Below are 367,092 nucleotides of genomic sequence, written 5' to 3'. Positions count from 1 at the left end.
CGATGGTAGTGTGGGGTTTCCCCATGTGAGAGTAGGTCATCGTCAAGATTCAATTCCGAAACCCCTATCTGCGCGAGCAGGTAGGGGTTTTGTCTATGCGCTCGAAAGAACTGGCAAGCCAAAAAAAACCACCCGGTCGGGTGGTTTTTTTTATCGTGCATATCAGTCGCCGGTGTACTCGCAGCCACTGGTGCAGGTTTCGTGGATGCGGATCTTGGAGAGCTCGGGTAACAGCGGCTTGAGCTCGTGCCAGATCCATTTCGCCAGGACCTCGCTGGTTGGATTTTCGAGGCCAGGGATGTCGTTGAGATAGTTATGATCAAGGCGCTCGTAAAGCGGCTTGAATATCGACTTGATCTCGGAGAAGTCACGGATCCAGCCGGTATGAGGATCAACGTCGCCTTTCAAATAGACGGCGACCTTGAAGGAATGGCCATGCAAGCGACCGCATTTATGCCCCTCGGGTACATGAGGAAGCCGATGGGCAGACTCGAAAGTGAATTCCTTGAAAATTTCCACGTTTGTTCCAATGTGTTGATGGGGCAGTGCTGCAGTTTATCAGGTGTCCAAGCTGCACGGTAAGTGGGCTTGGGCAGATGGGGCCGGCATCGATCCAGCAAGATTGCGCACGGGCAATACAGCGCTGACATCATCGACAAGCTAGCGTTGTGCCATTAAGTTTGAGTTAAGTCACCTTCGGTATTGTGTCTTTCGTAAACCCCATATACCTCACACATACCGAAGGTGAACCAAATGAAAACTCTGACTGCTCTGCTGCTCGCTTCTTCCCTGAGTTTCGTGGCCATCAGTGCCCAGGCCAAAGATCTCGGACCTGACGAGGCGCTTCGCCTGCGTGATGCTGGTACCATCCAGTCCTTCGAAAAGCTCAATGCCGCAGCATTGGCCAAGCATCCAGGCGGTACCATCCACGAGACCGAGCTGGAAGAGGAATACGGCAAATACATCTATCAAGTCGAGCTGCGCGACAATAAAGGCGTCGAGTGGGATGTGGAACTTGATGCAACCACCGGCCAAGTGCTCAAAGACCATCAGGACACCTAATGAACATATCGCCAGCGGGTCGCGCAATGATGGTCGGGCTGCTGGCGTGCTGCTCATTGGCGGTGGCTCGCGATCTGGACCAGGATGAAGCGCTGCGACTCAGACAGGAAGGTGTAATCCTTCCTCTTGAACAATTGCTCGGTCAGGCCATGGCGCGTTACCCAGGGGCACGTCTGCTGGAAGCCGAGCTTGAAGAGAAGCAACAGAAGCTGGTGTATGAGGTCGAGTTGCTGACCACGGCAGGTGTCGTTCGCGAGATAAAGCTGGATGCGGCCACAGGCGATTTGCTCAAAGACGAGGAAGATGACTGATGCGCTTGCTGTTGGTGGAAGACAACGTCCCCCTGGCCGATGAGCTGAGCGCCAGCCTCAGTCGCCAGGGATACGCTGTGGATTGGCTGGCGGACGGTCGAGATGCGGTGTATCAGGGTCAGACCGAGCCGTATGATCTGATCATCCTCGATCTTGGACTGCCTGGCCTGCCTGGGCTGGAGGTGCTGGCCCAATGGCGAGCGGCAAACCTCTCTACCCCCGTGCTGATTTTGACCGCGAGGGGATCATGGGCGGAGCGGATCGAAGGCTTGAAAGCGGGGGCCGACGATTACCTGACCAAGCCCTTCCACCCTGAGGAGCTGCAGTTGCGTGCCCAGGCACTGGTGCGCCGCGCCCGTGGCTTGTCCAACATGCCGCGCCTGGAAGCGTCCGGTCTGCACCTGGATGAGGGTCGCCAGTGCGTGCAGCAGGCCGGGGTCGATATTCAGCTGACGGCTGCCGAGTTTCGCCTGCTGCGCTACTTCATGCTGCATCCGGAGCAGATTCTTTCCAAAGGCCATCTGGCCGAGCACTTGTATGACGGCGAGACTGAGCGCGATTCCAATGTGCTGGAAGTTCACGTCAACCATCTGCGGCGCAAACTGGGTCGCAGTGTGATCGAAACCCGCCGAGGGCAGGGCTACCGCTTCGCTGGAGTCGTGCAGTGAGATCGATCCAGGCGCGATTGAGCGTCGGGTTGATCAGTGTTCTGGTGATCGTGGGCCTGGTCCTCGCTCAATTGAGCCTGTGGTTGTTCGAGATGGGCCTGCAGCGCTATCTCGAAGCCGGATTACGCAACGAAAGCGAGAACCTTCTGGTAGCGATGCAGCGTGGGCCGCAAGGTCTGCAGTTGGATCAGCACCGTATTTCTCCCGCCTACGAACGGCCGTTCTCGGGGCACTACTTCCGCATAGACTTTCCCGATGGGCATTGGCGCTCGCGTTCGCTATGGGATCTCGAGCTGCCCGTACCGGATCAGTCAGGGCTGTATTCGGGTTTGAAGCTGGGCCCGGAGGGTCAGTTGCTGCTGGTGTTGCGTGCCGATTACCGTCGGCTCGGGCAGCCACTGTCGATCATCGTCGCCCAGGACTACACGCCGGTACGCACCAGTTTTCAGCGGGTACGCCAGATTGGCCTGGGCATGGGCCTCGCTGCGTTGATTGCGGTACTTGTGCTGCAGCGCATCACGGTCACGCGTTCGCTCAAGCCACTGGAGCGCACGCGCGAACAGATCGCGCAATTGCAGCTCGGTCAGCGCTCGCAGCTGGACAGTGCAGTACCGGTGGAACTCGAGCCGCTGGTCGCGCAGATCAACCACCTGTTGTTGCACACCGAGGACAGCCTCAAGCGCTCGCGCAACGCGCTGGGCAATCTGGGGCACGCGCTGAAGACGCCGATGGCCGTGCTGCTGAGCCTGGCCAGCAGTGAACGGCTGCGGGACCAGCCGGAAGTCAGCCGCCTGCTGCGTGAGCAGTTGGAGCACATCCAGCTGCGGCTCAGCCGTGAACTCAACCGCGCGCGCCTGGCCGGCGACGCGCTGCCGGGTGTCCAGTTCGATTGCGCTGGCGAGATTCCAGGTCTGTTTGCCACGCTGGAAATGATCCATGGCGGCCATTTGAGCCTGAGTTACGAGGTGGCTGCGGATGTTCGCTTGCCGTGGGATCGGGAGGACGTGCTGGAACTGCTCGGCAACCTGCTCGACAACGCTTGCAAGTGGGCTGACGCGCAGGTCTGCCTGACGATCGTCGAGCACGAGCATGGGTATAGCGTCTGGGTGGACGATGACGGTCCGGGTATCCCCGAGGATGCGCGCCAGGCGGTGTTGGATCGCGGTTCTCGGCTTGATGAGCAGGTCGACGGTCACGGCCTGGGTCTGGGGATCGTACGGGACATCGTCGAAAGCTGGTCTGCTCGCCTGAGCCTGTCGGAAAGCCCCTTGGGTGGGTTGCGCGTCACTATCGAAATGGATAAACGCGTCTGACGCGGATTTATCTTGGCGATGACTAAACTCGCGCGCAGCTGGGAGGACTAAGTCACAGAGCCGAATGACGGCTCTGTAGCTTATCGACATGGATCGAACATGAACGAAACCAACCTGCAAAACAAAACGCTGTTGTTACTGTTGATCCTGGTCACCATCGCTTTCATCTGGATTCTTCTGCCTTACTACGGCGCGGTCTTCTGGGCAGTGATTCTGGGTATCGTATTTGCACCGTTGCAGCGACTGGTCATGAGGAAGTTGAATCGGCGTCGCAACGTCAGTTCGTTGATAACCCTCACCATCACATTGATCATCGCCATCCTGCCGGTGATCATCATCAGTGCCTTGCTGGTTCAGGAAGGTGCAGTGCTGTACAAGAACATCGAGAACGGCCAGCTCGACGTGGCGGGTTATATCGATCAGTTCAAGCAACTGCTTCCGGCTTCCGGGCAACAGCTGCTTGATCGCATGGGCATGGGCAACCTGGAGGGTCTGCGCGACAAGGTCGCCAAAGGTGCGATGCAGGGCAGCCAGTATTTCGCGACGCAGGCCTTCAGCTTCGGCCAGGGTACGCTGGATTTCGTGATCAGCTTCGGCATCATGTTGTACCTGCTGTTCTTCTTCCTGCGTGACGGCCCGGAACTGTCACGCAAGATCCGCACGGCTATCCCGTTGGCCGAGCAGCAGAAGCGCCGTTTGCAGCTCAAGTTCAACCGTGTGGTTCGCGCCACGGTGAAAGGCAATCTGCTGGTTGCGGTCACCCAGGGTGCCCTCGGCGGGATGATCTTCTGGTTCCTGGACATTCCCAGCGCATTGCTGTGGGCGGTGCTCATGGCGTTCCTGTCGCTGTTGCCTGCCGTCGGAGCCGGTATCGTCTGGGCGCCGGTGGCCGCCTACTTCCTGTTGAGCGGCTACATCTGGCAGGGGGTCACGCTTACGCTGTTCGGCATTCTGGTCATCGGCATGGTCGACAACGTGCTGCGCCCATTGCTGGTGGGCAAGGACACCAAGATGCCGGACTATCTGATCCTGGTCTCGACGCTGGGCGGCCTGGCAGTCTTCGGGCTCAACGGTTTCGTGATCGGTCCGTTGATTGCAGCGCTGTTCATGTCCAGCTGGGGGATCTTCGTCAGTACCAAGCGCCAGGTGCGTCTGCCCCAGGACCGCACCTGACATCTGCACTGTCCGACTCCCTTGGTCAGCCCGAGGGAGTCGGCGCTTGAGAGCAGGGGCCTGCTTGGTTACCATCGGCGCTTTTTCAGAGCGGTCCGCATGCCCCAGCCCATTCCTCTCAAAGATCATGGCAAGGAACAAGGTCTGGTCAACCGTCGGTTGATCGCTTGCGCCTTGCTGGTGCTGGCCTTGAGCATCGCCCTGGTCGGGCGTCTGTACTTCCTGCAGGTCATCGAGTTCACCTACAACTCCACAGTGTCCGAGAACAACCGGGTGCATGTGCTGCCCATCCCGCCCGAACGCGGTGTGATCTACGATCGCAATGGCGTGGTCTTGGCCGACAATCGACCTAGCTTCAACCTGACTCTCACACGCGAGCGCGCGGGCAATACTACGCAGGTGCTCGATGAAGTGGCCAAGGTGCTGGAACTGGGCGATGAAGCGCGCAAACAGTTCGACAAGGATTTGAAGCGTGTGCGCCATCCGTTCGAACCGGTCACCTTGATGTACGAGTTGAGCGAGAACCAGATTGCGCGGGTTGCGGTGAATCAATTCCTGCTGCCGGGCGTCGATGTGGAACCTCAGTTCGTGCGTGAATACCCGCGCAAGGAGCACTTTGCTCATTCTGTGGGGTACGTGGGGCGGATCAACGAGAAAGAGTCCAAGACGCTGGATCAGACGCAGTACCGCGGCACCCAGTCGGTCGGCAAGACCGGTGTGGAACGCTTCTACGAGACCCAGCTGCATGGCCAGGTGGGTTACGAGGAAGTCGAGACCAATGCCCAGGGGCGCGTCATGCGGGTGCTCAACCACCATGACCCGGTGCCGGGCAAGAACATCGTGCTCAGCCTCGACGTGCATCTGCAGGAAGCCGCCGAGAAGGCGTTGGGCGACCGCCGCGGGGCGGTGGTGTGCATCGACCCGGAAACCGGCGATGTGCTGGCCATGGTCAGCAAGCCGAGCTTCGACCCCAATCTGTTCGTGACCGGTATCAGCTTCAAGGAGTACGCGGCGTTGCGCGATTCCATCGACCGGCCGTTGTTCAATCGAGTGCTCAGGGGTTTGTACGCGCCCGGCTCGACGATCAAGCCGGAAGTTGCCATCGCCGGCCTCGATAGCGGTGCGGTCACGCCGCAGACACGTGTGTTCGATCCTGGCTACTACGAGCTGCCCAACTACGACCACAAGTACCGCAACTGGAACCGCAGTGGTGATGGCTGGGTGGACATGGACGCGGCCATCATGCGCTCCAATGACACCTACTTCTACGATCTGGCACACAAGCTGGGCGTGGACCGCATGCACGATTACATGACCCGCTTCGGCCTGGGCCAGAAGGTCTCGCTGGACATGTTCGAGGAAGCGCCGGGGCTGATGCCGTCCCAGCAATGGAAGCGTGCCACGCGGCGTCAGGCATGGTTCCCCGGCGAGACCTTGATCCTCGGCATTGGCCAGGGCTACATGCAGGTCACTCCGTTGCAGTTGGCCCAGGCCACCACGCTGATCGCCAGCAAGGGCGTGTGGCGTCGACCGCACCTGGCCGAGACGGTGGGCGGCCAGGTACCGGTGGACGACAACCCGATCCCCAATATCGTGCTGCGCGACAACCGCGAGTGGGATCAGGTCAACCACGGCATGCAGCTGGTCATGCACGATCCGCGCGGGATTGCCCGTCAGGCGGCGGCCGGGGCGCAGTATCGCATCGCCGGCAAGTCGGGTACGGCGCAAGTGGTTGCGATCAAGCAGGGCGAACGCTACAACCGGCTGAAAACGCTCGAGCGCAACCGCGACAACGCCTTGTTCGTGGGATTCGCGCCGGCCGACCGGCCAAAGATCGTGGTGGCAGTGATGATCGAGAACGGTGAAGCAGGCGGGCGTGTGGCCGGTCCCGTCGTGCGCGAGATCATGGATGCCTGGCTACTGGACAGCGAAGGTCACCTGAAGCCCAAGTACGCGGCGCCGGCCAAGGCGCCCGCGGACCCCAAGGTCTGACCGTTTCAGCAGAGGAAACCACCGTCCACGTTCAGCGCTGTACCCGTGGTGTAGCTGGCAGCCGAGCTGGCCAGGTACAGCACGGCCCCGGCCATTTCCTCCGGCTGGGCGACACGCTTGAGCGGGATCTGCGCCAGGGCCGTCTTGAGGATGGCCTGGTTCTCGACCAGGGCTGATGCGAAGCGGGTGTCGGTCAGCCCCGGCAGCAGGGCATTGCAGCGGATGTCGAAGCCGGCGCACTCCTTGGCGAAGGCCTTGGTCATGTTGACCACCGCAGCCTTGGTCATGGAGTAGACGCCCTGGAAGATACCGGGCGACACGCCATTGATGGACGCCACGTTGATGATGCTGCCACCGCCGTGTTCGCGCATCAATTTCCCGGCCTCCACCGACATGAAGAAATAGCCGCGGATATTGACGTCCACGGTTTTCTGGAAGGCGCCCAGATCGACGTCCAGCACACTGCCGAACTGAGGGTTGGTGGCGGCGTTGTTGACCAGAATGTCCAGGCGTCCGAACGTTGCCCGGACAGCGGCGAACAGCGTCAGAATCTGCTCCGGTTCGCCGATGTGACAGGCCATCGCAGTGGCTCGGTCGCCACCGGCGTTGATGCTGTCGGCGACGCGCTGACAGCCTTCCAGTTTGCGACTGACGACGATGACATGGGCGCCCTGCTGTGCAAGCAAGCGGGCAATGGCTTCGCCTATCCCGCGGCTGGCGCCGGAGACCAGCGCTATCTTGCCGTCGAGGTCGAACATCGTGGTCTTGGGCATATCCGCTCCTGCCGTGGCTTAAGGATCACATGTTCGGGTAGGTAGGCCCGCCCGCGCCCTCGGGTGCCACCCAGACGATGTTCTGGGATGGATCCTTGATGTCGCACGTCTTGCAGTGCACGCAGTTCTGCGCGTTGATCTGGAAGCGCTTGGCGCCGTCCTCCTGGGTGATCACCTCATACACGCCGGCCGGGCAATAGCGTTGCGCGGGCTCATCGTACAGCGGCAGGTTCTTGCCGATGGGAATGCTCGGGTCCTTGAGCTTGAGATGGCACGGCTGTTCTTCTTCGTGGTTGGTGCCGGAGATGAACACTGAACTGAGCTTGTCGAAGCTCAGTTTGCCATCAGGCCGGGGGTATTCGATGCGCTTGCTGTCCGCTGCCAGCTTCATGCAGGCGTAGTCAGGCTTGTCGTCGTGCAGGGTGAACGGGATCTTGCCCTTGAACAGGTTCTGATCGACGAAGTTGAAGGCACCACCGACGATGGCTCCCCACTTGTGGATGGCGGCACCGAAGTTGCGGCTGGCGAACAGCTCCTCGTACAGCCAGCTGGCCTTGAAACCGGACACGTAGCCGTCGAGTACGTCACCGCCTTCCGAGCCCTTGAACAGCGCATCGGCCACCGCTTCGGCGGCGAGCATGCCGGACTTCATGGCAGTGTGGCTGCCCTTGATCTTGGAGAAGTTCATGGTGCCCAGGTCGCAGCCGATCAGGGCGCCGCCGGCGAAGACCATCTTGGGCAGCGAGTTGAAGCCGCCCTTGCAGATGGCGCGGGCGCCGTAGCTGACGCGTTTGCCGCCTTCCAGGTACTGCTTGAGAACCGGATGGTGCTTGAGGCGCTGGAACTCGTCGAAAGGCGAGAGGAACGGGTTGGCGTAGGACAGGTCGACGATGAGGCCCACCACCACCTGGTTGTTTTCCAGGTGATAGAGGAACGAGCCGCCGGTGTTCTCGGTGCCCATGATGTCCAGCGGCCAACCGGCGGTGTGGACGACCAGGCCAGGCTGATGCTTGGCGGGGTCGATGTCCCAGATTTCCTTCAGGCCAATCCCGTAATGCTGCGCGTCGGCATCGCTGTCGAGTTTGAAACGCTCGATCAGTTGCTTGCCGATATGACCCCGGCAGCCTTCGGCGAACAGGGTGTATTTGCCACGCAGTTCCATGCCAGGGGTGTATAGGCCGTCCTTGGGCTTGCCTTCGCGATCCACGCCCAGGTCACCAGTGATGATGCCGCGGACCACGCCGCTCTCGTCGATCAATGCTTCCTGCGCAGCGAACCCCGGATAGATCTCGACGCCCAGGTTTTCCGCCTGCTGAGCCAGCCAGCGGCACAGATTGCCCAGGGAGATAATGTAATTGCCCTCGTTGTGCATGGTTTGGGGCACGAAGGCATTGGGGATCTTGGAACCGCTCTCGGCGTTCTTCAGAATGAAGATATCGTCGCGCGTCACCGGCGTGTTCAGCGGTGCACCCAGGGCTTTCCAGTCCGGGAACAATTCGCTGAGAGCCCGTGGTTCGAAGACTGCACCGGAGAGGATGTGAGCACCGACCTCGGAGCCTTTCTCAACCACGCAGACGCTGATTTCCTGCCCGGCGTCGGCGGCTTTCTGCTTCAGTCGGCACGCAGCGGACAGGCCGGCAGGGCCTGCGCCGACGACGACGACGTCGAATTCCATGTATTCGCGTTCCACGGGGTCTCTCCTACTGAGGGCTCATCAGGCCTTTCTAATGGGTGAAGCTGCCGGAACGGTCATCCGGCGTGTAGCGGTAGTGCGCAACGTTGCGGGGTGTAACTCCGGCGGGCGGTACCGCTTCTGGACGGCCGCAGGCAAGGATGTGCGTGTGGGCAGTATATCTACACCACTCGGCAGGTCCAATACAAACGTTTGTTTGAATCCGCTGCAGCCCAGTAAAATCAAGGTGGCCAGGGGGCGTGACCGGTGAGTTCCGCGTATTGACCGGTCAGGGCACAGCGGTCAAGATACGGCCAGCTTCATGTTCGGTGCCGGTCCTGCGCGCAGTACCGGTTGCATCGAATCTCGACTCCGATTCAGGTCGCTCGCATGCGCCGGACGCACACACTGTCGAGTTTACACGTCATACTTGTTGAAGGCTGCCCCGTTTTGCTGGTCAAGGTCTTGAAAAATCAGGTTTTTGCCAGCACTACGCAATGCTGCAAACGTTTCAATGGTGCCCTTGCGCCCACGTCATCGTCCGGTCTGCCTGGGCGACATTCTTTTCACCGGAGAGTAACGAGGAATCCATGAAGGTTCTTGTAGCTGTCAAACGAGTGGTCGACTATAACGTCAAGGTTCGCGTCAAGGCGGACAACTCTGGCGTCGACCTTGCCAACGTCAAGATGTCGATGAACCCTTTCTGCGAAATCGCTGTTGAAGAAGCCGTGCGCCTGAAAGAGAAGGGCATCGCCAGCGAGATCGTCGTGGTCACCGTCGGTCCGGCCACCGCGCAGGAGCAATTGCGCACCGCGCTGGCCCTGGGCGCCGACCGGGCAATACTGATCGAGCACGCCGAAGAACTGAACGCACTGGCAGTAGCCAAGCTGCTCAAGGCCGTTGTCGACAAGGAACAGCCACAGTTGGTGATCCTGGGCAAACAGGCAATCGACAGCGACAACAACCAGACTGGCCAGATGCTGGCAGCGCTGAGCGGCTACGCGCAGGGTACCTTCGCCTCCAAGGTCGAAGTGGTTGGCGACAAGCTCAATGTCACGCGTGAAGTCGATGACGGGCTGCAGACCGTTGGCCTGACCCTGCCGGCTATCGTCACCACCGACCTGCGTCTGAACGAGCCGCGCTACGCCTCCCTGCCCAACATCATGAAGGCGAAGAAGAAGCCCCTCGAGTCTTTCACGCCCGAGGCACTCGGCGTATCCGTGACCTCCACCAACAAGACGCTCAAGGTCGAGGCTCCGGCGACTCGCAGTGCCGGGATCAAGGTCAAGTCGGTTGCCGAACTGGTCGAAAAACTGAAAAACGAAGCGAAGGTAATCTAATGACTATCCTGGTTATCGCCGATTATGTAACCGAAGGTCAGGTGAACACGGGTGTGGCACCTTCGACCCTGAACACCGTGGCCGCTGCGCAGAAGATCGGCGGCGAGATTCACGTACTGGTCGCCGGCGTGCAGGTCGCCAGTGTTGCCGAAGCCGCCGCCAAGATCGCCGGCGTGAGCAAGGTGCTGGTGGCGGACAACGCCGCTTATGCCCATCAGTTGCCTGAAAACGTCGCGCCGCTGATCGTCGAGCTGGCCTCCGGTTACAGCCATGTGCTGTCTGCCGCAACCGCCAACGGCAAGAACATTCTTCCACGGGTGGCCGCCCAGCTGGACGTCGACCAGATTTCCGAGATCATTTCCGTCGAGTCGCCGGACACTTTCAAGCGTCCGATCTACGCGGGCAACGCCATTGCCACCGTGCAATCGAGTGCGGCGATCAAGGTCATCACCGTGCGTGCCACCGGTTTTGACGCCGTGGCCGCCGAAGGTGGTTCGGCTGGCGTGAAAGCGGTAGGCGCGGCCCACGATACTGGCAAGTCGAGCTTCGTTGGCGAAGAGCTGGCCAAGTCCGATCGCCCCGAGCTCACCGCTGCCAAGATCGTCGTATCCGGCGGTCGTGGCATGCAGAACGGTGACAACTTCAAACACCTGTACACCCTGGCCGACAAGCTGGGCGCTGCGGTAGGTGCGTCGCGTGCAGCCGTCGACGCCGGTTTCGTGCCCAACGACATGCAGGTCGGGCAGACCGGCAAGATCGTCGCGCCGCAGCTGTACATCGCCGTGGGCATTTCCGGAGCCATCCAGCATCTGGCGGGCATGAAGGATTCCAAGGTGATCGTGGCAATCAACAAGGACGAGGAAGCACCGATCTTCCAGGTCGCTGATTACGGCCTGGTCGCGGACTTGTTCGAAGCGGTCCCCGAGCTCGAGAAGCTGGTCTGACTTAGCGGTTTCGACCGCGGTTGATTCAAGCCTGGTCGCGGTCTGTTGCCCATGGGCAGCAGACCGCGACCAGGCTTTTTTGCATGTGACAAGGTCGCACGAGGTTGAGCATGACTGGAAAAGGCGGTCTACGCCGTTTGGCGCTGTGCGTGGCTGCCGCGCTGCTGCCACTGGCGGCGCAGGGTGCAGGCAAATGTGAGCGGCTGATAGCCAGCGGCAGTCCCGACGCGCCGCCGTATCTGTGGCGGGACCCCCAGGATCCCGAGCGTCTGATCGGGGTCAACGCCGAGCTGCTGCAGCAGGTGGCGGCGCAGATCGGCGTCAAGCTCGACATCCTCTACGCAGGCAAGCGTTCGCAGGCGCTGGAAGAAGTACGCACGGGGCGAATGGACCTGCTGGTGGATGCGCCATTGGCCGTGAACGAGCTTGAGTCCCTGGATTACGTGCACCCTGCACTGGTTCCGAACGATTACCTGGTGTGGACACTGCGTTCGGCACCGCTGCAGTATCGCAGCCTCGCCGACCTGCACGGTCACGCCGGGGCGATATCGGCCAAGGCGCGACCCACGCAGGCATTCGTGACCCTGGCCGCCGAACACCTGAAACTCGCCACCACCGAGAATCTGCAGCAGGCTTTCGACCGGCTGGTGCATGGCCAGGTTGAGTATGTGATCGCCGGACGCTATTCCGGGGCAGCAATGGCTCAGGCACAGGGTGTGGGCGACAAGTTGCAGAGCAGCGAGCTGCCGGTCGACCGACCAGGGTTGTACGTGGCGCTGTCTCACGACTCCGCCTGCAACGATCCCTGGCTGCGCGGACAGCTGGCGAAAAAAATGACAGAATTGACCGCTTCAGGTATCCCGGCCGAGGTGTTCTCGCGCAATGTCGAGCGCTGGAGAGCCCAGCAATCGCCCCCGCCTGCAGCCCTTCAACAGTAGGAATTTTTCGTGAACGTTCAAGCTATGACCGCAGGCTCGCTGCTCTTGCTGCTCGCTGGCTGTGCCAGTGATCCGGCGCCCACGCAGCAATTGCGTCTGGCCGACCAAACCGTCGAACAGGCGCGCGCAGTCGGTGCAACAGAAGAAAACCCGGCCATGCAGCTGGCGGTTGGCAAGCTCGCCCAGGCTCGCGCGCAAATGGCTGATAGCAACTACAAGGGCGCCCGGCTCAACGCCGAACAGGCCGAATTGGATGCGCGCCTGGCCGAGGATCAGTTGTTGACCGCCAAGGGGCAGGAGCAGCTCAAGGCCCTGGACGCCCGTATTCAACGCCTGCGTAAACAATTGGGGGACATGCAGTGAAGCAGTTGACGGCAATGCGCACGGGGCTGCTGCTGGCCGCCGGCTTGATGACAGTAGGTTGCTCCGGCCAGCGCGCCAACAGCGAGGCGGTGCAGCGTGCCGAGACTGCTTTCCAGGCCGTGCGCGATGATTCCAGCGTGCTGCGCAGCGCGCCCAAGGATGTCATCCGTGCAGGCGAGTCGCTGGCCCGTGCCGAGCGACTTGCCAGCTATTGGGGCACCGGCAGCGACGCCCAGCATTATGCATACTTGAGCCTGCGCTATAGCGAGATCGCTCGGGAGCGAAGCGAGCAACTGCTTAACCAGCAGCGTCTGACCAAGGCGCAGATGGACTTGCAGCGCCTGCAATTGGCCTTGCGCGACTCCAAGCTGGAAAGCGTGCAGCAGCAGGGTAAATGGCTCGAAGAGCAGATTCTGGCGCTGGCCAACGTCGAGGCCGACCGCGGCCTGGTCATGACCTTGGGCGATGTATTGTTCGATACCGGTGAGGCTCAGCTCAAGCCCCAGGCCAATCGCACGATCCTCAAGCTCGTGCAGTTCCTGCAGCTCAACCCCAAGCGCGTGGTGCGTATCGAAGGCTATACCGATAACACCGGAGAGAAAGCATTCAACCTGCAGCTCTCTGCCGACCGTGCGCAGTCGGTGGCCGACACCCTGGTCGACCTGGGTATCGACGAGTCGCGCATTCAAGTGCAGGGCTATGGCGATGCCTACCCGGTGGACGCGAATGCCTCGGAGCGGGGCAGGGCGCAGAATCGGCGGGTCGAGATCGTCTTTTCCAATTCCAAGGGCGAGTTGGCGCTGCCCCGCGGTTGAACGCAAGGTTGCAAGTGGCCCGTGCAGTTGCAGGATCAGCTCTGCTATCCTGCCAGCTGTCCCCGTACAGTTCGTATCTGTAGGGGTCTTCTGGCACATCGAAGGTCCGGCCATGACCAACCTCTTGCTCTACCAGCGTATCGCCCAGCAGTTGGCTGATGACATCCGTCGCGGCGTGTACCAGCCAGGCGAACGCGTGCCTTCGGTGCGCAAGATGAGCGCCCAGCTCAATGTCAGCCATGCCACGGTATTGCAAGCCTATGCCAACCTCGAGGACCAGGGGTTGATCCGCGCGCGGCCCCAGTCCGGCTATTACGTGCACCAGACCCCGGCGCTGACCGCGCCTACGCCTGACATTGCCCGGGTAGAGCGTCCGGGGTTGGTTACCCGCAGCAGTATCATCCAGCAGGTGCTCGACGAATCCCGTCGAGAGGGCGTATTTCCATTGGGGGCCGCAGTGCCCCATGTCGAATTTCTACCGGTACGCGCGCTGCATCAGCAGTTGGCCAAAGTCACCCGCTTCCAGAGCCCGCGCGCCTTCAGCTACATGTTCAGCCCAGGCTTCGAGCCCCTGCGCCGGCAGGTGGCGATCCGCATGCGTGATGCCGGTGTGGTGGTCGATCCCTCGGAGATCGTGATCACTCATGGCTGCGTCGATGCATTGCAGATGAGCCTGCGCGTGCTCACCCGGCCCGGCGACCTGATCGCGGCCGAGTCACCTACCTATTATGGCCTGTTGCAGTTGGCGGACCTGCTCGGCCTGAAGGTCATCGAGATTCCCAGTGATCCGTCCACCGGTATCAGCCTGGAAGCGTTGCAGCTGGCTGCCAACCAGTGGTCGATCAAGGCGCTGGTACTGACGCCGCGCTTGAGCAATCCGCTGGGCGGAACCATGCCCGAAGAACGCATGAAGCAGCTGCTGCGGCTGTCTTCGGATTTCGATATCCAGATCATCGAAGACGATATCTACGGCGAGTTGATGTTCGAGCAGGGCAAGAGCAAGGCGCTCAAGGCATTCGACCGGCTGGGCCATGTCATCTACTGCTCCAGCTTCTCCAAGACGTTGTCGCCCGGCGTGCGCATCGGTTGGATGATTGCCGGCAAATACCAGGCCGAGGTCCAGCGGCTGCAGACGTTCAGTACCCATTCGGCGTGCAGCGTCACGCAGATGGGTGTTGCCAGTTATCTGGAAAACGGCGGCTACGACCGGCACCTGCGTTTCATTCGCCAGGAGTACCGCAAGAACCTGAGTGCTTTCCAGCTGGCGGTACAGCAGCATTTTCCGGAAGGTACGCAGATCACGCGGCCTACCGGAGGGTTCATCCTCTGGGTGAGCCTGCCCGGGCGGGTCAACACCCAGGAGCTGCATGTGCGTGCACTGGAGCAGGGAATCAGCATCGCGCCTGGCCTGATCTTCAGCAACACAGAGCAGTTCAACCACTGTATTCGGCTCAACTGTGGCGTGCCGTGGAACCGCGAGGCGGAGCGTGCACTGGCAACACTCGGCGTACTGGCGCGGCAACTGTGTCAGGAGTCTGGAGTTTCCTATTGAAACTGTACGAGGGGCTTGTCAGCACGACGCTTAACAGGGAGCATAGAGGCTTCGTCGTAGTTGTCGTGCCCCTATGAACACCAAGCGCCGTCTCGCATTGCTGGTTTTCTGCTTGAATCTGGGCTTCATTGCCGTGCCCGCTGTTCACGCGCAAACGCCGGATAGCCCGTCGGCTGCGACACGCTCGGCAGATGCCGCAAAGTCGACCGCCAAGGCTGATTCTGCGGCGAAGAAGCCTGCCGCGAAAAAGCCTGTGGTTCGCAAGAAGGCTGCCAAAAGCCGGTCGCGCAAGGAAGCGGACGTCATTGCCACGCCGGTGCCCAAGCCCAACCTGGATTTGAGCCTGCCCAAGGACATCGTCAAGGACCTCAAGCCGCCGACCCAGCCCGTCAACGCCGCCGTGCATCCTGCGCCGCTGGCCGAGCCTGCGCCCAAGCCGATTCTCCCTGCCTTCTTCAGTGACAAGGGCAGCGAGGACTTCCAGCTCAATGGTCGCCTGCTGAACAACGAGATGCAGCTGCAGCGGCGCAGCGATGGTCGTGAAGTCGAGGGCGCCGCGCTGGACTTCAATTTCAAGCAGTGAGCCATGTAGGCCAGTTCAGTCGGCCGTTACACATGGCTCGGCCGAATTATCGACGCAGGCATTTTCAAACGCTCGTTGGGTCACTACCATGGGTGTTCTACAACACTCTGTGCCTGTGAGGTCATGACGTCATGAAATGCCGCGAAGGCTGTGGCGCCTGCTGCATCGCCCCCTCCATCAGTTCGCCTATCCCCGGCATGCCATTGGGCAAGCCGGCCGGGCAGCGCTGCGTGCAGCTGTCTCTGGACAACCTGTGTGCCCTGTTCGGCCTGCCCGAGCGGCCAGCAGTATGCTCGGCGTTTCATGCCGATCCCGAAGTGTGTGGCGACAGCGACCAGGACGCCGTGCGCATTCTGGGCTGGTGGGAGCAGATGACCGCGTAGACACAGTCTCGATCCTCGACAACAAGGAACAACAACAATGAGAGCGATGCATCGTATAGCGCTGGTTGCCCTGCTGGGCAGCGTTCACCTGTCTGCCCACGCCGAGCAGTGGTCGGTGGCCAAGGACGAGGAGGGGATCAAGGTTTCCCTGAGTGAAGTCGCGGGCTCCAAGTACAAGGCCTATAGGGGTGAGACCACGATCAAGGCCAGCGTGGCCAAGCTGCGTGCCATGCAGGAGGACGTCGCCGGGGCCTGTACCTGGATTCATGAGTGCAAGGCGCAGAAGCTGCTCAAGCATCAAGGCGATCAGACCTGGACCTACACCCAATTCAATACGCCGTGGCCGGTCACCCCGCGCGACTCTGTGCTGCATATCACCACGGTCGATGGCAGTGATGGCAGCGTCACCCGCAATCTGGCCGGGGCGGCCGACTATGTGCCGCAGGAGAAAGGCTTCGTGCGTGTGGCGCAGGTGGAAGGTTTCTGGAAGATGGTGCCCCAGGGTGCCAATCAGACCCAGGTGATCTACCAGGTGCACACCGAGCCGGGCGGCAGCGTGCCCTCCTGGCTTGCCAACAAGTTCGTCGTGGATGCCCCATTCAATACGCTCAAGGCATTGCGCACGAAAGCGGAACAGTAGCAACGCAAAAGGCCGCCCGGAGGCGGCCTTTCGTTGTGACGCGAAGGCTTAGGTGCGATCGTCCAGAGCGGTCACGTCGCGGCTTTTCTCGCCGGTGTACAGCTGGCGTGGGCGGCCGATCTTGTACGGGCTCGACAGCATTTCCTTCCAGTGCGAGATCCAGCCCACGGTACGCGCCAAGGCAAAGATGACCGTGAACATGCTGGTTGGAATGCCGATGGCCTTGAGGATGATGCCCGAATAGAAATCGACGTTCGGGTACAGCGAGCGCTCGATGAAGTAGGGGTCGGTCAAGGCGATCTCTTCCAGGCGCATGGCCAGTTCGAGCTGCGGATCGTTCTTGATGCCCAGTTCCTTCAACACTTCGTCGCAGGTCTGCTTCATCACCGTGGCCCGCGGGTCGCGATTCTTGTAGACGCGGTGACCGAAGCCCATCAGCTTGAACGGATCGTTCTTGTCCTTGGCCTTGGCGATGAAGGTGTCGATGTTGGACACATCGCCAATCTCGTCGAGCATGGTCAGCACGGCTTCGTTGGCACCGCCGTGGGCAGGCCCCCACAATGCTGCAATGCCGGCCGCGATGCAGGCGAACGGGTTGGCACCCGACGAGCCTGCCAGGCGCACGGTGGAAGTGGACGCATTCTGTTCGTGGTCGGCGTGCAGAATGAAGATGCGATCCATGGCCTTGGCCAGTACCGGGCTGATCGGTTTGATCTCGCACGGCGTGTTGAACATCATGTGCAGGAAGTTTTCCGCATACGACAGATCGTTGCGCGGGTACATCATGGGCTGGCCCATGGAGTACTTGTAGACCATGGCCGCCAGTGTCGGCATCTTGGCCACCAGGCGTACTGCCGAGATCTCGCGGTGCTGCGGGTTATTGATGTCGAGCGAGTCGTGGTAGAACGCGGACAGCGCACCGACCACGCCGCACATGATGGCCATCGGGTGGGCATCGCGGCGGAAGCCGTTGAAGAAGGTCTTCAACTGCTCGTGAACCATGGTGTGGTTCTTGATGTTGCCAACGAACTTTGCTTTCTGCTCGGCCGTAGGCAATTCGCCGTTGAGCAGCAGGTAGCAGGTTTCGAGATAGTCGGATTGTTCGGCAAGTTGCTCGATCGGATACCCGCGGTGCAGCAGGATTCCGGCGTCGCCGTCGATGTAGGTGATTTTCGACTCGCACGAGGCGGTCGACATGAAGCCTGGGTCGAAAGTGAAGCGGCCCGTGGCAGTCAAGCTCCTGACGTCGATTACATCGGGACCAACGGTGCCGGTTAAAATCGGCAGCTCGACGGGGGCTGCGCCCTCGATGATCAACTGCGCTTTTTTGTCAGCCATGTGGCCTCCTATTAATGCTTGGAATCATCAGACAGACCCCCCACGCAGGGCCCGCACCACTATAGTGAGATAAATTCGAATGTCAATTTGCTTAAAGTAAGGCTCCAGAGCGCTGCGAGCGGGCTTTTTTCGCGAAATTACGCCCCGTTCAAACCTTTTGCCATGCATGCGCAATCCGCCGTCCGGGGCCTGCGGTGCGTTGTCATTAGTATCCTAACTGTCTATACTCGGCAGCCGACCGCCGGGGGCTTTTCCGAGCCATTTCGACGGGGTCGTCACCTCCTGGGTGGTGAGTACCTGACCAGTACACTTCCCTACAACTTGCCCTGCTTGCTAGGGGCTCTTCAGTGTGAAAAAAGCCGTGAATAGCCAACGACCTGTAAACCTAGACCTAAGGACCATCAAACTCCCTGTCACTGCTTACACGTCCATTCTCCATCGTATATCCGGTGTCATCCTGTTCCTGGGCATCGCTCTCATGCTGTACGCATTGGGCAAATCCCTGGGTTCCGAGGAAGGCTTCGGCGAGGTGAAGGCGTATATGACCAGCCCGCTGGCCAAGTTCGTGATCTGGGCCCTGCTGTCCGCCTTGCTGTATCACCTGGTGGCCGGTGTGCGCCACCTGATCATGGACATGGGCATCGGCGAGACGCTGGAAGGCGGCAAGCTGGGCTCTAAAATCGTTCTCATCATCTCGGTGGTGCTGATCGTTCTGGCAGGAGTTTGGGTATGGTAACCAACGTTACGAACCTTTCGCGTTCGGGCCTCTATGACTGGATGGCACAGCGTGTGTCTGCGGTCGTTCTCGCGGCTTATTTTCTTTTTCTGATCGGCTACATCGTTGCCAATCCAGGCATCGAATACACCCAATGGCACTCGCTGTTCAGCAGCAACTGGATGCGCATCTTCAGCCTTCTGGCGCTGGTCGCCCTCGGCGCCCACGCCTGGGTAGGCATGTGGACCATTGCCACCGACTACCTGACGCCAATGGCTTTCGGCAAGTCGGCCACGGCTATACGCTTCCTGTTCCAGGCGGTATGCGGCGTCGCGATGTTCGCGTACTTCGTCTGGGGTGTGCAGATTCTTTGGGGTATCTGATTCATGGCTAACATTAGTACGCTTTCCTTCGACGCCATCATCATTGGTGGTGGTGGTGCCGGCATGCGCGCAGCGCTGCAGCTGGCCCAGGGTGGTCACAAGACCGCCGTCGTCACCAAGGTATTTCCCACTCGCTCGCACACCGTTTCGGCGCAGGGCGGCATCACCTGCGCCATCGCCTCGGCCGACCCGAACGATGACTGGCGCTGGCACATGTACGATACCGTCAAGGGTTCCGACTACATCGGCGACCAGGACGCTATCGAGTACATGTGTTCGGTAGGTCCGGAAGCGGTCTTCGAGCTCGAGCACATGGGGCTGCCGTTCTCGCGTACCGAGCAGGGCCGTATCTACCAGCGTCCGTTCGGTGGACAGTCCAAGGACTTCGGCAAGGGCGGCCAGGCCGCACGTACCTGCGCCGCTGCCGACCGTACCGGCCACGCGCTGCTGCACACCCTGTACCAGGCCAACCTGAAGGCCGGTACCGTGTTCCTGAACGAGTACTACGCGGTCGATCTGGTGAAAAACCAGGACGGCGCGATCGTTGGCGTCATCGCCATCTGCATCGAAACCGGCGAGACCTCGTACATCCGCGCCAATGCCACCGTACTGGCTACCGGCGGGGCCGGGCGTATCTACTCGTCCACCACCAATGCCCTGATCAACACCGGTGACGGCGTGGGCATGGCCTTGCGTGCCGGTGTGCCGGTGCAGGACATCGAGATGTGGCAGTTCCACCCGACCGGCATTGCCGGCGCAGGTGTACTGGTCACCGAAGGCTGCCGCGGTGAAGGCGGCTACCTGATCAACAAGCATGGCGAGCGTTTCATGGAGCGCTACGCGCCGAACGCCAAGGACCTTGCCGGTCGCGACGTGGTTGCACGCTCGATGGTCAAGGAAATCATCGCCGGCAACGGCTGTGGTCCCGATGGCGATCACGTGATGCTCAAGCTCGATCACCTGGGCGAGGAAGTGCTGCACAGCCGTCTGCCAGGCATCATGGAGTTGTCCAAGACCTTTGCCCACGTCGATCCGGCCGTTGCGCCGATTCCTGTCGTGCCAACTTGTCATTACATGATGGGGGGTGTCGCTACCAACATCCACGGTCAGGCAATCACCCAGGATGCCAATGGCAACGACGCCATCATCCCGGGCCTGTTCGCCGTGGGCGAAGTGGCTTGTGTGTCGGTCCATGGCGCCAACCGCCTGGGCGGCAACTCGCTGCTCGACCTGGTGGTGTTCGGTCGTGCCGCAGGCCTGCACCTGGAGCAGGCGCTGAGCGAGGGTATCGAATACCGCCGCGCCAGCGACACCGATCTGGAAGTCGCCCTGGCGCGTCTGGACGGCCTCAACGCGCGCACCACGGGTGAAGATGTCGCCAGCCTGCGCAAAGAACTGCAGAGCTGCATGCAGAACTACTTCGGTGTGTTCCGCACCGGCGAGTACATGCAGAAAGGTATCGATCAGCTGGCCGGCCTGCGCGAGCGCATTGCCAACGTCAAGATCAACGACAAGAGCCAGGGCTTCAACACCGCCCGGATCGAAGCGCTGGAATTGCAGAACCTGCTGGAAGTGGCGGAAGCCACCGCGATTGCCGCCGAGCATCGCAAAGAGTCCCGCGGCGCTCACGCCCGTGAAGACTTCGAAGATCGCGACGACGAAAATTGGCTGTGCCACACCCTGTACTTCCCGGGTGAAAAACGTGTTGCCAAACGCGCCGTGAACTTCTCGCCGAAAACCGTTCCGACCATGGAACCGAAGATCCGGACTTACTGAGGGTGGCCGCCATGTTGCAAGTCAGTGTTTATCGCTACAACCCGGACCAGGACGCTGCGCCGTCCATGCAGGAATTCCAGGTCGACACCGGTGGCAAGGATGTGATGGTGCTGGACGTGCTGGCCCTGATCAAGGAACAGGACGAAGGCTTCTCCTATCGTCGCTCGTGCCGTGAAGGCGTGTGCGGTTCCGATGGCATGAACATCAACGGCAAGAACGGCCTGGCGTGCATCACGCCGCTGTCCGCTGTCGTAAAAGGTAACAAGTTGATCGTGCGTCCGCTGCCAGGGTTGCCGGTGATCCGTGACCTGGTCGTGGATATGAGCATCTTCTACAAGCAGTACGAGAAGGTTAAGCCGTTCCTGCAGAACGACACGCCGGCCCCGGCCATCGAGCGTCTGCAGACTCCGGAAGAGCGCGAGAAGCTGGACGGTCTGTACGAGTGCATCCTGTGCGCCTGCTGCTCGACGTCCTGCCCGTCGTTCTGGTGGAACCCCGACAAGTTCCTGGGCCCGGCAGCGTTGCTGCAGGCTTACCGTTTCCTGGCCGACAGCCGCGATACCCGGACCAGCGAGCGCCTCGCATCGATGGATGACCCGTTCAGCGTATTCCGCTGCCGCGGCATCATGAACTGCGTCAGCGTTTGCCCCAAAGGCCTGAACCCCACCAAAGCCATTGGCCACGTGCGGAACATGCTGTTGTCCAACGGCGTCTGATTCATCTGCTACACCGCAAGCCATCACAGCGCAGGAGTGATCCTGTGCTGTGATGAAAACCCGAGCGTGGCTGCGTAAGGCTTCGCTTTTACTTTCGAAGAAACAAGACCAGCAGGGGCTCCGGGCTGGTACCCGGACTACCAGCGTACAACTGAGGTGGCTTGCACGGTCGCTGTACATGGACCGCGTCAGTACGCCCAAGGTGTGAGCGCCGGTGGTGTCCCCTAACCGAGGGTGACCAAGCATGCAAGAAAGCGTGATGCAGCGCATGTGGAACAGCGCCCACCTATCCGGTGGTAACGCTGCCTATGTGGAAGAGCTCTATGAGCTTTACCTGCACGACCCTAACGCTGTGCCAGAAGAATGGCGCACCTACTTTCAGAAGTTGCCTGCCGAAGGCAGCACTGCCACCGACGTTGCACACTCCACCATCCGCGATCATTTCGTCCTGCTGGCCAAAAACCAGCGCCGTGCCCAACCGGTTTCCGCCGGTAGCGTGAGCAGCGAGCACGAGAAGAAGCAGGTGGAAGTGCTGCGATTGATTCAGGCTTACCGGATGCGCGGCCACCAGGCAGCCCAACTGGACCCGTTGGGGCTGTGGCAACGGCCTGCTCCGGCAGACCTGTCAATCAACCATTACGGCATGACCAATGCCGATCTGGATACGACCTTCCGTGCCGGCGACCTGTTCATCGGCAAAGAGGAGGCGAGCCTACGTGAAATTCTCGAGGCTTTGCAGCAGACATATTGCCGCACCATCGGCTCCGAGTTCACCCACATCACCGATTCCGAGCAGCGCAGCTGGTTCCAGCAGCGCCTGGAAAGCGTGCGCGGTCGTCCATCGTTCTCGGCCGAAAGCCGCAGCCACGTGCTCGAGCGTGTCACCGCAGCAGAGGGCCTGGAGAAGTACCTGGGCACCAAGTACCCGGGCACCAAGCGCTTCGGTCTGGAAGGCGGCGAGAGCCTGATTCCGATGCTGGACGAGATGATCCAGCGCTCGGGCTCCTATGGCACCAAGGAAGTCGTGATCGGCATGGCCCACCGTGGCCGTCTCAACGTGCTGGTCAACACCTTCGGCAAGAACCCCCGCGACCTGTTCGACGAATTCGAAGGCAAGAAGAAGGTCGAGCTGGGTTCCGGTGACGTCAAGTATCACCAGGGTTTCTCGTCCAACGTGATGACCGCAGGTGGCGAAGTTCACCTGGCCATGGCGTTCAACCCGTCTCACCTGGAAATCGTGTCGCCAGTGGTCGAAGGCTCGGTGCGGGCCCGCCAGGACCGTCGCAACGACGCGGTCGGCGACAAGGTGCTGCCAATCTCGCTGCACGGCGACGCTGCATTCGCCGGCCAGGGCGTGGTCATGGAAACCTTCCAGATGTCGCAGACCCGCGGTTTCAAGACCGGCGGTACCGTGCACATCGTGATCAACAACCAGGTTGGTTTCACCATCAGCAACCCGTACGACGCGCGCTCCACCGAGTACGCGACCGACGTGGCCAAGATGATCCAGGCGCCGATCCTGCACGTGAATGGCGATGACCCGGAAGCCGTGGTGTTCGTCACCCAGCTGGCGATCGACTACCGCATGCAGTTCAAGCGTGACGTGGTCATCGACCTGGTCTGCTACCGCCGTCGCGGTCACAACGAAGCTGACGAGCCTAGCGGCACCCAGCCACTGATGTACCAGCAGATCGCCAAGCAGCGCACCACGCGCGAGTTGTACGCCGAAAGCCTGATCAAGGCCGGCGTGCTCGACGAAGGCAGCGTTCAAAGCCAGATCGACGAGTACCGCAACGCGCTGGATAACGGTCTGCACGTGGTCAAGAGCCTGGTCAAGGAGCCGAACAAGGAATTGTTCGTCGACTGGCGCCCGTACCTGGGCCATGCCTGGACCGCGCGTCACGACACCAGCTTCGACCTCAAGACCTTGCAGGAACTGTCCGCCAAGCTGCTGGAGATCCCGGAAGGCTTCGTGGTCCAGCGTCAGGTTGCGAAGATCTACGAAGACCGGCAGAAGATGCAGGCCGGTGGCTTGCCGATCAACTGGGGCTATGCCGAGACCATGGCCTACGCCACCTTGGCGTTCGAAGGCCATCCGATCCGCATGACCGGCCAGGACATCGGCCGCGGCACCTTCTCGCACCGTCACGCGGTGCTGCACAACCAGAAGGATGCGGCGACCTATATCCCGTTGCAGAACCTCTACAATGGCCAGCCGCGCTTCGACTTGTACGACTCCTTCCTTTCCGAGGAAGCGGTGCTGGCATTCGAATACGGCTACTCGACCACCTCGCCCAATGCGCTGGTGATCTGGGAGGCCCAGTTCGGCGACTTCGCCAACGGTGCACAGGTGGTGGTCGATCAGTTCATCACCAGTGGCGAACACAAGTGGGGCCGTCTGTGCGGCCTGACCATGCTGCTGCCGCACGGCTACGAAGGGCAGGGCCCGGAGCATTCTTCCGCGCGTCTGGAGCGCTACCTGCAGTTGTGCGCCGAGCACAACATCCAGGTGTGTGTGCCGACCACCCCGGCGCAGATCTACCATCTGCTGCGTCGCCAGGTGATTCGTCCGCTGCGCAAGCCGCTGATCGTCCTCACGCCCAAGTCGCTGTTGCGTCACAAGCTGGCCGTGTCGACCCTGGAAGACCTGGCCGAAGGCTCGTTCCAGACGGTCATTCCGGAAATCGATACCCTGGACGCCGCGAAGGTGACGCGTCTGGTGCTGTGCAGCGGCAAGGTCTATTACGACCTGCTGGAGAAGCGCCGTTCCGAAGGTCGCGAAGATGTGGCCATCGTGCGCATCGAGCAGCTGTATCCGTTCCCTGAAGACGACCTGATGGAAGCGATTGCTGCCTACACCAATCTGGAACATGTGGCCTGGTGTCAGGAAGAGCCGATGAACCAGGGTGCCTGGTACAGCAGTCAGCATCACTTGCGCCGCAGCATGAGCAATCACAAGAAGACCCTGGTCCTCGAGTATGCCGGCCGTGACGCATCGGCTGCCCCGGCTTGCGGTTACGCTTCGATGCACGCCGAGCAGCAAGCCAAATTGCTGCAAGATGCCTTCACCGTTTAATGCCAACGCGCACCTGAAACCGAATTTAAGGAAATACTGATAATGGCTATCGAGATCAAAGCCCCTACCTTCCCGGAATCGGTCGCCGACGGCACCGTTGCCACCTGGCACAAGCAGCCGGGCGACGCGGTCAAGCGCGATGACCTGATCGTGGACATCGAGACCGACAAGGTCGTCCTGGAAGTGCTGGCCACCGCCGACGGCGTGCTGGGCGCGATCGTCAAGAACGAAGGCGACACCGTTCTGTCGGACGAAGTCCTGGGCTCCATCGAGGCGGGCGGCGTCGCTGCTGCACCTGCTGCCGCACCTCAGGCCGCTGCTGCGCCTCAGGCTGCCGCACCACAGGCGGCTTCGGCGCCTGCCGCTGGCGACGATGACGCCATTGGCGGCCCGGCTGCACGCAAGCTGGCCGAAGAAAACGGCATCAACCTGAACAGCGTCAAGGGCACCGGCAAAGACGGTCGCGTCACCAAGGAAGACCTGGTCGCCGCCATCGAAGCCAAGAGGTCTGCACCGGCCGCCAAGCCAGCCGTGCCAGCCGCTGCCGCTGCCATCGTGCAGAGCGTCGGCGACCGTACCGAAAAGCGTGTGCCGATGACCCGTCTGCGCGCCAAGGTTGCCGAGCGTCTGGTGGAAGCCCAGTCGAACATGGCCATGCTGACCACGTTCAACGAAGTCGACATGACCGAAGTCATGGCCTTGCGCTCCAAGTACAAGGACCTCTTCGAGAAGTCGCACAATGGCGTGCGCCTGGGCTTCATGTCGTTCTTCGTCAAGGCAGCTACCGAGGCGCTGAAGCGCTTCCCGGCCGTCAACGCCTCGATCGACGGCTCGGACATCGTCTATCACGGCTATGCCGACGTTGGTGTGGCGGTTTCCAGTGATCGCGGTCTGGTGGTTCCCGTCCTGCGCAATGCCGAGGCCATGAGCCTGGCCGAGATCGAAGGCGGCATCGCCACCTTCGGCAAGAAGGCGCGCGACGGAAAGCTGTCGATGGACGAAATGACCGGGGGTACCTTTACCATCACCAACGGTGGTACCTTCGGTTCGATGATGTCGACCCCGATCGTCAACCCGCCGCAGGCGGCTATCCTGGGCATGCACAACATTCTGCAGCGCCCGATGGCGATCAACGGCCAGGTGGTCATCCGCCCGATGATGTACCTGGCGCTGTCGTATGACCATCGCCTGATCGATGGCAAGGAAGCCGTGACGTTCCTGGTGACCATCAAGAACCTGCTGGAAGATCCAGCGCGTCTGTTGCTGGATATCTGATAAGGCAGCCACAGGTCCCGGGATCCGCCATCGAGCCCACGCAGCTTGATCCGGAACTCGGCATCTGGGCTTCAAGCATGCCGCTAATAGGAATCGTTTTATGACTCAGAAATTCGACGTCGTAGTGATTGGCGCAGGCCCCGGTGGCTACGTCGCTGCCATCAAGGCCGCACAACTGGGCCTCAAGACTGCCTGTATCGAGAAGTATCAAGACGGCGAGGGCAAGCTGGCCCTCGGCGGTACCTGCCTGAACGTGGGTTGCATTCCCTCCAAGGCACTGCTGGACAGCTCGTGGAAATTCCACGAAGCACAGGATGGCTTTGCCATCCACGGCATCAACCACGCTGGCGTGACCATTGACGTGCCGGCGATGATTGGTCGCAAGTCCAACATCGTCAAGAACCTGACCGGCGGCGTCGCCGGCCTGTTCAAGTCCAACGGCGTAACCGTGCTGCAAGGCCACGGCAAACTGCTGGCCGGCAAGAAAGTCGAAGTCACCGGCCCCAACGGTGTTGAAATCGTCGAGGCCGACAACGTCATCCTGGCGTCCGGCTCGCGTCCGATCGACATCCCGCCGGCCCCTGTCGACCAGAAGACCATCGTCGACTCCACCGGCGCGCTGGAATTCCAGCAGGTGCCCAAGCGTCTTGGCGTCATCGGCGCCGGTGTGATCGGCCTCGAGCTGGGTTCGGTATGGTCGCGCCTGGGTTCGGAAGTCACCGTACTCGAAGCACTGGACACGTTCCTCATGGCTGCCGACACCGCGGTGTCCAAGGAAGCCCTGAAGACCTTCACCAAGCAGGGCCTGGACATCAAGCTCGGCGCGCGCGTGACCGGTTCCGAAGTGCAGGGTGAAGAAGTCCTGGTCAAGTACACCGACGCCAACGGCGAGCAGACGATCACCTTCGACAAGCTGATCGTCGCCGTGGGCCGTCGCCCGGTCACCACCGACCTGCTGGCTTCGGACAGCGGCGTGGACATCGACGAGCGCGGCTTCATCTATGTCGATGACTACTGCACCACCAGCGTGCCTGGCGTCTACGCCATCGGCGACGTGGTGCGTGGCCTGATGCTGGCGCACAAGGCGTCCGAGGAAGGCATCATGGTCGTCGAGCGCATCAAGGGCCACAAGGCCGTGATGAACTACGACCTGATCCCGTCGGTCATCTACACCCACCCGGAAATCGCATGGGTCGGCAAGACCGAACAGACGCTGAAGGCCGAAGGCGTTGAAGTCAACGTCGGCAGCTTCCCGTTCGCGGCCAGTGGTCGTGCCATGGCGGCCAACGACACGGGCGGTTTCGTCAAGGTCATCGCCGATGCCAAGACCGACCGCGTACTGGGTGTGCATGTGATTGGCCCGAGCGCGGCAGAATTGGTTCAGCAGGGCGCCATCGCCATGGAATTCGGTACCAGTGCCGAAGACCTGGGCATGATGGTCTTCTCGCATCCGACCCTGTCGGAAGCCCTGCACGAAGCGGCCCTGGCAGTGAATGGCGGCGCCATCCACATCGCCAACCGCAAGAAGCGTTAAACAATAAGAAACCACGGTGGCCTGCCCGTCGCATGCCCTGTTCGCAGGGCCTGCCGCGGAATGTCCGCCGGACTCACCTCGCCGGTCAACCGGCGAGTAGCAGTCACAGGTGGCGCGGCACTTCAATCATGAAGCGCAGCGCCGAAAAGCGCAGTACCTAACGAAGACGGTAATAAGCATGAATCTTCACGAGTATCAGGGTAAGCAGCTGTTCGCTGAATACGGCCTGCCAGTATCCAAAGGTTACGCGGTAGACACCCCCGAAGACGCCGCAGAAGCCTGCGACAAGATCGGCGGCAGCGAGTGGGTCGTCAAGGCCCAGGTCCACGCTGGTGGTCGCGGCAAGGCTGGTGGTGTGAAACTGGTTCGCAGCAAGGAAGACGCCAAGGCTTTCGCCCAGCAGTGGCTGGGCAAGCGTCTGGTGACCTACCAGACTGACGCCAACGGTCAGCCCGTCACCAAGATCCTGGTCGAGTCCTGCACCGATATCGCCAAAGAGCTGTATCTGGGTGCCGTAGTGGACCGTTCCAGCCGTCGCATCGTGTTCATGGCTTCCACCGAAGGTGGCGTGGACATCGAGAAGATCGCTCACGACACTCCCGAGAAGATCCTCAAGTCCACCATCGATCCGCTGGTCGGCGCACAGCCGTTCCAGGGCCGCGAGCTGGCTTTCCAGCTGGGTCTGGAAGGCAAGCAGGTCGCTCAGTTCGCCAAGATCTTCGTTGGCCTGGCCAAGCTGTTCCAGGACCACGATCTGGCCCTGCTGGAAGTCAACCCGTTGGTCATCAAGGCCGATGGCGATCTGCATTGCCTCGATGCCAAGATCAACATCGACGCCAACGCCATGTACCGTCAGCCCAAGCTGAAGGGTTTCCACGACCCATCGCAGGATGACCCGCGTGAGGCGCACGCCGCCAAGTTCGAACTGAACTACGTGGCCCTGGAAGGCAACATTGGCTGCATGGTCAACGGTGCTGGCCTGGCCATGGGTACCATGGACATCGTCAACCTGCATGGCGGCAAGCCAGCCAACTTCCTCGACGTAGGCGGTGGTGCCACCAAGGAACGCGTAACCGAAGCGTTCAAGATCATCCTGTCCGACACCAATGTCGCGGCCGTACTGGTCAACATCTTCGGCGGCATCGTTCGTTGCGACATGATTGCCGAAGGCATCATTGGCGCGGTGAAGGAAGTCGGCGTGAAAATCCCGGTAGTTGTGCGCCTTGAAGGCAACAACGCTGAACTGGGCGCTAAAGTACTGGCGGAAAGCGGTCTGAACATCATCGCAGCCACCAGCCTGACCGACGCTGCTCAACAAGTTGTCAAAGCTGCGGAGGGCAAGTAATGAGCGTCCTGATCAATAAAGACACCAAGGTCATCTGCCAGGGCTTCACCGGCTCGCAGGGTACTTTCCACTCCGAACAGGCCATCGCCTACGGCACCAAGATGGTCGGCGGCGTGACCCCAGGCAAGGGTGGTACCACTCACCTGAACCTGCCGGTATTCAACACCGTTCAGGAAGCTGTCGAGAAAACCGGCGCCACCGCTTCGGTCATCTACGTACCCGCTCCGTTCTGCAAGGATTCCATCCTTGAAGCAGCGTTCGGCGGCATCAAGCTGATCGTCTGCATCACCGAAGGCATTCCGACCATCGACATGCTGGAAGCCAAGGTCAAGTGCGACGAGCTGGGCGTGGTCCTGATCGGCCCTAACTGCCCAGGCGTCATCACTCCGGGCGAGTGCAAGATCGGCATCATGCCAGGCCACATCCACTTGCCAGGCAAGGTTGGCATCGTGTCGCGTTCCGGCACCTTGACCTACGAAGCCGTGAAGCAGACCACTGACGCCGGTTTCGGCCAGTCGACCTGCGTCGGCATCGGCGGTGACCCGATTCCAGGTTCGAACTTCATCGACATCCTGAAGTTGTTCCAGGAAGACCCACAGACCGAAGCGATCGTCATGATCGGCGAGATCGGTGGTTCTGCCGAAGAAGAGGCCGCAGCCTACATCAAGGCTCACGTGACCAAGCCGGTTGTTTCGTACATCGCTGGTGTGACTGCTCCTCCGGGCAAGCGCATGGGCCATGCCGGTGCAATCATCTCCGGCGGCAAGGGTACTGCAGACGAGAAGTTCGCTGCCCTGCAGGACGCCGGTGTGAAAACCGTGCGTTCGCTGGCCGACATCGGCAAGGCCCTGGCCGAGCTGACGGGCTGGGCAGTCAAGTAAGCTTCGCTTACCTGTTTGCTGGGTTGTTCGCGTAGTCACAAAAGCCACCTTCGGGTGGCTTTTGTGTTTTTGCCGCAGGCCTAGGTTTGCCGTGCCAGCCACTGCTCGCGCGTCAACTCCCAGACCTCTTCCTGCATGCGGCCGCACACGAAGTCCTGGTATCGCCGAAGAACCACCTGCATGCCCTCGCGCATGGAGATCCGCCGGGACGCCTCGTTTGCCACTGCCTTGGCGACTCTCAAGACGGGTTTGTCCAAGGTCTGGAACCAGAAGCGGGTCACCACCTCGCATGCTTCGCCAACCAGCCCCTGGTTTTGCCAGGGCTTGGCAATCCAGAAACTGCGGTTGTCGTCGCATTCGTCCATCAGGCTGATCACGCCAATAATGGTTTCGGGCGCGTCATGCAGCCGGAGTGTCCAATGCCATTCTTCGGCGTCGGCCATGGCAGGCAACGCATCCTCCCGGATGTAGCGCAGCCCCTCGCCGGCGGGGTAGGGCCACGGCATGTTGGCAGTGATGTAGCGAACCATGTCCCAGTCTGCGATCAGCTGCTGGTAGCGCGGCGCGTCGGCCAGGGTGAGCGGGAGCAGCAGCAGCCTGCGGGTACTGAGCGTAGGTATGAATGGGTCCGTACAGTCGGTCATCGTATGACACTCATGAAAGCGGAGGACTTTACTGGACTCACCAAGTCCCGCATGTAAGAAGTATCATTAAACGATGTAGGGGCTTTCCTTAATTGATATGACCATTTATATCGATTGAGGCAATCGACCACATTGATCTGGTTGCGGGTAGCCACTCTCATGTAATATGTCGACCCGCCATAATGTCGCAGCCCATGAACGAAAGTTCAGGTTGTGGATTCTGGCCGGCTGCCAGCAGTGACCTTGTGCTGCAAGGCATGCCAAGGTCGATGTCACTGAAGTCGCTGAAGACAATATTCAACAAGAAAGTCAGCACGCTAAGGACATGAATGTGAGGCCGATGCAACGAATTTGGCCTTCTATGCCATTTACACGGTTTGCCGACGACTCGTTTCGCGGCCCGCTCTGGGCAGCTTGAAACGTCAGCGTGGTCGGATCGAGCCAATGGCGTTCAATCCTAGGAATTTCTGTATGTTGAAGAAAGCGAACACAGCGCTGCTGGGTCTGGCTCTGTCCATCGGGATGGTGTCGGCACAAGCGGCCGAAGCGAAGAAAGTCGACGTCCTGCTGATCGGCGGTGGTGTCATGAGCGCCACGCTGGGCGTGCTGCTCAACGAGCTCGAGCCAAGCTGGTCGATGGAAATGGTCGAGCGCCTGGACGCCGTTGCCGAAGAAAGCTCCAATGGCTGGAACAACGCCGGTACCGGTCACTCTGCCCTGGCCGAGCTGAACTACACCCCGGAAGACAAGGACGGCAAGGTCCAGATCGCCAAGGCGATCGAGATCAACGAAGCCTTCCAGATTTCCCGTCAGTTCTGGGCGCACCAGGTCACTGCCGGTGTTCTGAAGAACCCACGCACGTTCATCAACTCCACGCCGCACATGAGCTTCGTGTGGGGCGACAACAACATCGAGTTCCTCAAGAAGCGCTACGAGGCGCTGAAGGCCAGCCCGCTGTTCGCCGGCATGCAGTTCTCCCAGGATCACGAGCAGATCAAGAAGTGGGTGCCGTTGATGATGGAGGGCCGCGACCCCAATCAGAAACTGGCCGTCACCTGGAGTCCGCTGGGTACCGACATGAACTTCGGCGAGATCACTCGCCAGTACGTCGGCCACCTGAAGGGTCAGAACGGCTTCGATCTGAAGCTGTCCAGCGAAGTGCAAGACATCAAGCGCAACGCCGACGGTTCGTGGCGCGTGACCTACAAGAACCTGAAAGACGGTACCAAGACCGAAACCGACGCCAAGTTCGTATTCATCGGTGCTGGTGGTGCCGCGCTGCATCTGCTGCAGGATTCGGGCATTCCCGAGGCCAAGGAATACGGCGGTTTCCCGGTAGGTGGCTCGTTCCTGGTGACCGAGAACCCGACCGTGGCCATGCAGCATATGGCCAAGGCCTACGGTATCGCGTCGACTGGCGCGCCGCCCATGTCCGTTCCACACCTGGACACCCGCGTGCTGGACGGCAAGCGCGTGGTCTTGTTTGGCCCATTCGCGACCTTCTCGACCAAGTTCCTGAAGAACGGTTCGTACCTGGACCTGCTGACCAGCACCAACCTGCATAACGTATGGCCGATGACCAAGGTCGGTATCGAACAGTACCCACTGATCGAATACCTGGCAGGTCAGGTCATGCTGTCCGACGACGATCGCTACCAGGCACTGAAGCAGTACTTCCCCAACGCCAAGAAAGAAGACTGGCGTCTGTGGCAGGCCGGCCAGCGCGTGCAGATCATCAAGCGCGACGAAGAGAAGGGCGGCGTGCTGAAACTGGGTACCGAAATCGTGGTGTCCAAGGACAACAGCATTGCCGGTTTGCTGGGCGCTTCGCCGGGCGCATCGACTGCAGCACCGATCATGATCAACGTGCTGGAAAAAGCGTTCAAGGACAAAGTTGCCACGCCTGAATGGCAAGCAAAACTGCGTCAGATCGTGCCGAGCTACGGGACTGCACTGAACAACTCGCCAGAGGCTGTGCAGAAAGAGTGGAACTACACCGCCAAGATCCTGCAGTTGGCTGTTGCACCGCCGGTGATCGACCAGGCCGCCGCTGCTGCCAACCCGATCGAAGGTCAGGCTGCACCGAAGGCTGAAAGCAATCCAGCGGCCGACATGGCCCTGTAATCCCCAAGCCCTCGGTTTTGGGGGCGGAAGGATTAGCTGTACCGTTTCCGCTGAGTCTTGCACCGATGCGACACACAGGTGCGCTCAGCGGACACTTCGCACTGCAACAGTGCGATGAGCGCGCATTTTCGCTACTCTACGCGCCGTTTTGCCCGGCTTGCCCACAAGGCTAAGGTCCGCGCACCAGGTCTGGCCTCATCCGGCCGACCGTGTTTCCCTCATCCATGGGGAAAACCTCTCTCAATTCCAATCTATTGACGTGGTTTCCTTCCAATGAAAGTGCTTAAAGGCCAGGATATTCTGGCGCTTGGATTCATGACATTCGCCTTGTTCGTAGGCGCAGGCAACATCATCTTCCCTCCCTTCGTCGGTCTGCAGGCTGGCCCGAACGTCTGGATGGCCGCGCTGGGCTTCCTGGTGACCGCAGTAGGTCTGCCGGTGATAACCGTGGTCGCGCTGGCCAGGGTCGGCGGCTCGATGGACGCGTTGAGCAGCCCGATCGGCAAAGTGGCAGGCGGGTTGCTTGCAGCGGTGTGCTATCTGGCCGTAGGGCCGCTGTTCGCCACGCCGCGCACTGCCACGGTATCGTTCGCCGTGGGTCTGGCGCCGCTGACCGGTGAGACACCCCTGGCACTGTTCCTCTACAGCGCGGTGTACTTCCTGCTGGTGTTTTTCGTTTCGCTTTATCCGGGGCGCCTGCTCGATACCGTCGGACGGTTTCTGGCGCCGCTGAAAATCATCGCCTTGGCGGTGTTGGGCATTGCAGCGTTTGCCTTGCCGGTAGGCCCCAGCGGTGACGCGGTACCCGAGTACGTTGCAGCACCGTTTTCCCTGGGTTTCATCAACGGCTACCTGACCATGGATACGCTGGGCGCTTTGGTGTTCGGCATCGTCATCGTCAATGCCATCCGCTCCAGAGGTGTCGAGTCACCCCAGCTGATCACGCGCTATGCGATCATTGCGGGTCTGATTGCCGGGGTAGGGCTGGCGCTGGTGTATGTCAGTCTGTTCCGCCTCGGGTCGGGCAGCCACGCCGTAGCTGCAGGCGCCACCAATGGCGCAGCGGTGTTGCATGCCTACGTGCAGCACACCTTCGGAGCCCTTGGCAGTGGTTTTCTGGCCGTGCTGATCTCGCTGGCCTGCCTGGTGACTGCAGTGGGTTTGACCTGCGCCTGCGCCGAGTACTTCAGCCGAGTGCTGCCGCTGTCCTATAAGACGCTGGTGTTGTTGCTCGCACTGTTCTCGCTGCTGGTCTCGAACCTGGGCCTGACCAAGCTGATCGCGTTTTCGATTCCAGTGCTGACAGCCATCTACCCTCCCTGCATCGTGCTGGTGGCGTTGAGCTTCTGCGCAGGGCTGTGGCATTCGCAGTCGCGCATTCTCGGGCCGGTGATGTTCGTCTCGTTGCTGTTCGGCCTGATCGATGCGATCAAGGGGGCAGGGTTCTCGCAGTGGCTGCCAACATCCCTGCTCGATCTTCCCCTGAGCGAGCAGGGCCTGGCCTGGCTGGTGCCTTCGGTGGCAACCCTGCTGGTGGCGGTGTTGGTCGATCGCGTGAAGGGCGCACGGGTTCAAGCAGCGGCTTGAGCTGAGCGTCGCCCACAAAAAAGCCAGCTCTAGAGCTGGCTTTTCTTTGCAGCGGTGTTCATGACGCTTCGGCTGCGGCCTCGACGTCATGGGCGATCAAGGACACCAGTGCGTTTTGCTGTCGGTGAGACAACTGGCGGAAACGCTGCAAAAGCTCGCGCTCGTGCAGAGACAGCTCCGGACTGTCCATCTTCATGCTCAACTCTTCGCCCAAGGCACCTTCCTGGATCAGGCTCTGTTCCAGGCGTGCGATGATCTCGGAGTTCATGCTTCGGTGATGGTTACGAGCCACCTCAGCGATCTGCTCACGCATCCCGTCGGGAAGACGTACTACAAATTTGTCAGCCGTGCGGCTGGAGTAAACAGCCTGTTTGAGTGGGCGCATAGTGTTGACCGATAAGTTCAGGGGGAGCGGTTCTCGAAGTAGGCCGCAGGATGTCGGTTAGGACACGCCGATCGGCAAATTGTTCCAGCCTGCCGATGCCGCGCTATGATGCCTTAGTTGCGACATAACCTTGACGCCAAATCTGTGACAAATAATGATCCGAATCGTGGCATTTGGCCAGTCCCCAGCGGCAGGTATTTTACAAGGCCGGTGGAAATTTGCGATCACGCCGTTCGAAAAAAGTCGAAGATTCGTTCGAGAGGTGCTCTGACCCGTCTTGTGCACACCGCGCACAGCACGTGCGAGCTACCCTTGGGCTAGCATAGTGACATTTGGGCCATTTGCTAGTATTGATTTACGCCGCGTATCAATTGGTTGGAAAATCAACGCAAGTATGGATCGAATTTGATCCTGCGGCCTTTGACCATTGCCAGCAAAAATGCCACAGCGCTGATGCTGCCCAGCACTTGTAGCATTGTCCCCAAAGCGACGGCGTTCTGCTCGAGGGTAAGTGCGCCGATCCAGCACACGGCAGCCACAAACATGAACGCCAAGGCGTATCTCGACATCGACAACTCCTTAAAATATGTAGCGTTCAGACCGTTGCGTCGTCGCGGTCTCGTTGACACCCTGTGCAGCCATGACAGGTCGTTCGGGGCCCGAAGCCGCGACGCGGGCAACGGGCGCAGGGATTAGTCGAGCAGCGTCGATGTGGACAAGTGCAGGGTCGTCGCCTTGAGTGTGGAACTGAAAGCCAATGAAGGTGACCAATGCCATAACATTGAGCATGACGAGGACGCTGTTCATTGGGACGCTCCATGGCTGGTGGTGGCAAATCAGTGTTCAGCCAGGAACATAGCAGGGCGCGTGCCAACTTTTTATTTAGCGAAATTTCTAAGTAATTCAGAGGCATACCAAGGAAGGCAGGCACATTGATATTGCATTCTGCATACCTGGGTCTCTGCAGGCATTGCAAAATGCATGACTGTCGCGTTCATCCTTGATCGGCATTTGCCACGGATAAAACTGTCCACGTTGCATGACAAACCGCGCGTGGCTGGGTAACATGCACGCCGTTCGTCGTGCCGCCTGGCACGACGCCGTGTGTCTCAGTAGCTCAATTGGATAGAGCATCCCCCTCCTAAGGGGAAGGTTGCAGGTTCGAACCCCGCCTGGGACACCATTCTTGCGCGTCAACTGATTTAGCTGCGCAAGTTCCTTGAACATGCACTGCGAGGAGGCGAGTGTTCCCGCCTCAGCGACAGGGAGCCCAGACTTCACGTACTGAGCAGTCCGTTAGACGATGTTCTGATGAGGCCCGCCCGTCCGATGCAATCGCGTGAGCCCGCATCAACTTATCCAATGATCCTTCTGCAGTGAGTGTTCTGGGTTTCAGCCGTGGGCATCCGCCAGCCCTTTCTCGATGAAACGCACCGAACTCTCCATGGCCTGCTGACCCTCTGGCAAGATCGCGGCGTAAAAGTGCCAGGCGTGAAACATCGCAGGCCATACTTCCAGGTTGACGCGAACACGGTTATCGGCAAGGTGAGTTGCAAGACGCATGGCGTCAGTCAACATCAACTCGTTTTCGCCTATCTGCACCAGAATCGGCGGAAGGCCTGTGACGTCCGCGAAGACCGGAGAGGCCAGAGGATGATTGGCCAGCGTGTCGCCCAGAAACGCTCTGGCGAGAATATCCAGCACGGGCTTGGAGTTCAGCGGATCCAGTCCTTCACGATTACTCATGGCTGCGCCGGTGTGTTCAAGGTTTGCCCACGGCGAAATCGAGGAGCCAACGGCAGGCAATGGCAAGCCTTTGGATTTTGCCGCCACCATTACGCTGACAACCATCGCGCCGCCCGCTGACTCGCCGGAAAAGGCAATCTTGCTGGCCGGAATGTTCTGCTCGAGCAACCACTCGTAGGCGCGCAATGTGTCGTCGATGGGCGCTGGAAATGTATGCTCAGGGGCAAGGCGGTAGTCCGGCATGTATACACGAGCGCCCAGCATTTTCGCGTAATTGCCGCCGATCCCGTGGTAACCGTCTGGACGGCCAACGATGTAAGCCCCGCCGTGAATGTACATCACTACCGCGTCGGTTTTGATCTCCTGCGGAGTCACCAGGATGCCAGGCACTCCACCCATGTCGACTGCCTCGAACCTGACGCCATCGGGCGCTGGATTATGTCCGAGCATTTTTGCGTAGGCGTCGCGGATGTCGCTTAGCTTTGTGGTCGTATCGATTCCCTTGAGAACGGGTACCAGATCGCTAAGGCTGTTGGCCCAGGTTTGGACGGCTGCTTGGACTTCTATATTCATAATGACCTCAATTGATCTTTGGGTGTGGATAAGCTAATCGAGATACTATGCTTGGTATTGGGGAATAGGGTTCCCCATTAAAGGCGCCAGCCCGCCCTGGCGGTGAGGACAGAGAGGCCATATGGAACTCCACAACCTAAACGATATCGCCGCTTTTGTAGGCTCGGTCAACGCTGGAAGCTTCACTGCGGCGGCCAAGCAACTTGGCCTCACTCGTTCAGCGGTAGGCAAATCGATAGTCAGGCTCGAGGCGCGTCTGCAGGTACGTCTACTCAATCGCACCACGCGCAGTTTGAGCATGACGGATGACGGCCAGGTTCTTTATGAGCGTTGTGTGGGTGTTTTGCAGGACCTGGACGAGGTAGAGGATGCCCTTGCGTTTCGCCGTTCGACACCCAGTGGACGGCTGCGGATGAGCTTGCCTGTCGCGCTAGGCAGGCTTCATATCCTTGAGCACGTTGAGCGCTGTCTCGAAGAATGGCCTGCGCTGAGCGTCGACATCAGCTTTTCCGACAGGCTGGTCGATCTGATCGATGAGGGGTTTGATTTGGCCATGCGCATCGGTCCGCCCAAGGAAGACTCTGGTTTACTGACGCGCACGGTGGCCTACCAACAAATGATCACCTGCGCCTCACCCCAGTATCTGGCTGACCATGCAGAGCCTGAAACGCCTGAGGATTTATCCGAGCACCAGTGCCTGCATTTCGTGAGTGGTGGAAGATTGCTTCCCTGGAATTTTCGAGTGAATGGGCGCTGTGTATCGTTCACTTGTAGTGGAAGGCTGCAAATGGACAGCGCTGAGTCGTTGCACCGGTCTGTTGTCGCGGGGCTGGGCATCGCTACGCTGCCGTCTTACGTGATAAATGAGGATTTGAGAAACGGCAAGCTCGTTCAATTGCTCGCCGTATATGCAGAGGCCGCAGAGCCCATTCGGGTTATTTACCCCAGCAAGCGACACCTCTCTCCAAAGATTCGACTCTTCATCGATAAGCTTGTAGAGGCTTGGTCACCCTGCCCACCTTGGGAACAACGCGCTGGCGCTGCCCGACCTTGAGTACACAGGCCTTCCGTGGTTCGGCCTGCTTTTCAGGGGTTGGAGGCTCTGCGAGAGGTACCCGGCGGCGCCTAGGTTTGCCGCTGCCCTTCAGCGATATCGGACTCGGGCAGGGTCGGGATCGATGCAGGGGCCTATCCCCCTCGGTAAGGAGCTGCGGCAGGGGTTCATGGGTAGCTTTACTTGAGCCCCCGGCGACTCTGTCGCCTCAGGTCGCGCCGCCCAATGTTTGCTTAAGATCAGGGTAGTTGGCGAAAGGAATCGGAAGAATGACCACGTCCACTTCCAAGACCGCTTGTTCCTTGGTCACTGCGTGTACGCCTATCTCATGGGTGAGCGCCTGGATGTTGTCGGCGCGTTTGGAATTGGCCAGTTTGACGGTATGACCCACCGCTGCAAGTTTGCGCGCCAAGGTCGCGCCAATATTGCCGGCGCCGATTATTCCGATGTTCAATTTGTTACTCTCCTGATTGTGTTGAGGGGGGGTTAAAATCCTCAGTCATTTGCTCCATGGCCAAGGGTGTCGAGCATGTGATGAAGCGCGTCCATGCCGCACTCATCGAGGTGGCAGGCTGACTTGATCTGGCGAGTGAAGGCTCGGACGGCCGCTTCCAGGTTTCGTCTGTCGAGTCAGATCGACGACCACACGTCGCTCGTAAACGGCAGGTGATTGCTGTCAACCGGTGCTTTGAAACCCGCGCCAACGCCGGCTCGGCAATGGGTCATTTCTGCGCCAGCAGCGTTTTCCTGGCAGCCTTTTCGTCTTTCATGGCGGCTAGCTCACGCTGGCAGACCTCGACATCGAACGAGTTGTCCCACTTGGCGATCGCGATGGTGCCGATGCCATTGCCGATCAGGTTGGTGACAGCCCGGGCCTCGTTGAGGAACCGGTCGATGCCCAGCAGCAGGACCAGGCCAACCAGAGGAATGGAATGGATAGTGGTGAGCGTTGCGGCCAGCGTCACGAACCCGGCCCCTGCCACGCCTGCGGAGCCTTTGGACGTCAGCAGGAATACCGCCAGCAGAATCATCTGGTCCGCGAACGTCAGTGGCGTATTGGTTGCCTGGGCAATGAAAATCGCGGCCATGGTCAGGTAGATGCAGGTACCGTCCGCATTGAAGGTATATCCGGTCGGCAGAACCATCCCCACGACCGATTTCTTGCAGCCCAGTTTTTCCAGCTTGACCATCATGCGGGGCAACACGGCCTCGGTCGAACAGGTGCCCAGGGTGATGAGGATTTCATCCTTGAAGTAGCGCAGGAACTGCATCAACGGCATGCCTGACCACCTGGCGACCGTGCCCAGTATCACGACGATGAATATCAACGTGGTGATGTAGAGCGCCACCAGCAATTGCCCGAGTGAGAGCAACGTGCCAATCCCGTACTTGCCGATGGTGAACGCCATGCCGGCACCGGCGCCGAGCGGGGCCAGGCGCATGACCATGGCGACGATCTTGAACAGGCCTTGCAGGAACAGATCGATGGTATTGATCAGAGGCTTGCTGGTTTCGCCCAGCTGAACCAGGGCAATGCCCATCAACACCGAGAGCAGTATCACCTGAAGCATCACGCCGTTGGAAAAGGCGCCGATGAACGTGTGCGGGATGATGTTGAGAAAGAACTCGACGGTGCCGCCTTGCTCGCTGGCGGCCTGGCTGTATTTATTGATGGCGCTGGCATCCAGGGCGCTGACATTGATGTTCATGCCGACACCGGGCTTGACGATGTTGACCACGATCAACCCGACGACCAGCGCAATCGTCGACAGAATCTCGAAGTAGATCAGGGCTTTCACACCGATTCGCCCGACCTCCTTGATGCTGCCCATCTTGGCGATACCGACCACCACCGTGCCGAAGATGATCGGTGCCAGCAGCATTTTGATCAGCTTGATGAAACCGTCGGCAATCGGCTGCAGCTTGGCGCCGATGTTGGGGGCGAAGTATCCAATGGCGGCACCGATGACGATACCGATCAACACTTGCACGTACAGCTGGCCGTACCAGCGGGTTCTGGAGATTTCCACGAGAGCACCTCATTTTATTGTTGTGATGGGCATGTGGCGTGACGTCAGCGCCTGACGCCAGCGTTCGCGGCCTGTTTGGCACAGGCCGCAGAGGGAGGCGATCAGCCTTCGCCAAGCTCGCGCATGACGGCGTAGAGGGCCGATTTGGCTTCGAAACCGACACCTGGAATCTCCGGCAGGCCGACATAGCCGTTTTCGACCTGGATACCGTCAGCGAAGCCACCGAACGGCTGGAAGACATCCGGGTAGGATTCGTTGCCACCCAAGTGCAGGCCCGCGGCAATGTTCAATGACATTTGGTGGCCGCCGTGCGGGACCACGCGGCGCGAAGACCAGCCCATGTCTTCCATTACTTTCAGAGTGCGCATGTACTCGACCAGGCCGTAGGACAACGCGCAGTCGAACTGCAGGTAGTCACGGTCGGGGCGCATACCGCCATGGCGCAACAGATTGCGAGCGTCCTGGTGGGAGAACAGGTTTTCGCCGGTGGCCATGGGCAATTCGTAGTGATTGGCGAGCTCGGCCTGCAGGGCATAGTCCAGCGGATCGCCGACCTCTTCGTACCAGAAGAGGTTGTACTTCTTGATGGCCTCGGCGTAGGCGATACCTGTCTGCAGGTCGAAGCGACCATTGGCATCGACCGCCAGACGACGACCATCGCCGACCACTTCGAGCACTGCTTCGATACGCCGGATGTCTTCATCGAGCGGCACCGCGCCGATCTTCATCTTGACCACGTCGTAGCCACGATCCAGATAGCTCTGCATTTCGGCCTTGAGCTTGGTCTGGTCCTTGCCAGGGTAGTAATAGCCGCCGGCGGCGTAGACCCAGACCTTGTCGTCCGCCACGCCGTTGCGGTAGCGGTCGGCCAGCAGGCGATACAGTGGTTTGCCTTCTATCTTGGCGACCGCATCCCATACCGCCATGTCGATGGTGCCGACCGCCACCGAGCGCTCGCCGTGGCCTCCAGGCTTTTCGTTGGTCATCAGCGCTTTCCAGATGGCGAACGGGTCGAGGTTGTTGTTTTCATGATCGACGAGGGTATCGGGGTCGGCTTCGGTGATGCGGGCGAGAAAACGGTCGCGCATCAGCGCGCCCTGGCCGTAGCGACCGTTGGAGTTGAAGCCGTAGCCGATGACCGGTTTGCCATCGCGGATCACGTCGGTGATGACCGCCACGACCGAGCAGGTCATCTTGGAAAAGTCGATGTAGGCGTTGGCAATGGGGGAGGCGATGGAAACGGTCTTCTCACGAATGTCGACGATGCGCATGGAGGGGTTCCTCTTATGGGTTGTGGCCCCACGTTAGGCTTTGCGAAGTCACCCGCCCAATGCTATTAATGCCCAACCCTATGCACAGAAGGCATGGCCCTTGGAACTCGTCTGGCTTGAAGACCTTTCGGCGCTTGCCGAATACGGCAGCTTCGTGCGCGCGGCCGAAGCCCGCCACATCACCCAGCCGGCTTTCAGCCGCAGGGTTCGCTCGCTGGAAAACTGGATGGGGGTGGAGCTGTTCGTGCGCACGCCCCATGGCGCGACCTTGACTGAGGCGGGCAGGCAGATTCTGCCCGGTGCACAGGAGGCGGCGCGCCACCTGTATCGGCTGCGCAACGAGGCGCAGGAAGTGGCGGGCGTGTCGGCACGCTCACTCAAGTTCGCCGCCACTCACTCGCTGTCGTTCACGTTTTTCCCCAGGTGGCTGCGCAGTTCGGAAACCGGTGCACCCATCGAAGCGGTGCAGCTGCACTCCGACAGCATGGCTGTCTGCGAGCAGATGCTGATACACGGACAGGTCCAGTTTCTGCTCTGCCATCGCCATCCCGATGTTCCGCCGCTGCTGGCGCCCGATCAGTTCATCAGCAAAAAGGTCGGAGAGGACGTGTTGGTACCGCTTGCCAGTGCCTCCTCGCACTTCGACACCTCGCCCGCCACACTGCCTTATCTTGCCTATACCCATGAGTCGGGGTTGGGGCGGATCGTCGCCCACAGGCTGCGGGGCAAGGAGGACTACCTTCACTTGCGCCCGCTGTTCAACAGCCACCTGGCGGCGGTGCTCATGTCCATGGCTCTCGAAAGCAAGGGCGTAGCGTGGTTGCCCAAGAGCCTGACCGAGCAGGAGATTCACGAGGGACGTTTGGTCAGGGCGCTCGATGAGAGTTGGGACATACCGCTGGAGGTGCACCTGACCCGGCCGAAAGCAAACCTGGGTCAGTCCGCCGAAGCGTTCTGGGCGAGGGCGGGTATGGATCTGCCATCTGTCACCTGACGCATCGGTTGTGCGATACGCCGAGTCGGCGTTTCGCCTACCTGGCAGCCGGTGCGCAGGGCCGCGCTGCCCCCGACGTGCCGCCTGCAGCTGCCCGGGTTGCCGCGCGTCCCGCCAGAAAGGCAAGTACCGCTGCCAAGCCGAGCAACCCTGCGCTCGTTTCAAAAGTCGCCCGGTAGCCGCTTGCGTCGAATACCAGCCCACCGACGATGGCCCCGGACGCGATGGCCAGTTGGATGATCGCCACCATCAAGCCACCGCCTGCCTCCGCATCGTTCGGAAGGGTTCTTGCCAGCCACGTCCACCATCCCACCGGTGCGGCAGTCGCAACCGCTCCCCAAAGCCCCAGCAGTACCGTAGTGATGGCCGTCGAGCTGCCGAATGACAACAGTGCCATGGCGATGGCGGCCATCAGGATCGGGATAACGGTCAGCGTTTGATGCAGGCCATTTTTCAGGAAGGCTTCGATCAGGAACGTGCCGGCAAGCCCGGCCAGGCCTAGCACCAGCAGCATCAACGAAAGCATGGAAACACTGACTTGCGTGACCGTTTCCAGAAACGGACGCAGATAGGTGAAGAGCATGAACTGACCCATGAAAAATACGCTTACCGCGACCATGCCCAAGGCGACCGGGGTGCGTTTCATCAGCGTGAGAACGTTGCCGGTGCCCGACTCGCTGCGCGCTTTCAGGGTTGGAAGGCTCATCAACAACCATGCACAGGCAATCACGGCCACGGGGAGAAGGGCCAGAAAGGCACCGCGCCAGCCGATCAGCGCGCCGAGAAAACTGCCCAGGGGCGCTGCCACGACCGTTGCCAGAGCATTGCCGCCGTTGACGATAGCCATCGCCCGGGTGACCTGGCCTTCAGGCACCAGGCGCATGGCGGTCGCTGCCGACAATGACCAGAACCCGCCGATGGCGACGCCGATCAGGGCGCGTGCACCCATGAATACCCAATAGTTGGGTGCAAAGGCAACGACGGCTGCGGAAACGATCATCAGCAGGGTAAGTGCAACGAGCAGCGGTTTGCGCTCGACCCGAGCGGCCACCGATGCGATCAGCAGGCTGGTGAAAAGCGCGAACAGCCCTGATACGGAGATGCCCTGGCCGGCCTGGCCCTCGGTGATGTGCAGGTCCGCCGCGATGGGTGTGAGCAGGCTGATGGGCATGAATTCCGAGGCCACCAGCACGAAGGCGGCGAGCGACATGGCGAACACGGCGCCCCATGATTCACCGGTGTGGGTGGCGGAGGTCGAAGATCGGTTCATTCGAGAGGTCTTCTCCAGAGATTTATCGATGGCCATTGTCTCGGTCCAGTGAGCCTCTCTGTAGCGCATTGCACTGGATTACTTGCCTGATCCTATGAGTCTGCACTGGATGGCGGGACGAACGAGCAGAGGCGAGTTAGAGTTCGTGACACGGGAGCAAGGTGAATATGACGAACGAATTCGACACGACTGGCCCAGGCTCATCGACGCAGGAAACGCTGACGCGGATGATCGCCTCGCACACCAAGGCGCCTGGCGATTACCGAACGGAGATCGCAGGTCTTGGTTTTTTTCGACGCGACTGCCCGGCACCGCCCATGACCTGCATGGTCGAGCCCAGCATCATTCTGGTTGCTCAGGGCGAAAAGCAGCTGTGGGTGGGGGGCGAAGGTTATCAATACAGCACCTCGAAGTTTCTGATCACGTCGCTGGATCTGCCTGCCAACTCCGAAGTGTTGGTTGCCAGCCACGAGCAGCCATGCCTAGGGCTGACGTTCAAGCTGGATATGCGCATGCTGGCCGAACTGATAGCGCAGGGTGATCTGCCGCCCATTCGCGATCGGGCCGCGGTCCAGGGCGTAGGTATCGGTTCGGTAACGCTGCCGTTGCTGGCCTCGTTCGAACGGCTGCTGGCGCTGTTCGATGAGCCACGGTCCATTCCTGTGCTGGCGCCACTGATCCAGCGCGAAATCCACTATCGCCTGCTGCAAGGCGACCAGGCGGGTCGGCTGCGGCAGATCACCTCGGTGGACGGGCAGGGTTATCGCATAGGCAGAGCGATCGATTGGCTGAAGTTGAATTACACGTCAGCGCTGCGCGTCGACGAACTGGCAGCCAGGGTGCAGATGAGTACCCCGACCTTTCATCATCATTTCCGCCAACTTACCAGGATGAGCCCGCTGCAGTATCAAAAGTGGCTGCGGCTCAATGAAGCGAAGCGGTTGATGCTCAATGAACATCAGGACGTGTCCAGCGCAGCCTTCAAGGTTGGGTATGAAAGTCCGTCGCAGTTCAGTCGCGAGTACAGTCGTCTGTTCGGCGCGCCACCCAAGCGCGACATCGCGGCCTTGCGCGGAAACGGCTAGCCTTGCTGCGCTCGCGCATACCTCGTCGCTTCCACTGGAATAGGCAAGAACGCCACTCGATTGGGCAAGTGGCGCTCCGTGGTCGACCGCATACTGAGTCGCCGGATCGGCGAACGGAGTGACGTTTCCCGCAGCGCATGAGCGCCCCCACAGGTTTGAACCCGCTCTGCAAGACCCCGGCAACAGCTGCCCTCGTTGCCATGTCGGGCATCGTGCGGGTCGTCAATGGCGTGATCCGCGACACGCTTTGAAACCATAGTGTCTTGTCACCTGACGTACGACCTCAACCAATGGCGTGATCCAGGTGTCTGCACTAGACGCAGCAAGACCGTGATTCGAGACATAAAAAAATAGATGAGGACCGCAACATGACCGATCCGACCGAAAAGATTTCTCCCGATCCAGAGGGTTCCGGTGAGTTGTTTAAAGAACTGACCACGCCCTCGCGGCGCAATTTCCTGCGCACCATGGGTATCTCGGGCATGGCCGCTGCCACCGCTCCGGTGTGGGCCCAGGCCGCCCAGTTGGCGCCTATCGACGACAGTGACAAGCCGTTGGCCAAGGGCGAGCAGCGGATCACGCTCAAGGTCAATGGCCAGCCGCACACGCTCAACGTGCCCGGCAACGCTGTGCTGCTGGACGTGTTGCGCGACCGCCTGATGCTGACCGGCACCAAGAAGGGCTGCGACCACGGCCAGTGCGGGGCCTGCACGCTGCACATCAATGGTCAGCCGGTGAACAGCTGTCTGTCCCTGGCGGCCATGCACCAGGGCGATGACATCACCACCATCGAAGGTCTGGAGCGCAATGGTCAGTTGCACCCGATCCAGGAAGCGTTCTGGGCCCACGACGCGTTCCAGTGCGGCTATTGCACCTCGGGCCAGATGATGACCGCTGCGGCCATCATCAAGGACCCGGACATCGGCGCCGACGACGCCAGCGTGCGCGAGGCCATGAGTGGCAACATCTGCCGATGTGGCGCGTACAAGAACATCCTTGCCGCCGTGCAGGACGCCCGTGGCAAAGTACAGGGAGCCAGCTGATGAGAGCCTTGGAATACACCCGCGCAACCAGCCCCGAACAGGCCGTTGCGACCCATGCCCGCAATGAAGCCACGGCGTTTCTCGCCGGCGGTACGACCCTGCTGGATCTGGTCAAGATCGACATCATGCAGCCTGATCGGGTCATCGACGTGCATGCCTTGGCGCTGGATCAGGTCGAAACCTTGAGCGATGGCCGGACCCGTATCGGCGCCATGGTCAGCAACACTCGTCTGGCCAATCATCCGCGCATCAAAAGTGATTACGCGGTGCTGTCCCAGGCGCTGCTGTCCGGGGCGACCACGCAACTGCGCAACAAGGCGACCACCGGCGGCAACGTCATGCAGCGGGTGCGCTGCAATTATTTCCGCGACGGCGTTTCCGCATGCAACAAGCGCGTGCCCGGCTCGGGCTGTGCTGCCATCGGCGGGCACAACCGCAGCGTGCACGCGGTACTGGGCACCAGCGACCAGTGCATTGCCACCCATCCTTCGGACATGTGCGTGGCCATGGCGGCGATTGGTGCGACCGTGCAGGTGCAAGGCCCCAACGGCAAACGCGAGATCGACTTCCAGGACTTCCACTTGCTGCCGGGCGCCACGCCGTGGAAAGAGCATGCGCTGCAGCCTGACGAATTGATCACCCATGTAACGCTGAATGCGCCATTGGCCAACGGCAAGTCTGCGTACCTGAAGCTGCGTGATCGCGCGTCCTACCAGTTTGCGCTGGCTTCCAGCGCGGTGATTCTGGTCATGGACGGGCAGGTCATTCGCGAGGCCCGCATTGCCTTGGGCGGCGTCGGCACCAAGCCGTGGCGTGCGCTGGAAGCCGAGCGCGCACTGCGCGGTGCGGCCGCTACCCCGGAAAACTTCGCCAAGGCCGCAGCCATCGCGCTGCAAGGGTCCAAGCCGTATGCACACAACGCCTACAAGATTCCCCTTGGGCAGCAGGCCATCGTGCGCAACCTTTCCACCCTGAGCACAGGAGCCATGGCATGAGCGAGTCAATCATGGGGGCATCCCCACGCCGCATCGACGGTCGCCTGAAGGTCACCGGCAGCGCGCAGTATGCGGCCGACCATCAGCCCAAGGGCATGGTCTTCGCCTACGGCGTCTACAGCACGGTGGCCAGTGGCTCGATCAAGTCTTTGGACATCGAGGCGGCGCGCCGCTCGCCCGGCGTGCTGGAAATTCTGCACCACGGCAACTTTCCCCAGGCGTTCCACACCTCGCCCGTGCCTTTCTCCCTGGCAGGGGTGCTGACAGGCTCGCGTACCGATGAGAAAAGGCTGCCGTTCGAGGACAACGTCGTGCGTTATGCCGGGCAGTTCGTGGCGCTGGTGGTTGCCGACACGTTCGAGCATGCGCGCGAAGCGGCCTACAAGGTCAAGGTCAGCTACAGCGAAAGCGCGGCTGCCGCCAATCTGGAGCAGGGACTGAAGCGGCGCGCAGCCGCCGACGGCGGGCAGGGCCACAAGCGTGGCGATCCAGCCAGCGCCTTCGATGGCGGTGCGCAGACGGTAGACGCCACTTATACGACGCCTGTGGAAACCCACAACCCCATGGAAATGCACGCCACCGTTGCGCTGTGGGACAACGGTCGACTGGTGGTGTATGAATCCACCCAGTCGGTCGTGGTTCACCGCAACACCCTGGCGCAGATCTTCGGCCTGCCCACCGAGCGCGTGGAAGTGCGTGCGCCGTTCATTGGTTCGGGCTTCGGCGGCAAGCTGTGGATCTGGCCGCACTCGGTAGCTGCCTGTGCGGCTGCCAAGATCGTCGGCCGACCGGTGCAACTGGTGCTGCCGCGAGCGCAGATGTTCACCACGGTAGGGCATCGCCCGGAGACCCGCCAGCGCATGCGCCTGGCGGCCGATGGCAAGGGCAAGCTGGTTTCCCTGCGTCATGAATCGCTCAACACCACCGGGATCGGCGACCAGTATGTCGAGAACTGCGGGGGCATGAGTGCCAGCCTGTACTCGTGTGCAAACGTCGAAGTGACCCATGGCACGGTGCAGGTCAACCGCGGCGCACCGACCTCGATGCGTGCTCCAGGCGCAGCCCCTGGCCTGTTTGCGCTGGAGTCGGCTATCGACGAACTGGCCGAACGCTGCAAGATGGACCCGCTCGCCTTTCGCCAGTTGAATTGGGCCGAGCAGAACGAGCAGGAGAAACTGCCGTGGTCCGGCAACCATCTGCGCGAAGCACTGGCGCAAGGCGCCGAGCGTTTCGGCTGGGCCAAGCGCACGCCGGGTATCGGCAGCATGCGCGATGGCCACGAGATCGTCGGCTACGGCATGGCGCAGTGCAACTGGGATGCCTTTCGCACGCCGTGCGAAGCGCGGGTCTCGTTGACCTCCGACGGTCGCGCCGTGGTGTACTGCGGTGCTCAGGACATTGGGACCGGCACCTACACGGTGCTTGCCCAGTGCGTCAGTGACATCACTGGTCTGCCGCTGGAGCGGATCACCGTGGAACTGGGCAACTCGTCCTATCCGCCCGCGCCTGTTTCCGGCGGCTCGTGGATGACGGCCAGTGCCTTGCCGGCCGTGGCAGAGGCCACGCGCGCCGCGCTCACCCAGCTCAAGAGCTTCGCAGCCTCGGAAGAGGGCGGGCTGGCCAATGCCAAGCCAGAAGCGATCACGGTCAGCAACGGGCGCCTGCAGGACGGTTCGACCAGCCTGGAGTTCGCCGAAGTACTCAAGAAGCTGAAGATCGCCAGCGCCGAAGGCGAGGCCCATACCGGTATGGCCGATACCAAGAAGCATGCATTCAGCTCGTTCGGCGCGCATTTCGTCGAGGTGCGCTGGGATCCGGGTATCTCCCGCCTGCGCGTGTCGCGCGTGGTCAGCGCCATTGATGTGGGCAAGATCATCAATGCCAAGACCGCACGCAATCAGGTCGAAGGTGCCATTGTCATGGCCATCGGCATGGCGCTGTTCGAGTCGACCGACTACGACGAGCGCAATGGCATGCCGGTGAACAACAACTACGCGGAGTATGTGGTGCCGGTGCACGCCGATCAGCCGGACATCGATGTGATCCTGCTCGATTACCCCGACTACAACCTCAACGAGTACGGTGCGCGTGGTGTGGGTGAAATCGGTGTGACCGGTTTGGCGGCTGCTGTGGCCAACGCGGTCTACCATGCCACCGGCAAGCGTGTGCGTGACCTGCCGATCAGCCTGGAAAAACTGATGGATCAGGTGCCGACCGTCAGCGTTTGATCGCTCATTGCCGCGCCGGGGGTTCTCTCGGCGCGGTTGAACGACGCAGGTATCAGCTACTTCAGTGACGCTTCATCAAGCCCGGCGTACCACTCTGCATAGTCGGTATTGCGCGCCATGCGTCGGTTGACGTCGGCGCTGCCGTCGTCCCACCACACTTCCCCGCGCTCGCCCAAGGCCTGCTTGGCGACATCGACCTGCGCGCGGGCTTTTACGAGAGCCTCGGGATCTTCCGAGTGCTTGGCGGCCTTGACCGCTCGCCGTGCATCCATGAGCACCTTGACCCAATGTTCGCGCACGGCTTCGGGCAGGGCAGGGTTGCTGCATCGCCAGAGCCGGCCGCGTACGACGAAATAGCGTCCATCGGGTGTGGTGGGATACATCGCGGGATCATCGACAATGACGGTGTGAGGGGAGGGGTGATGCGATCCGGCAAGCGGGCCGTATGTCGCTGCTTGCCGGTGGGTGCGGCTTAGCTCAACCAGCTTTCGACAGTGTCGGAACCGTATTCGGCTTTCCATTCCTTCAAGGTCTTGTGGTTGCCGCCTTTGGTTTCGACGACTTCACCCGAGTGGGGGTTCTTGTAGGTTTTCAGCGAGCGCGGCTTGCGCGTGGCTTTTTCAGGCGCTGCGCTGGCCTTGACTGGTTTGCCGCCTTGCTGCGGGTCGAGAATGGAAACGATGTCCCTGAGGCTTTTATTGTATTCGCCCAACAGCGAACGCAACTTGGTCTCGAACTCGATTTCCTGTTCCAGGCCCTTGTCGCCTTTCATGGCCTCAAGTGCTGCAAGTTGTTCGGCCAGATGACGTTCGAGTTGACGGTATTCAGCAAGTTTGGACATGAGTATCCCCAGGCATGGATCGTGGATAAAAAAGGTAAAGGTATCGAGGCGTGATTCTGGCGCAGTGTGCGCACCGATGCCACAACTAAATAACGTTTATTACAATATGTGGCTAGCTTCGTATCCGGTCGAGGACACGGAATGTCGCAGGCTCGATTAAACTTTTCGGCGGCCAAGGGTGTCAGGTCTTAAGTAGGCTGTCGAATCCACGGCAGCAGCCAAGAAATCTGGAGATACGAAATGAGCTTTTTTAGCAGCATCCTCGAGAAACTGGGTATCGGCAAGCACGCTGTTCCGGACGCAGACGCTTCTACACAAACTCCCGTTGCTCCTGCGCCAGGTGCATCGCCCACCACTACCGTCACGAACCAGCCCTCCGCTGCGCCGATCACCCAGGTGGATGTGGCTCAAAAGCTCGAAGCGATGGCAGCCAGTCACGGCGAAACTTTGAACTGGCGTACGTCGATCGTCGATTTGCTCAAATTGCTTGGCCTGGACAGCAGCCTGACCGCGCGCAAGGAACTTGCCGAAGAGTTGCACTACACCGGTTCGACCGATGATTCGGCAGCGATGAACACCTGGCTGCACTCTGCTGTGATGAAGAAGCTCGCTGAAAACGGCGGCACCGTGCCTGCGGAACTGCTGAACTGATATATCGCTCAGCGTGCTGCACCGCTTATAAGAAAGCCCGACCCCGGTCGGGCTTTCTTGCATTTGAATACCCGGTTTGCGCGCAGCCGCAGGCGCCCTTATAGAACCCGTGGGCCAATTCTATAATTTTTGTTAATAAATCGAGCGGAACACCCTCGGCGTGGCGGTACTCAGAGCCCTTGAACTTATATTTTCAAAGGAGCGCCAAATGTCCACTGCAGCCGATTTCATGGTCAATACCCTCAAGCACGCAGGTGTCAAACGCATCTATGGCGTAGTGGGTGATTCCTTGAATGGCCTGACCGATTCAATGCGTCGGTTGGGCGGGCTGGATTGGATACACATGCGCAACGAAGAGGCCGGGGCCTTCGCCGCTGGCGGCGAGGCGCATCTGACCGGTGAACTGGCGGTCTGTGCCGGCAGCTGCGGACCGGGCAACCTGCATTTGATCAACGGCTTGTTCGACTGTCATCGCAGCGGCGTGCCGGTGCTGGCGATTGCAGCGCACATTCCCAGCAGCGAGATCGGCATAGACTACTTCCAGGCGACCCACCCCGAGTCGCTGTTCAAAGACTGCAGCCATTATGTAGAACTGGTCTCGCGCCCCGAGCAATTGCCGCAGATTCTGGAGCGGGCCATGCGCGTTGCCATCAGTCGCCGCGGCGTTGCCGTGGTAGTGATTCCGGGCGATGTGGCGCTGAGCTCGCTCGACGCGCCGGTCAGCCAGTGGATTGCACCACAGGCGCCAGTGGTCGTTCCTGCGCCGGGGCAACTCGACGAGCTCGCCCGGTTTCTCAACGGCGGCAAGCGCGTCACCCTGCTGTGCGGTGCCGGGTGCGCAGGGGCACACAGCGAAGTCGTGGCGCTGGCCAAGCAGCTCAAGGCGCCCATCGTGCACGCCCTGCGCGGCAAGGAGCACCTGGAATACGACAATCCCTACGACGTGGGCATGACTGGGCTGATCGGCTTCGCTTCCGGCTTCAATGCCATGAAGGAATGCGACACTCTGCTGATGCTCGGCACCAACTTTCCGTACCGGCAGTTCTTTCCTGAGCACTCGCGCATTGCCCAGATCGATTTGCAGCCTGAGGCATTGGGCAATCGCTGCCCACTGGCTATCGGTCTGATCGGCGACATCAAGCACACCGTGCAGCAACTGTTGCCACGCCTTGAAGAACGCACCGACACCATGCACTTGAACAAGGCGCTGGCGGACTACGACAGCGCGCGAAAGGGCCTCGACGACCTCGCCGAGAGCGGCCCGAACAGCACGATCATCCACCCGCAATACGTCAGCCGATTGGTCAGCGAGCTGGCCGCCGACGATGCGGTATTCACCTGCGATGTGGGCACGCCCACCGCCTGGGCCGCCCGCTACCTGAAAATGAACGGCAAGCGCCGCCTGATCGGCTCGTTCAACCATGGCTCGATGGCCAACGCCATGCTCCAGGCCATCGGCGCACAGGCGGCCTACCCCGACCGCCAGGTCGTGTCGATGTCCGGCGACGGCGGCTTCGCCATGATGATGGGTGACTTCCTTACCCTCAGCCAGGCCAACCTGCCGGTCAAGGTCATCGTGCTTAACAACGGCACGCTGGGCTTCGTCGAAATGGAAATGAAGGCCAGCGGTCTGGTGGACGTGGGCTGCGAGCTGAAGAATCCGAACTTCGCCACGTTCGCCCAGGGCATGGGTATCAAGGGCATCCGTGTGGAGAAACCGCAGGATCTGCGTGCCGCCCTGATCGAGGCGTTCGAGCATGATGGGCCGGTTTTGGTGGATGTGGTCAGCGAGCGTCAGGAATTGATCATGCCGCCGGAAATCACGGCAGCCAACGTCAAGGGCTTCGGCTTGTTCATGATGCGTGCGGTACTCGACGGGCGAGCCAAGGAACTGGTAAGTCTGGCCAAGAACAACCTCCTGCGCTGAGTCCCGACGCTGCAAACCGGTGCGCACGCGGCAGCGACGCACCGGTTTGACGCCAGCCCTCACTGGGCACACCTGGCTTGTCGGCGTAATCTCGGCTGATAGCGGTTCCTGATCACTTGGACAGCTTTTTGCACGGTCTCGGATCAAACCGATCTCAGTGGAGAAGCCATGAAAGCCTTGAATATCGTCATTGCCGGTGCCGGCATGGGTGGCCTCAGCGCCGCCGTGGCCCTGCGTCAGGCTGGCCACCGGGTGCACGTCTATGAACGTGCGGCAGAGCTGGCCCCGGTCGGCGCAGCCATTTCAATCTGGCCGAATGGTGTGCGGGTGATGGATGCGCTGGGCCTGGGTGGGTCCAGCGAGCAAGCGGGCGGCCATATGCAGACCATGAGTTACAGCGACCACCAAGGCCGCTTGCTCACCCGTTTCGATCTGCAACCCTTGTACAGCCACGCCCGGCGTCGAGCCTTTCCAATCGCCCGTGCGCGTCTGCAAAGCATTCTGCTCGAGGCGGTGGAGATGCAGAATGTGAGCCTTGGAGTTGCTTGCCTGGACTATGAGGCAAGCGAGAAGCATGTACAGGTCATGCTGTCGACGGGTGAAACGGTGACAGCCGACCTGCTGATAGCGGCAAACGGCACCCACTCGGTGCTGCGCGACAAGATTGCCGGCCGACCGATTCCGCGGCGCTATTGCGGCTACGTCAATTGGAATGGTCGCATCCAGTCGGCACCCGACCTGGCACCCGCCGATGAATGGGTGCAGTACGTGGGTGACCACAAGCGGGTGTCGTTGATGCCCATGGGGAACGGTGAGTTGTATTTCTTCTTCGACGTACCGTTGCCGGCAGGAACGGCCAACGTCCGTGAAGGCTATCGCGCCGAACTCAAGCAGCAATTCGCCGGCTGGCCCGACTCGGTGCAGCGTCTTCTGCAACGGCTGGATCCGGCCAGCGTTGCGCGAGTGGAAATCCATGACACCGAGCGAGTCCCCCATTTGGTCGGCACGAGGGTTGCGCTGCTGGGGGACGCGGCCCATGCAATGACCCCCAACATAGGGCAGGGCGGTTGCCAGGCCATGGAGGATGCCTGGGTGCTGGCCCGCTGCATCGAACGCGAGCTGACTCCGGCAGCCGCGTTGGCGGCCTATGAGGCTGCACGCGCGGAGCGGGTCGCCGGTCTGGTAGTGAAGGCGCGCCAGCGGGCGGCGATCATCCACGGCGAAGTGCCGGAAGAAACCCGGCAATGGTACGCAGCGCTGGCAGGCAGCGATGGCAGCGACATTCTGGGTGGCTTGATCAAGACCGACGAGGGCAGCCCGCTGTAGCGCGCAACCGCACTGTCTAGGGGTGCGGCAAGGTCAAGGTGACCACGGCGCCCTCTGCGTTGCTGCGGTTGAGAACCGCACCGCAACGCTTGGCCAGCGCGCCGATCAACCCCTGGCCACTGAGCTTGGACCCCGACGCGCCTGCATTCGACAATTGCGCCGGGGAGAAGCCTGGTCCGCGATCGCTCACCGTCAACTGCAGGTCACCTGTACCGAGACGCTTGAGTGCAAAGTGGATATGGGTGGTGCGCTGGTTGCCGTGATGGATGGCGTTGGCCACCAGCTCGTTGACGATCAAGCCCAGGTCCGAAGCCAGCTTGAACGGGGCGTGGGCAGTTTCGGTATCGACGGTGAGGTGAATGCTGTCGTCGCGCTCGGCCTGGATTGATGCCCGTACCAGGTGAGGAAGGTAATGCGCCAGATCCACGGTGCCGGACGCACTGCGATACAGCTCGGCCTGGACCGTGCCCACGCCCTGGATACGCGCGATGGCCGATTCGAGCAACTGCCGCGCTTCGTCGCCCTGGGCGCGCAGCTTGGACATTTGCAGGAAAGCGATGATCAGCTGCAGGTTGTTCTTGACCCGATGATTGAGCTCGGAAACCAGAACGTCCTGGTGTGCCTCGAGCTCTTTCTGGGCGGTGATGTCGGTGCAGCTGCCGAAGTAGCCGGCGAACACCCCCTGGCGATAGAACGGCGCGCCGTGGTCGAGAAACCATCGGTAGCTGCCGTCGTGGCGACGCAGGCGATACGGGGTAGTGAACGACTCGCGGGCGTCGAAGGCCTGTTCGTAATTGCGCGTGCACATCTCCAGGTCATCGGGGTGCACGTCGTCGCCCCAGCCATAGCCGCAGAGCTGGTCCTGAGTCTTGCCGGTGAAATCGAGCCAAGGCTTGTTGAACCAGTCGCACTGTTTGTCGGTACCCGCGCGCCAGATCAATACCGGCGCGTTGTCAGCCAACTCGCGAAACTCGGTTTCACCAAGTCCTGGTCCCATGCCCGGGAGATCTGTGGGTTCACTCATGCTTCTTTCCATATAGGCCGCGCGATTCTGTGAAAAGCTTCAAGGGCACTGGCAGCGGTCGATTCAAGGGTAGTTCACCTTTGACCAGCGAATGCACGATGTGTGCGCTGCGCGACAGGTCATTGGGGCTGTAGGGCTTGGACAGCAAACCCAACGCGTAGCCGCTGTTGGCCTTGGCCACATCGATCTGGCCACTGACGAACAGCGAGTGGATCTTGAATTGCTCGTAGAGCGTCTGCGCCAAGCCTACGCCTTCGTCGTGTCCATCCAGATTGATGTCGACGAATGCAACGTCGATGACATGCTCGTGCGCCAGTGACAGCGCTCCGGCGACGTCATACGCAGGACCGATGATCTCATGGCCATCTTCCTCCAGAGCTATCTCGGCCAGCAGCGCCAGGATTGGATCGTCTTCTATCAGCAGGATACGCATTGAGTTAACTCATTCTCTTCAAGGGCGCTTGCGCTCTTCTTGCAAAGCTTGTTTTAAGAGCGTCAATAAACCAGTGCGTTCAATCTCGCGTTGTCGGCTGCTAACCACATCTTGATTCCACGCTGAAAAATATCCTGAACTGTTCGGCTGCGCGCGCTTCTATCAGTAGACCGTTTTGGTCGTCTACCTCAGAGCTCAGGCTCAACCTATTTCCGGAGTGTTTGATCATGTCTGATCAATCAATGAATGACAGTGCGTCAAGCCAGGAACGTCCCGCCAGCCGTGTCAGCGAGGGCTTGCCGTACCCATTGGGCGCGACCTGGGATGGGTCGGGCGTCAATTTTGCAATCTTTTCCGCCAACGCCACCAAGGTTGAGTTGTGCCTGTTCGATGCCGACGGCGTCGAAGAGATCGAACGCATCGCCTTGCCTGAATTCACCAACGAGATCTGGCACGGTTACCTGCCCGATGCGCGCCCGGGCACTTTGTATGGCTACCGCGTGCATGGTCCATACGATCCTGCCAATGGTCACCGTTTCAACGCCAACAAACTGTTGATCGACCCCTACGCCAAGCAGATCTCGGGCGAATTGAAGTGGGACGACGCGCTGTTCGGCTACACCGTGGGCCATGAAGACGGCGACCTGTCGTTCGACGAGCGTGACAGTGCACCGTTCATGCCACGCTGCCGTGTGATCGATCCGGCCTTCACCTGGGGCAGCACCGCCAAGCCGAACGTGCCGTGGGAAAAGACCATTTTCTACGAAACCCACGTGCGCGGCTTCACCATGCGCCACCCTTCGGTGCGTGAGTCCGAGCGCGGTACCTTCGCCGCCTTCCACGAGAACGACGTGGTCGAATACATCCGTTCCCTGGGTGTCACCTCGGTAGAGCTGATGCCGGTTCACTATTTCCTCGATGACAACCATCTGCTGGAAAAAGGCCTGCACAACTTCTGGGGCTACAACACCCTGGGCTTCTTCGCGCCGCATGCCCGCTTCATGGCCGGCTCGTCGATCGCCGAATTCAAGGTCATGGTTTCGCGCTTCCACAAGGCCGGACTGGAAGTGATTCTCGACGTGGTCTACAACCACACTGCCGAAGGCAACGAGATGGGCCCGACCCTGTCGCTCAAGGGTATCGACAACGCCAACTACTACCGCCTGATGCCAGACGATGCGCGTTACTACATCAATGACACCGGCACCGGCAACACCCTGAACATGAGCCACCCCTGCGTCTTGCAGATGGTCACCGACTCCCTGCGCTACTGGAGTTCGGAAATGGGCGTGGACGGCTTCCGCTTCGACCTCGCGACGATTCTGGGTCGTGAAGCCCACGGCTTCAGCGAAGGCGGTGGTTTCCTCGACGCCTGCCGCCAGGATCCGGTGCTGGCCAAGGTCAAGCTGGTCGCCGAGCCGTGGGACTGCGGCCCGGGCGGCTATCAGGTGGGCAACTTCCCGCCGGGCTGGATGGAATGGAACGACAAGTTCCGCGACATCTCCCGTGCGTTCTGGAAGGGCGACGACGAGATGCTCGGCGATTTCGCGAAAATCTTCCTGGGCTCGGGCGACCAGTTCAACCGTCGTGGTCGCAAGCCGGCGTCTTCGGTCAACTTCATCACCGCGCACGATGGCTTCACCTTGAACGATCTGGTGTCGTACAACGAGAAGCACAACGAAGCCAACGGTGAAGACAACCGCGACGGCCACTCCGACAACCGCTCGTGGAACTGCGGCGTCGAAGGTCCGACCGACGATCCGGAAATCGTTGCGCTGCGCTACCGGCAGATGCGCAACCTGCTGGCGACGCTGTTTCTTGCCCAGGGCACGCCGATGCTGCTGGCGGGCGATGAGTTCGCTCGTACCCAGGGCGGCAGCAACAACGCCTACTGCCAGGACAGCGAAATCGGCTGGGTTGACTGGAACATCAGCGAGCAGAGCAGCGAGCTGCAGGACTTCGTCAAGTACCTGATCGAGCTGCGCAATCGCTACCCGCTGCTGCGCCGTAATCGCTTCTTCACCGGTGCCTACGACGAAAGCCTGGGCATCAAGGATGTCAGCTGGATCCAGCCCAACGGCAGCGAGATGGGCGTCGAGCAATGGCAGGACGGCAGCAACCGCTGCATGGGCATCCTGCTCGATGGCCGAACCCAGTCCAGTGGTATCCGCCGCGCCGGGGTCGACCATTCGTTGCTGATCGTGGTCAACGCGCACCATGACGTGGTTGGCTTCACCTTGCCGGAAGTGCCGGAAGGCAAGCGCTGGATCCTGCAACTGGACACCAACCAGACCGATTTCGAAGCCGGTGAGTCGTTCGACTTCGGCACCGAGTACGCCGTCACCGGACGTTCGGTACTGATGTTCGAACTGGCCAAGCCAGTGAGCAAGAAGCGTCGCTGATACCGCTGCAACTCGATGCCCCACGTTGGCCAGTCCTGGCCAGCGTGGGGCATCTGTCCTTCCATGATAGCGACGAGACGCTGTAGACGCTGAGATGGCAATTTGCTAGCTTGCTCTGCAGGCGCCGGTCAACCCCGTGACTGGCGGCCATGTGTACCGTCGAACTCATCCTTTGCTGCCCTTACGCAGCCACACATGACGACCTTCGACGACCCCGAAACTTGCTGCCCGTGCACGCCCGTGCGTTGGATATTGCCACGATGTTGATCAGACGCCGCCCATCGCTCGCAGGTTTTATCGGCCTGGCGCTCGGCTTGATCGTGTTTTCGGCGTTCTCGCTGTTGCGGTCCGAAATCCAGCGGCAGGAAACCCGCTTCTCCGAGTATGTACAGAGCATCGCCGGCACCGTACGCAATCAGCTCGACACCAACGATGCCGTACTGGCAGGTTTTGCGGCATTCCTGCAGGCGGTCAAGCAGAGCGATACCGATGCGGCAGCCCGCTACGGCGCGGCCGTGCTGGCGGCGTACCCGCACATCTACATGCTGGAAGTGGCGCGCAGCGTCCCGGTGGACGAGCAATTCGATTTCACGGCATTGCTGCGGCGCACCTGGCTGCCCGATTTCGAGTTGAAGAATTTCGAGGTCAAAGACGCGCACGTGAAGGGCGTAGCGCCAGCCGTGCCTGGAGTCGGCGGGTCGCGAGCCATGGCGGAAGCGACCTGGCCCATCCTGTTCATGTCGCCGCAGCTGCCGCAGGCCAGTGTCATCTATGGCGTGCGCCTGGAAACCGTGCCGTACCTGGCCAACGCGCTGGCGCGTATTCGTCAGAACCCGCTGCCAGTGGTGTCGCCGGTGTTCGCCCTGCACGAAGGCGGCAACGCCTACATTCTCATGAAGTCGGTGTCGCGCCCCGATGAGGATACCCAGCACACCTTGCCGAATTTCTTCGGCAGCACCATGGTGGCCATGCTGCTGATCAAGACCGATGCACTGCTCGGCGCCATCGTGCGCCACAACAGCGACTCGCGTGTGGCAGTGAGTGCTCAGTTGCACAGCACTGACAGCCCCAGCCAGGTGGTCGCCATGGAGCCGGTGGCGGGGCGTTGGTGGGACGAACTTGCCTTGCCGCGGCTGACCGACAGTGTGTACGTGGACAGCCCTACGCAACCTGTTTCCCTCAGCTTTCAACGGCAACTACGCCTGATGGACGTGCTGGGTCCGGGAAATCTGTTGATTCTGGCAATCTTGATGGCGAGCCTGGTGGTGGTGCCGATGGTCCTGGTCAGGCATTTCTCGGCCATCGAGGCCGCCGAACTGGAGCATGAGCGCTCGGCATTCCTGGCCACCCACGACGTCCTGACCCAGTTGCCCAACCGTTACCTGCTGGCAGACCGCTTCACCCAGGCACTTCAGCATTGGACCGAGCAAGGCGTCCCATTCGCGGTCATGCTGATCGACCTCGACCATTTCAAGCAGATCAACGATGAGCACGGCCACGCGGTGGGCGACCAGGTGCTGCAGGCACTCGCCAAACGCATGCGCGAGACGGTGCGCCATTACGACACGGTCGCGCGTTACGGTGGCGATGAATTCGTCGCGCTGGTCTCCGATCTGACCAATCCGGACAGCGTGATCCTCAAGGCGCAGCAGCTGCTGGATGCGATCGAGTTGCCAATCGGCACCAGCGTCGGTGCGCTGTCACTGTCGGGCAGCGTCGGGATCTCGCTGTGCCCCGTACACGGTGAAGATCTGGACACCTTGCTCAAGGCGGCCGATCAGGCAATGTATCAGGTCAAGCTGGAAGGTCGGCAAGGGGTGGCGATGGCGGGCGCCGTTTGATAGGCAGTGGCGGGAAAGGCGGCTGACATTCTGGAGATAGCGGCGAGTGCACAGCGGCCCAGGCAGGGCAGGGGCACTCGATGAGTGCCCCGACAGGGTTCAGAAGACCAGCTTGAACAGGCCGATGACCACGACCAGGCCGATCAGGAAGATGATACCGACGGTACTGCCAAGAAATTTCAACATGGGATGACTCACATCAATGGGTGTTACTGCTCTAGACAGCGGCCCTCGGCGCTCGTTTCATCCCATGTCGATCGGTGATCCCGGTCCGTTCCTTTGCGGTGGCCAAGGCCGGGCACTGCCCAGCCTTGTTGTGGGGTACCTCAAAGCGCCGGAATGACGCCTGCGGTCGGCTCGACGACTGGAGCTTCGATGGTCGGCTCGCCCGGCGTGAGAATGACCTTGCGGCAGTCCTCCTGCTTCTTGTCGAAGATCTTGTAGCCTTCGGCGGCCTGCTCCAGCGACATGCGGTGGGTAATGATGGTTTCAGGCGTCAGGCGGCCCGCTTCGATGTGCTCGAGCAGCTCCGGCAGATAGCGCTGCACGTGGGTCTGGCCCATGCGGAAGGTCAGGCCCTTGTCGAACGCATCGCCGAACAGGAAGCCGTGGATGAACCCGGCGTACACACCCGGCACGCTGACGACGCCGCCACGGCGCACAGCGGCAATGCACTGGCGCAGTGCCTTGCCGCTGCTGCCTTCCAGCTTCAATGCCGCCAGCACGGTTTCAGTGGTGCTGCCCTTGGCTTCGAAACCCACCGCATCCACCACGCCGTCGACACCTCGTGAGCCGGGGGTCTGGCGAATGATGGTGTCGGCAGGGTCATCGTCTTCATCGAAGTTGATCGGAATCACGCCGTAGGCCTGTTGCGCGTAAGCCAGGCGGTAGGGGTGGTGATCGACCATGAAGATACGCTCGGCGCCGAGCATCCGCGCCACGGCGGCGCACAGCAGCCCGACGGGGCCAGCGCCGTAGATGGCAATGCTTGAACCCTGGCCGATCTCGGTGTTCTTCACTGCCTGGAAAGCGGTCGGCAGGATGTCGGAAAGAAACAGTACTTTCTCGTCGGCCAGAGTGCCCGGCACCTTGAACGGCCCGGTATTGGCCTTGGGCACACGGACGTACTCGGCTTGCCCGCCGGGCACGCCGCCGTAAAGGTGGCTGAAGCCGAACAACGCCGCGCCTGGTGGAATCGACTTCTTGTTCAGAATTGCCCCGCGGCCGGTATTGGTCGTCTCGCACGCGGCGAACTGGTCCAGGTTGCAGAAGAAACAGCTGCCACAGGCAATCACGAAGGGGATAACCACCCGGTCGCCGGGGCTGACTGCAGTGACGCCGGTACCGACTTCCTCGACCACACCCATGAACTCGTGGCCGAAGATGTCGCCGTGTTCGACCGTGGGTATCTTGCCGCGATACAGGTGCAGGTCCGAGCCGCAGATGGCGGTGGCCGTGACGCGCAGAATGATGTCGTCGGCATCCTGCAGCTGGGGGTCGGGAACGGTGTCGACCTTGACGTCGTGAGCGCCGTGGTAGGTAAGTGCTCTCATGTTCTTCAGCCTCTTGATCAGGGATGGTTATCAGCAGAGGGATACCAAAACCGGGAAGTTCAAGCGGATATGCTCAGCGGAATCAGGAATCATTCCGATGTTCGATGGGTGAGCGAGGGTGCGGCGAGGGTGATTGCGGATTGGCTGCGGGGGTTGCGTGGGCAACCCCCGGCATGGTCCTGCAACAGCGGATGATACCAAGGCGATGAAGCGAAGCGCAGATCGGACGGCTCAATGAGCCGTTTCGATTCCCAGTTCTTCACGTGCCTGCTGGCCGGACGGCCTCCAGCGCACATCGGTAATACCATACTGCTCGGCCTTGGGCTTGCTGACTTTCTGCACCCGTTCGCGGCCGAACTTGGGGATGACTCCGACCCCTGCATCGCAACTCGCCCAATGCCAGGCATCGGCATTGTTCAGGGTCGGTAGACGGATGATGAACGACTTTTCCGCTCCATGGAGCCGGTAGTCAATGATGAACAGTGTTGGGTTCGGCATGGTGATCTCCTGCGTTGACTCATCATTGAGTTGTGATACGCAGGAAAGATTCAGAAAATGTGCGGCGCCGCGACGAGTTGTCGTTTGCCTGGCGAGCCCTCTGCAATCAGGTGTGCGAGTCCCACTCGACGGCGGGCATCACTTCCAGTGGCGCATGGGAACCCTTGCCACGAATTTCGTTGACCGCATACAGCACCAGCAGGCGAAACGTGGTGCTGTCCTTGTATTCATGGGGCGACAGGCTGCGCATCACTTGCGCGGGGACATTGGGGTCGATCAGGGTCAGGTTGAGCAGCCCTTCTTCCATATGGGTTTCATGTTTGAGGGGCGGGTCGAGCCCTGCTAGTACCGCTTCGATGGAAGCCATGGAGTCACCCTTGACGGTCGATGTTGAGAAGGCAGGGGAATAAACCGGCTGAAATTGCCCGGGGCTGTAAAAGCTATAGCTGATGTTGGCCGAAACCGCCTCCCTGCTGCCATTGGTTTTTCCACGGCTCGGCCGCAGCCGCCACTTCCATGCTCGAGATCCTCCGGCATGCTTTTTCCTGTGCCCTGGTCGACGCTTTTGAGTAAGCTGGCGGCACGTGCAATGGATGCAACGGAGGCTGGCTAGCGATGACGGAAGACCAGGCTAACTACAAGCGGTTGCTGACGCTGATAGAGAGCGCCCAATGGCAGGCATTCGGCAGCGAGGACGGTTTCGCCCTGCGCGCTTTGCTGCTGGTCGGTTACGTGGTTACCACGGTCACCCCAGATAGCCGGACGCGGCTGGCCCTCACCGTGCGCGGCACCCGCTATCTCGAGGAACTGCGCAGCGAAGTCTGACCGCTGCGGGGCATTTCACCCACCAATGTGCTCATTGGGCCATCACGAGCGTCAATCCTCCCCAACGGGCCCGAGGCTGGGGCCGCGCCGCTTGCCAGACCCGGGCCGTTCTCGGGTATATCGCTCTTCAAGGATCCGTTCCATGCCGCAACCCTCTGCGCCCCGTCTTCACGTCGGGGGCCGTCCCCACTGCCTGTCTTCGATTGCCATGTCACGCTCGCCCCGATGGCCTGCCTTGGGCTTGGCTGCCGTGTTCGGCGCACCTTCGAGTGCCCTCGCGGCCCAGGTCATGGAGCTGCCGGCTGTCGAGGTCAGCGAGGCCCGCGTGAGCGAGCTGGACGAGGCAGGTCTGGCATTGCACTCAATCCCGGGCGGTACCAATCTGATCGACGCCGAAGCGAGTGAGCGCGGGCGGCTGGCGGGCAATGAAGACCTGTTCAGGAATCAGGCAGGCATCTATGCCCGTGCTGCCAACAACGAAGGTGTGAAAATCTCCATCCGTGGTTCGGGTATCAACCGCGGTCCCGGCGCGCATTCTTCGGGGCTGTACCAGATGTTCGACGGCCTGCCGCTGACCGGCCCTGGTGGCACGCCCTATGAGTTGCTCGAACCGCTGTGGCTGAGCCGTGTCGAGGTGCTGCGCGGAGCCAATGGCTTCGACCGTGGCGCGCTGGCCCTGGGCGGCGCCATCAACTATGTCACGCGTACCGGCTACGACGCCGCCAGATTGCAGCTGCGCTACGAAGTGGGCAGCCATGGCTACAGCAAGCGCCAGGTCAGTTCCGGCCAGGTGCTGGGGGATGCCGACTATTATTTCAGCGTGACCGATTCCAGCTATGACGGCTTCCAGGACCAGAGCGCCGGCGGCAGCCGTGGCGCTGCAGGCAACTTCGGCTATCGCTTCAGCGCGCAGTTGGAGACCCGGTTTTTCTTCCGCTATCGCGAGACCGACAACGACACGCCCGGCAGACTGACCCGCGGGCAGATCGCCCACGACCCTCGCGCGGCCAATGGCTTGAACCTGGCGCGCGACTCCAAGCGCATCCAGCCGGGCAGTACCTGGCTGGCCAACAAGACCACCTGGCACCTGGATGACAGTGCCCGCCTGGAAGCCGGGCTGGTCTATCACGACTACCCGATGGACCTGCGCGAAGGCACCAATCGGATGAAGGTGGCCTACACCGATGTCAGCGGCACGTTGAACTATGTGCGCCAGGACGACCTGCTCGGGCATGTCAGCAAGACCACAGTGGGGTGGCGCAGCACCAAGGCATTGCCCAATTCCGGAGTGTCGGAATTCGTCCGCGTGCCCGTCGGCAACACGGCTGGGTATGCACCTGGCACGCGCACCCGCGATTACAGCTACCAAGGCTCCGACCATACGCTGTACGTCAGCAACGAACTGGAGCTGCTGCCGGACCTCTGGCTGACCAGTGGACTGGCCGCCCTGTACACGCGTCGCGAGACGGAAGTCAGTTATCCGGTGACCAACGACCGCGTCAGCCTGCATGCCTGGGACTACGCGCCACGCCTGGGCCTGCGCTACGACTACAGCCCGCAGCTGCAGGTGTTCGGCAACCTCAGTCGTTCGGTGGAACCGCCGCACCCGTGGTCGATGATCTGGGGCTCCAACCGCTACTTCGCGGCGGGCAGCGGTGCGGCCACGGGTTTGCAGAGCAACGGCGTCGAACTCGACAACCAGAGCGCGACCACCCTGGAACTGGGAGGGCGAGGGGAGGCCTGGTTCGGCCAATGGGACCTGGCCTGGTATTACTCGCAGGTGCGTCACGAACTGCTCAGCGTCGAGACCCAGGCCGCCACGGCCACGCGCTCGCAAGTGATTGGCGAGGCCAATGCCAGCCCGACGGTGCATCAAGGTATCGAGCTGGCACTGGACAGCCCCTTGTGGGACGGCCACCAGGCCGGCCGCCTGGCACTGCGGCAAACCTATACCTACAGTGACTTCCACTACCGTGACGATGCGCGGTTCGGTGACAACCGTCTGCCCGGCCTGCCCGAGCATTACTATCAGGCCGAACTGCGCTACGACCACCCCAGCGGTGTGTACACCGGCCTCAACGTGCAACACGCCTCACGCATTGCCGTGGACTATGCCAATTCCTATTACGCGGCGCCGTATACCCTGTTCGGTGCCAGCCTGGGCTACGCCGCGCCGGGCGACACCTGGCAAACCTGGCTGGACGTTCGCAACCTGACCAACAAACGCTATGCCAGCACCGTCACTCCGGGCTATGACGATCAGGGCCGTGACGTGGCGCGCTCGACCCCCGGCGACGGCCTGGGTGTCTACGCGGGCATTTCCTGGACCTTGCGCTGACCAAGCGATGAGCAGGCGGCCAGGGCCGCGCCGGTTGCGTTAAGATAGTGGCCTACCCGCTTTGGCAGAGAGCAGCAGTGATCCTCAACAGCCTGGTTTTTTTCATCACCTTGGCGGCCATGGAAGGCGTTGCCTACCTGGCCCACAAGTACCTCATGCATGGTTGGGGCTGGGGCTGGCATCGTTCCCATCACGAGCCCCGCACCGGCTGGTTCGAGAAGAACGACCTGTACGCAGTGGTGTTCGCAGGGCTGGCAATCGTGCTGATTGCCCTGGGGACCCAGGGGCTGCATCCGCTGGAGTGGATCGGCGCGGGCATGACTGCCTATGGCGCACTGTATTTCGTGGTTCACGATGGGCTGGTGCACCGGCGCTGGCCTTTCCACCTGGTGCCCCGGCGTGGTTACCTCAAGCGCCTCTACCAGGCGCACTTGATGCACCACGCGGTAGAGGGCAAGGAGCGCTGCGTCTCCTTCGGCTTTCTGTTCGCGCCTTCTACGACGCGTTTGCGTGCTCAGCTTCGCGCACTGCACCAGGGGCCGCTGCGCAAGGCGGACGAGGCCGACTCCACAACTGCGCAGGGCGCTGCGGCCACTGCCGCCAGCGAGCGCTGACGGCGCGCCATCCGCCCTGGCTCACGGCTGCCAGCTTCTCCGCCTTCGAGGTTGAAATGCGGGCATCCCAGGCATGGCTGCCCGCCGCAACCACCTTCACGCCGATCTGTCGGTACACCGCGGCGGCGGTCGCCACGGCCCAGGCCGAGCGCCAGGGCAGGGCCGCCAGGCCGGCCTGGGCGCTGGCGTAGTAGGGTTCGGCCAGGTTGACCAGGCGCTGGGCGAGCACTGCCACGGCCGGTCGGTGCTCGGGCGTGGCCAGTGCCTGCAGCGGAATGTTCAACTCATCCAACCACTGCGCGGGCAGGTAGCAGCGGCCGATACGCGCGTCCTCGACGATGTCGCGGGCAATATTGGTCAGCTGGAACGCCAGCCCCAGGTCACAGGCCCGATCCAGGGTGCGTGAATCGTCAGTGCCCATGACCCGCGCCATCATCAGGCCGACCACGCCAGCCACGTGGTAGCAGTACTGCAGCGTGTCGTCCTGGGTGTGATAGCGGCGGTCCACCACGTCCATTTCAAACCCGGCCAGGTGTTCCATTGCGTTGTGTTCGGGAATGCCGTGCTCGCGCACGACCTCGGCGAACGCGGCAAACGCTGGTTCGCCGGCAGGCTCCCCGGCGTACACCGCACGGGTCTGGGCCTGCAGCAGTGCCAGCCGCCGCTGCGCTTCCTCAGCGCTGATCGATACCGCGTCGTGGCCGGCCTGTTGTCCGTCGATCACGTCGTCGCAATGGCGGCACCAGGCATACAGCATCACCGCACTGCGCCGCGTGCGTTCGTCGAACAGTTTGGCGGCTGCAGCGAAGCTTTTCGAACCCACGGCGATGCTCTGCTCGGCATGTTCGCGCAGCGCCGGATCCGGCGCCGGCGTGCTCATGAATGCAGGTCCGCGATCATCAGCCCGGCAGTCGCCTTGGCCGAGCCGATCACACCCGGCACCCCGGCGCCTGGATGGGTGCCGGCACCGACCAGATAGACGTTGTTCAACTGCGCATCGCGGTTGTGCGGGCGGAACCAGGCACTTTGCTGCAGCACCGGCTCGAGCGAAAACGCCGAGCCCAGGTGCGCGTTGAGTTCGCTCTGGAAATCATCCGGGGTGAAGATGCGGCAGGTGACCAGATCTTCGCGCAAGCCGGGAATGTAGTGCTCTTCCAGGTATTCGAAAATCCGGTCGCGGTACAGCGGGCCCTGGACCGACCAGTCGATGGCTGCATTGCCCAGGTGCGGAACCGGCGACAATACGTAGTGGCTCGAACAGCCCGGTGGCGCCAGGCTGGGGTCGGTGACGCAGGGCGCATGCAGGTACAGAGAGAAATCCGTCGCCAGTTCGGCGCCGTTGAAAATCTCGTGGATCAACGCCTGGTAACGCGCACCGAAGCACACCGTGTGGTGTTGCAACTGCGGTTGCGGGCGCTTCAGACCGAAATGGATGACGAACAGCGAATTGCTGAAGCGCTTGCCCTTGAGGCGCTTGCCCTCGCGTCGACCGCGCGGGTGTTCGCCCAGCAGGTCAGCGTAGGTATGCACCACGTCGGCGTTAGAGGCCAGGCAGTCGGCGTGCCAGCTGCGACCGTCGCGCGCATGCACTGCCGTGGCCCGATCGTTCTCGACGTCGATCTTCGCCACTTCGGCATTCAACTCCACGGTGCCGCCCAGGTCCTGGAACAGCTTGACCATGCCCTGCACCAGCGCGCCGGTGCCGCCCTTGGGAAACCACACGCCCCATTCGCGTTCCAGGGCATGGATCAGGGTGTAGATGGACGAGGTGGCGAACGGGTTGCCGCCCACCAGCAGCGAGTGGAACGAGAATGCCTGGCGCAGCTGATCATGCTCGATGAAGCTTGAAACCATCGAGTAGACGCTGCGCCACGCCTGCAACCGAGCCAGTTGCGGACCCGCCTGGAGCATGTCGCGAAACGACAGGAAGGGCACCGCGCCAAGCTTGAGGTAGCCTTCCTTGAACACCGCCTGGGAGTAGGCCAGGAAGCGCTGGTAGCCGGCGACGTCCGGTGGGTTCAGGGCATGGATCTGGCGGTCCAGTTCGGCCTGGTCGTTGGCGTAGTCGAATTTCGTGCCGTCTTCCCAGCACAGCCGGTAGAACGGCTTGACCGGCAGCAGATCGACGTAGTCGGCCATGCGCTTGCCACTGAGGGTGAACAGCTCTTCGATGGCCGAAGGGTCGGTGATCACGGTCGGGCCGGCGTCGAAGGTGAAGCCCTGGTCGCGGTAGACATAGGCTCGGCCTCCGGGCTGGTCACGCTTTTCCAGCAAGGTGGTGTGGATGCCTGCGGCCTGCAGACGGATCGCCAGGGCCAGGCCGCCGAAGCCTGCGCCGATGACGATGGCGGTTTTAGCTGGATTCATGGGGGTTCTCGAACTGCCGGGGAGAAGATCTGAGGGCGGCGCGCACGGCCTCGTCGACGGGCACGGGAGGCTTGCCGACGAGAATGCGCGCGCGGTCACGCCAGTGGTTTTGGCCTGCATAGAATCGACTGATCAGCGCAGGCGACAAGCGATAGAAGCGTTGCATCACCCGCCAACGATCCTGAGGCTTGCCGGCCAGGAACAGCATGCGGTTGAGCAGGCGGTAGAACCCTTGCGCCTGCCATTGCTGGCGTGCGTGTTCGCGGATACCCGTGAACAGTCGATCGGCGTCCATGTCGGTCTGCTCCGCCAGCCACTGGGCCAGGCGCACCGCATGGGGCAGCGAATAGCCGGTGGTGCAGTGAAACAGGCCGGCGCGCAGGCCGGAAAGGGGTTGGCCGGCGGCTTGCTGCCAGAACGCATCGAAATCGCCGGCCAGGGTGATCGGCAGCACGCCCTGTTCTTCGCGCAGGCACTCGGCGATTGTCCAGCCCTGCCAGCGCACGTAATCGGCGATATGCTCGCGCAACTGATCGCAGCTCAAGGTGTGGCGATCCACGTAATGGGTGTCTTCGACCAGCACCGTATCAGCCGTGAATGGCAACACATAGACGAAGCGATAGCCTTCGCCCTGGCTGACCCGCGCGTCCATGATGATTGGCCCCAGCAGGCCGTGGGGGCGTTGCAGGCGCAGCAGCTGACCGACGAATGCCTGCTGGCCCAGCACCAGATGGCGGCTGGGCTGCACGCCGCGGCCGTCGATCACCGCCTGGGCCTGCAGCGTCTCGCCGCTGGCCAGGCGCACGTGTCGTGGGCCCAGTTCGGCAATGGTTTCGCCCAGGCGCAGGCTCGAGCCCAGGGCCTGGGTGATGACCTCGGCAAAGCGCTCGCTGGTGATGCTGGCGTAGCCGCTGTCGAGTCGCCGCGAGACCTCGGCAAAATGTACCTGGTAGCAAGGCCAGCGCTTGACCACCAGGGGTTCGATCCAGTGGTGCTGCTCGGCGCTCAGGTCGCCATCGTGGAACGACCAGGTATGGTTGCCGCCCAGGCTCTGCTGCGAATCGATGCACAGTACCTTCAGTTCCGGGCGCACCTGGCGCAGTCGCCAGGCGATCAGGCCATTGGCCAGGCCGGCACCGGCGAGGATCAGGTCGTAGGTCATGACGGGGCTCCGGCCACTACGGGTTGCCGCGTGCGCACTGCGGTTTCGACGACAGCCGCCGCCTTGGCCGTGCCACCCGCGCTGGCCAGTTCTGCCTTCAAGCGGGCAAAGGCCGGTGTCGGCATGTCGAGTACCTCGCGCAGCACCTGGGCAATGCGCGAAGACCGCGCGCGGCGTTGCAAATGGCGGCCGAGGCCGTGATGGCGCACCCGCGCCGCCACGCCTGGCTGGTCGAAGGCGATGGGCATCACCAGCATGGGCGTCGAGCTGGCGATGGCATCCATGACCGTATTCAACCCGCCGTGGGTGATCACCGCATCGGCCTGCTCCAGGGCCCACTGCTGCGGGGCGAAATCGGTCACCCATGTTGCGCCCAAGCGGTGCAGGCGTTGCTCCGCAGCAGGGTCGAGCAGGCCGCAGTGAGCAATCAGCAATTGCCCGTCGAGTCGTCGACAGGCTTTGGCGATCTGCTCGAACATGCCCAGGCGCTGGCCTTGCAGGGTGCCCAAGCTGGCGAAGACGAACGGGCGTTGCGGGTCGATTTGCCAGTGCCCCTGGGCCTGAATGGCAGCGTTGCGCAGCGGGCCGACGGCGTGCAGATGGGGCGGGGCGTGCTGGCGGGGAAAGTCGAAGCCGGCCAGGGTCTGGCTGATCTGTGCCAGTGGAGAAAGACATTCGTGCAACGCACTGCGTGGCGCCAGGCCGAGGGTTTTCGCAGCGCTCTGGATGGCGCGCGCATGGGGCTTCATCAACCAATCGTAGACCTGGGTGCTGCCGCGGTACATGTGCAGGCTGCGCTCGTCCGTGGCATAGGCGAAGGGCATCACTGGCAACGGCAGGCCCGGCTCACGGTTGACCGGCAGCGCGCAGGCTACCGACACGAAGGGCAGCCCCAGGCTTTCCGCGACCAGTCCGCCGGCAGCCTCCATCTGGTCGCACAGCAGCGCGTCGACGCCGTGTTGCGCCAAGGCTGCCGGCAGCTCGTCACAGAACATGCGGGTGGTCGCTGCCAATTGCTCGATGATCTGCCGCAGGCCCCACGGTGTGCCTGGGTTTGCCGCCAGACGCAGGCTGCGCTGCAGGCTGCCGGGCGGATGGCTGGCCTGGCCCAGCACTGCGAAGCCGATACCGGGAGCCGTGACCCAGCGCGCGGCGTCCGCCTGGTGGAAGAACGTCACACGGTGGCCTCGTCGCATCAATTCCTCGGCCAAAGCCTGCAGGGCGTGAAAATGACTGTAGTAGGCGGGCGCCACGACGCCGAAGTGGCTCATCGAGGCAGGGCCTGCGGACCCAGCAGGCGGGCATGGCGCAGGCCCGTCAGATTGGCCGAGCCGGTACAGAAACAGGCCACGCGCAGTTGGCGGATGACCACCTCGAAGTGTTCGATCACCGCTTCGGTGGACAGCGTTGCGCCTGGCAGCACGGCAGCGGCCTGGCCAACGATGTCCGCGCCCAGGCGAATGGCCTTGGCTGCATCGACCCCATCGCGCACGCCGCCCGAGGCGATCAGACGGACCTGCGGCAATGCCTGGCGCACGGTCTGGATGCAGGTCGCCGTGGGAATGCCCCAGCCAGCGAATGCCATGGCCACCGCGCGATCGGCCGCGCGGGTGGCGCGTTCACCTTCGACTGCAGCCCAGCTGGTACCGCCCGCGCCCGCTACATCGATGACCTGCACGCCGGCCTCGACCAAGGTCTGCGCGACGCTGGCCGAGAGCCCGGCGCCGACTTCCTTGATCACCACCGGTACTTTCAGAACGGTCACTGCACGGGCGATCTGCGCCAGCACGCCGCGCCAGTGCCGGTCGCCTTCGGGCTGCACCGCTTCCTGCAGCGGGTTGAGATGAATGATCAGGCCGTTGGCTTCGAGGGTGTCGACCGCACGATGAGCGAGGTCCATGCCGCCTTTCTCGAGCAACTGCGCTGCACCGATGTTGGCCAGTAGCGGGATGTCCGGGGCGATGCGCCGCAGGTCGCGGGTGAGCCCCTGGTCGTTGCCGGTCTGCAGGCTGACCCGCTGCGAGCCGACACCCATGGCGATGCCCAGCGCCTGCGCCGCTTCGGCGAGGTGACGGTTGATCGCCACGGAGCGCAGGGCGCCACCGGTCATGGAACTGATCAGCAGCGGTGCGCGCAGGGCGATGTCGAGCAACGAGCTGCTCAGGTCGATGTCTGCCAGGTCCAGTTCGGGCAGCGCACAGTGTTCGAACTGGACCACGTCCCAGCCGGCGCCCGCCCGTGTACCGGCCCTGAGCGGGTCCAGAACGATGTCCAGGTGGTCATCCTTGCGTCGACTCAACTCGTCGTGCTTCATGTCAGCTCCATTGCTCAGGAATCATTTACGGCCGCCTGCGGTCTGTCCATGGTAGAGAGTTGTACGGCGCGCTCATATTCGCATAACGTATGTCCATCTTCACAGGCTCAGGCATCGGCGCTGCGCAGTCGTTCCTTGTTTAGGAGCGCAGCTGCCCGCGCCAGGCCATGCCGATACCTCGTCTCCGGCGGCCGCAGGACTCGAAACAAGAACAGAGGGAACGATGACAGCTGACACGTCTGCGACCAGCGATAGCGGTTTCACCGAGCACATGGCCTTGTTGCGCACGACCATCGAAGCGCGCCTGGACGCTTTGCTGCCCACGGCGAGCAATGAGCGCGACCTCGTGGCCACGGCGATGCGCGATGGTGCCTTGGCGCCGGGCAAGCGCATGCGTCCGATCCTGTTGATCCTGGCGTCGAACGGCTTGGGGGCCAGCGACCAGGCGGCCCTGGATCTGGGCTGCGCAGTGGAAATGGTCCACGCCGCATCGCTGGTGCTCGATGACATGCCCTGCATGGACGACGCCAGGCTGCGCCGGGGCCGTGTCACCACGCACCTGGCGTTTGGCGAAGACGTTGCCATTCTGGCTGCAGTGGCGCTGTTGTCGCGGGCCTTCGCCGTGGTGGCGGGCATCGACGGGCTGAAGCCTTCGATTCGAACCCAGTTGGTGGAAATACTGGCCAACGCCATCGGTGCTCAAGGTCTGGCCCGTGGTCAGCTGCAAGACCTGCGCGAAGGCCTGCACCCGCGCACCGCAGAGGAAATTGCCGCCACCAACAACCTCAAGACCGGCGTGCTGTTCAGCGCAATCATGGACATGGCCTACCTGATCAGCGATGCACCACCGCCTACACGCGCCGTGCTGCAGTGCTTTGCCCTGGAACTGGGGCAGGCCTTCCAACTGTACGACGATCTTCATGATCACAGCCCAGCCACGGCCAAGGACCAGGGCAAGGACGACGGCAAGTCGACCTTCATGGCGCTGTGCGGTGAGGATGAAGTAAAGCGGCGCCTGCAGGAACACCTGGACAAGGCTCGCGCCTGCCTGGCCGACGCCTATGCGCAGGATGATCACATCAGCCGCTTCCTGCAGCTGATATTCGTCAAGGCCGCTACCTGCGCGTGACCGTTCACCTGTCAGTACTACTTCTTCCCGAATAAAGCCCCTTCACGACAAAGGGCATCGAGTACGCTCGATGCCCTTTGCTGTTCGATCGGGTTGAAGGTCTGCGCTACCCGATCCTCAGGCGTGCGGGTTGCTGCCTTTCTCCGCATCGTGTTTCTTCGCGGCGTCGACGCCTGCGCTGCTCAGTTTTATCGGGTATTCGAGCGCGGGTTCGTGGTCTTCGACCGTGACCGGCTTGCCCTGGATCAGGCCTTTTTCCTGCAGCGTCTTGATCATTCCGGCCACTGCCTTCTCGCCGCGATAATTGTCGAGAATTTCCTTGCCCAGGCCGTGGGGATGCGCGTGCAGCAAACGGGTGAGTACTTCGTGCTCAAGTTCGACGTTGCTCATGAATGCCTCTCTGACTGCTGAATGAAAATGCATCGGTTACGCCATTGTGACTCGGTCAGGCGCGAGAGATTCCTTGCGTCTGCAATCACGCCTGCACAGGCGCAGCACAAAAAAAACAAACTTTTCCGCGGACCAGGAAGTCGACTTTGCACGCGTATCCATTTCGAGGGATGTTTTCGCAACGCATTTTTTGCGCATTTTTTTTTGCCAACCTATGGAGATACTCATGGCCAACTATCCAACTCCGCCGTTCGAGCCGCAGCAGCAATCGGTACCTGGCACGCAGTCGAAGATGAATCCCGTTCCCGACTGTGGCGAAACCAGCTACAAGGGCTCAGGACGGATGGCCAACAAGGTCGCCCTGATCACCGGTGGCGACAGCGGCATTGGCCGCGCTGTGGCGATTGCCTATGCCCGCGAAGGCGCTGACGTGGTGATCTCTTACCTCGATGAGCATGAGGACGCCAAGGACACCGCTCGTTACGTCGAGGAAGCCGGACGCCAGTGCCTGCTGCTGCCAGGCGATCTGGCCGAGAAAGAGCAGTGCATGGCCATCGTGGCGAAGACTGTCGAGCGTTTCGGCCGTATCGACGTTCTGGTCAACAACGCCGCGTTCCAGATGAGCCACGAAACCCTGGACGAGATTCCTGACGAGGAGTGGGTGCGTACCTTCGATATCAACATCACGGCGATGTTTCGTATCTGCAAGGCAGCAGTGCCGCACATGCCGTCCGGCGGTTCGATCATCAACACCAGCTCGGTCAACTCGGACATGCCCAAGCCGACCCTGCTGCCCTACGCGACCACCAAGGGCGCGATTGCCAACTTCACCGCGGGCCTGGCGCAGTTGCTGGGCAAGAAAAACATCCGCGTGAACAGCGTGGCACCGGGCCCGATCTGGACGCCATTGATTCCGGCGACCATGCCGCCGGACGCAGTGAAGACCTTTGGCGAAGAAACCCCGCTGGGTCGCCCGGGGCAGCCGGTGGAGGTGTCGCCTATCTATGTGTTGCTCGGGTCTGATGAGAGCAGCTATATCTCTGGTTCGCGCTATGCAGTGACTGGGGGCAAGCCCATTTTGTAGGGCAGTGACGCCCTCTTCGCTGGCAGAGCCCGCGAAGAGGGCATCAAGCTATGCACAGGGATCAAACCACATGCGCCGCCTGCAGCTGCGTCAATGCCTGCACCTTCAACGTCGCCAGCACAGGATCACGCCGATCCCTCGGCCGTTTCAGCCCAACCTCGATATCACTGCCAATACCAGTAGCCCGATGCCCCATCACCAACACCCGATCACTCAGATATAGCGCCTCATCCACGTCATGAGTCACCAGCAACAACGCGATGTCATGGCGCTCAGCCAAGTCCAGCAACAAATCCTGCAGCTTCATTCGGGTGAACGCATCCACGGCACTGAACGGCTCGTCCAGCAGCAACACCTTGGGCCTGGAATAAAGCCCACGGGCGATCGCCACCCGCTGCGCCATGCCGCCAGACAATGCCTTGGGCAGCGCCTTGGCAAACCCGCCCAGTCCCACTTCGTCTATCAGCTGCCGCACCCAGGCCGGGTCATAATGCCCATCATTGTGAAAGCCGATGTTGCGCTCTACATTCAGCCAAGGCATCAGCCGCGGTTCCTGAAACACGAACGCCACCGAGTCGCCCGCGCTGTCGAGCTCACCGGTGTAGTCCCGATCGAGCCCTGCGGCGATGCGCAGCAGCGTACTTTTGCCGCAACCACTGGGCCCCAGCAGGCTGACCCGCTCACCAGGTTGCAACTGCAGTTCCAGGTCCTTGAGCACCACGGTGTCGCCGAATGCCTTGCGCCGGACACGGAGGCTCAACAGGGCATCGTTCATGAGCGGCTCCCCGAGGCTTCGCCGGTGAATGCATCGCGCCAGCTGACGCAGCATCGCTCGAGGGCCGCAAGCAGGCCATCGCTGAGCTTGCCGAGCACCGCCAGGGCGAGGATCGCTGCCAGAACGATGTCCGGTCGCGAGGTTTCGCGTCCGTCGCTGAGCAGGTAACCCAGGCCTTTGGTCGCGGCAATCAATTCGGCGGCGACCAGAAACATCCAGGCCATGCTCAGGCCGCTGCGCAGGCCGGTGAACAATCCCGGCATGGCTGCCGGCAACAGGATACGCACGGTCAGTCGGCGGGCGTTGAAACCATACATCTGGCCGACCTCGACCAGCTTGCGGTCGATGTTGCGAATGGCGGCAACGCCGTTGACGTACACCGGAAAAAACGCACCGATGGCAATAAGCACGATCTTGGACGTCTCGTCGATTCCCAGCCACAGCAGCAACAGGGGCACCCAGGCCAGGCTCGGTATGGCGCGCAGACCCGCGAAGGTCGGCTCCAGATAGGCTTCGGCTTCTCGGCTCAGGCCCACCCACGCGGCAAATACCAGGGCCAGCGACGCACCGATGACGAAACCTGCCAGCACGCGGCCCACGCTGGCGAGCACGTGCTTGCCCAGCGCGCCCTGCGCCAGTTCGACCAGCGTCAGTGCCACATCGCTGGGCGCCGGCATCTGGTAGGCGGGAATCCAGCCGGCCCGCACCACGACTTCCAGCACTGCGACGATCATGCAGGGCAGCAGCCAGCCCTTGGCGCCGCGTCGCCAGGCCGTCGATACACGCCCAGGGGACGATGCGGCGCGCCTGGGCAGGGCTTTTTCCGAAGTGCTCATGAATTCATTGCTTCCCGATGACTTGAGCGCTGAAGCGCGGCTCGATCAGGCGCTCGACCACCTCGTTGACGTCCACGCCTTTGCGCACCAGGCCTTCGGCGGTCAGGATCGGTGCGGCAGCCTTGAGGGCTTCGACCTGCTTGGGGCCTGGCTGTGCATCGCTGAAGTCGGTACGCGACAGCTGCAGCTTGGCCACCTCCAGCGGCAAGCCGGATTCCTTGGCCAGCAGCGCTGCCAGATCGTCGGGATGCTCCCGCGCCCAGGTGCGTGCCTGCTCGTAGGCCTTGATGACCTGCTCGACGGTGTCGGCGTGTTCTGCCGCGAATGTTTCGGTGACGCTGATCACCCCGTAGCTGTTGAACTCGATGTTGCGATACAGCAACTGTGAGCCAGCCTGCAATTGGCTGGCCGCCAGCAACGGGTCGAGCCCGGCCCAGGCGTCGACATCGCCACGTTCCAGAGCAATGCGGCCGTCGGCATGCTGCAGGTGGACCAGCTCCACATCATCCTTGCTCAGCCCAGCCTGCTGCAGGCTGCGCAAGGTGAACAGAAAAGGGTCGGTGCCTTTGGTGGCGGCGATCTTCTTGCCCTTGAGATCGGCAACGGTTTTGATCGTCGAGTCCTTGCGCACGGCCAGGGCTGTCCATTCCGGGCGGCTGGCGATGTACACGGTCTTGATCGGGCTGCCATTGGCGCGGCTCAGCACCGCCGCAAGGCCGGCGGTCGAGGCGAAGTCAATACTGCCGCCGTTGAGGTATTCCAGGGAGCGATTGCTGCCTTGGCTGAGCACCCAGTCGACCTTGGTACCGGGCAGGGCTTTCTCCAGCCAGCCGAAATGTCGCAGCACCAGGCTGGTGGGCGAGTAGTAGGCGTAGTCCAGGCGAACCTCGGCGGGCGCTGCGGCCTGGGCGGTGCTGCCGAGGGCGGCCAGCAGCACGGCGGCAGCCAGCAGGGGTTTGGACAGGCGTGAGAACAGGGTCATGGTGATCATTCCTTGGCAGGGGAGAGCCGGCTGGCACGCCGGACCCCAAGCCTAAATGATCTAAAAAACCAACTGTAAATACCTTTTGGGTCTTAGCTTAGACTGCCGATAAGTTGCTTGCGGGTCACCCATCCTCAGCGATTGACAGTCTTGGCCGGCAGTGCCAGCACCAGCAGGCAACTGAGCAGCAGGCAGGCGGCGAAGATCCATAGGGCAATCTGCGGGCTGTGGAAGCGATCCATCACCACACCCATCAGGGAATTGCTGACCAGACCGGCAATGTTGGCCAGCGAACAGGCCAGGGCGAAACCGGTGGCCGCTGCGGTGCCCTTGAGAAAGGTCGCCGGCAGGCTGAAGAACACCGGCACTGCGCCAATGATGGCCAGCGAAGCCACCGAGAACAGCAGGACCGTGATCGCCACGTTCTGGGTGAAGAAGGTGCTGAGAAACATCGCTGCGGCGCCGACGATGAAAGGCACGATGATGTGCCAGCGCCGCTCGCGGTATCGGTCCGAACTGGCGCCGATGGCCAGCATGCCGATCAGCCCGGCAAGGCTGGGTATGGCCACCAGCAGGCCGATGTCGCCGGCATTCGCCACCCCAGCATTGCGGATGAACGTGGGCAGCCAGAACCCCATGGCGTAGGCGCTCAGCAGAATCGAGAAATCGATGCCGCCAAGCATCCACACCTTGATGTCGAAAAAGCCTGCACGAAACGAGTGGCCGCCGCGGTTTTCGCTCTCGTCCCTGGCCAGCACCGCCTGCAGTTGGTGTTTCTCGCGCTCGCTCAGCCATTTTGCATCGCCAATGCCATTGGGCAGGATGGCCAGGCAGAGCACGCCCAGTATCACGGTGGGAATGGCTTCGAGGAGGAACAGCCACTGCCAGTTATGCAGGCCGCCGACACCATCGAAGCTGCCCATGATCCAACCCGAGACGGGGCCGCCGATCAGGCTCGACAGCGGCAGGCCGATCATGAACAGGGCGATGATGCGGCTGCGTCGGTACGACGGGAACCATTGGCTCAGGTAGAACAGCACGCCCGGCAGAAACCCGGCTTCGGCGGCGCCCAGCAGAAACCGCAGAAGGTAGAAATGCCATTGGCTGGTGACGAACATGGTCAGCCCGGAGAGCACGCCCCAACTGATCATGATGCGCGCGATCCACAGGCGCGCGCCGACCTTCTGCAGCACCAGGTTGCTCGGCACCTCGAACAGGATGTAGCCGACGAAGAACAGGCCCGCGCCCAGTCCGTAGGCGGTTTCGCTCATGTGCAGGGTGTCGAGCATCTGCAGTTTGGCGAAGCCCACGTTGATGCGGTCGAGGTACGAGGCCAGGTAGCAGAAGCACAGGAACGGGATCAACCGCCAGACGATCTTGCGGTACGTTTCGGCGCTCGCGTGCTCGGGCAGGCCTGAGATGGATGACATGCAAGAACTCCTGAAGCATTGAGAAAATCGGGGATGTATCCCGCAGGAGCGGTCCATGGCCGCGAATGCCGCACTGCGGTCTGTCCGATACACCGCAGCGCCTGTTTCGCGGTCGATGACCGCTCCTACGGATGAATGCGGACCCTCGCAGAACCGGTCCGTGGCCGCGAACGCCGCACTGCGGTCTGTCCGATACACCGCAGCGCCTGTTTCGCGGCCGATGACCGCTCCTACGGATGAATGCGGACCCTCGTAGGAGCGGTCCGTGGCCGCGAATGCCGCACTGCGGTCTGTCCGATACACCGCAGCGCCTGTTTCGCGGTCGATGACCGCTCCTACGGATGAATGCGGACCCTCGCAGAACCGGTCCGTGGCCGCGAACGCCGCACTGCTCGGTGCGTGGCGATGATAATCGTTGCGCTCGATGCATGCAGCACGGGTGCCAGCCTGGGGCGCAAATAATCGCGTAGACTGCCGGCGTCGGCGAGCAGGTTCGCGCCGCGTCGCTTTCATCCACACGCTCGATCCGGCCATACGCCGGACGGCATCGGTCCGGGCAAGGCGGAGCATCTTCTTCTATGGCGCAGGGCATTTTTTTCTTTGTAGTCGGCCCAAGCGGAGCGGGGAAGGACTCGCTCATCGAAGGTGCCCGCGCCCGACTGGGCGGCAGCGGTCGGTACCTGTTCGCCCGGCGCACCATCACCCGCCCAAGCGGCGCGCCCGGCGAAGACCACACGGGGGTGACTGCCGAGCAGTTCCAGGCCAGCGTCGCGGCCGGCGAGTTCCTGCTCAGCTGGCATGCCCACGGCCTGAGCTATGGCTTGTCTGCCGATCTGCTGCAGGTGTTGGAGGCGGGTGGCCACGTCATCGCCAACGGTTCGCGCAGGATGATCCGCGAGGCCGCGGCGCGTGTGCCGCATCTGGTGGTGATCGAGGTCACTGCCGCGCCAGAGGTGCTTGCCGCGCGCATTCTGGGACGCGGGCGGGAGACCGCCGAGCAGGCCAGTGCGCGGGTGCTGCGTCAAGTGGACATGCTGCCGTCGGACATCGAAACCCTGCGCGTCGACAACGACGGCACACTGGCCGCTGGCATCGAAGGATTCATCGATGCCGTGCAGAGCGTTGCCCGACGTCACGCCGGGCTGCCGACCAGCCATCCACTGCTGGCGCGCAAGGTCCAGGGTCACGCGCTGGACGAAACGCAGTACGAATCGTTGTTGCGCGACATCATCGAGGGTTGCTATACGGACAGCGAGATCGGCGCCTTCCTGGTGAGTGCCAGCCAGCACCTGTCGGATGCCGAGGTGATGGCCTTGGCCAGGGTGCGCACGCGATTTTCACCGATCATGCGCTGGGACCGGCCCATGGTGGTCGACAAGCACTCGATGGGCGGCGTCCCCGGTAGCCGGATTACCCTGATCGTGGTGCCGATCGTTGCGGCGCATGGGCTGGCCATGCCCAAGACCTCGTCGCGGGCGATCACTTCGGCGGCCGGCACGGCCGACGCCATGGAAGTCCTCGCCGAAGTGGAACTGACGCCTGCGCAAGTGCGTCAGTGCGTGGCCCACACCGGCGCCTGCATTGCCTGGAACGGTCGCCTCAACCATTCACATCTCGATGAGGTGATGAATACCATCACACGCCCGCTGCGCATCGACTCCACACGTTGGGCCGTGGCCTCCATTCTGTCCAAGAAACTGACTGCCGGTTCGACCCATGTCATCGTCGATCTGCCGTTCGGCCCGCGTACCAAGCTTGCAAGCCGCGAGCAGGCGCAGGCATTGGGCGAGCTGTTCGAGCAGGTCGGTGCGTTGCTGGGCCTGACCGTGGTGGCGCTCGTCACCGATGGATCGCGGCCGGTGGGGCGCGGTATCGGGCCGGCGCTCGAAGTGCGCGATGTACGCTGGGTGCTTGAAGGCGCTGTGCAGGCACCGGCCGACCTGCGCGAGAAAGCCCTGGTGTTTGCCGCGCAGATTCTGGCCTGGGACCCGCAGGTCGGCAGCGTCGCCGCGGGTCGGCGACGCGCCGAGCAGCTGTTGGACGAAGGCTGCGCCCTTGCTGCGTTCGAGCGCATGATCGACGCCCAGGGGCGCAGGGTGCCAGTGATGCCCAGCGCGCTGACCTGCGCCGTCCGTGCACTCTGCGCAGGCCACGTGGCCCGGTTCGACGGCTGGCGCCTGGCGGAAATCGCACGGTGCGCCGGAGCGCCCCGGCACAAGGGCGCCGGCATCGACCTGAAGGTAGACAAGGGCACACCAGTGGCGCCGGGCGATGTGCTCTACGTTATCCATGGCGCGAGCACTGACAGCCTGGAATGTGCGGCTCGGCTTGCCCATGCCTGCAGCGGAATCGAACTTGTGACCTCTTGCTGATCGCCGTTGCGGCGGCCGCGCCAGGCGGGCGGGTTACCGTTCGTCGGCGCAACCTCGACAAATGGAATTCGCAGGCTTTTCCGCTCTCCTAACCTGAGTGTGGGAGTCGCCATCGCGGCGGTTACTTTCCTCAATCAATTCAAGTACACAGAAGGATTTGGCAATGACTGATTCGCCGCGCATCGACGGCGCTTCCAAGGGAGCGAACCTGGTTCTGGTGGTGGAAGACGAAGCCGTGATTCGCGAATTCGTCTGCGAGCTGCTGACCGACGAGGGTTGGAAGACCGAGGGTGTCGAATCTGCGGATCATGCCCTCGCGTTTCTGAACCAGCATTCCAACGAAGTGGGTTTGTTGCTGACGGACATCCTGATGCCGGGCAGCATGAACGGCGCAGGCCTGGCCAACTATTCGGCACAGACCTGGCCCGAGATTCCGATCATGATCATGTCGGGGCACGAAACACCGGAAAGCTCCGGCGTGACCATTCCTGTCAGCTTCGTGCGCAAGCCTTGGACCCTGGGGCAGTTGCTCGACGGTGTCGAGAAAGCCCTGGCCACCGTGCCGCGCGCTGTCAGCTAGGGCAAGCGCCGCTGCCCTGCACCCATTGGCGAGCAGTCGTCGCGATCTGCTTCGCCAATTGATCGATCACGCGCTGGTGTGCCACCACCAGGCTGCTCAATTCCACTCCCGCCGTTTCGCGGATCTGACTCGCACAGGTCAAGGTACGGCGCGGCTGCGCACCCCCGCGCAGGCCCAGGCTCCACACCACGTCGACCAGTGCATATTGCCCCGGCAGCGAGTCGAAGCGCCGCACGTCGGTCTGCAACGACAGCACCGGGCGCTGCGCGTCCTTGGGTAGCCCGGCCAGGTCTCGCGTGCCCAGCTGGCGTTCGAGGCGATCGGTCAGGGCATCGTGAAACTCATCGGCCAACGGCGCGCTCCAACGATCGTTTTCCAGAATGGCGAGGTTGCCCTGGTTCTGCCGCACCACCAGTTGTGGCTGATCGACCTGCACCGGCATCCGCACGCCCAGCATCTCGAATTGGAACGACGGCGCGGCCAGGCGGGCCGGGGTGCTCGGCGCGGTGTCCTGCAACGTGTAGTAGTGGGTGACCGGCGAGCTGCAGGCACTCAGGCCCAGGCTTGCGGCCAGCATCAGGGTGCGTTTGATCATGGTTGAGCTTCCGGTTGGATTTCACGTGAAGTATTGCTCGGGCTGCGGAAGGCGTCCGGCTCGCCCTGTTTGGTGCGGCCACGGATCAGCGCTTCCGGGTTGCGGCTGAGGAAGTCGGTCAGTACGCGCACCGAGCGCGCGGTGCGCTGAACTTCGTCCATGGCCTGGCTCAGCTGCTGGCGCTCCGGCGAGTCGTCGGCAAACGTCGAATTCGCCGCGGCGAGCGTCTTTTGCGTCTGTTGCAGGGTGCCGCGCATCTGCGGCAGCACCTCGGCATTGACCTGACGCAGGGTCTTCTGCATCTCGCTCAGGCTGCCATTGAGGTTGGTGGCGATCTCGTCGAGCGGCAGCTTGCTGATCTTGTCGACCACACCCTGCAGTTGTTCCTGAACCTTGTCCAGGCTGCCGGGCACCGTGGGGATGCGCAGCGGGCGAGCGGCCATGTCGAAGGCCACTGGCGTGGCATTGGGTATGAAGCTCAGCGAGATATACAACTGGCCGGTGATCAGGTTGGCGCTGCGAGCCTGGGCGCGCAGGCCCTGCTTGACGAAGGCTGACATCAGCTGGGCCGAACGTTCGTCGTCCTCGGTGCCCATCTGCTTGAGCAGCTTCTCGTGCGCCTTGCCCAGGCGATCCGGGTAGATCACCGCGCCGACCACGCTGGGAAAACTCTTGGTCTTGGCATCGTAGTCCAGGTTGACCGAGACCACGCGGCCGATGTTGACGCCCATGAACTCCACCGGCGCATTGACCGTGAGGCCGCGCAGCGACTGGTTGAAGTTCATGCTGATGTAACGTGGATCACCGTCGGGCGGTGCCAGTGCGGTTTCCTGATCCCCGAACAGGTCGAAGCGCGAGCGTTCGGTGGCCGGCGTCGCGTTGGGGCTGTACTTGGGCTCGACGAAAGCGACACCGCCGGCAAGGATGGTCGACAGCGATTCGGTGTTCACCTTCAGGCCGCTGGCACCCACGGTCAGGTCGATGCCGCTGGCGTTCCAGAAGCGCGTGTCGGTGGTAACGAACTTGTCGTTGGGCGCATGCACGAAGATCTCCACGTCGACACCCTTGCCGTCCTCGGCCAGTTGGTACGACACCACCTGGCCGACTTCGATGCGGCGATAGTAGACCGGCGAGCCGATGTCCAGCGAACCCAGGTCCTCGGTGTGCAGGGTGAACCGCTTGCCTTGCTCGCCATAGGTGATCGGCGGTGGTGTTTCCTTGCCGACGAACTGTTTCTTGCGCTCTTCGGCGCTGCCCGCGTCGGCGCCGATGAAGGCACCGGAGAGCAGGGTGTCGACGCCGGAAATGCCATTGGCACCGATGCGCGGGCGCACCACCCAGAACACCGAATCTTCGGCGGTGAAGCCTTCGGCGGACTTGTTCAGGTCAACCTTGGCCACCACATGGCTGCGATCGTCGCTGAGCGCGATGGCGGTCACCTGGCCGATCACCACGTTCTTGTATTTGACCTGGGTCTTGTTGGCCTCCAGGCCCATGGCGGTCTGAAAGCTGATCTCGATCTGCGGCCCGGCATTGAGGCCGTTGCTGATCAGCATCGAGGCGCCCACCACGGCGGCGATGATCGGCACGATCCACACCAGCGAGACATTGAAACGACGCGTCTTGACCGCCGGCGCAGCGGCAGGGGACGGGGGGGTGGAACCTGGACGATCAGACATCTTCAACCTCTACATCCCAGATGAGCCGGGGATCGAAACTCATGGCGGCAAGCATGGTGAGTACCACCACCAGACCGAAAAACACGATACCCAGCAGTGGGTCGATGGAACTCAGCGAACGGAACTGCACCAGCGCGGCCACCAGCGCCACCACCAGCACGTCGAGCATCGACCAATAGCCGATCAACTCGATGAAGCGATACAGCCGGGCCCGCTCGCGCATGGCCCAGTGGCTCTTGCGCTGACAGGTTATCAGCAGCGTGCCCAGGATCATGAACTTCATGCAGGGCACCACCACGCTGGCGAAGAAGATCAGCACGGCGATGTCCCACGAGCCGCCGTGCCAGAACTCGATGACACCACTCATGATGGTGTTTTCGCTGGCATTGCCGAACATGTTGGTGCGCATCACCGGCAGCAGGTTGGCGGGGATGTACAGGATCAGGGCCGCGATCAGCAGCGCCCAGGTACGGGCAATGCTGTCGGGCTTGCGTGCGTGGACTGTGGAGTGGCAGCGCGGGCAGTGATGTTCACCTGTCTGGCAGATATGCCCACAGGTGTGGCACAGCACCAGGCCCAGTTGTCGGGCGTAGACCGGCTCGCTCATCGCAGCTGTCCTTCCAGGTCATCCCAGAGCCGGCGGATGCCCTTGCCCGAAATCAGGATCAGCAGCACCGTGACCATGCCCAGCGCCCACAGGCCGACGCCAGGATGCACGTCGAGCATGCCGGCCAGCTTGATGATGGCGACCAGAATGCCCAACAGGCAGACTTCGAGCATGCTCCATGGGCGCAGGTGTTCCAGAGCTCGCATGCAGGTGCGAAAGCCGGGCGCAGCGCGCCCTGCAGTGGCGAACCCGAGCAACCAGCACAGCAGACAGATCTGCAACAGCGGGGCGAGGATGATGGTCAGCCCGGTGACGGCGGCCATGGGCGTGATGCGCCCTTGGGCCAACGCCTCGACCGAAGCGAGCAGGGTGGCCTGGTTGCTCAGGCCTTCCATGCTGATGCTGATCACCGGGAAGGCATTGGCCAGCATGAACAGCATGGCTGCAGTCAAGGCGAGGGCGAACAGCGCCTGGATGCTCAGGCGATGGCCACGTTCGAGCACCGCGCCACAGCGCGTGCATTCGGCTTTTTGGCCATGGGCCAGCGTCACCGATTCGAACAGCGAATCGCAGTGTTCACAGATGATGCGGCGCGAAGACGTATTCATTCGACAATGGGCATGGGTGAAGGCCTGCGGACGAGGGCGCGCATTTCCCCAGATTCGACGCGACATGTCTAGTCCAGTGGCGCGGTGCCATGAGTATCTGAGTCATGATAGTGGTGTGCGTTCCGTCTGGCGATAGCCATGCGCGGCGGACCAGGGGCGAGCCGTGTTTTTCTCGCCTGCGCGTTGTCAGCACCAAATGGCATGACATCTGGAAATATCCTCGCTTGTGACGAGTATTCGCCCGCCTCGATACTTTCGGCACACCCGTCGTCGAGCATTGTCATGGCCCTGGACTACCGTTTCACCCCAGCCTTCGAAAACCCCACGGGCTCGGCCATACGCGAGCTGTTCAAGTACCTGTCGCTGCCGGGCATGATTTCCTTCGCCGGCGGCTATCCGGCCTCGACGTTCTTCGACCAGTCCGGCCTGCGTGACGCCGCAGAGCAGGCCATGCGCGAAACGCCCCTGGACTGCCTGCAATACGCCGCCACCGAAGGCCTGCCCGCTCTGCTTGAACAGTTGGCGGAGCTGATGCAGCGCCGCGGCGCCGCGGTGAAGACCGAGGACATGGTGGTGACGACCGGCTCGCAGCAAGGCTTCGACTTGTTGCTCAAGGTGCTGCTGGTACCCGGCGCCACGGTGCTGGTGGAATGCCCGACCTATCCAGCAGCGCTGCAGGCGTTGCGCCTGGCCGGGGCGCAGGTGCTCAGCGCGGCGACCGATGCCGACGGCCTTGACACCGACGCGTTGGCGCAACAACTGGCCCAGCGTACGCCCGGCGATGTGGCCATGCTGTATTGCGTACCGACCTTCGCCAACCCTACCGGCGCCTGCCTGCCGTTGGCGCGACGCCTGGCGCTATTGAAGTTGGCGGTCGCGCATGATTTTCTGCTGGTCGAAGACGATCCCTACGGTGCGTTGCGTTTCGCCGGTGAGGACGTGCCGTCGCTGCTGGCATTGAGTCGCCAGGTCGAAGGCGCCGAGGGCCGGGTGATCCATCTGTCCAGTCTGTCCAAGGTGCTCGCGCCAGGGCTGCGGGTGGGCTGGATGGTAGCACCTGCGGCGATCCGCCAGCGCTGCCTGGTGGCCAAGCAGACCGTGGACCTCTGCACCTCGCCCTGGGCGCAGCGAATCGCGGCCAACTACCTTGCGGCGGGGGCATTGGAGCGGGCTTTGCCGGGCCTGGCCGAGGGCTACCGGAAGAAATGCGAGCGGATGCTGGCAGGGCTGCAGCCGATGGCCGAATACCTGGAGGTCAGCCCGCCTGCTGGGGGAATGTTCGTCTGGGGTCGCTGCCGCCACGGGCTGGACGCCAAGGCGCTGCTGCCGCGCGCGATCGAGCAGAAGGTGCTGTTCGTGCCGGGCAGCGCGTTCTATGCCCACGACCCCGACCCAAGCAGCATTCGCCTGTCGTTCGCCGCGCCGGGGCTTGCCGACATCGACGAAGGCCTCGAGCGCCTGCGCCGCGCCTTCCTGTAGCAGCGGCGCAAGCCGCGTCACCGGCGCTGTGGTCTATCTGAAACAACACGTAGACGCCGGACGCGGCTCGCGCCGCTGCTACAGACATGCCGAGCCATGCGTGGCAAGAATTACCGTAAGGGATCCAGGGACAATGAATCGCGCTCCTCGAAGAAGAACTCGTCGCAGTTATTGCCAGGGCCTTTACGGTCCACCACTAGGAAGTCATCGCCATCGGCCAAGGCCAATATCGGGTGGTGCCAGACGCCCTGATGGTAGTTGATGCCCTGATGCCCGTCGCTACGAAAAGCTCGCACTGCTTCACTGTGCGGCACCTCACCGGCCGGGGCCACGACGATGAGGAACGCCTTGCCCTGCAACGGGATGAACGCCTGGCTGCCCAGCGGGTGGCGTTCCAGCATGCGCACGGTCAGCGGCATCGGCAGGGCCTGGGCGCGAAAGATGCTGATCACGGCCTGATCCTGCGCAGTGCCAAGCTGCACGTCGGCCAGGCGATCGAAGCGTTGCGTGGAGCCGTTGTTGATCAGGAAGTGCGCGCTGCCCTGGGTTTCGATGACGTCGCCGAAAGGGGCGAATGCGGCTTTGCTCAGGGGTTCGATGGTCAATGTACGCATGAAGGGCCTCGTCGTTGATTAACGCTGCCTGGGTGGTCGATCCACCTGGGCAGCCGAGCGGATGCCGAGCCGGCTACCTGGCCAGGGTACCCAGTACGCGCAGGCGGCTCACGCCCCCATCGGGGAACACGTTCAGGCGGATATGGGTGATCGGCCCCAGCGCCTTGATCTGTTCGGCGAAGCTGTGTTCCTGGTGCATCTGTAGTTTCTGGCTGGGCAGCAGCTCGCGCCAGAACAGGCTCTGGGTCTCGATCTGGCTGTCGGTGCCACCTTTGACGAATGCGCCCTGGATCGAGCAACTGTCGGGGTAGTTGCCTTTGAAGTGCAAGGTGTCGACCACCACCTGCGTCACCACCCCGGCGTGACCCAGGGCCACGATGACCCAGTCATTGCCCGGCGTGCGTCGGCGTGCGGTTTCCCAGCCGTCACCCATGTTGACCCCGCGGCCGGGATTGAGCAGGTTGCTCATGCTGCCGTAGTGCTCGTCCGAACAGGCCAGCGCGCGTCCACCGTTGAGCGCGCTGGCAAGGTCCAGCGGCTCTTCGTCGCTGACGCTCGACCAACTGCGAAAGGGGATGCCGTATACGCGCAGGCGTGCGACGCCGCCGTCCGGGTAGATGTTGAAGCGCAGATGGCTGAACGCGCTGTCGTTGTCGATGCTGTGGTAGTGATGGCTGTTGCCCTGCAGTTCCACCGCGCCGAGGATCTCGACCCACTGCGTCTGGTCATCGGGCTCGCCTTCGCTGATGAAGCACGCTTCCAGCGACGCCGAGGGAGGGAAGTTGCCGGTGAAGAACGAGGTGTCGATGTCCACACCCTTGATCGAGCCCGGCGCGCCCAGGCGGATCACCGCCGTGTCATGGCCTTCGAAGCGCTTGCGCCGCGATTCCCAGCCATCCATCCATTTGCCGTTGTCGTCGAACACGCCTTCCTTCCACACCGCCGGGGTGGGCTGGAACAACCGGTTGACGTCGGCGAACCAATCATCGGTCACCGAAATGGCGCGGGTACCGAGGCGGGCATCCGCCAGGTTGACGTATTTCTGGAACGGTGCGGCGTAGGCTTTCATGAATGCGGGTCTGCCTTGAACGGTGGTGACAGGAAAATCGCGGCGGGCGCGATGGCATGGCTGCAGCGGTTACAGCGCTTGCAGGCGAAACAGGGAGATCTTGTCGATTTCGCGCAATGCACAGCTGAATTCGTCTTCGGGAGAGTGGCCGATACGCGTCTCGAACGCCGCCAGGATCTGCTGCCGGTCGCTGCCCTTGACCGCCATGATGAACGGGAAGCCGAAGCGGGCGCGGTATGCATCGTTGAGCTCGGTGAAGCGCTGAAACTCCTCGGGGGTACATTGGCTGATGCCGGCACCGGCCTGCTCCTGGGTGCTGGCGGCGGTAAGCTGGCCCTGCACCGCAGCCTTGCCGGCCAGATCGGGGTGCGCATTGATCAATGCCATCAACCTGGCACGGTCGGCGTCGGCCACCACCTGGCTCATGCAGGCATGCACTGCCTCGATGTCGTCGCGACTGTCCACCGGCAGGCGCTCGAAAGCCTGCTCGGCGACCCAGGGCGAGTGCTCGTAGATATCACCGAACGCGGAGATGAAACCGGCGCGGTTCAGCCGTGAGGGTTGCAGGGTACGGAAGTGACTCATGGGCGAAGGCTGCCTGGGTAGGGGTGAACGGTCTGCCAGTGCCGGGCGATGTCCACGCGCCGTGCGCACCACACCTGCTCATGGCTCTGGACATAGTCAATGAAGCGCTTGAGCGATGCGAGGCGTCCGGGGCGGCCGATCAGGCGGCAATGCAGGCCTACCGAGAGCATCTTCGGCGCGTCCGCGCCTTCGGCATACAGCACGTCGAAGGCGTCCTTGAGGTACTCGAAGAAGTCGTCGCCCTTGTTGAAACCCTGCACCTGGGTGAAACGCATGTCATTGGTGTCCAGCGTATAGGGGATCACCAGATGCCCATGGCGCGCATCGCTGCCCGGTTGCCAGTAGGGCAGGTCGTCGTCGTAGGCGTCGCTGTCGTAGAGAAAACCGCCTTCTTCCATGACCAGGCGCCGGGTATTGGGGCCGGTGCGACCGGTGTACCAGCCCAGCGGTCGCTGGCCAGTGATATCGGTGAGGATGCGAATGGCTTCGCGCAGGTGCTCGCGCTCCTGCGCTTCATCGATGTTCTGGTAGTCGATCCAGCGATAGCCGTGGCTGCAGATTTCATGGCCATCGGCAACCATGGCGCGGATGGCCTCGGGGTGGCGCTGCGCGGCCATGGCCACGGCAAAGACCGTCAAGGGAATGCCGGCGTTGCGAAACAGCTTGAGCACGCGCCACACGCCGGCGCGGCTGCCGTACTCATAGAGCGATTCCATGCTCATGTTGCGCTGGCCCTGCAACGGCTGAGCCGCGACCATTTCCGACAGGAACGCCTCGGACTCGCTGTCGCCATGCAGCACGTTGCGTTCGCCGCCTTCTTCATAGTTGAGCACGAACGACACTGCAAGGCGGGCGTGGCCCGGCCACTGCGGATGAGGGGGCGTGTCACCGTAGCCGATCAGGTCGCGGGGGTAGTCGGGGCTCACCGCAGGCTTCCTTCTGTGCGTGGCAGAACGGGCTCGACGACGCACCCGGGAAGGGCCCGCTTCGCGCTCGAATGGATTGTATACATCGGCATGGGCAATTTGTAAGCTCGCGTCACTGGCGGGTAGATGGCTTCATCCTTGCAGAAGCACTTGCCCAGAGTCTTGCAAAAAACCTGCCCGGTCGGTCAGCAATAAGGATCTTCCGGCATTTTTGGTTCGGCTCCTTTGCAACGTGCCACGCGCCATGCCCCGTTTCGGCGCGAATAGTCCGTTCCCGCTCTTCCACGGTGCGCGTTGAACGCACCCCTTCATCAGGTGAACATCGACCATGGGACGCTTGACCACACATGTATTGGACACCGCACATGGGTGCCCTGGTAACGCCATCCAAGTGCGCCTGTACCGGGTCGAGGGCGAGCAGCTGCAGCTGCTGGCAACGGCCGTGACCAATGCCGACGGGCGTTGCGACGTGCCGTTGCTCGAAGGCGAGCACTACCGTTCGGGCGTCTATCAGCTGCATTTTGCCGGCGGCGACTACTACCGTGCCCGTGGCACGCTCATGGCTGCGCCGGCTTTTCTCGACGAGATCGTGCTGCGCTTCGGCATCGACGCCACCCAGGCGCACTACCATGTGCCCCTGCTGCTTTCACCCTACAGCTACTCCACCTACCGCGGCAGCTGAGCGGCGTTGCTGCCGGGTGAGCGTGCGCTCACTCGAGCCCGAGCTTCTTGCGCATCGCAACGGTGATGCTCTGGCGGGTGGTGAAAAAATCCGCCCACGGATCGTCATCCATCTCTGCCAGGCGTTCGAGCACGCTGTCGATGTTCCAATGGTCGCCACCCTTGATCTGTGCCACCTCGTCACGGGTGACCGGCACGGAAACCGGCAAGCCGTCACGCGCCCGTGCGGCGTAGGCGCAGGCCGTGGTCGCGCCGAGGCCATTGCGCAGGTAGTCGATGAAGATCTTTCCGACACGATTTTTCGGGCCGGACACGGCGCTGAAGCGCTCCGGCATCAGCCTGGCCATGTGCTCGACCACGGCGCGGCTGAACGCCTTGACCTCGTTCCAACCCAGCTTGCGGGTGATCGGCACCACCACGTGCATGCCTTTGCCGCCGCTGGTCTTGAGAAACGATGCGAGGCCCAGTTCGTCGAGCAGGGTCTGGGTCAATTGGGTGGCTTCGACCATGCTTTTCCAGGGCAGGGCTGGATCGGGGTCCAGGTCGAGCACGAACCGGTCCGGATGTTCGAAATCCTTGCTGGTCGCGTTCCGGGTGTGCAGCTCCAGCGTGCCCATCTGCACCGCGCCGAGCAGCGCCTGGCCGTCGTTGATGACCATGGCGGCCTGGCCTGCCTCTTCCTTGTCGAAGGTGACGATGTGCGGGATCGCCAGGTGGCCTGCGTGCTTCTGGAAGAACAGTTCGCCGCCCACCCCGTCGGGCGCTCGTACCAGCGCCACCGGACGCTGCTTGAGGTGCGGCAGCAACCAGGGTGAAATTCGCCCGTAGTATTCGGCCAGTTGCATTTTGGTGGTACCGCTGGCGGCATCGATCACCCGTTCCGGGTGGGTGATGCGCACCTGACCGACCAGGTCTGCGTCGTCTGCCTTGGTAGCCGCCTTGCGAGGTGTCTTTTTCGGCTTCACGAGTCGAGAGGGATCGCTGGCTTTCGCAGCCGGCTTGTCCGCAGTGATCTTCCTGGCGGGCTTGTCGCTGCGCAAACCATGGAAAACCGCATGGCGAACGGCACCGTCACGGGTCATTTCGGCATACGCCACTTCCGCCAGAAGCGTTGGCTGCAACCAGTGCACGCCACGCGCGTCGGCGCCCTTGGGCGGGTTGCCGAGCGCCGGCTCGTCGGTTTCCAGCGACTGCAGCTGCGCGTGCAGGCTTCGCAGGGTGGCTTCACTGAAGCCGGTGCCGACCTTGCCGGCAAAGCGCAACTCGCCGCTGTCGGCGTCATGCAGGCCCAGCAGCAAGGCGCCGAATGCGCTGCGGCTGCCCTTGGGCTCGGTGTAACCGACGATGACGAACTCCTGGCGCCGCTTGCACTTGAGCTTGATCCAGTCACTGCTGCGCCGCGAGACATAAGGGCTGCCGACACGCTTGCCGATCAGCCCCTCCATGTTCATCTGGCACGCGCTGGCGAGCAGGGATTCGGCCGAGTCGGCAAAGTCGTCGGAGAATTTCAGGGCATCGTCCTCGTTGGCTTCCAGTACCTTCGCCAAGGCACTGCGGCGCTGCTCGACAGGCACTTCGCGCAGGTCCATGCCGTTGAGGTAAGGCATGTCGAACAGGTAGAAGACGATGTCGCCGCTGTGTTGCTCTTCGAAGGCATTCTGCAGAGCCTGGAAATCCGGCACGCCTTGTTCGTTGGTCACGACCACTTCACCGTCCAGCCAGGCCGACTGCAAGCCCAGGGCCGCAAGTGCCCTGGCCTGGCGCGGCATCCTGGCGGTCCAGTCGTGGCCGTTGCGCGTGAACAGGCTGACCTCGGCGTCTTCGATGCGCGCAACGATACGGTAACCGTCGAACTTGATCTCGTAGCGCCAGTCACCGTCCGGGGCGGTGTCCACCAAGGTCGCTAGCTCGGGCTTGAGGCTGGCCGGCAGCGCAGCGGCGCGTGCGCCTTGCAGCTGCACACCTTTGCCAGTGGCCCGGGGTTTGGCTGCCGGCTTGGCCACGGATTTGTCGGACGTCTTGGTCGATACTTTGCTTTTGCGCTTGCGCGGGACGAGGGTGCGCTCGCTGAGGACGCTGTCGGGCTGGGCCTCCAGCACATCGTATTCGGCCAAGGGACGCGCGGCCTCGTCCTTGGACTTTATCAGGAACCACTGCTCACGCTTGCCAGGCATGTGGGTCTTGACCAGGTTCCACGCGCCAGCCAGTTTCTCGCCCTGCAGCACGAACTTGAGCTTGCCCTTTTCATAGCCTTGGCGAGGGTCGCCCTCGGGGATCCAAGTGCCGCGGTCCCAGACGATCACGTCGCCGGCACCGTAGTGCCCCTCGGGAATGTTGCCTTCGAAGCTGGCGTAATCCAGCGGGTGGTCTTCGACATGAACCGCCAGGCGTCGAGCCTTCGGGTCCAGCGATGGACCCTTGGGCACCGCCCAGCTTTTCAGGGTGCCATCGAGTTCCAGGCGAAAGTCATAATGCAAGTGGCTGGCGTCGTGCTTCTGGATGCAGAACTGCAGGGCCTGCGCGGCCTTGCCGCGCTTGCCGCTGCGTGCGCCGCCCGAAGGCTCCGGGGTGGCATCGAAGTCACGCTTGCGGTTGTACTCCTCCAATGCCTTGCTCATGGCGTTCCTCACTCATGATGCGCTGCAGCAGGATCAGCGCAGACAGAACAGCGCCACCTGCGGCGACTCACCGACCCATTGGTCGCTGACTTCCCAGCCGGCCGCGGCAGCCAGTTCGGTAAAGGATTGCACGGTGAACTTGTGCGAGTTTTCGGTGTGCAGCCGTTCGCCCGCCTTGAAGGCGAACGTGCGTCCCGCCACACGAACCTGTTGTGCCTTGCGGCTGACCAGGTGCATTTCGATCCGTTCGTGGCCGGGGTTCCATACCGCCAGATGGTCGAAGGCCTGTTCGTCGAAGTCGGCGTCGAGCTCGCGATTCATTCGGGTCAGCAGGTTTTTATTGAAGCGTGCCGTGACCCCGGCGGCGTCATCATAGGCAGCCTGCAGGGTGGCGATGTCCTTGACCATGTCGACCCCGATGATGAAACGCGCGTCGGGCCCCAGCAGCTCGCGGGCCGAACGCAGAAAACGCACGGCTTGCGGGCGGGTGAAGTTGCCCAGCGTAGAACCCGGGAAGAAGCCCACGCGCGGGTGGCCACGGGTTTCCTCCGGCAGGTGCAGGGCACGGGTGAAATCATCGACCAGCGGGGCAATGCGCAGGGTAGGGTAGCGCTGGCGCAGCTGGGCGCCGGCCCGTTCCAGCGCGTTGCTGCAGATATCGATCGGTACGTACAGGCCGACCTGCGGCACGGCATCCAGCAACAGACGTACCTTGTCGCAGGCACCGGCGCCGAATTCGACCAGCGCTGCATCTTCGGCGATCAGCGCAGCGAGCTGCGGCGCGATTTCGGTCAGCAGGGCAGTTTCCGCACGCGTTGGATAGTACTCGGGCAAGGTGCAGATGGCTTCGAACAGCTGCGAACCTTGGGTATCGTAGAAATACTTGGGTGAAATCGACTTCTGTGGGGCTGACAGCCCGGTCACTGCATCGCTAGCGAACTCGTCGCTGCCATCGTTGCGGGCGCTGTACGGCGTCACGTCGCGGGCCAGGCGCAGGCCCGAGAACATCCAGCGGCAGGCAGGCCCGAAAAAGTTGCGGTAGGTGGGCCGCGTATGGCCGACCGGGGTGATGCTGGCGCCACCGCGCAGCACCATCTGGTTGATCATGAACTTGCCGTTGTATTCACCCACTGCGCTGACCGCTGGCTGAAAACCAGGGTAGGCGCTGTAGGCGCTCTGCGTCCATTGCCAGGCCACATCGTCGAGCTGTTGCAGCTGCCCGGTGCCAGCGGCAATTTCCCATTCCGCTTCGGTGGGCAGGCGCGCGCCGGCCCATTGGGCGAAGGCTGCCGCCTCGTAGTAGCTGATGTGCACCACAGGGGCGTCGAGCTGCAGGGGTTGCAGTCCGCGCAGGCCCATCTCCAGCCAGTTGCCGGCGTTGTCCTGCTGCCAGTAGAACGGCGCATGCCAGCCTTCGCCCTGCACTGTCGCCCAGCCGTCGGCCAGCCACAGCCCTGCCTGGGTGTAGCCGCCGGCTTCGACGAATTCCAGCCACTCACCGTTGGTGACCAGGCGATCGGCGATCTCGAATGCTTGGGCGAACACCTTGTGCCGCGGGCCCTCATTGTCGAAGGCGAAGCCGTCGCCGGCGTGACCGATCTCCACCAATCCGCCGGCATGGCCGATGAACCGACCACGCTGGCCGCTTGCGTCGACGGGCCATGCCGGGTCGTAGGCCGGTTTGAGCGCCGACAGACTGAACAGATGCAGGATGTCCATCAGCAACAGTTCCTGGTGCTGTTGCTCGTGGGACAGGCCCAGCTCGATCAGCGCGTAAACTTCAGGCGCAAGGTCGCCGCTCAACAGGTCTTGCATGTGCTGGTCGACATGGGCGCGGTAGGCGCGTACCCGGTCGAGCCCCGGACGGGTCATCAGGCCACGTTGTGGACGCGGCTGGCGCGGTCCGACGGCTTCGTAGTAGGAGTTGAAGAGGTAGCAGAAATCGGGATCGAAGGGCGTGTAGTGCGGCAGTTGCTCGGCCAGCAGAAACGTTTCGAAAAACCAGGTGGTATGCGCCAGGTGCCATTTGGCCGGACTCGCGTCGGGCATTGATTGTGCGCCCATGTCTTCGGCGCTGAGCGGGCTGGCCAGGTGTTCGCTGTGGCGACGCACCTGGTTGAAGCGTTGCAGCAGGTCGTGCAGGGGGATGACGGGCACGGCGTGCTGGGAAAGACTATTCATCAAGAGGCTGCTCCGACGGCTCCGTCGATGGCGACGATGGGAAACGGGCGCGGGAGCGCTTTTCTATCGCTTTCCGCACGAGCGCCGTTGAGCTTCAACGACGGGCTAAAGGGTGTGACTGTGCAACCCCCGGCAGGTTCGCCCGCTTATCGAAAACCCTTTGCCTGACGCATTGCGGCGCCTGTCGACGCGGCTCGCGCCGCTGCTACAGGTGCTCGGACCGGCTCTGTGTGGCGCTTGTCGACGCGGCTCGCGCCGCTGCTACAGGTGCTCGGACCGGCTCTGTGCGGCGCCTGCCGACGCGGCTCGCGCCGCTGCTACAGATGCTCGGGCCGGCTATGTGCGGCGCCTGCCGACGCGGCTCGCGCCGCTGCTACAGATGCTCGGACCGGCTCTGTGCGGCGCTTGTCGACGCGGCTCGCGCCGCTGCTACAGATGCTCGGACCGGCTCTGTGCGGCGCCTGTCGACGCGGCTTGCGCCGCTGCTACAGATGCTCGGACCGGCTCTGTGCGGTGTTCCCGGATGCAGCTTGCGATCTCTGTAGCAGCGGCGCGAGCCGCGTCCGGGGGCACTGCGGTTGTTCAGGCCGGAAGGCTGTTCCACAATGCATTGTCAACCAAGGAGTGACGATGAACGCTTTCGAAGACATGCGGCTTTTCGTTCAGGTGCTGGAATCACGCAGCTTCACCGCCGCTGCCGAGCAGTTGGGGATTTCCAAGCAGTACATCAGTCGGCGCTTGATGCAGCTGGAAAACCGTCTCGGCGCGCGCTTGCTCAATCGCTCCACCCGACGCCTCGACGTGACCGCCCTGGGCCAGAGCTACTACGACTCGGCCGTGCGCCTGCTGGCGGAAGTGGAACAGGTCGAGCAGGGCATAGCCGGGCAGGCTGCCGAACCCCGTGGTGTCTTGCGCGTGAGTGCGCCGCTGTCGTTCGCCATGGCGCAACTCAGCGCCCTGATGCCACGATTCCTCCAGCGCTACCCCCAGGTGCAGGTCGAAATGGACCTCAGCGACCGCCCGGTCGACCTGCTCGGCGAGGGCTACGACCTCGCCCTGCGCATCGGCATGCTGGAAGACTCATCGTTGATCGCGCGGCGCATTGCCTCCATCGCACGCGTCTACTGTGCCAGCCCTGGCTATCTTGCTGAGCGCGGCATCCCGGCGACCCCGCAAGACCTGGCGGCCCACGACTGCTTGCCCTACGGTCACGCGCGGCAGGTACAGTGGCGTTTCCAGGTGGACGGCAAACCGTTGGTAATCGGCGTGGGCGGGCGTCTGCGTGCCAACAACGGCGAACTGCTCTGCGAGGCTGCCGTGGCCGGCATGGGGATCGCCTACCTGCCTCGGTTCATCGTCCAGCAGGCAATCACATCAGGACAATTGCAGACCGTACTCGATGACTTCGTAACCGAGCCGCTAGCGTTGTCGGCGGTGTATCCGCAGCATCGACAGACATCGCGGCCGGTGCAGGTGTTGATCGAGTTCCTGCGCGAGCATCTGGGCAATCTCTGAGGCCCGCGTTGCACCTGTGCGCAGAATCAGACGTGGCTCAACGCGATACCGAATGAAACGACGATCATGCAGCACAGAGTCAGGTTGATATTCATCGGGACGAAATCCTTGGCGTGGTAAGGGGACCTATATTGCTGATCCCGCGCCCTGAAGAAAAATTCCGTTTTTCGATAGCCATCATCGACTTCCGTGATGCCGGTAACGGTTCAGCGCGTGCGCCGCGGCCGCGACACCACCGACTCGATGTTCTTGCGACCGATCAACCGGGTCGGCGGCGTAGATTCCTCGGCCAGCCACTTGTACATCACCAGGCAATCCACCAGCCCCTGTTGCGCATGCCGATAAGCCCGCGGCAGGCGCCCGACGGTTTCGAACCCCAGCTTGTGCCACAGGGCCACTGCCACTTCGTTACTGGCTACCACCGAGTTGAACTGCATGGCCAGGAAACCACTGTCGCGGGCCACTTGCTGCGAGTGCTCGCACATCATTCGCGCCACACCACGGCCTCGCGCCGCCTCGGTGACCATGTAGCCGCAGTTGCACACATGATTGCCGGGGCCTGCGGCGTTGGCCTTGAGGTAGTAGCTGCCCAACAGCTGGCCTTGTTCATCCTCGGCCACGAAGGTATGCAGGGGCAGTTGCAGCCAGGTGTGCTCGGCGGCTTCGCGGGTCATGGCCGGATCGTAGGCGTAGGTCTGCTGACCCTGGACCACCGCGTTGAAGGTGGGCCAGAAACGTTCGAAATCGGAGGGGGTCATGGGGCGGATGGTGATCATGGGGCGCTCGCTGCGGATCGGGATCGGCCCACCGGAGGCAGTTGCCAGGCAGACATGCCCGACAGCGGCCCCCGAGGTGCCTGGATGGCGCCTATCCTACCATCGGCCGGCGACGTTGTTCCCGCGCGACGGCGGCGGTTCCCGGGCTACCGGCGTGCCAGCGTGTCCGGCTGCCAGCCACCGCCCAGTGCCTTGTAGATCGCCACGATGCCGCGATAGAGCTCGGTTTCGCCCTGGGCCTGGGCGTCTTCGGCGCTCAAGCGCTCGCGCTCGGCATCGAGCAGCACCAGGTAATCGGCCGTGCCTTCGCGGTACTGGATCGACGCCAGCGCCGCCGCGGCGCGGCTGGAATCGCTCTGGCGCATCAAGGCCTGCAGACGCTGCTGGCGCTTGCCGTAGTCACTGAAGGCGTTTTCCGATTCCTCCAGCGCCAGCAACACATCCTGCTCGTAGCTGGCCAGCGCGCCCTCTGCATCGGCGTTGGCTGCGCGAATCTGCGCGCGCACGCTGCCCAGGTCGAAAGCCGCCCAGGTGATGCTCGGCCCCAGGCCCCAGGCGTTGGCTGCCGACGAACCGATCTGCGAACCACGCCCTGCGGTGAACCCGAGGAAACCAGTAAGGGTGACCCGTGGGAACAGATCGGCGGTGGCCACGCCGATCTGTGCGGTGGCGGCTGCCAGTCGGCGTTCGGCACTGCGAATGTCCGGACGACGGCGCAGCAACTGGGTCGGATCACCGATCGGCAGCGCCTTGGCAATGGCCGGCAGCTGCGCCGGGCTCAGATCGACGCTGAGTTGATCGGGGCGCTGGCCGAGCAGGGTGGCGATGCGGTTGCGTGCCCGCACCTGCTCGGCCTGCAGCTGCGGCACGGTCGCTTCGACCGCCGCCAGGCGTGCATCGGCACGCACCACGTCCAGTTGATTGCCGACGCCGGCTTCCTCCAGGCTGCGGGTGATGCCGCGCGAATCCTGCTGGTTCTTCAGGTTGGCCAGGGCGATCTTCTCGCGCAACTGAGCGCCGCGCAGTTGTCCGTAGGCATCCACCAGCTCAGCGATCAACGTGACCTGCAACTGCTGCAGGTTGGCCGCGGCTTCACCCTGCTGGGCGTCACTGACTTCCAACTGACGCTGGATGCGCCCGAACAAATCGACTTCCCAGGCCATGTCCAGGCCCAGGTCGTAGCGCTCGGTATTGACCCGGTCGTTGGTCTGGCCAGGTATCTGGCTCTTGCCGATCTCGCTGCTGGCGCGGCTGGTCACCACCGGGAAGCGGTCGTTGGCCACGTCGTCGCGGATCGCCCGAGATGCCTTGAGGCGGGCGAAGGCCACGCGCAGCTCGCGGTTGCCCTGCAGCGATTCGTTGACCAGCCGATTGAGCGTCGGATCGTCGAATTGCTGCCACCACACCGCATCGAACTGCTCGGCGCGGTAGTAACGAGCATCTTGCGCAGCCGCCACGGTCGCATCCAACGCCTGCGGCGCGCGGTAGTCAGGGCCCACCGCGCATGCGGCCAGCGCCATCACCAGCAGGCTGGGCAGAAGGGGTTTCAAGCGGTTCATGGTTGTACCTCAAGCTTGAGCGCGCGGTCCGCCTTGCGGGCCTGGCGACGCTCGACATGGCGACGGATCAGCACGAAGAACACCGGGGTCAGCAGCAGGCCGAAGAAAGTCACCCCCAGCATGCCGGAGAACACCGCCACACCCATGGCATGGCGCATCTCGGCACCGGCGCCGGACGACAGCACCAACGGCACCACGCCCATGATGAACGCGAACGAGGTCATCAGGATCGGCCGTAGCCGCAAGCGGCATGCCTCCAGCACGGCGGCCAGCGGGTCGAGGCCTTCCTCCTGCTTGTCCTTGGCGAATTCGACGATCAGGATCGCGTTCTTGCACGCCAGTCCGACCAGCACGATCAGGCCGATCTGGGTGAAGATATTGTTGTCGCTGCCCGCGATCATCACCCCGGCAATCGCCGAGAGCAGGGTCATCGGCACGATCAGGATCACCGCCAGCGGCAGGCTCCAGCTTTCGTACTGCGCCGCCAGCACCAGGAAGGCCAGCAGCACGCACAGCGGGAACACGAACAGGGCGGTGTTGCCTGCCAGAATCTGCTGGTAGGTCAGCTCGGTCCATTCGTAGGCCATGCCGTTGGGCAGTTCGTCCTTGAGCAGCTTCTCCACCGCCGCCTGGGCCTGGCCCGAACTGTAGCCGGGTGCAGCCGCGCCGTTGATTTCCGCCGTGACGAAGCCGTTGTAGTGCATCACGCGATCAGGCCCTGCGGTATCGCTGACCTTGATGAACGTGGCCAGCGGGATCATCTCGCCGCGATCGTTGCGCACCTTGAGCTGGCCAATCTGCTCGGCCTCCAGGCGGAACTGCTGCTCGGCCTGGACGTTGACCTGATAGGTGCGCCCGAAGCGGTTGAAGTCGTTGGCGTACAGCGAGCCCAGGTACACCTGCAGGGTATCGAAGATATCGCTGATGGCCACGCCATGGGTCTTGGCCTTTTCCCGATCGATCGAGGCATCCACCTGCGGCACGTTCACTGTGTAGCTGGTGAACAGCCCGGCCAGTTCCGGCACGCTGCGGCTCTTGGCGATGATGTTCTGGGTCTGCTTGTACAACTCGTCATAGCCCAGGTTGCCGCGATCCTGAACCTGCAGGCGGAAACCACCGATGGTGCCCAGGCCCATCACCGGCGGTGGTGGGAAGATCGCCATGTAGGCGTCCTGGATACCGGCGAACTTGCCGTTGAGCTCGGCGGCGATGGCATTGGCCGACAGGCTGGCGTCCTTGCGCTGATCGAAGTCCTTGAGCGCGACGAACACGATGCCGTTGTTCGGGCTGTTGGTGAAGCCGTTGATCGACAGGCCGGGGAAGGCGATGGCGTTCTCTACGCCTGGCTGCTTCAAGGCGATGTCCGACATGCGCTTGATCACATCTTCGGTGCGGTCCAGGCTGGCGGCGTCCGGCAACTGCGCGAACGCCACCAGGTACTGCTTGTCCTGGGAAGGCACGAAACCGGTTGGGGTGTTGGCGAAACCGAACCAGGTCAGCACCATGAACCCCGCATACACCAGCATGGCGATACCGCTGCTGCGGATCACCCGCGCCACGGTGCCGACATAGCCATGGCTGGCCTTTTCGAAGAAGCGGTTGAACGGCCGGAACAGCCAGCCGCCGAGCAGTTTGTCGAGCAGCCGGGAGAAGCGGTCCTTGGGTGCGTCGTGTGCCCTGAGCAGCACGGCCGCCAGCGCCGGCGACAGCGTCAACGAGTTGAACGCCGAAATGACCGTGGAAATGGCGATGGTCAGGGCGAACTGCTTGTAGAACTGCCCGGTGAGCCCGGAGATGAACGCCGCCGGCACGAACACCGCACACAGCACCAGCGCAGTGGCGATGATCGGCCCGGTCACTTCGCGCATGGCCCGCTCGGTGGCGGCCACCGGTTCCAGCCCCAGCTCGATGTTGCGCTCGACGTTCTCCACCACCACGATGGCGTCGTCCACGACGATACCGATGGCCAGCACCAGTCCGAACAGCGACAACGCGTTGAGCGAAAAGCCGAACATGTGCATGACGGCGAAGGTGCCGATCAGCGACACCGGCACGGCCACCAGCGGAATGATCGAGGCGCGCCAGGTCTGCAGGAACAGGATAACCACCAGCACGACCAGGATCAGCGCTTCGAACAAGGTGTGTACCACCGCCTCGATCGAGCCGCGCACGAAGATGGTCGGGTCGTAGACGATGCTGTAGTCCATGCCTTCAGGGAACGACTGCTTGAGTTCGGCCATTTTCGCCCGAACCTGATTGGACACGTCGATGGCGTTGGAACCGGGTCGCTGGAAGATCGGCAGGGCCACCGCCGGTTGGTTGTTCAGCAGCGAACGCAACGCGTATTGGCTGGAACCCAGCTCCACGCGGGCAATGTCCTTGAGCCGGGTGATTTCGCCGTCGTCGGCGGCGCGCACGACGATGTTCTCGAATTCTTCCTCGGTGACCAGGCGGCCCTGGGTGTTGACCGACATCTGGAAACTGGTGGCGTTGGGCGCAGGCGGCGCGCCCAGCTGGCCAGCGGCAACCTGACGGTTCTGCTCACGAATCGCGGTGACCACGTCGGTGGCCGTCAGGTTGCGCGAAGCGGTCTTGTTCGGGTCAAGCCAGACCCGCAGCGAGTAGTCGCCCATGCCGAACAACTGCACGTCGCCAATGCCATTGAGCCTGGCCAGTTCGTCCTTGATGTTCAAGGTCGCGTAGTTGGACAGGTAGAGCATGTCGTAGCGCTGGTCGGGGGAGGTCAGGTGGACCACCATGGTCAAGTCCGGTGAGGCCTTGTCCACGGTAATGCCGATCCGCGTGACTTCTTCGGGCAGCTTGGGTTGGGTGCGCGTCACTCGGTTCTGCACCTGCACCTGGGCATTGTCCAGATCGGTGCCCAACGCGAAGGTCAGGGTCAGGGTCAGCTTGCCGTCGGCGGTAGACTGCGAGGACATGTACAGCATGTTCTCCACGCCGGTGATGGCCTGCTCGAGCGGCGCGGCCACGGTTTCACCGATGACCTTGGGGTTGGCGCCGGGGAAGCTGGCACGCACCACCACGGTCGGCGGGACCACTTCGGGGTACTCGCTGATCGGCAGCTGGAACAGCGAGATGGCGCCGGCGATCAGAATGATCAGCGACAGCACGGCGGCGAAGATCGGCCGCTTGATGAAGAATTGAGAGAAGTTCATCGCAGTGATCTCTTAACCGCGTGGAGTCGAAACGCTGGCAACCTTGACCGCAGCAGCGGGCGTGTTGCTGGCTTCCAGGGCATGGCGCTGTTCGGCCAGGGCGGCGAGGGTGCCAGGGCTGGCCATCTGGGCGACTTCGGGATCGACCTGGGAACCGGGACGAACCCGCTGCAGGCCATTGATGACGATGCGCTCATCCTTGTTCAGGCCACTGCGCACGATGCGCAGGCCTTCAAGCTTGGGCCCCAGTTCGATGCTGCGGTAGGCGGCCTTGTTGTCCTGATCCATTACCAGCACGAATTTCTTGCCCAGGTCGGTGCCCACCGCTTCGTCCTTGATCAGCACTGCCGAATAGGTGGCGCTGCCCACCAGTTTAAGCCGTGCGTACAGGCCGGGGGTGAAGCTGCCGTCCTTGTTGTCGAACACGGCGCGACCGCGGATGGTGCCGGTCTTGGGATTGACCTGGTTGTCGACGAAATTCATGTGCCCCAGGTGTGGGTTGCCCGCCTCGTTGGACAGCCCCAGGTACACCGGGGTGGTCTGGCCGCGCTGGCCCTGGCGGGCGAGCTGGGTGTACTTGAGGTACACGCGCTCGTCGGCATCGAAGTAGGCATACACCTTGTCGGTAGAGACCACGCTGGTCAGCGGCGTCACGTCGGCGCTGACGATGTTGCCTGCGGTTATTTCGGCACGGCTGACGCGCCCGGAAATCGGCGCCGTGACGCGGGTGAAGCTCAGGTTCAGCCGGGCCAGGTCGAGCTGTGCCTGGATGCCGGCGAGCGCGGCGCGCGACTCTTGCGCCGCGGTGGCTCGGGTTTCGGCCAGCTCGGCGGAAATGGCGTTGCTCGCCTGCAGGCGCTGCCCACGCTGCGCTTCGTTGTCGCTGCGCGCAGAACTGGCGCGGGCCTGTTGAAGTTGCGCTTCCAGGCGCCGCACTTCGGCCTGGAACGGCCGCGGATCGATCTGGAACAGCAGGTCGCCCTTGTTCACCAGGGCGCCCTCGGTGAAGGCTACCTGGTCAATCTGGCCCGACACGCGTGGGCGAATCTCGACGGTTTCCGGTGCTTCCAGGCGCCCGGTGAACTCGTCCCATTCATTGACCGGCTGTTCCAGCACCTGGGCCACGGTAACCTTGGGTGCAGCAGGCGCCTGAGCGACATCGGGTGTTTTTCCGCAAGCGGCGATGACCATCAGCGCAAGGGCCGCCAACGGAAAACGCAACGGAGTGAGTGACTGGTGCATGTGCAGATCCGCCAAGTGAAGTAAGGGAGCATCAACGATGGGCGGATCATGCGGCGCAGACGGGACAATCGACGAATCGAATGGTTCGAAGGTAACTATCATTGCGAATGATGAACATCACTGGAAGTGCTTGATTTTCCGAAAAAATACAAAGCTAGCTAACGATTTCTCCAGGCCAGCACCTGACGGCAGGACAGAGCCCCAAGGCACAGTCGTACAAGCCTTGAAATACTTTCCCGCTGTAGGAATCAGTACGCCGGGCGGTAGGATCAGACTCCGAAACTACTCAAGACCTCTATGAATCCCGTCACGGAACCTCCCAGTCCCGCGCTTCATGCAACATCCTCCTTCTGCCTGATGAGTACCCTTCCATGGAATGGCTAGCCGACCCCACGGCCTGGCTAGGCCTGGCGACCCTGATCGTCCTGGAACTGGTACTGGGCATCGACAACCTGGTATTCATCGCGATTCTCGCCGACAAGCTGCCCCCGCATCAGCGTGACCGCGCGCGGGTGATCGGCCTGTCGCTGGCGTTGATCATGCGCCTGGGCCTGCTGGCCAGCATTTCCTGGATGGTGACGCTGACCGAGCCGCTGTTCGAGGTGTTCGGCAAATCGTTCTCCGGGCGCGACCTGATCATGCTGTTCGGCGGTATCTTCCTGCTGTTCAAGGCGACCATGGAGTTGCATGAAAGGCTCGAAGGCCATGTCGCGCAGCGGGCTGGCGTCAAGACCTACGCCCTGTTCTGGCCAATCGTCGCGCAGATCGTCGTGCTGGACGCTGTGTTCTCCCTGGATGCGGTGATCACCGCCGTGGGCATGGTGGACGAATTGTCGATCATGATGATCGCGGTGATCTTCTCCATCGGCCTGATGATCATCGCCAGCAAGCCGTTGACGCGCTTCGTCAACGGCCACCCGACCGTGATCATGCTGTGCCTGGGCTTCCTGATGATGATCGGCTTCGCCCTGACCGCCGAAGGCCTGGGCTTCCACATCCCCAAGGGGTATCTCTACGCCGCGATCGGTTTCTCGATTCTCATCGAGGTGTTCAACCAGATCGCTCGGGCACGGCGCAAGCACAAGCATCAGGACCGGCCGATGCGCGAGCGTACCGCCCACGCCGTGCTGCGCCTGCTGGGTGGCCGGCGTCCGGCCAGCGAAGCCATGGACGAGGAAATCGAAGACCTGGTGGGCCAGGAGCAGAGCGAAGCGCTGTTCGATCGACGTGAGCGGGTGATGATCAGCGGGGTGTTGAACCTGGCTGAAAAACCCATCCGCAGCATCATGACCGTGCGTGCCCAGGTCGATTGCCTGGACCTGGGTGCGTCGCGCGAAGTCACCGAGCAGACCTTGATGCAGTCGTCCTACTCACGCCTGCCATTGATTGCACAAGGCCAGGTGGACGAGCCTCTGGGTTTCGTGCACAAGAAGGAGTTGCTCAAGCAACTGCTGGCGGGCGACGCACCGGACCTGGCCAGCCTGGCGCGCCAGCCGATCAACCTGCTCGAGACCTTCAGCATTCTCAACGCCCTGGAGCAGATGCGTGCGCAGTCCACGCACATTGCCTTCGTGGTCAACGAGTTCGGTGGCTTCATCGGCATTCTGACCATGACCGACATTCTCGAGTCGATTGCCGGCGAGCTGCCCGACGCCAGCGAAGTGCAGGCCCCCGATATCGTCGAGCAGGAAGAGGGCTATCGCGTGAGTGCAGCGTTGGACCTCAAGCAGCTGCAGACGCGCATCGGCTTCGATGCGGCGCCCACCAATGACTACCAGACCCTGGCGGGCATGGTCATGAGCCTGCTCGATCGTTTGCCCAAGCAAGGCGACACGCTGCAATGGGAACAGTGGAGCCTGACCGTGCTGACAGTGGAGGAGCGCCGGGTCAAGCAAGTCCTCCTGCGCAAGCAAGCCCTGCAGGTGTAGCGAAACATCGCGCAATCACACTGCGCGACGCGAGCGCGCCAGATGCTTGGCACCCTCGAACATCAGCACCAGCACCGCCAGCCAGATCGGCAAGTAGGTCAGCCACTGGTCTGGCGCGATGCTCTCGCCCAGCAACAAGGCCACACCCACCAACAGCACCGGCTCGACGTAGCTGAGCAGCCCGAACAGGCTGAACGGCAGCAGGCGGCTGGCCATTACGTAGCAGATCAATGCCGATGCACTGATGACGCCAAGAATCGGTATCAGTGCGTACAGCAGCGGTCGCGCCTCCATGTCTGCCGGCGACAGCTGGCCTTGCACGATGAACAGCAGCGCGGCCGGCAGCATCAGGCACATGTCCGTCCACAAACCGCCCAGGTGATCATTGCCGCACGCGCGACGCAACACGAAATACACCGGATAGCCGGCAGCCACGAGCAACGTTTCCCAGGCGAAGCGGCCGTGCTGGAACAGCTCGTGGCCTACACCGCAGGCGGCGCAGAGCACCGCCAGCTTCTGCAGGTGCGAAAGCTGTTCGCCGTATACCAGCCGTCCGGTCAGGACCATGGTCAGCGGCAGCAGGAAATAGCCCATCGACACTTCCAGGCTGCGCCCGTGCAGCGGCGCCCAAAGGAACAGCCACAGCTGCACACCCATCAGCGCCGAGGTGCCCATCGAGCCGAGCAGCAGCACCGGGCGCTGGGCAATGTTGCGCCACACCCTGGCGACCAGATGCAGATCGGCACTGAACCACATGAACAGGGTCACGCACGGCAAGGTCAGCAGCATGCGCCAGCCAAACATCTCCTCGCCGCTCAGAGGGGCCAGCAGCGAAGTATAGAAATACATCACGGCGAACAGAATGGACGCTGTGACGGACGTGATGATGCCTTTGGACACGGGAGCCTCTAAGCGCGAAAAACCTGACTGAGCCGACAATGATCTCAGCCAGGCGGACAAGCCACAACCACTGCTTTCAAAGACGGCGCAAGGCGTGCGCGAAATCCGCCAGCGGCATTGGCTTGGCAAACAGATAACCCTGCAGATATTTCACGTGGCGTGCGGCGAGGTAAGCGCGTTGTTCGTCGGTTTCCACGCCTTCGGCAACCACTTGCAATTCGAGTTTGGCCGACAGCTCGATGATGCTGTCCAGCACATGCCGCGAAAGCGTATTGACGCCGATCATGGCCACGAAGCTCTGGTCGATCTTGAGGAAGTCGACCTGGAACTGCTGCAGGTAGCTCAGGCTGGACTGCCCGGTGCCGAAGTCGTCGATGGCAATGCTCACGCCCAACCCGCGCAACCGTTCGAACAACGTGTGAATCTGCGCGCAGGGCTGGATCAGCTCGCGTTCGGTCAATTCCAGGGTCAAGGCGATCCGGTCTTTCGGAAACGCGTCGAGGAACGCCTTGCAGTCATCGAACAGTGCCGAGTCCAGGCAATGCTGGGCGGTGATATTGATGCCGACATGAAAGCCGTGCGGCAGCTGATCCAGGCAGCTGCCCAGTTGCTGCGCGGTGCGCTTCATCAGCAGCCGGGTCATCGGTACGATCAGCCCGCAGTCCTCGGCGTAGGGAATGAACAGGTCGGGGCGGACCAGGCCTTCGCGAGGATGCTGCCAGCGCATGAGCACTTCGACACCCGCCCAGCGGCCGTCCTCGCTGAACACCACCGGCTGGAAGAAGGGCACGAACTCCTCGGCGTCCAATGCACGCTGCAGCTCCTGATATCGCGAGCCGGAACGACTCATCACCCACCGGCAGAGCAGGCCGACCACCGCCGAGATGAGCAACAGCAGGCCGAACATGCCGGCGTACTGTTCGCGTATCAACGTCCAGCGCGCCCCTTGCGGGATACCACTGATCACGCTGAACGGGTAGCGAGCGGACTGCAGCCGTGTTTGCGCGCCAGTGGCAGGCAGCGGCGCGCCCTGATGGACCTCGCCGCTGGCTTCGATCCAGCTGCGCCCGACGTGCAGGGTGATCGAATGGGTCGAGCCCATCATGCGCAAGGCATTGGCCAGGTGGTAACCGTCGACGGTGCTGAGCGCGCTGGCCTCGCCACGGGCGGCGCGGTAGATCAACAAGCCGCGGTCGGGCGTCACCGAATTGCCGGGCAGCAGCCACAGCTGCCCATCGACGTAATCGAGCGGATTCACGTTTTCGCTCACTGCGCCCGACAGGGAGCTGCAGTAAAGTGTGTCGCCCTGGATCAGATTCACCGAGCGCACGAAGGGCCGCCGGGTCACCTGGTCCAGCAGCGCCGGTTGTACCTGCGCGCAGGCTTGTCCGGACAGGGGCAGAACGGCATCTGCCGCTGCCGCGACGTTATCGAGGATGAGTTCGAATTGCTCGACCGCCAACTGGCTGGTGCGCGCCGCTGCCAGATGCAGCGAACGACCGGCTTCCCAGGTCAGCATGACCGCACCACTGGCCAGTGGTATTGCGGCCGCCAGCCAGGGCAACAGCAGGCGTGAAAATTTGCGTTTGGAGGCGGCAAGTGTCAGCGGCATGCTGGCGACAGTCCTTGTGCGCAGGAGATGCGAGCGGGAAAGCCGCCATCATTTCATGAAAGCGCCTGCTGGGGCAGGCGCCGACGCTTATTTATCCTTGGACTGATCGGGCTTCTGCATCTGTACCGAGGAAGGGGTGCCGTCGTTGTTGCCTTTGGTGGTGCTCTTGTCGGCGCTGTCGAAGCAGCCTTGCAGCAGTGCCAGACACAGCACCAGACCGGCGCACGGGATGAGTTTCATGATGATCTCCGATGTTCAGAACGTGCAGCTTGGACTCGACCCTGTCCAATTGGTTGCCTGCGCCGACCCGGATCCGGATCGGCGCACGGGCGCGTGGGGGAATCAAACCTCGGCAGCGCCGCGCAGGCGCTCGGCACCTTGGCGCAGCAGTCGCTCGGTGGCGGCCCAGCCCAGGCAACCGTCGGTGACCGACACGCCGTAGCGCATGTGCCCGCTGATCGGCTGGCTGCCTTCCTGCAGGTGGCTTTCCAGCATGACCGCCACCAATGACCGGTCACCGTCCAGGCGCTGCTGCAGCACGTCGTCGAACACCGCTGGCTGGCGCAATGGGTCCTTGCCACTGTTGGCATGGCTGCAGTCGACCATGATGCGCGCCTTCACACCCGCTTTGGCCAGATCGTTGTGCACCTGGGCAATGCTCTGCCGGTCATGGTTGGGCCCCCGGTGCCCCCCGCGCAATACAAGGTGAGTGTCGGGATTGCCAGTGGTGTCGATCATGGCCGGGTGCCCCTGCGGATCGATGCCGAAATGGCGATGGGCATGGGCCGCACTGCGCATGGCATCACACGCGACGGCAACGCCGCCATCGGTACCATTCTTGAAGCCGACCGGGATCCCCAGGCCGCTGGCTAGTTCGCGGTGGATCTGCGATTCCGTGGTGCGTGCACCGACCGCCACCCAGCTCAACAGGTCGTCGAAGTACCCTGAGGCCATGGGTTGCAATACTTCGCTCGCCAGTGGCAGGCCCAGGCGCAGCATTTCGCGCATCAGGTCGCGGCACAGGGTCAGGCCGCCCGCCATGTCGTCGGTGCCGTCCAGGTAAGGATCGTATGCAAGGCCTTTCCAGCCCACGGTAGTGCGTGGTTTCTCCACGTAGGCGCGCATCACCAGCAGCATCTCTCCCTCTAACTCCTGCGCCAACTGGCTCAGGTTGCGTGCGTACTCCAGCGCGGACTTCGGATCGTGCAGGGAGCAGGGGCCCACTACGACCAGCAGGCGTGGGTCACGGCCTTCGAGAATGGCGCGGATGGCTTGGCGATGGGCTTGGACCTGGGTGTCCAGGTGATCGGCGAGGGGCAGCTGCTGCTTGAGCGCGAAATGCGTAGGCAGACGGTGAGTTGCCGGCGTGTTGGCGGCGTCTTTTGCCGCGGATGAAGCTGCGGCTGTGCGAGTCTGGACAGCAGGGGTGTGGTGCAGAGTGGTCAGGCTGTTGTTCATGGTCTGGGTCCTGGACAGCGGCGGGGGGATTGCCCGCATGCGCTGCCCTGTCAAGGTGTTCGACAAAGTGCCGGGGAGTCTGGACTGCGGGTCATGCCACCCATCAACGACCGGTCGGAGGCGGCAGGCTGGCCCGAACGGAGGTTGCTAAATCGCCAGAGGTTGCGGATGTCGAAACGGTAATAAGTGAAGTTGTTCATGAAGCGTTCCTCGATTTCGTGGCGAAAGTGCCGAAAAAAACATGAAGCCCTGAAAAGCAAAAACCCCCAGTCGGGAGGCCGACTGGGGGTTGAGAATTCTCTGTCGGCGACCCCTGTGAAATGGGCGCCGATATGGGTATCAGGCGCGCCAGTGGCTAAACCAATACCCAAAATAAACGTTTGCCGGTGCACGGACAGCCGTCATCGCTGCGCAGGTCGCAGGCAAGGATGCAGGGCTGAAGGTGTTGTGCGACATTGATAGTCTCCGGTGGATGCCTGGAGCTTACTTCAGCCATGGCGAAGGATTCAAGCTCATTCTTGACGTGGGGAGGATGCAATGACTTTGTACCTGCGGGCGGCTGTCGATCAGGATCTGCGTTTCGCCCGAGACCTTACTCGGCGAGCGATGCTGCCTTACTACGGCCGTCACGATCTGTTGTGGCTGGACGAGGGTTTCGATCAGGCCTGGCATTGGCGCGACAACCGATTGATCTGTCGCGACGCCGTGCCGCTGGGCTACATCAGTCTGTCCAGGGATGCCCATGCACTGTTCATCCGCGAGGTGCATCTGTTGCCGGTGCATCGTGGTCAGGGCGTGGGCCACTGGGTGCTCGAGCAGGTGATGCAGCAAGCACGTAGTGAACGCTTGCCGCGGGTGCGTCTGATGGTGTTCAAGGACAACCCCGCGCAGCGGCTCTATGGCCGCCACGGTTTCGAGGTGGTGGGGGAGCAGGACAGCTTCCTGCGCATGGAGTACGTGCTGCCCAGCCCCGCCCGTTGACCACGTGCGGTCAGCGCTGGCCGTTCTCCAGTGCTGCGCTGATGGTGCCCAGTTTCATGCCCAGCAATACGGCGACCCGGTGCGCCTCGCCACGCCGCCCCTTCTTGCGTCCTGCCAACACCTGATAGGTGGTGGCAGGGTCCACGCCGTGCTCGCGCGCAAACTCTTGTACCGATTTCCCTTGCTGATCGAGCCAGGCTCTGGCTTGTGCGGCAGTCCGTATACCATGCATAGTTCAAGTCCGTTTTAGAGGGTTCAAAGTAGTTTTATTTCGCACCGTTTCGGGTGTTTCGATAAAGGATTATACATTCAAATGACTGGAATCGGTCCCCGACTAAGGGAAGAGCGCGAGCGTTTGGAGCTCACGCAACGAGAGTTTGGCCAGGTGGGTGGTGTCGAACCCAATGCGCAGGGCAAATACGAAAACGGCGAAAGATCACCTCGGGCCGATTACTTGGCTGCCGTTTCGACGATAGGCGTCGACGTTCTCTACGTCGTGCTGGGTCGCCGGACGCCATTGGCCGAGCAGGCTCTCAGCGGCCGAGAAGAAAAAGTCCTAGAGACATATCGGACGCTTCCTACTTCCGGCCAAGCCGTCTTGAGCAATCTGGCCAGCAGCCTGGCCGAGATGGCGGCGAACTATTCAACGCGCAGTACGGTCCAGAAAAAAACACGGGCGAGAAATACCCCGGACTGATCTTCCGCACCGACGCCCCACGCCATATTCATGACGCTTTGAGCTAGGTCCGAGGCGGCAATGTTTGGTAATGTGGCAGCATTCCCCGAGACCACTATTACGAGGTGTCCGTTTGATTCGGGTTCTAGTAGTCGACGATCACGACCTGGTCCGTACCGGTATCACCCGCATGCTGGCCGATATCGACGACCTGCAGGTCGTAGGGCAGGCAGAGTCGGGCGAGGGGGCGTTGCAGTATGCTCGCGATCTCAAGCCGGACGTGGTGCTGATGGACGTCAAGATGCCCGGTATCGGTGGTCTCGAGGCGACTCGCAAATTGCTGCGCAGCCATCCCGACATAAAGGTGGTGGCCGTCACTGTCTGCGAGGAAGACCCGTTTCCGACGCGCCTGCTGCAAGCCGGCGCCGCCGGTTACCTGACCAAGGGGGCAGGGCTGGCCGAAATGGTCCAGGCGATTCGCCTGGTATTCGCCGGCCAGCGTTACATCAGTCCGCAGATTGCCCAGCAATTGGCGCTCAAGTCGTTCCAGCCGCAGACCAGTAATTCGCCGTTCGATCTGCTGTCCGAACGGGAAATCCAGATTGCCCTGATGATCGTCGGCTGCCAGAAAGTCCAGATCATCTCAGACAAGCTGTGCCTGTCGCCAAAAACGGTCAACACCTACCGCTACCGGATCTTCGAGAAGCTCTCCGTGACCAGCGATGTGGAATTGACCCTGCTGGCGGTGCGGCATGGCATGGTAGACACCAACCTTTGACCATGACTGCTGCATTCGATCCCAGTGCCTTTCTTGCCACCTGCAGCGGACGTCCGGGCGTGTACCGGATGTTCGACGACGCCATGCGCCTGCTTTACGTGGGCAAGGCCAAGAACCTCAAGAAACGCCTGGCCAGCTATTTTCGCAAAACCGGCCAGGCGCCCAAGACCGCTGCCCTGGTGGGCAAAATCCAGCAGATCGAAACCACCATCACGGCCAACGAAACCGAGGCGTTGCTGCTCGAGCAGACCCTGATCAAGGAGTGGCGGCCGCCCTATAACATCCTGCTGCGCGATGACAAATCCTATCCGTACGTGTTTCTTTCCGACGGCGAATTTCCGCGACTGAGCATTCATCGCGGCGCCAAGAAGGCCAAGGGTCGCTACTTTGGTCCTTATCCGAGCGCAGGAGCCATTCGCGAGAGCTTGAGCCTGTTGCAGAAGACCTTTTTCGTTCGCCAGTGCGAGGACAGCTACTTCAGAAACCGCACGCGTCCATGCCTGCAACACCAGATCAAGCGCTGCAAGGCGCCCTGCGTAAGGCTCGTGGAAGCGCCTGAATATGCCGAGGACGTGCGCCATTCGGTGATGTTCCTGGAAGGGCGCAGCAACCAGTTGACCAACGAGCTTTCCGCCAGCATGGAGAAGGCGGCGATGGACCTGCAGTTCGAAGAGGCCGCGCAACTGCGCGACCAGATCGGCCTGCTGCGGCGCGTCCAGGACCAGCAGAGCATGGAAGGCGGCAGCGGCGACGTCGACGTCATCGCTGCCTTCGTCAACCCGGGCGGCGCGTGCGTACACCTGATCACCGTGCGCAGCGGCCGGGTGCTGGGCAGCAAGAATTTCTTCCCGCAGGTGGGTATCGAAGAAGAAGTCGCCGAAGTCATGTCGGCGTTTCTCTCGCAGTACTATCTGGGTAGCTCCGAGCGCGACTTGCCGAGCGAGTTGATCGTCAACGTCATTCCCGAAGACCACGAAGCGTTGCTCGATGCCCTCGATACTTTGCGTGGTCGTGAACTGAGCCTCAGCCATCGCGTGCGCGGCACCCGCGCACGCTGGCAGCAGCTGGCCGTGACCAACGCCGAGCAGGCACTGGGCGCACGGCTCGCCAATCGCCAGCACGTGGCCGCGCGGTTCGACGCGCTGGCCGAGGTGCTGAACCTGGACGAGCCACCGCAGCGGCTGGAATGCTACGACATCAGTCACTCCAGCGGCGAAGCCACCGTGGCGTCGTGCGTGGTGTTCGGGCCCGAAGGGCCGATCAAGTCGGATTACCGCCGCTACAATATCGAAGGCGTCACCGCAGGCGATGACTATGCGGCCATGCACCAGGCCCTGATGCGCCGCTTCAGCAAGATCAAGGCAGGCGAGGGCAAGCTGCCCGACGTGCTGCTGGTGGACGGCGGCAAGGGCCAGTTGAACATGGCCCGTGAAGTGCTGAACGAACTGGCCATTCCCGACCTCATCCTGCTCGGCGTGGCCAAGGGCACGACCCGCAAGGCCGGCTTCGAAACGCTGTACCTTAACGATGTAGCCCACGAATTCACCCTCAAGGGCGACTCGCCGGCGCTGCACCTGATCCAGCAGATTCGTGACGAAGCCCACCGTTTTGCGATTACCGGTCACCGCGCGCGACGTGGCAAGACACGTCGCACCTCGACCCTGGAAGGGGTTGCAGGCGTGGGCCCCAAGCGTCGCCGCGAGTTGCTCAAGCATTTCGGCGGGCTGCAGGAAATCGCCCGCGCCAGTGTCGAGGAAATCGCCAAGGCACCGGGAATCAGTAAAAAGCTGGCAGAGTCGATTTATGCAAACCTGCACAGCGAGTAGAATGCCATCTCACCTTGCAGCCAGTTGTGCCGATGAATATCCCTAACTTGCTTACCGTACTGCGCGTCCTGCTGATACCGTTCTTCATATTGCTGTTCTATCTGCCCTACCATTGGAGCTACATGGCAGCCAGCACCGTGTTCGCCATAGCAGCGGCAACCGACTGGCTGGACGGCTACCTGGCCCGCCGTTGGGAGCAGAGCACACCATTCGGTGCGTTCCTCGATCCGGTGGCCGACAAACTCATGGTGGCGGTGGCCCTGGTACTGCTGGTGCAGGAACATGCCAACTTCTGGCTGACCCTGCCGGCGGCGATCATCATCGGTCGCGAAATCGTCGTCTCGGCGCTGCGCGAATGGATGGCCGAGATCGGCGCACGTGCCCAGGTCGCAGTGTCCAACATGGGCAAATGGAAAACCGCCGCGCAGATGCTGGCTTTGGTCATCCTGCTGGCCAACCCCAAGGCGGCCACCTTCTGGGTCATCCTGGGCTACGCCCTTTTGCTGGTCGCTGCCGCACTGACCTTGTGGTCCATGCTGCAATACCTGCGCGCCGCCTGGCCGCACTTGCGCATCACAGCCGAGAAGAAATAAAACTATTTTTGAATCAAGGGCTTGACGGGTGTCGCCGATTAGATAGAATGGCGCCCGTCAACACGATGCGGGAATAGCTCAGTTGGTAGAGCACGACCTTGCCAAGGTCGGGGTCGCGAGTTCGAGTCTCGTTTCCCGCTCCAGTTTGTTTGCGTGCAGCAGTTTCTTGCTTCACGTTTGGGGCCGAGTAGCAAAGTGGTTATGCTGCGGATTGCAAATCCGCCTACGCCGGTTCGATTCCGACCTCGGCCTCCATCATCGAGAACCCCGCAGATTAACGTCTGCGGGGTTTTTCTTTGGGCGATCGAAAAGGCATGTGTTCCAGAACTTCTGGGGATGTGTTCCAGAACCATTCTTCGACAGCTCCGCGATTGCGTTGACTCGTCGGTAGATCTTCTTGGCGATTTCGCGCCGCTGAGACATAGCCTCAAGTATCGAATTCAAATCATTGCTGGCACTCGAGAATCTTTATCCGATCCAGCGGTCAGTTACTCCCGACGTATCCTGTGTGTTGCCATTTACGGCAGCCCGACTGATAAAACTAATGGGGAGCTGCTGAGGCGTGAGTGAATTAAGTATCTGGCTGGAAGCCATTATTCTGGGGTTGGTCCAGGGACTGACCGAGTTCTTGCCGGTATCCTCCAGCGCGCACCTGCGCATCATCGGGCCATTGTTACCCTCTGGCGGTGACCCAGGCGCTGCGTTCACCGCCATCACCCAGCTGGGTACCGAAGCAGCAGTGCTGTTGTACTTTCGCAAGGACATCCTGCGCATTGTCATGGCTTGGATCAAGTCGCTGGCTGACGCCTCTTGCCGCAGCCATCCGGACGCCAGAATGGGCTGGCTGATCATCATCGGCACCTTGCCGATCTCGATCCTTGGACTGCTGTTCAAGGACTATATCGAAGGAAGCCTGCGCAATCTTTACCTCACGGCAACCATGCTCATCGTGTTCGCGCTGATCTTGGCCGCAGCGGACAAGATGGGGCGCAAGGAGCGCAAGCTCAATCAACTGACCTGGACCCATGGCCTGGTTTTCGGCTTTGCCCAGGCGCTGGCCCTGATTCCGGGCGTATCACGCTCAGGCGGCACCATCACCGCCGGGCTGATCATGGGCTACACGCGTGAGGCTGCAGCGCGTTATTCATTCCTGCTGGCGGTGCCGGCGGTGATCGCTTCGGGCTTCTACCAGCTGTACCGCAGCTGGGGTGAATCCAGTACTTTCTCCGGCGGCCCAACATTGCTGGCTACGATCATTGCGTTCGTCGTCGGCTACGGGGTGATCGTGGTCTTCCTCAAGCTGGTTTCGACCAAGAGCTACATGCCATTCGTGTACTACCGCATCGCGCTCGGCCTGGGCGTCATCGGGCTTCTGAGCATGGGCGCGCTCAGCGCTGTGTGACTTGTTGCGACGCGCAGGATGCGCCCTCGCTTCAAGCTGGCAAAGCTATGTGGTTCAATGGAAAGAAATCAGGAGGATCCGTTATGGGCAAGAATGCCAACAAGCCTTTCTACATCGCCGCTGTCCCTTTGCTTGCAGTCGGTTGCGTCTTTGCCGCGCTTGGCGCATCGGGTCAGGAAGCGTTCGGATGGACAGCAATCGGGCTGCTCGTGCCCGGCATCGTCATGCTGATCACCGGCGCCATGCGTAAGCGTCGAGCTGCCTGACAGTTCATCGGACAGCCCGTGCAGTCAGAACGGCGTGGGCTGTCGTCAGAAGTCCCATCGGGTGGTAATCATCACGTTCCTGGGCTCGCCATAGACGGCCGAGTTATAGAAGCCGATGTTGGTGTAGTAGTACTTGTCGAACAGGTTGTTGAGATTGACCGTGGTCGATAACGCCGGGGTGATCTGGTACTTGGCCATGAGGTCCACCACCCAGTATTGCTTCTGGGCGAAGGTTTCGTAGGTATCGCGTGGCGAATTCCAGATCTCTTGCCACGCCTTGCTCTGCCAGCGTCCACCGCCGCCCACCGTCCACTGGTCGAGCGCACCGGGCAGATTGTAGGTAGTGAACAAGGTGAACTGGTTTTCCGGCTCGAACGTCGAGATTTTCACGCCGCTGTCGTCGCGTACCACTTTATGGGTAAAACCGGCCTGCATCTGCCAACCTTGCGCCAGCTCCCCGGAGACTTCGAGTTCAAAGCCCTTGGTTTGCGCATCGGTACCCTTGAACGCGTAGTTGGAAGGCGTTGGGGTGAGGTTGTTGTAGTCGTCATCGGGCACTGACCGATTGCTTTCCTTGACTTGAAAGTAGGCCAGGCTGGCATTCAGCCGGCCTTCGAAAAACTCGCCCTTGATGCCCACTTCGTAGTTCTCGCCTTCATCGGGCTCGAGCAACTTGCGGTTTCGATCCAGGTTGTAGGAATCCTGTGCAATGAAGATGTCGGTGTAGCTGGCATACACCGACAACTGCTCGTTCAGGTCGTAGACCGTGCCGGCATAGGGGATCAGCCGGCCGCTTTCACGATAGGTGTCGTTATTGCCTGTCACGGTGTAGTTGACCAGGCGCCCACCGAGGATGAAATGCAGATCGTCGGTTGCGTTCAAGCGCGTGGTCAGGTAGACGCCGGTCTGCCGAACGACATCGTCGCTAATCTGCTGCGCGGTACCCCAGGCCGGTTTGTCGACGTTGCCGTGCCAGTTGAAGAAGTCGAGCTGGTTGCCATTGGGATAGGTCACGTCCCAGAAGCCCTTGCCTTGCCAATGCGACTTGCTGATCGAACCGCCCAGAACCACCTCGTGTTCGCGGCCCAGGAGCTGGAAAGGACCGCTGACATAGGCGTCGGCTGAATCGCTGCTGGTTTCGCCACGGTAGCGCTGGCCATTGAGCCGAGCCGTGCCGTCGACGGCTGGGGTATCGCCCTGGATCGAGCCCAGTTGTGCGTCATAGCCGTTGATCTTGTGGTCCAGTTGCAACTTGGTTACCCAACCATCACCGAACTGGTGCTCCAGCGTCGCGAATACCGTGCGCGTGTATTGCTTCCAGCTGCTCCAGTCGGCTGCGTTGCTGAAGGAGCGCTTGACGTCGTTGCGCTCGCCGGCGGCGTTGAGCAAAGGAAAACTGCCAGACCAGGTCGAACCGCGCGGATCATTGTTCTGGTAGTCGCCGCCCACGGTCAGCAACGTGTCCGGGGAAAGGTCGAACTCCAGAATGCCGTAGTACACCTCGGCCTGGCTGCCGTAGCGGTCCATGAAGGAATTCTTGTCCTGATAGGCCGCCACGGCACGCCCGCGTACGTTGCCGGTCGACGTCAGCGATCCGCTGACGTCGACTTCGCTGCGGTAGTTGTCCCATGAGCCTGCGCCCAGGCTCAGATGCCCCTGGAAATCGGTGGTGGGCTTCTTGCGGATCAAGTTGATCGTGGCACCCAGCGAGCCTGCACCCACCAGCAGGCCGGGTGACCCCTTGAGCACTTCGATGCGGTCGTAGACCGCCATGTCGCTGAGCGAGTTACCGGCCGAATAGCCGACATTGCGTACCGCAGATGGAATGCCATCGTACTGAAAGTTGTTGATCGAGAAACCGCGAGCGTAGTAGTTGGAGCGATCACTGTCATAGGCCGAGACGGTAATGCCTGGGGTGTGCCGCATCACGTCGTCGACATTGTCCAGCGCGAAGTCATCCATGTGCTGACGGGTGACGACGGTGACCGACTGCGGTGTCTGCCTGGGGCTGAGTACCAGCCGGGTGGCCGTGGCGATCAGGCCGGGTGTGTAGGAGCCGGTGCCTTCGGTGATATTGCCCAGTTGGTTGCCGGTGATCTGGGTGGGCGCCAGGTCGAGCCCGACACCGGCGGTCGTCAGGGCAATCAGGACGAAACCATCGCCCTGTTTCACGGCGCCGATTCCGCTGGCGCCCAGCAGCTCATCCAAGGCCTGGTCGGTACTGAATCGACCGTGCAATCCTGGGCTGCGCTTGCTGTCCAGCAGTTGCGGATCGAACACGATGGTCACACCGGTGCTGCGGCTGAGCTCGGTCAGGGCGCTGTCCAGGCTGCCCGGCTGGATATCGATCTGTTGCAGGTCGGCTGCCTGCACCGCAGAGGCGGCGATACCGGCAAGGCTCCAGCAGATCACGGCAGGGAAGACGGTTCGACCTAACAGGTGAGGGTGGAGGCGAGGCGAGGGGCGCTGGGTCACTTTGAGGATCTCGAACGGATTGAGTGAGGCATTCACTGAGCTATGCCGTCCCAGACTCGAAATCCCATCACTGCACCACGTTTTTTCACGCAGCCGAGCCGACGTGGGACCAATAGCGAGTAATCGCTCGTACGTGCAGCCCATGGGCGCGGGCGATCAGCGCCACCGACTGATCGGGGTGCAAGGTACTGAAGTTACCGCTGACAGGCAGCGTGGCAATGCGTTGTTCCCAGTTCAGGTAACCGGCCCGGTAGCGTGACAGCTCGCCGAGCACCTGAGCCAATGGCAGGTTTCGAACGATCAGCATGCCGTTGCGCCAGGCACCGTGGTCGGGGGCAGGCCCGGGTGTGCGCCGCAGCGCTGAGTGACTGACGAGCCACTGCTCTCCTGCGTGCATCTCGAGCGCTGCGTGCCCGGCACTCGCCTCCAGCTGGACGGTGCCCTCGGCGATTGTCAGGCACGTGTGGTCCCCGAACAGCCTGGCTTCGAAGCGTGCATGAAGCGCATCCACCCGGCAGTGCGGCGTTGTCAGCTGCAGGGGCAAACCACTGCCGGCTGTTGTCACACCCATCTCGCCGCGCAACAGGGTGACGCGTTGCACGCCTTCGAGGTCGGCTTTCACCGCGCTGTCGGTGTTGAGTTCGAGCAAGGTGCCACTGGGAAGTGTCCAGCGACGGAGTTCCCCCGTGCGGGTGCTGTAGTCGGCGAGCAGGCGTTGCCAGGGCGCGTACCGTTGGGTGCCACAGCCAATCGAGGCGGTGCCTGAACCCAGCACCAGCAGCTTGAGCAGTTGCCGCCGCTGCAGGCGTCCGGTGGGTAGCCTGTTCAGGGCGCTCATCGCGGCACTGGCGGGCAGCCGCGCAAAGGGCTCATTCAGGCCTTGCAGGCGTTGCCAGGCCAGGGCATGCCGGGCATCGGCCGCCAGCCAGTGCCGGAAGGCGTCGTGGGTCGCTGCGTCGGCTGTGTTGAAGCTGATCTTGAGCGACCAGTCGATGGCCGCATCGAGTATCTGCGGCGACACCAGGGTACATGGCGTGCTCACTGCGTTTCCTGCGCGAAGGTCGCGGTGTAGCAAGCGCGCAGTGCCTGGGCGAGGTAACGCTCCACGCTTGGCACGGATACCCCAAGCTCCCTGGCGATGGCGGGACACTTCAATCCTTCGAGCTGGGCGAGCAGGAAAGCCCGACGCACGATGGGGCGCAGGCTGTCCAGCAGGCAGTCGATGGCCACCAGCGCCTCGATCACCAGAAGTCCCGTTTCAGGAGAGGGGGCCTGTTCGCAGGGCAGTTCCGCCAGCGTTTCCAGCCAGGCCCTTTCGATATCCCGACGCCGCCACAGGTCGATGACCAGACCCCGGGCCACCGTTCGCAGGTAGGCACGCGGCTGCTCCATGGTTTGCACACTACGACGCTGCAGCAAGCGCACGAAGGTATCCTGCGCCAGGTCGGCGGCGTCGGCGGTGTTGCGCAATCGGCCATACAACCACGCCCGGAGCCAGGAATGGTGATCCTGATAGAGTCTTTCCAAGCCTGGGCCGGTGTGCGAAAGGTGCATGCAGGATCTCGTGGAGCATCAGATGATAAAGTCTCGCATTATCATCTGATGACCCGCAGTTTGAAACCTGCGATTTGAATCTTCGGCTCTTCGCCGGCACATCCAGGAAAACTGATCCCTGACCAGAACAGCGGACGCAGTGGAAGACAATACGCGCCCGACCGCTGGTGCAGCCCGACGACCGTTCATTCCATTGGCGCCAAACTAATGCCCCACAATAATGGCACTAAGATATCATGGGGTAGTCTAGTAAAATTCTGAATCATATTTTCCGGTGCCTCATGCAAGCCGTTCAAGCTCAACCGGCTCATTCCCCCGAACCGCACACCATGGCACTGGTCGAGCAGGCCATCGCAAGCGGCATGGGTGGTCTGACGTTCGACCGTGAACTGGAGCGTCGCTACGAGGCCGATACCCAGCGCCAGCGCCTGCAGTTCCTGACGTCCACCGGTATCTGCGGTGCAGTGATCTACAACCTGTTCCTGATCAGCGACTGGTTGGCCCTCGAAGATGTGTTCGCCTATGTGGCTGTAGGGCGCCTGCTGCTGATCACCCCAATGATCATTGCCATCCTGCTGCTGGCCCAACGCCTGACCTCGCGTCGAGCGCTGGAGACGGTGTCGGCGCTGGCCACGGTATTGTCCTCGTTGATGCCGCTGGTGGTGATGATCTACAGCGACAGTCCCTATCGCCTGCACTATCAGTTAGGCATGCTGTTGCTGATGGTGTATTGCACGATGATTCAACAGTTACCGTTTCGCTTCGCGGTGGCTGCCATGGCCAGCATGCTCGGCATCCAGTTGCTGACCACTCACATCGCGGGATTCATGGACCCGGTGACGTGGCGCGCCAATGCCTTCTTGTACGGCTCAACAGTGGTGCTGTTGCTGATGGCTTCGTATTTCCTCGAGCGTGCGAGCCGACTCAGCTATCTGTTTGCCTTGCGCGGGCGCCTGCTGGAAGTGCAACTGACCGAAATGGCCCGCACCGACCCACTGACTCAACTGTTCAACCGTCGGCACCAGGGCGATGTCACCGCCCAGCTGTGGCAGGCAGCAGGGACCGAAGCGACTTGCGTGACGGCGATCCTCATCGACATCGATCACTTCAAGCTCTACAACGACAGCTATGGCCACCTGCAAGGGGACAGCTGTCTCAAGCAGGTCAGTGCAACCATCAAGGAGTTGTCCCGGCAATCCAATGCCATGCCGTTCCGTTTCGGTGGCGAGGAGATGCTGGTGTTGCTGGTGGGGGCCGATAGCCAGCAGGCCAGGCAGTTGGGGCAGGACCTGTGCACGGCGGTCGCGGACCTGGGGCTTGCCCATCCCGCCCTGGGCGCCGGGGCACGCGTGACCATCAGCGTGGGAATAGCGATGGGCATCGCGCCCTACGTCACGGCGCACAACCTGATAGGTGCTGCCGACAAGGCCCTGTATGCCGCCAAGAACGCCGGGCGCAACTGCCTGCGGCAGGCTCCTTTCGAAGGCAGCGCGGCGGCTTGAACGGCAACCTGAACGGTCACTTCTGCAACGCCTGCAGGCGTGCCTCCTTGGCGTCGTCGAAAATCATGTACAGCGCCTCGATATCGGCCGGCTTGAGTTTGCGCGACTGTTCGAGTCCCAGGATCAGGGCAATTTCAAGCGCGCCTTCGCGCTCTACATCCGCTTTGGTGCTGGCGGCATTCAACGCGCGGACCAGGCCATTGACCGAGCCTCGTACGTCCTTGGGCAGTTTCAGTAGATCCAGTCGTTCCTGCGGCATGTGACGCTCTCCAGCAAAATAGGGGTGGTCGGTGGTCATTCCACCTGTGCTCAGCGCGTCAATTCGTGGCCGTACGGTACGCGGAAGCCCGACGCATTGCGATGACCGCCACCGCCGAACTGTTTGGCGACTTCCGACACGTCCATGCCTTCATCGGTGCTGCGCAACGAAAACGAGCGACCCTTGGGGCCATCCGAGTAGCACGCGGCAAACGGCTCGCCCTGGGTCATGATGTTGCCGGCATCGCTGGCGAACAATGAGGGTATGTTGGCCACCGGCACGTCGTGACCGCCGATCGACATTCGCCGCGCGGTGGCGCGCAGCAGATCGGCCACGGTTTTCTGTCGCTGCCGCTCGATCGCAATGCCGTCCGCCAGCAGCGTCTCGACGGGTGCAGCCAGCAGCGCATCCCACACGGCAAACTCCTGCGGATAGCTGAACAGATTGGACAGCACTTCGCGCGTGCCCGGCAGGTTGAACCGCCACAGGTCGCGGTCCTCGATGTGATCGATCAGGGCAGGGCGCGGCTGGCCGGCGAAGAAGTAGTCCCAGGCCAGGCCTGCGCCCGAGCGACTCATGTCGAAAAGCGCATGCACATTGCCACCTTCTGCATGTTCGCCAAAGGCTGGAGCCGGCGGTACTTTGAGCAGGTCGGCCTGGGCAGTCTTGTGGTGATCGAGCACGAGGATCGAAACAGCTTGAGCCGCCATCGCCATGAGTGTTTCGTAGTCGTAGGCAAAGTCGACGATGAGCACACGCCTGCCGGTGACATCGGGTGGCGGCTGACCGTGTCCGGCGGCATGAAATTCGACGTCAGGCCCAAGTGCCTTGCGCACTACCCAGGCTGCGCCGAAGCCGTCGGCACAGTTTCCGTGGTAGATGCAAAGCGTAGTGGTGGGGGCTGCGGTCATGTAAGGCTCCGGAATCGACGGGTAGTGCAGGTCGAGCATTCTAAGCGATTGCAGGGCCCGGCGCGTGATTGCCAGCGCCGAACCGTTCAATGTCCGGCGACCGTCCATCGCCACAGCGAAGTATTTCGCCGGCCCCGGCAGTCATTGTCATCTCAAGCAGTGCATTTCACATGGGCACTTTATCGTGGAAAAAAATATGTCGATTTCAACGTCCAGTCCGGATCAGCGTCACCATGCGATGCAGGCGTTGCTCGAGGAATTTTCGTTGCGCGGGGTCGACATGCAAGCGGTTGCCGAAGCGGCGAAGCTCAGGCTGCTGGGCAGCCCGCAGTTGTGCCTGCTACCTGCCGACTATCGCGTCCAGTGCGCCAAGGCGGTTGACGAGCTGATGGACCAGGCTACCCCCTCGCAATCCTGAACCTGCGCTTTTGCTCGGCCGTGTGGCCTCCCGCTAACTCGAGGTAATTGCAGCCATGGTCGAACTCGCCGATGACCTTTACCAGCAGATGGCGCAGGCGCCTTATCTGGTACTGACCGGGGCAGGCATCAGTACCGCGTCCGGCATTCCCGATTATCGCGATAGCGACGGGGTCAGGCGGGGCAGCGCACCGATCATGCATCAGGATTTCATCGCCAGCCCCGCCACGCGCAAGCGCTACTGGGCGCGGGCGATGGTGGGCTGGCGGGGTGTGCACCAGGCCACGCCCAACCCGGCTCACCAGGCGCTGGCAGCACTGCAGGGGCAGGGCCTGATCAGCGGGGTGATCACCCAGAATGTCGACGGGCTGCACGATGTGGCTGGCAGCCGCAACGTCGTCGAACTCCATGGCAACCTGCACCGAGTGGTCTGTCTGGATTGCGGCATGCGACTGCGGCGCGACGATGTGCAGTTGCTGCTCGAAGAGCAGAATCCTTACCTGCAGGACGTGCATGCGGTACTCGCGCCTGATGGTGATGCACAACTGGCAGCGCGCTTTCTCGAGGCATTCCGCATGCCCCATTGTCCTTGCTGTGGCAGCGATCTGCTCAAGCCTGACGTGGTGTTCTTTGGCGGAGGCGTCGAACCGGAGCAGGCTCGGGCCGCGTGGAAGGCAGTGGAAGCGGCGCCTGGCATGCTGATCGTCGGCACATCACTGATGGCCTATTCGAGCTTTCGCCTGTGTCAGGAGATGTCTCGCCAAGGCAAACGCCTGCTGGCGATCAACATGGGCCGCACTCGCGCCGATGGACTGCTCAGCATCAAGGTCACGCAGCCGTGCGAGCAGGTTCTGCCCCAGATAGCGCAAAGGCTGGTCCAGGGCAGCCAGTCGTCAACCTAACGCGGTATCCATGAACATCATTACCGCGAACCCCAGCATCAGGCCCAGCGTTGCCGGGGTCTGGTGACCATTGCGGTGGGTTTCAGGAATCACTTCGTGAGACACCACGAAAATCATGGCACCAGCGGCCAGTCCCATGCTGATCGGGTAAGACAGCGCGAACCCGCTCGACAGCCCAAGGCCCACCATCGCGCCCAGCGGTTCCATCAGGCCAGAGCCCATCGCCACCAGGGCAGCCTTGCCCGCGCTGAGTCCCGTCGCCCGCAATGACATGGCCACGGCCAGGCCTTCGGGAATGTCCTGCAACAGAATCGCGCTGGTCAGCGGAATGCCGACTGCAAGGTTGCCGTCGGACAGGCTCACACCGATGGCCATGCCTTCAGGCAGGTTGTGCAGAGTGATGGCCAACACGAACAGCCACACCCGGTGGATTCGTTCGGAATTGGGGCCGTGCCTGCCGGCGTTTTCATGTTCGTGGGGAATGACCTTGTCCAGTGCCAGCATCAAGCCCACGCCAAGCCCCAGGCCGAGGATCACCACCAAGGCGGCGACCGCAGAGCTGTCGGTGTGGGTATTGGCGGCTGCCAGGCCTGGCAGCAACAGCGAGAAGGTGCTCGCTGCCAGCATCATGCCGCCAGCAAAGCCGAGCATCACATCCTGTACTTTGGAGGATATTTCCCTGAGTGCCAGGGCGATCAATGCGCCCAGGGCAGTCGCTGCAAAGCCACCGGTGCCGCCCAGCAGTGCATACCAGGCATGTTGACGGTCGGCGTGCAGCAGGGCATTGACGATGCTCCATACCACCACCACCGCACTGACGGCCAGAAGCAGGCCGGTGAGGGTCCATAACCAGGGTTTGTCGCGAAAACGCTGTGGCCAGCTGTCGTTGGTGGCGGTGTTGGAAGGCATAGGGCTCTCTGGAAATTGCTGCGGGCTTAAGCATGGACCCGAATAAGCGACAGGGGTTGCGCTGCATGTGAATGGGCGTTGTAGGAAAAATCTTTTTTTAACTGCATCCAAATGCCCCGCTGATGAGTAGTACCTACAGCAGCTACACAAGGCGCTGCCGGTTCGATCACTCTTATGGAGCTTACGACATGAACAGCACACACCGTTTCTGCTTGGCCAACGTCCTCTTTGCCGCCACCTTCGCCCTGGCCACCACTGCCCACGCGCAGATGGATCTGCCTGCTCCGGTTCAGGTTCCGGCTGGCAACAAGGTCGCGATGGAAACCGTCGGCATGGGCGAAATCACTTATGAATGCCGTGACAAGGCCAATGCCGCTGGCCAGACAGAGTGGACGTTCGTTGGTCCCAAGGCCGTTCTCAATGATCGCTCCGGCAAGCAAGTAGGCACCTATTTCGGCCCGCCCGCCACCTGGCAGTCGGCAGACGGCTCCAAGGTGACCGGCACTCAGATTGCTGTCGCACCGGCCGGTGACGGCAATCTGCCTTACCAGTTGGTCAAAGCCAATCCGGTCGAAGGCAAGGGCGCCATGCAGGGCGTGACCTACATCCAGCGCACCGCACTCAAGGGCGGCGTTGCCCCGACCAGCGCGTGTACCACCGCGCAGAAGGGTCAGAAAGAAATCGTCAAATACCAGGCCGACTACATTTTCTGGTCCGCCAAGTAAAAGTCGTCTAGACACGGCGCGCGGAACGGCAAGTCCGCGCGCCTGGTCTACACTGCCGAGCGAGCTTCATTCTCCCACTTGCCATGGCGGTCTTTCTTGTCCTTGCCGGAAAATCCATTCGATTACGAAGTTGCCCTGCAAAACTGTGCCCGTGGCGATCGCCAGGCCCTGCACGGCTTGTATCAGCGCGAAGGCGGGCGCCTGTTGGCCGTGGCTCTGCGCATTGTCGGCGATCGAGCGTTGGCCGAAGATATCGTCCACGATGCGTTCCTGCGGATCTGGACGCAAGCCGCCAGTTTCGACGCGCAGCGAGGTTCGGCGCGGGGGTGGATGTTCACCATCACCCGGCACCTTGCGCTCAACCACATTCGCAGCAACGCGCGGTTGCGCGGGCTGAACGAGGACGATCTGCAGTCGTTGTCCACCGACGAGGCCGCAGATGAGGCACTGGGCAGTGCGCGGATCGACGGGTGCCTGGAGCAACTGGAGCCGCAGCGACGCCAGTGCCTGTACCACGCTTATCTGGATGGCTACACCCATGCCGAGATCGCCCAGCGGCTGGAAACGCCGCTGGGCACGGTCAAGGCGTGGATCAAGCGCAGCCTGGCATCACTGCGTGAGTGCATGGGATGAGCGAACGAAGCGAGACGGTAGAGCCCATGAATACTGAAGAACTGGCCAGCGAGTATGTGCTGGGAACGCTCGATGCAGAGCGGCGGGCAGAAGTCGAACGGCGATTGCCCACTGACCTGGAACTGCGCGCGGCGGTCGATGCATGGGACGCGCGCCTGTTGCCCCTGGCTCAACGCGTCACGCCTGTGCAGACGCCGGCGACGCTGTGGCCACGGATCCAGCGCAGCCTCGACAGCGCAGGCGCGCAGCCCATCCCGATCTGGTGGAATCGTCTGGGTGTCTGGCGCGGGTTGGCGGGCGCCGGGCTGGCGGCAACGCTGGTGCTGGGCGCGTTGTTGTTCAACGTTCGCGCGCCGGTGCCGGGTCCAGCCTATGTCGTCGTGCTCATCGCGCCTCAGGACAAGGCGCCAGGTTGGGTGGTGCAGGCCAGTGACTCGAGGGAGGTTCAGCTGATTCCGTTGAACGATACGGCGGTGCCGGCTGACCGCGCCCTGCAGTTCTGGACCAAGGCCGACAGCTGGCAAGGTCCTGTCTCGCTGGGTCTGGTGGAACCGGGGCAGAGCGTACACGTAGCCCTGGACAAGCTTCCGCCGCTGGAGAACAACCAGTTGTTCGAGCTGACCCTGGAGCCCAAGTCAGGCTCGACGACCGGCAAGCCAACCGGCCCCATCCAGTTCATCGGTCGTGCGGTCAAGGTGATATGACCCGGAACCGGGAGGCTTAAGGGCGCATGCGCTCTTCTTGGCAGTCCGGCCCGCCCATGTCGAACTCGCGACAGATCAACGGGCGATTCAGGTAGATACTGCAGCTCATGGAGCGTCGGTCCAATGCGGCACACCACCCATCGTCCAGGCGCGACATGGTTTCCGAACCCCATTCGTCCACTTCAATGAAGCGCTCCGGTACGCCGGTGTCGGTGATCAGCATGACTTCCAGGCGACAGCACTTGGCGGCGCAGCGGTCACAGCTGATGGAGGGGTCGATGTCGCTGGTCACAGCGATGTCATGCAGCGCAATCAAGGGTAGTGCCTGGCAGGAAGTGATCGGGGCAGCGTACCGGTAGTTGCGCCATTTCACAAAGCAAGGCGTGCACATCTAGGCGTCGGGCGACGGATTGCAGGTCAGGCTGCCTTTGAAGACTTGCGCTTGCGCTTGTTTTTCCACGGCGTCGCGCCTTTTGGCGCAGGACCGCTGATGACCATGCGCAACCCGGCGCAACGCTCCACCAGCTTGCTCATCCACGCCGATTGTTTGGCGACGAAGGTTTCCAGCGACATCTCACCGCTCTGCACCATGTCCAGCGCCTGCTCCCAGATGGCAGTGGTGCCCGGGTCGGCGATGGCTCGAGGTACCGCGTCGATCAGACTGAAGGCGGCGGGCGCCGCCGCCAGTGCCTTGCCCTGCTTGGTCAGGTAGCCGCGATCCAGCAGGCCCTGGATGATGCCGGCGCGGGTGGCCTCGGTGCCGATCCCGGTGGTGTCCTTGAGTTTCTGCTTCAGGCGCGGGTCTTCGACCAGCTTGGCGACGTTTTTCATCGCCTTGATCAAATCACCTTCCGTGAAGGGTTTGGGGGGTTGGGTCCACAGGTCCTTGAGCTTCACGTCACGTACCACGCAGCGCTGGCCCTCGATCAGCCGCGGCAATGGCTGCGGAGCCGGCGCTTCGCGACCCTTGGCAGCGCCGAGCGCCTGCGGTATGGCGCGCTTCCAGCCGGGTTCGACCACCTGCTTGCCGACCGCGCGCAACGCCTGACCGCTGCAGTCGAAGTCGGCCTGGGTGCGGTCGTATTCGTGATTGGGCAGAAACTGCGCCAGGTAGCGGGCGCGGATCAGGGTATACACCGCGCGGTACTTGCCCTGCAGCTTGTCGGGCGTTGCCGCAACCGCGGTTGGAATGATGCCGTGGTGGGCGCCGACCTTGGCGTCGTTCCAGGCGCGTGAGCGCCGCTGCTCATCGAGGTGGGGGAGCAACGCTGCCAGCCCGGGGTCGGCGCGGCCCAGGGCTGCAATGATCGCCCTGGCATCACCGTGCTGGCTGACCGGCAGGTAGCCGCAGTCGCTGCGTGGATAGGTGATGACCTTGTGGGTTTCATACAGTGCCTGCGCCACGTCCAGGGTTTCCTGTGCCCCCAGCCCGAGCTTTTTCGAGCAGACCTCCTGCAGGGTGCCCAGGTCGAAGGGCAGGGGGGCGGCCTCCTTGACGCGCTCGGTACGCAGTTTGTGCAGCGTTGCGTGGCTTGCCTGGCTGAGCGCTGCAGCGGCCTGCTGCGCCAGCGCCTGGTTGAGGCAGCGTCCTTGATCGTCGCAGCTGTCTGCTGGCGGTATCCACTGCGCCGTGAACTCGGTCTGTTCGCCGAGCAGTTGCACATCGATGGCCCAATAGGCGGCAGGGACGAAATCGGCGATGCTTCGGTCGCGGTCCACCACCAGGCGCAGGGTCGGGGTTTGTACCCGCCCCACGGGCAACACGCCCTGGTACCCCGCCTGACGGCCGAGCAGGGTGAACAGCCGGCTCATGTTCATGCCGATCAACCAGTCGGCCCGCGAGCGCCCCAGGGCGCTGTGATACAGGGAGAACGTCTCGGCGCCCGGCTTGAGAGCCGCCAGCGCCTTGCGAATCGAGGCGTCGTCCAGGGCCGACAACCACAGCCGCTGCACCGGACCGCGGTAGCGACAGTGATCGACGAGCTCTCGGGCGATCATTTCGCCTTCGCGGTCGGCGTCCGTTGCGATCACCAGCGCCTGGGCTTCACTCAACAAGCGCTTGACCGCCTTGAACTGGCTGGCCGTCTTGCGTTTCACCTGCATTTTCCATTGCTGCGGGATGATCGGCAGATCGGCCAGCACCCAGCGCTTGTAGCGCGCGTCGTAGGCGTCGGGCGGCGCGGTTTCCAGCAGGTGCCCGATGCACCAGGTCACCGTGACGGCATTGCCGATCCAGCAGCCATCACCGCGGCGCGTGGCGCCCAGCACCTTGGCGATGTCTTTTGCCTGGGAAGGTTTTTCGCAGAGAAACAGCCGCATAGGTACCTTGATGAAGAAGCCGTGCAGAGCCGTAGCATGCCAGACGTATCAAGACAGGCAAGCTTTATGTGTATGGATGTACAGTTTATGATGTTGCCTCATGTGAGCTCGGCCTGCAGTCGCCGCGCCTAATTTCCTCGTTAAAGGCCCGCCGCCGTGACCCCACAACAGGGTTTCATCCTGACGCGACATTGGCGCGACACCGCCGAAGGCACCCAGGTCGAACTGTGGCTGGCGACCGATGCCGGGCCGCGGCTGGTACGCTTGCCGCCCCAGCCTTCGGTCGCCTTCCTGCCCACACTGCAGCAGGAACACGCGCGGCGTCTGCTCGAAGGCGAGGTCGGTGTGGAGCTCAAACCGCTGGCGCTGCGCGATTTCGACCAGCAACCGGTGTCAGGCCTGTATTGCCGGCAGTACGGCCAGTTGCAACGTCTGGAAACCATGCTCAGGCAAGCCGGCATAGCAGTGTACGAGGCTGACATTCGTCCACCGGAGCGCTACCTGATGGAGCGCTTCATTACGGCAGCCGTGGTCTTCGATGGCCACTTGCAGGCCGACGGCCAATACCACGAGGCCAGGCTCAAGCCCGCGTCGGCCTACCGTCCACAGCTACGGCTGGCGTCGCTGGACATAGAAACCACCGCCCAGGGTGAGTTGTACTGCATCGGCATCGAAGGCTGTGGCCAACGTGATGTGTTCATGTTGGGACCGCCCAACGGCGATGCGCGCACGCTGGATTTTGCCCTGCATTACCGGCAAAGCCGGGTGGAACTGCTGCAAAGCCTGAATGCCTGGTTCGCCGAACACGACCCGGACGTGATCATCGGCTGGAACGTCGTGCAGTTCGACTTGCGCGTCCTGCACGAACACGCCAGACGCCTCAACGTACCCTTGTTGCTGGGCCGCGGTGGCGCGGAGATGACCTGGCGCGAACACGGCAGCGGCAGCGACCACTATTTCGCCGGCGCGCCGGGCCGGCTGATCATCGACGGGGTCGAAGCGCTGCGTTCGGCAACCTGGACCTTTCCCTCGTTCAGTCTCGAAAACGTGTCGCGGACGCTGTTGGGCGAGGGCAAGGACATTTCCACGCCGTACCAGCGCATGGACGAAATAAACCGCATGTTCGCCGAGGACAAACCGGCCCTGGCGCGCTACAACATCAAGGATTGCGTGCTGGTCACGCGGATCTTCGCCAAGACGCAACTGCTCACCTTCCTGCTCGAACGCGCCAGCGTTACCGGCTTGCCAGCGGACCGCAGCGGTGGCTCGATCGCCGCCTTCACCCATCTGTATCTGCCGGCGATGCACCGCCAGGGGTTCGTAGCGCCCAATATCGGCCAACGCCCACCCGAGGCCAGCCCTGGCGGTTTCGTCATGGAATCGCGGCCCGGCCTGTACGAGTCGGTGCTGGTGCTCGACTACAAGAGCCTGTATCCGTCGATCATTCGCACGTTCCTGATCGACCCGGTAGGTCTGGCGGAAGGTCTGGCCAACCCAGACGATCAACACTCGGTTCCAGGCTTTCGCGGCGCGCGCTTTTCACGTACGCGGCATTGCCTGCCCGCCATTGTCGCCAGCGTCTGGAAGGGGCGCGAGACGGCCAAGGCGCAGGGCAACGCGCCGCTGTCGCAGGCGCTGAAGATCATCATGAACGCGTTCTACGGTGTTCTGGGGTCCAGTGGCTGTCGCTTTTTCGACACACGCCTGGCGTCGTCGATCACCCTGCGCGGCCACGAGATCATGCGCCGTACCCGCGAGCTGATCGAGGCACGCGGTTACCAGGTGATCTACGGCGACACCGACTCCACGTTCGTCTGGCTCAACAGCGCCCACGACGAAGTCGAGGCCAGCCGCGTCGGCAAGGAGCTGGTGGCCGAGGTCAACCTTTGGTGGGGTCAGCACCTTCAGCGTGAATATGGAGTGAACAGCGCTTTGGAGCTGCAGTTCGAAACCCATTTTCGGCGGTTCCTGATGCCGACCATCCGGGGTGCGGAAGAGGGCAGCAAGAAGCGCTATGCAGGATTGGTCAGACGCGCCGACGGCCAGGACGAGATGGTCTACAAAGGACTGGAAAGCGTTCGCACCGATTGGTCGCCGCTGGCCCGTGAGTTCCAGAAGTCGCTGTACTCGAGAATTTTCCACTATCAGGGTTATCAGTCGTATGTTCGCGATTACGTGAAACGAACCCTGGCAGGTGAGCTGGACGACTTGCTGGTCTACCGCAAGCGACTGCGCAGGCCCTTGCACGACTATCAGCGTAACGTGCCGCCTCACGTTCGAGCGGCGCGCATCGCCGATGAACACAACCGCTCTACGGGGCGGCCCCTGCAGTATCAGCGCGGCGGCTGGATCAGCTACGTCATGACGGTGGCGGGGCCCGAACCTCTGGAAGTACGAGATTCAGCCATTGACTACGACCATTACCTGACCCGGCAGCTGCAACCCATTGCCGATGCGATCCTGCCGTTCGTCGACGACGACTTCAACACGCTGATCGGTGGCCAGCTCGGTCTGTTTCAGTAGGCTCAGAGGCTCTGGCTGATGAGCTCCATCGCCAGCGCCATGGCCAGGCCTGCTGTCACCCAGCCCCGCAGCCCCAGCCCCTGGCGTGCCTTGTGGTGCCAGCGGTCGTGGCCCAGCAGCGTGGCTGGCGCGAGCAGTTGGCGCCATTGCAGCTCGGTGGCATGGAAAGCGGACAGATGAGCGCCGTCGCTGTCCAGCCAGCGCCGGAAGTCGATGCGCTCGCTGGCGGTGGTCAATGGGCTTTGCAGCTTGACGTACCAGTGGATGGCCATGTTCTGGCCGGCAAGGAGAGGTGTACAGCAGGCACGCAGCGCGGCCTGCATCCTGGCTTCGACGTCGCCGACTGTCGTATGCAAGCGCTGGGCGATGTCCAGGTAGGGAAGTTCGTCGAGGCGGCTGTAGAGCAGGACTTGTCGAGTCCGCCTTGGCAGATCCAGCAATTGTCGATGAAGACGGTCCGGGTGTGGCTGGTCGTGAATGAGGTCTGACAGATCATGCGAGGGCGTGAGCAGCGGGGTCATCGGTGACACCTCCATTTGCGCGAAACCTGGTCATCTGTAGAGAGAAAGCGAGTTCGGACTTCCGTTTTCCGATGTTCTTTTGATATCATGCGCGCCATCTTTGCAGTGGCGCCTTCAAGTCGGTGAAGTTAGAAACCGACGGCGTGCAACGCTCTTCATTAGCCTGAAGATCCAAAAAAAAGACCCGGCAAAAAGCCGGGTCAAAAACCGTGATTAGCCTGATGAGGAGATAATCTGAAGGTCCGACCTAAGGCCCTTCGGATTATCCAACCGATCTCTCGACCGGTTGAGCTCAATAATAATCGTTATCATTTGCATGTCAAATGATTTGTCTGTGGTTTCCTGTTTTTCTTGTGCGCCCATCCCTCACTCCAGCGGCAGCTCGGTGGTCCGCTTGACTTCGCTCATGGCGATATTCGAGTAGGCTTCCTGCACATGGGGCTTCTGCAGCAGATGGTGGCGTAAAAACCGCTCGTAGCTGGCTATGTCCTTGGCCACCACCTTGAGCATGAAATCCATGCCGCCTGCCATCGTGTAGCACTCGAGCACCTGCGGGTAGCCGATGATGGCTTCCTCGAATTCGGTCAGGTGCCGCCGGCCGTGTCCGGACAGCTTGATGCTGACGAAGATGGTCATGCTCAGGCCGAGTTTTTTCGGGTTGAGCAGGGCAACCTTGCGCTCGATCAGCCCTTCTTCCTGCATGCGGTGGATGCGTCGCCAGCAGGGTGACTGGGACAGCTCCACACGTTCGGCGACCTGGGCCGCCGAGAGGTCCGCGTCGTGCTGGAGCAGGCGCAGGATGCGCCGATCGATCGGGCTGAGGCTGGTTTGCATGAATGAGTCCGGTTCTTGTGGTTATCGGGTCGACTTCATGCAGAGTATGGCTCGTTTCCGACGTTCTGCTCCAGTCACCCGCGCTGATCGGCCAAAATGCAACACGGAACGCTTAGCCTGCGATATGACCGAACTTGCCCGCCTGGTAGTCGGCGAAGGCCTGTTGGATTTCTTCGCGAGTGTTCATCACGAACGGACCGTAGCTTGCCACTGGTTCGCCCAGTGGCAAGCCGTGGCCATAGAGCAGCGTGGCTGGGCCGGTGGCTTCGACCGTTACCCTGTCGTGCGTCTCGTCAAGTTCGACCAGGTGATGGCATTGCAGCGGGGTCCCGGCGATCTCGGCCTCGCCGTCAACCACATAGAGAAAGACGTTTTCCCCCAGCGGTGCCGGCAGCGAGAGGCGGGCGCCGGGTTGCAGGTGTACGGTCATCAGGCACAGGCCGGTGAGGGACTCGACAGGCCCGCGCCTGGCGCCATGCCCATCGGACACATACTCGCCGGAAATCAGGCGGACCTCGGCCAGGGGCTCGGTGATCGTGGCGATGTCCGCGCCTTGCAGACCGACATAGGCCGGGGGTGTCATTTTCAAACGCCCTGGCAGGTTGACCCACAGCTGGAGGATCTCCAGCGGGCCGCCTTCGCGCTTGAACGACTGCGGCGACAGCTCGGCATGCACCAGCCCGGAACCCGCCGTCATCCACTGCACGCCGCCGGCACCGATGATGCTTTCATGGCCGCCGCTGTCCAGGTGCGACAGCTCGCCCTTGAGGATGAACGTGACCGTCTCGAAGCCACGATGGGGATGCGGCCCGAACGGCAGCCCCTGGTTGTTGGGAGGGTAGGTCTGCGGACCGTGGTGATTGAGGAAAAGAAACGGATCGAGCTGCTCGATGCCGGGGCCAGGCAGCGGGCGACGGGTGATCAGGTCACCGATGTCGTCGCGCTGCGCGGGAAACTGCTGGAGGACGGTTCGGGTCATGGGGCCTCGGGGTGCGGATAATCACTGCGGTGCATGACTATGCCGCACAAGCCCGTTGCCTGAACAGCTCAGCGGCGATCCAGCCAGACCGTCTGCGCGTTGCAGAACTCGCGCAGACCGAAGTGCGACAGCTCGCGTCCGTAGCCGCTTTTCTTGATGCCTCCGAAGCCCACGCGGGCATCCGAGGCACCGTAGCCGTTGATGAAGATCGCACCGGTTTCCAGGCGCTCGGTGAAATATTCGATCATCTCCACATCCCCGGTCCACACCGTTGCCGACAGTCCGAAATCACTGTCGTTGGCCAGTGCCAGCGCGTGGTGCGCATCGCGCGCCTCGACGATGGAGGCCACGGGGCCGAACAGCTCCTGATCGAAGGCGGTCATGCCCGGCTGCACGTTGGCAAGCACGGTGGGCGCGTAATAATTGCCGTCGCCGGCCAGCTTGTGTCCGCCCAGCAGCAACTGGGCGCCTTGCTCGATGGAAGCTTGTACCTGGCCATCCAGCTCGTCGCGCAGATCGAAGCGAGCCATGGGGCCGATATAGGTGTCGTCGAGCTGCGGGTCGCCCACCTTGAGGGCGCGCGTTGCGGCCACGAAGCGTTCGGTGAAGGCAGTGAGGATGCTCGATTCGATGATCAGGCGCTTGGCGGCGGCGCAGACCTGGCCGGTGTTCTGGAAGCGGCCGAGCAGGGCAGCGTTGACCGCTTCGTCCAGGTCGGCATCGGCCAGAACGATGAACGGGTCGCAGCCGCCCAGTTCCAGTACGCACTTCTTCAGCGCCGCGCCGGCTTGTGCGGCAATTGCCGAGCCTGCACCGACGCTGCCGGTCACGGTCACGGCAGCCACCCTCGGGTCGGCAATGGCCCGCGATACACCAGCGGGCTCGACGTTGAGCACACCGAACAGGCCTTGGGGCAGGCCCGCCTGGTCGAACGCCTCCCGCAGCAGTGTGGCGCTGCCCATCACGTTCGGCGCGTGCTTGAGCAAATAGCCATTGCCGGCCAGGATCACCGGAATGGCGCCGCGCAAGACTTGCCAAAGCGGGAAATTCCACGGCATCACCGCCAGCACTGGCCCCAACGGACGGTATTCGATGCGCGCTTTCTGGCCGGGCACTTGGGTCGCTTCGGCGGCGAGCATCGCCGGGCCGTGTTCGGCGTACCACTGGCACAGTCCGGCGCACTTCTCGACTTCGGCGCGCGCCTGGGTGATGGGCTTGCCCATCTCCCGAGTGATCATCTGCGCCAGCGGCTCACTCATTTCGCGTAGCACGTCTGCCACGCGCGCGATGACTGCGGCGCGCTCACCGAGCGCGACGTAGCGCCATTGTTCGAAGGCAGCGAAATTGTCGGCCAATGTGTGCTCGAGCTGAGCCTCGCTGTCGAACGGGTAGCGTTGCAGCTCGGCGCCGGTGGCGGGATTCATGGAAATGGCATGCGTCATGGCGTTTACCTGTCGAAGGAATATGTCAGCCACAATACGGGCGTGGTTAAATCATGAAAACTGAATAATAATAATCGAAACCATCTCGTTTGGAGAATGTATGGACCTCACTCAATTGGAGCTGTTTCGCGCGGTGGCCGAAGAGGGCAGCATTGCCGCCGCCGCTCAGCGGGTGCATCGAGTGCCTTCCAACCTCACGACGCGGATCAAGCAACTGGAGAGCGAGCTGGGGGTCGATCTGTTCATCCGCGAAAAGCTGCGCCTGCGCCTGTCGCCCAATGGCTGGAGTTTTCTTGACTACACGCGCCGCATCCTCGATCTGGTCGAGGAGGCGCGTCAGGCGGTCTCCGGCACCGAACCGCAGGGCTCGTTCGCACTGGGCTCGCTGGAAAGCACGGCAGCCGTGCGCATTCCCCCGTTGCTGGCGGCGTACCATCATCGTTATCCCAAGGTCGAGCTGGACCTGTCCACCGGGCCGTCGGGCGACATGCTCGACAGCGTACTCGGCGGGCGCCTGGCCGCCGCTTTCGTCGACGGCCCGTTGCGTCATCCACTGCTCGACGGCCGGGTGGTGTACGACGAGGAAATGGTTCTGGTCAGTGCGCGCAGTCATGCGCCGGTGTCCCGAGCCCAGGACGTCAATGGCGAAACCATTTATGCCTTTCGCGCCAACTGTTCCTACCGGCGGCATTTCGAGAACTGGTTCGTCGCCGACGGCGCCGCGCCTGGCAAGATCTTCGAAATGGAGTCCTATCACGGCATGCTCGCCTGCGTCAGTGCCGGCGCCGGCCTGGCCTTGATGCCGCGCAGCATGCTGGAAAGCATGCCCGGCAGCAGCAACGTCAGTGTCTGGACCCTGGCCGAAGAGTTTCGCTGGCTGCACACCTGGCTGATCTGGCGCCGTGGCGCAGGTTCGCCCAACCTGGCGGCGATGCTCGAACTGCTCGACGACAGCGTCCCTCAGACCTCTGCGGCCTCCAGGGCTTCGGCATCTGGCACTGCGCTGACCTAGTCATTCACAGGGGCGGGGATTTTCGACGGTCGCAGGGTGGCGAAATGTCGCAGGCAAACGTTGACGTTGCCGGCCACGGAAAATAGGCTACGCGCCGACCCAGGGTAAATGTTCGCGGTGCCTGCGCTTGCTATAGAATGCACCGCAAGTTTTTCGATGCCTGATGAGGGCACGCCAGCCGCTGGCGCCGTCGTGGCGCCCGGCCAGATTTGAAGGAGTACGCATGGCTGTCTACAACTACGACGTAGTGGTGCTGGGTTCCGGCCCCGCCGGAGAAGGGGCGGCGATGAACGCCGCCAAGGCCGGGCGCAAGGTGGCCATGGTCGACAGTCGGCGCCAGGTCGGCGGCAACTGCACCCATCTGGGTACCATTCCTTCCAAGGCGCTGCGCCATTCGGTCAAGCAGATCATCCAGTTCAACACCAACCCGATGTTTCGTGCCATTGGCGAGCCACGCTGGTTCTCGTTCCCGGACGTGCTCAAGAGCGCCGAGCGGGTGATCGCCAAACAGGTGGCCTCGCGCACCAGCTACTACGCGCGCAACCGCGTCGACGTGTTCTTCGGCACCGGCAGTTTCTCCGACGAGCAAACCGTCGAAGTGATCTGCGCCAATGGTGCGCAAGAAAAACTCATCGCCAAGAGCGTCATCATTGCCACCGGTTCGCGGCCTTACCGGCCCGCCGACATCGACTTCAGCCATTCGCGCATCTACGACAGCGATACCGTGCTGAGCATCACCCATACTCCACGCAAACTGATCATCTACGGCGCCGGCGTCATCGGTTGCGAGTACGCGTCGATTTTCAGCGGCCTGGGCGTGCTGGTCGAGCTGATCGACAACCGCGAGCAGTTGCTCAGCTTCCTCGACGCGGAAATTTCCCAGGGCTTGAGCTATCACTTCAGCAACAACAACGTGATGGTCAGGCACAATGAGGAATACGAGAAAGTCGAAGGCCTCGAGAACGGGGTCGTGCTGCACCTCAAGTCTGGCAAGAAGATCAAGGCCGATGCCTTGCTCTGGTGCAACGGCCGTACCGGCAACACCGATCGCCTGGGCCTGGAAAACATTGGCATCAAAGTCAATGGCCGGGGCCAGATCAGCGTCGACGAGGCCTACCGCACCTCGGTGCCGACGATCTATGGGGCAGGCGATGTGATCGGCTGGCCGAGCCTGGCCAGTGCTGCCCACGACCAGGGCCGCTCCGCAGCCGGCAGTGTGGTCGACAACGGCAGCTGGCGCTTCGTCAACGACGTGCCGACCGGGATCTACACCATTCCCGAGATCAGCTCGATCGGCAAGAACGAGCACGAACTGACCCAGGCCAAGGTGCCATACGAGGTGGGCAAGGCATTCTTCAAGGGCATGGCCCGCGCGCAGATTTCCGGCGAGCCGGTGGGCATGCTGAAGATCCTCTTCCATCGCGAAACCCTGCAGGTGCTGGGCGTGCATTGCTTCGGCGACCAGGCCTCGGAGATCGTGCACATCGGCCAGGCGATCATGAACCAGCCCGGCGAACTCAATACCCTGAAGTACTTCGTCAACACCACCTTCAACTACCCGACCATGGCCGAAGCCTATCGGGTTGCAGCCTACGACGGCCTCAACCGGCTTTTTTGAGCGGCTCCGGCCGGTGGCCTGAGCCGGCCGGGGAGACCGATTTCAGCGATTCTCGAGGGTGGCGCTGGCCAAACCGGGAAAGTCTGTAATCAGGCTGTCCACGCCGAAGTCGGCGAGCCTGCGCATCAGTGCAGGCTCGTTGACCGTCCATACCGACACATGCAGACCCTGGCGCTGGGCCTTGAGCAGGCGCTCGGGTGTGCACAGCGTCCAGTTCAAGGCGAGCATCTCGCAGCCGTAGCCCTGGGCAACCTTGATCGGGTCCAGCCAGGCGTATTCGGCCACCAGACCGCGGGCGACGTCCGGGGTCAACTCCAAAGCGGCGCGCAGCACTTCCCGTGAGTTGGAGGTAATGGTGATCTTGTCCAGCAGATTCATGCGCTGTGCCAGTTCGCGGATTGCCAGCACAGTGCTGGCGGCGCGCGTGCGCGATGCGCTCTTCACTTCCAGTTGCCAGTGCTCGAAGGCGCATTGCTCGAACAGTTCCTCGAGGCGTGGAATGGGGCAGGGCGACACCCATCCCGGCCCACCCTTGCGCGCGTCGTAGCGGGTCAGCGCCTGGGCGTCGTGCTCGACGACCTTGCCGCCACGGCCAGTGGTGCGCTTGAGGGTCGGGTCATGGATGACCATCAGCTCGCCGTCCCTGGACAGATGCAGATCCAGCTCGCACCGGCGCACACCGTGTTCCAGGCATTGCTTGAAGCTTGCGAGAGTGTTTTCCGGGGCTTCCCCCTTGGCACCGCGATGGCCATAGATAAGCGTCACGTTCGCTCCTTGAATGAGAGTAGTGGATCAATCGGTGGTCGCGTCTTGCCGCTCGCGCGCCTGACGTCGTCGAACCTGCTGCTTGTGCAGAATGTAACGGGCGAGCAGCTGACGCTGGGCATCGCTGATGTCGACGAACTGGGTGCCGATCTCGAACTGGTCGTTACCCACTGCGATGCAGTTGGTGACGCTTGCCTTGAGCGATAGCCCTAGCGCCTGGGGCATCAGCGCGATCCGCAACGCCAGGCGCGTATTTTCCTCCATCGGCTGTTGCTGGAAGAACGCCAGGCCGCCCTCGGACAGCACCACTGGCCGGGCCTCGCCGATACGCTCGACTAGCGTCTGCGCAACCACTTGGCCAAGCAGGTCGATACGCTTGTTCTGGGCCTTGAGCACGGCTTCCACGGCACGGTCGGCTTCGCCGAGCTGGCGCAGCAGATGCTGGGTTTCGAACTCGGCCAGGTGCATCTCGCCAAGCAGGTCGAACAGCGGCGACGCATCCTGCAACATGTCTTCACCCGCCGTCTCGCTGGCCGGGAGTATGGTGATTTCCAGTGCGATGCGGTCATCGATGCGATAGTATTCGCGGCGATCTTCTTCATCTGATGTCGACATGACGAACCCAGGGTAGAGGCGATGGTCCGAGTGTAAAGCTGCTCGTCACGCCCTGCCAGCAGGACGTCTCCTCTTTCACCCGAACAAGCCCCGACATGTTCAGACCTCTTTTCGTTTTCATTGGCGCGCGTTACACCCGTGCCAAGCGGCGCAATCATTTCGTGTCGTTCATCTCCCTCACCTCGATGATCGGACTCGCCCTGGGCGTGGTCGTGATGATCGTGGTGCTGTCGGTGATGAACGGCTTCGATCACGAGATGCGCACCCGCGTGCTGGGCATGGTGCCCCACGCCACCGTCGAATCCGGCCAGCCCATCGCCGACTGGCCGGCGCTGGCGGCTCAGGTTCGGCAAAACCCGCAGGTGGCGGCAGTTGCGCCGTTCACCCAGATGCAGGGTTTGCTGACCCACGCCGGCCAGGTGCAGAAAATCCTGCTCAATGGCATCGACCCTGCGCAGGAACACAACGTCTCGATCATCGACGCCTTCGTCAAGCAGGGCAGGGTCGATGACCTCAAGGCCGGCGAGTTCGGCCTGATGATCGGCGACAAGGCCGCGACCAAGCTGGGTGTGGGTGTGGGCGATAAGGTCACCTTCGTCGCACCTGAAGTCACGGTCACCCCGGCCGGCATGTTCCCGCGCATGAAGCGCTTCACCGTGACCGGCATCTTTCACGTCGGCGCCGGCGAGCTCGACGGCTACCTGGGCCTGGCCAACCTCGAAGACCTGGGCAAGCTGCACCGCTGGAAAGCGGGCGAGGTTCAGGGGCTGCGCTTGAAGTTCGAAGATCTGTTCCAGGCTCCGCGAGTGTCCTGGCAGATCGCCAAGCAGTTGGGGGACCAGACCTACTATGCGCGCGACTGGACCCGTACCCACGGCAATCTCTACCAGGCCATCGGCATGGAGAAAGCCATGATCGGCCTGCTGTTGCTGCTGATCGTGGCCGTGGCCGCGTTCAACATCATTTCCACGCTGGTGATGGTGGTCAACGACAAGAAGGGCGATATCGCCATTCTGCGCACCCTGGGCTCGACGCCCGGGCAGATCATGCGCATTTTCATGGTGCAGGGCACGGTGATCGGCGTGGTCGGCACCTTGATCGGCGCCGTGGTCGGCATTCTGGCGGCCTTGAACGTCAGCGCGGCCATTGCCCTGCTCGAAAAAGCCATCGGCCACAAGTTTCTCAATGCCGATGTCTACTTCATCGACTACCTGCCTTCGCAGCTCATGGCCAACGATGTGTTCATGGTCTGCGGCGCGGCATTGGTCCTGAGTTTCCTCGCCACCCTGTATCCGGCCTGGCGTGCTGCGCGTACCCAGCCGGCGGAGGCGTTACGTTATGAGTGAGTCGGGCATGAGTGAACAAGCAGTACTGAGTTGTCGCAACCTGGGTAAATCCTACGAGGAAGGCCCTGAATCCGTGGTCGTGCTGGACAACCTGCAACTGGAGCTGCACGCCGGTGAGCGCGTGGCTATCGTCGGCAGCTCCGGTTCGGGCAAGAGCACCTTGCTCAACATGCTTGGCGGGCTCGATACGCCCAGCCGCGGCAGCGTGTGGCTGGCGGGTGAAGAGCTTTCGGCGCTGAACGAGCGGGCGCGCGGGCTGCTGCGCAATCGTGCCCTGGGCTTCGTCTACCAGTTTCACCACCTGTTGCCCGAATTCACTGCGCTGGAAAACGTCTGCATGCCGCTGCTGATCGGCAAGACCGCCATCCCCGAGGCGAAACAGCGCGCCACTGCATTGCTGGAGCGCGTGGGCCTGGGCCATCGACTGCAACACAAGCCGGCCGAACTGTCGGGCGGTGAGCGTCAGCGCGTGGCCATTGCCCGGGCCTTGGTAAACACGCCGGGGCTGGTGATGCTCGACGAGCCCACAGGTAACCTCGACAACCACACCGCGCAAGGCATTCAGGACTTGATGCTCGAGCTCAGCGTTTCGCTGCGCACCGCGTTTCTGGTGGTCACCCATGATCTGAGCCTGGCACGACAGATGGACCGCGTACTGCGTCTGGAAGACGGGCGTCTGGTGCCGATCTAGCTTTTTCTTTTCTAACGGGTTACCTCTGCATGTTCAGACCCTTGTCAATTTTCATCGGCTTGCGCTACACCCGCGCCAAGCGGCGCAAGAACTTCATTTCGTTCATCTCCATGACCTCGACGATCGGCCTTGCCTTGGGCGTGCTGGCGATGATCGTGGTGCTGTCGGTGATGAACGGCTTCCAGCGCGAAATGAGCTCGCGCATCCTGGGCATGGTGCCCCACGCCATGATCCAGGGCGTGAAGCCGCTGGACGATTGGCGCCCCGTCGCTGCCGCCGCCATGAAAAACCCCGAAGTGCTGGCGGCCGTGCCGTTCACCGAGCTCGACGGCATGCTCTCGTACAAGGGCATGATGCAGCCGATCCAGATCAGCGGTGTCGATCCGGCCCGCGAGGGCGAGGTGTCGATCGTCGCCGACCATATCGTCCAGGGACGCCTGGAGGATCTCAAACCGGGTGAATTCGGCGTCGTCGTCGGTGAAATCACCGCCAGGCGCTTCCGCTTGAACGTGGGCGACAAGATCACCCTTATCGTTCCGGAAGTCAGCACTGCGCCGGGTGGCATCACTCCGCGCATGCAGCGTCTCAACGTGGTCGGCGTGTTCAAGGTCGGCGCCGAACTCGATGGCTCCATGGGCCTGATCAACGCGGCGGATGCGGCGGAAATGCAGCGTTGGCAGCCGGGGCAGGTGCAAAGCGTACGGCTCAAGCTGAAGGATTTGTACACGGCGCCCGAGGTCAGTGCCGCCATCGTCAAGGACCTCGGCACGGCCTACAAGGCCGACGACTGGACCCATACCCAGGGCAGTCTGTTCAGTGCCATGAAAATGGAAAAGACCATGATTGGCCTGCTGCTGCTGATGATCGTTGCGGTAGCGGCGTTCAACATCATTGCCACCCTGATCATGGTGGTGAACGACAAAGGCGCGGATATCGCCATCCTGCGTACCATCGGCGCTACGCCGAGGCAGATCATGGGGATCTTCATGGTCCAGGGTACGGTCATCGGCGTGGCCGGCACCGTGATCGGGGGTGTGCTGGGCGTAATCGCCGCAATCAACGTCAGCGCCATCGTCGGCTGGGTGGAGCGCATCAGCGGCCAGCACATCTTCACTTCGGACGTGTATTTCATCAGCAATCTGCCCTCCGAGCTGCAGGGTGGGGATGTCATGCTGATCTGCGGGGCAGGGCTGGTGCTGAGCTTCCTTGCGACTATCTACCCTGCCTATCGGGCTTCACAGATCGAACCGGCGCACGCCCTGCGCTACGAGTGATCCATGACGACCGCGGTGCGGCCGTGCAGCCGCGCCGTCGTCGCCATGCAGCAGCGCGGCAAATTCGCTAAACTGCCGTCGTTCATTCAGTCAGGTTTATTTCATGCATCCCGCAGCCGAACATTCTCCCCTGGGCAAGTCCAGCGAGTACGTTTCCACCTACACCCCCTCGTTGCTGTTTCCCATTCCCCGTGCAGCAAAGTGGGCCGAGTTGGGCTTGAGCGCGGAAACCCTGCCCTATACCGGCGTGGACGTGTGGAATTGCTTCGAGCTTTCCTGGTTGCTGCCTTCGGGAAAGCCGGTCGTAGCCATTGGTGAATTCACCATTCCTGCGGATTCACCGAACATCATCGAATCCAAGTCGTTCAAGCTGTACCTGAACTCGCTTAACCAGACGGCGTTTGCGTCGATCGATGACCTGCAGGCCGTGCTGGTGGCGGACCTTTCTGGGGCTGCCGGCAAGACGGTGGGCGTCAAGGTGCGCCGCTTGGAAGATGTGCAGGCGGAGGGCGTGGTTCAACTGCCTGGAGTGTGCATCGACGAGTTGGACATCACGGTCAGCAGCTACGATCACCCACAGCCTGAGCTGCTGCGTTGCGACCCGAGCTCCATTGTGGAAGAAACCATCCATAGCCATCTGCTGCGGTCCAATTGCCCGGTCACCAGCCAGCCGGACTGGGGCAGTGTGTGTATTGCCTACAGCGGTCCGGTGCTGGACCACGCCAGCGTGCTGGCCTACCTGGTCAGCTTTCGTCAGCATTCGGATTTCCACGAGCAATGTGTCGAGCGGATTTTTACCGATCTGCAGCGACTTCTGCAGCCAGAAAGACTGACCGTGTTCGCCCGCTACGTACGCCGCGGCGGCCTGGACATCAACCCCTACCGCAGCACTGACACGCTGCCCGCGGCCAATGGCCGGCTGGTTCGCCAGTAAGGGTGCATCCAGCAGCCGCTTGGGCAGGCGGCTGCAGTTGTACAGTCTTCAGATACCGATGTTGCCGAGCGTCTGCACGATATTGCGCAGTGCGCCAGCCACACCAGGGTGATCGACTTCGAAGCGCTCGACGGCCAGGTTCACGCTGTCGGCGACGGAAGGGTCCGCCGTGGCATTTTCCAGCTCCATGCGCGCCTTGATCTGCTCCATCAGGACGCGCATGTCTTCACGCTCCTCGAGCGACAGCGTCTGGTTCTTTTCCAGTTGCTCGCGCAGTTCATCGAGTTGTTCCTGCAATTCGCGGGCTGGCATGACGTTCTCCTTGAGTGATAGGCACTTACATGGACCGCGCCCCGTGCGCAAAGGTCCGTGTCGGCTCGCATCATTGGAATTCCATGCCGTTCCAGACGGCCGCGCGAATGAACTTGAGGGCGGGCCTGAAGTCTGGCATGGGTACGTTCAGATTGATCGGCAGCGCTGCGTTCGCCAGCGCACTGCCTAATCCGGCCTGGACACTTTATACTGGGCCACATTTTGTTGGCGGTCGCATGCGACCCAATCGTATCTCAAGGAGTAACACGTATGCGTCTGACCGGTTCAGCTGTCATCGACCGAGTGGCTGGAGCCTGTCTGCTCCTGGGGCTTGCCGTGGCGCCCGTGGTAGCACAGGCCGCCGAAGAGGATCCATGGGAGCCGGTCAACCGTGCGATTTTCCGGGTCAACGATACCTTGGATACCTATGCGCTCAAGCCTATCGCCCAAGGCTACCAGTGGATCACCCCGCAGTTCCTGGAAGACGGCATTCATAACGTGTTCAGCAACATCGGCGACGTTGGCAATCTGGCCAACAACGTCATGCAGCTCAAGCCTGCCGCTGCCGGTACCGACACTGCGCGGCTGATCTTCAACACCACCTTCGGCCTGTTCGGCTTCTTCGATGTGGGCACCAAGATGGGCCTGCAGCGCAGCGACGAGGATTTCGGCCAGACCCTGGGCTACTGGGGTGTAAGCAGTGGGCCTTATGTAGTCCTGCCGCTGATGGGGCCAAGCACCGTGCGCGATGCGTTCGCCAAGTATCCCGATACCTATACCTCACCGTATCGCTACATCGACCACGTGCCGACCCGCAATACCACGCTGGGGGTGAACCTGGTGGATACGCGCGCAAGCTTGCTGTCGGCTGAAAAGCTGATCAACGGCGACAAGTACATCTTCTTGCGTAACGCTTACTTGCAGAACCGTGAATTCCGGGTCAAAGATGGCCAAGTGGAAGATGATTTTTAATTGTAACCAGGCATGAAAAAGGCGACCCGAGGGTCGCCTTTTTTCATGCGCGGCGTTCAGTCCATGCTCAATGTGTGCAGGCCTATGATCTGCATACCATCCTGCTTCGAGCTTTCTACGCGTATCACTTCCGCCTGGATGTCCAGATCGCTGAGCGTGGGATGGTTGGAAGGCAAATGGACGCCAACCTGATCTCCTACGCTTAATTGAGTCTGGGCTTCCAGCTGCATACCGGTGCTCGAAAGATCCTTGCATACGGCGGGAACGACAACGTCGCCGATCCTGAGGTCGACCTTTGCATCCACAGTCATGCGGATGAAATCACGTTTCTCACTGTAGTCACGATCACTGTGGCTCATGGTTTGTCCTTCGATCTAGTTGCTATTGTTAACGTTCTTATAACCCAAGGTAATAGGCCAATCGGCCCGCCCTGGCCCGTGTCGCAACACCCTTGAAACGCTTGCCGGATGGGAGTACCGTCTGCGCCTTACAAGGCACCTCTGCATCCGAATGCTCAGGGCACCCAGCGCTTGTATTCGCCTCTGCGAGAGGCTAGAAGTAAAGGTAGGCGACCCATTGCTTGCATCGCCAGTTTTTACCTTGCTGACCTACTTACGACAACCAATTTCTGGCGCCGTTTGCCCACATGCAGAAAACCAGTGCAACGCTGCTGATCATCGATGACGACGATGTGGTGCGCGCAAGCCTTGCGGCCTACCTCGAAGACAGCAGCTTCAGCGTGCTGCAGGCGAACAATGGCCTGCAGGGCCTCCAGGTCTTCGAGCAAAAACAGCCCGATCTCGTCATCTGCGACCTGCGCATGCCGCAGGTGGGCGGCCTTGAATTGATTCGCCAGGTGACCGAGCGTTCTCCCGATATTCCAGTGATCGTGCTGTCCGGTGCCGGAGTGATGAACGACGCAGTCGAAGCATTGCGCCTGGGTGCCGCCGATTACCTGATAAAGCCTCTTGAAGATCTGGCCGTGCTTGAGCACTCGGTTCGCCGGGCCCTGGATCGCTCGCGGCTGCTGCTGGAGAATCGTCGCTACCGCGAGAAGCTGGAAACGGCCAATCGTGAACTGGAAGCCAGCCTTCATCTGCTGCAGGAAGACCAGACTGCCGGCCGGCAAGTGCAGATGAACATGCTGCCTCAGAGTCCCTGGAGCACCGACGGATTCAGTTTCGAACACCAGATCATCCCGTCGCTGTACCTGTCGGGCGACTTCGTCGACTATTTTCGGGTCGACGAGCACCGCGTGGCGTTCTATCTGGCCGACGTATCCGGTCATGGCGCTTCATCGGCATTCGTCACGGTGCTGTTGAAATTCATGACCACCCGCCTCATGTTCGAATCAAGGCGCGGTGGTGCGATGCCCGAATTCAAACCGTCCGACGTGCTGGGCCATATCAACCGGGGTTTGATCAACACGCGTTTGGGCAAGCATGTCACCATGGTCGGCGGGGTGATCGACGAGCACACCGGGCTGTTGACCTACAGCATCGGCGGGCATTTGCCGCTTCCGGTGCTGTACACCCCCGAGCAAACGCAGTACCTGCAGGGACGCGGCCTGCCGGTGGGTCTGTTCAACGAAGCCACGTATACCGATCACGTCATGGCGTTGCCGGAGCAGTTCAGCCTTACCCTGCTTTCCGATGGGATACTGGACTTGCTGCCAGGCGAAACGCTGAAGGAAAAAGAAGCTGCATTGCCTGAGATCGTCAGTGCAGCGGGCGGCAGCCTGGATGGCTTGCGGCAAAAGTTTGGACTGGCCACACTCGGGGAGATGCCGGATGATATCGCCCTGATGGTGCTGAGCAGGAACCTTGCATGAGTACTGGTAGAATCCAGTTTGCTGAACAAAGCGGCACGTTCGTGTTGAAATTCGTGGGTGAGGTGCGCCTGACGCTCTGCTCGGCGCTGGATGCGACGATCGAGCGGATCTTCACCGCCCTCGATTTTTCAGCCATCGTGATCGACTTGACCGAAACCCGCAGCATCGACAGCACCACCTTGGGCTTGCTGGCCAAGTTGTCGATCATGTCTCGTCAAAAAGTCGGATTGCTGCCAACGGTGGTGACGACTCACGAGGACATCACGCGCCTGCTGCAGTCCATGGGTTTCGATCAGGTGTTCAACATCGTCGGTCGCCCGATTCCTTGCCCCGACTGCCTGACGGACCTGCCTTCGCAGGATCTGTCCGAGGATGTGGTTAGGGCCAAGGTGCTGGAAGCGCACAAGATTCTCATGGGCCTGAACGAGTCCAACCGCGAAGCCTTCCACGATCTGGTGAACGCGCTGGAACGCAGCTGAGTACCTTCGGGTGACTCGCTCGGCTATAAAAAAAGGCGACCTTGCGGTCGCCTTTTTTTGTGTGCGGCAGACTGGAATCAGGAAACCTTGGCAGTCAGCAGGGTTTCGAGTTTTTCCTGATCGCGAGCGAATTGACGAATGCCTTCAGCCAGCTTTTCAGTGGCCATCGCGTCTTCGTTCGACGCCCAGCGGAACTGCGCCTCGGTCAGAATCTGCTTGGGTTCGCCGGCATTGCCTGGCTTGAGCTTCTGCTCCAGCGTGCCTTCATCTTCAGCCAGCTTGTGCAGCAGTTCCGGGCTGATGGTCAGGCGATCACAACCGGCCAACTGCTCGATCTGGTTGATGTTGCGGAAGCTGGCGCCCATGACCACGGTCTTGTAGTCGTTGGCTTTGTAGTAGTTGTAGATGCGCGTCACCGACTGCACGCCTGGATCGTCGGAACCGGTGTATTCCTGGCCGGTGGATTTCTTGTACCAGTCGTAGATGCGACCCACGAACGGCGAGATCAGGAACACACCAGCATCGGCGCACGCCTGTGCCTGGGCGAAGGAGAACAGCAAGGTCAGGTTGCACTGAATGCCTGCCTTTTCCAGCTTCTCGGCGGCGCGGATACCTTCCCAGGTGGAGGCCAGCTTGATCAGCACACGCTCGCGACCGACACCGGCCTTTTCGTACAGGTCGATGATCTGGCTGGCCTTGGCCAGCAGGGCCTGCTCGTCGAAAGAGAGGCGAGCGTCGACTTCGGTGGAGATGCGGCCGGGGATGGCCTTGAGGATCCCGGTACCCACGGCGACCGCGAAAGTGTCCGACGCTAGACCGACATCACCGTTGCTGTCGCTGATGGTCTTGCGCAGCATGTCCTTGTAGGCTTCCAGCGAGGCAGCCTTGAGCAGCAGCGACGGGTTGGTGGTGGCGTCGACCGGCTTGAGCTTGGAGATGGCGTCGAAGTCGCCGGTGTCGGCTACCACGGTGGTCATTTGCTTGAGTTGTTCCAGCTTGGAAGTCATGAGCGTGCTCTGTCCTGTGCGAATGAATGACGTTACCCGAGCGCTGCGTCCGGCTCAAGGGCCAAGGGCGTGCAGCAGGGGGAGGGCGGCGGAAAGACCTACGTTCGAGTGTCGCGCCGCGCGACGGTTCAATGGATCGAGTATGCGCTCCTATCGGGTCAATGATGCATCGTTGGGCGATCAGCGCCCTTCGAGCAATGCCCCGGCCTGATCGAGCAGCGCCAGCGGGTCATCGGCCTTGTGGATATCCACCGACAGCAGTTGACGGAACTTGCGCGCGCCGGGAAAGCCCGTACCCAAGCCGAGCATGTGCCGCGTAACGTGGTGCATGGCGCCGCCTGAGGCGATATGCGCGGCGATGTACGGCCGCATCTGCCGCAGCGCGTCGAAACGGCTGATCACCGGCGTGTCGCTGCCGAACAACTGTTGGTCGACCTGAGCCAACAGGTATGGGTTGTGATAGGCCTCGCGTCCCAGCATCACACCATCGAAGGTCTGCAGATGCTCGGCGCAGGCTTCCAGCGTCTTGATGCCGCCGTTGAGTATCACTTCAAGGTCCGGGAAATCCGCCTTCAAGCGCGCGGCAATGTCATAGCGCAGCGGGGGGATGTCGCGGTTTTCCTTGGGCGACAGGCCCTCAAGGATGGCGATCCGTGCGTGCACGGTAAAACTGCGGCAGCCTGCCTCGCGCACCTGTCCGACGAAATCGCACAGCGCCTCATAGCTGTCGCGCCCATTGATTCCAATGCGGTGCTTGACCGTGACCGGAATCGACACCGCATCGCGCATGGCCTTGACGCAGTCGGCCACCAGCGCAGGATGCGCCATTAGGCAGGCGCCGATCATGTTGTTCTGCACACGATCACTGGGACAGCCCACGTTCAGATTGACCTCGTCGTAACCGTGCGCCTGCGCCATGCGCGCGCAAGCGGCCAGATCGGCCGGCGTGCTTCCACCCAACTGCAGCGCGATGGGGTGCTCGGCATCGTCGTAGCGCAGAAAGCGCTCGTGATCGCCATTGAGCAAAGCGCCGGTGGTGACCATTTCGGTGTAGAGCAGGGTGTGCCGCGAGAGCAGGCGCAGGAAGTAGCGACAGTGGCGGTCGGTCCAATCCATCATGGGTGCCACGCTAAAGCGGCGGGAGGGCTCCAGGCTAGGCGTGGCGGGCGTTTCAGCTACATTCTGTACCATTTTACTCTGCGCGTTTTGTACCAGTTTTCGGGCGTTTTCGGACGTTTTTTAGGGGTCACTGGTACAATGTACCAGTCCAAAACTGACGTGTACCAGTTGCCCATGGCTACGATAAGAAAGCGATTCAGAGCCGATGGAACGGCCAGTTATACCGTTCAGATCCGCTTGGCCCGTGAAGGGCAGCAAGTCTATCAAGAGAGCCAGACTTTCGCCCGAAAACAGGCCGCTCAGGTCTGGGCACGTCGACGGGAGGCTGAACTCGATGAGCCTGGCGCTATCGCGCGTCTCTCCCGCACGGGTGTCAGCGTCAAAGACATGATCGATCGCTACCTGGTCGAAGTGGAAAAAGCCCGGCCACTGGGCAAGACCAAGCGGGGCACGCTCACCGCGATCGGCAATTCGCATTTCGGCGGGCTGAGCGACGCAGACATCAATACCCAGGCCTTGGTCGACTATGCCCTGTGGCGTATGAGCGTCGAAGGCGGCAGCGTGCAGCCGCAGACTGCCGGCAACGACCTTGCGCATCTTGGGGCTGTGCTTTCGATTGCTAGGGATGCTTGGGGCTACCACGTCGATCCGCTGGCCATGGGCGGCGCGAGGCGCGTGCTGCGCAAGCTGGGCTACAACTTGAAAAGTCGAGAGCGCGACCGCCGCCCTACGTTGCATGAGCTAGAAAAAATTCTGCAGCACTACCAGGACATGCAGGCGCGCCGCCCAAGTGTCATCAATATGCTGAAAGTGGTGGGCTTTGCCTTGTTCTCGACACGTCGGCTCGACGAGATTACGCGCATTCGCTGGGCCGATATCGACGAGGCCGGGCAACGTGTCCTGGTGCGTGACATGAAGAACCCGGGGCAGAAGATCGGCAATGACGTCTGGTGCTATGTGCCTGATGAGGCGTGGCAGATTCTGCAGACCATGCCGAGGGTCGGAGCTGACATATTCCCCTACAGTCCAGAGTCGATTTCCACGTCCTGGGCTAAAGCCTGCAAGTTTTTGATCATCGCGGATCTGCACTTTCACGACCTTCGACATGAAGGGGTAAGCAGGCTGTTCGAAATGGCGTGGGATATCCCGCGGGTGGCCAGCGTGTCGGGCCACCGGGACTGGAACTCGCTGCGGCGTTATACGCACTTGCGAGGTCAGGGCGATCGCTATGCGCAGTGGGCCTGGCTTGAAAAAATCGTCAGCGCGCCCGTCCAGTTGGGCGCCGCTTCGATGAAATGGCTCAATAGGCGTGTTTTAAACCGTTGAGCTGGCAGTGTTCTTTTACCGCAGCGGCGCGCTGCAGGTCCAGATAACTAGCCAGGTCACTGAGGTGGATACCTCTGGCCGACTTCTGGCTCGTTTCCATGCGGGTAATCGGCAGTTTGATCTGGCCGCTCATGACCTTGCGCTGGAACATTTCCGGCGTCAGATGAGTGAAGTAATCGCGGCACACCAGTTCGAGAGGGATGATGGCCTGGCCGTCATACTGGGCCATCAAGATAAAAGCGGTATTCATGATGGTTGGCTCATAGTGGGGTAGGTGACCGCATGACCGATCAGCGAACGATCGAGTTGATGACCAGATGTTGGTGCGGCACTGGAAGTCCACCACAGTGTGATAGCCTTCGCGGCGCCGCCTCGGGGTTGCTTCATTTGCATGGTGCTTCTCCTTGAGGTGGTCGGTGGCGGGGGTTGCAGCCCCACGCCACCACTTCTTTTGGCTTTGAGCCGTCCGTTAATCCCTTGCCGCCCAATCTGTCTTCAGTTGCGACCACAACGCGTCGCCATTCTCGAAGTACTCGTGCACCTCTTTCTCTGGGCATCGATCCATGTTCAATAAGGCGATGCAGTCGTCGAACAACGTCGTGTCCACGCTTCGCAGATCTGTGAGGGGGAAGGGGAACGCATGGCCGTTGTAGAGGCTCAGCAGAAACCTGCCGATGATTCGGCTTTGGCCTGTGTTGCGCTGGGCAACCAGGAGCAATCGGTTGAGTGCGGCGACACCTGCAGACCTTATGGCAGGGCGCTCCCGTCCTTCGATTTGAAGCAGTGCCGCGATCTGGCTGGCCGGGCAGTAGTGGTGTGATTGCATGGTGCTTCTCCTTTGAATGGGCCGTTGCGTTGCAGCGCTTGGCCGGGGTGTTTTCTGCGTCTGTCGTTGCGTTGCCTACACGCCCTGGAAGACCCAGCAGCGGATGGTTTTCGGCTTGTCGAATGCGTCCAGCGCTCGCGCGGAATTCACAGGCTTGTTCGATTCCAGAAACTTGGGCGACTTGCTGGTTTTGAGCAGGCGTTTCAGATCGCTGAGGACCGGCACCTGTTGTCGCTTGTTGGCGGCTGTCTCGACGAACTCGTTGAGGTTCACGGCAATCAGCCCGTCCTTGCGGGCATGGTTGAGGGCGCCTTTCTCGTCCATGCCGTTGAGAAAGTCGTACAGGTCCCAGAATTCACGCACTGTGGGGTGGTCGGCGTTGATCGCTTGTTGACGCTCCACGGCCATTCGTTTGATCTCGGCATGGGCCAAAGCCTTGCGCTGCTCACCCAAAGGGACGATGTCGGCCAGGGCGTCTACGAGGCTGCGTAGTTGAGCGTGGTTCTTGGCGATGCGCACCGTGCGGATGTCGGGCAGTGCCAGCAGCTCCTGCTCGTAGCCCGAGGTGTTGTCTTCCATGATCCGCATCGTGTTGGCCTCGCGCGTCAACGCCTTCACCAGGAAGCCGCTGATTCGGTCCATCGGCATGCGTTCGAGTTGTTCGGCGAATTGTTTGGTTTCCGGGGTGTGGTGCTCGCGGGTCAGGTGAACATGGCAAAGGCGCTGCAGGATGGGTTCGGAGGCATTTACCGCGTTGTTCTGCGCGATCAGCAGAGCGGCGCGGAACGGCGGTTCGTGGGTGTCGTTGCCGTTGTTCTTCACGCCGGTGGAACGGACGCTGCGGCCGTTGTAGGCGGTTTTCAGTTCGTCCCAGTCGAAGTGCTTGACCGGCTGTCCTTCGCGCTGCTCGCGTTCGGATTCGATGAGCACCACCGGCAGGTTGCCTACCTGAGAGAAGTTGCGAGCCCGGCTTGCCGGTGTTGCTTTGGAGGGGTCGAAGCCTTCGTAATCGGTGCGGCCGACCAGTTTCCACAGCAGCTCTACCAGTGTGGTCTTGCCTGAACCTGCTTCGCCTACCAATTCCAGGAACATCAGCGATTTGTGGATCTGGCGAATCTGCTCGGCGTGCAGAGCGCCCAGCCACCATGCCAGGACGACCACTCCTTGGACTCCAAAACACCGCCAGTAGACCTCGAACCAGCCTTCGTTGTAGTCGTTCAGGTCGGGATTGATCTGCAGCACTGGCGACTGGCTCTGCGACTTGATGCTGAGTTTGCCCAGGTCGAAGAAGTCTTCCTTGTTGCGCTTCTGCAGCTTGCCGCTGGCGAATGCCAGATCGTTGAATACATAGGCCCCGTGTTCTCGCGAGTAGCCGATCCATTCGATGGTGTTGACGGTTTTCAGGCAGTCGAGCTGAGGGCCGAGGATGCGCTTGAGCTGTTGCGCGCTGCCTTCGAACATTGCTCCGTTGGAGACGTTGAGCAAGCGGTTGGTGAACTCGGGTGCCGAGGTCAGTTGCTTGGCCGTGAACGTGCTTTTGATGGCAGGCCCCTGTGGGCGCTCAATGCGGAAGTAGTACCAGGCCTCGTCGGTCAAGTCGTTGCGCATGTAGTACAGCGCCTGGAAGTTGCAGTTGGATATGCGGCTCACCGCTCCGGCTTGGCGCAGGGCTTTGTGCCGGCGCTGGTCATCGGTCAGCAACTGGTCGTCGTGGCGCTCCGAACTGTCGAGGTCGCTGACGGCCCGGTCGTATTGTTCGAGGTCGAGCTGGAACCAGTACAGGCGCTTTTGAAACGAGAAGTGGAACGCCTTGCGCTCATCGCGCTGGTAGATCAGAAAACCTTTTTCCTCGGCAGAGTCCGCAAGCAGCAGGTCGCCCAGATGGCGCGCTTCGTCCAGATCTTGTTCGATGCGATCAGTACGTTTGGCCTCGTCCTCGATCGACTGCCAGCGCTGATGCAGATCGTTCCAGTCCAGCTTCCTGCCGTTTTGCTGCTGTGGGACCAGGGCCGCCGAGCAGGTGAAGCCTAGCGCGCGAGCTTCCTTGGCCCAGCGCCGCATGTTGGCCTTGGCCACCGGTTCGTTGTCCAGGGCCCACACCAGGTGAGGCAAACGCCGGTCGGCGTCGTGGTGCAGTTTGATCAGGGCTTTCAGAGACTCGGTCGGGCAGGGCGCGCTCGACATCATGGATACGGCAGGCACGGCGTTGTGCAGCAGGGCGATGGCGTCGAAGATGCCTTCGGTGATCCACAGTTCGTTCTCTTCCAGCAGGTCGACGCTGGGCGGGCACCACCACACGCCTTTGTAGCCTGGAAGGCCATCGCCCGTAGGACGAAAGCGCGCCTTCATTTTGCCAAAACGTTCGGGCTGGTCGATCAGCCGCTCCCAGTAACCGCCTTTCTCCAAAGCAAACCGTACTGTGGCGCTGCCGGCGTTCAGACGATGGTCCCAGTAGTTCTCCTGGGTAAACCATCCGGCGATCAGCTCGTATTTGAAGCCGCGTGCGAATTCCAGATAGGCGCGGGCCGTGGCCTGTGGGTTTTCCGGCGTTGACGGGGCGGTCTTGCTCCAGTCGTTGAACAGGTCGTCGTAGATGTCCTTCACATGCACGCGGTGCCCACATTTTTCCGGGCGTCCGCAGATCAGCATCCAAGGTGAATAGTGGAAGGTGTACAGCGTTTTCTGGCCGCAGTGAGGTGCTGGGCAGATGCCTTTGCGCATGTACTGGGTGCCGGCCATGTGCTTGAGCTGGTAGTCACGCTCGAGGCGTTGGATGACGTTGGCTCGCAGCCTGTGTTCCATTTCCATCGGGATCAGTTCGCTGTGTCGAGGCTGTGTTTGAGAGCGCCTATCAGACTTTTTTTGCCGCCAGCACAGGTAGGCCACCAGCGGCGAGCGGCTCAACAATCAGGTATCAAAGGGCAGATCGAGGGAGTGCGCGACCATCGATCAGGTGCTGAAAAATCAGCGCGACCGGAAGGGTGTACACATTGCCCGTGAGGGGGTCGGTCAGTACGGCAGTCGCTCCGGTGCTGCGGCTGACGTCCAGCATTCGCTCATCGGCGGTGTCGCGAAGTTCGCTGTAGGCCAGCCCGGCCAGCGACTCTGCCAGGTGCTCGGGCACGCCCAGGGCGAGGCGCAAGTGGGTGATCGTGCGGCTGAACAGCTGGTCATCGTGGTCCAGATGTTCTTTCTGGTGGCGCTTGAGATAAGCCAGGGCTGCCCGCTGCATGGTTTCGCGGTATTCCATCGCATCGATCACGCTATTCATGACGCATTCTCCAGGTCGAGTAGATCCATCTGTGTTTCATCGTCCTTGCGCATCGATTCGCGGCGCAGGGATTGCGGGGCCACCGGTAGCTGCACCGTGGGGTTGGGCATGCCTGAGGGGCTCATTTCGTGGGTGATTTCGAACTGGCCGCGGAAGGTCGCGCCGCAGGCCACGGTGCAGCACTGCAGGTAGGCGGTGCGCAGGAAGATGTGCTGCCCCACGCTGGTCCGGATGCGCAGGACGCCGCCGCAATGGGGGCACACCAGCTTGTAGGTACTCATAATTCTCCCCGCCGAACCTTCGTGCCGGCACCGCTTGCTAAGTCCAGGTTCATTGCCGATGCAGGGTGATCACTGCATTGATCTCTTCATGCCGCGCGGCCACGTGGGCGCGGTGGGCGGCAAGGATCTGCTCGATTTCCCGGGCGTCGATCGCACCGTCCTTGAGCGCCTCGGCGAGCATGGCGTCGACGGCGCCGCGCTTGGCGGCGGTCTTCACCGAGCGGGCGTAGAGGTCCAGGTTGTCCAACTGTTCCGGATCGGCCAGGGCCACGAAGACGCCGCGGTACAGGCCGGTGATGTAGTCGGCCAGGTAGTGGGTGCCCGCTTCCTGCTCGAGCAGCAGGATCTGCTCGTCGGTCAGCGGGCGGCTGCCGGCGCTTTCGTAGGCGTGGTTGTCGAATTTCTTCAACGGCAAGCCGAGGCGGGCGGCGGCGCATTCGCGGCCGCCGGGGTAGGCGCAGATAACTGCACTGACCACCTGGCGACGGGTTTCTAGAACGGGCCGGGTGAGGCTCTGGTTGGCTATTCGTTTGGAGGCCATTAGTTTGTGATCTCCCCGTCCTTGATCCCCAGCAATACCGCAGCCTTGTGTGCATCGCCGCGTCGGCCTTTGTTTTGGCCACTCAACACGGCGTACACGGTGCTGGGGTTCAGGCTGTGCAGTTCGGCGAAGGCCATGACGGTTTCCCCGCGTCGCTCCAAGGCCTGACGGGCCTGGAGGCGTGCTTGCTCTGGTGTAGTGGCATTGGGCATAGTGCAGATCCGTGCAATATCATGTGGCGACGAGCGAAGAATGATGCACAAATCTGCACTTGTAAATAGCGGAGATGAAAATAATTGCATCTTTCACAGATGATTGGTGAGCGCCTGCAGGCCGAGCGCAAGCGCTTGGGCATGAATCAGGAACTGTTTGCCGCGCAGCTTGGCGTGTCCAAGCGGACCCAGGCGGCCTATGAAGCGGGCGGCAGCGAGCCTGGTGCTCAGTACTTGATCAAGGCTGGCGAGTTGGGCCTGGACATCACGTTCGTACTCACCGGTCAGCCCACCCCCGGCGCGGTCGAGACCCTCAATGCCACCGAGCAACGTCTGATCGAGCAGCTGCGCAGCCTGGGTGCAGATGATCAGGGCGCGGTGATGCGCGTGGCTGAAGCCATGGCCGCTGCCAGTAGCAAATAATTGGTATCGATTCACCAGGATCGCGTCGACCCAGTCCGATTGCCACGCCCCTCCCGTTGCCAATTCTCCGGTACTCCAACATGAATGGAGTGACCCGGATGTCTCGCAAAATGGATTGCAGAAAACGACCGCGCCCGCGCACCGCAGGGCGCTTCATCGTCGTACGTGAAGAACTCACCCTGCTCACGCACTTCCGCGAATCGTCTGATGGCGACAAGGCGCACCTGCAGCGTATTGCTGCTGCCTTTGCGCACACACGTCGCAAATGAAGGCTCGCGCGTCATCGAGCGTCATCAATGAGGGACTGCCCGCAGCGGCAGCGGTGGAGAAGACAATATGGATTTTGTAGTTTTTCTGGCGGCATTGATCGTCTGGGGTGTGGTCTGGGTACAGCTGTATCGGATGTATCGCAGGCGGGCCTGGGGTTGGGGGGTGAGTCAGCTGGTGAGCGGTACCTTGGGGACCGTTGCGGCATTTTTCGTGGTGGTGCTGGCGCTGGGGGTGGGCTTGATCGAGGCGCGGCAGGCTGGGGAAACCAGCGATGTTTCAACGCCACCAGCTGTGGAGGCCGTTGCCGAGGACACGGCGTCTGAACCCGTGTCTGCATCGCCTCCAGCTGCCAGCAAGACTTTCGGTTTCGACGACAAGCGATACCTCGAGCGACTTAAGCAAACGCTGAAAAAGGCGGAGCACACAAGCCAAATCGAGGCCGAGCCGGTCAAACGAGGCGAGGTAAACGACTCACGTTCCATTATGCTCAGCCCGCTGGTTGGCATCAGTTTGAGCCTGGACAAACATAGCGGTCAGATCAACGCCATCACCGTAGTCGGTACAGGGGATGGCACCCATGCCTCCGGCTTCGAAATCATCCTTCTGACCAGCGCAGCCCTTAGTGCGGCCGTTCCTGGGGCGTCGGTGGGAGAAGTAATGAAGAAGCTACCTTTGCTGCTTGAGGACAAACCAGTCCAGTTCGGTAACATTCGCCTGAGTGCCCACAAGATGGGGACGCTTGGCACCTGGTTCTACGCCGAGCCAGTCTAAGCCCCGCAACGCGAGGCTGTTCACACAGCCTCGCGTGCTTTCTCGTAACGCCTTCATCCGCTCACATCTTCAAACGCCCGAACTCGCGCTGAACCGCCCGTACAGCACTGCCCTTGTTGGCATACAACTGTACCAATCGCTTCGCCTTCGTCTGATCGCCCTGGGTCACCGACTTCTGCCCTCCGCGTTCATCCCGGTAGTACGCCACAACCCCCGTATACGTGCCCTCATCGGTGGCCAGCTCCGCTATCTCATCGCCATCCGGCAGCTTTGATTCCAGCTCCAGGCGCGTGACGAACGCATCGCTGCTGAAGTCGTGGGAGACGTTGCCGCCCAGCCAGACGATGGCCCCGATCTCATCCTTTACGCCTAGCAGCGAATAGGTCAGCTCGGGTATCAACTCGGGTCGGCCCTTGGCCAGCGTGTAGCTGAGCGTGGCCGAGCCGCGTTGCAGGCGTTGCAGTTCTGCGCGGGCGGCGGCCAGGGCGCTGTCGCGGTCGGCGTAGGTGTGGCGCAGGTCCTTGTAGTTGTCGCCCTCGCCGGTGATGGCGTGCTTCTTTTCGGCACTGTTGGCGTCGTAGTAGAAGGCACGCACGCTACTGTAGCTATCGCGATCGGCCTGCAGGTAGCGGTGCTGGTCGCCATCCAGGCGGGTGAGGGTGACGTGCGGCAGGGCCACGCCGCTGACGCTGGTGGCCGCGCCGATCGGCATGAACAGCAAGCGGTCGGCCTTGACGGTGGCCAGCGCGTCGTAGGCCTGGCCCAGGCGGGTGAGCAAGTTGGCGTCCGATTCGTTGGCCTGGTCCAGGTGAGCGATGGGGTGTGCGCCGAGCGCCGGCGAGATGGCCGCCGTTAGCCCGTATTGTGTGGCGATCTGCTGCACGATCTGGCCGAGTGTCGAGGCATGCCAGCTGCGCTCGCGGCGGGCCTTGAAGCCGGCGCGCAGGTCGACACCCCGCGCGCGAATGCTCAACACGTCCGGCGCGCCGCTGTGTTCGGTCTCGTCGACCACGTACACACCTTTGTCGATGAGGCCGCTGTCGCTCCAGCCCAGCCACAGTTGCAGCCTGGCGCCGTGAGGCGGGATCACCAGGGCGCCGTCATGGTCGGACAGGGTCACGTCCAGCTGGTCGGCCTCGAGCCCGCGGTTGTCCGTCAGCTGCAGGCTGACCAGGCGCGGCATCAGCGTCGAGGTGATGTCGCGACCGTCCACCAGCAGACGGCAGAGGGGCACCGGGTGGGCCCCCAGATCTGGCCACTTCACAGGGCGCGCCTGAACACATCACCTGCCGCGCCGAGCAGGCTGCCGATCAGGTCGACGCGGCCGTCGTCGATGCGTTTGAGGGCGATGCTGAACTCGATCCGCCGCGCGGCGCCGTCGCGGAAGAACAGCGTGCGGGTTTCGCTGATGCTCTCGATCACCCACAGCCCCAGGACGCGGCCGGTGCCTTCGACCAGCGGCCAGGCCTTGCCGCTGTCGGCCATGTAGCGAAGCGTGTCCAGGCTCAGCGGTGTGCCCTTGAGCCCGGGCAGCAGAACGCCGGGGAGGGTGATGGCGTCTTCGCCGCGGCCGAGGAACTGGCGGGCCGGGTTGGTGCCGATGCGTGAGGTGGTGCCGTGGCGCCAGTCGGTCTGGCGCTGGAGCTCCTGGTAGACCAGGGTTTCCAGGCTGAAAATGAACATGCCGATGGCCATCATCATGGGGCTTAGTCCTGATCGGAAAAGGCGCTGCGCGCCCGGGCTTGCTTGGCGCGGTCGCGGCGGTCCAGCTCGGCGGCCACGGCGCGGGCGATGGCGGCAGGGTCGGCGCCGGGTGCGGGTTGGATCTGGATCGAGATGGTGTCACCGGCGACCTGCACCACAGGCGTTGCCGCGGCCGGTATCGGCGGCCGGTTGTCCACCGCCACGGCAGTGCCGGCGCTGGCCAGGCCGACCGACAGCGCGCCGGCCTGGGCCAGCCGTTTGCCGACGCTGGCGACGGCCTGCAGCGGGCCCGATGCGCCCTCGGTCAAGCCGTTGCTCAGGCCCTGCATGGTGTGGCCGCCCAGTTCTGCGAACACGCGCGAGGGGCTGTGGATGCCCAGCTTGTCTTTGAACCAGTCGACGGAAGCCTGGCCCATGTCGCTGATGGCTTCGCGCACCACGCTCAGTTTGCGGGTGATGCCGCTGGCCAGGCCGTCCATCAATTGGCCGCCCATGGCGGTGAAACGGTCAGGCAGCTCCACGCCCAGGTACTGCATCACCTGGGCGAAGGCGCGATAGAGCAGGCCCATCGGGCTGAAGTTGGCCAAGGTCTGCAGGAGGCTGGCGACGCCGCCACTGAACCCTGCACGGATCTCGGCCCAGGTGCTGCTGAAGAAGCCGCTGACCGCATCCCAGTTCTGGTAGACCAGGTAGGCGGCGCCGGCCAGCAACCCCAGCACCAGTGAAACAGGGTTGAGCATCAAGGCGCGGCCGACCATCAACAGGGCCTTGGCCACGAACGGCAGCACGGTGGTGGCTAGCTTCCAGAACAGGCCGAGCAGCCCCGGCAGGTGAATGCCGAGCCTGGCCAACATCAGGCGCACCACGATCATCGGCGCCAGCAGCGCCGCCAACGTCAAGGCCACGGTGCCGAAAGCCAGGGCCAGGCCGGCGGTGATGGCGGCAGCCTTTACCAGGCCGCTGACCAACACGGGGTTTTCTTGCGCCCAGGCTTTGGTGCTGCGCACCAGCTCGGTGATCGACTGCACCAGGTCACGCAGGGCGTGGTCTTGTTGACCTTCGAGCTCGATGCCCAGGTCTTCCCAGCTGCTCTTGAGGGTGGTGAGGTCGCCCTTGAGGTTGTTGGCCATCACCTGGGCGGTGCGTGCCGACTCGCCCTGGGTCTTGCGCAAGGTCGCCACCAGCTGTTGCAGCTCGCCGCTGCCGGCCTGGTCCACCAGGTGCGCCATGCCCTTGACCGCTTCTTCGCCGGCGATCGCTTTGAACAAGCCACCGCGCACGGCCGTGCCCATGCCGGCGGTCTTGTCGTGGATCTCCTTGAGGATGTCCGGAAGCTGGCGCAGGTTGCCTTGGGCGTCGGCGGTGGTGATGTTGAGTTGCTCGAGCGCCTTGGCGGCCATTTTCGGCGGCGCGGCCAGCCGGTTCATGATGCTGCTCAACGCCGTGCCGCCCATGCTGCCCTGCAGCCCTGCGTCACCCAGCTTGCCGGCCATGGCTGCGGCGGTTTCCAGCTCGATGCCGTAGGTCTTGGCCATGGGCGCGGCGTACTTCATGGTTTCGCCGAGCATGCGCAGATCGGTGTTGGAGCGGGTGAACGTGCCCACCAGGACATCGCCCAGCTCGCCCATGCGCGAGGCGTGCAGGCCCATGCCGGACAGAATGTTGGAGGCGATGTCGGCGGTCTCGGCCAGCTCGGTACCGCCCGCAGCGGCAAGGTCCAGCATGCCCGGCATGGCCGCCTGGATCGCCTTGGGATCGAAGCCGGCCATGCCGAGAAAACCTTGCGCCCCGGTGGCCTCGCCCGCCGTGAACTTGGTGCTGCCGCCCAGCTCGCGCGCTTGATCGCGCAGCGCCTTGAGGTCAGGCGCATCCTGCTCAAGCCGAGTGATGGCCTGAACCCGGCTGACCCCTGCCTCGAACTCCAGCCCCGGCGTCAGCAGCCGTGCACCGGCGTACAACGGTGCACTCGCACCGGCCACACCTGCCGCGCCAGCACCCGCCATGCTGCCGACGAAGCGCTGCTGGCGATCATGCAGTTGCTTGGCCTTGGTCAAGGCCTGCTGCCGCCGCGTGACCGCCGCCAGCCGCTCCTGTTGCTGCAGCAGCGAGCGGTTGGCCGCGTCCAGCTGCTGCTTGAGCCGGCCCTCATGCTGCCCCAGCTGGCCCACGGCGATGCCCGCTTCGCGCAGACGCGTTGCGTGCGGCGCCAGGTTGCGCCGTTGGTTCTGCAGCTTGAGGGTCAGGTCGCGCACCGCTTCATGCGCCTTGCGGTAGTCGGTGCGAAATTTGCCCGTGGCGGCTTCGCCGGTCTGGCGCAGCGCGGTGCGCATCTCTCGCAGCCGAGTCTGGGCGTCCACCAGCTTTTGCGAGGTGCCAGCGATCGCCGCTTGTTGCTTGCGGTACCCGGCCACGTCGGCCTGTTGGGCGTTGAGCGCCTTGACCTGGTCACGCGCAGCCTTGAGCGCCTGCACCGTGACCTGGCTGCCGCCGCGGATCCGCTTGAGCGGGCCGGTGACCTTGTCCACGGCCGAGAGCAGCACCTGCAGCCTGAGCTTATCCATCGTCCTTGGCCCCGCTTCGCACCCGTGCCCGCTCGCGCCAGGCCATCAGCTCGGTGAGCGACAGCGGCGCCATGGCCTCGGGGCCCCAGTGAAAGATCACGGCAATGTCGGCCATGGCGTCATCTACGCACCGAGGGAGGCGTCCGTCTTCGCCGATTTCGGCAACAAAAAACCGGTGACCACGCCGCCCAGCTGCACCAGGTCGGCAGGGTCCATCTGGCCCAGCTCCTGGTCGGTGAGGGCGGGCTTGCTGATGCGCGGCAGGACCTTGCGCAGGGCCAGCACGTCCATCTGCAGCAGATCGGCCAAGGTCACGCCGCGCAGCTCGCCGGCCATGGGTTTGCGCAGGGTGACCTCGTTGATCTCGACGCTGCCGCGCTTGATGGGCGTGTCCAGGGTGACGACGTTCGGGTTCGGTGTTTGCGAGGCTTCGGTGGTCATGGTCAGGGCTCGTTTGCAGGGAAGGGGTTACAGGCCGATGGCCTTGCGGTGTTCGGCCAGGCGGTCGTCGCCGTTGACCTTGAAGACGAAGTTGAGCAGGTCGATCTCGATCTCTTCGTTACCGTCGATGGTCAACTTGTAGTAGGTACAGGTGGTGGTGAACTTGTGCTCGGTGTCCTCGCCGGACTCGGATTCACCCAGGTCGATCTCTTCGTGCCGGCCGCGCACCACCACCTCGACCGCGGACACCTCGCCGGTGTCGTCGCGCTGTACCGAGCCTGCCCAGCGCAGCAGCACACCGCTGGCCGAGACGGCGCCGTACTGGCGCAGCGCAGTGAGGTCCCAGCCGCCCAGGGTCCATTCCAGCTGGAGGCCGTCGTCGCTGTGGCCCAGGTCGACCTTGACCGGGCCGTCCATGCCACCGCCGCGCCAGGCTTCCAGTTTGCGGCCCAGCTTGGGCAGGGTGACGTTCTTGCACTGGCCGACGTAGCTGACGCCGTCGTTGAACAGGTTCATGTTCTTGAGTTTCTTGGGCAAGGCCATGGGCAGGCTCCAATGGCGCGGCCGCAGCCACGCGGGGCGAGAGGTCAGGCGCTGACGCGGCTGGCGAAGTCGATGAGGTGGCGGTCGGTGATGCGCTGGCGCAGGGTCAGGTCTTCCAGCGGCGGGACGGGCGTGTAGTCGTAGTCCAGGAACAGCTTGCCGGCCTTGAGGGTGTCCTTGTCGTTGGCGGCTTCGTCGTACCAGCATTCGCCGCCCAGCAGATACCCGCCGCGTATTAGCTCGCGGAACTTGGCGTTGATGCTCTCGATGATGTCGCGGGCCAGGCTGGGGTGCAGCGGCACGTCCACAGCCCAGAAATGCGCTTCGGCCATGGTGTCGGCCAGGACCTGGGCGGAGCGGGTGTAGCTTTCGAAGGCGAACAGCGGATCCGCACTGCAGGTGCGCGAGCCCCAGAAACGGAAGCCCTCGCGGCGGATCAAGGTGGTGACGCCTGCAGCGTTGAGCAGGCCCGCATCGGTGGCCGGGTTCTGCAGATCCCAGTAGACGTCCTTGCTCAGGCCGGTGACGCCGTTCACCGCCACATTGGACAGGGTTTTGTGCCAGCCCACCTGCTGGTCCAGCTTAGCCCGCAGGCCCAGTGCGCGAGCAACGGCCGATGTAGGTGCAGCACCGCCGGTAGCGCCGTCAAAGCCGACGAAGTCTGGCCAGATGGTCATCAGTTCCCGGGCGCCGAAATTCTCTCGATAGGCCATCGCGTCCGATGCTGTTTCGCACTCCCACGCGTTGACGTACGCGAAGCCTCGCAGTTTCTGAGCGATGGCCACCAGCTCGGTGGCGACCGGCAGAGAGTCCAGGTCGGGGACGCCGAGGATGCGCGGGCGCACTCCCAGCTGGGCCTCGGCCGCCAGCAGCGCTTTCAAGCCGGTGTATTGCCCGCTCGCAGTGACGCCGCCAATGACGTTGGCGGCAGTTGCAGCGGCGTCGTTACCGGCCGCCACGCGAACCACAACGGTGAGCGGGCTGGCTTGGCCGGCGATAGCGTCCAGGCTTTTCGCCAATGTGCCCTTCACTCCGGCCTTGCCGCTCGCGGTGAGGACGTCGGTGAGCAGTACGGGCCTGTTCACCGGGAAGACGGCGGGGTCTGCGTCGTCAGCGGTGCAAACCATCCCCACCACAGCGGTAGCCACCGTGCGAATGGGACGCGAGCCTTCGTTGATTTCGACGATGCGAACGCCGTGGTGGTAGTCGGTGGCCATGTTGGCGAGCCTGTGCTGTTGGAGACAGCGCTAGGTTGTCGCTTGGGCTTGGCAAACGCGAGTTAGCCCGTGTGTAGTGGGGGTGGTTACACCCGATGATGGGTGAAGATTAAATATGTATTGTTATATGCATAATTGTGCGTAATACTGTCGCTGTAGAGCTACTCTACACATGTGTCGACTCCACTACTCACACACGACCACATACTACTCACACACGACCACAAAACGGCCGACCACAATACGGCGACCAAGGAAAAGACCATGACTGCACTACTAAACCGAGCTGAGCAGGCGGTTTCCGCCACGGCTATGGTTCGTAGTTTCAGTGCGCGCTTGAAGGACGTCACCAGCGGCGACATCTCGCATCTGGTGATCTTCAAAGACAACGAGCCAGCTGCTGTACTTGTAGGCATTGATGCCTACCAGTCACTCCAGGACGAGCTTGAAGACTTGCGCTCTGAACTGCTGGCCATCGAGCGTCTGCCTAGCCTCGACACCGACGTTACCGTGAGCCTCGAAGAGATGGAGGCCCGGTTCAAATAGGCAATGACGATGAAGAAGTGGACCGTTCGATTTCATTCCCAGATAGAAACCGACCTCAAGCTGCTGGGCAGTGCTGAAGCCAAGAGAGTCCTGAAGGTCATACGTGAGCGTATTGCCGAAGGTGAGCCCGATAAGATCGGTAAAGCCTTGCGTGGAACGCTGGCCGGGTACCGCCGGATCCGGACAGGCGATGTACGTATCGTCTACCGCATCAACGTTACTGAAATCATCCTGGTCGTGTGCGTAGGTGCCCGACGCGATGACGAGGTCTACGACGCAGCAGTGAAAAGGGTGTGAACCAAAACCCCGCTTCGGCGGGGTTTTTTACGCCTCACGATCAGCCAGCCCTGTGGGTATTCAAGAGCGATGCCGGCTCTCCGAAAATTAGCCGTCACACATGCATCAATCGGACGCTTCGAAACCTTGCGCCGTCAGCCAGGCCAGCATGGCTGTTTCATCGGGAGAAACCGGCCATCCCGTGGTGGCGGGTGTGCTCGACGTGGTATCGACACGGCTCAGCTCGACCCTGTAGACCTTCCATGCCTTCAGGGCAGCCAGTTCGCTCTCCTGGGCGATTTTCATCTCGACAGCGTCGAGCAGGGTGTCGATAGGGGCAGTGGCGTACTGGTTGAGCAGGTGTTTCTTCTTGCTGGCGGTGCGTTGCAGCGCAGCTGTGTGGGCGGGCCGGTCCAGCACCCATCGGTCATCCTGCCAGGTATCGAATGCAGATTCGGGCGCTTGCAGCGTAAGCCCGCCTGGCAGTTCGCCGAGCGCTTCCCAGGTCTGGGGTTCGCCGGTTTCAGTGCAATACACCGTGCTGCCGCGCAGGTCGACGATGTGGCTCCAATCGCTGCCATCCGGCAGGGCCACCGCCGCATACCCCGGGATGAGCTCCGGCGGCTTCGTCAGGTAGCTGTGCGCGGGAATCAACCACACACCTGGCTCAAGTGGACTGGGGTCTGCCACGCTTGAGCTGACGAACTCTCGCGTCACGGGCGATACGTTGCAGACGACGGGCGGGATGATCTCTGCGTGCTCCCACCACTGGACTGGATGAACGGTTTCGTCTTCCACATGAAGCTCCTTTCAATATCTGATGCAGGGCAAAAAGGCGACGTTGTGCGGCCTGGCCTCGTTGCCACCCGAGGCGCCAATGGTGACGGCGTGTGTGTGAGCGCCAGCCGAGGCGGTGCTCAGCGCGCCCTTGCCGTAGTAGTCCTCGTCGCCGAATACGGCATTGCCGTCACCTGCAGGCGACCGGTCGAGGTTGACGCCCAGGGTGTGGGCGTGTGCACCGGCGGATGCCGTCGTCCCGCTATGGGTGTGACGAGCGTTCTGGTCGGTTTGCGTCGAACCGAACACGCGGTTGCTGTCCAGTCCTCGCTGCTCATCCCAGCCCCGATCAAAGCTGCCACGCGAGTCGGGAAGGTTGAACGTGGTGGAGCCGTCGCCGGCACCGTAGATCGTGCCGATACGGGCGAACAGGGCCGCATAGGTGGTTCGTGAGACCGCCGCGCCGTTGCGCCGCAGATAACCTGCAGGAGGCGAGGCCATGGCAAAATGCACGCACATTCCCGCCTTGTTTGCCTCGGCGGCGTGGACGCTCGAGCGAACGGAAGCCCATACCCACGCCGTGCACGGAATCTGCTCGCTGTCATCGGCAGGCCCTGGCCTTGGTGCTTTGGGAATCCCCGTGAGCGTCGGCGAGTGTTTGGGCGCCTTGCTTGCCAACTGGTTGTTGACCGACGCGGCGAAGTTCGGATCGTTACCCAAAGCTGCGGCCAGCTCGCTGAGCGTATCCAGCGCTTCGGGTGAGGACGAAACGAGGGCCGCAACGGCGTCAGCCACCTTCCTCGAGGTCTCGTCCTTGGTGAACACATCCGCCCGGGCATAGGTTTCGCCCTTCGAAAACACCTGCGATTTCGTGTAGACGTCGGTCAGCCCGTACTGAGCCACCGTGGTCGGATTGGTGGCCGACACCACCCGTCCATATTGATCGACCGTCACGCTTCGATAGCTGCCTGGGGCGATGCCCGTGCGACCGAACGCCATACCGAAGGCCAGGGCGGTGACGCCCAGGGTGATTGCCCCGTCGGTGAGCAACTGCCACCCGCTATCGCCGTACAGTACGCCTTGCTCGATGAGCACCAGCATTCCCGGTGTGACCTTGTCATGGGTGTTCGCATCGCTGGTACGCGTCCACGCACCCACAGCAGTGAGGTAGAGACCGTTGTTCCTGGCCTCGGTCTGCGCTCTGACCAGTACCCGCTTGCCCGCCGGTACGGCAGCACCGTCAATCGTCTGCAGACCGGCCAGGTTGATATTGGCGGTCGTAGCGACCCAGGCCGAGTGCTTGAAGTCTTGCTTGGCCAGCTCTTCTGTCACGAACTCCTTGGTGGCCAACACCACGCTGGGGTCGATCTTGAGCTCCACGTTTGCCGCGCTGCTCACGACCATGTTCATGCGCACGACCTGGGTCTTGCCCGAGCCCTGCGAGAGGAGCGGCTTGAACGACGGCGCGCAATTGGCGACCGCGACCAGGTCGCCGTCTGCATCGTAGAGTCCGATCTCGCGGATCCATCGGCCACCCACGTCGGCCGGAATGACTTGTTCGGCAATGATGATGCTGGGGTTGGCAGGATCGACCTTGAGCGCGTTCAGCGGTGCACGGCGCCACTCGTTGATCAGGGCACGTTGGCCCGCATCGGGTATCGGATCCGTGAGGTTGGCGTCGCCCACGCCCATCTGCGTGATCTTCCAGGCGATGCCCAGGGCATCGGCGTTCGCCTGCTTGGCGGTGCCCACGTTCGTCAGGATGGCGAAGAACTGCGAGGTATGATCGATCATGAGTAGACATCCACGGTTTCGAGGGTGTGTTCACGTCCGCCACGGCCGATGACGCCAGACACGTCGATGTCTCGCGGTTGCGGTGGGTAGACGTCTATTTCATCGCCTTCCTGGAGGACGGTGCTTATGTAAAGCCGGCCTACCGTCTCCATGCTGATGGCCAGGCCGGTCAGGTGGCGGGCAACGGGCTTGGCATCGTCGATCAGCCACGTCAGCTCCTGGTACATCTCTTCGGTGATGCCGGTTTCCAGTACCCCCACCTGCAGCGCGAAGGTGCCAGGCACCCCGTGGGGTTCGGTTTCCCACCACTCGACCACCTCGATGAGGTAGCCCAGTGGCTCGACGACGCGGCGCAGGGCGCCAATCGTGCCCTTGCGCGCGTGGATGAAGTAGGAAGACTTGATGACCTGGCGCTTGATGGTTTCTGACCACGTGCTGTCCCAGCGGTCCACAGACAAGGCCCAGGCCAGGTACGGCAACAGGTCGACCGGGCAGCGATCCGGGTTGACCAGGTCGCGGATACGCACGGGCACGCGCTGGATCTGCGCGGCGGCCTCGGCCGCGAGCCGTTCCAGGGTGAGTGCGTTGGGGGGCAGCAGCGCGGTCACGTCAGCACCCCGCGCGTCAGCGTGTAGTGGGTGCAGTACGCGGCCTGGGCTTGGGTTGGATTGAGGTCGGTCCAGCCCTGCAGCTGCACCTTGCGCACGCCTTCGACGTGCAGCGCCGCATGCAGGGCCGAAGTCGACACCTCCACACCCAACCGCCGCCGCTTGGCCAGAAACGCGTTCAAACTGGCCTCGGCCGCCGCCATCACCGGGTCGGCCTCCGGGCCCACCGTCGCCAGATAGAGCACGGCTTTGATCACATAGGGCAGGATCTGCGCGCCTTGCACCACCAAACGGTCGGCGACCGGGCGCCGATCGTCGTCGCTCAGGTACGCGTACACCGCGTCCACCACCGACTGATCCACACTGCCATCGCCCAAGGCGCCCTGCACCGTGACCACGACCGTCGCCGGCGAGGGGCTCTCGGCAGTGGCATCCGCCACTCGGCCATCGGCGCTGCGCGCGTGCAGGATGTAACTGTTGCGTGGGCCGGCCGTGGACAGGCCTTCCCAGGCCAACTGGGCACGCTCGCGCAGGCTGTCGTCGGCTTCCATGATCGCCGCTACCGGCGGCACCGCCTGCCGATCCGCAGGCCGTACCACCAGGCGCGCCACGTTCACATTCGCTGCCACCTGGTCCAGGTCCTTGCCTTGCGCCTTGGCCAGCAGTGTCGCCAGCGCCGCCTCGTTGACCCGCTGGCGCCAAAGCATTTCGCGGTAGGCGTTCTCCTGCAGCAGCTTGGTCAGCGGTTCGGACTCCAGCGCCAGCGTCGCCGCCACCTCGGCGCGCTGCTCGGCGGGCCACAGGTTCACCGCGTACGCCTTGCGCTCGGCGAGGATCCGCTCGAAGTCGACCTGCTCGACAAAGGTCGGGTCCGGCAACTGGCCCAGGTCGATTGGAGTGAACGCCTTCATACGTGTGCCCCCAACGCCAGCGGCACGCGCAGGCTCAGCGGTTCATGGGTGTCGACCTTGGTGCCCTCGATGTCCAACTGCGCCTGGCCGCTGAGGCCGTCCATCTGCAGCTGCACACGGCTGAGACGAATCCGCGGCTCCCAGCGCATCAGCGCCATGGCCGTCGCGGCATAGGCCAGCAGGCGAGTGCCGTCGTTCACCGGCCAGTCGACCAGATCAGCCAACTGGCTGCCGTAGTCGCGCCGCATCACCCGCGAACCGATCGGCGTGATGAGGATGTCGGCAATGGACTGGCGCAAGTGCGCATCGCCGCTCAGCGCGCGGCCGGTGACGGCGTTCATGCCGATCATGGGACAGGCCCGTCGGAGATGCTGGTGCCCCGTTGGATGCCAGCGGTTTTGTGGGTGGTGAGGCTGATCTTCTGCTCGCCGGCGATCACGTCTTTGGTGGCAGTGATCAGCCCGTCGACCTCGAGGTCACCGATCAGCCGCATGCCGCCCGGCGCAGTGGCCACGATCTGACCGCCGGCCGGGAGGGTGGCGGTGAGGGTGTGGGTGGCAGTGTCGTAGTCAACGACGGCCCCGTCGCGGTACCGGCGGCGGTGGCGGGTCGGGCTGTTGTCCGGCGCGGGGTAGCGATCGCTGTACAGGCCGATGAGGACGAAGCCGGTTTCCGGGTTGCCGGAGGGGGAGAGGATCAGGCATTGCTCGTCGAGGCTGGGCGGGTGCCAGGTGGAGTCCTCGCCGGCGTTGAGGGTGAAAAAGGGAAGCCAGGTGGTAAGCAGGTTGCCGGTTTGCACGCGGCAACGGGCGGTGGCCGGATCGAGCGCGGCGACGGTGCCGGGGCGGATCAGGTTTTCTAGGCGGCGGTGGAGGGTGGGGAGGGTAGGCATGGGGGGATGGTGCAGGGCGACTGTCCGTGCCGCATCTACAGTCTGGTGTAGCAAAGGAAAATACATTCGTAGGCGCCTGCCTGCTCGCAGACGTTGCTATCGTGGCGCGCTCGGCCTGTCAGCACGTAGCAAGCGGACAAACAAGCTGTACTACTTAGGTTTGGATGAGCTGGCCTGATAGCTTTTGACGATTCGGAAAAGGTTTCGGAGCTGGTTCCGGAGCTCGTTTCGCCGCTACCAACTGCGAACCTTTCGTCGTAAACCAGGCTGCAACGTACGTTAACAACCTACGAAACTATGTTTTTCGCTTGTCAGGTTACAAGAAATGATAATAGTATACGGCCTTGAGCTGGTGCGGCATTTGCCGCTACCTGAATCAGAAATGCAACCTAGAGATTTCACCTCCGAAAGAAATGGAGGCACCTAAATGAGCCAGAATATATTTGAGCTGTTCACGGACGATCCCGTGGAATACAACATGAAGCATCTGAAGACCCAGCTCTTCATGACGCTGATCACCCTCATCCGCCAAAAAGGTTGGAGTCAAGCTACCGCAGCCAACGAGCTATGCGTCAGCGCTCCGCGTATGAGCAACCTGTTCAAGGGGTATCTGGAGAAATTCTCCATCGATACGCTCTTGGAAATGCTGGTGCGTATAGGCTACAAACTGGATGCAGATTTCGACCCTGAAAATAGCGCCCAGCCCCTCGTAATGAACCTAAAAAAGGCGATGCTGTAAAAGCCATCGCCAATTCACAGCCTATTTCTTCCCGCCGACCTTGAGCTGATCCCTCAGGGTCTTTAGGCGTAGCTCCACTACGTTGGCGATCTGACTATCGCGTCCGTTGGTGGTTTTTTCCGTGACGTGCAGTACTACAATCTTGCCGGTGATGCCTGTGTAGTAGATGCAGCGCCAAGCTGGCCTTATATTGATCTTGAGCTCATAGACATTCCTTCCCAGGCTACCCAGTGGGCTCACCTCGGACATAGGTTTCAGTCCTTTAGACATCAAAACTAGGTCAGCCGCAAACACGTCACTAACCCGTGCTTTGGGAGCTTTATTGAGCTCTCTACGTACGGCTCCTTCAGGATGGAGCTCTACTACGCGAACTTTACTTTCGGTGTCGCTGGTGTCGCTGTGTTTCTGGTTCATTAGTACCTCCAGGTAGTCTATAAGGGAGTCGGAAATTATTCATTTCAAGGCCTCTATTGAGTTAGGGCGTCCTCGATATGAGAGACGCCGGAGTGGTACCCTTAGGGTAAGCTCCAGGTGCCGGAGACGGATCTCCGGCAACTGGAGCTTACAAGAATTGATAATAATGTCAATTACATGTACGGTTTTAATTGGCTGACTGTCCCAGCCGATCGGTGTCGCCGCACGGGAGTGGCGAATCCAGAGCGAACGCTCCAATAGGGGGGACCACCATAAACGGCTAAGCAGACTTTCTAGATCTCAAGCAGCCGAAGGATCGAATCCAAAGCAACCTTCCTATCCTCGCCCTCCAGCCCCAACAATCGCCGACGAGGCAAATCACTCCCACCCACCCCCCGCCCCAACTGATGCGCCCGCGCAATCCTCGCCACCCGCCCCACAAACCCCACAGCCACCCCCGCAGCATCCACCTCCGTCCGCATCCACCGCGCCGTCCGCAGCTTCACAAACATCTGCGACCTGATCCGTCCCCGCTTCCCCCTCAACCCCCCACGCGGCCGCTTACGCGGCGCATACGCCCTCCCATCCGGCGCCTTCTGCGCCGCAATCCGCCGCTGCTGATTCCGCCGCAGATCCCGCGCCACCTGCCCCAACAACTTCCGCCGCTCCCCCGGCTCAAGCTTCGCCAGCAACGCCCCGGCCCACTCCTCGAGCACCTCCAGCTCATCGCTCATATGCCACTCCACGTCGCCAGCAACTCACCTTTCAAATACAGCTCCAACGACCGCAACGTAAACGGATCCAGGTCCACCACCGGCTCGGCCGGGTGATCCACCGACAGCGACCCATCCTCCCGCGTCTGCACCACCACGCGCTCGGTCAGCGGCAGCTTGATCGACAGGTCGACCTTGCTGTTATCCAGCACGTCCGCCTCGAAGCCGATCGCCTCCTTGCCGCGCACCAGGTTCTCCATCAGCTCGCGCTGGTTGACCTGGACCCAGGCGAACAGGGGAATGGCCACCGCATCCGGATGGCCGGCGTAGTCGGTGAGGATGATGTTCAGGGTGTAGCTGTACTCGAACGACAGCCCGTGGGCCACGGTGCTGCGAAGGGTGCCGTTGTCGATGAAGATCATCAGCCGGTCGGGGTTGTGTTTGAGTTCGGGGATCAAGCGCAAGAAATGTTCGCGCAGCGAGCCGGGTTTGTTCATGGGGTGGCGGCCTGTTGGTGGCGAAAGATCATGTCGACCTGGGCGGCGCAGTCGGCCCAGGCGGCTTCGAGGCTGTCCTGGTCGCGCAGCAGCTCGCCGTTATGGCGCGGGGCTGTCGCTGGCAGGGTGCAGGGGGTCACGGCCGGACAGCCACTGACGATAAGCGTCGGCGCCGGTGAGGGCGGGGCGCTGGCGCAGCCGAGCAGCAGCGTCAGGCAAAGGCTGGTCAGCCCAATGGCGAAGTGCGGTGTTTTCACGGGTGAGGGTCTCAAGCTGTCGTTGGCGCGCAGCCAAAGCGGTGCGCAGGTCGTTTTGCATCAGGCGCAGGCTCACTTGGGAGGCACGTTCATCGCGCAGCACATCCCGCAGTCCGATCACCTCGGCCGCGGCGCGGTCGGCTTCGGTACGGGCGGAGGCCGCTGCCTGCAGGGCGACTTCCAAGCGGCCCTCCGAAACCGCGATGCGCAGGCTCTGTGTCCACACCAGCAGGGCCAGCGCCGCGAGCAATCCCGCGCCGAGCAGCACTTGGCGCAGCAGACTCATGCGGGCACCAGGCACCCAGCCGCGTGCCGTTCATAGGCGCGTTCAAGCTTGGTGTCATACAGATTTCGCTGATACGCCGGGCCGTTGTAGCCCTTGGCGAACACCGCCCATTTGCGCGCCTTGAGCGCCTTGTGCAGGGCAGGGTCCGCTTCAATGAAGCGCACGAAGGCTTCGAACTGTTCGTTCTCGTTCAGGGCCATGCGCTGAGTGAATTCCTGAACGCTGGCATAGCCCAGGCGCTCGGCGTGGTACCCCATGATCTGGAAGGCGCCCCAACTGGTGGACTCCAGCGCGCAGCCGTCGTCGATGAGCCGCGCGTTGGCCAGGCGCTGGTGCTCGGCGCTGCCGCCGGCATAACCACCCGGGCGCGGGTTGACCAGGTTGGGGTGGCTGACCAGGAGCGCGGCCACCTCATCGTCCGGGCGGCGGGCTATGCCCAGGCGGCGGTGCATGACATGGCGCTCGAACAGGATCGACGGCTTGCCGTTAGCCAGAAAGCCCTCGCCCTGGCTTTCCACCTCGTTAACGGCCATCACGGTGGCCAGGTCCACGCCCAAGCGCTTGGCGGCGGCGAGTAGCGAGCGCTGCTGCAGCAGGTGGGCACAGTGCCCGCCGCCGAGGGCGGCGAGGGTCTTGGGCCCAGCGATGCCATCGGTGACCAGGCCGACCTTGCCCTGGAACACGCGCACGGCGTCCTCGGTGGCATCGCCGAACAGGCCGTCCGCATACAGATCGGCACCGCGCTGGTTGAGGCGCTGCTGCAGCAACAGCACCGCCTGGCTGCGTTCGCCGTGGCGTAATAGGGTCATGGTTGTTCCGCCTTGCGTTTGAAGAATTGGCCGGCCAGCGCGCGGGTGCCTTCGACACCCAGCAGGCCGATGACGCCGCCAAAGAAGGGGCCGGTGCTGCTGGGAATTCCCACCAGCGTCAGCCCATGGCTGGCCGCCAGTGCCAGGGCGCCGCACAACGGCGCTTCCAGGGCCACACGACGCCAGTTGCCGCCGCCGTAGACGACTCGCAAAGCGGCAATGAACGCCGCCAGTGCGCCGGCGTACAGGCCGGGCCAGTTGTGTTCCAGCCAGGTCGCGAGCCAGGCCAGGTTGTCCGGTTTGTCAGGCATCTTGTTCATTCCGCTGTCCGGTGGTGGGGGTGGAGGCCGCTGGGGTCAGTCCCATAGGTTCACCATTGAACGGTGCTCGGCCTGGGGCGGGGCATCCGGAAGGGTGACCGGGGTGCCGTGGGGCAGCACCGGGCCCCGATCCGCCAGCCCTGGGTTGGCCTGCAGCACGGCTTCGGTCACGCCCGCCGTGCGTCCGTAGAAGCGCCAGCAAATCAGGTCGACCGTGTCGCCTTGCCGAGCGAGCTGGACGGCCATCAGATCAGCTCGATGGTCGAGTGCGCCGCGCCCAACAGGTTGCGGATGGCAAACCGCGCATCGCGGCGGAACTCGTCCACGGACGGGGTCAGGTCATCGGCTTTTTTGTGGCCTTCACCGGTGCTGTCGAAGCTGCGATAGCGCTCGGCCAACTCGGCGCCGACCGTGCAATACACGGCACGTTTGTACTGCCAGACCCACTGGCTCTGCGCCTGGATCTGTGGCGCAGGCACGGCGGCCAGGGTGCGGTGGCCGTCAGCCAAATGAATGGCCTTCAACGTCTGCAACTCGGCATTGATCTCGATCAGCGCATTGACCGTGGCCACCTCCAGGCGCGCGTCGGTGACGCTGCCGTCCAGGCGGATCGAGGCGCGTAGTAGGGCGCCATCGATGTCCGGCCAGAAACCGTCGTTGGTAATCGGGAAGGGCTGGGTCGGCGTGCCACCAGCAATGAATCCGCTCATGTTTGATACCTCAGTCGGCGGTGGCCGGAGCGTTGCAGTGCAGCGATCAGGTCACTGGCTGCTCGGCTCCGGGCCGCCGGGCTTGCGGGGTACGCTCGGTCAGCTCCCGGTTGAGGGAGCAATCTTTTTCAGCAGGCGCTCGGCGCCTTCCAGGTCCTTCTTGCCGCCGCAGCTGGTGTTCAGCGCGATGGCGCGTTTGAGCAGCTCGATGGCGGCGCTGACCTGGCCCGGTTGGCCAGGTTGTTCAGGCGTCAGGCCCGCCAGCGTGGCGCGGCCGGTGGCCAGGTACAGCTTGGCGCGGGCCTCGTCGGGCATGTCGTGGTCGGTGGTCAGCTCAACCGTGCGGTGCAGAATGGCCAGGTCGAACGAACCACCGGCCTTGTGCGCCAGCAACGCCGCTTCGGCCACTTCTTCAGCGATCAGGCAGCCCGTGGTGCGTTCGAAACGGTCGGGCATCAGCAGGCCGTGTTCCAGCACGTAGGCAGCCAGGTCGAGCGCGCCGGCGAAGTCGCCGGCATCGACGCGCCAGAGCATGACCGTGGTCAGCACCTCGTCCTGGGCGCCACGGCCGGCCTCGATCACGCCCTGCACGTAGGGTTCGTACGCTGGCAGCAACTGGCGCTTGAGCGCGCATTTGCCCTCGGTGGACTGGATTTGCTTGAGGCGCAGGCGGTCCTGCAGCAGCTGGGCCATCTGCAGTTCGTAGGCGTTGGCGCCTTCCATGCTCTGCTCGGGGCCCACGGCTTCGGCGGCGGCCAGTGCCGCAGTGGTGCGCTGGAAGTGGCGACGGCAGGGGTTGCTCATGTCATCGCCTCACTTGCCAACCAGGTCGATATTCTCGGCCAGCGCGGCGCAGCCCAGGTCTTCGATCACATAGGCTTCGTTGACCGACTCGAAATTCTCCACGCGATCGCGCTTGGCGTTGTCGACCACCGTGCGGCGGCGGGTGCCTTCCTGCCAATACACCGACAGGTTGTCCAGGCGCGTGACCATCAGCCCGTTGGCCGGGAAGTAGGGCACACGCACGGCGGGCAGGTTGCCGATGCGTTTCTGGCTGGTGACGATGTCGGCGGCCAGCATCTCGGTGGGGTCGAGCTTCTGGTTGATGATCGGGAAGTACTTGTCGGCCAGCAGCTGCCGTCCGCACACCACCACCAGTTCGGGGTCTTCCTGGTACCAGGGCTCGATGAACTCGGCGACCATGCTGAACACCAGGGCGTCGAGGTTGGCGAAGTCCTTGCCATCGCCGATGACGATCTTGCCGCTGTCGGGCTCGACTTCCTTGATCACTCGCGCCGCGTTTTCCAGGCGCATCTTCTGCAGCCAGCCGACGTTGACGTCCTGCAGCAGCGGGTTGGTCGCGGCATTGGAGCTGTCGGCACGGCTGGTACCGTTCCAGCCGATCATGATCCGGCTCAGCGCCATCAGCTTGATGATCGCGTCACGGATGCGCGCCTGAAAGTCCGGAAACTTGGCCCAGGCGTCGAGCTTGGCGTAGCGCAGGTGGGTGTCGAAGTTGGTCTGCGTACACAGGTAGCCACGGTCGTCGAGGGTGCTGGGGTCGCGGGTTTCGCGGTCCTTGGCGGTGGTGTCGGTGGTCCCGGCGATGGGGCCGGAAATGCCCAGACCGATCTTCTCGCCCATCTGCTCGTCGACGCCGTAGATGTTGATGCGGCGCAGGAATTCGCTGGACTCCTGAATACGGGTTTCCAGCTTCTGGGTCACGGACGGCGCCGTGGCGAACTTGGTGGTGACGTCGGGCACGCCGTGCAGCTGGGCGAGCTGCTGCAGGTAGGCGTTGTACAGGCGGCGGGTTTCGTTGCGCATGGGTTGCTCCGTGGCGATAGGGGTTTCAGCAGTCGGTGAGCTGCTCGCCGCGGCCACCCGTGGCCGGTGGGCGCTGGGTGTGGTGCGGGTTGGCGGTGGTGCTGAGGGTGTTTTTCAGCGCCTCGAAGTCAGCGCTGAATTGACGCTGCTGGTGGGCCAGCTCGGCCAGCTTGCCTTGCTCGGTCGCAAGGGTTTCGCCTTGCTCCTGGACGTGTTCGGCGAGCGCCGTCACGGCCTCGCCAAACTGCGCAAACTCGGCATCGACCTGCACATCCTTGCCCTTGATCAGCTCCCTGACCTTGGCGAACAGCGCAGCGCCGGCAGAGGGCTTCTGCTCGTATTCCTCGAACTCCAGCGTGACCTCGATGGCGGCCGTGAACAGATTGTCCGGATGCTGCTTGCGGGCGCTGTACGGGTTGCTTTGCGGATGCTGAGCGGCGAACGACAGCACCTCGGTGCCCAGGCTGGCCGGGCTGTCGGTGACGCCCAGGCCGATCAGGTAGGCGCGGCCGGTGTCGGCGAACTTCTCTGCAATCTCCACGCTGGTGTAGATCTTCTGCTTGGCCTTGGTCATGGAGATCAGGTCGGAAGTCGGCTCGATCTGCGCGAACAGCGCCCAGCGCCGCTCGCCGTCGACCTCGACTTCCTCGGCCTTCACCGCAGTGACATCGCCATAGGCACGGAACGGGCTGTCGGCCAGGGTGCCGCGAATATGCTCCATCCAGATGCGCGCGCCATACAGCGTGGGGCTGTAGCTGGCGGCCATTTCCTGGATCCAGGTGGGTTCGATCTTGCGGCCGTCGGAGGTCGCGCCGGCCGTGGCGACGCGGAACCACTTGGAGCGGAATTTCTTCATTCGGGATGTCCTCGGTGCAGGGCAGTGCGTTGAGGTGCATCGTCGGCAGTGCGCGGCCGAGCGGCAATGTGCGCCGGTTGTAGTCCGGTTTCCTACACCCGACCCCGCTACGCCCCACGCGCGCGCGGCGTCAGCATCGCCGCCATGACTGCCGCGTTGCCCGCACCCCTCCGCGATAACCGCCGCCAGGCCAAATTCCACTACTGGACCGGCCTGCGCATCTGCGCGATCGCTGAAATGCTCGAGGAAAACGAGAAGACCGTGCACGCCTGGAAGACCCGCGACGAGTGGGACCGGGCCGACAACGTCGAGCGCATCGGCGGTGCCCTGGAAGCGCGCCTGGTGCAGCTGATCCTCAAGGAGGGCAAGACCGGCGGCGACTTCAAGGAGATCGACCTGCTGCACCGCCAGCTCGAACGCCAGGCGCGCATCGAGCGCTTCAAGGGCGGCGGTACCGAGACGGACCTGAACCCCAAACTGGCGGCGCGCAACGCCGGGCCGAAGAAGAAGGCGGCGCGCAACGAGTTCGATGAAGGGCAGATCGAGCTGCTCACCGAGGCTTTCCGCGATGGCTGTTTTGGTTACCAGCTGGACTGGTACCGGGCAGGCAACCAGCGCACCCGGGCGATCCTCAAAAGCCGCCAGATCGGCGCGACCTACTACTTCGCCCGCGAGGCGTTTCTCGACGCGCTGGTGACCGGGCGCAACCAGATATTCCTGTCGGCCTCGAAGAACCAGGCGCATATCTTCAAAACGTACATCCAGAGCTTCGCTCGCGAAGTGTGCGGGGTTGAATTGACGGGCGACCCGATCATTCTGTCCAACGGCGCAGAGCTCCATTTTCTCGGAACGAATGCCCGCACTGCCATGGGATACCACGGCAATTTCTACTTCGACGAATTCTTCTGGACCTACAAATTCAACGAACTGAACAAGCTCGCCAGCGGCATGGCGATGCAGAAGCAATACCGTCGTACCTACTTTTCTACACCTTCGAGCATGGCGCACGAGGCCTACACCTTTTGGACCGGCGAGCGCTTCAACAAGGGCAAACCGGCGGCGCAACGGCTCAAGCTGGACGTGTCCCATGACGCCCTGCAGCAGGGGCGGCTGTGCGAAGACAGGATCTGGCGGCAGATCGTCACCCTCTTGGACGCTTCCGAACGAGGCTGTGACCTGTTCGACCTCGAAGAGCTGCGCCTGGAATACAACGCCGAGGCCTTCGCCAACCTGCTGATGTGCCAGTTCGTCGACGACGGCGCGAGCATCTTCCCGCTCAACGTCCTGCAGCCGTGCATGGTCGACAGCTGGATCGAATGGGCCGAGGACTACAAACCCTTCGCCGCCCGGCCGTTCGCCAATCGGCAGGTGTGGGTGGGTTACGACCCCGCCGAAACCGGCGACAGCTCCGGGCTGGTCGTGGTCGCGCCACCGCTGGTGCCTGGCGGCAAGTTCCGCGTGCTCGAGCGCCACCAGTTCCGCGGAATGGACTTCGCCGCTCAGGCCGAGGCGATCCGCCAGATCACCCAACGCTACTGGGTCACCTATATCGGCATCGACGTCACCGGCATGGGCTCCGGCGTGGCGCAGCTGGTGCGTCAGTTCTTCCCCAACCTGACCACCTTCAGCTACTCGCCCGAAGTGAAAACCCGCCTGGTGCTCAAGGCCTACGACGTCATCCACAAAGGCCGGCTGGAGTTCGACGCCGGCTGGATCGACATGGCCCAGTCACTCATGGCCATCCGCAAGACCGTCACCGCCAGCGGCCGCCAGTTCACCTACACCGCCGGCCGCACCGACGAAACCGGTCACGCCGACCTGGCCTGGGCCCTTTTCCACGCCCTGCAGAACGAACCGCTGGAGGGGCAGACCGCCACCAACACCGGGTTCATGGAGATCTACTGATGAACGACAGCCCAGCCCCAATCCCAGCGCCCGCCGCCCGTATGGAGGCGTTCACCTTCGGCGACCCCACGCCGGTGCTCGATGACCGCGGCATCCTCGACTACCTGGAATGCTGGTCCAACGGCCGCTGGTACGAGCCGCCCCTCTCGTTCGACGGCCTGGCCAAGTCCTCCCGCGCCAGCGTGTTTCTGCAGTCCGGCCTCAACTTCAAACGCAATATGCTCGCCCGCACCTTCATCCCCCACCGCCTGCTGTCCCGCCAGACGTTCGAGCAATTCGCCCTGGACTGGCTCTGGCTGGGCAACGCCTACCTGGAAAAACAGCGCAACATGCTTGGCCAGTCACTGGGCCTGCAGCCGGTCCTGGCCAAGTATATCCGCCGCGGCATCGAGCCCGGCAGCTACTACCAGGTGCGCAACTGGAAAGATGAACATGAGTTTCTATCCGGCTCCATCTGCCACCTGCGCGAGGCCGACATCAACCAGGAAATCTACGGCCTCCCCGAATGGCTCCCTGCGCTGCAGAGCGCACTGCTCAATGAATCCGCGACCTTGTTCCGCCGCAAGTACTACAACAACGGCAGCCACGCCGGTTTCATCATGTACATGACCGACACCGCCCAGAACGAAACCGACGTGGCTGCGCTGCGCGCCGCCCTGAAGTCCGCCAAAGGCCCCGGCAACTTCCGCAACCTGTTCATGTACGCCCCAGGCGGAAAGAAGGACGGCATCCAACTGATTCCCGTATCCGAGGTGGCCGCAAAAGACGAATTCAGCTCGATCAAGAACATCAGCCGCGACGACATGCTCGCCGCCCTCCGGATCCCACCGCAGCTGATGGGCATCGTCCCGCAGAACGCTGGTGGGTTTGGGTCGATCAAGGAAGCGGCGGAGATCTGGGCGATGAATGAGCTGGAGCCGATTCAGGCGAGGTTAAAGCAGGTGAATGATTGGGTGGGGGAGGAGGTGGTGCGGTTTGCGCCTATCGGCCCCCTCGACACCCAGTAACCCATACCAGGCCTGGGCGGCAGTTGGCCGGGCCGTCGTATCGACGAACTGTTGTTATCAAGGATCTTGAATGTCAGCTCCGATTTTCCCCTGGATGGGCGGCAAACGCCGTATGGCCAAACACATCCTCCCCGAGTTTCCCGAACATGAATGCTACGTGGAACCCTTCTGCGGCGGTGCCGCCCTGTTCTTCATGAAAGAGCCCAGCCGAATTGAGGTGATCAACGACTTCGACGGCGAAGTCGTCAACCTGTACCGCGTGGTGGGTAACCACCTGGAAGAGTTCGTGCGCCAGTTCAAATGGTCACTGGTGAGCCGCACCATGTTCCAGTGGGCCAAAGACCAGGCGCCGCGCACCCTGACCGACATCCAGCGCGCCGCACGATTCTTCTACCTGCAGACCCTGTGCTTCGGCGGCAAACCCACGAGCCGCACCTTCGGCACCGCCGCCACCACACCCCCGAAGTTGAACCTGCTCCGGATCGAAGAAAAGCTCAGCGAGGCGCACTGGCGGCTGGCGCGGACCACCGTCGAGAACCTGGATTGGAAGGAATGTGTTCGACGGTACGACCGCCCGCACACGCTGTTCTACCTGGATCCGCCGTATTGGGAGACGGCTGGTTATGAGGCGGGTGCATTTCCGTTTGCTGAGTTTGAGGCGATGGCAGAGATGGCGCGGACGATACGAGGCCGGATGATCATCTCTGTAGGGGATCATCCCAGGATTCGGGAGGTTTTTGCGGGCCTGCGGGTTAAGGAGGTGCCGTTGAGGCATACGGTGGGAGGTAGCAATGGTGTGATGGCGAATGAGCTGATCTATTTCAGTTGGTCAGCTAGCAACTGAGAGTAACAATGATCGAAGGTGTAAATACGAAGCCGTTGCTAGCGCAAAGCCGTTGAACAGGTAACCAACGCTGGTAATGGAAACCAACGGTAGTTTTAAGGAAGGTTAGGGTTGAATCTGGGAATGAAGAGTTAACGAACATTTGGCCGAAGCGATCTGAGAAAGGAAAGTTAGCGGTTTCGAGTTTTCGCTATTTCGCGAAGTGTATTGTGGAAGAGCAAGCGGCCCGGGCGGATGGTGAGAGATTACCGTTCGTCGGGAATATTTAGGGCCCGGGTTCCGATTATCGGAACTTGTCTCTGGGAAAGTCGTTAATCCAATTTGATCAATGAGCCATGTATTACGGAGTTTGCCGGGGAACATCGGTAGCCCGGGCGGGGAGCCCGGGGCGTAGAAACGAAAAAGCCCGCACGAATGCGGGCTTCAAGGCCGGAATTTTAGCATTGCCGCAGGTGAGCGAACGCGTGTAACCTTTGCTCAACTGCTCCGACAGGCGCCTTACCTTAGATCGAGAAATCACAGGTTAGGTGCCTATGAATCTCCAGTCAACCGCCCTTTTCGGTCAAGTCTCGCATAGTTGGGGCTATAGATGGCTAATAGTGCTATTTAGGCATGTAAAGGTAGTTAAGCTGGGGGATTTACCTGACTTGAGAGTTTTTGTCAGGTTGAGAGCAGGAAACGCTGGTTAGTCTCGTTTACTAGCCGGTTAATCCTAACGTTCGAGGCTATTACCTATGAAACGGTTCCTACCCGACGAACTGATACGCGCACTTCAAGCGGCCTACTGGTCGATTCGACTTGTGCGTATCATTCAAGAGTTGTAACCACAACTCGCAACAGGGGCTTACGTCCCTGTTGTTCTTTGGCTCTCTTAGTGCAAATGTGCAGTTTTTCCTGATCGTACGCGGCTGCTATCAAACCTGACCAATTCAGCTGCCTACCAAGCTCTGCATCACCAGCCTCCTGCAAACCTTGAGTAAGGGCTGCGCTACAGTCCATCCTACGGTTGATAGCGCACTATGATTGCTCAGTCGCTTAATCAGCCGGCCTGCACCACCATGACTGTGCATACAATCGCCCGTCCTCAACCTCCAATCCGCTCAGAACCAGTCCGTTAGGCGCCATCCAGGACAAAACCACCTCATGCAGCGGTGGCAAGGACGACAGCCCAATCGGATTCACACCTCTCACGGTCGCAGTCTTCGAGTTTCTCCCGAGCTGCTCGCAGCGCTGATCGGTGATCTGGACATCCCCTACCAGCGGCTGAAGGGCACGAACCTCTGTCAGGTCAATCGGCTGGCCGCGCAGCATCCGTTTAGTGACTTGGTATCTCATAGCTGTCGATCGTGCGCGCGAACGCTGTGCGTTACTACGCCCCAAACTGAGAACTCATCGCCCTCCAGAATGTAGCGCAGTGGATAAGCGGGATTTGCCGAGCGGAGTACGTGCATTCTCCCGCAGCGATCAAGGAGCTTGACCATCGGCTCGTTGTTCACCACACCGATTACCACCCGCCCGGTCGATGGCTCAATGCCCTTGTCTACTACCAGCAAGTCTCCACTGTGGATTCCCACGCCGATCATACTGTCGCCAAGGCATCGCACTAGGTAAGTGCCTGGTGCATGGATGTTCAGGGCTTCATCCAGTGAAAGGGACACAGCATCTGTGGCGAAAGGGCTATCCATAAGCGAGGCTCGAATACTGTATATGCAAACAGTATTCTTGCACCGACTTGCGACTGTTGGCAATGCACGGCGGTCGGCTTGGTGTTGATCGTGGCGGGACATGAGGGAGAGCGGCCCGAGCTTACTGAGGTAGAGCGCTACCGGTGGATGTGAAAGGACCATCACCCAGCGCGCGCCGTCGTCCCCCCACCTCGCCTGGGGGCTAAATAGGTCGCTTTGGCTGCGCCCCCGCAGACCCCTTGCTGCCAGTAGCTCTGTGGGTTGGGTTCGTGATTTGAGCGGTTACCGGACCCTGCAGAAGCCTGCGCCGAGCAGGGTTATCAACCGATGCCTGTGGCGTTCGATTGGATGACGATAGGGGGCGAAGGCTCGAAAAAGAGTAATTTCAGTAATCAGCACCTATGGAAGATCTGGAAGCCACGTCTTCCGCGGATTTCGTGATTACAGAAAGAGGTAACAAACCTGTAACCTGAAACGTAATATTTTCATAAGTATATGATCTGTATAGATTTCTTATCTAGTGAAAAAAAACGCTTATGGAGAGTAATCAGATTACTTCAATATCACTCAAATGTTACTCTTTGTATTTTTCGAAAAAGCTATATATTTCAATGATTTAAAGGCTTTTTTATCGGGAGTGTTACCGAAGTTACTCTTTTTTTGCCCCCTCCCAAACCATGAAGCCATCTCTCGTCCGCGCAATGCAAAGCCGAGTCAACGGCATTGGTTTGGTTCGGTATTGGGCGAAAGAGGGGACCGCTGATGGATCGAGGAGACAGCCACGCGCGATATGAGCCGATCGATATGATGGTAAGCCCAGCACAGAAGCTGGCCTCAGACGGTGGTGGTACAAAAGTGGTACGGGAAGATAGGAGGGCGGCTGCAGGCCACGTATTACGAGGCCTGTGGCGTTAGCAGGTCCAATCCATCATGGGTGCCACGCTAAAGCGGCGGGAGGGCTCCAGGCTAGGCGTGGCGGGCGTTTCAGCTACATTCTGTACCATTTTACTCTGCGCGTTTTGTACCGGTTTTCGGGCGTTTTCGGACGTTTTCGTGGGGTGGGTGGTAAGTTTTACCACTGTGAGAATGACCTTAACCACTTTCGCCGGGGCCACTATTCGAGGACGAAAAAGGGCTGGCGAGGTGTTTGCTATGCGGGTCGGTTCCGTACGAAACGTGACGGGAGACAAGTCTACCAAGACACTAGGTCGTTCGTGCGAAAACAGGTCGCTTATCAAGCGCTGCAGGATGACCTTGAGGATCTGCGTTCTGAACGCCTGGCCATCGAACGTCTGTCTGGCATAGACACTGACTTGACCTTGAGCCTGGAAGAAATGAGCGCCCGGTTCAAATAGGCATGTGTGCCGTACACCTGTGTTCTTCGTTTCCAGTGCGCGACAGATACAAAGCCCAATCTACCAGGCGAACCTGATACTAACCAAAGAGGCTGGTCGACGTGTCAATGATCAGCCCTTACCAGCGATAGTTGACCGAACCGACCAGCGCTCGCTCGTCGCCGTAGCGGCACGAGACGTTGCAGAACAGGTACTTCTCGTTGGCGACGTTTTGCGCCATCATGGCCACGGTCCAGTTCTTGTCGACTTCATAGGTGACTTTCGCGTCGAACAGGGTGTAGGCGGAGACCTTCTCGTTGGCGTCCGAGCTGGACGTACGGCTGGTGCCCAGGTAGCGGGCGCCGCCGCCGACCACTACCTGAGGCAGGCCCAAGGCAGTCAAGCGGTAGTCGGCCCACAGGTTGGCCATGTGATACGGCACGCCGTCGATGCGCGTACCTATGCGGGTCGACACCGCATCGTCGGTGATCTTCGCGTCGATGTAGGTGTACGACGCAGTGGCGCTCAGGTTCGCGGTGATCTCCGCTTTCGCCTCAAGCTCCACACCGCGTGAGCGGGTTTCACCGAACTGCACGGTGTTGCCGGTGAGGTCGGTGCTCAGGGAGTTTTTCTGCTTGAGGTCGTAGACCGCGGCGCTCAGCAGCGCTGTGGTACCGGGCGGGGTGTAACGTACGCCGATCTCGTACTGCTCGCCCTCGGTCGGATCGAACGAGGTGTTGGCGTTGGCGTTGAAGACGTTGGCCGGCAGGAACGACTGGCTCCAGCTGACATAAGGCGCCAGCCCGTTGTCCGCCTGGTAGACCAGGCCGATACGACCGGTGGCTTTCTTGTCATCGCGCGGCGTGCGAGCGCCAGTGGCGAAGCTGTAGGTTCGGCTTTCGGCCCAATCCTGACGACCGCCCAGCAGTAGAATCCACTTGTCGTCGAACTTGATCTGGTCTTGCAGGTAGACGCCGGTCTGAGCGCTGTGCAGGTCCGAGCCGGTGTTGGCAGTTGTGACGTTGGTCGCAGCCCCGTACACCGGATTGGCCGGGCTGAACATGGAGTTGGCGCCAGCGAAGCGATGAGAGTCGTAGGTCTTGTGGTAGTAGTCCACGCCCGCCAGCAGGGTGTGCTGCCAGCGGCCGCTGTCGAGGGTCCATTGCATGTTGTTGTCGCTGGTCCAGCCTTCTGAGCGCTCGCGGCGGATGCTAGGTCGGCGCGCCAGCTGGCCTCGGCTGCGCAGGGCGCCGCTGCCGGTATCAGCGATCTGCATGTAGTCCCAGCTCAGGTCCGCCTCGAAGTGGCGTAGCGAATGGCGGATTTTCAAGTCGGGTGTGAAATCGTGGTCGAACAGGTAGCCCAGACTGGTCGAGTAGTTGTTGTAGTGATCGAAGCCGCGCTCGCCGGTGAACAGGTCGCGGTCGACCTTGGGGTAGCGAGTGCTGGACGAGGTGGTCAGGTCGAAATCCAGCGGTGGTGCAAAGCCGGTACGGGTTTCCTGGTAGTTGGCCAGGACCGTCAGCGAGGTGCTCTCGTTCGGGCGCCAGGTGAAGGCGGGTGCGATGTAGCGGCGGTCGTCGTCGGTATCGGTGGTCTGGGTGCCACTGTCGCGCCAAAGGCCGGTCAGGCGATAGGAGAACTGTCCGGCGTCGTCGATCGGGCCGCCCAGGTCGAAGCTGTACTGTTTGCGCGCATGGCTGCCGTATTCGACATTGACTTCATGCAGGGGCGTGTCGATCGGGCGCTTGGTGATGGTGTTGAGCAGACCGCCCGGCGACAGTTGGCCGTACAACACAGAAGAAGCACCCTTGACCACTTCCACGCGCTCCAGGCCGTAGGGCTCGATGCCTCCGTCATACACGCTGCCTTGCAGTTTCATCCCGTCGCGCAGGATGCCGCCGGTGCCTGAGCCGACGTTGAAGCCACGGATCACGAAGTCGTCGGCTACACGGCTGAACCCGCCTGGCTGCGCGATCACGCCTGGCGTGTAGCTCAAGGCCTCGGCCAAGGTGTCGGTCTTGCGGTTGTCCATCTCGTCGCGGGTGATGACCGAAATCGACTGAGGAATATCCTTGATCGCCGAGTCGGTCTTGCTTGCGCTGGTGCTGCGAGTCGCCACAGGTCCACGGATCCGGCCAGTCGGGTTTTCCAGGGCCTGGGCATCGATGGTGGTTTCCTGCAGCTCCAGGGTGGCGTTGGATATGGCAGCGCTGGCGCTGTCGGCGGCGTAGGCGGTGCTCAGTGGCAGGCCACTAAGTAGCATCGCCAGTGTCAGCGGGTGATAGGCAAAGATTTTTTTTGCCGGCATGGGGACTCCTGTGCGTTAAACGTTGTTTGCCTGAAGGACGAAATCAGGCCGCGCCTCCGTCTCGACGATCAGCACAAGCAGAACTGTAACAAATAGGAATGGTTATTATTCATATTTTGTTGCGAATATCTGTTGGAAAGCTACACCCCTTAGATGCTCGACCCGAGAGCAGGGCGCCTCGCATTGCCCCTCTTGAACTGTCACTACAAGCGCTAGTGGCGATCATGACCGTCAAGTCCGCCACGCCAGAGGGGCCTGACGATCACTGTCTAAGCTTATGTTTATTCAGTATTAATTGGATTGAAAACGGTCGATTACACTCAGCAACCGCAAGCCAGACGCAGGCGCTTTCCGATGTTCGCTTTATCTCTTTCAACACGTCTGGAGGTCAACCGATGACCTTCGACTACGCGTTCGCGTTGTCCACGCTTCCTGCTTTTGCACGCGCCGTAGGGGTCACTTTGCAAGTCGGCTTGATCGCCATCCTGAGCTCACTCGCCGTCGCGGTGCTCAACGCGGCCATCGCCACGTTCCGGGTCCCGGTGCTGCATCGGCTCGTGCCGCTGTACGTCGAGCTTGCGCGGAATACGCCGCTGCTGATTCAGCTGTTCTTCATCTACTTCGCCTTACCCGCTCTGGGCGTGCGGATTTCCGGTTTCGCGGCGGCGGTCATTGCCATGACGTTCATGGGAGGTGCGTACCTGACCGAAATACTGCGCGCGGGCATCGAAGCGGTGCCCAAGTCGCAGATCGAGTCTGGCCTGTCCATCGGTCTGTCGCGCTGGCAGCTGTTGCGCCATGTAGTGCTGCCCCAGGCAGGCATTCTCAGCTTGCCGGCGCTGTTCGCCAACTTCGTGTTCCTGCTCAAGGAGACCACGGTGGTGTCGGCCGTTGCCGTGCCGGAAATTCTCTACACCACCAAGAGTTACATCGCTCTGTATTACAAGACCTACGAGATGCTGGCAGTGATGACCGGGTTGTGCGTGCTGTTGTTCTTGCCGCTGTCGCTGCTGCTGGGCCTGCTGGAAAGGAGGCTCCAACATGGCCAGTTCGGGTCTTGAGCTGCTCTGGGTATCGGCACCTCAACTGCTGACCGGGGCCGGTCGCACCTTGGGTATTTCCGCGCTTGCGATCCTGTTCAGCAGTGTCGGCGGCCTGTTCTATGGCGTGCTGCGCAGCCTGGGCAAGCGCTGGCTGGACGTGCCGCTGAGGGTCTACCTGGAGCTGTTTCGCGCCATTCCGGTACTGGTCTGGTTGTACCTGTTCTTCTTTGGCCTGCCGATCTTCTTCGGCGTCAGCCTGCCTGCGTTCTGGTGCGCGGTGCTGGTGTTGTCGCTGTGGGGCGCCAGCGAGATTGGCGAAGTCGTGCGTGGCGCGCTGCGCTCCATACCCCGCGGGCAGCGCGAGGCAGGACTGGCCATCGGCCTGGGCCTGGGCCAGTTGTACGGTCGGGTATTGCTGCCCCAGGCGCTCAAGCGCCTCACGCCGCCGGTCATCAACGTCTGCACCCGTTTGCTCAAAACCAGTTCGCTGGCGGTGCTGATCGGCGTTGTCGACATCACCAAGGTGGGCCAGCAGATCATCGAGCGCACCTACGAGTCGGTGCTGATCTACGGCTTTCTGTTTGTCTTCTTTTTTATCGTCTGTTATCCGCTGTCGGCCGCTTCCCGCGTGCTTGAACGGCGCTGGAATCACGCATGAGCGCATTGATCGAACTCGCAAGCTTCAGCAAGAAATTCGCCGATACACCGGTGCTGACTGACATCGATCTGCGGGTGACCGAAGGCGAGGTGGTGGTGATCCTGGGCCCCAGCGGCTGCGGCAAGAGCACATTGCTGCGCTGCCTGAACGGCCTGGAACTGGGCCACAGTGGTACCTTCACTTTCGATGGGCAGTTGCTGCCTGCCAATGCCGACTGGCGCCGCGTGCGTCAGCAGATCGGCATGGTGTTTCAGAGCTATCACCTGTTTCCTCACATGACCGTGCTGCAGAACGTGCTGCTGGGGCCGCTGCAAGTGCAGAAGCGCGATGCCCAGGAAGCGCGGCAGCAGGCCGAGGCGCTGCTGGCTCGGGTTGGCCTGGCCGAACGCGCCAACGCCTACCCCCGCGAGCTGTCGGGCGGCCAGCAGCAACGGATCGCCATTGTGCGGGCACTGTGCATGAACCCCAAGGTCATGCTGTTCGACGAAGTCACCGCTGCGCTGGATCCGGAAATGGTCAAGGAAGTCCTCGAGGTGATCCTCGACCTGGCGCAGGGCGGCATGACCATGCTCATCGTTACCCACGAAATGGCCTTCGCCCGCGCGGTGGCCGACCGCATTTTGTTCATGGACCGCGGCCGTATCGCGGAACAGAACGATCCCGAAACCTTCTTCAGCGCCCCGCAGACCGCACGCGCGCAGCAGTTCCTGGAAAGGTTTTCCTACGTAGAAAACATGCCGAAAAGGAAAGCATCGTGAACTTCAAAACTGCCCTGGTTCTACCCGTACTCGCTCTTGGATTGCTGGCCGGTTGCGATAAACCGGCCGAACCCAAGGCCGCCACCCCAGCCGCGACGGCGAAACCTGCCACCAGCTACCTGGAAACCATCAAGGCCCGCGACAAGCTGATCGTCGGGGTGTTCAGCGACAAACCGCCCTTTGGTTTCGTCAATGAGCAGGGCGAATACGTCGGGTTCGACACCGACCTGGGCAAGCGCTTCGCCAAGGACCTGCTGGGTGACGAGAAGAAAATCGAGTTCGTCAGCGTCGAGCCGGCCAGCCGCATCCCGTTTCTGCAGAGCGACAAGGTCGACCTGATCCTGGCCAACATGACCGTGACACCCGAGCGTAGCCAGGCGGTGGACTTCACCAACCCGAACCTGCGTGTCGCCGTGCAGGCGTTGGTGGCGGACGGCAGCAGCGTACAGAAGCTCGATGACCTGGCCGACAAGACCACCATCGTCACCACCGGTACCACGGCCGATCTGTGGTTGACCAAGAATCACCCTGACTGGAAGCTGCTCAAGTTCGAAAAGAACTCCGAATCACTGCAAGCCCTGGCCAGCGGCCGCGGCGACGCCTATGCCCAGGACAACCTCGTGCTGTTCAACTGGGCCAAACAGAACCCCGGTTACCGCGTACTCGCCCAGAAGCTGGGCGATGAGGCGCCTATCGCACCGGCCGTGAAGAAAGGCAACACCGAGCTGCGCGATTGGGTGAATGACGAATTGGCCAAGCTGGGTGAAGAGAAAGCCCTGCTCAAGCTTTATGACCAGTACGTGCGCAAGGACTTGCCAGCGGACACCGACCCTAATCTGGTCATCGTGGAGGGTGGTCGCTGGAAGCCGTGAAGGCGGACGATCTCGCGGATCAGTTCTGCCCCAGCTTGAAATGGAAATTCTTCATGAAATTCCACGAGTAGGAGGGCGGCGGAGAATAGCAGCCAGGTTGATTGGCGGGCGTGGCGTCACAGCGCACTGTGTAGCCCTTGCTGCCGATCTCGCGACCGCCTTCGCCGGTGCCTTGATCGCTGTAGGAGGCACAGCCGCTCAGTACGCCCAAGATCAATAGTGCAGACAGTGTTTTCATTCCAGACTCCTTCCGTAGAGCGCGCAGCTTAGCCTCGATCCGTTTTCAAAAGCTATCCACCTGCGAACATGCCTCCACCGCCGCGCGCCTGATGTGATCAGGCGCGCGGTAGCTTTCAGGTGTCATTGCGCGCTGCCATCAATTGCCGCATTTCCTCGCCGCGCAGCGGCGGGCTGAGCAGGTAACCCTGGACGAACGGGCAGCCCAATGCCTGCAGTCGGTCCAGCTGGTCCTGGGTTTCCACGCCTTCGGCGACGATGTCGACATCCAGCGCGCTGCCCAGCGACAGGATGCTGGTGACGATGGCGATGGTGCGTCTGTGGGTCATCATGCGCGTGACGAACGAGCGGTCGATCTTGATCGAGTCGATCGGGTAGCGGTCGATGTAGCCCAGCGAGCTGTAGCCGGTACCGAAGTCATCCAGCGCAATGTGCACGCCCAGCTCGCGCAGGCCGGCGAGGGCGATGGCCACGGTTTCCGGTTCGTTGAGGAAGACCGACTCGGTAATTTCGATCTGCAGGTTGCGGGGGCTGAAGGCGGTGCTCTGCAGTATTTCCGCGACCTTCGCTACGAAGCCTACGTGGTTGAGTTCGGCACCGGAGACATTGACGTTGAGCTTCAGCGTGCAGGCCGCGCTGGCGTTCCAGCGCTTGAGCTCGGCACAGGCGGTCTGCATGACCCAGCGGCCCATTTCATGAATGATGCCGATGTCTTCCGCCACTGCGATGAACACGTCGGGCGGCACGTTGCCGAGCACGGGGTGCTGCCAGCGGACCAGTGCCTCGACGCCTTCGATGCGGCGTGAGCGGGCGGCGAAGATGGGCTGGTAGACCAGGTAGAACTCTTCTCGCGCCAAGGCGTGCTTGAGCGCGTTGCGCATCAGCAACAAATCGACCGCCGCTTGGCGCATGGACAGGTCGAACAGGGTCCATTTGCCTTGGCCTTGTTTCTTTGCCGCGTACATGGCGACGTCGGCATCGCGGACGAGGTCTTCGGCGCTGGTGTGCGCGGCATCGAGTGTGACGATGCCGACGCTGCACGAAGTGAAGATCGCCTGGCCCTCGACGTCGACGGCGACGCCGAGCGCCTGGATGACCCGTTGCGCGGTATCGATGGCAGCATGCTTGGAGCCATTGCCGGTGTGGAGGATGGCGAACTCGTCACCGCCGATGCGCGCCAGCACGGCGTTGCCGTTCAGGCAGGACTCCAGCCGCTGCGCCACGATCTGCAGGAGGATGTCACCGGCACGGTGGCCCATGCCGTCGTTGATGTATTTGAAGCGATCCAGGTCCATGTACAGCACTGCCGCTTCGCGCTCGGCATGGTCAAGGTTGAACACTTCCTGAATCTTGGCCATGAAGTAGGCGCGGTTCTTCAGCCGGGTCAGGTCGTCGTGGAAGGCGGCGTAGGTCAGCTCTTCCTGGATTCGTTCACGCTCCACCAGGCGCGAGCGCAGCGCTACCTGTTCCTCGCGGTCGATCTGCGCCTGCTTGAGGCTTTCTTCGGCTTCCTTGCGCTCAGTGATGTCACGCTGCACGGACACCCAATGGGTGAACCAGCCTTTTTCGTTGGCCACCGGCACGATGCTCAGCTGCACCCAGAAGCGGGTACCGTCACGGCGCGTGTTGATCAGTTCGACTTCGATCGGCTGCCACGTGGACAGGGCGCTGCGGATCTGATCCAGGGTGCCGCGATCGGTTTCCTCGCACTGCAGGATGCGCGGCGTCTTGCCGAAGATTTCTTCCAGGCTGAAACCGGTGGTCGCCAGGAACGCCGGGTTGCAGTAGACGATCCGCGGGCCGGGTTGGTCGATCGGCTCGGCCTCGGTGATCAGGATCGCATCCTTGGCGTGGACCACCACTGATTCGAGCAGGCGTAGACGCTCGATCACTCCGGCAGGACCGGTACTGGCGGCAACCGGCAAGGACGGCGCCGAGTGGTAGAGAGCAACGGAGTGAGTCTTGAGTGCGTAGATCTGGGCGGCGCTGAGCAACTTGAACGGTGGCGTCAGCGCCAACAGAACGATGCCGACGAGCGCGTCGCTGTGGTCTTTGACGGCGATGCACACGCGGTAGGTGTCCGCCAGCGAACCGAGGAAATCCGGGATCGAGTGGATGAAAGGCGAGCCGTCGCCGATGTCGACCACGTCGCCGTAGGACATCAGCATGCGTAGCCAGGACTCGGTGGCGGCGTCTACGGGCACTTCGCGCGTTGTGCCAAAGGCGGCAGTCACGCGCCAGGCGCTGGGTGCGCCTTCGATGAGCAGGCCGCCGCAACAGGGGGTGATGGCCGCCGCCGCCTGAACCAGACCTTTAAGAGCGGTGTGCTTTGTATCTTTTTCAGGGACGACTGCGAGCATGTAAAAGACCCAGACAAGGACGGGAAAAGGCGACCTCCTGTCGCTCGATGTCATTTTGACATCATTGTGATAGTGATACCACGCCTTCCGGTCGGACTGCCCCTGAGCCCTTAAAGTGCATCTGTACGCTTCAATATCTGCGCAAGAGAGCAGGGTAGCGATCAACGGTCGTCTACCCGGTTCAGGCGGTAACACAGGCGCGATTCAAGCTCGCTCAGAAGTACTTCAGCCAGCCGATGTCGCGTCGACGCTGCTTGAGTTGCGCGAACCAGCGGGTGGGAAAGTACAGGGCTACGGCCAGTACGGCGGTCCACAGCCAGATTCCGGCCAGACTATCGAAGCCGTAGTACTTGCCTTGGTTCAAGCCCCAGATCTGCACCGCGAGCAGGTACATCGCCTTGAGCACCAGCAAGTGCAGCACGTAGAAGAACATCGGTGCGCCACCGTAGCGCGACAACACCTCGAGCACTTTCCGGCCTTCGAGGCGCTGGAACAATGCAAGCAGCAGCAAGCCTGCGCCCATGGTCGGCATCAGGTACAGCAGCGACGGCGGGTATTTGGTCAGCGACATGAAGCTCATGAAAGTACGCACGTTGTCGTCCAGCACGCTCCAGGGTTTTTCGCCGTAGCCATTGAGATAGCGAATGGCGATGAAGCCCAGGATCAGGCCAATCCCCCAATTGAGCAGCAGGCGCTGGCGTCGTGCCGGGTCGGCGCCGCGGGCGAACCAAGGGCCGGCGCAGTAGCCCAGGGCGATCAAGCCGATCCACGGCAGGATCGGGTAGGTGGTGCGGGCGCGGGTGTATTCGGTGATTTCCAGGAACGCGCGCTGGTGCAGGATCGACCAGATCTCGAAGAACGGCGAGTCGGCGGTCAGGACGATGCCGTCCAGCAGATTGTGTCCGGCGACGATGACCGCGCCCACGATCGCCAGTGCGGTGCGCGGCATGTGAATGAGTGCCGCCAGTGCGATCATGCTCAGGCCGATGGCCCAGATCACTTGCAGCCACAGGGTGGTCGGAACCAGTGTCGCGTTCCAGGCAAAGTTGACCAGGGTGAGTTCGAGGAAAACCAGGAACAGGCCGCGTTTCAACAGGAAAATCGACACTTCCCGAGGGCTGTGAGACTGCCCGTACAGCCAGGCAGAGAGGCCGGTGAGGAAGACGAACACGGGCGCGCAGACCATGCTGCTGATACGGGTGAAGAACAGTTCGGGAGGGGTGTTCAGCGGGTCCATGGGGTCGCTGACTTGCACGTGGAGGAAGAAGGTTTCCCGGACATGGTCGACGAGCATGAAAAGCATGACCAGTCCACGCAATGCGTCGATCGCGAGCATGCGGGTGCGTGACACCGCCTGGGTCGAGGCAGTGGAAAGCGAGCCGGGGAAGGGTGGTGAAGCGGCGGCGTCGGCCATGGGCATGCATCCAAAAATAAATCGGGATGCTAATGTTACGATATAACGTGAATATTGGAAATCGTTATGGCGAGGTGCGTCTAACCGCCTCAAATGCAAGTAAGGCGCAGTGGTGCGTCAGATAGACCGTGTAAAGCTTCGCGGGCAGAGTCCGCTCCCACAGGGGATGAGCCCGTGTGTGGGAGCGGGCTCTGCCCGCGAAAAGAACAACGCTGGGTATCGAGAATGCTCCAATCAGGCGCTTTCTTCCTGTTGCAGGCGCTTGATCAGCGCCTGGGCGGCGGCTTCGGAAGACGCAGGGTTCTGGCCAGTGATCAGGTGACCGTCTTCGACCACATAGCTGCCCCAGTCCGGACCTTTGGAGTACTCGCCGCCATTGGCCTTGAGCATGTCTTCGACCAGGAACGGCACGACATCCGTCAGCCCGACCGCCTCTTCTTCGGAGTTGGTGAAGCCGGTGACCTTCTTGCCCTTGACGATGAAATCGCCGTCCGGCGACTTGACGTTCTTGAACACCCCAGGTGCATGGCACACAGCTGCAACGGGTTTGTTGGCGGCGTAGAAGGCTTCGATGATGGTCTTCGAGTCGGTGTCTTCGGCCAGGTCCCACAGTGGCCCGTGGCCGCCTGGGTAGAACACGGCATCGAAGTCGTACGGGTCAGCCTCGCCAAGGGGAAAGGTATCCGCCAGGACTTTTTGAGCCTGCGTATCCTGAGCGAAGCGGCGGGTAGCGTCGGTCTGCGCATCCGGCTCGTCGCTCTTGGGGTCCAGCGGTGGCTGGCCACCCTTGGGCGAGACCAGGGTCACTTCGGCGCCTGCATCGATGAAGGCATAGTAGGGTGCGGCGAATTCTTCCAGCCAGAAGCCGGTTTTCTTGCCGGTATCGCCCAGTTGATCGTGGGACGTCAAAACCATCAAGATCTTCATGCAAACTTCTCCAGCAGGTATAGGGACGCAACGCATCGCATTGCCCGGTTCTGTTTTCAGAAAGCACTTGGCCGCAGACGTTCAAGACAATCCGCGTCTGGTACGCTTTGGGTCGGATGGAACGCTGGCGCATCACCCCAGTCATTTCCTTCAGGACCGACCCTTTGCGGCCTTCCAGAACGGGCTCGCGCCCACCATCGAGAGGATTTGGCCAATGGCAACTGCAACCGTGCGATACCTGTTCAACGGCGCCCCGCGCAGCTGGACCCCACCGGACGAGGTCGAACAGAGTCTTCACAGTATCGTGATGCATCTGTTGCAATTGCATTTCGGCGACGGCGAAAACAGCTTGGTGATGCCCACTGCAGAGGACACCGACGAGCAGGTTCTCGAGCAGGCGGCGCGCATGGGGCTGACCGACATCGAAGTGACCGAAGGCGTCGTGCGCTAGGCCCTCACGGCCCGATACAGAGCGCGGATCAGATCGGATTGGGTGATGATGCCGACCAGATGGCGTTCGCTGTCGATGATGGGGATGTGCCGATGGCCATTTTCCGAGAACACCGGCACCAGCTCGGTCAGCAGGCGGTCCGCGCTGGCTACGCGCACTGAACGCGTCATGATCTGCCCGACGATGCTCGTCGTCGGCTGATTCCGGCGGGGTCGCAGAAGGGCGCGCAGGTGCCAGGCCACACCGTCATGGGCATCCAGATCCAGTTGCTGCATGAAATCGGCCACTGTGACAATGCCCAGCAGATGACGCTGTCGGTCGATGACCGGCAGTGCCTTGATCTTGTGTTTGCGCATCAGCGCCCAGGCATCGCGCAGCGGCATTTCCTGGCGTGCGGTGATCGGTTCGCGGCTCATGACTTCGGCGCAGCGCAGCTCACCCATGTTGCGCTGGTACGCCGATGCCTCGGCGTGCTCGAGCAGTGCCTGCAGATCGTTGCGATCGACGTCCAGCACTTGGTTGTAGTGCACCAGTGCGGCGTCCAGGTCAGCATGGCTGAAACGGCTGGGGCCGGACGGCGTGCTGGTGGCGGGTACATGGGGCCATGGCCGCCGCGTCAGGTTGTTGTAGATCAGGCCGGCGGCGACCAGCAGCAGCGAATCGATCAGCACCGGATTCACCGCGTAGGTGAACTGCTCGCAGCCCATCACCACCATGAGCAGCGCCGCCGCGCCGCCGGGTGGATGCAGGCAGCGGGCCGCGAGCATCAGTGCGATCGCCAGGCCGACTGCAAGGGCCGCAGCGAACGTGGGATCGGGGATCCACTTGACGCAAGCAACGCCCACCAGCGCGCTCAGGGTGTTGCCGCCCGCCACCGACCAAGGCTGTGCCAGCGGGCTTGCGGGAAGGGCAAACACCAGCACCGCGCTGGCGCCGATGGGCGCCACGATGGCCAGTCCCAGTGCGCCGTGTTCGGCAGCCCAGTGTCCTTGCAGGCCCAGCGCCGCTATGGTGCAGACCACCAGCACGCCCAGTGCCGCGCCAATGCAGGCGCGCCATTTTTCTCGAGCGTTGATCGGCTGGCGGCTGGGCCAGAGTGCGCGCAGTCGAAGCACTGTCAATGCGGGGCGCGGCGGATGGTCTTCATCAGGTCCTGTGGGCTGATCTGACCGACCACATGGACTCCGCTACCCGGCAACGGCAGGTCGAGGATATGCCCCTTCATCTTGCCGATCACGTGCATCTCGCATGGCTTGCAGTCGAACTTGAGCGTCAACACTTCATCGCCGTGAATCAGCTGCATGGGCGCGACCTTGGTTTTCACGCCTGTCACCCCCTTGGCCTGCTTGGGGCACAGGTTGAACGAGAAACGCAGGCAGTGTTTGGTGATCATCACCGGCACTTCGCCCAGTTCTTCATGGGCCTCGTACGCGGCATCGATCAGCTCGACCCCGTGCCGAAGGTAGAAGTCGCGGGCCTTCTGGTTGTACACGTTGGCCAGGAACGACAGGTGCGATTCCGGATAAACCGGCGGCGGTGCCGTTTCGGCCTTGCGGCTGCCACGAGGATGGGCCTGGACACGCGCGGCCGTCAGCGCCTCGATGGCCTCGCGGCGCAACGCCTTGAGCTGCGAGTTGGGAATGAAGAACGCCTGCGGCGCATCCAGTTCGATGGCCGTCGCATGGTACTGGGTGGTGCCCAGTTGACCCAGCAGGTCATGCAACTGCTCCAGGGCCTGCTCAGGTTTGTTGGCCGGGCCGAACGGGCCTTCCAGCGTGACGTCCACGCGCACGCCTTCCTCGCTGGTAGCGGTTAGTTGCAGGCGCTGCTCGGTCAGCTGAGCGAGCCAGGCCAGGCCGACGCGTCGCTCGGCGGACGTCTTCTGCAGTGCCTGCTGCCAGTTGTGGTCCAGGTTGCGGTTGAGCGGGTGGTTGGGCCTTAGCTGGAACAACCCTGCAGGCATCTCATTGGGCTCGACCCGATAGCGGTAGCGCTTGTGGCCGTCCTCTTCGAACTCGCCCTTGAGCTCGGCGATGTTGGCGCGAAAGCCCACGACTTCGCGCTTGACCAGCACGTTCAGACCATCGCCGTTGGACAGTGGCTGCTCGCTGACCACCAGCATGTCGCGCTTGCCGACTTTCTCCACCAGCCCCACCGGCAGGCCGGTGAAGGTCGGCGAGTCGAACGCGCCGATGTCGATCTTGCGTTCGCTGACGAAATAATCGGTGCTGCCGCGGTGAAAAGTCTTGTCCGGGTCTGGTACGAAAAAGTGTGCAGTGCGGCCGCTGGAGGCGCGTGCCAGGTCCGGGCGGTCTTCCAATACGTCGTCGAGGCGCTGGCGGTAGTAGGCAGTGATGTTCTTCACATAGCCCATGTCCTTGTAGCGGCCCTCGATCTTGAACGAACGCACGCCGGCGTCGACCAGCGCACGAATGTTGGCGCTCTGGTTGTTGTCCTTCATGGACAGCAGGTGTTTCTCGTAGGCCACCACGCGACCCTGGTCATCCTTGAGGGTGTAGGGCAGGCGGCAGGCCTGGGAGCAGTCGCCACGGTTGGCGCTGCGCCCGGTGTGTGCATGGGAGATGTTGCATTGACCAGAGAAGGCCACGCACAGGGCACCGTGAATGAAGAACTCGATGGCCGCGTCGGTTTCTGCGGCGATCGCGCGGATTTCGCTCAGGTCCAGTTCGCGTGCCAGCACCAGTTGGGAGAACCCGGCCTGGTCGAGAAACCTGGCCCGAGCCAGGGTACGGATGTCGGTCTGGGTGCTGGCGTGCAGCTCGATTGGCGGGATGTCCAGTTCCATGACGCCCAGGTCCTGCACGATCAAGGCGTCCACGCCGGCGTCGTACAGCTGGTGGATCAGCTTGCGGGCCGGCTCCAGTTCGTTGTCGTGCAGGATGGTGTTGAGCGTGGTGAACACTCGCGCGTGATAGCGGCGAGCGAAGGTCACCAACTCGGCGATGTCGCTCAGCTCGTTGCTGGCGTTGTGACGCGCGCCGAAGCTGGGGCCGCCTATGTAGATGGCATCGGCGCCGTGCAGGATGGCTTCGCGGGCGATAGCGACGTCGCGTGCAGGGCTGAGCAGTTCGAGGTGGTGCTTGGGCAGGGACATGTTTTTCTGGTCTGAGTCATCACGGTCAAGGCCGCCATTGTAGCGGCGAATGAGCGGGACGGCACGGTCCGCGCGTCGCTGCGCCGTCCGCCCATGCAGGCCAATCGAACCGGCGGTCTGGGGTGGCGTCTACCGGGCAGCGCCCGTGCCGCTGGCAATGGAGGATACTGCCGATGAGCAAGCACATCACCGCCCAGGCTCTGGGCATCGACATTCGCGACGACAACGGTCTGTTCAAATGGCTGCTGGCCAGCTTTCTGATGGGCAAGCGGATCCAGGCGGACATTGCCGTGGAGGCCTATCGGGTGCTGGTCGACAAACATAACCGCGACACGCCCCGCAAGCTGAGCAATTGCACGCACCGCGAATTGGTGGCCATGCTGGGCGAGGCGCATTACGTGCGCTATGACGAAAGTACCGCAACGCGCTTGAGCGCCTTGGCGAAAAAACTGCAAGCCGAGTATGACGGTACGATCGGTGGGATGCGCGCAGCAAGCACGGATCGCCGTGACTTCGAACGCAAGCTGGAAGCGTTCGAGGGTGTCGGGCCCAAAACCGTCGAGATTTTCATGCGCGAGGCGGGCGGGGTGCTGTTTTGAACAGTCACTCCATACGGGTGGGCTGCGCGGGCTGGAGCCTGTCACGCGAACATGCCGAGCGCTTCGCGGCTGACGGTACCCATCTGCAGCGCTACGCGTCGAAGTTGAGCTGTGTCGAGATCAACAGCTCGTTCTACCGTCCGCACCGGCCGCAGACTTATGCGCGATGGGCGGCTTCGGTGCCCGATGAATTCCGTTTCTCGGTCAAGGTACCCAAACAGATCACTCATGTTCAGCGGCTTGAAGAGTGCGCTGTGGCCTTGGACGAATTCCAGGCGCAGTGCGGACAGCTTGGCGACAAGCTCGGTTGCCTGCTGGTGCAGTTGCCGCCTTCGCTGGTGTTCGACGCTCAGGTTGCCGAGGACTTTTTCAGTTGCCTGCGCGAGCGATTTGTCGGGCCGGTGGTGGTCGAGCCTCGTCACCTTTCCTGGGTCGAGGCCGAGCCGCTGCTGCAGGCGCAGCGTATTGCGCAGGCGGCTGTCGATCCTTCCCGTATAGCCACCGATCCCAACCCCGGTGGCTGGCGTGGCTTCCGATATTGGCGGCTGCATGGCTCGCCGCGCATTTACCACGACGCGTACGACGCCGAATATCTCTCACGCTTGCGCGTGATTCTGGCTGAGGCCACCGCAGACGCCGAGGTCTGGTGTGTGTTCGACAACACCGCCTCGGGCGCCGCGCTCGCCAATGCATTGGATATACGATATCCGCCCCGGCGGTGCTGTGGTGTGCCTGGGTGAATGGGTTGAAGCCGGACGCGGCTTGCGCCGCTGCTACAGGGGGTGCGTTGGGTGCGGATACGGCTGCTGTGCGTGTAGCTGCTGTGCGAGCCGCGTCGGCGGTGCCTGCGGTGTGTCTGGGTGAACGCGTCGAGGCCGGACGCGGCTTGCGCCGCTGCTACAGGGGGTGCGTCGGGTGCGGATGCGGCTGCTGTGCGTGTAGCAGCGGCGCGAGCCGCGTCGGCGGTACCTGCGGTGTGTCTGGGTGAATGGGTTGAAGCCGGACGCGGCTCGCGCCGCTGCTACAGGGGGTGCGTCGGGTGCGGATGCGGCTGCTGTGCGTGTAGCTGCTGTGCGAGCCGCGTCGGCGGTGCCTGCGGTGTGTCTGGGTGAACGCGTCGAGGCCGGACGCGGCTTGCGCCGCTGCTACAAGGGGCGGTTTTGCAGGCTGCGTTCGATGCGGGTGAGGCCTTCGGTCAGCAGCGAGCGCGGGCAGCCGAAATTTAGCCGCACGAACTGTTCCAGGCCTGCACCGAAATCCGTGCCGGCGCTCAACCCCACGCGTGCCTGCTGAAGGAAAAAGCGCTGCGGGTTTTCCAGGCCCAGGGCCGAGCAGTCCAGCCAGGCCAGGTAGGTACTTTGCGGCGCATGGACGACGATGCCCGGCAGGCGCGCGCGAATCGTTTCCAGCAGATAGTCGCGGTTACCCTGCAGGTAGATTTTCAACTGCTGCAGCCACTCGCCTGGCTGCGCATACGCGGCGTGGGTAGCCTCCATGCCCAGCGGGTTGACGCTGTCGACCATGCCCACCCGCGCAGCATCGAAGCGCGCGCGCAACTCAACATTCTGAATCACTGCGAAGGCCGTCTTCAACCCAGCCACGTTGTAGGTCTTGCTGGCTGACATGAGGGTGATGGTGCGCTCGGCGACCTCAGGCGACAGCGAGGCAATCGGGACATGACGGCGGCCGTCGAACTGCAGGTCGGCATGGATCTCGTCGCTGATGATCAACACATCCTGCGCTACACAGGTGTAGGCAATGGCCTGCAGCTCGCCGCGCGAATAAGTCTTGCCCAGCGGATTGTGTGGGTTGCTGAGGATGAACGCTGCGCTGTCGCCGAGCGCCTGTTGCAGGCGGTGCGGGTCGCAGGACCATTCACTTTGCGCATTGGCGGTCAGCGGAACTTCGATGCTGCGCATCTTCCAGTGCCCGGCCGCCTCGCGCAGCGGTGGGTAGTTTGGCGTATGCACCACCACGCCGGCGCCTTCGGCCACCAGGCCATGCAGGGCCATGTTGACCCCGGGCACCACGCCGGGCAGGACCACGATATCCTGCGTCTGCACCTGCCAGTCATAGTGATCGCGCAGGTAATCGACCAGCACCTGACGCAGCGCTTCGGACGGCATGCTGTAACCCAGAACGGGGTGCGCCAGCCGCGCCTGCAGTCGTTCGATGACTGCCGGTGGCGCAGCAAAATCCATGTCGGCCACCCACATGGGCAGTACGTCTTCCGGGTAGCGGCTCCATTTGGTGCTGCTGGTGCCGGTGCGGTCGAACAGCGTGTCCAGGTCTGTGCTCATCATGTGCTCGGGGCTGCAATACGTGAAAATTGAAGGGCTTGTAGCGGCATACTACTCAGCGCAAAGGTGACAGGCTACCGATGGCGGACGATATGGCACATTCGTACGTAAAAAGATATTCAGGGTTTTTTTCAAACTTTTTCACTTGCGCCTGGGTCATTGCAGTAAGCGGGTGCTCGTACCCGCTCTGCCATTGACCCCAAGGACTACCATCATGATCCGCGATGACCGTATCGCTCCAGACGGCTACACCACCCCGGTCTACCATGACCACGCCACGACCGCGCCGTTGCTCAAGCGAATTTCGTGGAGTGCCATTCTGGCCGGTGTGGTACTGGCCATGGTTGTTTCGCTGTTGTTGAACCTGCTGGGCACGGCCATCGGTACGGCCACCATCGATCCGATGCAGGAAGCCAATCCGCTGTCCGGGATTGGCACCGGTGCCGGCATCTGGGTGGTCGTCAGCGCCGTCATTTCGCTGTTCGTAGGTGGTTGGGCTGCGGGTCGTCTGGCACAGCGCGAAGGCGCGTTCCACGGTCTGCTGGTATGGGCAAGCGTTTCGCTGATCACCGTCTACCTGGTGTCCAGTGCAGTCACCGGTGTCGTCCGTGGCGGCCTGAACCTGGCCGGCAGCGGCATGTCGGCGCTGGGCAGCGGTATCGCCCAGGTGGCTCCAGCGCTGGGCGACAAGATCCAGGATCAACTGCGCGCACAGGGCATCGACTTCAACCTGGACGATATCCAGGGTGAAATTGAGTTGGCCATGCGTCAGACCGGCAAAGCCGAACTGAACCCGGACAACGTCAAGCAGGAAGCTCAGGCTACTCAGCAGGATGCTCAGAACACTGCTCAGCGCAGCGCCGAGAATCCTCAGCAAGCCGACAACCAGTTGGGTGGTCTGATGGACCGCATCAAGGCCAAGGGTGACCAGGCTTGGGATGCTGCCGACCGTCAAGCACTGGTCAACCTGATCAAGGCTCGTGGCAACAAGACCGACGCCGAAGCCAACCAGATCGTCGATCAGGCTCAGGCCAGCTATCGTCAGGCTTACGCCAAGTATCAAGAGCTGAAGGCTCAGGCCGAGCAGAAAGCCCGTGAAGCTGCCGAAGTGGCTGCCAAGCGTGTTTCGCAAGGCGCCTGGATCCTGCTGATCACCCTGGTGATCTCGGGTCTGGTATCGGCCGGTGCCGGTGTACTGGGTCGTCGCACTCAGCCGCCTGCCAAGGTTGTTGCTGNTGGTCAGCGTGGGCTTTTTCTTGGGCTACGAATATGCGATTCGAAGCCAGTAACATTCGACTGAAGAAACGCTAGCCTAGTAGGCTTTCGTAGGGAATGTTCATCCCGACATGCAGGCGCTTGATCATCGCAAGACTCAAGGAGCGTTTGGCGTTCAATACCTCAGACACACGCCCACTCGAGCCGATGAAGGGCTCCAGATCGCGCATACTCAGGCCTTGCTGGTCCATTCGAAATTTTATCGCTTCGATAGGATTGGACGGGCCGATAGGGTAATGCTGGTCCTCGTATTTCTCGATAAGTATCGCGAGGACTTCCAATTCGTCGGCACTGGCAGTACCGGGCTGCGCACCCCACAGCTCCTCCATGCGAACAAATGCCTTCTGAAGGTCTGTCTCGTTACGGATGGGTTTGAGATTCATCAGATGGTCTCCACGTTGATCTGGTCATACTGGGCATGAGTGCCAACGAATTTTAACCATGCAATCTGGTGGTTGTAGTCGATTGCTACGACCAGGCGATATTTGTTGCCTGCTATGTTGAAAACAACCCTGCCTGCTTTGATGATGCTCCCTGTGCCGATCTCAGCTTTTAGCGCCTGAGGGGTAAGCCAGTTGGCGTTGATTATGAGATTGTGCCACTCAATCAACGGCCGTTGCGCGTCACCGTGTCCGTTCCGCTCCCAGAATTCCCGCAATGTTCGCTTGGCAATGACTCTCATGATAAATGCGGATCTCCCTTTTTGGGAGGATTTTCTGGATCAATTGCATGAGGGTCAAGTGTTGTTCTGGTGCCGCATGTGTACCGACCGATCCCTTTGCACCGCCGGTACTGTCGCTGAGCCAACAGCAGAAGTACAGGTTGCACGATAACGATCGCTGCGCTGCTATCGCGAGCCCAGCCTATGGGGTTTTACCTTTGGCACGATAGCTGCTGAAGCCCCCTGCGAGCGCGACTATACGAATAGAGGCTCCTTCTCTTTTCGTAGCGTTCAGGAGCTTCATCCATGGGTTCAACATCGGGCCGCAAGCCCAGTGGTTCATATCGCGCTTTTGTATCGAGCAGCGTGGCATTGTTCACCGCCACCAGTTTGGGTCTGGCCCACGCGGAGGATACGCAGCTGTCCACGGTGGTGGTGACGGGCGCGGCGCGCAGCGAGGCGCAAAAGGCCAAGGTCGAACTGGACAAGACTCCCGGTACCACCGCAGTCGTCGACATGAAAGAGGTCGAGAAAGGCCGTGCCTCCAATGCCGAAGACGTACTTGCGCTACAACCGGGGGTGTTCGCGCAGGCCACCAGCGGCACCGGTGCCAACAAGATTTCGATTCGCGGTTCGGGTTTGAATACCTTCTATCAGGGGTATGCCCTGGGCATCAAATTTCTCTACGACGGACTGCCGATCACCGGGCCGGGCGGGACTCAGGAAGACCTGCTGAACATGGCCGCAGTCGATCACACCGAAGTGCTGTACGGCGCCAACGCCTTCAAGCACACGGCGCTGTCGCTGGGTGGCGCGATCAACTTCGTCAGCCGTACCGGACGCACGTCCCCAGGCAACTACGCACGGTTCGAAGTCGGCAGTTTCGGCTACCGCAAGCAGCAACTGAGTACCGGTGGCGTGGTCGGCGACAGCGACTACTACGTCAGCGTGCTGCACAACGAACGCGACGGCTATCAAGACAATACGGCCAACAAGGGCCGCGACCTGATCGCCAACTTCGGCCATGTGTTCAGCCCCAAACTGGAAACGCGTTTCTTCCTGCGCTACCGCGAAGAACAGCTCACCAATGGCAACACCCTGACCCGAGCCCAGCTCAAGCACGATCCGCGCAGCAATGACGTCCCCACTGGTCGCAAGAAGGATGGCACGACTTTGCTGGGCAGCAACACCACCTACAGATTCGACGACGACTCGACCCTGGAAGTGGGCCTGGGTTACAACGACTACCCGTTGCTCAACGGCTGGCGGTATTCGGTCTCGCCGCAGGACTGGCGCTCGAAGGACACCAGCGTAGTGCTGCGCTATCGCCGCGCCCATGATGAGCTGTTCGGCCTGCCCAGCGACAGCAGCATCACCTTCAGCAATACCCTGGCCTACCTGGGCGATGTCAAATCCCACAGCCGCAGCACCGGGCAACTGTTGCAGTACACAAAGTACACCGGCTCGCGCGACAGCGTGCTGGCGCTGGGCAACGAGTTGCAGCTCAACGACAGAACCTGGCTGTCCACGGGGCTTTCGTTCATCAACATCAAGCGCAAGGCCGAGATCGAATACACCACCGGGGTGAACACCAGCGAGTTTCCCGATGGCGTGAACTACTCCGAATGGGACACCGCGCCGCGGCTGGGCCTGCGGTATGAACTGACGCCGGACATCCAGCTGTTCGGTAACGTCAGCCGCTCCATCGACCCGCCCGTGACCTGGCAGTTGGGCAGCACCGGCTCGCCGTTCATACGCAACGTGAAACCCCAGAAGGCCACCACCGCCGAGCTGGGCGTACGTGCCAGTGCCGGGATTTTCGATGGCAGTCTGACGTTCTATCGCTCCTGGATCGATGACGAGATTCTGTCCGTGGTGGTGCGTCAGGCCTCGGCCAATCAAGACCAACTGGTGGCTTCGTCCAACGCCAGCCCAACCATTCACCAAGGCGTCGAGGCGGGCTTGAATGCACTGCTGTGGGAAGGCGACAACGGCGATACGCTGAACCTGCGCCAAGCCTACACCTTCAACGATTTCTACTATCGCCACGACAACACCTTCGGCGGCAACGAGCTGCCCAGCCTGCCACGCCACGTGTACCAGGCCGAGCTTCAGTACCAACAGGCCGGAGGCTTTTACGCCCAGCTCAACCTGCGTTCGGCCTCCAGTTACTTCGTCGACTACGCCAACAGTTTCAGCGCACCGTCCTACACCATTCTGGGCGCCCGCGTAGGCTTCGAAGCCCCGAGCAAACGCTGGGACGTGTTCCTGGACATGCGCAACCTGACCGACGAACGCTACGCCACCGCGGCCAACACCACCTACGACGCCCGCGGGCAGGATTCCGCCAACTTCTATCCGGGGGATGCGTTCAACGTCACGACTGGCGTTGCGTTTCGGTTTTGATAGGGCCCTGCTTTGACGATGCATGAGGGACTCGAATGAAGGCTTGCCCGGTGGTCATCCGCTATAGAGAAGGCTTGGAGGTTCTCGCCTTCGAGCACCCTCTAGCAGGGCTGCAGTTGGTGAAAGGGACCGTAGAGGAGGGTGAGACTTCGGCCGCGGCGGCTGGTCGCGAATTGTTCGAAGAGGCGGGCATTCGAGCAAGGGTGGTGCTTGATTTGGGTACTTGGCAGTACACAGGCACCGGTGAGATATGGATGTTTCATCAATGCGAAGCCATTGGTGAACTTGCGGATCACTGGGTGCATTATTGTCAGGACGACCAAGGACATCGTTTTCGTTTTTTCTGGCACCGGCTTGCCAGCCAGCCCGATGAGCGATGGCATAAGACTTTCAGAGACGCACTGCATTTCTTGCGTAGCCGGTTGGCGGTCGAAACCAGTCGCGAATGATTTCTGGGATCTGTAGGCTCAGCACACACCGTCTGCAGGATTTAACGCAGTTACAGCAGAGAGAGAGGATGACATGCGAGAGCGCAAGGCAGCGCGCTGGTTGGTGATAGATCCAGAAGGGAGGGTTCTTCTTTTCAGGTTTCACCATACGGCCGGACCGTTGGCGGGGCAGGACTATTGGGCCACGCCAGGCGGTGGCGTCGAGGAAGGTGAATCCTTCGCGTCGGCGGCAATACGGGAGCTACACGAGGAAACCGGAATTCACGTTGTGACGGCAGGTCCTGTTGTCGCCGAGCGGGATTTTGTGATGCAGATGCCTGATGGAGAATATGTACTTGGCTTGGAGCAGTATTTTGCCGTACGCGTCCTACTGCAGGAGCTGTCTCGTGAAGGGTGGACCCCGCAGGAAGTCGAAGTCGTCGCCGAGTGTCGCTGGTGGTCTGCTGACGAACTCCAGTCTACGCAAGAAACCGTGTGGCCCGAGAACCTGAAAAAGTTGCTTTCGAAGTCCGACAGCGCTGCCTCGCCCGTGGTGATTCGCGTTGCCGCCAGCACGGATGCGCGCGCCTTATCCAGCGTTCATCTGGCCGCCTGGCAGGCGGCCTACCAAGACCTTCTTTCACCGTCCTACCTGCTGGCGCTTGAAGACAAGCTGGAGCAGCGGGCAAACGTGCTACGCGAGGCGATCGTTCAGCGGACAATGTCGTTGTGGGTGATCGAGCGAAGCGGGCAAGTCCTGGGTTGGGCCTCTTTCGGGCCCAGCAGGGATGCTGAGGCGGGTTCGGCTACGGCCGAACTGCGCGCGATCAATCTGCTGCCCGAGGTCTGGTCGCAAGGTCTGGGTCGCCAGTTGTGGGAGGTCATCCAGGAAAACCTCACGCGCGACGGCTACACCGACGTGACCGCGTGGGTATTGGCGGGGAACGAGCGGGCAATCGGGTTCTATCAGGCCATTGGGTTCGTCCGCGAACCTGGCAGCGAGCGAACGGTGGTTGAGGATGGGGAATCTCTGTCACTGGTGCGTTATCGCACCCAGTTGATCCCGCCTCTGGTGCAGACGCCGCTGCTGACGCCACGTCTTGAAATAGTCGCCCCGAATGTTGCCCTGGCACAGCTCTTGGCGGATGCCTTGAACGCGAGTTACGAAACCCATCGTCTGTTTCTGGTTTGGAGCCGGCCCCGCTGGGAGCTGACGGATACGCTGGACACCCTGCAGCGAGCGCAGAGCGATTTCGTCCGCCACGATGCGGAGAAAAAGTTCTTCCTGCTGACTCGCGAGCACCCGCAGCAACTGGTGGGGTGTATCGGCTTCACCCCCAAGGCCGATGGCTCCCACGAAATAGGCTATTGGGCGAACCAATCATTTCAGGGCCGGGGTTTGATGCGCGAAGCATTGACGGCACTGATTGCCCAGTTGCCTGGAACACGTGTGTACCTGACGACGTCTTCAGCCAACGCCGCCAGCCGCCGGCTCGCGGAGTCGGCCGGGTTTCGCCTGGTTCGCACCCTGGTCGGTGATCGTCGATCGGATGTCTTCGGGGTGTGTGACACGCTGGTGTTCAACTGGCCCGTAGTGCGGCCTGCAGCATTCGAAGATGCGGCGCAGATCGCCGATGTGCATATCCGCAGTTGGCAGCAGGCGTATCGTAGTTTGATGGATCAAGCTTATCTGCACGGACTGGACCAGACCTTGCTGCAGAGACAGGCAAACTGGGAACAGAGCATCACGGGGCACGATTCGCAAGTGCAGGTCGCCTCGTTGGCGGACGCTGTCGTTGGCTGGATATCGTTCGGGCCCAGCCGCGACCACGATGCAGACCCTCAACAGGTAGGCGAAGTGATGGCCTTGTATGTGCTCGCCGAGCATTGGGGCTCAGGAGTGGGGCGGCGGTTATGGCTGGCAGCCCTGGCCTGGCTGGCCGAGCAGGGCTATGAAAAAGTCACGCTGTGGGTACTGGTCGAAAACGTACGGGCGATCAGGTTTTATCAAGCTGCTGGACTTGCAGAGGAGCCGGAAACACGACGAACGCTCGAACGCGGCGGGACGAAATTGCAAGAAGTCCGGTACAGCGGCCGTCTTTGACTGAGCGAGGTAGGTTTCATGCAGTTGTATGTCGTTCGTCATGGCGAAACATAGGCCAATGCCGAGCATCGGTATGGAGTACACGCCGTTGCAACTTGACGACCAGGAACATCACTGGCTGGAAGCATCCTCCTGAACCCCATCAATGGTCAGCAGTTGCTCCAGTATCTGCTTGGCCTGCGCGCCTGAAGTGCGTTTGAGTTCGATGGTGATGCTGTCGGTGTCGTCACGGTTGCCTTTTTCGACGATGAACTGCCTGACCTTGCCCGCGCGGTTGCCCATCACCTCGTTGACCTTTTTCAGGGACAGGGTCTGCGATGGCGCGATGAGTTTAATGACGTGGACTTGCACGCGGTTGCGGTAGACCCGTTCCATGGGTTTTATGGCGATCAGGATCACCAGAATGATAAAGGTGGCGGCGGTGCTGACCACGTACAGCCCACCGCCTACCGACAGGCCGATGGCGGCGACCGTCCAGAGGCTGGCCGCCGTGGTGAGTCCGCGAATCACTTCGCCGCGCAGCAGGATCGAGCCGGCGCCCAGGAAACCGATACCTGAAACCACCTGCGCCGCCACCCGCGAGGGGTCGAGTTCGGTGTGCGCCATGGCCAGGGCATCCTGAAAGCCGAACGACGATACGATCATGAGCAGGCACGAGCCCACGCACACCAGCATGTGAGTACGCAGGCCTGCGGCCCACAGCAGCCGCTCGCGTTCGAGTCCGATCAGGCTGCCGAGCAGAGCAGCCAACAGCAGGCGGATACACATTTCCCAATCGGTGAGCATGGTTGATCTCCTTGATAAGGGTGAAGCCCGCCGTCGATGGCGTCGGGTTCCAAATTGACGATAGGTATGCTGACGACTCCAGGCGCTTATTGTTCACGATAAATAGGTGAAGAATTCTTCGCGGACGATGATCACGCCCACGGATGAGTGCGATTGTATTTTTTTTTAGGAGCGGTCCCCGGCCGCGAAAGGATCGCTGCGGTATGTCAGGTAAGTTGCGGTAAAGCCTTCGCGGCTGATGACCGCTCCCACGGATGAGTACGATTGTATTTTTTGTAGGAGCGGTCCGCGGCCGCGAAAGGATCGCTGCGGTGTGTCAGGCAAGTTGCGGTAAAGCCTTCGCGGCCGATGACCGCTCCCACGGATGATTGATATCAGGTGTTTGTTGACAGGGCTGTAGTGAAGTTTCAAGTGTTCGAATCGAGGCAGTCGTTCATCACCAAGTGTGTGCTGGCGGCCACTTGGCCGCTCTAATGTACGGTTTTAACGAGTTTCAGCCGCCCAATAGCTGGCACGCTCTCTGCTATCACCCTGTTGCCAATAAATAAGCACCGTCTTTTTTCAGGGCGGTGTTATATGAGTCAGCAGGAGCAGGGAATGAACGGGGAAGTCATTGCAACAACCACGGCACGCAGTCGCTTGCCGTCGGCGCTGGGCGCTGGGGCGACATTGCTGTTTATCGGCCAACTTCATGCCGCACAAGTCAGCGAATCGGCCGAGCAGAAGCCGACCAGTCAACTGAGTACCGTAGTTGTTCAGGGTGCCAGACAGGACGAGAACCAACGCGCCGAAACGGCTTTGAAGGAAGTGGCAGGCGGGGTCAACTATGTCGATTCCGCGACCGTTGAAAAGGGGCGCGTGTCGACCAGTACCGATATCTTCGCGCTGCAGCCCGGTGTAATCGCCACCCAGGGCGGCGGCAGCAACGACGGCACACGGATTTCCATTCGCGGGTCGGGTATCAACAAGGGCGTGGGTTATTTCCGCGCCGGCATCTTCTACCTGTTCGACGGCCTGCCGGTGTCCGGGCCCGGCGGTACCCCCTACGAACTGTTCGAGCCGCTGGGCCTGAGTCATACCGAAGTGCTGCGCGGCGGCAATGCTTTCGATATCGGCTCGTTGTATCTGGGGGGTGCAATCAACTACGTGACCAAGACCGGCTACAATTCCGCGCCCTTGCAAGTGCGCTATGAGGCCGGTAGTTACGGCTATCAAAAGCGTCAGATCAGTTCAGGGCAAGTGCTGGGCCCGCTCGACTATTACGTCAGCCTCACCGACTCGGCGTCGGACGGCTTTCAGGATCAGACCCAAGGCAAGAGCGCCGGGTTTGTCGGCAACGTCGGCTATCAGTTTTCGCCGCAGTTGAAATCCCGTCTGTACTATCGCTACCGAACCACCGACAACGAGACGCCGGGTTATATCACTCGCGCGCAACTCAAGGACGATCCCGAGCAGGCCAACCCGGCCAGTGTGAACGTGCGCGCCCATCGCAAACAGCCAGGTTCGACCTGGGTAGCGAGCAAGACCCAGTACACCTTCGATGACGATTCCAACCTGGAAGTAGGATTGGTCTAACACGACTATCCAATCGACGCGCGACAGGGTGTCAATCGCACGGCCTGGGGCTTCAGCGATTACTCCGCCAGTTTGAAGTACGACCGTCTGGACACTTTGTTCGGCAAGAACAGCATCACCCGATTCAACGCGCTGCGGACCGAGCATTTGAATGCCTATGCCAAGACCAAGGTGCGGATTCCTTCCGGTATCACCGCCAACCTGCCGTCCGGCGCGTTGGTGCGCAAGGCTGAGTACGAAGGCTCCGATACCGTGTTGAGCGCAAGCAACGAAACCGAGTGGATCGACAACACATTGTGGTTGAGTGCAGGACTTTCCGCCGTGGAGTTCCAGCGCAAGGCCAAGGTGTCGTATCCGGTGGGTGGCGAGGCCGACAACCCCAACAACCCCATCGAAAAGAACGACTGGGAGTTTGCGCCCAGGCTGGGGGTGCGTTATCAGATCAACCCCAACTGGCAGCTGTTCGGTAACCTTAGTCGCACGGTCGAGGCGCAGCAGTCGTGGGCTTATGTGTCCGGTGCGCAGGTGTTCACTTCGGGGCCGGCCACCGGGCTCAATTCCGGTGGGCAGAAGCTCGAGCCGCAGATCGCCGATACGTTGGAGTTCGGTACCCGTGGGCAGTTGGGCAACAACACTTGGGACCTGACGTTCTATCGCTCCCATGTGCAGGATGAACTGCTCTCGGTGATCATCAGGGAGGCGACTTCCAGCGCCGATGCATTGACCTCCGAATACAACGCCAGCAAGACCATTCATCAGGGTGTGGAGCTGGGTCTGGATTCTCTGCTGTACCAGAACGACGGCGATGCGTTGCACCTGCGTCAGTCCTATACCTACAGCGACTTCTTCTACCGCGACGACGAGCAGTTCGGCAGCAATCGGTTGCCGGGTATTCCCAAGCACAACTATCAGGCTGAACTGCGTTATGACTTCAGCAATGGCGTGTATGTGGGGGTGAACACCTACTACGCTTCCAAGACACCGATGGACTTTGCCAATACCAAGGATGCCGGCTCCTACAATCTGTGGGGCGCGATCCTGGGATGGGACTCGCCGAAGAAGGATTGGAATGTCTATCTGGACCTGCGCAACCTGACGGACGAGAAGTACGCCGCGTCCATCAGTCCGGCGTTCAATGCCGGCGGCAATGATGTGCGGGCAATCATCCCAGGGGATGGGTTCGGCGCGTATGCAGGGGTGCAGTACAGTTTCCGGTGATTCGATGCCTGCGTAGGAGCGGTCATCGGCCGCGAAAAAGGCGCTGCGGTGTGTCTGGTGTATTGCGGGACATTCTTCGCGGGCGGAGCCCGCTCCCACAACGGTGATAAGTGTTGCTGGAACAGCAGTCATTAAGCAGTTGCAGCCATTTCAAACATCCAGCCGCTACCTGATATCAATGAAGTTCCCTGTTCAGGGCACTTGGCGATTGGCACGAACACTGCAATCTACAACGTTATCGATGACGTCGCAGACCTCATCACTCGAGTCCGACTATACCAATAGAAGCTCGCCTTATATTCATTGGGTGGGAGCAACACATTTGAAGTTACATGCCTATACGCCGTCGTTGAACAGTCGGCGCAGTACCGCCTATCGCTATACCGAATTCGCTTCAGGCCTGAGTGCCTGCCTGTTGTTCACTGTCGCTCCTGCCTTCGCCGATACACCAGAGCAACGCTTGCAAACGGTCACTGTGCAGGCCGCCAAGGCGACGCCGGTCGAGCTGTCCCGTGCCCAGCTCAAGGAAGTACCTGGGGGCACCAGCCTGGTCGAGCAGGCCGAGGTCGACAAAGGGCGCTCCGCCAGCCTCGAAGACACCCTGGCTTACCAGCCAGGGGTGTACGCGCAGTCGGCCGGTGGCAACGACGCGGTCAAGATTTCCATCCGCGGCTCCGGCGCCAATGCATCACCGGGCTACTTCCGCGAGGGCACCAAGTTCCTCTTCGACGGATTGGCATTGACCGGCGCCGGCGGTACGCCGTACGAGCTGCTGGACGGGCAGGGCTTGCAGTACACCGAGATCCTGCGTGGCGCCAATGCCTTCGAGTACGGCGCCTTGTCTCTGGGTGGCGGCATCAATTTCATCACCCATACCGGCTACAGCGCGCCGGGCAGCCAGATCAAACTGGAAGGTGGCAGTTTCGGTTGGCAGAAACAGACCCTTCGCACCGGCGGTGTGGTCGGTGATGCAGACTATTTCGTCAGCGTCGACAACGCTCGACGCGATGGTTATCAGGATTACACCTTCAGCAAGTCCAAGGGAGTCGTGGGTAACTTCGGCTACCGGTTCAATCCGAAACTTCAGACGCGTCTGATCGTGCGCTACCGCGAGGAATTTCACGAGAACGCCGGTGCGCTGACGCGCGCCCAGCTCAAGCACGACAGCACCCAGACCAACGCGGCCACGCGCGCCAGCCGCGGCGACTCGACCAAACGCGGCTCTACCTGGGTAGCCAGCAAGACCACCTACACCTTCGACGACGACGCCACCCTGGAATTCGGCGTTGGGTACCACGACTATCCGCAGATCTTGAACCGTCGCAGCACGGTCAACCCCAACTACTGGGACTGGAGCGACATCAACGCATCGCTCAAATACACCCGCTACGACCAACTGTTCGGCCTCGACAGCACCACCACCCTGGGCTTCACCAGCACCGAGCACTTGAACGCAGGCGCCAAGACCTATCGCGGCGACAAGGACCTTGGGCTCCTGCAGAAAAACGTCAAGTACGACGGCTCCTTCGACCATGTGTTCACCGTCGGCAACGACCTGGGCCTGACCGATCGGTTGTACCTGACCACCGGCGTCTCGGCGATCCAGATCAAGCGCGACATCGACGTGTCTTTCAGCGATCGGCCCAACACCAGCGGCTTTCCCACGCGCTACGACTACGCCGACTGGTCCCTGGCACCGCGTGCGGGGCTGCGTTTTGAACTGACCCCAAACTTGCAAGTGTTCGGCAACGTCAGCCGCTCCATCGATCCGCCCAGTTCGTGGTCGATCTCCAACTCCGGGGTAACCAACAACTACATCAAGCCGCTGGTACCACAAACCGCGAACACCGTGGAATTCGGTGTCCGCGGCCAGTCCGAGCGTTTCGACGGCAGCCTGGTGCTGTACCGCTCCTGGGTCAAGAACGAGTTGCTGACCACCCAGATTGCCGCCGCCACCGGCACCAGCGCGGCGATTGTCTCGACATCCAATGCCACCCCGACCATCCACCAAGGTATCGAAGCGGGCCTGACCACCCAGCTCTGGCAGGGCAGCAACGGTGATGTACTCAGCTGGCGCCAGGCCTACACCCTCAACGACTTTTACTACCGCCACGACCCTGCCTTCAGCAAGAACGAGTTACCGGGCCTGCCCAAGCATATCTACCAGGCCGAACTGCAATACCAGTACGCCAATGGTTTCTACGCCGGCGTCAACGTGCGCTCCGCGTCGAGTACGGCGGTGGACTACGCCAACACGTTCAACGCACCGTCGTACACGATCTTCGGCGCACGGCTGGGATACGACGCGCCGAGCAAGAAGTGGCAGGCCTACGTGGACCTGAAAAACCTCGGCGACAAGGATTACGTGACCGCCATCGTACCGGGCTACAACGCTCAGGGGCAGGACACTGCAGCGCTGTATCCGGGGGACGGCTTCGGTGCGTTCACCGGCGTGACCTACAACTTCTGATGGCTGCCCGACCCATGACCTCGACCTTCTTCGGCTGCGCCTTGATCGGCGTGCTGTTCACGCTCTCGGCCTGTTCGCCCGCTGCCGATGCGCCAGCCACACCGGTGGCGCAGGCACCGAGCACCGACGGCATCGTCAATGGCGATCTGATCAGCTACCCCGCTTCCGACTACCACGAAGAGGAACCCGGCAAGCGCGGCGGGACGCTGCGCGTGACCACGGCCGCCGACACCGGCACCTTCGACGTCCATTCGATTTCCCATGGCAACGTGCAGTGGTTGGGGCGAGTGCTGTACGACTGCCTGGTTTACCAGGACGAGGAGGGCAGGGTCTCGCCCTGGCTGGCAAAATCCTGGGAAGTGTCCGAAGACGGCAGGACCTACACCTTTCACCTGCGCGAGGGCGTGACCTTCAGCGACGGGGAGAAATTCAATGCCCAGGCGGTGAAGATCAACCTGGAACACATGCGCGATCCCGCGACCAAGTCGCCCTTGGCGGCAGCCTATATCGCACCGTATGACCAGGGTCGGGTGATCGACGAGTACACCTTCCAGGCGACTTTGCGCGAACCCTATTCGCCGTTTCTCGACGTGCTGGCGCAGTCCTGGCTGGGGATGATTTCGCCGAAGCAGATCCTCGAAGCACCCAAGTCGATCGCCGAGCACCCCGTCGGCTCCGGGCCGTTCGTGCTGCAGAGCTATACCCGCGACCAGGGTGCGGTGTTCACCCGTCGCCCCGGCTACGACTGGTCGCCACCGGTGACTCGCCATCGAGGCGAGGCCTACCTGGATCGCATCGAGCTCAGCTTCGTGCCCGAGGCGATGATCCGCTTCACCTCACTCCAGGCTGGGCAGTCGGACCTGACGCTGGATGCGCCGCCGCAGAACGCCAAGGCCATTCGCGCCTCCACCGACCTGACCCTGCGCAGCCGCATTCGCAAGGGCAACCCGTTTCGCAGCCTGACGTTCAACGTCGAAAAGGCGCCGTTCGATGACGTGTGGGTACGTCGCGCGGTAGCCAAGGGCATCGACCGCGAGGGCCTGGCCTGGATCATCGGGTTCGGCGAATACCGGGTGAAGGCGGATTTTCTCGCCGCCAACACGCGCTACTACGACCCCACGTACAAGGATGTGCTGGCCTACGACGTCAAGGCCGCCAACGCCTTGCTCGACGCCGCCGGCTGGACCGCACGCGACGAGCAGGGCTATCGCACCCGCAACGGCGAGCGGCTGGGCGCGGCCCTGTTGGCAACCGAAAGCGCGAGCTTCTCCAGCAGTGTTGCGGTGGCGATTCAGGCAGACCTGAAGAAGCTCGGTTTCGCTTTGCGCATCGAGCTGCTGCCGCTGGCCCAGGTTACCGACCGCCGTTATGCCGGCAACTTCCAGGTCATGGGCGGTGGTTACTGGCACACCAACACCCCGGACGGTCTGTACATCCTGTACCACAGCGATTCCATCACTTCGGAAAAACGCATCGGCCAGAACGGCGGGCGTTTTCGCGATGCCGAACTGGATCGACTGTTGGCCGCAGCCCGACGCAGCCACGACCCGGCTCGTCTCGAACGATTGTACAGCAAGGCCCAGCAGCGCCTGGCCGAACAAGTGCCGGTGGTGCCTTCGTTCGAGAGCCATGTGCTGGTCGCCTACTCGAACCGCCTTGCCGGGGTGATTTTCGACACCTCGCACAACACGGTCTTTCTGCCCAGCCTGTGGCTACAAACGGAGGCGAAATGAACACTGCTCTGCGCAAGGTGCTCTGGCGCCTGCTGGCTGGTATCGGCGTCCTCTGGGGAGCCGCGACCCTGACTTTTCTGGCCATCAACCTAAGTGCCGGTGACCCTGCACTGGCCATTCTCGGCGGTCCGGAATCCATGCCGACCCCAGAGATGATCGTGCGGGTACGCGCCGAATACGGCCTCGATCAGCCGCTGATCGTGCAGTACGGCCACTACATCGCGCGCCTCGCCCAGGGCGATCTGGGCGAGTCCTACCGTCTGCGCATTCCGGTCACCCGGGCTATCGGCGCACAGATCGGCGCCACCGTGCAGCTGTCGATCTGCGCGGCACTGGTAGCCGTGATCCTGTCGGTCATCAGTGCGATCACCACGGCCAAGCGCAGCCCATGGGTGCGCTCGCTGGTATCGGGATCTGAGCTGGTGTTGTCGTCGGCGCCCTCGTTCGTCATCGGCATTCTCCTGCTGCTGGTGTTCGCCTTTCACTGGCACGTGCTGCCACCTTCGGGGTCGGGTAGCTGGCAGTCGTTGATCCTGCCGACCCTGGCGCTGGCCCTGCCGATTGCCGCCGTACTGACCCAGGTGTTGCGCCAGGAGCTGGAAGACATTCTCGACCAGCCTTTCATTGCCATGGCCCGCGCCCGCGGCATGTCCGAGACCGGTGTGCGCCTGCGCCACGCCCTGCGCCATGCCCTGGTGCCGCTGGTGACCCTGGCCGGTTTCGTCTTCGCCAGCCTGCTCGGCGGGGCGGTGGTGGTGGAGCTGCTGTTCTCCCGCCAAGGCATCGGCCGGCTGATGCTCGATGCGGCCAATGCCAAGGACGTGCCCATGGTGCTGGGCATCACCCTGTTGGCAGCGGCGATCTATGTGGCGGTGAACCTGGTGGTGGACCTGGTGAACCACTGGATCGACCCGCGAGTGAAGTCCGCATGACCCGAATTTTCACGGCTGCCAGGCGGCCCGATGACGCAAGGAAAAGACCATGAGTGTTGAACAGCGTACCGGCGGTTTCCCGCTGGCCCCCGACTATGCCCGCCTGCGGGCCCCCTTTGCGCCAATCTTCACGCGCATAGAGGAGACTGCACTGGCCCGCGAACAGCAGCGCGAACTGGCCTTCGAAGCGGTGAGCTGGCTGCGCGAGGCCGGTTTTGGTGCCTTGCGTGTGCCAAGCGAGCAGGGCGGCGCGGGCGCCACCCTGCCGCAGTTGTTCGAGCTATTGATCGAGCTGGCCGAGGCGGACTCCAACCTGCCGCATATCCTGCGCGCGCATTTCGGCTTCGTCGAAGGCCGCCTGTCCCGCGATGAAGCCGAGTCGCAGGCGTACTGGCTGGCCAAGGTGGTGGCCGGTGACCTGTGGGGCGCGGCCATGGCCGAGCGCACCGACACCAGCAAACAGAGCGTGACCCTGACGGCCGACAGTGAGCAGAGCTGGCGCCTGGACGGCAAGAAGTTCTACTGCACCGGCACCCTGTACGCCGACTGGATCGCCGTGTCGGCGCTGACCGGTGAAGACTTCGTCAGCGTCTCGGTGCCCACCACCGCGCCAGGCGTGAGCCGCGACGACGATTGGGACGGTTTCGGCCAGCGCCTGTCGGGCAGCGGCACCACGCGTTTCGACAATGTCCCGGTGCCGTCCGAGTACGTGTTGCGTCGCTATGCGGCCGGCGAGCAGCGTCCCGAGTCCTATATTTCTGCCTTCTATCAGCTGTTTCACCTGGCGACATTGGCCGGCATTGCCCGCGCGGTGCTGCGCGACGCCAGCGAGTTCGTCCAGGGCCGGACCCGTGCCTTCGGTGTGCCGGGCCAGTCCAGTCCCAAGGACGATCCACTGGTGCAGCGTGTCGTCGGCCGCCTGTCGAGCCTGGCCTATGCCGCGCAGACCCAGGTACTGGCGGTGGCGCAGGTGCTGCAGAACGTCCACGAAGCCGAACGCGCCGGGCAGGCCAGTGAAGCCCACTACACCGAGGCCGAGGTGCGCGCCTTTCAGGCTCAGCAGATCGTTCTGGAGCAGGTACTGGAAGCCACCACGTTGTTGTTCGAGGTGGGCGGTGCATCGGCCACCAGCCAGTCGCGGCGCCTGGACCGGCACTGGCGCAACGCGCGCACGCTGGCCTCGCACAACCCGGCGATCTACCGCGAACGGGCGCTGGGCAACTACTACCTCAACGGCATCAGCCCGAATGCCGCCTGGCGCGCCTCGCAGGCCGAGCACGCCGCCGCCCGATCCGAACCGGTCGCTGCTCTGCACGACGAAGCCAGCGCCGTCTGAACCGCCTTCAAGGAACCGCCATGAGCCCCAAACCGCAAATGAGCATCGGCATGAACATCCTCGGCTTCGGCTCGCACTCCGCCGCCTGGCGAATGGGCGAGGTGCCGGCCAATGCCTACCTGGATGCCGAGTACTACTGCAACATCGCGCGCATCTCCGAGCGTGGCACGCTGGACGCGATCTTCCTCGCCGACGGTCCGGCATTGGGCGGCGACGTGGCGCAGCACCCGGCCGGGCGCCTCGAGCCCACGGTGCTGCTGACGGCCGTGGCCCTGGCTACGCAACGCATCGGCGTGATTGCCACGGCATCGACCACCTATAACGACCCGTTCAACCTGGCCCGGCGTTTCTCTTCGCTGGACCATATCAGCGGCGGCCGAGCGGCGTGGAACGTGGTGACCAACGCTGGCGATGCCGCCGCGCAGAACTTTGGCCTGGCCGGTGCGCCGCTGCACGTGGACCGCTATGCACGCGCCGACGAGTTCATCGACATCACCCTCAAGCTGTGGGACAGCTGGGAGGACGACGCCATCATCGGCGATGCCGTCAGCGGCCGTTTCGCCGATCCGGCCAAGGTGCACACGCCCGATTTCGTCGGCAAACACTTTTCGGTCAAGGGGCCGCTCAACCTGCCGCGCTCGCCCCAGGGCCGGCCGGTGTTGGTGCAGGCCGGCTCGTCCGAAGGTGGCAAGGCGCTGGGCTCGCGTTATGCCGATGCGATCTTCACCACCCAGACCACCCTGGAAGACGGCCAGGGCTTCTATCAGGAGATGAAACACCGCGCCCGGCAATGGGGGCGCAACCCGGCGCACCTGAAGATCATGCCAGGGCTGTCGACGGTGATCGGCAGCACCGAGGCCGAAGCCCATGCACGTTTCGATCGCCTCAACGATTTCTACGGCGAAGAAGGGCTGCTGTATCAGGTGGCCGCGCGGGTGGGGTTGAGCGTCGCCGAGTTGGACCCCGATGCGCCGTTGCCCTGGGACAGGATCGGCCCGGTGGCATCCTTCGAGCGCGGCTCGCACGGGTTTCTCGAAGCCCAGCTGAACCTGGCGCGCCGGGAAAACCTGAGCATTCGCCAATTGTCGCGGCGCATTCTGGTCGGCCACCGCTTGCTGGTGGGCACCCCGGAGCAGGTCGCCGACACCCTCGAGCACTGGTTCCTGGCCGGTGCTGCCGACGGCTTCAACATCATGCCGGACATGTTTCCGTCCGGCGTCGAAATCTTCGTCGATGAGGTGGTGCCGCTGCTGCGCCAGCGCGGTGTTTTCCGCCACGAGTACAGCGGCCACACCCTGCGTGATCACCTGGGCCTGCCGTATCCGGCCAGCCAGTACGCACTCAGCGCCTGAACCTTTTCATGCCCGCAACGGACCGATTCGAACCATGAAATATCGCACTCTTGGCAATACCGATCTCAACGTCAGCCTGCTGGGCCTGGGCACCATGACCTGGGGGCATCAGAACAGCGAGCAGGACGCCCATCGGCAACTGGACCTGGCCCTGGCGCACGGCGTCAATCTGATCGACACCGCAGAGATGTACCCCACCCCGACCCATGCCGAGACCTGGGGCAGCACCGAGCGCTTCATCGGCACCTGGCTGCAGCGCAGCGGGCGCCGCGCCGACATCGTGCTGGCCAGCAAGATCATCGGCCCACCGCGCCAGCCGGGCACCGGCGGGCATATCCGCGACGGCCTGACCCGCCACGACCGTGCCAACATCACCGCAGCACTGGACGGCAGTCTCAAGCGCCTGCAGACCGATTATCTGGACCTCTACCAACTGCATTGGCCCGATCGCACCACCAACATCTTCGGCCAGCGTGAATACCCGTACGTCGAGGACAATGGCAGCGTCGCCATCGAAGAGACCCTGGAGGTGCTCGGCGAACTGGTCAAGGCCGGCAAGATCCGTCACATCGGTGTCTCCAACGAGACCCCTTGGGGCGTTGCGCGCTTTCTGCAGCAGGCCGAGCAGCGCGGGCTGCCGCGCATCGCCAGCGTGCAGAACCCCTACAGCCTGTTGAATCGGCTGTACGAAGGCGGGCTGTCGGAGTTCAGCCATCGCGAAGGGGTAGGGCTGCTGGCCTATTCGCCGCTGGCGTTCGGCACGCTTACCGGCAAATACCTGAACGGCGCGCGACCCCAGGGCTCGCGGCTGACTTCGGTGTACCGCACCTTCAACCGCTACGACAGCGACTCGGCCAGCCGCGCCATCACTGCCTACGTGCAGTTGGCCAATGACTATGGCTACACCCCCGCGCAATTGGCGCTGGGCTTCGTCGCCCGGCAGCCGTTCGTCAGCAGCGTGCTGACCGGGCAGACCAGCGAAGCGCAGTTGCAGGACAACTTCAGTGCGCTGGACATCGAGTTCACCCCGACCCTGCTGGACAAGATCGCCGAGATCCATCGCGCGACCCCCAACCCGGCGCCTTGATCGGTACCTGCCCTACGGAGAATCGCCATGGCAATCAGCTCATCACTCACGGTGCTGGGTCCGGTACCCGCAGGCACGCTGGACGCAGGCATCGATCGCCCTCGGGCGCGCACCCGGCTGCGGCCGGGACTGGTGCTGGCCGGCGCGTTCGTTCTGCTGCTGATCGTGGCAGCCATCGCCCCAGGCCTGCTGACCACGGTCGATCCACTCGACGCTGTGGCACGCCATGCGTACCGAGCGCCCGACGCCGTGCACTGGTTGGGCACCGACGAAAACGGCCGCGACGTGCTCAGCCGCCTGATCCATGGCGTGCGTCCGTCGCTGCTGCTGGGCTTGGCGGCCACGGCCATGGGTTTGGCGCTGGGCACCTTGCTTGGCCTGGTTGCAGGCCTGGGGCCGCGCTGGCTCGACGCCGCAGTGATGCGTGCGGTGGACGTGCTGCTGGCATTTCCGGATCTGTTGCTGGCCTTGGTGATCATCACCTTTTTCGGTCAAGGCACGTTGAACCTGATCATCGCCGTCGGCATCGCCAGCGTGCCGCGCTACGCCCGCCTGGTGCGTGCGCAAACCCAGGTGGTGCGTGGCGCCGGCTACGTGGAAGCGGCGACGACGCTGGGCCTGGGTCGTGCGGCGGTGATCTGGCGACACGTGCTGCCCAATGCGATCAAACCGATTCTGATCCTGGCCACCATCGGTATTGGCGGCAACATCACGGCCGGCGCGGCGTTGAGCTTCCTGGGTTTCGGCGCGCCGCCGCCCGCGCCGGAGTGGGGCACCATGCTCGCCATCGGCCGCAACTTTCTCGCCAACGCATGGTGGCTGGTGGCCTGGCCGGCGCTGGCGATCACCTTCACCGTCATCTCCATCACTGCCATTGGCCGTGAACTGCTGCGTCGCAGCGAAGGAAAGCGCTTATGAATGCCATCGTCCATCCGCCGCAGCCGCTGCTCGACGTGCAAGACCTGCACGTGGCGTTCAGCGCCCATGCGCAACCGGTGATCCGCGGCATCAGTTTTCAGCTGGCCGCCGGCGAATGCCTGGCGCTGGTGGGCGAGTCCGGCTCGGGCAAGAGCGTCACCTCGCGTACCTTGGCCGGACTTACCGGCGCGCATTCCGAAGTCCAGGCCCGGCGCTTGTCGTTCGCCGGGCGTGATCTGCGCACGTTTCGCGAAAAGGACTGGCTGCAGTTGCGCGGCGCCCAGTTGGGTTTCGTCATGCAGGATGCGTTGGGGGCGCTTGACCCGCTGCGGCGAGTCGGTCAGGAAATCGCCGAGCCGTTGCGCCTGCACACCGAGATGAAGCGCCGGCAGCGCGAGTTGCGTGTCATCGAGCTGTTGCGTTCGGTCGGCGTTCCCGAGCCCGAACTGCGCGCACGCCAGCATCCGGGCCAGTTGTCGGGAGGGCTGCGCCAGCGCGCGTTGATTGCCTCGGCCATCGCCTGCAACCCCCGCTTGCTGATCGCCGACGAACCCACCACGGCGCTGGACGCGACCGTTCAGGCGCAGGTCATGAGCCTGCTCGAATCGCTGCGCGGTGAGGACACCGCCATGCTCATCGTCAGCCATGACCTGGCGGTAGTCGCGCGCCTGGCCACCCGCATAGCAGTGATGTACCGCGGGGTGATCGTGGAGCAGGGCAGCGTCGATCAGATTCTGCGCGACCCTCGCCATCCCTATACCCAGAGCCTGTTGGCAGCCGGTACCGCGGTGCATTTCCGCCGCGCCTACGGCGACTCGGCCGCGGCCGCTGCGACGTCTGCAGCCGGTGAAGTCCTGCTGCGAGCCGAGCACCTGAGCAAGTCTTTCCAAGGCCCGGACGGGCGTGTGCGCACGGTGGTGGCAGATGTTTCGCTGCGCCTGGAGCGCGGCCGCACGCTGGGTATCGTCGGCGAGTCCGGTTCGGGCAAGACCACCCTGACGCGGATGATCCTGGGGCTGGAGCGTCCCGACAGCGGCGACGTGTGGATCGACGGCCAGCGCTGGTCCGATCTGGACAACGCCCAGCAAGCTCGGGTCCGGCACAGCATTCAGGTGGTGTTCCAGGATCCGCTCGGCTCGTTCGATCCGCGCTATACCGTGCAACGGGTCTTGTTCGAAGCGCTGCAAGTGGCGGGGCATCCACGGGCGACCTGGGACGCTCGGGCCGAGCGCTTGCTGGCGCTGGTGAAAATGGATGCTGCGGTGCTCGATCGGCGGCCCATGGAATTGTCCGGCGGGCAGCGTCAACGCGTTGCGATCGCCCGCGCGCTGGCGGCCGAGCCACAGATTCTGGTGTGCGACGAGCCGGTGTCGGCGCTGGATGTGTCGGTGCAGGCGCAGATTCTGCAATTGCTCGACGATCTCAAACACCGGCTGGGTCTGGCGTGCCTGTTCATTTCCCATGATCTGGGGGTGATCAACCACGTCAGCGACCATGTGCTGGTGATGAAGGACGGCGAAGTGGTGGAGGCGGGCGCAGTGCGCCAGGTCCTCGACCGGCCGCAACACCCTTACACCCAAGCCCTGCTCAGCGCCGTACCGACCTTGCAGACCGGCGCCTTGCGCGCGCTCACCTATCTGCCCCTGGCGATCTGAACGAACACCCCGGACGCGGCTCGCGCCGCTGCTACACGGTTTGCGCGTTCCTCTGTAGCAGCGGCGCAAGCCGCGTCGGCGGCATACGCGGTGCACCAGTAGAAACGCAACATCCCGGACGCGGCTCGCGCCGCTGACACTTGGAGACTATCGTTTGAAACCCTCGTACAAGGATCGTCAACACGCCCTGCGCAGCTGGAACATCCAGTCGCTGCCGGACACGCCCTTTGCCTTTGCCCGCTTCTTCGTCGGCCATTTCCGCGGTTGGTACCTGGCGATTCTCCTTTTGCAGGTCGTGGCGGTCACCTGCACGGTGCTGGTGCCCTGGGTGCTGGGGCAGATCACCCGGGTGGTGAGCCACGCCAGCGCGGCGACCCTCGACTGGCAGACATTGAGCCAACCTCTGCTGCTGTTCGCCGGCCTGTTGCTGCTGGAAATGCTGTGCACCCGTGGCGCCACCGGTGCGCACATCCGGGTGCTGCCGCTGCAGCGACGCACCGTGACCCATGCGGTTTACGCTTACCTGCAGCGTCACTCCCATCGCTTCGTCAGCAGCGAATTCGCCGGCGCCCTGGCGCACAAGATCTCCGAAGTCTCCATGGGCGTAGGCCAGGCGCTGGCGCTGTTGCTGTTCGACCTGATTCCGTTGCTGGTCACCCTGACGCTCGCCGTGGCGGTACTGGCCACGGCCTCGGTCTGGCTGGCGCTGTTCATGTTCGGCTGGTCGGTGGCGTTCATTGCCGTGTGCTATTTCCTGGCCAAGCGCAGCCATCCGTTGTCCCAGCAATACTCGGCGGCGCGCAGTACCAGCAACGGCAAGGTGGTGGATGCGGTGTCCAACCTGACCAACATTCGCCTGTTCGCCCGGCACTCGTTCGAGCATCGCTACCTGGGCGATTACCTGGACCGCGAGCTGAAAGCCGCAGGCCGTTCGTTTGGCTACATGGAGAAGATTCGCTGGTTCCAGTCGATCTGCGGGTTGTCGCTGAAGGTCGGCATGCTGCTGATCGCCCTGTACCTGTGGCGCCTGGGCAGCATCGACATCGCGACCTTCGTGATGGCTACCAGCCTGTCGCTGTTGATCATCACCGACGTGGCCAACCTGTCGCGGCGTTTCCTGGACTTCTTCGAGGCCACCGGCAATATCGCCAACGGCGTGCGCACCCTGATCCGCCCCCATGAAGTGGTGGATGAGCCCGATGCACAGCCGCTCGCCGCCGTGCGCGGCGCCATCGAGTTCCGCGATGTGAGCTTCGGCTATTCGCCGCAGAAACCGGTGTTCGAACACCTGCAGTTGTCGATCCCGGCGGGACAGCGGGTGGGTTTGGTCGGCACGTCCGGTTCGGGCAAGTCGTCGCTGCTCAATCTGCTGTTGCGTCTGTACGACGTCAACCAGGGCCAGGTGTTGATCGACGGCCAGGATGTGCGCAGCGTGACCCAGCATTCGCTGCATCAGCAGATCGGCCTGATTCCTCAGGAGCCGGGCCTGTTTCACCGCAGCATCGCCGAAAACATCAACTACGGTCGTCTGGATGCCAGCCCGCAGGAACTGGCACAAGCCATCCACCGCGCCGGCGCCAGCGCGTTCATCGATGGTATGGACCAAGGCGCTGATTCGCTGGTCGGCGAACGCGGTGTGAAGCTTTCCGGCGGCCAGCGCCAACGGATCGCCATCGCCCGCGTGCTGCTCAAGAACGCACCAATCCTGGTGATGGACGAGGCGACCTCGGCGCTGGACTCGATCACCGAGCGTTTCATTCAGGAGAAACTCGACGAAATCATGCAGGACAAGACCGTGATCGTCGTGGCCCACCGGCTCTCGACCGTCGCCCACCTGGACCGCATCCTGGTGTTCGAGGACGGCCGTATCATCGAAGACGGCTCCCACGATGACCTGCTGGCAAAGCAGGGCCAGTACTTCCGCCTATGGAGCCGCCAGGCACAGAACGCGTACGACGAAGAAGTCGCATCGGCTTAGCCTGATCGTGATTCGCCGCAGAATAGCGGTGTGTGGGGCGAGTTATGTGCCTGCTGAAGCTATTGCACAGCGAGGGCATTCAGGATTGCCCTCGCTGTGCAATAGCTTCAGCGAGGGCATTCAGGATTGCCCTCGCCAAGGTCGTGCACGTCACCAGTTGGAGCGTGGCCGCTGCCTTGTGTGGAAGATCCCGAGGATCTGCAGGCGATCGCCACAAATCCGGTACGGAATCAGATAGGACCAGTTCGGAACCGCCCACTCGCGTGTGTGTTTGACCCGACCCTCGCGTCCCATCGTAGGAAACTGCGCGAGTTTATCAACACTTGCGAAGATTGCATCTGCGAAATCATCTGCAGCTTTCGGATTTTCCAACGCAATGTAGTTGGCTTCGTCCTCTAGGTTCTTGAGGGCCTTTTCCAGCCATTCAACCCTCATTCCGACTCCAACGCCGGGCACGCATGGCCGCTACTCGTTCCTCATCGGCAAATTTGCCGTTGTCGGCTTCCTTTACCGCCTGCTCGATTTGCGCTGTCAGTGTTTTTTCATGTTCGATGTAGTCGCGAAGGACGTCCATGGCTAGATAGCTCGCGCTCTGGCCATGGCTCTTGGCAAGGTCCGAAAGAGAGTTGGACAGATCTTCCGGAAGGTTCAGCGATATACCGGTCATGGCAACCTCGGCGTTGAGTGGTGGTGAATATATTACACCGCAAAACCCCTTGAGCATTGGCGGGTTGTCGCGAGGTATGTATGAAGCCGCTCGCGACAGCGGCTTTTTCCGACGGTAGTCAAATCAAATAATCCAGCACTCCAAAGGCTCCGGCACAGCAACTGTCTGCCAGGCAACACCCATTCAACAAAATGCCTCGTCCCTTCATTCACACAACGCTGGAAAGCCCCGCAACAACGGGGCGGAGCAGTCGGCATGGCTTGTGCAATCACCCCTTGTGAGCTTCAGCATCGACACAAGGCGCAGCCCGACCCATGCCAGACATTCATTCGCGTTCCCCCGCAACACCCCCCGCAGGCATCGCGTGGGCCAGCCTGTTGGCCGTCAGCTTGCTGCTGGGCGGTTGCGACAACCATCTCACCAATGCCGCACGCACCGACACCCCCGTCAGCGGCGGCACGTTGATCTATGCCACCGACCGCGAGCCGACCTGCCTGGACCCACATGTAGCCGGCGACATGCCGCAAGTGTTTCTCGCCCAGCAAGTCCTCGATTCACTGGTGTCGATGGATGCCGAAGGTCATATCGGGCCATGGCTGGCGAAAAGCTGGGAGATCTCTCCCGACGGCCTGACCTACACCTTCCACCTGCGCGACGACGTGCGCTTCACCGACGGCACGCCGTTCAACGCCGCGGCGGTGAAGGCCAATCTCGACCACATGGCCAACCCCAAGACCCAGTCGAGCACCGCGGGCGGCTACATCCGTCAATACCAGCGCACCGATGTCCTCGACAGCTACACCGCCCAAGTGCACCTGGCCACACCCTACGCGGCATTCCTGGAAGTGCTGGCGCAAGGTTTTCTCGGCATCGAATCCCCCGAAGCGCTACTGCGCTCGCGTGATGTGAACTGCGAAAGCCCGGTAGGCACCGGCCCCTTCAAGGTGGTGCGCTGGGACCGTCAAAGCCAGGTCGTGCTTGAACGCAACCCGCAGTACAACTCGGCGCCGCCCACGGCCCGGCACCAGGGGCCCGCGTATCTGGAGCGCATCGTCTGGAAGTTCATCCAGGAGCCGTCCGTGCGTTTCGCGTCGCTGCAGGCCGGTGAAGTGGACGTGATCGAAGCGCTGCCACCCGAATCCCACGAAGCGGCGCGGCGCAACCCGGACCTGCAACTGATCATTGCCCAGCGCCCCGGCAACCCCACCAACGGCACCCTGAACATCCGCCGTGCGCCGTTCAACGATATCAAGGTGCGCGAGGCCTTCGTGCGCAGCGCCGACATCGAAGGTGCCTTGAAAAGCGTCTACTTCGGCGAGTTTCCCCGCGCCGGTGGTCCGCTGAGCAACGCCACGCGCTTCTACAGCCCCGACTTCGAACACGCCCAGGATTACCATCCGGCACGTGCGGCACAACTGCTCGACGAAGCCGGCTGGACCGGTCGCGACGAGGACGGCTATCGCCTCAAGGACGGCAAGCGCCTGCAGGTGAGGGTGATCCTCGGCAACCGCACGCCGCCATCGGAATTCACCTTGTGGGAGCAGGTTCAGGCCACCACGCGGCAGGCCGGCATCGAACTGATCATGGAGCAGATGAGCGATGTGCAGGCGACCAAGCGCCAGGCCGATTGGGATTACGACATCCGCGTCGGCTACTGGAATACCAACACCGCCGACGTGCTGCGGATCATCTTCAGCAGCGCGTTCATCCAACCTGCGGGTGTCGGCGGCTATCACCAGAACACCGCAGGCTTCAGCGATCCGCAGTTCGACGATCTGGTGCAACAGGCACTGGCCACTCAGGACGCCAGCCAACGCCAGGCGTTGTACCGCCAGGCGCAAGCCGTTGCCTCCAGCCACTACCTGCAACTGACCACCTACCCGCAAAGCACTCGGCTGGGCATCTACAAGACGACCCAGGGGGTTCGTCTGGAACCCTCGCTGGCCGTGACCTACCTCTATGACGCCTGGGTGAACAAATGACCACGACACGCGTAACCGTCGCGCCGCCGGACCCGCGCCGCCAGCGTTTGCTTCGCCTGGGCCGCCGCGCGGCCGTGCGCCTGGGCGGTGGACTGCTGGTGTTATGGGCGGTCGCGACGCTGACCTTCTTCGCCCTGCGGCTGATGCCGGGCGATCCAGTGCAAGCCATTCTGGGTGGACCCAGCGGCAACCCGACCCCGGAAACCATCGCCGAGGTCACCCGCGAGTACGGCCTGGACCGGCCCCTGGCGGTCCAGTACGGGCTGTATCTGCTGCGCCTGGTGCAGGGCGACCTGGGCGTTTCCTACTCCCAGCACCTGCCGGTCACGCGGGTACTGGCCGAGCAGGCCGGGGCAACCCTGGAACTGACGCTCAGCGCGCTGCTGCTGGCGTGGCTGCTGGTGCTGGCCCTGACCGTGTTCAGCGCAGGTCGCCGCAGCTGGGTCGGGCGCCTGGCGTCCCTGGCTGAAACCCTGTGCGCCGCCCTACCGCATTTCTGGCTGGGCATCGTGCTGCTGGCGGTGTTCGCCTTCGGCCTGCGCCTGTTCCCACCGGCAGGCAGCGACGGCTGGCGGACCCTGGTGCTGCCGACGATCGCACTGGCGGTACCGCTGGCCGGGTTCATCGGCCAGGTCACCCGCGAATCCCTCGAGCTGACCCTGGAGCAACCTTTCGTGCTGACCGCGCGCACCCGTGGCCTGAGCGACGCGGCAGTGCGCTTCAAGCACGCGCTGCGCCATGCCGTCTTGCCGGGGGTGTCACTGTCGGGCTGGGCGATCGGCGCGCTGATCAGCGGTGCCGTGGTGATCGAAGTGATCTTCTCGCGCAGGGGGCTGGGCCGTCAGTTGTATCAGGCGGTGCAGCTTCAAGACTTGCCGTTGACCATCGGCATCAGCCTGGTGGTAGCCGCCGGTTACGTGCTGGCCAACATTCTCGTCGACCTGGTGTACCAGTGGATCGACCCCCGGCAGAAGGAGACCCTGGCATGAGCGATCTGACCCTCGAGAGCCCGGCGCTGCCGCTGCGCAGCCAACGTCGACCTCTACGAATCCGCTGGGGCGCAAGTCTAGCCATCGCCTTCCTAGCGCTGGTGATCGTGGCCGCGCTGGTACCGCAGCTGTTCGCTCACGGCGACCCGCTGGCCATCGTCCCGCGCGACGCCTTTCATCCACCTGGGTGGGCGCATTGGTTCGGTACCGACCAATCCGGTCGCGACATCTATTCACGGGTGATCCACGGCGCGCGCCTGTCGCTGTTCGTTGGCCTGGCCGCGACGGCCCTGGCGATGAGCATCGCCATTGTCCTCGGTCTGCTGGGCGGCCTGGGCGGGCTGCGCACCGACCGCGGCGTGGGCTGGTTGCTGGAAGTACTGTTCGCCTTTCCCAGCCTGGTGCTGGCGTTGCTGTTCGTGGCCATCTTCGGCAGCGGTATCGGCCCGCTGATCATCGCCACTGGCCTGGGCGCGGCGCCCGGGTATGCGCGGATGGTCCGTGGCCAGGTGCTGGCGGTGCGCAACGCCGGCTACATCGAAGCGGCGCGCGCCCTGGGCCACCCGACTCGCCGCATCATCCGGCGACAGCTGCTGCCCAACGCCATGCGCCCACTGATCGTGACCCTGACCATGGGCGTCGGTCAGGCCATCGTCTGGGCCTCGGCGTTGAGCTTCCTCGGCCTGGGCGCGCGGCCGCCGACGCCGGAGTGGGGCACCATGCTGTCGATGGGCCGCGACTTCATTGCCAATGCCTGGTGGCTGACGTTTTTCCCCGGGCTTTTCATCGTTCTCACCACCTTGTCGACCACCGTTGCCGGTCGCTATCTGCAACAACGCCTGGAGGGTCGCCTGACATGAGCCACAAGACGCTGATCGTCGAAGGCCTGAGCGTCGAGTTCGCCGGGCAGAGTGTGGTGCGTAACCTGTCGTTCACCTTGCCGCCGGGCAAGACTCTGGCTCTGGTCGGCGAATCCGGATCGGGCAAGAGCGTCACCGCGCGCAGCCTGATCGGCCTGGCCGGGGAGGGCGCGCAGGTGCGGGCACGGCGCCTGCAATACGGCGATCTCGACCTGCTGGCCTTGAGCGACCGCCAGTGGCGTCGGGTGCGCGGCAAGGACATCGGCTTCGTGCTGCAGGATGCCTTGGTTTCGCTCGACCCGCTGCGGCCGGTCGGCAAGGAAATTCTCGAAGTATTGCAGACCCATGGTTGGGGCGACCGTGCCTCCCGTGCCGCGCGGGTACTGCAACTGCTGGAACGGGTCGGCGTACCGGAACCGGCCCTGCGTGCCCGCCAGCGCTCCGGCGAGTTGTCCGGCGGCCTGCGCCAGCGTGCGTTGATCGCCAGCGCCCTGGCCCTGGATCCCGGGCTGGTGATCGCCGACGAGCCGACCACCGCACTGGATGCTACCGTCCAGGCGCAGATTCTCGGGGTACTGCAGGAGATCAAAGCCCAAGGCAGTTCGTTGTTGATCATCAGTCACGATCTGGCGGTGGTGGCGCAATTGGCCGACGAGGTACTGGTGCTGCAGCACGGTGAAGTGGTGGAGCAGGGCAGCATGCATCAGGTGCTGACCGCGCCGCGCCATCCCTACACGCGCAGCCTGCTCGATGCGGTGCCGGCCGAGCATGCGCGTGGCACTCGGCTCAGCCCAGGTGAGCGTACCGCTGCGACCGCCCGCACGCCGTGCCTCGATCAGCCGGTGCTGTTACACGCCCGTGGCTTGGGCAAGCGCTACGCAGGGCCTGATCAACAGGTACGCCAGGTGGTCGACGGCGTCGATTTCGAACTGCGTGCCGGCCAGACCCTGGGCATTGTCGGCGAATCCGGTTCGGGCAAGACCACCGTGGCGCGCATGGCCCTGGGGCTGCTCGAGACAGACGATGGCCAGGTGCGTTTCCTCGATCAGCCGTGGAACGGCAGCGCCGACGCACGGGTCGCCGAAAGCCAGCGCCGAGCGCTGCGGCGTGACATCAGCGTGATCTATCAGGACCCGCTCAGTTCGTTCGACCCGCGCTGGAACGTCGGGCAGATTCTTGCCGATGCGCTGGACGTGGCCGGCGTCGTCACCGCCGAACAAGCGCCGCACATCCGCCGCCTGCTGCAACAGGTGCGCCTGCCCGCCGAGCTGGCCGCGCGTCGGCCCCTGCAGTTGTCCGGTGGCCAGCGCCAGCGGGTGGCGATTGCCCGCGCCATTGCCAGCAACCCCAAGGTCATCGTCTGCGACGAGCCGGTATCGGCACTGGATGTCTCGGTCCAGGCCCAGGTGCTGGATCTGCTCGCTGATCTGCAAGCCGAGCTGGGCCTGGCCTACCTGTTCATTTCCCATGATCTGGGCGTCATCCGCCATGTCAGCGACGAGGTGCTGGTGATGCGTCATGGCCAGGTGGTCGAGCACGCGCCGGTCGAGCAATTGTTCGAGTCGCCACAGCACCCGTATACGCAACGCTTGCTGGGAGCGGTGCCACGGCTGCCCAGTGCCGGCGTGCCGTTGCAGGTGCCCCCACTGGAACCGGAAAACGCCGTGCTGCTGTTCGATGAATCCCGCTTGTGGAAGATCGCCATCTGAAGGCGTCGCGCTGCTCCTTACACCCATTTCAAGACAGGAACCGTTCATGACTCAAGCTGCCAAAGTCACCCCTTCCACTGCACCCGAAGCGCCGCTGAGCGTGGCACAGTTGCTGGCACGCGCGGAGCAACTGCTGCCGGACATCGCTGCCGGCGCCGCGGCGCGCGAACGTGATCGTCAACTGCCTTACGAGGCCGTCGCGCAGATTGCCCAGGCGTTGCTCTATACCCTGCGTATTCCCGCTCGTTACGGCGGCCCTGGCGGCTCGGTCAAGGACGTCATCGGCCTGCTGGTGCGCATCGCTTCGGCAGATTCCAATGTGGCTCAAGCGCTGCGGCCAGGTTTCGCTTTCATCGAAGGGCTGCTGGTGTCCCGAGCCGAAGGCGCCGAGCAGGAACGTCAGCTCTGGTTCGCCCGTTACCTGCAAGGGGCAGTGCTGGGCAATGCCGGATGGGAGGTAGGCGGTGTCAACGGCGCGATCAGTGCGCGCATCGTGCGCGAAGGCGACCACTACCGCGCCAACGGCAGCAAGTTCTACAGCACCGGGTCGCTGTACGCCGACTGGATCAGCGCGGTGGCATTGGACGAGCACGACCAGCCCGTGTCGTTCATCCTGCCCCGTGACCGCGAAGGGTTGGTGCTGCTGGATGACTTCGATGCCATGGGCCAACGCTTGACCGCCAGTGGCACGACGCGCCTGGACAACGTGCAGGTGTATGCCCATGAAGTACGCGCACGCACGGTGGAAGAGGGCAAGCGTACGCTGGTGACGCCGTTCCTGCAGTTGTTCCTGGCCTCGGTGCAGGCCGGGATCGCCCGCAATGCGCTGAACGATGCAGTGACATTTGCGCGCAATCATGCGCGTCCGATCAAGCACAGCAGTGCCGCTCGATCGGTGGATGATCCGTATGTTGCGTTGAGTGTGGGCGAGATTTCAGCGCGCGCCTATACCGCCGAGGCGTTGGTGCTCAAGGCTGCCGAAGCGATCGATCGCGCCTGGGGGGCCGGGCTCGACCCGGCGGCGGTGGATGAGGCGGCGATCGAGGTCGCGCAGGCGCAATACATCGCCGCCGAATGTGCGCTCAAGGCGGCGGAACGGGTATTCGATGTGGGCGGTGCCTCCACCACAGGGCGTGGTCACAACCTTGACCGGCATTGGCGCAATGCCCGCACGGTGGCCAACCACAACCCTCGCGACTGGAAGGCCGCAGCGGTGGGCACCTGGCAGCTCAAGGGCACGCCACCGCCAACCTCGGGATTGTTCTGAAAGACAGTCGACCCGACATCCACCGTAGGAGCGGTCAGCGGCCGCGAAGGCTTCACCGCGCAGTGCCTGCTACACCGCAACGTCCTTTTCGCGGCCGATGACCGCTCCTACGGTTTTCTCTGTATGCAGGAACGGTCAGCGGCCGCGAGTGGCTGGTTCAGATTGACAGCCTGAACACCCGAGCATCGGGCTGATCGGAAACAGCACGCCTTTTGTTCACCGCCAGTTCGCCCATTTTGATCAGCCTGGTGCGGGTCACGTTGCGGCTCAGGCCCAGCAGGTTGGCGGTGTGCACCTGGTTGCAATGGCTGAAGCGATAGGCCGAGCGCAGCAGGGCCTCCTCGACTTTCTCGTGCAGGTCACCGACCTGCTCGTCGAACAGCCGCTGGAACAGCCGATCCAGTGAAGCCTCCACCGAATCGTCCACTGCCGGGCTGTCATCGGCGCGTTCGATGCGCATGTTCGACAGGCGCAGGTCGTCGCGCTCGATCACGCCGTTGCGGCAGATCAGCAAGGTGTGGTGAATGACGTTCTCGAGTTCGCGAATATTGCCTGGCCAGCTGTAGTGCAGCAGCTTGTGCTCAGCCTCGGGTGACAGCGTCGCCTGTTTGTAGCCCAGACGCTTGCAGTACACATCGAGGAAGTGCCGGGTCAACGCGATGATATCGCCGGGCCGTTCGCGCAGTGGCACCAGCTCCAGGCTGACCACGTCCAGCCGGTAATAAAGATCCTCGCGAAAGTTGCCGGCATTGATGGCTTTTTCCAGCAGCACATTGGTCGCCGCCAATACCCGAACATCAATGGGGATGCTCTTGCGCGAACCCAGGCGTACCACTTCGCGCTCTTGCAGTACGCGCAGCAATTTGACCTGGATGGGCATCGGCAGGTCGCCGATTTCATCGAGAAACAGCGTCCCACCGTTGGCCTCCTCGAACCATCCGGCTTTGGCTGTCAGCGCGCCGGTAAACGCGCCTTTTTCGTGACCGAACAGCTCGGCTTCCACCAGCGACTCGGAAAACGCTCCGCAGTTGACGGCCACGAACGGCTTGTTACGCCGCCCACTGAGGTTGTGGATATGGCGCGCGACCAACTCTTTGCCGGTGCCGGTTTCACCGATGATCAGCACGCTCGCCTCGCTGGGCGCGACTTGCTCCAGATGCGCCAGCAAGGCCCTGGACTTCGGGTCTTCGAACACCTGGGCAGTGGCGCGAATGGAGGTGGCGAGGGCGGGCGATGGGGGGAGTGTCAAAAGCTGCATGGCGACGCCTTCAAAGTGCAGAGTAAAAAGAATGAGTCGATCTAAAGCCACATCTGCGCTGCCTGGGCAGCCACTGCGACACTGAAGGGGATACTAAAGGATATAAAAAACGATCGTTAAATACCTTATGAGCATTAGCTTATGTCGTGACGTAAAAAACGTGACACTCCGTCGATGCACCTGCTCGGCTTGCAAGGTCGTTGTCGGTAGAGCGCAACTGGTTAATTCTGCTGGAGAAATGAATATTTCTCGAATCAACCCGTTGTTGCCTGCGCAACAGCTAAGTTGTTCAGCTGTTCTGCAGTCAACAGTGAGTTGCACGCGCTAAATCACAAACTTTCCCTTATGCCAGATAGGCAGTTTGGGATAACAAACAATTACTTTTCGAACCCGTCGAGTTTGACCATCATTCGCCCGCCGAAGAGGCCGATTGGACTTGTCTCTTCACGATCACCCGTCAACAGGAGTAACTGATGAATAACCTCAAGGCCGCCCTGGAGGTGCGGTGGCATCCGGTACCCGGCGATGTGCTCGACCTGGGCCGGGTGTTCCGCGAGCCCTTGGGCGAGCTGCGTCTGCAACGTGCGCCGAAGCGTATCCTCGGTCGTCGCGAGGGCGTGCTGCTGGGGGTGTTCGCGCTGGTGCTGCATGGGGCGGTGATCTATTGGATCAGTCAGACCCCGACACCGGCGCTGCCTACAGTGCCGCCGGAAATCCCACCCATGACGATCGAGTTTTCGCAGCCAGCGCCACCGCCGGTGGTGGAGACGCCGCCGCCGCCGCCCGAGCCGGTCGCACCGGTTGTCGAGCCGCCACCGCCTGTCGAGGATGAACTGGCGGCCAAGCCAGCACCGCCGCCGCCCAAGCCAAAGCCTCAGCCCGTGGTCAAGAAGCCGGTGCCAAAGCCTGCGCCCAAACCGGTCGTGCAACCGCCTGCGCCGCCGCAACCTGTGGCCGCACCGACGCCGCCCACGCCGCCTGCACCCCCTGCGCCGCAACCGGTGACACCGGCCTCGGCCAATGCTGGCTACCTGCACAATCCGGCGCCCGAGTATCCCGCCCTGGCCATGCGTCGCAACTGGGAAGGGACCGTGCTGTTGCGCGTTCACGTGCTGGCCAGCGGCAAGCCCAGCGAGGTTCAGGTACAGACCAGCAGTGGTCGCACCCAGTTGGACGACGCTGCGCTGGCAGCGGTGAAACGCTGGAGCTTCGTCCCGGCCAAACGGGGCTCCGACCCAGTCGACGGCTGGGTCAGTGTGCCAATCGATTTCAAACTGCGCTGAACAACTTTTCTTGCACCAAGCGGGCTACCTGACCAAAGGCGCGTCGCATTACCTATTGCCTTGCCACAGAGAGCCTCACCATGAATCTTCTGACAGAATCGCCTTTCACTTCCGTCGAGCACTCGGTCATCTGGCTGCTCATCCTGTTCTCCGTTGCCACCTGGGGCCTGGCCTTGCTCAAAGGGCTGCAGTTCGCCCGGCTCAAGGGCCAGGATCGCAAGTTTCACAAGCAGTTCTGGGCCGCTTCCAGCCTCGATTCGGCCGCCCACCTAGCGCAGGAACAACCCGGTGCAGCGGCCCGTGTCGCACAGTCGGGCTATGCCGCCATTCAGGTCAACGAGCAGGCGCACACCGATCTGAGCCAGGCCATCAATCATCAGGATCGGCTGGAGCGTGCCCTGCGTCAGCAAATCGTGCGTGAGCGGCGCTCGCTGGAGACTGGCCTTGCGGTACTGGCCAGCATCGGCAGTACCTCGCCTTTCATCGGCTTGTTCGGCACGGTGTGGGGGATCATGTCGGCGCTCAAGGGCATCAGCGCAGCCGGTTCGGCCAGTCTGGAAACCGTGGCAGGTCCCATCGGCGCAGCCTTGGTGGCGACCGGCGTGGGGATTGCCGTCGCGGTGCCGGCGGTGCTGGTCTACAACTATTTCCTGCGGCGCCTGAAGCTGACCGCGGCAGACCTCGATGACTTCGCCCATGACTTCTACAGCCTGGCGCAGAAGCATTCCTTCCGCGTACTGCAACATCCGGCGTTGGCTCGCAGTGGTACTGCGGCTTCCGGCCACAAAGTGAAGGAGGCATCCTGACATGGCCTTTTCGACTCAGGACACGGACGAAGTGCTCAGCGAGATCAACGTGACCCCGCTGGTGGATGTCATGCTGGTGTTGTTGGTGGTGTTCATCGTCACTGCGCCGTTGCTGACCAATTCGATCCCGATCAACCTGCCCAAGACCGAATCGGTGGCGCCTGCCGAGCAGAAGGACCCGCTGGTGGTCAGCATCGACGGGCAGGGGAAACTGTTCATCAACAAGGATGAAATCCAGCCGGACCTGCTTCAGGTCAACCTGCAGAACGCCCGGCAGAAGGATCCTGATGTGCGGGTACAGCTGCAGGCCGATGACGGCGTCAACTACGGCGAAGTGGCCCGGGCCATGGCCTCCATCGAAAAGGCGGGCATCACTAAATTGGCGGTGATCACAGCCAAGTAGCGTTATCGCCCTGTACCTGACCCACCGCAGCGTCTGTTCGCGGTCACTGACCGCTCCTACGGAGGTGTAGGATTTTCCCGTAGGAGCGGTCAGCGGCCGCGAAGGGCTGAATGCAGGATACCTGACACACCGCAGCGTCTGTTCGCGGCCACTGACCGCTCCTACAGAGGTATTGGGTCCCCCGTAGGAGCGGTCACCGGCCGCGAAGGGTTCACCGCTCAGTAGTGGCAGGATTGCGGTAGGTTTTGCGGTCGATGGATGATCTTGGGGGAACCTGCCCAGGTAGATCACAGTCCAGATCCGCACAGCTCACCCAGGATATCGACAGTGAAAGTAGGCATCATTTCCGACACGCACGGCCTGTTGCGGCCCGAAGCGGTGGCGGCACTGCAGGGCTGCGAGCGCATCGTTCATGCCGGCGACATCGGCAAGGGCGACATCGTCCAGCAACTCTCCGCGATTGCCCCGGTGCAAGTGGTGTCGGGCAACAACGACGTCGGCATGGCCTGGGCCGACTCGCTCGCCGAGGTACTGCATTTCGAGCTAGAAGGCTGGCCCACCTTGTTGGTACACGACATCGCCGATGTACCCGCGGCGCTGCGCGAAGATACACGCCTGGTCATCACCGGTCATTCGCACAAACCGCTGATCCAGTGGCGCGGCGAGTGCCTGTACATCAACCCCGGCAGTGCCGGCCGTCGCCGCTTCAAGCTGCCCGTCACGCTGGTGGTGCTCGACATACAGCCCGACGCGGTGCACCCGCAACTGGTCCACTTGCTGCCGCGATGCCTACCGCTCAACGCACCAGCGAATCCGAACCGATCTCGCTGATCGACTTGGCCCCGGTCAGCACCATGGCCACCCGCATCTCCTTCTCGATCAACCCCAGCAGATTGCTCACACCCGCGCCTCCGGCCACCGCCAGGGCGTAGATGAATGCCCGACCCAGCAGCACCGTGTCGGCCCCCAGCGCGATCATCCGTACCACGTCCAGCCCGCTGCGAATCCCCGAATCGGCCAGGATTGCCAGATCGCCCTTCACCGCATCGGCAATCGCCGGCAAGGCCCGTGCGCTGGACAGCACGCCGTCGAGCTGACGCCCGCCATGGTTGGACACCACGATACCGTCGGCACCGAAGCTCACGGCGTCGCGGGCGTCCTCGGGATCCAGAATGCCCTTGATGATCATCGGCCCGTCCCAGAACTCACGAATCCACTCCAGATCCTTCCAGGAAATCGACGGATCGAAGTTGCTCCCCAGCCAACCGATGTAGTCGGCAAGCCCGGTGGGATTGCCGCGGTAGGTGGAAATATTGCCCAGATCGTGCGGACGACCGTGCAGGCCAACGTCCCAGGCCCACGCCGGGTGCGTGACGGCCTGCCACATGCGCCGCATCGGCCCGTTGGCGCCGCTCATGCCCGAATGCGCATCGCGGTAGCGAGCGCCGGGCACCGGCATGTCCACGGTGAAGATCAGCGTCTTCACCCCGGCGGCGCGGGCGCGCTCCAGGGCGTTCTTCATGAAGCCGCGGTCCTTGAGCACATACAGCTGAAACCACATCGGCCGGGTAATGGCCGGTGCGACCTCTTCGATCGGGCAGACCGATACCGTCGACAGGGTGAACGGAATACCCTTGGCATCCGCCGCCTTGGCTGCCTGCACCTCGCCACGACGGGCAAACATACCGCACAGGCCGATTGGAGCGAGCGCCACCGGCATGGCCAGCGTCTCGCCGAACAGCTGGGTTTCCAGGCTCAGCTCGGACATGTTGCGCAGCACCCGCTGACGCAGGGCGATGTCCGCCAAGTCACTGACATTGCGTCGCAAGGTGTGCTCGGCGTAGGCGCCACCGTCGATGTAGTGGAACAGAAACGGCGGCAGGCGGCGCTGCGCCGCGGCGCGATAATCGGTAGAGGCAGAAATGATCATGGGCGCGCCATCTCCCGGACGTGAAGAACGGCGCAGGCAGGACTGTTCGTTGGCATGGGTCGGATTCCCTGATTGTTGTTGGAGATCTGCCGGGAGCAAGCTGAATTGGTAATACCAATTTACAATGTATTGGCTACAGATTAAGAGTGGCGCAGGGCGTCTGTCAATTTGTGCAGTCGCGTGCACGGTGGCGGGGAAGGAACGGCGCGCGTCGTTGTCTATCGGCTACCCATTGAATGCCAGGCTCCTATCCCAATGACCACTCCCCGCATCGGCTTCGCCTGCCAATACCGACACGCGATCCGCGCCCTGACCCTCGCCGAATTGAAGCTCATCGAGGGCGCCTACAACCCCCGCACCACCACCTTGCGCTGGATGAACAGCGTCGCCACGCAAGTGGCTCACGAAAAGCTTCAAGAGGTCGTCCGCCACAACCTGCAGGCGCAACTGCAACTGCTCGACTATGTGGCGCAACTGCCCGAAGCCATGCGCATGCTGCGTTTGAGCAGCGACCTGCTGCCGTTCTACAGCCACCCGCAGGTTGCGCCGTTCTACCAGCAGCCCGAGCGCCAGGCGTGGCTGGCCGAACGCTTCGCGGCCATGGGCCAGTTGGCGCGCGATTCAGGCATCCGCCTGTCTTTCCATCCCGGCCAGTTCTGCGTGCTGGGCTCGGACAAGCCACCGGTGGTGGAAAACAGCCTGGCGGAATTCGAGTACCACGCCGACATGATCCGCATGATGGGCTACGGTGTGCAGTACCAGGACTTCAAGTGCAACGTGCACATCGCCGGTCGCCTCGGCTCCGAAGGCATCCGCGCGATCTGGCCGCGCCTGTCCAGCGTGGCGCGCCACTGCATCACCTTCGAGAACGAAGAGAAAACCTACGGCGTCGACGACTGCCTGCAGCTCGCCGACCTGGCACCCGTGGTGCTGGATATCCACCACTGCTGGATCAACGAGAACGACTACATCGACCCGAACGATCCCCGCGTGGACCGCATCATCGACAGCTGGCGCGGCGTGCGCCCGGTGATGCATTACTCGCAGCCCCAGGAGCGCCTGCAGGAACTAGGCTTCAGCGCCGAGCAGAAGCTGGAGATGCCAGCGCTGCTGCAAGTGGTGTCCAAGCGCGACCTGTATGGCCACAGCGAGCTTATGTGGAACCACTGGACCAACCTCTACGCGCTGCAGTTTCTCGAGCGCTTCGACATCATGTTCGAGGCCAAGCACAAGAATCAGGCCACCCTGGAGTTCCATCGGCGTTACATGATGTAACCACTGCGCACCCCCCAAGAGGCCGAACCTAGAGCCTGTGCATGGGTCTGCATTGAGGACTATCGACGCCTGCACACTCGAGGAATCCTTGCATGACGCTTACGCCGGTTACCGCTCTCGCCCCGTTGCACGCTCGTGGGCAACGCCCATGAAGGATCGCCCGACCCATTCCCTGGTCTTCGACCATTTCGACCTCGACGACGAACAGCGCCGCGAAGCGCTGTTCACCCTGGCCAACGGCGTGATCTCATGGCGCGCCTGTTCGCCCGAGGCCTGCGCCGTGCCACGGCCCGAAGGGCATTACCCCGGCCTGTACCGGGCGGGCTGGTACGACGATGCCGCACGCCAGGTCAACGGCACCACCACCCATACCGCGGCGTTGGTCAACCTGCCAGACCCCTTCGGCTTGACGCTGTCGCTCAATCACCAGCCGTGGCTTGAGCTTGGGCCGGACACCCTGCAGTCCTATCACCAGCATGTCGACATGCAGCGCGGTGTTCTGACCCGTCGGCTGTCGTTGCTGCTGGACGATGTTCCGGTGGAACTCGTCGAGACCCGTTTCGTCAGCCTCGCCAATGCACAACTGGCGGTGCTGCGCTGGGAGCTGCATGCCCAGAAACCGCTGACCGGCCTGCGCGTGCGTACGACGCTGGACAACAGCCGTGGCAACTACCTGATCGAACGCGACCGCGACTACGAGGGGCGTCGTTTGCACAGCCATCGCTGGGAACACCTGGCGGATGGTCGGGCAGGGGTCGTGGCGACCCTCGATGACTCGTCGCGCAAGGTCGCCGTGGCCGTGCAGACCTGCGCCCCGTGCCAGTGGCAGGGGCAAGTGGCGGACGACCGTCTGGTGCAGGAAGCTGATGTCGAGTGGCCCGAGCACGGCCCGCTGGTACTGGAAAAGCGTGTCATCGTTCAAGTCGACGACGAGTTTCACGGACTGTCGAGCAGCATGGCGGCACTGCCCGACGCCAGCCATGCGCAATTGCTGGCTGCCCATGAGCAGGCGTGGCAGGACACGTGGGAATACGGGCGCATCCGCGTTGCCGATCCGGCTGTCGACCACCCCCTGCAGTTCGCCGGCTGGCATATCCAGCAGACGGTTTCTCCACTGAGCATGAGCCATGACCTGGGTTTTCCGGCGCGCGGCTGGCAGGAGGGCTACTTCGGCCAGGTGTTCTGGGACGAGCTGTTCGCCTTTCCGTTGTTCGCCACCCACCGTCCGCAGTTGGCCAGCTCGTTGCTCGACTACCGCCATGCGCGTCTGCCGGCAGCGCGGCGCCGAGCCGCTCGGCTGGGCTGTTCCGGCGCAATGTTTCCGTGGCGCAGCGCCCACGATGGCGAGGAACAGACCCCGCCGTTCCAGTACTACCCGCTTTCCGGCCATTGGGTGCCCGACCCAACGCACCTGCAGCGTCACATCGGCTCGGCCGTGGCCTACGACGCCTGGACGCTGTACCTGGCCACCGGTGACGAACAGCAACTGGCCGGAAAGATCGGCGACCTGATCATCGAGGTCGCGCGCTACTGGGCCAGCGTGGCGCGCTTCGATGAATCCCGGCAGCGCTACGTCATCGAAGGCGTGATCGGCCCCGACGAATACCACAACGCCTATCCCCATGCCGAGCAACCGGGGCTGGACAACAACGCCTACACCAACCTGATGGCGGTGTGGACGCTGTGCCGTGCACTGGACGTGCTGCAGCGATTGCCGACGGCGCTGCGCGAAGACCTCGTCGAACGCCTGGCACTGCGTCCCGACGAGGCATCGCACTGGGAACATGTCAGCCGCAACATGTTCTTGCCATTCACCGCCGACGGTGTGCTCGACCAATTCGAGGGCTTCGAACGATTGCAGCCCGCCCCGGATGAGTGGAAAAGCGAGGACAACCCACGCCTGGACTGGATGCTCGAAGCCCGCGGTGATCATTGCGACCACTATCAGGTCAGCAAGCAGGCCGACACCCTCATGCTGTTCTACCTATTGTCCAATGAGCAGTTGCACGCCCTGTTCGCTCGCTTGCGCTACCCGTTCGACGACGACATCGCACGGCGCACCATGGACTATCACCTGGGCCACGTCTTTCATGAGTCGAGCCTGTCGAAAACCGTTTGCGCCGGCGCCCTGGCCCACACCGACAGTGATGCCTCGTGGATGTACTACCAGCACTGCCTGCGCACCGATCTGGACGCCAAGCCCGACAGCGGCGTGCGTGAAGGGGTCCACCTGGCAGCCATGTCCGGCGCCCTGGACGTCATGCAGCGGCATTACCTGGGTGTGTGTCCGGCCGTGGAAGGGCTGCGGGTGTTCCCGGCGCCACCGTCCGGTCTGGGCGACGTCAGCCTGGCAGTGCAGTTTCATGGGCAGTGGGTAGATGTGACGCGTATCGATGAAGTGATCACCGTGCACTTGCGTGCAGTGTCGACCCGAGCAATCACCTTGATCCACGCGCTGGGCACGGAACAGCTCGAACCCGGCTCGTCGGTCAACGTCAGCGGCTGAGTTCAGCAGGCGGCGAGCGCGGCATCAGGACGCCTCATCAATGGGCGCAATCAGCTCCGCACCCTGGTTGCGCACATTGCCAACGGCCTTGCTCACCGTATGCCATCGGAAGTCGGCCACCGGCCGGCCTTCATGCTGGGCGATCTCCAGACTGCGCTCGGCACTCACGTCGGCTTCCAGCCATTCCCGCGCCTGCTCCGGTGCCAGCACTACGGGGCGGCGGTCGTGGATATCGACCATGCCTTCGTTGCTGGCATCGGTGATGATCACGAAGCCATCGCCTTCACCAGGCTCAAGCCCAGGCGTGACCTGCGCCAGGGCGGCGAAGAACATCGGTGTCTCGTCCGCAAGATGAATGAACCACGGCTGCTTCTTTTTCGGGTCGTCGGCATCCTTGACCCACTCGTACCAACCGTTGGCCGGCACCAACACACGCCCATTGGGCCACAGTTGCTTGAAGAACTTGCCGGTGGCCACGGTTTCGACCCGGGCGTTGATCGGGGCAGGGCGCTTGCCCTGAGCCCAGAACGGCGCCCAGCCCCATTTCACCGAATCGATCAGCAAGCCTTGCTCAGTACCCTGCAGCACCATGGCGCGCTGCGTCGGCGCAATGTTGTAGCGTGCCTGCGGCTGTGGGTCGACATAGCTGATGACCTGCTGACGCGGGGCCAACTCGCGCAGATAGACCTCCATCGCTTCGTACATCGAGTAGCGACCACACATGGTGTTCTCCGTCAGATTGTCGCGGTCTTTGGTTGACCTCGAGGTTCTTACAAAGTTAACTGTATATTCGTACAGTATCAATACCAGGCAATCCCATGATCACCATTCTTGGCCCGCTCGCCCAGGGCAGCACCGCGCATCCGCTGTATTCGTTCAAGGTCCCGGCCGGTTTTCCCTCGCCTGCGGCTGACCACATGGAACAGCGCATTTCGCTGGACGAGCTGCTGGAAATCCGCGCACCGCACATCTACCTGGTGCGCATCCAGGGCGACAGCATGCAGGGCGCCGGGATCTTCTGCGGTGACCTGGTGATCGTGGATCGCTCGATCGAGGCCGAGCATGGCCATGTAGTCATCGCCGCAGTGAACAGCGAACCGGTGTGCAAGCGCCTGCACAAGCGGGGGCGCGAGGTGATCCTCAAGTCGGCCAATCGCGATTACCCGCCGCGCTACATCATGGAAGGCGACGAGCTGCTGATCTGGGGCGTGGTGACCTTCAGCGTACGTGCCCATGAAAAGGAATGAGCCGGTCTTCGCGCTGATCGACTGCAACAGCTTCTACGCCAGTTGCGAGCGGGTGTTTCGCCCGGACCTGGCGAAGACCCCGATCGTGGTCCTGTCCAACAACGATGGCTGCGTGATCGCTCGATCCGCCGAAGCCAAGGCGCTGGTGAAAATGGCCTCGCCTTATTTCCAGATCAAGGACCTGCTGCGCCAGCATGGCATCGTGGCGTTTTCCTCCAATTACGCGCTATACGGTGATATCAGCGAACGGGTGATGTGCATCATCGAGTCCATGGTGCCGGCCCTTGAGGTCTACAGCATCGACGAAGCATTCGCCGACCTCACTGGCATGCACCAGGACCTGGATGCACTGGGCCGAGACATTCGCGAACAGGTCTACCGGCGCACTGGCATCCCCGTAGGCGTGGGTATCGCCGGCACCAAGACCCTGGCCAAGCTGGCCAATCATGCCGCGAAGAAATGGCATAAACAGCTGGGCGGCGTGCTCGACCTGCGCGAGGCGGGACGCCGCGATCGCCTGTTGAAAGTCACCCCGGTGAGTGATGTGTGGGGCATCGGGCGCAAGATGAGCGCACACCTGCAAGGCATGAACATCGCTACCGCCTGGGACCTGAGCTGCGCCGACCCTGCGCTGTTGCGCAGCCGGTTCAGCGTAGTGATCGAAAAGACCGCCCGTGAACTGGGCGGCACGCCCTGCCTGGCGCTTGAAGACCCCGATCCGCCCAAGCAGGAAATCTGCTGCAGCCGGATGTTCGGCAAGCGCCTGACCGAGATCGCCCCGATCCGCGAGGCGGTGGCCAGCTATGTGATGCGCGCTTCGGAAAAACTGCGGGCCCAGCATTCGTTGTGTCGGCAGCTGCGCGTGAGCGTGCGCACCGGCATGCTCAACCCGCTGGAAGCCAAGTACGCCAACGGCGTGGTGGTGCAGCTGCCATACCCGACCGACGATGTACGCCTGTTGACCAAGGCAGCGGTGCAGGGCCTGGAATTCATCTTTCGCAGCGGCTTCACCTACAGCAAGGCGGAAATACTCCTGCTGGGCCTGTGCCAGCGCGGCGAGTTCACCGACGATCTGTTCGCCAGCGCCCAACCGGCCGCCGCCGAGCGGCTGATGCAGGTGCTCGACCAGGTCAACGGTCGCTGGGGCAGGGGCACGCTGCGCCCAGCAGCGGTGCCGACCAACCCGGACTGGGGCATGCGTCGGGAGATGATGAGCCAGAGCTATACCACGCAGCTCGAGCAGTTGTGGACGGTCAGGGGGTGAGCGTTCCATCGCGCCTGTAGTTGGGCGCGGCAAACGATGAGGTGGCCGGTGTCGTTCCTAGACGCGCCGAACGCTGACACCCAGCCGAGCCGCAAGCCTTGCCAGATTGGCGCGATCCAGACCGAGGCTCTTGGCGGCAGCGGTGATATTGCCTTGATGCTGGATCAGTGCGTTTTCCAGAAGCTCTTTCTTGTAGTCATCAACGGCGGCCTTGTAGTCGAGGGGCATCGACCGAACGGAATCGCTTGAACGCGCGGGCTCGGTTTCCAGGACTCTGGCGGTGGTCGGAAGGTCGAAATCGTCTGCCAGCAGAACGAGCATGTCTTTACGGGCTGAACCGGAACCCCGCTTTTTCGCCTTCAACACGGCCCTAGCGATCTGGTGCTCCAGCTCGCGAACATTCCCCGGCCAGGCGTATTGCCCGAGCGCCTGTTTGGCTGGGGCGGCGAACCGCACTGGAGGCAGTGCCATTCGGTACCGATTTTCCTCGGCGAACGCGCCGGCCAGAAGAAGGATGTCCTCCTTGCGCTCTCGCAGTGGCGGCACGCGCAACGGGTACACGGTCAGACGATGATAGAGGTCGGCACGAAAGCGACCTGTCCGAACCTCTTCGGCCAAGTCGCGGTTGCTCGCTGCCAGCAAACGAATATCCACCACGTGTGAACGGTCGGAGCCCACGCGCTGCACATCACCGCCTTGCAGCACCCGCAGCAGCTTGGCCTGCACCGACAGCGGCAGCTCGCCGATTTCATCGAGGAAGAGCGTGCCCCCACTGGCCATCTCGAATTTGCCGAGGCGGTTTTCAACGGCGCCTGAAAATGCGCCTTTGACGTGGCCGAACAGTTCGCTTTCGACAAGGTGTTCCGGCAAGGCGGCGCAGTTGACGCTGATCATCGGCTTGTCGGCACGGTGAGAGTGGCTGTGGAGCCGACGCGCCACCAGCTCTTTGCCCACGCCCGTTTCACCGGTAATGAGTACCGTCAGCTCGCTGGGTGCGACCAGGTCGATTTCCCCCAGCAACTGTTTGAATGCCTCGCTGGTACCGATCATCCGTTGAGGTCCGCCTTGGTGGGCCAATCGGTAGGCATCGGCCCGCTTGCGTTCGCCGTCCAAGGTGCGCATCAGCTCGTCGAAATGCCCGGCGGCCACCACCGTAGCGGCAGCCAGGCGAGCGAACGTTTCCACGGTCTGCAGATCGTCCTCGGAAAATTGACCCACCTTCAGCGCGTCCAGGGTCAGAACACCCCAGATTTTTTCGTTGATGCGCAGGGCGCAGCCCATGCAGTCGTGCACAGGCAACGCGCTGGCGCCGATCAGGCCGTCATAGGGGTCCGGATAAGGACAGTCGGGCGCAAACAATATCGCTCCCGGTGCCTCGACGATCGCTTTCAAGCGCGGATGGCTGTCCACCGGGTACCGTCGCGCCATGGCATCCACCGCCAGCCCATGGGCGGCTTCGGGTATCAGAACGTGATCTTCGAGGCGCAGGATGGCGACGGCATCGGTGGGTACCAATTCGCGAAGCGCATCGAGCACACGCTGGTAACGGTGTTCTGCGCTGATCTCCGCAGTGAGGTCGCTCAGCAGTGGCAGAAGCGCTTGAAGAGCCCGTGATGACTGAGTCGGAATGACCTTGCCTTTCATATTTGGGTCTTTTTAACCGAGTCTAAAAGACTCTTAAAAATAGATGAAGGACTGATTTTATTGGATTTTCTGTATGGCATAGCGGTTGCTATGAGGATAGCACCCATCTGCATCCGGAGTTCACATGCTCACTCAAGCTCAGCGCGACATCATCAAAGCGACCATCCCCCTGCTGGAAACGGGGGGTGAGGCACTGGCTACGCATTTCTATAACATCATGCTGGATGGCCATCCAGAGGTCAGGCCTTTGTTCAATCAGGCGCATCAGGCAAACGGCTCGCAACCTCGGGCGCTCGCGAACGGTGTGCTGATGTACGCCCGCAACATCGATCGTCTGGAAAACCTGGGACCGCTGGCAAGCCAGATCGTCAACAAGCACGTCGCACTGCAGATCCTTCCCGAGCACTACCCGATCGTGGGTGCTTGCCTGTTGCGCGCGATTCGTGAAGTGCTGGGTGAAGAAATCGCCACCGATGAAGTGATAGCCGCGTGGGCGGCAGCCTATCAACAGCTCGCCGACCTGCTGATCGATGCCGAAGAACAGGTGTACGAAAGCGTCGCCGCAGCACCCGGTGGTTGGCGCGGCGGGCGCATGTTCCGGGTCGCCGGCAAGGTGCCTGAAAGCAGCGAGATCACCTCGTTCTACCTGGAACCGGTCGACGGCGAACCCGTCATTGCGCATGAACCGGGCCAGTACATCAGCCTGCGCCTGAACATCGATGGGAACGAGTGCCGGCGCAGTTACTCGCTGTCGGCGCCATCCTCTGGGGTGGGGCTGCGCATCAGTGTGAAGCGCGAGCCCGATGGTGTGGCTTCCAACTATCTGCACGACCAGATCGTCGCCGGATCGGCGCTCGAGCTGTTTCCACCTTCCGGCAACTTCACGCTGGCAGCGGGTACCAGGCCATTGGTGCTGATCAGTGGCGGGGTGGGTATCACGCCGACGATCCCTATGGGTGAAACTGCGCTGCAGGCAGGTGATCGTCCTGTGGTATTCATCCACTATGCGAAAAATGCCCAGGCTCAAGCGTTCAGAGACCAGCTCCGTGAGTGGCAGCAACGCTTCCCGCAGTTCAGGGCCTACATCGTTTACAACGAGGCCAGTACCGATGCAGGGGCGCAGCCTGATGCCGTCGGCATGCCCTCGATAGAGCAGCTGCAGCAATGGTTGCCCGTCGACCGCAACGTGGATGCCTACTTTCTCGGCCCCAAACCGTTCATGGCATTCATGAAGCGAACGCTTCGAGACATGGGCGTACCGGACGGTCAGGCGCATTATGAGTTTTTCGGACCTGCAGAGGCGTTGGTCTAGCACTGGTCAGGTCGGATCGCTAACCGGCACGACCAATCGAGAGGAGGGATGAGAAATGCCGAAACCCGACATGCTGTCCGAATGGGGGATCACGCATCCGATCGTTCAAGCGCCCATGGTAGGTGTCTCGACGCCGCAATTGGCAGCAGCTGTTTCCAATGCCGGTGCATTGGGCTCCATCGGTCTGGGGGCCAGTACGCCAGAGCAGGGGCGTGAGTTGATCCGGCAGACCAGGGCGCTCACCCACAAGCCCTTCAACGTCAACATGTTCTGCCATCGCCCGGCTGCGTTCGACCACGCCAGAAACGATGCGTGGCTGCAGTATCTTTCAAGTTTCTTTCCCGAATTCGACGCTGCACCTCCGCCGGTCTTGAAAGAAATCTACAAAAGCTTTGTCGATGATCGAGCCATGCTCGAGATGCTCGTCGAAGAGAGACCGTCGGTCGTCAGCTTTCATTTCGGCGCGCCGCCAGTGCAGTGGATCGATGAGCTCAAGTCGGCGGGTATCTACATCATCGGTTGCGCAACGACGTTGTCCGAAGCGCAGCAACTGGAGCGTGCAGGCGTTCAGGCCATCATTGCGCAAGGGTACGAAGCCGGCGGGCATCGTGGGGTGTTCGATGATGGGTTCGGGCAAGACCAGCAGATGGGCCTGTTCGCGCTGTTGCGCATCATCGGTGAAAGCATGGATCTGCCGGTCATTGCCGCAGGCGGGATCATGGATGGTGCCGGGATAAATGCAGCGATGATGCTCGGCGCAAGTGCCTGTCAGTTGGGAACGGCGTTCATCCTGTGTCCGGAGTCCTGTGCAACCCCAGAGCACCGGCAGGCGCTGAAAAGCGCGAAGGCGAGTCAGACACGGGTTACCAGCTATGTATCGGGCCGACCGGCCCGCGGGATTCCGAATCGTCTGTACCTGGAGTCCGGAACCGACAGCGTCCCCATGCCAGCCGAGTACCCGTTGGCCTACGATGTTGCCAAAGCCCTGCATGCAGCGGCCAGCGCCAAGGGATGCCACGATTTTGCAGCCCAGTGGGCGGGTCAGGGCGCACCGCTGGCCAGGGAGCTGCCTGCGCAAAGGCTCGTTCAGGCCCTTGTCGAAGAAATGCAGGCGGCCTCTCGCTTCAGTCATTCATGAAAAAACCGGGCAAGTGCCCGGTTCTTTCACTGACGCTTCAAGCTTATCGAAACGCTGGCACCACCTCATTGATGAACAGCTCCAACGACTTCTTCTTTTCTGCATGGGGCAGGCTGTTGTCGCACCAGAAGCTGAACTCGTCGACGCCCAGTTCCTGGTAGTACTTGATGCGCGCGATGATTTGTTCGGGCGTGCCGATCATGGTGTTCTTGCGGATGTTCTCCAGTTCGAACTCGGGGCGCTCGGCGAACTTGGATTCCGGGCTGGGTTCCAGGAAGCCGTTGACCGGGGTGGTCTTGTTGCCGAACCAGGCGTCGAAGGTGCGGTAGAAGCGCGAGATCGCCGTGGCGCCGACCTTCCAGCCGTCGGGGTCGTCACTGGCGTGAACGTGGGTGTGACGCAGCACCATCAGTTGCGGGCGAGGTACGTCAGGGTTGTTCGCCAACGCCGCTTCGAACTTGTTCTTGAGATCGACCACTTCCTCGTCGCCTTTCATCAACGGCGTGACCATGACGTTGCAGCCGTTGGCAACGGCGAAGTTGTGCGAGTCGGGGTCGCGCGCGGCGATCCACATCGGCGGCGTCTTGACTGGCTTCGGCACGCTGGTGGAGGTGGGAAACTTCCAGATCTCGCCATCATGGGCGTAGTCGCCTTCCCACAGTTTACGCACCACCGGCACCATTTCGCGCAGGGCGTTGCCGCCACTGCTGGCCGGCATGCCACCGGCCATGCGGTCGAATTCGACCTGGTAGGCGCCGCGAGCCAGGCCGACTTCCATGCGCCCGTTGCTGATCACATCCAGCAGTGCGCATTCGCCTGCAACACGCAGCGGGTGCCAGAACGGCGCGATGATGGTACCGGCGCCCAGATGGATGGTGGTGGTCTTGCCGGCCAGATACGCCAGCAGCGGCATGGGGCTCGGGGAGATGGTGTACTCCATGGCGTGGTGCTCGCCGATCCATACCGTGCTGAACCCGCCTTTTTCGGCCATCAGGGTCAGTTCGGTCAGGTCTTCGAACAGTTGCCGGTGGCTGGTCTTGTCGTCCCAGCGCTCCATGTGCACGAACAGCGAAAATTTCATCTTGCCTACCTCGGATCTGTTGGCGGTGATTCTTCCCGGCCGGGGGCTTGCCGCAGCCTGGGTATGGGAGTGTCAGGCGAACGCGGGAAGGGCGCCCATTTTGCCGCGGCAGTAGACCAACGGGCTTTGCGGGGCGCTGGGTACCAGCAGATTCTTCACCGCGCCAACCATGATTGCGTGGTCACCACCCTCGTACTCGCGCCACAGTTCGCACTCGATGACCGCAATGGCATTCTTGAGTACCGGATTACCCAGAGCGCTCATGCTCCACTCGATCCCGTCGGCCTTGTTCTTGCCTTTGCTGGCGAAGGCGTAGGCTTCGGCCTGCTGGTCGCTGGAAAGCAGATGGATGGCGAAGCGCTTGCTGCGAATCAAGTGGGGGTAGGAGTCGGCTTTGTAGTTGGGGCAGAACAGCACGAGGGCCGGATCGATCGACAGCGAGCTGAAGGCACTGGCGGTCATGCCGACCAGTTGGCCTTCGTCGTCCAGCGTGGTGATCACGGTCACGCCAGAGGGAAACGAGCCCATGACTTGTTTGTAGATTTCGGCATCGATCATCAAAGGCACCTCTCGTTTATTCGAATATTTGTTGGTCTGATGGTATACCAAAGAAATGTTTGTGCAACCCTGAATTTCAGTCGCGAGATACACAACTGGCAACGGCTTGGAGGTGGCGGGACTGAGCGATCCTCTTGCGTTTTCTTGGTATACCGTAATATGGTCTGTCTATCAGAAGCGGGTCGTTGCATTGATCCGGATTCCTACAAGAACAACAACAGACTCGAGTGAAAGACTATGTCCGAGCGTTCATCGCAAGACCCATTGATCGAGAGCTACACCGTCGAGCAGGTCCCTTCCACCGAGCGCCATGGGCGGGCTCGGGACCTGTTCACACTGTGGTTCAGCACCAACATTGCGCCCCTGCCGATCGTGACCGGCGCCATGGTGGTACAGGTGTTCAACCTCAACCTCGCCTGGGGGTTGCTGGCCATCGTGCTCGGGCACTGCCTGGGTGGGCTGGTCATCGCCTTGTCCTCGGCCCAGGGGCCGCGGCTGGGCATTCCGCAGATGGTCCAGAGCCGCGGACAGTTCGGCCGCTTCGGCGCGCTGCTGATCGTGTTTTTCGCCGCATTGATCTATGTCGGCTTCTTCATCTCCAACATCGTGCTGGCCGGCAAGTCGATCCACTCGATGGTCGAGCCGATCTCCCTGCCCGTAGGGAGCGTGATCGGCGCCTTGGCCGCCACCGCCATCGGTGTGCTGGGCTACCGGTTCATCCATACCTTGAACAAGATCGGTACCTGGGTGATGGGCGGCGCACTGCTCGCCGGATTCGCCTATGTGTTCAGCCAGCCGTTGCCGGTCGACTTCCTTACCCGTGGTGGCTTCACCCTGGCGGGGTTCATCGCCACGGTGTCGCTGGGGGTGATCTGGCAGGTCAGCTTCTCGCCCTACGTGTCGGATTACTCGCGCTATCTGCCGACCGATATCGGCATCGCCAAACCGTTCTGGGCCACCTATGCCGGTGCCACCCTGGGGACCATCCTGTCGTTCAGTTTCGGCGCGGTGGTGGTGCTCGCAACGCCGCCGGGCACCGAAGCGATGACTGCCGTGGCGCAGGCCACCGGGGCGCTGGGCCCGTTGTTGATGCTGCTGTTCCTGCTCAACATCATCAGCCACAACGCCCTGAACCTGTACGGCGCGGTACTGGCCATCGTCACCGCCGTGCAGACCTTCGTGGCCCACTGGACGCCCAGCGTGAAAGTACGCATTGTGCTGTCGGCGCTGGTGTTGAGTGGCTGCTGTCTGGTGGCGGTGGGCGCCTCGGGTGACTTCATCCAGGACTTCATCGGCTTGATCCTGGCACTGCTGCTGGTGTTGGTGCCCTGGGCGTCCATCAACCTGATCGACTTCTACCTGATCAAATACGGCAACTACGATATCGAGTCGATCTTCGCCGCCGACGGCGGGCAGTACGGGCGCTTCAACTGGCACGCGATCATCGCCTACGCCTGTGGCATTGCCGTGCAGCTGCCGTTCGCCAACACCGCCTTGTATGTCGGCCCCTACGCCCACCTGGTCGAAGGTGCCGACCTTTCCTGGCTGGTCGGCATCGTGGTGACCTGCCCACTGTTCTACTGCCTGGCCACGCGCAAGCAACAGCGCGCAGAGCGGGTACGCGCCGGATACGCCAAGTAGTTCGAACCGACGGAAACAGCACCTGCAAAAAGGCCCCGATCACTCGGGGCTTTTTGCGTTGCGGGGTTGAAGTTGCGTTGCGGAGTAGAAGGCGCGTTGCAGGCTCAGTGCGCGCCAGCCGCCTTGTTGAGGTCAGCGTCTTCCCACTGGGTGTACACGCAGGCATCCGCCGCTGCCCAGCGCACCTGGACCTGCTCACCGGCCTGCAAGGGCATGCCGGCTGCAGACAAGGCCTTGACCGTCATCGGCGTGCCACCCTGGGTCACGACGCTGCAGGTCTGGCTCTCGCCGAGAAACAGCGTCTCGGTGACCGTGGCGGCGATCTGGTTCCAGCCCGGCAGCAGCGGTTGCTCTGCAGCCTGCGCGGCGCTCAATGCCTGGGCTTTCTCGGGACGTACCATCAGCAGTACCTGCTGGCCCGTATTGGCGCCGGGTGTCAGGCGCATGCCCAGGCTGGCGCCTTCGAAGCTGCCGGAACCGTTGCTGGTGGTGGTCAGCTTGAGGAAGTTGGAGTTGCCCAGAAACGAGGCCACGAAGGCATTGGGCGGGTTCTGATAAAGGTCGTAGCCGCTGCCCAGCCCGACAATCTTGCCGTGGCTGAAAATCGCGATACGCTGCGACAGGCGCATGGCCTCTTCCTGGTCGTGGGTCACGTAGACGATGGTGATGCCCAGGCGCCGGTGCAGCTGGCGCAGCTCATCCTGCAGGTCTTCGCGCAGCTTCTTGTCCAGTGCGCCCAACGGCTCGTCCATGAGCAGAATGCGCGGCTCGTAGACCAGGGCGCGAGCGATGGCAACGCGCTGCTGCTGGCCACCGGACAGCTGCGAAGGGCGACGGTGTGCGAAGGCCTCGAGCTGCACCAGCTTGAGCATTGCGTCGACCTTGCGATCACGCTCGGCGCGGCCCAGCTTGCGGATGTCCAGGGGGAAGGCAATGTTGTCGCGCACCGACAGGTGCGGAAACAGCGAATAACGCTGGAACACCATGCCGATACCGCGCTTGTGCGGCGGCACGTTGACCAGCGACTGGCCGCTGACCAGGATCTCGCCGGAACTGGGTGTCTCGAAGCCTGCCAGCATCGACAGGGTGGTGCTCTTGCCCGAGCCACTGGAACCGAGGAAGGTCAGGAACTCGCCGTTCTTGATGTCCAGGTCGATATTGTCGACCGCAGCGAAGTCGCCGTAATGACGGTTCAGGCCGCGGAGGCTGACCAGGGTGTCGCCGGCCTGCACGGCCTGTTGTTTGATCACAGCACTCATGTCCAGCTCCTAGGCGTTGACGGGGTTACGGCGACGAATGATTTCGGCAGCCACCATGACCAGCACCGACAGGGCGATCAGCAGCGTCGAGGCGACGGCGATCACCGGCGTCAGGTCCTGGCGCAGGGTGGTCCACATTTTCACGGGAAGGGTCTGCAGGGTGGGGCTGGCCATCATTACGCTGAGGACCACTTCATCCCAGGAAACCAGGAACGCGAACAGGCCGCCGGCGACCATGCCCGGACGAATGGCCGGGAACGTGACCTTGAAGATTGCCTGCAGGCGGGACGCACCACAGATCACCGCAGCGTCCTCGATGGACTGGTCGAACAGCTTCAGCGAGTTGATGATCGAAATGATGGTGAAGGGCAGGGCGACGATCACGTGGCTGACCACGAACGAGAACACCGTGCCGGTGTAGCCCAGCTTGAGGAACAGCGCATACACGGCCACCGCGATGATCACCACCGGCACGATCATCGGCAGGGTGAACAAGGCATACAGCAACTCGCGGCCCGGAAACTTGCCACGCACCAGCGCGAAGGCCGTCGGCAGGCCCAGCAGTACCGCGAACACGGTGGTCAGTGCAGCGACTTTCAAGCTCGACCAGGCCGCTGCCATCCACTCGGGGTTGGCGAAGAACTGCAGGTACCACTTGGTGGTCCAGCCCGGTGGCGGAAACACCAGCCACTGGGATGAGCCGAACGACAGCAGCACGATGAAGACGATCGGCAACAGCAGGAACAGGCCGATCGACCCCGTGGTGAGGTACAGGCCCACGCGCAGGCGTCGACTCATGGCATTGGGGGTAAGAAGCATGATGACTTACCTCGAATTGCTGGAGCCGACCGGGGATTCCGGTTGCAGCTTCAGATAGAAATAGAACAGCACCAGGGTGATCAGCACCAACAGTGCGGCCGCAGCGCTCGCCAGCCCCCAGTTGAGGAAGGATTGCACCTGTTGCACGATGAATTCGGGCAGCATCATGTTCTGCGCGCCACCCAACAGGGCCGGAGTGACGTAGTAGCCCAGCGACATGACGAACACCATCAAGGCGCCGGAGAACAGTCCCGAGCGGCACAACGGCAGGAACACCCGGAAGAAGTTGGTCCACGGACTGGCGCCGCAGATGGCGCCGGCCTGCAGCACCATCGGATCAATGGCCTGCATGGTGGCCTGCAGCGGCAGAACGATGAACGGAATCATGATGTAGCTCATGCCGATCACCACCCCGGTCAGGTTGTGCACCATCTCCAACGGCTGGTCGATGATGCCCAGGGCCATGAGCAACTTGTTGACCACCCCCGACGCCTGCAGCAGTACCAGCCAGGAGTAGGTGCGCGCCAGCAGGCTGGTCCACATCGACAGCAGCACGATACTGAAGATCCAGCGGCCCCAGCCCCGTGGCACCAAGGTGATCACCCAGGCCAGCGGAAAGCCCAGCAACACGCTGAACAGGGTCACCAGCCCGGCCACCGAAAAGGTGTTGAACAACACCCGCGCATAGGCCGAGTTGGCGAACAGTTCGCGGTAGTTGTCCAGCCCCGGTGTCGGCTCCAGCACGCCGCGCAGCAGCAGGCCAATGAGCGGGGCGAAGAAGAACAGGCCGAGGAACACCAGCGCCGGGATCAGGTTGCTCGACCCGCGCCAGCGCTGGATCAGGCTCGGGCGCGGCTGGGCAGCGCGCAGCGCACCGGGGCCGCCGGCGGCGCCCCCGGTGCTGCCGAGGGCGGAGGGCGAGGACAGCTTCACTTGACCAGCCATTCGTTCCACCGTGTCGCGATAGAGGGGCCATTCTTGGCCCAGTAGGCGAAGTCCAGAGTGATCTGGTCGTCAACGTGCGCGGTCGACAGGTTGGGCGCCAGAATCGAGTCCAGGCGCTGCACGCTTTCAGTGTTGACCGGGGCGTAGGCCGTCAGATTGGAGAAATCGGCCTGGCCCTTGGCACCGGTGGCGTTGGCCACGAAGCGCATGGCTGCCTCCTTGTTTTTCGAGCCCTTGGGCACGACCAGGAAGTCGGCCATTGCCAGGTTCTGCTTCCAGCTCACGCCCACCGGAGCGCCATCCTGTTGCAGGGCGTAGACCCGACCGTTCCAGAACTGACCCATGGTGACTTCGCCCGAGGCCAGCAGTTGCTGGGACTGGGCGCCGCCGCCCCACCAGACGATGTCCTTCTTGATCGAATCGAGCTTCTTGAAAGCGCGGTCGAGGTCCAGTGGATAGAGCTTGTCGGCAGCGACGCCGTCGGCCAGCAGGGCGATCTCCAACACGCCTGGGCTGGGCCACTTGTACAGTGCGCGTTTGCCGGGATAGGCCTTGGTGTCGAACAGTGCAGTCCAATCCTGGGGTTTGCCGGCGCCGACCTTGCCTTCGTTGAAGCCCAGCACGAATGAGAAGTAGAACGAGCCCACGCCGTAGTCGGAGACGAAGCGCGGGTCCAGCTTGGTGCGGTCGATGACCTTGAAGTCCATGGGTTCGAGCAGGCCTTCGCTGGCCGCACGCAAGGCGAAATCGGCTTCCACGTCGACCACGTCCCACTGCACGTTGCCGCTCTCGACCATGGCCTTGAGCTTGCCGTAGTCGGTCGGTCCATCCATGACCACCGCGGTGCCGCTGCTTTTGCTGAACGGATCGGCCCACGACGACTTCTGCGCGTCCTGGGTGGTGCCGCCCCAGCTGACGAAGCTCAGCGTCTCGGCTGCCACGGCAGTGCCTGCCGTGAACGCCAGGGTCGCTGCGGCCAACGCCGCTATCGCACGTTTTTTGAATACCATCTTGTACGCCCTCATTTGTCATTGTTTGAGCGGGCTGTTTCCACACCCGCGTATCGGGAGCAGTCAGGTCGTGGCGACCTGGACGATCGTTTGTTTCAGATGCCGTTGCCGTCCATGGCGGATGCATCCGGTCCGGGTGCCTGGAATGCGATGCTTTCGACCACTTCGAGGTCGTAGCCCGTGAGACCTGCGTACTTGAGCGGCGGGCCCAGGTGACGCAGTTTGCCGACGCCCAGGTCTTGCAGGATCTGCGCGCCGGTACCGACTTCCGAATAGATGCGTGTCTGCGTACGCGAATACGGGCGCACCGGCTGGGTCAGGTGCGGTACCCGCTCGAGCAGGGCCTGGGAAGACTCGTGATTGGCCAGCACCACCACCACGCCCGCACCGTGCTCGGCGACTTTCTGCAGCGCCGCCCACAGCGTCCAGTTGGCAGGGCCGGTGTACTCGGCGCCGACCAGGTCGCGCAGCGGGTCGATGACGTGCACCCGCACAAGAGTCGGATCTTCGCGGCGGATGTCGCCCATGACCATGGCCATGTGCACGCCGCCCTGGATGCGGTCTTCATAGCTGACCAGGCGGAACGTGCCGTGCACGGTAGGCAGCTCGCGCTCGCCCATGCGCGTCACCGTGTGCTCGGTGCTCAGGCGGTAGTGGATAAGGTCGGCGATGCTGCCGATCTTGATGCCGTGACGGGCAGCGAACAGCTCCAGGTCCGGACGACGCGCCATGGTGCCGTCGTCTTTCATGACTTCGACGATCACCGCGGCAGGGGTGAAGCCGGCCAGCCGCGCCAGGTCGCAGCCGGCTTCGGTATGCCCGGCGCGGGTCAGTACACCGCCTTCGCGGGCGCGCAGGGGAAAGATGTGGCCCGGTTGCACAAGGTCGGCGGCAACCGCCTGAGGCGCCACTGCGGCGGCAACGGTGCGCGCCCGATCGGCGGCGGAGATACCGGTGGTGACCCCGCTGGCGGCTTCGATGGAAACCGTGAACGCGGTGCCGAACCCGCTGCCGTTGCTGGGTACCATCTGCTCCAGCCCCAGCCGCTGGCAGCGTTCTTCGGTGAGGGTGAGGCAGATCAATCCGCGTGCTTCGCGGGCCATGAAACTGATGGCCTCGGCCGTGCAGCAGTCGGCGGCGAGCAGCAGGTCACCTTCGTTTTCGCGGTCTTCGTCGTCCACCAGCAAGACCATCTTGCCTTGACGAAAGTCCTCGATGATTTCTTCGATGCTGTTGAACGCCATGCCTGCACTCTCTGGGATGACTGGTCTGGGATAACTGGCCTAATCGTGGTATACCATAATACGTACATTACCCCCTGTCGAGGTGAAAATGAAGGCTTATTGGATTGCTCATGTAGACGTTACCGATCCTGCGCAGTACGTGCTTTACACCCAGCGCGCGCCAGCGGTTTTCGCCCAGTTCGGGGGTCGCCTGCTGGCCCGTGGGGGGCGTTCGCAAGCCATGGAAGGCAGGGCCACGCCGCAGCGCAGCGTGGTGATCGAGTTCGATTCGTACGCCCAGGCGCAAGCCTGTTACGAGTCCAGGGAATACCAGGAAGCAGCCGCCCTGCGTGCGGGCGCCGCGAAGGCCGAAGTGATCATCGTCGAAGGTTGCGAGGCGGTCGCCGGCTAGCGCATGAAGTGGATGCGGCCGGTATCGTCGTTGCCCATGTAGATGCCGTAGGTACCGGTCGCGCGCTCCTGGATGTAGCGCTCCAGGATCTGCCGGATGGCAGGGTAGTAGATGCTGTCCCAGGGAATGTCCTGCGGCGCGAAGAACTGCCGTGCGGCAGTTTCCGGGCCGAATTCGTCGGTGATCTCCAAGGCCATCGCGCGAAAGATGATGTACACCTCGCTGATCCGCGGGACGCTGAAGATCGAGTACGGCGAGAGGATTTCGGCGCGCACTCCGGCTTCTTCCCACAGCTCGCGCAGGGCGCCTTCCTCGGTGGTTTCTCCGCTTTCCATGAAGCCTGCGGGCAGCGTCCAGGTGCCGGGGCGCGGCGGGATCGCCCGCTGGCACAGCAGGTACTTGCCGTCGGTTTCGACGATGCAGCCGGTGATGACCTTCGGATTGACGTAATGGATGTGGCCGCAACCGGAGCAAAAGGTCCGCTCATGGGTATCGCCCGCAGGGATTCCGAGGCTCAGGCCGCAGGCACCGCATTGGGGGCAAAACCGTGGAGTGGCCATGTCGGTCAGCGTCCGATGCGCGGTTCGTTGAGGGCTATGGGCGCGGCGATGTCGCGCACCTTGTGATCGTCGTTGCGCTGCTGACGCAATGATTCCAGGGCGACCTTCGCAGCGGCGCGGACGTGATCGACGGACGCCTGGTGCGCCGCCATCGGATCGCCGCTCTTGATCGCGGTGACGATGCGTTCCATTTCGTCGCTACTGACGCCGCGGCGGTTTTCCTGAGACACCGAGGTGGCGCGCAGGTAGCTGATGCGGGCCTGCAACTGGCGCAACTGGGTAGCGGCGACCTGATTGCCCGAGCCTTCGAAGAGCACGTCGTAGAAACCCTGGACCGAGCTCAGGACGTCGGACAATGCACGCTCTTCGAGCGCCTTGCGGTTGACCGCCAACGCTTTTTCCAGGGCACGGATGTCCCGGGCCTTGGCATTGAGGGTGAACAGCTGGACGATCAGACCTTCGAGCACGCAGCGCAGCTCATAGATGTCGCGGGCGTCTTCCAGGGTGATGATGGCCACACGTGGACCCTTGGCGTCGGCGAATTCCACCAGGCCTTCGGATTCCAGGTGTCGCAGCGCCTCGCGCACCGAGGTACGGCTCACGCCCAGGCGCTCGCACAGATCACGCTCGACCAGGCGATCGCCCGGCAGGAGCTGGAAGTTCATGATGGCGCTGCGCAACTTGTCGAGCACGATTTCGCGCAGGGTGACGGGGTTGCGATTGACCTTGAAGCTGTCGTCGAGGGGCAGGCGTTTCATCGGGTCCGCTCTGTTGAAAAGGCAAAAAAACAGCGGCGAGTCTAGCACGCCACCCGGCCTTGCTGCCCAACGGCGACAGGCCAGGTGCCCAGGTCCGGCTGGCCTGGTGGGTCAGCGCAGGTCGATCATCCCAGGGTCGGCAATGCGCCCAGTTTGCCGCGGTGGTAAAGCATGGGCGTCAACGGCTCGCTGGGCAGGATCAGGTTCTTCACTGCACCGACGATGATCGCGTGATCGCCACCGTCGTACTCGCGCCACAGTTCGCACTCGATGATGGCCGTGGCTTTCTCCAGCAGCGGGTTGCCCAGCTCGCTGAGGTGCCAGGCGATGGCCCGCGCCTTGTCCTTGCCCTTGCTGGCAAAGGCGTAGGCCTCCGCCTGCTGGTCTGCGGACAGCAAGTGAATCGCGAAGCGCTTGCTGTCACGCAGGATAGGGTAGGTGTCCGACTCGTAGTTGGGGCAGAACAATACCAGCGCCGGGTCGATCGACAGCGCACTGAATGCACTGGCGGTGATGCCGACGATGCCGCCTTCCGGGTCCAGCGTGGTGACCACCGTCACGCCGGATGGGAACGAAGCCATCACTTCTTTGTAGATGCCGGGTTCGATCATTTCAAATTACCTCAACGCATCACGAATGGGTCGGGCATGGGGGCCTGGGACAGGTTGATCCATACCGTCTTGAGTTCTGTGTAGGCCAGTACCGAATCAATGCCGCTCTCGCGGCCATAGCCACTGTTCTTGAAGCCGCCGATCGGCGCCATGGCCGATACCGCGCGGTAGGTGTTGACCCAGATGATACCGGAACGCACGTCACGGGCCAGGCGGTGGGCACGGCCCAGGTCGCGGGTCCAGATGCCGGCGGCGAGGCCGAACTGGGAGTCGTTGGCCATGGCCAGCGCTTCTGCTTCGGTGGAGAAGCGGATGACCGACGCCACCGGACCGAAGACTTCCTCCTGCATGATCTTCATGGAGTGGTTGTCGCATTCGAACAGGGTCGGCTGGTAGTACCAACCGTCGCTGTCGGTCTGTGCGCGCTGACCGCCCATGCGCAGGGTAGCGCCTTCTTCCAGCGCCTGCGCGACCAGGCTTTCGACCACGGCCAATTGCTGGGCGGTGGCCATAGGGCCCATTTCGCTGGCTTCGTCCTGGGGGTTGCCGATCTTGATGCGCTTGGCGCGCTCGACCAGACGCTCGACGAACTCGTCGTAGATCTCGTCCTGCACCAGCAGGCGCGAGCCGGCCACGCAGCTCTGCCCCGAGGCGGCGTAGATGCCGGCCACCACGCCGTTGATGGCGCTGTCCAGGTCGGCATCGGCGAAAATGATGTTCGGCGACTTGCCGCCCAGCTCCAGGGACAGTTTGGCGAAGTTTTCGGCGCTGCTGCGTACCACATGGCGCGCGGTGGCGGCACCGCCGGTGAAGGCGATCTTGCGCACCAACGGATGGCGGGTGAGGGCAGCGCCGGTGCTCGGGCCGTAGCCGGTGACGACGTTGACCACACCCGGTGGAATGCCGGCTTCCAGAGCCAGGCGGGCCAGCTCCAGCAAGGTGGCGCTGGCATGCTCGGAGGGCTTGAGAACGATGGTGTTGCCAGCAGCCAGGGCCGGCGCCAGCTTGATCGCCGTCAGGTACAGCGGGCTGTTCCAGGGAATGATCCCGGCCACCACGCCGATCGGTTCGTGCACCGTGTAGGCGAACAGGTCGGGCTTGTCGAGCGGCAGTGTGCCGCCCTCCAGCTTGTCTGCCAGGCCTGCGGTGTAGTGGAAAAATTCGGGCAGGTAGCCCACCTGGCCGCGGGTTTCGCGGATCAGCTTGCCGTTGTCACGGCTTTCGAGCTGAGCCAGCGCTTCCTTGTTCTCGCCGATCAGGTCGCCCAGTCGGCGCAGCAGCTTGCCCCGGGCGGTGGCGGTAAGCCCGCGCCATGCCGGCGCCTCGAACGCCCGCTGTGCGGCCTGCACGGCGCGGTCGACGTCGGCCTCGTCGGCGTCGGGCAACAGCGCCCAGGGTTGGGCCAGGGCCGGGTCGTGACTCTCGAAGGTCTTGCCGGACAGCGCATCGACCCACTGGCCGTCGATGCACATCTGAAAGCGTGAAAGGGTCATGCGACGATCCCCTGTGCCTGGTTGTCCAGGCGCTGGGCCCGGGTGAGAAAATCCAACAACATCTGGTTGACCAGCCGGGGTGATTCCACCGGCATCATATGCCTTTGCTCGTGGAGTATCGCTACCTCGGCGTGGGGAATGCGCTCGGCCATTTCCCGGGCCATCTGTGGCGTGGAGCCCGGGTCGAGCTCACCCGTGGCGATCAGCGCCGGCGCCGCGATGCTGCCGAGGTCATCGGCGCGGTACATGTCCTGGGTGGCGAACAGCTCATAGGTGGTCAGGTAGCCCTGAGGATCATTGCTGGCCAGGGTCTCGCGCAGCGCGGCAATCTGCGCCGGGTTGGCCGCCTGATACTCGCGGCTGAACCAGCGCGACAACGCCGCCTCGGCGTTCGCGTTCGGGCCATGCTCGGCAGCCTGCCCGGTGCGCGCTATCACCCCGGCGCGCTGTTCGGCGCTGCGGTTGAACACGCTGTTGAGCACCACCAGAGCCTGCAGGCGTTCGGGGTAGTGCAGGGCGAACGCCCGTGCCACCAGCCCGCCCATGGAGAAACCGATGACCGTCGCTGCGGGCACCTGCAAGTGATCCAGCAGTTCGAGCAATTGGTCGGCATAACCGAGCAACGCCGTGCCTGGCGCAGGCAACGCACTGGCGCCATGCCCGAGCATGTCGTAGGCGATGACCCGATAGTGCGGCAGCAGCCCGACGAACTGGCCCCCCCACATTTCCTTGTTCAAGCCCACTCCATGGATGAACACCACGGGCGGGCCGTCACCCGCGGCTAGGTAAGTGGTACCGGCCGCAGTGCGTTCAGCGGTAAGCCGAATCATGGAGCGCTCCTGAGTCAAGTGGGTCACTGGGCCTTTTCGGCAGCCAGCTCTTCCAGGTCGATGTAACGGTTGCCGATCCGCGGGTGCAGACGCCCGCCGTTGGCGCAGCCCAGGACGACGACGATCTCGTCGGCGCGCGGCGAATCTTCGATCTGCATTTCCAGGGTGACGTAGTGGGAGCGCAGGCCTTCGTCGTCCTTGTGCATCATCGGGATCTGGATCGAGGTGCCAGGGCCGCCGCGCTTGTTGGTGAAGCTCAGGTAGCTCTTGGCTTGCACCGCCTCGCGGTAATGGTTGCCGAAGCGCAGGGTGTGGATGACGGCCGAGGCGTGCTCGATTTCGCCGTCGGCACCGACCACCGCCGCCTTGCCGTAGGCCTCGATCTTGTCCGCGCCACCGATGCTGGCCACCAGGCGCTCGACCATCAGGGCTCCGAGGTCGGAACAGTTGGCCTTGATCTCCGGTTTCAGGTCATCGACGAAGCCGCGGCCCAGCCACGGGTTCTTCATGACCACCGCGAGGCCAACCATGGTCACGGGACTGTCGGTGGCCTTGCCGCCTTCGATGAGGGTCTCTTCGGAGTAGGTGACGATTTTGCGGATCTCGAAGCTCATGCCTGTTTCCTTCTTGGAGGGTTTGTATCTGGTATTATGGTATACCAAGAACGAGCTTCGGCAAGTGTTTTTTTGTGGCACGGTCGGTCTCGTCTGACTGCCCGTAGAACTGGGGATAGAACCCGGCCGAAAAGCCAACCATGCTCGGCGCGCGTGGCGCAGGTGATCGGATTCAACCTCGCGTTGTTGTCGGGAAGCACGGTTGGCGGTGCATCGGCGTGAACGACGCGGGCACGTTTGTGCGCCGTGTCATGCCAATAGAGAATGAATGAATGTGCTTATTTATCGCTTTTTCTATTTCGCGCAGCTGGCCAAGATTGACCATCGAACAAACATAATAAAGGAACGCTCATGGTCGAATTAGCCCACACCGAGGCCGCCGCTCGGTCGGCCAGGTCGAAGTATCGCTGGATAGTGCTGTCGGTGATCGTCGTGGTGTACATGCTGGCCGCTGCCGATCGCGCTAATATCGGCATCGCTCTGCCGTATATTCAGAAGGAATTTGGCGCCAGCAACGCGCAGGCTGGCATGCTCGTCAGTGCGTTTTTCCTGTTCTATTCACTGGGTCAGATTCCGGCAGGCTTCATCATTAGCCGGTTTGGCGTGCGGCTCGTCGCGCCGGTGTCGATCACGCTGACGTCGATCGTCACCCTGTTGATCGGAACCGCGCATAACTTCGGCATGATCAAGCTCTATCGGTCCGCCTTGGGCATCGCCGAAGCCGCACTCCCGCTGTCCATGCTCAGCACCATCAATCGCTGGTTTCCAGCGGGTGAGAAGGGCTTGGCCACGGGCGCATTCCTTTCTGCCGCCAAGATGGGCGCCGTCATAGCCCCACCCGTGGGCGCCGCCATCATCATGCTTTACGACTGGCGCACCATGTTCATCGTCTTCGCCATCCCCGGCCTGCTGCTGGCATTGATCTGGTGGTGGGTAGTGCCAAACGATCCCCGTGCCTGCAAGCGGGTCAACGGTGCCGAAGCCGATCATATCGAAGATCAGACCCCGGCCGAGAGCGGGCCCAAGCGCCGTCAGCGAGATTTCGGCGCGTTGGACAAAGTGCTGCGCTACCAGCGAGTGGCACCCCTGGCTTCCTCTAAATCGGTATTTGCCTCCTGGAACATCTGGGGCTGTGGCCTGGGTTATTTGCTGATGACAGGCGTGGTCAATGTGCTGCTGGCCTGGCTACCCAAGTACCTGAGCGAAGTGAAGCACTTCGAACTGATGCAGGTTGGCTTCATCGCCGCACTGCCGTTTGCCGGTGGAGTACTGGGCAACATCGTCGGCGGCTGGTTCTCGGACCGGATTCTGGACCGTCGTCGCAAGCCCACCATGATGATCAGCGCGGTGGCCACTTGCGTGATGATGGTGGCCTTGGTTTATGCGCCCAACGGGCTGTTGGCAGTAAGCTTGCTGTTGTTCGGCACGGGCTTCCTGCTGAACATCGGTTACTCGTCGTTTTCGGTCTATTCCATGGGCCTGACCAGCCGCTCCACTTACCCGGTTGCGGCCTCGTTGGTCAACAGCGCAGGGCAGGCGGGCGGAGCAATAGCACCCCTGGTCACCGGCTTTCTGCTGGACAGCTACAGTTGGACAGCGGTCTTCATTTTCCTGGGGATCTGCTCGCTGGCGGCCCTGGCCTTCGTGCTGACCATTGCCGAACCGGCTGATCAGGTCGAGCCCGCCGCGCAATGACAACGTTGCGTTGATCCTGGTAATACGCAATGGGGCGCCGAATGCACGGTGCCCCGGGCTCATCGTTGCAACTGGCGAGTGAAGTCGCACAGCTCTACTGCCAGCCCCGACACCTCGGTCATGAACGCTGAAGGGCGATCGTTTCGATACATCGCCTTGTAGGGCACTGGGGGTAATGTGGGGGTTGTGCGGATGATGTTAAGTTTGCCCTCGTCCACCAATGGCCGAAAGCATTCCAACGGCAGATAAGTCACACCCAAGCCTGCGGCTGTCAGTCCGAGCATGGCGGTCAGACTGTCCGAGGACAGCGTCTTGGGCAGGTCGACGCCCAAGGTACGCAGCCATTTGTTCACGAACAGTCCCGAGCCCGATTTCTTGCCTTGAACCAGCATTGGGTATTTCGCCAGTTCCGCGAGGTCCAGCACCTCATCGTGGCCTATCAGGCCCGGTGCGGCCATCCAGGCATTCTCGACCTCGCCCAAGGCGACAGAGGTCACTTCCGGCGCGGTAAAGGTGTCGGGAATGATGATCAGGTCGATCATGTCGTCCATGAGCTTTTCATGGAGGTTGCGGCTCATGTCGACCTCTGGCTCGATAATGAGTCCCGGATAATCGGTTACCAGCCGCGTCACCAATCGCGGCAGCCAAGTCCATGCGGTCAGTTCGGTCACACCCAACCTGAGCCGGCGCTTCACCACTTGGGTACCGTCCTTGAGGGAGTCGATGCGCTCGGCGAGCCCGAGCATTTCCCGCGCTATCACTAACAGTTCCTCGCCAGCGCTGGTCAACCGGGCGCCGCGTTGCGAACGGTCGAACAGCTGCATGCCGGTCGACGCCTCGAGTTCCTGAACGCGTTTGGATATGGCGGACTGAGTGGTGCTCAGGTGCTCTGCAGCGCGCTCGAAAGTTCCGAGCCGCTCTATCCAGTGTAAAGCAAGCAATTGGCGCAGGGTGATCATGTCCATTCCTTAATAGAATGATTGGATATTGAATAATATCGCTTTTTCTATTTCATAGCCTGTTTATGCTGGTGTTATCTGCCATCGGAGAACTGTCTATGACTGCCGTACTCGCCTCATCCGAACGTGAAGAACTGGTAACCGCATTTGCCCGCACCTCCACTTCGATCATCAGTGACTGTCTGGATCGTTTGCCGGGCGCAGCGTTGCGCCCCTTTCACAAGATCGAAGGGACCATGGCTGGTATCGCTTTGACGGTAAAAGTAGCCAATGGCGATAACCGAGCCATTCATCAGGCCCTTGAACTGCTCGAACCTGGCCACGTACTGGTGGTCGATGGCGGCGGCGATGTCAGCCGTGCATTGATGGGCGACATCATGGCGGCGATTGCTGAAAAACGTGGCGCGGCGGGTGTGGTGATTGACGGCGCGATTCGCGATCTGGCAACCATTGGCAAGGGTATGTTTCCGATGTTCGCGCGGGCCGGCATTCATCTGGGCCCCTACAAGAACGGACCTGGTGAGATAAACGTTCCAGTGAGCATCGATGGGATGATCGTGTCGCCGGGCGACTTCGTCGTCGGTGACCACGATGGCATCGTCGCCTTCGCCGCATCGCGCGCGGCCGAGCTGTTGAGCGCCTGTCATGCGACCGAACAAAAGGAAGCGGAAATGATGGCGCAGATCGCCGCAGGCACTTACAAGGGCGCCTACGCCGCTCACTGATTGCAGGAGATACAGCATGAAAATCGGAATTATCGGTGCAGGCGAAGTCGGACTGACCTATGCAAGACCCTGGGCGGCAGCTGGGCACGAAGTCGTTTTGTGCGATCTGAAGCCGTCCGCTGCTGCGGCGGCCTTTGCTGCGCAGGCAGGCAGCGATATCTGTACATCGGTTGCAGACATCGCGCCAAGCTGTGACGTACTGGTATCGTGCGTGTTTGGTACGGTGTCGCTGTCCGTCGCCGAGCAGGCGCTCGCGCATATGGCCAAGGACGCTTTATATGTGGACATGACCACTGCCGATCCCGCATTGATCAGGACGGCGGCGCAACGTGCCGCAGAATTCGACGTGAGTTATGTCGATGTGGCCATCCTCGGTGCGATTGCGCTGACGCACGAAAAAACCAACTTGCTGGGCGCCGGCACTGGTATCGAGCGCGCCCTGACGTTGTTCGCCTTCGCCGGCGCGCCGCTCAAACCAGTGGAGCACGGCGCAGCCGGTGATGCGGCGGCCCTGAAGATCCTCAGAAGCGTATTCACCAAAGGCTTGGAAGCCCTGACTATCGAATGTTTCATGGCCGCGGAGAAGCAAGGCGTCAGTGACAAGTTGCACGACGCTTTGAGCGACATCGATCAGGCAAGCCTGCGCGATTTTCTCGGTGCCCTGATCCGCACCCATGTACTGCATGCGCCGCGTCGCTTGAAGGAAGTCGAAGAAGCTGAGCGGCAGTTGCGTGCCGCTGACATGCCGGTCGCGGTGCTGCCGGGGGTCAGGGATCTCTTCCAGCGCACGACCGACCAGATCGCCGCGAATCCGATCGATGTGGCAACACCCACGTTGCCGCAGGCATTCGAGTGGTTGTTCAAGGTCAACGAAGTATCCAGATGACTGCGCGGTGACGTAGCTTGTGTTCCCTGTGGGAGCGGTCATCGGCCGCGAAAAGGGCCCCGTAGTTTGCCTGATGCTCCGTGGCGTCTGGTTCGCGGCCGCGGACCGCTCCTACAGGGCATTTGCGCGTTTTGAAGGGGGGTGAGGGTATCATGGCCTGATCACAGGCGAGGTATCCATGTTCGATTGGGAAGATCTGAGGCACTTTGCGGCCTTCGTGCGGGCGGGCTCGTTGACGGCGGCGGCCAGGGCGCTGGCGGTGGACCATGCCACCGTGGCGCGGCGCATTGCGTCACTGGAAACCGCGCTCAACCTCAAGCTGGTCGATCGCCGCTCGCGTGCCTACGTGCTGACCCACCAAGGGTTACGGATTGCCGAGTTCGCCGAGCAGATGAGCACCTCTTCGTTCGCTCTCGAGCATTACGCGGGCGCCGATCAGCCGGACGTGCAGGGCGAAGTGGTGCTGTCGGCACCGCCCGTATTGCTGGGCAGCCTGATTGCGCCCCACGCCGGTACCCTGCTGGCGCAGCATCCGGCGTTGTCGCTGCGCCTGGTGGGCACCAAATCGCGCACCTCGCTGGCGCGCCGGGAGGCAGACGTCGCCGTCAGCCTGGCCCGGCCGCTGGAGTCGACATTGGTGGCGAGTCTGCTCGGGCACCTGGACTATGCGCTGTACGCCAGCCCTGCCTACCTGGCGCAGGCAGCGAAGCCGCGCTTCATTGGCTACGACGCTTCGCAGGCCAAATCCCTTCAGCATCGCTGGCTGGTCGAGCAGGCCGAGGACGGCGAATTCGTGCTGTGCAGCAATGACCTGCGCGTGCAGGCACTGGCCGCCGCCGGCGCCGCGGGTATCGTCTGCCTGCCGGCGTTCATTGCCGCCGAACATGGCCTGCAACGGGTCGACCCTGAAGCGGCCACCTTGAACATCGAGGTCTGGATGGCGTTCCACGAAGACGTGCGCGCCACGCCACGCATCCAGGCGGTCAGCGAATTCGTGCGGCATTGCATGGCAGTGCTGCCACGCTTGTGAATTTCTGCATAGCTCAGGTGCGACGCCTGGGGGTTATATCCGATAGGAGTGGGCGCTAAGGTAAAGGCATCGGACCGGCATGTCGCGCGGTCCTCCGCAGGAGCCTCTCCATGAACTACGTCAAGCTGGGCAACACCGGCCTGGACATCTCCCGCCTGTGTCTGGGCTGCATGACCTTCGGCGAGCCCGATGCCGGCACCCACCCCTGGACCTTGGGCGAGGATGCCAGTCGGCCGATCATCAAGCATGCGGTGGAGCAGGGCATCAACTTCTTCGACACGGCCAACAGTTACTCGGCCGGCACTTCCGAAGTCATCGTCGGCAAATTGCTCAAGGAGTTCACCCGTCGCGAGGAAACCGTGATCGCCACCAAGGTGTTCTTTCCGGCCAACATGTGGGAAGGCTCGAAAAAGCCCAATGAGCAGGGCCTGTCGCGCAAGGCGATCATGGCCAGCATCGATGCCAGCCTGCAGCGGCTGGGCACCGACTACGTCGATCTTTATCAGATCCATCGCTGGGACTATCACACGCCCATCGAAGAAACCATGGAAGCCCTGCACGACGTGGTGAAAGCGGGCAAGGCGCGCTACATCGGGGCCTCGTCGATGTACGCCTGGCAGTTCGCCAAGGCCCAACAGGTCGCGGCCAGCCACGGTTGGAGCCGGTTCGTCTCGATGCAGAACTACCTCAACCTCATCTATCGCGAAGAAGAGCGCGAAATGATTCCCCTGTGCCTGGATCAGGGCGTCGGCCTGATGCCCTGGAGCCCGATGGCCCGCGGCCGGCTGACGCGCCCGCACGGCGTGCAGACCGAACGCACCCGCACCGACATTTCCGGGCAGTCGTTCTATGCTGCCACCGAGGTCGAGGATGGCAAGGTGATCGACGTGGTCGAGCAGATCGCCAAGGAACGCGGCGTGCCCATGGCGCAGGTGGCGCTGGCGTGGGTGTTGAACAAGCGCGGCGTGTCGGCGCCCATCGTCGGTGCTTCCAAGGCCGTGCAGTTGGACGATGCCCTGGCTGCACTGCAACTGTCGTTGAGCGAAGAGGAAACGGCGCGCCTCGAAGGCCCCTACGTGCCACACGTGGTGACCGGTTTTGCCTGACAGCGCTGGGCGCAGGTGGGTCGCCGAAGAATCGCGCGGATGCTATCGTTGCTGGGCGATCCACTGCCCGAGTTGAACATGACCCACCCGTTTCCCTTTTCCCGAGAGGGCATGAGCGAGAAAGTACGCTGCCACGACTGGGCCGGGACGCCGCTGGGGCCGATCCACAGTTGGCCTGCCGTGTTGCGCATTGCCGTCGATATGCTGCTGGCATCGCGGTTCCCCGGCTGCCTTGCCTGGGGAGCCGAGCGCATCATGTTCTACAACGATGCGTTCAAACCTCTGCTGCAAGGCAAGCCACAAGCACTGGGCTTGCCGCTCAGCACTGTCTGGAGCGAGGTCTGGGACGACATCGAGCCGATCGTGACGCGCGCCTTCGAGGGCGAAGCGACCTTCATCGAGGACTTCCCGCTGGTCATCCAGCGCAACGGCAGAGCCGAGCAGGCGTATTTCACGTTCTGCTACAGCCCGGTACGCGACGAACATGGCACCATCGTGGGCATGCTCGACACGGTCATCGAAACCACTGCAACATTGCAGGCCAGGGACAAGGCCGAGCAGGCAGCCGAAGGCTTCGAGCGTGAAGCCATGGCGCGCACGGCCGAACGCAACCGCTTCTGGGACCTTTCATCCGACATCATGTTGGTGGCCAGCCGCAGGCTCGAAATCACAGCCATCAATCCGGCCTGGTCGCGGGTGCTGGGCTGGAGCGCCGAGGACCTGGTTGGCCGGCACGCCATCGACCTGATCCACCCCGACGATCATGAAGCGGTAGCGGTCGCGATGGTGCCGCTGTATCGCGGCGAACGCCTGCATGACATGACCTGCCGCCTGCGCCACCGCGACGGCAGCTACCGTTGGATCGCCTGGGCAGCGGTGCCTGCCGAAGACTCGTTCCACTCCGTAGGCCGCGACGTGACCGAAGAGCGCGAGCGTGCGCTGCTGCTGCAGCAGGTCGAAGAGCAACTGCGCCACAGCCTCAAGATGGAAGCGGTCGGGCAGTTGACCGGCGGGCTTGCCCACGACTTCAACAACCTGCTGACCGGCATCAGTGCCAGCCTGGAACTGCTGCGTCAACGTGTCGAGCAGGGCCGCATCGGCGAGCTCAAACGTTACATCGACGCTGCACAGGGGGCCTCGGCCCGGGCCGCCACCCTGACTCATCGGCTGCTGGCGTTCTCGCGTCGTCAAACCCTGGCACCACGGGCTGTCGAGCCCAAGGCCCTGATCGCCGACCTCGAAGACCTGGTACGCCAGACGCTGGGCCCGAGCATCGAGTTCAGTGCCCAGAGTGACGACGATGTCTGGTGGGTGCGCGTGGACGCCAACCAGTTGGAAAGCGCGCTGCTCAACCTCTGCATCAACGCCCGTGATGCAATGCCGGGGGGCGGCAGCCTGTGGTTGCGCGCGCGCAATCACCATCAGTTCGCCCGAGCCCGCACCGAGAACGATCTGCAGCCGGGCCAGTACGTGTGCCTGAGTGTGACCGACAGCGGCACCGGCATGGATCCGCAGACCATCGCACGGGTATTCGATCCGTTCTTCACCACCAAGCCATTGGGTCAGGGCACCGGCCTGGGCCTGTCGATGGTGTACGGCTTCGTACGCCAGTCGGGCGGGCAGATTCGCGTCGATTCCTCACTGGGGCAGGGCACCGCAATGCACCTGTTCCTGCCGCGACACACCGGCGAGATCGGTGCGACGCTGCCGGTACTGACCGGAGCCCTGATAGACACCGAAGCCACCGGTGAAACCATCGTTTTGATCGACGACGAAGGAACGTTGCGGCAGATGGTGGGCGAGGCGTTGCGGGAGAAGGGCTATCGAGTGCTGGAAGCGGCCAATGGCGTAGAGGGCCTGTCACTGGTGCAAGGCGGCCTGAAGGCCGACCTGTTGATCACCGATATCGGCTTGCCGGGTGGGCTCGATGGTCGTCAGGTGGCGGATGCTGCCTGGGCGATGGAGCCGGGTCTGAAGGTACTGTTCATTACCGGCTATGTGGATCAGACCGCAGCCATGGACGAGTTGCCCGAAGCTGTTGCTCATGTGCTGACCAAGCCGTTCAGCCTGGACCACCTGACCCACACCGTGCGCTCGATGTTGGTCAGGCGTTAGCTCATACCGCTATCCGGCGCCGCTGCTGGCGCCCGATTCGCGGTCTTTCTCGATGGTTCGGGTGCGTTTCTCCAGCACCAGGTACACCACGCAGGCAATCGCCAGCGGCAGCAGGAAATACAGCGCCCGGTAGGCGATCAATGCGGCCAGCAGCGCACCTTTGGAGTATTGCCCTTGCAGCAGGGTGATGAAGATGGTCTCCAGCACACCCAGGCCGGCTGGGATATGGGTGATCACACCGGCAATGCTGCTGATCAGCAGGATCGCCAGAATGGTCGGGTAGCCGACTTTCTCGGGCAGCAGCGACCACACCAGCAAGCCCATCAGGCTCCAGTTCAACGCTCCCAGACAAGCTTGGGTCAGCGCCATCTTGAACGACGGCAGGAGGATCTCCTGCTTGCGTATCGTCCAGGTGCGTTTCTTCGAGAAGCGGCAGGCCGCCAGGTACGCCAGGCCAAGCAGGATGATCACCACGCCGATGATCTGCAGCCCGGTACTGCCGATCTTGAAACCTTCGGGAAGCGCCGGCAGGCCCATGGCGAACAGTGTACCGGCCACGAACAGGTAGCCCAGCCAGTTGGTGATCAGACACAGGCTGAGAATCTTGGTAATGGCCGGCACATCCAGACCCAGCTTGGAGTACAGGCGATAACGCAGGGCAATCCCACCGACCCACGAGCCCAGGTTGAGGTTGAACGCATAGCACACGAAGGCCAATGGCAGTACCTGCCGACTGGGCACTTCGTGGCCGATATAACGCTTGGCCAGCAAGTCATAGCTGGCGAACGTCAGGTAGCTGGCTGCGACGATGCCGGCACCGATCAACAAGGTACTCATCTTGTAGGAGCTCAGCGCATGCTTGACCTCCTGCCAGTCGAGGTTTTTCACCAGCATGAACACCAGCACCGGGACCAGGATGAAGCACAGCACGGTCATGATGCGCTTGGCCCATACCCACTTGCTGGATTTCGGCGAGGCCTTCGGCGCGCTCTGCGATGAAGTCGTCATACCGTCTCCTTGTGATCCAGCGACGGCGCCTGGCAATGCTGCGGTTCGACATCGATCAACGGCACCAGCTTGGGCGAGTGCGCTGGAATGAACCCCACCATGGCCGGAAAGTGGCGCAGGAAGTGGAAGGTGAGGAAGATGATCGGCGCGCGCCACCAGTACCCACGCAGAACCCGTTGCAGGCTGATCGACTTGCAGGTGCTTTCGGCCAGTTCCTGCAGGTGATCGTGCAGCCGCTGGTTGAAACGGCGGTCGTTGATGATCAGGTTGCCTTCCAGGTTGAGCGACAGGCTCAGCGGATCGAGGTTGCTGGAACCAACGGTCGACCATTCCCGGTCCACCACCGCGACCTTGCCATGCAGCGGACGCTGGCAGTACTCGCGGATGACCACGCCGTCACGCAGCAGATAGTTGTAGAGCAGGCGCGAGCACAGGCGCACCAGCGGCATGTCGGGCATGCCCTGCAGAATCAGGGTCACGTGGACACCGCGGCGGGCCGCGTTGCGCAGTTCGCGCAGAAAACGGTAGCCGGGGAAGAAGTAGGCGTTGGCGATGATGATCCGTTCACGCGCACCACGAATCGCCTTGAGGTAATGGTCCTCGATATCGGTGGTGTGCTCGTTATTGTCGCGAATGGTCAGCAGCAGCCGCGCGCTGGCGCTGTCGGCATCGGGCGACGGGCTGCGCGAGCGCCATGGCGCACGATCGCGCACGACCTTGCTGGTGCGGTCGAGCAGTGCCAGGGTGGCTCGGTGCAGGTCGGCCACGATGGGGCCTCGTACACGCACGGCATAGTCCTGCTTGGCCATTGGGTCGCCGGAGTCGGCCAAGTGGTCGGAACTGTAGTTGATGCCACCGACGAAACCGATTTCGCCGTCGATGACCGCAATCTTGCGGTGCAGCCGACGAAACAGGTTGGTGCGTACGCCCATTACCCGCGGCTGCGGGTCGAAGGCCAGCAGTTTCACGCCCGCATCGGACAGCTCGCGCAGGAACTGCGTGCTCAGCTCCGCCGTGCCGTAACCGTCCACCAGCACTTCCACACGCACACCGCGTTGCGCCGCTTCGATCAGCACCCGCTGCAAATCCTTGCCTACTTCATCTTCATAGATGATGAAGGTTTCGATCAACACTTCCTCTCGAGCCTGGCCGATAGCCTCGAACACCGCCGGGAAGAACTCCTCGCCGTTGATCAGCAACTGGATTTCATTGTTGTCACGCCATTGCTCGCTCATAGGCGAACCTCCACTGCGAGGGGCACATGATCGGAAAGATGGGACCAGGGTTTGCGCGACAGCACCTTGGGCAGGTGGGCTGTCGCGTTGCGAATGTAGATGCGGTCGAGCCTGAGCAGCGGCAGCCGGGCCGGGAACGTCTTCGCCGCGCTGCCGAAGGCTTCGACGAACACTTCGGTCATGTGGCAGCTCGCCAGGGCTTCGTCGGCACGCACGCGCCAGTCGTTGAAGTCGCCGGCGACGATGACGGCAGCTTTTGGATCAAGGCTGTCGAGCAACTGGCAGAGCAACTTCAGTTGCTGCTGGCGCTGGCCTTCGCGCAGCCCCAGGTGCACGCAGATGGTGTGCACTTCTCCATGCCCCGGTACGGCCAGCACCGAATGCAGCAGGCCACGCTCTTCGGTGCCATTGACGCTGACATCGAGGTTTTCGTGGCGCACGATCGGAAACTTGGACAGCAGCGCGTTGCCATGGTCGCCGTCCGGGTACACCGCGTTGCGGCCGTAGGCGTACACAGGCCACATGCTGTCGGCGAGAAATTCGTATTGGGGAACGTCCGACCAGTTGTCGTAGCGCTGGCCATGGGAGCGATGCATCCCGAGCACTTCCTGCAGGAACACCACGTCGGCGCCCAGCGTGCGTACAGCCTCGCGCAACTCGGGGAGCACGAAGCGCCGGTTCAGCGGGCTGAAGCCCTTGTGGGTATTGACCGTCAGAACATGCAGGGAGGTTACCGCCACAGCGTCCTGGGGTAACGGCTGAGGATTGGGGGTGGTCATTCTGAAGCTCCTGAGGGGACGACAGGGGCACTTTGGCCCCTATGGTCCGACTCGGAAGCGATTGTGAAGGTTCAACGGTGCCATCATTGGAGACCAGGCCCATGTCGAAGCGACCTGATGCTGTAGAAAATGCGTTTCACAGACGTGCTCAGGTCCGCTCAGGGTGCTGGTGCGAGGCGAGGTCATGTGGACTGTATGTGACCTGAAAAATCATAAATCCAATAAGTTGTGGCATAAGTCGATAAAATTGCTATAATCAACAGCATAAGGGATTTAAATTTTACCTTGGATGCATGCCCATCCTATAATGTGGGTCACTACGCCAGACAGTCCCCGAGGTTTCGCAATGTTGGATTTATATTTCAACAAGCCAGCCGAGATCGCCAAGCGCCTTTGCGGGCGCTTGCGCACCGAGCGGCTGGCACTGAACATGACCCAGGCCGATCTGGCGGCCCGCGCCGGCATAGGCACCAACACCGTTTCCAACCTTGAAGCCGGACGCAATGTCGGGTTCGAGAACCTGGTCAGGGTGGCGATGGCATTGGGTCGAGCCCAAGAGCTCGATGGCTTGTTCATGCCCAGGCTGGAAAGCATCGATGACATCCAGCGCTATGAAAACAGTGCCAAACGTCTTCGCTCTAAAAGGAAGACTGGCAATGCCTAAGCAGGTGAACGTTTTTTACGAGGGCTGGGGCGAGCGATGGCAGTGGGGCACGCTGGTGTCTACCACTGCCCTGACGGGTCGTCCGGTGATCGTGTTCGAGTACAGCAATGAAGCCAGGGAAAAGGGCTTTGAGCTGTCGTCTTACAGGCTGCCGTTGAAAGGTGCTCGATTGCGACGGGATTTTCCAGACCACCAATGGCATCTGCCAGGACCCGTCTACGACGCGTTACCAGACGGCTGGGGCATGTTGCTGATGGATCGCATGTTCAGGCGTCGTGGGCTCGGCACGGCGCGAATCGGTACGCTGCAACGGCTGGCCTACATCGGTAGCAATGCGATGGGCGCCATGACGTTCGAGCCGGTGGTACCCGAGGGGCAGGAGTCCGATGTTCATATTCCTTTGGAACAACTTGCAACCGAAGTGCAGGAAGTGCTCCAGGGAGACGGCGGTGAGTTCTTGCAGACCCTGCTTCTGGTGGGCGGCTCGCCTCAGGGTGCGAGGCCCAAAGCGCTTGTTCATCGCGACCCGGCAACGGGCGGATTCACCACGGCGGTGATGCCGGGTTTCGAGGCCTGGCTGGTGAAGTTTCCAGCCAAGGACGAACATGCGGAGGTGTGCGCCATTGAAATGGTCTATGCCGAGTGCCTGCGCATGTGCGGGATCGAAACGCCCGAGACCCAGTACTTCGGTCTGCCGGGCGGGTTGGCTGCGTTTGCCAGCAAGCGTTTTGACCGCCGGGGTGGCCTGCGCATCCCGATGCAAAGCCTCGCAGCCTTTACCGGGGCCGACTATAGATCACCGGGCGTATTGGACTACGTCAACTTCCTGCGGGCGACGCATATGTGTACCAACGACGTGCGAGCGATGGCAACGGCGTTCGAGCGTGCGGTCTTCAATGTCGCGTTTAACAACCGGGACGATCACCCGAAGAACTTTGCCTACATCATGACGCGCGACGGTCAGTGGCGATTGTCGCCGGCCTACGACGTGACGTTCTGCGAAGGACCAGGCGGATACCACCAGATGGATGTGATGGGTGAGGCGCTGGCGATTTCACGTACGCAAATGCTGCGGCTTGCCGAGGAAGCAGAGCTCGCCCCGGCTGCCGCAAGCAAAATGATCGAGGGTATTTGTGATGTGGCCAGCCGGTTCGCGACTATTGCTCAGGACCTGTATCCGCAGCTCATTACTCAAGACACCTTGCGCATGATCCAGAACCGTATTGATGAGAACGTTGCTCGGCTGCGAGCAACAGTCAGCTGAATCACTTGGCAAACAGCTGGCTCATGTCCTTGAAGGCCTTGAACTCCAGCGCATTGCCACAGGGGTCGAACAGGAACATGGTGGCCTGCTCGCCAACCTGGCCCTGGAAGCGGATGTAGGGTTCGATCACGAACTCGGTTCCGCGCGCCCTCAAGCGCTCTGCCAGGGCCTCCCACTGCGCCCATTCCAGAATGATGCCGAAGTGCGGGACCGGTACGTTGTGGCCGTCCACCGCGTTGCTGTGCACACTTTCCTGCGAAGCCGTCTTGGGGTGCTCATGGATGACCAATTGATGGCCGTAGAAATCGAAGTCTACCCACTGTGCGCTCGAGCGGCCTTCGGCAAGGCCGAACACCTCACCGTAGAAGTGACGGGTGGCGGCCAGGTCGTACACGGGGATTGCAAGGTGGAAGGGCGAAAGGCTCACGGTGATTTCCTTTGGACTGGTTTTGATTTTTATCAATTCTTATCCGGAAATACCCCGAGTAAAAGCGCAAATCTTGGGTTCCGAGCTCCAATTATTCTGATGAATCAAGCGTTCGTTAAGCTTTATACCGCCTGCAGAACGCAGTCTCGAAACAGATTGAACAGCGGCGAATGCTTCTGTCGGTACTTGGCTAACAGCACGATTTCTCTGAAAAACGTCAGCTCACGCAGCTCCAGCACTCTCACGTTCTCCGAATGTTCGAGCCACAGGCCCGCTTTGGGTACCAATGAAACACCCAGCCCACTGCGCACCATCTTTACAATTGCATCCAGCTCATCCAGTTCCAGGGTTTGGCGAACGTGGATCTTTTGCTCCTTGAGAAACTGGGTGACCAGGCGGCCGCCGAACGATCCGCGGTCATACCGCACGAAGGGCTGTTCTGCGAGAAGCTTGAGCGGATCTTCGCCTGCTACATCCTTGGCGGTGATCAGCACGAACGCCTCGCGCGCGATCACCTCGGCCTGCAGATCCTTGGGTAGCGAGAAGGGCGGCTTGATCATGATGGCCAGGTCCAGCTCACTGGCATCCACCTGACTGAGCAGGTTCAACGAAACACCCGGCACCAGGTGGGTTTCGATGAACGGCGCCTGTGATTTCAAGGTCACCAATGCCTGCGGCAGGATCCCGGTCTGAACCGTGCCGATGGCGCCGATGCGCAACGAGCCCTGGAAACCATTGGCACTGTCGGCCGCGCCCATTTGCTCGAACAGGCGCAGGATTTCTTCGGCCATTGGTATGGCGCGTTGGCCTGCCGAATTGAGGGTGGCGGAGCGGCCTGTGCGGTCGAACAGCTTGACGCCGAGTGTTTCCTCGAGACTTCTGATCTGCGCACTGACGGCTGACTGGGTCAGCCCGACCTGCTGGCCGGCGGCGGCGAACGTGCCTCGTTGGGCAACGCAGATGAAGGTCTTCAGTTCTCGGATCATGGGGTGCCTTGGTGTGTTGACGGATAGGTGCGCAATGACGGGATATCCAGAAACTGTCCGGATCCTCGAAAAGCACTTTGACTGTACTTCTGGTCGGCAATTACAGCCTGAAAAACACCCTGCTGCTCCCAGTTCCGCCCCTCTTTTTTACCAGGTATACGAGCGTTCGCGAGTGGCGATTTCGGTGGCTGCCACTACCTGCGTTCGGCTTGCCTCACCTTGCGGCTCAGCCCAGGCGTTTTGCCGGTAATGCGTTTGAATGCGCGGCTGAACGCGGCCTGGGAGGTGTATCCCAAGCGCTGCGCCACCTCTTCGATCGGCAGCCTGTCCAAGGTTAGCCACTGGCTTGCAAGGCGCATTCGCAGCTCGGTCACGTAGCGCAGCGGCGTCATGCCAACCGTCACCTGGAAGCGCTCCGCGAAGGCTGAACGCGAGGTATTGCAGTGCTCGGCCAACTGCGCGACGGTCCAGTCCCGACCCGGTTGTTGATGAAGCGCCAGCAGTGCACCGGCCAGGCGTGGGTCGCGCAAGGCCGCGACGAGCCCAGAGGCATTGCCGCAGGCGCACTCGACCCAGCCTCGAACGACCATGGCAGCTACCACGTCGGCCAACCGCGCAAGGATACCGGCGAAACCGATACGGGCAGCGCTGACCTCGCGCTCCATGGTGGCCAGAATCGGCACCAGCCCCGGGTAACGCTGGCCGCCGGCATCGATCAGCATCAGGCCCGGCATCAGCCGGCCAAGGCCATGGAGGCTGCCCAGTTCAAACTCCATGCAAGCGCTGAACAATATTGTGCTTGGCGTGGCGCTGGCATCGGTTCCGGTATCCACTTCGCTGACGGTGTCACCGAGCGGTGCGCTGTCCAGACGGTCGATGTCTTGAACAGGCGCGTGCGGATGAGAAAACAGCTGGTGGGCTGCGCCTTGGGAGATGAACACGGCATTGCCGGCAGATAGCGCGTAGGTGCTGCCGTCCCCCAGTTGCAGCACCGCATCGCCGACGGCGATGAAGTGGAACCAGGCGTGCCCGGACTTTTCCGCGAAACCCAAACCGAAGGTGGGGCCCGCCTGGATACGCCGGTACTCGACGCCACGCAATCGCATGCCGCGCAACAGTTCGTTGATGAGATCCGAGGAAAGAGCAAACTGATCTGCAGACATCGTTCAGGTGTTTCGGTCAAAAACCAGAGATTCCAGATCATAGATCATCCAGATCTCGGCGCCTAGACTTCCGCTCGTAATCAAGATTGGGAGATCTGAGCGATGACTGAAGGTGTATGCAACACCGTATCCGACCGCCATGGCGGTATCGATGCGGACGTAGAGCCTGCGACGCCGGCGTGGATGGCCGTCTTCTCGTTGGCGATGGGGGTGTTCGGATTGCTGACCGCCGAGTACCTTCCGGCCAGTTTGCTGACGCTGATGGCTACCGACCTGGGCGTATCCGAAGCGCTGGCTGGCCAGGCAGTAACAGTGACCGCAGTGGTGGCACTGTTCGCTGGCTTGCTGGTGCCAGGTCTGACCCGCAGCATCGACCGGCGCTGGGTATTGCTGGGTTTTTCTACCTTGATGGTCGCCTCCAATCTACTGGTCGCCGTGTCCTCCAGCTTCGCGGTGCTGTTGTCGATGCGCATTCTGTTGGGCGTCGCCCTGGGCGGGTTCTGGAGCATGGCAGCGGCGGTAGCGATGCGCCTGGTGCCGACTGCCTTGTTGCCCCGGGCGCTGTCGATCATTTTCAGCGGCATCGCTATCGGCACGGTCGTTGCGGTGCCGCTGGGCAGCTATCTGGGCGGGCTGTATGGCTGGCGCAGCGCGTTCTTTGCAGCGGCGGCGGTGGGCATGGTGACCCTGGCTTTCCAGTCGTTCACTTTGCCGCGCCTGGCGCCGCGGCGGCCGGCAAGACTGCGTACCATTTTCGAGGTGTTGCAGCGTCCGGGCATTGCCATGGGGATGTTCGGTTGCGTGCTGGTGCACAGCGGCCACTTCGCGATGTTCACCTATGTTCGGCCGTTCCTTGAAGGCACGACCGGCATCGGCGCTCAAGGGCTGTCGCTGATGCTGCTGGGCTTCGGTGCGGCGAACTTCGTCGGCACGCTGTTGGCCGGCAAGCTGCTGGAACGAAACCCGCTGGCCACCCTGGTGCTCATGCCCGCACTGGTCGGCCTTGCAGCACTGGCATTGGTGTCGTTGCCAGCCTCGGTGCCGGGGCAGGCGGTACTGCTGGCAATCTGGGGCTTGGCCTTCGGTGGTGTGCCGGTAGCGTGGTCGAACTGGGTCGCCAGCGCGGTCCCTGATCAGGCGGAAAGCGCCGGAGGCATGGTCGTGGCTTCCGTGCAATCAGCCATCGCCACCGGCGCCGCCGCTGGCGGTGCGATGTTCAGCCTTGGCGGCAGCTCAGGCGTATTCGTAGCGGCGGCTGTGGTGATGCTGCTGGCTGCGTTGCTGATTGCGTTGCGGGTGCGCGTTCCTTCTCGCCGCGGGGTTGGCCAGCGGGAGTCTGCGCTGCATCTGTGATTCTGATCAGTCGTCCAGCAAATGCAACTGCACTTCCATGGCGTCATGAAGGAGTCTGACGACCTCGATCACATGGTCGTTTGCCACACGATAGAACACGATATGGCGAGGGCTTTTCACCGTTCCGTGGGTTTGTTTGGCCTGCTGACGCGAATAGATGAGGTGATAGCTGCGAAGGCCCGGTGCAAGCTCATCGCGGTCGCGGTCGCGGTCGCGGCTGCCAATGCGATAAGGCGTGTCGGCAAGCGCTTGCAGCGCCGCGAGGATCAGCGCTTGGTAACGCTGGCGTGCTTGATCGCCGAACTGCGTCTGGGAGAGCCTGAGGATGTCGACAATGTCGGCGCGCGCCGCGTTGGAAATCCGATACTGCGGCATGCTCAGCGTTTCTCACGCGCGGGGAGGGTGGCCTCCAGGCTCAAGTCCTCGAGGTAGTGATCCAGATCCCCTTCGTTCACCTGAGTGAAGCGACCGTGCTCAAGGTCCATGATGCCGATCGAAGTCGCCTGACGCAGGGCCTCGATTTTGGCGGTGTCTTCGGCGACGCGCTGTTCCAATAGACGCAAACCTTCTCGCATCACTTCGCTAGCATTCTGATACCGGCCGGACTGCACCAGGTCCTGGATAACCTGTTCCTGGTGAGGGGTGAGCACAACGTTTCGCGTCGCCATCATGAGCTCCAGTTTTCGGTAAGAGGTTTCTTCTGCTATTGGCATATTATGCCATTTTTCTTGCGAACACATGGCTTGAGGTTTGGAACTGACGAGCTGCGACCTATGGAGTCACCCGTTGCTTCATGCGCACAACCTCAAAAAAGGGTGGCGTAGGGGGCAAGGGTGATACCTGTCATTGGCAGTAGGCTGATCCTACTCAATCCACAATTCTTCGTAGTGTTCCTGGCCAGGCCGGTACTTTCGATCGCCTGTTCAACCAGGACAGCATTACTCTCTGTACGTTGTCGTCGCTATCGCCAAGCAGGCCGAAAATATGCTTCAACAGCCCCATGTTCTTCTTGCAGAAGCTGCTGAACACTCGGTGGCCGAATGATCAAATAAACAGCCTGCCCGACGACACCTAAAGACTGTCCGGATCCTCAAGAAGCATTTTGACAGGGTTCTAGAACGGCAGCGCTTCCCTTATTTGGGCGCTGCACCAAGGGCGGCACTTGCTTCAAATGCCACCGGTCATGCATCGAACGTGAAAATCTCTTGAAAGGTATGGTTCCAGACGCCATTCCTCTAGAATGGAGGCTGGCAGAAGTAGCTTTCGCCCTGTCACAAACAGGTTCACGTAGCTAAGATTCTGATTAAGTGCAGATTCTGCACGCTCTGAGAACGTGGAGCGCGATATGAAAGCCAAACGAGTGTTGAGTGACGATCTGGTGAGTCGACTGGAGGATAAGATCCCGGTCATGGCTGAAGGCGCCATCAATACCGCCTATATCAACGCCCTGGCTGCCGGCCGCAGTGTGATGGAAGTCATGAACGGCATGCTTGTTGAAACGACTGCTGACGGTAAGCACAAAGTCATTCGGGTGGCCAAGCCCAAGCACAAAGTGACTCTGGGTGGCGTCATCAAGGTGCGCCGTTGCTCATGACTGTCCCTCGGTTGAGGGTCTTTGCTGGACCCAACGGCTCCGGCAAGAGCACGATGAAAAGTGCCATCCCTTCCCATCTGATCGGTATCTACATTAACCCGGATGAAATCGAGAAGGCTGCCAAAGACAGCGGTCGGCTGGAGTTCAGTGATTTTCAACTGGAAGTTGAGGGTGATGAGGTTCTCGGTTTCATTAGGGAGCATCGGCTGGTCGGGTCTGCCCGTCTCGATGAGGAGGCGACCAACATAGGCTTTAGCAGCAACGGCCTGAATTTCCAGACGGTCGCGATGAACTCCTATCTTGCCTCCGTGCTCTCTGACTTCATCCGGAACAAGCTCCTCGAAGACCAGCTGTCTTTCACCTTCGAAACGGTGATGTCTAGCGACGACAAAATCGCCTTTATGCTCAAGGCAAGAGAGTCTGGATACCGAACCTACCTGTACTTTGTGGCAACTGAAGACCCTGACATCAATATCAACAGGGTCAGGAACCGTGTCGCGGCAGGTGGGCACCCAGTTCCCACAGAAAAAATTGTACAGCGCTACGGCCGTTGCCTCAGCCTGCTGCCTGTGGCTATTGCTGCTTCGGACCGGGCCTACATCTTCGATAACTCCGGTGCCGATCTGGTGCTGTTGGCCGAAGTTACGGATGGGACGGACCTTGAGTTCAAGGTTGATGAGGTCCCTGACTGGTTCATGGATGCCTACGTTGAAAAGGTGTCTAACGGCTAGCTGCCGGATTGGCCAAAGCTGGGAGCGCCACACCTCCCTTATATGGGCTCTATTCCTCGTGCGCTATCGATCCGTTCAGCTACCCGATAAGCCGTTTCCAACTCCGAACAGCCATTCTCCTGCATCAGTGTCCAGCGTTCGGCTTTTTCCTCGGGCTCTGTCATGGCCAAGGCGAGGTAAAGACTGGGTGGCACGGCTCGAAACAGCGTCTCGAGCTTTTTCGACAGCACCACTCCCTCGGTGTATTTCCCCTGCTCTTTGCTGGCGTAGAGCAACAGGGCTTTCTGCGCAGGTGAAAGCTTCTTGAACCGTGCGATTTCTTCGATTTCCGCGGGCGGCATATTCAAACAAATCCACCATTCGATCATGTTGAGCATGGTCTGCGCAGCCGTGGGAAAATCAGCAAGGTTCTGCGTCGCCAGCCAGAACCAAGCGCCGAGCTTGCGCCACATCTTCGTCCCCTTGACCACGAACAGCGCCAGCAACGGGTTCTTGGTGATGATATGACCCTCGTCGGTGACCATGATGATCGGTCAGCCCAGGTACTGGTCGCGCTCGGCGAGGTTGTTCACGGGTTCATCAAGCTGATGTGGCTGATGGACATCTGTTCTGCGCCGCATCGAGAATGCACTCGCGGATCAAGCTGCGATCGGCTCGACTCAGGCGCGCCTCTTCTTCGGCCTCGCCGCCGGTGATCATCAGGCGGGCAGTGATTTCCAGTTCGCCGAGAACATCGCGCTGGTCTTCGTGACTGGTTACCACCTCATCGTCCAGCTCATCGATCGACAGACTCGCCACCTGATCCGGCTGCTCGACCAGGCGCCAAGCATCAGTGAACGGGGCGAGACTGACCGAGGCGCCAGGTTTCAAAGCCTTCGCCCTTGACCAACCCAGCGTCCATGCAACGATGCAGCACCTCGTTGAACAGCCAGCGAAAGAGATCGCTGCCCCGAGAGCCAGCGATACGCCAGGTTCAAATGGGCCTCTTGCCGCAGGCCAGATAGGGGAGCTACCTTTTCAACAGAATCGGCCAGCAGCGGACGTTGAAGTGCTAGCTCTGATGAGGCTGCAACTCAGCACTCACCGCCAGCACTCACTTGTCCACAGCGGGTGCCTTGCCCTTTTGCACAACCGGCATTGCGAGGCATGCTTAGAAAATCATCCCGCCTGCCACATCCAGCGTGCTGCCCGTCACCCAGGCGGAATCGTTGGAAACCGCGAACGCCACGGCACCGGCAATGTCTGCAGGTTTGCCGACACGACCCAGCGGCGTTTTGGCGATGAAAAACTCATCCATTCCTTGTGCGGATTCTGCATTACCTTCGGTGTGAACGAAGCCCGGCGCGATGCCTATCACGCGAATGCCACGGGGGCACAGTTCCATTGCCAGTGAGCGGGTCAGGGTGTTGACCGCGCCTTTGGTGGCGCAATACACATGGACTTGGGGGTAAGGGCTGTGGGCCATTCCTGAACTGATATTGACTATGGCTGAACCGGCTTCCATCACCCGGGCAGCTGCTTGCGTAGTTAACAAAGGCATCGCTGAGTTTTCGTCCGAAAACAACCCCATTACATGGGGGCATCGGTGGGGGCATCCTTTTTAAGGAAGCGAAATTTGCCCCCAATTATGCCCTCATAAGTCGTAGAATCCATTGGATTAGACAGGCGGCAGTGGACTAAAAATCTCAATAAGTAGTTGTTATAAAAGGACTTTATGGAATTCAGTGGAATTCCATTAAAGGCTATCGGGATCCCCAAAAAACATCTGTATCCGCGACCTCAACCACCGCTCCCCAGGATCATTATCCTGTGACCCCCGCCAAGCCAGGTGCAACTCGAACGAAGGCGTGTCCAGCGGCAGCGGCTCGGCGCGCACGCCGCCGGCAGCGGTGAGCGAATCGGCGGTGTAGTCGGGCACGGTGGCGACGATGTCGGTGCCGGCGAGCAGGGTGCTGAGGCCGTTGAACTGGGGCACGGCGAGCACCACGTGCCGTGTGCGGCCGTGCTTCTTCAACTCTTCGTCAATGAAGCCGCTCAGGTCGCCGGCGAACGACACCAGCGCATGGGGGCGGGCGCAGAACTCGTCGAGGGTCAGGTTGCCCGGCTTGGTGTCGGCGCGCAGCAGCATGGGGCGGTTGCGTCGCAGCACCTTGCGCTTGGCGTTGGCTGGCAGGTCATCGGTGTAGCTGACGCCGATGGAGATTTCCCCGGAGGCGAGCAGGGCGGGCATGAGAATGTAGTTGGCGCGACGGATCACCAGCACGATGCCTGGCGCTTCGGCGCGGATGCGCTTGAGCAGCATGGGTAGCAGGGCGAATTCGACGTCGTCGGACAAGCCGATGCGAAATACCGCGTTGCTGGTGGCCGGATCGAAGTCGGCGGCGCGGCTGACGGCGGTGGAGATGGAGTCCAGTGCCGGCGACAGCAGGGCGAAGATCTCCATGGCCCGCGCCGACGGTTCCATGCTGCGCCCGGTGCGCACGAACAGCGGGTCGTCGAACAGGCCGCGCAGGCGTGAAAGGGCGGCACTGATGGCCGGCTGTCCGAGAAAGAGCTTCTCGGCCGCGCGGGTGACGCTGCGTTCATGCATCAAGGTTTCGAACACGATCAACAGGTTCAGGTCGACGCGACGCAGGTCGTTACGGTTCATCTATGGGCCCGCTGGAACATGAAGAAGAGGTGCAGGCGTGAATCTTAAGGGCAAAGGCTGCTACCCTGCACCGGAAAATTTCGGTTTGCGTCATCCGCGTGCCTGCCCCGCAGAGCGGCCGCGGGGTCGAATCAATGGCAAGCATGTCGACTATTAACAGGCGCTGATAGCTTAAGCGCGAATGCCCAGATAAAGTTCATGGCATTAGAGGTTTACAAGGCGAGGTTTGCGATGTCCCGCACGATCCGTTTTCATAAATTTGGTCCGGCGCAGGTCTTGACGTGCGAAGAGCATGCGGTGGCATCGCCCGCCCCGGGCGAAGTTCAGGTGCGTGTCGAGGCGATCGGTATCAGCTGGTACGACGTGCTCTGGCGGCAGAACCTGGCGCCCTCGCAAGCACGCCTGCCGGCGGGCCTCGGTCAGGAAATGGCCGGCGTGGTCACGGCGCTGGGTGAAGGGGTCGAGGGTTTCGCGGTGGGCGACAAGGTCGCCAGCTTTCCCGCAGAAAGCCCCAACGAGTACCCGGTCTATGGCGAAATGATTCTGCTGCCGGCCACGGCCCTTACGCGTTACCCCGACATTCTCTCGCCGCTAGAGGCAGCGGTGCACTACACGCCGTTACTGATCGCCTACTTCGCCTATGCCGAGCTGGCCCGTGCCAAGCCAGGGCAGACTGCATTGGTAACCGACGCCAGCCACTGCGCCGGACCTTCGTTCGTGCAGTTGGGCAAGGCCTTGGGCTTGAAGGTGGTCGCCGCCACGCGCAATCCGGCCGAGCGCGATTACCTGCTGTCGCTGGGCGCCGAGAAAGTCGTGGTGACCGAGGAGCAGGACCTGCTCATGCAGATCGACAAGTTCACCGGCAATCGCGGCGTGGACATGGTTCTGGATGGGTTGGGCGGGCCGCAGATGTCGGTACTCGGCGACGTCCTGGCACCGCGTGGCAGTTTGATCCTGTATGGCCTGCAGGGCGGCAACCAGACGCCGTTTCCCGCGTGTGCCGCGTTTCAGAAGAACATCCAGTTCCATGTACATTGCCTGGGCAACTTTCTCGGCAAGCCGGAACTGGGGATCGTCCAGGATGCCGAGGCCTTGCAGCGCGCGCTGCGTGATATCAACCAGATGACGGCTGACCGCGTGCTGGTGCCACAGATCGCCAAGGTGTATCCCTTCGACCAGTTCGTCGAGGCGCACAAGGCCATGGACGAATGCCCCTGCGGCGGTCGCATCGCGCTGCAGCTGTAACCGGCCGACACGGCAGACCAGGCGTTCCTGCGCGGGACGCCTGGTTTTCAAAGCGTCCGAATCGCTGATTCGCGCAGATTTGTAAGACCTTTCCACTCTTTTCTCAGACCTGTCCGATTGCGCCCGGCGTCGGCATGGGCGCCTCATGGTGCTCGTGCGGATTCGCCGTACGCCCGCCAATCTGCATTGTCCGTTGCCTGCTTTCTGTATCTTTTAATCGGAAAACGGCCCTTCATAATGCGCGCTCCATGCCCGTCTCCGGGGCTTTGCAAGCACGTTTCGAAGTGTGGCAGTCGTCCGGCGGGTTCTCGGCCAGTACTCGGAAAGCAGCCATGAGCGCAATGCACCAGCAAGCCATGAATCGCGTCTACCAGCAGGTGCTGTCGCGTTTGCTCGGTTCCTTTTCGCCAGCGCGGCGGGTGGCGGTACAGCCACTGATCCAGCGCTTGATGACCGCCGCCGGCGGCGCCCAGCGGCTGGGCGGCTATCGAGTCGTCTACAGGCTCTGCGGTAGCACGGCAGGCAACGGCGGCCTGGCGTTGCTGCGGGCAGCGCAGCTGACCTTGGCTGCCCGTCATCAACCGACGTTTTTCATCCGTGCGGCGGTGAGCAGCCAGGCCCTGCTCGACGATGTCCGCAACGGCAATGTGCAGCGGGCCTGCAATGCGCTGTTTCTGCACGACGATCCGCGCATCGAACTGTTGACGTTCGCCGACGATGCCCTGCGGCCGTACGAGTATCGCCTTGCAGGCGTCGACGCCCAGCGCTCGAGTTGTCGCAGCGAATTGTTGAATGCTGCCCACGAATTCGCCCCCTCTGGATCCGCCGAGCTGCAGCATCGGGGCTATCGAACGATCGCGCGGGTTTATCAGCGACTGGTGGGCTACTCGGCCCCGGCCGATGCCATCGTGCTCGACCAACCGGTGTTGCAGCGGCGACGTTTCGTTGCCTGGGCAATGCGTGAGCGACGCCGGGCGGGCGCATCGGCCGCGACTCGCGACCATTGGCAGGGCAGTGGCTGTCTGCAGGGGCTGGGTGCTGGTGTCGTGGGTACGCCACGCGGCCAGCGCGTCGATCCTCTCGACAGGGCGCGATTGCTGGGTATGCAGGATCTGCTGGGCGATCCGTCGGCGTCCGATGACGCCATGTGGCAGTTTCTGGGCTGCCAACCCGTGCGCCCGCTATTCGATCCACACGAAATCCGCCATCCGCAACTGGCCTGGCTGGCTTACCTGCACGGCCTGCGCAGCCAGTGCTTGCACGGGGGTAGCTTCGAGCAGGGGTTGGAGGCCTTCCGCAACACCGTGGGCCGAACGGCGGCGAACCAGGGCCGGCCTGCTACGCACCTGCCCAGAGCACTTGTGCAAGACGCCGCCGAGCAGATGCAGGCCCGCTTGACCACGTGGTACGGCATGACTCCAGCGGAGCTGAACTGTGCGGTGTACGCCCCGTTTAGCGATCGCGGGGCACGCCTGGAGGCATTCCTGACAGCGTGCCATCCTGGTATGCAGGTGGCTCTGCCCCACCTGCACCGCGCGCTGCGTGGTTCCAGGGTTGCAGCGCAGGTCTCGCAGTGGCTGGAATCGGTCAGCGGGCTGCCCTTGCCGACCCTGCAAGGGCTCTACCAGCGACCCAGGTTGCCATGAACGGCGCTGCCAGGGACAAGGCCGGCGCGTTCGCTTATCAAGGTGTGTACCGCTACCTATTGCGTCTGATCGACGGGATCGAGCCGGGGCTGCGTGTCAAGCTGCCATCCCTGCGAGCGCTGGGGCGAACCCTGGATGTTTCGGTTTCGACCGTGCAGGCCGCCTACGGGCTGCTCGAAGCCGAAGGGCGAATCGAGCCGATCGCCAAGTCCGGTTACTACGCACGGGGCTCCACAGCCTTCGGGCCGGCGCTGGTCAGCCCCGATCTGCTCCAGCAGGTACTCGCCGGCGCCTGCCAGTCCAGTGTGGACGTATTTAGTGGCGCCGCACCACCGCCGCGTATCGATGCCCTGAAGACCCTGCTCAGGTTCGAAGTCGAGCTGGCCAGGCGCTACCCGGCAGGGCTGGGGAGCATCGCCCAGCCGTGCGGTGAACTGGAGCTGCGCCATGCGCTGGCGGCGCGCTACACCCGCTGCCTGGACCACCACTGGTGCGCCGACGATGTCTACATCGGCGGTGACCTGCTCAGTGTGCTGCACATGACCTGGACCGCCATGCAGCTGCAAGGCGCGGTGGTGGTGGTATTGGTGCCGTGCGGCTGGCGCATTCTGCGCACCTTGCAGCAGGCCGGGGCGCGGGTGGTCGAGCTGGCGCTCGATGAGCGCGGCCGGGTGCCGATGCAGCGCCTGCGCGAAGTGCTTGCCAGGCGCCAGGTGCGCCTGATGGTGCTGGGCGCCTCTTTTCATGGCCCACACGGCACCTGCATCGGTGACGCCGACAAGCGCACGATTGCCAGCCTGCTGGAGCGGCACGGGGTGTGGGTGGCCGAGGACGACACCGAGGGCGACCTGTGCTTCGAAGCGGTGCTGCGTTTTCGCGAACTGGTAGCGCCGCAACGCTTGCTGATCTTCGGCTCGCTGCAACCCGTGTTGGGTGCCGAGGCGCCTTTCGCCTACCTGCTGTCGCGGCATTGGCCAACCCGCCTGCAGCAGTACTGCCTGCAACGCGTGACTGCGGCGCCACCCTTGCGCCACAAGGCGCTTGCTCGGTTCATCGGCAGCGGTGCCTACGACGATCACTTGAACCTGCAACGCGAAGCCCTGCAGCAACAGGTGACAGCCTTCACCACGCTCCTGCACACGCGGCTGGATGAACGATTGCAACTGACACGCAGCGCCGGTGGCGCCTGCGTGTGGGCGCGGGCGCGCTACCCGGTGGACATGCGCGGCGTCCACGAGGACCTGCGCAGGCAGCGTCTGCTGATCGCCCCGGGTGACATCTTCAGCCTGCAGGGCCATTGCCATCAACACCTGCGCCTCAATGGTTGCGGGCACTCGGCGATGCAGTGGGAGCGCTGCGCCGCAGCGCTGGCAGTGGCCCTGAAAGTGCACGAGGTGTAGTCCACCATCGGTCCATTTCCGATTGCCTTGGCTTTTTTCTGTATGTATAAACAGTGGCTTTCATGACACTGGTTTGGCGAAAACGTGGCATTTGCAGCGCTCGAAGACCCTTTCTATTACTTGGCCAATTTCCGTCGCGTACTGGCGTGGCTGGAGCAACGCTACCTGGACGTGCTGGATACCGAGGAGCTGAGCTTCATCCAGCGTTTCGACGCGCTGCCGCAGCCGTCCCAGGCGCTGTTGGTGCGCATGATCATGCGCAAGGGCGAGATGTTCCGCGCCAGTCGCCTCGAGTACGCCGAGATCGGTTGTCCAGACGAAGCAGCGCGACCTTTGCTGGCCAGCGGTTATCTCACCGATCAAGCCCCGCTGACGTTGCAGCAGGTAGGCGAGGTGCTGCTCAAGCCGGAAATCGTCAGCTGTTTCGCGACCCACCTCGCCAAGCCATCGTTGCCCAAGCCGCAACTGCTGCTGGCCCTTGCCGAACACGACTGGCCCGTGCAGCCGTTTCGGGGCTGGTGTCCAACGTTGGCCGACACGCTCTACTGCCTGACGGTGCAAGCGCTCTGTGACCGTCTGCGGTTGCTGTTCTTCGGCAATCTGCATCAAGGCTGGACCGAGTTCGTGCTGGCCGATCTGGGGGTGTATCGCTACGAGGCAGTACAGCTGGCGCCCGAGTCACGGGGGCTGACCCATCGCGACGACGTGGCGGCCGGGCTGGCGTTGCATGCGTGCAGCGAAGCAATCGAAGCCGGGCTGCCGTGCGAAGACATTCACCGTCAACTGCTGGCGGTGACCACGGACAAATCCTGGTTGCAGAGCCGTCGGCAGAAGCTGCTGTTCCGCCTGGGCTATGCCTGCGAGCGTCAGCAGGATCTGCAGCAGGCCCTGGTGGTGTACCGCAGCTGCGCGTTTGCCCAGGCCCGTGCGCGGATCATTCGCGTGCTAGAGTTGCGCGGTGAATACAGCCAGGCGCTGGAATTGGCCGAGCAGGCTAGCCTGGCCCCGCTCAATCCGGCCGAGGCGCAGCAACTGCCGCGCATGCTGCCGCGCCTGCGTCGGCACTTGGGTTTGCCTGCGCAACCCAAGCGCCAGGCCGCAAAAGTCGCGCGCCTGGACCTGACGCTGGTGCTCTGCGAACAGCGCCTGAGCGTCGAGCGGCGGGTGGCCGCGTCGCTGCACAGTGAAGATGCGCCGGTGCATTACGTCGAGAACACCTTGTTCAACGCCTTGTTCGGCCTGCTGTGCTGGAAGGCGATTTTCGCACCGTTGCCCGGCGCCTTTTTTCACCCGTTCCAGAACGGTCCGGCCGACTTGCATCAGCCCGACTTCCGCCAGCGTCGCAGTGCGCTGTTCGACGCGTGTCTGGGCGAGCTCGACGACGGCCGCTACAAGCACACCATCCGCCGGACCTGGCAGGAAAAACGCGGGCTGCAATCGCCTTTCGTGCACTGGGGCATGCTCGACGAAACCTTGCTCGAACTCGCATTGGGCTGTATTCCCGCGCAGCACCTCAAACACTGTTTCGACCGGGTGCTGGAAGACGTCAAGGCCAACCGCACCGGTATGCCCGACCTCATCCAGTTCTGGCCCGCCGAAGGTCGCTACCTGATGATCGAGGTCAAGGGGCCCGGCGACCGCTTGCAGGATAACCAACTGCGCTGGCTGGAGTTCTGTGCCCGCCATGCGCTGCCCGTGCAGGTCTGCTACGTGGAGTGGGCAGGACAGCCCGCGTGAGCTACACCGTGGCCGTACGGGCCTTGTGCGAGTTCACGGCCAAGGTGGGTGACCTCGACCTGCGCTTCACACCTTCGCCGTCGGCTCAGGAGGGCATGCTCGGCCATCGCCGGGTGACCCAGGGCCGCGAGGCCGGCTACCAGAGCGAAGTCACCCTCAGCGGTCAATACCATGAGTTGCAGGTGCGCGGCCGCGCCGACGGCTATGACCCGGCGCTGAACCGCCTGGAAGAGATCAAGACCCACCGCGGCGACCTCGATCTGCAGCCCGACAATCATCGCCAATTGCACTGGGCCCAGGCTAAGGTCTATGCCTGGCTGATGTGTCAGCAGTTGCAGCTGACGCGCATGGACGTTGCCTTGGTGTATTTCGATGTCGATTACGACAAGCAGACCGTGTTCAGCCAGCAGTGCCAGGCCCAGGATCTGGAAGCACATTTCGAACGGCTGTGTTCGCGCTTCCTGCAATGGGCGCGTCAGGAACTGGCCCGTAGCGCCGAGCGCGATGCGGCGCTGCGTGCACTGACTTTCCCCCATGCGGCCTTTCGCGTCGGTCAGCGCGAACTGGCGGAAACCGTGTACAAGGCGGTCAGCACCGGGCGCTGCCTGATGGCCCAGGCCACCACCGGTATCGGCAAGACCTTGGCGACGCTGTTTCCGTTGCTCAAGGCGATGGTCCCGCAGCAACTGGACAAGATTTTCTTTCTCAGCGCCAAAAGCCCCGGTCGTGCCTTGGCGCTGGAGGCCGTGGCGCAATTGCATCGCCAGCCGGGGCTGCCGCTTCGCACGTTGGAAATGGTCGCGCGGGACAAGGCCTGTGAGCATCCGGACAAGGCCTGTCACGGTGAATCCTGCCCATTGGCCAAGGGCTTCTACGACCGGCTGCTGGCGGCTCGCGAAGACGCCGTGCGCTTGCAGATCCTGGATCAGGCACAGGTGCGCCAGACCGCCCTGGCGCACCGCATTTGTCCCTATTACCTGAGCCAGGAACTGGCCCGTTGGGCGGACGTGGTCATCGGCGACTACAACTATTATTTCGACCTCAATGCCCTGCTGTTCGGTCTGGCGCAGGAGCGCCAATGGCGTGTGGCAGTGTTGGTCGACGAGTCGCACAACCTGGTCGACCGCGCGCGCGGCATGTACAGCGCCACCCTCGACCAGCGCACGCTGCAGGCCGTGCGCGCGGCGCCGCCAAGCAAGCTCAAGAGTCCGCTGCAACGTGTGAATCGGGAGTGGAACGCGCTGCACGCCGAGCAATCGGGGCCATACCAAGCCCACGCGCGTCTGCCGGACAAGTTGATCCTGGCGCTGCTGCGCTGCATCAGTCTGATTGGCGACGAGATGAATGCGCAGCCCCAGGGCATCGATCCGCAACTGCTGGACTTCTATTTCCAGGCGTTGCAGTTCACCCGCGTGGCGGATCTGTTCGACGAGCACTATGTATTCGACGTGACTCGCCGCGACGGTTCGGGCAAGCGTGTGCAGTCGCAGCTGTGCCTGCGCAATATCGTCCCAGCGCCCTTGCTGGGGCCGCGCATCGCCGCAGCGCGCAGTGCCATTCTGTTTTCCGCCACGCTCAGCCCGCGACGCTACTATGCCGACCTGCTCGGGCTACCCAAGGACCATGCGTGGATCGACGTGCAGTCGCCGTTCAGTGCCGAGCAGTTGGAAGTGCGCATCGTTGATGACATCTCCACGCGCTTCAATCATCGACAGGCGTCGCTGGGTCCCATTGTGGAACTGATTGCCAAGCAGTACCTGGCGCAGCCGGGTAACTACCTGGCGTTCTTCAGCAGTTTCGATTACCTGCAGCAGGTCGAAGCACTGTTGGCCGAGCGCTACCCGAACATCGAGCAGTGGGCTCAGGCACGCAAGATGGATGAAGGCGCACGGCGTGACTTTCTTGCCCGCTTCACCTCGACCAGTCAGGGCGTCGGTTTTGCTGTGCTTGGCGGTGCGTTTGGCGAGGGCATCGATTTGCCTGGCAAGCGTTTGATCGGCGCCTTTATCGCTACCCTTGGATTGGCCCAGTTCAACCCGGTCAACGAGCAGATCAAGGGACGCATGAATACCCTGTTCGGTTCGGGGTACGACTACACCTACCTGTATCCCGGTTTGTGCAAGGTGGTGCAGGCGGCAGGACGGGTGATACGTGGTCAGGATGATCGCGGGGTGGTGGTGCTGATTGATGACCGCTTTGCCGAGGCGCGGGTCAAGAGCCTGTTTCCGCGGTGGTGGGCAGTTTAGTTTTCGGCTATGTAGGAGCGGGCTCTGCCCGCGAACAGGCCGCCACGGAAACATAAAAAAACCCGCCGAAGCGGGTTTTTTCATGCAGCCTATCTTCAGCCTTTCACAACCACCGAACCCAACTGGAACCCGGCATGCTGCACCAGCTCCAGCAGCGGTTGCGGGTACACGCCCAGGAGGAAGGCGAGGGCGGCGATGGCCAGCAGCATCACGCCACCAGTGCGCTGTTCCCACTTGAGCGGTGCATCGGTGCGACGCAGGTTCTTTTCCATCAGGAACAAGGTCACCATCACCCGCAGGTAGTAGAAGACGCCGATGGCGCTACCGATCACCAGCGCACCGGTCAGCCACCACAGTTGCGATTCCACGCCCGTGGCGATGATGTAGAACTTGCCGATGAAACCGGCGGTCAGCGGAATGCCCGCCAGCGACAGCATCATCACGGTCAGCACCGCCGTCAGGTACGGACGGCGCCAGAACAGGCCGCGGTACTCGTACAATGCATCGGCGTCGCGGCCGTTGTACGGCGACGACATCAGGGTGATCACGCCGAACGCACCCAGGCTGGTGATCACGTAGGTCACCAGATAGACGCCGATGGCTTCCAGGGCCAGGCCCTTGCTCGCTACCAACGCGATCAGCAGGTAACCGAAGTGGGCGATGGACGAATAACCCAGCAGGCGCTTGAGGTTGCTCTGGGTCACCGCCAGCAGGTTGCCGATCAGGATCGACGCCACCGCAATCACCGCCAGCACATCGCTGAGCACACCGCTGCTGGCTGCCGGCGACAGCTGGAACAAGCGCACCACCACGGCAAACACCGCGACCTTGCTGGCAGTGGCCAGGAACGCAGCGACAGGCGCCGGGGCGCCTTCGTACACGTCGGGTGTCCACAAGTGGAAGGGCACCAGCGACAGCTTGAACGCCAGGCCCACCAGCATCATCGCCAGGCCCAGTTGCGCCAGCGCACTCGGCACGCCGGTGGCGGCCAGGGCCAGGCCGATCCCCGAGAAGCTCAGGCTGCCGGCATCGGCGTACAGCAGCGCCATGCCGAACAGCAGGAACGCCGAGCCTGCGGCCGACAGCACCATGTACTTGATGCCGCCTTCCAGCGAGCGCTTGTTGAAGAAGGCGTAGGCGATCAGCCCGTACGTGGGTACCGAGAGCAGTTCCAGGCCGATGAACAGGCCGGCGAGGTGCTGCGCGCAGACCAGTACCAGGCCACCCAGCGCGGCCATCAGGATCAGCAGGTAAAGCTCTTCACGGTTGCCGGGATAGCCGGTGGCGCCATCACCCAGGTAGGCGTGTGCCAGGGTCACGCAGGCCAGCGTGGCCACCAGGATCAGCGCCATGTACAGCGCGGCGAAGTTGTCCACCTGCAGCAACGGCGTCACGGTCATGGGCGTCAGCTTGAGCACCGGCAGGATCGACAGCAGCGCCAGGTTCAAGCCCGCACACGAGAGCAGGAAGGTTTGCGAATGGTTGCGCCGCCAGGCGATCGCCAGCATCACCGCAACGACGGTGACGGTAGTGATCAGCAGCGGCGCAAGCGCAATAAAGTGTTGAATCGTCAGGTCCATAGCGCTCTTACCGGGCCGAAGCGAGTTGAGTGAAGGCGGTGCCGAACCACTGCTGCACACCGGTCATGGTGGCGGCGGAGGTGTCGAGGAAAGGCTGCGGGTAGACGCCAAGCAGAATCAGCAGGCCCGCAAGGCCCAGCACCATGATCAGTTCGCGGTTGTCCATGCCGGCCAGTACCGCGTCCGACTTGGAGGGGCCGAAGTAGGCTCGGTGAATCATGATCAGCGAGTACACCGAACCGAACACCAGCCCGGAGGTGGCGATGGCGGTGATCCACGGGGCGACGGTGAAGCTGCCCAGCAGGATCAGGAACTCACCGACGAAGTTGCCCGTGCCCGGCAGGCCCAGCGAGGCAGCGGCAAAGAACAGGCTGATGGCCGGCAGGTAGGCAATGCGCGACCATAGCCCGCCCATTTCACGCATGTCGCGGGTGTGCAGGCGCTCGTACAACTGGCCGCTGAGGATGAACAGCGCCGCTGCCGACAAGCCGTGGGCGAGCATCTGGATCACCGCGCCCTGCAGGGCCTGCTGGGTGCCGGAGTAGATACCGATCAGCACGAAGCCCATGTGCGAGACGCTGGAGAAGGCGATCAGGCGCTTGATGTCGCTCTGCGCGAACGCCAGGAAGGCGCCGTAGAAGATGCCCACCAGACCGAGGGTCATGGCGATCGGTGCGAACTCTGCCGAGGCATTGGGGAACAGCGGCAGGGCGAAACGCAGGATACCGTAGGCGGCGGTTTTCAGCAGGATACCGGCCAGGTCCACGGAACCTGCGGTAGGCGCCTGGGCGTGAGCATCGGGCAGCCAGGAGTGGAACGGCACCACCGGCAGCTTCACCGCGAAGGCGATGAAGAAGCCGAGCATTAGCAGGTATTCGACATGTTCCGGCAACTGCGCCTTGAGCAGGTCGCTGTAGTTGAACGTCATCACACCGGTGTTGCTGTAGTTGAACAGCACCAGGCCCAGGATCGCCACCAGCATGATCAGGCCGCTGGCCTGAGTGAAGATGAAGAACTTGGTGGCGGCGTAGATCCGGGTCTTCTTGCCATCCGAGGAACTGTGACCCCAGAGCGCGATGAGGAAATACATCGGCACCAGCATCATTTCCCAGAAGAAGAAGAACAGGAACAGGTCCAGCGCCAGGAACACACCGACCACACCGCCCAGAATCCACATCAGGTTGAGGTGGAAGAAGCCGACGTGGCGCTGGATCTCTTTCCACGAGCACAGTACCGAGAGGATACCCAGCAGGCCGGTGAGCAGGATCATCAGCAGCGACAGGCCGTCCAGCGCCAGGTGCACGCTGATGCCGAAGCGCTGGATCCAGTTGAGCTTGAACTCGTAGGCCCAGACAGGTTCCGCGCCGGGTGCAGGCGCCAGGGTGTAGTCGCCATTGGCCCACAGCCAGAGGCCGAGCGCGAGTTCCAGGGACATGGTCAGCAATGCGATCCAGCGGGGCAGGGTAGCGCTGCTGCGCTCCGCTACCCAGCACAGAAGGCCGCCGATGAAGGGGATCAGGATCAGCCAGGGCAAAATCATGACGGGCTCGTTTCCTTTCGCAAAGTCACAGGATTCATATCAGACCGCCGCCAGCACGACGGCGCCGAGCACCAGCACGGCGCCAGCGGCCATCGAAGCGGCATACCAGCGCAACTGACCGGTCTCGGTACGGCTCATGGCGTTGTTGCCGCCCTTGGCCGTACGCGGGATCAAGCCAATCACCTGGTCAACCGGGTCCTTGCGCAACAGGTGGCTGATCAGCAGGTAGGGTTTGACGAACAGCTTGTCGTAGATCCAGTCGAAGCCCCAGGCGGCGAACCACCAGGCCGACAGCATCCGGCCGATGCCACTGTTGGCCACGGCCGTGGCAACGCGGCGCTTGCCGAGGAACAGCATGGCTGCCAGCAGGATACCCGCCAAGGCAATGGCGCCCGAGGCGATCTCCAGGCTGTGCTTGGCCTCGCCGCCGGCATGACCGACGCTCTGCGGCAGCACGCCCGCCAATGGCGGATGGATCCAGGCACCGATGAAGGTCGACAGCACGATCAGCACGCCCAACGGCAGCCAGTGGGCAACGCCGTGGCCGGCGTGCGCTTCGGTCTTGGCTTCGCCATGGAAGGTGATGAAGATCAGGCGGAAGGTGTACAGCGAGGTCATGAACGCACCGACCAGGCCGGCGTACAGCAAGCCGTTGTTGCCGCTGGCGAAGGCTTCCCAGAGGATCTCGTCCTTGGAATAGAAGCCGGCCGTCAGCAATGGCAGGGCCGCGAGGGCAGAGCCGCCGACGATGAAGCTGGCGTAGGCTAACGGCAGCTTCTTCCACAGACCACCCATCTTGAAGATGTTCTGCTCGTGATGGCAGGCGACGATCACCGCACCCGAGGCAAGGAACAGCAGCGCCTTGAAGAAGGCATGGGTCATCAGGTGGAAGATCGCGCCGTCCCAGGCACCGACGCCCAGGGCCAGGAACATGTAGCCGATCTGGCTCATGGTCGAGTAGGCCAGGATACGCTTGATGTCGGTCTGCACCAGCGCAGCGAAGCCGGCCAGGACCAGCGTGACCCCACCGACCACACCGACCAGATGCAGGATGTCCGGGGCCAGGGCGAACAGCCCATGGGTCCGGGCGATCAGGTAGACACCGGCGGTCACCATGGTGGCGGCGTGGATCAGTGCCGACACCGGGGTAGGGCCGGCCATGGCGTCTGCCAGCCAGGTCTGCAGGGGCAGCTGCGCGGACTTGCCCACGGCGCCGCCAAGCAGCATCAGCGTGGCCAGCACGATCCAGAAGTCACCGACCTTGAAATGTTCCGGCGCCCGCACCAGCAGTTCCTGGATGTTCAGGGTACCCAGTTGCTGGAACAGGATGAACAGGCCGATGGCCATGAACACGTCGCCGATGCGGGTGACGATGAACGCCTTGAGCGCTGCGTTGCCGTTGTTGCGGTTGCCATAGTAGAAACCGATCAACAGGTACGAGCACAGGCCCACGCCTTCCCAACCGAAGTAGATGAACAGCAGGTTGTCGCCCAGGATCAGGAACAGCATGCTGGCAATGAACAGGTTGGTGTAGGCGAAGAAGCGCGAGTAGCCTTCTTCACCGCGCATGTACCAGGAGGCGAACAGGTGGATCAGGAAACCCACGCCTACCACCACGCCGAGCATGGTGATCGACAAGCCGTCCAGGTACAGGGTGAAGTTGGGTTCGAACCCGTCCACCGCCATCCAGCGCCACAGCAGTTGGGTGTACACGCCACCCTCGGGCGGCGCGACGTTGAACTGCCAGATGACGTAGGCGGCAACCACCGCCGACAGGCCGATGGAGCCGACGCCGATCAGCGCCGAGAGGTTTTCCGAGAAGCGCCCGCGCGAGAACGACAGCAGCAGGAAGCCGATCAGCGGGAATACGAAGGTCAGAAAGATCAGGTTCATCCGCGCATCTCACTGGCAGCGTCGATGTCGAGCGTGTGGAAGCGGCGATACAGCTGCATCAGGATCGCCAGGCCAATGGAGGCCTCGGCCGCGGCCAGGGTGATCACCAGGATGAACATGATCTGTCCATCGGGCTGACCCCAGCGTGCGCCCGCCACGATGAACGCCAGGGCAGAGGCGTTCATCATGATTTCCAGACTCATCAACACGAAAAGAATGTTACGGCGGACCATCAGGCCGACCAGACCAAGGGTGAACAGGATGCCGGCGACAGCCAGGCCATGCTCGAGAGGGATAGCGGGCATCTGTTTACTCCTTTTCCGTACGGCCGAGGTGGAACGCCGTCACGGCTGCAGCCAGCAGCAGCATCGACGCCAGTTCAACCACCAGCAGGTAGGGACCGAACAGACTGATGCCGACCGCCTTGGCATCGACCGTGGTCTGGCCGATACCGGCAGCGCTGGGGTTGGCGAACAGCACATACAGCAATTCGAGCAGCAACAAGGCGCCGAGGAATACCGGGCCAGCCCAGATACCCGGCTTGAGCCACACACGTTCCTGCTGCACCGAGGCCGGGCCCAGGTTGAGCATCATCACCACGAAGACGAACAGCACCATGATGGCGCCGGCGTAGGCGATCACTTCGAGTACACCGGCGAACGGCGCACCCAGGGCGAAGAAGGTCATCGCCACGGCGATCAACGAGATGATCAGATAGAGCAGGGCGTGTACGGGGTTGGTATTGGTGATCACCCTGAGGGTGGACACCACCGCGATACCCGACGCGAAATAGAAAGCGAATTCCATCTTTCTTCCTTAAGGGAGCAAGCTCTTCACGTTGATCGGCTGGGCTTCGTTCTGCGCGGCGCCCTTGGGCTTGCCGGCTACGGCCATGCCGGCTACGCGGTAGAAGTTGTAGTCAGGGTTCTTGCCGGGGCCGGAGATCAGCAGATCTTCCTTTTCGTAGACCAGATCCTGACGCTTGAACTCGGCCATCTCGAAGTCCGGCGTGAGCTGGATCGCGGTCGTCGGGCAGGCTTCCTCGCACAGGCCACAGAAGATGCAGCGCGAGAAGTTGATCCGGAAGAAGTCCGGGTACCAGCGACCGTCCTCGGTTTCTGCCTTCTGCAACGAGATGCAACCTACCGGGCAGGCCACGGCGCACAGGTTGCAGGCCACGCAGCGTTCCTCGCCGTCGGGGTCGCGGGTCAATACGATGCGGCCGCGATAGCGCGGCGGCAGGTACACCGCCTCCTCGGGGTATTGCAGGGTGTCGCGCTTACGGAAACCGTGGCCGAACACCATGATCAGGCTGCGCAGCTGCGTGCCCGTTCCTTTTACGATGTCACCGATATATTTGAACATGGGTCAATTCCTCACTGAACCGTGCCGGCGGGCGTGTTCAACAACACGATCGCGGCGGTCACCAGCATGTTGATCAGGGTCAGTGGCAGGCAGAACTTCCAGCTGAAATCCATTACCTGGTCGTAGCGAGGGCGCGGGATGGATGCGCGCAGCAGTACGAACAGCATGATGAAGAACGCGGTTTTCAGTGCGAACCAGACGAACGACAGTTGCGGCAGAATTCCGAACGGACCATGCCAGCCGCCGAAGAACAGCGTCACCAGCAAGGCCGAGATCAGGATGATGCCGATGTATTCACCGACGAAGAACATGCCCCATTTCATGCCGGCGTATTCGATGTGGTAGCCGTCGGCCAGTTCCTGTTCCGCTTCCGGCTGGTCGAACGGATGACGGTGAGTCACCGCCACGCCGGCGACGAAGAAGGTACAGAAGCCGAAGAACTGCGGAATGATGAACCACAGGTTCTGCGCCTGGTACTCGACGATGTCGCGCATGTTGAAGGAACCGGCCTGGATCACGATGCCCATCAGCGACAGGCCCATGAACACTTCGTACGACACGGTTTGCGCGGAAGCCCGCAAGCTGCCCAGCAGGGCGTACTTGTTGTTGCTGGCCCAGCCGGCGAACAGCACGGCATACACCGACAGTCCGGCCATGGCGAAGAAGAACAGCAGCCCGATGTTCAGGTCCGCCACGCCCCAGGTGGGGGTGATCGGAATGATCGCGAAGGCGATCAGCAAGGCACTCATGGCCACCACCGGCGCCAGGGTGAAGATCACCTTGTCGACGAAGGGCGGGTTCCAGTCTTCCTTGAAGAACATCTTCAGCATGTCGGCGGCAATCTGGAACATGCCGAACGGACCGACCCGGTTCGGGCCGTAGCGATCCTGCCACCAGCCCAGCAGGCGACGCTCGACGAAGCTGAGCAGCGCGCCGCAGACGACCACCGCCAGCATGATGACCAGGGCCTTGACCACACCGATGATGATGTCGATCACTTCAGGGGTGAACCAGGTCATTGTGCTGCCTCCTGCAGGCCTTCGACGGATGCGCCGGCAAACGCCGGCGGGATGCCCGCCAGGCCAGCGGGCAGACCCACCAGGCCTGCGCCCAGTTCTTCACTGATGCGCAGCGGCAGGCGCAAGGCCCGGCCGGCGACGGTGAGGCTCAGCAGCGCGCCGTCGTTGACGCCCAGACGATCGGCCTCGGATTTGGCCAACGCGACGTAGGGAGCCGGAATCCGCTCCTGCACCGGTGCGGAGCGGGAAGAGTTTTCTTCGCTGCCGAACAGGTGATAGAACGGCACTGCCTGCCAGGTGCCGCGCGCGGGCGAGAAGGCCGCCGGCACTCTGGCGAACCAGCCCAGGCCGTCGCCCTGGCTTTCGATCAGGCGTGTGCCGGGGTCACCGGCACGCAGATGGCCGCCCACTTCGTCCTGGAACTTGTTCCAGGCCTGTGGCGAGTTCCAGCCTGGCGACCAGGCGAATGGCACCTGCTGACGCGGCTCGGCCGAGCCCGAGTAGCCTTCCATGGAGAACGAGAAGGCGGTATCGGTATCCTGCGATGTCCGTGGCTCGTGCACGCTGATGTTGGCGCGCATGGCCGTGCGGCCGCTGTAGCGCAACGGCTCACGGGCCAGCTTCAGGCCCTTGATGCGGAACGAGGCCGAGGGCGCGGCATCGACGATGCGCGCCAGTTGCGGGGCGCTGTTGGCCACTGCAGCGGTCACGTGGTCGAGCTGGGTCCAGTCCACCGGCTGGTTCAGCAGCGTGCTGCGCAGCGCGTGCAGCCAGCGCCAGCCTTCGTGGATCAGAATGCTGGCATCCAGGTAGACCGGATCGAACACCTGGAAGAACCGCTGGGCGCGGCCTTCCTGGCTGACCAGGGTGCCATCGCCTTCGGCGAAGCTGGCCGCCGGCAAGACCAGATGGGCGCGCTCGACGGTGCGGGTGTGCTGGTGATCGGCAACGATGACCACCTTGGCAGCGTTCAGCGCGGCGTCCACCTTGGCGGCATCGACACGGGTGTACAAATCGTTTTCCAGGATCACCAGTGCGTCGGCGTGACCGTCGATTACGGCTTGCAGCGCGTCGTCCACCGACTCGCCACCGAGCATCGCCAGGCCCATGCTGTTGGCTTCCGGCACGATCAGGCTCAGCGAGCCGGCCTTGTCGCGACCTTTCAAGGCCTTGGCAATGTTGCCTGCCGCTTCGATCAGGGCGTTGCAGCCCAGCGAAGTGCCGCTGATGACCAGCGGACGCTTGGCGGCCACCAGGGCATCGGCGATGCGCTGGGCCAGCTCGAGGGCTTCGGTGTCCAGGCCGCTGACGGCGGGTGCGCTCGGATCGATCGCATGGGCCACGGCGAAGCCGATGCGCGCCAGGTCTTCGGGCGCGGCGTGCACGCATTCTTCGGCGACGTCGTCGAGCTTGGTGTCGGTCAGGCTGGCGATGAACAACGGATGCAGCTCATGCTGACCGATGTTCTTCACGGCAGCGTCGAGCCACGGTTGAACGCGCATGGCCTCAGCCATAGCCTCTGCCTTGCCCTTCACCGATTGACGCAGTGCCAGCGCCATGCGCGCGGCGGTCTGGGTCAAGTCTTCGCCCAACACGAACACCGCGTCGTGGTCTTCGACCTCGCGCAGGCTCGGGATCGGCAACGGGCTGTTCTGCAGCACCTGCAAGGCCAGGCGGATGCGCGACAGCTCGCCGGCTTCGATGCCGCTGTAGAAGTGCTTGGCACCGACCAGTTCCAGCAGGGCGTAGTTGCTTTCCAGGCTGGCCCGCGGCGAGCCGATGCCGACGATGTTGCGGCCGCGCAACAGCTCGGCAGCCTTGTCCAGCGCCTCGTCGAGGCTCAGCTTGCGGTTGCCTTCGGCCAGCAGCGGTTGCCGTGGGCGATCGGTGCGGTTGACGTAGCCGTAGCCGAAGCGGCCACGGTCGCACAGGAAATAGTGGTTCACCGAACCGTTGTAGCGGTTCTCGATGCGGCGCAGCTCACCGTAGCGCTCGCCCGGGCTGATGTTGCAACCGCTCGAGCAGCCATGGCAGATGCTCGGGGCAAACTGCATGTCCCACTTGCGGTTATAGCGCTCGGAGTGCGTCTTGTCGGTGAACACACCGGTCGGGCAGACCTCGGTGAGGTTGCCGGAAAACTCGCTTTCCAGGGTGCCGTCCTCGACCCGTCCGAAGTAGACGTTGTCGTGGGCGCCGAACACGCCCAGGTCGGTGCCGCCGGCGTAGTCCTTGTAGAAACGCACGCAGCGATAGCAGGCGATGCAGCGGTTCATCTCATGCGCGATGAACGGGCCCAGTTCCTGATTCTGGTGGGTGCGCTTGCTGAAACGATAGCGACGCTCATTGTGACCGGTCATCACGGTCATGTCTTGCAGATGGCAGTGACCGCCTTCCTCGCAGACCGGGCAGTCGTGCGGGTGGTTGGTCATCAGCCATTCGACGACGCTGGCACGGAATGCCTTGGATTCGTCGTCTTCGATGGAGATCCAGGTGTTGTCGGTGGCAGGGGTCATGCACGACATGACGATACGACCACGGGTGTCGTTCTCGTCGGTGTACTGCTTGACTGCGCACTGGCGGCAGGCGCCGACGCTGCCCAGCGCCGGGTGCCAGCAGAAATACGGGATGTCGAGGCCCAGCGACAGACAGGCCTGCAACAGGTTGTCTGCGCCATCGACCTCGAGCGCTTTGCCGTCTACGTGGATAGTGGCCATGGTTCAAGTTCTTCGTTGGCCCGTTGTCAGCGGGCGTGGCTAATGGAAATCTTGTCGTTCGCCCGGCGCAGCCGGAAAGGGCGCGTCAACGGGCGATACCGGCGGCACGGGCCGCCGGGCGTGCTGTTGGTCAGGCGCCGGCCATGGTGGGTGTGGCCACCTGGGTCAGGCTGCCCGGCGTGACGGGCTTGATGCCCGCCTCGAACTCGGCACGGAAATATTTGATCGCGCTGCCCAAGGGCTCCACGGCGCCGGGCGCGTGCGCACAGAACGTCTTGCCGGGGCCGAGAAAACCGACCAGGCCCAGCAGGGTTTCGATATCCCCCGGCTGGCCGTTGCCGGTCTCGATGGCGCGCAGCAGCTTGACGCTCCACGGCAGGCCGTCGCGGCAAGGGGTACAGAAGCCACAGGACTCGCGCGAAAAGAACTCTTCCATGTTGCGCAGCAGGGACACCATGTTGACGCTGTCGTCCACGGCCATGGCCAGGCCCGTACCCATGCGGGTGCCGACCTTGCCGATACCGCCGGCGTACATCTGCGCGTCGAGGTGCTCGGGCAGCAGGAAACCGGTACCGGCGCCGCCTGGCTGCCAGCACTTGAGCGTGAAACCGTCGCGCATGCCGCCGGCATAGTCTTCGAACAACTCGCGGGCGGTGATGCCGAACGGCAGTTCCCAAAGACCGGGGTTCTTGACCTTGCCGGAGAAGCCCATCAGCTTGGTGCCGTGGTCTTCACTGCCCGGCATGGCCAGCGCCTTGTACCAGTCGATGCCGTTGCCGACGATGGCTGGCACGTTGCACAGGGTTTCTACGTTGTTCACGCAAGTCGGCTTGCCCCACACGCCCACGGCGGCAGGGAAGGGCGGCTTGGAACGCGGGTTGGCGCGGCGGCCTTCCAGCGAGTTGATCAGCGCGGTTTCTTCACCGCAGATGTAGCGGCCGGCACCGGTGTGCACGAACAGCTCGAAGTCGAAGCCCGAGCCCAGGATGTTCTTGCCCAGCAGGCCGGCGGCTTTCGCTTCCTGTACGGCACGATTCAGGTGCTTGGCGGCGGTGGTGTATTCGCCGCGCAGGAAGATGTAGCCACGGTAGGCCTTCAGCGCGCGCGCGGAAATCAGCATGCCTTCGATCAGCAGATGAGGCTGCTGCTCCATCAGCATGCGGTCCTTCCAGGTGTTGGGCTCCATTTCATCCGCGTTGCACAGCAGGTAGCGGATGTCCATGGATTCGTCTTTGGGCATCAGGCCCCATTTGACACCGGTGGGGAAGCCCGCACCGCCGCGGCCCTTGAGGCCGGAATCCTTTACCGTCTGCACGATGTCGTCCTGCGACATGTCGGCAAATGCCTTGCGCGCGGCGCTGTAGCCGTCCTTGGCCTGGTACTCGTCGAGCCAGATCGGCTCGCCGTCGTTACGCAGGCGCCAGGTCAGCGGATGGGTTTCTGCGGCGCGGGCAATGGTGTTGGCCGGGCCGAAAGAGGTGAGCTTCATACGTAGCCCTCCAGCAGTTGGGCCACGCCAGCGGGCTGGACATCGCCAAAGGTATCGTCGTCGATCATCAGCGCCGGGGCCTTGTCGCAGTTGCCCAGGCAGCACACCGGCAGCAGGGTGAAGCGGCCGTCGGCGGTGGTCTGGCCCAAGCCGATGCCCAGCTTGCTCTGGATTTCGCTGACCACCGATTCATGCCCGCCGATGTAGCAGACCATCGAATCGCACACGCGGATGATGTGGCGGCCCACCGGCTGGCGGAATATCTGGCTATAAAAGGTGGCCACGCCTTCGACGTCGCTGGCCGGAATGCCGAGCAGTTCGCCGATTGCGTACAGCGCGCCATCAGGCACCCAGCCGCGTTCCTTCTGGACGATCTTGAGGGCTTCGATGGACGCCGCGCGCGGGTCCTCGTAGTGGTGCAACTCGTGCTCGATGGCCGAGCGCTCGGTTTCGCTCAGGGCGAAACGGTCTGTCTGGATGAGCGTGCTGTTCATGCTTAACGGTCCACGTCGGCCATAACGAAATCGATGCTACCCAGGTACGCGATCAAGTCCGCGACCATGCTGCCCTTGATCACCGAAGGGATCTGTTGCAGGTGCGGGTAACTTGGGGTGCGTATGCGGGTACGGTAGCTCATGGTGCCGCCGTCGCTCGTCAGGTAATAGCTGTTGATGCCCTTGGTCGCTTCGATCATCTGGAAGGATTCGTTGGCCGGCATCACCGGGCCCCACGAAACCTGCAGGAAGTGCGTGATCAAGGTTTCGATGTGCTGCAGCGTGCGCTCCTTGGGCGGCGGCGTGGTCAGCGGGTGATCCGCCTTGTACGGGCCTTCGGGCATGTTGCGCATGCATTGGTCGATAATGCGGATGCTCTGGCGCATCTCTTCGACGCGGACCATGCAGCGGTCATAGGCATCGCCGTTGTGCGCGAGCGGCACTTCGAACTCGAAGTTCTCGTAGCCCGAATACGGACGCGCCTTGCGCAGGTCGAAATCGCAACCGGTTGAACGCAGGCCGGCACCGGTGACGCCCCACTCCAGGGCTTCCTTGGTGTTGTAGGCGGCGACACCGATGGTACGGCCCTTGAGGATGCTGTTCTGCAATGCAGCCTTGGTGTATTCGTCGAGACGCTTGGGCAGCCATTCGACGAAGTCCTTGACCAGCTTCTCCCAGCCGCGCGGCAGGTCGTGAGCCACACCACCGATGCGGTACCAGGCCGGGTGCAGGCGGAAACCGGTGATGGCTTCGATCACCGTGTAGGCCTTCTGGCGGTCGGTGAAGGTGAAGAACACCGGGGTCATGGCGCCGACGTCCTGGATGTAGGTACCCAGGAACAGCAGGTGGCTGGTGATGCGGAAGAACTCGGCCATCATGATGCGGATGGTGTCGACCTTCTGAGGCACCTTGATGCCGGCCAGCTTCTCGACGGCCAGCACGTAGGGCAGGTTGTTCATCACCCCGCCCAGGTAGTCGATGCGGTCGGTGTAGGGGATGAAGCTGTGCCACGACTGGCGCTCGGCCATTTTCTCGGCACCACGGTGGTGGTAGCCGATGTCGGGCACGCAGTCGACGATCTCTTCGCCGTCCAGCTGCAGGATGATGCGGAATGCACCGTGCGCGGAAGGGTGGTTGGGGCCCAGGTTGAGGAACATGTAGTCCTCGTTGGTCCCGGAGCGTTTCATGCCCCAGTCCTCGGGCTTGAAGCGCGCGGCTTCCTCTTCCAGCTGCTGCTTGGCCAGGGTCAGGCTGTAGGGGTCGAACTCGGTCGCGCGCGCCGGGTAGTCCTTGCGCAGCGGGTGACCTTCCCAGGTCGGCGGCATCATGATGCGCGACAGGTGAGGGTGACCGGCGAAGTCGATGCCGAACATGTCCCAGACTTCACGCTCGTACCAGTTGGCGTTGGGCCAGATACCGGTGATGGTCGGCAGGTTCAGGTCGCCTTCGCTCAAGGCCACCTTGAGCATGACGTCGCTGTTACGCTCGACCGACAGCAGGTGGTAGAACACCGTGAAGTCGCCCGCGCCAGGGATGGCGCGGCGATGGGTGCGCAGGCGCTCGTCCACGCCGTGCAGGTCGTAGAGCATGCTGTACGGCTTGGACACGTTGCGCAGGAACGTGAGGATCTCGACCAGCTTGGCACGGGCCACCCACAGCACCGGCATGCCGGTACGGGTTTCCTGGGCGAGGAACGCCTCGGGGCCAAAGCGCTGGTTCAGTTCGACGACCACATCTTGGTCGTCAGCCTTGTAGGGCGGGATATACAGAGCGGTGTCCGCTGTTGTCATGGTCTCGGTCGCTATCGGTCAACTACGGTGTGAAGCCAGGGGTTCTCGGCCTGCATCGGCAGGCGTGACAAACGCTGGATCAGACTTCGTCGGGGCTGCGCAGGTGGGTTACCGCAATACGCTGTTCGCGGCGCTGTTCCTTCTGCGACGGCATCTCGGCGCGGTATACGCCTTGATCACCGACGACCCAGGACAACGGGCGACGCTCCTGGCCAATCGACTCCTGCAACAGCATCAGGCCTTGCAGGAATGCTTCAGGGCGCGGCGGGCAGCCAGGCACGTAGACGTCCACGGGGAGGAACTTGTCGACCCCCTGGACCACCGAGTAGATGTCGTACATGCCACCGGAGTTGGCGCACGAACCCATGGAGATGACCCACTTGGGCTCGAGCATCTGCTCGTAGAGGCGCTGGATGATCGGCGCCATCTTGATGAAGCAGGTGCCGGCGATGACCATGAAGTCGGCCTGACGCGGCGAGGCCCGAATGACTTCGGCGCCGAAGCGGGCGATGTCATGGGGTGCCGTGAAGGCCGTGGTCATTTCCACGTAGCAGCACGAAAGACCGAAGTTGTACGGCCACAGGGAGTTCTTGCGACCCCAGTTGACCGCGCCGCTGAGGACGTCTTCGAGTTTGCCCATGAAGATGTTCTTGTGAACCTGATCTTCTAGGGGGTCGGAAACAGTTTCCCTGGTGCCGATGGGATACTGCTCGTTGGGAGCATCGGGGTCGATCCGGGTGAGATTGTATTGCATTGCCAAAGCCTCATTGTTTCAGCTTCGCCTGCCGCTTGCGACGAGCTTCCGGTGCCCAGTCAAGGGCGCCCACTCGGAACAGGTAGACAAGACCTGCCAACAGAATTGCTATGAAAACGAGAGCTTCGACGAATCCGGTCCAGCCGCTTTCGCGGACGGACACAGACCAGGCAAAGAGAAAAAGGGCTTCGATATCGAAGATCACGAACAGCATCGCGACCAGATAGAATTTGGCGGAAAGGCGCAGGCGGGCGCTGCCGACCGGCAGCATGCCGGATTCGAAAGGTTCGTTCTTGCTGCGTCCGAAGGCTTTGCTGCCCAGCAGGCTGGAGAGCCCGAGCATGAACGCACACAGACCGGCAACACCGAGAAGGAAGATGGCAAAGCCCCAGTTGTGGGCGATGAGTCCTGTCGAATCGGGCATGCTGGTTTCCTTGGCAGGGGCCGGGGCCTCTGGGTTGAATGAAGTGTCGCAGTGACGATATGTCGCAGCAGAATCAATCGCGATGATTTTATGGGTAAAAGCCGGGCAAGTAAATTTCGGATCGCAAATTAATTCGTATCATTACGCACATAGGCTTATTCAATGTAGCTCACTGGGAGGATTTAGGTGGGTGAAACACGAAAATATCAAGCAGGCCAAGCTTTTACCGTGAGTACGCGAATATCTTAATGATAACTAATATCATTTAGCGCGTTGGATTGACCGTGCAAGTTGGCTCAATTAACTGTGCGCAGTGTTTTACCCGCTTATTCGGTTGCCGGCATTGCGCTGGATCAATCGGACGCATAAAAAAGCCGCCGGCAACTGCATGCGGCGGCTTAGGATTCAACACCCATCCCTGTGGGAGCGACGGTGACCCTGTGTGAGCGGGTTCTACCCGCGAAGGCCATGCTGCGGTCTGGCGGGTACACCGCGCCGAGTTCTTCGCGGGCAGAGCCCGCTCCCACAAGGAGCGACGGTGACCCTGTGAGAGCGGGTTCTATCCGCGAAGGCCATACTGCGGTCTGGCGGGTACACCGCGCCGAGTTCTTCGCGGGCAGAGCCCACTCCCACAGTTACCTCGCCGCACAGGCATTTTGACCCCCAGACGCTGCTCCCTCGCGAGAGCAGCTTGCCTGGGGGATCAGTGGAACTGCTCTTCCTCGGTCGAGCCGGTCAGGGCGGTGACCGACGAAGCGCCGCCCTGGATCACGGTGGTCATGTCGTCGAAGTACCCGGTACCCACCTCCTGTTGGTGAGCGACGAAGGTGTAGCCCTTTTCGGCATCGGCGAATTCCTGCTCCTGCAGCTTCACATAGGCCGTCATGTCGTTGCGCGCGTAGTCGTGCGCCAGGCTGAACATGCCATGCCACATGTTGTGGATCCCGGCGAGGGTGATGAACTGATGCTTGTAGCCCATCGCCGACAGCTCGCGCTGGAATTTGGCGATGGTCGCGTCGTCCAGGTTCTTCTTCCAGTTGAAGGAAGGGGAGCAGTTGTAGGAAAGCAGCTGGTCCGGGTACTCGCGCTTTATGGCTTCGGCGAAGCGGCGCGCCTCATCAAGGTCCGGCTTGGCGGTTTCGCACCAGATGAGATCGGCATAGGGCGCGTAGGCCAGGCCGCGGGCGATTGCCTGATCGAGGCCGGCACGTACCTTGTAGAAGCCTTCGGGTGTGCGGGTGCCGGTCACGAACGGCTGGTCGTAGGGGTCGCAGTCCGACGTCAGCAGGTCCGCTGCGTTCGCATCGGTGCGCGCCAGGATGATCGTCGGCACACCAGCGACATCGGCGGCCAGGCGCGCAGCGGTGAGTTTCTGAACGGCTTCCTGGGTCGGCACCAATACCTTGCCGCCCATGTGCCCGCATTTCTTCACCGAGGCCAACTGGTCCTCGAAGTGAACGCCGGCGGCGCCCGCTTCGATCATGTTCTTCATCAGTTCATAGGCATTGAGCACGCCGCCGAAGCCGGCTTCGGCATCGGCCACGATTGGCGCGAAGTAGTCGATATAGCCTTGGTCGCCCGGATTCTTGCCAGCCTTCCATTGGATCTGGTCGGCACGTCGGAACGAGTTGTTGATGCGCTTGACTACGGTCGGCACCGAGTCCACCGGGTACAGCGACTGGTCGGGGTACATTGATTCGGCCGAGTTGTTGTCTGCTGCAACCTGCCAGCCGGACAGGTAGATGGCCTGGATGCCGGCCTTGACCTGTTGCACGGCTTGGCCGCCGGTAAGCGCGCCCATGCAGTTGACGAAATCCTTGTCGGGGCGGAATGAAGGCTTGGCGCCCTGGGTCACCAGGTTCCACAGTTTCTCTGCGCCCAGGCGGGCCAGCGTGTGTTCGGGTTGGACCGATCCGCGCAGGCGCACCACGTCGGCGGGCGAGTAGTTGCGCGTCACACCTTTCCAGCGCGGATTTTCGGACCAGTCTTTTGCAAGGGCCGCTTCTTGTTGTTCGCGTGTCAGTGCCATGGAGATAAACCTCGTGCATAGGTTCGATGATGGGGTTGCTGCGCCAGGCGCTGCTTGTGCCGAACTGCCGGTCGGCCTTCACCTTGCGGTGCGTTTGCCAGCGTGGCAAAGGCGCGGATCAGTGAAGGCGAGGCCATCATGCCCCATGGATTTTCTGCACGTCAAACGTTTTGTAGTGGAATCTACTAAGCACTACATAAAGGCCAATTTCGCGACTGTGGAGTCATTTTTCGAGGCTGCGGTCGACGATTCCCGACAGGGGTGGCGCTGTCGCGCCTCAGGCTCAGTCAAGGGTGTCGACCTTTACTCGAACGGTAGTGTCGTTACGCCCCTGAGTGCTGTATTGCCGGGCGATGCCCTGTTGGTTGATGCTCGAATGCTCGTTCATGCCGGCCACCGTGATCCACTCGCCGAGCCGGCCGCTGAGGGTCGATTGCGTACTTTGCACGTTGACCACGTCGGCCCTTTCCTGGCTCAGTCGATCGTTGTTTGTAGCGATGTTGAGGTGCACTACATCACCGGTCAGGCTCGCCGTGACGTAGAAACCCTGGGTGACATCGCGGTACTCGGTCTGCGCTTGCAGGCGACCGTACGCGTCGGTGCCTGCAGTGGTTAGAGGTACGCTTTGGCCGATCTGGATCAGTGCCGGGCTGCCTTCGCTGGCCTGAACCTGCTGCACTCCGCCGCTGCGGTTGTCGGTACCGTACTGGATGATGCGCGTAGTGCCACCGCCGTTGACGCGATAGCCGCGCTGGTTGGCGGTGTTGCTGTCGCTGGTGTCGACACTGATCAGCAGGCGTCGCGCCGGCTTGTCCAATTGCTCGAGCAATGCAGTGAGCTCGTCCAGCTTGTCGGGCTCGGCGTTGACCACCAGTTGGTTGCCATAGGCCGCGACGGTGCCTTCACGGCCCACCAGTTGTTGGGCGATGGGGAGGATATCGGCACTGGTGCGATAGTGAAGGGGCATGACCTGGGTAGCCGCTTGGGCACTGGGCATCAGGCATAACAGCAGGCTGGCGAGCAGAAGGTGCAGCGGCATGTCCGTGATCTCCGCATTGGATGTGCGGACAAGTATGGCATGCGCGCTGAATGTACAGGATGCAGCGTATCAGCCGAACCACGTCGCCGCTTTCGCGGCCGACGGTCACGCTCAAACGTGTCAGCTTGGACTGCGAACCATGTCCACATGGGGCAGGCCGGCTTCGAGAAACTCACCGCTGACGACGCGAAAGCCATGGTGTTCGTAGAACGTCGTGGCATGCACCTGAGCGCTGAGTTTCTGCTCGTGCAGGCCCAGTGCATTGGCATGGGCGATGACCGCTTGCAGCAACTTGTCGCCCACCCTCAGGCCGCGCCAGTCCTTGAGCACGGACACCCGGCCGATTTCACCGTCGGCGAGCAGGCGGGCAGTGCCCACCGCATAGTCGCCTTCGACAGCCAGGAAATGCACCGCGCTCAGATCGTCCTCGTCCCATTCCAGCTCGGCCGGAATCGCCTGCTCGGCGATGAACACCGCCTCGCGAATGCGCCGGATGTCGCGATTGTCCTTGTGCCAGTCAGCCACGCGCACGCCAATGCTATTCATCGATGGCGAACCCCAGGCTCCCTTGCTTCACCAGCTCGCAGAGCAGCGCGCGACCCTGTTCGTCGTGCATCCAGGGGCCCAGGTTGTCGATGTGCAAGGCGTCGGCCGCGCAGATCAGCTTCAACAGATCGCGCAGTTCGCCGGGCAACAAGCGGCTTTGGCCACTGGCGAACAACAACAGGTCTGCGTCGACTTCCGACCAGGCCAGGCGGGCGCTCGGGTTACGCACCAGCAGCGCACCCTGTTCCAGTTCGGCAAGCAGATCGGCCTCGGCCATGTCTTCGCCGGCGACCAGCTCCGGATAGCGCGGCTCGGTCATGAACTGGCCAAACCAGGTCAGCAACAGGCGCTCGTCGCTCATGTGCTCGGCCAGCAGGCGCTTGAGCCGATCCAGGGCGTCGTGCTGGATCTGGTGCGGGTCGGCCGCAGGCACTGCATCGGCGTCGCTGTAGCGCTCTTCGTCCGGCAGGAACTGGCTGAGGAAGTCGGTGAAGTGGGTCAGCACTTCGGCAGCGCTCGGGGCACGGAAACCGACCGAATAGGTCATGCAATCGTCCACGGCAACGCCGCAATGGGCCAGTCGCGGCGGCAGATAGAGCATGTCGCCGGGCTCCAGGGTCCACTCTTCGCTCTGCTGGAAGTCGGCCAGGATGCGCAGATCCGCGTGATCGAGCAGCGGGCTCTGCGAATCGCACATCTGCCCGACCTTCCAGTTGCGCTTGCCCAGGCCCTGCAGCAGAAACACGTCGTAGTTGTCGAAGTGCGGACCCACACCGCCGCCCGGCGCGGCAAAGCTGATCATCACGTCATCGATGCGCCAGCTCGGCAGAAAGCGGAAGTGCTCCAGCAGCTCGGCGACTTCCGGGACGAACTGGTCCACGGCCTGGACCAGCAGGGTCCACTCGGTTTCCGGCAGCTTGCTGAATTCATCTTCGGCGAAGGGGCCGCGGCGCATTTCCCACGGCTGGGCGCCGTGCTCGATGACGATCCGCGACTCGACTTCTTCCTCGAGCGCCAGGCCAGCCAGCTCGTCGGCGCTCAGCGGGTTTTCGAAGTCGGTGAAGGCCTGACGTACCAGCAGGGGTTTCTTCTGCCAGTAGTCGCGCAGGAATTCAGCGGCAGTCAGGCCGCCCAGTATTTGAAGTGGGGTATTAGCTTTCATTTGTAACCTGCTGAATTATATTGCTTTTATAACTGGAATAAAAACGCCCGGCGAGGCCGGGCGTCAAAGCGTCGGTGGCGAATGTCAGACGCGCTTGGCCTGCGCTGCTGCATTGCCTATGTAGTTCGCCGGGGTCAGTTGCTTGAGTTCGGCCTTGGCTTCTTCAGGCATGTCCAGCCCGTCGATGAAGGTCTGCAGAGCTTGTGGGCCGATGCCCTTGCCGCGGGTCAGTTCCTTGAGCTTCTCGTACGGATTCTCGATGTCGTAGCGGCGCATGACCGTCTGAATGGGCTCGGCCAGCACTTCCCAGCAAGCGTCCAGATCTTCAGCTATTTTCTGAGTATTGATCTCTAACTTGCTGATTCCCTTGAGACTTGCTTCGTAGGCGATCACGCTGTGAGCGAAACCGACACCGAGGTTGCGCAGCACGGTGGAGTCGGTCAAATCGCGCTGCCAGCGCGAGATCGGCAGCTTGCTGGCCAGGTGCTGGAACAGCGCGTTGGCGATACCCAGGTTGCCTTCGGAGTTCTCGAAGTCGATCGGATTGACCTTGTGCGGCATCGTCGAGGAACCGATTTCGCCGGCGATGGTGCGCTGCTTGAAATAGCCCAGGGAGATGTAGCCCCAGATATCACGATCGAAATCGATGAGGATGGTGTTGAAGCGGGCGATCGCGTCGAACAGCTCGGCAATGTAGTCATGCGGCTCGATCTGCGTGGTGTAGGGATTGAAGCCCAGGCCCAGTTCGTCTTCGATGAAGGCGCGGGCATTGGCTTCCCAGTCGATCTGCGGGTAGGCCGACAGGTGCGCGTTGTAGTTGCCTACCGCGCCGTTGATCTTGCCCAGCAGGGGCACGGCTGCCACCTGCGCGATCTGCCGCTCCAGGCGGTACACCACGTTCGCCAGCTCCTTGCCCAGGGTCGTCGGCGAAGCCGGCTGGCCATGGGTGCGCGACAGCATCGGCACGTCGGCGAAGCGATGGGCCAGCTCGCGGATCGACCCGGCGATCTGGCGCATCAGCGGCAGCATCACATCGTCGCGGCCTTCGCGCAGCATCAGCGCGTGGGACAGGTTGTTGATGTCCTCGCTGGTGCAGGCGAAATGGATGAACTCGCTGACCTTGGCCAGTTCCGGCAGCTTGGCCGCCTGCTCCTTGAGCAGGTACTCGATGGCCTTGACGTCGTGGTTGGTGGTGCGCTCGATTTCCTTGACGCGCTCGGCGTGCTCCAGGGCGAAATCACTGGCAAGCACATCCAGTACGGCGTTGGCCTCTGCCGAGAAAGCCGGTACTTCGGCGATTTGCGGGTGCGCGGCCAGGCGCTGCAACCAGCGCACCTCGACCAGAGCGCGGAAGCGAATCAGGCCGTACTCGCTGAAAATGGTGCGAAGGGCCTGGGTTTTGCCGGCGTAGCGGCCGTCTACAGGGGAAACCGCAGTGAGCGAAGAAAGCTGCATGGGTATTCTCGGACAGTCGGGCTTTGAAAAGGGCGCGAATTATACATGAAAAAAGCCGGTTGGGCGGCCCGGGCCAACCCTCGGTCGTTCATCCGCGCATCAGGGGGTACAGCTCTCGCAACAGCTTGCGGCGGCTGATCACCAGCTGCCAGCGATGCCCGCCCAATTGTCGCCACAGGCGTGCGGCACGGATGCCGGCCAGCAGCAGGGCACGAATCTTGGAAGCGTTGTTGGGCTGCTGCAGGTGGCGCGTATCGCCATGCACCTGGATGCGTTGGCGCAGCGTGCTCAGGGTGTCCTGGTACAGCGCACCAGTGGCGGCGATGACGTTCTCATGGCCCTGGCCGAAGTGCTCGACCTGGTTCTGGATCTGCGGAATGCGCTTGCCGATGATCTCCAGCATCTCGCCGCGCTTGGCCAGCTGCCGCTCCAGGCCCAGCATCGACAGCGCGTAGCGCAGCGGCTCGCGCTGCAGGCTGCCGGGGTCTCGCTCCAGCGCGCTGGACAGCGCGCCATAACCTTCGCGCAGATGACTGTCGTCGCCACCGAACACTTCAAGCGTGTTCTGCGGATCGACCACCAGTAGGCTGCCCAGCAGGCAGGCGACGTCAGCCTCGGCGGCGGAACCGGTCTTGGCGATACGGTCGACCAGCACCGCCGCCTGGAACACCGCGCCCAGGGCTACCAATTGTTCCTGCAGGTTGTTCATGGCTGGCTCCAGGGCTCGGCGACTTCGATGACGCCGCCACCCAGGCAGATTTCGCCGTCGTAGAACACCACCGACTGACCTGGGGTGACAGCCCGTTGCGGCTCGTCGAATACCGCGCGATAGCCCTCGGCAGTGCGTTCCAGGGTGCATGCCTGGTCGCTTTGACGATAGCGGACCTTGGCCGTCAGGCGCCGCGGCTCGGCCAGGTCCACCGGGTTCACCCAGTAGATTTCCGAAGCGAGCAGGGCGCCGGAAAACAGCAGCGGATGCTCGTTGCCCTGGCCCACGATCAATTCGTTGGCGACCAGGTCCTTGGCCAGCACGTACCACGGGTCGTCACCGGCGTCCTTGAGGCCGCCGATACCCAGCCCCTGGCGCTGGCCGATGGTGTGGTACATCAAGCCGTGGTGACGGCCGATGACCTCGCCGCTGGTGGTCTTGATCTCGCCTGGCTGCGCTGGCAGGTACTGCTTGAGAAAGTCGCTGAAGCGGCGTTCGCCGATGAAGCAGATACCGGTGGAATCCTTTTTCTTGGCGGTCGCCAGGCCGTGCATTTCCGCGATGGCGCGCACTTCGGGCTTTTCCAGTTCGCCCACGGGAAACAGCGTGCGGGCGATCTGCTCACCGCCGACGGCGTGCAGGAAGTAGCTCTGGTCCTTGTTCGGGTCCAGGCCCTTGAGCAGTTGAGTCTGCCCGTCGCTGTCGCGGCGACGCACGTAGTGGCCGGTGGCAATCAGGTCGGCGCCCAGCATCAGTGCGTAGTCCAGGAACGCCTTGAACTTGATCTCGCGGTTGCACAGGATGTCCGGGTTTGGCGTACGGCCGGCCTTGTACTCCTCGAGGAAGTGCTCGAAGACGTTGTCCCAGTATTCAGCCGCGAAGTTGGCGGTGTGCAGCTTGATGCCCAGCTTGTCGCAAACGGCCTGGGCATCCGCCAGGTCCTCGCGCGCCGTGCAGTAGTCAGTTCCGTCGTCTTCCTCCCAGTTCTTCATGAACAGGCCTTCCACGTGGTAGCCCTGCTCCATCAGCAGAAGGGCGGACACGGACGAGTCGACGCCGCCGGACATGCCGACGATGACGCGCTGTTTTGCGCAGTGGCGGGGAGCTGGCTCACGCATAGGGATTCGATGGGGCCTCTGAAAAGGACGCGATTCTAACAGGGTAAGCTGCAAAACGCTCAGGTGCGAATCAGCTCCAGGCTGTGCAGCGGTCCGTTCAGGTAGTCGTCCAGGCATTGCATGACCAGCTCGCTGCGCAGTCGATGGCCCTGTGCGGCCAGCTCGTCGCGGGTCAGCCAGGTGGTGCCGCTGATGTCCAGATCCAGTTCGAGCTCGGGGTTGAGGTGCAGGGGGCGAGCACTGAAGCAGATGCGCTGGTAGGTCACGCCGTTGCTGGGCGCCGTGTACAGGTAGATGCCGACCACGCCGGTCAGCTCGACGTCCCAGGCAGTTTCTTCGAGGGTCTCGCGCAGGGCGGCTTGCATGAGGTTTTCGCCCGGCTCGAGATGGCCGGCAGGCTGGTTGAGCACCAACCGTCCGCCTTTCATTTCCTCGACGAACAGAAAACGCCCGCTGTCCTCGATGATAGTGGCGACAGTGATATGCGGTTGCCAGGTCATGATGGAATCTCCCATTGATGGACCCCTCGTAGGAGCGGTCCGTGGCCGCGAACCAGGCGCCGCGGTGCATCAGCCAATTCGCGTCGCACTTTTCGCAGCCGATGACTGCTCCTACGGGAGCATGCGATCTTCCGTAGGAGCGGTCCGTGGCCGCGAACTGGGCACCGCGGTGCATCAGACAATACGCGTTGCTCCTTTCGCGGCCGATGACCGCTCCTACAAGGGGTCGCCTGCGCTGAAAAAGTCAGCCCCGGCACAGGGCCAGGGCTGGGGGTGTTACCGGTTCAAGCCTTACACCAGCGAAGCGATCGCGGCGTTCAGGGTTTCGCTGGGGCGCATGGCCTTGCGGGTCAGTTCGGCATCGGCATGGTAGTAGCCGCCGATGTCCACTGGCTTGCCCTGCACGGCGTTGAGCTCGGCGACGATCTTCGCCTCGTTCTCGGCCAGGGTCTTGGCCAGCGGCGCGAACTGTGCCTGCAAGGCAGCGTCCTCGTTCTGCTCGGCCAGGGCCTGGGCCCAGTACAGTGCCAGGTAGAAGTGGCTGCCGCGGTTGTCGATGTTGCCGACCTTGCGCGATGGCGACTTGTTGTTGTCGAGGAATTGGCCGGTGGCCTTGTCCAGGGTCGCCGCCAGTACCAGCGCCTTGGGGTTGTCGTAGGTGCTGCCCAGGTGCTCCAGCGAAGCGGCCAGGGCCAGGAACTCACCCAGGGAATCCCAGCGCAGGAAGTTTTCTTCGACCAGTTGCTGCACGTGCTTGGGCGCCGAACCGCCAGCGCCGGTTTCGAACAGGCCGCCGCCATTCATCAGCGGCACGATCGAAAGCATCTTGGCGCTGGTGCCCAGTTCCATGATCGGGAACAGGTCGGTCAGGTAGTCGCGCAGCACGTTGCCGGTCACTGAAATGGTGTCTTGCCCGGCACGAATGCGCTTGAGCGAGAAGGCCATGGCATCGACCGGCGACATGATCTGGATGTCCAGGCCATTGGTGTCGTGGTCTTTCAGGTATTTCTGCACCTTGTCGATCATCACCGCGTCGTGGGCGCGTGCCGGGTCGAGCCAGAACACGGCAGGGGTGCTGCTGGCACGGGCGCGGTTGACGGCGAGCTTGACCCAGTCCTGGATCGGCGCGTCCTTGGTCTGGCACATGCGGAACACGTCGCCAGTCTCGACCTTCTGCTCCATGAGCACGCGGCCATTGCTGTCGCTGACGCGGACCACGCCGTCGGCGGCAATCTGGAAGGTCTTGTCGTGGGAACCGTATTCTTCGGCTTTCTGCGCCATCAGGCCCACGTTGGGCACGCTGCCCATGGTGGTCGGATCGAATGCACCGTGCTTCTTGCAGTCTTCGATGGCGGCCTGGTAGATGCTGGCGTAGCAGCGATCCGGGATCAGGGCCTTGGTATCCTGCAGCACACCTTCGGTGTTCCACATCTTGCCCGAGTCGCGGATCATGGCCGGCATCGAGGCATCGACGATGACGTCGCTGGGCACGTGCAGGTTGGTGATGCCCTTGTCGGAGTTGACCATGGCCAGGGCAGGGCGCGTGGCATAGACGGCCTGGACGTCGGCTTCGATCTGCGCCTGCTGCTCCGCGGGCAGCGACTTGATGCGCGAGTACAGGTCACCGATGCCGTTGTTCAGGTTGAAACCTACCTGCTCCAGCACGTCGGCGTGCTTGTCCAGCGCCTCCTGATAGAACTCGGCGACGATCTGGCCGAACATGATCGGATCGGAGACCTTCATCATGGTGGCTTTGAGGTGAACGGAGAACAGCACGCCCTGTTTCTTGGCGTCCTCGATCTCGGCGGCCACGAAGGCGCGCAGGGCTTTTTTGCTCAGCGCGGCGCAGTCGATGATCTCGCCAGCCAGGACCTTGGTCTTTTCCTTCAATACGGTGGTGCTGCCGTCGCTGCCGACCAGCTCGATCTTGACGCTGCCGTCGGCTTCGATCAGGGCACTTTTCTCGCTGCCGTAGAAATCGCCGCTGCTCATGTGCGCAACGTGGGACTTCGAGTCGGCGGCCCAGGCGCCCATCTTGTGCGGGTGCTTGCGCGCATAGTTCTTGACCGACAGTGGTGCACGGCGGTCGGAGTTGCCTTCACGCAGTACCGGGTTCACGGCGCTGCCCTTGACCTTGTCGTAGCGGGCGCGGGTGTCCTTGTCGGCATCCGACTCGGCGCTGTCTGGGTAGTCGGGCAGGTCGAAGCCTTGGTCTTGCAGCTCTTTGATCGCCGCCTTCAATTGCGGTACCGAAGCGCTGATGTTCGGCAGCTTGATGATGTTGGCTTCAGGCGTGGTGGCCAGGGTGCCCAGCTCGGCGAGATCGTCCGGCACGGGTTTGCCGGCCTGCAGACGCTCGGGAAAGCTTGAAAGGATGCGCGCCGCCAGGGAGATGTCGCGGGTCTCGACGGCGATGTCCGAAGAAGCGGTGAAGGCTTCGATGATCGGCAGCAGCGAATAGGTGGCCAGGGCTGGCGCTTCGTCGGTGAAGGTGTAGATGATCTTTGAGCGGGTGGGCATAATCGAATTAACTCTCTTCTTTGCTGAGCGTGCACAGAATCTCGAGATGCGCAGGATAGGCGCTTTCGCTCGTTGTCATCAATGAGGCGAAAAATCGAGCATTGGTCGCGGTGATGTGGGATGCATCAGTAGAGCGTCAAGCGGTCGACCGGCAACAACGGCCCTCTCGCGACTCGCATGGGCGGTGCACGCGGGCGGACCGGTCCGACCAAGGTGACCCTGCGGTCACTGCGGCAGTATACCACTGGTCGCGGCGATGAATACTGTGTAGGGGGCACAAAGCTGGGCGGGTCGGCAGCTGCCGGAAACGAAACAGGCCATCCGTGTGGATGGCCTGTCCGGGTGCACATTCGCAGCAATGACGGCGAGCAAGCGCTCACGTTGCACAGCATGCGCCCGAGGAACGCTTGCTCGCGATCACTGTTCCTGCGCCACGATCATGCGTTCGCGGACTCCCTTGCCTCTTCTTTGGTCGTCGCAGCGCTTGCTTGCGTGACTTCGGCCTCTACCGTCTTGATGGCCACGGCGTGCAGCCCCTTGGGTCCCTGTGAGATCTCGAAGGAAACGGCCTGACCAGCCTTCAGCGTCTTGTAACCCTCCATGGCGATGGCGGAGAAATGGGCGAAAAGATCCTCGGTCTGACCGTCTTCGATAATGAAGCCGTAGCCCTTGGCATTGTTGAACCACTTGACTTTACCACTGCGCATACCCATATCCCTCTGCAAAGGACTCCAGCTCTGGAGTATCATCCACTTCGTGCGCAACACAACCGATTGAAAAAATTTGGTTGACTGCGCGGACCTTTCTTCCCCAATGTGGGTTCTACTGTTTGTAACACCGTTTTGCCGATAGTCAAGGTCATGCGGCGACCGAGTCAAAATTCGGTCACAAGGTCAACCCACCACTTCTATTCGCTCAACGATGAATCTTCTTTCCATGCATGCATTCAGTCAGATTCGACTAACCTTCAATCAAGACCGCCCGCAGTCGCACGAGGACGATTCGGCAGGCATTGCCGTTCAGGAATCCAAGCCTGCATTGCAGGCCCCACCGATGTATAAGGTGGTTCTGTTCAACGACGACTACACCCCGATGGATTTCGTCGTCGAGATCCTCGAGGTTTTCTTCAATCTGAATCGTGAGCTGGCGACCAAGGTCATGCTGGCCGTCCATACAGAAGGACGGGCAGTATGCGGATTGTTTACCCGAGACATCGCCGAAACCAAGGCCATGCAGGTCAACCAGTACGCCAGGGAAAGCCAGCATCCGCTACTCTGTGAAATCGAGAAGGACGGTTAACGCCGACCACTTGGGTATGAGGTGAAGCTATGTTAAACCGCGAGCTCGAAGTCACGCTCAATCTTGCCTTCAAGGAAGCGCGCTCCAAGCGTCATGAGTTCATGACCGTGGAACACCTTCTTCTGGCGCTATTGGACAACGAGGCAGCCGCCACCGTATTGCGCGCGTGCGGCGCCAATCTCGAAAAACTCAAACACGACCTGCAGGAGTTCATCGACTCCACCACGCCGTTGATCCCCGTGCATGACGAGGATCGTGAAACCCAGCCGACGCTGGGCTTCCAGCGTGTGCTGCAGCGTGCCGTGTTCCATGTACAAAGTTCGGGCAAGCGAGAAGTCACCGGGGCCAACGTGCTGGTGGCGATCTTCAGCGAGCAGGAAAGCCAGGCCGTGTTCCTGCTCAAGCAGCAGAGCGTGGCGCGCATCGATGTGGTCAACTACATCGCGCACGGTATTTCCAAGGTCCCTGGTCACGGTGACAGCTCCGAAGGCGAGCAGGAAATGCAGGACGAAGAAGGCGGTGATACCTCTTCGTCGAGCAACCCGCTGGATGCCTATGCCAGCAACCTCAACGAGCTGGCTCGCCAGGGTCGCATCGATCCACTGGTCGGTCGCGAGAGCGAAGTCGAGCGTGTCGCGCAGATTCTCGCCCGTCGCCGCAAGAACAACCCGTTGCTGGTAGGCGAAGCAGGTGTGGGCAAGACGGCGATTGCCGAAGGCCTGGCCAAGCGCATCGTCGATAGCCAGGTGCCTGATCTGCTGGCGAACAGCGTCGTGTATTCCCTCGATCTGGGCGCATTGCTGGCCGGTACCAAGTACCGCGGCGATTTCGAGAAGCGCTTCAAGGCATTGCTCGGCGAGCTGAAGAAGCGTCCGCAGGCGATCCTGTTCATCGACGAGATCCACACCATCATCGGTGCGGGTGCTGCGTCGGGCGGGGTGATGGATGCGTCCAACCTGCTAAAGCCGCTGCTCTCCTCCGGTGATATCCGCTGCATCGGTTCGACCACCTTCCAGGAATTCCGTGGCATCTTCGAGAAAGACCGCGCCCTGGCACGTCGTTTCCAGAAGGTCGACGTGTCCGAGCCTTCGGTGGAAGACACCATCGGCATCCTGCGTGGCCTCAAGGGGCGGTTCGAGCAGCACCACAACATCGAATACAGTGACGAAGCACTGCGTGCGGCCGCCGAGCTGGCGTCGCGCTACATCAATGACCGACACATGCCCGACAAGGCCATCGACGTCATCGACGAGGCAGGTGCCTACCAGCGCCTGCAGCCTGAAGCCAATCGAGTCAAGCGTATCGAAGTGCCTCAGGTCGAAGACATCGTGGCCAAGATCGCGCGGATTCCGCCGAAGCACGTAACCAGTTCCGACAAGGAGCTGCTGCGTAACCTGGAGCGTGATCTCAAGTTGACTGTATTTGGCCAGGACGCTGCCATCGACTCGCTGGCCACGGCCATCAAGCTGTCGCGCGCCGGGTTGAAGGCGCCGGACAAGCCCGTGGGTTCGTTCCTCTTTGCCGGCCCTACCGGTGTCGGCAAGACCGAGGCTGCGCGCCAGCTGGCCAAGGCCCTCGGCGTGGAGCTGGTGCGTTTCGACATGTCCGAGTACATGGAGCGTCACACCGTATCGCGTCTGATCGGTGCGCCACCGGGTTATGTCGGGTTCGACCAGGGCGGTCTGTTGACCGAAGCCATCACCAAGCAGCCGCATTGCGTGTTGCTGCTCGATGAAATCGAAAAGGCTCACCCCGAGGTCTTCAACCTGCTGCTGCAGGTCATGGATCACGGCACCCTGACCGACAACAACGGACGCAAGGCGGATTTCCGCAACGTGATTCTCATCATGACCACCAACGCGGGTGCCGAAACCGCTGCGCGGGCCTCGATCGGGTTTACCCATCAGGACCACTCATCCGACGCCATGGAAGTGATCAAGAAAAGCTTCACACCGGAATTCCGCAACCGCCTGGACACCATCATCCAGTTCGGTCGCCTCAGCCACGAAGTCATCAAGAGCGTGGTCGACAAGTTCCTCACCGAACTGCAGGCGCAGCTGGAAGACAAGCGTGTGCAGCTTGAAGTCACCGATGCCGCGCGCGGCTGGCTGGCGGCAAGTGGCTACGACGTGCAGATGGGCGCACGTCCCATGGCGCGCTTGATCCAGGACAAGATCAAGCGGCCGTTGGCGGAAGAGATCCTGTTCGGCGAGTTGGCCGAGCATGGCGGGGTCGTGCACATCGACATCAAGGATGGCGAGCTGACCTTCGATTTCGAGACCACGGCTGAGATGGCATAACGGCTCGACGCGGCTTGCGCCGCTGCTACAGGGGTTTGTACGGTCCCTGTAGCAGCGGCGCAAGCCGCGTAGCTTTTGCTGTCCAAATCCCACGCAAGCAAAAACGCCCGGCAATGCCGGGCGTTTTCATGTGTCTCGGTTCAGCGAGCGCGGTAGGTGATGCGCCCTTTGCTCAAATCATAGGGCGTCAGTTCAACACGCACCTTGTCACCGGTCAGAATACGAATGTAGTTCTTGCGCATCTTGCCGGAGATATGCGCGGTTACGACGTGCCCGTTTTCCAACTCCACGCGAAACATGGTGTTGGGCAGGGTGTCGACGACAGTGCCTTCCATTTCGAAGCTGTCTTCTTTCGACATGCAGTAAAACCCTCGGTATCCAGTTGATGGCCCGGTGCAACTGCGCCAGGCAAAAGCGGCGTGCATTGTGCCCGAAAAAGGGGGCTCAAGCCAAGGGGTTCAGTTAAGTGTTACCCATCTCTGGTTGATGAGCAGCTCGATGGGTCGATATTGGGTCTTGTAATTCATCTTCTGGCAGTTCTTGATCCAGTAGCCCAGATAGACCGCATCCAGGTTCAATCGCCGTGCTTCCTCGATCTGCCACAGGATCGCCAGACGGCCCAGGCTGCGCCGCTCTTCGGTCGGCTCGTAGAAGGTATACACGGCGGACAGCCCGTTGGGCAGCAGGTCGGTCACGGCCACCGCCAGCAGCCGGCCGTCCAGGCGAAATTCGTAGAAGCGCGAAAAGGGCAGGTCTCGGACCAGAAACGTCGAAAACTGATCACGGCTGGGCGGAAACATGTCGCCATCGGCGTGGCGCTGTTCGATGTAGCGCTGGTAGAGGTCGAAATACTCTTCGCTGAAGCGGGGGGTGGCACTCGTCACCTGGACGTCGTGATTGCGCTTGACGATGCGTTTCTGCTGGCGCGAGGGGGTGAAGCCTGCCGTGGGAATGCGTGCCGGCACGCACGCGTTGCAGCGCTGGCAGTGCGGCCGGTAGAGGTGGTCACCGCTGCGGCGGAAACCCATTTCCGAGAGGTCGGCGTAGACGTGGACGTCCATCGGCTGGCTCGGATCGAGAAACAAGGTCGTGGCTTGCTCGTCGGGCAGGTAGCTGCACGAATGGGGTTGAGTGGCATAGAACTTCAGGCGCGCCAACTCAGTCATGATGAACCCTCGGAATGAAACCATTGCATCAAGTGTAAGCCAGTGCCGGAGAACTCGCCTAGCGCTGCCATGTCGCGCTATTGGGTTGGTCGAGGTATTGGCTCAGATAACCGGCGAACTGATCTCGGGCGATGCTTCGTGCGCCCAGGCTGTGCAAGTGCTCGGTGGGCATCTGGCAGTCGATCAGCACGAAACCGGCCTGGTGCAGATGCTCGACCAAGGTTACGAAGCCAACCTTGGAGGCGTTGTCGGTGCGGCTGAACATGGATTCGCCGAAGAACAGTTGGCCCATGGCCAGGCCATAGAGCCCACCTACAAGCGTCTCGCCGTCCCACACCTCGACCGAGTGCGCGTGCCCTTGCTCGTGCAGGGTGAGGTACGCGCGTTGCATGTCGCTGGTTATCCAGGTGCCGTCGGTGTAGTCGCGCGGCCCTGCGCAGGCAGCGATGACAGCGGGAAAGTCCTGGTCGAAGGTTACTGTGAAGCGTTGCTGGCGCAGTACCTTGCGCAGGCTGCGTGACACATGCAGTTCGGCGGGCATCAGCACGGTACGCGGATCCGGCGACCACCAGAGAATCGGCTGGCCGTCCTCGAACCAGGGGAAGCAGCCGTGCCGGTAGGCCTGCACCAGCCGCTCGGGGCTGAGGTCACCACCGGCTGCCAGCAGCCCATTGGGCTCGCGCATCGCCTTGCTCAGGGGAGGAAAGACCAGTTCGTTTCGTTTGAGCCACGTCAGCATGATTGTTCGCTACGGCAGGGGAGGGTGGTACCGGGGGCAGTGAGTTCATCCTGCCACGATCCGGTCGGCACGCCAATGCACGGCAGCAAGGCCGGGCAGTCAGGGCGACCGAGCTTTCATGTAACTTTTTCGGGCAATTGCAGTCCCATGTCACTGTTCTTCAAGATTGGCTCGTAAGGCCTTGTCGGCAAACACAAAGCACTGCTGAATCATATTCCGTGCGTCGCCTGATTCGAAGCTGAATGGCGCACGGCAAGCGACGCTTATATTGCAGATGCGCGAATTGCCGACAAAGCCGTACAATGCGATCTTTGCAGGGCCCGTTGTCCACCGATAGTGGCCATTTGCTGTATTTTTGTCATCCATCAGTTGCGCGCTTCGACAGGCGCAGGAAATCAAGCGTTTTGAAGAAATCCACTGCCTCATCCGCTCCCGCAACGGTGCCCGTCTGGCGCCAGCAAATGCATTATCGCCTCAAGGAAGGCGCACTGATCGCCATGGGCGCGCTGTGCCTTTATCTGTGGATGGCGTTGTTGACCTACGACCAGACCGATCCTGGCTGGAGCCACACCAGCAGCAACATGGACCAGGTTCAGAACGCTGCCGGCCGGGCCGGTGCATTCGCCGCCGACATTCTGTTCATGGTCCTGGGCTATTTCGCCTACATCTTCCCCCTGCTGCTGGCCGTCAAGACCTGGCAGATCTTCCGTCAGCGCCACGAGCCCTGGCAGTGGAGCGGCTGGTTGTTCTCCTGGCGCCTGATCGGGCTGGTGTTCCTGATCCTCTCCGGCGCGGCCCTGGCCCATATCCATTTCCATTCCGCCGGCAGTCTGCCGGCGTCCGCCGGCGGCGCGCTGGGTCAGAGCCTGGGTAACCTGGCGCTCAACGCGTTGAACATCCAGGGCAGTACGCTGTTGTTCATCGCATTGTTTCTGTTCGGCCTGACCGTGTTCACCGACCTGTCCTGGTTCAAGGTCATGGACATGACCGGCAAGATCACCCTCGACCTGCTCGAGCTGATGCAGGGCTCGGCCAGCCGCTGGTGGGCGGCGCGTGCCGAACGCAAGCAACTGGTTGCCCAACTGCGTGAAGTGGACGAACCGGCCTACGCTGCGCCCAGGGTCAGCGAGCCGCGCGACGTCGCCAAGCCCAGGCCGGTGCGGCCTGCGCCTGTGGAACCGACCCTGCAGAGCCGTCCGGTGGCGCCCATCGCGCCGGTCGCAATGGCGGCGCCGGTCGCGGCCAGCCAGCCCGTGCGGCCTGCAGTACCGATCAAGCCGTTGAGCGAAGAAAGTACCCAGGGCGCGCCCAGCGGCAAGCCGCCCGAGCAGAGCGCGCGGGTGCAGAAGGAGAAGCAGGCTGCATTGTTCGTTGACAGTGCCGTGCAGGGCACCTTGCCGCCGATTTCCATTCTTGATCCCGCCGAAGAGAAGAAGGTCAACTATTCGCCGGAGTCGCTGGCGGCCGTGGGCCAGTTGCTGGAGGTGAAACTCAAGGAATTCGGCGTGGAAGTGACCGTCGATTCCATTCATCCCGGCCCGGTGATCACCCGTTACGAGATCCAGCCGGCGGCCGGCGTCAAGGTCAGCCGCATCTCCAACCTGGCCAAAGACCTGGCGCGTTCGCTGGCGGTGCTCAGTGTCCGTGTGGTCGAAGTCATTCCCGGCAAGACCACCGTCGGTATCGAGATTCCGAACGAAGACCGGCAGATCGTGCGTTTCTCCGAGGTGCTGTCCTCGCCCCAGTACGACGAGGCCAAGTCGCCTGTGACCATGGCGCTAGGCCACGATATCGGCGGCAAACCGGTGATCACCGACCTGGCCAAGATGCCTCACCTGCTGGTCGCCGGTACCACCGGTTCCGGCAAGTCGGTGGGGGTCAACGCGATGATTCTGTCGATCCTGTTCAAGTCGGGCCCGGAAGACGCCAAGCTGATCATGATCGACCCGAAGATGCTCGAATTGTCTATCTACGAGGGGATTCCGCACCTGCTTTGCCCCGTGGTCACCGACATGAAGGATGCCGCTAACGCGCTGCGTTGGAGCGTTGCCGAGATGGAGCGACGCTACAAGCTGATGGCGGCCATGGGCGTGCGCAACCTGGCGGGCTTCAACCGCAAGATCAAGGACGCCGAAGAGGCCGGGACGCCCCTCAGCGACCCGCTCTACAAGCGCGAAAGCATTCACGACGAGGCGCCGCTGCTCAAGACCCTGCCGACCATCGTGGTAGTCGTGGACGAATTCGCCGATATGATGATGATCGTCGGCAAGAAGGTCGAAGAGCTCATCGCGCGTATCGCGCAGAAGGCCCGTGCCGCCGGTATCCACCTGATCCTCGCTACCCAGCGACCTTCGGTGGACGTCATCACCGGCCTGATCAAGGCCAACATCCCCACGCGCATGGCGTTCCAGGTATCGAGCAAGATCGACTCGCGTACCATCATCGACCAAGGCGGTGCCGAACAGCTGCTGGGTCACGGTGACATGCTCTACATGCCGCCGGGCACCAGCCTGCCGATTCGCGTGCACGGCGCCTTCGTTTCCGATGAAGAGGTGCATCGCGTGGTCGAGGCGTGGAAGCAGCGTGGCGTGCCCGACTACAACGAAGACATTCTGGCCGGCGTCGAGGAAGCCGGCAGTGGCTTCGAGGGCAGCAGTGGCGGCGGCGATGGCGACGACAGCGAAAGCGACGCGCTCTACGACGAGGCAGTGAACTTCGTGCTGGAAAGCCGTCGTGCGTCCATCTCGGCGGTACAGCGCAAGCTCAAGATCGGCTACAACCGCGCGGCGCGCATGATCGAGTCCATGGAAATGGCCGGTGTGGTCACGCCGATGAACACCAATGGCTCGCGCGAAGTGATCGCGCCGGGCCCGATGCGCGACTGATGCAACGCTCGCGCCTTACCCTAGAACGAGGATTCCCATGCGCCTGATTCGCATGCTGTTGGTTTCTGCCCTGGCCCTGGCCAGCCTGTCGGTACACGCCGACCAGAAGGACGTGGCGCGCTTGACGCAATTGCTGGAGAAATCCCAGACGCTAACCGCGCGTTTTTCCCAGCTGACCCTGGACGGCAGCGGTACCCAGTTGCAGGAGACCGCCGGGCAGATGGCCCTGCAGCGGCCTGGCCTGTTCAACTGGCACACCGACGCGCCGCAGGAGCAACTGATGGTCTCCGACGGCAAGAAGGTTTCGCTGTGGGACCCGGACCTGGAGCAGGTCACCATCAAGACCCTCGACCAGCGCCTGACCCAGACCCCGGCGCTGCTGTTGTCCGGTGACGTGTCGAAGATCAGCCAGAGCTTCGACATCAGTGCCAAGGAAGCCGGCGACGTGATCGATTTCGTGCTCAAGCCCAAGACCCGCGACACCTTGTTCGATTCGTTGCGCCTGTCGTTCCGCAAGGGTGTGATCAACGACATGCAACTGATCGACAGCGTGGGCCAGCGCACCAATATCCTGTTCATGAACGTCCGGGCCAATGAGCCGATCGCCGCGAACAAATTCAAGTTCGACATCCCCAAAGGGGCGGACGTGATCCAGGAATAATTCGAGGTCGATTGTCGCCCCATGGACCTGTTTCGCAGTGATCCCATTGCCCAGCCGCTGGCCGCGCGTCTGCGCGCCAGCAACCTGGACGAATACGTCGGCCAGGAGCATCTGCTCGCCCGCGGCAAGCCGCTGCGCGAGGCACTGGAGCAGGGCGCCCTGCACTCGATGATCTTCTGGGGGCCACCGGGCGTGGGCAAGACCACCCTGGCACGGCTGCTGGCGAAGGTGTCCGATGCTCACTTCGAAACCGTGTCGGCGGTGCTCGCCGGGGTCAAGGAGATTCGCCAGGCGGTCGAGGTGGCCAAGCAGCAGGCGGGCCAGTATGGCCGTCGCACGATTCTGTTCGTCGATGAAGTGCACCGTTTCAACAAGTCCCAGCAGGATGCGTTCTTGCCCTACGTGGAAGACGGTACGCTGATCTTCATCGGCGCCACCACCGAAAATCCCTCGTTCGAACTCAACAACGCCTTGCTCTCGCGAGCCCGCGTGTATGTGCTCAAGAGCCTCGACGAGGCGGCGCTGCGGCGTCTGGTCGACCGTGCGCTGAACGAAGAACGCGGCCTGGGCAAGCGCCGACTGCGCCTGGGCGACGAGGCCTTTGCCATGCTCATGGCCGCTGCCGACGGTGACGGACGCAGGATCCTCAACCTGCTGGAGAATGCCTCCGACCTTGCCGAGGACGGTGAGGAAATAGGCGTCGAGCTGTTGCAGAGCCTGCTCGGCGATACCCGCCGACGCTTCGACAAAGGCGGCGAGGCGTTCTACGACCAGATATCGGCCTTGCACAAATCGGTGCGCGGCTCCGATCCGGATGCGTCGCTGTACTGGTTCGCACGCATGCTCGACGGCGGTTGCGACCCGCTCTATCTGGCGCGGCGGGTGGTGCGCATGGCCAGCGAAGACATCGGCAATGCCGATCCGCGGGCGCTGCCGCTGTGCCTGTCGGCGTGGGATGTGCAGGAGCGCCTGGGCAGCCCCGAAGGCGAGCTGGCGGTGGCCCAGGCCATCGTTTACCTGGCGTGTGCACCCAAGAGCAATGCCGTGTACATGGGCTTCAAGGCGGCGATGCGCGAGGCGGCCGAACATGGCTCGCTGGAAGTACCGCTGCATTTGCGCAACGCCCCGACCAAACTGATGAAGCAGCTGGGCTACGGCGACGAGTACCGCTATGCCCACGATGAGCCCGACGCCTATGCGGCCGGCGAAGACTACTTCCCCGAGCAATTGAGCCCACGCCACTACTATCGTCCCGTGCCGCGCGGCCTGGAATTGAAGATAGGCGAAAAGCTCAAGCACCTCGCCAGCCTGGACGACAGCAGTCCACGGCGGCGGAGAAAGGCGTGATCCCGACCATTGTCGCGGTATCCCTGGGTGGGGTGGTCGGCACACTGCTGCGCCTGTTCACCGCGACCTACATCAATGCGAACTGGCCACGTCTGTTCTATACCGGTACGCTGGCCGTCAATATCATCGGTTGCCTGATCATCGGCTACCTGTATGGCCTGTTCATGATTCGCCCGGACATTCCGGTCGAGATCCGTTCGGGATTGATGGTGGGGTTCGTGGGTGGCCTGACCACCTTCTCGTCATTTTCGCTGGACACCGTGCGCCTGCTCGAAAGCGGCCAGGGGCTGGTTGCCATGGGCTACTGCGCTGTGAGCGTATTCGGCGGCCTGCTGGCCACCTGGGCCGGCCTGGCACTGACTAAAATCTGACCAATACTGATAAACGAGAGACCGACATGCTCGATTCCAAACTGTTACGTAGCCAGCTTCAGGACGTAGCGGATCGCCTTGCCAGCCGTGGCTATGTCCTGGATGTGGCGCGCCTCGAGGCGCTGGAAGCCCAGCGCAAGACCGTGCAGACCCGCACCGAACAACTGCAGGCCGAGCGCAATGCGCTGTCCAAGTCCATTGGCCAGGTGATGAAAAGCGGCGGCGATGTCGACGCGCTGAAAGCGCAGGTCGAGTCCATTGCCGAGGAGCTGGGTCGTGGCAAGGCGGAGCTGGAACAGCTGCAGGGCGAGCTCGACGGTATTGCCCTGGGCATTCCCAACCTGCCCCACGAATCGGTGCCGATCGGCGAGGACGAAGACGGCAACGTCGAGGTCCGCCGCTGGGGAACGCCGACCACCTTCGATTTTCCGGTGCAGGACCACGTTGCCCTCGGTGGCAAGTCGGGTGGCCTGGATTTCGAGACGGCTGCCAAGCTGTCCGGCGCACGCTTTGCCATCATGCGTGGGCCGATTGCGCGCCTGCATCGCGCACTGGCGCAGTTCATGATCAACCTGCACGTCAGCGAACACGGCTACGAAGAAGCCTACACCCCGTACCTGGTGCAGGCCCCGGCCTTGCAGGGCACCGGTCAGTTGCCCAAGTTCGAGGAAGACCTGTTCAAGATCAGCCGTGAAGGTGAAGCCGATCTGTACCTGATCCCCACAGCCGAAGTGTCGCTGACCAACATCGTGGCCGGCGAAATCCTCGATGCCAAGCTGCTGCCACTCAAGTTCGTCGCCCACACGCCGTGCTTCCGCAGCGAAGCCGGCGCGTCGGGCCGCGATACCCGCGGCATGATCCGTCAGCACCAGTTCGACAAGGTCGAGATGGTCCAGGTGGTCGAACCGTCGAAATCCATGGAAGCCCTCGAAAGCCTGACTGCCAACGCCGAGCGCATTCTGCAGGCGCTCGAGTTGCCGTACCGGGTACTGGCCCTGTGCACCGGCGACATGGGCTTCAGCGCGGTGAAAACCTACGACCTGGAAGTCTGGGTGCCGAGCCAGGACAAGTACCGCGAGATATCCTCGTGCTCCAACACCGGGGATTTCCAGGCGCGGCGCATGCAGGCACGCTTCCGCAACCCCGAGACAGGCAAACCCGAGCTGGTTCATACCTTGAACGGTTCGGGCCTGGCAGTCGGTCGCACCTTGGTGGCCGTGCTGGAGAACTACCAGCAGGCCGACGGCAGCATCCGCGTGCCCGAAGTACTCAAGCCCTATATGGGCGGCATCGAGGTCATCGGCTAAATGGAGTTTCTGCCGCTGTTCCACAAATTGCGCGACAGCCAGGTGCTGGTGGTGGGCGGGGGCGAGATCGCCCTGCGCAAATCGCGCCTGCTGGCCGAGGCTGGCGCGGTGTTGCGCGTGGTCGCTCCGAGCATCGACCCGCAGCTTGCCGATCTGGTGCGCGGCAGCGGCGGGCAGATGCTCGACAGGGGTTACCTGAGCAGCGATCTGGACGGCTGCGTGCTGGTGATCGCCGCCACCGATGACGAACCGCTCAACGCCCAGGTGTCGGCCGATGCCCGCGCGCGCTGTGTGCCGGTCAATGTGGTCGATGCGCCAGCACTGTGTACGGTGATCTTTCCGGCCATCGTCGACCGCTCACCCTTGGTGGTGGCAGTGTCCAGTGGCGGCGACGCACCGGTCCTGGCGCGGCTGATCCGCGCCAAGCTGGAAACCTGGATTCCATCCACCTATGGCGAGCTGGCCGGCCTGGCAGCGCGCTTTCGGCAGAAGGTCAAGGCGCTGTACCCGGATGTTACCCAGCGCCGTGCGTTCTGGGAGGAAGTGTTCCAGGGCCCGATCGCCGATCGCCAGTTGGCCGGGCAGGGCGCCGAGGCCGAACGCATGCTCCAGGCGAAGGTCGACGGTGCACCGCCCCATGCCCCCGGTGAGGTCTATCTGGTGGGCGCTGGCCCCGGTGACCCGGACTTGCTGACCTTCCGCGCCCTGCGCTTGATGCAGCAGGCCGATGTGGTGCTCTACGACCGCCTCGTCGCGCCGGCGATCCTCGACCTGTGTCGTCGGGACGCCGAACGTGTGTATGTCGGCAAGCGTCGCGCCGAGCATGCCTTGCCGCAAGACCAGATCAACCAGCAACTGGTGGCCTTGGCCAAGCAGGGCAAGCGCGTGCTGCGTCTCAAGGGCGGCGATCCGTTCATATTCGGCCGGGGCGGCGAAGAGATCGAGGAATTGGCGGCCCACGGTATCCCATTCCAGGTGGTACCGGGCATCACCGCAGCCAGCGGCTGTGCGGCGTATGCCGGCATTCCCCTGACCCACCGCGACTATGCGCAATCTGTGCGTTTCGTCACCGGGCACTTGAAGAACAACACCAGTGATCTGCCGTGGCACGATCTGGTGTCCCCAGGGCAGACGCTGGTGTTCTACATGGGCCTGATCGGCCTGCCGATCATCTGCGAACAGCTGATTCGCCACGGTCGCGGCGCGGATACACCGGCGGCGTTGATCCAGCAGGGCACTACTGTAAACCAGCGGGTGTTCACCGGCACCCTGGCGGACCTGCCGCGGATGGTCGCCGAGCATGAGGTGCATGCACCTACGCTGGTCATCGTTGGCGAAGTGGTGGTGCTGCGCGAGAAGCTCGCCTGGTTCGACGGCGCGCAGTATCGCTGACGAGCACAGACCGGCGCCGACTGTCGCTGACAGGCGACAGCCATTACTTGGGAATGGGCTGGATGTCCTGAATCACCGCATTGCTGCGCCTGACCAGTACGAAGTTGTCGCCGATCTGCACCCACTGGCTGTCCGGGTCGGGTTGCTTGAGCCCCGAGGATTTCCACCCGATGAAAGCTGAATCGGGTTGGGCATAGGCTGCCGGAACACGGTCGCCCTTGCCCAGGGAAACCAGCTCGGTGGCGTCGCCGGGCGGGCGGAATACCTCGATGGCAAGCGTGACAGGCGATGCGGCCGACAACAGCGCGCCGGTGATGCACAGCGAAGCGAACAGCATGCGGGTCATGGGGGAACTTCCTTTAATCAACCTATTGGCCAAGCTGCAACGATCAACGCGGAACCAGAGGCCACGCAATGTGGTGAACAGGTTCCGAAGAGACGGCTAGGCTTGACGTCTGCCAGTCTGAGATCTCGATTTTTTAACCGAATCGACCGTAGTATGCCAATTGTACAGCATGCCAAGCGTATTTGAAAAAGCTTTGACGGCAAGTAAGAAAATGCGCAAAGGCAACGCACGCAAGCTCCCATCTGTTCCAAAAATGTAACTTTGCATTACATTGGCGAAGCATGGGAAATTTCCTCTATTTTTCTCCGCCTTGCGACGATTAAAGTTGTTGAAAAATAAATACGTCATTTTGCGTGTGTGTCATGTATGGAATACAGGATGCCAGTGAGTGCTGAATTTCGTCGGTTTCAAATATTGGTGGGCGGTTGAAATGGCTATAAAAAACAAAATTCTACAATGCTCTGGGCTGGCGTGGATGTTTGTGATGCCGCAGGATGTTATTGCTCTATCTGTCAATGGCCCTGATCCGTTGAATTTTAATATTCCCTTTAGTCCGACTATCGGGAATGGGTTGAATGTCGGTACGTATGGGTACGGACGAGTGAATATTACAAACGGCGCAAAAGTGACAAGTCATTCAGTGGGAGTTGGATCTGGTCAACTGGGTGTTGACGCCGGTTCTGAGGGAGTGGTGGTTGTCTCCGGATCAGGTTCTCGCTGGAATAGTACAGGAGACACCAAAGTGGGGGTCAATGGTAAAGGCCTCCTGGTTGTAGATAGCGCGGCGCGTGTTTCTGTAGGTGAGTCGCTCGAGGTCGGAGTAGAAGGGGATTCGATCGGTAGCGTAGTGGTAAGTAATGGCAGCTCTCTATCTGTCGAGAACACGCTAGATGTCGGCGGGGAAGACTTTTCGCAGGGTAGCGTAAGCGTTACTGGAGGGAGCGTTATAAATGTTGTGGGGGCAGGTGTAGGCTCTATAACGCTCGGTAGAGCAAGCAACTCGGCTGGGGACTTAATTGTTTCGGGGGACGGCTCGACCGTGAATGCGGCTGAAGTTACGGTTGTGGGTAAAGGTGGCAGTGGCATGCTCACGCTTCAGAATAAAGGTGAGCTACACACCAATAAGCTGGTTTTGGCGGATGCCGCTGGTTCAAGCGGAGTGCTTTACATAGGTTCTTCAAATATTGACGCTCCGTCCGAAGCGGGTTCGCTGAACTCAACCGAGGGCGTTTGGCTCGGTGCCGGCGATGGCAGTATTGTTTTTAACCACACTGCATCGGATTATGAGTTTGCATCGGCTATTAAAGGAGGCGGTTCAGCGTTGATTGCAAATGGCCGAACGATATTGACCGGTGAGAGCACATACAGTGGGTTGACTAAATTAGTGGGTGGAGTGCTTGAGGCAGGAGGTATGAATGTCTTCAGTAAGAACTCTGATTACACTGTATTTGAAGGCGGGGCCTTATCGCTCAATGGATACGGCCAAACGTTGGGAGGGTTGACCAATAGTGGTGTTGTTTCGTTGCAAGGGCCGCGTGCTGGTGCGGTACTCACAATTGATGGGGATTATACAGGTGGCAATGGATTGTTGATTTTCAACTCAGTGCTAAATGGCGATGAATCCGTGACGGATCGCTTGGTAGTCTTGGGGGATACTTCTGGTCTTACAAAAGTTAGCGTCAATAATTTGGGCGGATCAGGTGCCTCGACACTGAACGGGATAGAACTTATCACCGTCCAGGGCAATTCTTTAGCTCAGTTCGAGCAGGCCGGCCGAATCGTAGCCGGGGCTTATGATTATCGTCTCGTAAGGGGGGAAGGCGCTAATAGTGGGAATTGGTATTTGGACAGTGGAACTTCTGAGGTGCCAGAAATACCTCAGTCGCAAACTATTCGGCCTGAGGCGGGGTCTTACTCTGCAAATCTCGCGATGGCAAATGCTTTGTTTGAAACCAGGTTGGAGGATCGGCCCGGCTCGCGAGATTACACTGATCCACTGAGTGGCGAGCAAAAGACAACGCGTTTGTGGATGAAAACTATCAGGGGGTATGCCCAGGGCGTAGATGTCAGCGGTCAGCTGAGTACTCACTCCGACCGTCAGGCTGTGATGATAGGTAGTGATATTGCATCAGGGGCGACAGGGAAAGGAGGAGGGTGGCGAGTAGGCGCATTGGCAGGTTATGGCAGCGGCACCAACGACACTTCATATAAACTTAATTCATACGACTCAAAAGGGCGAGTTTCAGGCTACTCAATAGGCGTTTATAGTACTTGGTACGAAGATGCCGTAGATGAAATGGGTGCTTATATCGACGGTGTACTTCAGTACAGTTGGTTCGATAATTCGGTAAAAGGTGAGGGTTTAAATGGCGAGCAGTACAAGTCTCGTGGTCCCGTTGCTTCGGTAGAAGTTGGCCGTGTGATGGAGGTTTCCAAGTTCCGCGGTTTTTCATTTTACATTCAGCCCAAAATGAAATTGGCTTGGTCCAACATAAAAGCTGAAGATCACATTGAGCGGAATGGAACCGTGGTGAGATTTGGTAATGAGAGCGGTATTTACACTCATTTGGCAGTGAGAGCATTTCTGAAAAATTTAGATCGCGGCTCATCAGCAGGGACTGAGATCAAGCCCTACGTAGAGGCGGGATGGATTCACAGTGACAAGGTATATAGTGTCAATATGGATCGTGTGAAAATCTCCCAGGATGGGTATCGGGATGTTGGAGAAATAAAGCTGGGTGTGGAGGGCGAAGTAACTTCTCGACTTGGCCTGAGCGGGGCAGTTGGCCATCGATTCGGTGGCCGAAATTACAGCGACAGTGTTGCCGAGGTGAGTTTGACCTACGGGTTTTAGGTAGGTCGAACTACACCAAGGCTGAGCGTGCCATTCTCCATCCATTCACCACACGCTGGCCAGTGCGTGTTGCCTGCTGCCGGATCAGTCTCGCGCCAGAGCCAGGGCTACACCTTGCCCACCGCCAATGCACAGGGTGGCCAGCCCCTTGCTGGCATCGCGACGCAGCATCTCGTGCAGCAAGGTGACCAGTACCCGGCAGCCGGAAGCCCCTATCGGGTGACCCAGGGCAATGGCGCCGCCGTTGACGTTGACCTTGTCGGCGTCCCAGCCCAGCACTTGGCCAACCGACAGCGCCTGCGCCGCGAAGGCTTCGTTGGCTTCGATCAGGTCCAGTTGCTCGAGGCTCCAGCCGGCCTTCTCCAGGCAGCGGCGAGTGGCCGACACCGGAGCGATGCCCATCACCGCCGGATCCACGCCGGCATTGGCATAGGCGGCAATGCGTGCCAGCACCGGCAGGCCCAGTGCCTGGGCCTTGGTCGCACTCATGAGCAGCACGGCCGCGGCGCCATCGTTGAGCGACGACGCATTGCCAGCGGTGACGCTGCCGTCGGCTTTGAAGGCCGGCTTGAGCTTGCCCAGGCTTTGCGCCGTAGTGTCGGCACGGGGCTGCTCGTCTACAGCGAACTGCACGGGCTCGCCTTTGCGCTGGGGCACGGCAATGGGGGTGATTTCATCGCCGAAACGACCGGCTTCGATGGCCGCCACGGCCTTTTGCTGGGACTGCGCAGCGAACGCATCCTGGGCTTCGCGGCTGATGCCGTGCTGTTCGGCCAGGTTTTCTGCGGTAATGCCCATGTGATAGTCGTTGAAGACATCCCACAGGCCGTCCTTGATCATGCTGTCGACCAGCGCGGCATTGCCCATGCGCAGACCGGTGCGTGCGGCCGGCAGCAGGTAGGGCGCCAGGCTCATGTTCTCCATGCCGCCGGCGATGATCACCTCGGCGTCGCCGCAGCGGATGGCCTGGGCGGCCAGGTGCACGGCTTTGAGCCCTGAACCGCAGACCTTGTTCAACGTCATGGCCGGCACGGCGCTGGGCAGGCCGGCGAACATCGCCGCCTGGCGCGCGGGGTTTTGCCCGGCGCCCGCGGTAAGCACCTGCCCAAGAATGACCTCGTCGACCTGTGCAGGATCCAGATCGGTCTGTGCGATCAGTCGGCGAATCACCGCAGCGCCCAGCTCGACGGCGGGTACGCTCGCCAGCGAGCCCTGGAAACTGCCGACGGCGGTGCGTGTGGCGGCAACGATAACGACGTCTTGCATGAAGGAGTCCTCGGTAGGGCGGCCGGTGGCCTTGTTCTTGTAGGAAGCGGATGGCACCGCTCAACGTACCGGACACACAGCGACGGCACAGAGTGATTGTCGGCCCTGTGCACTGATTTGATAAGTTGCATTTTCAAACGGGTTTATAAGAAAAGCAGAACAATGCCACAGACCAGCGCCCGCACTCAGCCGCCAGTCATGTTCATGAAGCGCACTACCTGCACGTCATCGTCGAGGCGAAAGTTGTGGCTCCACGGCTTGAGCTGCATGGCCTGAATAATCGCCTGCTCGAGCAGCTCGGGTTGGCCGGGGTGCTCGCGCAGCACGCTTTTCAAGTCTGCCGAATGCTCGTTGCCCAGGCACAGCAGCAGACGGCCTTCGACGGTCAGGCGCACGCGGTTGCAGGTCGCACAGAAGTTGTGGCTGTGCGGGGAAATGAAACCGATGCGCGTGCCCGGCGCCTGGGGGATGCGCCAGTAGCGCGACGGGCCCTGGGTGGAGTCGGCGGACGGCAGCAGCTCGTAACGCTCGGCGATGCGTGCGCGTACCTGATCACTCGAGTAGAAGGCTTCGGCGCGGCTGTGCTCGCTGATGGCCCCCAGGGGCATCTCCTCGATGAAGGAAATGTCCAGGCCGCGGTCGATGGCAAAGGTCACCAGGTCGACGACTTCGTCGTCGTTGCGACCCTGCATGACCACGCAGTTGAGCTTGGTATGGTGGAATCCGGCCGCGTTGGCCGCGTCGATGCCGGCAATTACCTTGTTCAGGTCGCCGGTACGAGTGAGCTCACGAAAACGCGCTGGATCGAGGCTGTCCAGGCTGATGTTCAGGCGCTTGACGCCGGCGTCGAACAACGGCTGGGCCAGGGCTTCCAGGCGCGAGCCATTGGTGGTCATGCACAGTTCTTGCAGGCCGGGCAGGGCCGCGATGCGTCGGCACAGGTCAACGATGCCCGAGCGCACCAGCGGTTCCCCTCCGGTCAGGCGAATCTTGCGAGTCCCCAGGGCGACGAAGCTTGCGGCCACCTGCTCGAGTTCCTCGAGGCTGAGGATCTGCTGGCGCGGCAGAAACGTCATGTCTTCGGCCATGCAGTACACGCAGCGAAAATCGCAGCGATCGGTGACCGACAACCTCAGGTAATCGACTTTGCGGGCGAAGCCATCGTGCAGGGTGCGCTCAGGGGTGTGCATCGGGGGTACCAGTAAAGGGCATGACCATTTCGACTGCCAACGCCATGCAGGCGTTGCAAAAAAAATACAGACCTTGAAGGTACGCGCCACACCGGGGTCAAGCCAATCGCTTTTTTCAATGCGGTCATCGACAGGATTGATCGGCCCCCGGTGCACAGCCCGGTCATGGCATCTGCGGCAACTCGTTGGGGCGCAGGTCGAATACCAGCACCTCGGCGTCGACCCCGTTGGTCAACTGCAGCACGGTTTCCTCGCGCAGGCGCACGCCATCCCCTTCATTCAGACGCTGGCCGTTGAGTTCGACGCTGCCCGTGGCGACGTGCACATAGGCGTAGCGGTTATCCGCCAGCGTCAGCGTGGCCTGTTCCGCGCCGTCGAACAGGCCGGCGTAGACCCGCGCATCCTGGCGCACTTCAAGCGAGCCTTGCGCGCCATCGGGCGAGATGATCAGTTGCAGGCGGCCACGTTTCTGCTCGGGCGAGAAGTGTTCCTGCTGGTAGCGAGGCTCGGCGCCTGCTTGCTCGGGCACGATCCAGATCTGCAGGAAATGCACGGGGTCGACATCGCTGTGGTTGAACTCGCTGTGGGCCACGCCGTGGCCAGCACTCATCAGCTGCACGTCGCCCGGGCGAATGACCGAGCCGGTGCCCAGGGTGTCCTTGTGCGCCAGTGCGCCTTGCAGCACGTAGGAGAAGATCTCCATGTCGCGGTGCGGGTGCTGACCGAAGCCCTTGCCGGCGCTGACCCGGTCGTCGTTGATCACCAACAGGTCGGAGAAGCCCTGCTCCTGTGGGTTGCGGTAGTGGCCGAAGGAAAAGGTATGGAAGGATTGCAACCAGCCATGATTGGCAAGACCGCGGTCCGAAGCTTTGCGAAGTGCGAGCATGGTGTTCTCCCGATTCTGGTGGGGGGCGCAGCGTTGGAGGTGCTGTGCGATGGGTAGAGATTATGCGTTCGCCGCGCCGGGATAAATCGTCCCTGCAGCGCAGGACTGTCGCGCTCAGGTTGACAGTCATGAAGTGCAGGCTTGCTTTGCGTGATCGAGTGGCGGTTATAAGCTAATGCTTCATAGTTATAATTGGCTATATCAGAAATTGTTATCCTGCCGCCCGGCTACCGCTCCCGCGATGCTGAATCTGATGTGTAGGACGTAAGAATGGACGTAGGTACCTGGGGTTTCACCGTGGCCGGGCTGGTGGTCGGTTTCATCGTCGGCATGACAGGTGTAGGCGGCGGCTCGCTGATGACGCCCATCCTGCTCTGGTTTGGCATCAATCCGGCCACGGCCGTTGGCACGGACCTTTTGTATGCCGCCATCACCAAGGCCAGTGGCGTCTGGGTGCATGGGCGCAACAAGAACATCGACTGGAAGATCACCGGCTGGCTGGCGCTGGGCAGCGTGCCCGCAGCGGCGCTGGTGCTCTGGTATCTGAAAAGCCTGGATGCCGAACCGCAGGCCATGGGCGCGGTGATCAAGCAGGCATTGGCTGCGGTGCTGTTCCTGACCGCGTTCGCCATCCTCTTCAAGAAGCGCCTGCAGGCCTTCGCCAGCCGCCATGCCGGCGACCGCTACAACCTCAGTGCCAGCACCCTCAACGGGCTGACGGTGATCACCGGCGTGGTCCTTGGTGTGATGGTTTCGCTCACGTCCATCGGCGCCGGTGCGCTGGGCACCGTGGCCCTGTTCCTGCTGTATCCGTTCCTGGCGACGCGGCGCCTGGTCGGCACCGAGATCGCCCACGCCGTGCCCCTGACCCTGGTGGCGGGCATGGGCCACGCCAGTATGGGCAACATGGACTGGTCGTTGCTTGGCCATTTGCTGCTTGGCTCGCTGCCGGGCATCTGGCTGGGCAGCCATCTGTCCGGGCGCGTGTCGGACGACATCCTGCGGCCTTGCCTGGCAGTGATGCTGCTGCTGATCGGTTTCAAACTTGCTTTCTGAGCCCCTCCCACTGGCGCGGGTTATCTCATGTGCAGAGCAGATTCCATGAACGCGATAGACATTCGCCCAGTGCGATCGGATCAGGTCGCTGCAACCCTGGATTACGTCATGGCTGCGCGGGCCTCGATCTTTCCGCAGCTGGATGCCACGCAGGTGCCGGATGACCTGGCGCGCTTTGCCGAGGTTTACCTGGGCTCCGCCCAAGGCTGTTTTCTGCTGGCCTGGCAGGCGGGTCAGATCGTAGGCAGCATCGGTTACCTACCCTACGACCAGCGCTTCAATCAGCTGCAGCTACCGCTCGAAGCCACCGTCGAGGTCGTCCGGTTGTTCGTTTCGCCCAGCTGTCGTGGCGCCGGCGTGGCCAAGGCGCTGTATGCAGCCCTGCTGGCGCAGGCGCGTGCGGCAGGTGTGCGAACCCTGTACCTGCACACTCACCCATTCCTGCCCGGAGCCATCGCCTTCTGGCAGAAACAAGGGTTCGAGGTGCTCGACGTCGAGTCCGATCCAATCTGGCAGACGACGCACATGAGCTGCGCCGCTTCAAGCTGAACCAACGGCCAGGGGCGCCGGTCGGTGATAGACATACCGAACGCCTTGGAGCCGCCAATGAAGCCCTATGTAATCTGTCACATGATGTCTTCCGTCGATGGTCATGCGCTGACCGACGGTTGGGCGCGGCCGTTCAAGAACGCCGCAGGTGAGCTGTACGAGCAATTGGCCAAACAGTTCGAGTTCGATGCCTGGGCCTGTGGCCGGGTGACCATGCAGGAGATCGCCCACGACGAGGGTTATCCGTCCGGCCTGGCCACCGGGCCGATTGCGCGTACCCCGTATTTTGCCGATCGCGCGGCGAGCGCCTATGCCATTTCCATCGACCCGAAGGGCAAGGTCGGTTGGAAATCCAACACGGCGCTGGACTCGCACATCGTCGAAGTACTGACCGAAGGCGTCAGCGACGACTACCTGGCCTATCTGCAGTCGATCCAGGTGTCCTACATTTTTGGCGGCCAGGACACCCTGGACTTGAGTCGAGTGCTGGACATTCTCGGCCGTGAATTGGGCATCAAGCGCCTGGTCGTCGAAGGCGGACCGCACGTCAGTGGCTCTTTCGTGAACGCAGGGCTGGTTGATGAAATCAGTGTCCTGCTGCTGCCCTTGGTAGACGGCCGCGGCGAGCACCCGGCGTCGTTCGAGATCGACGCCGGGCAATGGCAGCAGCCGACCTACCTGGCCCTGGACAGTGCCGAAGTGCAGGAGGGCGGTGCGGTGTGGCTGCGCTACCGGCAGCAAGCACTGCCGGGCTGAAGGCCGGATGCGCGCAGCTAGGCCAGGGTCTGCGCGGGCACGCGTACCCAGCCTTCCATCAAGACTCGCGCGCTGCGGCTCATGATTGCCTTGGTCACTTGCCACTGGCCCGCGACTTCGTTGGCCTGGGCGCCGACACGCAACGTGCCCGAGGGATGGCCGAAACACACCGTACTGCGCACGCCACCCCCGGCCGCGCGGTTGACCAAGGTGCCGGGGATGGCCGCGGCGGTACCGATGGCCACCGCCGCAGTGCCCATCATCGCGTGGTGCAGCTTGCCCATCGACATGGCGCGTACGGTCAGGTCGATATCTCTAGCGGCAACGGGTTTGCCGCTGGACGCAAGGTAGTTGGCCGGTGGTGCGACGAAAGCGACCTTCGGCGTGTGCTGGCGCGTCTGTGCATCCTCCAGGCGACTGATCAGGCCCATGCGCAGCGCGCCATGGGCGCGGATGGTTTCGAAGCGAGCGAGGGCCTGCGGATCGCCGTTGATCGCCTCCTGCAGTTCGCAGCCGTTGTAGCCCAGGGCGGCGGCGTCGATGAAGATGGTTGGAATGCCCGCGTTGATCAGGGTCGCCTCGAAACGACCCACGTTCGGCACGTCCAGCACATCGATAAGGTTGCCGGTGGGAAACATCGCCCCCGCCGCGCCCTCGGCCTCGGCAGCCGGATCGATGAACTCCAGTTGCACCTCGGCGGCCGGGAACGTCACGCCGTCGAGTTCGAAATCACCGGTTTCCTGCACCACACCGCCGCTCATGGGCACATGGGCGATGATCGTCTTGCCGATATTGGCCTGCCACACGCGAACCGTGGCGATGCCGTCGTGGGGGACGCGGGAAGGATCGAGCAGGCCAGTACTGATGGCAAAGGGGCCGACGGCGGCGGACAGGTTGCCGCAGTTGCCGCTCCAGTCGACGAACGCGCTGTCGATGGACACCTGGCCGAACAGATAGTCGACGTCATGCCCCGGCTGGCTGCTCGGGCTGACGATCACCGTCTTGCTAGTGCTCGAGGTGGCACCGCCCATGCCGTCGATCTGCTTGGCGTACGGGTCCGGGCTGCCGATCACCCGCAGCAGCAGGGCGTCACGCAGTGGCCCTGGCTGGCGCGCCGGCTCGGGCAGGTCGGCGAGGTTGAAGAACACGCCCTTGCTGGTGCCGCCGCGCATGTAGGTGGCGGGAATGCGAATCTGCGTCATGAAGCTGTCCTCAGTGAGCGCCGGCGGCATGGGGAGCAGGCGCGGTGGCCTGCAGGAAATCCTGGGCGAAGCGCTGCAGCACACCACCGGCTTCGTAGATCGAGACCTCTTCGGCAGTGTCCAGTCGGCAGGTCACCGGCACTTCCAGGCGCTCGCCATTGCGCCGTTCGATGATCAGCGTCACCTGCGCCTGGGGTGTCAGTCGGCCGATCACGTCGAACACCTCGGTGCCGTCGATACCCAGGGTCTTGCGGTCGGTGCCGGCAGCGAACTGCAGCGGCAGCACACCCATGCCCACCAGATTGGTCCGGTGGATGCGCTCGAAGCCCTCGGCGGCAATTGCCTCGACCCCGGCCAGGCGTACGCCTTTGGCCGCCCAGTCGCGCGAGGAACCCTGGCCGTAATCGGCCCCGGCAATGATGATCAGCGGCTGCTTGCGCAGCATGTAGGTTTCGATCGCTTCCCACATGCGCATCACCTGGCCTTCGGGTTCCAGGCGGGTCAGCGAGCCTTGGCGAACCTTGCCGTTTTCCACCACCATTTCATTGAACAGCTTGGGGTTGGCGAACGTCGCGCGCTGGGCAGTCAGGTGGTCGCCGCGGTGGGTGGCGTAGGAGTTGAAGTCTTCTTCGGGCAGACCCATTTTGGCCAGGTATTCGCCCGCAGCACTGTCGAGCATGATCGCGTTGGACGGCGACAGGTGATCGGTGGTGATGTTGTCCGGCAGCACGGCTAGGGGGCGCATGCCCTTGAGCGTGCGCTCGCCGGCCAGGGCGCCTTCCCAGTAGGGCGGACGACGGATGTAGGTGCTCGCCGGGCGCCAGTCGTAGAGGGGCGCGACCTTCGGCCCGGTGTCCTCGTGAATGGCGAACATGGGGATGTACACCTGGCGGAACTGCTCCGGTTTCACCGACGACTTGACCACGGCGTTGACTTCTTCGTCACTGGGCCAGATGTCCTTGAGCCGAATGGGCTGACCCTGCGGGTCTAACCCGAGCACGTCTTTTTCGATGTCGAAGCGGATGGTGCCGGCGATGGCATAGGCGACTACCAAAGGCGGTGAGGCGAGGAAGGCCTGCCGGGCATACGGGTGGATGCGCCCGTCGAAGTTGCGGTTGCCCGAGAGCACCGCCGTGGCATACAGGTCGCGTTCGATGATCTCCTGCTGGATCACCGGGTCCAGCGCGCCGGACATGCCATTGCAGGTGGTGCAGGCGAACGCCACGATGCCGAAGCCCAGGGTTTCCAGTTCCTCGGTCAGGCCGGCTTCGTCCAGGTACAGCGCCACGGTTTTCGAGCCCGGTGCCAGGGATGATTTTACCCAGGGCTTGCGGGTCAGGCCCAGGCGGTTGGCATTGCGCGCCAAGAGGCCGGCGGCGATCACGTTGCGCGGGTTGCTGGTGTTGGTGCAGCTGGTGATGGCGGCGATGATCACCGCGCCGTCCGGCATCTGCCCTGGCACGTCGGTCCAGGGGCCGGCGATACCTTGGGCGGCCAGGTCGCTGGTCGCCACCCGCGCGTGGGGGTTGCTCGGGCCGGCCATGTTGCGCACCACGCCCGACAGATCGAAGCTCAGGTCGCGTTCATAGACGGCGGCGTCCAGGCTGTCGGCCCACAGGCCGGTAAGGCGCGCGTAGTCTTCGACCAACTGCACTTGCTGCTCCTCGCGGCCGGTCAGACGCAGGTAGTCGATGGTCTGCTGGTCGATGGCGAACATCGCCGCCGTGGCGCCGTATTCCGGGGCCATGTTGGAGATGGTGGCGCGGTCGCCCAGGGTCAGCTCGCGCGCGCCTTCGCCGAAGAATTCCAGGTAGGCACCGACGACTTTCTGCTGGCGCAGGTATTGGGTCAGGGCCAGCACCATGTCGGTGGCGGTGATGCCGGGTTGCAGCTGCCCGGTCAGTTCGACGCCGACGATCTCGGGCAGGCGCATCCACGAGGCACGACCGAGCATGACGCTTTCGGCTTCCAGGCCGCCGACACCGATGGCAACCACCCCCAGCGCGTCGACGTGGGGCGTGTGGCTGTCGGTACCGACGCAGGTGTCGGGGAAGGCCACGCCTTCGCGAACCTGAATGACCGGCGACATCTTCTCCAGATTGATCTGGTGCATGATGCCGTTGCCCGGTGGAATGACATCGACGTTCTTGAAGGCCTTGCGCGTCCAGTCGATGAAATGGAAGCGGTCTTCGTTGCGACGGTCTTCGATGGCGCGGTTCTTCTCGAACGCCTGGGGGTCGAAGCCGGCACTTTCTACCGCCAGCGAGTGATCGACGATCAATTGGGTCGGCACCACCGGGTTGACCAGCGCCGGGTCGCCGCCCTGGGAGGCAATCGCGTCGCGCAGGCCGGCGAGGTCGACCAGCGCGGTCTGGCCGAGGATGTCATGGCACACCACACGCGCCGGGTACCAGGGGAAGTCCAGGTCGCGCTTGCGCTCGATCAGCTGGCGCAGCGAGGCGTCGAGTGTGGTGGGGTCGCAGCGTCGCACCAGGTTTTCGGCGAGTACGCGGGAGGTGTAGGGCAGAGTGGCGTAGGCGCCTGGCTGGAGGGCTTCGACGGCTTCTCGGGCGTCGTAATAGTCCAGTGGCGAGTTCGGCAGGGACTTGCGGTGTTGTGTGTTCATCAGGTCGGCTCACGGTGCACGGCATGGTCAGGCATGGCAAAAGTTCGGCGGGGCGGCCTTCGCGGGCAGAGCCCGCTCCCACATAAAACCCAGCTCCAGATTCGGAGGATTGTGGGAGCGGGGCGGGCGGCGAGCCATCTACCCGCGAAGAGGCCCGCCAGGTCAGCGACGATCCAGGGGCACGAATGCGCGCTGTTCCACGCCGACATACTCCGCGCTGGGCCGGATAATCCGGTTGTTCGCGCGCTGCTCGAATACGTGCGCCGCCCAGCCCGTCACCCGCGAGCAAACGAAGATGGGTGTGAACAGTTCGGTGGCGATGCCCATGAAGTGGTACGCCGAGGCATGGTAGAAGTCGGCGTTGGGAAACAGCTTCTTCTGTTCCCACATGGTCTTGTCGATGGCCTCGGACACCGGGTAGAGCACCTTGTCGCCGGCTTCTTCGCTCAGCTTCTTGGCCCAGCCCTTGATCACCTCGTTGCGCGGATCGTTGTCCTTGTAGACGGCATGGCCGAAACCCATGATCTTGTCCTTGCGCTCCAGCATGGCCAAGGTGCCGCGCACCGCCTCCTCGGGCGAAGCGAACTTCTGGATCATCGCCATCGCCGCCTCGTTGGCGCCGCCGTGCAGCGGGCCGCGCAACGAGCCGATGGCGGCGGTCACGCATGAATACATGTCCGACAGGGTCGATGCGCAGACGCGGGCGGTGAAGGTCGAGGCGTTGAATTCGTGCTCGGCGTAGAGAATCAGCGATACGTCCATCACCTTGCTGTGCAATTCACTCGGTGACTTGCCATGCAGCAGGTACAGGAAGTGCCCGGCGAACGTCTCTTCGTCGCTGCTGCAGCTGATACGCACGCCATGGTGGCTGTAGCGGTACCAGTAGCACATCATCGCCGGGAACGCCGCCAGCAGGCGGTCGCTCACGTGTTCCTGCTGGCCGAAGTTGCGTTCCGGCTCCAGGGTGCCGAGGAACGAGCAACCGGTGCGCATCACGTCCATCGGATGGGTGCTCGACGGAATGCGTTCGAGCACTTCCTTCAACGGCTGCGGCAGGTCGCGCAGGCTGCGCAGCTTGCCCTGGTAGGCAGCCAGTTCGGCAGGCGTGGGCAGCTCGCCGTGCAGCAGCAGGTAGGCGACTTCTTCGAACAGCGCGTGTTCGGCCAGTTCGCGCACGTCATAGCCACGATAGGTCAGCCCGGCACCGGGCATGCCGACGGTCGACAGGGCGGTCTGTCCGGCCACTTGGCCACGCAGGCCAGCGCCACTGAGTACTTTTGCTTCGGCCATGAGTTTTCTCCGATCTTGGATTTGTTATTGGAATGCAGTGATCATTTTTTCTGCGCAAACAGTGCGTCCAGCTTGCGCTCGAAGTCGTGGTAATCAATTGCCTCGTACAGCTCCATGCGAGTCTGCATGGTGTCGATGACATTCTGCTGAGTGCCATCGCGGCGTATCGCGGTGTAGACGTTCTCGGCCGCTTTGTTCATGGCGCGGAACGCAGACAGTGGGTAAAGCACCAGGCCCACGCCAACGCCACCCAGTTGCTCGGTGGTGAACAGCGGAGTGGCGCCGAACTCGGTGATGTTGGCCAGAATCGGCGCCTTCACCCGGCTGGCGAACAGCTGGTACATCTGCAATTCGGTGATGGCTTCGGGAAAGATCATGTCCGCACCCGCCTCGATGCAGGCGGCGGCGCGGTCCAGGGCGGACTCCAGTCCTTCCACCGCCAGGGCGTCGGTGCGCGCCATGATCACGAAGCTGTCGTCGGTGCGGGCGTCCACGGCCGCCTTGATGCGATCGACCATCTCCTGCTGTGAGACGATTTCCTTGTTCGGCCGATGGCCGCAGCGTTTGGCGCCCACCTGGTCCTCGATGTGCATGGCCGCCGCGCCGAACTTGATCATCGACTTGACGGTGCGCGCAACGTTGAACGCCGACGAGCCGAAACCGGTGTCGACATCGACCAGCAACGGCAGCTCGCAGACGTCAGTGATGCGGCGCACGTCGGTGAGCACATCGTCCAGGCCGGTAATGCCCAGGTCGGGCAGGCCCAGCGAGCCCGCCGCGACGCCGCCTCCAGAGAGGTAGATGGCCTTGAAGCCGGCCCGCTGCGCGAGCAGTGCGTGGTTGGCGTTGATGGTGCCGACCACCTGCAGGGGTGACTCTTCGGCGAGTGCCTGGCGGAAACGTTGGCCGGGGCTGGACGGCTGATTCATGGTTGGGCTCCTGGGGTGTTGTTGTGGTTGGGTTCCAGGTAATGGCGCTCGATGTTGCGCTTGGACGCGGCGATGTGCCTGCGCATGAGCAACTCGGCCAATTCGCCATCGCGCTCGGCGATGGCGTCGAGAATACGGTGGTGTTCGGCAAAAGCCTGATGGGGGCGGTTGGGCGTGGCCGAGAACTGGATCCGGTACATGCGCACCAACTGGTAGAGGTCGTCGCACAGCATCTGCACCAGCGTGCTGTTGCCGCTGCCCTGGATGATCCGGTAGTGGAAGTCGAAATCGCCTTCCTGTTGGTAGTAGCCGACGCCGGCCTGGAACGCGGCATCGCGCTCATGGGTGGCCAGCACCTCGCGCAGTTCGTCGATCTGCACCTGGCTCATGCGCGTGGCGGCCAACCGGCAGGCCATGCCTTCAAGCGATTCGCGGATTTCGTAGAGTTCGATGAGTTCGGCGTGGTTGAGCGATACCACCCGCGCACCGACGTGCGGAATGCGCACCAGCAGGCGTTGGCCTTCGAGGCGGTGGATGGCTTCACGCAGGGGACCGCGGCTGATGCCGTAGGTGCGTGCCAGTTCGGGCTCGGAAATCTTGCTGCCAGGGGCTATTTCGCCGTTGACGATGGCCGCCTGGATACGTCGGAAGACGTTTTCCGAAAGCGTCTCGGTTTCACCCGCAACACTGGAAACGTGCGGAGCGTCATTGTTGGGCAGGACGTGCAACGAAACAGACGTGGCAGACATATTGTCGACACCTGGGCAGGTAGTGACAAAAAAATAGCCCTGTTTAAGCGGCCAGTCAATACGTCACAGGTCAAGTGTCGACAATCCTTGGTAGTGACCGGGGGCACTGGCCCCCGATACCGTGCTGCGCTCACTCGGCTGTGGGGTAGTCCACGTAGCCTTCGGGCCCCTGGCTGTACCAGGTTTCCATCACGTCCTTGTTCAGCGGCAAGCCTTCGGCGAACCGATGGGGCAGGTCAGGGTTGGCCAGGAACGGTCGGCCGAAAGCGATGGCGTCTGCTTCACCTGCGTCCAGCGCGGCCTGCGCCTTCTCATGGGTGTAGTCGGAGTTGAGCACCAGTGTGCGGCTGAAGGCCTTGCGGATGACCGGATGCACGGGCGGGCGGTCGGCCTTGCCGAAGGTACCGTCGAGCGGTGGCTCACGCAGTTCCAGGTAGGCGATGCCGATCTTGTCCAGCGCAGCGGCTGCAGCCGAGAACAGGGTTTCCGGATCGCTGTCGTTGACCCCCTGCGAATCACCGTTGGGCGACAGGCGCACGCCGGTGCGCTCGGCACCGATGGTGTCGACAACCCGCTGAGTGACCTCGGTCAGCAGGCGGATGCGGTTTTCCACCGAGCCGCCGTAGGCATCGTCACGGAAGTTGCTGTTGTCGCGCAGGAACTGATCGATCAAATAACCATTGGCCGCATGGATCTGCACGCCATCGAAGCCGGCACGCATGGCGTTCTTCGCGGCATGCTCGTAGTCGTCGAGCAACCGTGGAATTTCGTGGATGCCCAACGGACGCGCCTGCACATAGGGCTGCTTGCCATCGTAGGTATGGGTCTGACCTGGCGCAGTGGTTGCCGATGAGGAAACCGGCTGCGCGCCACCGAGGAAGCTGGGGTGAACTATGCGGCCCATATGCCACAGCTGCAGGTCGATGCGGCCACCGACCTCATGCACCGCTGCAGTGATCTTCTTCCAGCCCTCGACCTGCTCGTCGCTCCAGATGCCGGGCGCGTAAGGCCAGCCCAGTCCTTCCTGAGTGATGCCGGTGGCTTCGGTGATGATCAACCCGGCGCTCGCACGCTGGGTGTAGTACTCGATCATCAAGTCGGTGGGTACATGGTTGCGCGTGGCACGGCCGCGGGTCAGCGGCGCCATCAGGATCCGGTGGGGCAGTTTCTGCGCGCCGACCTGGATCGGGTCGAATAAAGAAGGCATCTGGTCTCCCTGGTCTGTGGGTTGAAAGGCGGCTCAGGCGGTGGCGAGGGCTTTGATGATGGCGTCATTGAAGGCCGGGATATCCTTCGGGTTGCGCGAGGTGATCAAGGTCCAGCCGTTGGCACCGCACTGCTTGACCTCTTGATCCACCCAGCCAGCGGCACCGGCGTTGGTCAGGTCGAGGCTGACGCTGGGGTACGAGGTCAGGGTTTTGCCGGGGATCACGCCAGCATTGATCAGCAGCCATGGACCATGGCAAATGGCAGCCACGACCTTGCCAGCGTCGGCGAATGCCTTGACCAGTTGCTGGGCATCGGTGTCCTGGCGCAGGGTGTCGGCATTCACGGTGCCGCCGGGAATCACCAGTGCGTCGAAGTCGCTGGCGTTCAGGCCCTGGATTTTGCCGTCGGATTCAACGGTACGGTCTTTCTCGGTGTCCTGCTGGAAGGTCTGCACGGTGCCGCCTTCGCTCGAAGCGTGGGTCACGGTGGCGCCTGCTTCGCGCATCGCTTCGAGAGGCTTGAGCAGTTCGTCGCGTTCGATGCCGGTGTTGGCAGTGATGAACAGGACTTTCTTGCCTTGCAGTTGGGTACTCATGAAGGTCTTCCTCGGCTCAGTGGGTGCCTGGCACGCCAGGCGATCAGAAAATCTGAGCACAGGGGAAAATGGAAAGTTCAGGCGGATTCGTCTTCGGTGCGGTGGGCGGGCAGACCTGGCTGCAGACCTGCCCGTGCGCACGCCGGGTCAGTAGCCAGCGGCCAGACCGGTGTTACGGCGGGGATCGTTGGCGCCGTAGAAACGGTTGTTGGCCACCGGTTTGGCGCCCAGTGCCGGCGCGCCTACCAGGATCGCGGCCAGGTGATTGGCGTCCTGGGGCTCACCGAACTTGTGCCCCCAGCTTTCGAGAATCTTGCGTGTGTCGGGGCTGATGGCGAAGTTTTCCAGATTGGTAACGTCGGGCATCCACTGCTGGTGGAAGCGCGGTGCATTGACCGCCTGCTGAATGTCCATACCGTAGTCGATCACGTTGAGCATGGTCAGCAAGGTGGCGGTGATGATTCTGCTGCCGCCGGGCGTGCCGAGCACCATGACTGGCTTGCCGTCCTTGGTGACGATGGTCGGGCTCATGGACGACAGCGGCGTCTTGTACGGCGCGATGGCGTTGGCCTCGCCCTGGACCAGCCCGTACATGTTGGCCACGCCGACCTTGGAGGTGAAGTCGTCCATTTCGTCGTTGAGCAGGATGCCGGTACCGCTGGCCATGACCCGCGCGCCGAACCAGCCGTTGAGGGTGTAGGTCACCGACACCGCGTTGCCCCATTTGTCGACGATGGAGTAATGCGTGGTGTTGCTGCCCTCATGGGGTGCCACACCCGGCTTGATCTCGGCGGAAACGCCGGCCTTGTTCGGTGCGATGCTGTCGCGCAGCTTGGTCGCATAGTTGGCGTCGAGCAGGTGCGCGATGGGGTTCTTGACGAAATCCGGGTCGCCCAGGTAGCTGTTGCGGTCCACGTAGGCGTGGCGCATGGCTTCGATCTGGTAGTGCATGCCCTGCGCCGAGCCATAGCCCAGCTCGGCCATCGGGTAGCCCTGGAGGATGTTCATGATCTGGCAGATGACCACGCCGCCGGAACTGGGCGGTGGCGCGGACACCACATGGTAGCCACGGTAGTCGCACTCGATCGGGTCCAGTTCGCGGGTCTTGTACTTGTCGAGGTCGGCCTGGGTGATGATGCCTTTGCCTGCCTGGCTCGAATCGACGATGGCCTTGGCCACCCAGCCTTGGTAGAACCCGGCGTTACCCTTCTCGGAGATTTCCCGCAGGGTCCGCGCCAGGTCCTTCTGCACCAGCTTTTCGCCGGCCTTGAACGGCTGGCCCTGTTTGAGAAAGATCTTTGCCGAATCCTGGCTGTCCTTGCGGAAGTCCTCGGTGGCGGTTTCCAGCAGATCGACATCGCCCTGGGCCAGGGTGAAACCTTCGTCTGCCAGCTTGATGGCCGGCGCCAGCAGATCGGCGCGTTTGAAGGTGCCGTACTTCTGCAACGCCAGCTCCATGCCCGAGACCGTGCCGGGTATGCCTACCGACAAGTGGCCGTCGGTGCTCAGGCCCTCGATGACATTGCCGGCCTTGTCCAGGTACATGTCGGCGGTGGCGGCCAGCGGTGCCTTCTCGCGGAAGTCGAGGAAGGTCTTGCGGCCATCGGCCATCTGCAGGGTCATGAAGCCACCGCCGCCGATGTTGCCCGCAGCCGGGTAGACCACGGCCAGGGCATAGCCTACGGCCACGGCGGCATCGACGGCATTGCCGCCGTCCTTGAGCACATCCACGCCAATGTGGGTGGCCAGTTGCTGTGCGGTGACGACCATGCCGTTCTCGGCAGCGACGGGGGCGGGAGAAGCGGCGAACGTACAGGCGGGCACCAGCGCGAACGCAAGGGCGATCAGCGACTTGGGCAAGGGTTCGAGTTTCAAGAGGTGGCTCTCTTCTTCTGCGGATGGGGAGCAAAAAAGCGAATGGCTTCGCCAATCGCAAGAATAGCCGTGTTTCTCAATGTTGCTGGCGGCCGGCGGCCAACGCCGTCAGCTGCTGGCCGGCAGCATCGAAGTTATCCGTCGCCAGCCACCGCTCGAAGGCTGCGCGCAGCGCCGGCCATTCGCTGTCGATGATGGAAAACCAGGCCGTATCGCGGTTGCGACCCTTGTACACCAGCGCCTGGCGGAAGATGCCTTCGAAGCTGAAGCCCAGCCGTGCCGCGGCCTTGCGCGAGGGCTCGTTGAGGGCGTCGCATTTCCACTCGTAGCGGCGGTAACCCAGTTCGTCGAACACCCGGCGCATCAACAGGTACTGCGCTTCGGTCGACAGAGGGGTGCGTTTCATCAGCGGCGAGAACGTCACATGGCCGACCTCGATGACGCCATTGGCCGGGTCCATGCGCATCAAGGCCAAGGTGCCCACCGCGCGCTGGGTGCGCAGGTCGATCACCGCCCAGTGTTGTGGATCCTGGCTGGCTGCCGCGTGTTGCAGGTGACTGCGGTAGCTGTCCAGGTCGGCAAACGGGCCGACCGGCAGGTAGGTCCAGTCGCTGCCATCGGTCTGTTGGCAATAGCCGCTGAACAGCTCTTCGGCGTGGGCCGCAGCGTTCAGTGGCTCGAGCCGGCAATAGCGTCCTTCGATGACGTCGTGGGCCGGGCGAGGGCGAGGGCTCCACTCGGGAAGGGCGTGACCGACAGGCTGGTGGTGCTCGTTGCGGCTGTTCTGGTTGCTGGGCATGACGACTCCTGACGTGAGCAGAGTGAGGCAATAAGGTTGCACCGACCTCAGCGCGGATCCAGCACGATGCCGAAGCCTGTCTTGGCTTCGCTGACGATACGCAGGTGCTGGCGCTCGCCGGGCTGCGCCTGCAGGCGCAGTTCGCGGTTCAGGCGGCCTTTGCTGCACAGCAGGCCACCCTGCTTGTCGGTGGTGATGCCGACGATGTGTTCGCCCGGTGGCAGGTGAAAGGTCGCCACTTCACCCACGGCCAGCAGCGCGGCGGGTTCACGGTCGATCAGCAGTGCCACGTAGCAGCCGCCGCCCAGCATGCCGATATCACGGTCCACCACCAGCTCGCTCGATGGCGACAGCGTTTGTTGCCAGGCCGACAGCCGTTCGGCCGGCACGGCTTTCAGGTGCTCCGAATCAGCGCGAAACGAGGTACAACCCGACAGGCTTGCCGCGGCCAGCATCATCCAGAACACACGCATCGTTCGATTCCTCATAGGGCACTGTGCTCCCACTCTAGCTCAAGCGAGAAGGGGTGCCGAACACTCGCAACGTGGCCAGCTTCAGAAAAGTTTTGAAACAGGTTCCCGCCAGGGTCCGCGATAGGCAAGAATGGTTGGGCTTATCCGTACGGACTGACCTGAACCTGTGGAGGTACCGTGGCACCTAGAGACCTGATGTTGGCCCTGGTCGTGATCGTTGTCTGGGGTTTGAATTTCGTGGTGATTCGCTACGGTCTCGATGGCTTGCCGCCGATGCTGCTGGGCGGCCTGCGCTTCACCCTGGTGGCGATTCCCGCGGTGTTCTTCATCCGCCGGCCGAACCTGCCACTGCGCTGGCTGATTGCCTATGGCGCGACCATTTCCCTGGGCCAGTTCGCGTTTCTGTTCGAGGCCATGGCCAATGGCATGCCCGCCGGCCTGGCCTCGCTGGTGCTGCAATCCCAGGCCTTCTTCACCTTGTTCTTCGCTGCGCTGTTCATTGGCGAGCGCCTGCGCGCCGCCAGCGTGGTGGGCTTGCTGGTGGCGGCTGGAGGGCTGGCGATGATCGGCCTGGAAAGCGATCAGGCCACGCCGTTGATGGCGGTCTTGCTGACCCTGTGCGCAGCGTCGATGTGGGCGATGGGCAATGTCATCACCCGCCGCTTCGGCAATATCGACCTGGTCGCGCTGGTGATCTGGGGCGCATTGATTCCGCCCTTGCCGTTCTTCGCCTTGTCGCTGTGGCTGGAAGGTCCGGCACTGATCCAGCAATCGCTGTTGGGCATCGGCTGGAAATCCATCGGTAGCCTGGTCTATCTGGCTGCCGTGGCTACGGTGCTTGGCTACAGCTTGTGGAGCAAGCTGTTGTCGCGCTATCCGGCCGGCAAGGTAGCGCCGTTTTCATTGCTGGTGCCGGTGGTGGGCTTGAGTTCTTCGGCCTGGATCCTGGGCGAGCGCCTGGGTGCCCTGCAGTGGTGGGGTGGAGCGCTGGTCATGGTCGGGCTGTTGATCAACGTATTCGGCAGCAGCCTGTTCAGCCGCCTGGGCACGGGTCGCACCGAGGCGAAATCTCTGCAATGATGAGGCCATCGATACGTCAAGGAGATGCAGCATGATGATCCGGTCGCTGACCCTCGCCACACTGTTCGCGTTCGCGGCGCCCTTGCTGGCCGCCGATGGCGACAGCCCCCTGGCCCAGGACCGCGGGAGGGCCCGGCCGCTGGTGGTCATTGCTCCCAGCTCGGTGGATCCCAACCTGCTGAAGCTGCGCAAGGCGCTGGAAGAACCCGCCAACCGCGACGGCTTCAAGCAGCGCGGCATGGTCCTGTACACCGTGATCAATACCATCGGCCAGCGTGACGGCAAGGATCTCGACCCACAGGCCACCATGTCGCTGATCCGCGACTTGAAACTGGGTGCCGGGTCCAGCCAGAAGTTCGTGCTGTTGGGCAAGGATGGCGAGAAGAAGCTCGAACAGGCGGGTTACGTCGAGCCTTCACAGCTGTTCAGCACCATTGACCAGTTGCCGGCAGCGGAAAAGGACGCCAGTGCGCCCGCAGCGGCAGTGCCTGCTGCACAGGAGCCCGCCAGCAAGCCGGGCAAGGCGGCCAAGCCGAGCAAGGCGCCGCAGCCGCTCGACGATTGATCCGTCAGCGCTCTACGCCGCGTTGCGGCCTCGGATTCCTGCGTTCAAACCATGTTGAGGCGCTGCTTGCGCAGGGGTGGTGGGTAAGCGGCATCCAGCGAGGCTAGATCTGCTTCGTCGAGCTTCACCTGCAAGGCCGCCGCATTCAGCCTTACGTGCTCGGGCGTGGAAGCCTTGGGGATCGCGATCACGTTGTCGTGGCGCACGACCCAGGCCAGGCATGCCTGGGCCGGCGTGATGCCGTGACGCTCGGCTACCTGGCGCAAGGCGGGTTGGTCGAGCAGGCGACCGCCCTGGGCAATCGGACAATAAGCCATCAATGGCATCGCCTGCTTCGCGCACCACGGCAACAGGTCGAACTCGATGCCGCGCTCTTCCAAGTTGTACAGCACCTGGTTGGTCGCGCATCCGGCGTCGTCCAGCTCGGTCATGTCATCGACATCGAAATTCGACACGCCCCAACGGCCGATCTTGCCCTGGGCCTGCAGCCGCTCGAACGCTTCCACCGTTTCGCTCAGGGGATACTGGCCGCGCCAGTGCAACAGATACAGGTCGATGCGCTCGGTGTTCAGACGCTGCAGGCTGCGCTCGCACGCCTTGATCACGCCCTGGCTGCTGGCGTTGTGCGGGTAGACCTTGCTGACCAGCATGACGTCGTCACGACGCCCTTGGATGGCTTGCCCGACGATTTTTTCGGCGCCGCCTTCGCCGTACATTTCAGCGGTGTCGAGCAGGGTCATGCCCAGGTCGATACCTTGCTGCAGCGCGGCGATTTCCTGTTGCGCACGGGCAGGATCCTCGCCCATGCGCCAAGTGCCTTGGCCGATTCTCGCGACCGGCCTGCCGGCCAGGCTGATGCTGTTCATCGCAATGCTCCGTGATTGATAACATGGTAAACGCGCCATCGCTGCAGGGTTGGGCAGTGCGATGAAGCTGCGGTTCAACCCAGTCGGCGCTGCGCCGTGTGCTCCAGCAGCACCTCCATCAACGCGTGCGCGGCGGCCGACAGCTTGTGATCGGGCAGGCGCATCAGGCCGATGCGCCGTTCGATGCGCGGTGACTCCAACGGCACGCAGCGCGCACCCAGTTCATGCATCTGCTCGATGCACAATGCCGGCACCGCGCTCACCCCCAGGCCGTGGGCAACCATGCGGCCGATGGTGCTCAACTGGTGGCTCTCGAATGCCACCGCAAGCTTGCCGTGCTGCTCGCTGATGGCGCTTTCCAGCAGCAGGCGAACCGCAGAAGGGCGCTGCAGGGCAATGAAATCGTGAGCGAGCAGGGTCTCCCAGGTGAGCATCGGTTGCTCGGCCAGCGGTGAATCGGCCGCCACCACCGCCACGAACCGATCGGTGTAGAAGGGGGTGAACACCAGCGACGAGGTGCTTTCCGGCTCGAAGCCTATGCCCAGTTCGACCCGCCGATGGCGGACCATTTCCACCACGTGCTCGTTGATCACATCATGCACGGCAACATTGACCCTCGGGTGCCGGTCGCGAAAGATCCGCAGTGCTGCCGGCAGCAGGTTGCCGGCGAACGACGGCATGGCCGCGATGGACACTTTGCCCAACTGCAGGGTGAAGTGCTGGCGCAGCAGCTCTTCGGTATTGTCCCAGTCCGCCAGCAAGCGGCGGGCCAGAGGCACCAGCACCTCGCCTTCCGGCGTCAGGCTGACGCTGCGCGTGGTGCGGATCAGCAGCGCGCCGCCCAGGTCTTCTTCCAGGCCTTTTATCGTCAAGCTCAGGGCGGGCTGCGAGAGATGCAGTTTTTCACCAGCCTGGGCGAAGCTCAGGGCTTGGGCGACAGCGAGAAAAGCGCGCAGCTGTTTGACGTTCATCTATTTGCAAAACCAATCAATCCCCAAGAAAAACAAAATTAACAAATTACCATCATGGGGAGAAGATACCGTTACGCTTGCCGTTGCCGACGTGACGGCGCCATAACAAACAAAACAAGGCGAACAATCATGGCTGGACTCGATAAACGAGTGGCAACCTATGCCCAGGCACTCGCAGGCCTGCGTGATGGCATGACCGTACTGGCCGGTGGGTTCGGCCTGTGTGGCATTCCGGAAAACCTCATTGCCGAAATCAAGCGAATGGGTGTCCGCGACCTTACGGTGGTGTCCAACAACTGCGGCGTCGACGGCTTTGGCCTTGGCGTGCTGCTCGAGGACCGGCAGATTCGCAAGATGATCGCCTCCTATGTCGGCGAAAACGCCTTGTTCGAGCGACAGTTGCTCGATGGCGAGCTGGAAGTCGAACTCACCCCTCAAGGCACCCTGGCGGAAAAGATGCGCGCAGGCGGCGCCGGCATCCCCGCGTTCTTCACGGCTACCGGCTACGGCACACCGATAGCGCAAGGCAAGGAAATACGTGAATTCAATGGCCGCCAGTACATTCTCGAGCAGGCCATCACCGGCGACTTCGCCATCGTCAAGGGCTGGAAGGCCGACCATTTCGGCAACGTCATCTATCGTCACACCGCCCAGAACTTCAACCCGCTGGCGGCAAGCGCCGGGCGCATCACCGTGGTCGAGGTCGAAGAAATCGTCGAACCCGGCGTGCTCCTGCCCGAGCACATCCACACGCCAGGCATCTACGTCGACCGAGTGATCCAGGGCACCTTCGAGAAGCGCATCGAAAAGCGCACCCTCAAGGCCTGATTGCTCCCATCTGCTCTGCTCCACAAGAGGTTTTCCAAATGGCACTTACTCGCGAACAGATGGCCCAGCGCGTGGCGCGCGAACTGCAAGACGGTTTCTACGTGAACCTGGGGATCGGCATACCTACCCTGGTGGCCAACTACGTGCCGGCCGGCATCGACGTCATGCTGCAGTCGGAAAACGGTCTGCTGGGCATGGGCGAATTTCCCACCGAGGCTACCATCGACGCCGACATGATCAACGCCGGCAAACAGACCGTGACGGCCCGCGCCGGCGCGTCCATCTTCGACTCTGCGCAGTCGTTTGCGATGATCCGCGGCGGCCATGTCGACCTCACCGTGCTCGGTGCTTTCGAAGTGGACGTACAGGGCAACATTGCCTCGTGGATGATCCCCGGCAAGCTGGTCAAGGGTATGGGTGGGGCGATGGACCTGGTGGCCGGCGCAGAGAACATCATCGTCACCATGACCCATGCCTCCAAGGATGGCGAGTCGAAGCTGCTGCCGTTGTGCACACTGCCGCTGACCGGTGCCGGGTGCATTCGCAAGGTACTCACGGACCTGGCCTACCTGGAGATCGAAGACGGCGCGTTCATTCTCAAGGAGCGTGCGCCCGGTGTCAGTATCGATGAGATCAAGGCGAAGACGGCCGGCAAGCTGATCATCGCCGACGACGTCGTTGAAATGAGTTTCTGATTACGTTCCACCACTGCCTTCAGCCGATCTCATACCTATAAGAACAAGGGAAACACCACCATGTCTGCACAACTTGAAGAGAGCCGCTACGCTCGCTTCGCCCTGCGCTGTTCGAGCTGGGCCGAGCGCTGGTTCCCTGATTCCTACGTATTCGCCGCCGTTGCGGTGTTGCTGGTGGCACTGGGAGCACTGGCCATCGGCGGCACGCCGACCGCAACGGCAACAGCCTTTGGCGACGGATTCTGGAGCCTGATCCCGTTCACCATGCAGATGGCCTTCGTGGTGATTGGTGGCTACGTGGTCGCCAGTTCGCCACCTGCGGTGAAGCTGATCGATCGCCTCGCGCGCATCCCTCGCAATGGCCGCTCGGCCGTGGCCTGGGTGGCGCTGATATCGATGGTGGCGTCGTTGCTCAACTGGGGGCTGTCGCTGGTTTTCGGCGGGCTGCTGGTGCGGGCATTGGCACGACGGACCGACCTACGCATGGACTACCGCGCGGCCGGCGCGGCGGCGTACCTGGGGCTGGGTGCGGTTTGGGCGCTCGGGTTGTCGTCGTCGGCGGCGCAGTTGCAGGCCAACCCCGCCAGCCTGCCACCGTCGATCCTGTCGATCACCGGTGTGATTCCGTTTACCCAGACGATTTTCCTCTGGCAGTCGGGTGTATTGCTGCTGGCACTGGTGCTGGTTTCGTTGGTGGTGGCCTACGCCACGGCCCCGGGCCCCAACTCTGCCCGGGACGCCGAGGCCTGTGGCATCGACCCGGCTTTCAGTCTGCCGCCCCTGAACAAGCGCAGTCGACCTGGCGAATGGCTGGAATACAGCCCGCTGATCACCATCTTTCTGGTATTGCTGGCCGCGGGGTGGCTGTTCCACGAGTTTTCCACCAAGCCGGCGATCACCGCCATCTCTGGGCTCAATACCTATAACTTCCTGTTCATCATGCTGGGCCTGCTGCTGCATTGGCGTCCGCGCAGCTTTCTCGATGCAGTGGCGCGTGCAGTGCCGACCACCACCGGGGTGCTGATCCAGTTTCCCCTGTACGGCTCGATCGCCGCGATCATGACCACGGTCAAGGGTGGCGATGCGCAGACCCTGGCCCACCACATCTCCACCTTCTTCGTACAGATCGCCTCGCACGATACCTATGCACTGTTGATGGGCGTCTATTCGGCAGTGCTCGGGTTCTTCATCCCGTCGGGCGGGGGCAAGTGGATCATCGAGGCGCCCTACGTCATGCAGGTGGCCAACGAGCTGCAATATCACCTGGGCTGGGCCGTGCAGATCTACAACGCTGCCGAAGCCTTGCCGAATCTGATCAATCCGTTCTATATGCTGCCTCTGCTCGGCGTGTTGGGCTTGAAAGCGCGTGACTTGATCGGTTTCTCGTTCGTGCAGCTGCTGGTGCATGCGCCCCTGGTGCTGTTCCTGCTTTGGGCGCTGGGCACGACCTTGGCCTATGTGCCTCCCGTTGCACCCTGAGACAGGCGTCATCTGCGCGCGACGTTGATCGGGAATATGCTCCCGCCGAGCGATTGTTTGCGTAGTGGCTATTGCGAAGTAGCCAGCGCTCGGGGTACACATCTAGGTTGAATGGGATATGGGCTGGACGCCCACCCATCGTGAACCGATGAAGGGAGATCTTGAAATGCTTGATAACGGCGCGGGCGGGGGTCCGGACCAGGGTGAACAGGTCAGTCGGATCATTTCCCAGGAAATACGCAACCTGCATACCGCAGCGTCCAGGGACCTGGATCAGGCAGCGGTGCAGATCATTGGCAAGGTCGAGGGTTTCAGGGAGCAGGGTCTGATCAGTTCGGAGGTCGCTCGGCAGCTGATATTCGACGTGCGCAACGAGCGCAGCCGTATCAGCCGCTGAGCGAACGGTCAGCCGAGGTGGCGGCGCGGGTCAGCCGCCTGCTGTGTCGATATCGGCGTCGGTTTCTTCGTCGTCCGCACTGCCGGGGTCGACTTCAGGGTCCGATTTGAAATCGGGACTGAAGCGATTGCCTTCAGGGGTGGTTGGATCCCCGGTCTCGTCAGGCTTGGAGTCGAGTAGCGGTTCTTCGGGGTGGTTGCCCTGCGAATCGTCGGTATCACGCTCGACCGTGTTCGGTGCAGGTGTGTGTTCGCTCATGATGTTCTCCCGAGGTGGCTGGATGCGTGGCCGATCAGCGCTTGCCGCCTTCGGACCCGGTGCCGTCGCCACCGTCCATGGTGCCCGAACCAGGCTTGGTCACCGCGCTGCCCATCGAACTGCCTTCGGGGTTGCCGGTGTTCTGCGGCTTGATGTCGGTGCTGGTGCCGTTTCGCGGCGCGGCAGTGCCGTCGGTATTACGATTGGTCATACCGCTATCGGTCCCCGCCGGCACGCCTACCGCTGAAGGTACGGTGCCCTTGGCGGCTGGGTTGGTCGGACCGGTGCTGTTGTCGGCCATAGCCGGTACGGCTGCAGCAGCCAACAAGCCTGCGAGCAACGCTGTGGTGATGTATTTCTGGCTTTTCATGGAGCTCTCCTTGTTCGTGAATGCTTCATGCATTGGGCTATGAGGGAGGCCAGGAGGTGCCCGCATGCCGACGAACGGCATGCTTGGCAAACTTGGTGGGGGCGGCCGTCGGCCGCTCACAGGGGGGAAGGGGCGATCAAGCGAGCAATTGCATGCCCAGCTGGAACGCGACCCATACGGCAAGGATGGTGGCGAAGCCCAGCGCGATGTTTTCGAACCAGTTGTTGCGATATTTACCGAGCAGTTTCTTCTGGTTGGACATGATCAGCAGGCCAAGGGAAATCACTGGCAGGCCAATGATGTTCAGCGCATTCACGCCAATGGTCAGGGTCACGAAGTCGGGCATGCCGGGCAGCGACCACACCAGCGGCGTAACCAGGATGAATAGCATGAACCATTTGTGCATCGGGTCATGATGGAACTCCTTGCCATATTTCTCGCGACGCTCCGGACGGATGTGCTGGAAGGCATCGGTGATCAGCATCGGGAAGGCCGTGGTCTTGCCAGCGATGCTGGCGAACAGCGTGGCGAACACGCCGACGAAGAAGATCAGCCAGCCGCCGGTGCCGAAGAACATCTGCAGTGCCGAGCCCAGGTCGTCCAGGGTCTTCACTTCGATACCGTTGGGACGCAGGATTTCCGCACCCACCACCCAGATGGCCAGGTTGATGATAATGCCGACGAATACCGCGAACAGCAGGTCGTTACGCTGGATGCGTTTGTGTTCCGGGCCTACCCAGCCTTTCTGGCGCATCACGTAGGGGTGTACGAAGTTGGCGATGGAACCGGCCACCGCACCGATCACCGATACCGCGACCAGCAGCGCGCCATGCACGCCTTCATCCGGCGGAATACTGAAGCCGATGGTCCCGGCCAGGATGCCGCCCACGTCCGGTTTGGACATGATCGCCAAGGCCATGAAAGCCAGGGTCATCAAGGCCAGCAGCCCTTTCATCACGCCTTCGATCAGCGAATAGATGTTGCGCCCCACCAGCAGCCACACACCCAGGACCACGGCAAAGGATGCCAGCAGTGGCTGATTGATGTGGAGCAGCGTGGCCAGTGCCTCGCCGGCGCCCTTGATCATGTAGGCGTTGGTCAAGTGGCCCATGATCAATGCGTAGCCCAGCATGAACCAGGCGAAGAATGGGTGCAGTTGTGCATAACCCTGCAGGATGGTCATGCCCTGGTTGTTGCACAGCTGGAAGCGGGCGATGATGTTGACGATGAGGAATCTGAGCAGCAGCGACACTGCCAGCACCCACATCATGGCATAGCCGTAGTTGGCGCCCGCCACGGAGGAGGTGATCAAGTCACCGGCGCCCAGCCATGACAGCACGGCGATAATGCCCGGTCCGATGATCTTGGCAAGGCGGCCCATGCGAGTCGTGGGAGCGGCCGCCTTTTTTTCGAGCGAGTGGGTACTCGTCATTGGGTGAATTCCCTTTGTTGTTTTTGTGGATGGATCAGGGGGTCATTCAATCATGAGTTAGGATGTCATATGACCTGACAAGTTGCAAAAAGGTGTAAGGGGATATTTCACATTTTTACGCTTTTAGTGACCGTACCCGCCGGTCGGTTGCGCTGAACCAATCCTGCCGCAGGCTTTCCGATGAGCCTTACCGCAAAAGGAATGCAGCCATGTCGCAGATAATCGTCGATGACATTCAGACGCCTGCCAGAGCCGACGCGGCAGCCGATGTGCTGATGTTCGGCAGCCCCAAGGATCGCCTGGACTTCTACCGCAAGGAGATCCAGTACGAAACCTCCATTCTTTCCAACCGCACCGACGCCTATCTGTCCGCACAGTCTTTCCTGGTCATTGCCTATGCCTCGTCCATGGCCAACCTGAACCCGGAGTGGGGCAAGCTGTTCACCCTGGTCGTGCCGCCGCTGCTGGCGCTGTTCGGCCTGGTCAGTTCGCTGCATGCCTGGCCGGGCATCCGCTCGGCCTACGACATCATCGACCATTGGCATTTCAAGCAGAGCCAGTTGCTGGACAGCGAGCCGGCGATGGGCGCGGCCTATGACGAGTCGCCGTTGTTCAGCGAACGCGAGTCGAGTGAAAAGCGCTGGCGCGGAGCGTTGCTGTTCTCCATGAGATCGCCGTTCCTGTTCAGTGTGCTGTGGGTGTTGCTGGGTGTGTTCGCGGTGTATGCGCAGTACACCAATCCGGGCGGTTAAAACGAAAAAGGCCCCTGCATGTGCAGGGGCCTTCGGGTGATGCGGGGGTAGATCAGCGCACCGAGCTGAAAGCCTCCTGGCGACTGCGCTCATACGCCTGCGAGTCCACTGCAGCGGCGCCTGGCTTGCCCAACTCGTTCAACGGGATGCGATAGGTCTCCTTGGCACAGAACGCTGCCAACGCTGCGATGCAGCACACACCCAAGGCCAGTGAACCCACTACCATGGGGATGTTGGCGGAGCCCGGTGGAGCCATCGCGGCGAACAGCACCGGAAGCATAGCGGTGATCAGCGTGCCGACATTCTGCGAAATGGCCATGGCCGAGACGCGGTAGCGGGTTTCGAAAAGCTCAGGGTAGAAACTTGGAAACACCGCGTTGTAGCCCTGGTAGAACACGCCCCACATCAGAATCGACATGCCGATGGCCAGCGGTACGTTATGCACGCTGATCGCATACAGGTAGAAGAACGACAGGATGCCGGAGCTCAGTGCGCCACCGATGATTATCGGACGGCGGCCGATCCGGTCCGAGAGGTTACCCACGAACGGGATCACGCACACCGCCACGATGTTGCCGATTACCGGGATCCACAGGTACACGCTCTTCGCGAAACCGATGCCGTAGGCCGGTTGCACCGCGTACGCGGCGCCGAAGATGGTCGCGACCACCGGGATCACGTTCATCAGCGCCATGCACATGACCAGACCCATGTTCCGCCAGCTGTGCTTGAAAGCCTCCAGAACCGGCGACTTGGTGATGGTGGCCCGCGCTTCCTGAGTTTCGAAGGCCGGGGTTTCACTGACCTCGCGGCGAATGATGTAGCCGGCGATCAGCACCACGGCACTGAGCAGGAACGGAATACGCCAGCCCCACGAGTTGAACGCTTCGTCGGGCATGAAGTAGGCCAATGGCAGGAAAATCGCTGCGGCGAAGATTTGCCCGGCCTGCACGCCCTGCAAGGTGAAACTGGCGTAGAAACCTCGCCGTCCGAACGGCGCGTGTTCCAGGACCATGGAACTGGCTCCGGATATCTCCCCTGCGACCGCGAAGCCCTGGATCAGGCGCAGTACCACCAGCATGGCCGGTGCCCAGAGGCCTACCTGGCTATAGGTCGGCAGCAGGCCGACGGCCATGGTGGCGAAGCCCATCAGGAACATGCACAACAGCAATACGTTCTTGCGGCCGCGGGTATCGCCCCAGTGGCCGAGGAAGAACGCGCCGATGGGGCGTGCAACGTAGCCTACGCCGTAGGTGGCCAGGGAGGCGACGATGGCGACCTTGGGGTCGGTGTTGGGAAAGAAGATTTGCGGAAAGATCAACGCCGCGGCCTGGGCATAGATGAAGAAGTCGTAGTATTCCAGAGCGGAACCGACCCAACCGCTGGCGGTGGCCTTCTTGGTTTGCTGCGAGCCGTGCGATTCTGACTGAGCATGCGCCATGCTGTGTCTCCGTTGTTTTTATTATGAAGCATTGGAACCGTTGGCTTCGTTTTCACCCCGGTGCAGGCGACGCTGCGTGCGCTGGAGTGAGGCAAAACTAACTGGGTAGTTAATGTTTAGCAGTGGTGCCGAATGGGTGTCAATACAGCTGCATGCCAGGGTTGAAGCGGTCCATGGGCCGGGCTGCACGCAAGACTGCCCCAAGTGGGTTCGGGTTTCAACCGACAGTGCCGGAATAGAGCGCTGCGCAGGCGCATGGAACGGGTTGCGCGCGGACGTGATCGTTGCCTAGCTTGCTTGCTATTGTAGCCGCTGATCGCACACATTTGCTTTTTGATCCACGCCGGTGCGCGGCGCTCCCGGACGCGGCTTGCGCCGCTGCTACAGGTTCTCGGTTCCACCGCATCCCCCGGTCGGCCAAGAACCCGAATCCCCCGTAGGAGCGGTCAGCGGCCGCGAAGAGAGCGCCGCAGTACGTCGTTCAATGCACGGTGTGTCATTTGCTGCAGCTGATTGCGCGTGCGGCTCAGGCCAACTCGCTGACCAGATTGCCCAGCGTCTGCATGGCGGCCAACTGCACCTTGCCCATCGGTGTGCCGTAATTCAAACGAATGCAGTTGCCGAATCGGCCGCTGGCGGAAAAGATCGGGCCCGGCGCAATGCTGATGCCTTGCGCCAACGCCAGGCGAAACAACTGCAGCGAATCGACTCTCGTCGGTAATTCGAGCCACAGGAAGTACCCACCCTCGGGACGACTTACCCGGGTGTCTTGGGGAAAATAACGCGCGATGGCCGCCATCATTGCGTGCTGCTGGCCCTGCAGTGCACCGCGCAACCGATGCAGGTGTCGATCATAGCCGCCGTGTTGAAGGTAGTCGGCAATGGCCGCCTGACCCGGCACCGAAGCGCAGATCGAGGTCATGATCTTCAGGCGCTCGACTTTCTGCGCAAAGCGTCCGGCAGCGACCCAGCCGATCCTGTACCCGGGTGCCAGGCTTTTGGCGAACGATCCGCAATGCAGCACCCAGCCATCGCTGTCATAGGCCTTGGCCGGGCGCGGCGCGTGTTGGCCGAAGTACAGCTCGGCGTACACGTCATCTTCGATCAAGGGCACCTGGTGTTCATGCAGCAGCGCTACCAGTTGACGCTTGCGCGCCTCCGGCATGCTTGCACCGATCGGATTCTGGAACGTCGGCATGCACCAGCATGCCTTGATCGGCAGGCGCTGCAGAGCGTTGGCCAAGGCATCCACGTCCAACCCGTCGCGCGGATGGGTGGGAATTTCAACCGCCTTGAGCTTGAGCCGTTCCAGCACTTGCAGGCAGGCGTAGAACGCCGGTGCCTCGATGGCCACCATATCGCCCGGCTCGGTCACCGCCTGCAGGCACAGGTTCAAGGCTTCCAGTGCGCCGTTGGTGATCAGCAACTCATCGACCGGCAGGTTGATGCCGGCGATGTTGTAGCGCAAGGCGATCTGCCGCCGCAGCTCGGGGCTGCCTGGCGACAGATCGGTGACCGTCTCGCGCGGGTGCATGGCTCGGCTGGTACTGGCCAGCGAGCGCGCCAGGCGCGGCAATGGAAACAAGTCAGGGCTGGGAAAGGCAGACCCCAGTGGCACCGTGTTCGGATCCTTGATCGAATCGAGGATGGAAAACACCAGCTCACTGACGTCGACATCGGTCGACTCGGCCAGCACCTGCGAGGTCGCCGAGGGCTCCTCCAGCGATCGTTCGGCCAAGGCATTGACGAAGTAGCCGGAACGCGGACGGGCGCGGATCATTCCGCGTCGCTCGAGCAGGTAATAGGCCTGGAACACCGTAGAGGGGCTGACACCCTGAGTCTGGCTGGCATGCCGCACGGAGGGCACGCGCTCGTCGGGCTTCAGCACGCCGGTGCGAATGAGCTCGGCGATGTGGTGGGCAAACTGCTCGTAGCGTTTCATGACCGGCCTGGGTCCATGGGCGAGGGCCGCACTATGCCACAGCGGTGCGCACAGCCGGCAGGCCATGCGCACATGGCTTGCCGGTGACCAGTGCCGGGTTCAGGCCTGGATCGGCGCAGGGTCGATGGGAGGGTCGCCAATCGGGGTGGGTGGCACGGTCGGTTGCACCGGGACACCGTCCGGATCGTCTTGAGGCACCGTGGGTGGCACGTCCGGCAGGGGAGGTTCGTCGATGTTCGGATCCGTTGGTTCAGGCGGAAGGGGAAGGTTCATAGGGCGGCCTCTGGTGGGTAATGGACATATGCCTGTGGTAGACATCGTTTACAACGATTTCGGTCCGTCCAAGCGCGTTGCAACGTGTAAAAGCATATGAACTTTCCCTCGAGGCTTGGCTCCGAACCTAAGCGAAAGACAAACCCGGTTCACTTCACCGCTTGCACAAGCACAACAGCGTCCAGGTGACGCACAGGAGCGAGGCTCGATGACGGCTGATCAGACTTTCCAAGCGGACCAGAACGCGACCGACGAACAGACGCCAGACCACGTGCTGAGCCTGTCCCAGGCGCTGCTGCTGCCTCGGATCGTGATCGAAGACACGCAGCCTGTCATTGACGGTGGTCAATTTGCCGTCAAGGCCATCGTCGGCCAGACGGTCACGGTCAGCACCAAGGTCTACGCCGACGGTCACGACAAGCTGGCCGTGGTCCTGCGCTGGCATGAGGCGGGCACCGACACCTGGCACAGCACTGCCATGCGCGAGCTGGGCAACGACAGCTGGGAAGCCGAGCTGGTCGTCGACAGCGTCGGCACCCATGCCTATTGCATCGACGCCTGGATCGACCAGTTCGCCAGCTACCGCTACGAACTGGAAAAGAAGTACGCCGCTGGCGTGACCATCGACCTGGAACTTGAAGAAGGCCGCGTGCACCTCGAGCAAGCCGCCAGCCGCAGCCAGGATACCCTGGCACGCCAACTGCGCCAGTTGCACGACGAATTGCAGGGGCTGGATCAAGACGCCAAGGTCGCGCTGCTGTTGCAGCGTGACACCCAGGCCCTGATGTCCCTGGCGGACTCGCGCGCGTTCCTCTGCTCCAGTGTCGAATATGCCCTGGACGTAGAACGCGAACTCGCGCAGTTCGCCAGCTGGTACGAGTTGTTTCCGCGCTCGATCACCGATGACAAAGCTCGTCATGGCACCTTCAATGATGTGCACAGCCGTCTGCCGATGATTCGCGACATGAACTTCGACGTGCTGTATTTCCCGCCGATCCATCCAATCGGACGCGCTCACCGCAAGGGCCCGAACAACTCCCTGACCGCTGGCCTGGACGATCCAGGCAGCCCTTATGCCATCGGCAGCGCCGAGGGTGGGCACGAGGCCATTCACCCGCAGCTGGGCACGCGTGAAGACTTCCGCAGGCTGGTGGCCGCGGCGGCCGAGCACGGTCTGGAAATCGCGCTGGACTTCGCCATCCAGTGCTCCCAAGACCACCTGTGGCTCAAAGAGCACCCGGGCTGGTTCAGCTGGCGCCCGGACGGCACCATCCGCTATGCGGAAAACCCGCCGAAGAAATACCAGGACATCGTCAACGTCGACTTCTACGCTGCCGACGCAGTACCGGGCCTGTGGACCGAGCTGCGCGACGTGGTGTGGGGCTGGGTCGAGGAAGGCGTGAAGATCTTTCGCGTCGACAACCCGCACACCAAGCCGCTGCCATTCTGGCAATGGCTGATCGCCGATATCCGCAGCAAAGACCCAAGCGTGATGTTCCTTGCAGAGGCGTTCACCAAGCCAGCCATGATGGCGCGCCTGGGCAAGGTCGGTTACTCGCAGAGCTACACCTACTTCACCTGGCGCAATACCAAGCCGGAGCTGACCACCTATTTCACCCAGCTCAACCAGGCACCGTGGGCGCACTGCTACCGGCCGAACTTCTTCGTCAACACGCCGGACATCAACCCGTTCTTCCTGCACGACAACGGCCGCGCCGGGTTCCTCATCCGCGCGGCGCTGGCGACCATGGGCTCCGGCCTGTGGGGCATGTATTCGGGTTTCGAATTGTGTGAATCGGCGCCTATCCCTGGCAAGGAAGAGTATCTGGACTCGGAGAAGTATGAGATCCGCCCGCGTGACTTCACCGCCCCCGGCAACATCATTGCCGAGATCGCCCAGCTCAACCGAATTCGCCGTCAGAACCCGGCGCTGCAAA

At 62.1% G+C, this 367,092-nt stretch carries 344 protein-coding genes, 3 tRNA genes and 6 pseudogenes (1 of these 353 cut by a window edge); 161 read left to right on the top strand and 192 right to left on the bottom strand.

The features are described from left to right. Positions 1-162: 162 nt before the first annotated feature. Entirely contained in the window at positions 163-519 is a 357-nt protein-coding gene (gene queD, locus IFT75_RS15990) for a 6-carboxytetrahydropterin synthase QueD (protein WP_122477268.1), read from the bottom strand. A 234-nt stretch (positions 520-753) separates the two neighbouring features. Between queD and IFT75_RS15985 the strand changes: the two genes are divergently transcribed. The 6 genes from IFT75_RS15985 (at position 754) to mrdA (ending at position 6,519) form a co-directional block, all read left to right on the top strand. Continuing rightward, positions 754-1,062: a PepSY domain-containing protein gene (locus tag IFT75_RS15985; protein WP_122477270.1), complete on the top strand. Its 309-nt coding sequence runs from the start codon at positions 754-756 to the stop codon at positions 1,060-1,062. Further along, positions 1,062-1,373 carry a PepSY domain-containing protein gene (locus IFT75_RS15980; RefSeq protein ID WP_192055623.1) on the top strand — a complete coding sequence of 104 codons (312 nt, stop codon included), beginning with the start codon at positions 1,062-1,064 and terminating at the stop codon, positions 1,371-1,373. Before IFT75_RS15985 ends, IFT75_RS15980 begins: the two co-directional genes overlap by 1 nt. After that, complete coding sequence (locus IFT75_RS15975; RefSeq protein WP_122477273.1) at positions 1,373-2,041, top strand: response regulator transcription factor; 669 nt, start codon at positions 1,373-1,375, stop codon at positions 2,039-2,041. Before IFT75_RS15980 ends, IFT75_RS15975 begins: the two co-directional genes overlap by 1 nt. Then, the gene (locus IFT75_RS15970; RefSeq protein ID WP_122477274.1) at positions 2,038-3,354 is read left to right on the top strand and encodes an ATP-binding protein; all 1,317 of its coding nucleotides are present in this window, start codon (positions 2,038-2,040) and stop codon (positions 3,352-3,354) included. The genes IFT75_RS15975 and IFT75_RS15970 overlap by 4 nt, the downstream gene beginning before the upstream one ends. Positions 3,355-3,453: 99 nt before the next feature. After that, the gene (locus IFT75_RS15965; protein ID WP_122477276.1) at positions 3,454-4,527 is read left to right on the top strand and encodes an AI-2E family transporter; all 1,074 of its coding nucleotides are present in this window, start codon (positions 3,454-3,456) and stop codon (positions 4,525-4,527) included. A gap of 99 nt (positions 4,528-4,626) precedes the next feature. Beyond that, positions 4,627-6,519, top strand: a complete 1,893-nt coding sequence (gene mrdA / locus IFT75_RS15960; RefSeq protein WP_192055621.1) for a penicillin-binding protein 2 — start codon at positions 4,627-4,629, stop codon at positions 6,517-6,519. Between the two features lie 5 nt (positions 6,520-6,524). On the opposite strand, the gene IFT75_RS15955 is transcribed toward mrdA, so the two are convergent. After that, the gene (locus IFT75_RS15955) at positions 6,525-7,292 is read right to left on the bottom strand and encodes an SDR family oxidoreductase (protein ID WP_192055619.1); all 768 of its coding nucleotides are present in this window, start codon (positions 7,290-7,292) and stop codon (positions 6,525-6,527) included. A 25-nt stretch (positions 7,293-7,317) separates the two neighbouring features. Then, complete coding sequence (locus IFT75_RS15950) at positions 7,318-8,982, bottom strand: 4Fe-4S dicluster domain-containing protein (RefSeq protein WP_192055617.1); 1,665 nt, start codon at positions 8,980-8,982, stop codon at positions 7,318-7,320. A 572-nt stretch (positions 8,983-9,554) separates the two neighbouring features. Between IFT75_RS15950 and IFT75_RS15945 the strand changes: the two genes are divergently transcribed. The 9 genes from IFT75_RS15945 to IFT75_RS15905 all read left to right on the top strand — a co-directional run bounded on the left by IFT75_RS15945 (position 9,555) and on the right by IFT75_RS15905 (position 16,522). Beyond that, positions 9,555-10,304: an electron transfer flavoprotein subunit beta/FixA family protein gene (locus tag IFT75_RS15945; RefSeq protein WP_122477283.1), complete on the top strand. Its 750-nt coding sequence runs from the start codon at positions 9,555-9,557 to the stop codon at positions 10,302-10,304. Next, entirely contained in the window at positions 10,304-11,248 is a 945-nt protein-coding gene (locus IFT75_RS15940) for an electron transfer flavoprotein subunit alpha/FixB family protein (protein ID WP_192055615.1), read from the top strand. The genes IFT75_RS15945 and IFT75_RS15940 overlap by 1 nt, the downstream gene beginning before the upstream one ends. Before the next feature lie 110 nt (positions 11,249-11,358). Then, the gene (locus IFT75_RS15935) at positions 11,359-12,186 is read left to right on the top strand and encodes a substrate-binding periplasmic protein (RefSeq protein WP_192055613.1); all 828 of its coding nucleotides are present in this window, start codon (positions 11,359-11,361) and stop codon (positions 12,184-12,186) included. A 9-nt stretch (positions 12,187-12,195) separates the two neighbouring features. Next, positions 12,196-12,549 (top strand): DUF4398 domain-containing protein, encoded by a 354-nt coding sequence (locus tag IFT75_RS15930; RefSeq protein ID WP_446731036.1) that lies wholly within the window; start codon positions 12,196-12,198, stop codon positions 12,547-12,549. A gap of 14 nt (positions 12,550-12,563) precedes the next feature. Further along, positions 12,564-13,364 carry an OmpA family protein gene (locus tag IFT75_RS15925; RefSeq protein WP_122477288.1) on the top strand — a complete coding sequence of 267 codons (801 nt, stop codon included), beginning with the start codon at positions 12,564-12,566 and terminating at the stop codon, positions 13,362-13,364. A gap of 112 nt (positions 13,365-13,476) precedes the next feature. Beyond that, positions 13,477-14,916, top strand: a complete 1,440-nt coding sequence (locus IFT75_RS15920; RefSeq protein ID WP_122477290.1) for an aminotransferase-like domain-containing protein — start codon at positions 13,477-13,479, stop codon at positions 14,914-14,916. A 73-nt stretch (positions 14,917-14,989) separates the two neighbouring features. Beyond that, positions 14,990-15,499: a translation initiation factor 2 gene (locus tag IFT75_RS15915; protein ID WP_185793013.1), complete on the top strand. Its 510-nt coding sequence runs from the start codon at positions 14,990-14,992 to the stop codon at positions 15,497-15,499. Between the two features lie 131 nt (positions 15,500-15,630). Further along, positions 15,631-15,882, top strand: a complete 252-nt coding sequence (locus tag IFT75_RS15910; RefSeq protein ID WP_122477294.1) for a YkgJ family cysteine cluster protein — start codon at positions 15,631-15,633, stop codon at positions 15,880-15,882. 37 nt (positions 15,883-15,919) lie between these two features. After that, on the top strand, positions 15,920-16,522 hold the full coding sequence (locus IFT75_RS15905) for an START domain-containing protein (protein ID WP_192055611.1): 603 nt from the start codon (positions 15,920-15,922) through the stop codon (positions 16,520-16,522). A 48-nt stretch (positions 16,523-16,570) separates the two neighbouring features. Here IFT75_RS15905 and gltA read toward each other — a convergent pair whose 3' ends face one another. Continuing rightward, complete coding sequence (gltA, locus tag IFT75_RS15900) at positions 16,571-17,860, bottom strand: citrate synthase (protein WP_043190646.1); 1,290 nt, start codon at positions 17,858-17,860, stop codon at positions 16,571-16,573. Positions 17,861-18,209: 349 nt separating this feature from the next. On the opposite strand from gltA, the gene sdhC reads away from it, so the two are divergent. From sdhC to sucD, 9 genes are all read left to right on the top strand, one after another. Next, the gene (gene sdhC / locus IFT75_RS15895; RefSeq protein WP_185793015.1) at positions 18,210-18,596 is read left to right on the top strand and encodes a succinate dehydrogenase, cytochrome b556 subunit; all 387 of its coding nucleotides are present in this window, start codon (positions 18,210-18,212) and stop codon (positions 18,594-18,596) included. After that, entirely contained in the window at positions 18,590-18,958 is a 369-nt protein-coding gene (sdhD, locus tag IFT75_RS15890; protein ID WP_043190640.1) for a succinate dehydrogenase, hydrophobic membrane anchor protein, read from the top strand. The genes sdhC and sdhD overlap by 7 nt, the downstream gene beginning before the upstream one ends. A 3-nt stretch (positions 18,959-18,961) precedes the next feature. Next, a complete protein-coding gene (gene sdhA / locus IFT75_RS15885) occupies positions 18,962-20,734 on the top strand; it encodes a succinate dehydrogenase flavoprotein subunit (RefSeq protein ID WP_122477298.1) in 1,773 nt (590 codons plus the stop codon). A gap of 11 nt (positions 20,735-20,745) precedes the next feature. Further along, positions 20,746-21,450, top strand: a complete 705-nt coding sequence (locus IFT75_RS15880) for a succinate dehydrogenase iron-sulfur subunit (protein WP_043193659.1) — start codon at positions 20,746-20,748, stop codon at positions 21,448-21,450. Positions 21,451-21,694: 244 nt separating this feature from the next. Further along, entirely contained in the window at positions 21,695-24,526 is a 2,832-nt protein-coding gene (locus tag IFT75_RS15875) for a 2-oxoglutarate dehydrogenase E1 component (protein WP_122477300.1), read from the top strand. Between the two features lie 42 nt (positions 24,527-24,568). Beyond that, a complete protein-coding gene (gene odhB, locus IFT75_RS15870; protein ID WP_192055610.1) occupies positions 24,569-25,801 on the top strand; it encodes a 2-oxoglutarate dehydrogenase complex dihydrolipoyllysine-residue succinyltransferase in 1,233 nt (410 codons plus the stop codon). Positions 25,802-25,901: 100 nt separating this feature from the next. Beyond that, entirely contained in the window at positions 25,902-27,335 is a 1,434-nt protein-coding gene (gene lpdA / locus IFT75_RS15865; RefSeq protein ID WP_122715781.1) for a dihydrolipoyl dehydrogenase, read from the top strand. A 178-nt stretch (positions 27,336-27,513) separates the two neighbouring features. Then, a complete protein-coding gene (gene sucC, locus IFT75_RS15860; protein ID WP_122477306.1) occupies positions 27,514-28,680 on the top strand; it encodes an ADP-forming succinate--CoA ligase subunit beta in 1,167 nt (388 codons plus the stop codon). Continuing rightward, positions 28,680-29,561, top strand: a complete 882-nt coding sequence (sucD, locus tag IFT75_RS15855) for a succinate--CoA ligase subunit alpha (protein ID WP_122477308.1) — start codon at positions 28,680-28,682, stop codon at positions 29,559-29,561. The genes sucC and sucD overlap by 1 nt, the downstream gene beginning before the upstream one ends. Before the next feature lie 80 nt (positions 29,562-29,641). On the opposite strand, the gene IFT75_RS15850 is transcribed toward sucD, so the two are convergent. Continuing rightward, complete coding sequence (locus IFT75_RS15850; RefSeq protein WP_192055608.1) at positions 29,642-30,205, bottom strand: GNAT family N-acetyltransferase; 564 nt, start codon at positions 30,203-30,205, stop codon at positions 29,642-29,644. A 471-nt stretch (positions 30,206-30,676) separates the two neighbouring features. Between IFT75_RS15850 and mqo the strand changes: the two genes are divergently transcribed. Then, complete coding sequence (mqo, locus tag IFT75_RS15845) at positions 30,677-32,329, top strand: malate dehydrogenase (quinone) (RefSeq protein WP_192055606.1); 1,653 nt, start codon at positions 30,677-30,679, stop codon at positions 32,327-32,329. Between the two features lie 273 nt (positions 32,330-32,602). Continuing rightward, a complete protein-coding gene (gene brnQ, locus IFT75_RS15840) occupies positions 32,603-33,916 on the top strand; it encodes a branched-chain amino acid transport system II carrier protein (protein WP_192055604.1) in 1,314 nt (437 codons plus the stop codon). Between the two features lie 58 nt (positions 33,917-33,974). Here brnQ and IFT75_RS15835 read toward each other — a convergent pair whose 3' ends face one another. The 3 genes from IFT75_RS15835 to IFT75_RS15825 all read right to left on the bottom strand — a co-directional run bounded on the left by IFT75_RS15835 (position 33,975) and on the right by IFT75_RS15825 (position 35,108). After that, on the bottom strand, positions 33,975-34,301 hold the full coding sequence (locus IFT75_RS15835; protein ID WP_043190613.1) for an Arc family DNA-binding protein: 327 nt from the start codon (positions 34,299-34,301) through the stop codon (positions 33,975-33,977). Between the two features lie 383 nt (positions 34,302-34,684). Then, positions 34,685-34,870 (bottom strand): PA3371 family protein, encoded by a 186-nt coding sequence (locus IFT75_RS15830; protein WP_122477314.1) that lies wholly within the window; start codon positions 34,868-34,870, stop codon positions 34,685-34,687. 10 nt (positions 34,871-34,880) lie between these two features. Further along, positions 34,881-35,108 carry a hypothetical protein gene (locus tag IFT75_RS15825; RefSeq protein ID WP_192055602.1) on the bottom strand — a complete coding sequence of 76 codons (228 nt, stop codon included), beginning with the start codon at positions 35,106-35,108 and terminating at the stop codon, positions 34,881-34,883. 299 nt (positions 35,109-35,407) lie between these two features. Here IFT75_RS15825 and IFT75_RS15820 point away from each other — a divergent pair. Beyond that, positions 35,408-35,484: transfer RNA gene (locus tag IFT75_RS15820), tRNA-Arg, on the top strand. 209 nt (positions 35,485-35,693) lie between these two features. Here the strand turns inward: IFT75_RS15820 and IFT75_RS15815 are convergent. Next, positions 35,694-36,620: an alpha/beta hydrolase gene (locus IFT75_RS15815; RefSeq protein WP_185793021.1), complete on the bottom strand. Its 927-nt coding sequence runs from the start codon at positions 36,618-36,620 to the stop codon at positions 35,694-35,696. 121 nt (positions 36,621-36,741) lie between these two features. Here IFT75_RS15815 and IFT75_RS15810 point away from each other — a divergent pair, with 121 nt between their 5' ends. Then, positions 36,742-37,674 (top strand): LysR family transcriptional regulator, encoded by a 933-nt coding sequence (locus tag IFT75_RS15810; protein WP_122477317.1) that lies wholly within the window; start codon positions 36,742-36,744, stop codon positions 37,672-37,674. Positions 37,675-37,897: 223 nt separating this feature from the next. Here IFT75_RS15810 and IFT75_RS15805 read toward each other — a convergent pair. From IFT75_RS15805 to IFT75_RS15795, 3 genes and pseudogenes are all read right to left on the bottom strand, one after another. Then, positions 37,898-38,167 (bottom strand): annotated as a pseudogene (locus IFT75_RS15805) (NAD(P)-binding domain-containing protein); the annotation flags it as partial. Positions 38,168-38,396: 229 nt separating this feature from the next. After that, positions 38,397-39,704: a C4-dicarboxylate transporter DctA gene (dctA, locus tag IFT75_RS15800; RefSeq protein WP_192055600.1), complete on the bottom strand. Its 1,308-nt coding sequence runs from the start codon at positions 39,702-39,704 to the stop codon at positions 38,397-38,399. A 101-nt stretch (positions 39,705-39,805) separates the two neighbouring features. Next, positions 39,806-40,975: a mandelate racemase/muconate lactonizing enzyme family protein gene (locus IFT75_RS15795; protein ID WP_192048925.1), complete on the bottom strand. Its 1,170-nt coding sequence runs from the start codon at positions 40,973-40,975 to the stop codon at positions 39,806-39,808. A gap of 100 nt (positions 40,976-41,075) precedes the next feature. Here IFT75_RS15795 and IFT75_RS15790 point away from each other — a divergent pair, with 100 nt between their 5' ends. After that, positions 41,076-41,969, top strand: a complete 894-nt coding sequence (locus tag IFT75_RS15790) for a LysR family transcriptional regulator (protein WP_192055598.1) — start codon at positions 41,076-41,078, stop codon at positions 41,967-41,969. Between the two features lie 37 nt (positions 41,970-42,006). Here IFT75_RS15790 and IFT75_RS15785 read toward each other — a convergent pair whose 3' ends face one another. Beyond that, the gene (locus IFT75_RS15785; protein WP_244652764.1) at positions 42,007-43,239 is read right to left on the bottom strand and encodes an MFS transporter; all 1,233 of its coding nucleotides are present in this window, start codon (positions 43,237-43,239) and stop codon (positions 42,007-42,009) included. A 227-nt stretch (positions 43,240-43,466) separates the two neighbouring features. On the opposite strand from IFT75_RS15785, the gene IFT75_RS15780 reads away from it, so the two are divergent. The 4 genes from IFT75_RS15780 (at position 43,467) to IFT75_RS15765 (ending at position 48,590) form a co-directional block, all read left to right on the top strand. Further along, on the top strand, positions 43,467-44,324 hold the full coding sequence (locus IFT75_RS15780; RefSeq protein ID WP_446731076.1) for an AraC family transcriptional regulator N-terminal domain-containing protein: 858 nt from the start codon (positions 43,467-43,469) through the stop codon (positions 44,322-44,324). Positions 44,325-44,791: 467 nt separating this feature from the next. After that, on the top strand, positions 44,792-45,367 hold the full coding sequence (locus IFT75_RS15775; protein ID WP_244647987.1) for a (2Fe-2S)-binding protein: 576 nt from the start codon (positions 44,792-44,794) through the stop codon (positions 45,365-45,367). Further along, the gene (locus tag IFT75_RS15770) at positions 45,367-46,362 is read left to right on the top strand and encodes an FAD binding domain-containing protein (RefSeq protein WP_192055595.1); all 996 of its coding nucleotides are present in this window, start codon (positions 45,367-45,369) and stop codon (positions 46,360-46,362) included. The genes IFT75_RS15775 and IFT75_RS15770 overlap by 1 nt, the downstream gene beginning before the upstream one ends. Continuing rightward, positions 46,359-48,590 carry a xanthine dehydrogenase family protein molybdopterin-binding subunit gene (locus tag IFT75_RS15765; RefSeq protein WP_192055593.1) on the top strand — a complete coding sequence of 744 codons (2,232 nt, stop codon included), beginning with the start codon at positions 46,359-46,361 and terminating at the stop codon, positions 48,588-48,590. The genes IFT75_RS15770 and IFT75_RS15765 overlap by 4 nt, the downstream gene beginning before the upstream one ends. Before the next feature lie 56 nt (positions 48,591-48,646). Here IFT75_RS15765 and IFT75_RS15760 read toward each other — a convergent pair whose 3' ends face one another. Together IFT75_RS15760 and IFT75_RS15755 are read right to left on the bottom strand one after the other, a co-directional pair. Next, the gene (locus IFT75_RS15760; protein WP_192055591.1) at positions 48,647-48,973 is read right to left on the bottom strand and encodes a hypothetical protein; all 327 of its coding nucleotides are present in this window, start codon (positions 48,971-48,973) and stop codon (positions 48,647-48,649) included. An 89-nt stretch (positions 48,974-49,062) separates the two neighbouring features. Continuing rightward, positions 49,063-49,431, bottom strand: coding sequence for a histone-like nucleoid-structuring protein, MvaT/MvaU family (locus IFT75_RS15755; protein WP_122477336.1), 369 nt, complete (start codon positions 49,429-49,431; stop codon positions 49,063-49,065). 240 nt (positions 49,432-49,671) lie between these two features. Here IFT75_RS15755 and IFT75_RS15750 point away from each other — a divergent pair, with 240 nt between their 5' ends. The 3 genes from IFT75_RS15750 (at position 49,672) to hpxO (ending at position 53,335) form a co-directional block, all read left to right on the top strand. Further along, on the top strand, positions 49,672-50,082 hold the full coding sequence (locus tag IFT75_RS15750) for a DUF3597 domain-containing protein (RefSeq protein ID WP_122477338.1): 411 nt from the start codon (positions 49,672-49,674) through the stop codon (positions 50,080-50,082). A 208-nt stretch (positions 50,083-50,290) separates the two neighbouring features. Then, the gene (gene poxB / locus IFT75_RS15745) at positions 50,291-52,009 is read left to right on the top strand and encodes a ubiquinone-dependent pyruvate dehydrogenase (protein WP_185793029.1); all 1,719 of its coding nucleotides are present in this window, start codon (positions 50,291-50,293) and stop codon (positions 52,007-52,009) included. 168 nt (positions 52,010-52,177) lie between these two features. Continuing rightward, positions 52,178-53,335, top strand: coding sequence for an FAD-dependent urate hydroxylase HpxO (gene hpxO / locus IFT75_RS15740; protein ID WP_192055590.1), 1,158 nt, complete (start codon positions 52,178-52,180; stop codon positions 53,333-53,335). 16 nt (positions 53,336-53,351) lie between these two features. Here hpxO and IFT75_RS15735 read toward each other — a convergent pair whose 3' ends face one another. Beyond that, positions 53,352-54,359, bottom strand: a complete 1,008-nt coding sequence (locus IFT75_RS15735; RefSeq protein WP_185793031.1) for a sensor histidine kinase — start codon at positions 54,357-54,359, stop codon at positions 53,352-53,354. Then, positions 54,352-54,792: a response regulator gene (locus tag IFT75_RS15730; RefSeq protein ID WP_122477343.1), complete on the bottom strand. Its 441-nt coding sequence runs from the start codon at positions 54,790-54,792 to the stop codon at positions 54,352-54,354. The genes IFT75_RS15735 and IFT75_RS15730 overlap by 8 nt, the downstream gene beginning before the upstream one ends. 227 nt (positions 54,793-55,019) lie before the next feature. Between IFT75_RS15730 and glgX the strand changes: the two genes are divergently transcribed. Both glgX and IFT75_RS15720 read left to right on the top strand, forming a co-directional pair. Further along, a complete protein-coding gene (gene glgX / locus IFT75_RS15725) occupies positions 55,020-57,194 on the top strand; it encodes a glycogen debranching protein GlgX (RefSeq protein ID WP_244646794.1) in 2,175 nt (724 codons plus the stop codon). Between the two features lie 260 nt (positions 57,195-57,454). Then, positions 57,455-59,035 carry a GGDEF domain-containing protein gene (locus tag IFT75_RS15720; protein ID WP_192055588.1) on the top strand — a complete coding sequence of 527 codons (1,581 nt, stop codon included), beginning with the start codon at positions 57,455-57,457 and terminating at the stop codon, positions 59,033-59,035. A gap of 99 nt (positions 59,036-59,134) precedes the next feature. Here IFT75_RS15720 and IFT75_RS21665 read toward each other — a convergent pair whose 3' ends face one another. From IFT75_RS21665 to IFT75_RS15705, 4 genes are all read right to left on the bottom strand, one after another. Beyond that, positions 59,135-59,233 (bottom strand): hypothetical protein, encoded by a 99-nt coding sequence (locus IFT75_RS21665; protein ID WP_446730936.1) that lies wholly within the window; start codon positions 59,231-59,233, stop codon positions 59,135-59,137. Positions 59,234-59,361: 128 nt separating this feature from the next. Continuing rightward, positions 59,362-60,588, bottom strand: coding sequence for a zinc-dependent alcohol dehydrogenase (locus IFT75_RS15715; protein WP_122477348.1), 1,227 nt, complete (start codon positions 60,586-60,588; stop codon positions 59,362-59,364). Positions 60,589-60,819: 231 nt separating this feature from the next. Continuing rightward, positions 60,820-61,086 carry a DUF6555 family protein gene (locus tag IFT75_RS15710; RefSeq protein ID WP_122477350.1) on the bottom strand — a complete coding sequence of 89 codons (267 nt, stop codon included), beginning with the start codon at positions 61,084-61,086 and terminating at the stop codon, positions 60,820-60,822. A gap of 106 nt (positions 61,087-61,192) precedes the next feature. Continuing rightward, complete coding sequence (locus tag IFT75_RS15705) at positions 61,193-61,453, bottom strand: hypothetical protein (RefSeq protein ID WP_163007545.1); 261 nt, start codon at positions 61,451-61,453, stop codon at positions 61,193-61,195. A gap of 248 nt (positions 61,454-61,701) precedes the next feature. On the opposite strand from IFT75_RS15705, the gene IFT75_RS15700 reads away from it, so the two are divergent. The 3 genes from IFT75_RS15700 (at position 61,702) to IFT75_RS15690 (ending at position 64,863) form a co-directional block, all read left to right on the top strand. Next, on the top strand, positions 61,702-61,911 hold the full coding sequence (locus tag IFT75_RS15700; protein ID WP_122477353.1) for a hypothetical protein: 210 nt from the start codon (positions 61,702-61,704) through the stop codon (positions 61,909-61,911). Between the two features lie 208 nt (positions 61,912-62,119). After that, positions 62,120-64,249, top strand: a complete 2,130-nt coding sequence (locus IFT75_RS15695) for a TonB-dependent receptor family protein (protein ID WP_192055647.1) — start codon at positions 62,120-62,122, stop codon at positions 64,247-64,249. A 77-nt stretch (positions 64,250-64,326) separates the two neighbouring features. Next, positions 64,327-64,863 (top strand): sterol desaturase family protein, encoded by a 537-nt coding sequence (locus IFT75_RS15690; protein WP_192055586.1) that lies wholly within the window; start codon positions 64,327-64,329, stop codon positions 64,861-64,863. Here the strand turns inward: IFT75_RS15690 and IFT75_RS15685 are convergent. Genes IFT75_RS15685 through fni form a run of 5 tightly spaced genes read right to left on the bottom strand, consistent with a single transcriptional unit; the run spans position 64,745 to position 70,706 of the window. Then, positions 64,745-65,743 carry a phytoene/squalene synthase family protein gene (locus tag IFT75_RS15685; protein ID WP_192055584.1) on the bottom strand — a complete coding sequence of 333 codons (999 nt, stop codon included), beginning with the start codon at positions 65,741-65,743 and terminating at the stop codon, positions 64,745-64,747. The genes IFT75_RS15690 and IFT75_RS15685 overlap by 119 nt on opposite strands. Further along, the gene (locus IFT75_RS15680) at positions 65,740-67,230 is read right to left on the bottom strand and encodes a phytoene desaturase (RefSeq protein ID WP_192055581.1); all 1,491 of its coding nucleotides are present in this window, start codon (positions 67,228-67,230) and stop codon (positions 65,740-65,742) included. The genes IFT75_RS15685 and IFT75_RS15680 overlap by 4 nt, the downstream gene beginning before the upstream one ends. Then, on the bottom strand, positions 67,217-68,392 hold the full coding sequence (crtY, locus tag IFT75_RS15675; protein ID WP_192055580.1) for a lycopene beta-cyclase CrtY: 1,176 nt from the start codon (positions 68,390-68,392) through the stop codon (positions 67,217-67,219). Before crtY ends, IFT75_RS15680 begins: the two co-directional genes overlap by 14 nt. After that, positions 68,389-69,663: a glycosyltransferase gene (locus tag IFT75_RS15670; RefSeq protein ID WP_192055578.1), complete on the bottom strand. Its 1,275-nt coding sequence runs from the start codon at positions 69,661-69,663 to the stop codon at positions 68,389-68,391. Before IFT75_RS15670 ends, crtY begins: the two co-directional genes overlap by 4 nt. Further along, the gene (gene fni, locus IFT75_RS15665) at positions 69,660-70,706 is read right to left on the bottom strand and encodes a type 2 isopentenyl-diphosphate Delta-isomerase (RefSeq protein ID WP_192055576.1); all 1,047 of its coding nucleotides are present in this window, start codon (positions 70,704-70,706) and stop codon (positions 69,660-69,662) included. Before fni ends, IFT75_RS15670 begins: the two co-directional genes overlap by 4 nt. A gap of 223 nt (positions 70,707-70,929) precedes the next feature. Between fni and IFT75_RS15660 the strand changes: the two genes are divergently transcribed. Next, the gene (locus IFT75_RS15660; RefSeq protein WP_185793039.1) at positions 70,930-71,835 is read left to right on the top strand and encodes a polyprenyl synthetase family protein; all 906 of its coding nucleotides are present in this window, start codon (positions 70,930-70,932) and stop codon (positions 71,833-71,835) included. 117 nt (positions 71,836-71,952) lie between these two features. Here IFT75_RS15660 and IFT75_RS15655 read toward each other — a convergent pair whose 3' ends face one another. After that, positions 71,953-72,225: a hypothetical protein gene (locus IFT75_RS15655; protein WP_122477368.1), complete on the bottom strand. Its 273-nt coding sequence runs from the start codon at positions 72,223-72,225 to the stop codon at positions 71,953-71,955. Between the two features lie 226 nt (positions 72,226-72,451). Here IFT75_RS15655 and IFT75_RS15650 point away from each other — a divergent pair, with 226 nt between their 5' ends. Next, the gene (locus IFT75_RS15650) at positions 72,452-73,309 is read left to right on the top strand and encodes an SDR family oxidoreductase (RefSeq protein ID WP_192055574.1); all 858 of its coding nucleotides are present in this window, start codon (positions 72,452-72,454) and stop codon (positions 73,307-73,309) included. 61 nt (positions 73,310-73,370) lie between these two features. Here the strand turns inward: IFT75_RS15650 and IFT75_RS15645 are convergent, their stop codons facing one another. The 4 genes from IFT75_RS15645 to IFT75_RS15630 form a co-directional block, all read right to left on the bottom strand. After that, the gene (locus IFT75_RS15645; RefSeq protein ID WP_192055573.1) at positions 73,371-74,084 is read right to left on the bottom strand and encodes an ABC transporter ATP-binding protein; all 714 of its coding nucleotides are present in this window, start codon (positions 74,082-74,084) and stop codon (positions 73,371-73,373) included. After that, positions 74,081-74,920, bottom strand: coding sequence for an ABC transporter permease (locus IFT75_RS15640; RefSeq protein WP_192055571.1), 840 nt, complete (start codon positions 74,918-74,920; stop codon positions 74,081-74,083). The genes IFT75_RS15645 and IFT75_RS15640 overlap by 4 nt, the downstream gene beginning before the upstream one ends. Before the next feature lie 4 nt (positions 74,921-74,924). Continuing rightward, complete coding sequence (locus IFT75_RS15635; RefSeq protein ID WP_192055570.1) at positions 74,925-75,902, bottom strand: aliphatic sulfonate ABC transporter substrate-binding protein; 978 nt, start codon at positions 75,900-75,902, stop codon at positions 74,925-74,927. Positions 75,903-76,036: 134 nt separating this feature from the next. Then, positions 76,037-77,332 (bottom strand): MFS transporter, encoded by a 1,296-nt coding sequence (locus IFT75_RS15630; protein ID WP_192055568.1) that lies wholly within the window; start codon positions 77,330-77,332, stop codon positions 76,037-76,039. 578 nt (positions 77,333-77,910) lie between these two features. Between IFT75_RS15630 and phnN the strand changes: the two genes are divergently transcribed. After that, the gene (phnN, locus tag IFT75_RS15625) at positions 77,911-79,704 is read left to right on the top strand and encodes a phosphonate metabolism protein/1,5-bisphosphokinase (PRPP-forming) PhnN (protein ID WP_192055566.1); all 1,794 of its coding nucleotides are present in this window, start codon (positions 77,911-77,913) and stop codon (positions 79,702-79,704) included. A gap of 163 nt (positions 79,705-79,867) precedes the next feature. Continuing rightward, on the top strand, positions 79,868-80,284 hold the full coding sequence (locus tag IFT75_RS15620; RefSeq protein ID WP_122477379.1) for a response regulator: 417 nt from the start codon (positions 79,868-79,870) through the stop codon (positions 80,282-80,284). On the opposite strand, the gene IFT75_RS15615 is transcribed toward IFT75_RS15620, so the two are convergent. The 4 genes from IFT75_RS15615 to IFT75_RS15600 are packed head-to-tail and all read right to left on the bottom strand — an operon-like array spanning position 80,277 to position 83,773. After that, positions 80,277-80,879 carry a PqiC family protein gene (locus IFT75_RS15615; RefSeq protein ID WP_192055564.1) on the bottom strand — a complete coding sequence of 201 codons (603 nt, stop codon included), beginning with the start codon at positions 80,877-80,879 and terminating at the stop codon, positions 80,277-80,279. The genes IFT75_RS15620 and IFT75_RS15615 overlap by 8 nt on opposite strands. Then, positions 80,876-82,558 carry a PqiB family protein gene (locus IFT75_RS15610; RefSeq protein WP_122477383.1) on the bottom strand — a complete coding sequence of 561 codons (1,683 nt, stop codon included), beginning with the start codon at positions 82,556-82,558 and terminating at the stop codon, positions 80,876-80,878. Before IFT75_RS15610 ends, IFT75_RS15615 begins: the two co-directional genes overlap by 4 nt. Continuing rightward, complete coding sequence (locus tag IFT75_RS15605; RefSeq protein ID WP_122477384.1) at positions 82,551-83,165, bottom strand: paraquat-inducible protein A; 615 nt, start codon at positions 83,163-83,165, stop codon at positions 82,551-82,553. Before IFT75_RS15605 ends, IFT75_RS15610 begins: the two co-directional genes overlap by 8 nt. Beyond that, a complete protein-coding gene (locus tag IFT75_RS15600; RefSeq protein WP_185794136.1) occupies positions 83,162-83,773 on the bottom strand; it encodes a paraquat-inducible protein A in 612 nt (203 codons plus the stop codon). Before IFT75_RS15600 ends, IFT75_RS15605 begins: the two co-directional genes overlap by 4 nt. A gap of 282 nt (positions 83,774-84,055) precedes the next feature. On the opposite strand from IFT75_RS15600, the gene IFT75_RS15595 reads away from it, so the two are divergent. After that, a complete protein-coding gene (locus IFT75_RS15595; RefSeq protein WP_185793048.1) occupies positions 84,056-85,252 on the top strand; it encodes an aminotransferase-like domain-containing protein in 1,197 nt (398 codons plus the stop codon). Between the two features lie 110 nt (positions 85,253-85,362). Here IFT75_RS15595 and IFT75_RS15590 read toward each other — a convergent pair whose 3' ends face one another. The 4 genes from IFT75_RS15590 to puuE all read right to left on the bottom strand — a co-directional run bounded on the left by IFT75_RS15590 (position 85,363) and on the right by puuE (position 88,446). Next, on the bottom strand, positions 85,363-85,866 hold the full coding sequence (locus tag IFT75_RS15590; RefSeq protein ID WP_185793049.1) for an ureidoglycolate lyase: 504 nt from the start codon (positions 85,864-85,866) through the stop codon (positions 85,363-85,365). A 73-nt stretch (positions 85,867-85,939) separates the two neighbouring features. Beyond that, positions 85,940-86,935, bottom strand: a complete 996-nt coding sequence (gene alc / locus IFT75_RS15585) for an allantoicase (RefSeq protein ID WP_122477391.1) — start codon at positions 86,933-86,935, stop codon at positions 85,940-85,942. Positions 86,936-87,004: 69 nt separating this feature from the next. Then, positions 87,005-87,520 (bottom strand): 2-oxo-4-hydroxy-4-carboxy-5-ureidoimidazoline decarboxylase, encoded by a 516-nt coding sequence (gene uraD / locus IFT75_RS15580; protein WP_192055563.1) that lies wholly within the window; start codon positions 87,518-87,520, stop codon positions 87,005-87,007. After that, the gene (puuE, locus tag IFT75_RS15575) at positions 87,517-88,446 is read right to left on the bottom strand and encodes an allantoinase PuuE (protein WP_192055561.1); all 930 of its coding nucleotides are present in this window, start codon (positions 88,444-88,446) and stop codon (positions 87,517-87,519) included. The genes uraD and puuE overlap by 4 nt, the downstream gene beginning before the upstream one ends. Before the next feature lie 328 nt (positions 88,447-88,774). Between puuE and uraH the strand changes: the two genes are divergently transcribed. Continuing rightward, positions 88,775-89,128 carry a hydroxyisourate hydrolase gene (gene uraH, locus IFT75_RS15570; protein ID WP_122477396.1) on the top strand — a complete coding sequence of 118 codons (354 nt, stop codon included), beginning with the start codon at positions 88,775-88,777 and terminating at the stop codon, positions 89,126-89,128. A 28-nt stretch (positions 89,129-89,156) separates the two neighbouring features. On the opposite strand, the gene ligD is transcribed toward uraH, so the two are convergent. Then, the gene (gene ligD, locus IFT75_RS15565; RefSeq protein WP_192055559.1) at positions 89,157-91,745 is read right to left on the bottom strand and encodes a DNA ligase D; all 2,589 of its coding nucleotides are present in this window, start codon (positions 91,743-91,745) and stop codon (positions 89,157-89,159) included. Positions 91,746-91,778: 33 nt separating this feature from the next. Then, a complete protein-coding gene (egtB, locus tag IFT75_RS15560) occupies positions 91,779-93,926 on the bottom strand; it encodes an ergothioneine biosynthesis protein EgtB (RefSeq protein ID WP_192055557.1) in 2,148 nt (715 codons plus the stop codon). A 630-nt stretch (positions 93,927-94,556) separates the two neighbouring features. Here egtB and IFT75_RS15555 point away from each other — a divergent pair. Beyond that, positions 94,557-95,441, top strand: coding sequence for a LysR family transcriptional regulator (locus IFT75_RS15555; RefSeq protein WP_192055556.1), 885 nt, complete (start codon positions 94,557-94,559; stop codon positions 95,439-95,441). Positions 95,442-95,647: 206 nt separating this feature from the next. On the opposite strand, the gene IFT75_RS15550 is transcribed toward IFT75_RS15555, so the two are convergent. The 4 genes from IFT75_RS15550 to mexE form a co-directional block, all read right to left on the bottom strand. Beyond that, a complete protein-coding gene (locus tag IFT75_RS15550) occupies positions 95,648-96,217 on the bottom strand; it encodes a GNAT family N-acetyltransferase (protein WP_192055554.1) in 570 nt (189 codons plus the stop codon). A gap of 146 nt (positions 96,218-96,363) precedes the next feature. Beyond that, positions 96,364-97,776, bottom strand: a complete 1,413-nt coding sequence (locus IFT75_RS15545; RefSeq protein WP_192055552.1) for an efflux transporter outer membrane subunit — start codon at positions 97,774-97,776, stop codon at positions 96,364-96,366. Continuing rightward, entirely contained in the window at positions 97,773-100,952 is a 3,180-nt protein-coding gene (locus IFT75_RS15540; RefSeq protein WP_122477407.1) for an efflux RND transporter permease subunit, read from the bottom strand. Before IFT75_RS15540 ends, IFT75_RS15545 begins: the two co-directional genes overlap by 4 nt. Before the next feature lie 12 nt (positions 100,953-100,964). Then, the gene (mexE, locus tag IFT75_RS15535; RefSeq protein WP_192055550.1) at positions 100,965-102,194 is read right to left on the bottom strand and encodes a multidrug efflux RND transporter periplasmic adaptor subunit MexE; all 1,230 of its coding nucleotides are present in this window, start codon (positions 102,192-102,194) and stop codon (positions 100,965-100,967) included. 371 nt (positions 102,195-102,565) lie between these two features. Here mexE and IFT75_RS15530 point away from each other — a divergent pair, with 371 nt between their 5' ends. Beyond that, a complete protein-coding gene (locus IFT75_RS15530) occupies positions 102,566-104,122 on the top strand; it encodes a TerC family protein (RefSeq protein ID WP_122477408.1) in 1,557 nt (518 codons plus the stop codon). Between the two features lie 15 nt (positions 104,123-104,137). Here IFT75_RS15530 and rarD read toward each other — a convergent pair whose 3' ends face one another. From rarD to IFT75_RS15505, 5 genes are all read right to left on the bottom strand, one after another. Continuing rightward, complete coding sequence (gene rarD / locus IFT75_RS15525; RefSeq protein WP_192055548.1) at positions 104,138-105,022, bottom strand: EamA family transporter RarD; 885 nt, start codon at positions 105,020-105,022, stop codon at positions 104,138-104,140. A 76-nt stretch (positions 105,023-105,098) separates the two neighbouring features. Next, on the bottom strand, positions 105,099-106,634 hold the full coding sequence (locus tag IFT75_RS15520; protein ID WP_192055547.1) for an EAL domain-containing protein: 1,536 nt from the start codon (positions 106,632-106,634) through the stop codon (positions 105,099-105,101). Between the two features lie 87 nt (positions 106,635-106,721). Then, positions 106,722-106,874, bottom strand: a complete 153-nt coding sequence (locus tag IFT75_RS15515; protein ID WP_163007546.1) for a hypothetical protein — start codon at positions 106,872-106,874, stop codon at positions 106,722-106,724. A 102-nt stretch (positions 106,875-106,976) separates the two neighbouring features. Beyond that, the gene (locus tag IFT75_RS15510; protein ID WP_192055545.1) at positions 106,977-108,092 is read right to left on the bottom strand and encodes a 3-deoxy-7-phosphoheptulonate synthase; all 1,116 of its coding nucleotides are present in this window, start codon (positions 108,090-108,092) and stop codon (positions 106,977-106,979) included. A 50-nt stretch (positions 108,093-108,142) separates the two neighbouring features. Next, on the bottom strand, positions 108,143-108,292 hold the full coding sequence (locus tag IFT75_RS15505; protein ID WP_185793061.1) for a hypothetical protein: 150 nt from the start codon (positions 108,290-108,292) through the stop codon (positions 108,143-108,145). Positions 108,293-108,629: 337 nt separating this feature from the next. On the opposite strand from IFT75_RS15505, the gene IFT75_RS15500 reads away from it, so the two are divergent. Beyond that, positions 108,630-109,073, top strand: a complete 444-nt coding sequence (locus IFT75_RS15500) for a GNAT family N-acetyltransferase (protein WP_192055543.1) — start codon at positions 108,630-108,632, stop codon at positions 109,071-109,073. A 10-nt stretch (positions 109,074-109,083) separates the two neighbouring features. Here the strand turns inward: IFT75_RS15500 and IFT75_RS15495 are convergent, their stop codons facing one another. Continuing rightward, entirely contained in the window at positions 109,084-109,305 is a 222-nt protein-coding gene (locus tag IFT75_RS15495; RefSeq protein ID WP_122477415.1) for a DNA-binding protein, read from the bottom strand. Positions 109,306-109,386: 81 nt separating this feature from the next. Between IFT75_RS15495 and IFT75_RS15490 the strand changes: the two genes are divergently transcribed. From IFT75_RS15490 to IFT75_RS15455, 8 genes are all read left to right on the top strand, one after another. Next, positions 109,387-109,770, top strand: a complete 384-nt coding sequence (locus IFT75_RS15490; RefSeq protein ID WP_192055541.1) for a helix-turn-helix domain-containing protein — start codon at positions 109,387-109,389, stop codon at positions 109,768-109,770. Between the two features lie 112 nt (positions 109,771-109,882). Beyond that, positions 109,883-110,527 carry a response regulator transcription factor GacA gene (gene gacA, locus IFT75_RS15485; protein WP_122477418.1) on the top strand — a complete coding sequence of 215 codons (645 nt, stop codon included), beginning with the start codon at positions 109,883-109,885 and terminating at the stop codon, positions 110,525-110,527. 2 nt (positions 110,528-110,529) lie between these two features. After that, the gene (gene uvrC / locus IFT75_RS15480; RefSeq protein ID WP_122477420.1) at positions 110,530-112,353 is read left to right on the top strand and encodes an excinuclease ABC subunit UvrC; all 1,824 of its coding nucleotides are present in this window, start codon (positions 110,530-110,532) and stop codon (positions 112,351-112,353) included. Between the two features lie 32 nt (positions 112,354-112,385). After that, the gene (gene pgsA, locus IFT75_RS15475; RefSeq protein WP_122477422.1) at positions 112,386-112,946 is read left to right on the top strand and encodes a CDP-diacylglycerol--glycerol-3-phosphate 3-phosphatidyltransferase; all 561 of its coding nucleotides are present in this window, start codon (positions 112,386-112,388) and stop codon (positions 112,944-112,946) included. 67 nt (positions 112,947-113,013) lie between these two features. Continuing rightward, a tRNA-Gly gene (locus IFT75_RS15470) sits at positions 113,014-113,089 on the top strand. Between the two features lie 38 nt (positions 113,090-113,127). Further along, a tRNA-Cys gene (locus tag IFT75_RS15465) sits at positions 113,128-113,201 on the top strand. A gap of 307 nt (positions 113,202-113,508) precedes the next feature. Then, positions 113,509-114,348: an undecaprenyl-diphosphate phosphatase gene (locus IFT75_RS15460; RefSeq protein WP_342214381.1), complete on the top strand. Its 840-nt coding sequence runs from the start codon at positions 113,509-113,511 to the stop codon at positions 114,346-114,348. An 83-nt stretch (positions 114,349-114,431) separates the two neighbouring features. Continuing rightward, entirely contained in the window at positions 114,432-114,614 is a 183-nt protein-coding gene (locus IFT75_RS15455; RefSeq protein ID WP_192055539.1) for a hypothetical protein, read from the top strand. A gap of 45 nt (positions 114,615-114,659) precedes the next feature. Here the strand turns inward: IFT75_RS15455 and IFT75_RS15450 are convergent, their stop codons facing one another. Genes IFT75_RS15450 through IFT75_RS15440 form a run of 3 tightly spaced genes read right to left on the bottom strand, consistent with a single transcriptional unit; the run spans position 114,660 to position 118,643 of the window. Next, on the bottom strand, positions 114,660-117,125 hold the full coding sequence (locus IFT75_RS15450) for a TonB-dependent siderophore receptor (RefSeq protein WP_446731075.1): 2,466 nt from the start codon (positions 117,123-117,125) through the stop codon (positions 114,660-114,662). A 49-nt stretch (positions 117,126-117,174) separates the two neighbouring features. Further along, on the bottom strand, positions 117,175-118,131 hold the full coding sequence (locus IFT75_RS15445) for a FecR domain-containing protein (protein WP_192055536.1): 957 nt from the start codon (positions 118,129-118,131) through the stop codon (positions 117,175-117,177). Beyond that, the gene (locus IFT75_RS15440) at positions 118,128-118,643 is read right to left on the bottom strand and encodes a sigma-70 family RNA polymerase sigma factor (protein WP_185793121.1); all 516 of its coding nucleotides are present in this window, start codon (positions 118,641-118,643) and stop codon (positions 118,128-118,130) included. The genes IFT75_RS15445 and IFT75_RS15440 overlap by 4 nt, the downstream gene beginning before the upstream one ends. Positions 118,644-118,924: 281 nt before the next feature. Here IFT75_RS15440 and IFT75_RS15435 point away from each other — a divergent pair, with 281 nt between their 5' ends. Next, positions 118,925-120,145, top strand: coding sequence for a GGDEF domain-containing protein (locus IFT75_RS15435; protein ID WP_185793122.1), 1,221 nt, complete (start codon positions 118,925-118,927; stop codon positions 120,143-120,145). Between the two features lie 16 nt (positions 120,146-120,161). Here the strand turns inward: IFT75_RS15435 and IFT75_RS15430 are convergent, their stop codons facing one another. Together IFT75_RS15430 and IFT75_RS15425 are read right to left on the bottom strand one after the other, a co-directional pair. Then, positions 120,162-120,404, bottom strand: a complete 243-nt coding sequence (locus tag IFT75_RS15430; protein ID WP_122477434.1) for a hypothetical protein — start codon at positions 120,402-120,404, stop codon at positions 120,162-120,164. Between the two features lie 50 nt (positions 120,405-120,454). After that, positions 120,455-121,315: a DHH family phosphoesterase gene (locus IFT75_RS15425; protein WP_192055534.1), complete on the bottom strand. Its 861-nt coding sequence runs from the start codon at positions 121,313-121,315 to the stop codon at positions 120,455-120,457. Between the two features lie 196 nt (positions 121,316-121,511). Between IFT75_RS15425 and IFT75_RS15420 the strand changes: the two genes are divergently transcribed. Together IFT75_RS15420 and IFT75_RS15415 are read left to right on the top strand one after the other, a co-directional pair. Continuing rightward, positions 121,512-121,733, top strand: a complete 222-nt coding sequence (locus tag IFT75_RS15420) for a hypothetical protein (protein WP_122477437.1) — start codon at positions 121,512-121,514, stop codon at positions 121,731-121,733. A gap of 55 nt (positions 121,734-121,788) precedes the next feature. Continuing rightward, a complete protein-coding gene (locus tag IFT75_RS15415) occupies positions 121,789-122,634 on the top strand; it encodes an NAD-dependent protein deacetylase (protein ID WP_192055532.1) in 846 nt (281 codons plus the stop codon). Here IFT75_RS15415 and IFT75_RS15410 read toward each other — a convergent pair. Beyond that, entirely contained in the window at positions 122,626-123,543 is a 918-nt protein-coding gene (locus IFT75_RS15410) for a ZIP family metal transporter (RefSeq protein ID WP_185793125.1), read from the bottom strand. The two genes, IFT75_RS15415 and IFT75_RS15410, sit on opposite strands and share 9 nt — an antisense overlap. 188 nt (positions 123,544-123,731) lie before the next feature. On the opposite strand from IFT75_RS15410, the gene IFT75_RS15405 reads away from it, so the two are divergent. The 3 genes from IFT75_RS15405 to IFT75_RS15395 all read left to right on the top strand — a co-directional run bounded on the left by IFT75_RS15405 (position 123,732) and on the right by IFT75_RS15395 (position 125,605). Continuing rightward, on the top strand, positions 123,732-124,268 hold the full coding sequence (locus IFT75_RS15405) for a DUF3455 domain-containing protein (protein WP_192055531.1): 537 nt from the start codon (positions 123,732-123,734) through the stop codon (positions 124,266-124,268). 96 nt (positions 124,269-124,364) lie between these two features. Next, positions 124,365-124,901 carry a sigma-70 family RNA polymerase sigma factor gene (locus tag IFT75_RS15400; protein WP_192055529.1) on the top strand — a complete coding sequence of 179 codons (537 nt, stop codon included), beginning with the start codon at positions 124,365-124,367 and terminating at the stop codon, positions 124,899-124,901. Positions 124,902-124,927: 26 nt separating this feature from the next. Beyond that, positions 124,928-125,605 carry an anti-sigma factor gene (locus tag IFT75_RS15395; protein ID WP_192055527.1) on the top strand — a complete coding sequence of 226 codons (678 nt, stop codon included), beginning with the start codon at positions 124,928-124,930 and terminating at the stop codon, positions 125,603-125,605. A 16-nt stretch (positions 125,606-125,621) separates the two neighbouring features. Here the strand turns inward: IFT75_RS15395 and IFT75_RS15390 are convergent, their stop codons facing one another. Both IFT75_RS15390 and IFT75_RS15385 read right to left on the bottom strand, forming a co-directional pair. Then, positions 125,622-125,921, bottom strand: a complete 300-nt coding sequence (locus IFT75_RS15390; protein WP_122715836.1) for a YkgJ family cysteine cluster protein — start codon at positions 125,919-125,921, stop codon at positions 125,622-125,624. Between the two features lie 101 nt (positions 125,922-126,022). Next, positions 126,023-127,924, bottom strand: coding sequence for a DNA topoisomerase III (locus tag IFT75_RS15385; protein WP_192055523.1), 1,902 nt, complete (start codon positions 127,922-127,924; stop codon positions 126,023-126,025). 156 nt (positions 127,925-128,080) lie between these two features. On the opposite strand from IFT75_RS15385, the gene IFT75_RS15380 reads away from it, so the two are divergent. Then, positions 128,081-130,447: a DNA polymerase II gene (locus IFT75_RS15380; protein ID WP_192055521.1), complete on the top strand. Its 2,367-nt coding sequence runs from the start codon at positions 128,081-128,083 to the stop codon at positions 130,445-130,447. 2 nt (positions 130,448-130,449) lie between these two features. Here the strand turns inward: IFT75_RS15380 and IFT75_RS15375 are convergent, their stop codons facing one another. The 4 genes from IFT75_RS15375 to IFT75_RS15360 form a co-directional block, all read right to left on the bottom strand. Continuing rightward, complete coding sequence (locus IFT75_RS15375; RefSeq protein ID WP_192055519.1) at positions 130,450-130,968, bottom strand: sigma factor-like helix-turn-helix DNA-binding protein; 519 nt, start codon at positions 130,966-130,968, stop codon at positions 130,450-130,452. 366 nt (positions 130,969-131,334) lie between these two features. Continuing rightward, positions 131,335-131,802 carry an Lrp/AsnC family transcriptional regulator gene (locus tag IFT75_RS15370; RefSeq protein WP_192055517.1) on the bottom strand — a complete coding sequence of 156 codons (468 nt, stop codon included), beginning with the start codon at positions 131,800-131,802 and terminating at the stop codon, positions 131,335-131,337. Between the two features lie 112 nt (positions 131,803-131,914). Then, positions 131,915-132,781 carry a pirin family protein gene (locus tag IFT75_RS15365; RefSeq protein WP_192055516.1) on the bottom strand — a complete coding sequence of 289 codons (867 nt, stop codon included), beginning with the start codon at positions 132,779-132,781 and terminating at the stop codon, positions 131,915-131,917. 68 nt (positions 132,782-132,849) lie between these two features. Beyond that, complete coding sequence (locus tag IFT75_RS15360) at positions 132,850-134,223, bottom strand: aldehyde dehydrogenase family protein (protein WP_192055514.1); 1,374 nt, start codon at positions 134,221-134,223, stop codon at positions 132,850-132,852. 100 nt (positions 134,224-134,323) lie between these two features. On the opposite strand from IFT75_RS15360, the gene ptrR reads away from it, so the two are divergent. Then, positions 134,324-135,235 (top strand): putrescine utilization regulator PtrR, encoded by a 912-nt coding sequence (gene ptrR, locus IFT75_RS15355; protein WP_192055512.1) that lies wholly within the window; start codon positions 134,324-134,326, stop codon positions 135,233-135,235. A 223-nt stretch (positions 135,236-135,458) separates the two neighbouring features. Then, the gene (sthA, locus tag IFT75_RS15350; RefSeq protein WP_049859964.1) at positions 135,459-136,853 is read left to right on the top strand and encodes a Si-specific NAD(P)(+) transhydrogenase; all 1,395 of its coding nucleotides are present in this window, start codon (positions 135,459-135,461) and stop codon (positions 136,851-136,853) included. Positions 136,854-136,895: 42 nt separating this feature from the next. Here the strand turns inward: sthA and IFT75_RS15345 are convergent, their stop codons facing one another. Together IFT75_RS15345 and IFT75_RS15340 are read right to left on the bottom strand one after the other, a co-directional pair. Beyond that, the gene (locus IFT75_RS15345; protein WP_192055510.1) at positions 136,896-137,618 is read right to left on the bottom strand and encodes a glycerophosphodiester phosphodiesterase; all 723 of its coding nucleotides are present in this window, start codon (positions 137,616-137,618) and stop codon (positions 136,896-136,898) included. A 27-nt stretch (positions 137,619-137,645) separates the two neighbouring features. Beyond that, complete coding sequence (locus tag IFT75_RS15340; protein ID WP_192055508.1) at positions 137,646-138,233, bottom strand: PilZ domain-containing protein; 588 nt, start codon at positions 138,231-138,233, stop codon at positions 137,646-137,648. A 95-nt stretch (positions 138,234-138,328) separates the two neighbouring features. On the opposite strand from IFT75_RS15340, the gene IFT75_RS15335 reads away from it, so the two are divergent. The 4 genes from IFT75_RS15335 to queF all read left to right on the top strand — a co-directional run bounded on the left by IFT75_RS15335 (position 138,329) and on the right by queF (position 142,478). Continuing rightward, positions 138,329-139,579, top strand: coding sequence for a lipoprotein-releasing ABC transporter permease subunit (locus IFT75_RS15335; protein WP_122477464.1), 1,251 nt, complete (start codon positions 138,329-138,331; stop codon positions 139,577-139,579). 7 nt (positions 139,580-139,586) lie between these two features. Further along, on the top strand, positions 139,587-140,270 hold the full coding sequence (gene lolD, locus IFT75_RS15330; RefSeq protein WP_192049034.1) for a lipoprotein-releasing ABC transporter ATP-binding protein LolD: 684 nt from the start codon (positions 139,587-139,589) through the stop codon (positions 140,268-140,270). 29 nt (positions 140,271-140,299) lie between these two features. Continuing rightward, complete coding sequence (locus IFT75_RS15325) at positions 140,300-141,544, top strand: lipoprotein-releasing ABC transporter permease subunit (RefSeq protein WP_192055506.1); 1,245 nt, start codon at positions 140,300-140,302, stop codon at positions 141,542-141,544. A gap of 103 nt (positions 141,545-141,647) precedes the next feature. Beyond that, positions 141,648-142,478, top strand: a complete 831-nt coding sequence (queF, locus tag IFT75_RS15320) for an NADPH-dependent 7-cyano-7-deazaguanine reductase QueF (RefSeq protein WP_192055504.1) — start codon at positions 141,648-141,650, stop codon at positions 142,476-142,478. Between the two features lie 48 nt (positions 142,479-142,526). On the opposite strand, the gene IFT75_RS15315 is transcribed toward queF, so the two are convergent. Further along, positions 142,527-142,790, bottom strand: coding sequence for a DUF4404 family protein (locus tag IFT75_RS15315; RefSeq protein ID WP_122477471.1), 264 nt, complete (start codon positions 142,788-142,790; stop codon positions 142,527-142,529). 270 nt (positions 142,791-143,060) lie between these two features. On the opposite strand from IFT75_RS15315, the gene IFT75_RS15310 reads away from it, so the two are divergent. Beyond that, positions 143,061-143,762, top strand: a complete 702-nt coding sequence (locus IFT75_RS15310; RefSeq protein WP_122477473.1) for an MlaA family lipoprotein — start codon at positions 143,061-143,063, stop codon at positions 143,760-143,762. A gap of 56 nt (positions 143,763-143,818) precedes the next feature. Here IFT75_RS15310 and IFT75_RS15305 read toward each other — a convergent pair whose 3' ends face one another. Further along, positions 143,819-144,121: a PilZ domain-containing protein gene (locus tag IFT75_RS15305; RefSeq protein WP_192055502.1), complete on the bottom strand. Its 303-nt coding sequence runs from the start codon at positions 144,119-144,121 to the stop codon at positions 143,819-143,821. A gap of 287 nt (positions 144,122-144,408) precedes the next feature. Between IFT75_RS15305 and rssB the strand changes: the two genes are divergently transcribed. Then, entirely contained in the window at positions 144,409-145,593 is a 1,185-nt protein-coding gene (rssB, locus tag IFT75_RS15300; RefSeq protein WP_192055500.1) for a two-component system response regulator RssB, read from the top strand. Next, positions 145,590-146,072 (top strand): anti-sigma factor antagonist RssC, encoded by a 483-nt coding sequence (gene rssC / locus IFT75_RS15295; RefSeq protein WP_122477478.1) that lies wholly within the window; start codon positions 145,590-145,592, stop codon positions 146,070-146,072. Before rssB ends, rssC begins: the two co-directional genes overlap by 4 nt. A 77-nt stretch (positions 146,073-146,149) precedes the next feature. Here rssC and tal read toward each other — a convergent pair whose 3' ends face one another. Next, on the bottom strand, positions 146,150-147,079 hold the full coding sequence (tal, locus tag IFT75_RS15290) for a transaldolase (protein ID WP_122477480.1): 930 nt from the start codon (positions 147,077-147,079) through the stop codon (positions 146,150-146,152). A 180-nt stretch (positions 147,080-147,259) separates the two neighbouring features. After that, positions 147,260-148,270, bottom strand: a complete 1,011-nt coding sequence (gene dusA, locus IFT75_RS15285) for a tRNA dihydrouridine(20/20a) synthase DusA (RefSeq protein ID WP_192055498.1) — start codon at positions 148,268-148,270, stop codon at positions 147,260-147,262. Between the two features lie 102 nt (positions 148,271-148,372). On the opposite strand from dusA, the gene IFT75_RS15280 reads away from it, so the two are divergent. After that, positions 148,373-149,524, top strand: coding sequence for a site-specific integrase (locus IFT75_RS15280; protein WP_192055643.1), 1,152 nt, complete (start codon positions 148,373-148,375; stop codon positions 149,522-149,524). Here the strand turns inward: IFT75_RS15280 and IFT75_RS15275 are convergent. From IFT75_RS15275 to IFT75_RS15245, 7 genes are all read right to left on the bottom strand, one after another. Beyond that, positions 149,499-149,774, bottom strand: a complete 276-nt coding sequence (locus IFT75_RS15275) for a pyocin activator PrtN family protein (protein WP_192055496.1) — start codon at positions 149,772-149,774, stop codon at positions 149,499-149,501. The genes IFT75_RS15280 and IFT75_RS15275 overlap by 26 nt on opposite strands. A 219-nt stretch (positions 149,775-149,993) precedes the next feature. Further along, complete coding sequence (locus IFT75_RS15270) at positions 149,994-150,350, bottom strand: DUF7673 family protein (RefSeq protein WP_192055494.1); 357 nt, start codon at positions 150,348-150,350, stop codon at positions 149,994-149,996. Between the two features lie 75 nt (positions 150,351-150,425). Further along, positions 150,426-153,152 carry a toprim domain-containing protein gene (locus tag IFT75_RS15265; protein WP_192055641.1) on the bottom strand — a complete coding sequence of 909 codons (2,727 nt, stop codon included), beginning with the start codon at positions 153,150-153,152 and terminating at the stop codon, positions 150,426-150,428. 112 nt (positions 153,153-153,264) lie between these two features. Next, positions 153,265-153,621: a hypothetical protein gene (locus tag IFT75_RS15260; protein WP_192055492.1), complete on the bottom strand. Its 357-nt coding sequence runs from the start codon at positions 153,619-153,621 to the stop codon at positions 153,265-153,267. Further along, complete coding sequence (locus tag IFT75_RS15255) at positions 153,618-153,902, bottom strand: ogr/Delta-like zinc finger family protein (RefSeq protein ID WP_192055490.1); 285 nt, start codon at positions 153,900-153,902, stop codon at positions 153,618-153,620. The genes IFT75_RS15260 and IFT75_RS15255 overlap by 4 nt, the downstream gene beginning before the upstream one ends. Positions 153,903-153,951: 49 nt before the next feature. Further along, on the bottom strand, positions 153,952-154,443 hold the full coding sequence (locus IFT75_RS15250; protein ID WP_192055488.1) for a YmfL family putative regulatory protein: 492 nt from the start codon (positions 154,441-154,443) through the stop codon (positions 153,952-153,954). After that, the gene (locus IFT75_RS15245) at positions 154,443-154,655 is read right to left on the bottom strand and encodes a DNA-binding protein (RefSeq protein ID WP_192055486.1); all 213 of its coding nucleotides are present in this window, start codon (positions 154,653-154,655) and stop codon (positions 154,443-154,445) included. The genes IFT75_RS15250 and IFT75_RS15245 overlap by 1 nt, the downstream gene beginning before the upstream one ends. 84 nt (positions 154,656-154,739) lie before the next feature. Between IFT75_RS15245 and IFT75_RS15240 the strand changes: the two genes are divergently transcribed. The 3 genes from IFT75_RS15240 to IFT75_RS15230 all read left to right on the top strand — a co-directional run bounded on the left by IFT75_RS15240 (position 154,740) and on the right by IFT75_RS15230 (position 156,119). After that, positions 154,740-155,078: a helix-turn-helix domain-containing protein gene (locus IFT75_RS15240; protein WP_192055484.1), complete on the top strand. Its 339-nt coding sequence runs from the start codon at positions 154,740-154,742 to the stop codon at positions 155,076-155,078. A gap of 80 nt (positions 155,079-155,158) precedes the next feature. Then, positions 155,159-155,347, top strand: coding sequence for a hypothetical protein (locus tag IFT75_RS15235; protein WP_192055483.1), 189 nt, complete (start codon positions 155,159-155,161; stop codon positions 155,345-155,347). 67 nt (positions 155,348-155,414) lie between these two features. Continuing rightward, complete coding sequence (locus IFT75_RS15230) at positions 155,415-156,119, top strand: hypothetical protein (RefSeq protein ID WP_192055481.1); 705 nt, start codon at positions 155,415-155,417, stop codon at positions 156,117-156,119. A gap of 61 nt (positions 156,120-156,180) precedes the next feature. Here IFT75_RS15230 and IFT75_RS15225 read toward each other — a convergent pair whose 3' ends face one another. From IFT75_RS15225 to IFT75_RS15195, 7 genes are read right to left on the bottom strand one after another with little or no spacing between them, the layout of a single operon-like run. Next, entirely contained in the window at positions 156,181-157,383 is a 1,203-nt protein-coding gene (locus IFT75_RS15225) for a phage late control D family protein (protein WP_342214380.1), read from the bottom strand. Then, positions 157,380-157,820, bottom strand: a complete 441-nt coding sequence (locus tag IFT75_RS15220; protein ID WP_192055479.1) for a phage tail protein — start codon at positions 157,818-157,820, stop codon at positions 157,380-157,382. Before IFT75_RS15220 ends, IFT75_RS15225 begins: the two co-directional genes overlap by 4 nt. Before the next feature lie 5 nt (positions 157,821-157,825). Beyond that, the gene (locus IFT75_RS15215) at positions 157,826-160,384 is read right to left on the bottom strand and encodes a phage tail tape measure protein (protein WP_192055477.1); all 2,559 of its coding nucleotides are present in this window, start codon (positions 160,382-160,384) and stop codon (positions 157,826-157,828) included. Further along, positions 160,377-160,499, bottom strand: a complete 123-nt coding sequence (locus tag IFT75_RS15210) for a GpE family phage tail protein (protein ID WP_192055475.1) — start codon at positions 160,497-160,499, stop codon at positions 160,377-160,379. The genes IFT75_RS15215 and IFT75_RS15210 overlap by 8 nt, the downstream gene beginning before the upstream one ends. A gap of 8 nt (positions 160,500-160,507) precedes the next feature. Next, entirely contained in the window at positions 160,508-160,825 is a 318-nt protein-coding gene (locus IFT75_RS15205; RefSeq protein ID WP_192055474.1) for a phage tail assembly protein, read from the bottom strand. Between the two features lie 27 nt (positions 160,826-160,852). Continuing rightward, a complete protein-coding gene (locus IFT75_RS15200; RefSeq protein WP_192055472.1) occupies positions 160,853-161,368 on the bottom strand; it encodes a phage major tail tube protein in 516 nt (171 codons plus the stop codon). 44 nt (positions 161,369-161,412) lie between these two features. Further along, the gene (locus IFT75_RS15195; protein WP_192055470.1) at positions 161,413-162,585 is read right to left on the bottom strand and encodes a phage tail sheath protein; all 1,173 of its coding nucleotides are present in this window, start codon (positions 162,583-162,585) and stop codon (positions 161,413-161,415) included. Positions 162,586-162,897: 312 nt separating this feature from the next. Here IFT75_RS15195 and IFT75_RS15190 point away from each other — a divergent pair, with 312 nt between their 5' ends. Next, complete coding sequence (locus tag IFT75_RS15190) at positions 162,898-163,131, top strand: type II toxin-antitoxin system Phd/YefM family antitoxin (protein WP_192055638.1); 234 nt, start codon at positions 162,898-162,900, stop codon at positions 163,129-163,131. A 9-nt stretch (positions 163,132-163,140) separates the two neighbouring features. After that, a complete protein-coding gene (locus tag IFT75_RS15185) occupies positions 163,141-163,428 on the top strand; it encodes a type II toxin-antitoxin system RelE family toxin (protein WP_192055468.1) in 288 nt (95 codons plus the stop codon). A gap of 105 nt (positions 163,429-163,533) precedes the next feature. Here the strand turns inward: IFT75_RS15185 and IFT75_RS15180 are convergent, their stop codons facing one another. Genes IFT75_RS15180 through IFT75_RS15155 form a run of 6 tightly spaced genes read right to left on the bottom strand, consistent with a single transcriptional unit; the run spans position 163,534 to position 168,389 of the window. Then, complete coding sequence (locus IFT75_RS15180; RefSeq protein WP_192055467.1) at positions 163,534-164,205, bottom strand: tail fiber assembly protein; 672 nt, start codon at positions 164,203-164,205, stop codon at positions 163,534-163,536. A gap of 12 nt (positions 164,206-164,217) precedes the next feature. Further along, positions 164,218-165,978: a phage tail-collar fiber domain-containing protein gene (locus tag IFT75_RS15175; protein WP_192055465.1), complete on the bottom strand. Its 1,761-nt coding sequence runs from the start codon at positions 165,976-165,978 to the stop codon at positions 164,218-164,220. Continuing rightward, entirely contained in the window at positions 165,975-166,586 is a 612-nt protein-coding gene (locus IFT75_RS15170; protein ID WP_192055463.1) for a phage tail protein I, read from the bottom strand. The genes IFT75_RS15175 and IFT75_RS15170 overlap by 4 nt, the downstream gene beginning before the upstream one ends. After that, entirely contained in the window at positions 166,583-167,497 is a 915-nt protein-coding gene (locus IFT75_RS15165) for a baseplate J/gp47 family protein (RefSeq protein ID WP_192055461.1), read from the bottom strand. The genes IFT75_RS15170 and IFT75_RS15165 overlap by 4 nt, the downstream gene beginning before the upstream one ends. Beyond that, positions 167,494-167,847, bottom strand: a complete 354-nt coding sequence (locus IFT75_RS15160) for a GPW/gp25 family protein (RefSeq protein WP_446731074.1) — start codon at positions 167,845-167,847, stop codon at positions 167,494-167,496. The genes IFT75_RS15165 and IFT75_RS15160 overlap by 4 nt, the downstream gene beginning before the upstream one ends. Then, complete coding sequence (locus IFT75_RS15155) at positions 167,844-168,389, bottom strand: phage baseplate assembly protein V (RefSeq protein ID WP_192055458.1); 546 nt, start codon at positions 168,387-168,389, stop codon at positions 167,844-167,846. Before IFT75_RS15155 ends, IFT75_RS15160 begins: the two co-directional genes overlap by 4 nt. Positions 168,390-168,816: 427 nt before the next feature. On the opposite strand from IFT75_RS15155, the gene IFT75_RS15150 reads away from it, so the two are divergent. After that, complete coding sequence (locus IFT75_RS15150; protein ID WP_192055456.1) at positions 168,817-169,128, top strand: helix-turn-helix domain-containing protein; 312 nt, start codon at positions 168,817-168,819, stop codon at positions 169,126-169,128. 21 nt (positions 169,129-169,149) lie between these two features. Here the strand turns inward: IFT75_RS15150 and IFT75_RS15145 are convergent, their stop codons facing one another. From IFT75_RS15145 to IFT75_RS15095, 12 genes and pseudogenes are all read right to left on the bottom strand, one after another. After that, positions 169,150-169,542 (bottom strand): type II toxin-antitoxin system RelE/ParE family toxin, encoded by a 393-nt coding sequence (locus tag IFT75_RS15145; RefSeq protein WP_192055454.1) that lies wholly within the window; start codon positions 169,540-169,542, stop codon positions 169,150-169,152. 293 nt (positions 169,543-169,835) lie between these two features. Next, positions 169,836-170,276, bottom strand: coding sequence for a phage virion morphogenesis protein (locus tag IFT75_RS15140; protein WP_192055452.1), 441 nt, complete (start codon positions 170,274-170,276; stop codon positions 169,836-169,838). After that, the gene (locus IFT75_RS15135; protein ID WP_192055451.1) at positions 170,273-170,752 is read right to left on the bottom strand and encodes a phage tail protein; all 480 of its coding nucleotides are present in this window, start codon (positions 170,750-170,752) and stop codon (positions 170,273-170,275) included. The genes IFT75_RS15140 and IFT75_RS15135 overlap by 4 nt, the downstream gene beginning before the upstream one ends. Then, positions 170,749-171,009 carry an Rz1-like lysis system protein LysC gene (gene lysC, locus IFT75_RS21350; RefSeq protein ID WP_342214379.1) on the bottom strand — a complete coding sequence of 87 codons (261 nt, stop codon included), beginning with the start codon at positions 171,007-171,009 and terminating at the stop codon, positions 170,749-170,751. The genes IFT75_RS15135 and lysC overlap by 4 nt, the downstream gene beginning before the upstream one ends. After that, a pseudogene (locus IFT75_RS21440) lies at positions 170,933-171,295 on the bottom strand (Rz-like lysis system protein LysB); the annotation flags it as partial. The gene lysC and the pseudogene IFT75_RS21440, both read right to left, overlap by 77 nt. Then, on the bottom strand, positions 171,292-172,104 hold the full coding sequence (locus IFT75_RS15125) for an N-acetylmuramidase domain-containing protein (protein ID WP_192055447.1): 813 nt from the start codon (positions 172,102-172,104) through the stop codon (positions 171,292-171,294). The gene IFT75_RS15125 and the pseudogene IFT75_RS21440, both read right to left, overlap by 4 nt. Further along, complete coding sequence (locus tag IFT75_RS15120; protein WP_192055446.1) at positions 172,101-172,424, bottom strand: phage holin, lambda family; 324 nt, start codon at positions 172,422-172,424, stop codon at positions 172,101-172,103. The genes IFT75_RS15125 and IFT75_RS15120 overlap by 4 nt, the downstream gene beginning before the upstream one ends. A 36-nt stretch (positions 172,425-172,460) precedes the next feature. After that, positions 172,461-172,670 carry a tail protein X gene (locus IFT75_RS15115; protein WP_192055444.1) on the bottom strand — a complete coding sequence of 70 codons (210 nt, stop codon included), beginning with the start codon at positions 172,668-172,670 and terminating at the stop codon, positions 172,461-172,463. After that, the gene (locus tag IFT75_RS15110) at positions 172,670-173,134 is read right to left on the bottom strand and encodes a head completion/stabilization protein (protein ID WP_192055442.1); all 465 of its coding nucleotides are present in this window, start codon (positions 173,132-173,134) and stop codon (positions 172,670-172,672) included. Before IFT75_RS15110 ends, IFT75_RS15115 begins: the two co-directional genes overlap by 1 nt. A gap of 99 nt (positions 173,135-173,233) precedes the next feature. After that, a complete protein-coding gene (locus IFT75_RS15105) occupies positions 173,234-173,938 on the bottom strand; it encodes a phage terminase small subunit (RefSeq protein WP_192055440.1) in 705 nt (234 codons plus the stop codon). Positions 173,939-173,947: 9 nt separating this feature from the next. Then, a complete protein-coding gene (locus tag IFT75_RS15100) occupies positions 173,948-174,961 on the bottom strand; it encodes a phage major capsid protein, P2 family (protein ID WP_192055438.1) in 1,014 nt (337 codons plus the stop codon). A 25-nt stretch (positions 174,962-174,986) separates the two neighbouring features. Continuing rightward, a complete protein-coding gene (locus IFT75_RS15095) occupies positions 174,987-175,817 on the bottom strand; it encodes a GPO family capsid scaffolding protein (protein ID WP_192055437.1) in 831 nt (276 codons plus the stop codon). A 144-nt stretch (positions 175,818-175,961) separates the two neighbouring features. Here IFT75_RS15095 and IFT75_RS15090 point away from each other — a divergent pair, with 144 nt between their 5' ends. The 3 genes from IFT75_RS15090 to IFT75_RS15080 all read left to right on the top strand — a co-directional run bounded on the left by IFT75_RS15090 (position 175,962) and on the right by IFT75_RS15080 (position 179,573). Beyond that, the gene (locus tag IFT75_RS15090) at positions 175,962-177,722 is read left to right on the top strand and encodes a terminase ATPase subunit family protein (RefSeq protein WP_192055435.1); all 1,761 of its coding nucleotides are present in this window, start codon (positions 175,962-175,964) and stop codon (positions 177,720-177,722) included. Next, positions 177,722-178,729: a phage portal protein gene (locus tag IFT75_RS15085; protein WP_192055433.1), complete on the top strand. Its 1,008-nt coding sequence runs from the start codon at positions 177,722-177,724 to the stop codon at positions 178,727-178,729. The genes IFT75_RS15090 and IFT75_RS15085 overlap by 1 nt, the downstream gene beginning before the upstream one ends. A 70-nt stretch (positions 178,730-178,799) precedes the next feature. Beyond that, entirely contained in the window at positions 178,800-179,573 is a 774-nt protein-coding gene (locus tag IFT75_RS15080) for a DNA adenine methylase (RefSeq protein ID WP_192055431.1), read from the top strand. A 1,331-nt stretch (positions 179,574-180,904) separates the two neighbouring features. Here IFT75_RS15080 and IFT75_RS15075 read toward each other — a convergent pair. Together IFT75_RS15075 and IFT75_RS15070 are read right to left on the bottom strand one after the other, a co-directional pair. Then, positions 180,905-181,258, bottom strand: a complete 354-nt coding sequence (locus tag IFT75_RS15075) for a LexA family protein (RefSeq protein WP_192055430.1) — start codon at positions 181,256-181,258, stop codon at positions 180,905-180,907. 1,473 nt (positions 181,259-182,731) lie between these two features. Further along, the gene (locus IFT75_RS15070; RefSeq protein ID WP_192055428.1) at positions 182,732-184,903 is read right to left on the bottom strand and encodes a TonB-dependent siderophore receptor; all 2,172 of its coding nucleotides are present in this window, start codon (positions 184,901-184,903) and stop codon (positions 182,732-182,734) included. A 395-nt stretch (positions 184,904-185,298) separates the two neighbouring features. On the opposite strand from IFT75_RS15070, the gene IFT75_RS15065 reads away from it, so the two are divergent. Genes IFT75_RS15065 through IFT75_RS15050 form a run of 4 tightly spaced genes read left to right on the top strand, consistent with a single transcriptional unit; the run spans position 185,299 to position 188,234 of the window. Then, a complete protein-coding gene (locus IFT75_RS15065) occupies positions 185,299-185,964 on the top strand; it encodes an amino acid ABC transporter permease (RefSeq protein ID WP_122477583.1) in 666 nt (221 codons plus the stop codon). Next, positions 185,945-186,604, top strand: coding sequence for an amino acid ABC transporter permease (locus IFT75_RS15060; RefSeq protein WP_122715629.1), 660 nt, complete (start codon positions 185,945-185,947; stop codon positions 186,602-186,604). Before IFT75_RS15065 ends, IFT75_RS15060 begins: the two co-directional genes overlap by 20 nt. Further along, entirely contained in the window at positions 186,601-187,362 is a 762-nt protein-coding gene (locus IFT75_RS15055) for an amino acid ABC transporter ATP-binding protein (protein ID WP_122477586.1), read from the top strand. Before IFT75_RS15060 ends, IFT75_RS15055 begins: the two co-directional genes overlap by 4 nt. Continuing rightward, entirely contained in the window at positions 187,359-188,234 is an 876-nt protein-coding gene (locus tag IFT75_RS15050; protein WP_122477588.1) for a transporter substrate-binding domain-containing protein, read from the top strand. Before IFT75_RS15055 ends, IFT75_RS15050 begins: the two co-directional genes overlap by 4 nt. A gap of 19 nt (positions 188,235-188,253) precedes the next feature. On the opposite strand, the gene IFT75_RS15045 is transcribed toward IFT75_RS15050, so the two are convergent. The 4 genes from IFT75_RS15045 to IFT75_RS15030 all read right to left on the bottom strand — a co-directional run bounded on the left by IFT75_RS15045 (position 188,254) and on the right by IFT75_RS15030 (position 193,172). Then, positions 188,254-188,472, bottom strand: coding sequence for a hypothetical protein (locus IFT75_RS15045; RefSeq protein ID WP_192055426.1), 219 nt, complete (start codon positions 188,470-188,472; stop codon positions 188,254-188,256). 115 nt (positions 188,473-188,587) lie between these two features. Next, positions 188,588-190,831 (bottom strand): putative bifunctional diguanylate cyclase/phosphodiesterase, encoded by a 2,244-nt coding sequence (locus IFT75_RS15040; protein WP_192055424.1) that lies wholly within the window; start codon positions 190,829-190,831, stop codon positions 188,588-188,590. Positions 190,832-191,045: 214 nt separating this feature from the next. Then, positions 191,046-192,251: a DUF1624 domain-containing protein gene (locus IFT75_RS15035; protein WP_446731073.1), complete on the bottom strand. Its 1,206-nt coding sequence runs from the start codon at positions 192,249-192,251 to the stop codon at positions 191,046-191,048. Between the two features lie 228 nt (positions 192,252-192,479). Then, entirely contained in the window at positions 192,480-193,172 is a 693-nt protein-coding gene (locus tag IFT75_RS15030; RefSeq protein WP_192055420.1) for a type 1 glutamine amidotransferase domain-containing protein, read from the bottom strand. A 214-nt stretch (positions 193,173-193,386) separates the two neighbouring features. On the opposite strand from IFT75_RS15030, the gene IFT75_RS15025 reads away from it, so the two are divergent. Beyond that, a complete protein-coding gene (locus tag IFT75_RS15025; RefSeq protein WP_192055419.1) occupies positions 193,387-193,623 on the top strand; it encodes a hypothetical protein in 237 nt (78 codons plus the stop codon). Here the strand turns inward: IFT75_RS15025 and IFT75_RS15020 are convergent. Continuing rightward, positions 193,620-194,738, bottom strand: coding sequence for an HPP family protein (locus IFT75_RS15020; RefSeq protein WP_342214382.1), 1,119 nt, complete (start codon positions 194,736-194,738; stop codon positions 193,620-193,622). The two genes, IFT75_RS15025 and IFT75_RS15020, sit on opposite strands and share 4 nt — an antisense overlap. Before the next feature lie 2 nt (positions 194,739-194,740). Beyond that, positions 194,741-196,738, bottom strand: a complete 1,998-nt coding sequence (locus tag IFT75_RS15015; protein ID WP_192055415.1) for a peptidase U32 family protein — start codon at positions 196,736-196,738, stop codon at positions 194,741-194,743. Between the two features lie 173 nt (positions 196,739-196,911). Here IFT75_RS15015 and IFT75_RS15010 point away from each other — a divergent pair, with 173 nt between their 5' ends. Together IFT75_RS15010 and IFT75_RS15005 are read left to right on the top strand one after the other, a co-directional pair. Next, positions 196,912-197,337 carry a DNA methylase gene (locus IFT75_RS15010; protein WP_192055413.1) on the top strand — a complete coding sequence of 142 codons (426 nt, stop codon included), beginning with the start codon at positions 196,912-196,914 and terminating at the stop codon, positions 197,335-197,337. Beyond that, positions 197,334-198,077 (top strand): DUF72 domain-containing protein, encoded by a 744-nt coding sequence (locus tag IFT75_RS15005; protein WP_192055411.1) that lies wholly within the window; start codon positions 197,334-197,336, stop codon positions 198,075-198,077. Before IFT75_RS15010 ends, IFT75_RS15005 begins: the two co-directional genes overlap by 4 nt. Positions 198,078-198,482: 405 nt before the next feature. Here IFT75_RS15005 and IFT75_RS15000 read toward each other — a convergent pair whose 3' ends face one another. After that, complete coding sequence (locus IFT75_RS15000; RefSeq protein ID WP_192055409.1) at positions 198,483-199,637, bottom strand: MalY/PatB family protein; 1,155 nt, start codon at positions 199,635-199,637, stop codon at positions 198,483-198,485. A 214-nt stretch (positions 199,638-199,851) separates the two neighbouring features. On the opposite strand from IFT75_RS15000, the pseudogene IFT75_RS14995 reads away from it, so the two are divergent. Then, positions 199,852-200,872, top strand: a pseudogene (locus IFT75_RS14995) (hypothetical protein); the annotation flags it as partial. A 72-nt stretch (positions 200,873-200,944) separates the two neighbouring features. Here the strand turns inward: IFT75_RS14995 and IFT75_RS14990 are convergent. Both IFT75_RS14990 and IFT75_RS14985 read right to left on the bottom strand, forming a co-directional pair. Further along, a complete protein-coding gene (locus IFT75_RS14990; RefSeq protein ID WP_122477607.1) occupies positions 200,945-201,295 on the bottom strand; it encodes a helix-turn-helix domain-containing protein in 351 nt (116 codons plus the stop codon). After that, positions 201,295-201,594, bottom strand: coding sequence for a type II toxin-antitoxin system HigB family toxin (locus IFT75_RS14985; RefSeq protein ID WP_192055407.1), 300 nt, complete (start codon positions 201,592-201,594; stop codon positions 201,295-201,297). The genes IFT75_RS14990 and IFT75_RS14985 overlap by 1 nt, the downstream gene beginning before the upstream one ends. A 285-nt stretch (positions 201,595-201,879) precedes the next feature. On the opposite strand from IFT75_RS14985, the gene IFT75_RS14980 reads away from it, so the two are divergent. The 5 genes and pseudogenes from IFT75_RS14980 (at position 201,880) to IFT75_RS14960 (ending at position 206,511) form a co-directional block, all read left to right on the top strand. Further along, a complete protein-coding gene (locus IFT75_RS14980; protein ID WP_192055405.1) occupies positions 201,880-203,979 on the top strand; it encodes a TonB-dependent receptor family protein in 2,100 nt (699 codons plus the stop codon). Between the two features lie 35 nt (positions 203,980-204,014). Further along, a complete protein-coding gene (locus IFT75_RS14975; protein ID WP_192055403.1) occupies positions 204,015-204,428 on the top strand; it encodes an NUDIX hydrolase in 414 nt (137 codons plus the stop codon). 73 nt (positions 204,429-204,501) lie between these two features. Beyond that, positions 204,502-204,939: pseudogene (locus tag IFT75_RS14970) on the top strand (NUDIX hydrolase); the annotation flags it as partial. A gap of 18 nt (positions 204,940-204,957) precedes the next feature. Then, a pseudogene (locus IFT75_RS14965) lies at positions 204,958-205,911 on the top strand (GNAT family N-acetyltransferase); the annotation flags it as partial. A gap of 72 nt (positions 205,912-205,983) precedes the next feature. After that, positions 205,984-206,511 carry a GNAT family N-acetyltransferase gene (locus IFT75_RS14960; RefSeq protein WP_240998783.1) on the top strand — a complete coding sequence of 176 codons (528 nt, stop codon included), beginning with the start codon at positions 205,984-205,986 and terminating at the stop codon, positions 206,509-206,511. 111 nt (positions 206,512-206,622) lie between these two features. Here the strand turns inward: IFT75_RS14960 and IFT75_RS14955 are convergent, their stop codons facing one another. Beyond that, positions 206,623-207,297: an MgtC/SapB family protein gene (locus IFT75_RS14955; protein WP_043190299.1), complete on the bottom strand. Its 675-nt coding sequence runs from the start codon at positions 207,295-207,297 to the stop codon at positions 206,623-206,625. A gap of 597 nt (positions 207,298-207,894) precedes the next feature. Between IFT75_RS14955 and IFT75_RS21435 the strand changes: the two genes are divergently transcribed. The 11 genes from IFT75_RS21435 to IFT75_RS14905 all read left to right on the top strand — a co-directional run bounded on the left by IFT75_RS21435 (position 207,895) and on the right by IFT75_RS14905 (position 223,551). Then, positions 207,895-208,872: a TonB-dependent receptor plug domain-containing protein gene (locus IFT75_RS21435; RefSeq protein WP_244652762.1), complete on the top strand. Its 978-nt coding sequence runs from the start codon at positions 207,895-207,897 to the stop codon at positions 208,870-208,872. Positions 208,873-208,944: 72 nt separating this feature from the next. Next, positions 208,945-210,090, top strand: coding sequence for a TonB-dependent receptor domain-containing protein (locus IFT75_RS21430; protein ID WP_244652761.1), 1,146 nt, complete (start codon positions 208,945-208,947; stop codon positions 210,088-210,090). 322 nt (positions 210,091-210,412) lie between these two features. Next, positions 210,413-212,560 (top strand): TonB-dependent receptor family protein, encoded by a 2,148-nt coding sequence (locus tag IFT75_RS14945; RefSeq protein WP_244652760.1) that lies wholly within the window; start codon positions 210,413-210,415, stop codon positions 212,558-212,560. A 14-nt stretch (positions 212,561-212,574) separates the two neighbouring features. Continuing rightward, positions 212,575-214,293, top strand: a complete 1,719-nt coding sequence (locus IFT75_RS14940) for an ABC transporter substrate-binding protein (protein WP_192055400.1) — start codon at positions 212,575-212,577, stop codon at positions 214,291-214,293. Continuing rightward, positions 214,290-215,225: an ABC transporter permease gene (locus IFT75_RS14935; protein WP_192055398.1), complete on the top strand. Its 936-nt coding sequence runs from the start codon at positions 214,290-214,292 to the stop codon at positions 215,223-215,225. The genes IFT75_RS14940 and IFT75_RS14935 overlap by 4 nt, the downstream gene beginning before the upstream one ends. A 49-nt stretch (positions 215,226-215,274) precedes the next feature. Then, positions 215,275-216,561 carry an acyl-CoA dehydrogenase family protein gene (locus IFT75_RS14930; protein ID WP_192055396.1) on the top strand — a complete coding sequence of 429 codons (1,287 nt, stop codon included), beginning with the start codon at positions 215,275-215,277 and terminating at the stop codon, positions 216,559-216,561. A gap of 20 nt (positions 216,562-216,581) precedes the next feature. Beyond that, positions 216,582-217,913 (top strand): LLM class flavin-dependent oxidoreductase, encoded by a 1,332-nt coding sequence (locus IFT75_RS14925; protein ID WP_192055394.1) that lies wholly within the window; start codon positions 216,582-216,584, stop codon positions 217,911-217,913. Positions 217,914-217,947: 34 nt separating this feature from the next. After that, the gene (locus IFT75_RS14920; protein ID WP_192055392.1) at positions 217,948-219,000 is read left to right on the top strand and encodes an NADP(H)-dependent aldo-keto reductase; all 1,053 of its coding nucleotides are present in this window, start codon (positions 217,948-217,950) and stop codon (positions 218,998-219,000) included. A gap of 27 nt (positions 219,001-219,027) precedes the next feature. Then, positions 219,028-219,918: an ABC transporter permease gene (locus tag IFT75_RS14915; protein WP_185793162.1), complete on the top strand. Its 891-nt coding sequence runs from the start codon at positions 219,028-219,030 to the stop codon at positions 219,916-219,918. Further along, a complete protein-coding gene (locus IFT75_RS14910) occupies positions 219,915-221,573 on the top strand; it encodes a dipeptide ABC transporter ATP-binding protein (RefSeq protein ID WP_192055390.1) in 1,659 nt (552 codons plus the stop codon). The genes IFT75_RS14915 and IFT75_RS14910 overlap by 4 nt, the downstream gene beginning before the upstream one ends. A gap of 154 nt (positions 221,574-221,727) precedes the next feature. Further along, entirely contained in the window at positions 221,728-223,551 is a 1,824-nt protein-coding gene (locus IFT75_RS14905; protein ID WP_244652759.1) for an ABC transporter ATP-binding protein, read from the top strand. A gap of 150 nt (positions 223,552-223,701) precedes the next feature. Here IFT75_RS14905 and IFT75_RS14900 read toward each other — a convergent pair whose 3' ends face one another. Further along, a complete protein-coding gene (locus IFT75_RS14900) occupies positions 223,702-223,986 on the bottom strand; it encodes a type II toxin-antitoxin system RelE/ParE family toxin (RefSeq protein ID WP_122477635.1) in 285 nt (94 codons plus the stop codon). Continuing rightward, entirely contained in the window at positions 223,976-224,218 is a 243-nt protein-coding gene (locus tag IFT75_RS14895) for a CopG family ribbon-helix-helix protein (RefSeq protein WP_122477637.1), read from the bottom strand. The genes IFT75_RS14900 and IFT75_RS14895 overlap by 11 nt, the downstream gene beginning before the upstream one ends. A 314-nt stretch (positions 224,219-224,532) precedes the next feature. On the opposite strand from IFT75_RS14895, the gene IFT75_RS14890 reads away from it, so the two are divergent. The 5 genes from IFT75_RS14890 to IFT75_RS14870 are packed head-to-tail and all read left to right on the top strand — an operon-like array spanning position 224,533 to position 231,025. Next, positions 224,533-226,200 carry an ABC transporter substrate-binding protein gene (locus IFT75_RS14890; RefSeq protein WP_192055388.1) on the top strand — a complete coding sequence of 556 codons (1,668 nt, stop codon included), beginning with the start codon at positions 224,533-224,535 and terminating at the stop codon, positions 226,198-226,200. Continuing rightward, positions 226,197-227,189, top strand: a complete 993-nt coding sequence (locus tag IFT75_RS14885; RefSeq protein WP_192055387.1) for an ABC transporter permease — start codon at positions 226,197-226,199, stop codon at positions 227,187-227,189. The genes IFT75_RS14890 and IFT75_RS14885 overlap by 4 nt, the downstream gene beginning before the upstream one ends. Next, a complete protein-coding gene (locus tag IFT75_RS14880; protein ID WP_192055385.1) occupies positions 227,186-228,049 on the top strand; it encodes an ABC transporter permease in 864 nt (287 codons plus the stop codon). The genes IFT75_RS14885 and IFT75_RS14880 overlap by 4 nt, the downstream gene beginning before the upstream one ends. Next, the gene (locus IFT75_RS14875; protein WP_192055383.1) at positions 228,046-229,758 is read left to right on the top strand and encodes a dipeptide ABC transporter ATP-binding protein; all 1,713 of its coding nucleotides are present in this window, start codon (positions 228,046-228,048) and stop codon (positions 229,756-229,758) included. Before IFT75_RS14880 ends, IFT75_RS14875 begins: the two co-directional genes overlap by 4 nt. 46 nt (positions 229,759-229,804) lie before the next feature. Next, complete coding sequence (locus IFT75_RS14870) at positions 229,805-231,025, top strand: acyl-CoA dehydrogenase family protein (protein ID WP_192055381.1); 1,221 nt, start codon at positions 229,805-229,807, stop codon at positions 231,023-231,025. Between the two features lie 157 nt (positions 231,026-231,182). On the opposite strand, the gene IFT75_RS14865 is transcribed toward IFT75_RS14870, so the two are convergent. After that, positions 231,183-232,283, bottom strand: a complete 1,101-nt coding sequence (locus tag IFT75_RS14865; RefSeq protein ID WP_122477646.1) for a sigma-54 interaction domain-containing protein — start codon at positions 232,281-232,283, stop codon at positions 231,183-231,185. A 473-nt stretch (positions 232,284-232,756) separates the two neighbouring features. Between IFT75_RS14865 and IFT75_RS14860 the strand changes: the two genes are divergently transcribed. From IFT75_RS14860 to IFT75_RS14845, 4 genes are all read left to right on the top strand, one after another. Beyond that, entirely contained in the window at positions 232,757-233,566 is an 810-nt protein-coding gene (locus IFT75_RS14860) for an energy transducer TonB (RefSeq protein WP_192055380.1), read from the top strand. An 80-nt stretch (positions 233,567-233,646) separates the two neighbouring features. Then, on the top strand, positions 233,647-234,372 hold the full coding sequence (locus tag IFT75_RS14855; protein WP_192055378.1) for a MotA/TolQ/ExbB proton channel family protein: 726 nt from the start codon (positions 233,647-233,649) through the stop codon (positions 234,370-234,372). A 1-nt stretch (position 234,373) separates the two neighbouring features. Beyond that, positions 234,374-234,775 carry an ExbD/TolR family protein gene (locus tag IFT75_RS14850; protein WP_192055377.1) on the top strand — a complete coding sequence of 134 codons (402 nt, stop codon included), beginning with the start codon at positions 234,374-234,376 and terminating at the stop codon, positions 234,773-234,775. Positions 234,776-235,102: 327 nt separating this feature from the next. Beyond that, entirely contained in the window at positions 235,103-235,606 is a 504-nt protein-coding gene (locus tag IFT75_RS14845; protein ID WP_192055375.1) for a YfcE family phosphodiesterase, read from the top strand. Here IFT75_RS14845 and lldD read toward each other — a convergent pair. Then, positions 235,572-236,705: an FMN-dependent L-lactate dehydrogenase LldD gene (gene lldD / locus IFT75_RS14840; protein WP_122477655.1), complete on the bottom strand. Its 1,134-nt coding sequence runs from the start codon at positions 236,703-236,705 to the stop codon at positions 235,572-235,574. The two genes, IFT75_RS14845 and lldD, sit on opposite strands and share 35 nt — an antisense overlap. A gap of 255 nt (positions 236,706-236,960) precedes the next feature. On the opposite strand from lldD, the gene uvsE reads away from it, so the two are divergent. Together uvsE and IFT75_RS14830 are read left to right on the top strand one after the other, a co-directional pair. Then, a complete protein-coding gene (gene uvsE, locus IFT75_RS14835; RefSeq protein ID WP_192055373.1) occupies positions 236,961-237,980 on the top strand; it encodes a UV DNA damage repair endonuclease UvsE in 1,020 nt (339 codons plus the stop codon). A gap of 148 nt (positions 237,981-238,128) precedes the next feature. Continuing rightward, a complete protein-coding gene (locus IFT75_RS14830; protein WP_192055371.1) occupies positions 238,129-240,486 on the top strand; it encodes a glycoside hydrolase family 65 protein in 2,358 nt (785 codons plus the stop codon). A 24-nt stretch (positions 240,487-240,510) separates the two neighbouring features. Here IFT75_RS14830 and IFT75_RS14825 read toward each other — a convergent pair whose 3' ends face one another. After that, positions 240,511-241,209, bottom strand: a complete 699-nt coding sequence (locus IFT75_RS14825) for an SOS response-associated peptidase family protein (RefSeq protein ID WP_192055370.1) — start codon at positions 241,207-241,209, stop codon at positions 240,511-240,513. Positions 241,210-241,304: 95 nt separating this feature from the next. Between IFT75_RS14825 and IFT75_RS14820 the strand changes: the two genes are divergently transcribed. Both IFT75_RS14820 and umuC read left to right on the top strand, forming a co-directional pair. Beyond that, entirely contained in the window at positions 241,305-241,733 is a 429-nt protein-coding gene (locus IFT75_RS14820) for a LexA family protein (protein ID WP_122477662.1), read from the top strand. Next, positions 241,720-242,997, top strand: coding sequence for a translesion error-prone DNA polymerase V subunit UmuC (gene umuC, locus IFT75_RS14815; RefSeq protein WP_122715595.1), 1,278 nt, complete (start codon positions 241,720-241,722; stop codon positions 242,995-242,997). Before IFT75_RS14820 ends, umuC begins: the two co-directional genes overlap by 14 nt. A 57-nt stretch (positions 242,998-243,054) precedes the next feature. On the opposite strand, the gene norR is transcribed toward umuC, so the two are convergent. After that, positions 243,055-244,641, bottom strand: coding sequence for a nitric oxide reductase transcriptional regulator NorR (gene norR, locus IFT75_RS14810; protein ID WP_192055368.1), 1,587 nt, complete (start codon positions 244,639-244,641; stop codon positions 243,055-243,057). A 124-nt stretch (positions 244,642-244,765) separates the two neighbouring features. On the opposite strand from norR, the gene hmpA reads away from it, so the two are divergent. Together hmpA and IFT75_RS14800 are read left to right on the top strand one after the other, a co-directional pair. Beyond that, positions 244,766-245,953 (top strand): NO-inducible flavohemoprotein, encoded by a 1,188-nt coding sequence (hmpA, locus tag IFT75_RS14805; RefSeq protein WP_192055367.1) that lies wholly within the window; start codon positions 244,766-244,768, stop codon positions 245,951-245,953. Between the two features lie 55 nt (positions 245,954-246,008). Continuing rightward, entirely contained in the window at positions 246,009-247,091 is a 1,083-nt protein-coding gene (locus IFT75_RS14800) for an NAD(P)H-dependent flavin oxidoreductase (RefSeq protein WP_192055365.1), read from the top strand. Between the two features lie 43 nt (positions 247,092-247,134). Here the strand turns inward: IFT75_RS14800 and IFT75_RS14795 are convergent, their stop codons facing one another. Together IFT75_RS14795 and IFT75_RS14790 are read right to left on the bottom strand one after the other, a co-directional pair. After that, a complete protein-coding gene (locus tag IFT75_RS14795; protein WP_192055363.1) occupies positions 247,135-248,172 on the bottom strand; it encodes an LLM class flavin-dependent oxidoreductase in 1,038 nt (345 codons plus the stop codon). Between the two features lie 72 nt (positions 248,173-248,244). After that, positions 248,245-248,730, bottom strand: coding sequence for a flavin reductase family protein (locus IFT75_RS14790; protein WP_122477673.1), 486 nt, complete (start codon positions 248,728-248,730; stop codon positions 248,245-248,247). A 237-nt stretch (positions 248,731-248,967) separates the two neighbouring features. Between IFT75_RS14790 and IFT75_RS14785 the strand changes: the two genes are divergently transcribed. After that, positions 248,968-250,371 (top strand): purine-cytosine permease family protein, encoded by a 1,404-nt coding sequence (locus tag IFT75_RS14785; RefSeq protein WP_122477675.1) that lies wholly within the window; start codon positions 248,968-248,970, stop codon positions 250,369-250,371. A 104-nt stretch (positions 250,372-250,475) separates the two neighbouring features. Here the strand turns inward: IFT75_RS14785 and IFT75_RS14780 are convergent, their stop codons facing one another. The 5 genes from IFT75_RS14780 to ribBA all read right to left on the bottom strand — a co-directional run bounded on the left by IFT75_RS14780 (position 250,476) and on the right by ribBA (position 255,648). Beyond that, positions 250,476-251,630 (bottom strand): ABC transporter ATP-binding protein, encoded by a 1,155-nt coding sequence (locus tag IFT75_RS14780; RefSeq protein WP_192055362.1) that lies wholly within the window; start codon positions 251,628-251,630, stop codon positions 250,476-250,478. A 9-nt stretch (positions 251,631-251,639) separates the two neighbouring features. After that, on the bottom strand, positions 251,640-252,449 hold the full coding sequence (locus IFT75_RS14775; protein WP_122477679.1) for an ABC transporter permease: 810 nt from the start codon (positions 252,447-252,449) through the stop codon (positions 251,640-251,642). Positions 252,450-252,455: 6 nt separating this feature from the next. After that, a complete protein-coding gene (locus tag IFT75_RS14770; protein WP_122477681.1) occupies positions 252,456-253,394 on the bottom strand; it encodes an ABC transporter permease in 939 nt (312 codons plus the stop codon). Continuing rightward, on the bottom strand, positions 253,379-254,404 hold the full coding sequence (locus IFT75_RS14765; protein ID WP_192055360.1) for an ABC transporter substrate-binding protein: 1,026 nt from the start codon (positions 254,402-254,404) through the stop codon (positions 253,379-253,381). The genes IFT75_RS14770 and IFT75_RS14765 overlap by 16 nt, the downstream gene beginning before the upstream one ends. 95 nt (positions 254,405-254,499) lie before the next feature. Beyond that, entirely contained in the window at positions 254,500-255,648 is a 1,149-nt protein-coding gene (ribBA, locus tag IFT75_RS14760; protein ID WP_122477684.1) for a bifunctional 3,4-dihydroxy-2-butanone-4-phosphate synthase/GTP cyclohydrolase II, read from the bottom strand. Between the two features lie 88 nt (positions 255,649-255,736). Between ribBA and IFT75_RS14755 the strand changes: the two genes are divergently transcribed. Then, a complete protein-coding gene (locus tag IFT75_RS14755) occupies positions 255,737-256,039 on the top strand; it encodes a DUF1330 domain-containing protein (protein ID WP_122477686.1) in 303 nt (100 codons plus the stop codon). Here IFT75_RS14755 and IFT75_RS14750 read toward each other — a convergent pair. The 6 genes from IFT75_RS14750 to IFT75_RS14725 all read right to left on the bottom strand — a co-directional run bounded on the left by IFT75_RS14750 (position 256,036) and on the right by IFT75_RS14725 (position 260,905). Beyond that, positions 256,036-256,599: an NUDIX hydrolase gene (locus IFT75_RS14750; RefSeq protein WP_192055357.1), complete on the bottom strand. Its 564-nt coding sequence runs from the start codon at positions 256,597-256,599 to the stop codon at positions 256,036-256,038. The two genes, IFT75_RS14755 and IFT75_RS14750, sit on opposite strands and share 4 nt — an antisense overlap. A 5-nt stretch (positions 256,600-256,604) precedes the next feature. After that, complete coding sequence (locus tag IFT75_RS14745) at positions 256,605-257,357, bottom strand: GntR family transcriptional regulator (RefSeq protein ID WP_122477690.1); 753 nt, start codon at positions 257,355-257,357, stop codon at positions 256,605-256,607. Between the two features lie 125 nt (positions 257,358-257,482). Next, complete coding sequence (locus IFT75_RS14740; RefSeq protein ID WP_185793181.1) at positions 257,483-257,968, bottom strand: flavin reductase family protein; 486 nt, start codon at positions 257,966-257,968, stop codon at positions 257,483-257,485. A gap of 11 nt (positions 257,969-257,979) precedes the next feature. Next, positions 257,980-259,461, bottom strand: a complete 1,482-nt coding sequence (locus IFT75_RS14735) for an aldehyde dehydrogenase (RefSeq protein ID WP_192055355.1) — start codon at positions 259,459-259,461, stop codon at positions 257,980-257,982. Beyond that, entirely contained in the window at positions 259,458-260,291 is an 834-nt protein-coding gene (locus tag IFT75_RS14730) for an alpha/beta fold hydrolase (RefSeq protein WP_192055353.1), read from the bottom strand. The genes IFT75_RS14735 and IFT75_RS14730 overlap by 4 nt, the downstream gene beginning before the upstream one ends. Positions 260,292-260,314: 23 nt before the next feature. Further along, positions 260,315-260,905, bottom strand: a complete 591-nt coding sequence (locus IFT75_RS14725) for an amino acid synthesis family protein (protein WP_192055351.1) — start codon at positions 260,903-260,905, stop codon at positions 260,315-260,317. 351 nt (positions 260,906-261,256) lie between these two features. Here IFT75_RS14725 and IFT75_RS14720 point away from each other — a divergent pair, with 351 nt between their 5' ends. After that, the gene (locus IFT75_RS14720; protein ID WP_185793183.1) at positions 261,257-262,600 is read left to right on the top strand and encodes an MFS transporter; all 1,344 of its coding nucleotides are present in this window, start codon (positions 261,257-261,259) and stop codon (positions 262,598-262,600) included. A 59-nt stretch (positions 262,601-262,659) separates the two neighbouring features. Here the strand turns inward: IFT75_RS14720 and IFT75_RS14715 are convergent, their stop codons facing one another. Beyond that, positions 262,660-263,559, bottom strand: coding sequence for a LysR family transcriptional regulator (locus IFT75_RS14715; RefSeq protein ID WP_185793184.1), 900 nt, complete (start codon positions 263,557-263,559; stop codon positions 262,660-262,662). Between the two features lie 98 nt (positions 263,560-263,657). Here IFT75_RS14715 and IFT75_RS14710 point away from each other — a divergent pair, with 98 nt between their 5' ends. The 5 genes from IFT75_RS14710 (at position 263,658) to IFT75_RS14690 (ending at position 269,421) form a co-directional block, all read left to right on the top strand. Continuing rightward, entirely contained in the window at positions 263,658-264,284 is a 627-nt protein-coding gene (locus IFT75_RS14710; protein ID WP_185793185.1) for an RraA family protein, read from the top strand. Positions 264,285-264,300: 16 nt separating this feature from the next. Then, the gene (locus tag IFT75_RS14705; RefSeq protein WP_185793186.1) at positions 264,301-265,170 is read left to right on the top strand and encodes an NAD(P)-binding domain-containing protein; all 870 of its coding nucleotides are present in this window, start codon (positions 264,301-264,303) and stop codon (positions 265,168-265,170) included. A 178-nt stretch (positions 265,171-265,348) separates the two neighbouring features. Further along, entirely contained in the window at positions 265,349-266,200 is an 852-nt protein-coding gene (locus tag IFT75_RS14700; protein ID WP_185793187.1) for a LysR family transcriptional regulator, read from the top strand. 110 nt (positions 266,201-266,310) lie between these two features. Then, on the top strand, positions 266,311-267,306 hold the full coding sequence (locus IFT75_RS14695) for an aldo/keto reductase (RefSeq protein ID WP_185793188.1): 996 nt from the start codon (positions 266,311-266,313) through the stop codon (positions 267,304-267,306). Positions 267,307-267,345: 39 nt separating this feature from the next. Beyond that, on the top strand, positions 267,346-269,421 hold the full coding sequence (locus IFT75_RS14690; protein ID WP_244646811.1) for a hybrid sensor histidine kinase/response regulator: 2,076 nt from the start codon (positions 267,346-267,348) through the stop codon (positions 269,419-269,421). Between the two features lie 9 nt (positions 269,422-269,430). On the opposite strand, the gene IFT75_RS14685 is transcribed toward IFT75_RS14690, so the two are convergent. Genes IFT75_RS14685 through IFT75_RS14675 form a run of 3 tightly spaced genes read right to left on the bottom strand, consistent with a single transcriptional unit; the run spans position 269,431 to position 272,443 of the window. Beyond that, entirely contained in the window at positions 269,431-270,429 is a 999-nt protein-coding gene (locus IFT75_RS14685) for a lysylphosphatidylglycerol synthase domain-containing protein (RefSeq protein WP_185793189.1), read from the bottom strand. Continuing rightward, positions 270,426-271,664, bottom strand: a complete 1,239-nt coding sequence (gene clsB, locus IFT75_RS14680) for a cardiolipin synthase ClsB (protein ID WP_192055350.1) — start codon at positions 271,662-271,664, stop codon at positions 270,426-270,428. Before clsB ends, IFT75_RS14685 begins: the two co-directional genes overlap by 4 nt. Next, positions 271,661-272,443, bottom strand: a complete 783-nt coding sequence (locus tag IFT75_RS14675) for an endonuclease/exonuclease/phosphatase family protein (protein WP_122477706.1) — start codon at positions 272,441-272,443, stop codon at positions 271,661-271,663. The genes clsB and IFT75_RS14675 overlap by 4 nt, the downstream gene beginning before the upstream one ends. 346 nt (positions 272,444-272,789) lie before the next feature. Here IFT75_RS14675 and IFT75_RS14670 point away from each other — a divergent pair, with 346 nt between their 5' ends. Then, positions 272,790-273,107 (top strand): helix-turn-helix domain-containing protein, encoded by a 318-nt coding sequence (locus IFT75_RS14670; RefSeq protein WP_122477707.1) that lies wholly within the window; start codon positions 272,790-272,792, stop codon positions 273,105-273,107. Continuing rightward, entirely contained in the window at positions 273,100-274,371 is a 1,272-nt protein-coding gene (locus tag IFT75_RS14665) for a type II toxin-antitoxin system HipA family toxin (protein WP_192055348.1), read from the top strand. The genes IFT75_RS14670 and IFT75_RS14665 overlap by 8 nt, the downstream gene beginning before the upstream one ends. A 1-nt stretch (position 274,372) precedes the next feature. Here IFT75_RS14665 and IFT75_RS14660 read toward each other — a convergent pair whose 3' ends face one another. The 3 genes from IFT75_RS14660 to IFT75_RS14650 all read right to left on the bottom strand — a co-directional run bounded on the left by IFT75_RS14660 (position 274,373) and on the right by IFT75_RS14650 (position 276,947). Further along, entirely contained in the window at positions 274,373-274,798 is a 426-nt protein-coding gene (locus tag IFT75_RS14660) for a VOC family protein (protein WP_122477711.1), read from the bottom strand. Between the two features lie 122 nt (positions 274,799-274,920). Further along, on the bottom strand, positions 274,921-275,784 hold the full coding sequence (locus IFT75_RS14655) for a LysR family transcriptional regulator (protein ID WP_192055346.1): 864 nt from the start codon (positions 275,782-275,784) through the stop codon (positions 274,921-274,923). Positions 275,785-275,978: 194 nt separating this feature from the next. After that, a complete protein-coding gene (locus tag IFT75_RS14650; RefSeq protein WP_192055344.1) occupies positions 275,979-276,947 on the bottom strand; it encodes an AraC family transcriptional regulator in 969 nt (322 codons plus the stop codon). 102 nt (positions 276,948-277,049) lie between these two features. On the opposite strand from IFT75_RS14650, the gene IFT75_RS14645 reads away from it, so the two are divergent. Next, complete coding sequence (locus tag IFT75_RS14645) at positions 277,050-278,300, top strand: MFS transporter (RefSeq protein WP_192055342.1); 1,251 nt, start codon at positions 277,050-277,052, stop codon at positions 278,298-278,300. Positions 278,301-278,306: 6 nt separating this feature from the next. Here IFT75_RS14645 and IFT75_RS14640 read toward each other — a convergent pair whose 3' ends face one another. Both IFT75_RS14640 and IFT75_RS14635 read right to left on the bottom strand, forming a co-directional pair. Then, entirely contained in the window at positions 278,307-278,675 is a 369-nt protein-coding gene (locus IFT75_RS14640) for a type II toxin-antitoxin system RelE/ParE family toxin (RefSeq protein WP_192055340.1), read from the bottom strand. A gap of 2 nt (positions 278,676-278,677) precedes the next feature. Further along, on the bottom strand, positions 278,678-278,968 hold the full coding sequence (locus IFT75_RS14635; protein ID WP_192055630.1) for a type II toxin-antitoxin system ParD family antitoxin: 291 nt from the start codon (positions 278,966-278,968) through the stop codon (positions 278,678-278,680). Between the two features lie 677 nt (positions 278,969-279,645). Here IFT75_RS14635 and IFT75_RS14630 point away from each other — a divergent pair. Next, positions 279,646-279,894 (top strand): hypothetical protein, encoded by a 249-nt coding sequence (locus IFT75_RS14630; RefSeq protein ID WP_020300912.1) that lies wholly within the window; start codon positions 279,646-279,648, stop codon positions 279,892-279,894. Further along, complete coding sequence (locus IFT75_RS14625) at positions 279,891-280,625, top strand: zeta toxin family protein (protein ID WP_192055339.1); 735 nt, start codon at positions 279,891-279,893, stop codon at positions 280,623-280,625. Before IFT75_RS14630 ends, IFT75_RS14625 begins: the two co-directional genes overlap by 4 nt. Before the next feature lie 38 nt (positions 280,626-280,663). On the opposite strand, the pseudogene IFT75_RS14620 reads toward IFT75_RS14625, so the two are convergent. From IFT75_RS14620 to IFT75_RS14610, 3 genes and pseudogenes are all read right to left on the bottom strand, one after another. Further along, positions 280,664-281,495, bottom strand: a pseudogene (locus IFT75_RS14620) (hypothetical protein); the annotation flags it as partial. 280 nt (positions 281,496-281,775) lie between these two features. Then, entirely contained in the window at positions 281,776-282,165 is a 390-nt protein-coding gene (locus IFT75_RS14615) for an SDR family NAD(P)-dependent oxidoreductase (RefSeq protein WP_244652758.1), read from the bottom strand. Between the two features lie 195 nt (positions 282,166-282,360). Next, complete coding sequence (locus tag IFT75_RS14610; RefSeq protein WP_122477722.1) at positions 282,361-283,275, bottom strand: LysR family transcriptional regulator; 915 nt, start codon at positions 283,273-283,275, stop codon at positions 282,361-282,363. Positions 283,276-283,506: 231 nt separating this feature from the next. On the opposite strand from IFT75_RS14610, the gene IFT75_RS14605 reads away from it, so the two are divergent. The 5 genes from IFT75_RS14605 (at position 283,507) to IFT75_RS14585 (ending at position 291,549) form a co-directional block, all read left to right on the top strand. Then, entirely contained in the window at positions 283,507-284,520 is a 1,014-nt protein-coding gene (locus IFT75_RS14605; protein WP_122715562.1) for a zinc-dependent alcohol dehydrogenase family protein, read from the top strand. A 332-nt stretch (positions 284,521-284,852) separates the two neighbouring features. Continuing rightward, entirely contained in the window at positions 284,853-286,166 is a 1,314-nt protein-coding gene (locus IFT75_RS14600; RefSeq protein WP_192055337.1) for a hypothetical protein, read from the top strand. Next, positions 286,163-287,566 (top strand): aminotransferase-like domain-containing protein, encoded by a 1,404-nt coding sequence (locus tag IFT75_RS14595; RefSeq protein ID WP_192055335.1) that lies wholly within the window; start codon positions 286,163-286,165, stop codon positions 287,564-287,566. Before IFT75_RS14600 ends, IFT75_RS14595 begins: the two co-directional genes overlap by 4 nt. An 84-nt stretch (positions 287,567-287,650) precedes the next feature. Beyond that, complete coding sequence (locus IFT75_RS14590) at positions 287,651-289,303, top strand: VRR-NUC domain-containing protein (RefSeq protein ID WP_192055333.1); 1,653 nt, start codon at positions 287,651-287,653, stop codon at positions 289,301-289,303. Then, on the top strand, positions 289,300-291,549 hold the full coding sequence (locus IFT75_RS14585; protein ID WP_192055331.1) for an ATP-dependent DNA helicase: 2,250 nt from the start codon (positions 289,300-289,302) through the stop codon (positions 291,547-291,549). The genes IFT75_RS14590 and IFT75_RS14585 overlap by 4 nt, the downstream gene beginning before the upstream one ends. A gap of 95 nt (positions 291,550-291,644) precedes the next feature. On the opposite strand, the gene nuoN is transcribed toward IFT75_RS14585, so the two are convergent. The 23 genes from nuoN to cspD all read right to left on the bottom strand — a co-directional run bounded on the left by nuoN (position 291,645) and on the right by cspD (position 318,402). Continuing rightward, complete coding sequence (gene nuoN / locus IFT75_RS14580) at positions 291,645-293,129, bottom strand: NADH-quinone oxidoreductase subunit NuoN (protein ID WP_122477733.1); 1,485 nt, start codon at positions 293,127-293,129, stop codon at positions 291,645-291,647. A 7-nt stretch (positions 293,130-293,136) separates the two neighbouring features. Next, positions 293,137-294,669: an NADH-quinone oxidoreductase subunit M gene (gene nuoM, locus IFT75_RS14575; RefSeq protein ID WP_185793200.1), complete on the bottom strand. Its 1,533-nt coding sequence runs from the start codon at positions 294,667-294,669 to the stop codon at positions 293,137-293,139. Positions 294,670-294,708: 39 nt separating this feature from the next. After that, positions 294,709-296,562 (bottom strand): NADH-quinone oxidoreductase subunit L, encoded by a 1,854-nt coding sequence (gene nuoL, locus IFT75_RS14570; protein ID WP_122477737.1) that lies wholly within the window; start codon positions 296,560-296,562, stop codon positions 294,709-294,711. Further along, entirely contained in the window at positions 296,559-296,867 is a 309-nt protein-coding gene (gene nuoK / locus IFT75_RS14565; RefSeq protein WP_043190115.1) for an NADH-quinone oxidoreductase subunit NuoK, read from the bottom strand. The genes nuoL and nuoK overlap by 4 nt, the downstream gene beginning before the upstream one ends. A gap of 4 nt (positions 296,868-296,871) precedes the next feature. Next, positions 296,872-297,369, bottom strand: coding sequence for an NADH-quinone oxidoreductase subunit J (gene nuoJ / locus IFT75_RS14560; RefSeq protein ID WP_049860090.1), 498 nt, complete (start codon positions 297,367-297,369; stop codon positions 296,872-296,874). A 9-nt stretch (positions 297,370-297,378) separates the two neighbouring features. Beyond that, positions 297,379-297,927 (bottom strand): NADH-quinone oxidoreductase subunit NuoI, encoded by a 549-nt coding sequence (nuoI, locus tag IFT75_RS14555; protein ID WP_122477739.1) that lies wholly within the window; start codon positions 297,925-297,927, stop codon positions 297,379-297,381. Between the two features lie 11 nt (positions 297,928-297,938). Next, positions 297,939-298,946 carry an NADH-quinone oxidoreductase subunit NuoH gene (nuoH, locus tag IFT75_RS14550; protein ID WP_122477741.1) on the bottom strand — a complete coding sequence of 336 codons (1,008 nt, stop codon included), beginning with the start codon at positions 298,944-298,946 and terminating at the stop codon, positions 297,939-297,941. After that, the gene (gene nuoG, locus IFT75_RS14545) at positions 298,943-301,660 is read right to left on the bottom strand and encodes an NADH-quinone oxidoreductase subunit NuoG (protein WP_192055329.1); all 2,718 of its coding nucleotides are present in this window, start codon (positions 301,658-301,660) and stop codon (positions 298,943-298,945) included. The genes nuoH and nuoG overlap by 4 nt, the downstream gene beginning before the upstream one ends. 130 nt (positions 301,661-301,790) lie before the next feature. Continuing rightward, positions 301,791-303,149, bottom strand: coding sequence for an NADH-quinone oxidoreductase subunit NuoF (gene nuoF, locus IFT75_RS14540; protein WP_192055326.1), 1,359 nt, complete (start codon positions 303,147-303,149; stop codon positions 301,791-301,793). Continuing rightward, positions 303,146-303,643: an NADH-quinone oxidoreductase subunit NuoE gene (gene nuoE, locus IFT75_RS14535; protein ID WP_122477746.1), complete on the bottom strand. Its 498-nt coding sequence runs from the start codon at positions 303,641-303,643 to the stop codon at positions 303,146-303,148. The genes nuoF and nuoE overlap by 4 nt, the downstream gene beginning before the upstream one ends. Positions 303,644-303,645: 2 nt before the next feature. Further along, the gene (nuoC, locus tag IFT75_RS14530; protein WP_192055324.1) at positions 303,646-305,433 is read right to left on the bottom strand and encodes an NADH-quinone oxidoreductase subunit C/D; all 1,788 of its coding nucleotides are present in this window, start codon (positions 305,431-305,433) and stop codon (positions 303,646-303,648) included. A gap of 79 nt (positions 305,434-305,512) precedes the next feature. After that, positions 305,513-306,187: a NuoB/complex I 20 kDa subunit family protein gene (locus tag IFT75_RS14525; RefSeq protein WP_122477749.1), complete on the bottom strand. Its 675-nt coding sequence runs from the start codon at positions 306,185-306,187 to the stop codon at positions 305,513-305,515. A 10-nt stretch (positions 306,188-306,197) separates the two neighbouring features. Then, positions 306,198-306,611: an NADH-quinone oxidoreductase subunit A gene (locus IFT75_RS14520; protein WP_043190089.1), complete on the bottom strand. Its 414-nt coding sequence runs from the start codon at positions 306,609-306,611 to the stop codon at positions 306,198-306,200. Positions 306,612-307,314: 703 nt separating this feature from the next. Further along, on the bottom strand, positions 307,315-308,640 hold the full coding sequence (gene aceA / locus IFT75_RS14515) for an isocitrate lyase (RefSeq protein ID WP_122715554.1): 1,326 nt from the start codon (positions 308,638-308,640) through the stop codon (positions 307,315-307,317). Positions 308,641-308,923: 283 nt separating this feature from the next. Further along, positions 308,924-309,679 carry a secretin N-terminal domain-containing protein gene (locus IFT75_RS14510; RefSeq protein ID WP_192055322.1) on the bottom strand — a complete coding sequence of 252 codons (756 nt, stop codon included), beginning with the start codon at positions 309,677-309,679 and terminating at the stop codon, positions 308,924-308,926. Positions 309,680-309,799: 120 nt separating this feature from the next. Then, positions 309,800-310,225: a GNAT family N-acetyltransferase gene (locus tag IFT75_RS14505; protein ID WP_192055321.1), complete on the bottom strand. Its 426-nt coding sequence runs from the start codon at positions 310,223-310,225 to the stop codon at positions 309,800-309,802. Continuing rightward, positions 310,218-311,387 (bottom strand): ribosomal protein uL16 3-hydroxylase, encoded by a 1,170-nt coding sequence (locus tag IFT75_RS14500; protein ID WP_192055319.1) that lies wholly within the window; start codon positions 311,385-311,387, stop codon positions 310,218-310,220. Before IFT75_RS14500 ends, IFT75_RS14505 begins: the two co-directional genes overlap by 8 nt. Positions 311,388-311,471: 84 nt before the next feature. Continuing rightward, on the bottom strand, positions 311,472-312,842 hold the full coding sequence (gene purB / locus IFT75_RS14495) for an adenylosuccinate lyase (RefSeq protein WP_122477758.1): 1,371 nt from the start codon (positions 312,840-312,842) through the stop codon (positions 311,472-311,474). A gap of 88 nt (positions 312,843-312,930) precedes the next feature. Then, complete coding sequence (gene hflD / locus IFT75_RS14490; RefSeq protein ID WP_122477760.1) at positions 312,931-313,551, bottom strand: high frequency lysogenization protein HflD; 621 nt, start codon at positions 313,549-313,551, stop codon at positions 312,931-312,933. Then, positions 313,548-314,669 (bottom strand): tRNA 2-thiouridine(34) synthase MnmA, encoded by a 1,122-nt coding sequence (gene mnmA / locus IFT75_RS14485; RefSeq protein WP_185793206.1) that lies wholly within the window; start codon positions 314,667-314,669, stop codon positions 313,548-313,550. Before mnmA ends, hflD begins: the two co-directional genes overlap by 4 nt. A gap of 59 nt (positions 314,670-314,728) precedes the next feature. Then, entirely contained in the window at positions 314,729-315,169 is a 441-nt protein-coding gene (locus IFT75_RS14480) for an NUDIX hydrolase (RefSeq protein ID WP_192055629.1), read from the bottom strand. A 291-nt stretch (positions 315,170-315,460) separates the two neighbouring features. Continuing rightward, on the bottom strand, positions 315,461-317,689 hold the full coding sequence (locus IFT75_RS14475) for an NADP-dependent isocitrate dehydrogenase (protein WP_192055317.1): 2,229 nt from the start codon (positions 317,687-317,689) through the stop codon (positions 315,461-315,463). 437 nt (positions 317,690-318,126) lie between these two features. Next, a complete protein-coding gene (gene cspD, locus IFT75_RS21510) occupies positions 318,127-318,402 on the bottom strand; it encodes a cold shock domain-containing protein CspD (protein ID WP_122478252.1) in 276 nt (91 codons plus the stop codon). A gap of 223 nt (positions 318,403-318,625) precedes the next feature. Between cspD and clpS the strand changes: the two genes are divergently transcribed. Beyond that, entirely contained in the window at positions 318,626-318,988 is a 363-nt protein-coding gene (gene clpS, locus IFT75_RS14465; RefSeq protein WP_043190060.1) for an ATP-dependent Clp protease adapter ClpS, read from the top strand. Positions 318,989-319,017: 29 nt separating this feature from the next. Next, complete coding sequence (clpA, locus tag IFT75_RS14460; protein WP_122477768.1) at positions 319,018-321,288, top strand: ATP-dependent Clp protease ATP-binding subunit ClpA; 2,271 nt, start codon at positions 319,018-319,020, stop codon at positions 321,286-321,288. A 140-nt stretch (positions 321,289-321,428) separates the two neighbouring features. Here the strand turns inward: clpA and infA are convergent, their stop codons facing one another. The 3 genes from infA to aat form a co-directional block, all read right to left on the bottom strand. Continuing rightward, positions 321,429-321,647, bottom strand: coding sequence for a translation initiation factor IF-1 (gene infA / locus IFT75_RS14455; RefSeq protein ID WP_002553999.1), 219 nt, complete (start codon positions 321,645-321,647; stop codon positions 321,429-321,431). 99 nt (positions 321,648-321,746) lie between these two features. Continuing rightward, positions 321,747-322,454 (bottom strand): arginyltransferase, encoded by a 708-nt coding sequence (locus IFT75_RS14450; protein WP_192055315.1) that lies wholly within the window; start codon positions 322,452-322,454, stop codon positions 321,747-321,749. A gap of 58 nt (positions 322,455-322,512) precedes the next feature. Then, entirely contained in the window at positions 322,513-323,193 is a 681-nt protein-coding gene (aat, locus tag IFT75_RS14445) for a leucyl/phenylalanyl-tRNA--protein transferase (RefSeq protein ID WP_192055313.1), read from the bottom strand. Positions 323,194-323,597: 404 nt separating this feature from the next. Here aat and IFT75_RS14440 point away from each other — a divergent pair, with 404 nt between their 5' ends. Genes IFT75_RS14440 through cysG form a run of 6 tightly spaced genes read left to right on the top strand, consistent with a single transcriptional unit; the run spans position 323,598 to position 331,156 of the window. After that, positions 323,598-326,078, top strand: a complete 2,481-nt coding sequence (locus IFT75_RS14440; protein ID WP_244652757.1) for a DNA translocase FtsK — start codon at positions 323,598-323,600, stop codon at positions 326,076-326,078. A 37-nt stretch (positions 326,079-326,115) separates the two neighbouring features. Beyond that, positions 326,116-326,739, top strand: a complete 624-nt coding sequence (lolA, locus tag IFT75_RS14435) for an outer membrane lipoprotein chaperone LolA (protein WP_122477774.1) — start codon at positions 326,116-326,118, stop codon at positions 326,737-326,739. A gap of 21 nt (positions 326,740-326,760) precedes the next feature. After that, complete coding sequence (locus IFT75_RS14430) at positions 326,761-328,086, top strand: replication-associated recombination protein A (RefSeq protein ID WP_122477775.1); 1,326 nt, start codon at positions 326,761-326,763, stop codon at positions 328,084-328,086. Continuing rightward, a complete protein-coding gene (gene crcB / locus IFT75_RS14425) occupies positions 328,083-328,457 on the top strand; it encodes a fluoride efflux transporter CrcB (protein WP_122477777.1) in 375 nt (124 codons plus the stop codon). The genes IFT75_RS14430 and crcB overlap by 4 nt, the downstream gene beginning before the upstream one ends. Positions 328,458-328,483: 26 nt before the next feature. Beyond that, the gene (gene serS / locus IFT75_RS14420) at positions 328,484-329,764 is read left to right on the top strand and encodes a serine--tRNA ligase (protein ID WP_192055311.1); all 1,281 of its coding nucleotides are present in this window, start codon (positions 328,484-328,486) and stop codon (positions 329,762-329,764) included. Then, a complete protein-coding gene (cysG, locus tag IFT75_RS14415; protein WP_122477780.1) occupies positions 329,765-331,156 on the top strand; it encodes a siroheme synthase CysG in 1,392 nt (463 codons plus the stop codon). A 43-nt stretch (positions 331,157-331,199) separates the two neighbouring features. Here the strand turns inward: cysG and IFT75_RS14410 are convergent, their stop codons facing one another. Then, positions 331,200-331,502: an RcnB family protein gene (locus tag IFT75_RS14410; protein ID WP_122477782.1), complete on the bottom strand. Its 303-nt coding sequence runs from the start codon at positions 331,500-331,502 to the stop codon at positions 331,200-331,202. Positions 331,503-331,890: 388 nt separating this feature from the next. Here IFT75_RS14410 and IFT75_RS14405 point away from each other — a divergent pair, with 388 nt between their 5' ends. After that, the gene (locus IFT75_RS14405; protein ID WP_192055309.1) at positions 331,891-334,356 is read left to right on the top strand and encodes an autotransporter outer membrane beta-barrel domain-containing protein; all 2,466 of its coding nucleotides are present in this window, start codon (positions 331,891-331,893) and stop codon (positions 334,354-334,356) included. An 84-nt stretch (positions 334,357-334,440) separates the two neighbouring features. Here the strand turns inward: IFT75_RS14405 and IFT75_RS14400 are convergent, their stop codons facing one another. The 3 genes from IFT75_RS14400 to IFT75_RS14390 all read right to left on the bottom strand — a co-directional run bounded on the left by IFT75_RS14400 (position 334,441) and on the right by IFT75_RS14390 (position 337,698). Further along, positions 334,441-335,622, bottom strand: a complete 1,182-nt coding sequence (locus tag IFT75_RS14400) for an acetyl-CoA C-acetyltransferase (protein ID WP_192055307.1) — start codon at positions 335,620-335,622, stop codon at positions 334,441-334,443. Between the two features lie 185 nt (positions 335,623-335,807). Beyond that, positions 335,808-336,812 carry a GTP 3',8-cyclase MoaA gene (gene moaA, locus IFT75_RS14395; protein WP_185793216.1) on the bottom strand — a complete coding sequence of 335 codons (1,005 nt, stop codon included), beginning with the start codon at positions 336,810-336,812 and terminating at the stop codon, positions 335,808-335,810. A 163-nt stretch (positions 336,813-336,975) separates the two neighbouring features. Continuing rightward, positions 336,976-337,698, bottom strand: coding sequence for a pirin family protein (locus IFT75_RS14390; protein WP_192055305.1), 723 nt, complete (start codon positions 337,696-337,698; stop codon positions 336,976-336,978). A 270-nt stretch (positions 337,699-337,968) separates the two neighbouring features. Here IFT75_RS14390 and IFT75_RS14385 point away from each other — a divergent pair, with 270 nt between their 5' ends. From IFT75_RS14385 to IFT75_RS14375, 3 genes are read left to right on the top strand one after another with little or no spacing between them, the layout of a single operon-like run. Beyond that, entirely contained in the window at positions 337,969-338,754 is a 786-nt protein-coding gene (locus tag IFT75_RS14385) for a sulfite exporter TauE/SafE family protein (protein WP_122477789.1), read from the top strand. Positions 338,755-338,799: 45 nt separating this feature from the next. Beyond that, a complete protein-coding gene (locus IFT75_RS14380) occupies positions 338,800-339,303 on the top strand; it encodes a GNAT family N-acetyltransferase (protein WP_192055303.1) in 504 nt (167 codons plus the stop codon). 57 nt (positions 339,304-339,360) lie between these two features. Next, a complete protein-coding gene (locus IFT75_RS14375) occupies positions 339,361-340,059 on the top strand; it encodes a dihydrofolate reductase family protein (protein ID WP_192055301.1) in 699 nt (232 codons plus the stop codon). A 17-nt stretch (positions 340,060-340,076) separates the two neighbouring features. Here IFT75_RS14375 and prpF read toward each other — a convergent pair whose 3' ends face one another. From prpF to IFT75_RS14325, 10 genes are all read right to left on the bottom strand, one after another. Beyond that, the gene (prpF, locus tag IFT75_RS14370; protein WP_192055300.1) at positions 340,077-341,261 is read right to left on the bottom strand and encodes a 2-methylaconitate cis-trans isomerase PrpF; all 1,185 of its coding nucleotides are present in this window, start codon (positions 341,259-341,261) and stop codon (positions 340,077-340,079) included. 10 nt (positions 341,262-341,271) lie between these two features. Further along, positions 341,272-343,887 carry a Fe/S-dependent 2-methylisocitrate dehydratase AcnD gene (gene acnD / locus IFT75_RS14365; RefSeq protein ID WP_192055298.1) on the bottom strand — a complete coding sequence of 872 codons (2,616 nt, stop codon included), beginning with the start codon at positions 343,885-343,887 and terminating at the stop codon, positions 341,272-341,274. 162 nt (positions 343,888-344,049) lie between these two features. Then, positions 344,050-345,177 (bottom strand): bifunctional 2-methylcitrate synthase/citrate synthase, encoded by a 1,128-nt coding sequence (prpC, locus tag IFT75_RS14360; RefSeq protein ID WP_122477797.1) that lies wholly within the window; start codon positions 345,175-345,177, stop codon positions 344,050-344,052. A gap of 41 nt (positions 345,178-345,218) precedes the next feature. Beyond that, positions 345,219-346,106 (bottom strand): methylisocitrate lyase, encoded by an 888-nt coding sequence (gene prpB, locus IFT75_RS14355; protein WP_122477799.1) that lies wholly within the window; start codon positions 346,104-346,106, stop codon positions 345,219-345,221. Continuing rightward, positions 346,103-346,855 (bottom strand): GntR family transcriptional regulator, encoded by a 753-nt coding sequence (locus IFT75_RS14350; protein ID WP_244646817.1) that lies wholly within the window; start codon positions 346,853-346,855, stop codon positions 346,103-346,105. Before IFT75_RS14350 ends, prpB begins: the two co-directional genes overlap by 4 nt. 130 nt (positions 346,856-346,985) lie before the next feature. Then, positions 346,986-348,062 carry an alkene reductase gene (locus IFT75_RS14345; protein WP_192055296.1) on the bottom strand — a complete coding sequence of 359 codons (1,077 nt, stop codon included), beginning with the start codon at positions 348,060-348,062 and terminating at the stop codon, positions 346,986-346,988. Between the two features lie 33 nt (positions 348,063-348,095). Further along, a complete protein-coding gene (locus IFT75_RS14340) occupies positions 348,096-348,659 on the bottom strand; it encodes a type 1 glutamine amidotransferase domain-containing protein (protein ID WP_185793223.1) in 564 nt (187 codons plus the stop codon). Between the two features lie 147 nt (positions 348,660-348,806). After that, a complete protein-coding gene (gene ggt / locus IFT75_RS14335; RefSeq protein WP_192055294.1) occupies positions 348,807-350,534 on the bottom strand; it encodes a gamma-glutamyltransferase in 1,728 nt (575 codons plus the stop codon). 76 nt (positions 350,535-350,610) lie between these two features. Further along, entirely contained in the window at positions 350,611-351,333 is a 723-nt protein-coding gene (locus IFT75_RS14330; RefSeq protein WP_185793225.1) for a GNAT family N-acetyltransferase, read from the bottom strand. Positions 351,334-351,380: 47 nt separating this feature from the next. Further along, positions 351,381-351,806: a 3-isopropylmalate dehydratase gene (locus tag IFT75_RS14325; protein WP_185793226.1), complete on the bottom strand. Its 426-nt coding sequence runs from the start codon at positions 351,804-351,806 to the stop codon at positions 351,381-351,383. 195 nt (positions 351,807-352,001) lie between these two features. Here IFT75_RS14325 and IFT75_RS14320 point away from each other — a divergent pair, with 195 nt between their 5' ends. Together IFT75_RS14320 and IFT75_RS14315 are read left to right on the top strand one after the other, a co-directional pair. Continuing rightward, positions 352,002-352,886 (top strand): EamA family transporter, encoded by an 885-nt coding sequence (locus IFT75_RS14320; protein ID WP_197975811.1) that lies wholly within the window; start codon positions 352,002-352,004, stop codon positions 352,884-352,886. Between the two features lie 31 nt (positions 352,887-352,917). Further along, a complete protein-coding gene (locus IFT75_RS14315) occupies positions 352,918-353,451 on the top strand; it encodes a DUF4174 domain-containing protein (protein WP_122477809.1) in 534 nt (177 codons plus the stop codon). Between the two features lie 44 nt (positions 353,452-353,495). On the opposite strand, the gene IFT75_RS14310 is transcribed toward IFT75_RS14315, so the two are convergent. Continuing rightward, positions 353,496-354,317, bottom strand: a complete 822-nt coding sequence (locus IFT75_RS14310) for an aldo/keto reductase (protein ID WP_192055292.1) — start codon at positions 354,315-354,317, stop codon at positions 353,496-353,498. Between the two features lie 74 nt (positions 354,318-354,391). Beyond that, positions 354,392-355,288 (bottom strand): LysR family transcriptional regulator, encoded by an 897-nt coding sequence (locus IFT75_RS14305; RefSeq protein ID WP_122477812.1) that lies wholly within the window; start codon positions 355,286-355,288, stop codon positions 354,392-354,394. Between the two features lie 129 nt (positions 355,289-355,417). Here IFT75_RS14305 and IFT75_RS14300 point away from each other — a divergent pair, with 129 nt between their 5' ends. The 4 genes from IFT75_RS14300 to IFT75_RS14285 all read left to right on the top strand — a co-directional run bounded on the left by IFT75_RS14300 (position 355,418) and on the right by IFT75_RS14285 (position 358,687). Next, positions 355,418-356,116, top strand: coding sequence for a CoA transferase subunit A (locus IFT75_RS14300; RefSeq protein WP_192055290.1), 699 nt, complete (start codon positions 355,418-355,420; stop codon positions 356,114-356,116). A 38-nt stretch (positions 356,117-356,154) separates the two neighbouring features. After that, positions 356,155-356,811: a 3-oxoacid CoA-transferase subunit B gene (locus IFT75_RS14295; protein WP_192055288.1), complete on the top strand. Its 657-nt coding sequence runs from the start codon at positions 356,155-356,157 to the stop codon at positions 356,809-356,811. Positions 356,812-356,871: 60 nt separating this feature from the next. Then, positions 356,872-358,290 carry a short-chain fatty acid transporter gene (locus tag IFT75_RS14290; RefSeq protein WP_122477817.1) on the top strand — a complete coding sequence of 473 codons (1,419 nt, stop codon included), beginning with the start codon at positions 356,872-356,874 and terminating at the stop codon, positions 358,288-358,290. Positions 358,291-358,456: 166 nt separating this feature from the next. After that, complete coding sequence (locus IFT75_RS14285; protein WP_163007557.1) at positions 358,457-358,687, top strand: hypothetical protein; 231 nt, start codon at positions 358,457-358,459, stop codon at positions 358,685-358,687. Between the two features lie 30 nt (positions 358,688-358,717). Here IFT75_RS14285 and IFT75_RS14280 read toward each other — a convergent pair whose 3' ends face one another. The 3 genes from IFT75_RS14280 to IFT75_RS14270 form a co-directional block, all read right to left on the bottom strand. Further along, positions 358,718-358,945, bottom strand: a complete 228-nt coding sequence (locus IFT75_RS14280) for a hypothetical protein (protein ID WP_192055287.1) — start codon at positions 358,943-358,945, stop codon at positions 358,718-358,720. 34 nt (positions 358,946-358,979) lie between these two features. Further along, positions 358,980-359,315, bottom strand: coding sequence for a hypothetical protein (locus IFT75_RS14275; protein ID WP_192055285.1), 336 nt, complete (start codon positions 359,313-359,315; stop codon positions 358,980-358,982). Positions 359,316-359,451: 136 nt separating this feature from the next. Further along, positions 359,452-360,747 (bottom strand): Nramp family divalent metal transporter, encoded by a 1,296-nt coding sequence (locus IFT75_RS14270; protein WP_122715514.1) that lies wholly within the window; start codon positions 360,745-360,747, stop codon positions 359,452-359,454. Between the two features lie 209 nt (positions 360,748-360,956). Between IFT75_RS14270 and IFT75_RS14265 the strand changes: the two genes are divergently transcribed. Beyond that, positions 360,957-361,499 carry a hypothetical protein gene (locus IFT75_RS14265; protein ID WP_425311956.1) on the top strand — a complete coding sequence of 181 codons (543 nt, stop codon included), beginning with the start codon at positions 360,957-360,959 and terminating at the stop codon, positions 361,497-361,499. 52 nt (positions 361,500-361,551) lie between these two features. Here IFT75_RS14265 and IFT75_RS14260 read toward each other — a convergent pair whose 3' ends face one another. From IFT75_RS14260 to IFT75_RS14250, 3 genes are all read right to left on the bottom strand, one after another. Then, positions 361,552-362,940: an MFS transporter gene (locus IFT75_RS14260; protein WP_192055283.1), complete on the bottom strand. Its 1,389-nt coding sequence runs from the start codon at positions 362,938-362,940 to the stop codon at positions 361,552-361,554. 526 nt (positions 362,941-363,466) lie between these two features. Beyond that, on the bottom strand, positions 363,467-364,882 hold the full coding sequence (gene mapR, locus IFT75_RS14255; RefSeq protein ID WP_192055281.1) for a GntR family transcriptional regulator MpaR: 1,416 nt from the start codon (positions 364,880-364,882) through the stop codon (positions 363,467-363,469). Positions 364,883-364,981: 99 nt separating this feature from the next. Further along, positions 364,982-365,155 (bottom strand): hypothetical protein, encoded by a 174-nt coding sequence (locus IFT75_RS14250; protein WP_163007558.1) that lies wholly within the window; start codon positions 365,153-365,155, stop codon positions 364,982-364,984. Positions 365,156-365,363: 208 nt separating this feature from the next. Here IFT75_RS14250 and IFT75_RS14245 point away from each other — a divergent pair, with 208 nt between their 5' ends. After that, positions 365,364-367,092 carry the 5' portion of an alpha-1,4-glucan--maltose-1-phosphate maltosyltransferase gene (locus IFT75_RS14245; protein WP_192055280.1) on the top strand. The gene runs 299 nt beyond the window's last position, so only the first 1,729 of its 2,028 coding nucleotides appear in the window; the start codon lies at positions 365,364-365,366; its stop codon lies beyond the right edge, outside the window.

The sequence above is a fragment of the Pseudomonas sp. CFBP 8758 genome (genome assembly GCF_014841725.1).
GTDB lineage: Bacteria > Pseudomonadota > Gammaproteobacteria > Pseudomonadales > Pseudomonadaceae > Aquipseudomonas > Aquipseudomonas baltica.
This window is presented reverse-complemented; position numbering and strand designations above follow the sequence as displayed.

Bases quoted from the DNA above. Each gene is read 5' to 3' on its own strand.
- aat (WP_192055313.1), bottom strand. From the start codon at position 323,193: ATGCTGACGTGGCTCAAACGAAACGAACTGGTCTTTCCTCCCCTGAGC.
- IFT75_RS15705 (WP_163007545.1), bottom strand. From the start codon at position 61,453: ATGGCTTCCATCGAAGCGGTACTAGCAGGGCTCGACCCGCCCCTCAAA.
- gltA (WP_043190646.1), bottom strand. From the start codon at position 17,860: ATGGCTGACAAAAAAGCGCAGTTGATCATCGAGGGCGCAGCCCCCGTC.
- IFT75_RS15940 (WP_192055615.1), top strand. From the start codon at position 10,304: ATGACTATCCTGGTTATCGCCGATTATGTAACCGAAGGTCAGGTGAAC.
- ribBA (WP_122477684.1), bottom strand. From the start codon at position 255,648: ATGGCGTTCAACAGCATCGAAGAAATCATCGAGGACTTTCGTCAAGGC.
- mqo (WP_192055606.1), top strand. From the start codon at position 30,677: ATGTTGAAGAAAGCGAACACAGCGCTGCTGGGTCTGGCTCTGTCCATC.
- IFT75_RS15115 (WP_192055444.1), bottom strand. From the start codon at position 172,670: ATGGCCGTCCAGCTCGCTCGGCAAGGCGACACGGTCGACCTGATTTGC.
- IFT75_RS15645 (WP_192055573.1), bottom strand. From the start codon at position 74,084: ATGAACGATGCCCTGTTGAGCCTCCGTGTCCGGCGCAAGGCATTCGGC.
- IFT75_RS15045 (WP_192055426.1), bottom strand. From the start codon at position 188,472: ATGAAAACACTGTCTGCACTATTGATCTTGGGCGTACTGAGCGGCTGT.
- mapR (WP_192055281.1), bottom strand. From the start codon at position 364,882: ATGAAACGCTACGAGCAGTTTGCCCACCACATCGCCGAGCTCATTCGC.
- IFT75_RS15375 (WP_192055519.1), bottom strand. From the start codon at position 130,968: ATGACCCCGCTGCTCACGCCCTCGCATGATCTGTCAGACCTCATTCAC.
- IFT75_RS15605 (WP_122477384.1), bottom strand. From the start codon at position 83,165: ATGAGCGAGCCGGTCTACGCCCGACAACTGGGCCTGGTGCTGTGCCAC.
- IFT75_RS14705 (WP_185793186.1), top strand. From the start codon at position 264,301: ATGAAAATCGGAATTATCGGTGCAGGCGAAGTCGGACTGACCTATGCA.
- crtY (WP_192055580.1), bottom strand. From the start codon at position 68,392: ATGACCTACGACCTGATCCTCGCCGGTGCCGGCCTGGCCAATGGCCTG.
- IFT75_RS14675 (WP_122477706.1), bottom strand. From the start codon at position 272,443: ATGACCACCCCCAATCCTCAGCCGTTACCCCAGGACGCTGTGGCGGTA.
- IFT75_RS14480 (WP_192055629.1), bottom strand. From the start codon at position 315,169: ATGACCTGGCAACCGCATATCACTGTCGCCACTATCATCGAGGACAGC.
- IFT75_RS14350 (WP_244646817.1), bottom strand. From the start codon at position 346,855: ATGTCTGCCACGTCTGTTTCGTTGCACGTCCTGCCCAACAATGACGCT.
- IFT75_RS15415 (WP_192055532.1), top strand. From the start codon at position 121,789: ATGGTCGAACTCGCCGATGACCTTTACCAGCAGATGGCGCAGGCGCCT.
- tal (WP_122477480.1), bottom strand. From the start codon at position 147,079: ATGACTTCCAAGCTGGAACAACTCAAGCAAATGACCACCGTGGTAGCC.
- IFT75_RS14275 (WP_192055285.1), bottom strand. From the start codon at position 359,315: ATGAAAAGCCAGAAATACATCACCACAGCGTTGCTCGCAGGCTTGTTG.
- IFT75_RS15395 (WP_192055527.1), top strand. From the start codon at position 124,928: ATGAATACTGAAGAACTGGCCAGCGAGTATGTGCTGGGAACGCTCGAT.
- IFT75_RS15140 (WP_192055452.1), bottom strand. From the start codon at position 170,276: ATGAGCGATGAGCTGGAGGTGCTCGAGGAGTGGGCCGGGGCGTTGCTG.
- IFT75_RS14655 (WP_192055346.1), bottom strand. From the start codon at position 275,784: ATGATCCGAGAACTGAAGACCTTCATCTGCGTTGCCCAACGAGGCACG.
- IFT75_RS14890 (WP_192055388.1), top strand. From the start codon at position 224,533: ATGCCAGACATTCATTCGCGTTCCCCCGCAACACCCCCCGCAGGCATC.
- IFT75_RS15610 (WP_122477383.1), bottom strand. From the start codon at position 82,558: ATGTCTGATCGTCCAGGTTCCACCCCCCCGTCCCCTGCCGCTGCGCCG.
- IFT75_RS15700 (WP_122477353.1), top strand. From the start codon at position 61,702: ATGACGGAAGACCAGGCTAACTACAAGCGGTTGCTGACGCTGATAGAG.
- IFT75_RS14825 (WP_192055370.1), bottom strand. From the start codon at position 241,209: ATGTGTGGTCGCTACTCGATGTACGAAGCGATGGAGGTCTATCTGCGC.
- IFT75_RS15040 (WP_192055424.1), bottom strand. From the start codon at position 190,831: ATGCTCGCAGTCGTCCCTGAAAAAGATACAAAGCACACCGCTCTTAAA.
- IFT75_RS15810 (WP_122477317.1), top strand. From the start codon at position 36,742: ATGGAACTCCACAACCTAAACGATATCGCCGCTTTTGTAGGCTCGGTC.
- IFT75_RS15600 (WP_185794136.1), bottom strand. From the start codon at position 83,773: ATGAATACGTCTTCGCGCCGCATCATCTGTGAACACTGCGATTCGCTG.
- IFT75_RS15120 (WP_192055446.1), bottom strand. From the start codon at position 172,424: ATGAACAAGATGCCTGACAAACCGGACAACCTGGCCTGGCTCGCGACC.
- pgsA (WP_122477422.1), top strand. From the start codon at position 112,386: ATGAATATCCCTAACTTGCTTACCGTACTGCGCGTCCTGCTGATACCG.
- IFT75_RS14920 (WP_192055392.1), top strand. From the start codon at position 217,948: ATGAAATATCGCACTCTTGGCAATACCGATCTCAACGTCAGCCTGCTG.
- mrdA (WP_192055621.1), top strand. From the start codon at position 4,627: ATGCCCCAGCCCATTCCTCTCAAAGATCATGGCAAGGAACAAGGTCTG.
- IFT75_RS14855 (WP_192055378.1), top strand. From the start codon at position 233,647: ATGAATCTTCTGACAGAATCGCCTTTCACTTCCGTCGAGCACTCGGTC.
- IFT75_RS15325 (WP_192055506.1), top strand. From the start codon at position 140,300: ATGTTCAGACCCTTGTCAATTTTCATCGGCTTGCGCTACACCCGCGCC.
- IFT75_RS14270 (WP_122715514.1), bottom strand. From the start codon at position 360,747: ATGACGAGTACCCACTCGCTCGAAAAAAAGGCGGCCGCTCCCACGACT.
- IFT75_RS15105 (WP_192055440.1), bottom strand. From the start codon at position 173,938: ATGAGCAACCCCTGCCGTCGCCACTTCCAGCGCACCACTGCGGCACTG.
- IFT75_RS15765 (WP_192055593.1), top strand. From the start codon at position 46,359: ATGAGCGAGTCAATCATGGGGGCATCCCCACGCCGCATCGACGGTCGC.
- IFT75_RS15190 (WP_192055638.1), top strand. From the start codon at position 162,898: ATGGTTCGTAGTTTCAGTGCGCGCTTGAAGGACGTCACCAGCGGCGAC.
- nuoF (WP_192055326.1), bottom strand. From the start codon at position 303,149: ATGAAGCTCACCTCTTTCGGCCCGGCCAACACCATTGCCCGCGCCGCA.
- IFT75_RS15760 (WP_192055591.1), bottom strand. From the start codon at position 48,973: ATGTATCCCACCACACCCGATGGACGCTATTTCGTCGTACGCGGCCGG.
- IFT75_RS15910 (WP_122477294.1), top strand. From the start codon at position 15,631: ATGAAATGCCGCGAAGGCTGTGGCGCCTGCTGCATCGCCCCCTCCATC.
- clsB (WP_192055350.1), bottom strand. From the start codon at position 271,664: ATGAGCGAGCAATGGCGTGACAACAATGAAATCCAGTTGCTGATCAAC.
- rssB (WP_192055500.1), top strand. From the start codon at position 144,409: ATGCAGAAAACCAGTGCAACGCTGCTGATCATCGATGACGACGATGTG.
- brnQ (WP_192055604.1), top strand. From the start codon at position 32,603: ATGAAAGTGCTTAAAGGCCAGGATATTCTGGCGCTTGGATTCATGACA.
- IFT75_RS15615 (WP_192055564.1), bottom strand. From the start codon at position 80,879: ATGATCAAACGCACCCTGATGCTGGCCGCAAGCCTGGGCCTGAGTGCC.
- IFT75_RS14880 (WP_192055385.1), top strand. From the start codon at position 227,186: ATGAGCGATCTGACCCTCGAGAGCCCGGCGCTGCCGCTGCGCAGCCAA.
- IFT75_RS15720 (WP_192055588.1), top strand. From the start codon at position 57,455: ATGTTGATCAGACGCCGCCCATCGCTCGCAGGTTTTATCGGCCTGGCG.
- IFT75_RS15075 (WP_192055430.1), bottom strand. From the start codon at position 181,258: ATGGATAGCCCTTTCGCCACAGATGCTGTGTCCCTTTCACTGGATGAA.
- IFT75_RS15070 (WP_192055428.1), bottom strand. From the start codon at position 184,903: ATGCCGGCAAAAAAAATCTTTGCCTATCACCCGCTGACACTGGCGATG.
- nuoC (WP_192055324.1), bottom strand. From the start codon at position 305,433: ATGACAACAGCGGACACCGCTCTGTATATCCCGCCCTACAAGGCTGAC.
- egtB (WP_192055557.1), bottom strand. From the start codon at position 93,926: ATGAATAGTCTTTCCCAGCACGCCGTGCCCGTCATCCCCCTGCACGAC.
- nuoL (WP_122477737.1), bottom strand. From the start codon at position 296,562: ATGAACCTGATCTTTCTGACCTTCGTATTCCCGCTGATCGGCTTCCTG.
- IFT75_RS15110 (WP_192055442.1), bottom strand. From the start codon at position 173,134: ATGAGCGGATTCATTGCTGGTGGCACGCCGACCCAGCCCTTCCCGATT.
- IFT75_RS15090 (WP_192055435.1), top strand. From the start codon at position 175,962: ATGACTGCCGCGTTGCCCGCACCCCTCCGCGATAACCGCCGCCAGGCC.
- IFT75_RS14400 (WP_192055307.1), bottom strand. From the start codon at position 335,622: ATGCAAGACGTCGTTATCGTTGCCGCCACACGCACCGCCGTCGGCAGT.
- IFT75_RS14640 (WP_192055340.1), bottom strand. From the start codon at position 278,675: ATGCCGCAGTATCGGATTTCCAACGCGGCGCGCGCCGACATTGTCGAC.
- IFT75_RS15340 (WP_192055508.1), bottom strand. From the start codon at position 138,233: ATGTCGACATCAGATGAAGAAGATCGCCGCGAATACTATCGCATCGAT.
- IFT75_RS14885 (WP_192055387.1), top strand. From the start codon at position 226,197: ATGACCACGACACGCGTAACCGTCGCGCCGCCGGACCCGCGCCGCCAG.
- IFT75_RS14870 (WP_192055381.1), top strand. From the start codon at position 229,805: ATGACTCAAGCTGCCAAAGTCACCCCTTCCACTGCACCCGAAGCGCCG.
- IFT75_RS14430 (WP_122477775.1), top strand. From the start codon at position 326,761: ATGGACCTGTTTCGCAGTGATCCCATTGCCCAGCCGCTGGCCGCGCGT.
- IFT75_RS15670 (WP_192055578.1), bottom strand. From the start codon at position 69,663: ATGAGCCACTTCGGCGTCGTGGCGCCCGCCTACTACAGTCATTTTCAC.
- IFT75_RS15160 (WP_446731074.1), bottom strand. From the start codon at position 167,847: ATGATCGGCATGAACGCCGTCACCGGCCGCGCGCTGAGCGGCGATGCG.
- IFT75_RS15505 (WP_185793061.1), bottom strand. From the start codon at position 108,292: ATGAACAACTTCACTTATTACCGTTTCGACATCCGCAACCTCTGGCGA.
- IFT75_RS15750 (WP_122477338.1), top strand. From the start codon at position 49,672: ATGAGCTTTTTTAGCAGCATCCTCGAGAAACTGGGTATCGGCAAGCAC.
- nuoI (WP_122477739.1), bottom strand. From the start codon at position 297,927: ATGTTCAAATATATCGGTGACATCGTAAAAGGAACGGGCACGCAGCTG.
- IFT75_RS14910 (WP_192055390.1), top strand. From the start codon at position 219,915: ATGAATGCCATCGTCCATCCGCCGCAGCCGCTGCTCGACGTGCAAGAC.
- IFT75_RS15780 (WP_446731076.1), top strand. From the start codon at position 43,467: ATGATCGCCTCGCACACCAAGGCGCCTGGCGATTACCGAACGGAGATC.
- IFT75_RS15440 (WP_185793121.1), bottom strand. From the start codon at position 118,643: ATGCACCTTTCGCACACCGGCCCAGGCTTGGAAAGACTCTATCAGGAT.
- IFT75_RS14310 (WP_192055292.1), bottom strand. From the start codon at position 354,317: ATGAACAGCATCAGCCTGGCCGGCAGGCCGGTCGCGAGAATCGGCCAA.
- IFT75_RS15905 (WP_192055611.1), top strand. From the start codon at position 15,920: ATGAGAGCGATGCATCGTATAGCGCTGGTTGCCCTGCTGGGCAGCGTT.
- lpdA (WP_122715781.1), top strand. From the start codon at position 25,902: ATGACTCAGAAATTCGACGTCGTAGTGATTGGCGCAGGCCCCGGTGGC.
- IFT75_RS15660 (WP_185793039.1), top strand. From the start codon at position 70,930: ATGACAGCTGACACGTCTGCGACCAGCGATAGCGGTTTCACCGAGCAC.
- prpB (WP_122477799.1), bottom strand. From the start codon at position 346,106: ATGAATCAGCCGTCCAGCCCCGGCCAACGTTTCCGCCAGGCACTCGCC.
- sucC (WP_122477306.1), top strand. From the start codon at position 27,514: ATGAATCTTCACGAGTATCAGGGTAAGCAGCTGTTCGCTGAATACGGC.
- infA (WP_002553999.1), bottom strand. From the start codon at position 321,647: ATGTCGAAAGAAGACAGCTTCGAAATGGAAGGCACTGTCGTCGACACC.
- IFT75_RS14510 (WP_192055322.1), bottom strand. From the start codon at position 309,679: ATGCCGCTGCACCTTCTGCTCGCCAGCCTGCTGTTATGCCTGATGCCC.
- IFT75_RS14475 (WP_192055317.1), bottom strand. From the start codon at position 317,689: ATGCCCACCCGCTCAAAGATCATCTACACCTTCACCGACGAAGCGCCA.
- uraD (WP_192055563.1), bottom strand. From the start codon at position 87,520: ATGAGTCACTTCCGTACCCTGCAACCCTCACGGCTGAACCGCGCCGGT.
- IFT75_RS15795 (WP_192048925.1), bottom strand. From the start codon at position 40,975: ATGCGCATCGTCGACATTCGTGAGAAGACCGTTTCCATCGCCTCCCCC.
- IFT75_RS15830 (WP_122477314.1), bottom strand. From the start codon at position 34,870: ATGTCGAGATACGCCTTGGCGTTCATGTTTGTGGCTGCCGTGTGCTGG.
- nuoG (WP_192055329.1), bottom strand. From the start codon at position 301,660: ATGGCCACTATCCACGTAGACGGCAAAGCGCTCGAGGTCGATGGCGCA.
- IFT75_RS14665 (WP_192055348.1), top strand. From the start codon at position 273,100: ATGCCTAAGCAGGTGAACGTTTTTTACGAGGGCTGGGGCGAGCGATGG.
- IFT75_RS15875 (WP_122477300.1), top strand. From the start codon at position 21,695: ATGCAAGAAAGCGTGATGCAGCGCATGTGGAACAGCGCCCACCTATCC.
- IFT75_RS15100 (WP_192055438.1), bottom strand. From the start codon at position 174,961: ATGCGCAACGAAACCCGCCGCCTGTACAACGCCTACCTGCAGCAGCTC.
- IFT75_RS15555 (WP_192055556.1), top strand. From the start codon at position 94,557: ATGAACGCTTTCGAAGACATGCGGCTTTTCGTTCAGGTGCTGGAATCA.
- aceA (WP_122715554.1), bottom strand. From the start codon at position 308,640: ATGGCACTGACACGCGAACAACAAGAAGCGGCCCTTGCAAAAGACTGG.
- IFT75_RS14900 (WP_122477635.1), bottom strand. From the start codon at position 223,986: ATGAGGGTTGAATGGCTGGAAAAGGCCCTCAAGAACCTAGAGGACGAA.
- IFT75_RS14850 (WP_192055377.1), top strand. From the start codon at position 234,374: ATGGCCTTTTCGACTCAGGACACGGACGAAGTGCTCAGCGAGATCAAC.
- IFT75_RS14800 (WP_192055365.1), top strand. From the start codon at position 246,009: ATGCCGAAACCCGACATGCTGTCCGAATGGGGGATCACGCATCCGATC.
- IFT75_RS15680 (WP_192055581.1), bottom strand. From the start codon at position 67,230: ATGAATCCAGCTAAAACCGCCATCGTCATCGGCGCAGGCTTCGGCGGC.
- acnD (WP_192055298.1), bottom strand. From the start codon at position 343,887: ATGAACACACAACACCGCAAGTCCCTGCCGAACTCGCCACTGGACTAT.
- IFT75_RS14595 (WP_192055335.1), top strand. From the start codon at position 286,163: ATGAACGGCGCTGCCAGGGACAAGGCCGGCGCGTTCGCTTATCAAGGT.
- IFT75_RS15230 (WP_192055481.1), top strand. From the start codon at position 155,415: ATGGATTTTGTAGTTTTTCTGGCGGCATTGATCGTCTGGGGTGTGGTC.
- odhB (WP_192055610.1), top strand. From the start codon at position 24,569: ATGGCTATCGAGATCAAAGCCCCTACCTTCCCGGAATCGGTCGCCGAC.
- IFT75_RS14390 (WP_192055305.1), bottom strand. From the start codon at position 337,698: ATGCTCGCACTTCGCAAAGCTTCGGACCGCGGTCTTGCCAATCATGGC.
- IFT75_RS14990 (WP_122477607.1), bottom strand. From the start codon at position 201,295: ATGAATCTCAAACCCATCCGTAACGAGACAGACCTTCAGAAGGCATTT.
- IFT75_RS14975 (WP_192055403.1), top strand. From the start codon at position 204,015: ATGAAGGCTTGCCCGGTGGTCATCCGCTATAGAGAAGGCTTGGAGGTT.
- IFT75_RS14345 (WP_192055296.1), bottom strand. From the start codon at position 348,062: ATGCCTTCTTTATTCGACCCGATCCAGGTCGGCGCGCAGAAACTGCCC.
- IFT75_RS15425 (WP_192055534.1), bottom strand. From the start codon at position 121,315: ATGACCGCAGCCCCCACCACTACGCTTTGCATCTACCACGGAAACTGT.
- IFT75_RS15265 (WP_192055641.1), bottom strand. From the start codon at position 153,152: ATGGAACACAGGCTGCGAGCCAACGTCATCCAACGCCTCGAGCGTGAC.
- IFT75_RS14765 (WP_192055360.1), bottom strand. From the start codon at position 254,404: ATGGTATTCAAAAAACGTGCGATAGCGGCGTTGGCCGCAGCGACCCTG.
- IFT75_RS14695 (WP_185793188.1), top strand. From the start codon at position 266,311: ATGAACTACGTCAAGCTGGGCAACACCGGCCTGGACATCTCCCGCCTG.
- uvsE (WP_192055373.1), top strand. From the start codon at position 236,961: ATGACCACTCCCCGCATCGGCTTCGCCTGCCAATACCGACACGCGATC.
- IFT75_RS14325 (WP_185793226.1), bottom strand. From the start codon at position 351,806: ATGCGTGTGTTCTGGATGATGCTGGCCGCGGCAAGCCTGTCGGGTTGT.
- IFT75_RS15500 (WP_192055543.1), top strand. From the start codon at position 108,630: ATGACTTTGTACCTGCGGGCGGCTGTCGATCAGGATCTGCGTTTCGCC.
- cspD (WP_122478252.1), bottom strand. From the start codon at position 318,402: ATGGGTATGCGCAGTGGTAAAGTCAAGTGGTTCAACAATGCCAAGGGC.
- nuoE (WP_122477746.1), bottom strand. From the start codon at position 303,643: ATGAACAGCACGCTCATCCAGACAGACCGTTTCGCCCTGAGCGAAACC.
- IFT75_RS15025 (WP_192055419.1), top strand. From the start codon at position 193,387: ATGGCAACTGCAACCGTGCGATACCTGTTCAACGGCGCCCCGCGCAGC.
- IFT75_RS15755 (WP_122477336.1), bottom strand. From the start codon at position 49,431: ATGTCCAAACTTGCTGAATACCGTCAACTCGAACGTCATCTGGCCGAA.
- IFT75_RS15155 (WP_192055458.1), bottom strand. From the start codon at position 168,389: ATGCCTACCCTCCCCACCCTCCACCGCCGCCTAGAAAACCTGATCCGC.
- lldD (WP_122477655.1), bottom strand. From the start codon at position 236,705: ATGATCATTTCTGCCTCTACCGATTATCGCGCCGCGGCGCAGCGCCGC.
- IFT75_RS15305 (WP_192055502.1), bottom strand. From the start codon at position 144,121: ATGAGCCACAGTGATCGTGACTACAGTGAGAAACGTGATTTCATCCGC.
- IFT75_RS15550 (WP_192055554.1), bottom strand. From the start codon at position 96,217: ATGATCACCATCCGCCCCATGACCCCCTCCGATTTCGAACGTTTCTGG.
- IFT75_RS14645 (WP_192055342.1), top strand. From the start codon at position 277,050: ATGACTGAAGGTGTATGCAACACCGTATCCGACCGCCATGGCGGTATC.
- IFT75_RS14775 (WP_122477679.1), bottom strand. From the start codon at position 252,449: ATGCTTCTTACCCCCAATGCCATGAGTCGACGCCTGCGCGTGGGCCTG.
- IFT75_RS14685 (WP_185793189.1), bottom strand. From the start codon at position 270,429: ATGACGACTTCATCGCAGAGCGCGCCGAAGGCCTCGCCGAAATCCAGC.
- IFT75_RS15360 (WP_192055514.1), bottom strand. From the start codon at position 134,223: ATGACGCATGCCATTTCCATGAATCCCGCCACCGGCGCCGAGCTGCAA.
- purB (WP_122477758.1), bottom strand. From the start codon at position 312,842: ATGCAGCTTTCTTCGCTCACTGCGGTTTCCCCTGTAGACGGCCGCTAC.
- IFT75_RS14305 (WP_122477812.1), bottom strand. From the start codon at position 355,288: ATGAACGTCAAACAGCTGCGCGCTTTTCTCGCTGTCGCCCAAGCCCTG.
- IFT75_RS15435 (WP_185793122.1), top strand. From the start codon at position 118,925: ATGCAAGCCGTTCAAGCTCAACCGGCTCATTCCCCCGAACCGCACACC.
- sdhA (WP_122477298.1), top strand. From the start codon at position 18,962: ATGGCTAACATTAGTACGCTTTCCTTCGACGCCATCATCATTGGTGGT.
- IFT75_RS15365 (WP_192055516.1), bottom strand. From the start codon at position 132,781: ATGACCCGAACCGTCCTCCAGCAGTTTCCCGCGCAGCGCGACGACATC.
- IFT75_RS14820 (WP_122477662.1), top strand. From the start codon at position 241,305: ATGATCACCATTCTTGGCCCGCTCGCCCAGGGCAGCACCGCGCATCCG.
- IFT75_RS15815 (WP_185793021.1), bottom strand. From the start codon at position 36,620: ATGAATATAGAAGTCCAAGCAGCCGTCCAAACCTGGGCCAACAGCCTT.
- IFT75_RS15185 (WP_192055468.1), top strand. From the start codon at position 163,141: ATGAAGAAGTGGACCGTTCGATTTCATTCCCAGATAGAAACCGACCTC.
- IFT75_RS15735 (WP_185793031.1), bottom strand. From the start codon at position 54,359: ATGAGTGAACCCACAGATCTCCCGGGCATGGGACCAGGACTTGGTGAA.
- IFT75_RS14610 (WP_122477722.1), bottom strand. From the start codon at position 283,275: ATGAACCGTAACGACCTGCGTCGCGTCGACCTGAACCTGTTGATCGTG.
- nuoK (WP_043190115.1), bottom strand. From the start codon at position 296,867: ATGCCCGCTATCCCTCTCGAGCATGGCCTGGCTGTCGCCGGCATCCTG.
- IFT75_RS14290 (WP_122477817.1), top strand. From the start codon at position 356,872: ATGTCTGCACAACTTGAAGAGAGCCGCTACGCTCGCTTCGCCCTGCGC.
- nuoH (WP_122477741.1), bottom strand. From the start codon at position 298,946: ATGACCTGGTTCACCCCTGAAGTGATCGACATCATCATCGGTGTGGTC.
- IFT75_RS15055 (WP_122477586.1), top strand. From the start codon at position 186,601: ATGAGCGCATTGATCGAACTCGCAAGCTTCAGCAAGAAATTCGCCGAT.
- IFT75_RS14375 (WP_192055301.1), top strand. From the start codon at position 339,361: ATGAAGCCCTATGTAATCTGTCACATGATGTCTTCCGTCGATGGTCAT.
- IFT75_RS15730 (WP_122477343.1), bottom strand. From the start codon at position 54,792: ATGCGTATCCTGCTGATAGAAGACGATCCAATCCTGGCGCTGCTGGCC.
- IFT75_RS15150 (WP_192055456.1), top strand. From the start codon at position 168,817: ATGAGCCAGAATATATTTGAGCTGTTCACGGACGATCCCGTGGAATAC.
- IFT75_RS15085 (WP_192055433.1), top strand. From the start codon at position 177,722: ATGAACGACAGCCCAGCCCCAATCCCAGCGCCCGCCGCCCGTATGGAG.
- phnN (WP_192055566.1), top strand. From the start codon at position 77,911: ATGGCGCAGGGCATTTTTTTCTTTGTAGTCGGCCCAAGCGGAGCGGGG.
- sdhD (WP_043190640.1), top strand. From the start codon at position 18,590: ATGGTAACCAACGTTACGAACCTTTCGCGTTCGGGCCTCTATGACTGG.
- IFT75_RS15275 (WP_192055496.1), bottom strand. From the start codon at position 149,774: ATGAATACCGCTTTTATCTTGATGGCCCAGTATGACGGCCAGGCCATC.
- hmpA (WP_192055367.1), top strand. From the start codon at position 244,766: ATGCTCACTCAAGCTCAGCGCGACATCATCAAAGCGACCATCCCCCTG.
- IFT75_RS15060 (WP_122715629.1), top strand. From the start codon at position 185,945: ATGGCCAGTTCGGGTCTTGAGCTGCTCTGGGTATCGGCACCTCAACTG.
- mexE (WP_192055550.1), bottom strand. From the start codon at position 102,194: ATGCACCAGTCACTCACTCCGTTGCGTTTTCCGTTGGCGGCCCTTGCG.
- IFT75_RS14790 (WP_122477673.1), bottom strand. From the start codon at position 248,730: ATGATCGATGCCGAAATCTACAAACAAGTCATGGGCTCGTTTCCCTCT.
- IFT75_RS15280 (WP_192055643.1), top strand. From the start codon at position 148,373: ATGGCTACGATAAGAAAGCGATTCAGAGCCGATGGAACGGCCAGTTAT.
- IFT75_RS14670 (WP_122477707.1), top strand. From the start codon at position 272,790: ATGTTGGATTTATATTTCAACAAGCCAGCCGAGATCGCCAAGCGCCTT.
- IFT75_RS14505 (WP_192055321.1), bottom strand. From the start codon at position 310,225: ATGAATAGCATTGGCGTGCGCGTGGCTGACTGGCACAAGGACAATCGC.
- IFT75_RS14285 (WP_163007557.1), top strand. From the start codon at position 358,457: ATGCTTGATAACGGCGCGGGCGGGGGTCCGGACCAGGGTGAACAGGTC.
- IFT75_RS14930 (WP_192055396.1), top strand. From the start codon at position 215,275: ATGAGTGTTGAACAGCGTACCGGCGGTTTCCCGCTGGCCCCCGACTAT.
- IFT75_RS15630 (WP_192055568.1), bottom strand. From the start codon at position 77,332: ATGTCATCCATCTCAGGCCTGCCCGAGCACGCGAGCGCCGAAACGTAC.
- lolA (WP_122477774.1), top strand. From the start codon at position 326,116: ATGCGCCTGATTCGCATGCTGTTGGTTTCTGCCCTGGCCCTGGCCAGC.
- IFT75_RS15965 (WP_122477276.1), top strand. From the start codon at position 3,454: ATGAACGAAACCAACCTGCAAAACAAAACGCTGTTGTTACTGTTGATC.
- IFT75_RS15590 (WP_185793049.1), bottom strand. From the start codon at position 85,866: ATGCGTACATTGACCATCGAACCCCTGAGCAAAGCCGCATTCGCCCCT.
- IFT75_RS21435 (WP_244652762.1), top strand. From the start codon at position 207,895: ATGAACGGGGAAGTCATTGCAACAACCACGGCACGCAGTCGCTTGCCG.
- IFT75_RS15455 (WP_192055539.1), top strand. From the start codon at position 114,432: ATGGGCAAGAATGCCAACAAGCCTTTCTACATCGCCGCTGTCCCTTTG.
- IFT75_RS15545 (WP_192055552.1), bottom strand. From the start codon at position 97,776: ATGAACCGCTTGAAACCCCTTCTGCCCAGCCTGCTGGTGATGGCGCTG.
- mnmA (WP_185793206.1), bottom strand. From the start codon at position 314,669: ATGCGTGAGCCAGCTCCCCGCCACTGCGCAAAACAGCGCGTCATCGTC.
- IFT75_RS14720 (WP_185793183.1), top strand. From the start codon at position 261,257: ATGGTCGAATTAGCCCACACCGAGGCCGCCGCTCGGTCGGCCAGGTCG.
- IFT75_RS14715 (WP_185793184.1), bottom strand. From the start codon at position 263,559: ATGATCACCCTGCGCCAATTGCTTGCTTTACACTGGATAGAGCGGCTC.
- sucD (WP_122477308.1), top strand. From the start codon at position 28,680: ATGAGCGTCCTGATCAATAAAGACACCAAGGTCATCTGCCAGGGCTTC.
- IFT75_RS15640 (WP_192055571.1), bottom strand. From the start codon at position 74,920: ATGAGCACTTCGGAAAAAGCCCTGCCCAGGCGCGCCGCATCGTCCCCT.
- IFT75_RS15335 (WP_122477464.1), top strand. From the start codon at position 138,329: ATGTTCAGACCTCTTTTCGTTTTCATTGGCGCGCGTTACACCCGTGCC.
- nuoJ (WP_049860090.1), bottom strand. From the start codon at position 297,369: ATGGAATTCGCTTTCTATTTCGCGTCGGGTATCGCGGTGGTGTCCACC.
- IFT75_RS14745 (WP_122477690.1), bottom strand. From the start codon at position 257,357: ATGAAACGCCTGCCCCTCGACGACAGCTTCAAGGTCAATCGCAACCCC.
- rssC (WP_122477478.1), top strand. From the start codon at position 145,590: ATGAGTACTGGTAGAATCCAGTTTGCTGAACAAAGCGGCACGTTCGTG.
- IFT75_RS14625 (WP_192055339.1), top strand. From the start codon at position 279,891: ATGACTGTCCCTCGGTTGAGGGTCTTTGCTGGACCCAACGGCTCCGGC.
- IFT75_RS14795 (WP_192055363.1), bottom strand. From the start codon at position 248,172: ATGAAATTTTCGCTGTTCGTGCACATGGAGCGCTGGGACGACAAGACC.
- IFT75_RS14770 (WP_122477681.1), bottom strand. From the start codon at position 253,394: ATGGCTGGTCAAGTGAAGCTGTCCTCGCCCTCCGCCCTCGGCAGCACC.
- IFT75_RS14925 (WP_192055394.1), top strand. From the start codon at position 216,582: ATGAGCCCCAAACCGCAAATGAGCATCGGCATGAACATCCTCGGCTTC.
- IFT75_RS15715 (WP_122477348.1), bottom strand. From the start codon at position 60,588: ATGAGAGCACTTACCTACCACGGCGCTCACGACGTCAAGGTCGACACC.
- IFT75_RS14915 (WP_185793162.1), top strand. From the start codon at position 219,028: ATGGCAATCAGCTCATCACTCACGGTGCTGGGTCCGGTACCCGCAGGC.
- IFT75_RS15200 (WP_192055472.1), bottom strand. From the start codon at position 161,368: ATGGCCTTGCCCAAGAAACTCAAGAACATGAACCTGTTCAACGACGGC.
- IFT75_RS15685 (WP_192055584.1), bottom strand. From the start codon at position 65,743: ATGAGCACGCCGGCGCCGGATCCGGCGCTGCGCGAACATGCCGAGCAG.
- IFT75_RS14735 (WP_192055355.1), bottom strand. From the start codon at position 259,461: ATGACCCTTTCACGCTTTCAGATGTGCATCGACGGCCAGTGGGTCGAT.
- IFT75_RS15770 (WP_192055595.1), top strand. From the start codon at position 45,367: ATGAGAGCCTTGGAATACACCCGCGCAACCAGCCCCGAACAGGCCGTT.
- IFT75_RS15520 (WP_192055547.1), bottom strand. From the start codon at position 106,634: ATGCCGCTGACACTTGCCGCCTCCAAACGCAAATTTTCACGCCTGCTG.
- IFT75_RS14895 (WP_122477637.1), bottom strand. From the start codon at position 224,218: ATGACCGGTATATCGCTGAACCTTCCGGAAGATCTGTCCAACTCTCTT.
- IFT75_RS15510 (WP_192055545.1), bottom strand. From the start codon at position 108,092: ATGAACAACAGCCTGACCACTCTGCACCACACCCCTGCTGTCCAGACT.
- clpA (WP_122477768.1), top strand. From the start codon at position 319,018: ATGTTAAACCGCGAGCTCGAAGTCACGCTCAATCTTGCCTTCAAGGAA.
- IFT75_RS14300 (WP_192055290.1), top strand. From the start codon at position 355,418: ATGGCTGGACTCGATAAACGAGTGGCAACCTATGCCCAGGCACTCGCA.
- IFT75_RS15220 (WP_192055479.1), bottom strand. From the start codon at position 157,820: ATGATGATGGCCATCGGCATGTTCATTTTCAGCCTGGAAACCCTGGTC.
- IFT75_RS15430 (WP_122477434.1), bottom strand. From the start codon at position 120,404: ATGCCGCAGGAACGACTGGATCTACTGAAACTGCCCAAGGACGTACGA.
- glgX (WP_244646794.1), top strand. From the start codon at position 55,020: ATGTCTGATCAATCAATGAATGACAGTGCGTCAAGCCAGGAACGTCCC.
- IFT75_RS14830 (WP_192055371.1), top strand. From the start codon at position 238,129: ATGAAGGATCGCCCGACCCATTCCCTGGTCTTCGACCATTTCGACCTC.
- IFT75_RS15850 (WP_192055608.1), bottom strand. From the start codon at position 30,205: ATGACCGACTGTACGGACCCATTCATACCTACGCTCAGTACCCGCAGG.
- IFT75_RS15145 (WP_192055454.1), bottom strand. From the start codon at position 169,542: ATGAACCAGAAACACAGCGACACCAGCGACACCGAAAGTAAAGTTCGC.
- IFT75_RS14940 (WP_192055400.1), top strand. From the start codon at position 212,575: ATGACCTCGACCTTCTTCGGCTGCGCCTTGATCGGCGTGCTGTTCACG.
- IFT75_RS15235 (WP_192055483.1), top strand. From the start codon at position 155,159: ATGAATGGAGTGACCCGGATGTCTCGCAAAATGGATTGCAGAAAACGA.
- IFT75_RS15035 (WP_446731073.1), bottom strand. From the start codon at position 192,251: ATGCCCATGGCCGACGCCGCCGCTTCACCACCCTTCCCCGGCTCGCTT.
- queF (WP_192055504.1), top strand. From the start codon at position 141,648: ATGCATCCCGCAGCCGAACATTCTCCCCTGGGCAAGTCCAGCGAGTAC.
- moaA (WP_185793216.1), bottom strand. From the start codon at position 336,812: ATGCACACCCCTGAGCGCACCCTGCACGATGGCTTCGCCCGCAAAGTC.
- IFT75_RS15310 (WP_122477473.1), top strand. From the start codon at position 143,061: ATGCGTCTGACCGGTTCAGCTGTCATCGACCGAGTGGCTGGAGCCTGT.
- IFT75_RS14750 (WP_192055357.1), bottom strand. From the start codon at position 256,599: ATGGCCACTCCACGGTTTTGCCCCCAATGCGGTGCCTGCGGCCTGAGC.
- IFT75_RS14785 (WP_122477675.1), top strand. From the start codon at position 248,968: ATGTCCGAGCGTTCATCGCAAGACCCATTGATCGAGAGCTACACCGTC.
- IFT75_RS15410 (WP_185793125.1), bottom strand. From the start codon at position 123,543: ATGCCTTCCAACACCGCCACCAACGACAGCTGGCCACAGCGTTTTCGC.
- IFT75_RS15985 (WP_122477270.1), top strand. From the start codon at position 754: ATGAAAACTCTGACTGCTCTGCTGCTCGCTTCTTCCCTGAGTTTCGTG.
- IFT75_RS14330 (WP_185793225.1), bottom strand. From the start codon at position 351,333: ATGCCCAGCAACCAGAACAGCCGCAACGAGCACCACCAGCCTGTCGGT.
- IFT75_RS14340 (WP_185793223.1), bottom strand. From the start codon at position 348,659: ATGAGTACCCAACTGCAAGGCAAGAAAGTCCTGTTCATCACTGCCAAC.
- IFT75_RS15215 (WP_192055477.1), bottom strand. From the start codon at position 160,384: ATGGATAAGCTCAGGCTGCAGGTGCTGCTCTCGGCCGTGGACAAGGTC.
- prpC (WP_122477797.1), bottom strand. From the start codon at position 345,177: ATGGCCGAAGCAAAAGTACTCAGTGGCGCTGGCCTGCGTGGCCAAGTG.
- IFT75_RS14860 (WP_192055380.1), top strand. From the start codon at position 232,757: ATGAATAACCTCAAGGCCGCCCTGGAGGTGCGGTGGCATCCGGTACCC.
- IFT75_RS14605 (WP_122715562.1), top strand. From the start codon at position 283,507: ATGTCCCGCACGATCCGTTTTCATAAATTTGGTCCGGCGCAGGTCTTG.
- IFT75_RS15370 (WP_192055517.1), bottom strand. From the start codon at position 131,802: ATGCAAACCAGCCTCAGCCCGATCGATCGGCGCATCCTGCGCCTGCTC.
- IFT75_RS15245 (WP_192055486.1), bottom strand. From the start codon at position 154,655: ATGCCCAATGCCACTACACCAGAGCAAGCACGCCTCCAGGCCCGTCAG.
- norR (WP_192055368.1), bottom strand. From the start codon at position 244,641: ATGAAAGGCAAGGTCATTCCGACTCAGTCATCACGGGCTCTTCAAGCG.
- IFT75_RS14710 (WP_185793185.1), top strand. From the start codon at position 263,658: ATGACTGCCGTACTCGCCTCATCCGAACGTGAAGAACTGGTAACCGCA.
- IFT75_RS15920 (WP_122477290.1), top strand. From the start codon at position 13,477: ATGACCAACCTCTTGCTCTACCAGCGTATCGCCCAGCAGTTGGCTGAT.
- IFT75_RS15080 (WP_192055431.1), top strand. From the start codon at position 178,800: ATGTCAGCTCCGATTTTCCCCTGGATGGGCGGCAAACGCCGTATGGCC.
- IFT75_RS15210 (WP_192055475.1), bottom strand. From the start codon at position 160,499: ATGGCCGACATTGCCGTGATCTTTCACTGGGGCCCCGAGGCCATGGCG.
- IFT75_RS14955 (WP_043190299.1), bottom strand. From the start codon at position 207,297: ATGCTCACCGATTGGGAAATGTGTATCCGCCTGCTGTTGGCTGCTCTG.
- prpF (WP_192055300.1), bottom strand. From the start codon at position 341,261: ATGACGCAGATTCGCATTCCCGCCACCTACATGCGCGGCGGCACCAGC.
- IFT75_RS15710 (WP_122477350.1), bottom strand. From the start codon at position 61,086: ATGCCGAACCCAACACTGTTCATCATTGACTACCGGCTCCATGGAGCG.
- IFT75_RS14380 (WP_192055303.1), top strand. From the start codon at position 338,800: ATGAACGCGATAGACATTCGCCCAGTGCGATCGGATCAGGTCGCTGCA.
- IFT75_RS15515 (WP_163007546.1), bottom strand. From the start codon at position 106,874: ATGAAACTCATCCCGTGCGCCGGTCTGGTGCTGTGTCTGGCACTGCTG.
- IFT75_RS15775 (WP_244647987.1), top strand. From the start codon at position 44,792: ATGGGTATCTCGGGCATGGCCGCTGCCACCGCTCCGGTGTGGGCCCAG.
- IFT75_RS14280 (WP_192055287.1), bottom strand. From the start codon at position 358,945: ATGAGCGAACACACACCTGCACCGAACACGGTCGAGCGTGATACCGAC.
- IFT75_RS15065 (WP_122477583.1), top strand. From the start codon at position 185,299: ATGACCTTCGACTACGCGTTCGCGTTGTCCACGCTTCCTGCTTTTGCA.
- IFT75_RS14980 (WP_192055405.1), top strand. From the start codon at position 201,880: ATGGGTTCAACATCGGGCCGCAAGCCCAGTGGTTCATATCGCGCTTTT.
- uvrC (WP_122477420.1), top strand. From the start codon at position 110,530: ATGACTGCTGCATTCGATCCCAGTGCCTTTCTTGCCACCTGCAGCGGA.
- hflD (WP_122477760.1), bottom strand. From the start codon at position 313,551: ATGAACAACCTGCAGGAACAATTGGTAGCCCTGGGCGCGGTGTTCCAG.
- dusA (WP_192055498.1), bottom strand. From the start codon at position 148,270: ATGGTACAGAATGTAGCTGAAACGCCCGCCACGCCTAGCCTGGAGCCC.
- IFT75_RS14875 (WP_192055383.1), top strand. From the start codon at position 228,046: ATGAGCCACAAGACGCTGATCGTCGAAGGCCTGAGCGTCGAGTTCGCC.
- IFT75_RS15270 (WP_192055494.1), bottom strand. From the start codon at position 150,350: ATGCAATCACACCACTACTGCCCGGCCAGCCAGATCGCGGCACTGCTT.
- IFT75_RS14450 (WP_192055315.1), bottom strand. From the start codon at position 322,454: ATGACTGAGTTGGCGCGCCTGAAGTTCTATGCCACTCAACCCCATTCG.
- IFT75_RS15175 (WP_192055465.1), bottom strand. From the start codon at position 165,978: ATGATCGATCATACCTCGCAGTTCTTCGCCATCCTGACGAACGTGGGC.
- IFT75_RS15975 (WP_122477273.1), top strand. From the start codon at position 1,373: ATGCGCTTGCTGTTGGTGGAAGACAACGTCCCCCTGGCCGATGAGCTG.
- IFT75_RS15785 (WP_244652764.1), bottom strand. From the start codon at position 43,239: ATGAACCGATCTTCGACCTCCGCCACCCACACCGGTGAATCATGGGGC.
- IFT75_RS14780 (WP_192055362.1), bottom strand. From the start codon at position 251,630: ATGAGTGCTGTGATCAAACAACAGGCCGTGCAGGCCGGCGACACCCTG.
- IFT75_RS15125 (WP_192055447.1), bottom strand. From the start codon at position 172,104: ATGACCCTATTACGCCACGGCGAACGCAGCCAGGCGGTGCTGTTGCTG.
- IFT75_RS14525 (WP_122477749.1), bottom strand. From the start codon at position 306,187: ATGCAATACAATCTCACCCGGATCGACCCCGATGCTCCCAACGAGCAG.
- IFT75_RS14615 (WP_244652758.1), bottom strand. From the start codon at position 282,165: ATGCCTTTGTTAACTACGCAAGCAGCTGCCCGGGTGATGGAAGCCGGT.
- lolD (WP_192049034.1), top strand. From the start codon at position 139,587: ATGAGTGAACAAGCAGTACTGAGTTGTCGCAACCTGGGTAAATCCTAC.
- IFT75_RS14985 (WP_192055407.1), bottom strand. From the start codon at position 201,594: ATGAGAGTCATTGCCAAGCGAACATTGCGGGAATTCTGGGAGCGGAAC.
- IFT75_RS15925 (WP_122477288.1), top strand. From the start codon at position 12,564: ATGCGCACGGGGCTGCTGCTGGCCGCCGGCTTGATGACAGTAGGTTGC.
- IFT75_RS15825 (WP_192055602.1), bottom strand. From the start codon at position 35,108: ATGAACAGCGTCCTCGTCATGCTCAATGTTATGGCATTGGTCACCTTC.
- IFT75_RS14740 (WP_185793181.1), bottom strand. From the start codon at position 257,968: ATGATCGAACCCGGCATCTACAAAGAAGTGATGGCTTCGTTCCCATCC.
- IFT75_RS14320 (WP_197975811.1), top strand. From the start codon at position 352,002: ATGTTGGCCCTGGTCGTGATCGTTGTCTGGGGTTTGAATTTCGTGGTG.
- IFT75_RS15635 (WP_192055570.1), bottom strand. From the start codon at position 75,902: ATGACCCTGTTCTCACGCCTGTCCAAACCCCTGCTGGCTGCCGCCGTG.
- IFT75_RS14635 (WP_192055630.1), bottom strand. From the start codon at position 278,968: ATGGCGACGCGAAACGTTGTGCTCACCCCTCACCAGGAACAGGTTATC.
- IFT75_RS15955 (WP_192055619.1), bottom strand. From the start codon at position 7,292: ATGCCCAAGACCACGATGTTCGACCTCGACGGCAAGATAGCGCTGGTC.
- uraH (WP_122477396.1), top strand. From the start codon at position 88,775: ATGGGACGCTTGACCACACATGTATTGGACACCGCACATGGGTGCCCT.
- alc (WP_122477391.1), bottom strand. From the start codon at position 86,935: ATGAAAGCCTACGCCGCACCGTTCCAGAAATACGTCAACCTGGCGGAT.
- IFT75_RS15030 (WP_192055420.1), bottom strand. From the start codon at position 193,172: ATGAAGATCTTGATGGTTTTGACGTCCCACGATCAACTGGGCGATACC.
- IFT75_RS14730 (WP_192055353.1), bottom strand. From the start codon at position 260,291: ATGATTCGGCTTACCGCTGAACGCACTGCGGCCGGTACCACTTACCTA.
- IFT75_RS15620 (WP_122477379.1), top strand. From the start codon at position 79,868: ATGACTGATTCGCCGCGCATCGACGGCGCTTCCAAGGGAGCGAACCTG.
- IFT75_RS15405 (WP_192055531.1), top strand. From the start codon at position 123,732: ATGAACAGCACACACCGTTTCTGCTTGGCCAACGTCCTCTTTGCCGCC.
- IFT75_RS15495 (WP_122477415.1), bottom strand. From the start codon at position 109,305: ATGCATGGTATACGGACTGCCGCACAAGCCAGAGCCTGGCTCGATCAG.
- nuoM (WP_185793200.1), bottom strand. From the start codon at position 294,669: ATGATTTTGCCCTGGCTGATCCTGATCCCCTTCATCGGCGGCCTTCTG.
- IFT75_RS14500 (WP_192055319.1), bottom strand. From the start codon at position 311,387: ATGAAAGCTAATACCCCACTTCAAATACTGGGCGGCCTGACTGCCGCT.
- IFT75_RS15010 (WP_192055413.1), top strand. From the start codon at position 196,912: ATGAGCAAGCACATCACCGCCCAGGCTCTGGGCATCGACATTCGCGAC.
- serS (WP_192055311.1), top strand. From the start codon at position 328,484: ATGCTCGATTCCAAACTGTTACGTAGCCAGCTTCAGGACGTAGCGGAT.
- IFT75_RS15420 (WP_122477437.1), top strand. From the start codon at position 121,512: ATGTCGATTTCAACGTCCAGTCCGGATCAGCGTCACCATGCGATGCAG.
- IFT75_RS15915 (WP_185793013.1), top strand. From the start codon at position 14,990: ATGAACACCAAGCGCCGTCTCGCATTGCTGGTTTTCTGCTTGAATCTG.
- IFT75_RS15000 (WP_192055409.1), bottom strand. From the start codon at position 199,637: ATGAGCACAGACCTGGACACGCTGTTCGACCGCACCGGCACCAGCAGC.
- IFT75_RS14650 (WP_192055344.1), bottom strand. From the start codon at position 276,947: ATGTCTGCAGATCAGTTTGCTCTTTCCTCGGATCTCATCAACGAACTG.
- IFT75_RS15540 (WP_122477407.1), bottom strand. From the start codon at position 100,952: ATGAACTTCTCTCAATTCTTCATCAAGCGGCCGATCTTCGCCGCCGTG.
- poxB (WP_185793029.1), top strand. From the start codon at position 50,291: ATGTCCACTGCAGCCGATTTCATGGTCAATACCCTCAAGCACGCAGGT.
- IFT75_RS14410 (WP_122477782.1), bottom strand. From the start codon at position 331,502: ATGACCCGCATGCTGTTCGCTTCGCTGTGCATCACCGGCGCGCTGTTG.
- IFT75_RS15935 (WP_192055613.1), top strand. From the start codon at position 11,359: ATGACTGGAAAAGGCGGTCTACGCCGTTTGGCGCTGTGCGTGGCTGCC.
- cysG (WP_122477780.1), top strand. From the start codon at position 329,765: ATGGAGTTTCTGCCGCTGTTCCACAAATTGCGCGACAGCCAGGTGCTG.
- sthA (WP_049859964.1), top strand. From the start codon at position 135,459: ATGGCTGTCTACAACTACGACGTAGTGGTGCTGGGTTCCGGCCCCGCC.
- IFT75_RS14935 (WP_192055398.1), top strand. From the start codon at position 214,290: ATGAACACTGCTCTGCGCAAGGTGCTCTGGCGCCTGCTGGCTGGTATC.
- IFT75_RS14630 (WP_020300912.1), top strand. From the start codon at position 279,646: ATGAAAGCCAAACGAGTGTTGAGTGACGATCTGGTGAGTCGACTGGAG.
- IFT75_RS14260 (WP_192055283.1), bottom strand. From the start codon at position 362,940: ATGGCGCATGCTCAGTCAGAATCGCACGGCTCGCAGCAAACCAAGAAG.
- IFT75_RS14520 (WP_043190089.1), bottom strand. From the start codon at position 306,611: ATGCCCGATTCGACAGGACTCATCGCCCACAACTGGGGCTTTGCCATC.
- IFT75_RS15835 (WP_043190613.1), bottom strand. From the start codon at position 34,301: ATGCGCCCACTCAAACAGGCTGTTTACTCCAGCCGCACGGCTGACAAA.
- IFT75_RS15165 (WP_192055461.1), bottom strand. From the start codon at position 167,497: ATGAAGGCGTTCACTCCAATCGACCTGGGCCAGTTGCCGGACCCGACC.
- IFT75_RS15880 (WP_043193659.1), top strand. From the start codon at position 20,746: ATGTTGCAAGTCAGTGTTTATCGCTACAACCCGGACCAGGACGCTGCG.
- IFT75_RS15650 (WP_192055574.1), top strand. From the start codon at position 72,452: ATGGCCAACTATCCAACTCCGCCGTTCGAGCCGCAGCAGCAATCGGTA.
- IFT75_RS15530 (WP_122477408.1), top strand. From the start codon at position 102,566: ATGGAATGGCTAGCCGACCCCACGGCCTGGCTAGGCCTGGCGACCCTG.
- IFT75_RS14755 (WP_122477686.1), top strand. From the start codon at position 255,737: ATGAAGGCTTATTGGATTGCTCATGTAGACGTTACCGATCCTGCGCAG.
- fni (WP_192055576.1), bottom strand. From the start codon at position 70,706: ATGAAGCACGACGAGTTGAGTCGACGCAAGGATGACCACCTGGACATC.
- IFT75_RS15945 (WP_122477283.1), top strand. From the start codon at position 9,555: ATGAAGGTTCTTGTAGCTGTCAAACGAGTGGTCGACTATAACGTCAAG.
- IFT75_RS15980 (WP_192055623.1), top strand. From the start codon at position 1,062: ATGAACATATCGCCAGCGGGTCGCGCAATGATGGTCGGGCTGCTGGCG.
- IFT75_RS15695 (WP_192055647.1), top strand. From the start codon at position 62,120: ATGTCACGCTCGCCCCGATGGCCTGCCTTGGGCTTGGCTGCCGTGTTC.
- IFT75_RS15315 (WP_122477471.1), bottom strand. From the start codon at position 142,790: ATGCCAGCCCGCGAATTGCAGGAACAACTCGATGAACTGCGCGAGCAA.
- IFT75_RS15205 (WP_192055474.1), bottom strand. From the start codon at position 160,825: ATGACCACCGAAGCCTCGCAAACACCGAACCCGAACGTCGTCACCCTG.
- IFT75_RS14265 (WP_425311956.1), top strand. From the start codon at position 360,957: ATGTCGCAGATAATCGTCGATGACATTCAGACGCCTGCCAGAGCCGAC.
- IFT75_RS15195 (WP_192055470.1), bottom strand. From the start codon at position 162,585: ATGGCCACCGACTACCACCACGGCGTTCGCATCGTCGAAATCAACGAA.
- IFT75_RS15095 (WP_192055437.1), bottom strand. From the start codon at position 175,817: ATGAAGAAATTCCGCTCCAAGTGGTTCCGCGTCGCCACGGCCGGCGCG.
- IFT75_RS14315 (WP_122477809.1), top strand. From the start codon at position 352,918: ATGATGATCCGGTCGCTGACCCTCGCCACACTGTTCGCGTTCGCGGCG.
- IFT75_RS15260 (WP_192055492.1), bottom strand. From the start codon at position 153,621: ATGAATAGCGTGATCGATGCGATGGAATACCGCGAAACCATGCAGCGG.
- IFT75_RS14690 (WP_244646811.1), top strand. From the start codon at position 267,346: ATGCTATCGTTGCTGGGCGATCCACTGCCCGAGTTGAACATGACCCAC.
- IFT75_RS14700 (WP_185793187.1), top strand. From the start codon at position 265,349: ATGTTCGATTGGGAAGATCTGAGGCACTTTGCGGCCTTCGTGCGGGCG.
- IFT75_RS15255 (WP_192055490.1), bottom strand. From the start codon at position 153,902: ATGAGTACCTACAAGCTGGTGTGCCCCCATTGCGGCGGCGTCCTGCGC.
- ligD (WP_192055559.1), bottom strand. From the start codon at position 91,745: ATGAGCAAGGCATTGGAGGAGTACAACCGCAAGCGTGACTTCGATGCC.
- clpS (WP_043190060.1), top strand. From the start codon at position 318,626: ATGCATGCATTCAGTCAGATTCGACTAACCTTCAATCAAGACCGCCCG.
- IFT75_RS15250 (WP_192055488.1), bottom strand. From the start codon at position 154,443: ATGGCCTCCAAACGAATAGCCAACCAGAGCCTCACCCGGCCCGTTCTA.
- IFT75_RS14865 (WP_122477646.1), bottom strand. From the start codon at position 232,283: ATGCAGCTTTTGACACTCCCCCCATCGCCCGCCCTCGCCACCTCCATT.
- IFT75_RS15385 (WP_192055523.1), bottom strand. From the start codon at position 127,924: ATGCGGCTGTTTCTCTGCGAAAAACCTTCCCAGGCAAAAGACATCGCC.
- ptrR (WP_192055512.1), top strand. From the start codon at position 134,324: ATGGACCTCACTCAATTGGAGCTGTTTCGCGCGGTGGCCGAAGAGGGC.
- IFT75_RS14600 (WP_192055337.1), top strand. From the start codon at position 284,853: ATGAGCGCAATGCACCAGCAAGCCATGAATCGCGTCTACCAGCAGGTG.
- IFT75_RS15595 (WP_185793048.1), top strand. From the start codon at position 84,056: ATGGCCCTGGACTACCGTTTCACCCCAGCCTTCGAAAACCCCACGGGC.
- nuoN (WP_122477733.1), bottom strand. From the start codon at position 293,129: ATGGACCTGACGATTCAACACTTTATTGCGCTTGCGCCGCTGCTGATC.
- IFT75_RS15655 (WP_122477368.1), bottom strand. From the start codon at position 72,225: ATGAGCAACGTCGAACTTGAGCACGAAGTACTCACCCGTTTGCTGCAC.
- IFT75_RS15490 (WP_192055541.1), top strand. From the start codon at position 109,387: ATGACTGGAATCGGTCCCCGACTAAGGGAAGAGCGCGAGCGTTTGGAG.
- IFT75_RS14385 (WP_122477789.1), top strand. From the start codon at position 337,969: ATGGACGTAGGTACCTGGGGTTTCACCGTGGCCGGGCTGGTGGTCGGT.
- IFT75_RS14725 (WP_192055351.1), bottom strand. From the start codon at position 260,905: ATGAGCTTCGAGATCCGCAAAATCGTCACCTACTCCGAAGAGACCCTC.
- IFT75_RS14295 (WP_192055288.1), top strand. From the start codon at position 356,155: ATGGCACTTACTCGCGAACAGATGGCCCAGCGCGTGGCGCGCGAACTG.
- IFT75_RS14250 (WP_163007558.1), bottom strand. From the start codon at position 365,155: ATGAACCTTCCCCTTCCGCCTGAACCAACGGATCCGAACATCGACGAA.
- umuC (WP_122715595.1), top strand. From the start codon at position 241,720: ATGAAAAGGAATGAGCCGGTCTTCGCGCTGATCGACTGCAACAGCTTC.
- IFT75_RS15135 (WP_192055451.1), bottom strand. From the start codon at position 170,752: ATGAACAAACCCGGCTCGCTGCGCGAACATTTCTTGCGCTTGATCCCC.
- hpxO (WP_192055590.1), top strand. From the start codon at position 52,178: ATGAAAGCCTTGAATATCGTCATTGCCGGTGCCGGCATGGGTGGCCTC.
- IFT75_RS15015 (WP_192055415.1), bottom strand. From the start codon at position 196,738: ATGTCCCTGCCCAAGCACCACCTCGAACTGCTCAGCCCTGCACGCGAC.